General features: G+C 46.2%; 412 protein-coding genes, 11 tRNA genes, 3 rRNA genes, 9 pseudogenes, 4 riboswitches and 2 other annotated features (1 of these 441 only partly in view). Of the genes and pseudogenes, 138 read left to right on the forward strand and 297 right to left on the reverse strand.

From position 1 onward, the window contains the following. From purH to M1E06_RS18115, 22 genes are all read right to left on the reverse strand, one after another. Positions 1 to 275 carry the start of a bifunctional phosphoribosylaminoimidazolecarboxamide formyltransferase/IMP cyclohydrolase gene (purH, locus tag M1E06_RS18010; RefSeq protein ID WP_216904492.1) on the reverse strand. It extends 1,264 nt beyond the left edge of the window, so the window shows 275 of its 1,539 coding nt (coding positions 1-275); the start codon lies at positions 273 to 275; its stop codon lies off the left edge, out of view. Beyond that, positions 272 to 859 (reverse strand): phosphoribosylglycinamide formyltransferase, encoded by a 588-nt coding sequence (purN, locus tag M1E06_RS18015; protein ID WP_035337045.1) that lies wholly within the window; start codon positions 857 to 859, stop codon positions 272 to 274. The genes purH and purN overlap by 4 nt, the downstream gene beginning before the upstream one ends. Continuing rightward, positions 856 to 1,896, reverse strand: a complete 1,041-nt coding sequence (gene purM, locus M1E06_RS18020) for a phosphoribosylformylglycinamidine cyclo-ligase (RefSeq protein ID WP_035337048.1) — start codon at positions 1,894 to 1,896, stop codon at positions 856 to 858. Before purM ends, purN begins: the two co-directional genes overlap by 4 nt. A 124-nt stretch (positions 1,897 to 2,020) precedes the next feature. Beyond that, entirely contained in the window at positions 2,021 to 3,451 is a 1,431-nt protein-coding gene (gene purF / locus M1E06_RS18025; protein WP_023855588.1) for an amidophosphoribosyltransferase, read from the reverse strand. Then, complete coding sequence (gene purL, locus M1E06_RS18030) at positions 3,427 to 5,655, reverse strand: phosphoribosylformylglycinamidine synthase subunit PurL (RefSeq protein ID WP_020450438.1); 2,229 nt, start codon at positions 5,653 to 5,655, stop codon at positions 3,427 to 3,429. The genes purF and purL overlap by 25 nt, the downstream gene beginning before the upstream one ends. Further along, positions 5,639 to 6,322, reverse strand: coding sequence for a phosphoribosylformylglycinamidine synthase subunit PurQ (gene purQ / locus M1E06_RS18035; RefSeq protein WP_035337050.1), 684 nt, complete (start codon positions 6,320 to 6,322; stop codon positions 5,639 to 5,641). The genes purL and purQ overlap by 17 nt, the downstream gene beginning before the upstream one ends. Next, positions 6,319 to 6,573, reverse strand: coding sequence for a phosphoribosylformylglycinamidine synthase subunit PurS (purS, locus tag M1E06_RS18040; protein ID WP_003179532.1), 255 nt, complete (start codon positions 6,571 to 6,573; stop codon positions 6,319 to 6,321). Before purS ends, purQ begins: the two co-directional genes overlap by 4 nt. A 1-nt stretch (position 6,574) precedes the next feature. Continuing rightward, the gene (gene purC / locus M1E06_RS18045; protein ID WP_035337053.1) at positions 6,575 to 7,291 is read right to left on the reverse strand and encodes a phosphoribosylaminoimidazolesuccinocarboxamide synthase; all 717 of its coding nucleotides are present in this window, start codon (positions 7,289 to 7,291) and stop codon (positions 6,575 to 6,577) included. 74 nt (positions 7,292 to 7,365) lie between these two features. Then, entirely contained in the window at positions 7,366 to 8,661 is a 1,296-nt protein-coding gene (purB, locus tag M1E06_RS18050; protein WP_020450435.1) for an adenylosuccinate lyase, read from the reverse strand. Next, entirely contained in the window at positions 8,658 to 9,800 is a 1,143-nt protein-coding gene (purK, locus tag M1E06_RS18055) for a 5-(carboxyamino)imidazole ribonucleotide synthase (protein ID WP_025810313.1), read from the reverse strand. The genes purB and purK overlap by 4 nt, the downstream gene beginning before the upstream one ends. Then, positions 9,793 to 10,281 carry a 5-(carboxyamino)imidazole ribonucleotide mutase gene (gene purE, locus M1E06_RS18060; protein ID WP_020450433.1) on the reverse strand — a complete coding sequence of 163 codons (489 nt, stop codon included), beginning with the start codon at positions 10,279 to 10,281 and terminating at the stop codon, positions 9,793 to 9,795. Before purE ends, purK begins: the two co-directional genes overlap by 8 nt. A 136-nt stretch (positions 10,282 to 10,417) precedes the next feature. Further along, positions 10,418 to 10,520: riboswitch (purine riboswitch) on the reverse strand. 78 nt (positions 10,521 to 10,598) lie between these two features. Further along, a complete protein-coding gene (locus M1E06_RS18065; RefSeq protein WP_020450432.1) occupies positions 10,599 to 10,796 on the reverse strand; it encodes an NETI motif-containing protein in 198 nt (65 codons plus the stop codon). Next, positions 10,796 to 11,317, reverse strand: coding sequence for a DUF2179 domain-containing protein (locus M1E06_RS18070; RefSeq protein ID WP_369878949.1), 522 nt, complete (start codon positions 11,315 to 11,317; stop codon positions 10,796 to 10,798). Before M1E06_RS18070 ends, M1E06_RS18065 begins: the two co-directional genes overlap by 1 nt. Positions 11,318 to 11,536: 219 nt before the next feature. Further along, a complete protein-coding gene (locus M1E06_RS18075; protein WP_020450431.1) occupies positions 11,537 to 11,725 on the reverse strand; it encodes a hypothetical protein in 189 nt (62 codons plus the stop codon). A 108-nt stretch (positions 11,726 to 11,833) separates the two neighbouring features. Continuing rightward, positions 11,834 to 12,589, reverse strand: coding sequence for a BAR domain-containing protein (locus tag M1E06_RS18080; protein ID WP_020450430.1), 756 nt, complete (start codon positions 12,587 to 12,589; stop codon positions 11,834 to 11,836). Between the two features lie 217 nt (positions 12,590 to 12,806). Next, positions 12,807 to 14,129 carry an NCS2 family permease gene (locus tag M1E06_RS18085; protein ID WP_020450429.1) on the reverse strand — a complete coding sequence of 441 codons (1,323 nt, stop codon included), beginning with the start codon at positions 14,127 to 14,129 and terminating at the stop codon, positions 12,807 to 12,809. A gap of 133 nt (positions 14,130 to 14,262) precedes the next feature. Next, positions 14,263 to 14,364: riboswitch (purine riboswitch) on the reverse strand. Between the two features lie 115 nt (positions 14,365 to 14,479). Beyond that, a complete protein-coding gene (locus M1E06_RS18090; protein ID WP_020450428.1) occupies positions 14,480 to 15,031 on the reverse strand; it encodes a hypothetical protein in 552 nt (183 codons plus the stop codon). Between the two features lie 41 nt (positions 15,032 to 15,072). Continuing rightward, positions 15,073 to 16,614: a glutamine-hydrolyzing GMP synthase gene (gene guaA, locus M1E06_RS18095; protein WP_020450427.1), complete on the reverse strand. Its 1,542-nt coding sequence runs from the start codon at positions 16,612 to 16,614 to the stop codon at positions 15,073 to 15,075. Positions 16,615 to 16,802: 188 nt separating this feature from the next. Further along, positions 16,803 to 19,028 carry a DUF4129 domain-containing transglutaminase family protein gene (locus M1E06_RS18100; RefSeq protein ID WP_020450426.1) on the reverse strand — a complete coding sequence of 742 codons (2,226 nt, stop codon included), beginning with the start codon at positions 19,026 to 19,028 and terminating at the stop codon, positions 16,803 to 16,805. A gap of 4 nt (positions 19,029 to 19,032) precedes the next feature. Further along, entirely contained in the window at positions 19,033 to 20,244 is a 1,212-nt protein-coding gene (locus M1E06_RS18105) for a DUF58 domain-containing protein (protein ID WP_043054142.1), read from the reverse strand. Continuing rightward, complete coding sequence (locus M1E06_RS18110; protein ID WP_035337062.1) at positions 20,244 to 21,206, reverse strand: AAA family ATPase; 963 nt, start codon at positions 21,204 to 21,206, stop codon at positions 20,244 to 20,246. The genes M1E06_RS18105 and M1E06_RS18110 overlap by 1 nt, the downstream gene beginning before the upstream one ends. 155 nt (positions 21,207 to 21,361) lie before the next feature. After that, positions 21,362 to 22,234 carry a cation diffusion facilitator family transporter gene (locus tag M1E06_RS18115; RefSeq protein WP_020450423.1) on the reverse strand — a complete coding sequence of 291 codons (873 nt, stop codon included), beginning with the start codon at positions 22,232 to 22,234 and terminating at the stop codon, positions 21,362 to 21,364. 451 nt (positions 22,235 to 22,685) lie between these two features. Here M1E06_RS18115 and M1E06_RS18120 point away from each other — a divergent pair. Continuing rightward, positions 22,686 to 23,030: pseudogene (locus M1E06_RS18120) on the forward strand (DUF4064 domain-containing protein); the annotation flags it as partial. Continuing rightward, positions 23,025 to 23,606: a DUF4352 domain-containing protein gene (locus M1E06_RS18125; RefSeq protein ID WP_409333864.1), complete on the forward strand. Its 582-nt coding sequence runs from the start codon at positions 23,025 to 23,027 to the stop codon at positions 23,604 to 23,606. The pseudogene M1E06_RS18120 and the gene M1E06_RS18125, both read left to right, overlap by 6 nt. A 36-nt stretch (positions 23,607 to 23,642) precedes the next feature. On the opposite strand, the gene M1E06_RS18130 is transcribed toward M1E06_RS18125, so the two are convergent. Beyond that, complete coding sequence (locus tag M1E06_RS18130; RefSeq protein WP_020450421.1) at positions 23,643 to 24,650, reverse strand: acyltransferase family protein; 1,008 nt, start codon at positions 24,648 to 24,650, stop codon at positions 23,643 to 23,645. 274 nt (positions 24,651 to 24,924) lie between these two features. Between M1E06_RS18130 and M1E06_RS18135 the strand changes: the two genes are divergently transcribed. Together M1E06_RS18135 and M1E06_RS18140 are read left to right on the forward strand one after the other, a co-directional pair. After that, positions 24,925 to 26,466 carry a multicopper oxidase family protein gene (locus tag M1E06_RS18135; RefSeq protein ID WP_020450420.1) on the forward strand — a complete coding sequence of 514 codons (1,542 nt, stop codon included), beginning with the start codon at positions 24,925 to 24,927 and terminating at the stop codon, positions 26,464 to 26,466. A gap of 108 nt (positions 26,467 to 26,574) precedes the next feature. Continuing rightward, positions 26,575 to 27,447, forward strand: a complete 873-nt coding sequence (locus M1E06_RS18140) for an AraC family transcriptional regulator (RefSeq protein ID WP_254114989.1) — start codon at positions 26,575 to 26,577, stop codon at positions 27,445 to 27,447. A 43-nt stretch (positions 27,448 to 27,490) separates the two neighbouring features. Here M1E06_RS18140 and M1E06_RS18145 read toward each other — a convergent pair whose 3' ends face one another. Then, positions 27,491 to 28,135 carry an SDR family oxidoreductase gene (locus M1E06_RS18145; protein ID WP_023855576.1) on the reverse strand — a complete coding sequence of 215 codons (645 nt, stop codon included), beginning with the start codon at positions 28,133 to 28,135 and terminating at the stop codon, positions 27,491 to 27,493. A gap of 136 nt (positions 28,136 to 28,271) precedes the next feature. Next, on the reverse strand, positions 28,272 to 28,820 hold the full coding sequence (gene lepB, locus M1E06_RS18150) for a signal peptidase I (protein ID WP_020450416.1): 549 nt from the start codon (positions 28,818 to 28,820) through the stop codon (positions 28,272 to 28,274). Positions 28,821 to 29,110: 290 nt separating this feature from the next. Here lepB and M1E06_RS18155 point away from each other — a divergent pair, with 290 nt between their 5' ends. The 3 genes from M1E06_RS18155 (at position 29,111) to M1E06_RS18165 (ending at position 30,871) form a co-directional block, all read left to right on the forward strand. Next, positions 29,111 to 29,359, forward strand: coding sequence for a hypothetical protein (locus M1E06_RS18155; RefSeq protein ID WP_035337068.1), 249 nt, complete (start codon positions 29,111 to 29,113; stop codon positions 29,357 to 29,359). 116 nt (positions 29,360 to 29,475) lie between these two features. Continuing rightward, positions 29,476 to 29,784 carry a hypothetical protein gene (locus M1E06_RS18160; RefSeq protein WP_020450414.1) on the forward strand — a complete coding sequence of 103 codons (309 nt, stop codon included), beginning with the start codon at positions 29,476 to 29,478 and terminating at the stop codon, positions 29,782 to 29,784. Positions 29,785 to 29,878: 94 nt separating this feature from the next. Continuing rightward, positions 29,879 to 30,871 (forward strand): DUF4003 domain-containing protein, encoded by a 993-nt coding sequence (locus M1E06_RS18165; RefSeq protein WP_035337070.1) that lies wholly within the window; start codon positions 29,879 to 29,881, stop codon positions 30,869 to 30,871. Between the two features lie 44 nt (positions 30,872 to 30,915). Here M1E06_RS18165 and M1E06_RS18170 read toward each other — a convergent pair whose 3' ends face one another. Together M1E06_RS18170 and M1E06_RS18175 are read right to left on the reverse strand one after the other, a co-directional pair. Continuing rightward, the gene (locus M1E06_RS18170; protein WP_035337072.1) at positions 30,916 to 31,935 is read right to left on the reverse strand and encodes a PD40 domain-containing protein; all 1,020 of its coding nucleotides are present in this window, start codon (positions 31,933 to 31,935) and stop codon (positions 30,916 to 30,918) included. A 56-nt stretch (positions 31,936 to 31,991) separates the two neighbouring features. Further along, positions 31,992 to 32,378: an RlpA-like double-psi beta-barrel domain-containing protein gene (locus tag M1E06_RS18175; protein WP_035339223.1), complete on the reverse strand. Its 387-nt coding sequence runs from the start codon at positions 32,376 to 32,378 to the stop codon at positions 31,992 to 31,994. 192 nt (positions 32,379 to 32,570) lie between these two features. Between M1E06_RS18175 and M1E06_RS18180 the strand changes: the two genes are divergently transcribed. From M1E06_RS18180 to tyrS, 4 genes are all read left to right on the forward strand, one after another. After that, entirely contained in the window at positions 32,571 to 32,972 is a 402-nt protein-coding gene (locus M1E06_RS18180) for a hypothetical protein (protein ID WP_206761178.1), read from the forward strand. Next, positions 32,969 to 33,535 carry a hypothetical protein gene (locus tag M1E06_RS18185; RefSeq protein ID WP_035337074.1) on the forward strand — a complete coding sequence of 189 codons (567 nt, stop codon included), beginning with the start codon at positions 32,969 to 32,971 and terminating at the stop codon, positions 33,533 to 33,535. Before M1E06_RS18180 ends, M1E06_RS18185 begins: the two co-directional genes overlap by 4 nt. A 197-nt stretch (positions 33,536 to 33,732) precedes the next feature. After that, positions 33,733 to 34,179, forward strand: coding sequence for a MarR family transcriptional regulator (locus tag M1E06_RS18190; RefSeq protein WP_230588694.1), 447 nt, complete (start codon positions 33,733 to 33,735; stop codon positions 34,177 to 34,179). After that, positions 34,174 to 34,391: a binding site (T-box leader), on the forward strand. (Overlaps the previous gene by 6 nt.) A 42-nt stretch (positions 34,392 to 34,433) precedes the next feature. Further along, the gene (tyrS, locus tag M1E06_RS18195) at positions 34,434 to 35,687 is read left to right on the forward strand and encodes a tyrosine--tRNA ligase (protein ID WP_035337078.1); all 1,254 of its coding nucleotides are present in this window, start codon (positions 34,434 to 34,436) and stop codon (positions 35,685 to 35,687) included. A gap of 215 nt (positions 35,688 to 35,902) precedes the next feature. Here the strand turns inward: tyrS and pgmB are convergent, their stop codons facing one another. From pgmB to M1E06_RS18260, 13 genes are all read right to left on the reverse strand, one after another. Further along, positions 35,903 to 36,583, reverse strand: coding sequence for a beta-phosphoglucomutase (pgmB, locus tag M1E06_RS18200; RefSeq protein WP_020450406.1), 681 nt, complete (start codon positions 36,581 to 36,583; stop codon positions 35,903 to 35,905). Continuing rightward, the gene (locus M1E06_RS18205; RefSeq protein WP_035337080.1) at positions 36,580 to 38,286 is read right to left on the reverse strand and encodes a glycoside hydrolase family 13 protein; all 1,707 of its coding nucleotides are present in this window, start codon (positions 38,284 to 38,286) and stop codon (positions 36,580 to 36,582) included. Before M1E06_RS18205 ends, pgmB begins: the two co-directional genes overlap by 4 nt. Continuing rightward, the gene (locus tag M1E06_RS18210) at positions 38,228 to 40,564 is read right to left on the reverse strand and encodes a glycoside hydrolase family 65 protein (protein WP_051303747.1); all 2,337 of its coding nucleotides are present in this window, start codon (positions 40,562 to 40,564) and stop codon (positions 38,228 to 38,230) included. The genes M1E06_RS18205 and M1E06_RS18210 overlap by 59 nt, the downstream gene beginning before the upstream one ends. Beyond that, positions 40,542 to 41,426, reverse strand: coding sequence for a DUF1189 domain-containing protein (locus M1E06_RS18215; protein WP_035337082.1), 885 nt, complete (start codon positions 41,424 to 41,426; stop codon positions 40,542 to 40,544). The genes M1E06_RS18210 and M1E06_RS18215 overlap by 23 nt, the downstream gene beginning before the upstream one ends. Before the next feature lie 4 nt (positions 41,427 to 41,430). Next, positions 41,431 to 42,282, reverse strand: a complete 852-nt coding sequence (locus tag M1E06_RS18220; protein WP_023855564.1) for a sugar ABC transporter permease — start codon at positions 42,280 to 42,282, stop codon at positions 41,431 to 41,433. Then, on the reverse strand, positions 42,283 to 43,590 hold the full coding sequence (locus M1E06_RS18225; RefSeq protein WP_020450401.1) for a carbohydrate ABC transporter permease: 1,308 nt from the start codon (positions 43,588 to 43,590) through the stop codon (positions 42,283 to 42,285). Positions 43,591 to 43,631: 41 nt separating this feature from the next. Further along, the gene (locus M1E06_RS18230; protein ID WP_026578955.1) at positions 43,632 to 44,885 is read right to left on the reverse strand and encodes an extracellular solute-binding protein; all 1,254 of its coding nucleotides are present in this window, start codon (positions 44,883 to 44,885) and stop codon (positions 43,632 to 43,634) included. 94 nt (positions 44,886 to 44,979) lie between these two features. Then, entirely contained in the window at positions 44,980 to 46,743 is a 1,764-nt protein-coding gene (locus M1E06_RS18235) for a glycoside hydrolase family 13 protein (RefSeq protein WP_033155045.1), read from the reverse strand. A 115-nt stretch (positions 46,744 to 46,858) separates the two neighbouring features. Beyond that, positions 46,859 to 47,809: a LacI family DNA-binding transcriptional regulator gene (locus M1E06_RS18240; protein WP_025810299.1), complete on the reverse strand. Its 951-nt coding sequence runs from the start codon at positions 47,807 to 47,809 to the stop codon at positions 46,859 to 46,861. A gap of 167 nt (positions 47,810 to 47,976) precedes the next feature. After that, positions 47,977 to 49,515, reverse strand: coding sequence for an alpha-amylase (gene amyS / locus M1E06_RS18245; RefSeq protein WP_025811956.1), 1,539 nt, complete (start codon positions 49,513 to 49,515; stop codon positions 47,977 to 47,979). A 130-nt stretch (positions 49,516 to 49,645) separates the two neighbouring features. Then, positions 49,646 to 51,025, reverse strand: a complete 1,380-nt coding sequence (locus M1E06_RS18250) for a polysaccharide deacetylase family protein (protein ID WP_035337085.1) — start codon at positions 51,023 to 51,025, stop codon at positions 49,646 to 49,648. Positions 51,026 to 51,096: 71 nt separating this feature from the next. Beyond that, on the reverse strand, positions 51,097 to 51,774 hold the full coding sequence (locus tag M1E06_RS18255) for a DUF3298 and DUF4163 domain-containing protein (protein ID WP_035337087.1): 678 nt from the start codon (positions 51,772 to 51,774) through the stop codon (positions 51,097 to 51,099). Between the two features lie 292 nt (positions 51,775 to 52,066). Beyond that, complete coding sequence (locus M1E06_RS18260; RefSeq protein ID WP_023855558.1) at positions 52,067 to 53,014, reverse strand: helix-turn-helix transcriptional regulator; 948 nt, start codon at positions 53,012 to 53,014, stop codon at positions 52,067 to 52,069. A 94-nt stretch (positions 53,015 to 53,108) separates the two neighbouring features. On the opposite strand from M1E06_RS18260, the gene M1E06_RS18265 reads away from it, so the two are divergent. Next, positions 53,109 to 53,534 carry a VOC family protein gene (locus M1E06_RS18265; protein ID WP_026578960.1) on the forward strand — a complete coding sequence of 142 codons (426 nt, stop codon included), beginning with the start codon at positions 53,109 to 53,111 and terminating at the stop codon, positions 53,532 to 53,534. Between the two features lie 288 nt (positions 53,535 to 53,822). After that, a complete protein-coding gene (locus M1E06_RS18270; RefSeq protein WP_219192634.1) occupies positions 53,823 to 53,882 on the forward strand; it encodes a hypothetical protein in 60 nt (19 codons plus the stop codon). A 318-nt stretch (positions 53,883 to 54,200) separates the two neighbouring features. Here the strand turns inward: M1E06_RS18270 and ftsW are convergent, their stop codons facing one another. From ftsW to M1E06_RS18290, 4 genes are all read right to left on the reverse strand, one after another. Then, a complete protein-coding gene (gene ftsW / locus M1E06_RS18275) occupies positions 54,201 to 55,343 on the reverse strand; it encodes a putative lipid II flippase FtsW (protein WP_035337089.1) in 1,143 nt (380 codons plus the stop codon). Continuing rightward, positions 55,340 to 56,497, reverse strand: coding sequence for a rod shape-determining protein RodA (gene rodA / locus M1E06_RS18280; RefSeq protein ID WP_020450389.1), 1,158 nt, complete (start codon positions 56,495 to 56,497; stop codon positions 55,340 to 55,342). Before rodA ends, ftsW begins: the two co-directional genes overlap by 4 nt. Positions 56,498 to 56,512: 15 nt before the next feature. Further along, the gene (locus tag M1E06_RS18285; protein ID WP_020450388.1) at positions 56,513 to 57,157 is read right to left on the reverse strand and encodes a helix-turn-helix domain-containing protein; all 645 of its coding nucleotides are present in this window, start codon (positions 57,155 to 57,157) and stop codon (positions 56,513 to 56,515) included. Between the two features lie 193 nt (positions 57,158 to 57,350). Beyond that, positions 57,351 to 57,983 (reverse strand): homoserine/threonine efflux transporter, encoded by a 633-nt coding sequence (locus M1E06_RS18290; RefSeq protein WP_020450387.1) that lies wholly within the window; start codon positions 57,981 to 57,983, stop codon positions 57,351 to 57,353. 147 nt (positions 57,984 to 58,130) lie between these two features. On the opposite strand from M1E06_RS18290, the gene M1E06_RS18295 reads away from it, so the two are divergent. After that, on the forward strand, positions 58,131 to 58,958 hold the full coding sequence (locus M1E06_RS18295; RefSeq protein ID WP_020450386.1) for a TrmB family transcriptional regulator: 828 nt from the start codon (positions 58,131 to 58,133) through the stop codon (positions 58,956 to 58,958). Positions 58,959 to 58,993: 35 nt separating this feature from the next. Here M1E06_RS18295 and M1E06_RS18300 read toward each other — a convergent pair whose 3' ends face one another. The 5 genes from M1E06_RS18300 to M1E06_RS18320 form a co-directional block, all read right to left on the reverse strand. Next, positions 58,994 to 60,049, reverse strand: coding sequence for an LLM class flavin-dependent oxidoreductase (locus M1E06_RS18300; protein ID WP_020450385.1), 1,056 nt, complete (start codon positions 60,047 to 60,049; stop codon positions 58,994 to 58,996). 236 nt (positions 60,050 to 60,285) lie between these two features. Continuing rightward, positions 60,286 to 61,260, reverse strand: a complete 975-nt coding sequence (locus M1E06_RS18305) for an SPFH domain-containing protein (RefSeq protein ID WP_020450384.1) — start codon at positions 61,258 to 61,260, stop codon at positions 60,286 to 60,288. 20 nt (positions 61,261 to 61,280) lie between these two features. Continuing rightward, a complete protein-coding gene (locus M1E06_RS18310; protein WP_025811966.1) occupies positions 61,281 to 62,048 on the reverse strand; it encodes a TPM domain-containing protein in 768 nt (255 codons plus the stop codon). After that, complete coding sequence (locus M1E06_RS18315) at positions 62,048 to 63,073, reverse strand: TFIIB-type zinc ribbon-containing protein (protein ID WP_020450382.1); 1,026 nt, start codon at positions 63,071 to 63,073, stop codon at positions 62,048 to 62,050. Before M1E06_RS18315 ends, M1E06_RS18310 begins: the two co-directional genes overlap by 1 nt. A gap of 35 nt (positions 63,074 to 63,108) precedes the next feature. After that, entirely contained in the window at positions 63,109 to 63,789 is a 681-nt protein-coding gene (locus tag M1E06_RS18320; protein WP_035337092.1) for a PspA/IM30 family protein, read from the reverse strand. Positions 63,790 to 64,158: 369 nt separating this feature from the next. On the opposite strand from M1E06_RS18320, the gene M1E06_RS18325 reads away from it, so the two are divergent. Beyond that, positions 64,159 to 65,436 carry an MFS transporter gene (locus M1E06_RS18325; protein ID WP_020450380.1) on the forward strand — a complete coding sequence of 426 codons (1,278 nt, stop codon included), beginning with the start codon at positions 64,159 to 64,161 and terminating at the stop codon, positions 65,434 to 65,436. A 20-nt stretch (positions 65,437 to 65,456) separates the two neighbouring features. Here the strand turns inward: M1E06_RS18325 and M1E06_RS18330 are convergent, their stop codons facing one another. Further along, complete coding sequence (locus M1E06_RS18330) at positions 65,457 to 66,932, reverse strand: carboxylesterase/lipase family protein (protein ID WP_035337094.1); 1,476 nt, start codon at positions 66,930 to 66,932, stop codon at positions 65,457 to 65,459. Between the two features lie 153 nt (positions 66,933 to 67,085). Between M1E06_RS18330 and M1E06_RS18335 the strand changes: the two genes are divergently transcribed. From M1E06_RS18335 to M1E06_RS18345, 3 genes are all read left to right on the forward strand, one after another. Next, a complete protein-coding gene (locus M1E06_RS18335; protein ID WP_035337097.1) occupies positions 67,086 to 67,850 on the forward strand; it encodes an SDR family oxidoreductase in 765 nt (254 codons plus the stop codon). 83 nt (positions 67,851 to 67,933) lie between these two features. Beyond that, complete coding sequence (locus tag M1E06_RS18340; RefSeq protein ID WP_035337100.1) at positions 67,934 to 68,296, forward strand: DUF488 domain-containing protein; 363 nt, start codon at positions 67,934 to 67,936, stop codon at positions 68,294 to 68,296. 64 nt (positions 68,297 to 68,360) lie between these two features. Then, positions 68,361 to 68,645 (forward strand): hypothetical protein, encoded by a 285-nt coding sequence (locus M1E06_RS18345; RefSeq protein WP_035337102.1) that lies wholly within the window; start codon positions 68,361 to 68,363, stop codon positions 68,643 to 68,645. Positions 68,646 to 68,671: 26 nt separating this feature from the next. Here the strand turns inward: M1E06_RS18345 and ppsA are convergent, their stop codons facing one another. Together ppsA and M1E06_RS18355 are read right to left on the reverse strand one after the other, a co-directional pair. Then, positions 68,672 to 71,296, reverse strand: a complete 2,625-nt coding sequence (gene ppsA / locus M1E06_RS18350; RefSeq protein WP_337819294.1) for a phosphoenolpyruvate synthase — start codon at positions 71,294 to 71,296, stop codon at positions 68,672 to 68,674. Between the two features lie 15 nt (positions 71,297 to 71,311). After that, complete coding sequence (locus M1E06_RS18355; protein ID WP_080131258.1) at positions 71,312 to 71,926, reverse strand: TetR/AcrR family transcriptional regulator; 615 nt, start codon at positions 71,924 to 71,926, stop codon at positions 71,312 to 71,314. 160 nt (positions 71,927 to 72,086) lie between these two features. Between M1E06_RS18355 and M1E06_RS18360 the strand changes: the two genes are divergently transcribed. Together M1E06_RS18360 and M1E06_RS18365 are read left to right on the forward strand one after the other, a co-directional pair. Beyond that, complete coding sequence (locus M1E06_RS18360) at positions 72,087 to 72,317, forward strand: hypothetical protein (RefSeq protein ID WP_025811974.1); 231 nt, start codon at positions 72,087 to 72,089, stop codon at positions 72,315 to 72,317. Between the two features lie 48 nt (positions 72,318 to 72,365). Then, a complete protein-coding gene (locus tag M1E06_RS18365; RefSeq protein ID WP_080131257.1) occupies positions 72,366 to 73,046 on the forward strand; it encodes an SOS response-associated peptidase in 681 nt (226 codons plus the stop codon). Between the two features lie 65 nt (positions 73,047 to 73,111). Here M1E06_RS18365 and M1E06_RS18370 read toward each other — a convergent pair whose 3' ends face one another. After that, complete coding sequence (locus tag M1E06_RS18370) at positions 73,112 to 73,573, reverse strand: GNAT family N-acetyltransferase (RefSeq protein WP_095323735.1); 462 nt, start codon at positions 73,571 to 73,573, stop codon at positions 73,112 to 73,114. 97 nt (positions 73,574 to 73,670) lie between these two features. Between M1E06_RS18370 and M1E06_RS18375 the strand changes: the two genes are divergently transcribed. Beyond that, positions 73,671 to 73,856, forward strand: coding sequence for a hypothetical protein (locus tag M1E06_RS18375; protein WP_095323734.1), 186 nt, complete (start codon positions 73,671 to 73,673; stop codon positions 73,854 to 73,856). Between the two features lie 107 nt (positions 73,857 to 73,963). Here the strand turns inward: M1E06_RS18375 and M1E06_RS18380 are convergent, their stop codons facing one another. The 5 genes from M1E06_RS18380 to groES all read right to left on the reverse strand — a co-directional run bounded on the left by M1E06_RS18380 (position 73,964) and on the right by groES (position 79,738). Further along, the gene (locus M1E06_RS18380; RefSeq protein WP_095323733.1) at positions 73,964 to 74,413 is read right to left on the reverse strand and encodes a YfmQ family protein; all 450 of its coding nucleotides are present in this window, start codon (positions 74,411 to 74,413) and stop codon (positions 73,964 to 73,966) included. Between the two features lie 116 nt (positions 74,414 to 74,529). Beyond that, positions 74,530 to 75,447 (reverse strand): VanW family protein, encoded by a 918-nt coding sequence (locus tag M1E06_RS18385; RefSeq protein ID WP_020450369.1) that lies wholly within the window; start codon positions 75,445 to 75,447, stop codon positions 74,530 to 74,532. Between the two features lie 750 nt (positions 75,448 to 76,197). Next, a complete protein-coding gene (locus M1E06_RS18390; protein ID WP_035338155.1) occupies positions 76,198 to 77,628 on the reverse strand; it encodes an IS1182 family transposase in 1,431 nt (476 codons plus the stop codon). A gap of 146 nt (positions 77,629 to 77,774) precedes the next feature. Continuing rightward, positions 77,775 to 79,409, reverse strand: coding sequence for a chaperonin GroEL (gene groL / locus M1E06_RS18395; RefSeq protein WP_020450334.1), 1,635 nt, complete (start codon positions 79,407 to 79,409; stop codon positions 77,775 to 77,777). A 44-nt stretch (positions 79,410 to 79,453) separates the two neighbouring features. Further along, on the reverse strand, positions 79,454 to 79,738 hold the full coding sequence (gene groES, locus M1E06_RS18400) for a co-chaperone GroES (protein ID WP_003179248.1): 285 nt from the start codon (positions 79,736 to 79,738) through the stop codon (positions 79,454 to 79,456). Positions 79,739 to 79,963: 225 nt separating this feature from the next. On the opposite strand from groES, the gene M1E06_RS18405 reads away from it, so the two are divergent. Further along, positions 79,964 to 80,698: a CPBP family intramembrane glutamic endopeptidase gene (locus M1E06_RS18405; protein ID WP_020450333.1), complete on the forward strand. Its 735-nt coding sequence runs from the start codon at positions 79,964 to 79,966 to the stop codon at positions 80,696 to 80,698. After that, positions 80,698 to 80,889 carry a YdiK family protein gene (locus M1E06_RS18410; protein WP_023855536.1) on the forward strand — a complete coding sequence of 64 codons (192 nt, stop codon included), beginning with the start codon at positions 80,698 to 80,700 and terminating at the stop codon, positions 80,887 to 80,889. Before M1E06_RS18405 ends, M1E06_RS18410 begins: the two co-directional genes overlap by 1 nt. 44 nt (positions 80,890 to 80,933) lie before the next feature. On the opposite strand, the gene tatC is transcribed toward M1E06_RS18410, so the two are convergent. Genes tatC through moaC form a run of 4 tightly spaced genes read right to left on the reverse strand, consistent with a single transcriptional unit; the run spans position 80,934 to position 83,083 of the window. Continuing rightward, positions 80,934 to 81,710 (reverse strand): twin-arginine translocase subunit TatC, encoded by a 777-nt coding sequence (tatC, locus tag M1E06_RS18415; RefSeq protein WP_095293002.1) that lies wholly within the window; start codon positions 81,708 to 81,710, stop codon positions 80,934 to 80,936. A 6-nt stretch (positions 81,711 to 81,716) separates the two neighbouring features. Continuing rightward, on the reverse strand, positions 81,717 to 81,890 hold the full coding sequence (locus M1E06_RS18420) for a twin-arginine translocase TatA/TatE family subunit (protein ID WP_020450330.1): 174 nt from the start codon (positions 81,888 to 81,890) through the stop codon (positions 81,717 to 81,719). Between the two features lie 38 nt (positions 81,891 to 81,928). Next, on the reverse strand, positions 81,929 to 82,573 hold the full coding sequence (locus tag M1E06_RS18425; RefSeq protein ID WP_035337111.1) for a redox-sensing transcriptional repressor Rex: 645 nt from the start codon (positions 82,571 to 82,573) through the stop codon (positions 81,929 to 81,931). A 3-nt stretch (positions 82,574 to 82,576) separates the two neighbouring features. Further along, complete coding sequence (gene moaC / locus M1E06_RS18430; RefSeq protein ID WP_026578974.1) at positions 82,577 to 83,083, reverse strand: cyclic pyranopterin monophosphate synthase MoaC; 507 nt, start codon at positions 83,081 to 83,083, stop codon at positions 82,577 to 82,579. A gap of 146 nt (positions 83,084 to 83,229) precedes the next feature. Between moaC and M1E06_RS18435 the strand changes: the two genes are divergently transcribed. Beyond that, positions 83,230 to 85,155 carry an ABC-F family ATP-binding cassette domain-containing protein gene (locus M1E06_RS18435; protein WP_026578975.1) on the forward strand — a complete coding sequence of 642 codons (1,926 nt, stop codon included), beginning with the start codon at positions 83,230 to 83,232 and terminating at the stop codon, positions 85,153 to 85,155. A 239-nt stretch (positions 85,156 to 85,394) separates the two neighbouring features. Here the strand turns inward: M1E06_RS18435 and tsaD are convergent, their stop codons facing one another. The 16 genes from tsaD to M1E06_RS18515 all read right to left on the reverse strand — a co-directional run bounded on the left by tsaD (position 85,395) and on the right by M1E06_RS18515 (position 105,193). Then, positions 85,395 to 86,420: a tRNA (adenosine(37)-N6)-threonylcarbamoyltransferase complex transferase subunit TsaD gene (gene tsaD / locus M1E06_RS18440; protein ID WP_020450326.1), complete on the reverse strand. Its 1,026-nt coding sequence runs from the start codon at positions 86,418 to 86,420 to the stop codon at positions 85,395 to 85,397. Next, positions 86,410 to 86,868, reverse strand: coding sequence for a ribosomal protein S18-alanine N-acetyltransferase (rimI, locus tag M1E06_RS18445; RefSeq protein WP_095323775.1), 459 nt, complete (start codon positions 86,866 to 86,868; stop codon positions 86,410 to 86,412). Before rimI ends, tsaD begins: the two co-directional genes overlap by 11 nt. Positions 86,869 to 86,880: 12 nt before the next feature. Then, positions 86,881 to 87,570, reverse strand: coding sequence for a tRNA (adenosine(37)-N6)-threonylcarbamoyltransferase complex dimerization subunit type 1 TsaB (gene tsaB, locus M1E06_RS18450; protein WP_020450324.1), 690 nt, complete (start codon positions 87,568 to 87,570; stop codon positions 86,881 to 86,883). Then, the gene (gene tsaE / locus M1E06_RS18455) at positions 87,551 to 88,027 is read right to left on the reverse strand and encodes a tRNA (adenosine(37)-N6)-threonylcarbamoyltransferase complex ATPase subunit type 1 TsaE (protein ID WP_020450323.1); all 477 of its coding nucleotides are present in this window, start codon (positions 88,025 to 88,027) and stop codon (positions 87,551 to 87,553) included. The genes tsaB and tsaE overlap by 20 nt, the downstream gene beginning before the upstream one ends. A 17-nt stretch (positions 88,028 to 88,044) precedes the next feature. Then, positions 88,045 to 89,019, reverse strand: a complete 975-nt coding sequence (gene thiL, locus M1E06_RS18460; protein ID WP_035337113.1) for a thiamine-phosphate kinase — start codon at positions 89,017 to 89,019, stop codon at positions 88,045 to 88,047. A 196-nt stretch (positions 89,020 to 89,215) separates the two neighbouring features. After that, a tRNA-Asp gene (locus M1E06_RS18465) sits at positions 89,216 to 89,292 on the reverse strand. A 36-nt stretch (positions 89,293 to 89,328) separates the two neighbouring features. Next, positions 89,329 to 89,405, reverse strand: a tRNA-Met gene (locus M1E06_RS18470). Positions 89,406 to 89,417: 12 nt separating this feature from the next. Continuing rightward, positions 89,418 to 89,533 (reverse strand): 5S ribosomal RNA (gene rrf / locus M1E06_RS18475). A gap of 134 nt (positions 89,534 to 89,667) precedes the next feature. After that, positions 89,668 to 92,597, reverse strand: a 23S ribosomal RNA gene (locus M1E06_RS18480). A 174-nt stretch (positions 92,598 to 92,771) separates the two neighbouring features. Further along, positions 92,772 to 94,320: ribosomal RNA gene (locus M1E06_RS18485) — 16S ribosomal RNA — on the reverse strand. The 16S, 23S and 5S rRNA genes sit together here with 4 tRNA genes alongside, the layout of an rRNA operon. 99 nt (positions 94,321 to 94,419) lie before the next feature. Next, positions 94,420 to 94,493, reverse strand: a tRNA-Gly gene (locus M1E06_RS18490). Between the two features lie 12 nt (positions 94,494 to 94,505). Beyond that, positions 94,506 to 94,582: transfer RNA gene (locus tag M1E06_RS18495), tRNA-Arg, on the reverse strand. Between the two features lie 607 nt (positions 94,583 to 95,189). Continuing rightward, positions 95,190 to 96,611, reverse strand: a complete 1,422-nt coding sequence (locus tag M1E06_RS18500; protein ID WP_023857810.1) for a sugar porter family MFS transporter — start codon at positions 96,609 to 96,611, stop codon at positions 95,190 to 95,192. A 569-nt stretch (positions 96,612 to 97,180) separates the two neighbouring features. Continuing rightward, on the reverse strand, positions 97,181 to 97,813 hold the full coding sequence (locus tag M1E06_RS18505; RefSeq protein ID WP_020450319.1) for a class A sortase: 633 nt from the start codon (positions 97,811 to 97,813) through the stop codon (positions 97,181 to 97,183). 98 nt (positions 97,814 to 97,911) lie between these two features. Beyond that, positions 97,912 to 103,824, reverse strand: a complete 5,913-nt coding sequence (locus M1E06_RS18510; protein WP_216904326.1) for a SpaA isopeptide-forming pilin-related protein — start codon at positions 103,822 to 103,824, stop codon at positions 97,912 to 97,914. A gap of 286 nt (positions 103,825 to 104,110) precedes the next feature. Further along, positions 104,111 to 105,193, reverse strand: coding sequence for a response regulator (locus M1E06_RS18515; RefSeq protein WP_023857813.1), 1,083 nt, complete (start codon positions 105,191 to 105,193; stop codon positions 104,111 to 104,113). 802 nt (positions 105,194 to 105,995) lie between these two features. Between M1E06_RS18515 and M1E06_RS18520 the strand changes: the two are divergent. The 3 genes and pseudogenes from M1E06_RS18520 to M1E06_RS18530 form a co-directional block, all read left to right on the forward strand. Further along, positions 105,996 to 107,261, forward strand: a pseudogene (locus M1E06_RS18520) (ATP-binding protein); the annotation flags it as partial. A 225-nt stretch (positions 107,262 to 107,486) separates the two neighbouring features. Continuing rightward, positions 107,487 to 108,434, forward strand: coding sequence for a histidine kinase (locus M1E06_RS18525; protein WP_229129451.1), 948 nt, complete (start codon positions 107,487 to 107,489; stop codon positions 108,432 to 108,434). Positions 108,435 to 108,637: 203 nt separating this feature from the next. Next, complete coding sequence (locus tag M1E06_RS18530; RefSeq protein WP_048349932.1) at positions 108,638 to 109,810, forward strand: iron-containing alcohol dehydrogenase; 1,173 nt, start codon at positions 108,638 to 108,640, stop codon at positions 109,808 to 109,810. A 38-nt stretch (positions 109,811 to 109,848) separates the two neighbouring features. On the opposite strand, the gene M1E06_RS18535 is transcribed toward M1E06_RS18530, so the two are convergent. After that, positions 109,849 to 111,054: a Bcr/CflA family efflux MFS transporter gene (locus tag M1E06_RS18535; RefSeq protein WP_023857816.1), complete on the reverse strand. Its 1,206-nt coding sequence runs from the start codon at positions 111,052 to 111,054 to the stop codon at positions 109,849 to 109,851. Between the two features lie 197 nt (positions 111,055 to 111,251). On the opposite strand from M1E06_RS18535, the gene M1E06_RS18540 reads away from it, so the two are divergent. Continuing rightward, positions 111,252 to 111,701: an NUDIX hydrolase gene (locus M1E06_RS18540; protein ID WP_048349931.1), complete on the forward strand. Its 450-nt coding sequence runs from the start codon at positions 111,252 to 111,254 to the stop codon at positions 111,699 to 111,701. 23 nt (positions 111,702 to 111,724) lie between these two features. Here M1E06_RS18540 and M1E06_RS18545 read toward each other — a convergent pair whose 3' ends face one another. The 3 genes from M1E06_RS18545 to M1E06_RS18555 form a co-directional block, all read right to left on the reverse strand. Next, the gene (locus tag M1E06_RS18545) at positions 111,725 to 113,620 is read right to left on the reverse strand and encodes an acyltransferase family protein (protein ID WP_048349930.1); all 1,896 of its coding nucleotides are present in this window, start codon (positions 113,618 to 113,620) and stop codon (positions 111,725 to 111,727) included. A 228-nt stretch (positions 113,621 to 113,848) separates the two neighbouring features. Beyond that, complete coding sequence (locus tag M1E06_RS18550; RefSeq protein ID WP_020450311.1) at positions 113,849 to 114,709, reverse strand: DUF3298 and DUF4163 domain-containing protein; 861 nt, start codon at positions 114,707 to 114,709, stop codon at positions 113,849 to 113,851. Then, positions 114,709 to 115,206 carry an RNA polymerase sigma factor gene (locus tag M1E06_RS18555; RefSeq protein ID WP_020450310.1) on the reverse strand — a complete coding sequence of 166 codons (498 nt, stop codon included), beginning with the start codon at positions 115,204 to 115,206 and terminating at the stop codon, positions 114,709 to 114,711. Before M1E06_RS18555 ends, M1E06_RS18550 begins: the two co-directional genes overlap by 1 nt. 344 nt (positions 115,207 to 115,550) lie before the next feature. Between M1E06_RS18555 and M1E06_RS18560 the strand changes: the two genes are divergently transcribed. Further along, positions 115,551 to 115,814 carry a CD3324 family protein gene (locus M1E06_RS18560; protein ID WP_020450308.1) on the forward strand — a complete coding sequence of 88 codons (264 nt, stop codon included), beginning with the start codon at positions 115,551 to 115,553 and terminating at the stop codon, positions 115,812 to 115,814. A gap of 132 nt (positions 115,815 to 115,946) precedes the next feature. Further along, positions 115,947 to 116,771 carry an alpha/beta fold hydrolase gene (locus M1E06_RS18565; protein WP_020450307.1) on the forward strand — a complete coding sequence of 275 codons (825 nt, stop codon included), beginning with the start codon at positions 115,947 to 115,949 and terminating at the stop codon, positions 116,769 to 116,771. A 134-nt stretch (positions 116,772 to 116,905) separates the two neighbouring features. Here the strand turns inward: M1E06_RS18565 and M1E06_RS18570 are convergent, their stop codons facing one another. Then, positions 116,906 to 117,265 carry a putative zinc-binding protein gene (locus M1E06_RS18570; protein ID WP_020450306.1) on the reverse strand — a complete coding sequence of 120 codons (360 nt, stop codon included), beginning with the start codon at positions 117,263 to 117,265 and terminating at the stop codon, positions 116,906 to 116,908. A gap of 229 nt (positions 117,266 to 117,494) precedes the next feature. Next, positions 117,495 to 118,127, reverse strand: a complete 633-nt coding sequence (locus M1E06_RS18575) for a DUF2306 domain-containing protein (protein WP_020450305.1) — start codon at positions 118,125 to 118,127, stop codon at positions 117,495 to 117,497. A 601-nt stretch (positions 118,128 to 118,728) separates the two neighbouring features. On the opposite strand from M1E06_RS18575, the gene M1E06_RS18580 reads away from it, so the two are divergent. Beyond that, the gene (locus tag M1E06_RS18580) at positions 118,729 to 120,111 is read left to right on the forward strand and encodes an amino acid permease (protein ID WP_020450302.1); all 1,383 of its coding nucleotides are present in this window, start codon (positions 118,729 to 118,731) and stop codon (positions 120,109 to 120,111) included. 129 nt (positions 120,112 to 120,240) lie between these two features. After that, complete coding sequence (locus tag M1E06_RS18585) at positions 120,241 to 121,023, forward strand: cyclase family protein (RefSeq protein ID WP_020450301.1); 783 nt, start codon at positions 120,241 to 120,243, stop codon at positions 121,021 to 121,023. Between the two features lie 96 nt (positions 121,024 to 121,119). Here M1E06_RS18585 and M1E06_RS18590 read toward each other — a convergent pair whose 3' ends face one another. Then, positions 121,120 to 122,346, reverse strand: a complete 1,227-nt coding sequence (locus tag M1E06_RS18590) for an MFS transporter (protein ID WP_216904325.1) — start codon at positions 122,344 to 122,346, stop codon at positions 121,120 to 121,122. A 559-nt stretch (positions 122,347 to 122,905) separates the two neighbouring features. Here M1E06_RS18590 and M1E06_RS18595 point away from each other — a divergent pair. Both M1E06_RS18595 and M1E06_RS18600 read left to right on the forward strand, forming a co-directional pair. Next, positions 122,906 to 123,235, forward strand: coding sequence for a winged helix-turn-helix transcriptional regulator (locus M1E06_RS18595; RefSeq protein ID WP_020450298.1), 330 nt, complete (start codon positions 122,906 to 122,908; stop codon positions 123,233 to 123,235). 83 nt (positions 123,236 to 123,318) lie between these two features. Continuing rightward, entirely contained in the window at positions 123,319 to 123,891 is a 573-nt protein-coding gene (locus M1E06_RS18600) for an RBBP9/YdeN family alpha/beta hydrolase (RefSeq protein WP_020450297.1), read from the forward strand. A 365-nt stretch (positions 123,892 to 124,256) separates the two neighbouring features. On the opposite strand, the gene M1E06_RS18605 is transcribed toward M1E06_RS18600, so the two are convergent. After that, positions 124,257 to 125,123 (reverse strand): LysR family transcriptional regulator, encoded by an 867-nt coding sequence (locus M1E06_RS18605; protein ID WP_020450296.1) that lies wholly within the window; start codon positions 125,121 to 125,123, stop codon positions 124,257 to 124,259. A 110-nt stretch (positions 125,124 to 125,233) separates the two neighbouring features. Here M1E06_RS18605 and M1E06_RS18610 point away from each other — a divergent pair, with 110 nt between their 5' ends. Beyond that, the gene (locus M1E06_RS18610; protein ID WP_048349929.1) at positions 125,234 to 126,346 is read left to right on the forward strand and encodes a Gfo/Idh/MocA family protein; all 1,113 of its coding nucleotides are present in this window, start codon (positions 125,234 to 125,236) and stop codon (positions 126,344 to 126,346) included. 121 nt (positions 126,347 to 126,467) lie between these two features. Here M1E06_RS18610 and M1E06_RS18615 read toward each other — a convergent pair whose 3' ends face one another. Then, positions 126,468 to 127,340 carry a YitT family protein gene (locus tag M1E06_RS18615; RefSeq protein WP_025810048.1) on the reverse strand — a complete coding sequence of 291 codons (873 nt, stop codon included), beginning with the start codon at positions 127,338 to 127,340 and terminating at the stop codon, positions 126,468 to 126,470. A 314-nt stretch (positions 127,341 to 127,654) separates the two neighbouring features. Continuing rightward, positions 127,655 to 127,990, reverse strand: coding sequence for a winged helix-turn-helix transcriptional regulator (locus M1E06_RS18620; protein ID WP_020450289.1), 336 nt, complete (start codon positions 127,988 to 127,990; stop codon positions 127,655 to 127,657). 105 nt (positions 127,991 to 128,095) lie between these two features. On the opposite strand from M1E06_RS18620, the gene M1E06_RS18625 reads away from it, so the two are divergent. Beyond that, positions 128,096 to 129,010, forward strand: coding sequence for an arginase family protein (locus tag M1E06_RS18625; protein WP_020450288.1), 915 nt, complete (start codon positions 128,096 to 128,098; stop codon positions 129,008 to 129,010). Between the two features lie 268 nt (positions 129,011 to 129,278). On the opposite strand, the gene M1E06_RS18630 is transcribed toward M1E06_RS18625, so the two are convergent. From M1E06_RS18630 to M1E06_RS18640, 3 genes are read right to left on the reverse strand one after another with little or no spacing between them, the layout of a single operon-like run. Continuing rightward, complete coding sequence (locus M1E06_RS18630; protein ID WP_020450287.1) at positions 129,279 to 129,896, reverse strand: FMN-binding negative transcriptional regulator; 618 nt, start codon at positions 129,894 to 129,896, stop codon at positions 129,279 to 129,281. A gap of 22 nt (positions 129,897 to 129,918) precedes the next feature. Further along, positions 129,919 to 130,437: a GNAT family N-acetyltransferase gene (locus tag M1E06_RS18635; protein ID WP_020450286.1), complete on the reverse strand. Its 519-nt coding sequence runs from the start codon at positions 130,435 to 130,437 to the stop codon at positions 129,919 to 129,921. 25 nt (positions 130,438 to 130,462) lie between these two features. Beyond that, positions 130,463 to 130,915, reverse strand: coding sequence for a MarR family winged helix-turn-helix transcriptional regulator (locus M1E06_RS18640; protein WP_020450285.1), 453 nt, complete (start codon positions 130,913 to 130,915; stop codon positions 130,463 to 130,465). 109 nt (positions 130,916 to 131,024) lie between these two features. Here M1E06_RS18640 and M1E06_RS18645 point away from each other — a divergent pair, with 109 nt between their 5' ends. Further along, positions 131,025 to 131,639 (forward strand): YczE/YyaS/YitT family protein, encoded by a 615-nt coding sequence (locus M1E06_RS18645; protein ID WP_035337126.1) that lies wholly within the window; start codon positions 131,025 to 131,027, stop codon positions 131,637 to 131,639. Between the two features lie 574 nt (positions 131,640 to 132,213). Next, positions 132,214 to 132,867: a hypothetical protein gene (locus tag M1E06_RS18650; protein WP_035337128.1), complete on the forward strand. Its 654-nt coding sequence runs from the start codon at positions 132,214 to 132,216 to the stop codon at positions 132,865 to 132,867. Positions 132,868 to 133,487: 620 nt separating this feature from the next. On the opposite strand, the gene M1E06_RS18655 is transcribed toward M1E06_RS18650, so the two are convergent. Both M1E06_RS18655 and M1E06_RS18660 read right to left on the reverse strand, forming a co-directional pair. Then, on the reverse strand, positions 133,488 to 134,786 hold the full coding sequence (locus tag M1E06_RS18655) for an MFS transporter (RefSeq protein ID WP_096747893.1): 1,299 nt from the start codon (positions 134,784 to 134,786) through the stop codon (positions 133,488 to 133,490). Between the two features lie 97 nt (positions 134,787 to 134,883). Continuing rightward, complete coding sequence (locus M1E06_RS18660) at positions 134,884 to 136,269, reverse strand: aminotransferase-like domain-containing protein (protein WP_035337132.1); 1,386 nt, start codon at positions 136,267 to 136,269, stop codon at positions 134,884 to 134,886. A 452-nt stretch (positions 136,270 to 136,721) separates the two neighbouring features. Here M1E06_RS18660 and M1E06_RS18665 point away from each other — a divergent pair, with 452 nt between their 5' ends. Continuing rightward, positions 136,722 to 137,708: a zinc-dependent alcohol dehydrogenase family protein gene (locus tag M1E06_RS18665; protein WP_035337134.1), complete on the forward strand. Its 987-nt coding sequence runs from the start codon at positions 136,722 to 136,724 to the stop codon at positions 137,706 to 137,708. A 253-nt stretch (positions 137,709 to 137,961) separates the two neighbouring features. Here the strand turns inward: M1E06_RS18665 and cspC are convergent, their stop codons facing one another. Beyond that, positions 137,962 to 138,165, reverse strand: a complete 204-nt coding sequence (gene cspC / locus M1E06_RS18670; protein WP_003179166.1) for a cold shock protein CspC — start codon at positions 138,163 to 138,165, stop codon at positions 137,962 to 137,964. A 620-nt stretch (positions 138,166 to 138,785) separates the two neighbouring features. Here cspC and M1E06_RS18675 point away from each other — a divergent pair. Then, entirely contained in the window at positions 138,786 to 139,814 is a 1,029-nt protein-coding gene (locus M1E06_RS18675) for a fatty acid desaturase (RefSeq protein ID WP_035337136.1), read from the forward strand. Positions 139,815 to 140,834: 1,020 nt separating this feature from the next. Here M1E06_RS18675 and M1E06_RS18680 read toward each other — a convergent pair. The 4 genes and pseudogenes from M1E06_RS18680 to M1E06_RS18695 all read right to left on the reverse strand — a co-directional run bounded on the left by M1E06_RS18680 (position 140,835) and on the right by M1E06_RS18695 (position 144,272). Then, on the reverse strand, positions 140,835 to 141,476 hold the full coding sequence (locus M1E06_RS18680; RefSeq protein ID WP_035337139.1) for a glycoside hydrolase family 11 protein: 642 nt from the start codon (positions 141,474 to 141,476) through the stop codon (positions 140,835 to 140,837). Positions 141,477 to 142,172: 696 nt separating this feature from the next. Next, a complete protein-coding gene (arsC, locus tag M1E06_RS18685) occupies positions 142,173 to 142,592 on the reverse strand; it encodes an arsenate reductase (thioredoxin) (RefSeq protein ID WP_035337141.1) in 420 nt (139 codons plus the stop codon). Positions 142,593 to 142,613: 21 nt separating this feature from the next. Continuing rightward, positions 142,614 to 143,913 (reverse strand): annotated as a pseudogene (locus M1E06_RS18690) (arsenic transporter). A gap of 11 nt (positions 143,914 to 143,924) precedes the next feature. Next, complete coding sequence (locus M1E06_RS18695) at positions 143,925 to 144,272, reverse strand: ArsR/SmtB family transcription factor (protein WP_035337143.1); 348 nt, start codon at positions 144,270 to 144,272, stop codon at positions 143,925 to 143,927. A gap of 166 nt (positions 144,273 to 144,438) precedes the next feature. Here M1E06_RS18695 and M1E06_RS18700 point away from each other — a divergent pair, with 166 nt between their 5' ends. After that, complete coding sequence (locus M1E06_RS18700) at positions 144,439 to 144,759, forward strand: ArsR/SmtB family transcription factor (protein WP_051967014.1); 321 nt, start codon at positions 144,439 to 144,441, stop codon at positions 144,757 to 144,759. Between the two features lie 53 nt (positions 144,760 to 144,812). Beyond that, positions 144,813 to 146,111 carry an NAD(P)-binding domain-containing protein gene (locus M1E06_RS18705; protein ID WP_231005693.1) on the forward strand — a complete coding sequence of 433 codons (1,299 nt, stop codon included), beginning with the start codon at positions 144,813 to 144,815 and terminating at the stop codon, positions 146,109 to 146,111. 31 nt (positions 146,112 to 146,142) lie between these two features. Here M1E06_RS18705 and M1E06_RS18710 read toward each other — a convergent pair whose 3' ends face one another. From M1E06_RS18710 to M1E06_RS18750, 9 genes are all read right to left on the reverse strand, one after another. Then, positions 146,143 to 146,637 carry an arsinothricin resistance N-acetyltransferase ArsN1 family A gene (locus M1E06_RS18710; RefSeq protein WP_035337146.1) on the reverse strand — a complete coding sequence of 165 codons (495 nt, stop codon included), beginning with the start codon at positions 146,635 to 146,637 and terminating at the stop codon, positions 146,143 to 146,145. Between the two features lie 238 nt (positions 146,638 to 146,875). After that, a tRNA-Leu gene (locus tag M1E06_RS18715) sits at positions 146,876 to 146,958 on the reverse strand. Positions 146,959 to 146,978: 20 nt separating this feature from the next. Continuing rightward, positions 146,979 to 147,061 (reverse strand) — tRNA-Leu (locus M1E06_RS18720). 12 nt (positions 147,062 to 147,073) lie between these two features. Then, positions 147,074 to 147,149: transfer RNA gene (locus tag M1E06_RS18725), tRNA-Lys, on the reverse strand. An 8-nt stretch (positions 147,150 to 147,157) separates the two neighbouring features. After that, positions 147,158 to 147,232 (reverse strand) — tRNA-Gln (locus M1E06_RS18730). A 12-nt stretch (positions 147,233 to 147,244) separates the two neighbouring features. Then, a tRNA-Glu gene (locus M1E06_RS18735) sits at positions 147,245 to 147,316 on the reverse strand. Positions 147,317 to 147,344: 28 nt separating this feature from the next. Continuing rightward, positions 147,345 to 147,435, reverse strand: a tRNA-Ser gene (locus M1E06_RS18740). A 2-nt stretch (positions 147,436 to 147,437) separates the two neighbouring features. Beyond that, positions 147,438 to 147,512, reverse strand: a tRNA-Asn gene (locus tag M1E06_RS18745). A gap of 116 nt (positions 147,513 to 147,628) precedes the next feature. Then, on the reverse strand, positions 147,629 to 148,090 hold the full coding sequence (locus M1E06_RS18750) for a SprT family protein (protein ID WP_023857851.1): 462 nt from the start codon (positions 148,088 to 148,090) through the stop codon (positions 147,629 to 147,631). Between the two features lie 111 nt (positions 148,091 to 148,201). On the opposite strand from M1E06_RS18750, the gene cmpA reads away from it, so the two are divergent. Continuing rightward, entirely contained in the window at positions 148,202 to 148,312 is a 111-nt protein-coding gene (gene cmpA / locus M1E06_RS18755) for a cortex morphogenetic protein CmpA (protein ID WP_023857852.1), read from the forward strand. Positions 148,313 to 148,478: 166 nt separating this feature from the next. Here cmpA and M1E06_RS18760 read toward each other — a convergent pair whose 3' ends face one another. Together M1E06_RS18760 and M1E06_RS18765 are read right to left on the reverse strand one after the other, a co-directional pair. Continuing rightward, on the reverse strand, positions 148,479 to 151,598 hold the full coding sequence (locus M1E06_RS18760; protein ID WP_035337149.1) for an MMPL family transporter: 3,120 nt from the start codon (positions 151,596 to 151,598) through the stop codon (positions 148,479 to 148,481). Between the two features lie 140 nt (positions 151,599 to 151,738). After that, a complete protein-coding gene (locus M1E06_RS18765; RefSeq protein ID WP_035337151.1) occupies positions 151,739 to 152,362 on the reverse strand; it encodes a GNAT family N-acetyltransferase in 624 nt (207 codons plus the stop codon). Between the two features lie 153 nt (positions 152,363 to 152,515). Between M1E06_RS18765 and M1E06_RS18770 the strand changes: the two genes are divergently transcribed. Then, positions 152,516 to 153,073: a TetR/AcrR family transcriptional regulator gene (locus M1E06_RS18770; protein ID WP_020450267.1), complete on the forward strand. Its 558-nt coding sequence runs from the start codon at positions 152,516 to 152,518 to the stop codon at positions 153,071 to 153,073. A gap of 41 nt (positions 153,074 to 153,114) precedes the next feature. On the opposite strand, the gene M1E06_RS18775 is transcribed toward M1E06_RS18770, so the two are convergent. From M1E06_RS18775 to M1E06_RS18835, 13 genes are all read right to left on the reverse strand, one after another. After that, on the reverse strand, positions 153,115 to 155,277 hold the full coding sequence (locus tag M1E06_RS18775; protein ID WP_035337153.1) for a Tex family protein: 2,163 nt from the start codon (positions 155,275 to 155,277) through the stop codon (positions 153,115 to 153,117). Between the two features lie 77 nt (positions 155,278 to 155,354). Next, entirely contained in the window at positions 155,355 to 155,954 is a 600-nt protein-coding gene (locus M1E06_RS18780) for a PP2C family serine/threonine-protein phosphatase (protein ID WP_035337155.1), read from the reverse strand. Beyond that, the gene (gene sigB / locus M1E06_RS18785) at positions 155,951 to 156,742 is read right to left on the reverse strand and encodes an RNA polymerase sigma factor SigB (RefSeq protein ID WP_023857858.1); all 792 of its coding nucleotides are present in this window, start codon (positions 156,740 to 156,742) and stop codon (positions 155,951 to 155,953) included. The genes M1E06_RS18780 and sigB overlap by 4 nt, the downstream gene beginning before the upstream one ends. Then, on the reverse strand, positions 156,708 to 157,190 hold the full coding sequence (gene rsbW / locus M1E06_RS18790) for an anti-sigma B factor RsbW (RefSeq protein WP_020450263.1): 483 nt from the start codon (positions 157,188 to 157,190) through the stop codon (positions 156,708 to 156,710). The genes sigB and rsbW overlap by 35 nt, the downstream gene beginning before the upstream one ends. After that, positions 157,190 to 157,516: an anti-sigma factor antagonist gene (locus tag M1E06_RS18795; protein ID WP_020450262.1), complete on the reverse strand. Its 327-nt coding sequence runs from the start codon at positions 157,514 to 157,516 to the stop codon at positions 157,190 to 157,192. Before M1E06_RS18795 ends, rsbW begins: the two co-directional genes overlap by 1 nt. Before the next feature lie 58 nt (positions 157,517 to 157,574). After that, complete coding sequence (locus M1E06_RS18800; protein ID WP_020450261.1) at positions 157,575 to 158,582, reverse strand: PP2C family protein-serine/threonine phosphatase; 1,008 nt, start codon at positions 158,580 to 158,582, stop codon at positions 157,575 to 157,577. Positions 158,583 to 158,592: 10 nt separating this feature from the next. Continuing rightward, complete coding sequence (locus tag M1E06_RS18805) at positions 158,593 to 158,994, reverse strand: anti-sigma regulatory factor (protein ID WP_009330126.1); 402 nt, start codon at positions 158,992 to 158,994, stop codon at positions 158,593 to 158,595. A 2-nt stretch (positions 158,995 to 158,996) separates the two neighbouring features. Further along, the gene (locus M1E06_RS18810) at positions 158,997 to 159,362 is read right to left on the reverse strand and encodes an STAS domain-containing protein (RefSeq protein WP_031305225.1); all 366 of its coding nucleotides are present in this window, start codon (positions 159,360 to 159,362) and stop codon (positions 158,997 to 158,999) included. 3 nt (positions 159,363 to 159,365) lie between these two features. After that, a complete protein-coding gene (locus M1E06_RS18815; RefSeq protein WP_023857863.1) occupies positions 159,366 to 160,193 on the reverse strand; it encodes an RsbT co-antagonist protein RsbRA in 828 nt (275 codons plus the stop codon). Between the two features lie 117 nt (positions 160,194 to 160,310). Continuing rightward, positions 160,311 to 160,661: a type II toxin-antitoxin system endoribonuclease NdoA gene (ndoA, locus tag M1E06_RS18820; RefSeq protein ID WP_003179128.1), complete on the reverse strand. Its 351-nt coding sequence runs from the start codon at positions 160,659 to 160,661 to the stop codon at positions 160,311 to 160,313. Between the two features lie 4 nt (positions 160,662 to 160,665). Then, positions 160,666 to 160,947: a CopG family ribbon-helix-helix protein gene (locus M1E06_RS18825; protein WP_006638778.1), complete on the reverse strand. Its 282-nt coding sequence runs from the start codon at positions 160,945 to 160,947 to the stop codon at positions 160,666 to 160,668. A 111-nt stretch (positions 160,948 to 161,058) separates the two neighbouring features. Further along, on the reverse strand, positions 161,059 to 162,228 hold the full coding sequence (gene alr / locus M1E06_RS18830) for an alanine racemase (protein WP_023857864.1): 1,170 nt from the start codon (positions 162,226 to 162,228) through the stop codon (positions 161,059 to 161,061). A 224-nt stretch (positions 162,229 to 162,452) separates the two neighbouring features. Further along, the gene (locus tag M1E06_RS18835; protein ID WP_164468292.1) at positions 162,453 to 163,412 is read right to left on the reverse strand and encodes a LolA family protein; all 960 of its coding nucleotides are present in this window, start codon (positions 163,410 to 163,412) and stop codon (positions 162,453 to 162,455) included. 343 nt (positions 163,413 to 163,755) lie between these two features. Here M1E06_RS18835 and M1E06_RS18840 point away from each other — a divergent pair, with 343 nt between their 5' ends. Continuing rightward, entirely contained in the window at positions 163,756 to 164,355 is a 600-nt protein-coding gene (locus M1E06_RS18840; protein WP_023857867.1) for a rhomboid family intramembrane serine protease, read from the forward strand. Here M1E06_RS18840 and M1E06_RS18845 read toward each other — a convergent pair. The 6 genes from M1E06_RS18845 to M1E06_RS18870 form a co-directional block, all read right to left on the reverse strand. Then, positions 164,352 to 165,836, reverse strand: a complete 1,485-nt coding sequence (locus M1E06_RS18845; RefSeq protein WP_035337157.1) for a PH domain-containing protein — start codon at positions 165,834 to 165,836, stop codon at positions 164,352 to 164,354. The two genes, M1E06_RS18840 and M1E06_RS18845, sit on opposite strands and share 4 nt — an antisense overlap. Beyond that, positions 165,826 to 166,305: a PH domain-containing protein gene (locus tag M1E06_RS18850; RefSeq protein ID WP_035337159.1), complete on the reverse strand. Its 480-nt coding sequence runs from the start codon at positions 166,303 to 166,305 to the stop codon at positions 165,826 to 165,828. The genes M1E06_RS18845 and M1E06_RS18850 overlap by 11 nt, the downstream gene beginning before the upstream one ends. 112 nt (positions 166,306 to 166,417) lie before the next feature. After that, entirely contained in the window at positions 166,418 to 167,881 is a 1,464-nt protein-coding gene (cshA, locus tag M1E06_RS18855; RefSeq protein ID WP_023857870.1) for a degradosome RNA helicase CshA, read from the reverse strand. 346 nt (positions 167,882 to 168,227) lie between these two features. Further along, complete coding sequence (locus tag M1E06_RS18860) at positions 168,228 to 168,938, reverse strand: alpha/beta hydrolase (RefSeq protein WP_023857871.1); 711 nt, start codon at positions 168,936 to 168,938, stop codon at positions 168,228 to 168,230. Positions 168,939 to 169,003: 65 nt separating this feature from the next. Further along, on the reverse strand, positions 169,004 to 170,374 hold the full coding sequence (locus tag M1E06_RS18865; protein ID WP_043054079.1) for a UDP-N-acetylmuramoyl-tripeptide--D-alanyl-D-alanine ligase: 1,371 nt from the start codon (positions 170,372 to 170,374) through the stop codon (positions 169,004 to 169,006). Positions 170,375 to 170,490: 116 nt separating this feature from the next. Then, positions 170,491 to 171,576: a D-alanine--D-alanine ligase gene (locus M1E06_RS18870; protein WP_043054078.1), complete on the reverse strand. Its 1,086-nt coding sequence runs from the start codon at positions 171,574 to 171,576 to the stop codon at positions 170,491 to 170,493. 160 nt (positions 171,577 to 171,736) lie between these two features. Here M1E06_RS18870 and M1E06_RS18875 point away from each other — a divergent pair, with 160 nt between their 5' ends. From M1E06_RS18875 to fbpB, 3 genes are all read left to right on the forward strand, one after another. Further along, positions 171,737 to 172,057 carry a thioredoxin family protein gene (locus M1E06_RS18875; RefSeq protein ID WP_003179104.1) on the forward strand — a complete coding sequence of 107 codons (321 nt, stop codon included), beginning with the start codon at positions 171,737 to 171,739 and terminating at the stop codon, positions 172,055 to 172,057. Positions 172,058 to 172,470: 413 nt separating this feature from the next. Then, on the forward strand, positions 172,471 to 172,629 hold the full coding sequence (gene fbpA, locus M1E06_RS18880; protein ID WP_023857875.1) for a Fur-regulated basic protein FbpA: 159 nt from the start codon (positions 172,471 to 172,473) through the stop codon (positions 172,627 to 172,629). A 2-nt stretch (positions 172,630 to 172,631) separates the two neighbouring features. Next, positions 172,632 to 172,787, forward strand: coding sequence for a Fur-regulated basic protein FbpB (fbpB, locus tag M1E06_RS18885; RefSeq protein ID WP_023857876.1), 156 nt, complete (start codon positions 172,632 to 172,634; stop codon positions 172,785 to 172,787). Positions 172,788 to 172,823: 36 nt separating this feature from the next. Here the strand turns inward: fbpB and M1E06_RS18890 are convergent, their stop codons facing one another. The 9 genes and pseudogenes from M1E06_RS18890 to M1E06_RS18930 all read right to left on the reverse strand — a co-directional run. Beyond that, a complete protein-coding gene (locus M1E06_RS18890) occupies positions 172,824 to 173,972 on the reverse strand; it encodes an acyl-CoA dehydrogenase family protein (protein ID WP_216904324.1) in 1,149 nt (382 codons plus the stop codon). Between the two features lie 124 nt (positions 173,973 to 174,096). After that, positions 174,097 to 174,435 (reverse strand): hypothetical protein, encoded by a 339-nt coding sequence (locus M1E06_RS18895; RefSeq protein ID WP_023857878.1) that lies wholly within the window; start codon positions 174,433 to 174,435, stop codon positions 174,097 to 174,099. Positions 174,436 to 174,556: 121 nt separating this feature from the next. After that, the gene (locus M1E06_RS18900) at positions 174,557 to 175,324 is read right to left on the reverse strand and encodes an ABC transporter permease (RefSeq protein ID WP_023857879.1); all 768 of its coding nucleotides are present in this window, start codon (positions 175,322 to 175,324) and stop codon (positions 174,557 to 174,559) included. Continuing rightward, on the reverse strand, positions 175,317 to 176,243 hold the full coding sequence (locus tag M1E06_RS18905; RefSeq protein WP_043054077.1) for an ABC transporter ATP-binding protein: 927 nt from the start codon (positions 176,241 to 176,243) through the stop codon (positions 175,317 to 175,319). Before M1E06_RS18905 ends, M1E06_RS18900 begins: the two co-directional genes overlap by 8 nt. 69 nt (positions 176,244 to 176,312) lie before the next feature. Beyond that, the gene (locus M1E06_RS18910; RefSeq protein ID WP_043054076.1) at positions 176,313 to 177,557 is read right to left on the reverse strand and encodes a dicarboxylate/amino acid:cation symporter; all 1,245 of its coding nucleotides are present in this window, start codon (positions 177,555 to 177,557) and stop codon (positions 176,313 to 176,315) included. A 74-nt stretch (positions 177,558 to 177,631) separates the two neighbouring features. After that, positions 177,632 to 177,773, reverse strand: a riboswitch (cyclic di-AMP (ydaO/yuaA leader). Positions 177,774 to 177,842: 69 nt separating this feature from the next. Next, entirely contained in the window at positions 177,843 to 178,883 is a 1,041-nt protein-coding gene (locus M1E06_RS18915) for an AI-2E family transporter (RefSeq protein ID WP_043054075.1), read from the reverse strand. Positions 178,884 to 179,272: 389 nt separating this feature from the next. After that, complete coding sequence (gene gsiB / locus M1E06_RS18920; protein ID WP_023857883.1) at positions 179,273 to 179,713, reverse strand: glucose starvation-inducible protein GsiB; 441 nt, start codon at positions 179,711 to 179,713, stop codon at positions 179,273 to 179,275. A gap of 101 nt (positions 179,714 to 179,814) precedes the next feature. Then, positions 179,815 to 180,168 (reverse strand): YdbC family protein, encoded by a 354-nt coding sequence (locus M1E06_RS18925; RefSeq protein ID WP_306419670.1) that lies wholly within the window; start codon positions 180,166 to 180,168, stop codon positions 179,815 to 179,817. 6 nt (positions 180,169 to 180,174) lie between these two features. Next, a pseudogene (locus M1E06_RS18930) lies at positions 180,175 to 180,504 on the reverse strand (cupin domain-containing protein); the annotation flags it as partial. A 128-nt stretch (positions 180,505 to 180,632) separates the two neighbouring features. Here M1E06_RS18930 and M1E06_RS18935 point away from each other — a divergent pair. After that, the gene (locus M1E06_RS18935; RefSeq protein ID WP_043054073.1) at positions 180,633 to 181,922 is read left to right on the forward strand and encodes a Na+/H+ antiporter NhaC family protein; all 1,290 of its coding nucleotides are present in this window, start codon (positions 180,633 to 180,635) and stop codon (positions 181,920 to 181,922) included. Positions 181,923 to 181,965: 43 nt separating this feature from the next. On the opposite strand, the gene M1E06_RS18940 is transcribed toward M1E06_RS18935, so the two are convergent. Further along, positions 181,966 to 182,787 carry an EcsC family protein gene (locus M1E06_RS18940; RefSeq protein WP_023857886.1) on the reverse strand — a complete coding sequence of 274 codons (822 nt, stop codon included), beginning with the start codon at positions 182,785 to 182,787 and terminating at the stop codon, positions 181,966 to 181,968. A 118-nt stretch (positions 182,788 to 182,905) separates the two neighbouring features. Here M1E06_RS18940 and M1E06_RS18945 point away from each other — a divergent pair, with 118 nt between their 5' ends. Further along, positions 182,906 to 183,352 (forward strand): DUF2188 domain-containing protein, encoded by a 447-nt coding sequence (locus M1E06_RS18945; RefSeq protein WP_043054072.1) that lies wholly within the window; start codon positions 182,906 to 182,908, stop codon positions 183,350 to 183,352. On the opposite strand, the gene M1E06_RS18950 is transcribed toward M1E06_RS18945, so the two are convergent. Next, positions 183,349 to 184,563 (reverse strand): macrolide family glycosyltransferase, encoded by a 1,215-nt coding sequence (locus tag M1E06_RS18950; protein WP_043054071.1) that lies wholly within the window; start codon positions 184,561 to 184,563, stop codon positions 183,349 to 183,351. The genes M1E06_RS18945 and M1E06_RS18950 overlap by 4 nt on opposite strands. Positions 184,564 to 184,869: 306 nt before the next feature. Here M1E06_RS18950 and aspA point away from each other — a divergent pair, with 306 nt between their 5' ends. From aspA to M1E06_RS18975, 5 genes are all read left to right on the forward strand, one after another. Further along, positions 184,870 to 186,291, forward strand: a complete 1,422-nt coding sequence (gene aspA, locus M1E06_RS18955) for an aspartate ammonia-lyase (protein WP_080131248.1) — start codon at positions 184,870 to 184,872, stop codon at positions 186,289 to 186,291. A 94-nt stretch (positions 186,292 to 186,385) separates the two neighbouring features. Continuing rightward, entirely contained in the window at positions 186,386 to 186,646 is a 261-nt protein-coding gene (locus tag M1E06_RS18960; RefSeq protein WP_020450235.1) for a GlsB/YeaQ/YmgE family stress response membrane protein, read from the forward strand. A 182-nt stretch (positions 186,647 to 186,828) separates the two neighbouring features. Continuing rightward, positions 186,829 to 188,109: an Nramp family divalent metal transporter gene (locus M1E06_RS18965; RefSeq protein ID WP_080131247.1), complete on the forward strand. Its 1,281-nt coding sequence runs from the start codon at positions 186,829 to 186,831 to the stop codon at positions 188,107 to 188,109. Positions 188,110 to 188,162: 53 nt separating this feature from the next. Then, the gene (locus M1E06_RS18970; protein ID WP_080131246.1) at positions 188,163 to 188,714 is read left to right on the forward strand and encodes a GNAT family N-acetyltransferase; all 552 of its coding nucleotides are present in this window, start codon (positions 188,163 to 188,165) and stop codon (positions 188,712 to 188,714) included. 71 nt (positions 188,715 to 188,785) lie between these two features. Continuing rightward, positions 188,786 to 189,037, forward strand: coding sequence for a hypothetical protein (locus M1E06_RS18975; RefSeq protein ID WP_020450232.1), 252 nt, complete (start codon positions 188,786 to 188,788; stop codon positions 189,035 to 189,037). Between the two features lie 119 nt (positions 189,038 to 189,156). On the opposite strand, the pseudogene M1E06_RS18980 reads toward M1E06_RS18975, so the two are convergent. Further along, positions 189,157 to 189,723, reverse strand: a pseudogene (locus M1E06_RS18980) (lytic polysaccharide monooxygenase auxiliary activity family 9 protein); the annotation flags it as partial. A gap of 177 nt (positions 189,724 to 189,900) precedes the next feature. Then, on the reverse strand, positions 189,901 to 191,622 hold the full coding sequence (locus M1E06_RS18985; RefSeq protein ID WP_020450230.1) for a pyruvate oxidase: 1,722 nt from the start codon (positions 191,620 to 191,622) through the stop codon (positions 189,901 to 189,903). Between the two features lie 996 nt (positions 191,623 to 192,618). Between M1E06_RS18985 and M1E06_RS18990 the strand changes: the two genes are divergently transcribed. From M1E06_RS18990 to M1E06_RS19000, 3 genes are read left to right on the forward strand one after another with little or no spacing between them, the layout of a single operon-like run. Further along, positions 192,619 to 193,008, forward strand: coding sequence for a chorismate mutase family protein (locus tag M1E06_RS18990; RefSeq protein WP_025810086.1), 390 nt, complete (start codon positions 192,619 to 192,621; stop codon positions 193,006 to 193,008). Beyond that, a complete protein-coding gene (pabB, locus tag M1E06_RS18995) occupies positions 192,977 to 195,073 on the forward strand; it encodes an aminodeoxychorismate synthase component I (protein ID WP_216904322.1) in 2,097 nt (698 codons plus the stop codon). The genes M1E06_RS18990 and pabB overlap by 32 nt, the downstream gene beginning before the upstream one ends. Then, positions 195,070 to 195,978 carry a prephenate dehydrogenase dimerization domain-containing protein gene (locus M1E06_RS19000; RefSeq protein ID WP_050820811.1) on the forward strand — a complete coding sequence of 303 codons (909 nt, stop codon included), beginning with the start codon at positions 195,070 to 195,072 and terminating at the stop codon, positions 195,976 to 195,978. The genes pabB and M1E06_RS19000 overlap by 4 nt, the downstream gene beginning before the upstream one ends. Positions 195,979 to 196,140: 162 nt before the next feature. On the opposite strand, the gene M1E06_RS19005 is transcribed toward M1E06_RS19000, so the two are convergent. Next, the gene (locus M1E06_RS19005) at positions 196,141 to 198,324 is read right to left on the reverse strand and encodes a DNA topoisomerase III (protein WP_149169522.1); all 2,184 of its coding nucleotides are present in this window, start codon (positions 198,322 to 198,324) and stop codon (positions 196,141 to 196,143) included. A gap of 70 nt (positions 198,325 to 198,394) precedes the next feature. Then, a complete protein-coding gene (locus tag M1E06_RS19010; protein ID WP_043926750.1) occupies positions 198,395 to 198,823 on the reverse strand; it encodes an Lrp/AsnC family transcriptional regulator in 429 nt (142 codons plus the stop codon). A 117-nt stretch (positions 198,824 to 198,940) separates the two neighbouring features. Between M1E06_RS19010 and M1E06_RS19015 the strand changes: the two genes are divergently transcribed. Both M1E06_RS19015 and M1E06_RS19020 read left to right on the forward strand, forming a co-directional pair. Further along, positions 198,941 to 199,351, forward strand: a complete 411-nt coding sequence (locus tag M1E06_RS19015) for a carboxymuconolactone decarboxylase family protein (RefSeq protein WP_020450223.1) — start codon at positions 198,941 to 198,943, stop codon at positions 199,349 to 199,351. An 84-nt stretch (positions 199,352 to 199,435) separates the two neighbouring features. After that, on the forward strand, positions 199,436 to 199,729 hold the full coding sequence (locus M1E06_RS19020; protein WP_020450222.1) for a DUF3817 domain-containing protein: 294 nt from the start codon (positions 199,436 to 199,438) through the stop codon (positions 199,727 to 199,729). Positions 199,730 to 199,760: 31 nt separating this feature from the next. On the opposite strand, the gene M1E06_RS19025 is transcribed toward M1E06_RS19020, so the two are convergent. The 3 genes from M1E06_RS19025 to M1E06_RS19035 form a co-directional block, all read right to left on the reverse strand. Next, on the reverse strand, positions 199,761 to 200,702 hold the full coding sequence (locus M1E06_RS19025) for an LCP family protein (RefSeq protein ID WP_023857897.1): 942 nt from the start codon (positions 200,700 to 200,702) through the stop codon (positions 199,761 to 199,763). A gap of 164 nt (positions 200,703 to 200,866) precedes the next feature. Beyond that, complete coding sequence (locus M1E06_RS19030; protein ID WP_023857898.1) at positions 200,867 to 201,676, reverse strand: lipid II flippase Amj family protein; 810 nt, start codon at positions 201,674 to 201,676, stop codon at positions 200,867 to 200,869. A gap of 451 nt (positions 201,677 to 202,127) precedes the next feature. Further along, on the reverse strand, positions 202,128 to 202,550 hold the full coding sequence (locus M1E06_RS19035) for a pyridoxamine 5'-phosphate oxidase family protein (protein ID WP_023857899.1): 423 nt from the start codon (positions 202,548 to 202,550) through the stop codon (positions 202,128 to 202,130). Between the two features lie 84 nt (positions 202,551 to 202,634). Here M1E06_RS19035 and M1E06_RS19040 point away from each other — a divergent pair, with 84 nt between their 5' ends. Next, on the forward strand, positions 202,635 to 203,018 hold the full coding sequence (locus M1E06_RS19040; protein WP_023857900.1) for a DUF2283 domain-containing protein: 384 nt from the start codon (positions 202,635 to 202,637) through the stop codon (positions 203,016 to 203,018). A 16-nt stretch (positions 203,019 to 203,034) separates the two neighbouring features. Here the strand turns inward: M1E06_RS19040 and M1E06_RS19045 are convergent, their stop codons facing one another. The 22 genes from M1E06_RS19045 to M1E06_RS19150 form a co-directional block, all read right to left on the reverse strand. Further along, a complete protein-coding gene (locus M1E06_RS19045; protein WP_020450216.1) occupies positions 203,035 to 203,538 on the reverse strand; it encodes a D-lyxose/D-mannose family sugar isomerase in 504 nt (167 codons plus the stop codon). A gap of 15 nt (positions 203,539 to 203,553) precedes the next feature. Next, entirely contained in the window at positions 203,554 to 204,423 is an 870-nt protein-coding gene (locus M1E06_RS19050) for an SDR family oxidoreductase (RefSeq protein ID WP_023857901.1), read from the reverse strand. A 110-nt stretch (positions 204,424 to 204,533) separates the two neighbouring features. Beyond that, positions 204,534 to 206,612 carry a BglG family transcription antiterminator gene (locus M1E06_RS19055; protein WP_023857902.1) on the reverse strand — a complete coding sequence of 693 codons (2,079 nt, stop codon included), beginning with the start codon at positions 206,610 to 206,612 and terminating at the stop codon, positions 204,534 to 204,536. A gap of 259 nt (positions 206,613 to 206,871) precedes the next feature. Next, complete coding sequence (locus tag M1E06_RS19060) at positions 206,872 to 208,011, reverse strand: mannitol-1-phosphate 5-dehydrogenase (RefSeq protein WP_023857904.1); 1,140 nt, start codon at positions 208,009 to 208,011, stop codon at positions 206,872 to 206,874. Then, complete coding sequence (locus M1E06_RS19065; RefSeq protein ID WP_023857905.1) at positions 208,008 to 208,448, reverse strand: PTS sugar transporter subunit IIA; 441 nt, start codon at positions 208,446 to 208,448, stop codon at positions 208,008 to 208,010. The genes M1E06_RS19060 and M1E06_RS19065 overlap by 4 nt, the downstream gene beginning before the upstream one ends. A 66-nt stretch (positions 208,449 to 208,514) precedes the next feature. After that, positions 208,515 to 209,939: a PTS mannitol transporter subunit IICB gene (locus M1E06_RS19070; protein WP_023857906.1), complete on the reverse strand. Its 1,425-nt coding sequence runs from the start codon at positions 209,937 to 209,939 to the stop codon at positions 208,515 to 208,517. A 271-nt stretch (positions 209,940 to 210,210) separates the two neighbouring features. Continuing rightward, complete coding sequence (locus tag M1E06_RS19075; RefSeq protein WP_035337176.1) at positions 210,211 to 210,849, reverse strand: GDSL-type esterase/lipase family protein; 639 nt, start codon at positions 210,847 to 210,849, stop codon at positions 210,211 to 210,213. A gap of 88 nt (positions 210,850 to 210,937) precedes the next feature. Then, entirely contained in the window at positions 210,938 to 211,687 is a 750-nt protein-coding gene (locus tag M1E06_RS19080) for an IclR family transcriptional regulator (RefSeq protein ID WP_023857908.1), read from the reverse strand. Positions 211,688 to 211,718: 31 nt separating this feature from the next. Beyond that, positions 211,719 to 212,732, reverse strand: coding sequence for a 5-oxoprolinase subunit C family protein (locus M1E06_RS19085; RefSeq protein WP_025810102.1), 1,014 nt, complete (start codon positions 212,730 to 212,732; stop codon positions 211,719 to 211,721). Beyond that, a complete protein-coding gene (gene pxpB, locus M1E06_RS19090) occupies positions 212,729 to 213,463 on the reverse strand; it encodes a 5-oxoprolinase subunit PxpB (protein WP_025810103.1) in 735 nt (244 codons plus the stop codon). The genes M1E06_RS19085 and pxpB overlap by 4 nt, the downstream gene beginning before the upstream one ends. 76 nt (positions 213,464 to 213,539) lie before the next feature. Beyond that, positions 213,540 to 214,313 carry a putative hydro-lyase gene (locus tag M1E06_RS19095; RefSeq protein WP_456270556.1) on the reverse strand — a complete coding sequence of 258 codons (774 nt, stop codon included), beginning with the start codon at positions 214,311 to 214,313 and terminating at the stop codon, positions 213,540 to 213,542. A gap of 23 nt (positions 214,314 to 214,336) precedes the next feature. Further along, on the reverse strand, positions 214,337 to 215,548 hold the full coding sequence (locus M1E06_RS19100; RefSeq protein ID WP_025810105.1) for an NRAMP family divalent metal transporter: 1,212 nt from the start codon (positions 215,546 to 215,548) through the stop codon (positions 214,337 to 214,339). A 24-nt stretch (positions 215,549 to 215,572) separates the two neighbouring features. Continuing rightward, positions 215,573 to 216,334 (reverse strand): 5-oxoprolinase subunit PxpA, encoded by a 762-nt coding sequence (gene pxpA, locus M1E06_RS19105; RefSeq protein ID WP_023857912.1) that lies wholly within the window; start codon positions 216,332 to 216,334, stop codon positions 215,573 to 215,575. A 289-nt stretch (positions 216,335 to 216,623) separates the two neighbouring features. Next, on the reverse strand, positions 216,624 to 217,379 hold the full coding sequence (locus tag M1E06_RS19110; RefSeq protein WP_020450202.1) for a Cof-type HAD-IIB family hydrolase: 756 nt from the start codon (positions 217,377 to 217,379) through the stop codon (positions 216,624 to 216,626). Between the two features lie 73 nt (positions 217,380 to 217,452). After that, on the reverse strand, positions 217,453 to 218,406 hold the full coding sequence (locus M1E06_RS19115; protein WP_025810109.1) for a transketolase family protein: 954 nt from the start codon (positions 218,404 to 218,406) through the stop codon (positions 217,453 to 217,455). Further along, complete coding sequence (locus tag M1E06_RS19120) at positions 218,403 to 219,245, reverse strand: transketolase (protein WP_216904320.1); 843 nt, start codon at positions 219,243 to 219,245, stop codon at positions 218,403 to 218,405. Before M1E06_RS19120 ends, M1E06_RS19115 begins: the two co-directional genes overlap by 4 nt. Before the next feature lie 14 nt (positions 219,246 to 219,259). Beyond that, positions 219,260 to 220,633 carry a PTS ascorbate transporter subunit IIC gene (locus M1E06_RS19125; protein ID WP_048350565.1) on the reverse strand — a complete coding sequence of 458 codons (1,374 nt, stop codon included), beginning with the start codon at positions 220,631 to 220,633 and terminating at the stop codon, positions 219,260 to 219,262. Positions 220,634 to 220,656: 23 nt separating this feature from the next. After that, positions 220,657 to 220,938, reverse strand: coding sequence for a PTS sugar transporter subunit IIB (locus M1E06_RS19130; RefSeq protein ID WP_003179002.1), 282 nt, complete (start codon positions 220,936 to 220,938; stop codon positions 220,657 to 220,659). Between the two features lie 16 nt (positions 220,939 to 220,954). Next, a complete protein-coding gene (locus M1E06_RS19135; RefSeq protein WP_041817418.1) occupies positions 220,955 to 223,006 on the reverse strand; it encodes a BglG family transcription antiterminator in 2,052 nt (683 codons plus the stop codon). Positions 223,007 to 223,177: 171 nt separating this feature from the next. Next, positions 223,178 to 223,642 carry a tRNA (N6-threonylcarbamoyladenosine(37)-N6)-methyltransferase TrmO gene (tsaA, locus tag M1E06_RS19140; protein WP_020450197.1) on the reverse strand — a complete coding sequence of 155 codons (465 nt, stop codon included), beginning with the start codon at positions 223,640 to 223,642 and terminating at the stop codon, positions 223,178 to 223,180. A gap of 15 nt (positions 223,643 to 223,657) precedes the next feature. Continuing rightward, positions 223,658 to 224,053: a 3-hydroxyacyl-ACP dehydratase FabZ family protein gene (locus tag M1E06_RS19145; protein WP_020450196.1), complete on the reverse strand. Its 396-nt coding sequence runs from the start codon at positions 224,051 to 224,053 to the stop codon at positions 223,658 to 223,660. Positions 224,054 to 224,182: 129 nt separating this feature from the next. Further along, positions 224,183 to 225,826: an SLC13 family permease gene (locus M1E06_RS19150; RefSeq protein ID WP_020450195.1), complete on the reverse strand. Its 1,644-nt coding sequence runs from the start codon at positions 225,824 to 225,826 to the stop codon at positions 224,183 to 224,185. A 227-nt stretch (positions 225,827 to 226,053) separates the two neighbouring features. Here M1E06_RS19150 and M1E06_RS19155 point away from each other — a divergent pair, with 227 nt between their 5' ends. Then, positions 226,054 to 226,734, forward strand: coding sequence for a GntR family transcriptional regulator (locus M1E06_RS19155; RefSeq protein WP_020450194.1), 681 nt, complete (start codon positions 226,054 to 226,056; stop codon positions 226,732 to 226,734). Between the two features lie 25 nt (positions 226,735 to 226,759). Here the strand turns inward: M1E06_RS19155 and cobA are convergent, their stop codons facing one another. The 5 genes from cobA to nirB (M1E06_RS19180) form a co-directional block, all read right to left on the reverse strand. Further along, positions 226,760 to 228,220 (reverse strand): uroporphyrinogen-III C-methyltransferase, encoded by a 1,461-nt coding sequence (gene cobA / locus M1E06_RS19160; RefSeq protein WP_020450193.1) that lies wholly within the window; start codon positions 228,218 to 228,220, stop codon positions 226,760 to 226,762. A gap of 130 nt (positions 228,221 to 228,350) precedes the next feature. After that, a complete protein-coding gene (nirD, locus tag M1E06_RS19165; RefSeq protein ID WP_020450192.1) occupies positions 228,351 to 228,671 on the reverse strand; it encodes a nitrite reductase small subunit NirD in 321 nt (106 codons plus the stop codon). A 30-nt stretch (positions 228,672 to 228,701) separates the two neighbouring features. After that, positions 228,702 to 231,122, reverse strand: a complete 2,421-nt coding sequence (gene nirB, locus M1E06_RS19170) for a nitrite reductase large subunit NirB (protein WP_020450191.1) — start codon at positions 231,120 to 231,122, stop codon at positions 228,702 to 228,704. Between the two features lie 113 nt (positions 231,123 to 231,235). After that, positions 231,236 to 233,395, reverse strand: a complete 2,160-nt coding sequence (nasC, locus tag M1E06_RS19175; RefSeq protein ID WP_025810124.1) for an assimilatory nitrate reductase catalytic subunit NasC — start codon at positions 233,393 to 233,395, stop codon at positions 231,236 to 231,238. Between the two features lies 1 nt (position 233,396). Continuing rightward, entirely contained in the window at positions 233,397 to 235,691 is a 2,295-nt protein-coding gene (gene nirB / locus M1E06_RS19180) for a nitrite reductase large subunit NirB (protein WP_020450189.1), read from the reverse strand. 258 nt (positions 235,692 to 235,949) lie between these two features. Between nirB (M1E06_RS19180) and M1E06_RS19185 the strand changes: the two genes are divergently transcribed. From M1E06_RS19185 to M1E06_RS19195, 3 genes are read left to right on the forward strand one after another with little or no spacing between them, the layout of a single operon-like run. Beyond that, positions 235,950 to 236,522, forward strand: a complete 573-nt coding sequence (locus tag M1E06_RS19185; RefSeq protein WP_020450188.1) for a DeoR family transcriptional regulator — start codon at positions 235,950 to 235,952, stop codon at positions 236,520 to 236,522. Positions 236,523 to 236,541: 19 nt separating this feature from the next. Next, complete coding sequence (locus M1E06_RS19190; protein WP_020450187.1) at positions 236,542 to 238,188, forward strand: copper resistance CopC/CopD family protein; 1,647 nt, start codon at positions 236,542 to 236,544, stop codon at positions 238,186 to 238,188. Between the two features lie 2 nt (positions 238,189 to 238,190). Continuing rightward, positions 238,191 to 238,835 (forward strand): YcnI family copper-binding membrane protein, encoded by a 645-nt coding sequence (locus tag M1E06_RS19195; RefSeq protein WP_020450186.1) that lies wholly within the window; start codon positions 238,191 to 238,193, stop codon positions 238,833 to 238,835. Positions 238,836 to 238,882: 47 nt separating this feature from the next. On the opposite strand, the gene M1E06_RS19200 is transcribed toward M1E06_RS19195, so the two are convergent. Beyond that, on the reverse strand, positions 238,883 to 239,374 hold the full coding sequence (locus tag M1E06_RS19200) for a hypothetical protein (RefSeq protein ID WP_020450185.1): 492 nt from the start codon (positions 239,372 to 239,374) through the stop codon (positions 238,883 to 238,885). Between the two features lie 155 nt (positions 239,375 to 239,529). On the opposite strand from M1E06_RS19200, the gene M1E06_RS19205 reads away from it, so the two are divergent. Then, positions 239,530 to 240,414: a DMT family transporter gene (locus M1E06_RS19205; RefSeq protein ID WP_020450184.1), complete on the forward strand. Its 885-nt coding sequence runs from the start codon at positions 239,530 to 239,532 to the stop codon at positions 240,412 to 240,414. Positions 240,415 to 240,459: 45 nt separating this feature from the next. Here the strand turns inward: M1E06_RS19205 and gabD are convergent, their stop codons facing one another. From gabD to gabT, 3 genes are read right to left on the reverse strand one after another with little or no spacing between them, the layout of a single operon-like run. Further along, entirely contained in the window at positions 240,460 to 241,854 is a 1,395-nt protein-coding gene (gabD, locus tag M1E06_RS19210) for a succinate-semialdehyde dehydrogenase (protein WP_020450183.1), read from the reverse strand. Further along, a complete protein-coding gene (locus tag M1E06_RS19215; RefSeq protein ID WP_020450182.1) occupies positions 241,829 to 243,220 on the reverse strand; it encodes an APC family permease in 1,392 nt (463 codons plus the stop codon). The genes gabD and M1E06_RS19215 overlap by 26 nt, the downstream gene beginning before the upstream one ends. 33 nt (positions 243,221 to 243,253) lie before the next feature. Then, on the reverse strand, positions 243,254 to 244,567 hold the full coding sequence (gene gabT, locus M1E06_RS19220; RefSeq protein ID WP_020450181.1) for a 4-aminobutyrate--2-oxoglutarate transaminase: 1,314 nt from the start codon (positions 244,565 to 244,567) through the stop codon (positions 243,254 to 243,256). Between the two features lie 102 nt (positions 244,568 to 244,669). On the opposite strand from gabT, the gene gabR reads away from it, so the two are divergent. Beyond that, on the forward strand, positions 244,670 to 246,100 hold the full coding sequence (gene gabR, locus M1E06_RS19225; protein ID WP_216904318.1) for a MocR-like transcriptional regulator GabR: 1,431 nt from the start codon (positions 244,670 to 244,672) through the stop codon (positions 246,098 to 246,100). Positions 246,101 to 246,164: 64 nt separating this feature from the next. Here gabR and M1E06_RS19230 read toward each other — a convergent pair whose 3' ends face one another. Then, positions 246,165 to 246,461: an ArsR/SmtB family transcription factor gene (locus M1E06_RS19230; protein WP_023857929.1), complete on the reverse strand. Its 297-nt coding sequence runs from the start codon at positions 246,459 to 246,461 to the stop codon at positions 246,165 to 246,167. Between the two features lie 177 nt (positions 246,462 to 246,638). On the opposite strand from M1E06_RS19230, the gene M1E06_RS19235 reads away from it, so the two are divergent. The 5 genes from M1E06_RS19235 (at position 246,639) to M1E06_RS19255 (ending at position 251,050) form a co-directional block, all read left to right on the forward strand. Beyond that, positions 246,639 to 246,926: a putative quinol monooxygenase gene (locus tag M1E06_RS19235; protein WP_023857931.1), complete on the forward strand. Its 288-nt coding sequence runs from the start codon at positions 246,639 to 246,641 to the stop codon at positions 246,924 to 246,926. Between the two features lie 18 nt (positions 246,927 to 246,944). Then, a complete protein-coding gene (gene nfsA / locus M1E06_RS19240; RefSeq protein ID WP_023857932.1) occupies positions 246,945 to 247,682 on the forward strand; it encodes an oxygen-insensitive NADPH nitroreductase in 738 nt (245 codons plus the stop codon). Between the two features lie 110 nt (positions 247,683 to 247,792). Further along, the gene (locus M1E06_RS19245; protein ID WP_023857933.1) at positions 247,793 to 248,635 is read left to right on the forward strand and encodes an isocitrate lyase/PEP mutase family protein; all 843 of its coding nucleotides are present in this window, start codon (positions 247,793 to 247,795) and stop codon (positions 248,633 to 248,635) included. A 94-nt stretch (positions 248,636 to 248,729) separates the two neighbouring features. Then, entirely contained in the window at positions 248,730 to 249,617 is an 888-nt protein-coding gene (locus M1E06_RS19250) for a TetR/AcrR family transcriptional regulator (protein ID WP_023857934.1), read from the forward strand. An 11-nt stretch (positions 249,618 to 249,628) separates the two neighbouring features. Then, positions 249,629 to 251,050 carry an MDR family MFS transporter gene (locus M1E06_RS19255; RefSeq protein WP_025810132.1) on the forward strand — a complete coding sequence of 474 codons (1,422 nt, stop codon included), beginning with the start codon at positions 249,629 to 249,631 and terminating at the stop codon, positions 251,048 to 251,050. Positions 251,051 to 251,229: 179 nt separating this feature from the next. On the opposite strand, the gene M1E06_RS19260 is transcribed toward M1E06_RS19255, so the two are convergent. From M1E06_RS19260 to M1E06_RS19275, 4 genes are read right to left on the reverse strand one after another with little or no spacing between them, the layout of a single operon-like run. Continuing rightward, a complete protein-coding gene (locus tag M1E06_RS19260) occupies positions 251,230 to 252,177 on the reverse strand; it encodes a siderophore ABC transporter substrate-binding protein (protein ID WP_023855630.1) in 948 nt (315 codons plus the stop codon). Positions 252,178 to 252,191: 14 nt separating this feature from the next. Then, the gene (locus tag M1E06_RS19265; protein WP_025810135.1) at positions 252,192 to 252,950 is read right to left on the reverse strand and encodes an iron ABC transporter ATP-binding protein; all 759 of its coding nucleotides are present in this window, start codon (positions 252,948 to 252,950) and stop codon (positions 252,192 to 252,194) included. Beyond that, a complete protein-coding gene (locus M1E06_RS19270) occupies positions 252,950 to 253,894 on the reverse strand; it encodes an iron chelate uptake ABC transporter family permease subunit (protein WP_020450171.1) in 945 nt (314 codons plus the stop codon). Before M1E06_RS19270 ends, M1E06_RS19265 begins: the two co-directional genes overlap by 1 nt. Then, positions 253,884 to 254,837, reverse strand: coding sequence for an ABC transporter permease (locus M1E06_RS19275; protein ID WP_026580546.1), 954 nt, complete (start codon positions 254,835 to 254,837; stop codon positions 253,884 to 253,886). Before M1E06_RS19275 ends, M1E06_RS19270 begins: the two co-directional genes overlap by 11 nt. A 277-nt stretch (positions 254,838 to 255,114) precedes the next feature. On the opposite strand from M1E06_RS19275, the gene M1E06_RS19280 reads away from it, so the two are divergent. The 3 genes and pseudogenes from M1E06_RS19280 to M1E06_RS19290 form a co-directional block, all read left to right on the forward strand. Beyond that, positions 255,115 to 256,476, forward strand: a complete 1,362-nt coding sequence (locus M1E06_RS19280) for an aspartate kinase (RefSeq protein WP_026580545.1) — start codon at positions 255,115 to 255,117, stop codon at positions 256,474 to 256,476. A gap of 134 nt (positions 256,477 to 256,610) precedes the next feature. Next, positions 256,611 to 257,330 (forward strand): annotated as a pseudogene (locus tag M1E06_RS19285) (MCP four helix bundle domain-containing protein); the annotation flags it as partial. A 357-nt stretch (positions 257,331 to 257,687) separates the two neighbouring features. Then, positions 257,688 to 258,329 (forward strand): annotated as a pseudogene (locus M1E06_RS19290) (methyl-accepting chemotaxis protein); the annotation flags it as partial. Positions 258,330 to 258,360: 31 nt separating this feature from the next. Here M1E06_RS19290 and M1E06_RS19295 read toward each other — a convergent pair. Continuing rightward, positions 258,361 to 259,788 carry a sensor histidine kinase gene (locus tag M1E06_RS19295; protein ID WP_039073204.1) on the reverse strand — a complete coding sequence of 476 codons (1,428 nt, stop codon included), beginning with the start codon at positions 259,786 to 259,788 and terminating at the stop codon, positions 258,361 to 258,363. Continuing rightward, a complete protein-coding gene (locus M1E06_RS19300) occupies positions 259,778 to 260,464 on the reverse strand; it encodes a response regulator transcription factor (RefSeq protein ID WP_020450166.1) in 687 nt (228 codons plus the stop codon). Before M1E06_RS19300 ends, M1E06_RS19295 begins: the two co-directional genes overlap by 11 nt. A 217-nt stretch (positions 260,465 to 260,681) precedes the next feature. On the opposite strand from M1E06_RS19300, the gene M1E06_RS19305 reads away from it, so the two are divergent. Continuing rightward, positions 260,682 to 262,121 (forward strand): ABC transporter permease, encoded by a 1,440-nt coding sequence (locus tag M1E06_RS19305; RefSeq protein WP_216904316.1) that lies wholly within the window; start codon positions 260,682 to 260,684, stop codon positions 262,119 to 262,121. Between the two features lie 15 nt (positions 262,122 to 262,136). Then, positions 262,137 to 262,820 carry an ABC transporter ATP-binding protein gene (locus tag M1E06_RS19310; RefSeq protein WP_035337215.1) on the forward strand — a complete coding sequence of 228 codons (684 nt, stop codon included), beginning with the start codon at positions 262,137 to 262,139 and terminating at the stop codon, positions 262,818 to 262,820. Positions 262,821 to 262,852: 32 nt separating this feature from the next. Here M1E06_RS19310 and M1E06_RS19315 read toward each other — a convergent pair whose 3' ends face one another. From M1E06_RS19315 to M1E06_RS19330, 4 genes are read right to left on the reverse strand one after another with little or no spacing between them, the layout of a single operon-like run. Next, a complete protein-coding gene (locus M1E06_RS19315) occupies positions 262,853 to 263,581 on the reverse strand; it encodes a MerR family transcriptional regulator (RefSeq protein WP_035337217.1) in 729 nt (242 codons plus the stop codon). Between the two features lie 55 nt (positions 263,582 to 263,636). Next, positions 263,637 to 264,743 carry a GerAB/ArcD/ProY family transporter gene (locus tag M1E06_RS19320; protein WP_035337219.1) on the reverse strand — a complete coding sequence of 369 codons (1,107 nt, stop codon included), beginning with the start codon at positions 264,741 to 264,743 and terminating at the stop codon, positions 263,637 to 263,639. Between the two features lie 24 nt (positions 264,744 to 264,767). Beyond that, positions 264,768 to 265,991: a Ger(x)C family spore germination protein gene (locus M1E06_RS19325; protein WP_035337221.1), complete on the reverse strand. Its 1,224-nt coding sequence runs from the start codon at positions 265,989 to 265,991 to the stop codon at positions 264,768 to 264,770. Next, positions 265,975 to 267,618, reverse strand: a complete 1,644-nt coding sequence (locus M1E06_RS19330; protein ID WP_023855636.1) for a spore germination protein — start codon at positions 267,616 to 267,618, stop codon at positions 265,975 to 265,977. The genes M1E06_RS19325 and M1E06_RS19330 overlap by 17 nt, the downstream gene beginning before the upstream one ends. Before the next feature lie 124 nt (positions 267,619 to 267,742). Here M1E06_RS19330 and M1E06_RS19335 point away from each other — a divergent pair, with 124 nt between their 5' ends. Then, on the forward strand, positions 267,743 to 267,961 hold the full coding sequence (locus tag M1E06_RS19335; RefSeq protein ID WP_023855637.1) for a hypothetical protein: 219 nt from the start codon (positions 267,743 to 267,745) through the stop codon (positions 267,959 to 267,961). A gap of 22 nt (positions 267,962 to 267,983) precedes the next feature. Here the strand turns inward: M1E06_RS19335 and M1E06_RS19340 are convergent, their stop codons facing one another. Beyond that, complete coding sequence (locus M1E06_RS19340) at positions 267,984 to 269,720, reverse strand: right-handed parallel beta-helix repeat-containing protein (RefSeq protein ID WP_023855638.1); 1,737 nt, start codon at positions 269,718 to 269,720, stop codon at positions 267,984 to 267,986. Between the two features lie 290 nt (positions 269,721 to 270,010). Here M1E06_RS19340 and M1E06_RS19345 point away from each other — a divergent pair, with 290 nt between their 5' ends. The 4 genes from M1E06_RS19345 to M1E06_RS19360 all read left to right on the forward strand — a co-directional run bounded on the left by M1E06_RS19345 (position 270,011) and on the right by M1E06_RS19360 (position 273,614). Beyond that, positions 270,011 to 271,501: a peptide MFS transporter gene (locus M1E06_RS19345; protein WP_023855639.1), complete on the forward strand. Its 1,491-nt coding sequence runs from the start codon at positions 270,011 to 270,013 to the stop codon at positions 271,499 to 271,501. Positions 271,502 to 271,595: 94 nt separating this feature from the next. Further along, on the forward strand, positions 271,596 to 272,054 hold the full coding sequence (locus tag M1E06_RS19350; RefSeq protein ID WP_023855640.1) for a GyrI-like domain-containing protein: 459 nt from the start codon (positions 271,596 to 271,598) through the stop codon (positions 272,052 to 272,054). A gap of 179 nt (positions 272,055 to 272,233) precedes the next feature. Beyond that, complete coding sequence (locus M1E06_RS19355) at positions 272,234 to 273,379, forward strand: phytase (RefSeq protein ID WP_023855641.1); 1,146 nt, start codon at positions 272,234 to 272,236, stop codon at positions 273,377 to 273,379. A 76-nt stretch (positions 273,380 to 273,455) separates the two neighbouring features. Further along, positions 273,456 to 273,614: a hypothetical protein gene (locus M1E06_RS19360; RefSeq protein WP_023855642.1), complete on the forward strand. Its 159-nt coding sequence runs from the start codon at positions 273,456 to 273,458 to the stop codon at positions 273,612 to 273,614. Positions 273,615 to 273,620: 6 nt separating this feature from the next. Here the strand turns inward: M1E06_RS19360 and M1E06_RS19365 are convergent, their stop codons facing one another. Further along, entirely contained in the window at positions 273,621 to 275,693 is a 2,073-nt protein-coding gene (locus M1E06_RS19365) for a beta-galactosidase (protein WP_035337226.1), read from the reverse strand. A 272-nt stretch (positions 275,694 to 275,965) separates the two neighbouring features. Between M1E06_RS19365 and M1E06_RS19370 the strand changes: the two genes are divergently transcribed. Next, positions 275,966 to 276,883: a bifunctional helix-turn-helix transcriptional regulator/GNAT family N-acetyltransferase gene (locus M1E06_RS19370; RefSeq protein ID WP_035337227.1), complete on the forward strand. Its 918-nt coding sequence runs from the start codon at positions 275,966 to 275,968 to the stop codon at positions 276,881 to 276,883. Positions 276,884 to 276,898: 15 nt separating this feature from the next. Beyond that, the gene (locus M1E06_RS19375) at positions 276,899 to 278,167 is read left to right on the forward strand and encodes an MFS transporter (protein ID WP_026580532.1); all 1,269 of its coding nucleotides are present in this window, start codon (positions 276,899 to 276,901) and stop codon (positions 278,165 to 278,167) included. Between the two features lie 47 nt (positions 278,168 to 278,214). Here the strand turns inward: M1E06_RS19375 and mmsB are convergent, their stop codons facing one another. The 6 genes from mmsB to M1E06_RS19405 form a co-directional block, all read right to left on the reverse strand. Further along, positions 278,215 to 279,426: a multiple monosaccharide ABC transporter permease gene (gene mmsB, locus M1E06_RS19380; protein WP_020450150.1), complete on the reverse strand. Its 1,212-nt coding sequence runs from the start codon at positions 279,424 to 279,426 to the stop codon at positions 278,215 to 278,217. Continuing rightward, a complete protein-coding gene (mmsA, locus tag M1E06_RS19385) occupies positions 279,404 to 280,969 on the reverse strand; it encodes a multiple monosaccharide ABC transporter ATP-binding protein (protein ID WP_020450149.1) in 1,566 nt (521 codons plus the stop codon). The genes mmsB and mmsA overlap by 23 nt, the downstream gene beginning before the upstream one ends. 4 nt (positions 280,970 to 280,973) lie before the next feature. Beyond that, positions 280,974 to 282,053 carry a multiple monosaccharide ABC transporter substrate-binding protein gene (gene chvE / locus M1E06_RS19390; RefSeq protein ID WP_035337229.1) on the reverse strand — a complete coding sequence of 360 codons (1,080 nt, stop codon included), beginning with the start codon at positions 282,051 to 282,053 and terminating at the stop codon, positions 280,974 to 280,976. A 126-nt stretch (positions 282,054 to 282,179) separates the two neighbouring features. After that, the gene (locus M1E06_RS19395; protein WP_035337231.1) at positions 282,180 to 283,382 is read right to left on the reverse strand and encodes a response regulator transcription factor; all 1,203 of its coding nucleotides are present in this window, start codon (positions 283,380 to 283,382) and stop codon (positions 282,180 to 282,182) included. After that, on the reverse strand, positions 283,375 to 285,138 hold the full coding sequence (locus tag M1E06_RS19400; protein ID WP_302052749.1) for a cache domain-containing sensor histidine kinase: 1,764 nt from the start codon (positions 285,136 to 285,138) through the stop codon (positions 283,375 to 283,377). Before M1E06_RS19400 ends, M1E06_RS19395 begins: the two co-directional genes overlap by 8 nt. Continuing rightward, on the reverse strand, positions 285,131 to 286,120 hold the full coding sequence (locus tag M1E06_RS19405) for a substrate-binding domain-containing protein (RefSeq protein ID WP_035337235.1): 990 nt from the start codon (positions 286,118 to 286,120) through the stop codon (positions 285,131 to 285,133). Before M1E06_RS19405 ends, M1E06_RS19400 begins: the two co-directional genes overlap by 8 nt. Positions 286,121 to 286,629: 509 nt before the next feature. Between M1E06_RS19405 and M1E06_RS19410 the strand changes: the two genes are divergently transcribed. The 14 genes and pseudogenes from M1E06_RS19410 to M1E06_RS19475 all read left to right on the forward strand — a co-directional run bounded on the left by M1E06_RS19410 (position 286,630) and on the right by M1E06_RS19475 (position 295,141). After that, entirely contained in the window at positions 286,630 to 287,013 is a 384-nt protein-coding gene (locus M1E06_RS19410; RefSeq protein ID WP_003178893.1) for a YwqH-like family protein, read from the forward strand. A gap of 13 nt (positions 287,014 to 287,026) precedes the next feature. Further along, a complete protein-coding gene (locus M1E06_RS19415; protein WP_020450144.1) occupies positions 287,027 to 287,305 on the forward strand; it encodes a YwqI/YxiC family protein in 279 nt (92 codons plus the stop codon). Between the two features lie 17 nt (positions 287,306 to 287,322). After that, positions 287,323 to 288,711, forward strand: a complete 1,389-nt coding sequence (locus M1E06_RS19420) for a ribonuclease YeeF family protein (RefSeq protein ID WP_230588623.1) — start codon at positions 287,323 to 287,325, stop codon at positions 288,709 to 288,711. 11 nt (positions 288,712 to 288,722) lie between these two features. Then, complete coding sequence (locus M1E06_RS19425; RefSeq protein ID WP_020450142.1) at positions 288,723 to 288,983, forward strand: hypothetical protein; 261 nt, start codon at positions 288,723 to 288,725, stop codon at positions 288,981 to 288,983. Positions 288,984 to 288,994: 11 nt separating this feature from the next. Then, on the forward strand, positions 288,995 to 289,294 hold the full coding sequence (locus M1E06_RS19430; protein ID WP_020450141.1) for a DUF4176 domain-containing protein: 300 nt from the start codon (positions 288,995 to 288,997) through the stop codon (positions 289,292 to 289,294). A 551-nt stretch (positions 289,295 to 289,845) separates the two neighbouring features. Beyond that, positions 289,846 to 290,013, forward strand: a pseudogene (locus M1E06_RS19435) (DUF5344 family protein); the annotation flags it as partial. Positions 290,014 to 290,030: 17 nt separating this feature from the next. Next, positions 290,031 to 291,461: a T7SS effector LXG polymorphic toxin gene (locus M1E06_RS19440; protein WP_223254834.1), complete on the forward strand. Its 1,431-nt coding sequence runs from the start codon at positions 290,031 to 290,033 to the stop codon at positions 291,459 to 291,461. 23 nt (positions 291,462 to 291,484) lie between these two features. After that, positions 291,485 to 292,159: a hypothetical protein gene (locus M1E06_RS19445; protein WP_035337238.1), complete on the forward strand. Its 675-nt coding sequence runs from the start codon at positions 291,485 to 291,487 to the stop codon at positions 292,157 to 292,159. Between the two features lie 18 nt (positions 292,160 to 292,177). Next, entirely contained in the window at positions 292,178 to 292,450 is a 273-nt protein-coding gene (locus M1E06_RS19450; RefSeq protein ID WP_035337240.1) for a DUF4176 domain-containing protein, read from the forward strand. A 395-nt stretch (positions 292,451 to 292,845) separates the two neighbouring features. Then, complete coding sequence (locus tag M1E06_RS19455) at positions 292,846 to 293,103, forward strand: hypothetical protein (RefSeq protein ID WP_035337241.1); 258 nt, start codon at positions 292,846 to 292,848, stop codon at positions 293,101 to 293,103. 17 nt (positions 293,104 to 293,120) lie between these two features. Continuing rightward, on the forward strand, positions 293,121 to 293,801 hold the full coding sequence (locus M1E06_RS19460) for a hypothetical protein (RefSeq protein WP_020450135.1): 681 nt from the start codon (positions 293,121 to 293,123) through the stop codon (positions 293,799 to 293,801). Between the two features lie 20 nt (positions 293,802 to 293,821). Continuing rightward, positions 293,822 to 294,268, forward strand: a complete 447-nt coding sequence (locus M1E06_RS19465) for a hypothetical protein (RefSeq protein ID WP_035337243.1) — start codon at positions 293,822 to 293,824, stop codon at positions 294,266 to 294,268. A gap of 56 nt (positions 294,269 to 294,324) precedes the next feature. Next, the gene (locus tag M1E06_RS19470; protein ID WP_224066812.1) at positions 294,325 to 294,669 is read left to right on the forward strand and encodes a hypothetical protein; all 345 of its coding nucleotides are present in this window, start codon (positions 294,325 to 294,327) and stop codon (positions 294,667 to 294,669) included. A 25-nt stretch (positions 294,670 to 294,694) separates the two neighbouring features. Then, a complete protein-coding gene (locus tag M1E06_RS19475; RefSeq protein ID WP_035337248.1) occupies positions 294,695 to 295,141 on the forward strand; it encodes a hypothetical protein in 447 nt (148 codons plus the stop codon). Between the two features lie 34 nt (positions 295,142 to 295,175). On the opposite strand, the gene M1E06_RS19480 is transcribed toward M1E06_RS19475, so the two are convergent. Genes M1E06_RS19480 through M1E06_RS19495 form a run of 4 tightly spaced genes read right to left on the reverse strand, consistent with a single transcriptional unit; the run spans position 295,176 to position 297,898 of the window. After that, the gene (locus M1E06_RS19480) at positions 295,176 to 295,631 is read right to left on the reverse strand and encodes a pyridoxamine 5'-phosphate oxidase family protein (RefSeq protein ID WP_095323758.1); all 456 of its coding nucleotides are present in this window, start codon (positions 295,629 to 295,631) and stop codon (positions 295,176 to 295,178) included. A 15-nt stretch (positions 295,632 to 295,646) separates the two neighbouring features. Next, on the reverse strand, positions 295,647 to 295,874 hold the full coding sequence (locus M1E06_RS19485; RefSeq protein WP_020450130.1) for a non-oxidative hydroxyarylic acid decarboxylases subunit D: 228 nt from the start codon (positions 295,872 to 295,874) through the stop codon (positions 295,647 to 295,649). A gap of 19 nt (positions 295,875 to 295,893) precedes the next feature. After that, on the reverse strand, positions 295,894 to 297,315 hold the full coding sequence (locus M1E06_RS19490) for a non-oxidative hydroxyarylic acid decarboxylases subunit C (RefSeq protein ID WP_023855656.1): 1,422 nt from the start codon (positions 297,313 to 297,315) through the stop codon (positions 295,894 to 295,896). Positions 297,316 to 297,328: 13 nt separating this feature from the next. Then, entirely contained in the window at positions 297,329 to 297,898 is a 570-nt protein-coding gene (locus M1E06_RS19495) for a non-oxidative hydroxyarylic acid decarboxylases subunit B (protein ID WP_020450128.1), read from the reverse strand. Between the two features lie 121 nt (positions 297,899 to 298,019). Between M1E06_RS19495 and M1E06_RS19500 the strand changes: the two genes are divergently transcribed. Next, complete coding sequence (locus M1E06_RS19500; protein ID WP_026580522.1) at positions 298,020 to 298,892, forward strand: LysR family transcriptional regulator; 873 nt, start codon at positions 298,020 to 298,022, stop codon at positions 298,890 to 298,892. A gap of 48 nt (positions 298,893 to 298,940) precedes the next feature. Here the strand turns inward: M1E06_RS19500 and rocF are convergent, their stop codons facing one another. From rocF to M1E06_RS19515, 3 genes are all read right to left on the reverse strand, one after another. Then, positions 298,941 to 299,834 carry an arginase gene (gene rocF / locus M1E06_RS19505; RefSeq protein ID WP_020450126.1) on the reverse strand — a complete coding sequence of 298 codons (894 nt, stop codon included), beginning with the start codon at positions 299,832 to 299,834 and terminating at the stop codon, positions 298,941 to 298,943. Continuing rightward, positions 299,827 to 301,230 carry an amino acid permease gene (locus M1E06_RS19510; protein WP_223254835.1) on the reverse strand — a complete coding sequence of 468 codons (1,404 nt, stop codon included), beginning with the start codon at positions 301,228 to 301,230 and terminating at the stop codon, positions 299,827 to 299,829. The genes rocF and M1E06_RS19510 overlap by 8 nt, the downstream gene beginning before the upstream one ends. A 213-nt stretch (positions 301,231 to 301,443) precedes the next feature. Continuing rightward, on the reverse strand, positions 301,444 to 302,646 hold the full coding sequence (locus M1E06_RS19515; RefSeq protein ID WP_035337253.1) for an ornithine--oxo-acid transaminase: 1,203 nt from the start codon (positions 302,644 to 302,646) through the stop codon (positions 301,444 to 301,446). A 242-nt stretch (positions 302,647 to 302,888) separates the two neighbouring features. Here M1E06_RS19515 and M1E06_RS19520 point away from each other — a divergent pair, with 242 nt between their 5' ends. The 4 genes from M1E06_RS19520 (at position 302,889) to M1E06_RS19535 (ending at position 306,673) form a co-directional block, all read left to right on the forward strand. Further along, on the forward strand, positions 302,889 to 304,301 hold the full coding sequence (locus tag M1E06_RS19520; protein WP_023855659.1) for a sigma-54 interaction domain-containing protein: 1,413 nt from the start codon (positions 302,889 to 302,891) through the stop codon (positions 304,299 to 304,301). Between the two features lie 115 nt (positions 304,302 to 304,416). Further along, positions 304,417 to 305,223 carry a cystine ABC transporter substrate-binding lipoprotein TcyA gene (tcyA, locus tag M1E06_RS19525; protein WP_020450122.1) on the forward strand — a complete coding sequence of 269 codons (807 nt, stop codon included), beginning with the start codon at positions 304,417 to 304,419 and terminating at the stop codon, positions 305,221 to 305,223. Further along, entirely contained in the window at positions 305,210 to 305,914 is a 705-nt protein-coding gene (locus tag M1E06_RS19530) for an amino acid ABC transporter permease (protein ID WP_020450121.1), read from the forward strand. The genes tcyA and M1E06_RS19530 overlap by 14 nt, the downstream gene beginning before the upstream one ends. A gap of 15 nt (positions 305,915 to 305,929) precedes the next feature. After that, the gene (locus M1E06_RS19535) at positions 305,930 to 306,673 is read left to right on the forward strand and encodes an amino acid ABC transporter ATP-binding protein (RefSeq protein ID WP_003178866.1); all 744 of its coding nucleotides are present in this window, start codon (positions 305,930 to 305,932) and stop codon (positions 306,671 to 306,673) included. A 65-nt stretch (positions 306,674 to 306,738) separates the two neighbouring features. Here M1E06_RS19535 and M1E06_RS19540 read toward each other — a convergent pair whose 3' ends face one another. From M1E06_RS19540 to M1E06_RS19555, 4 genes are all read right to left on the reverse strand, one after another. Then, on the reverse strand, positions 306,739 to 307,203 hold the full coding sequence (locus tag M1E06_RS19540; protein WP_035337254.1) for a hypothetical protein: 465 nt from the start codon (positions 307,201 to 307,203) through the stop codon (positions 306,739 to 306,741). Positions 307,204 to 307,248: 45 nt separating this feature from the next. Next, complete coding sequence (locus M1E06_RS19545) at positions 307,249 to 307,902, reverse strand: TetR/AcrR family transcriptional regulator (protein WP_035337257.1); 654 nt, start codon at positions 307,900 to 307,902, stop codon at positions 307,249 to 307,251. Positions 307,903 to 308,286: 384 nt separating this feature from the next. Further along, positions 308,287 to 310,011 carry a methyl-accepting chemotaxis protein gene (locus M1E06_RS19550; protein ID WP_035337258.1) on the reverse strand — a complete coding sequence of 575 codons (1,725 nt, stop codon included), beginning with the start codon at positions 310,009 to 310,011 and terminating at the stop codon, positions 308,287 to 308,289. 14 nt (positions 310,012 to 310,025) lie between these two features. Beyond that, positions 310,026 to 311,687, reverse strand: coding sequence for a pyridoxal phosphate-dependent decarboxylase family protein (locus tag M1E06_RS19555; RefSeq protein ID WP_020450118.1), 1,662 nt, complete (start codon positions 311,685 to 311,687; stop codon positions 310,026 to 310,028). Between the two features lie 237 nt (positions 311,688 to 311,924). Here M1E06_RS19555 and M1E06_RS19560 point away from each other — a divergent pair, with 237 nt between their 5' ends. After that, entirely contained in the window at positions 311,925 to 312,173 is a 249-nt protein-coding gene (locus M1E06_RS19560) for a hypothetical protein (RefSeq protein ID WP_020450117.1), read from the forward strand. 8 nt (positions 312,174 to 312,181) lie between these two features. Here the strand turns inward: M1E06_RS19560 and M1E06_RS19565 are convergent, their stop codons facing one another. Continuing rightward, positions 312,182 to 312,370 carry a hypothetical protein gene (locus tag M1E06_RS19565; protein ID WP_020450116.1) on the reverse strand — a complete coding sequence of 63 codons (189 nt, stop codon included), beginning with the start codon at positions 312,368 to 312,370 and terminating at the stop codon, positions 312,182 to 312,184. 365 nt (positions 312,371 to 312,735) lie between these two features. Between M1E06_RS19565 and M1E06_RS19570 the strand changes: the two genes are divergently transcribed. Further along, positions 312,736 to 313,398: a YczE/YyaS/YitT family protein gene (locus tag M1E06_RS19570; protein ID WP_020450114.1), complete on the forward strand. Its 663-nt coding sequence runs from the start codon at positions 312,736 to 312,738 to the stop codon at positions 313,396 to 313,398. Between the two features lie 27 nt (positions 313,399 to 313,425). On the opposite strand, the gene M1E06_RS19575 is transcribed toward M1E06_RS19570, so the two are convergent. The 3 genes from M1E06_RS19575 to M1E06_RS19585 form a co-directional block, all read right to left on the reverse strand. Continuing rightward, positions 313,426 to 313,911, reverse strand: coding sequence for a GyrI-like domain-containing protein (locus M1E06_RS19575; RefSeq protein ID WP_309436700.1), 486 nt, complete (start codon positions 313,909 to 313,911; stop codon positions 313,426 to 313,428). 67 nt (positions 313,912 to 313,978) lie between these two features. Continuing rightward, positions 313,979 to 314,293, reverse strand: coding sequence for a helix-turn-helix domain-containing protein (locus M1E06_RS19580; protein ID WP_309436701.1), 315 nt, complete (start codon positions 314,291 to 314,293; stop codon positions 313,979 to 313,981). A gap of 40 nt (positions 314,294 to 314,333) precedes the next feature. Further along, positions 314,334 to 315,149 (reverse strand): alpha/beta hydrolase, encoded by an 816-nt coding sequence (locus M1E06_RS19585; protein ID WP_020450112.1) that lies wholly within the window; start codon positions 315,147 to 315,149, stop codon positions 314,334 to 314,336. Between the two features lie 70 nt (positions 315,150 to 315,219). Between M1E06_RS19585 and M1E06_RS19590 the strand changes: the two genes are divergently transcribed. Next, complete coding sequence (locus tag M1E06_RS19590) at positions 315,220 to 315,900, forward strand: 4'-phosphopantetheinyl transferase family protein (protein ID WP_216904313.1); 681 nt, start codon at positions 315,220 to 315,222, stop codon at positions 315,898 to 315,900. An 11-nt stretch (positions 315,901 to 315,911) separates the two neighbouring features. Here the strand turns inward: M1E06_RS19590 and M1E06_RS19595 are convergent, their stop codons facing one another. After that, positions 315,912 to 317,261 carry an aminotransferase-like domain-containing protein gene (locus M1E06_RS19595; RefSeq protein ID WP_020450110.1) on the reverse strand — a complete coding sequence of 450 codons (1,350 nt, stop codon included), beginning with the start codon at positions 317,259 to 317,261 and terminating at the stop codon, positions 315,912 to 315,914. Positions 317,262 to 317,396: 135 nt separating this feature from the next. Here M1E06_RS19595 and M1E06_RS19600 point away from each other — a divergent pair, with 135 nt between their 5' ends. Next, positions 317,397 to 318,308, forward strand: coding sequence for a DMT family transporter (locus M1E06_RS19600; RefSeq protein ID WP_020450109.1), 912 nt, complete (start codon positions 317,397 to 317,399; stop codon positions 318,306 to 318,308). Positions 318,309 to 318,328: 20 nt separating this feature from the next. On the opposite strand, the gene licTE is transcribed toward M1E06_RS19600, so the two are convergent. The 10 genes from licTE to M1E06_RS19650 all read right to left on the reverse strand — a co-directional run bounded on the left by licTE (position 318,329) and on the right by M1E06_RS19650 (position 353,204). Then, positions 318,329 to 319,096 carry a lichenysin biosynthesis thioesterase LicTE gene (gene licTE / locus M1E06_RS19605; RefSeq protein WP_020450108.1) on the reverse strand — a complete coding sequence of 256 codons (768 nt, stop codon included), beginning with the start codon at positions 319,094 to 319,096 and terminating at the stop codon, positions 318,329 to 318,331. 3 nt (positions 319,097 to 319,099) lie between these two features. After that, complete coding sequence (licC, locus tag M1E06_RS19610; RefSeq protein WP_043054052.1) at positions 319,100 to 322,948, reverse strand: lichenysin non-ribosomal peptide synthetase LicC; 3,849 nt, start codon at positions 322,946 to 322,948, stop codon at positions 319,100 to 319,102. A 57-nt stretch (positions 322,949 to 323,005) separates the two neighbouring features. Continuing rightward, complete coding sequence (licB, locus tag M1E06_RS19615; protein ID WP_096747879.1) at positions 323,006 to 333,775, reverse strand: lichenysin non-ribosomal peptide synthetase LicB; 10,770 nt, start codon at positions 333,773 to 333,775, stop codon at positions 323,006 to 323,008. A 19-nt stretch (positions 333,776 to 333,794) separates the two neighbouring features. Beyond that, positions 333,795 to 344,543 carry a lichenysin non-ribosomal peptide synthetase LicA gene (licA, locus tag M1E06_RS19620; RefSeq protein ID WP_216904311.1) on the reverse strand — a complete coding sequence of 3,583 codons (10,749 nt, stop codon included), beginning with the start codon at positions 344,541 to 344,543 and terminating at the stop codon, positions 333,795 to 333,797. Between the two features lie 184 nt (positions 344,544 to 344,727). Then, positions 344,728 to 344,814, reverse strand: a riboswitch (cyclic di-GMP riboswitch). 467 nt (positions 344,815 to 345,281) lie between these two features. After that, positions 345,282 to 346,094 carry an ABC transporter permease gene (locus M1E06_RS19625; RefSeq protein WP_023855666.1) on the reverse strand — a complete coding sequence of 271 codons (813 nt, stop codon included), beginning with the start codon at positions 346,092 to 346,094 and terminating at the stop codon, positions 345,282 to 345,284. Continuing rightward, positions 346,087 to 346,953 carry an ABC transporter permease gene (locus M1E06_RS19630; RefSeq protein ID WP_025810784.1) on the reverse strand — a complete coding sequence of 289 codons (867 nt, stop codon included), beginning with the start codon at positions 346,951 to 346,953 and terminating at the stop codon, positions 346,087 to 346,089. The genes M1E06_RS19625 and M1E06_RS19630 overlap by 8 nt, the downstream gene beginning before the upstream one ends. After that, on the reverse strand, positions 346,940 to 348,058 hold the full coding sequence (locus tag M1E06_RS19635) for an ABC transporter ATP-binding protein (RefSeq protein ID WP_035339243.1): 1,119 nt from the start codon (positions 348,056 to 348,058) through the stop codon (positions 346,940 to 346,942). The genes M1E06_RS19630 and M1E06_RS19635 overlap by 14 nt, the downstream gene beginning before the upstream one ends. A gap of 9 nt (positions 348,059 to 348,067) precedes the next feature. After that, entirely contained in the window at positions 348,068 to 349,156 is a 1,089-nt protein-coding gene (locus tag M1E06_RS19640) for an ABC transporter substrate-binding protein (protein ID WP_020450101.1), read from the reverse strand. After that, entirely contained in the window at positions 349,153 to 351,147 is a 1,995-nt protein-coding gene (locus M1E06_RS19645; RefSeq protein WP_035337268.1) for a hydantoinase B/oxoprolinase family protein, read from the reverse strand. Before M1E06_RS19645 ends, M1E06_RS19640 begins: the two co-directional genes overlap by 4 nt. A 2-nt stretch (positions 351,148 to 351,149) precedes the next feature. Further along, complete coding sequence (locus M1E06_RS19650) at positions 351,150 to 353,204, reverse strand: hydantoinase/oxoprolinase family protein (RefSeq protein ID WP_020450099.1); 2,055 nt, start codon at positions 353,202 to 353,204, stop codon at positions 351,150 to 351,152. 403 nt (positions 353,205 to 353,607) lie between these two features. On the opposite strand from M1E06_RS19650, the gene M1E06_RS19655 reads away from it, so the two are divergent. Continuing rightward, the gene (locus tag M1E06_RS19655) at positions 353,608 to 354,348 is read left to right on the forward strand and encodes a ribonuclease YeeF family protein (protein WP_020450098.1); all 741 of its coding nucleotides are present in this window, start codon (positions 353,608 to 353,610) and stop codon (positions 354,346 to 354,348) included. Between the two features lie 404 nt (positions 354,349 to 354,752). Here the strand turns inward: M1E06_RS19655 and M1E06_RS19660 are convergent, their stop codons facing one another. Further along, positions 354,753 to 355,556 carry a serine/threonine protein kinase gene (locus M1E06_RS19660; RefSeq protein ID WP_035337270.1) on the reverse strand — a complete coding sequence of 268 codons (804 nt, stop codon included), beginning with the start codon at positions 355,554 to 355,556 and terminating at the stop codon, positions 354,753 to 354,755. 5 nt (positions 355,557 to 355,561) lie between these two features. Beyond that, positions 355,562 to 355,732: a hypothetical protein gene (locus M1E06_RS19665; protein WP_023855671.1), complete on the reverse strand. Its 171-nt coding sequence runs from the start codon at positions 355,730 to 355,732 to the stop codon at positions 355,562 to 355,564. Between the two features lie 302 nt (positions 355,733 to 356,034). Here M1E06_RS19665 and M1E06_RS19670 point away from each other — a divergent pair, with 302 nt between their 5' ends. Together M1E06_RS19670 and M1E06_RS19675 are read left to right on the forward strand one after the other, a co-directional pair. Then, the gene (locus M1E06_RS19670; protein ID WP_020450096.1) at positions 356,035 to 356,481 is read left to right on the forward strand and encodes a NucA/NucB deoxyribonuclease domain-containing protein; all 447 of its coding nucleotides are present in this window, start codon (positions 356,035 to 356,037) and stop codon (positions 356,479 to 356,481) included. A 17-nt stretch (positions 356,482 to 356,498) separates the two neighbouring features. Then, positions 356,499 to 356,897: a competence protein ComJ gene (locus M1E06_RS19675; RefSeq protein ID WP_023855672.1), complete on the forward strand. Its 399-nt coding sequence runs from the start codon at positions 356,499 to 356,501 to the stop codon at positions 356,895 to 356,897. 39 nt (positions 356,898 to 356,936) lie between these two features. On the opposite strand, the gene M1E06_RS19680 is transcribed toward M1E06_RS19675, so the two are convergent. From M1E06_RS19680 to M1E06_RS19690, 3 genes are all read right to left on the reverse strand, one after another. Continuing rightward, the gene (locus M1E06_RS19680; RefSeq protein ID WP_020450094.1) at positions 356,937 to 358,373 is read right to left on the reverse strand and encodes a glycoside hydrolase family 1 protein; all 1,437 of its coding nucleotides are present in this window, start codon (positions 358,371 to 358,373) and stop codon (positions 356,937 to 356,939) included. 68 nt (positions 358,374 to 358,441) lie between these two features. Beyond that, positions 358,442 to 359,167 (reverse strand): AAA family ATPase, encoded by a 726-nt coding sequence (locus tag M1E06_RS19685; RefSeq protein ID WP_035337274.1) that lies wholly within the window; start codon positions 359,165 to 359,167, stop codon positions 358,442 to 358,444. A gap of 95 nt (positions 359,168 to 359,262) precedes the next feature. Continuing rightward, on the reverse strand, positions 359,263 to 359,814 hold the full coding sequence (locus M1E06_RS19690; RefSeq protein WP_035337275.1) for an NAD(P)H-dependent oxidoreductase: 552 nt from the start codon (positions 359,812 to 359,814) through the stop codon (positions 359,263 to 359,265). 183 nt (positions 359,815 to 359,997) lie between these two features. Between M1E06_RS19690 and M1E06_RS19695 the strand changes: the two genes are divergently transcribed. From M1E06_RS19695 to M1E06_RS19705, 3 genes are all read left to right on the forward strand, one after another. Continuing rightward, entirely contained in the window at positions 359,998 to 360,873 is an 876-nt protein-coding gene (locus M1E06_RS19695) for a transporter substrate-binding domain-containing protein (protein ID WP_026580508.1), read from the forward strand. Between the two features lie 11 nt (positions 360,874 to 360,884). Continuing rightward, on the forward strand, positions 360,885 to 361,568 hold the full coding sequence (locus M1E06_RS19700; RefSeq protein ID WP_020450090.1) for an amino acid ABC transporter permease: 684 nt from the start codon (positions 360,885 to 360,887) through the stop codon (positions 361,566 to 361,568). Positions 361,569 to 362,101: 533 nt separating this feature from the next. Beyond that, positions 362,102 to 362,428: a hypothetical protein gene (locus M1E06_RS19705; RefSeq protein ID WP_229129386.1), complete on the forward strand. Its 327-nt coding sequence runs from the start codon at positions 362,102 to 362,104 to the stop codon at positions 362,426 to 362,428. A gap of 85 nt (positions 362,429 to 362,513) precedes the next feature. On the opposite strand, the gene M1E06_RS19710 is transcribed toward M1E06_RS19705, so the two are convergent. The 3 genes from M1E06_RS19710 to M1E06_RS19720 all read right to left on the reverse strand — a co-directional run bounded on the left by M1E06_RS19710 (position 362,514) and on the right by M1E06_RS19720 (position 364,317). Continuing rightward, the gene (locus M1E06_RS19710) at positions 362,514 to 362,855 is read right to left on the reverse strand and encodes a DUF3147 family protein (protein WP_035337278.1); all 342 of its coding nucleotides are present in this window, start codon (positions 362,853 to 362,855) and stop codon (positions 362,514 to 362,516) included. Next, entirely contained in the window at positions 362,846 to 363,274 is a 429-nt protein-coding gene (locus M1E06_RS19715; protein ID WP_025810789.1) for a MarR family winged helix-turn-helix transcriptional regulator, read from the reverse strand. Before M1E06_RS19715 ends, M1E06_RS19710 begins: the two co-directional genes overlap by 10 nt. Before the next feature lie 86 nt (positions 363,275 to 363,360). Further along, a complete protein-coding gene (locus M1E06_RS19720; RefSeq protein WP_035337279.1) occupies positions 363,361 to 364,317 on the reverse strand; it encodes an acetylxylan esterase in 957 nt (318 codons plus the stop codon). Between the two features lie 203 nt (positions 364,318 to 364,520). Here M1E06_RS19720 and M1E06_RS19725 point away from each other — a divergent pair, with 203 nt between their 5' ends. Next, positions 364,521 to 365,408 carry a permease gene (locus tag M1E06_RS19725; protein ID WP_035337280.1) on the forward strand — a complete coding sequence of 296 codons (888 nt, stop codon included), beginning with the start codon at positions 364,521 to 364,523 and terminating at the stop codon, positions 365,406 to 365,408. A 4-nt stretch (positions 365,409 to 365,412) separates the two neighbouring features. Next, entirely contained in the window at positions 365,413 to 366,258 is an 846-nt protein-coding gene (locus M1E06_RS19730) for a TIGR03943 family putative permease subunit (protein ID WP_035337281.1), read from the forward strand. Positions 366,259 to 366,295: 37 nt separating this feature from the next. Here M1E06_RS19730 and M1E06_RS19735 read toward each other — a convergent pair whose 3' ends face one another. The 7 genes from M1E06_RS19735 to nadE form a co-directional block, all read right to left on the reverse strand. Further along, positions 366,296 to 367,540: a PucR family transcriptional regulator gene (locus M1E06_RS19735; protein WP_023855679.1), complete on the reverse strand. Its 1,245-nt coding sequence runs from the start codon at positions 367,538 to 367,540 to the stop codon at positions 366,296 to 366,298. Positions 367,541 to 367,695: 155 nt separating this feature from the next. After that, positions 367,696 to 369,150 carry a sodium/proline symporter PutP gene (gene putP, locus M1E06_RS19740; RefSeq protein WP_025810791.1) on the reverse strand — a complete coding sequence of 485 codons (1,455 nt, stop codon included), beginning with the start codon at positions 369,148 to 369,150 and terminating at the stop codon, positions 367,696 to 367,698. A 129-nt stretch (positions 369,151 to 369,279) separates the two neighbouring features. Then, positions 369,280 to 370,830 carry an L-glutamate gamma-semialdehyde dehydrogenase gene (gene pruA, locus M1E06_RS19745; protein ID WP_023855681.1) on the reverse strand — a complete coding sequence of 517 codons (1,551 nt, stop codon included), beginning with the start codon at positions 370,828 to 370,830 and terminating at the stop codon, positions 369,280 to 369,282. A gap of 23 nt (positions 370,831 to 370,853) precedes the next feature. Further along, positions 370,854 to 371,765: a proline dehydrogenase family protein gene (locus M1E06_RS19750; RefSeq protein ID WP_173401204.1), complete on the reverse strand. Its 912-nt coding sequence runs from the start codon at positions 371,763 to 371,765 to the stop codon at positions 370,854 to 370,856. 369 nt (positions 371,766 to 372,134) lie between these two features. Further along, the gene (locus M1E06_RS19755; RefSeq protein ID WP_020450079.1) at positions 372,135 to 372,905 is read right to left on the reverse strand and encodes a nucleotidyltransferase domain-containing protein; all 771 of its coding nucleotides are present in this window, start codon (positions 372,903 to 372,905) and stop codon (positions 372,135 to 372,137) included. A gap of 261 nt (positions 372,906 to 373,166) precedes the next feature. After that, on the reverse strand, positions 373,167 to 373,694 hold the full coding sequence (locus M1E06_RS19760) for a shikimate kinase (RefSeq protein WP_020450078.1): 528 nt from the start codon (positions 373,692 to 373,694) through the stop codon (positions 373,167 to 373,169). 121 nt (positions 373,695 to 373,815) lie between these two features. Next, complete coding sequence (gene nadE, locus M1E06_RS19765) at positions 373,816 to 374,634, reverse strand: ammonia-dependent NAD(+) synthetase (RefSeq protein ID WP_020450077.1); 819 nt, start codon at positions 374,632 to 374,634, stop codon at positions 373,816 to 373,818. A 176-nt stretch (positions 374,635 to 374,810) separates the two neighbouring features. Here nadE and M1E06_RS19770 point away from each other — a divergent pair, with 176 nt between their 5' ends. Continuing rightward, positions 374,811 to 376,145 carry an amino acid permease gene (locus M1E06_RS19770; protein ID WP_035337285.1) on the forward strand — a complete coding sequence of 445 codons (1,335 nt, stop codon included), beginning with the start codon at positions 374,811 to 374,813 and terminating at the stop codon, positions 376,143 to 376,145. Here M1E06_RS19770 and M1E06_RS19775 read toward each other — a convergent pair whose 3' ends face one another. The 3 genes from M1E06_RS19775 to M1E06_RS19785 form a co-directional block, all read right to left on the reverse strand. Beyond that, positions 376,146 to 376,784 carry a LysE family translocator gene (locus M1E06_RS19775; protein WP_023855684.1) on the reverse strand — a complete coding sequence of 213 codons (639 nt, stop codon included), beginning with the start codon at positions 376,782 to 376,784 and terminating at the stop codon, positions 376,146 to 376,148. A gap of 109 nt (positions 376,785 to 376,893) precedes the next feature. Continuing rightward, complete coding sequence (locus M1E06_RS19780) at positions 376,894 to 378,516, reverse strand: L-lactate permease (RefSeq protein WP_035339245.1); 1,623 nt, start codon at positions 378,514 to 378,516, stop codon at positions 376,894 to 376,896. 49 nt (positions 378,517 to 378,565) lie between these two features. After that, the gene (locus tag M1E06_RS19785) at positions 378,566 to 379,525 is read right to left on the reverse strand and encodes an L-lactate dehydrogenase (RefSeq protein ID WP_035337288.1); all 960 of its coding nucleotides are present in this window, start codon (positions 379,523 to 379,525) and stop codon (positions 378,566 to 378,568) included. 450 nt (positions 379,526 to 379,975) lie between these two features. On the opposite strand from M1E06_RS19785, the gene M1E06_RS19790 reads away from it, so the two are divergent. Beyond that, positions 379,976 to 381,181, forward strand: coding sequence for a nitrate/nitrite transporter (locus M1E06_RS19790; protein ID WP_023857806.1), 1,206 nt, complete (start codon positions 379,976 to 379,978; stop codon positions 381,179 to 381,181). 88 nt (positions 381,182 to 381,269) lie between these two features. Here M1E06_RS19790 and M1E06_RS19795 read toward each other — a convergent pair whose 3' ends face one another. The 10 genes from M1E06_RS19795 to M1E06_RS19840 all read right to left on the reverse strand — a co-directional run bounded on the left by M1E06_RS19795 (position 381,270) and on the right by M1E06_RS19840 (position 389,419). Beyond that, on the reverse strand, positions 381,270 to 381,470 hold the full coding sequence (locus tag M1E06_RS19795) for a hypothetical protein (RefSeq protein WP_035337290.1): 201 nt from the start codon (positions 381,468 to 381,470) through the stop codon (positions 381,270 to 381,272). A gap of 21 nt (positions 381,471 to 381,491) precedes the next feature. Further along, entirely contained in the window at positions 381,492 to 382,193 is a 702-nt protein-coding gene (locus M1E06_RS19800) for a cytochrome c biogenesis CcdA family protein (RefSeq protein WP_023857805.1), read from the reverse strand. 151 nt (positions 382,194 to 382,344) lie between these two features. Continuing rightward, positions 382,345 to 383,439, reverse strand: a complete 1,095-nt coding sequence (locus M1E06_RS19805; protein ID WP_020450069.1) for a toxic anion resistance protein — start codon at positions 383,437 to 383,439, stop codon at positions 382,345 to 382,347. A gap of 16 nt (positions 383,440 to 383,455) precedes the next feature. Further along, a complete protein-coding gene (locus tag M1E06_RS19810; RefSeq protein ID WP_035337292.1) occupies positions 383,456 to 385,060 on the reverse strand; it encodes a YceG family protein in 1,605 nt (534 codons plus the stop codon). 5 nt (positions 385,061 to 385,065) lie between these two features. After that, complete coding sequence (locus M1E06_RS19815) at positions 385,066 to 385,287, reverse strand: helix-turn-helix domain-containing protein (RefSeq protein WP_003178729.1); 222 nt, start codon at positions 385,285 to 385,287, stop codon at positions 385,066 to 385,068. A gap of 149 nt (positions 385,288 to 385,436) precedes the next feature. Next, a complete protein-coding gene (locus tag M1E06_RS19820) occupies positions 385,437 to 386,618 on the reverse strand; it encodes an HpcH/HpaI aldolase/citrate lyase family protein (protein ID WP_020450067.1) in 1,182 nt (393 codons plus the stop codon). Between the two features lie 92 nt (positions 386,619 to 386,710). Next, entirely contained in the window at positions 386,711 to 387,484 is a 774-nt protein-coding gene (locus M1E06_RS19825) for a TerC family protein (RefSeq protein ID WP_020450066.1), read from the reverse strand. A 65-nt stretch (positions 387,485 to 387,549) separates the two neighbouring features. After that, positions 387,550 to 388,128 (reverse strand): TerD family protein, encoded by a 579-nt coding sequence (locus M1E06_RS19830; protein ID WP_020450065.1) that lies wholly within the window; start codon positions 388,126 to 388,128, stop codon positions 387,550 to 387,552. Positions 388,129 to 388,207: 79 nt separating this feature from the next. Next, positions 388,208 to 388,789, reverse strand: coding sequence for a TerD family protein (locus M1E06_RS19835; RefSeq protein WP_020450064.1), 582 nt, complete (start codon positions 388,787 to 388,789; stop codon positions 388,208 to 388,210). A 27-nt stretch (positions 388,790 to 388,816) separates the two neighbouring features. Next, positions 388,817 to 389,419 carry a TerD family protein gene (locus tag M1E06_RS19840; RefSeq protein ID WP_020450063.1) on the reverse strand — a complete coding sequence of 201 codons (603 nt, stop codon included), beginning with the start codon at positions 389,417 to 389,419 and terminating at the stop codon, positions 388,817 to 388,819. A 315-nt stretch (positions 389,420 to 389,734) separates the two neighbouring features. Here M1E06_RS19840 and M1E06_RS19845 point away from each other — a divergent pair, with 315 nt between their 5' ends. After that, positions 389,735 to 390,298 (forward strand): PadR family transcriptional regulator, encoded by a 564-nt coding sequence (locus M1E06_RS19845; protein ID WP_035337296.1) that lies wholly within the window; start codon positions 389,735 to 389,737, stop codon positions 390,296 to 390,298. After that, positions 390,291 to 390,779: a DUF4188 domain-containing protein gene (locus M1E06_RS19850; protein WP_035337301.1), complete on the forward strand. Its 489-nt coding sequence runs from the start codon at positions 390,291 to 390,293 to the stop codon at positions 390,777 to 390,779. The genes M1E06_RS19845 and M1E06_RS19850 overlap by 8 nt, the downstream gene beginning before the upstream one ends. 44 nt (positions 390,780 to 390,823) lie before the next feature. On the opposite strand, the gene M1E06_RS19855 is transcribed toward M1E06_RS19850, so the two are convergent. Together M1E06_RS19855 and M1E06_RS19860 are read right to left on the reverse strand one after the other, a co-directional pair. Beyond that, on the reverse strand, positions 390,824 to 392,719 hold the full coding sequence (locus M1E06_RS19855) for a DUF2207 domain-containing protein (protein ID WP_035337304.1): 1,896 nt from the start codon (positions 392,717 to 392,719) through the stop codon (positions 390,824 to 390,826). A gap of 113 nt (positions 392,720 to 392,832) precedes the next feature. Then, positions 392,833 to 393,420 carry a TetR/AcrR family transcriptional regulator gene (locus tag M1E06_RS19860; protein ID WP_023857800.1) on the reverse strand — a complete coding sequence of 196 codons (588 nt, stop codon included), beginning with the start codon at positions 393,418 to 393,420 and terminating at the stop codon, positions 392,833 to 392,835. A gap of 148 nt (positions 393,421 to 393,568) precedes the next feature. Between M1E06_RS19860 and M1E06_RS19865 the strand changes: the two genes are divergently transcribed. Both M1E06_RS19865 and M1E06_RS19870 read left to right on the forward strand, forming a co-directional pair. Further along, entirely contained in the window at positions 393,569 to 394,456 is an 888-nt protein-coding gene (locus tag M1E06_RS19865) for an ABC transporter ATP-binding protein (protein WP_035337307.1), read from the forward strand. Next, on the forward strand, positions 394,453 to 395,265 hold the full coding sequence (locus M1E06_RS19870) for an ABC transporter permease subunit (protein WP_023857798.1): 813 nt from the start codon (positions 394,453 to 394,455) through the stop codon (positions 395,263 to 395,265). Before M1E06_RS19865 ends, M1E06_RS19870 begins: the two co-directional genes overlap by 4 nt. Before the next feature lie 51 nt (positions 395,266 to 395,316). Here M1E06_RS19870 and M1E06_RS19875 read toward each other — a convergent pair whose 3' ends face one another. After that, entirely contained in the window at positions 395,317 to 396,663 is a 1,347-nt protein-coding gene (locus tag M1E06_RS19875) for a C40 family peptidase (RefSeq protein WP_035337311.1), read from the reverse strand. A 297-nt stretch (positions 396,664 to 396,960) separates the two neighbouring features. Here M1E06_RS19875 and M1E06_RS19880 point away from each other — a divergent pair, with 297 nt between their 5' ends. Further along, positions 396,961 to 397,953 (forward strand): LLM class flavin-dependent oxidoreductase, encoded by a 993-nt coding sequence (locus M1E06_RS19880; RefSeq protein WP_223254832.1) that lies wholly within the window; start codon positions 396,961 to 396,963, stop codon positions 397,951 to 397,953. A gap of 46 nt (positions 397,954 to 397,999) precedes the next feature. Here the strand turns inward: M1E06_RS19880 and M1E06_RS19885 are convergent, their stop codons facing one another. Next, on the reverse strand, positions 398,000 to 398,428 hold the full coding sequence (locus M1E06_RS19885) for a cell wall hydrolase (protein ID WP_023857795.1): 429 nt from the start codon (positions 398,426 to 398,428) through the stop codon (positions 398,000 to 398,002). Positions 398,429 to 398,582: 154 nt separating this feature from the next. Between M1E06_RS19885 and M1E06_RS19890 the strand changes: the two genes are divergently transcribed. Then, the gene (locus M1E06_RS19890) at positions 398,583 to 399,434 is read left to right on the forward strand and encodes a sulfurtransferase (RefSeq protein ID WP_035339249.1); all 852 of its coding nucleotides are present in this window, start codon (positions 398,583 to 398,585) and stop codon (positions 399,432 to 399,434) included. Between the two features lie 53 nt (positions 399,435 to 399,487). On the opposite strand, the gene M1E06_RS19895 is transcribed toward M1E06_RS19890, so the two are convergent. The 3 genes from M1E06_RS19895 to M1E06_RS19905 form a co-directional block, all read right to left on the reverse strand. Then, positions 399,488 to 400,885, reverse strand: coding sequence for a YcdB/YcdC domain-containing protein (locus tag M1E06_RS19895; RefSeq protein ID WP_035337312.1), 1,398 nt, complete (start codon positions 400,883 to 400,885; stop codon positions 399,488 to 399,490). Positions 400,886 to 400,971: 86 nt separating this feature from the next. Continuing rightward, complete coding sequence (locus M1E06_RS19900; protein WP_023857792.1) at positions 400,972 to 401,802, reverse strand: DUF1835 domain-containing protein; 831 nt, start codon at positions 401,800 to 401,802, stop codon at positions 400,972 to 400,974. Positions 401,803 to 401,959: 157 nt separating this feature from the next. After that, positions 401,960 to 402,733, reverse strand: coding sequence for a glucose 1-dehydrogenase (locus M1E06_RS19905; protein ID WP_020450052.1), 774 nt, complete (start codon positions 402,731 to 402,733; stop codon positions 401,960 to 401,962). Between the two features lie 171 nt (positions 402,734 to 402,904). On the opposite strand from M1E06_RS19905, the gene M1E06_RS19910 reads away from it, so the two are divergent. Next, a complete protein-coding gene (locus M1E06_RS19910) occupies positions 402,905 to 403,846 on the forward strand; it encodes a trypsin-like serine peptidase (protein ID WP_020450051.1) in 942 nt (313 codons plus the stop codon). A gap of 58 nt (positions 403,847 to 403,904) precedes the next feature. On the opposite strand, the gene M1E06_RS19915 is transcribed toward M1E06_RS19910, so the two are convergent. The 4 genes from M1E06_RS19915 to M1E06_RS19930 all read right to left on the reverse strand — a co-directional run bounded on the left by M1E06_RS19915 (position 403,905) and on the right by M1E06_RS19930 (position 409,738). Beyond that, positions 403,905 to 405,986 carry a glycosyl hydrolase family 18 protein gene (locus tag M1E06_RS19915; protein ID WP_035337317.1) on the reverse strand — a complete coding sequence of 694 codons (2,082 nt, stop codon included), beginning with the start codon at positions 405,984 to 405,986 and terminating at the stop codon, positions 403,905 to 403,907. 90 nt (positions 405,987 to 406,076) lie between these two features. Then, on the reverse strand, positions 406,077 to 407,873 hold the full coding sequence (locus tag M1E06_RS19920; protein ID WP_048350156.1) for a glycosyl hydrolase family 18 protein: 1,797 nt from the start codon (positions 407,871 to 407,873) through the stop codon (positions 406,077 to 406,079). Between the two features lie 399 nt (positions 407,874 to 408,272). Beyond that, entirely contained in the window at positions 408,273 to 409,007 is a 735-nt protein-coding gene (chbG, locus tag M1E06_RS19925; RefSeq protein WP_020450048.1) for a chitin disaccharide deacetylase, read from the reverse strand. Further along, the gene (locus tag M1E06_RS19930; RefSeq protein WP_020450047.1) at positions 409,004 to 409,738 is read right to left on the reverse strand and encodes a GntR family transcriptional regulator; all 735 of its coding nucleotides are present in this window, start codon (positions 409,736 to 409,738) and stop codon (positions 409,004 to 409,006) included. The genes chbG and M1E06_RS19930 overlap by 4 nt, the downstream gene beginning before the upstream one ends. 162 nt (positions 409,739 to 409,900) lie before the next feature. Here M1E06_RS19930 and M1E06_RS19935 point away from each other — a divergent pair, with 162 nt between their 5' ends. From M1E06_RS19935 to M1E06_RS19960, 6 genes are all read left to right on the forward strand, one after another. After that, on the forward strand, positions 409,901 to 411,235 hold the full coding sequence (locus tag M1E06_RS19935) for a 6-phospho-beta-glucosidase (RefSeq protein ID WP_020450046.1): 1,335 nt from the start codon (positions 409,901 to 409,903) through the stop codon (positions 411,233 to 411,235). Continuing rightward, positions 411,222 to 412,508: a PTS cellobiose transporter subunit IIC gene (gene celB, locus M1E06_RS19940; RefSeq protein ID WP_020450045.1), complete on the forward strand. Its 1,287-nt coding sequence runs from the start codon at positions 411,222 to 411,224 to the stop codon at positions 412,506 to 412,508. Before M1E06_RS19935 ends, celB begins: the two co-directional genes overlap by 14 nt. A gap of 16 nt (positions 412,509 to 412,524) precedes the next feature. Next, positions 412,525 to 412,857 (forward strand): PTS lactose/cellobiose transporter subunit IIA, encoded by a 333-nt coding sequence (locus M1E06_RS19945; RefSeq protein WP_020450044.1) that lies wholly within the window; start codon positions 412,525 to 412,527, stop codon positions 412,855 to 412,857. Further along, the gene (locus M1E06_RS19950; protein ID WP_149208555.1) at positions 412,854 to 413,156 is read left to right on the forward strand and encodes a PTS sugar transporter subunit IIB; all 303 of its coding nucleotides are present in this window, start codon (positions 412,854 to 412,856) and stop codon (positions 413,154 to 413,156) included. The genes M1E06_RS19945 and M1E06_RS19950 overlap by 4 nt, the downstream gene beginning before the upstream one ends. 121 nt (positions 413,157 to 413,277) lie before the next feature. Continuing rightward, complete coding sequence (gene glcD, locus M1E06_RS19955; protein WP_023857785.1) at positions 413,278 to 414,690, forward strand: glycolate oxidase subunit GlcD; 1,413 nt, start codon at positions 413,278 to 413,280, stop codon at positions 414,688 to 414,690. Further along, on the forward strand, positions 414,687 to 416,009 hold the full coding sequence (locus M1E06_RS19960; RefSeq protein WP_096747874.1) for a (Fe-S)-binding protein: 1,323 nt from the start codon (positions 414,687 to 414,689) through the stop codon (positions 416,007 to 416,009). Before glcD ends, M1E06_RS19960 begins: the two co-directional genes overlap by 4 nt. 59 nt (positions 416,010 to 416,068) lie before the next feature. Here the strand turns inward: M1E06_RS19960 and M1E06_RS19965 are convergent, their stop codons facing one another. After that, complete coding sequence (locus M1E06_RS19965) at positions 416,069 to 417,784, reverse strand: serine hydrolase (RefSeq protein WP_020450040.1); 1,716 nt, start codon at positions 417,782 to 417,784, stop codon at positions 416,069 to 416,071. A 170-nt stretch (positions 417,785 to 417,954) separates the two neighbouring features. Between M1E06_RS19965 and M1E06_RS19970 the strand changes: the two genes are divergently transcribed. Next, complete coding sequence (locus M1E06_RS19970) at positions 417,955 to 418,224, forward strand: GlsB/YeaQ/YmgE family stress response membrane protein (RefSeq protein ID WP_017474015.1); 270 nt, start codon at positions 417,955 to 417,957, stop codon at positions 418,222 to 418,224. Positions 418,225 to 418,335: 111 nt separating this feature from the next. Continuing rightward, positions 418,336 to 420,171 (forward strand): oligoendopeptidase F, encoded by a 1,836-nt coding sequence (pepF, locus tag M1E06_RS19975; protein WP_020450039.1) that lies wholly within the window; start codon positions 418,336 to 418,338, stop codon positions 420,169 to 420,171. Between the two features lie 22 nt (positions 420,172 to 420,193). On the opposite strand, the gene M1E06_RS19980 is transcribed toward pepF, so the two are convergent. Beyond that, on the reverse strand, positions 420,194 to 421,693 hold the full coding sequence (locus M1E06_RS19980; protein WP_020450038.1) for an amidase: 1,500 nt from the start codon (positions 421,691 to 421,693) through the stop codon (positions 420,194 to 420,196). Positions 421,694 to 421,793: 100 nt separating this feature from the next. Here M1E06_RS19980 and M1E06_RS19985 point away from each other — a divergent pair, with 100 nt between their 5' ends. Then, positions 421,794 to 422,246, forward strand: coding sequence for a GNAT family N-acetyltransferase (locus M1E06_RS19985; RefSeq protein ID WP_020450037.1), 453 nt, complete (start codon positions 421,794 to 421,796; stop codon positions 422,244 to 422,246). Positions 422,247 to 422,277: 31 nt separating this feature from the next. Here M1E06_RS19985 and M1E06_RS19990 read toward each other — a convergent pair whose 3' ends face one another. Both M1E06_RS19990 and M1E06_RS19995 read right to left on the reverse strand, forming a co-directional pair. Beyond that, positions 422,278 to 423,408, reverse strand: a complete 1,131-nt coding sequence (locus M1E06_RS19990) for a type II asparaginase (RefSeq protein WP_020450036.1) — start codon at positions 423,406 to 423,408, stop codon at positions 422,278 to 422,280. A 173-nt stretch (positions 423,409 to 423,581) separates the two neighbouring features. Next, positions 423,582 to 424,751, reverse strand: coding sequence for a M20 family metallopeptidase (locus tag M1E06_RS19995; RefSeq protein WP_020450035.1), 1,170 nt, complete (start codon positions 424,749 to 424,751; stop codon positions 423,582 to 423,584). A 125-nt stretch (positions 424,752 to 424,876) separates the two neighbouring features. On the opposite strand from M1E06_RS19995, the gene M1E06_RS20000 reads away from it, so the two are divergent. Next, positions 424,877 to 426,277 (forward strand): YfcC family protein, encoded by a 1,401-nt coding sequence (locus M1E06_RS20000; protein ID WP_035337325.1) that lies wholly within the window; start codon positions 424,877 to 424,879, stop codon positions 426,275 to 426,277. Positions 426,278 to 426,895: 618 nt separating this feature from the next. Continuing rightward, the gene (locus M1E06_RS20005; RefSeq protein WP_020450033.1) at positions 426,896 to 427,972 is read left to right on the forward strand and encodes a DUF4352 domain-containing protein; all 1,077 of its coding nucleotides are present in this window, start codon (positions 426,896 to 426,898) and stop codon (positions 427,970 to 427,972) included. 10 nt (positions 427,973 to 427,982) lie between these two features. On the opposite strand, the gene M1E06_RS20010 is transcribed toward M1E06_RS20005, so the two are convergent. The 3 genes from M1E06_RS20010 to M1E06_RS20020 all read right to left on the reverse strand — a co-directional run bounded on the left by M1E06_RS20010 (position 427,983) and on the right by M1E06_RS20020 (position 431,295). Continuing rightward, complete coding sequence (locus M1E06_RS20010; protein ID WP_035337326.1) at positions 427,983 to 430,067, reverse strand: class I SAM-dependent methyltransferase; 2,085 nt, start codon at positions 430,065 to 430,067, stop codon at positions 427,983 to 427,985. A gap of 87 nt (positions 430,068 to 430,154) precedes the next feature. After that, on the reverse strand, positions 430,155 to 430,895 hold the full coding sequence (locus M1E06_RS20015) for an SDR family NAD(P)-dependent oxidoreductase (RefSeq protein WP_020450031.1): 741 nt from the start codon (positions 430,893 to 430,895) through the stop codon (positions 430,155 to 430,157). Then, positions 430,879 to 431,295 carry a tautomerase family protein gene (locus M1E06_RS20020; protein WP_020450030.1) on the reverse strand — a complete coding sequence of 139 codons (417 nt, stop codon included), beginning with the start codon at positions 431,293 to 431,295 and terminating at the stop codon, positions 430,879 to 430,881. Before M1E06_RS20020 ends, M1E06_RS20015 begins: the two co-directional genes overlap by 17 nt. A 109-nt stretch (positions 431,296 to 431,404) precedes the next feature. Between M1E06_RS20020 and M1E06_RS20025 the strand changes: the two are divergent. Then, a pseudogene (locus tag M1E06_RS20025) lies at positions 431,405 to 432,304 on the forward strand (LysR family transcriptional regulator). Between the two features lie 56 nt (positions 432,305 to 432,360). Here the strand turns inward: M1E06_RS20025 and M1E06_RS20030 are convergent. The 6 genes from M1E06_RS20030 to M1E06_RS20055 all read right to left on the reverse strand — a co-directional run bounded on the left by M1E06_RS20030 (position 432,361) and on the right by M1E06_RS20055 (position 437,836). After that, positions 432,361 to 433,731 carry a sensor histidine kinase gene (locus M1E06_RS20030; protein ID WP_020450028.1) on the reverse strand — a complete coding sequence of 457 codons (1,371 nt, stop codon included), beginning with the start codon at positions 433,729 to 433,731 and terminating at the stop codon, positions 432,361 to 432,363. Then, positions 433,722 to 434,384 carry a response regulator transcription factor gene (locus M1E06_RS20035; RefSeq protein WP_025810814.1) on the reverse strand — a complete coding sequence of 221 codons (663 nt, stop codon included), beginning with the start codon at positions 434,382 to 434,384 and terminating at the stop codon, positions 433,722 to 433,724. The genes M1E06_RS20030 and M1E06_RS20035 overlap by 10 nt, the downstream gene beginning before the upstream one ends. 20 nt (positions 434,385 to 434,404) lie before the next feature. Then, positions 434,405 to 435,175, reverse strand: coding sequence for a lantibiotic immunity ABC transporter MutG family permease subunit (locus M1E06_RS20040; protein ID WP_025810815.1), 771 nt, complete (start codon positions 435,173 to 435,175; stop codon positions 434,405 to 434,407). A gap of 1 nt (position 435,176) precedes the next feature. Beyond that, complete coding sequence (locus M1E06_RS20045) at positions 435,177 to 435,935, reverse strand: lantibiotic immunity ABC transporter MutE/EpiE family permease subunit (RefSeq protein ID WP_035337328.1); 759 nt, start codon at positions 435,933 to 435,935, stop codon at positions 435,177 to 435,179. Beyond that, the gene (locus M1E06_RS20050) at positions 435,932 to 436,648 is read right to left on the reverse strand and encodes a lantibiotic protection ABC transporter ATP-binding protein (RefSeq protein WP_020450024.1); all 717 of its coding nucleotides are present in this window, start codon (positions 436,646 to 436,648) and stop codon (positions 435,932 to 435,934) included. The genes M1E06_RS20045 and M1E06_RS20050 overlap by 4 nt, the downstream gene beginning before the upstream one ends. A gap of 120 nt (positions 436,649 to 436,768) precedes the next feature. Beyond that, positions 436,769 to 437,836, reverse strand: a complete 1,068-nt coding sequence (locus M1E06_RS20055) for a YecA family protein (RefSeq protein WP_035337330.1) — start codon at positions 437,834 to 437,836, stop codon at positions 436,769 to 436,771. Positions 437,837 to 438,267: 431 nt separating this feature from the next. Here M1E06_RS20055 and M1E06_RS20060 point away from each other — a divergent pair, with 431 nt between their 5' ends. Next, positions 438,268 to 438,423 (forward strand): RDD family protein, encoded by a 156-nt coding sequence (locus M1E06_RS20060; protein ID WP_224146494.1) that lies wholly within the window; start codon positions 438,268 to 438,270, stop codon positions 438,421 to 438,423. A gap of 53 nt (positions 438,424 to 438,476) precedes the next feature. Here M1E06_RS20060 and M1E06_RS20065 read toward each other — a convergent pair whose 3' ends face one another. The 10 genes from M1E06_RS20065 to M1E06_RS20110 all read right to left on the reverse strand — a co-directional run bounded on the left by M1E06_RS20065 (position 438,477) and on the right by M1E06_RS20110 (position 446,807). After that, positions 438,477 to 439,421, reverse strand: a complete 945-nt coding sequence (locus M1E06_RS20065) for a DMT family transporter (protein ID WP_035337333.1) — start codon at positions 439,419 to 439,421, stop codon at positions 438,477 to 438,479. 19 nt (positions 439,422 to 439,440) lie between these two features. Further along, the gene (locus M1E06_RS20070) at positions 439,441 to 439,602 is read right to left on the reverse strand and encodes a tryptophan RNA-binding attenuator protein inhibitory protein (RefSeq protein ID WP_035337337.1); all 162 of its coding nucleotides are present in this window, start codon (positions 439,600 to 439,602) and stop codon (positions 439,441 to 439,443) included. A gap of 100 nt (positions 439,603 to 439,702) precedes the next feature. After that, positions 439,703 to 439,961 (reverse strand) — a binding site (T-box leader). A gap of 58 nt (positions 439,962 to 440,019) precedes the next feature. After that, positions 440,020 to 440,535, reverse strand: coding sequence for a DUF2812 domain-containing protein (locus M1E06_RS20075; protein ID WP_035337340.1), 516 nt, complete (start codon positions 440,533 to 440,535; stop codon positions 440,020 to 440,022). After that, a complete protein-coding gene (locus M1E06_RS20080) occupies positions 440,528 to 440,875 on the reverse strand; it encodes a PadR family transcriptional regulator (protein WP_048350149.1) in 348 nt (115 codons plus the stop codon). Before M1E06_RS20080 ends, M1E06_RS20075 begins: the two co-directional genes overlap by 8 nt. Positions 440,876 to 440,890: 15 nt before the next feature. Continuing rightward, positions 440,891 to 441,061, reverse strand: coding sequence for a hypothetical protein (locus M1E06_RS20085; protein ID WP_155273789.1), 171 nt, complete (start codon positions 441,059 to 441,061; stop codon positions 440,891 to 440,893). Positions 441,062 to 441,272: 211 nt separating this feature from the next. Continuing rightward, on the reverse strand, positions 441,273 to 442,025 hold the full coding sequence (locus tag M1E06_RS20090) for a MerR family transcriptional regulator (RefSeq protein ID WP_020450017.1): 753 nt from the start codon (positions 442,023 to 442,025) through the stop codon (positions 441,273 to 441,275). 118 nt (positions 442,026 to 442,143) lie between these two features. Beyond that, a complete protein-coding gene (locus M1E06_RS20095) occupies positions 442,144 to 442,971 on the reverse strand; it encodes a DUF4885 family protein (protein ID WP_020450016.1) in 828 nt (275 codons plus the stop codon). 63 nt (positions 442,972 to 443,034) lie between these two features. Beyond that, complete coding sequence (locus M1E06_RS20100; protein ID WP_023857769.1) at positions 443,035 to 443,862, reverse strand: PPC domain-containing protein; 828 nt, start codon at positions 443,860 to 443,862, stop codon at positions 443,035 to 443,037. Between the two features lie 111 nt (positions 443,863 to 443,973). After that, complete coding sequence (locus tag M1E06_RS20105; RefSeq protein ID WP_023857768.1) at positions 443,974 to 445,188, reverse strand: serpin family protein; 1,215 nt, start codon at positions 445,186 to 445,188, stop codon at positions 443,974 to 443,976. Between the two features lie 107 nt (positions 445,189 to 445,295). After that, positions 445,296 to 446,807 carry a class I adenylate-forming enzyme family protein gene (locus M1E06_RS20110; protein ID WP_020450013.1) on the reverse strand — a complete coding sequence of 504 codons (1,512 nt, stop codon included), beginning with the start codon at positions 446,805 to 446,807 and terminating at the stop codon, positions 445,296 to 445,298. Positions 446,808 to 447,084: 277 nt separating this feature from the next. Between M1E06_RS20110 and M1E06_RS20115 the strand changes: the two genes are divergently transcribed. Continuing rightward, on the forward strand, positions 447,085 to 447,504 hold the full coding sequence (locus tag M1E06_RS20115) for a MarR family winged helix-turn-helix transcriptional regulator (protein WP_020450012.1): 420 nt from the start codon (positions 447,085 to 447,087) through the stop codon (positions 447,502 to 447,504). 34 nt (positions 447,505 to 447,538) lie between these two features. Here the strand turns inward: M1E06_RS20115 and M1E06_RS20120 are convergent, their stop codons facing one another. The 13 genes from M1E06_RS20120 to M1E06_RS20180 form a co-directional block, all read right to left on the reverse strand. Next, positions 447,539 to 448,450, reverse strand: coding sequence for a macrolide 2'-phosphotransferase (locus tag M1E06_RS20120; protein WP_020450011.1), 912 nt, complete (start codon positions 448,448 to 448,450; stop codon positions 447,539 to 447,541). Positions 448,451 to 448,871: 421 nt separating this feature from the next. Beyond that, on the reverse strand, positions 448,872 to 450,044 hold the full coding sequence (locus M1E06_RS20125; protein ID WP_035337348.1) for a DUF4885 domain-containing protein: 1,173 nt from the start codon (positions 450,042 to 450,044) through the stop codon (positions 448,872 to 448,874). Between the two features lie 150 nt (positions 450,045 to 450,194). Beyond that, positions 450,195 to 451,268, reverse strand: a complete 1,074-nt coding sequence (locus M1E06_RS20130; RefSeq protein ID WP_020450009.1) for a DUF3900 domain-containing protein — start codon at positions 451,266 to 451,268, stop codon at positions 450,195 to 450,197. A gap of 96 nt (positions 451,269 to 451,364) precedes the next feature. Further along, complete coding sequence (locus tag M1E06_RS20135) at positions 451,365 to 452,063, reverse strand: ABC transporter permease (protein ID WP_023857763.1); 699 nt, start codon at positions 452,061 to 452,063, stop codon at positions 451,365 to 451,367. A 15-nt stretch (positions 452,064 to 452,078) separates the two neighbouring features. Then, on the reverse strand, positions 452,079 to 452,762 hold the full coding sequence (locus M1E06_RS20140; RefSeq protein WP_025810824.1) for an ABC transporter permease: 684 nt from the start codon (positions 452,760 to 452,762) through the stop codon (positions 452,079 to 452,081). Further along, positions 452,756 to 453,700 carry an ABC transporter ATP-binding protein gene (locus M1E06_RS20145; RefSeq protein ID WP_025810825.1) on the reverse strand — a complete coding sequence of 315 codons (945 nt, stop codon included), beginning with the start codon at positions 453,698 to 453,700 and terminating at the stop codon, positions 452,756 to 452,758. Before M1E06_RS20145 ends, M1E06_RS20140 begins: the two co-directional genes overlap by 7 nt. Positions 453,701 to 453,794: 94 nt before the next feature. Then, on the reverse strand, positions 453,795 to 454,730 hold the full coding sequence (locus M1E06_RS20150) for a HAMP domain-containing histidine kinase (protein ID WP_039073145.1): 936 nt from the start codon (positions 454,728 to 454,730) through the stop codon (positions 453,795 to 453,797). 1 nt (position 454,731) lies between these two features. Continuing rightward, entirely contained in the window at positions 454,732 to 455,412 is a 681-nt protein-coding gene (locus tag M1E06_RS20155) for a response regulator transcription factor (RefSeq protein ID WP_095323705.1), read from the reverse strand. Positions 455,413 to 455,664: 252 nt separating this feature from the next. After that, positions 455,665 to 456,018 (reverse strand): hypothetical protein, encoded by a 354-nt coding sequence (locus tag M1E06_RS20160; RefSeq protein ID WP_020450003.1) that lies wholly within the window; start codon positions 456,016 to 456,018, stop codon positions 455,665 to 455,667. A gap of 15 nt (positions 456,019 to 456,033) precedes the next feature. Beyond that, positions 456,034 to 457,956, reverse strand: coding sequence for a DUF6792 domain-containing protein (locus M1E06_RS20165; protein ID WP_216904307.1), 1,923 nt, complete (start codon positions 457,954 to 457,956; stop codon positions 456,034 to 456,036). A 1-nt stretch (position 457,957) separates the two neighbouring features. Further along, positions 457,958 to 458,668, reverse strand: coding sequence for a hypothetical protein (locus M1E06_RS20170; protein WP_020450001.1), 711 nt, complete (start codon positions 458,666 to 458,668; stop codon positions 457,958 to 457,960). A 311-nt stretch (positions 458,669 to 458,979) separates the two neighbouring features. Beyond that, a complete protein-coding gene (gene garD / locus M1E06_RS20175) occupies positions 458,980 to 460,506 on the reverse strand; it encodes a galactarate dehydratase (RefSeq protein WP_020450000.1) in 1,527 nt (508 codons plus the stop codon). Positions 460,507 to 460,594: 88 nt separating this feature from the next. Continuing rightward, the gene (locus M1E06_RS20180) at positions 460,595 to 461,296 is read right to left on the reverse strand and encodes a FadR/GntR family transcriptional regulator (RefSeq protein ID WP_154495802.1); all 702 of its coding nucleotides are present in this window, start codon (positions 461,294 to 461,296) and stop codon (positions 460,595 to 460,597) included. Positions 461,297 to 461,373: the final 77 nt, after the last annotated feature.

Below are 461,373 nucleotides of genomic sequence, written 5' to 3' on the forward strand. Positions count from 1 at the left end.
CCCTGTTCATTGAGCTGCGCCATGTGTTTTTCGTTGCCGCGGACGGCAAGAAGCCCGCCGTGAATATTCGGATGAAGGGTTTTCAGACGGCCGTCCATGATTTCGGGAAAGCCCGTCACTTCAGAAATGCCGATGACGTCAACGCCGTTTTCCTGAAGAAGTTTGCTTGTGCCGCCTGTTGAAATCACTTCTACGCCAAGCTCTGTCAATTCTTTTACAAAAGGGACAATGTTCGTTTTATCTGATACGCTGATTAATGCGCGTTTGATCGTCATTCCTTTTCACCTCTGCCATTTAGTTCAAGAAGCTCTTTGATTACTTCGGGATAAAGCTCATGCTCCAATTTGTGTATCTTTTCTTCAAGAGATGCGAGTGTTTCGCTTTTTTCAAGCTCGACGGCGCGCTGGGCGATAATCGGACCGGTGTCCATGCCTTCGTCAACATAGTGAACCGTGATGCCCGCCACTTTCACACCCGCTCTGTACGCCTGTCCGATCGCGTCGATGCCGGGAAACGCCGGCAGGAGCGACGGATGGATGTTGATGATTTTATTCCGGTAAGCCGACAGAAGCGTATCGCCGATCAGTCTCATGTACCCCGCCAGGACAATCCATTCTGCTCCGTGGAGGCGGAGCTGTTCAACGATCACTTGTTCAAAAGCTGCTTTATTTTCGAACGATTTCGGCTGGAATGCGAACGATGGAATTCCGGCTTTTTCAGCTCTTTCAAGCACTTTCGCATCGGGCTTGTCACAGACGACAAGAACGATTTTGGCATCCCAGTTCTCTTCTCTCATTCTTCTTGCGATCGCTTCAAAGTTCGTTCCGCTTCCTGATGCAAATACCGCGAATTTTCTCATGAAAGACCGGCACCGCCAAACTCAACGCCGCTTCCGGCTTTCACTCTGCCGATGAGATAGGCTTTTTCACCGTTGTTTTCGAGCGTTTGAATCACGTCTGTCATATCCTCTTCTTTCACCGCAAGGACAAACCCGATTCCCATATTGAAAACATTGAACATTTCCTCGGACTTCAGGCCGCCTTTCTCCTGAATGAACGGAAAGACAGGAGGGACGGGCCAGGAGCCGATGTCGATTTCAACACCGAGACCATCAGGCATCATGCGCGGCAGGTTTTCAATAAAACCGCCGCCGGTCACGTGCGCCATGCCTGCGATTTTACCTGATTTCACCGCTTCAAGGACAGGCTTGACATAAATTTTCGTCGGCTCTAAAAGCTCTTCGCCAAGAGGCCGTTCAAAAGGTGTATACGTCTCATCAAGGTTCAGACCGGCATCTTCAAGAAGAACTTTACGAACGAGAGAGAAGCCGTTGCTGTGAAGTCCGCTTGAAGAAAGTCCGATTAAAAGGTGCCCTTCGCTGATGTTTTCGCCCGTGACGATGCCATCTTTTTCAGCGGCTCCGACCGAGAACCCGGCAATATCGTATTCATCCTCTGTATAAAGACCCGGCATTTCCGCCGTTTCTCCGCCGACTAGCGCTGATCCTGACTGTACACAGCCTTCTGCGACGCCTTTTACAATTTCTTCAATTTTGACGGGGTCGGCTTTTCCGACCGCAAGGTAATCAAGGAAGAACAGCGGCTCCGCTCCTTGAGCGAGCACATCGTTGACACACATAGCGACGGCATCGATGCCGATCGTGTCATGCTTGTCCATCGCAAAAGCGAGCTTCAGCTTTGTGCCGACACCGTCCGTTCCCGAAATCAGAACCGGCTGTTTGTACGGCAGTTCTGACAGGTCAAACATGCCGCCAAATCCGCCAAGACCGCCCATTGCGCCGATTCGCTTCGTTCTTTCCACATGTTTTTTCATTCGTTTTACGGCTTCATATCCGGCTTCAATATCAACCCCGGCGTTTTTATAGCTTTCAGACAACACAATCCACTCCTTATTCCGCGCTTGTCCATTCGTAATATTCAAAATCAAAAGAGCAGCCGCATCGCTTCTGCTGCCCTTTATTCATTTCAGGAGACGCGGCGCTTCAAGAGCGCCGGCCGGTTTATTTTGTCAAAACGGCTTCTTTCACGTGAGGAAGAACCGTATCCTGATAAATCTCGGTCGGGTATTTTCCTGTAAAGCAGGCCATGCACTGCCCGCAGTTTTCGTCTTCATACTGTCTTCCGATCCCGGAAAGGAGTCCTTCAATGCTCAAGAATGACAATGTATCGGCGCCGATTTCCTGACGGATTTCTTCCACTGAATGGGAGGACGCGATCAGTTCTTCATGCGTTGATGTGTCAATTCCGTAAAAGCACGGATGGGCAATAGGCGGGGAACTGATTCTGACGTGCACTTCCGTCGCTCCGGCTTCGCGCAGCATCGTCACAATTCTGCGGCTTGTCGTGCCTCTCACGATGGAATCGTCCACCATGACGACGCGCTTGCCTTCAACGACCCCGCGGACGGCTGACAGCTTCATTCTCACGCCCTGCTCCCTGAGCGACTGTGACGGCTGAATGAACGTTCTACCGACATAGCGGTTTTTAATCAGTCCGAGTTCGTAAGGAATTCCCGTCGCTTCGGCATAGCCGATGGCCGCTGAAATGCTTGAATCCGGAACCCCTGTCACCACATCTGCTTCAATGCCTGATTCTTCAGCAAGCTTTTTACCGAGATTTTTTCTCGCGCTGTGGACATTAATGCCGTTAATATTACTGTCAGGCCTTGAGAAATAAATGTACTCCATGCTGCAGATCGAACGGTTGATGTTGATGGAGAACCGCTCAGACTTCATGCCTTCATCATTGATGATCAGCATCTCGCCCGGTTCTACATCTCGCAAATATGTCGCGCCGACCACATCAAACGCGCACGTTTCAGAAGCGACGACATACGCGTCGCCGAGCATTGCGACAGATAGCGGTCTGAGTCCGTTCGGATCAAGCGCCACGATCATTTCCTTTTCCGTCATGATCAGGAAAGCATAAGCGCCTTTCAGCATGGAAAGAGCGTTTTTGATCTGATCTTTCAGCTCGAAGTGGCCGCTTCTTTTAATTAAATGGGCGAGCACTTCCGTATCAGAAGACGTTTGAAAAATGCTGCCCTGGTTTTCAAGCTGCTGTTTCAGCTGAGTGGCGTTTACTAAGTTTCCGTTGTGCGCAAGCGCAAGGCTGCCGTTATTTTGCGAATGGAAAAGGAACGGCTGGACGTTTTCGAAGCCGCCGCCGCCCGCCGTTGCATAGCGGACATGGCCGATCGCTCCTTTTCCTGTCACCTTTTTGAGCTCGCCGTTTTGAAAAACTTCAGTAATCAGCCCCTGGCCTTTGTGGGCGGACATTTTTTCGCCGTCTGTCGCCACGATGCCGGCACCCTCCTGGCCTCTGTGCTGAAGGCTGTGAAGGCCGTAGTACGTAATTTGCGGTGCTTCTTCATGCCCCCAAATCCCAAATACGCCGCATTCTTCATTTAAGCCTTTGATTTCAGCAAGCATGGGATAGCTCCTTTCCATGCGCTTTCGAGCTCTTCTATCTGCGCATGAATCCATTGTTGTCCTTCCTGGCTTTGAACAGACAGCGCGCTGTCTGACGTTACTTCGCCGATGAGCTCGGCGTCTTTGACAAGCTTTTCGAACGCTTCTTGATGCTCTTTTTTCACAGAGACGATAAACCGTGATTGTGTTTCGCTGAATAACAATGCAGATTCGCCTGCAAGCGTTACATTGGCGCCGAGTCCTTGAGAAGATATGACGCTTTCCGCCAGCGCCACGCCGATGCCGCCTTCTGAGACGTCATGCGCGGACTGCACGAGCCCTGTGCGGATCGCTTTCAGAAGCGCTTTTTGACGCGCTTGTTCGACTTCCAAGTCGATGGCAGGCGCTTTGCCGTAAATCTTTCCTTCGGACAGTTTTTGCAGCTCGCTTCCGGCGAACTCAGGGAATGTTTCGCCGATGACATAAATCAAATCGCCCGCTGCTTTAAAGTGCTGGGTCGTAATATGGTCTGTATCTTCGATCAGTCCGACCATTCCGATGACAGGCGTCGGGTAGATCGCGCTTCCGTTTGATTCGTTGTAAAGAGAGACGTTTCCACCGATGACCGGTGTGCTGAGCACGTTGCACGCCTCGCTGATCCCGTCTGCCGCTTTTTCGATCTGCCAGAAAATCTCCGGCTTTTCCGGATTCCCAAAGTTGAGGTTATCCGTAACGGCAAGCGGTTCTGCTCCGGAGCAGACGATATTGCGGGCCGCTTCAGCGACAGCGATTTTCCCGCCTTTTTCCGGATCGAGGTACAAGTAGCGGGCATTGCAGTCCGTTGTCATGGCAAGCGCCTTTTTCGTGCCGCGAATCCGCAGGACGGCTGCATCAGAGCCCGGTGCGACAACTGTGTTCGTCCTGACCATGTAGTCATATTGGTCATAAACCCATTCTTTGCTCGCAATAGTCGGCTGCTTTAACAGCTCGAGAAGCGTTTCTTTCGCATCTTCGACTTTTGGTGCAGGGACGTCTGTTTCAAGGAATTCTTTATAATAAGCCGGAACTTTTGACGGCTTATGGTAAACCGGCGCTTCCTCTGCAAGCGCATCAACCGGAAGATCGGCAACCATTTCCCCGTTGTGGAAAAGGCGCAGCATCTTGTCGTCTGTCACGTGACCGACAGCCACAGCTTCAAGATCATACTTGTCAAAAATATCGATGATCTCTTGTTCGCGGCCGCGTTCGATGACTAAAAGCATGCGCTCCTGAGATTCGGAAAGCATCATTTCGTACGGCGTCATCCCTGTTTCGCGCTGCGGAATCAAGTCAAGGTTCATCTCGATGCCCGATCCGGCTTTGGATGCCATTTCCGCGCTTGAACTTGTCAGTCCTGCCGCACCCATGTCCTGAATACCGACCAAGGCGTCTGATTTGATGACTTCCAGACACGCTTCAAGAAGCAGCTTTTCCATGAATGGATCGCCGACTTGCACAGCCGAGCGTTTTTCTTCTGATTGGTCAGACATTTCCTCTGAGGCGAACGTGGCGCCGTGGATGCCGTCGCGCCCCGTTTTCGCACCGACGTACATGACCGTATTGCCGACGCCTTTCGCCTGCCCTTTTTTAATATCTTCATGGTTGATCAAACCGACACACATCGCGTTGACAAGCGGATTGCCTTCATAGCAGCTGTCAAACTGAACTTCACCGCCTACGGTCGGAATGCCGATGCAGTTTCCGTATCCGGCAATGCCCGCGACTACTTCTTCAAACAAGTACTTCACACGCGGTGAAGTGAGTTCACCAAACCGGAGAGAGTTCAAAACAGCGATCGGACGCGCGCCCATTGAAAAGACGTCGCGGATGATGCCGCCCACACCCGTTGCAGCTCCCTGATAAGGCTCAATCGCTGACGGATGGTTATGCGATTCGATTTTGAAGACAACCGCCTGATTGTCGCCGATATCGACGATTCCTGCGCCTTCCCCCGGCCCTTGCAGGACGCGTTCGCCTTTTGTCGGGAACTTTTTCAGGATCGGCTTGGAATTTTTGTAGCTGCAGTGCTCTGACCACATGACCGAAAAAATCCCGATTTCCGTATAGTTTGGAAGCCTTCCGAGAATCGATTCAATCATGGCAAACTCGTCATCGCTGACACCCATTTGCTGATAGAGCTTCTCTTCCTTAATTTGTTCTTGACTTGGTTCAAGCAGTAGCGACATGAGTTTCCCTCCAATTTTTCACGATAGATTGAAACAGTTTAAGACCGTCGGCGCTTCCGAGCAGAGAATCGACTGCGCGTTCAGGGTGAGGCATCATGCCTAATACATTGCCTTTTTCATTGACGACGCCTGCAATGCCGGCGACGCTTCCGTTGATATCCGTTCCGTATGTGAAAGCGATTTGGTTGTTTTCTTGTAATCCGGCAAGCGTTTCTTCATCACAGTAGAAGTTTCCTTCGCCGTGGGCGACCGGAATCGTGATGGATTCGCCTTTGCTGTAGGAAGATGTAAAAATCGTTTCATTGTTTTGGACGACAAGTTCAACCGGACGGCAAATAAATTTCAAATCTTTGTTGCGTCTCATCGCGCCCGGCAAAAGACCGAGCTCCTGCAAAATTTGAAAGCCGTTGCAGACGCCGAGCACCGGCTTTCCTTCTTCAGCCGCTTTTTTGACGGCCGGCATAATGTTTGCGAAGCGGGCGATCGCGCCGCATCTTAAATAATCCCCATACGAGAATCCCCCCGGAATGAGGATGCCGTCATATTCATCAAGACTTGTTTCTGTATGCCAGACGTATTCAGCTTCTTCGCCAAGCTCATCCTTGATCGCGTGGAACATATCGATATCGCAGTTTGAGCCCGGCAGCACAATCACCGCAAATTTCACTGTGCGACAACCTCCTCGACTTCGTATCTGTAATCTTCAATCACCGTGTTGGCCAAAAGTTTTTCGCACATTTCTTTGACGAGAACGTCAAGGTCGCGGTCCGATTTTTCGATGGTGAGCTCCATGTATTTGCCGATGCGGACGTCCTGAACTTCTTTGTAGGACATGCTGTGCAAAGCATGCTGAACGGCGCTCCCCTGAGGATCTAAAACACTCTCTTTTAAGCTGACATACACTTTCACTTTGTACATATTACATGCCTCCAAGTCTTTTGAATATTTCTTCGTATGCATCCGTCAATCCGCCCAGGTTTCTTCTGAACACATCTTTATCAAGCTTTTCATTCGTTTCTTTATCCCACAGCCGGCACGTATCCGGGGAAATCTCATCGGCCAGCAGGACCTCGCCGTCTTTATCGCGCCCGAATTCAAGCTTGAAATCTATCAATCTGACACCGCAAGCCGCGAAAATCGTCTGCAGCTCTTCGTTTACCTGTCTCGTAATCGATTTGATTTTCTCCACCTGTTCAGGCTCAGCCGCGTTTAAAATCCGGATATGGTCTTCTGTGATCAGTGGATCGCCGAGCGCGTCATCCTTGTAGTAAAACTCGATAATCGGCTGCTCCAGCTCCGTGCCTTCCGAAATGCCGAGCCGTTTGGACATGCTTCCCGCAACGACATTGCGGACAACGACTTCAAGCGGGATGATCGTCACTTTTTTAATGAGCTGCTCCGTTTCTGAAATTCGTTCAACAAAGTGGTTGTTGATTCCCTTCTCGTGAAGCCTTGTGAAAATCAGGCTGGAAATTTCGTTATTTAAACGGCCTTTTCCATCAATCTCGGCTTTTTTTTCTCCGTTAAAAGCCGTCGCCGAGTCTTTGTATTCGACAAACAACGTGTTGTCATCATCCGTCAGGTATATCTTTTTCGCTTTTCCTTCATATAAAAGTTCATTTTTCACAATATTCACAGAAGGCCTCCTAACCCGAATGTTGGAAATATTTCATCTTTTAGACCCCCGCCTGTTAAAGCGGGCGGTCGATTCTACGCTAAGCCTAAACGTTCAAAAATGTAGTCGACGTTTTTCAAGTGGTAATTGTAATCAAAGCAGTCGTTAATTTGTTCCGGAGACAGTCGGGACGTAATTTTTTCCTCAGCCTCGACAAGCTGGCGGAACGGCACTTGTTTCTCCCATGCTTCCATCGCTTTCGGCTGAACGGTGTCATACGCTTCTTCGCGCGCCATGCCGGTATCAATGAGAGCGAGTAGAACGCGCTGAGAGTAGATCAATCCGAGTGTACGGTCCATGTTGCGCTTCATGTTTTCAGGGAACACGGTCAAGTTTTTCACAATGTTGCCAAAGCGGTTCAGCATGTAGTTCAGCGCGATCGTCGCATCAGGCAGAATGATGCGCTCTGCTGACGAATGCGAAATGTCGCGTTCATGCCAAAGCGGTACATTTTCATAGGCGGTCAGCATGTAGCCGCGGATGACGCGCGCCATTCCCGTCATGTTTTCCGAACCGATCGGATTGCGTTTATGCGGCATGGCAGAAGAACCTTTTTGGCCTTTTGCGAAAAATTCTTCGACTTCGCGGGTTTCGCTTTTTTGGAGGCCGCGGATCTCAACGGCGAATTTCTCGATGCTTGTCGCAACTAGCGCCAGTGCAGCCATATAATCGGCGTGGCGGTCTCGTTGCAGCGTCTGTGTTGAAATCGGCGCCGGTTTTAAGCCGAGCTTCTCACATACGTACTGCTCGACGAATGGATCGATGTTCGCGTACGTTCCGACGGCGCCTGAAATTTTACCGACTTCGATGCCTTCTTTCGCCTGCTTGAAGCGTTCCAGGTTGCGCTTCATTTCTTCATACCAAAGGGCGAGCTTCAAGCCAAATGTCGTCGGTTCTGCATGCACGCCGTGTGTGCGTCCCATCATGACCGTATATTTATGTTCCTTTGCTTTTTCTTTCAAGATGTCAACAAATCTCTCAATGTCCTTGAGCAAAATATCGTTCGCCTGTTTTAATAGATAGGAAAGAGCTGTATCGACCACATCTGTTGATGTCAGTCCGTAGTGCACCCATTTTTTCTCTTCGCCAAGCGTTTCCGATACGGCGCGGGTAAATGCGACGACATCGTGGCGCGTGTCCTGCTCGATTTCAAAGATGCGGTTGATGTCAAATGACGCTTTTTCCCGCAAAACCTTCACATCTTCTTTCGGAATGACGCCGAGCTCAGCCCAAGCTTCACAAGCCAGTATTTCAACCTCCAGCCATGCTTGGAATCTGTTTTCATCCGTCCAAATCGCAGCCATTTCCGGTCTTGAATAACGTTCGATCATTGTTTTCGTCCTCCATCTCTTTCAATCCACTTTTCTGTCATCTTCCCGATCCATTCATTGTCGGGTGTTCTTAAAAATGTGATATGCCCCATTTTGCGGCCCGGTTTGACTTCATGCTTTCCGTATATATAAAGCTTCGCTTCTTTTAATAGTTCGGGATCTTCTTCAGCCATGTACACTTCATCTCCGAGAAGGTTTACCATCATTCCTTCCTTCAGAAGGTCCGTTTTGCCGAGCGGCAGTCCGCAGACAGCACGGATATGCTGTTCAAACTGGCTCGTTTCGCAAAGATCAAGGGTGTAATGGCCGGAATTATGCGGCCGCGGCGCTAGCTCATTGACGAGAAGTTCGCCGTCTTCTTTCAGGAAAAGCTCAACGGCCAGTGTTCCGACAAGCTGAAGCTTTTCGGCAAGCCTGAGGGCAAGTGCTGCCGCTTGTTCCTGAACCGCTTTATCGGCCCGTGCCGGGACGATGCTCTGGAATAAAATATTTTGTTTATGGATGTTCTCTGCCGCCGGAAAAACGGTTGTCTCTCCGTGAACCGATCTCGTCACGATCACGGACAATTCCATTTTGAAAGGAACCCAGCTTTCCAAAATGCATGTGCCGTGCTGTAAAAGTGCTGCGGCTTCCCCGATTTGTGCTTGTTGTTTCAGGACGTACTGCCCTTTTCCGTCATACCCGCCGCGGCAAGTTTTCAGCACCGCCGGAAGACCGAGCTCCGCTACGGATGCTTCCAGTTCCGTCCGGTCGTGAATGATTCGGTACGGGGCGACTTTGCAGCCCGCTGATTCAATCGCTTTTTTCTCGGTTTCCCTGTTTTGCGTAAGGAGCAACAGCTCGCTCCCTTGCGGAAGGTAAGCGTGCTCTTTCAGCCAGTTCAGCGCATCATAATCGATGTTTTCGAATTCATAAGTAATCACATCGCTCGCTTCGGCAAGCTTCCGTATCGCTTCGCGATCATTATAAGCAGCCGTAATTTCAAGGTCTGCGACCTGTCCGCACGGTGATGAAGGGACAGGGTCAACAACAGCGATTTTATAGCCCATTTGTTTGGCCGCGACCGCCATCATTTTGCCAAGCTGTCCGCCTCCGATAATGCCGATTGTCGCTCCCGGAAAAATCGTTTGTTTATACAAGCTGATCACTGCTTTCCAACACGGTTTTTCTGATGCTTTCCCTTCGTTCATCCAATCTTCCGGCAAGCTTTTCGTCAAAAGCTGACAAAATCTGCGCCGCAAGCAGTCCGGCGTTGACCGCTCCCGCTTTGCCGATGGCAACGGTCGCAACGGGTACACCGCCCGGCATTTGAACGATTGAAAGCAACGAATCGAGACCGTTCAGCGCTTTTGACTGAACCGGCACACCGATGACGGGCAGCGTCGTTTTGGCTGCGACCATTCCCGGCAGGTGAGCGGCTCCGCCCGCTCCGGCAATGATGACTTTCAAGCCTCTTTCCCGCGCCGTTTCGGCATATTCGAACATTAAATCAGGCGTCCGATGTGCGGAGACGACCTTTTTTTCGTACGGAATTCCCAGTTCATCGAGGATGCCGCAGGCATGTTTCATCGTTTCCCAGTCAGATGTGCTTCCCATGATAACACCAAGAAGAGGCTGCATATCTTTTTGTCCCACCTTTAGCTGTTATTCTTCGCATATAAAAAGCCCGGCATGTATTGCATTTGTAGGAAGCAACACAAACCGGGCATGGCGCGTGTATCGTCAGTTAGTCCGCTTCTCGCGATCTCCATGTCAGTTTATTGTCCACTTTCCTGCATAGTCCGATGATTTACGGTCATCGGGTAGAGACTTATGGGCCATATTCCCAAGATTATATGAGGATGTGTTTTCATGTCATGTTTATCTTAACAACGGACTGTGATAATGTCAACGACATTATCGAACGATAGTATATTTTGTTGTTCTAATGTTCGGGTTTAGAGTAATTTACCTTCGAATATAATTTTTCTTCCGCACGGAACAACCTGAATCGTTCCATTTTCCTTTGTTTCTTTGAAGACCGGCTCCTCCATTCGACGCACCGGTGTATAGCCTTCTTCCTGCATCTTCGTCAACACGGATTCGATCGTTTCGCCTTCCGTTACTTCAAAGCGCTTTTTTTTCGGCTTTGTCATTATTCTTTAATTCTCCTTTTCTTTACGGCTTTCACCCAGAATCCGCCGTGTATCGTCTTCGGTTCATAGGAAATGATAAATGCTTTTGAATCGATTGATTTAATCGTTTCGTACAGCTGCAGTTCGTATTTTCTCGGCGTCAAAATCTGCATCGCCGTTCTGTCTCCCTCAAGTCCGCCGACGACCCAGTGGGTGACGCCGTAGCCTTTTTCCCTGAGCTGTTTCGGCAAATCCAAATCAAGCTCTTTCGTAATGGCGTTAACGGTAATATAGCCCAAAGCGAGCTTTTCTTCAATTTTCGTGCCGACGATGATTCCGATTCCAAATCCGACCGCGTAAGCAATCACGTTTTGGATTTGATTTAAATTATCTAGAACGAGCCCCAGCCCGACGACGTAGACAAGCATTTCGATTGTCCCGATAAAAGCGGCGAGATACCGCTGGCCTTTAAGAGTCAGTATCATTCGAAGGGTTAAAAACGTTACGTATATAATATTGATAACCAGAATAATTCCAACCATGATCACACCATTCAATAGTGCTGAGTGAAGCAATTGAAATCCCTCCTTTAGATGCAAAGCAATCATATTCTACTAGAGAAATTCTCCATACACAATCCTGTAATGGCCCTGCTTCACCACAAAATTTTTCGACATTGCTCACTCCCATCAGTTTACCCTTTTTCTGCCGGTTTCAAAGCATTGAAACACAATTAAAAAAGACGTTCAAATGAACGTCTTTCAGAGCTGGTGCTTATGATCCCGCTGACGATCTCCAACGGATTCGCTCAGTTTGCGGTGCTCCTTTTCCAAATCGCTCAGCGTGTATGACGAGAGGTCTTTCAAATTGTCCAGCCGCCCTGATTTTGCAAGCTGCCTGATTAAATACTCCTTTTTTTGTTTTACAGCTTTTCGAAGAAAGTTAGCCATCGATCACTCCCCCATCTTATTGGTTAAAATATATATTATTCTTATGAGTCAACTCAGAATTAATGCGGAGAAAAAACCGGTTCTTCAAGAAGAACCGGCAATATCTCCTTAAACAGGAATAAGCGACGACAACAAGTATCCGCCTACCAGCTTCCATGTTGCCGCAACGAATACCAATTCAAGCAAAAAGACGGTAAACACACAGTACATCAGGTCAAACCGCGCTTTTTCGCTTTTTTCATAAATCGATTGAATCAGCGTAAAAGTCCCGAATGTCAATCCCATAAAGATGACGATCGAGAGAATCACCGTCGCGGCCGTGAAGTTGATAATCGCGAATATCATCCACAAAGCGGCGGGGACGATAAACGGAACCAATAGAGAACCGTACTTTGCCGTGATATCGAAAAATGAAACTTTATACCTGAGCATAAAATTCGATACAACCCAGCTCGATGCTGCCATCCAAAACATGAAAGCCATGCAATAGATAAACACAACCAAAAACACTTCCAGGAACGGCACTGACACGCCGAACCCGAGAATTCTCCCCCTGCCCGCAAGCAGCTGATAAAAGTTGCCGAGCGAAAAGAAAACGGCTAAAAGCGTCATTGAAATAACGGAATACTTAAAATAAGACCGGTCAAAATCAAGTGCGCTGCGCACCGGGGATTTTAAAATATCGAGCACAAAGCTGAAATAGCGGAACAAAGCGGCAATCACGCTCTCCATCACCGATTTGACTTTCGCCGCAGACGGATTCGTCTCCTTGCTTTTCTTCGCTTTTTTCCGGGAATTCCTCGACATCCTCGAAGCAGGTTCTTCTATATCATCTTCATTTCGTTTGTGATGTTCTTCAATCATATAAGCAACTCCTATTCTATTCAAAAGCTTTACATAAATGAAAAGCACTTTTATAAATTACATAAGCTGTGTGAAACAGTCAAGACAAACCTCTTTTTATCATAGATGCGGCAGCCCTTATATATGACGAAAAACGAAGGCGGAAGGTTCCGTTTTTAATGATTTGAAAATAAAAAAGGCTTGTCCAAATGAACAAGCCTTTTTCGCACAGCACACCTTATTTCAAGAAAATGAAATAAAGAATGAATACAACAGCCAATCCGTACATAATCGGATGGATCTCTTTTGCTTTGCCTTTAAAGATCATCGTGATCGGGTAGAAAATAAATCCGATCGCGATTCCGGTGGCGATGCTGTATGTCAGCGGCATCGCGATCATCGTGAAGAATGCTGGCACCGCAATCTCAAACTTCGTCCAGTCGATTTTGTTGAGATTCGCCACCATCAGCACGCCGACGATGATTAAAGCAGGCGCCGTCACTTGCGAAGTGATAACGCTGAGGACAGGCGAGAAGAACAGCGACAGCAAGAACAAAGCGCCTGTTACGATCGCCGCAAAACCGCTTCTCGCTCCGGCCGCTACCCCGGCACTTGACTCAACATAAGCGGTCGTAGTCGATGTACCAAGGATCGCTCCGGCAACAGTTGCGGAAGAATCGGCAAGCAAAGCCCTGCCAGCGCGCGGCAGTTTGTTATCCTTCATCAAACCGGCTTGTGATGCAACCCCCACCAATGTACCGGCCGTATCAAAAAAGTCGACGAATAAAAACGTTAAAATAACGACAAGCATCTGCACCGAAAAGATATCGTGAAGGTGGATAAAGGCTTGTCCAAATGTCGGTGCAAGGCTGGGAACAGCACCGACAATTTTGTCAGGAACATCAATCTGACCGAAGATCATGCCGACAATCGCCGTGAGCAGCATACCGAAGAAAATGCCGCCGTTCACGCGCAATACCATTAAAATGACAGTAATGATCAGTCCGAAAACAGTCAAAAGAACGGGACCTGAATGAATATTTCCAAACGACACAATGGTATCCGGGTTGGATACGACGATTTTGGAGCCCTGCAAACCGACGAAAGCGATAAACAGACCAATTCCCGCACCGACAGCCATTTTCAGCTCATAAGGAATCGAATTGATAATTTTTTCCCTCAAACCGGACAGCGAAAGAGCGATAAAAATTAGTCCGGAAACCATAACGCCGGAAAGGGCCGTCTGCCATGGAATCTGCATGTTCAGAATAACGGAGAATGCAAAGAATGCGTTAAGCCCCATTCCGGGCGCAAGGGCGATCGGATACTTCGCAAGCAGCCCCATGATAAAACAGCCGACAGCTGCTGAAACCGCTGTTGCCGTAAAGACCGCGCTTTGATCCATTCTCAATGCATCCGGGAAATTTTCCACCGACGCCAGAGAAAGGGTAAGCGGGTTGACGATCAAAATATATGCCATGGACAAAAATGTGGTAAGTCCGCCGATCATTTCTCTCCGGTAGTTTGTACCCAATTCTTCAAACTGAAAGTAACGCTTCAAAATGGTATACTCCTCTCGTTTGTCTGTCGCTTTTATTGTTTCAAAAACCTTTGCTTTTAAACAAAAAACGCCCCAATTGGCGGGACGCTTGACTACGGCATATTTCATACTGAAAAAATGTTTTTTTCACGGACAAAATATTGTATACAAGCGTAGTCAAGCTATTTACGGTAGCTTGGTAGAAACTTATGGGCCATATCCCCATGATTATACGACAAGTCTTTTTTGAATTACTATACTATTGTAGCAATATCTAACGCTGAACACAATACAAAAAAACGAACATTAATGATTTTAATGTTCGCTTCGTTCGTTGCTTTTTCCAGATTCTGACCGTGGTCTGCAGCGGGTTAATTCCCTGTTTTCTTCAATTCAATCAAGTGCACCTTGTGATCATTGAAATAAAATTCAAGCACCACGTCTCTTTTTTTATCCTGATATTGTATTCCGGTTTCATACCCTTCGACAAACCAAAGCTCTTTATATTCTTTTCCATATACTTCGACCACTGTTTGAAGTGTATCGTTGATTTTGATGCCTTTTGCAATAGTCACGGTTTGAGCGGAAGAAATATTGAACAATAGCACAATTTTCTCCTGTTTATCTATTTCTGCTTTTACGCCTGACATATTTTTGGCTTTATATTCCACAACCCCTGTTCCACTTTTTACAAATCGATGGTCATTTTTAACGCTGTCGCCGATTTTTAAGCCTGCAATACTCTCGTTTTCCAGACTGACGGATGTAAAGTTCACCGTTGCAGCAAAATAAAAAATGAACGCAAGTACGGCGAACAGACAGAGGACGCCTGATAAGGCCATTCGGGAAATTATTTTTTTCTTGAGCAGAAACAGAGCTGTTGCGGTGATGAAAGCAATGAATATAACTGATTCCTCTCCCAATAAAAAAACGCCCCAGCCTCATAAAGGCTGGGGCATTTGTCTTATTCCCACTCGATTGTTGCAGGCGGCTTGCTCGTAATGTCGTAAACCACACGGTTAATGTGCTTCACTTCATTGACGATCCGTGTCGAGATTGTCTCAAGGACATCCCAAGGAATTCTCGCCCAGTCGGATGTCATGCCGTCAATCGATGTCACGGCGCGAATGCCGATCGTATAGTCATAAGTTCTTGCGTCTCCCATGACGCCGACGCTGCGGATATCAGGAAGAACAGTGAAGTATTGCCAAATATCTTTTTCAAGATCAGCTTTGGCGATTTCTTCGCGGAGAATCGCATCTGATTCGCGGACGATTTCAAGCTTTTCATCCGTCACTTCTCCAAGAACGCGGATGCCGAGGCCTGGCCCCGGGAACGGCTGGCGCCACACGATTTCGTCAGGGATGCCGAGCTCGGTACCGAGCGCACGCACTTCGTCTTTGAAGAGCGTATTCAGCGGTTCGATCAGTTCAAACTGCATGTCTTCCGGAAGTCCGCCGACATTGTGATGCGATTTGATCGTCTGAGCTGTCGCTGTTCCGCTCTCGATAATGTCGGTGTAAAGCGTTCCCTGTGCAAGGAAGTCAATACCTTTCAGTTTTTCCGCTTCATCGTCAAACACGTAGATAAACTCATTACCGATGATTTTACGTTTTTGCTCAGGGTCTGAGACGCCTTTAAGCTTGTTCAGGAAGCGGTCTTTCGCATCAACTTTGATCACGTTCATGTTGAAGCCTTCACTGAACGTCTTCATCACGCCTTCCGCTTCGCCTTTTCGAAGGAGCCCGTGGTCTACGAAAATACAAGTGAGCTGGTCGCCGATCGCTTTATGGATCAAGACCGCAACGACAGAGGAGTCAACCCCTCCGCTCAAGGCGCACAGTACTTGCTTATCGCCGACTGTTTCGCGGATTTTCTGCATTTCAATCTCAATAAAGTTTTCCATTGACCATTCGCCGGCACATTCACAAACACCGAAAACGAAGTTTTTCAAAAGGTCGTTTCCGTATTCTGAATGGCGGACTTCCGGATGGAATTGTACGCCGTACCATTTCTTATCCTTCTTGCTCATTGCTGAATTCGGGCAATGATGGCTTGTCGCATCAACGGTAAAGCCTTCTGGAACTTCAACAACTAGATCACCATGACTCATCCAGACGACCTGTTCGTTTGGAAGATCTTTAAACAGATCCGGTTCACCCTCGATATGAATGTTCGCTTTTCCGTATTCGCGCTGGCTCGCCGCTTCTACTTTTCCGCCAAGGTAATGCGTCATCAGCTGCATGCCGTAGCAAATGCCAAGAACAGGGATATCCAGTTCGAAAATCTTTTCGTCGCAGCGGAAAGATCCTTCGTCATAAACGCTGTTCGGACCGCCGGACAAAATAATTCCTTTCGGATTCATTTCTTTAATTTCCTCTGCCGTCAATGTATGAGGATGCAATTCACTGTATACACCAAACTCACGAATGCGGCGGGTAATCAGCTGGTTGTACTGACTTCCAAAATCCAACACAAGAATCATTTCATTTACTAACTTCGTCATGGTGTCACCTCTTTATCAAATTGTCTTTTTGCACAGAAAAAATGGCGGCAGACACAAGGCCGTCCTGCCCCCATTCACGGGACAAGGCCCGGCTTGTCCGATAGATAAGCCGCCGAGCCTGCCAGCAAGAATATATAAGGGTTTTTAATATTCATTTATTCTAACAATACGACTGAAAGCGGTCAAGACTATCTCTTTTTAATTAAATTTTCCCATAACTCCGCCGAATCATTCCACAGCTTTGCGGCGTCTTCCTTTCGATACAAAGCCCGTTCATATTGCCGGGTCAAAGCTGTCATTTCACCGTTTTGAAAGCGTTCATCAACCGTCTTCGCAAACTCGCGCAGCGTCTGTCCTTCTTCTTTTTGCATGCCTTGGCGCTTCAGCTGGCGGAGCAGCTCTTCGTAAGCTTTGAAGAAAACCGCGCCATCACGCCGTTTTTTCAGCCTGTTGATGATGATGTGCGGCATCCATTTTGCCCTTGTAAAGTAAAGCACCGCTGTCAACGCCAGCAACAGACCGAGTACGGCCGCACCAGTCAAAAGGGTACGGTCTGCATCCCCGCTGCCGGCATGAGAACCGCCATTGGCATCACGCTTTGTCTGAGGTTCGGGCTTCTCTTTGTTGTCTTGTTCTTTTACATCCTGCGGACGCTGACCTCCGTCGTTTTTCTTATCATCTTCTTTTTTATCAGAAGCCGCGCCAGATTGCCGGCCGCTGGACTCTTCAACGAGCTGCTCCGGATTTAAAAAGCCTTTCGTCGGTTCAAACGTAACCCAGCCTTGTCCTTCAAAGTACACTTCAACCCAGGAATGGGCATTGTTGTTTGTCACCTCGTAAATCGTCCGTTTCCGGTCTGCCGTCGTTCCTGCATATTCACCGGATGTATAGCCTTTCACCCAGCGGGCCGGTATTCCGGCCGACCGCAGCAGCACGATCATAGCTGTGGAAAAATTGTCGCAGTAGCCGATTTTCGTCTCAAATAAGAACTGATCGACATAATCCTGCTCTCCTTTAGGAACAGCCACATCTTCCGTTTCATAAGAAAACTCGGAAGAACCGAGATACTTCTCAATCGCTTTCGCTTTGTCATATATATTATCTTCGTCTTTCGTTAAATCGTGCGCCAATGTTTTCACGCGGTCGGGAAGGGAAGTGGGAAGCTGCAGATACTTCTCATGGCTTCTGCTCCATTTTCCCTCCGACTCAAAGCTGACCTTCCTCAGCTGATCAACATCAAAGACGGGTGATTTATAGGTGGCCGAATAGCTTTCCAGGTTCTGAATGTCCGCGCCTGTCTTGCCGGCCGGTTTTATTTTCTCTGTGTTTAAGTTCATGCGGAGCGGCACAAAGAAATTGTTGAGCTTGATTTCAGTCGTCCCAATCGGATACAGGACGTGATCGTACCGATAAGCCGGATCGATATCGACGATCGCTTTGCGCGTTTCGGTCTTCACGCCTTCGTCGTACCACTGGTAATCCAGCTCACCCTTGTCAAGCTGGATGGACGCGCCCGTTTTTTCGTCTTCAATCCAGCCTTTACCTGTATAGCGGCTTTTCGTTTCCACCCTGAAATAGCTTCGTTCATTTCCCTGCCACGTAAATACCCATGTATCGTCTTTTGAAAATGGCCCGCCCAATGCCTCATCATTCGTTCCATAGCCGACTTTGCTTTTGCCTGAGGAAGCAAAATCGCCTGTCGCAGCCGTCTGCAGAAACGGCACCGGATCAGGCCAGACGGGATCGGCTTTCGGCGAGACCGCGCCGATGCAAACGGCAGCGGCAGTCATCAATAAGAGCGGTGTAAACCATTTGGCAAACCGCGATCTTGAGGATTTTAACGCTTCTGATTCCCTGATCCGTTCCAAATACAGCAGGCCGAGAAGCAAAAAGCCGATCAGCACGATCCGGACGATCGCATATGATGCGTCAAACGGCGTAAATGTATCGATCACCGCGATATAAACAACGGTCATGATAAAAAAGAATAAAATTCTGCGCTGATAGATCACCCAGTAATGCAGCAAGTATACAAGCAGCCAAAGAAGGACGTAAAAGAGCAGCGTCCGAAACAACGGCGACATATCCCGCCACATGCCGGAGAAAATATAGGAGAAATTTTGATTTAAATCCTGAAAAAGCAGGGCAATCCATGAAGGTGAAAACACCGATCCTTCGTAAAAAATCGTGTGCAGCGCAAACAGAACGAAGCCAAGGCTGACCGGAAATCTGATAAACCAAGGGACCTTAAAAAATGTAAGCAAGAATACTAAGGCAATAAACAAAATAAAAAAGACGGTGTGCCCCGTATCGGTAAAATACTGCAAAGGACGCAGCCATTCCCACAGAAGCAAAAAGGTTAGGACATAAAAAAGCAATAAACCGAAACTGTTTCTTTTTCCCCCGGACAACATTTTCTCACCTCGCTTCAGCAAAACCCCGGGAAAAATGTTCCCCGTAAATGACGTTCACTTCAATCCCCCGCGCTTTTAATTGTTGGACAGCGGCGCTTTCCTCACTTGAGAGAGCTCCGCCTTTTTTCTTCACCAAACAAATGACGGGCAGTCCGCTGGAGAGCGGTTTCTTCAAAACCTGCACCAATTCGTTGGTGATCCGGCTTGTCACAATATATTTAACGGCTTTTCTCATATCGGGATGGCCAAATTCCCCCTCCAGCAGACTGTGAAACGGCTGGACCGCATCGCAATCGGCAAGCGCCAAGTAGTAAAACAGCTTTCTCAGATGCTCCTCCCCTTGCCGAACCGGGAAGACATTCCGCTCTTTTCCTGTGGAAACAAGCCCTGCATTCGTCCCGCTCCTCATGGCCGAACGAATGATAGAAGCGGTAAACGCGACGATCTCTTCAAAAGCATCAGAGGGAGACTGATCCATGAAGACGAGCAGGTCATCCCCTTTCGTCTGCTCAAATTCCTTCGTCATCAGCTGGCTGCGCCGTGCTGACGTCTTCCAGTCGACCCATGCAAACCGGTCGCCCGGCTGGTATTCCCTGATACCTGATGCCAGTGTGCTGTCCTTTCGGCGAAGCTCTGAAACGCGGCCTGCATGTTCATCATAAGAGCTTCCGCTGGCGCGGAAAGTAATCTCTTGATAGGAAGGCAGAACGAGAAAGGAGTCTTCCAATTGAATCTCGCATTCTCTTTCCAGCAGTCCGAGCGGATCACCTGTGCGGACCCTGATTTTTGCTAAACGGTGGTCTCCTCTCGGGACCGAATTGATCGTGTACGTCATCTTAATTTCTTTTTTAAACCAAGGAAAGAGAAACTGTTTGGCTTCTGCCGAACGCCCGTTTCTCCCCAGCGAATCAGGCAGACAGTCTTCCACGATCATAAACATGATCGGAAAGGGCCATTTTCTCTTTAGCACGACAAAAGCCTCCAATTGATCACCGGCTTTATACTGCCCGCGGCTCAGCCTCCGCTCCGCTGTCATGTTCTTCAGCGGATAAAAGGCAAGCATGAAAGCATAAAGCACAAAGGGAAGAAATGAGTAGAACAAAAACCAGCTGACAAATCCCCCTTGAAACATCGCATAGCAAAACGTTGAAGCAAACAGAAGAAACACGATACACAGCTTCCATCCGTACTTCACAAGACCGATGCGCTCTCTCATCAGTTGCTCATCGGCCTTCTGACCGGAACTTCCGTTTTTGACATAATGTCCTGAAGAACAGCTTCAGGCCGCTTTCCTTCAAATTTCGCCTCTGACCGTAGAATCATTCTGTGTGCAAGGGTAAAAGGTGCCAAATACTGAATATCATCAGGAATGACATAATCACGGTTATATAAAAATGAAAACGCCTGAGCAGCCTTCATCAAGGCGATTGAGCCGCGCGGACTCACGCCGAGATAAACGGCGGAATGACTCCTCGTTTTTTGGGCGATCTCAACAATGTATTCTTTAATCGCAGCGTCTACATACACCTTTTCAGCCTCTTTTTGAAATGCGGCAAGCTCTTCTTTCTCTATGACAGGCTCAACTTCCTCAATCGGGCTGCGGTTTTCCTGAAGATCGAGCACTTGAAGCTCTTCGCGCACTGTCGGATATCCCATTCTCAGCTTGAATAAAAAGCGGTCAAGCTGAGCTTCCGGCAGCGGATATGTCCCTTCATACTCGACGGGGTTTTGCGTGGCCATTACAAAAAAAGGTTTTGAAAGCGGCATTGTCACGCCGTCTACTGTCACACTTCCTTCTTCCATCGCTTCCAGAAGCGCCGACTGCGTTTTCGGCGACGTTCTGTTGATTTCATCTGCGAGAATGATATCTCCCATAATCGGGCCTGAACGGTATTCAAACTCCAGTGTTTTCGGATTATATATGGAAACGCCTGTTACATCTGAAGGCAGTAAATCTGGCGTAAACTGGATTCTCTTAAATTCAGCGCCGGTTGACTTTGCCAGGGCGCGAACCATCATCGTCTTTCCGACGCCTGGAACGTCTTCCAGCAGGACGTGTCCGTTTGCAAGAATGGCAGTCAGGCTTAAAACGGCAATATCTTTCTTTCCTACCATTACTTTGTCAATATTATCAGCTACTTTTCCCAAAACGGGATGCAGCGTTTCTTCGTATGCCATCCTCTTCCTCCTCATTGCTGACGAATCGAATTTATTTAACTTTACCATAAACGATGTACTCTCAGAAAACAACTAACTGGAGGAAAATAGAGTTTTGTCTTTTTTTATTTCGAATTTCAGAGTGAAAAACAAAAAAAGCGGTCAGTGACCGCTTCTTATTTTTCTCCAGATGGCTCGATGTGAACATGGGAATGAACGATCGAGTGTTCCTCCTGCATTCTTCTCTCAATTTCATCGGCGATATCATGGCTTTCTGCAATGTTGAGGTCGGATCTCACTTCCACGATGATTTCCACGTGGATGGTGCTGCCCAAATAACGCGCTTTAACATCTTTGATTTTGCCGACGCCGGGAACTTTCCGAATCGTTTCTTTATACGTTGAAATATGTTTAATATCGAATCCGTCCGTCAAAGAATGGGCCGCCTCTTTAAAAATCCCCCAAGCCGTTTTGCAGATGATCAATCCGATGATAAATGCGGCTGCCGTATCGACCCAGGCAAGGTTAAATTGCGAAGCAAAGATGCCTGCGAACGTTCCGATGCTGACATAGGCATCCGATTTATTATCGGCGGCGGCTGCATAGAGGGCATGGCTGTTTACCTTTTTTGCCAGCCTTTTATTGTAGAGGAAAACCAAAAACATCACGACGGCACTGCCTGCCGCCGTCCAAGCCGCAATCATGTCCGGTGTCGTTTCTTTCGGATTAAACAGCATTTCACCCGAGCTGTACAGCACTTCAAGACCGACCACCATCATGATAAATGAAGCGATCATCGAGGCGATCGTCTCAGCGCGGAAATGTCCGTACGGATGGTCTTCATCAGGCGGCTTCTGAGAAATCCTGAGGCCGATCAGCACCGCTACTGAGGCAATAATATCTGTTGTATTGTTCAGTCCGTCGGCTCTGAGGGCTTCGGAGTGAAATAGAAGCCCGACGGCCAATTTAACAGCCGACAGTACAATGTAAGCGATGATGCTGACCCATGCCCCGGTTTCACCTTTTTTTAATTCATCATACCGTTCCATAAAAAGCTTCCTTTCCCATCCGTGTTTTCGCTTTTAATCATACAAAGCAAAACTTGAGTGAGTCTATAGAAACATGATTCACTTCTTGCAGAAATATAGTCAGAGTAGAACTTTTTTTATTTAAGGAAACAAATTTCAGTTGGGTCAAAACCGGTAAAACCCGCTCTGTATAAGGATTTTGCGAAAACCTCAATTTATTCACGCTGCATAGGATTAAAAGGTCGGTATCTTCTTTCTGAATATTTTTTCTTTAGTTCCCTTGCATGATTCTTCTAAAAAACATTAAACAAACCCAAAATTTAAACGATATTAAAAAAAGTCGAAAATAGTCCTTAAAACTCTGACAATATAAAATAATAGTAAAATAGTCACGAAAAATATATGGATTTTTTTCCTTTTTTGGATTAATATGTTTTAGACATTATGACATAGCTTATAAGGGGGACATCACATGTCAGAACAAACGAATTTTCAAGCCCCTGTCAAACGTACAGCAGAATTTGTACTGGGGTTACTAGGCGGTATTTTCGGGATTTTTGCAGGATTTTCAGGTTTATTATTCGGAGGATTAGGCGCCGCTTTAGAAGCGGATGGCGCCGGAGAAGTTATCGGATCATCCTGGGCGGTTATTTTGCTGTCTGCACTGGCCATCGTCGGTGCATGTATCGTAAAAAAACATACTAAATTAGCGGGTACTTTTTATATCGCGGCTGCAATAGGAGGAACTGTCGGCGTCAGCCTGGCATATATCGTTCCGCTTATTCTGCTATTAATCGGCGGATGTAAAGCATTGTTCAGCGGCGAGAATAAAGGCCTTGTCTTTAAAAAATGGTGGTTCTATGTCACGATTATTGGATCGATCGTATTCGTCATGATATTCGCTTCAAGCGGCTCTTCTTCTCAAGAAAGCAAATCGTCCGGTAGCAGTGCAAAGACGACAGCCGCAAAAACTAGCGAAGAAAAAAGCAATGACGATGCCAAAGAAGAAAAAACTGAATTTGGTTTAAATGAAACAGCTGATCTGGATGGCACCCAAATCACAGTGACCAACGTTAAAAAATCGATGGGCAATAAATTTATCAAACCAAAAAAAGGTAATGAATATGTGATTGTAACAGTTAACATAGAAAATAAAAGCGATAAAGATATTTCTTACAACCCGCTTGATTTTCAAATTCAAAACGAAGATGGACAAATTACGCATAATACTTATGCACTTTCAGATGATAACCAATTATCATCTGGAAATCTGACAAAAGACGGTAAGGTTTCTGGAACTATCGCTTTTCAGACAAAAAAGAGCAAAACATATAAAGTTATTTTCACTTCTAATTTTTGGAATGATGAAAAAATCACTTTCAACCTTCAATAATTCAAAAAAACTTGCAAAGTCTCCTTTGCAAGTTTTTTAATTGCATTTCTTCCGCCCAAGCACGATCGGATACCGGTTCAATAAAAAGATGCAAGGCACCATAACAAGCAATGTCATACCGGTGTAAAGCGCGCTCCATAACAGGGAACCGTATGTCTCATCAAGGGAAACCTGGGTAAAGTAGTAGACGACGGCTTTCAGCATCCTGATGACCGGGTAGTGCAGTACGAGAATGATCAGCGAGTTTTTGCCGAGGAATTGGAGTAGCTTCATTTTTTCGAGTTTAAAACTGCTGAAAATGACGCCTGCCGTTCCCAAAAATGAGGTCAGATAAAAGACCGCCATGTTTCCATACTCATTGGCCCTCATATCCACTCTGACGTTCAGGGTCTGTAAAAAGCCGACCGCGATGAATAAGAGAAGCGCTGGCAGCAGCGTTCTTCTGTCTCTCATCTCCCTCAGGCTATTTCTCGACAGAAAACCGGCCGAATAAAATACGATGGCGGTCAAGGCCACTTCAATATTCCACGGCAGCTTGATGCCCACAAATTGATCATTCAAATAGCCCAAGGCGGCCGACACCATTACGGCAATGACGATAAACAGCCTTCCTTTCCCCCATCTCTTCACGATAAAAAAAAGCATTTCAACGAGGAATAAGCATGTTAAAAACCAGAGCGCCGGGTTGTGTGTCAGCATGTAGTCATCAGGCATCGAATAAAAAATGCCTTTAAACGGTACAACCGGATCGACATCCGAACTCCCCGTAAACGTAAAATGCCTCTCAACGAGAACCCAGAATAAATAGGCAAGAACGGAAAAAATGAAGTAAGGCAAAAGAAGCGTCTTTATTTTTTTAAAAAGAAATGATGTAAAAGTCATCTTCCCATCATGGTAAACGAGGCCGGACAGAAAGAAAAACAGCGGCATATGAAATGCGAAAATGAACGTTTTCAGCCAATCCGGCGTCGGTGTATGGCCCAACACGACCAATATAATTCCCACGCCCTTCGAAACATCAATCCACTCTATTCTTTTCTGCAATACGGGTATCTCCTTTCAGACCGCTTCGCCCCATAAGAAAGGGTTTACACATAATGTATCATCATCCCCGCCTTTCTTCCTCCGCGAAGCATGCCTTAAGGCGATTTTTAATCGTTAGGAAATATTCTGTTCATCTTCTTGTCATGATCGATTCTTTTTTTTAACATTCTCAGCACAAATTACATTTCTTATTCTCATCATGAGGAACCAGACCATGCAACCCGTCTTATAATGTAATGATCTTTTCATTAGAACAAAAGAGGACAGGTGAAACATGAAACTTGAAAAATTCGTTGACAAACTCCCCATTCCGAAAGTGCTTAAACCCCACAGCAAAAGCAAGGAAATGACCTATTATGAAGTCACGATGAAAGAATTTCAGCAGCAGCTCCACCGCGATCTGCCGCCGACCCGGCTGTTTGGATATAACGGGGTCTATCCCGGCCCCACCTTTGAAGTGCAAAAACACGAAAAAGTCGCGGTCAAATGGTTGAATAAGCTTCCGGATCATCATTTTCTCCCCGTCGACCATACAATTCATGACGACGGCCATCATGAACATGAAGTCAAAACGGTCGTTCATTTGCATGGAGGCCGGACACCGCCTGATAGCGACGGTTACCCGGAAGCCTGGTACACTAAAGATTTTCAAGTCAAAGGCCCTTTTTTTGAAAGGGAGGTGTATGAATATCCGAATGAGCAGGATGCTACGGCTCTCTGGTATCACGATCATGCAATGGCCATCACAAGGCTGAATGTATATGCGGGGCTTGTCGGTTTATATTTTATCCGCGACAGGGAAGAGCGGTCATTGAACTTGCCGAAGGGAGAATATGAAATTCCGCTCTTGATTCAGGATAAGTCCTTTCATGAAGATGGTTCATTGTTTTATCCGCGGCAGCCTGACAACCCTTCGCCGGATCTTCCCGACCCGTCGATTGTTCCGGCTTTTTGCGGTGATACCATTTTAGTCAACGGCAAGGTATGGCCTTATGATGAACTGGAACCTCGAAAATACCGTTTTCGGATACTGAACGCCTCCAATACGAGAATCTTTGAGCTGTATTTCGATCATGACATCACATTTCACCAAATCGGCACGGACGGTGGTCTTCTGCAGCATCCGGTTAAAGTCAATGAACTGGTGATCGCACCGGCTGAAAGATGCGATATCATCGTTGATTTTTCACGAGCTGAAGGAAAAACCGTGACATTGAAAAACCGGATCGGCTGCAGCGGACAAGACGCGGATCCCGATACAGATGCCAACATTATGCAATTCCGCATCTCAAAACCATTGAAGCAAAAAGATACAAGTTCATTGCCGAGAATATTGAGAAAACGCCCATTTTACCGGAGACACAAGATCAATACCCTTAGAAATCTGTCGTTGGGCGCGTCCCTTGACCAATATGGAAGACCTGTTCTGCTTTTAAACAACACAAAATGGCATGAACCGGTAACTGAAACTCCCGCCCTCGGCAGCACTGAGATCTGGTCGATCATCAATGCCGGAAGAGCGATCCATCCGATCCATTTACATCTTGTCCAATTTTTGATTCTCGACCACCGGCCGTTTGATATCGAACGGTATCAGGAAAACGGAGAACTAGTCTTTACAGGTCCGGCAGCTCCACCGGCACAGAATGAAAAGGGGCTGAAAGACACCGTCAAAGTACCTCCTGGCTCGGTGACGCGGATTATCGCAACCTTCGCGCCGTACAGCGGCAGATATGTGTGGCACTGCCACATTCTGGAGCACGAAGATTACGATATGATGCGCCCTCTTGAAGTAACGGATATTCGTCATCAATAAGAAAAAGCCTCCGCATTTGGAGGCTTTTAAAAAAGCACAAATCATCAAAAAAACCATCGCTTGATCCTGTACAATAGGATCATCAAATCGTAAAGGCTGTGGATGAATATGGATGATTACGAAAGAATTCAAAACGCGGTTCATTTTATCGAAGAACACCTTCAAAACGATTTAAACATTACGGATATTGCGGCTAAATCATGTTTCTCCCCGTTTCATTTTCAAAGGCTTTTTCAGGCGATCTCCGGTTTTTCCGTTTATCAGTACATTCGCAACCGGCGTCTATCTGAAGCTGCGCTTCTGCTTGAGAAAACGGATCGTTCCATTCTCGATATCGCAATCGATTTCGGCTATGGCTCTCAGGAAGCTTTCGGCAGGGCATTCTCACAGTATTTCGGCATCACTCCGGCCAAGTACCGCAAAGCAAAGGTCAAGCTTGATTTTCAAACCAAAATGAATTTTCTCGAATATAAAGAAAGGATGACTGGAGATATGAACATCCCAAAGCCGCACATCATTCATTTAAACGATATACATATGATCGGATATGAGTACCGGACAAATTTAAACGAGGAAAAGTATTTCGAAGATATCCCGAAATTCTACAACGATTTCGGCAGAAATGGATACTTTATGCAAATCCCTCAAAAAACAGATCCGAATATGTGTTACGGGCTGTCATGCCGCTTCCAGGATGACGGAGGTTTCTCATTTATCATCGGGGAAGCCGTTCGCGAAACAGCAGCCGGAGAAGTGCCGGAGCCGCTTATGTATATGAAAATTCCCGGCGGCAAATACGCCGTATTTCATGTGAACGGATCGACCGAATCCGTGCAGAACACAAGAAGATACATCTATGGATCATGGCTGATGAATACCAATTACGAGAGAACAGAAGGACCGGACTTTGAAGTGACTGATGTGTGCCGTTCGGTGCCGCCCAACGAGATGAAGATGACCATCTATATTCCGCTTCTGTAAAAACGCCGGGGAACCTTCTGACCACAGGTTCCCCGAATCACTTTCATATCGATTTAAGCGCCTCGGCGGGCGTTTGATCACCCGAAACCAAATCGAATGAACGCCGGAATGTATGCTCTTCAGCGAGCGCCGCCAAGATGGTATCAGCCACATCTTCTCGCGGAATCGTTCTGCGCTCAAGGTTTTCCGCCGCTTTCACCCGGCCTGTACCCGGTTCGTTTAACAGGCCTCCCGGACGGATAATCGTGTAGTTTAATCCGCTGCCTTCAAGAATCCGATCCGCATAATGTTTGGCGACATAATACGGCTTTAACGCTTCACTCCAATTTTCACGGCGGTGTGCCTGCAATGTGCTGACCATAATAAAACGGCGGATGCCCGCTTTTTCGGCAGCTTCGATCGTTTTAACCGCCCCATCCAAATCCACCAAAAGCGTTTTATCAGCGCCCGTTTTGCCGCCTGAGCCGGCGGTAAAGACAATCGCGTCGCAGCCTTTCGCCGCTTCTGCGATGCTTTCCACGGTGCCTTCTAAATTAGCGAGCGCGGTTTCTATTCCCGATTGTTTCAAAGCCTGCGCCTGCTCTTCGTTTCTCACCATTGCTCTGACTTGATGTTCATCGCTCTCATTCAAGCTTTTCGTCAAACGGCGCCCGATTTGTCCGTTCGCCCCCACTACAAACACTTTCATCTGCTCATCCTCCTTGTTGTCCAGTTTCTTTTTTCATTATTTCACTGTACAGACAATGTTTCAAACCGCCCGCTCTCCAAAATGTGCGAATGCTAAAAAGGCTCCCCATTCGTATCATGGGAAGCCTTTTTCGTTTCTATTCTATTCCGCCGATCTCATTGAAAGGAAAATAACGGAACTCAACTTTGCCGACAACGGAGTCCATTGTAATAAATCCGAAAAAGCGGCTGTCCTTGCTGTTTTGACGGTTATCACCCATCACGAACAAGTGGTCTTCCGGCACCTTTTGTTTGCCGGTTAATTTCTCCAGTGTGAAATTATCTGTTAAATGTTCATGAAGCGTCAGCTTTTGTTTGTTTTTCTTTAAATAAGGCTCATCATATACTTTTCCGTTAATATAAAGGACATCGTCCTTCATTTCGATCGTATCCCCCGGGAGGCCGATCACCCTTTTCACATAGTTTTCATCTGAATCAGGCGCGTGAAAAATAATTTTATCAAAGCGCTGAATATCGCTGATTTTACTAACCATGACCATGTTGCCGTCCTCTAAAGTCGGATACATTGAATCTCCCAAAACAGTTGACGGCGTAAACAGAAAATAGCGGCAAACCATGACAAGCGCGGCGGCTATGACAAGTGTTTTCACCCACGATAAGATTTCTTTTTTTCTACTATTTTTCATAAGTACTCTCCTTCACTTTCGGATCGTTTCATTGGCATTCCGCTCCTTCTATCCTATCAGACTGTCCGCCTGCATGCTTTCTCGCAAGCATCGGCAGGCGCAGCCGTAAAAAAATAGTTGATACATAATAATATTAGCGGTTGAAACGAAAAATCCTTTTATTCAATGTTGAATTTTGTCAGTTGATCAGCTTATTTACGGCACAACAAACCATTACATATGCACAGGCAAAACGCCCCTCTTTATAATACATTATCATATCATGACCCAAAGGCGGTGATTGCCTCAAAATGAGCAGCTACGAAGAGTACTATGACAATTACGATCCATACAGCCCTGAGCGGGAAAAAGAAAGACAGTCAAGGAAAGCGCTGCGTTCGGCGGATACCGATAAAACGGATAAAACAAATAATACGGATAAAACGGTTAAAACGGATAAAACCCGCAGCTCTGACGATGACCGGTTCAAATGCAGAAAAAGAAAGTGTTTTTCTGATGATGACGACGACCGTTTCAAGTGCCGCAGAAAGAAGTGCTGACCATTGATCTTTAAAGCCGATTCATATCGGCTTTTTTACATATACCACGGCTTCACCGTTCCAAGCCGGAACATTCATCCATTAGATGAATACCATAAATCTAAAAGGAGATGGAAATGAATATGAGTGTTCCGAAAGATGCCGTTTGCTCAATGCCCCATGATCATCAAAGGTCTTTGCACGATTTATGCCGCAAATACATGCACTATCACGTCGTGCTGAAAATGAAGGACGGCCGTTCCGTTCACGGGATCCTTGAAGGGGTGAACCGTCAGGAAGCATCTCTCCTCATTCCCGAAGACGTGACAGATGAAAGGCAGTTTTACGGCGGATACGGATATCCGCGCCGGCGATTCCGACGGTTCAGGAGCAGGATCTTCCCGTTTGTTATTATTGCTGCGCTGTATCCTTTTCCATATTATTAAGCAAAAGCCCGGTATGATGCCAAATCCATGAAACTTATTTTCCTTTGCTTCGTATATACAAAAACGACGCAAACCGAGGAAGGAGACAGATAAAATGGCATCTGCTAAACTGCAGCAGCGATTGGATCAATATAAAGCAATTTACTCTGAGTTAAAAAGCGATTTAAAATGGAAAGTCACAGATCAGCGGACATTGATGATGATTGCTTCCATGTATGTCGTCAACAAGCGGCCTTTTAATAAAGAACGGTTTTTAACGCTTAGTGAGGCCGTCAAACAGGCCGCCGGGACATTTTCGCCGTTAAAGTCGGCCCATCGCTATACATTCGCCGCTATGTTTGACGTGCGCTTCGAAGAACCTGAAACGCATATCAGACCTTTTTTCATTATTTACGAAAAACTGACCGGCAACGGATTCAAAAAAAGCATTTTCACCTACTTGTCCGCACTTATCCTTTTGACAAAATATCCTGATGAGCATGATCATGAAGACAAAATCAATCGGGCTTTGTCTATTTACAAAGGAATGAAGGACAAGCACGTCTTTTTAACATCTGCCGGCGATTACCCGCTCGCCGTGCTTTTGGCCGGTTCAGACATGGAGACGGGTGAACTGATCGACTATATCGAAGCGTTTTACCAAAAGCTGAACCAAGCGGGTTTTCGCAAAGGGAACGATTTGCAGTTTCTCAGCCACATCCTCTCGCTTTTGCCGGAGCGGGATTCCGATCAGCTTGTCGCCCGCTCCCTTCGGATATACGATGAATTGACAAAAAAGCATAGAAGACCGAAGCCTGTCCATTACCCGGAAATCGGACTGCTTGCATTGCTTGAGAACGGTGAAAAAGACATAGATGCCATCACAATCATGGCAGGCGCATTGAACAGCGATAAACTGTTCAGGTGGCAGAAAGACATGAATCTGAAAACGGCTGTCAATTTGTACATGAGCGAAAAAACGGAAGATCCGACGCTTCTGGAAACAGGACTTTATCAAACGCTTGAAGCCGTTATTCAAGCACAGCAGACGGCAGCAATCGCCATTATGACGAGCTCGGCTGCGGCGTCTCAGGCAAACGGCTCATGATAAAACATCAGCCGGCACAGACTGTTTGTGCCGGCTGATGCTCATTATTCGTCAATAACGGAAAAGGTGTTGATAATCCCGTTTGTTTTTTCCCAGGCTTTGCTCACTTTATTCGTATCCATATCATACGAATAAATCGTTCTCACCCTTGCTTCGCTCCCCGTTTCATCTTCAAGCAGCTTCGCATCTTTTGCTTCAGCGAGAAAGTAAAGTTTTTTCCCGTCTTTCGAGAATTGCGGTTGTGCTGAGTCGACTAATGAAAATGCCCGCTGATCTGAAATGATCGCTTTATATTTTTTCGTTTCGGCATCCATCGCATAAATCGACTTCTGATCATCAGCCGATTCTGTAAAGACGATCGTTTTGCCATCCGGCGAAATTGCCGTGTCATTGATAAATTTTGCGATCGTTTTCACCTGGTGCTGATCTTTCTCATCCGCCAGGGAAATGTTCATATTCGTCGGTTTGGGCGGCACTCCTTTGCTGTTGGCCTCATCTGTTTTTTGATAGTCTTCTTTCAATGAATAATGCAGTATAACGAATTGATTGTTCGCTTTGTTGTACTGATAGTAGCTGACGCTCTCGTCCTTGTTGTTTAACGATGGATAAATGACGTGAAACGCCTTTTGTTTTAAATCAAAGGAAGCGAGGTGAAAATTTCTCTCCTCCGCAAGGTTGTATCGCATGAACAGCTTCGAACCGTCCGCCGATAAACTGAGTCCGTCGACATATTCATCCCCTGAATATAGGGTTGTTTTTTCGCCCGACTGCAAATCCAGCCTGATCAAATGCTTCATATTGCTGTTATAGGTGTTCGTATAATAAAGAATGCGTTTTTTCCGGTCTAATGCCGCAGCCGGGTAATCCGTCATCTTTTCTTCATACAGCTTATTTTGATTTTCATAGTAAGCGGTCATCAGCTTCTGATCGGTTATCGATACGAGCAGGTCCGAACCGCCGCCCTTTGCCAGCTCCGCTTTTTCCGGGACGAAATAGCGGAAGGCCGCAAATGCGCCTGCGGCTAAAATGACGGCCGCCAACAAAAACACAAAGACTTTTTTCATATTCGCCCCCGCCAATTGAAAGAAGCAAGAAAACGATTTTCCTTGCTTCTTTTCTCCTATTTTTTATATGTATAATGTCCAGCTACCTTTCCTTTGCTTGTCGGAAATCCCAAAGCTCTAAAAGCTTTCGGGCTTACATCCAACACAGCGCCCGGCATTCTGCCGACATCATATTTATAGACTGTAATGACTTTCTTTGGTTTTGCTTTAGAATAGGCTCTTATTTTTGTGCCTTTTCTCGGAACATCGAAGCCCATCTTTGTGGCGCAGTCCCAATGGCCGAGCCTTTTGCCGTCAGCGCCGACTTTGCCCACGCCGTTGTACCAAGTGATGTAGCCGCTGACTTTTTTCGTTTTAGCACTCGCCTCACCGGCAAAATTGAATGCCAATAGCAAGCTCAAGCTGCCTGCCAAAACAAAAACAGAAAAAAGTATCTTCTTCATATAAAAATATCCTCCGTGAATGGGATTTTTTTCTGACATTCAAATTATACCTTTTTTCATAGAAATGGTATTTTACAGTTTGTTTACGTTTAAAATGCAATTATTACGCCCAGTTTTCTACCAAACTATCAAGAACAGATGACACCTTTGCCAGGATCGTTCGTATATAAAAGAGAAACCAAAATGAATAGGATGATCACAGTGAAAAAATCGAAACTGATCTCGTTATCCGCGGCTGCGATGCTTTTCGCCGTTCCCCTATCTGGATGTTCATCATCCGCTTCAGACCGTTCACAGGAGGTCTCAGAAGACCATTCCATTCAAAAATACGATCTCGTATGGTTTGATTACGTGAATGACAGCGAATCCGACAAAGCACCTTTACTGAAAGCATCATACGTGAAAAATGGGAAAGAAAAGACGGAGACTTTCAAAAAATATGTGGAAAATGTGGAAAATGTCGAACAGCCTTATATTAAAATCCGCGATCATGAAGCCTTCATCTACCGTCCCCCATACATCAAATATGACCAGGAGCCGCTTGAGGGCGTCGTCAAAGATAAAGTGGAACAAAAAAGCAGTGATGAACAATGAAGAAAAAAAGCGCTCCTCTTATTTTGATCATGGCGCTGTCTCTCTTGCTGCCTTTTGCTCAAGCAGAGGCAACAGGCAGCAATGGAACATCCGGAACCAAGGCTTCGAGTTCCTCGGCTAATAACAGCTCTTTAAAAACACGTCCGGGTTCAGTCAACCAGAGAATGCGCAGTTATATGAATCAGTCTGCGAGCCGACAATATTTAAACAAGAGCAGTCAGTTCAACGCCATCCAGCGGACATTGCCGTCCAATGCCCTGTACAAAGGGAGCATCAAGCAAACACTCAATCAAAATCCTGCTGGATCAGCCTTTTTGAATTACTACTTTCCATACTGGATGATCTTCCACGCGGGCGGATATACAGCAGAACAAAAAAGCATGCTCCGCACCGCCGGAATCAAAGAAAAAGCGCTCTCTGAACGAAAAGAAAAAAGATATTGGCTGTTGATTGAAGATCAAAACGGAAAAGAACATGCCGTCCTCGTCTCGAAAAAACAGTATGACAACATTCAAAAAGGGGATCGGGTTGAAGTGCGCCGCAAACAGATCACCAAAAAATAGCTGAAACAAGAGCCGGTCATCATCATGATGCCGGCTTTTCTCGTCATATCAAAAAAGGGCTTGCATGGATGAAAACCATCTGTTAAAATTCGTTTCATAGCTAATGATTCTGAAAATAAAAAGGCAGGCGTCACGATTTGGATAGATCCCCCCATCTTCGACAGGAAGAACACGACACACTCATCAAGCTGAAACGCATGCCGATCGAGTCCTTGAATCTTGAAGCCATTTCGGTTGCCACCAACCTTTACCGGTCAGCGCAAAAGCTCCGCGTCAAAATGGAGACCGAGATCCTTTCCTCATATCAATTGTCATGGACGGCTTTTTCGATTCTTTACGATCTATGGGTATGGGGCAGGCTTGAAACGAGAAAACTCGCTGAACTGTCAGGCATTTCAACAGCCACTGCGAGCAATGTCATTAAAACGCTTGAAAAAAAGAACTTTTGCGGAAAAAGCACGGATCCGAGAGACCGCAGACACGTATACGCCGAGATCACCCCTGAAGGAAAAGCCGCTATTGAAGAGCTCTATCCGGCGTTCCACAAAGGGGAAACAATGCTGATCAAAGGCATGACAAAAGAGGAGCAGAATACATTGGTCGAGCTCCTTCGAAAAGTGAACGACAATCTTCATAAACCATAAGCAACGACGGGAACAAGTAGCGGGCTGTCTCCCTGTTCCAGAGAGCCGGCGGCTGGTGCGAGCCGGTACAAAGGCAGACGCGAATTACCTCCCTGAGCTTTCTTTGTGAACCTTCAAGTAGCAAAGAACGGGAAACCGTTATCTGAAATAGAGCGGAAGACGGAGGTCTTCAACCAGGGTGGTACCGCGTGCATTTGAGCCACGTCCCTTATCGGGATGAGGCTCTTTTTTTATACAAAAAAGGAGGAGTTATCATGCAGCAACAACAATTTGATCAACTGACAACTGCCGAGAAGCGGGAAGTCGAAAGGCAGCTTCACTTATATATGAACGGAGCGGAGGAGGTCATTCCCCCGGAAGAACTGCGGGCAAAGCTGGCCAAATCGATTTTGACCGGCGAACCGCTGAAAATTAAGCTTGGTCTCGATCCGTCGGCGCCTGACGTTCATTTAGGCCACACTGTCGTCTTGAATAAGCTGCGCCAATTTCAGGAAAACGGGCATATCGTTCAGCTCCTGATCGGAGATTTCACAGGAAAAATCGGCGATCCGACAGGAAAATCCGCCGCAAGGAAACAGCTGACGGACGAAGAAGTCCGCCGCAATTCCGAAACATACTTTCAACAGTTTGGAAAAGTGCTTGATCAGAACAAAGTCGAGCTACACTACAACTCAAAATGGCTGAAACGATTAACCTTGGAAGACGTCATTGCGCTCGCGGGCAAAATTACCGTCGCCCGTTTAATGGAACGCGATGATTTTGAAGAAAGAATTGCCATGCAAAAGCCGATTTCGCTTCATGAATTCTTTTACCCGTTGATGCAGGGATATGATTCGGTCGTTCTCGACAGCGATATCGAACTGGGCGGAACGGATCAGCATTTTAACGTGCTCATGGGCAGACACTTTCAGGAAAAGTACGGAAAAGAAAAACAGGTCGTCATTCTCATGCCGCTGCTCGAAGGACTTGACGGGGTTGAAAAAATGTCGAAATCAAAGAACAATTACATCGGCATTGATGAAGACCCTCATGAAATGTTCGGAAAAACGATGTCGCTTCCGGACAGTTTGATGAAAAAATATATCCATCTTGCGACCAACCTGGAGGCGGAAGATAAAAAACGACTTGTCAAAGATTTGGAAACGGGGGCCGTTCATCCGCGAGATGCGAAAATGCTTCTCGGGAAAATCATCGTCAACATGTATCATGGAAGCGAGGCGGCCGAAGCGGCCGAACAGCAGTTTAAAAAGGTTTTTCAGCAAAACAGCGCGCCGGACAATATAACGTCTGTACACTGGCAAGGTGACGGAACGGTGCCTGTCACCGATTTATTGGTGACGCTCGGACTCCTCCCTTCCAAAAGCGAAGCCCGCCGAATGATCCAAAACGGCGGCGTTAAAATCAACGGCATCAAAGCAGAATCGATTCATGCGGATGTGGCGGTCGAACACGGTATGATTATCCAAGTCGGCAAACGGAAGTTTGTCAAATTGCAAATGCCTCAATAAACATTCAGCCTAATCATCCTTTTAAAAGGATCGATTAGGCTGTTTTTCATGAAAAGCGCAGGCGTTAGAATTTGCAACAGGTCGGTATTCAATCGCCTGATGGTTTCGATTCGAAAAGCATATCCGAACGGCCTCCCGAACACCTTGATCTTAATTTTGCCTTCACCTCTCTGATTGCAAATAAGGCCGCCAGCGGCGGCCTGCCATTTTACGATTCATTTGTCTTCTCTTATGCAGCAACAGCGCTGCCATCCTTCCTTCAGCAGCTCAAATGTCAGCTCGTTTGTGTCGGGCACGATCAAATCAGCCCCGCTCAGCGATGTCTCATCACCGACTCCCACCGCAAACATCCCTGCGGATTTGATCGCGGCGATCCCGGCTTCAGCGTCTTCGATTGCTGCACACTGAGACGGAGGCACACCGAGCAGCGCTGCGGCCGTCAAAAAAATTTCGGGGTCCGGCTTTCCGCGAGCAAGCGCAGCCGGGTCAACGACAGCATGAAATTCGTCCATGAGCCCGAGCCGTTGCAAAATAGCGGGCGCGTTTCGGCTTGACGAAGCTAACGCGATGCTTACATTTTCCCTTTTCAATTCGGCAAATAGCCCGGCGATTCCCGGCAACAGGTCATGCGGTGTCAAGTTTTGGATCAGCTGTTGGTAGTATTGATTTTTCCGGCGCATGATCTCTTGTTTCTCCGCCTCCCGATACGTTCCGGCCGCACCGCCGTGAATCAAAATCGTGTTAAGCGACCGCTCTCTGTCGATTCCTTTCAGTCGTTCATTAAAGCTCCGGTCAATCTCAATGCCGATTTGTTCGGCAGTATGTTTCCAAGCGAGATAATGATGCTCGGCCGTATCCGTGATCACGCCGTCCAAGTCAAAAATGACCGCTTTCATAATGTCGAACCCTTTGCCCGGCTGATCATCATAAAAGCTTCATAGGGTTCCATGTCCATGTTGCCGCTTATATCAAGCCGATCGCGGGCGTAATTGGATAACAGCACATCCCACTTGTCTTCAAGCAATTCCGGCGGAGCATGAAACAGCGCCTTTTCTTCTGACAAATTCACGGCGACTAACAGCTTTTCGCCCCGGTATTCACGGATATACGCAAAGATTTGCGGATCATCCTCAAGCAGCAGCTGGTAATCTCCATGTACGATAACTTTATGTTGTTTGCGCAGCCCGATGAGCTTCTGATAATAATAGAAAATCGAATCTTCATCTGAGAGCGATTCCTTCACATTGATTTCTTGATAGCGGGGATTTACCGCCAGCCAAGGCTCTCCATCTGTGAAGCCTGCGTGTTTTCCGTCATCCCATTGCATCGGCGTTCTCGCGTGATCCCGCCCTTTTTTCGCCACGGCTTTTCGAAAGTCTTCCTCTGTCATCGTTTGATTTTCGAGGACAAGTTCGCGGTATGCGTTTTTGATTTCGAGATCATCATACATCTCGAGCGGCATTTCACTGTTTGTCATGCCGATTTCTTCTCCCTGATAAATGAACGGGGTTCCCTTCATCCCGTGCAAGACCGTTGCAAATGCTTTGGCGCATTGTTTGCGCAGTTCGCGGTCATTGCCCCAGCGGGATATGACCCTCGGTTGATCATGATTTTCGAAATAGAGCGTGTTCCAGCCGACATTCATTAAAGCGGCCTGCCACCTCGTCATCGTCTTTTTTAAAGCGATCAGATCAAACGGCTTCATCTGCCATTTCCCATTCGGCGAATGTTGTTTTGTATCGATGTCCATATGTTCAAATGTAAAAATCATGTTCAGCTCATGTCTGCTTGGATCCGTGTATTTTATCGCTTCTTCAACATCTGAGCCGTTTGCTTCGCCGACCGTCATGCAGTCGTAACGGGACAGCACTTCCCGGTTCATCTCTTGTATAAATTCGTGCAGACGGGGGCCGTTTGAATGATAGCGGCCGACGACATAAGGACGGCTGTTATCTGTTTCATAATCGGGAAAGTCGACGTATTTGGAAATGGAACCGATCACATCCATCCGCCAGCCGTCCACGCCTCTGTCCATCCAAAACGTCATCAAATCGTATACTTCCCGGCGAACCGCTTCATTCTCCCAGTTTAAGTCAGGCTGCTTTTTCGAAAAGTAGTGAAGATAATACTGCCCTGTCCGCTCATCGAATGTCCACGCCGATCCTGAAAAGATCGATCCCCAATTATTCGGTTCTGAACCGTCCGCCTTTGGATCTTTCCAAAAATAATAATCACGGTAAGGATTGTCCTTTGACTTGCGGCTTTCGGCAAACCAGGCATGTTCATCAGACGTGTGGTTCACGACAAGATCCATGATGATTTTCATTCCGCGTTTATGCACTTCATCAATCAATTGAAACATATCATCGTTCGTCCCGAACTTTTCGTATATGCTTCTGTAGTCGCTGATGTCGTAGCCGTTGTCATCTTGCGGGGAATCAAACACAGGACACAGCCAGATAACATCGGCTCCGAGGCTTTTAATGTAATCGAGCTTTTGAATCACGCCCTGCAAATCACCGAATCCGTCTCCGTTGGAATCATAAAAACTCCGCGGGTAAATTTGATACACGACTGCCTCTTTCCACCATTGGCTCATCGGGCATCCTCCTTTCATACCGTCCGTTCAGTGCGATTTGCTCTCCATAAACTGTCATGGAAAGCGGTTCTCCTTTTACAAGGTTGAAGGCGACGCTGTTTTCCTCTACCTGCACATTGATTAGCCGGTTCCGATAATTGATGTTGAACGAATAACCGTCCCATTCCTTCGGCAAAAACGGAGCAAACGACAGCGTCTCATCTTGGGTTCGCATGCCGGCAAATCCTTGCACGATCGCGAGCCAGCTTCCGGTCATCGATGTAATATGAAGCCCTTCCTCTGTGTCATGATTGTAATTATCCAGATCAAGCCTCGCTGTACGCTTATACAGTTCAAGCGCTTTCTTTTCCATTTTGAGTTCAGCCGCCAGCACCGCATGGACAGACGGCGAAAGGCTCGATTCATGAACCGTCATCGGTTCATAAAATTCAAAGTTGCGCCGTTTTTCTTCCGTCGTAAATCGATGATTAAAGAAATAAATGCCTTGCAGAACATCCGCCTGCTTAATAAAACTGGAGCGGAGAATTTTGTCCCATGACCAATTCTGATAGAGCGGGCGGTCATCCGGTTCAAGCTCATCCGCTGCCTGAAGCTCTTTATCTAGGAATGTATCATGCTGAATAAAAACATTTAATTCCTCACTGTATGGATAGTACATTTTCGCAATGATATCCTTCCACCTCTCGATTTCGGCTTCCCGTATATCAAGCCGGCGGCGTTTTTCCTCCGGGAGGACAGCGAGGTTTTCGAGCGTGTACTCAAGCGTCCACGACGCAATCAAATTCGTGTACCAGTTGTTGTTGACATTGTTTTCATATTCATTCGGCCCTGTAACGCCGTGGATCATATATTTGTTGTTACGTTTTGAGAAGTGGACACGGTCAGCCCAAAATCTGCTGATTTCGACGAGAACGTCTATCCCGTATTCTTTCATATAGTCACGGTCGCCTGTGTAATTGACATAATTGTAGATCGCATAACAGATTGCGCCATTGCGGTGAATTTCTTCGAAGGTGATCTCCCATTCATTGTGGCATTCATCGCCTGTGAAGGTCACCATCGGATAAAGGGCTCCCTTCAGCCCCAGTTTGGCCGCATTCCGTTTAGCTGCCTCCAAATGATGATATCGGTATAAAAGCAGATTCTTTGTCACCTCCGGCTCGGCCGTCGCCAAATACACAGGAACGGCGTACGCCTCAGTATCCCAGTAGGCGGCTCCTCCGTATTTCTCGCCCGTGAATCCTTTCGGCCCGATGTTTAAGCGCGAATCGGTTCCGTAGTATGTCGAGAAAAGCTGAAAGAGGTTGTACCGGATGCCCTGCTGAAGCTCATCATCCCCTTTAATTTCAATGTCAGCCTTTGCCCACCTTTCCATCCAATGTTCGGTATGCCTCCGCTTCGCTTCTTCATATCCCTGCTGAAGAACATCAGCCAAAAGCGCCCTGCCCTTTACTAAAAGCTCTGCTTCTTCAAAGTCCCGGGACGTTGTGACAATGATCAATTTTTTTAAAGAAGCCTTTGTTCCCGGCTTCACTTCGTAACAGAAGCGGTTTTCCGCGTACATCGCATCCGTTTGAAAATGCTCGCTGACATATCCTTCTGTCACATTGCACATTGATGCAGCCACCGTAAAACGCGGCGTTCCAAACGGATTCTCAATCGTTTTCGTCACAAGATGACCGCGATGAGATTCGGCGCCTTTCGCTTCTTCCTGCCAAAACCGCTCTTCGAAATTGGCATCCTCATTTGCGACATGGCCATCAAGATAAGGGACAAGTGTAATAACAGCTTCATCGGTCAGGCATTCCGCTTCATAATGAATCGCGCACAGCTGCTGGACATCAAGACTAAGAAAGCGCTCCGACGAAATTTTGACAGCCTTTTGATTCACGCGAACGACAGCGCTTCTCCGCAGGATGCCTTCCTTCATATTGAGCTCCAATTCAAACGATTCGATGCCGTTTTGATTGAGGTCGACTTTTTCGTCGTCTACATATACATCAATTCCGATGAAATTCATCGCATTGATCACTTTCCCGAAATATTCGGGATAGCCGTTTTTCCACCAGCCGACACGCGTTTTGTCCGGGAACCAAACCCCTGCGATATATGTGCCTTTGAGACTTTCGCCTGAATAGCTTTCTTCAAAATTCCCCCTGATCCCCATATAGCCGTTCGCCAAGGATGTCAGACTTTCCTGAAGCCGCTTATGTTCTTTTTCAAATTGGTTTGTTTTGATTTTCCACTGGTCGATCTCAAATAGCCGCTGATTTACCATGATTTCCTCCTGACTGAAGATTTTCGTTGTGATGGCGGGTTTTGAATATATGCCTGAAGATGAAAGAGACCATCAAAGCGCTTCCGCACGAATGGATGAGCAGCATCATGATGAAGTCAAAGCGGATCATACCAAAAGCCATTGCAGCCGCTGCCGGAAGCGCTGATCCGGACACCGCCGCTGCGGCCGCTTCCTTAAACGACCTTATCCCGGTCATGTTGGATTTTTTGGAGATCCAGATGCCTCCCGTCAGAACGGCCGTTACAAAAAGCGAAATGATGAAAACCGCGGAACAGGCCAGCATGATGATAAGCGGCTTATATTGGGCAAACCACATGGCACCGATAAAATCCCCTACATGATCGGCATCCAGATCATTCAGCCCGGCCTTTGCCGGATAGCGGACAGAAAACCCCGCTCCGCTTTGATCGCTGATGATCAGATGATCTGACTGAAAGATGAGCGCGTTTTGATAGCCGCCTTCCGCCTTTATCCGGCCGTTCTCACCGCTTGTTTTCAATTCATGCTTCAAATCGACCGCCAGCAAGGTTTTCTCTTTCTCCACACGGTACAGCTCGTCTGTGCCTGTCAATCTCCCGTTTGTCAATTGGTAGCCTTTTAATTGTTTGATGAATGCCGCGTCAGCCTTATGAACAACGTTTGGGAGCAAATTCCCGGCGTTGAAGCGGTCCATTTTCATCAACGCAATCGACACGGGCGCCGTTAAGCAAGCTGTCAAAAACATAAACAGAAAAGAAATTTCGAGCCAGCTGAATGTATGTTTGCAGCGCATGACGCCCGCCGGTGATGCCGCTGCTTTAAGAAAGCGGACGATCAGCTTTTCGTGTCTCATGTCGTTCATCGGTTTATCCCTTCGTTCCGCCGGATGTCAAACCGGACACAAAGTTCTTTTGGAGAAAGAAGAACAAGATGCAAATCGGCAGAGCCGCAAGAATCGCGCCCGCTGCAAACAGCGCGACTTTTTGCTGCTGCGGATTGGAGATGAATGTCTGCAAACCGACGGCGATGGTCAGGCTTTCCGGCGAGCGAAGCAGAAATTTCGCCAGCAGATAGTCGCCGAACGGCCCCATAAACGCCCACAGCGCCTGGACAGCAAGCATCGGTTTCACAAGCGGCAGAACGACCGAAGCAAAGATCCGCAGGTGCCCCGCTCCGTCAATCCGCGCCGCTTCATCGATTTCTCTAGGCACTGTATCAAAGTAGCCCTTCATCAGCCATGTGTTCATCGGAATTCCGCCGCCGATATAGATTGCAGTTAAAAACCAATATTGGTCCAAAGCTCCGATCAGCATGGCCAGGACGTAAAAAGCGGTCAGCGCCGCCATCGTCGGCACCATTTGAATGATCAAAAAGAAAATGAGACTCTTTTTTCGGCCCGCAAACCGGTAGCGGCTGTACGTATAGCCGGCAAGCGTCACAATCGTCACCTGGAACACCATGACAGACAGCGCGATCACAAGCGTATTCCCGTACCAGTTGAGGTAAAGCGTCTCTTCAAACAGCCGCTTAAAGTGGTCCAATGTCCATTGGCCCGAAAAATCGAGTGTAAAAGCCGCTACATTCCCGACCCGAAATGCGGATGATGCCGTGATCAAAAGCGGATAAATAATCACGATGCTTAAAAACGTCAAAAATATATAGGTCAAAACCTTGTTCAGCATCCCGGTGAACCGCGTATTTTTGAAAATCCCTCTCATCTACATGACCTCCTCATTGCCAAAGGCATTCGATTTCTTAAAAGCAATCAGGGAAACCCCGATGACAATGAAAGAAATGAGCAGTGTGACAGCAGCCGCCACGGAATACTGCGGCGACGTTCCCGTCGTCAGCTTATAGATCCAGGATATTAAGATGTCGGTTGACCCAGCCCCGGCCCCCGCACTCCCCGGACCGCCCTCATTAAATAAATAGATGATCGAGAAGTTATTGAAATTAAACGTATACTGGGTAATCATCACCGGTGCGGTCGCAAATAAAATCATCGGCAGCGTAATGTGTTTAAAGCGCTGAATAAATGTCGCGCCGTCAATTTTTGCCGCTTCATAAAGCTCTCCGGGAATCGCCTGAAGCACCCCTGTCACCATGACATAAATGTATGGAAAACCGAGCCACGTCTGAATCATAATCAAAGCCGTCTTTGTCCAGAACGGATCGGTCTTCCATGCGACAGCCGGGATATCGACGAACGGGAGCTGGTTCAAAAGCGGGATCACTTGGACGTTCATCGCGCCCGCCGAGTCATTAAAAATGTTGGCAAAGCTCATAATCGTAATAAATGCCGGAACGGCCCACGGAAGCAGAAAGATGATCCGGAACATCCGCTTGCCTTTAATAAAGTTTTGATTGACGACCAACGCTGTCACGATGCCGAGAACAATTTGCAGCGTTGTCGCACAGATCGTCCAGATGATCGTCCAGCCCAGTACATCGGCGAATGTTTGCCGATATGAGCCAAGGAAAAAGATATTCATGAAATTTTTAAAGCCGACCCAGTCGATGAGACTGTTAGGCGGAATATGATAAAAATCGTAGTTTGTAAACGCGATAAACAGAGTCACCAGCACCGGAAAAATAATTACAAACACCATCATGAGGTATGCCGGCAGCGTAAATAAATACGGAAACCCTTTGTCACCTGCATTTCTGATCATGTCCCCGGCCGTCTCGCTGATTTTCAAACCCGCCGCTTTCATCGCGGCGGTCTTCCGGGCATCATACAGATTAAAGATGTAAAACATCAGAAAAACGAGCGTCAATATCAATTGCAGCGTGCCCTCTATCAACAGAAACAGCGAATGATCTTCTCCCGGGACAGTCCCCAGCGTCGCGAGGCCGATCAGCGCCTGATAACCGAAAACCGCTAACTCACAAATAAACAAGCCTGTGATGACAAGAAAAAGGATCCCCTTTGAAAACTGCCGGTTTGCAATCTGGCCAGCACCGGGAATAATCGATAACAGCGCTGCCTTCCGGCTCCGTTTTGCAAGTGTTTGGTCTTTGTTCATTTTTTTCGCCCTCTATTCTTCCGGACGCTAAAACCGCCGTTTTATTTCACATACTTTTCTTTAATGTTTTCTTTAATTACACGGACGGCATCATCCGCTGATTGCTGTGCCGATTTTTTCCCTGCTGCCGCGTCAAATATCAGGCTTTCTGCACCTGTCCACACCTCGGCCATCTCCGGAATGTTCGGAGTCGGAGTCGCCGTTTCGTATTGTGTGATGACCGCCGACGTCAGCTCGCTTTTTTGCTCCCCTGCTTTTTTTCGTGCGGCGAGGTTGGCCGGAACTTCGTTCGTATCTTCATAAAAACGGTAAGCATTTTCGTCATTTGCGGCATATTGCAGCCACTTTTCAGCAAGCTCTGCCTCTTTCGTATATTTAGAGGCGACCCAGCCTTTTCCGCCTGCAAACGGGGCATATTCTTTTCCGTTTGGCAATGTCGGGATTTTCGCGGCACCGTAGTTCAAACCGGCTTCTTTATAATTGGAAGCCGACCATGGACCTCCGATAACAGCAGCTGCTTTTCCGTCCATAAAGGTCTGCTGGATAAAATCGTCAGCGCTCGTATTGTCCTGCATGCCTTTCGGCCAATATTCACTGAACCATTTCTCGGCGTATTCCACCGCTTCCACGGCCCCCTTGTTGTTCAGACCGATGTCTCCGGAATCCGTGCCGTCAGCTCCGAATACATATCCCCCGTATCCCGCCATTAAACCGTATGACATGTAAAAGTCCGTCCACTTTGCGAGAAAAGCGGTCGATTTTCCTTTTTCCGAAGAAAAAGCGAACCTCTTGTCTTTTGTTAAATCCTCAAGCTCGTTAAAGGTTTTTGGCGGCGCTTTTAACAGGTCTTTATTGTAATAGAGTACGAGAGTTTCAATAACAAGCGGGATTCCGTAGACTTTTCCGTCAACTGTTACTTGCTGCATTTCTTTGTCGCCGAAGCTTTTAGTCTCAGACGGTTTGACTTCCAGCAAATGCCCTTGCTGTCCTAAGCCGCCGATACGGTCGTATGCCGCAAGCATGACATCGGGCGCATTGCCTGCCGGGCCGTCAAGAGGAAGCGCTTCAAGCTGATCGAACATTGGCTTTTCAACAATTTTGACTGTCACATCATTCTCTTTTTCAAAACCTTCCTTTATGCTTTCAACGTAAGGTTTATAGACCTCTTCTACAGACACGGTCAGCACTTTTTTCCCGCCGTTGCCCCCCGTTTCCTTTGAACTTGAACAGGCGGCAAGACCGAACAGCAGAACTGTCGCCAGCATCGCTAAAAATCCTTTTTTTAAATGTTGCATCTTTTTTCCCCCTTCTATCTTAGAATCTGAGACAATTGTAATCCTCGATAGAAAGCGGTTACAATAGTTTAAATTCTGTTACCGGTAACAGAATTTAAACCGCCCCCAAAATGAAAAACCCGCCTGGCTGTATGTCGACCGCATCATCATGATGGAGCGCTTCTTCCGACCACGCATCATATATTCTTTTGTCGCTTGCAATCTTCAAATCCCGCAATCTGACACGGCGCACCTCGCTGCCCTGGTGGAAGAAGTAGATCAGCTCTTTTTCTTCATCCGTTCGGGAAAAACTGACAAAATCGTTTTCGTCGTCAACCAGCCTCCACTCGAGCGTTCCATATGTCAATACATCATTTTCTTGTTTTCGCAAAGCGATCAGCCGTTTCATAAATGTGAGCATCTCTTGATTCTGTTTCTCTTCTTCCCAAACCATGCACTTCCGGCACAATGGGTCATCCCCGCCGTCCAGCCCGATTTCGGTTCCGTAATAAATGCACGGCGAGCCTGTCTGAGCAAACATAAATGCCAAAAGAGAGCGTACTTTTTTCTCATCTCCTCCGCATCTTGTCAAAATCCGCTTCGTGTCATGGCTGTCCAGCAAATTAAACATCACCTCATTGACCTGCTTCATCCCGCTCATGAGATGCGAATTGATGCGGCTCGCCATTTGCGAAGCTGAAATCGATCCGTCTGCAAAATAGTCAATCATCGGTTCTGTGAACGGGTAGTTCATAACCGAATGAAATTCGTCTCCTCTAAGCCACGGATCAGCCTGATGCCAGATTTCGCCCAATATAAAAATGTCGGGCTTTTCTGCAGTAACGGCTTGACGGAACTTCTTCCAAAACGCATGATCGACTTCATTTGCCACATCCAAACGCCAGCCGTCGATATCAAATTCGCGTATCCAGTACAGCGCGATATCAAGTAAATAAGCCTGAACTTCCGGGTTGGCGGTATTGAGCTTCGGCATCTCGGGCGTAAACGCAAATGTATCGTAGCCGCCTTCTTTAACAGGAAAAGAATGAACATGAAACCAGTCTTTATAACGGGACTTTTCACCGTTTTTGACGACATCCTGCCACTCTCGCGAAGCGCTGCCGATGTGATTAAAAACAGCGTCAAGCATGATCTTCATTCCCCGCTCGTGAAGCCGGCTGACCAGCGTGCGAAAGAGTTCCTCATCGCCAAAATGCGGATCGATCGAGCAATAGTCCAATGTATCGTATTTATGGTTGGAAGGCGCGGCAAAGATCGGCGTCAAATAAATGCCGCCTACCCCCAAGTCTTCCAGATAGTCCAGTTTGTTTATGATCCCCTGCAAATCCCCTCCGAAAAAATCGTCCACCTCGGGGTCCTTGCTTCCCCATGGCAAAGCGTTTTCCGGAGACAAATCCTCTCGGCCGCTGGCAAAGCGCTCCGGAAAAATTTGATACCAGACGGTTGATTTGACCCAGTCAGGTGCATTAAACGTATCTGCCTCATGAACAAACGGAAATTTAAAACAGTACTTGGCCATATCTGCCGCTTTTCCGGCAAACGGACAGGCACCACTGCTTCCGTAAAAAGTGTCTTGACCATCAGCGCCTGTAAGGATAAACCCGTATTGCAGACGCCTGAATGGAGGCGCCACTTCGGCAAACCAGTAATCATGCGTGCTTGTCGCGGCAATTTTCGCCATCGCAAGCTCGTTCGCTTTCCATGTGCCGCCGGTGTGTTCGTAAGGATCTCCCCAAATCAAGCAGACGTGTTCGGCATCATTCTTTTTTGTACGGATTTTGATGTGCAATGTCCTTCCATCGTAAGAATAGGCATCAGAGCTGAAAGGCTGATGATGAATCGCTGCATATTCCATCATGTTTCCCCCTTTTTGGTTGTCCGGCTGTGATAAACCGGCTTTTATTCTGAAATTATCATGACGGCATAACAGGAACAATCATTTTCAGCTTGTTACCGGTAACAGAATGAGACCCTTACAAAGTCGATTCCCGGACAATAAGTTCCGGCTCAAAAAATTGATTGCCTTGCGACGCTCCGTCTTCATTGATTTTTTTCAGCAGGATTCTGGCGCAAGCCTCTCCCATTTCAACAACAGGCTGTCTGATCGTCGTCAGGCGAGGCGAAGCGATCCGGTCGAGAAACACCCCGTCATAGCCGGTAACCGCGACATCTTCCGGAATTTTTTTGCCGAGCAATTGCGCCGCACGGATGACCCCGAGCGCGATGCGGTCGGAAGCGCAAACCACGGCTGCCGGTGCATCAAGGGATGCCAGCACTTCCAGTGCGCGTGCTTCACTTTTTTTCGAACTGTTTTCCATCCGGAAAATCGCCGCTTTTTTCAGACTGCCTTCCATCGCCTGAAGGTAGCCTTTTTCCCTTGACCGTTCAAAGGGTTCATCCAAATCGATTCCAAAAAAGACGACATTGCGGACGCCCAGCCCAATGACGTGGCGTGTTGCCATATAGGTACCTTTTTCATTGTTAACATCAATAAAATCATAGCCCATTTCATTTTGGCCAAATACAACGACAGGCTTTTCAAATACTTTAATCAGCCCTTCAAAATCGGCTTTTCTCAATCCCGTCGCTATAATGCCGTCACACTGGCCGATATTGAGAGATTTCCTTGTGACAAGCTGCAAAGCATAATGGTGACGGTCCAGCTCGCGGCTGATTCCCGTTAACAGGTTCATATAATAAGGTTCAGTCGTATCCATTTCTTCCAGTATGAGCAGCTTGACGACCTGTGTTCTGTTTTGAACGAGCGCTCTTGCTGCATAGTTCGGTATATAATTGAGCTCCTTCATTGCGGAATGAACAAGCTTTTTCAATTCATCCGTCACAGTCTCAGGATGATTGATCACCCGCGATACCGTCATTTTCGATACATTTGCTTTCTTTGCTACATCAGATAACGTTGCCATTTCATCCCCGCCTTACCTATACGATTCAAACTGTCAGCTAGTCCTTCCTGAGGGCTGATGACACCTTGTTAAAATTAATTATAAGATGGAATCAAAGAAATTTTATAAGAAGGAGAAAATAAAAAAACGGATTTCCTTTAGGAAATCCGTCCTATCACTCTTTTCTTCTATCTTTGAACATAGATCGAAACCGATCCGCCGTTTACGTGAAACTCTCCCCAGCCTTCTGCATTGATGACAACAGAATCGGAACGGTTTCCGGTGATGTCATGCCATGTCTCACCGGCGTTTTGCCGGCCGACATACATTCGCTTTGTCCCGCCGGGTCCGTCTGTTATTAACGCCGCCAAACCAGAATTTGCAACCGAGCTGTCGCCTTCCCTCGTCCAGCCGACAATGTCATGATGATCGAAATAATCATGCTGTGCTCCGTACGCATATTGTATTCTCGCTTTTAAGATCGGTTCGATTTTGTGTTTCAGGGCAGGAATTTCGCGCTGCGAGGCTCCTTTCGTCCCGTACATATCCCCGTAGAAAATCTGCGGGTAGCCTGCTTCTCTTGTCAAAATAAAAGCGTAAGCCAGCGGCTTAAACCATGTTTGGACAGTCGACTCAAGCGATTGCCCCGGCTGTGTATCATGGTTATCAACAAACGTAACCGCTTTCACAGGATGCTTGGAAACGACTGTTCCGTTCAGCAATTTCCTCATATCATAGCCGCCTCCCTGTGTCGATGCAGCATGGAACTGGTAATGAAGCGGCACGTCAAACACTGAATGATTAAAGTTTGTTTTGTTCAAATAGTTTTCCAGCGCACCTAAGTCATTCTGCCAATATTCGGCTACCGTAAACATTTCCTTTCCTGTTTTTTCCCTGACATGATTGACCCAATCCCGCAAAAAAGAAAATTTAATGTGTTTGACGGCATCAAGGCGGAATCCGTCCAATTGCAGCTCATTGGCATACCACGTTCCCCATCTCTTTATTTCTGCCGTGACATCAGGATGATCATAATCGATGTCGGCATACATCAAGTAATCATAGTTGCCGTTTTCATTGGAAACTTCCCAATCCCATGCCTTTCCTTGAAACTTATAGATGCGGTTCAGCTTTCGGGACTCGTCCCAATCGGTTCCGTCAAAATGGTACCAATGCCATTTGAAATCGCTGTATGTGCTGCCGCGCCCCGGGAATTGAAAATGTGTCCACGCTTTGATTCGCTGTTCTCCTGATGTTACGCGGTTGCGGTCGGCGGGATCGACTTCAACAGCCGTTACATCTTCGGTCGCATCAGCGCCGCCTTTGTGGTTGATGACTACATCGCCGTAAACGTTGATGTCCCGGGAATGAAGACTGTTGATCGCAGATTGCAGTTCTCCCTTTGTGCCGTACTTTGTCCGAACCGTCCCTTTTTGATGAAACTCCCCTAAATCATACAGATCGTAAGCGCCGTAGCCTACATCGTCTTGACTCGTTCCCTTATATGCCGGGGGAATCCAGACGGCAGTAATACCGTGTTCAGCCAAATATGCCGAGTCATTTTGTAAGCGTTTCCAATGTTGGCCGTCATTTGGCATGTACCACTCAAAATATTGCATCAGCGTCCCATTAAGATTTGCCGCCGCAGCTGCAGAGTGAGGCAGCAAGAAGATGAGCGCAAATAACAGCGGCAGCAATCGGGCATAAAGCCGTTTGTGTTGTTTCATGATTTTCCTCTCCCCTTTCAAAGTGAAACACATGCTATTGTATAAATATTTTGAATTTTTAACAAATATCGTTTTCCCTATATTTTCTTGCAACAGAAAAGCGCCGATATGGCGCTTTCTTCTCATTTATTCAATATCCTCTCTGCTTCTTCACTTCTTCAAGCTGAGATACAGTTACCAATTGATAGCCCTTTGCTTTCAGCTTTTTAATAATCTCTTCCGCCGCTTCTGCGGACGTTGCATAAATATCGTGCATTAAGACGATTTTTCCGTCTCCCGCATGACTCATGACATGATTGACAATCTTTTGTTTATTTCTGTACTTCCAATCTTCCGGATCAACATCCCACAACGAGACCTTCAGATTGGAAAGCGAGCGGACGGAATCATTGATTCCGCCATATGGAGGGCGCAAGTGTGCCGGCTGGTGTCCGCTGATTTTTTCGATCATTTCTTGCGTGTCGTTAATTTCCTGATACGCTTTTTCATTTGACAGCCTTGTCAATAACGGATGGTCCCAGGAATGGTTGCCGACTTCGTTTCCTTCCTTCAGCATTCGTTTTATCGTTTCGGGATAATATTGGGCTCTGCTTCCAAGCACAAAGAAGGTCGCATGCCCTTCATGCTTTTGTAAAGCATTCAATATTTTATTCGTTGTAGCGGGATTCGGGCCGTCATCAAATGTGAGAGCAATCACTTTTTCATCAGGATTTATTTTCGCCTGTTTCGGAAGGGGGACAGGCTCCTGCTCTCGTTTGGCCTGAAGACGGCTCTTTTTCATATCCTGATATTGGTCTTTTAAAATATCTTTTACCCATTCTTTTTTTATTTTTACAGACTGCTCAAGACCGGTTTGTTTTTTCTCAAAATAAAATTCGACTTCGTTTTCCAGGAGCGCGAAGCGGCTGAAATGCTCTTCCTGAGGGCTTGTCCCTTCTTTTAATGAAGCCGTGTCGGCAGACGGATTCCGATTTTTCAATTCCTGATAGGCAATGCTTGAAATCCTGTTCAGAAAATCTGAATTTTCTTCGAACAGGTCTTGAAGGGACAGCAGCTTTTTCTGTTTTAAATCGGCGTTAAACGTCTTGACAGACGTTGTACCCGAAACGCCCCCGGCCTCTATGTATTGATTCAGCACCACACTGGCTGCATCTTTTGTGTAATAGACAACCTTATATTTGATGTTCAGTTCAAAAGGCCCGTCTTCATGCTGAGCCTGGGCCTTTGCATTATCCTCTTTAAAACTGGCCAATTCTTGATTCACATAATCTTTTATTTGTTCATCGATTTCTTTTATGCGAAATACCGGATAGTGGATGGCATACCGCTCTTGTTTGCTGTCGCTGACCATTGATTCGACGCCGAGGCCGGATTGTGCGCCGTCTTTTTTTGGTTGAGGGGGCTCTTGACTGTTGCTTGACACCTTATTGTAAGAGTACCCCGCCAAACCTATTAATATCGTTAAAAAAATCAACATTTTAACCCATCGAAATGATGGTTTGCCAGACATCGCTGCTCACTCTCCTGTTTCATGACTTGCTTTCTCTGTTTCTATTACAAATATTGTTTCTCATACCGGGACTAATATAAAAGCGTCGACGGAAGCTTTATTTCCTGATTTCCGGCCGCATACGGGGCGATATCATACTGCTGAAATACAATTGAAATTCCGCTGCTTGTATAATAGAAAGCCGTGTGTTCATCCAAGCGGATATCGCTCTTTTTAAGATCAGAATAAAACTGTTCCGGATGTTCGTTGATATAGCTGAAAATATAGTTTTTTGCTTTTTCGATTTTTGCCTGATTGTTTAATACGTCAGTCAGCACGACTTGTTTGCGCTTGTCAAAGTCAAAGTTGTAGGATGTAGCGGTGTACATGCCGTGCGCGCCGCCGGAGAACTGATAGTCATAGATTAAAAAGCTCAGTTTGCCTTCCTCGTTGTATTTGACTTTGTAGGACGTTTCATAGACGTTCTCCTCGTCCTTATCCTTCTTTTCGGCATCTTTAACGATTTTTTGAAATTCTTTATAAGAGTTTTTTAAATGATGTTTTACCGCTTCGTTGGCCAGCTGGGCATCTTCTTCCTTCAAATCGCTGAATACCGGAAAAGAAAGCGAACTGATGTCTTTGTAATATTCCGTGTGAATCGCGGCTTTTCTATTTTGTGAAGCGTTTATTTGAGATGTTCCTTTATTGATGATGAATAGCAGCGATGCTGTGAGTACAAGGAATCCTAAAATAGCCATCGCTTTTTTCATAAGCATGCTCCTTTGTCAATCTTCTTTTAAACTCGTAACATATCATTTTCTTTTGTAACACAAATGTAATATTTATTTCATATTTGTAATGATACCCACTTTTAAATCCCCCGTCAACTTTTTTGGGTAAAAATTTCTTCTGACGGCAAAAATAAGACACTCTCAATTCCTGAGAGTGTCGTTAACGGAATGATGAATGAGACGTGCGTCTTCACGCTTTTTTTGAGGGGCTGTCAATGCAGGAAAAACGCAGGCTGGGGTCTTCGTGATCAGTCTGACCGGAGTCTTCATTTTAGCCGTATTGTTTCAGCATGTCGGATAATGTCCGCTTCATCCTTTCGATTAATTCGGAAGGCTTCTGAATAATTGCTTCCCGGCCGAATGAAATGAAATAATCCGCAAAAAAATCAATATCCTTCGGCGCGATCTCTCCTTTCAGCACGCCGGACCCGTCTTCTTTTACATCCAGCTCAAGGTGTGGCCATTTGAGTGAACCGTGCCGTTCTACTCCTTTTTTTGTCAGCTCCGCTGATAATTCCAATGTCTCCCTTGGCCGGGACACAGCTGAAAAACGGTTCTTTAAATTAAGACCGGTCAAATCAAGCGGGGCCGTATGTTCATCAAGCTCGGCCCGCTTAATCCGGTCACACCTGAAGATGCGGTAGTCTTGTCTTAAAAAACAGTAAGCCGGGCAATACCACTTCCCTTGATTGGCATAGATTCCGATCGGCTGAATGTTTCTCTTGCTTGCTGCGCCATTTGCTTCATATTCGATGATCAACACCTTTTGCTGAACTGCCGCTTCAAGCAGCACCTTTAAGACCGGAATGTCGTCTTTTTGCTCATAAGGCGTATAAAAAGCAACGCGATCCTTCATACTGTCAATCGCATCCCGGATGTCTCCTGTAAGGTTCAAATAAAATTTCTTTTTGATGGAGTCGTACTGAGCGTCAAACGGCAGGGATATATAATGCTTCAGCGCATCGATCGCAAAGAAGATGGCGATCGCTTCGTTCTCGCTGAAGGCGATGGGAGGAAGAATCCTTTCATTTAACACTTGATACCCTCCGTGGGGGCCGGTTTCAGAATAGAGGGGCACCCCCATTTCGCTGAGCTCTTGCAAATCCCTTAAAACCGTTCTCTTGGAAACGCCGAATTCCTGCGCCAGCTCCCCGACCGTAAATCGTTTTTTCCGGTTTACCATCATGATCATTTCATTCAATCGTTTCGCTTTAGACATGAAAACCTCCAATCATTTTTTAACCATGACATAAGTTGTCACCATTATAATATACAATCTTCTTAGATCAACAAAAAAAGGAGATGTTCGCTCTATGAAAACGCAATTTACACCTTACATCCTGATGAATGGAAGAGCAAAGGAAGCGATTGATTATTATCGTGATGTACTCGAGGCTGAAGTAAAGTTCAGTCAGACGATTGGCGAAGGCCCCGCAGATGAGGCGGCGAATTTTAAGGATGGCGAATTGGCTTTCATCGCACACGCCGTTTTGACAATCGGCGACGCCGTCATGATGATCGCCGACATCATTCCTGAACTGCCTTTCCAAAGTGGAAACCAATTGTCCATTTGCGTAACGGCAGCTGACGTTTCTTCGGCCAAGCGGCTGTTTGGCAAGCTGAGCGAGCGGGGCGAGGTCAAGCTTGAGCTGAAGGAGACTTATTTCAGTCCCGCTTACGGCATTGTCACCGATCCGTTCGGCGTTACCTTTCAAATTTTTGCCGCGCGTCCCGCATAAATGAACAAATGAGACATATCAAAAAAGGCCGGGTTTCATGAACCGGCCTTTTTTGCACGGAAAAATTTTCAGGGTTTTTTGGCTAAAAAGCGGTATTTGACCACAAAAATTTAAAAAACTGCGTTTTTTCAAATTCACTTGACAAAGGGCATTTATGGAAACGCCTCTTCTTTTTGGTATAATAAGGGGTAGCAACAGTTCGGTTCTATATAAGGGCGGTCGGCTCACCCTCCATCTCTTGGAGAGAAAGGGGGTGAGCATGTGACAGTATCAGAGGCGTTGCAACTTATGGTCTCTTTCGGCATTCTTGTCGTGGCAATTCTGTCATCGAACGACAAAAAAAAGTAAGATCGCCCTTGATTCCCACACCAAGACGATCTTACTTTTTAATTGGGATCTAAAAATAGAGCCGACTCCTTTTTACGGAGCCTCTCTGTTGCTTCCGGGAGATGTTGCCGCATCTTCCGGTTTTTTTCAGTTTACGCATTCATCTAAAGATTATTCTGTTTCACACCTTGAATATATCACGATTTCCTTTATTTATCAATATGGATGCGTTTATATAAAAATGGAGTCACGGTCAAATGCGATATGAGAAGATAAATTCCTGATGACAGGATCATCTGGTCAATCGTAACTTCAAAATCGGGAAAAGGCCTTTCTACATCAGAAAGGCCCCTCTTTTTTTACTCCCCGCTTCACATGTGAGGAGAGGTTGACCAATATCCCGGCTGACGTCAGCATGAACATTAACGAAGATCCTCCGTAGCTGACAAACGGAAGAGGAATTCCGGTAATGGGAAGAAGGCCGAAAACAGCGCCCAGGTTAAATAATGCCTGAATCATGATCTGGAATGTAATGCCGACCGCCAGCAGCTTTCCAAACGGATCATCGATTTGCGCAGCGATCTTAACACCTCTGAACATGATCAACAGGTAGGCCCCGATGATCATCAACAGCCCGACACCGCCGAGTTCTTCACTGATGACCGCCATGATAAAATCCGTATGGGCTTCAGGAAGAAACCCCAGCTTTTGAACGCTGTTCCCCAATCCATTCCCCCATACCCCGCCCGAATCAATGGCAAGGTAGGAATTGATCAACTGGTAGCCGTCTCCGTTTTCATTTTGAAAAGGATCGCTGAACGATGTCAGCCTTTTTAACCGGTACGACGCTGTCATAGCAAAATATGCGATGCCCGCCCCTGCCATTGTTCCGAGAAGCAGCAAGTGCCGTATTCTAAGGCCGGCGCACAACAGAACCGCTCCGCAGCTTAACAGGATCGAAACAGCGGTGCCCAAGTCGGGCTGTTTTAAAATCAAAAAAAACACAGCGGCCAAAATGATCAGCGGCGGCATGACGCCCTTTCCAAAATCGGCGATGTATCTCTGCTTTTTTGCATACACATAGGCGAAATAAATAACCATCACAAGCTTCACAGCCTCGGACGGCTGGATCATGAGCGAACCGAGTTGAATCCACCTTTGAGAATTGTTTTTCTCCATCCCGATTCCCGGCAGCAAAACGAGAATCAGCAGCAAAAAAGAAAGCTTCACCAAAAAACGGATGAGTTTGCTGTAAGCTTTGTAAGGGAAAAAGACGGCAGCCGAAAAAAAGGTCAAACCGATGAGCAGCCACTGCAGCTGCTTCATAAAAAAATAGCTGCCATCATGATACTTCATATATCCGAGGGGGTAGCCGGCACTGTATACCATCAGCAAGCCAAACGAGGATAAAAACAGAACCGAAGCAATCAATACATAATCCAGTTTCTTTAGATGGGAAAGAATCATTTTGTGCACCTTCATCCCCAGTCATTCCCAAACATGTAATGTTTAGATCTGATATTCACACTGAAAACGAGACCTAAGGCGATCATGTTGGTCAGCAGCGCGCTGCCGCCATAGCTGATAAACGGAAGAGCGAGCCCTGTGATCGGCATTAACCCGATCGTCATCCCGATATTTTGGAACACTTGGAATACAATCAACCCCGCAACCCCCGCACATATATAAAGACCGAACAGACTGTTGGACGAGATCGCGATCCTGATGATTCTGTAGATCATCAGAAAATAGAGACAGACTAATGTGACGGCACCCAAAAAGCCGAATTCTTCACCAATCACGGCGAAAATAAAATCGGTATGAGCCTCCGGAATCTTCCCTCCCTGCACTTGGGTTCCATGAGTAAAGCCGCTTCCTGACATCTGGCCCGATCCGATCCCCAATAACGCCTGCGTCAGCTGGTATCCATATGTAGAAGCATGTTCATGAGGACTGAGCCAGCCGTATATCCGGTCAAGCTGGTGAGGCTTAATTATCTTTGAAAAAATCTCAAAGTAATGATTGTGCAAATACGTCAAAAAGGCGACCAATCCCATGAATCCAAGCGACAAGGACATGATCATTCTCCCCGAAATCCCCGAGACAAGCATCAACGTGAATGCGATCGACAAAATCACCAATGCGGACCCTAAATCAGGCTGTACCAATATGAAGAAAAACGGAATCACCGTGTACACCATGATTTTCCCCGTCGGTATGATGCTCTCCGTGAAGGAGAACCTTTTATGCTGAAATTGGTTGAGTATCGAAGCCAACAGAAGAATCAAAATGATCTTCATAAATTCTGAAGGCTGGATTTCGATGACTCCGAAGCTGATCCACCTTTGTGAACCATTTTTATAAGTTCCAAAAAAATGAACGAGAATCAGAAGAAAAACGGCTCCCGCAAATAAACGAAGCGCCAATCGTTCTAGCAGCTCATAGTCGATGTAGGCCGTTCCCGCCATGACGCCAAACCCGACAAGATACCAAAAAACCTGCCGTTTCGCAAAATAAAAAGGGTCCTGTGTTTCATACTGGCCGGACCCGCTGTAAACGGCCAGCAGACTAATGATAAACAAACAAAATAGAATGAGCAGAAGGCTGACGTCAATGTTGATAGGCTTTCTTTTCATCTGTAACATGCTCCATCATGATTTATGTGACAGCTGGTTGAAAACGAATTGAACCGCTGCGGCATCATCAATATAGCCGATTGGAAAAATATAATCCGGTATGACATCAACAGAAACGATGAAATACAGCAAAGCGCCGCCCATCAGCAGCAATTCACGCGGCGTCCCCCGCCCTGAGGTAAATCGGCTGTACATGTCGTGCAAACGGGTCAGAAAAGGACCAATGCCGGCGACTTTCTCGACTTTGGATTCAAACTCAGCCAGAATGGTACGCTTTCCTTCTTCCGTCTGGGAATATTGTTCGTACTCATTCAATTTGTTTTTCAGTTCTTCCGTGGTAAAGGACCGATCATAGACATTTGAGGTTTGCAAAACATCTTCAATTTCGGCAACTGACGAGTGAATATCCTGACGTTCGCTTTCCCTCGTCTTCTCGATCGCATAGCCGGCCGCTGTCATCATCTCATCAAAAGAAACGCCGAGACTTTCTGAAAACCTTTGCAAATGGTTCAGGTTTGCTTTTCTTTTGCCATTGATGATTCTTGAGATGGTCGCTTTATCGATTTGAGTGCGTTCGCTCAATTCTCTTAAAGATAATGATCTTTTTCGCAAATGCTCTTTCAGCAGCGCCCCCAGCTGATTTTTCTTTTGTTCATCCACGAGCCTTTCTCCTCTCACACTAAAAATGTATCAATCTATCAGCCAAAAGGCCAAGTCGGTATAAATATATAGAACCGTTGTCAAAATGTCAACGAATAACCATAGACATCTGTTTTATCTCACTTATTCCACCCTATAATTGTTGACAAATAAACAAAAAAAGAGCGAGTCAAAACTCACTCCTTCACCGATATCAATCCAAACCCGTTTTAACGCCGAACCCGACAAGCACCAGCCCCGCGGCTTTTTGAAAGACCTTCTGGAATTTCACGCTTCTCAGCCATTTTTTTGCGAAATCGATCAAATATACGAGGATGAGGAACCAAAACACAGCAAGAAAGGTAAGGATTAAAGCGAGGATGATCAACTGCTGGTTGACGCTTTCTCTTAAATTAATAAATTGAGGCATAATCGTGATATAAACCAAAACAGTTTTCGGATTGAGAACGTTGCTGAACAATCCTTGCATAAACGAATCCTTATAATGCCGGCTTGATGCGTTTTCGGTTTTGTTCTTCTCGGCTTGTATGTCCTCCAAAGAAAACATTTTTTTCGCGAAAAAGCTTTTAATGCCTAAATATATTAAATAGGCCGCCCCCAAGTATTTGATCGTATTGAACAGAATCACCGATTTCGCAATCACCACCGCTAAGCCGAGAACGGCAATCAGCGTCCAGAAAGAAAGCCCTGTCGCCAAACCGAGAACATTGCAGCGCCCGGCGTTCGGCCCGTAGCGAAGCGTGTTTTTCACCACAAGCATCGTATCTGCTCCTGGTATCACCACCATCATGGCGGCAATCGATATGTATGACAGCAGGCTATCCATCAGATGTCTCCCCCCATACTGGTTTTATATAGTGACTACTTTAGTAACCACTTATTAAAAAGTGTATCAGCGGACTTGAAATAAATCAATACATCCAGCAAAATATGAGTGACAAAGGTAGCGACTCTTGTTGAAGCTGGAGGGCTTATGAAGGAAAACATATTAGACGTACTGAAAAACCTGAATTTCACCGAGTATGAGTCGAAAGCATACTTGGCGCTTTTGGAAGAATCGCCGCTGACAGGCTATGCGGTGGCAAAAAAATCGGGTGTTCCCCGGTCGAAAATATACGAAGTGCTGGAGAGCCTCGTGATCCGCGGCGATATCTTTGTCAGCTACGGCGGCACACCGCAGTACATCCCCGTTCCCGCCAAGGAACTGATTAAAAACCGGCGGCTGAAAGCGGAAGAGACTTTTGAACAGGCAGAAAAATATTTCGAGAAGTTTGAGCGCACTGCAAATGACCGGGAAAATATTTGGAACATCACCGGACGAAGCGAGATTATCGATAAAGTAAAGGCTTGTATATCATCAGCCGGAAAAAGGATTCTCCTCGAAATTTGGAAAGAGGATTTTCCTGAATTGGAGCCGGAACTCAAGCAGGCCGCAAAAAAAGGCGTCATCGTCACCATCATTGCGTACGGCGACATTGAAGCTGATTTCGCCAATGTCTATCTCCATGACAGCAGCACGCAAATTACAGAAGAGTACGACGGACGCTGGCTTGTATTCAGCGTCGACGATTCGGAAGTCGTGGCCGGCATTGTCTCGCACGGGAAAGACAGCCGCGCAGCCTGGACGATGCATGTAGGCTTGGTGATGCCGATTACCGAAGTGATGATTCATGATCTGTATCTGATGGAAATCATGAAGAAGCACAGAGAGGTATTGGAGGAAAGTTTCGGCGAAAACCTGATCCATTTGCGCCGAAAATTTTCGATTCATCCGGATTTCAAAAAGCATTATATGAAATAAAAGGCCCGCGCAAAGAAAGCGCGGGCCTTTTATAATTATGATCTTTCGGTTGCCTCCCAGCGGGATACTTCTTCCCTGACGAGCGGCGCCGTTTTTGTTCCAAAAAGTTCAATCGCCTTCATGACATCTTCGTGCGGCATCGAACCGACCGGAACGTGAAGCAAAAAGCGGGTGATCCCGACATTCTTGCGCAGGTGAATAATTTTTTCCGCCACCGTCTCGGGATCGCCTACATAGAGCGCCCCTTCAAAGCTTCTGGCTGCATCGAAGCTCGACCGGCTGTACGGCCCCCAGCCCCGCTCCCTCGCAAGTGTATTCATAGCCTGCTGGGTGGAAGGGAAAAACAGATCGGCGGCCGTCTCGGTATCCTCCGCAATAAAGCCGTGGGAATGGGAAGCGACTGTCAGCTTTGAGGCATCATGCCCTGCATGTTCCGCCGCTTTGTAATAAAGCTCAACAAGCGGGGCGAAATGCTGCGGACTCCCCCCGATAATCGCGAGAACCAGCGGCAGGCCGAGCAGGCCGGCGCGCACGACGGATTCCTGGTTTCCGCCGCTTCCGATCCATACAGGCAGCGGATTCTGAACAGGGCGCGGGTACACGCCTGTATTTTGAATAGCCGGACGATGTTTGCCGCTCCATGTGACCCTTTCCGACTTTTGCAGCTCGAGCAGCAGATCAAGCTTTTCTTCAAAGAGCTCATTATAATCATCTAAATCATATCCAAACAGCGGAAAGGATTCGATGAAAGACCCTCGGCCCGCCATGATTTCCGCCCTGCCGTTTGAAATCCCGTCGAGCGTCGCAAAATCCTGAAAAACACGGACGGGATCAGCCGACGACAGCACGGTGACCGCGCTCGTTAATCTGATGCGCTTCGTCTGTGCAGCCGCTGCGGCCAGGACGACGGCAGGAGAAGAAGCTGCGTAATCTTGACGATGATGCTCTCCAACTCCGAATACATCCAAGCCCACCTGATCGGCAAGGACGATCTCCTCCACTACTTCGCGCAGCCGCTCTGCATGGCTGATGGCTTTTCCGGTTTTGATATCAGGGGTCGTTTCTACAAAGGTGCTGATGCCTAATTCCATGTCGCTTTTCCTCCACATTGTTTCCTTTAATTATTCTGTACATCGTTGATTGATGTATGCCGTATTCTTTTCACCCGGCACTCACATTGTTATATATAGAATACGGCGGGCGTTCTGATCATGCAATTGATCCGACTTGTGAAACAGGATCAGCTTCTGCTCCATTTGTTTTCCAGCTTGGTCTGCCGGCAATCATGCCGGTCTGGTATTCATGCATTCACAAAGAAGATACCAGCTTACACAAGTTTCTGCCCGCAGTTCGGACAGAAGTTGGCTTCCCCCGTTTTCGTTCCACAGTTTGGACAGAAGTTCGGCTTTGTCCCTGCCTGCGGCGTGCTTTGGGGCGTTGGTGTCTGCGCCTGCTGATTTTGGTTCATCTGATTCATCATTTGGTTCGCTACGTTCATTCCCATCATCATGCCGGCCATATCGGATGCGGCACTGCCGCCTGTCATCTTTCCTGACGCCATGCCGTCTGTCATGGAGATCTGCTGATATCTGTTCAGATCGCCAACCATGCCGTGGGAAGCGTTCTTCGTGATCATGTCCTGGATTTCTTTCGGATAATTGAAACTCATGATGTTAAAGCCTGTAACCGTCATGCCGTCGCTGACAATCTCCATATCAAGGTCTTCCTTGATCCCTTTTGCGATATCAAAGGCGTTGGCTTGAAGGTTGAACATATCTTTTCCTTCTTTTGTGATCCACTTCATCAAAAGCTGATCAAGGATAGATGTGATCCGTATTTTGATATCTTCCACAACATACTGATCTTTCACACCGGCAATTTTATCGATTAATGCGACATAATCATTCACCTTAAAATTAAATGTGCCGTTCGCTCTGATCGGCATGCCACCCGGTAGTCCTGCAGCCGGGATATTGATGGCATTCTTCGTCCCCCATTTGACGGTAAACTCCTTCGTATTGACAAACAGGACTTCGGCGCGCATCCCGCTGTTAAAGCCAAATTTAAAACCTTTTAAAGTAGATAAAAAAGGAATAATTTCAGATTCAATATCATAGTCGCCTTCATCTTGGAATATGCCTTCAATTTTTCCATTGTTTAAAAAGACGGCATCCTGACCGGGACGAATGATCAGCCGGCTCCCCTTTTTGATTTCGCGGTTGTTCCATTTGTAGAAAATCATATCATCGCGAAATTCATCCCACTCTACTACATTTGCAAATTGATTTTTAAAAAACACCATTGAGCTCTTCCTTTCCCTTTCTAAAAGCTTCCCCGGCTGCCGCTGTGCGAATGTCCTCCGCTCGTCGTTCCGCCGCCTGAGCTTTTATTATTGGACGGTTTTCTTTGTTTTGTGACGGTCGTTCTGATGTACTCGTCATTCTTTCTGATCACTCCGGAAGTATCACCGTTCATATACGTGTTTGCACTTACGGTCACTCTGCCGCCTGAATTGTATTTCATAATGGCGACGGCAATTCCCGCGATGACTGCTGACACAAGCAATTGAAACCATGTCTTAAAAAAGATGCTGTCCGCCCATGGTTTCTTCTCCATATCATCATACGCCGCCTTCATAAACATTTCGAATGCGGTCTCATAATGATTGTCAGATATATCCGGCGTGATTTTTTCTCTAATTTTGTCCAGTCTGGCGTCATTCAAATATTCTTCAGCCTTTTTAAAGCCGGCAAGATAGACTTCTCTATGCTCCATATCAACCGTTAACACGGCTGCATTTCCATGCTTTTTCTGATAGCCGGGCGCTTTTTCGTCATAGAAGTCCTGAGTAAATTTCTTCACATCGCGGCTATTCGTATCATGGGTCGTCACAATGATAAAGTCGGTTTCCCGTTCGGCGCCTAATTTAGCTGCCAGCGTCTCCAGCTTCTCGATTTCCTGTTTGGTCAGAAGCCCGGCTTCATCATAAACATACCGCTTCTGTTCAGAGGCTGCCGCACCGGAGGCTATAGGGATGAAGACAAGGAAAATCATACATAGGATCATTGCGCTTCTCAATAAATTTCTCATCATGCCCCGCCTCCCATCACAGCAGCGATGATTTTCCAGACCGCAAATATGGAGACAGCTAGTCCGCTAAACCACATCTTTTCTTTAAATGAGCTGATCGGCGGCTTGCCGACGACTTTTCCCGTTTGTCCGTTCATCGCAAAAATGTAATCCTTTTGTTTGTAGTTGTAATTGACCATCCAGACGGGCAAAAGCACATAAAAGCTTTTCATTTTTTGCGTATCGACGTGTTTCGTTTTCACATCGACGGAGCTGTATCCGGATAAGGTGGAATCGATATATGACTCGATGTAGCCGCTGATTTTGCTTTTCGCCCGCGGAAAAAGCTCTTCATCATCGTAATTATATTTTTCAGCGATGTAGCCTGCCAAATAGGCCGTTTTAAAATCTTTCAGCTGATCATACGGATAAGGCTCCAATTTGTCCATCAATTCATCGTTCATCTTTTCTGATGCATCCACCGGGACTTTGATGTAGTCGAGATTGATATCGCGAAACGCATCATAATGTTCGGTCTTCGTATAGATGTAGTCGCCCTGTGTATACCTATGTACCTTTGTGCAGCGGGCGCTGACCTGCACTTTGCTGTTTAAATCGTACATCCAGAAAGGAACGTACATGCCTGTGATGCTTTTAATCCGGTCCGCCGACATAAAGCCCTTTGGTGTTAACAGCCCTTTTCTGCACCACTTGCGAAACGCGTCTGCCGCTTCCTCTTTGCTGATCGTAAAAGGAATGACCTTTGCCGGGGCAAGGTTTCCGGACAGGCGGTCGGGGATCACAGCCGCTCCCCCGCAAAAGCTGCAGGAGGTAGCCGTCGTTTCTTTTTCAGTGATCAAAATAGCGCCGCAGTTTTGGCAATGATATTCTGTTGCTTCGTCTTCAGTAAATCTCGCTGTTTTTAATTCTTCCGGAATGTTTTCAATCTTGTCCTGTCTCCCGCAGCTCCGGCAGGCCAGCGTGCCGGATTCAGCGTCAAAGGCCATGTCATCCCCGCAGCCCGGACATTTATAAGAAATCACCATGTCTCTTAACCTCTCACTTTATTCATTTCAAATTGTTATGACTTTTGACCCGCCATTTTTGCTTTCAGTGCGGCAAGCGCATCATCCACACCAGAGGGGCTGTCATATTTAGCTTTCAGGTCTTCTACGTCATCTTGAGGAGCGGCGTTCAGTTCAGCCATCGCATTCGCTTCATCAAGCGCCCGGTTGGCCTTTTCTTCCATTCTGCCGAAAGCGGACATTGAATGGTTGGCATTCGCTGCAGATGCACCGAGTTTATTCATTCTTTCCTGTGTTTTCGCCGCTGTCCATTTCGCTTTGATCGCGGCCCGGCGCGCTTCAAGCTCTCCGATATCGGAAACAAGCTTATCGTGCATTTTTTTCATTTGAAGCGCATTGGATGACACCGTTTGTAATGCAGTTTCTAATTCGGACGCCTTCGTTTCCAGCACCGCTTTCTTTTCTAAAAATGTTCGGGCATCCGCCTCGCTGCCGGCTTCCAATGCCTTCATTGCATAGCGCTCAAGCTTGTCGATTTCCGCCCGGCAATCCGCCAGTTCTCTTTTTGCCCTTTGCTCGGCCGCCATGACAGACGCCGTTTCCGCCTTTACTTTGTTTAAGTCGCTGTTCAAGTTCCTGACGTACTGATCCACCATTTTTTCCGGGTCCTCCGCTTTATCAAGCAAAGCGTTAATATTGCTGGCCATAATGTCTTTGAACCTGCTTAATATACTCATCTAAAAACTCCTCCTCATAGTAAAATATACTTAGTTTAAATATACTATTTTTCCAGAGGAAAAGTTTCGGTTTTTTAATAAAAAATTGATATAATGGCAGTTTTTCGAGAAAAATTTTCAAACAAAAACAAAAATATTCAGACGGAATATTCTGATTTATATGTTGATTTATTTTTGATTTCGGAATAAAGTAATACTATATGAAAAACATTCGGAACAGCATGCAAGCTGGAACGGATGCAGGGTCGGTATCACCAGAAAATGACAGCGCTTACATATTCGCGTGACTCACGAAAGAAAAATCCAGCATTCAACGCATCAATCCGGCTTCTGTCAGAAAAGAATTCTGATTTGAAAGGGGAGCGAATCATGCCAGGGAGAAAAAAAGGCAGTTTGAAGTCGACGATCACGGTTGCCATGTCCAACTATTTGGAGGCGGGATCAATCGTCGCAGGGGCCGGCGGGCTTTCGTTATGGGTTGAATATTTAGGGTTGGACGACGCCCGGGTCGGGCTTCTCGGCGCCTTAAGCGCAAATGGTTTCGGCGCGGCGATCGGCGCTTTTCTCGGCGGTTTTTTAGTCGACCGTTACGGGAGAAAATTCATATACAAGTACGATCTATTAGTCTATATGCTTGGCGTTTTGCTGATTGCCGTGTCGTTTAATTTTCCGATGCTTTTAACCGGTTACATCGTGACGGGAATTGCGGTGGGCGCAGCGATTCCGGCTGCTTGGACTTATATTGCCGAGGAGGCGCCTGATCACGAACGCGCCGGACGCGTCGGCTGGGGGCAGCTGGCATGGTCGGTCGGACCGGCGCTTACGCTGCTGCTATCGGTTGCCTTGGCACCGCTCGGTTTGCTGGGAAGCCGGTTGATTTTTGCGCAATTATTCGTTGTCGCGGTCATCACGTGGATTTTGCAGCAGCAGATTCACGAATCGTCCATCTGGGAGGAGCAAAAGCGAAAAGAAGCTGAAGACAAAGCAAAAGGAGTTGCAGAAAAGGCATCGATCAAAGAGCTGTTGACCAACAAAGCGAACCTCCACGCCATGATTCTCCTTATCGGAATTTACGCGTTTTGGAACCTTGTTGCCGGAACAATGGGATATTTCATGCCGTATATTTATGAGACGGTCGGCGGTTTAACAGCGGCGCAAGCCAACCTGCTGCAGGCATTTTTATGGATTTTGACAGTGGCGTCCACATACTTCGTCTTTATCCGTCTCGGCGATAAAGTCAATCGGAAAACGCTTTTTGGCATAGGAGCAGCCATGGCAACCGCCGCATGGGTCATCCTCACCTTCGGTACGATGAACATCACGGAGCTTTTATTATTCGTATGCCTGTGGGGCATTTCTGCGGGATTTGGAGCGCAGGCGTTTTACGGGCTGTGGGCGGCAGAACTTTTTCATACGAAATACAGGGCGCTCGCGCAAGGCTTTATGTTCTTCATCGTCCGCATCGGCGTCGGGCTCATCTCATTGATCGTTCCTGCGATGATTACGGGATTGGGCTTTAAAACAGCCGGCGCCGTCATGATTGCATTTCTCGTCATTCATATGATCATCGGGCTCCGTATGGCGCCGGAAACGCGCGGCAAATCGCTTGAAGCCATTCAAAGCGAACGCTACCACCAAAGCGGCTGACCTGTGGTCAGCCGCTTGTTCTAAACCTGCAGGTTTGAGGCTGTCAACAGCTTCCTCTTCTCTGAATACGGGTCGTTTTCAATCGCGATCTCTTGATCAAAAATCAGCGTTTTCCGTGAATCTTCATCATAATCAGGCCAGCTGACATCATCGGTGCTCGGATTTCCGGAGCGGGCAAAAGACACCCAGGCAGCCTGGATCTGTTTAGCAAGCAGATGCGCTTCCTCCCCAGCCTTCGTACCTGTCAGCTGTTCCAAACTGTCCATATTGCCAAATACAAACGGAATCTCTAAGCCGTGCACCGCTTTGTTGAACGGCGGATGCTCCGAATCGGCATGCCAGTCAAACCGGTACATAAAGACAGATGCATGTTGTGATTGAGCCGAAGCGAACACAACGGACGGATGCCAAAAGACTAGATCTGTCATCATATCAACATGGCCTTTCAATGATCTCGGATACAGAGGCGCGGCGGCTTCAGCGGCCTCTTTTCCCATGTATTCTTCTAAAATCTCATTAATCTTCCTCTCAGGCAAAAGTTCCGAATCAGAGGCAAAAAACAAAGCGCCTTCATCGCGGTTTGTTCCGATTAATAGACCGATTCCTTTTGCCGCACCCTTCGCGACGGCGGCCTCCGGCTTCAGCGGGAGGGTTTTTTCGTCAAGTGCAGGCTGAAAGATCAATTCAAAAATATTTTCTCCCATTAAAGTACGCAGCTGATCGGCGGCTTGAAGAAGTTCTTGATCAGATACATCGCAAAGGCGCTCCAGATGATGTTGATCAATATCGAGAATCGTTAAGAATCTTTCTGTTGCGGCTTTCGCAAGCTTTTCAGACATTGTTGCGGACGCCCCGCTTTCCATAATGGCCTGTTGAAAAAGCCCCTTTGCTTTCGGCATCGCCAAGAGCGAAGCGATGCTCATCGATCCCGCCGATTCTCCAAATACCGTAATATGATGACGGTCTCCGCCAAAGAAAGCGATATTTTCTTTCACCCACTCAAGGGCCGCGATTTGATCCAAGAGGCCAAGGTTGCTTGTGTAGGAATCTTCAATTGCAGAAAGATGCAAAAAACCGAACGGACCGAGGCGATAATTGATGGTGACCACGATCACCTTTCCCTGCTTTGCGAGCTGAGTCCCGTCATAGAACGGTTCACTGCCAGCTCCGAGATAAAAAGCGCCCCCATGAATCCACACCATAACAGGCAGATCCCCATCCGCCTCTTCAGGTGCGTACACATTTAAATAAAGGCAATCCTCAGACTTTTCAACCCCCGTTGACTCACCAGGCAACCCCCTGTCAGGCTGCGGACAAACCGGACCAAATTGAAAAGCCTCCCGCTCACCTTCCCAGGCTTCCATTCGCTGCGGTTCCCGAAACCTTAACTTGCCGACGGGAGGTTTTGCGAAAGGTACGCCTTTAAAGATACGGACACCGTTTTCCGTTCTGCCTTTCAGCTTTCCAAAGCACGTTTCGACAGTCGTTTCATACATTTTATTCCACCCCTTTCAGTTTTCAATGATAATGGAATCGGACGATACCGTCTAATCGGAATACTTGCATTTTGGAAAATGAAGGGTCTAGTATAGGATCAGAAGAGATGTTCAACTTATTGTTTGAAAATTTGACGGAAAAGAGGGATTTCAATGAAACTGTCGGGACACACAGTACTGATCACAGGCGGCGCATCAGGAATCGGCTTTGCTTTTGCCGAACGATTTATGAAATCGGGAAATACGGTCATCGTCTGCGGGAGAAGGGAAAGCAAGTTGAAAGAAGCAAAGGAAAAATATCCGGAGCTGATCACGCGTATATGCGATGTAACCGATGAAACGGAACGACTGGCATTATTTGAATGGGTCAAAGAACGTCACCCTGGCGTAAACGTACTTGTGAATAATGCGGGTATACAGCAGCGCTACCACATTTTAAAAGCAGATGTCATAGACAATTGGGCTGACTACAAAAAAGAAATCACCGTCAACATGGAGGCACCGATCCACCTGGCCATGCTCTTTAGCCAATACTTTGCCAAAAAACCGGGGAAAACAGCGATCATCAATGTGACATCAGGCCTGGCGTTTACACCGATGGCGATCGCACCGATCTACTCATCGACAAAAGCCGCTCTCCATTCTTTTACGATGAGTTTAAGACATCAGCTTTCCGAGGCCGGCGTTGAGGTCATAGAGGTCGCTCCTCCCGCGGTCAATACAGATCTGGGCGGTGTCGGACTGCATGATTCCGGAGCTCCTTTGGATGAATTTGCCGATGAGATTTTTAAAGGGCTGGAAGAAGGCCGATTAGAAATCGGCTATGCCAGATCGGAAAAAGCCTTGCGGATGTCAAGAGATGAAATCGATGAAAGCGTCAGCCAAATGTACAGTTCTTTAAAACATTCCATCGAATAAAAGGAATGTTGGCATTGTCATTTCAATAGAGGTTGTTCCTTCCAGACGGCCGTTTTATCATAAAATGAGAAGGAGTGATCCAAATGCCGTTTATTCTCCAGCGCATTTATCAAGAAAACCAGCAAGCAGAAGGACGCCGCATTTTAATCGACCGTGTGTGGCCGCGCGGCATTTCAAAAGAAAAAGCGAACCTTGACTGCTGGATGAAAGAAATCGCTCCAAGTCCTGATTTAAGAAAATGGTTCGGTCATGACCCGAAAAAATTCGAATCGTTTAAAGAAGCCTATCAAAATGAAATCAAACAACAGCCTGAAAAACAGAGAAGCTTCAAGGAATTAAAAGAAATGGCTGCGGACGAAACCGTTATTCTGCTTTACGGTGCAAAGGATGAGCGCCATAACCATGCCGTCGTTCTTTATGAGATGCTGAACCGGCAAAGCCTTTGACCTTGAAACTTTTTTCAACGCTTTTCGTATGACAGATAAAGCAATATGCGAAAAGGATGGTAACATGAAAATGAACCTGTTTTGGATCGGGCTTGGTTTAGCTGCTTTAGGCTATTTTATCGGTGACGGCTTGAAAAACTTTAAAAACCCAAAAGGGAGTTATTCAGGCTATCCCTATTTAGTTAAAGAAGGCGATTTACATTATTATTTAGGTTTAAGTAAAGTAGAAACGAAAGAAATGCTGAGTAAATATCCTGACATACCTAAAATTGAATTAAATGGCACAACCTATTATCCGTATCAGCATTTGATGGATTGGATGTTGTCCGCCGACCTTTATAAACAGTAAAGCGCAGCTTGAAGCTGCGCTCACTTTTATGATTCGAGTATTTCAACATAGCCTTCCGATCCGTTAATCCTGATCTTCTGTCCGTCTTTAATTTCTTTCGTCGCATGCTCAACCCCCACCACCGCCGGAAGCCCGTATTCCCGCGCAATGACGGCGCCATGTGTCATGAGGCCGCCCACTTCCGTCACCAAACCTTTGATTGAGACAAACAGCGGTGTCCAGCTCGGATCTGTAAAAGGCGTGACAAGGATATCCCCCTCTTCGATATCGGCTTCTTCCAATTTCAGAATCACTCTTGCCCTACCTTCGATGACTCCCGATGAAACAGGAACGCCCGCCAATGCTCCCGCCGGAATGTGGTCTCCCAGAACTTCTCCCGTGATGACCTCGCCTTCTGAAGTCATCATTCGCGGAGGCGTTAATTTTTCATAATGCTGATATTCTGCTTTTCTTTCCTCGATCTTCTTCACATCGAGACGATTAGCGCAAACGGCCTCTCTCAATTCATCAAAAGACAGATAATAAATATCCTCCTTCGCTTGAATCAGCTTCTTTCGCTGCAAAATGGCGGCTTCTTTCATCAACGCTTCCTTATATATAAAATAGCGTTTGATCAGAGCATATTTGGGATATTTCCGATAACCGATAAAATTCCGCAAAACGCTGATCATCTTCTTTGTCTTTTTTGCCTTTTGTCTGCCTCCCTTTAGTTGTTGCAGACGGCTTAACAGATCCCTCTCCTTTTGCTCCGCTTCCAATCGCCCCTGTTCAAACTTGACCGTTCGCGCACCAGGTTCAAAGTTTTTGATGTTGCTCAAAATCACTGGAGCAAGAATGGAAGGGCGTTCGCTCCAGCGCGTCTTGGTCATATCGATCTCACCGGTGCAGCGCATGCCGTATTTCTCAAGGAATGCCCGCAATGCGCTGATAAAAGCGGGACCGCCGTCAAGCTGTTTGAGATCTTCGAAAAAGGTTTCATCATTGGCATGCGCTAAATATTTCTGAACCTCGGGGTATCCTCTGGCAGCATCGGAAACATCCAAAAGCGCCAATCCCATTTCAGATGTGACATTGTGCAATACCGATTGAGAAAGGGTATCGGCGACATTTCTTTCGCCAAGCCATTTCTCCATTTTTCGATTGAGCCAGTATACCGCATATAAACCAACCATAATCACAGCCATGCTCTCTGAATCATAGAGAACTTTTTTCAAGTTTTTTTGATCCTCTTCTATCTGTGCAAATAACGTTTCACCCGATGCATTTTTCAATCGCTGTTCAGCCTCATGAATGGATGCTTCCGCTTTGGACATGAGCCGGTTGACTACACCTGTGTCGTTTTTCCGGTAAATCTTCAGCGCATGACCAGGCAGCGACCATGACAGCCCCTCAGCCCCTAATCTAAACATCCGCTTCCCTTTAGGCAGGGTTTTGACAAGCTCCTTTCTTTTCAAAAAATTCACAAGAGCGCTATGCATGAAAGGATCATTTTTCCCCGCCGTGCTGAGGACGACTTTCCGACCAGCAAAAGATGCCAAATCGTGTGATAAATCAATAAAAAGCCTTCCGCCGGCACAGGTCAGCTCATAACCCGAGATCAACCCGAAAAACGATATCCCAAGCGGATTGATCGGCTCTGTCATCATTTGCTGATGCCCGACAGACATATAGACGCGCAGCTTGTCATCGCTCTGTTTCGGGAGAGGAAACAATGTCGTTACAGGCCTGCTCTGGACAAAGAAAAATTCGCCATCAGCCAGACACCATTCAATATCCTGCGGAAAACCGAAATGAGCTTCGATTCTCCTTCCCAGTGCTTCAAGCTGTATGATCTGTTCATCTGTTAATGTTTGCTTTTTCCGGCGTTCCGCTTCGACTTCGCGCGCCTCAGTGCCGCCGCTTTCCAAAGAATAGACTGCCGTCTTTTTCTCGGAAATCGTTTTTTGAACGATCTCTCCTTCGCGAACCTTGTAGTTGTCTGCCGAAACCGTACCAGATACAAGCGCCTCCCCCAAAGCAAAGCTCGCATCAATCGAGGTGACCTTCCGGTTGGATGTAACGGGATCTGCCGTAAACATAATGCCGGACGCATCCGAAAACACCATCTGCTGGATGACGACCGATAATTGAACTTTACGGTGGTCAAAACCGTTTTGAATCCGGTAGATCACGGCCCGCTCTGTAAACAATGAAGCCCAGCATTTGCTGATATGCTTCAAGATCGCCTCTATTCCTTTTATATTTAAATACGTATCTTGCTGCCCGGCGAAAGAGGCATGAGGCAAATCTTCCGCCGTAGCGCTTGATCGGACGGCATATGCACCGCCGCCAGCATTTGAGTGAGCGCTTTTAACCGCTTCTTTGATCTCTTCGGCGATTTCGGCCCTTTCAATACCATTGCGGATCTGGAGGGCGAGTTCGTTAATCTGCTCTCGATCGATCACTTTCAAAAGTGACAGCTGATCAATCAGTTCACTGACTCTGCCGTTTTCGCCGATCATCCTTTCATATGCCTTTGTGGTTACACAAAAACCAGGAGGCACTTGAATGCCGCCCATTTTCGACAACTCGCCCAAGTTCATCCCTTTCCCGCCGACAAGCGGCAAATCGGCTCGATCGACCTCATGAAAGCCCAATACATAGCGTCCCATCAGAAATCCCCCTTTTTATTCGCCTTCAATACCGAAACGAATCATATCCAAAAACCGTTTTCGTTCTTCAAGAAGACGTCTGCTCCAGGCTGGATCATAATCGTTCTCAGCCGTTACTTTCGCTAGAAACTTTTGTTCAAAATGCCCCATCATGACCATGATGAGTTCGAACGCCTCTTCACGATCGACTCCTTTCCTCAACGGAACGTTCGCAAAAAGCTGTTTTAGAATACGATTTCTAACGGCAAATTGCTCCCCATACTTTGCGGCGATTTCTTCTTTTAATTCGGAAGGCGGCGAAAAAAAGGCTTCTTTCGTGAGCTTATATACATTTGGATAATCCGCGAAAAACTCAAGCTTAGCCAAACTTATTTTTTCTTTCGCTTCAAAAAAATCATGATAAGACGACAGGTCATCAAGGGAAAGGCGCGACTTTACCTTTTCAATACAATAATCGAGCACAGTTAAGTACAGAATTTTTTTGCTTTTAAAGTGATGAAAAATCAGCGCCTTTGAAATACCGGCCGCTTCCGCCAGCATTCCGGTCGAAGTCTTTGCATAGCCGTGCCGGGCAAAAACCTCCAAACAGGCATCGAGTATTTGTTCTTTTTCATAAAGCTGTAAAGGCATTGATCATCATTCCTTTTCGTTATTGACCAATCGGTTAGTATAAATTGTAGCGCTTGCTGACCAGTCGGTCAATAAAATAAAACAAGAATAGGGTTTTAACATATGAATTTATTGGTAAAATGAAGGTGGAGCTTACAAAATATGCCGGGGTGAAAAGGCAATGCTGGTGTTGATGGTAAAGTTTATTTTGCTCTTTATTTTATGTTCCATTTCGTTTTCTTTATTTAAAGCATGTGTTTACACAGCGGGTAAAAAGCTGATTGACCGGACCGCGGAAGGATCGGCGCTCAACTGGACCTGCAGTGTATTCATCAAAAACGGTGTGGCCATGACGGGCGATGACTGTTTTGTCATGGCTGTTTCAGCGGCCTTGTTGGCCATTTATATTTAAAAAATCTATTTGCCTCAAACTTTCAAAAAACAAAAAAGGTGATCAAAGATGTGCGGCAGGTTTACGCTCTTTTCTGAATTTGATGAGATTATTGACCGTTTCGAGATTGATCAAATGACGATTGAAGATTACAGCCCCAGTTATAACATCGCGCCTTCCCAGCGCATTCTCGCCGTCATCAGCGACGGTTCCCATAACCGGTTAGGGCGGCTGCGGTGGGGATTGATTCCGCCGTGGTCAAAGGATGAGAAAATCGGTTATAAAATGATCAATGCTCGCGCTGAGACTTTGGCTGAGAAGCCGAGCTTTCGAAAGCCGCTGATCAGACAAAGGTGTCTCATTCCGGCAGACAGTTTTTATGAGTGGAAGCGGACCGATGCAAAGACAAAGCGGCCGATGAGGATCAAGCTCAAAACAAATGGACTGTTTTCGTTTGCGGGGCTTTGGGAGAAGTGGCAGCCTGCCGGCGGCAAGCCCGTCTATACATGCACAATCATTACGACAATGCCCAACGATTTAATGAAAGATATTCATGATCGCATGCCCGTCATTCTTGATCGTCAAGCTGAAAAAGAATGGCTGAATCCGAAAAATCAAGACCTTGCATACTTAGAAAGCCTTTTAAAACCATATGGGTCAAAAGAGATGGAAGCGTATGAAGTCGCGCCTCTCGTCAATTCACCGCATCATAATTCTCCTGAGCTCATCAAAAAAGCCCCTTTGCAATAAAAAGGGGCTTTTGGGCGAGGCGGCCGGTCATCACGAGAGGAGCCGCGCCCACTTGATTCAAAAAACTAATGTTTCAGAAGATAAAATTCACTGCTGAAGCCGATGCCTTCCCAAAAACGCAGCGCCGATTGATTATCGATATCAACCGATACTTGAACGTGAGACACTTGATGCCTTTCAAACCAATCCATCATACGATCTGCAACAAGCTTTCCCAGCTTGTTTCTTCGATAGACCGGGGCTATGTACACTTCATCGATGTGCCCGCTCAGACAATCGCTGACCAAATCTTTCTTAATAGAGGCCAGCCCGTATCCGACCGCTTCTTGCCTCTCATTCACGACGGCAAAAACCGCTCCGTATGCAGATTGAACATATTGTTTCAGCTGCTGCTGTATCATTTGTCTATCTTGATCATCCAATGTGCAATCAGCCGTTTCCAATGCATTATCATTCCACAAATTAATCAGTTCAGCAACAAACTCAGGCTTCAGAGGGGCATCAAGCTGTTGAATATGTATGGTCATGGCGTTTCTCCCTGTGCAAGACTTTTCATCAACCACATTTTAAATTAGAATAATATGCAATACAAGGATTTTATTGCTAAAGAAAGGTGATGGTGAAATGGACAGCCGTACAGCGCGGGAAAAAGAACCGCCGCTTGGCAAAGCATTCCATTATATCACGCTTGCCGGGATATTTCTTCTCATCATTCCATCCGGGTTCAATCCCGTTTATTTGAATGTGGGATTCATCCTGTTTGGACTGAACCTCGGTGTGCGTTCATTCGTTCTTTTGAAAAAAGAATAAAAAAGGAGAATTTATCTTTACGATCGCTGCTTGTTTATTTTTGATCGGTTACAGCGCTGTCAGGCTTTATTTCATATCATAATAAAAAAGCAGGTTTTTCCTGCTTTTTAAACCAAATCCGCCGTTTTGAGCCCCCTGCATTTTTGCAGACCGTCAGAACGCAGACAATAAGCGGCCGTCTTTTTCTTATATTGTTTAACGACGTCTATATGATCATCGTATCTGTAAACCAACAGCTTCACAGCGTTTTTCCCTCTTTTTGTTTCGATAACAAACGGTGTCCCGGCGTTTTTCGGATTTACAAAAAGCGGCTCGTCTCCCGGGTAGATGTAATACCGCTCCATAAATACGGCCTCATTAAAGTTTTGAATAAATTGACTCTTGTCAGATCCCTCTAAACGCTCTCCTCCGAACGTCACTGTAACATTCGCTTTCTCAAGCTTAACATGAACTTGAAATTTGCCGGTCAGCCACTCTACGACACCGCTCGGAAGGCAAGTGACCAATATTTTAAAAAGACTGAAGATAACCAAAAAGGTTACAAAAAGCCATGTCACTCGATCATCTCCTCTTGTCTGAATTTTAAAGATGTCCTTGATTCATCCTATCATACAGACAAAAGGATTTTATTGTACATTGTGTGAACAAGTGCAGCCCAGATGAACATTCACCTTTAGTGATCCCCGCCCTGATGCTCTTCTTTTGGGATTTCAGAAGGAGCCTTCGGAACTTTCCGCAGCTGATGATTGACCACATCAGAGGAATAAAGTGTAACAATCATCGTTCCTCCATGCCGTTTCGCCCTGATCAAGACCGGCTGGTTATATTTATTTTGAAAGCGCAAATCAGGCCCGCCCCAGCTGACCGTCGCGTCGCGCCCCGGCGGAACATAAGGGACACGCCGGCTGTGGGAATAGCGCTGGACGATTTCCAGTCCTGCCCGGTCAACCGCATTAAACAATGTTGACGAAACCTGGCAAATGCCTCCGCCAACCCCTTCAGACAATTCGCCTCTCACGATCACCGGAGCCTTCATATACCCCTTGTCCGGCGTCCTCATACCGACAACTTTGTTAAATGAAAACGTCTCATTAGGAAACACAACATGATTGTCGATCGCTTTTGCCGCGAGTGAAATGTTGTGCGTCCTGCTTTTATTCCCGGAATTAAAATACGTCACATACTGACCGATCCGCTGTGTCCGGATATGGGAAAGCAGTTCGCTGTCCACTTTCGGGTAAATGTTCAATTCAGGCACTTCTATCGTGGACGGACCATCCCCATAAAAATACGCATAAAACTGCTCTCTAACCCCCTTCCTGGAAAGGCTGTAGCCAACCTTGCCGGGAACGATCCTTCCCTGATCATTGATCACGGCGTTGACGGGATCCTTGTGTACTTTCCGCTCAAGCCTGTCAACGAACTCGGCGTATTTTTTATCATCAATCAACGGTGTCCCGGGAAGCGGCATTGTAAAATCTTCGCGGTTCACAACGGCCACTTTCTTCCCCTGCTGGGTGATCGTTAAGCTGTCAGAATGCCCCGCAGGCTGCGCTAATAATAAAAGTCCAGTCATCCAAATTTTCAGCATAAGTCGATGTACCTCCCGCTATTAGTATGAACAGGAGATGATATTTGATGTACTGGACGTATGATGCTTTCATGATGATCTATATTTTCGGATTGAAAAGGTACACTAATGGAAAGAAGCTAAAATAAGTAAAAGCATGCATTTAGCCTGTTTATTTTCATTGATTCCTTTTCTTTTTAGCCTGACTAACATTATGGTGGTGGCTATCAGGATTATCAAAAAAGTGATGCCTGAGTACAGGAACCCAACTAGCTCTATGCCATTAAATTTGTACGTCAAATAACTGCCGATAAAAAAGATTGTCCCCAGCAGGGAAAATGAATTCAATCGATTCACAATTTTTTTGACCATTTTTTTAAAACCTCCCGAAAGGAACAATGACTTCTTAGGCACTGGCCGACTGCTCATTCTTTATAAAATATATGCCCTTCTCTTTGAGAAGAGCGTACCGTTACTTGTTCAGTTGATTTTCTTTCTTTTCTTTTAAAGTGAGATTTAAAAAGAGAAGAGCCAATAAGATGAAAGCAATGTTCACCAACCAGGACTTCCAGCTGGACGCAGGGTCAGAAATTGTACCGAGCAGATGTATAATAGATGAAAATGATAAAAGCAAAAACATTAGTTTGTTGTGCGACATAATTGTTTAACCTTTCTGTTAAAAATCCAGGTTCCAATTATACCACAATGGATTAAAGTAGTAATTATATGTCATCGCAAGTTAAAATAAAAAGAGGCTCTAAAAAGAGCCTCTCAGACCGTTGACAAAATAGGTCGGATTTTTATAATCCGACCTATTTTTGTCCAATTTATTCTGTTTTTTCGATGAGAATGCTGGCGAATTGGACTTTTCCAAGTCCAATTCGCCAGCTTTTTGAGATTCATGGCAGCGAAAACAAGCATCGCCTGCATGGACAATTTTTTCTTTCCCCGCAGGGTTGTCCAGCGCAGGCCATGCTTGTGTTTTAAATCCGCAAAAACTCGTTCGATCGTTTCTTTGCGTTTGGCGTAGATTCGCCTATTCTCATCCGTGTGGCGAAGATGGTCGGCTTCATCCAAATGATCCTGCCAGAGATGCCTGTGAATCATCTTTCGATGATTTCGACTTTCCGTACATTGCTTCAGAAAAGAACAGTGTTCACATCGGTTTGGATCTGATGCATAAATCCGATAGCCTTCACGGTTGGTTGTGCGATATGTCAGAACGTGATCGTCAGGGCAAATATAAGCATCGTAATATTCATCGTATACATATTCATGTTTTCTCATGAACCCTTTTTTAGTTTGTGGTCGAGTGTAAGGCATGACGGGACGGACATTTTGATCACTTAGAAACTTTGCGATAAACGGCGTTTTATATCCGGCATCAACTGCGACTGTATGAGGCTTAGCGACGTGCTCTTTCACCTGTTGAAACAGGGTCGTGAACACTTGGCTGTCATGAATATTGGCAGGCTCAACAACCGCCCCCAGCACAAATCCATTCCGGTCACAAGCTGTATGAAAACCATAAGCAAAAAGACGTTCCCGTTCACCTTTTACAAAATAACCGCTCTCAGGATCTGTCGTACTTTCTTTTATTTCCCGTTCTTCTGAGCATTGCCTGGGCTTTAAGGGCTTTTTGCCGTTGGCTTCGCGATCGGCATTAATTTCTCGATCTAATTGTTCCTGATAAGCTCTTGTTTCTTTTCTCACAATCTTCTTCACAAACTTTTTCTTATTCGCATTGGCTTTGACATGGGTTCCATCGATAAAGGCGACCGACGGGTCGACAAGACCGAGATCCATGGCCTGACGCAAGATTTTATAGAAGATTGTTTCAAATAGGTCCGTATCATGAAAACGGCGCTCATAGTTTTTACTGAAGGTTGAAAAATGAGGGATTTTTTCAGAAAATCCATATCCAATAAACCAGCGATAAGCGACATCGGTTTCGATCCGTTTAATGGTTTCGCGCATCGAGCGGTGGCCAAACACGTACTGAATCAGAACCATTTTGATCAATACAACGGGATCAATGCTTGGGCGCCCTTTTGAAGAATAAAGGGGAGCAACTTTTTCATAAATAAAAGAAAAGTCCATGGCTTCTTCTATTTTCCTGACCAGATGGTCTTCCGGGACAAGTTCACTTAAGGCAAAGACTTCAAGCTGTTCGCGCTGATCTTTAGAGTGCTTAGACAACATGGCAAAACCTCCAAAAACTAGATTTCACTCACATTTTAACAAAAAAAGCTTGTCGATCAAGCCACTTTTTGTGGCTTTGTCGACAAGCTGAGAGGCTCTAAAAAGAGCCTCTTTTCCTTGATATATCAGCGTTTTGGACGCTGGGCTTACATCATTCCACCCATACCGCCCATGCCGCCCATGTCAGGCATTCCTGCGCCGCCTTTGTTTTCTTCAGGCTTGTCGGCAACAACTGCTTCAGTTGTCAGGAACATAGCCGCTACAGATGCTGCGTTTTGCAGAGCTGAGCGTGTTACTTTTGTAGGGTCAACGATACCTTTGTCGATCATGTTCACCCATTCGCCTGTTGCAGCGTTGTAGCCTACACCAATAGCTTCGCCTTTCAGGCGCTCAACGATGACAGATCCTTCAAGACCCGCATTGTGCGCGATTTGACGGATTGGTTCTTCAAGAGCGCGAAGAACGATGTTGATACCAGTCAGTTCGTCGCCTTCAGCTTCAAGGGCAGCTACTTTATTGTAAACATTGACAAGAGCTGTACCACCGCCGGATACGATTCCTTCTTCTACCGCAGCGCGAGTAGAGTTCAGGGCGTCTTCGATGCGAAGCTTGCGTTCTTTCAATTCTGTTTCAGTCGCAGCGCCGACTTTGATGACAGCTACGCCGCCTGCAAGCTTAGCTAGGCGCTCTTGTAATTTTTCTTTATCGAACTCAGAAGTTGTTTCTTCAACTTGAGCGCGGATTTGGTTGACGCGTGCCGCGATTTGCTCTGTATCTCCCGCACCTTCAACGATTGTTGTGTTTTCTTTTGTCACAACAACTTTAGAAGCGCGTCCCAATTGGTTGATTTGAGTTGATTTAAGGTCAAGACCTAAATCTTCTGTGATCACTTCGGCACCTGTCAGGATAGAGATGTCTTCGAGCATCGCTTTGCGGCGGTCTCCGAATCCAGGCGCTTTAACAGCCACTGCGTTGAATGTTCCGCGAAGCTTGTTGACAACCAATGTTGCAAGAGCTTCACCTTCAACGTCTTCAGCAATCAGAAGCAACGGTTTGCCTTGCTGAACAACTTGCTCAAGCACCGGCAGGATTTCTTGAATGTTTGTGATTTTTTTGTCTGTTACTAAGATGTACGGGTTCTCAAGAACCGCTTCCATCTTATCGGAATCTGTCACCATGTAAGGAGACGCATATCCGCGGTCAAACTGCATACCTTCAACCACTTCAAGCTCTGTTGTGAATCCTTTTGATTCTTCGATCGTGATGACACCGTCGTTGCCGACGCGCTCCATCGCTTCAGCGATCAGGCTTCCGACTTCTTCGTCAGCAGCGGAGATTGAAGCAACTTGTGCGATTGATTCTTTGCCTTCGATTGGTTTGGAGATTTCTTTCAGGCTTTCAACCGCTACAGCCACAGCCTGCTCGATACCTTTGCGCACGCCTACAGGGTTAGCGCCGGCAGTTACGTTTTTAAGACCTTCGCGAATCATCGCTTGAGCTAGAACTGTCGCTGTTGTTGTACCGTCACCGGCAACATCGTTTGTTTTGCTCGCAACTTCAGCAACAAGCTTTGCGCCCATGTTTTCGAACGCGTCTTCAAGCTCGATTTCTTTCGCGATGGTAACACCGTCGTTTGTGATTAATGGAGAACCGAATTTTTTCTCAAGAACGACGTTGCGTCCTTTAGGTCCCAAAGTTACCTTTACAGCATCCGCCAATGCATCTACACCGCGCAGCATTGAACGGCGGGCTTCTTCGCTAAACTTAATATCTTTTGCCATGTTATTCGAACCTCCTATATAATTGTCTCGTTTTTATTTATGACTTAGCCGATAACAGCTAAAATGTCGCTTTCACGCAAGATTAAGTAGTCAGTACCTTCATATTTCACTTCGGTACCTGCATATTTTGAGAAGATGATGCGGTCGCCTGTTTTAACTTCTAATGCAACGCGCTCTCCGCTCTCTAACACACGGCCTGAACCGGCTGCAACCACTTTACCCTCTTGTGGTTTTTCTTTTGCGGAGTCAGGAAGTACGATTCCGCTGGCAGTTTTTTCTTCAGACTCAACGAGCTCAATGACAACGCGATCACCTAATGGCTTTAACAATGAAACAACCTCCTCAATATTTTCATATGTAATTTTAGCACTCGCACTCGGTGAGTGCTAACACAATTCTTATAATAAAGAATCTCCCAGGCAATTTCAAGTGATAAGGTCAAATTTTTTTGCGCTTACATTTCTCCGCATGTCCTTATCATCCTATAATTTAAAAAGAGTGTGTTACAATAAACATAGTCTGAATTAGATTTTTAGAAAAGGAGTACATAAAGCTTGAGAAAACAATACTGGTTTATTATATTGGCATACGTTCTCATGCAATTGTCGGCCGCTGTCGGCTTGCCTCTTCTTTACTTTTTGGGAGTGGGCAAAGGACAGCCAAAGGCTGAAGCCCAGCTTACATTGACAGGCGTCTGGTCTGTCATCGCGTTTACCCTCTGTCTCGTTATCGTGCTGCTGATTTTGCGGACGGTGCCGAAGACGACGCTTCGCAACCGCCCGAAAGCATCGGTTGGAGCGTCAATCGGATGGGCGGTAGCCGGCGTTTTTCTCGCTTTGTTTTCGCAGTCAATTGCCGCTTCGATCGAAATGTACTTGTTCGGGGTCAACCCGGAATCGGAAAATACGCAGCGGATCATGGAAATCATCACCGCATTGCCGCTGATGGTGTTTGTCTCTTCTGTATTCGGACCGATTCTTGAAGAAATCATTTTCAGAAAGATCATTTTCGGTGCAATCTATGAGAAAACGAATTTTTTCATTGCCGCTTTGTTCAGTTCGGTGCTCTTCTCGGTCGTCCATTTGGATTTCAGCCATCTGCTCATTTATACAGCAATGGGATTCACATTCTCCTTTTTATATGTCAGAACCAACCGGATTATCGTGCCTATTTTCGCCCATGTCGCCATGAATACGCTCGTCGTCTTACTGCAGACATTCCGGGAGCCTATTGAAGAATATTTGAAACACGTCGAGAAAATGCAAATGATTATTGGAGGATTTCTATGATGAGAAGCCCTAAATTCTGGGGAGCGATTTATTTATTAACGGGTGTGCTGTTTACATATCTGGCGGCAACCTCGCCCGGAAGCATGTGGTCTTTTTACACGATCCTGCTGATGCTTTTCGCAGCCTATAATATCAGCATTTCCTTTAAAATGTTCGCCCTGGCCGGCAAGATGAAACGAAAAGATCAATAGCCTTTTTTGTGAAGGAAAAGAGCCATTCTGAAAAAGAATGGCTCTTATTTAGTATGGTCGTTCAAAAACGCTTGATTTTCCTCTTGAATCATTGTTTTTTGCGCCTGCCTGTAGGATATTCTTGAAATCACGATACTGATTTCATAAAGAATGAGCAATGGCACTGAGACCATTAAATGCGACAAAAGCTCAGGCGGTGTAATGAGGGCCGCGATGACGAACAACACAAAATATGCGTATTTTCTGATTTTCGCCAAAAACATCGGCGTCACGAGGCCGAGCCTTGTGATAAACATGATGACCACAGGCATCTGAAACAATAAGCCAAAAGGAAGCGTCAACTGAAGCAGAAACTGAAAATATTCGTGTATTCCGATGACCTGGTTGACATTCAGATCATCTGAGACTCTCGTCATAAAGTCCACGACAAACGGAAATAAAATAAAGTAAGAAAAGGCAATGCCGCCTAAAAAAAGAATAATCGATATCGGAATATAGCTGAGCGTCACTTTTCGTTCTTTTTCATACAGCCCCGGGCTAATGAAAGCCCACAGCTGGTATAAAACAAGCGGCGAAGTCAAGACGGCGCCGATGATGAAAGCGAACTGCACGTACACAAATAAAGGATCGGTCAGCTTGAACGCGTTGAGCGTCAGCAGCTTTGCTTCATCCGTCTGCTGCAGATAGATAATCAGCGGCTTTGCCAATAAAAAGCCTGCCACAACAAATAAAACAAAAAAGAAAAAAGTGATCACAAGCCGTCTGCGTAGTTCTGTGATATGTTCTATCAGCGACATTTCTCTTTCCTTCATAAATGTCATCCTATCCTACTGATCTTCTTTCTTTTTATCGGAATCGTCGTCAGCCAAACCTTTTGTCGCATTCTTAAACTCCCTCAGCGTGTTTCCCGCCGCTCTTCCCAGCTCGGGAAGTTTTTTCGGGCCGAATATCAAAAGCGCCACCACGACAATTAAAATAAAGCTTCCAGGACCGATTGGCATAAAGCCTGCCCCCTTTCCTTTATTTTTCGTTTTCCGTTTTACTTTTCCTGCATTGAATAATGTTTCATGAAATACACCAGCGACTGAAGTTCAACCGCCAAATCTATATGATGAATGCGAATGTGTTCCGGCACATTCAAGCGGGCCGGCGTGAAATTAAGAATGCCTTTAATGCCAAGCGCCACCAGCCTGTCTGTAATCGACTGTGCGGCTTGAGCCGGTACCGTCAAAATGGCGACGGGGATATCATCCGTCATATGCTCTTCAAGTCTATTCAGATCATAGACGGGAACACCGCCGACCTCGGTTCCGATTTTTTCCTCATTGATGTCAAACGCCATGGCGATTTTTGTATTATTATTTTTGATAAAATTGTAATGGAGAAAGGCTGTCCCCAAATTCCCCACGCCAATGAGCGTTACGTTCGTCATTTCATCCTGATCAAGCGTCTTTCTGAAAAAGGACAGCAAATAATTGACATTGTAGCCGTATCCTTTTTTTCCGAGCGCGCCGAAGTACGAGAAGTCCCTGCGGATGGTCGCAGAATCGACTTTGACGGCATCGCTCAGCTCAGCGGAAGATACACGCTGTTTTCCGGATGCATGAAGGTTTTTTAAAAAACGATAATATAATGGCAACCGTTTCGCTGTCGCTTGCGGAATTTTTGAATGATCCATGTTCATAAACTAATCCTCCATGTCTACATCAGCTTTTTCCCTTTTATAGTCACCGTTTTTCCCGCCTGTCTTTTCGAGAAGAAAGGTCGGTCCTATCACCATTCCCTTATCCGCCGCTTTGCACATGTCATATACGGTCAGCGCACATACGGAGGCCGAAGTTAACGCTTCCATTTCCACACCTGTGCTCCCTTTGGTCTTCACTTTAGATTGAATATGCAGGATGCTCTTCTGTTCTTTCTCCTCCCAGCGAAAGGCGATGTCGACTCCTTTCAGAGCGATCGGATGGCACATCGGGATGATGGCGGATGTCTGTTTTGCGGCCATGATTCCGGCCACTTGCGCCACCGCCAATACATCGCCCTTTCCGATTTCCCGGTTTTTGATTTTTTCATGTACTGTTCGATTCATAGACACGCTTGAAACAGCCGCAGCTGTGCGTACTGAAGCTTCCTTTTCGCTTATATCAACCATCTTGGCTCTGCCTTGTTCATTAAAATGTGTAAACTCATTCATGTTCTGAACTCTCCTTATAACGATCATACACTATTTTTTTCATTCTGTCTTTTTCTTTGGCTAAAATCTTCCAGAGTTCACTTAATTGTTTGCTGACTGCGCAGTGATAGGCTACACTTAAAATAGCAGACAAGAGGTGAAAGATCATGATGATTTTACAAGTGAACCAACTTTCAAAATCGTTTGGAGCCGATACGATTTTAACGAATATAAAACTCGAAGTCAGATCTCGGGACCGGATTGCGATCGTCGGACGCAACGGCGCCGGAAAATCGACTCTTCTAAAGATTATCGCAGGAAAACTTTCATATGAAAAGGGGGACATCATCAAGCCGAAAGATTTGACGATGGGCTACCTTGACCAGCATTCCGGCCTCGATTCCAAGCTGACGCTCAAAGAGGAATTGCTGTCGGTATTTGATTTTCTAAAAAAAATGGAAAAAGAAATGCGCGCGATCGAGGAAAAGATGGCGCAGGCCGGACCGGACATGCTTGAATCATTGATGAAGACGTATGACAGGCTTCAGCAGGAGTTCAAGGACAAAGGCGGCTACCAATATGAGGCAGAGGTCAGATCCGTCATGCACGGGCTCGGCTTTGCGGGATTTGACGACTCCGTCCGCGTCCAGGACTTAAGCGGAGGTCAAAAAACAAGGCTTGCCCTCGGAAAAATGCTTTTGACAAAACCCGACCTCCTCATTTTGGACGAACCGACAAACCACTTGGATATCGATACCCTGACATGGCTTGAACAATATTTGCAAAATTACAGCGGAGCGATTTTAATCGTTTCCCATGACAGGTACTTTCTTGACAAAGTGGTTACCCAAGTTTACGAGATCAGCCGGTCCCAAAGCAAAAAATATACCGGGAACTACAGCTCTTATCTCCAATTAAAAGCCGAACAGCTGGAAAAGGAAACAAAGCTTTATGAAAAGCAGCAGGACGAAATCGCCAAGCTGCAGGAGTTCGTCGACCGGAATCTGGCTAGAGCTTCGACGACGAAACGGGCGCAGAGCAGACGAAAGCAGCTTGAACGGATGGAGATCATGGACAAACCGCTCGGAGATGAAAAGTCGGCGTCTTTCCGCTTTGAAATTACAAGGCAAAGCGGAAACGATGTACTGCGGGTGGAAGACTTGACAGTAAGCTATCAGGAGCAGCCCCCGCTTCTCCGTTCATTGAACTTTCACATCACCCGCGGGGAAAGCGTTGCACTGGTCGGACCGAACGGAATCGGCAAGTCAACCCTTTTAAAAGCATTGATTCAAAAGCTGCAGCCGGTATCGGGAACAATCGCGACAGGCTCCCATGTCTCAATCGGCTACTATGACCAGGAACAGGCTGAATTGACGTCGTCAAAACGCGTGCTTGACGAGCTTTGGGACGATTATCCGGAAATGAATGAAAAGGATATCCGGACCTGCCTCGGCAACTTCCTGTTTTCGGGAGAAGACGTATTAAAACCTGTACACGCGTTAAGCGGCGGCGAAAAAGCAAGGCTTGCCCTCGCCAAGCTGATGCTCCAAAAAGCGAACTTCCTTATTCTTGATGAGCCGACAAACCATCTCGACCTGGACAGCAAGGAAGTCTTGGAGAACGCTTTGATCGATTACCCGGGAACGATATTATTTGTGTCCCATGACCGCTATTTTATCAACCGGATCGCGACAAAAGTACTGGAGCTTTCCCGCGACAAAGCAGAAGAATATTTAGGCGACTACGATTATTACACAGAAAAAAAAGCGCAGCAGCTTGAACTGAAAGAACTAGAAAAACAGACGGAAGAGCATCAGAAAAACGCTTCCGAAAAACCTGGCGCAAAAAAGAGCTATGAAGAAGAAAAAGAGCTGAAAAGAAAAGAACGCCAGCGGCAGCGCAGGATTGAAGAAATCGAAACAAGAATTACGGACATTGAAGAACAGATCGAAAAAAATGAAGAGCTCCTGTGTGACCCCGCCGTCTTCCAAGACCATGAGAAGGTCCAGGAAATCCACTCTGAAAATGAACGGCTGAATGAGGAGCTTGAACAACTGTTAACAGAATGGGAAACACTCTCTACAAATGAATAAAGGATGAACCGCTCCAAGCCGGAGCGGTTTTTTTGTCCACAATTAAAATCCTTTATTTAAAAGAAAGAAAGCGATTTACCCACAATATCCACAAAAAACATAATATTTATACACATTATTAACAGGTGAAAAAGGTCTGTAAATTAAGGTTTTTAACATTATACACAAGACTGTGGATATATGTTAATAACCTGTTAATAACTATTCCCGGGCAAAAAAACCTCACAGAGCGTGAGGTTTTAATAAGACGTCAGATCTAAGCCAGGCTGACCGTTCATATCATATTTTCCTCTGATTCCTTTTTCAAAAGCAACCGTACCTGCGGCGGCAATCATCGCGGCATTGTCCGTACACAGCGAAAGCGGCGGGATCAAAAGCTCAATCTCCGGATGGCTGCTGAACGTTTTTTCAAGCGCCGCTCTCAACCCTTTGTTTGCAGCAACTCCTCCGGCAAGCAGCACCTGTTTGACGCCATAAGCTTTCGCAGCGCGTTCCGTTTTTGTGACGAGGACATCAATGACGCTTTCCTGAAAGCTGGCTGACAAATCTTCCGGAGCTATCGTTTCACCTTTTTGTGAAGCGTTGTGAAGCGTGTTGATGACTGCGGACTTCAATCCGCTGAAGCTGAAATGATAAGAGCCTTCTTCAAGCCATGCGCGCGGCAGCGGCACATTTGCCTCGCCTTTTTGCGCAAGTTTGTCAATGTGAGGTCCTCCCGGATAAGGAAGCCCCATCGTTCTCGCCACTTTGTCATAGGCTTCGCCTGCCGCATCGTCGAGCGTCTCTCCGATGACTTCAAATGAGCCGTGCTCTTTCATATACACGAGTTCGGTGTGGCCGCCTGAGACGACAAGGGCAATCGCCGGAAATTGAATGTCCTGAACAAGTCTGTTGGCATAGATGTGACCGGCAATGTGATGGACGCCTACGAGCGGTATGCCGCGGGCAAAACTGAGCGCTTTCGCGGCATTCACGCCGATCAATAAAGCGCCGACAAGCCCCGGTCCTTCCGTTACTGCGATGGCATCAATGTCATCAAATGTCATGTCCGCTTGTGCAAAGGCTTCCTCAAGCACGATCGTCATCTGTTCCACGTGATGCCTTGATGCGATCTCGGGAACAACGCCGCCAAACCGTTTATGACTTTCGATTTGCGACGCTACGACATTTGAAATGATATCCGTTCCGTTTTTGACAATCGCGGCGGCCGTCTCATCACAGCTTGTTTCGATTCCTAATACATACAGATCTTTTTTATGATTCATTTAGTCTCACCCACATTAATAATGCATCTTCCCCATTATCGGTATAATAATTTTTACGAATTCCTCCCGGCTCAAAGCCGAGCTTTTTGTATAAGCTTTGTGCAATATGATTCGATACCCTTACCTCTAAAGAAAGCTGAACCGCCTTTTTCATCCGGCAAAGCTTCATCGCGGCTTTCAAAAGAGCTTCTCCTAAATGGCGGCCCCGATATGCAGGTGAAACGGCAATGTTGGTGATCTGGGCATCATCCATGACGATCCAAATCCCGCAGTAGCCGACAACTTGCTCCTCAACTTCGAGAACGAGGTAATGAGCATACATATTGTGAAAAAGCTCATGATGAAAAGATTCTTTTTTCCACGGAGAAGAAAAAGAGCTTTTTTCAATTTCAAAAACCTGGTCCAAATCTTTTGGATTCATATCGCGTATGACCATTTGCGTGTTCATGGCTTCACCCGTTTACTTTTGTTTTTCAAGCCAGACGGCCTCGGCTTCGGCCAGACGAATATAGTTTGGAACAACGCTGTGCACAGGCTCGGCCTCTTTAAGTTCTCCGATTAAAGCCAATTCTGAAGGTCGTGGAAGCTGCAGGGCAGGGCCAGCAATGACCGCTTGTTCACCGAGAATCTGTTCGATCATCTCCTGATGAATCTCTGTGTCACTTCCTATGAAAAGGACTTGCTGATCCATGGCTTTCAGTTTTTTAAGCCAATCCTCAAGCAGAATGTTTTGGTCCTCTTCCAAGCCATGCAGTTTACCGTCCCTATACTGGTATAGTCCCGTATAAACCTGACCGCGTCTGGCATCAAACAACGGACAAATCAAGCCTTGGAAAAAACGGCCGTTTGCCGCCAGCACTTCAAGGCTTGAAACGGTTTTAATCGGAATATTTAATGACCATGCAAGCGTTTTTGCAATCGTAACACCGATCCGCACGCCTGTATATGAACCCGGACCTTTGGCAACTGCAATTTGGGTCAGGTCATTCGGCTCTAAACCGCACTCTTTAAGGAGTTCGTCGATCGCCGGCATAGCTCTGACTGAATGGTTTTTCTTTAAGTGGGATATATGCTCGGCTATCACTTTTCCGTCTTTAACTAATGCCACGCCGAGCGTTAAATTGGATGTATCAATCGCAAGTATCGTCATGTTTGCTGATCTCCTCGCAAAGATTTTCGTAGCGGCTGCCTTTAGGGGTAAAGGTCAGCTTTCGTTCATCATCGCCAAGCCGCTTAATGACCACCTCTAGGCGCTCTTTCGGAAGCTGCTCCTCAATCAAATGCGCCCATTCCACAAGGCAGACGCCGTCTCCCTCAAAATATTCATCTAATCCGAGATCTTCCGTTTCATCTTCCATTCTGTAAACATCCATATGAAACAGCGGAAGAGAGCCGTCCCGGTATTCTTTGATAATGGTAAAAGTCGGACTGCTGACAACCCGCTTGATTCCGAGCCCTTCGGCAAATCCTTTTGTAAAAGTCGTTTTGCCTGCTCCAAGGTCGCCCTCCAATGTGATGACATCACCGGGCAGAACATACTTTGCTGCCAGTCTGGCAATGTTTTTTGTCTCTTCAGGCTCTGTCGTTTTCCACTCTAACGTTTTCACTTTACTTGTCACCTGTCTTATTTAAAATGGTTATATCCTTTTTTTTCGAGAAGAACGCGGTCCTGTCCATTATGATAAAACACGTCCGCCTGCCCTTGTTGTGTGACGCGGCCGATTTGATAAACCGGCACATGACGTTCAGAGCATTCCTGACTAAAACGTTCCCATTGATCATTAGAAATCGTACCGACGAGTTCAAAATCCTCGCCGCCGAAAAGGACCCACTCTTCCCATTTTGTGTGCAGTGTATGTAAATCCGAATGGACCGGAATCATCTCTTTATATATGTCAATGGAAACACGGCTCGCTTCGGCAATTTCATTTAATTCGCTGGCAAGCCCGTCGCTGATATCATTAAGTGCCACATGATGATAGCCTGAACAGAGCAAACCTGCCTCAACCCTCGGCAAAGGCCTCTTGTGCCGCTCTATAAAATATTGAGACTGCTTCTCGTCTTTCATCTCTGCTTGGCCCAATATAAAAGCCAGACCGGCAGCAGATGAGCCAAGTTCTCCCGTCACAAAAACGACATCCCCGGGTTCGGCATGGCTTCTTAAACAAGTTCTGCCCTTTTCAATCTCGCCGATTACTGTTACGGTCAAAACGAGCGGCCCGTTGGCAGATACGGTGTCACCGCCGATTAAGTCCATTTGATATAGTGTCGCCAGTTTATTCATTTCTTCATACATGGCTTCAATATCCGCCGCGTGCCAGCCGGAAGGAACAGCAATGGACACAAGATAATACTTGGGGCTGCCTCCCATCGCGGCAATATCACTAATATTCACAGCCAATGCTTTATATCCGATATCGGCAGGCGATGAATGGGATGATAAAAAATGAATACCGTCGACCATCGTATCGACCGCAACAATCTCCTGATAACCGTTCTTTGTATGATAAACAGCGGCATCGTCCCCAATACCGATCTCTATTTCTCGGTGAAAAAGCGAACGGGGCGTAATCCTTTGAATCAATTCAAATTCGTCCATAAGATCATTTGCTCCTTTGCTGTTGCAACCAATCAAAACACTATCATTAGTTTATCGAATTCTCACCAATTATCCAAGAAATAAAGAAACTCGGCAAACATTGTGAAAAACGCCGATGAAGCCAAGTTTTCAGCATAGACCTGAAAGAAGACATAAAAAAAAACGAAAACCTCAAAGATTTCGTTTGTGTACAACATGGCGGTCCGGACGGGACTCGAACCCGCGACCTCCTGCGTGACAGGCAGGCATTCTAACCAACTGAACTACCGGACCACTTTTTATTTATTTTCTTTGTATGGAAATTAGATTTGGTTGCGGGGGCAGGATTTGAACCTGCGACCTTCGGGTTATGAGCCCGACGAGCTACCGAACTGCTCCACCCCGCGATAATATAAACAGCTTGGCGGCGTCCTACTCTCACAGGGGGAATCCCCCAACTACCATCGGCGCTGAAGAGCTTAACTTCCGTGTTCGGCATGGGAACGGGTGTGACCTCTTCGCTATCGCCACCAAACTATTTGCCTTCAGGACGAAGGTACTGAGCGTTCCTCACAGGATGTGAGGGCCTTTAGCCGAGTTTCCTTGCCTTTGGCTTTCTGAGAGGTGTTCTCTCAAAACTAGATAACGGTCAGACGATTCACAAACATTTAGGTTAAGTCCTCGATCGATTAGTATCTGTCAGCTCCATGTGTCGCCACACTTCCACCTCAGACCTATCAACCTGATCATCTTTCAGGGATCTTACTTCCTTGCGGAATGGGAAATCTCATCTTGAGGGGGGCTTCATGCTTAGATGCTTTCAGCACTTATCCCGTCCGCACATAGCTACCCAGCGATGCCCTTGGCAGAACAACTGGTACACCAGCGGTGCGTCCATCCCGGTCCTCTCGTACTAAGGACAGCTCCTCTCAAATTTCCTGCGCCCGCGACGGATAGGGACCGAACTGTCTCACGACGTTCTGAACCCAGCTCGCGTACCGCTTTAATGGGCGAACAGCCCAACCCTTGGGACCGACTACAGCCCCAGGATGCGATGAGCCGACATCGAGGTGCCAAACCTCCCCGTCGATGTGGACTCTTGGGGGAGATAAGCCTGTTATCCCCGGGGTAGCTTTTATCCGTTGAGCGATGGCCCTTCCATGCGGAACCACCGGATCACTAAGCCCGACTTTCGTCCCTGCTCGACTTGTAGGTCTCGCAGTCAAGCTCCCTTGTGCCTTTACACTCTGCGAATGATTTCCAACCATTCTGAGGGAACCTTTGGGCGCCTCCGTTACCTTTTAGGAGGCGACCGCCCCAGTCAAACTGCCCACCTGACACTGTCTCCCCGCCCGATAAGGGCGGCGGGTTAGAAGGTCAATACAGCCAGGGTAGTATCCCACCGATGCCTCCACCGAAGCTGGCGCTCCGGTTTCCAAGGCTCCTACCTATCCTGTACAAGCTGTACCAACATTCAATATCAGGCTGCAGTAAAGCTCCACGGGGTCTTTCCGTCCTGTCGCGGGTAACCTGCATCTTCACAGGTACTATAATTTCACCGAGTCTCTCGTTGAGACAGTGCCCAGATCGTTGCGCCTTTCGTGCGGGTCGGAACTTACCCGACAAGGAATTTCGCTACCTTAGGACCGTTATAGTTACGGCCGCCGTTTACTGGGGCTTCAATTCGCACCTTCGCTTACGCTAAGCGCTCCTCTTAACCTTCCAGCACCGGGCAGGCGTCAGCCCCTATACTTCGCCTTACGGCTTCGCAGAGACCTGTGTTTTTGCTAAACAGTCGCCTGGGCCTATTCACTGCGGCTCTCTCGGGCTTGCACCCTAACAGAGCACCCCTTCTCCCGAAGTTACGGGGTCATTTTGCCGAGTTCCTTAACGAGAGTTCTCTCGATCACCTTAGGATTCTCTCCTCGCCTACCTGTGTCGGTTTGCGGTACGGGCACCTCTCACCTCGCTAGAGGCTTTTCTTGGCAGTGTAGAATCAGGAACTTCGCTACTATATTTCGCTCGCCATCACAGCTCAGCCTTATGGGAAACGGATTTGCCTATTTCCCAGCCTAACTGCTTGGACGCGGATATCCAATACCGCGCTTACCCTATCCTCCTGCGTCCCCCCATTGCTCAAATGGTGAGGAGGTGGTACAGGAATATCAACCTGTTGTCCATCGCCTACGCCTTTCGGCCTCGGCTTAGGTCCCGACTAACCCTGAGCGGACGAGCCTTCCTCAGGAAACCTTAGGCATTCGGTGGAGGGGATTCTCACCCCTCTTTCGCTACTCATACCGGCATTCTCACTTCTAAGCGCTCCACGAGTCCTTCCGGTCTCGCTTCACAGCCCTTAGAACGCTCTCCTACCACTGTTCGTAAGAACAGTCCGCAGCTTCGGTGATACGTTTAGCCCCGGTACATTTTCGGCGCAGAGTCACTCGACCAGTGAGCTATTACGCACTCTTTAAATGGTGGCTGCTTCTAAGCCAACATCCTGGTTGTCTAAGCAACTCCACATCCTTTTCCACTTAACGTATACTTTGGGACCTTAGCTGGCGGTCTGGGCTGTTTCCCTTTCGACTACGGATCTTATCACTCGCAGTCTGACTCCCAAGGATAAGTCTTTGGCATTCGGAGTTTGACTGAATTCGGTAACCCGGTAGGGGCCCCTAGTCCAATCAGTGCTCTACCTCCAAGACTCTTACCTTGAGGCTAGCCCTAAAGCTATTTCGGAGAGAACCAGCTATCTCCAGGTTCGATTGGCATTTCACCCCTACCCACACCTCATCCCCGCACTTTTCAACGTGCGTGGGTTCGGGCCTCCATTCAGTGTTACCTGAACTTCACCCTGGACATGGGTAGATCACCTGGTTTCGGGTCTACGACCACGTACTCATGCGCCCTATTCAGACTCGCTTTCGCTGCGGCTCCGTCTTTTCAAACTTAACCTTGCACGGGATCGTAACTCGCCGGTTCATTCTACAAAAGGCACGCCATCACCCGTTAACGGGCTCTGACTACTTGTAGGCACACGGTTTCAGGATCTCTTTCACTCCCCTTCCGGGGTGCTTTTCACCTTTCCCTCACGGTACTGGTTCACTATCGGTCACTAGGGAGTATTTAGCCTTGGGAGATGGTCCTCCCGGATTCCGACGGAATTTCACGTGTTCCGCCGTACTCAGGATCCACTCAGGAGAGAACGAAGTTTTGACTACAGGGCTGTTACCTCCTATGGCGGGCCTTTCCAGACCTCTTCATCTACCTCATTCTTTTGTAACTCCGTACAGAGTGTCCTACAACCCCAAGAGGCAAGCCTCTTGGTTTGGGCTGTTCCCGTTTCGCTCGCCGCTACTCAGGGAATCGCATTTGCTTTCTCTTCCTCCGGGTACTTAGATGTTTCAGTTCCCCGGGTCTGCCTTCTCATATCCTATGAATTCAGATATGGATACTGCTCCATTACGAGCAGTGGGTTTCCCCATTCGGAAATCTCCGGATCAAAGCTTGCTTACAGCTCCCCGAAGCATATCGGTGTTCGTCCCGTCCTTCATCGGCTCCTAGTGCCAAGGCATCCACCGTGCGCCCTTTCTAACTTAACCGTTAAAAAGAATCACTACGTGATATCTTGTGTTACTAATTGAATGTGATGTCTACTGTTATCTAGTTTTCAAAGAACACGTTTGAAGAATCAAATGATCCTTCAAAACTAAACAAGATCTAAACGCACCTGTCTATAAGACCGTAAGGTCTTATATTCCGTATAATATCCTTAGAAAGGAGGTGATCCAGCCGCACCTTCCGATACGGCTACCTTGTTACGACTTCACCCCAATCATCTGTCCCACCTTCGGCGGCTGGCTCCAAAAGGTTACCTCACCGACTTCGGGTGTTACAAACTCTCGTGGTGTGACGGGCGGTGTGTACAAGGCCCGGGAACGTATTCACCGCGGCATGCTGATCCGCGATTACTAGCGATTCCAGCTTCACGCAGTCGAGTTGCAGACTGCGATCCGAACTGAGAACAGATTTGTGGGATTGGCTTAGCCTCGCGGCTTCGCTGCCCTTTGTTCTGCCCATTGTAGCACGTGTGTAGCCCAGGTCATAAGGGGCATGATGATTTGACGTCATCCCCACCTTCCTCCGGTTTGTCACCGGCAGTCACCTTAGAGTGCCCAACTGAATGCTGGCAACTAAGATCAAGGGTTGCGCTCGTTGCGGGACTTAACCCAACATCTCACGACACGAGCTGACGACAACCATGCACCACCTGTCACTCTGCCCCCGAAGGGGAAGCCCTATCTCTAGGGTTGTCAGAGGATGTCAAGACCTGGTAAGGTTCTTCGCGTTGCTTCGAATTAAACCACATGCTCCACCGCTTGTGCGGGCCCCCGTCAATTCCTTTGAGTTTCAGTCTTGCGACCGTACTCCCCAGGCGGAGTGCTTAATGCGTTTGCTGCAGCACTAAAGGGCGGAAACCCTCTAACACTTAGCACTCATCGTTTACGGCGTGGACTACCAGGGTATCTAATCCTGTTCGCTCCCCACGCTTTCGCGCCTCAGCGTCAGTTACAGACCAGAGAGTCGCCTTCGCCACTGGTGTTCCTCCACATCTCTACGCATTTCACCGCTACACGTGGAATTCCACTCTCCTCTTCTGCACTCAAGTTCCCCAGTTTCCAATGACCCTCCCCGGTTGAGCCGGGGGCTTTCACATCAGACTTAAGAAACCGCCTGCGCGCGCTTTACGCCCAATAATTCCGGACAACGCTTGCCACCTACGTATTACCGCGGCTGCTGGCACGTAGTTAGCCGTGGCTTTCTGGTTAGGTACCGTCAAGGTACCGCCCTATTCGAACGGTACTTGTTCTTCCCTAACAACAGAGTTTTACGATCCGAAAACCTTCATCACTCACGCGGCGTTGCTCCGTCAGACTTTCGTCCATTGCGGAAGATTCCCTACTGCTGCCTCCCGTAGGAGTCTGGGCCGTGTCTCAGTCCCAGTGTGGCCGATCACCCTCTCAGGTCGGCTACGCATCGTTGCCTTGGTGAGCCGTTACCTCACCAACTAGCTAATGCGCCGCGGGTCCATCTGTAAGTGATAGCCGAAGCCACCTTTTATAATTGAACCATGCGGTTCAATTAAGCATCCGGTATTAGCCCCGGTTTCCCGGAGTTATCCCAGTCTTACAGGCAGGTTACCCACGTGTTACTCACCCGTCCGCCGCTGACATCAGGGAGCAAGCTCCCATCTGTCCGCTCGACTTGCATGTATTAGGCACGCCGCCAGCGTTCGTCCTGAGCCAGGATCAAACTCTCCGATAAAGTAGTTTGACTGACTACGCACATCGCTGTGCGATTTATAAAAAAATGAATTAACAGGTACGTTTTGTCTTGTTTAGTTTTCAAAGATCATTCTAAAATTGGAGCGGGTGATGAGAATCGAACTCACGACATCAGCTTGGAAGGCTGAGGTTTTACCACTAAACTACACCCGCATTGCGAATATATGGCGCGCCCGAGAGGAGTCGAACCCCTAACCTTTTGATCCGTAGTCAAACGCTCTATCCAATTGAGCTACGGGCGCTTCATCAGGCGACTTAACTATAATACTATGAATATCAGTTAAAGTCAAGAAGTTTTTTTGAAGTTTTTCTACCGAAAGGATGAAGCTTTTTTGTTTCGACTTTATCCATTATACACATTTTAAGGTTTTTGTACACCCTTTAAATGATGAATATTATATCGGCATTTCGAAGTTGTAACTTCGTTGTCTTAGCGACGAATAATAATATATCATGCCTTCAATTCATCCGTCAACACTTTTTTCGTTTTTTTATACTTCTAAAAAAATTATGCTTACAGCCATTCATAATAGATGACGTTTTACCTGCCCTTTTCATCTTATGTGATGTTTTATTGAATGTTCCCTGCTTCATCAAGTTATATACGGAACCGAAGCTGTAAATCGTTAACTTCGACATCACTCTTGCACGATCATTTAATGAAGCTTTTATTTTACGAACGGCTTTTAAGATATCCTAAAGGCGCCTCCAATAGCCTGCTTTTCCGCACCGTATACAAAAATACAGGCAGAAATCTTGTTATAGGAAGATTTCCGCCTGCAAACTTCAAATCCTTCATCTATATTCTCCACCGATGGGACTCGACCTGTATGTCCCTCAACAAAATTGTCATCCGCTGATTTTAGCGCTCGCGTCGCTTGGTGCTTTTTCCGATTTGTAGTTGCGGAAATTATGCTCAAGCTGTTCAAGTGTGAGACCTTTTGTTTCAGGAAGGAATTTTTTCACGAATGCAATGGAAAGAAGTCCAAGTCCGACAAAAATGTAGAATGTCGATGACAGTCCAATCGCATCAAGCAATATCGGGAATGAAAATCCGACAAAGAAATTGACGATCCACAAACAAAACACGGTGACGCCCATCCCTAGACCGCGAACGCGAAGCGGGAATATTTCAGAAAGCATGAGCCATGTTACAGGAGAAATAGCACCTTGCTGGAATGCAAGAAAGGTTACTGTCAGCGTAAGTACGACATACGGAAGAGCAGCTGAACCTTGAAGGGCGTTTGAGAAGATGCCGATCAGCAGCAAAGCTGAGGTCGTCCCTATTAAACCGGTCAACAGCATCGGTCTGCGCCCGACCTTCCCTAAAAGCCAAATCCCCACGAATGTCGCCAAAACTGAAATGACACCGTTTGCAATATTTCCGATAAGTGCAGCTTTTGTTTCAAATCCGGCATTTTTGAGTATTTCTGTACCGTAATACATGATAGAGTTTACGCCGGTAATCTGCTGAACGACAGCGATCCCGATTCCGAGAAATACGATTCGGCGCACCCATGGAACAGCCAGATCCTTATAATTCGCTTTTTTCATTTCAGATTCTTTCATGACCGCAGCTTCGATTTCAGCAACTTCCGAATGCGCCCTTTTTTCCTCGCGGATTCTTTTCAGAACGCCCAGCGCCGCTTCATTTTTCCCTTTAGAGACAAGCCAGCGCGGACTTTCGGGCATTCTCAGCATACCAAAGAACAAGAACACAGCCGGGACTGCGGCAATGGCCAGCATGTAACGCCAAACATGGGAACTATCCCCCATTGTGGTTCCGAGGATGGCATTGAAAGTAAATGCCAAGAGCTGTCCGGAGACAATCATTAATTCATTTTGGGTAACCATTCGTCCCCTTTTCTCTGAAGGAGACATTTCAGCCAAATAAGTCGGTACCGTAACAGATGCTCCCCCTACAGCAACTCCAAGCAGGAACCGAGAGATGACCATAATCGTCACATCAGGCGCAAGCGTACATCCGAGCGTCGAGAAAAAGAAAAGCACAGCTAGAAAAATGATGTTTTTGCGGCGCCCGATATAATCGGAGAGCCTTCCGCCGAATACCGCCCCCAATGCCGCTCCCAGGAGAAGCGAACTTGCGACCAGCCCTTCTGTAAAGGCAGTCAGGTTCAGCTGATCTCCTTCAGACATATAAGGCAAAGCTCCGTTGATCACTCCGGTGTCATATCCGAATAGAAGTCCGCCGAACGTCGAGACTAAAATAACAGTACGCAAAAATGATTTCTGATTTCCCTGTTCATTCATATTGATTTCCCCCGCCTTTGTTTTTAAAAATTGATTTATTTCCAAAGGTTTTCGAAAACATCCTTAAAAGGAGCTCATTTCTTTTCCCAAAAGACTCATTCCCAACTTTCGAAAGTTTCGCCAACCACCCCCTTAACAGAAAATTGAAAATTTTATTTTGATGGAAGCCGGAGCTTCCGCACAACCAATTGCCTACCACGGAATATTTTGGAATCGCTTTCATTTATATGCCGTTTAAATACATTGTTAGATTATAGTTATGTTTTTGGTACATCTTTGTTATGTCTGATATTATCATAATTTTAAAAGCGCTTTCAGTCAACATAAATTTCAGAAAATTTATCTTTTTTTCATTTTAAAAAGCCTAATTAAGGGCGTTATGATAGGAATTTCATCCAACTCACATAATTCCATTTCTTTTTTTATTATTTATCAGCATTTTTTCACTATTGTCATTTCATAGTGATCTTTTTGTCACTTTTTTGTGATGTGTAGAATTTTAGTCCCAATAAAAAAATACCAAGGGGCTTTCCCTCAGTATTTTTTCCTGCCTGCAGCGGACATTTCAATTATCTGTGAACAGCAACATGAATCAGCTTTCCTTTAACCGCAAGGCGCCCTTCGGTTCTCACGGCTTTGTCACATGTCATCAGCGTAATTTCTTTTTCTTTCGTCTCTTGAATCACATCTGTGTCCGTTTCAGAAATGAATTGTTTGGATGTCACAGTGTATATATAGTCTTTTTTAAAGTCTGTGATTTTAACGGTGTCCCCTTTTTTAATGTGGATAAGAGGGCCGAATAAGAGGTTCTCCCGCTTCATATGATGTCCGGCCAACGGGTAGTTGCCCTCGCCCATTTTCTGATCGGGACGCATTGTTGTCGCTCCGTAGAGAAGATTTTGATTGGTTGTGCCTTTCAATATCGGCAGCTTGATATTGACGCTGCTTATGGTGATCCGGCCGATGACCGCTTTCGATTCACGATCGAGGCCGGCTTTTACTGCTTCCATAAAAGAAGGCGGCTGAATCGCTTCAAAATCAAATGACGCCTTTTGCGTATTGTTTTGTTCCGCCTGTTCAGCAGTCAATTCAAAACTTTTATTCTTGCTGAGATTGATGATGATGCTTTCTTTAATAAAAGGAGACAAGACGAATAGTATACCTGATATGACAAGTACGGCAACGATCATTTTTTTATACATGTCCCACAGTCCTTTCTAACCTTTATGTCAATTGAACGAATGCCGTTTTTCAAAAAAGCACCTGACCGGTTTCATGATCAGGTGCATAAATGATTCGTTTACGCCTTTCTTTGTTTCTTTCTTGTGTAGAAAGCGAAGACTCCTCCAGACAGAATCAGCAGGATGCCGATCATGATCGGAATGATGCTGTCTCTATCACCGGTTTTCGGAAGCGTATCTTTCAAATGACCTTTAGGATCTCCGTTCGAATTTCGGTCCGGTGTGCCTTTGTTATCTGTTTTAGGGTCTCCCGAATTCGGGTTCGATGTGCCTTTGTCAACAGCCGGCGTTTTCAGCTTTTCATTGGATGCTGTGATCTCGACCGGTTTTGACTGTCCTTTTTTAATTTCAAAAGGAATCGGCGTTTCATCCAACTTATAACCGTCAGGCGCCTTCGTTTCGACAAATTGATAGCGCCCAGGTGCCAAACCTTCCGCAATAAATTGACCGTTTTGATCTGTAGTCCAGACTGCCGGCAGCTTTTTCCCGTTGCCTGCGGCTTTAACAGGCTTTCCATCGGCATCGAGCAGCTTGAATTCTGCTCCTTTCAACACAGCTTTTTTATCGTTGCGGTCCACTTTCGTCAGTTTCGCATCGCCCGGTGTCAATTGATTCTCTGCAGTCATTTCAATTGGCTTTGTATCAGTATTTTTGACTGTGAACGATATTGGCGTCTTATCCAATTGATAATGCTTAGGCGCTTTTGTTTCGACAAATTGGTAGTTACCGGGCTTAAGACCGTACACTGTGATCCGGCCGTCTGCGTCTGTTGCCAAACCGGTTTTCAGCACCTTGCCGGTTTCATCTGTCAAATCGAACTGCGCTCCCTGAAGTCCGGCGCTCTTGTCATCCTGGCCGACTTTTGTGAGCACAACGCTGTTTTTCTTGTTGAGAGCCGTCAGTTTAACCTGTTTCGGCTCACCTTCGTGTTTCCCGGTAATGGAAAATGGGATCGGATCTGTTGACAGCAGGTAACCGTCAGGCGCATGTTTTTCAACAAATTGATAGCTTCCCGGCGCCAAATCGCCAGCCTCGATTTTGCCGCCTTCTTTAGAGATCAAATCATCTTTGACCGTTTTGCCTTCGCTGTCAATGATTTTAAACACGGCTCCTTCTAATCCATTGCCGTCTTCATCTTCTTTCTGCAAATAAACCGAACCTTTGTAGTTGATGGCTTTACCCGCATCTACATGGGCAGGTTTTCCTTCAGCGGCATCCGGGATGACAAACTCTATTTTCCCGCTGTTCAATACAAAGCCATCAGGCGCTTTCGTTTCTACGAAAGCATAGCGCCCAGGCGCCAGGCCTGAAGCCGTAACAGTTCCATTTCGATCTGAGACCAGTTCCTCCTGTACGGTATTCCCGTTTTGATCTGCGATCTTAAAAACGGCTCCTTCAAGCTTGTGGCCTCCCGCATCTTCTTTTGTTAAATGAACCGAGCCTTTATAATTAACAGCGGCGCCTGCATCAACCGGCTCCGGTTTCCCTTCAGCTGAGCCCGGGATGGTGAATTCTATTTGATCGTTGTTTAACATAAAGCCCTCGGGCGCCTTCGTTTCCACGAAAGCATAGCGCCCAGGCGCCAGGCCTGAAACTGCGATTTTTCCGTCTTCATCGGAAGTGAGCTTTTCATGAACGGTTTTGCCTTCATGATCAACGATCTTAAACTCAGCGCCCTTCAGCGTACGGCCTTCCGCATCCTCTTTTGTCAAATAAACCGAACCTTTATAGTTGACGGCTTTGCCTGCGTCCACGGATTCCGGTTTTTCTTTTGCCGATTCAGATATGGTAAACTCGATTGCCTTGCTGTTTATCACATAGCCCTCGGGGGCTTTGGTTTCAACAAAGGCATAGCGGCCAGGCGCAAGATCAGATACTGCGATTTTCCCGTCTTGATCTGAGGTGAGCTTTTCATGAACGATTTTGCCTTCATGATCAATGAGCTTGAATTCAGCCCCCTCTAATTGACGGCCTTCTGCATCTTCTTTCGTTAAATGTGCTCTGCCTTTATAGTTGATCAATGTTCCTAAATCAACGTCAGGTACTTGATTCTTATCATTCGTTTTGACGGAGAAGCTGATTTCTTTTGTATTTAAGAGATATCCTTCTGGAGCTTTCGTTTCCAGCAAACGATAATTGCCGGGCGGTAAACCGTTGATTTCTACTTTTCCGTTTTCATTGCTCTTAATACTCGTACGTATTGTTGTAAAGGTGCCATCGCCGGATTTTTTCTCCAGCTTGAACACGGCTCCTTCCAAAGGATTCTTTTGTTCGTCTTGTTTGATAAGCGTCACCTTATTCTTTTCATTCACGACTTTGTAAAGCGCTCCGGCACTGGAAGAGCTGCTGTTAATCTCAACGGAGACCCCGTCTGCATAAGCGTCGCTGATCGTATATCCGTCAGGCGGCTTGATTTCTTTTAAAATGTAAGTCCCGTAGCGGATATTACCGAATGTCAGCTTGCCGTCGTCGTCAGTCGTTCCTGTCCGCAGAAGCCGCTCATTATCTTTTGTCCGCAATTGAAAATCTGCTCCAGAAAGCGGTGTGCCGCCTTCCCCCGTTTTAAGGATTGTCAAGCTGCCTCTTTCACCTGAGCCTGAACCGCCGCCGCTTGAAACGGCAACAAAGACCGAGCTGTTGTTTTCCTGGGTTTGTTCCTGAACATTCGTTCCCGAAATCGACACTTTGTTGTGAACATGACCGCTCGTGCCGGCAATATTGATTAATGATTGGTATTGAATCACATAGGCGCGGTCGATTTTTTTGTAATCACCTGTAAATTTCAGGACAAATGATTGTTCACCGGTTGCATTGTCGGTCTTGATGTCCAGTGTATAGTCTTCGCCTTTTTGAAGCTGAACATCATCCGGGACAAGATTTCCTCCGCTGTCTTTGACTGCACCTTTTTCATCGTATTTAGCTTGATAAACTTTAAAAGAATCTTCAGCTAAAATTTGGTTGGTATCCGGAGTATCGGTGACTTTTACATCCTCCAATACCGACTGGCTCGCATTGACATTAATACTCCAATCGACATAACCTCCGTTTTGTTTGCCTCCTTTGAAAACGAGGCTTCCTCCGTCGGCGACCGAAACGGATGCCGTCAACTCACGCTCTGAGTATCCGGCATTATAATACGTCGCCTTGTTGGTGTAAGGGTCACGCTTAATGACCTGCCCTTTAAGCGAAGTTTTAAATACAATAAGATACGGGACGGAATCGTCCGTTTTCAAATGGACAGTCAGCGTTTGTTTATTGTCAGCCGACGGCTCCTCCACATCATATTGTGAAGCGGGCAGGATGTCTCCTTCTGTGATGGAACCGTCTTTATTGACTGCATAGCTCTTGACGACCACTGAACCTTTAACAAATTGCTGGTCATCTGCTAAAGCATCTTTAATATAAGGATTCTTTGACGGCTCACCATTATAGTTGATCCCGATTTTCCACGTGATTTCTTTTGAAACCGCGTTATATGAGCCGTTTTTGAAACCGTTGTGGGATGTCTGGCGATTCGGTGTAAAACTGCTCGTTTCCTTATTTTTGCGTTCAGTGCTGCTGTGATCTGTCCAGGTTGATTCAGCCGTGTTTTTGACATTTTCGTTTGAAAAGTCGGCATTCATATTCGTCGTATAAGTGATCTTAAATTGGCTGTTTGTTGTTGCATAATCTCCGATGAGTTCCAGAAGAAAACCTTCATGATCCGGTTTTATTGTCAATGTATAGTCTTTGCCTTCTTGAAGCGTTTTGTTATTCGTCACATCCTGAAGACGGAATGATCCGTCGAGGAGCGCGAGCCCGCCGCTTTCGAAATTATCATCCAACTTCCAATTGTTCATCGTGTAGTTGTTTTTGTTGATTGCGATCGTCCAATCGACCGTTTTATTCTTGTAATCAATGTTTGAATAGCCTTTTATCAAATTCTGTTGAATGGCTGTACCGGAAGCTTTCTTTGATTCCCCTGTTCCGGTCACTGCGGTGTTCGTATACGTTGTCGATTTATCGATGATCACTCCGCTGTTGACCTCGGTTTGATATGTGATTTTGTAAGCTCCGGTAACATTTTGGTTAAATTTGATTTCAAACCCGCTTCCATTATCGGAGAGCGTATAGTCTTTGCCTTCCGTTAGAGGCGTTCCCGCCTGTTCACTTCCGTTCTGATTGAAGGTAATCGGAATCACCTTCAAGGAATCTGAAACAAGCTGCAAATCAGCGGAACCAAACGAGTCTGTTATGCTCGCCTTGGATTCGTCAATCTTCTTCTCACCATAGTTATATAAAATCGTCCAGCTGAAAGTCTGTGAATCGCTTTTATAACCTGTCGACGATTTTTCGATCATTTTCCCGTATTTGGCTGTGACAGAGGCCTCTGCAGAAGCCGGTTCCAGATTGTCTCCGCCGAATGTCGCCTTGTTCGTAAATGCAGCATTTCCGCCTTCGTCCGGCTTTGCGGAGTCATCGATGTCCGTCACATAGATCAGGCGATAAGCCGAATCTATCTCACCGTCAAATGTGACATTCCCATTTGCGTCTACAGTGTAGCCTGAAAGAACTTCATCTCCCTGGCTGACTGAACCATCTATGTTGACATCGAGTTGATAAACTTTGACAGAACGATAGATCAGCCCCTCCGGAAAGTTCTCGGTCAACTTGGCATTTTTGACTTGATCCAATTTTTTGTTGAGGTCGACTGTCCATGTGACTTGCCCCGGATTGATGCCTTTATCAAAAATTCCTGATTTATCGATGGTTTTGCTTACGTTTGGTTTAAAATAAACCGTTACCTCCGGAGTGTCTGATTTCACCGGGAAGGGAATCTTTTGAGTCGTCGATCCTTTTATTTTTTGCGCGTTGAACTGCGTATTGACAAACAACGTGCCTTTGACCTTCGAATCTGTTTTCACTTCACCATTAAACGTCATCACAACATGGCCTTTTGTATCAATTGAAAAATAGCCGTACGTGATACCGCCTGAGCTTAATGGCTGATTCGTAATATCGTTGTACATAATGAAAGCTTCAGGCAGATCAAATTCGTAGCGATCGCCGTCATTTATCGTCTTTCCGAGCTCATCCGGGATGTCCCAAGTGATTGAAATTTTTGCCGGAGAATTCGTGTCGGCCCGGTTGCTTTTGTCATAAGGCTTTCCGTGTTCATCTGTCAGCGTCACGCCGGTTAAAATATTTTGGGTGATTTGATTACCTCCGGACGCAAGGCTCCCGGCTGCCGCTAGTCTTGAAGATGCTGGCGGTTTTGAATCGCTGCTCTCAGTGTCAGCAGCTTTTGTCTTCGTTTCCTCTTCGTCCTGCTCCCCTGAAGATTTTGATTGATCGTCAGCTGCTGCCTGATCATCCTCAGATGACGGAGAATCGTTTTTCGCCGTTTCCGATTCGGATCCTGTATTTACAGGGATGACTGCTTGCTGCGTCTTGCCTGCTCCGAGTTGAAAGAGAGCGGTGACCGTTTTTGTACCGCTTTTCACGGCAGCGGCAAACTTTGCTTCCAGAGTGATGGACCCTTTTGCCTCTGCAGTGCTGTTCAAGGTTACGGTCAAAATGTTGCTGTCCGCTTTCACCTCATAGCTGCCGATGATCTGCTGATCTGCCGATTTCACATCTCCCTTGGCATCCTGAGCGAATTCGAAGCTTTTAGGCACCTCTACAGTGAAGCTTTTTTCGGTGCCGGCTTCTTCATCGTTTTTTAACGCCCACTCGTATGTGAGTGTCACTTTGTCACCCGGTTTTAATGCCGGGTCGTCTCCCTTTGACCCGTCAACCGTTTGATCTTCGCTGTTTTTGATTGTCACTGAATTAAAAAACACGCTGCTCCCTGTTGATGTGCCGGCAGCCACTGCCGTCAGCGTAAAGCCGACAACTTGACTGAAGATCAAATACAATGCCAGGCAAGTGATCAAAAATGGTTTCAGCCCTCTTTTTTTGCTGAGGCTGAACGAATATTTTTTCGATCTCAAATTGTGATTCCTCCCCTTTTATCATGTTTTTGTGTACGGATCGATTGAGCCTGGAAAATGAATCCCTGAAAATACTTTTCTATTTGAAGAATGACAGGCTTTTAAATTCGCTGCTGTATGTTTAGCGGCGGTAATCAAGATATCGCGGCTATGAATTTTGCTTTATGTCAGCTGAGATCATCCGAACCAAACTACATTGTATGAGATGGAACTATACAATTTCTGAACATCGGCATGTAAGCTGAAAATGGCATAAAAAAAAGACCGGCTGATCCGGTCCTCGTGTTTACATTTCATTCATTTTGTCCTTGATGAGTTTGTAGCGCTCATACTCCTTGATCGCTTCTTCTACATTCCCGGTTTTATTAAACAGCTGCATCTTGTATTGGATGATTTTATGATCGTACGGTTCGAATTTCTCGACCTGCAGACATATATCAAGCGCCCGGCGGTAGTCTTTTTCACGAATAAGGCAATCGACCAGTTCATAAGCTTTTCCAAGCCATATCCGGGCAAGCCGTGTCTTTTCGGGTTCGGCCCACAAATAACCGTGTTCCATAAAGTAATGGTTTTCGTATGCAAGCAGCAATTCCATGTGCCGGTTGATCGTCGCCATATGAATTGGAGGAGCCTCTTTCAGCGACTTTTCCCATTCGTCAGCATCCACTTTCACACCGGAAATCCGGAGGACATATCCGGTGTCAGTCTTCTCGATGGATTGGCTAAAAGGAAGCCTTTCGATTAATTTTCTGATTTGATAAATCGCCGTATACAGCTGGGTGCTCGCTTTAGAGACATCATGGTCAGGCCAGAACAGGTCGATCAACACGTCTTTGCTGATCACATGGCCGTGATGATGAAGCAAATACGCGTAAATTTCGCGTGCTTTGGACGTTCTCCACTTTACGGGTATATATGTTTTGACATCCTTCTCCGTTTTGTAAAATTGCAAACTCCCAAAACATTGAATGAAATAGTCTCCTCCGCCGTTTTCCGCGGAAGCCTTCAGCAAGCTGTTTTCTCTGATCCGTTCAACCGTCTTCACGAGCCGGACGTAATCGACGGGTTTAAGCAAATAATCCATCGCATTTAATTCAAATGCTTTTATGGCAAAATCGTTATAGGCCGTGATAAAAACAACCTGAATGTTTTCATTCATCGATTGAATCGCTTCAGCGAGCTCAATCCCGTTGATCCCCGGCATTTCAATGTCAAGAAACACCGTGTCTATATCCTGAATATCCGGATACTCCATAACATCAGCCGGATCTTGAAACATTTCAATGGATCGAAAACAATTTGTTCGTTCAAGCATATTTTTAAAATGAAGCAATGCCAATTCCTCATCATCCACAATTAACGCTTTCACGACACCCACCCCAATTTCATCGAGTCATCTGGAAATTATTATAATGATTATATCATGTCAATGGCCCTACTTAGTTGGATTCATTTTCTTATTCTTGTCGTTTATTAACATTTAAGAGTACAATATTCATATGGATTCGACAACACTGCAGCAGGCTGAATGAGGAGTGCTGATATTGAAAAAGCTATTTGTTTTCCTTTCGATTATTCTCGGCTATGCCGGCTTCTTTTTTATTTTCTTATTCATTAACAATCAACTGTCCGATCAGAATTACCCTGAAGCAAAGCAAGGAATCATCAATCTGGAAACATGGGATTTTCAGAAAGATGGGAACATCGCGCTCACTGGGGAATGGACACTCTATCGAAACCAGCTTCTCTCGCCAAAGGCGATCCATTCAGGCATTGGAAAAGCCCCCATTTATTCCGCTGTGCCTAACAATGTCAAACTTACCGATTCAGGGGAAAACGTGGATTACGGTACATACAGACTGATGATCCGGTCAAAACAGGACAATGAGATGTTCGGAATCAGCACCTCTTTTATTAACAGCGCAAACCGAATTTATTTCAACGGCAAATTGATCGGGCAGAGCGGAACTCCTTCAAGTAAAGCGAATTTCAGGGCTCAAAACAGGCCTTATACGAGTTTTTTCGAGATTCACCGCGGGGACAACGAGCTGATTGTACAATTTTCGAACTTCAAAAAAACACCTTCATGGGGAATAGAAAAACCGATTACCTTCGGAACGCAGCAGAACATTTTACACCAAAGCAAAATTTCTTTCTTTAATGAAACCAGCATGATCACGGCATTCTTCATTACCGGTTTATACTTTCTCGGCTTTTTCCTGCATCGAAAAAAGGATAAGCACTTATTCTTTTTTTCCACGATGTGTCTTCTTTTTTCAGTCATTGTGCTTTTAATCGGACGAGAACGAATGATCTTTCTTTTCTTTCCGTCTGTTTCATTCTCGGCTTTAAGCGTAATGAGGGCAACCACAATGGTGCTTGTCAGTATAGCGGTTTTTCTCTATCTCTATTTCGCTTACAGAGAAATCGTTTCAAAAAAATGGATAATCGCCGCGACTGCATTTTCTGCACTGGTTTTGTTGATTGATTTTATATCATGGGGTTTTACAGACCGTCTCGCATATATATTGCATTCCGTTCTTGCCGTCACGACTTTGATTTATATTACGTATGTGTTTGCGATTGCTGCCCTTCGGAAAATGAAAGGCAGTCTTTATCTTACGATTGCAGCGATTTCAATGAGCGCATTCGTCATTTTAACGACCGTTTCTGCTTACAGCGGCAAAAGAGGCTTTTCGTTCAATTCGCTCTATGCCGTGCCGTCAATCATCGCTTTGCTGGCGGCTGTTCTGATGATGGCGCAGCAATTCGCAGGCGCATTCCGCGAGAATGAAGTCCTATCCTTGAAATTGCTCAGAATGAATCGATTAAAAGACGAATTTATCGCCAAAACATCGCATGAATTTAAAACGCCGCTGAACAGCATGATTAATATATGCCAGACCCTTTTGGCAAGGAAAAGCAAAAGGACGGTAGAGGAAGAAAAAGAAAATCTGCAGCTGGTCATCCGCATGGGATACAGGCTCTCCAGCCTGGTGAATGACATTCTCGATTTGGAAAAAATGAAGCAGGGCATGCTGCAGATTCAAGCCGTTCCTGTCGATACCCATTCAGCGATCAGTACGGAAATGGGCTTCTATCGGCTGTTGTCAAAAAATAAACAGGTCCAGATTGTAAACCTGGTTCCATCCGGACTGCCGCTCGTCTTGGCTGACGAAAACCGCTTCCGGCAAATCATGACCAACCTGGTAGATAACGCAATCAAGTATACGCCGGAGGGACAAATTACGCTCTCTGCCGAGAGGATCAACCAAGAGAAGGTCAAAATCACTGTAGCAGATACAGGAGTCGGCATACCAAAGGCCGTCCGTCAATCGATATTCGAATCTTTTCAACAAGCAAAAAACCATAAAGATGACGGAGCCGGGCTCGGTTTAAGCATCGTCAGACAGCTCGTTCAGCTTCAAAATGGGGAGATCTGGGTAGAATCGGAAGAAGGGAAAGGATCGGCATTTCATTTCACACTGCCTGTCGCAAAGGATGACTCGCTTCTTGACGATAAGGAGAACGTGCCTCAACAGCAAGCCGTCAGGAGTTTGCCCGATGTTTCAATCAGCACGCCGTATTATTCAAAGAAAATGGATGCTCCAACTGTTCTGATCGTCGATGATAACATTGAAAGCTTAAAAATTTTGGCCGATATGCTTGAAGGCGTTCCTTATCAAGTCATCGCAGCAAAAAGCGGCAAAGAGGCTCTCGAAGTCGCCTCCCGATCAAAGCTTGACTTGGTGATTTTGGATCTGATGATGCCCGATATGACAGGGTTTGAAGTCTCTATGAAAATCCGTGAAAGATTCACAATGGTGGAACTTCCGGTTCTCATTATTACGGCAGCCATCATCGATCATGATAAATACAAGGCTTTTCACGCCGGGGCAAATGACATTTTGCAAAAACCGTACAACTACACTGAATTTGCAGCCCGCGTTAAAAACCTGATCATGATGAAAGATACGGCAGCCCAAGCGACCAATATGGAGATGGCATTCCTCCAATCGCAGATCAAACCGCATTTTCTTTTCAACGTATTAAATACAATTATCGCGCTCAGTCATTTGGATATTGAAAAAGCACGCGAAGTAACGGCTGATTTTACAAACTACTTAAGAATGAGTTTTGATTTTCAAAATACATCAGGGATGAGTTCTTTCAAACATGAACTGTCGATTGTGAATTCGTATCTTTCTATTGAAAAAACGCGCTTCGGCGATCGGCTGGACGTCATTTACGATATTGACGAAGACATTGACTTTGCCCTTCCGCCATTAATGATTCAGCCTCTTGTCGAAAATGCCGTCCACCACGGGATCAGCAAAAAAAGAGGCGGAGGCTGGATCAAGCTGACGGCAAAAAAAGAAAGCGAAAACCGCTATTATATCAAGATAGAGGACAATGGAATCGGCATGCCGCCGGAAAAACAACACGATATCTTTTCCTCTCATTTCACTCATAGCGTCGGTATGAAAAATATCAACCGAAGACTGAAGCACTTCTGCGGGAGCGAACTGAATATCGAGAGTGCGCCGGATGACGGAACCGCTGTCTCAATGGTCATTTCTATCAACGAATCGGCGGACGTCTCAGTATAGGTTTTAACCTGAAGACAGAACGGCCTCCTCAGCTTGCCGGCAAAGTCGGCAAGCTTTTTTACGCAGTAAATCAGGTGTGTGCTTCCTCCCCTCTGTACAATTTGACCCTGTCCTTTGTAAGAACACGGCCTCTTTTTCTATACGATTCAATATGTTATAGTAGAAAACTGTTTTTACATATACCATAGGAGGTTTGTTCATCAATGGAAAATTTCAGCTATTACAATCCAACGAAATTGATCTTCGGAAAAGGCCAGCTTGAACAGTTAAGAAAAGAATTAAAGGAATACGGAAAAAATGTATTGCTTGTTTATGGAGGCGGCAGTATTAAAAAGAACGGTCTTTATGACGAAGTTACGCGCGTGTTGAAAGAAGAAGGCGCTGACATGCACGAGCTTTCCGGAGTAGAACCAAATCCGCGTCTTGCTACGGTTAAAAAAGGGATCGAATTGTGTGCCCGGCATGAAATCGATTTTCTCCTCGCTGTCGGCGGAGGAAGCGTCATCGACTGCACAAAAGCGATTGCTGCAGGAGCAAAATACGACGGCGACCCTTGGGATATCTTCAGCAAAAAAACGACAGCAAAAGACGCCCTGCCGTTTGGTACGATTTTAACCTTAGCTGCAACCGGATCTGAAATGAACCCCGATTCCGTCATTACAAACTGGGAAACGAATGAAAAATATGTATGGGGAAGCGATGTCACGCATCCGAAGTTCTCCATTTTAGACCCTGAAAATACGTTCAGCGTCCCGGAAAACCAAACGGTTTACGGCATTGTTGATATGATGAGCCATGTGTTTGAACAATATTTTCATAATGTCAAAAACACGCCGCTTCAGGACAGAATGTGCTTTTCCGTTTTGCAAACGGTCATCGAAACGGCACCGAAGCTGTTGGAAGACCTGCAAAACTATGAGCACCGGGAAACCATTTTATACGCAGGCACAATCGCTTTGAATGGCACGCTGCAAATGGGCTATTTCGGCGATTGGGCTTCCCATACAATGGAGCACGCCGTTTCGGCCGTTTACGACATTCCGCATGCGGGCGGCCTTGCGATCTTGTTCCCGAACTGGATGAGATATACGCTTGATACGAATGTCAGCCGCTTCAAAGCCCTTATGCTGAACATGTTTGACATTGAAACAGAAGGCAAAACCGATAAAGACATCGCGCTTGAAGGAATCGATAAGCTGTCCGCGTTCTGGACAAGCCTTGGCGCTCCTTCCCGCCTTGCCGACTACGGCATCGGGGAAGAAAAGCTCGATCTGATCGCAGACATCGCCGCTAAAGAAATCGAGCACGGCGGCTTCGCCAATTTCCAAAAACTAAACAAAGATGACGTACTCGCCATTCTCCGGGCTTCTCTATAACAACAAAAGGACGGAATCAAGTGATTCCGTCCTTATCTTTACCGCTCCCCCTGTCTTTCCCGTGTTAAGGCAAAAAAGGTGAAAGATCCGATCACAGCTGTGATAAACATGATCGCACCCATTGGAACGGCCGTTGTTTCATTCATTCCAACGAGAGGCGAAACGATCGAACCGAGCAGAAGCGGAAGCATGCCGAGCATCGCGCTTGCACTGCCCGCACGGTGTCCCTGGTTTTCCATCGCCAGCGTAAATGTGCTTGTCAACGTCATTCCGATGGTTATCATGTAGATAAAGATGGAAATGACAATCGCTGCAAGCGGTCCTTTCAAAATCGTCATCGTCAGGAGAACGGATGTCGCGATGACAGCGGTAATAACCGCGATCCGCAAGAGCTTCCTCTCATGAATGATTCCCCCGAAACGCCCGATGATAAAGCTTCCCGAAATAATGGCGAGGCCGTTAATGCCGAACAGCACGCTGAACACTTGAGGAGAAACCCCATAGATGTCCTGATATACAAAAGGGGTTCCGGACACGTATGCAAAGCTGCCTCCGTGAATGAAACCGACAGTCAGCGCATAGCCGATGAAAGACCGGTCCTTCAACAAGCTCCCCATCGTTTTGAGAGACGAACCGATTGAGCTTGGAATCCGTTTGTCAGGCGGCAATGTTTCAGTCAATTTCATTGAGATAACGAGCACTAGGAACAATCCGATCAATGATAGAGTATAAAAAATCGTATGCCAAGTAGCGAACGGCAAAAGCAGGATGGCTCCCCCCGTCATCGGTGCGACCATTGGCGCAACCGCGGTGATCACCATTAAAAGCGAGAAAAATTTAGAAAGCTCTCTGCCTGTAAACACGTCCCGTACAATGGCGCGCGACAGCACAATTCCCGCCGAAGCGGTAAAACCCTGTAAAAAACGACCAATGACCAGCATAATAATGTTCGGGGAAAGCGCGCAAAACAAAGAAGACAACGCAAATAAAAAGATGGATATTAATAAGGGCTTCCGTCTTCCTTGTGCATCACTGACCGGCCCAATAACGAGCTGACCAAACGTAAGCCCGATCAAACACGCTGTTAAGCTTAGCTGTACGAGCGAGGCTCCAGCTGATAAATCATCGGCAATTTCGGGAAAGCTTGGCAAATACATATCGATATTCAGCGGGCCCAGTATCGCAAGCATGCCGAGCAGAAAAGCCAATGCAAGGCGTTCCTTTCCTGTTGGATTATGGAGCATAGTATCAAACCTTTCTTTCAAGCTAGTAAAATATATTGTTTCATCATGAAATAAACTAGAGGATCGCAAAACATTTGTATATTGTAACATATTTTTTTGGCTGTGAAAGAGGATTGCTCATGACCGGTTAAGATCGGAGATCGAATCGGTCAGATGATTTATAATTGAAGTGAAACACAGGAAGGAGTTATCTTAACTTGAATGCAGTAAACACTGTAGGTTGCTTTACAATTGTGGAAAATAGCAAAGGAAAAATACTTCTGGTTAAAAGAAAAGATTATCCTGTCTGGGACTTGCCAGGAGGCAGAATGGAAAAGCACGAGCAGCCGGAAACATGCGCCATGAGGGAAATGGAAGAAGAAACAGGCTACCGTGTTTCTATTATGTGCAAAATAGGAGAGTACGATCAACCGCAATATCATGACATACAGTACATCTATTCAGGAAAATTACTAGGTGGGGAACCCATTAAACAAGGGCCGGAAACAGCAAAAATCGGATGGTTTCGCAAAGATAGATTACCTTTGTTAATGGTTCCCCATAGAAGAAAACAAATAAAAAATTTTACAAAACATCATAACAAACTAGTAAAAGAAACTTTAAAAACACCTTATTTGATTAGATTTATCACGAAATTCAAGAAATAACAGCCTCTTTTTATGTTTAAGCATTATTTCATCGCTTTGACGATAAGCGATGCCAAAGCTTCGGTCCCTTTCGGCATCAGGTGTACGCCGTCAGCGGTGAAATATTCGGGATGTTTCAGGGCTTCAGTATGCCAATCGACCAATGTCACGTTTTGACGGCTGTCCGCTTGCTTCCGAAGCGATTCATTCACCTTGCTCTCCCACTGACGGGGGACGCGCGTGTTCACGAGATAGACATCAGCGTTTGAGAACGCATCAAGCAAAGCGTCCATCTGACTGTCCGTAAAATAGCCGTTTGTTCCCAGTTCAATCACGACGGCTTTGTCCGAATGATTAAAGGAAGCGTAGGTTGATGTCAATTGAAGCGCTTCCCTCACTTGCCTTCCAACCTGACCGTCGATTGTGATTCCCGGAATTTTCTTACGCAGGCTGGAAGCAATGTCAAGCATGACCGAATCCCCGACAGCCAATACCTCTTTCTCGATATGATCAGGCTCTTTTTCCGCAGACTGCTCATCTTTTGTATTTGACGATTCATCCCCGCCGGCTTTCTGCCGGCTTTTAGTTTCATCATCTTTCCCGCTTTCAGCTTGTGCTTTCTTATCATCCTTCCGTTCTTCACTTTTGTCAGCCGGCTGATCCGCTGAGGCGCTTGTTTCCTCATAAGATTTGGAATAGGCCTGTTGCGGCTGTTTCTTTTCGTCGGCCAATCCCGACAGGCCTCCTGCAAAAATGAGGAGTGCGGCAAACATCAGTCCGATTGATATTTTGCTGGGAACGGAAGCGGTTTTCCATTCCGTGATCTTATCCAGAAAAACCCGGCTTACAAACGGTTTAAAACCGTCTTGTCGGATTGGCTTCTCGATAAAGCGATACGAAAGTTCCGCCAGAATAAACGTAACAGCGACCTTAATCGCAACATGCCAGAACACCGGATTTCCAATCTCTTGAACAGGTGTGCTCAGCACGATGACGGGATAGTGCCAAAGATAAATGCCGTACGACCTTTTCCCGATCCAGCGCAGCGGCTTCACGGAAAGGACAAAGCCCAAGAAGCTGCTCGGATGACTGACGCATGCAATCAAAATCGCTGCGATTATGCTGATCAGAAGCATTCCGCCATGATAGAGAAACGGGCTGAATTCATCGACAAAATAAATGCTCATCATAAGCAGCGCGAAAGCGGCAAGCTCAGTTCCGTGCAACACGTGCTTCAGGCTGCTTGGGAGCCTGTTCCCAGATAGTCTTTTCATCGGCCACACAAGGGCTAATGCGCATCCGATCAACAGCTCGAAGGCGCGCGTATCAGTCCCGTAATATACGCGGCTCGGATCGCCGCCAGGGATGTACAGGATGCTCATCCATACGGCTGAACAAAGCGCACACAGCACAACCGCCGCAGCCAGCCTCTCCCGCTTTTTAAATATGTAGATGCCCAACAGCAAAATGATCGGCCAGATGAAATAAAACTGTTCTTCAATCGCCAGTGACCACAAGTTTTTTAAAGGAGACGGCGATCCGAAACTATCAAAATATGAGAGGTCGTGAAAGATAAACCACCAATTGCTGACATATAAAAGAGAGGAGATCGCATCTCCCCGTACGGTATGCATCAGCTCTCTGTTAAACAAAGCGACCCATATGACGGTTGCGAAAATCATGAGCGTCGCCGCTGGAAGCAGCCGCCGTATCCGGCGCACCCAAAAATCTCTGAATGTGAGGGAAATGTCATTTCCATACGCCGGCAGGATAATCGATGTAATCAAATATCCTGATAAAACAAAAAAGATATCAACGCCAATAAAGCCTCCGTCGGCCCAGCTCATGTTGAGGTGGTAAGCGATAACCGCCAAAACGGCAAAAGCCCGAAGCCCGTCTAACCCCGGTATGTAACGGTGTTGTTGTGTCTGATCTCGCATGGTATTCCTCCAATGATATGTACGTACGGTTCTTCTTTATGTTTCGCGCCTTTTACGGCTCCGATATTATAGACGAAGTCAGGACCGTTTTTTGTTTCAAAAAATCGTCATTTTTATCTACCCTGAATGATGCCGTCTCTCTAGTATAAAAGTTTCAAGCTGAATATGGTGTTACAAAGTTGTAAAAAGTAAAAAATCCATGATTTCAGCGAATCATGGATTTTTTGACTAGCGGATGTAGCGGTCGCCGATCAGCAGGCTCGAAATCGCCTTAGTCGGAATTTCAAACTCTACCGCGCCCATATATCCGGGTGCGACTTCATAATCGTCAAATGAAATCACCAGTTTATGATTCTCTGTAATATAAAAATTTTGGTCGGCCTTGATTCGTTTGAATGGCTCGACTTCCTCGTCATTGATCCAATATATTTTATCAGGATCATCTTTCATTTGCTGTTTCATTTGTTCTTTAATGTTTTCGCTGATGGCCGTAATATACCGGTCGTCTTTAAACAAACTCTTCAAGGTAAGCAGAATTTCATTCTTTTTGTCAATGGTGATATAGCGCCGTTCGGTATAGCTGGACGCTTCCGTTCTTTCGACGCTTCGCCGAATCGAAATCAAATCCTTCGTATCCGTGACTGTCTCATAATCGCTGTAGATGCTGAGATGCCCTTTTTTATTCCGGGACGTCTCCTTCATGAATTCCCGGTAAAGCTGACGGCTTTCCTTTACATATTTCTCGTTAATGCCATTTTCAAGCTCCCGGTTATTCAAGCCGGACAGAGCCGGTGTTTTCACGTCAATACTCGATTCTCCATCTTTCTGTTTGATCTCGGTGAATGTGATGGCCTTAACGACCTTGCCGATGACGGGTAAACGCGACATGGCCTGGGCTGCTCCGGGATTGATATTCACGACGGCAGCCAATAGTACAGCCGCCGCGACAAGCGTTGATGCAGGCCATACCACCAGCCTTCTCTTCTTCTTCGGTTTATGCTGAAGCGCAGTTTCGACAACCTGATCCAGTTCCTTCGGAATGGGGACGTTTTGATATGCTTTTCTCAGCTGTTCCAATTTCTTTTCCATTAAGAAAGATCCTCCTTCGTCAATTGGATGCGCATAAGCTTCAATCCTCTGTAAAGGCGCGTTTTGACCGTATTCAAATTTTCGCCTGTGATTTCCGCAATCTCTTCCAGTTTGAGATCCTCAAAAAATCGCAGAACAATAATGGTGTGGTAGGGATGCGGCAACTCGTCAAGCGCCTCATGAAGGTCTGTATCCCGGTAGATATCTTCCTTGCCCTTGCTTAAAAATTCGATCGTTTGATCATCCATAACCTTTAGTTTTTTCCGTTTGCGCAAAAAATCGATTGCCGTCCGCACCAAAATTTTGTAAAACCAGCTTTTAATCGTATCCGGATTGCGAACAGAATCGACGGAATCGAGCGCTTTTTTGATTGATTCCTGGACAATATCTAAGGCGTCTTCTTGATTTTTCACATAGCTGTACGCCAGCCGGTAAAAGTCTTCTTTCCGGTCTGTTATGCAAGCGACAAGAGACGCTCTGGCTGCTTGTTTCTTCATTGCAATAAAGAACTCCTTTTTTGAATATACGTATATACGGCTGTTACATTAGGATAGACGCGGGAGCGTGAAAAATAGTTTGCGGACTGGTCATTCTTTTTAAAAATATTTTATCATCAAGTGCCGCCAATCTCGATTTCATTTATAATGAATAGCAAATTCGAAGGAGGTGATCACATGGCAAGCATCAGAATGCCGGATCATGCAGCGTCTCATGCAAAGCCTGTTATCGGAAAAGGCGATACTTTGCATGGGGTGGACAAATAAAATCGCCTGAAGTAAGCTTTTCTGGTAATTGGCTTTGCCCCTTATTTTACAATCAAAGGAATAAGGAGCTGGCAAACATGGCATACGTAAAGGCTGCCGCTGTTCTACCTGAAAAGCTGCTATCGGAAATTCAAAAGTATGTTCAAGGGGAAACGATCTACATTCCCAAGACTGAATCCGCCCACAAAAAATGGGGTGCACGTTCAGGAGCAAGAAAGCTGATCGATGATCGCAACACCGCGATAAAAAGGGCCTTTAAAAATGGCGAAACGATTGAGCACTTAGCAGCGGAACATCATCTTTCCATCGAAACGATTAAAAAAATCGTTTACACAAAATAAACTGGAGCACGGATCCTTGTGATCGGTGCTTTTTAATATGGCGAGTTTGTTTATTAGCTGATTTCTGCATTTTCTATGCTTTCTCCGTCATGTAATGTAAAAGTGATCATGCAACGAGAGGAGAATATTGTCATGAAACACGGTGTATTGGAAGTACCCGGAGCAAAGCTCTACTACGAAGTGCGCGGCTCTGGGCCTATCTTGCTTATGATTCACGGGGGCAACGGCGATGCAGAATCATACCCGATTACAGACCGCCTATCCGACCGTTACACGGTTATCACATACGACCGCCGCGGGCATTCCCGCAGCAGGCTGGAAGATCCGAATGAAAATTACCAGGTTTCCGCACACAGCGATGATGCGAGCCGGCTGCTGGCCGCTCTGACGGATGAACCGGCCCATGTATTCGGCTGCAGCTCCGGCGCGGTCATCGGCCTTGATCTTGCCATCCGCCATCCTGCACAAATCCGCATGTTGGTCGCACACGAGCCTCCGATTCCGCAATTGTTGGCCGGCAGTGACCGCACCAAAGGGTTCGAGAGCTTGGAGAACCTTGAAAAACAATACAAACGAAGCGGATTACAGGCTTTAGAAGCATTCGCGAAAGCGATGGGCATTACGTCCACAGCTCAGCCGGACCGTCCAAAAACCCGGACGGAGCAGCTCATGGCCAACATTGACTATTTTATCCTGTCCGAGGTGCCGGGTTTAAGAGAATATTCACTCGACATCGGCAGGCTTAAAGCTTCACCGGTTACAGTCGTTCCTGCCGGCGGCATTGATTCGCAAGGCTGTCTCCCGTACAGGTATGCAAAAGCATTGGCTGATCATTTGAAAACGAAAGTAGTCGATTTTCCAGGCAATCATGTGGGATGCGTTTTATACCCAGAGGATTTTGCCGAAAAGCTGGACATGGTTTTTAGAAGATGTAACAACAAAAATACCAAGGGATGAAACCCTCGGTATTTTAAATCAATCCGCCGTTCGCAGAAAGCGTATGGCCTGTAATCGACATTCGATTTTTCAATTCAAATGCATCCGTTCACTGATGCTCTAAACAGCACCCTAAATAAACATTCCCAAAAGGCTTAGCATTTTAAGAGCTGCAAAATTTGTTCATACGCATTCATATAAAGGACAGGGTCGGGATCTGCTCCTTTTTTCTTCGGCACGTTAAAATCCGATAATACAAAATGATGCTTCGGCTGAACATCATGCTTAGCTAAACAACTCTTGACACAGCATAAAGGACAGCCGTCAATCGCAATGATATCCCGCCCGGATTTTGCTGTTTTGACAAGCGGTTTCACATCGCCGCCGACTCCGGCAATGCACGACATTTCGGCCGTTTTCTCCCGATCCATTTTAATGGCAATCATATTGGCCGTTTGCGCGGCCGAGGAACATCCGGAGCACGAATACACTAGAGGCAGATCAGTTCTTTTCATCGGTTGACACATCCCCTGTTTTTCTTTATTTTCGCCGGCAAAAAACTATCATTTACTTTACAGGAGGTGCGTGATGAAAACTGTGAGCCAGATCACTTTTTCTATTACTCTATGAGCTGAATCAAACAGCCCAAGCAAAAGCAAAACTGCTTCACACTCCTTTCCCGTATTCAATGAGAATACTCGCCTCCTTGAGCTATATGGAATCCTCAGGAAAAAGAGCAGGGGCTTAAAAGCCCCTGTGATTTGTATAAAAAATTTGCGCCGGCTTTTTAAAGGCGAACCGAATGATCCATTCGGCCAACGCGATGCAAAGCACAATCGCTCCGAAAACGCCTATCGTGTAGCTGATGTCATATATCAGGCCGAGTCCTTTATGGCACACGAAAGTGATCAAGTGAATGAACATATTGGTAAAACAGAATAGATAGCTGCGAATCATCCAATTCCGGTGCTTGATAAACTGATTTCGCCGAGCTTTGATGACGGAAATAACCGTGGCGGCAGGCCAATACATATTCACCATGTTAAAGGCTATGCTGACGGCCTTCCCTCCGGTAGAATGCGGTGCCATATAGCCTGACGACAGCGTCACAATCAGCACGCAAACGACGTAGAGCCAGCCGTTAAAACGGTGAATCTTGCGGCTTTTGGTCAACAAGGCGCTGGAGAAGTTGACAGCGCCCGAAGCCATCGCCAAACAAGCGGCAACAACGTGAACATACATCACCTTCAGCCAGACCGGGAGATGAAAGGAGTCCCTCAGGTGGGATTTATGGCTGAGAAAAGATGTTGATTGCGGATCAAGAATTAAATTTTCAAACAAGGTATACAGAACATACACCGCGATTACGATCAGCATTGCCGAAAAAACCGATTGACTGCGTTGAGATTTCCTTTTGTTCAGCTTTCGTTCCTCCTAATACATCATGCTCTCTGAAATACCTATATTGTATCACGAAAGCGGACGTGCGCAGCAGCTTGGCATATCAAGCCCTCAATGACAAAACCTTCCCCATTAAAAACAGGCCAAGTACGATTTGTTGCTTGGCTCGGGCCTCCCGTTTTTCTGGAAAGCCGGAATAATTCTGTCATCTTTTGCGGCATACTTTTGAATGATGTCTCTGCTGAAATCGCGAGTCGATGACAATGGCTTCAACAATTTCAAGGAGTTGCCTCAGCACGCTGTCCAAACAGACGGATATGTATTTTGCAGCGGGTATGACAATACTTACGGACGGATTCATTCCCGCTTCTTATTCCGAACCAAATATGATTAATGAACAACGACCATTCTATAAAGATCTGGTTACAAAAAGAAGGATCAGTCTACTTCCACGCAAACCACCTCTTTACAAACGCATCAGGCGAATCTTATCTGTTACTTCAAATTTTAATGTTATTATAGATTTTAAAACATGCGGGGATCGGGCCTAAAAAATAAAAATGGAGGCATACATAAAGTGACAGAAGATGTAACTGACAACGATATACACGAACAAAAATTATCGAGAGGCCTGAAAAACAGGCATATTCAGCTCATCGCCATCGGCGGAGCGATCGGAACGGGGCTGTTTCTTGGTTCGGGGAAATCAATCCATTTTGCAGGACCGTCGATTTTATTTGCTTATCTGATTACGGGAATCATTTGTTTTTTCATTATGCGTTCTCTTGGAGAACTGCTTTTATCCAATTTGGAATACCATTCGTTTGTCGACTTTGTCAGGGACTACTTAGGCGACATGGCGGCATTTATAACGGGTTGGACATACTGGTTTTGCTGGATTTCGCTCGCGATGGCCGATTTAACCGCGGTCGGGCTTTATACCCAATACTGGCTGCCTGATGTACCGCAATGGCTGCCCGGATTGATCGCCCTGCTCATTTTGCTGATCATGAACCTGGCGACCGTCAAGCTTTTTGGAGAATTGGAGTTCTGGTTCGCATTAATCAAAGTCATTGCGATATTGGCGCTGATCGTGATCGGCCTTTTCATGATCTTCAAAGGATTTTCCACCCATTCGGGCGCTGCCGCCTTTCACAACCTTTGGAACCACGGCGGCATGTTTCCAAATGGACTGCACGGTTTTCTCCTTTCATTCCAGATGGTTGTCTTTGCGTTTGTTGGCATCGAACTTGTGGGACTGACAGCGGGGGAAACGAAAGATCCGGAAAAGGTCATTCCTAAAGCGATCAACAATATCCCCGTCCGTGTTTTGCTGTTTTATATCGGTGCTCTCCTTGTGATCATGAGCATCTATCCGTGGAATGTCATCAACCCAAATGAGAGTCCGTTCGTCCAAGTCTTTGCAGCGGTCGGCATCATTGCGGCTGCAAGCATCATCAATTTTGTGGTGCTGACATCGGCGGCTTCGGCAAGCAACAGCGCAGTCTTCAGCACGAGCCGGATGATATACTCGCTTGCGAAAGAACATAATGCGCCCGGCGCTATGACCAAACTGACCTCCCGCAAAGTGCCGAGCAATGCGTTGTTTTTCTCAGCGGTCGTGATTCTGATTGGCATCATGCTGAACTATATCATGCCTGAACAAGTGTTTACGCTGATTACAAGCATCTCGACGATATGCTTCATCTTTATTTGGGGAATCACCGTCATTTGCCATTTGAAATACCGCAAAACAAGACCGGATTTAACGAAAACAAACAAATTCAAGATGCCGCTTTACCCGTTTTCAAATTATGTGGTTCTCGGTTTTCTTACGTTTATCCTCATCGTCCTTGCACTGGCGCAGGACACCCGCGTTGCCTTATTTGTCACGCCGGTTTGGTTTATCATGCTAATCGCGATTTACAAGCTGAGGAAACCTAAGTCACAGCAAGTGTAGAAAAATGCGAATCGCCTGCAGAATGTTCTGCAGGCTTTTTGTATGGCTCATCATGTAAAATAAAAAAGATAACAGCTTGATCGCCTACAATTTCAATGGTCAGCCGCTCAGACAGAAAGGGGAAAACAGATGAAAATCAATCAAATTGTAGATTTGTCGGTATCGTTAAGAGGTGATATACCGTCTGATCCGCCGGGGTTTGTCCCTGAAATCGAATATGCGGATCATAAGCAAGGAGCTAAACAGATGGTCCAGAGCTTTCCCGGCCTTTCCTCGCAAGATCTTCCCGGGGGAGAAGGCTGGTCGCTGGAAAAAGTGAAGATGTCCACGCATGCCGGAACGCATATCGACGCTCCATATCATTACCGTTCTGTTACAGACGACGGCAAGCGGATGATGACGATTGATGAAGTGCCGCTTGACTGGTTTCATGGCCCTGGGGTTAAGCTTGATTTCAGACATTTGAAAGACGGGCATATCATTACCCCTGAAGAAATCGAACAGGAGCTTCACCGCATCAATCATAAACTTGCGCCCGGCGACATTGTTCTTGTGAATACGTCGGCTGGCGCCAAATACGGACAAAACGATTACCTGCACAGCGGCTGCGGGATGGGGCGTGAAGCAACTCTATTTTTAACGGAACGCGGCGTGCGCCTTGTCGGAACTGACGCCTGGAGCTGGGACGCTCCATTCAGCATGACCGCCAAGCGCTTTGAGCAGGAAAAAGACCCATCCATTATTTGGGAAGGTCATTATTCAGGCAGCACCATTCCTTACTGCCAAATTGAAAAGCTCGCCAACCTTGATCAATTGCCTTCCACTGGATTTTACGTCATGGCTTTTCCGGTAAAAGTTGAAAAAGCGTCTGCCGGCTGGGCGCGCCCGGTTGCGATTCTTAGCGGTGAATGAAGCCTTGAGATCATCACGGGAGGCTCCTATGGCATAAAAAAGCATCGTATTTAAACAGCAATGCTTTTTTATGCCTCCTCTACGGGGGAAGCTACTCTATAAAGATACCCGCTTTTCTTTATCTTTGTTATAAGTTCTGTTAAATAAATAAGTTGTTGTTAAAAGAGCAGCAATTACAATGATGAATAAAACGAAGTATCCGTAAACAGTTTGACCCGCCGGCACTACTGTAATCGTTAAGATGCCTATTAAAGCAACTTGTCCCAACAGCTTTACCGCATTAAACAACGAATTGACACGTCCCATATATGCATTATCGACATGATGGAACATATAACTTTTCCTAAATACTCTGATCGCAGCATTTGAATGCCCCCAAAAGAGGCTTGCAACTATAAATGTCACAGCATTCGGAACGAGGAAGATCACAATGGTTGCTAGAGCAAATACTGTCATAAACAATATAACACCTTGCATATCGGGCCATTTCTTTGATATTTGATATGTGACAAAACCGGCGCCCATAGCTCCAATGGCGTAAACAATATTGGCAATGCCGATAACTGACGGACCTTCGTTTAAATAGTCGTAAATGAAAACCGGATCCAAGTAGTTTGCGACAATAATCACGATGCTTGGTATAAAAGAAGTCAATAAAAGAGCAAACAAAACTTTTCGATGAGATAAATATTGGAGTGAGGAGCTAAAGTTTTGCCAGTAAGATTCATTTTTCATTGTATTGGAATGCTCTTCTGCTTCAGCATTTCGTTGATAGGGAAGTTTGTAGATGAGGATGGAAGCTGCTATAAATGTAGCGATGTTTATGACCAAAATGACTGTCGCATCCATCTTGCCGATCATCATGGCAGCCAGCCCCGAACTAATCATCAGCGCCGCCAGCCCCTGAACTTCAAGACTGCTGTTCACCTTACTATAGTCCTCTTTTTTGAACATTTCCTGAGTTAAAGCGGCTAAAGCAGGATACTTTATCGAATCGTAAGCCGTATGATAAAAAATCAGTATCACAACAAGAGTGATGTCCAACACGGCGGAAATATTGAATAGAACAGAAAAAACGCCTAAGACCACTATTCCTATTATTTCTAAATAGAGAAATATCGCTTTTCGAGAATATCGATCCACCAAACTCCCTAAATAAGGTGAAGCAAAAAACACTAAAATCATCGTTGTCATCGTCAATAACCCATATAAAACGGATTGTTTCAATTGATCAATCAGCAGCCAGACAATTAAATAGGAAGTGATACCGGTACCTATGGTGGAAATCAAATTAGCGGCTAGCAATAGTTTCAACTTTCGCAATTATAAATCACCCATTTTTGATTTCCAAATACACAGAAGAAAATAGACAAAAAAATAGATTTGTGGGTTCAAAATGGAAAAGGCTGTTTTCTTTCATTTCATCACGCTCCATATTTAAAACTCGTTATTTATAAAAGTGACATCCTCCTGCTTTTATATTGGTTCTCCATTCAGTCACAACACTTGCGTAAACAAACAATGAAATGAATACAAGAAACACGCGGCTCCAGCCATCACATTGAAGGTTCCCGATTTTTCATTGTTTGATTTCAACATCATGAAGAACAAACCGGAAAAGAAAAATCCGATAAACCAGCCGATTGGAATCTGGACAAAAGCTAAAATAAAACCAATAATCCCTATCGTTTGAAAAACTTGAGGTGCAAATTCGCGCAAAAGTATTCCCGCCCTTTTTCAGAAGAAATCCGCTCCCTTTTTTTGTATCATATCACATCTCCTTAACAAAATAAGGAAAACAAGTGAATCTTTTGCTATTCATGTTGAAGCCAGGCTCAATATTGATTTTTGTTATGATCTTAAAAAAGGAGGTTTGATTACCATGAATACCTTATGCCGCAGCAAACAAGCTCCATTTGAATACACCTTATCTCTTATAGGTGGTAAATGGAAAATGAGAATCCTCTATGAGCTGGCGTGTGAAAAAACGATGAGATACGGGGAGCTCAAACGGGCTATGCCGTTAATCACCCATAAAATGTTAAGTTCCCAGCTGAAGGAGTTGCAAACTGACGGTCTGATTCACCGGGTGGAGATTTCTCAAAATCCCCTCAGAGTGGAGTATTCGTTATCAGACAGAGGACTGTCTTTATACCCTCTCATAGATGAAATGTGCAGATGGGGACAAAGAGAAGATTTGCCTTATGAGTAAAAAATACTTACTAAAAAGTGCGTACTTGTTTCCCGACGGGAGGGATTTTATACTGAATAAAAATTATTTGTAAGGAGAACAGGATGACAAAACAAATTTATATCATTCATGGCTACAGAGCCTCCTCAACCAACCACTGGTTTCCTTGGCTGAAAAAACGTCTGCTTGCAGACGGAATACACGCAGAAATTTTAGACATGCCTAATCCTCACCAGCCAAGGCTTAAAGATTGGCTTGATACGCTCTCTTTAAATAAGCACACATTAAATAAACATACTTATCTGGTTGCACACAGCCTGGGGTGCGCCGCCGTTTTGAGGTTTTTGGAACAAACGCAATTGCGTCAACCACTTGGCGGAATCTTGCTCGTTTCCGGCTTTGCCAAGTCACTGCCCGATTTAAAGATGTTAGATGAATTTACCGAGGAATCGTTTGATTTTCAAAACATCATTGAGTCAGCTAAGCATCGTGCTGTCATTGCCTCTAGAGACGATCAAATTGTGCCATTTGCATGGAGCAAAGATCTGGCGCAACAAATTGACGCTAAGCTTTACGAAGTTCAACACGGGGGGCACTTTTTAGAAACTGACGGATTTACTTCTTTGCCGATTGTTTATGATGTTTTAAACTCCTATTTCTCAAAAGAAACTTGCTAAAAACAATAAAGGATATTCGGATTTTAGGGCGGCAAAGGGCTTAGAAGCCGCCCTTTTCCAATTTCTTAATAAGTGTGGAAAAAATCGATGCCAAAGTTCCCTGTTTTGAAGTGGTCTGTTACGTCATGCCAATTGAAAATGTGTATAATATAGCTTTGTTGAAGGCACTTGAATGAAAGCGCGGCTTATGTTTCTTGTGAAGGCTTAGCACTTAAAGCTTCAAAATGAGTCATCTCTAATTTAGATCAGGGATATTACCTAACCAAGTTCCAAAAGAAATGAATCCCGTTCATTGATATATCTTTCACGCATAAGGGTACACCTTTTTGTATTGGTTTTAAGAGAGCATAACTTTTTTATCAACCTTACATTCCTTCAATGATGTCGCTCAGGGAGTTATTTAATTCAATAAACTGTTTCTCTATAGGTGTAAATTTATGATTTAGTCGTGTAATGAAATATAAATCGACGTATCTATAAGGTGATGGAACTTCTAAATAATGATGGATATTGTAGCGATCTGCTATGCGCTTTGATACTAAGGAAATTCCCATACCCATCAATGCAAATTGCACTAAGGATTCTGGATCGCCCACTTCAATGATTTCCCCCTGTTGGATGTTCGAATCTTCAAAAATATTACATAATAATGTTAGATACAAGCACTTATCTGATAATACAAGTACGTTTTTTCCGTTTATATAATCATCAAATCTCGTATATTGATCTATACCTTGGCCTATGATCACCAATTCTTCATATCCCACTTTTTGATAACTTATCTTTTTATTGTTTAGCGATCCAATCGTATAAGCAACATCGATTTTTCCAAGAAGAACTTGATTTTCAATATATTCTGTTGAACCTGTTTTTAATGTTACCGATAAATCAGGATATGTATGATAAAGCTTATTTAAAGCACTTGAGAATTGAGTTCCACCGACAGATATCATCGTGCCAATACGGAGTTTTTCATCGTGTTTTTTCATGATGTTTTCGGTTTCTTCCCAAACGAACAAGATTTTCTTGTATTGATGATATAATTTTTCTCCCTCTTTCGTTAGTTTGACTCCTTTTGAATTTCTGATAAACAGTTGTTGATGATAATGAGTTTCGATTTTTTTTATTTTCGCAGTCATATTGGATTGAAGGTGATTCAATTTAATTGCAGCAGCAGATATGCTTTTTAATTCCGCCACTGAAACAAAAGCTTTCATGTTTTCAATATCCATTCATATTTCAACCCCCATCAAAAAAAGTGATATAACCATCATAACTTAACATTTAAAATGATCTCTAATTTTAATTATACTCGGTTTAAAGAGTTTTGGAGGGATAGCTAATGAAGAACAACGTGATAAAAGCAGGGATTATAGGCGGATCTTTGAATAATCAATGGGCTAGTCAAACACATATTCCGGTATTGAAGGAAAATCCTTTTTATGAAATAACGGCGATTGGAACATCAAAAATGGAAACCGCAAAAAAAAGCGCTATGATGCTTAAGGCTGCCTCTGCTTTTACAGATTATAAGGAATTAGCACAATCAAAAGATGTTGATTTGGTAGTCGTCAGTATAAAGGTTCCTTTCCATTATGAAGCTTCGCTTGCAGCCATAGAAGAAAATAAACATATATATTGTGAATGGCCTTTAGGCATAGATACTGTGCAGGCTGAAAAACTGGCAAAATTGGCAGATGACGCAAACATTCATCATGCGATTGGATTACAAGGAAGGCAATCTCCAGAAGTCAATTATTTAAAGCGGGCAATCAAACAGGGGGAGATCGGCAAGGTCATCTCCTGCACGATGCAGGTAGCAACACAAGGAAAGGGAGGAATAACAGATGAAAAAAGCAGTTACCTTTTAAAAAGAGAAAATGGGGCGAACCTTCTTACAATCAACGGTGGTCACTCGCTTGATGTTCTTTGTTATATCCTGGGTGATTTTAAAGAATTATCAGCTGCAATGAACAGTCATTATACAGAAGCCGTTATACAAGAAACAGGGATGAAAATACCGAAAAACACAGCTGACCAAATTTTAATCCAGGGGACGCTCGTTAATGGCGCTTCAGCCTCTGTCCATATTCAGGGCGGAGTTTATCCAGCTTTTCAATTAGAGATTAGAGGGGAAAAAGGTGTTTTGCGTTTAACACAGCATAATTCCTCAGGACACGTACAATTTGGCAATCTCAAAGTCAAAAAGATTACACATCCTCATAATTTGTTAAATGCTGAAGATGTTTATTCTGAAGAAGTAAAAATTTCCCCAGTAAAGGATCATGGTGCAAGAGGCTATGTTGAAACTGCTTATACTATTTTAGCGGAAGATATATTTGAACATAAAAATCAAATCCCAAACTTTCATGACGCTGTCAAACTGCACCGGTTGTTAGACGCCATTCGGAAGTCGGCAAAGACCGGTAAAAAAGTACTCTTAAAAAATGAGTAGGAACCTTATAACTTTGCCCTGGCACATGCCTGTCCAGCATTAGCAAATTGTTCGGAAACCGACATGATATAAAAAAACATACCAACAAGCTTTGGTATGTTTTTTCTTAGGAAATCCCTGATTAATGAATATTAGGTTTTCTAAAATTACTGCCTTTGACTTCAGCTACGTCATATACAGTGACAAAAGCATTTTTATCAACTTCATTAATGATTTCCTTTAATTTGGTGTCTTCTAAGCGATTGATGACACATGTAATTTCTTTAAACTTTTCGTGGGAAAAACCACCGTAAGCTTCTTTATATGTAGCACTTCGGCCCAATTGATCGCGAATTGTCTCCACCATCAACTCAGGTTCTGTTGTAATAATTTGAAAGGTTTTAGAACCGCTTAATCCTTCCTCGACAACATGAATGACTTTGGACGCAATATAGTAGGCGATGACTGATAGCAATGCCCCTTGCAAGCCAAATACAGCGGAAACAAAAATAAACACAAAAAGGTTAAAGAATAGAATGAGATCGCTCGTTCCAAATGGCAATTTGCGCGATAACAGCACAGCAAGCATATCAATTCCGTCCAATGCTCCGCCATTACGCAGCGCCAGCCCCATTCCAAAACCAAGGATGATCCCTCCGACAACAGTGACTAACAAAGTGTCCCCTTCGATTATAGCCGGAGTGTGGTGCATAAAACTTGTACCTGCTGCAAGTGATGCGATTCCGATAATCGATAATAACGCAAAGCTTTTCCCGATTTGCTTATATCCCAGCCAGACAAACGGGATGTTTAAAGCTGCGATAAGTATACCAAGCGGCAAGTCAAATAGTTGTGAACCAACAATGCTGAGTCCTGTCACTCCGCCATCAGATACATTGTTAGGAATCAGCACTGTTTCCAATCCATAGGCCGCTATGATTCCTCCGATCATGACCATTATAACTTTGAAAATCATTTTCGCTTTAAATTTCTTATGTTTTTCGATTTTATTCATGCCATTCCTCATTTCAAATTTTACGTTATATTTAAATATACCATAACAGTTTTTCTAGGTTCAAAAGTTCAATCACGTTTTTTAAGCGGCTGCTGCAAATACCGATCATTACATTGGATTAAGGTAACCCTTTTAGACTTGGAACATTCATGTGCCAGTGGTTGGAGCTATTTTGCAAGCACCCCGTTTCGCAACTGGTGAATAACAAATAAAGGCCCTAATGTTTATGGACATTCCCGGCCAGGCAAAAGGATTGTCGGCAATAGAACGAAGCATTTGATTCTTCTCTCTCCAAGATGAATGAATCCTTAACTTTATTGGTTTTTCACCCCCCATTCACATAACCCCTCTAAAACCGGCAATAGTGATTCCGCTTTACCAGTGAGACTGTACTCGACCTTTGGGGGAACTTGAGGGTATTCTTTCCGCTTCACCAGACCATCCGCTTCCAATTCTTTAAGTTGTGAACTCAATGTTTTATAAGTAATAGCCCCTATTTGTCTTTTCAGCTCATTAAAGCGAACCGGTTGATTTTCCGCGAGGAGATAAATAATAACCATTTTCCATTTGCCGCCGATCACGGACAATGTGTAGCCAAAAGGTGTATCTTGAATATTTTTAACTTTGCCTTTATATTCAGCCATACTCATATTAACACTTCCCTTTCGGATAGTACCTATCAATAAAGTGCGTACTGTTTTTTTGTTTGCGTTCATTTTATACTAACCGTAATTTGAAGTAAAGGAGACGATAACATGGCTAAAAAAACGATACGTCTGTTGATGCCGCAATGGCAAGGGGGAAACAATCCCAACTACTCTTTTGGAGCGGAACTGCTTGCTTGGCTGGCTCCTGAAAATGATCAGCCCATTATTCATGTTCCGGTTCAAACTTATGATGGAACTCCGCTTGAAAACGAAAACGGAATAAACGGGAGAAAACAACTGCTGGAACAATTGGAGGCTGCTCAGCATATCATTCATGCCCATAAGCCGGATCGCATTGTCATGTTTGGCGGTGACTGCTTAGTCGAACAAGCACCATTTGCTTATTTAAACGAACGATACGGCGGGGACTTAGGTTTAATTTGGATTGATGCTCACAGCGATTTAGTTAGATATGCCGGATATGATAACGGTCATACATTACCGCTCGGAAATCTTTTGGGAGAAGGAGATGAAGAGTTCGCAAAACATGTGAACATTCCCCTTAAACCTGAAAATGTCTTTATCGCGGGATTAGCAGCTCCCACAGAAGAAGAAACAAAAGTGATATCAAAAGAACTTCAAAGACAAGGTATAGCTTTCACAGAACCAGACACTGATGTGATTAAAAGACTTGGGATTAGAACAGCCGGAACTAAAAAGTTAATGACCAGTACCGAATCTATAAAAGAATGGATAAAAGAAAGCAACATCAAGTATCTGGCCATACACCTTGATTTAGACGTGCTTGATCCGAAGGCATTTCGTTCTTTATTATTCGCCAATCCTGAAGCACCTGTAACTTTTTCTCCTGAGGGAACAATGCAAATGCCGCACCTGCTTCATCTTCTGAAAGAACTCTCTTCCGAAACGGATGTAGTTGGATTAGGTATAACCGAACATTTGCCGTGGGACTCTATTCATTTGAAGAAGTTGCTTAGTGAAATCCCTATTTTAAATCAATAATTTCATAAAACGGGACAACAACAAAATAATGGAGTCGAAACCCTCCATAAATAAATACCAAGGGGTCATAACCCTTGGTATTCCTATGATGCGGCCGAGAGACTTGAACTTTCGCGGGCTACGACCCCATTAAGTCTTCGACAAAGATGATTCGGCCTAACCATTCGGCCTGCCTTTTCATTTCCCGCTCGATCTTTAAGATGCTGCATAAATGACGGCTCTGATTCCGACCTTTAACTCCTGCATGGGGTTGAAGGTGGATTTATATTTAATTTTCCAGCCTCATTTTCATCACTGCCGCCAATTGCTCCGCATGGGGATCTCCTTCATTTTGCAATTGATCAATGATGTTCATGTAGTCTGTATCATTTCGGTTTTGACTTAATTTATATGCAGCCTGAATGTCTTCCACCTTAATCTTAAACCCGACAATCGCTTTCAGTTGTCTTTTTAAAAGTTGAGGAGAAAGGTTATCCCATAAAATTGGATTTTCTCGGTGTTTTTCGTATTTTCCCATCATAATTGTTAATTCTTCTATTAATTCATCTCTCTCTAGAATGCTTGCTTGACCGTATATATGGACGGCTTGATAATTCCATGTTGGAACATCCTCATGCCCATACCAGGAAGAAGAAATGTATGCGTGCGGCCCCTGAAACATAACAAGCACATCTTGACAGGTTTCAAAAGTTCTCCACTGCGGATTTCCAAAAGAGACATGGCCGGTGATATAGTAATCATCACCTTTTTTATTGAATCCCAAAGGCAAATGCGTAGCGATTGGCTTCTCTTGTTCTGTCGTAACAATCGTGCCAAAAGAGTTTTTTTGGACAAAATCCAAAATTTCATCAACATTTTCGACTTTAAAATATTTTGGAATATACATCGTCATCCTCCTTTCAAAAAAGTTATAGGAGTGTTTTGGTCATGATCAAGTCCGTTTGTTCTTCATATCCCATATAAAAAGAGTGAGCACCGGTTTGAACAAACCCCATTTTCTTATAAAAAACAATTGCGTTTTCGTTTTTTTCCCATACGCCCAGCCAGATTTTCTTTTTATTCAGTTCCTTCGCAATTTCCATAGCTTTATTGAACAGATATTTGCCAAGCCCATGTTTTTGAAACTCGTTCTTGATATAAATTCTCTCAATTTCAAGTGATTCATCACCCATTTTTTCAGTTTGGGCCTCATCAGTATTGACCTTTAAATATCCAGCAATTTCATTGTTACAATAGACAAAAAAGAATTGCGAAGCTTTGTTGGATAGTTCTTTTTCTAATTGTGTTAAGTGAAACGCCTTTTCCAAATAGGCCTTCATATTTTCCGGCGAGTTCTGATGCTTAAATGTCTCATTAAAAGTTTCACAACCAATTTCTTGAAGCTTTTGTAAGTCTTCAAGGGTGCATCTTTTTATATTTACTGTCATTTCAATCTGCCGCTCCTTTATGCCGTCAATAATTTCTCTTGTTCCCCTTTTTCACGAACTCCCAGTCTTTTTCTACATTTTTTCTTACTCTTTGAAGAAGATTGAAGATGGTCTCCGCTTCCCCCTCGGAAAACCCCTCTAATGCCACACGATTCGAATGATCATTTTCTCTTTTTATAAAAGGAAATACCTCATTCCCCTTTTCCGTCGGAAAGAGTTTTTTTATTTTTTTGTTATATTCATCATCTCTCCTTTCAATAAAGCCTTTCATTTCAAGTTTTTTTATAGCGCGGGCTGCGGTGGTCCGGTCCACTTTAATCATTTCAGCTAACTTCTCCTGAATGATTCCCGGGTTTTCGCATATTCGGACAAGGTACAAATATTGCCCTTTTGTCATGTCATGTTCTTTAAATTCGATATTGCTTATAGAATCCAAAGCCCGGGCAATCATCCCAATTTCACGAAGAATATCCTTCATCATAAACTCCTTTCGAACATGTTTTTGTTGCAAATACAACATAAATGGCGTACATTAAATATACCGAAATTTTGTTGTATTTGCAATAAAAATAAAGAGGGCGAGTTAAGTGAAATATGTTTTTTATGTATTAGGAATTTTAATCTTAACCCTTGGGATTGCTTTTACGATTCAATCAGATCTTGGCGCTTCGCCTTTTGACGCACTTTTGGTGGGACTGTCCATACATGTGGGGCTTACTGTGGGAAGTTGGGAAGTCATCATTGCTTTGCTATTCATAGGCTGCAATTCTTTTTTAAAAAGCCAAAGACCGGAAGTTTCAGGGATGCTAACGGCGTTTATAACGGGGATCGGCATTGATATGTGGCTTTTTTTCCTGCACTTTTTTATCACACCAGAACAATGGTGGAGCAAAGTGATTTGTTTTGGAATCGGCTTGGTTGTTACAGGTTTAGGAACCGCGACATACTTATACACAAATTTTGCTCCGATGCCAATTGACCGATTCACATTCATCATAAAAGAATTAACGAGAACCAACATATTTGTTTCGAGAACCATCATTTACCTCGTCTTCTTGACAGCGGCCGTCATCTTAAAAGGACCGATTGGCATCGGAACTTTATTAACCGTTTGTTTAGGAGGGCTTGTTCTTCATTTTTTTATGCCGTTTGCTGGAAAAGTATTGGGGCGCTTAATAACACATTCCGGTTCGCCACTATAAAGTTAAAAGCGTTCACTTCTTAACTACTGGCATTCCTTCTAATCTTTAATAATATTCAAATTAGGGAGTTATTTTAAATGAGGAATAAAATTTTGTAGGGAATAGTCTCTTTCACACTACTGACTGCTATATTAACTATCCCGATTGATCACATTCATTATGTCACTGTAAGATTAATATTAAAAAAAGCAGGAATATGCCTGCTTTAGCCTCCCAATATCATAGTTTTCTTTGACACCTCACCTTTATCTGAAAATGGATTATTTTTATTTTAAAATCAGAAAATTTTTCAATTTATTTACTATATAAATGATATCAAATTATAAAGAAACTATTTTATAAATAAATGTGATTAGACTGGCTACTCCAAGTACAGCAAAAAAAATCATAACCTTATTTTTATTCTCTTTACGGTACGTAAAAGATTTTATTAAGCATATTATACATAACAACAACAACAATAGAGGACTCAACAAATTTTCCAATGGCATAATTAGTATTAATTCTCCTTTTTATAGAAATTTATGATATGCTTGCATTGTATAATATTTCTAAATGAATGGAGGATCTTATTTTGAAAGTTTTAGCAAAATCTCTACTTGTAGCTTCATCATTAACTCTAGCATTTCCTATATCTTTTGCCAATGCAAAGGAGCAAATTCAGGAAGAAATGCACACCAAAGGAACATTTATTATTGATACTGTTGCTACACGCACAGCAACAGTAACTGATGAAACAGGAGAAACTTATACAGCTGTTTATAACAAAACGACTGGAGATATTAAAATTACCTCAAAAAATTCTGAAGGATTACAAGGCTCAAAAGTAATAACTCAATCTATTGTTCAAAATAATTATCAAACTTCAACCAGCGGTTCATTTAGTATTACAAAGATTCCCGAGGGAAGCGGTGTAGGCGTCGGTAAAGGGGGATGGAAATATAGCCATACCCAATACGGGAGTACTAAAATAGCTCAAATTTATACAGGAGCTGTAGCAGCTGTTTTGGCTTCTATTACCGGAACTGCTATAGCTGCTGGCAGTGGCTTAGTTTCCTATTTTGCTGGTGTTTCACCTACTATGGCTTACTACACAAAAATTATATATATGAAAAAAGTTAAAGGTATATGGTATGAAAAGGACTATGTACAGTGGTACAAAGATAGTAATCGAAAGAAAAAAATCGGCAAAGAATACATTGTCTATAAAGATTATGTAACAGATTGAATTAAAGCAGGCATATTGCCTGCTTTAAGATTTTCCTTTCATTTTTATTTCTGGCGTTTTGTATAAAATTTCAAACGACCTGCCTGCACTAAAAGCTATTACTATAAAGAACACCCCTTCGTCAAAGAAATTTCAAGTCAAAAAATTTAAATGTTCAACGAGTACCGCTTTAAACAAAACAAATACTATATGATTATTTACGTGCTTTTATTAACAATTCAAAGAGAAAATCACAACCATAAAGGAACACTTGGGAATTAATAAAAAATACTTACAAATTAGATGTTTACTTTAAGTTAATGGACACCTTTAGACACAAAAACATATTTTTGTTGATTTAACAAAAACTAATATGGTCATCAAAACCCTTGGTATTCCTATGATGCAGCCGAGGGGATTTAAATCTTCACGAGGTTTCCCTCTGTAAAGCGTAGCCATATTTCCATTTCAGGCATTGCTGTGCATTATGCTCATTTGCATCATTTCATGTACACGTTGGGTGCAAACGGAAATAAACACCCAATGTTGATCTTCCGTTATTCAACTCGATCTCTAATGCTGTACATGCCATACCACATGTCAGCCATTTGTCTTGGACTCCCGAATTGAATGCATCCGGCTTATCTTTTACCTTCACGAGACCATGCCACCACAGGAATGAGTAATAAGGATAAAATTCCTCCAGTAAGTGATAATGTTAGATAACTTGAGCCTGCCACAACCATTCCGGACAATGCTCCGCCGGCAGCTCCTGACAACGCAATCAGAACATCCACCGTACCTTGTGTTTTCGCCCGTGTGGCCGTTTCAGTTGAATCAACTATCAGTGCAGTCCCGCTTATCAAACCAAAATTCCACCCTAATCCCAGCAAAGAAAGAGCAATTACGATAAGAACCATAGAATCTCCCGGTGCAAATGCTGCTATTAAGCCTGCCAGAAGCAGCGTAGTTCCAGATGCAATTGCCATTGCAGTACGTCCCAACTTATCAACAAGAACCCCTGTAACAAGTGAAGGGAGATACATGGCACCTATATGAAAGCCAATAACAAGACCGACAGCACCCAAGTCATGTCCATGATGTCTCATATGAACCGGTGTCATTGTCATAATAGCGACCATTACAATTTGGGTAAGAACCATAACTGCCGCACCAACGATTACGCCTCTTTTGTTTTCTGTGTGTTCAGTTGTTGTCAAATGTCCTTTATCACTTGGCTCTTGCTTGCTCGATTCGATTGTTCTTGCGATAACTAATGGATCTGGACGAAGCATGATGAATAGGACAACACCTGCTAAGATATATGCCGCCGCGGCTAAAATGAAAGGGCCCGCTAATGACGGAACACCGATAGAATGGGCGAAATCCCCCATCACATTCACTAAATTCGGACCCGCAACCGCGCCAAATGTTGTCATAACCATCGTCACACTGACAGCAGTCGCCCGCTGCTTACGATTTGCCAAGTCCGTACCCGCATAACGAGCTTGTAAATTTGTCGCTGTTCCAGCACCGTAAATAAGCAATGAAGCAAATAACAAGAAAATACTATTTATGATTGCTGCAATGATAACTCCTATTGCTCCAAGACCGCCAATCACAAAACCGGCTGAAAGGCCTGCACGACGACCATAGCGTTGAGAAAGTCTGCCTACAAATAAGGCTGCCCCCGCTGATCCTAAAGTAAATAAAGCTGTCGGGACCCCTGCGTAAGCATCCGTTCCGAGCATTTGCTGAGCAATAAGGGCACCGACAGTAATTCCTGCCGCCAGCCCTGCACCGCCAAAAATTTGTGAAACACTTACAACAAATAATGTACGCTTGTATAACGTTTTTTGTTTTTCTGGGGAATCAATGTAGCTTTTTAATGAAGCTGATTGAACGTCTAACGATTTTACACTTTCTTTGTGCAGCATGATCTAACCTGCCTTCCTTGATCAACCTCCAACTAGATTTGAATCATCATAACACGCGCAAAAAAACCATACAATATTGAAATTGTATGGCGGACAATAATTAGGCAAGATCGTTTAGCAAGCGCCTAAGGATTATTAATCCTTTTTCAAGCTCTTCGAGCGTTTCTGGTGCACATACAGAAACCCTTACCGCCCTTTCCGGACAACTATTCCCAACTACGAAGCGTTCAGCCGCATACACTTGCACTCCATGTTCAGCAGCTAATTTTTCAAATTCAGCACCTGTAATCCCACCCGGTAACAACAACCACCGAAAGATGCCTGTTTCACCACCTAAACACGTATAGTCAGCAAAATATCGATTTGCGATTTGGTTTCTGCAAATCGTTTGTTCACGATGCCCCTCAATTAAGACTTCAAATTGATTTGATACAATCGTGCGCGCAGCAAGTTCTGCTAATAGCGGGGAAACCGTTATATTTAAATTATAAAGCGCCCTCGAAACCGGCTCCTTAAATTGATACGGCACTGCAACATACGCCAGTCGCAGCCCCGGTGCCAATGATTTAGATAAACTTGCGATATGGATCACCTGTTCCGGCGCGAATGATGCAAGGGCTGGAAGTGGATTTTTGCCAAGAAGATGGTACGATGCATCTTCAATAATAAACAAATTATACTTTTTTGCAATTTCTGCAATGACCTTTCGATTCTCTACAGACATAAAGGAAGCTGTCGGGTTATGGTAATCCGGGATCAAATAAATGCCTGTAATGTTTTCATTTTTATAAGCATATTCAAGTGACTCCGGCTTCATTTCACCGTTCTCGGATTTTATCGGTACAATTTGCACACTTAGCATTGATGCAACAGTTTTTAATCCGGGATATGTATGATGATCAACACCAATGCGGTCTCCAGGCTTACAAAGACCCGCCAATGCGGCAGCGATCGCATTTTGTCCCCCATTTGCAAATAAAATGTGCTCAACGGTTGTTTCAAAACCGCCTCTTCGAATTAGCTTTACAGCTGCATCCTTTTGCCAAAGGCTTTCGCCCGCCCGGCCATAACCAAACCATTTTTCATAATCTGTCTCTTGCAGCATGCTGCTCAAATGGAGCATGAGCGGCTCGTAAGAAGCATGATCCGGCAGTGTTGCGCCCATTTCAATGAGCTTTGGCTTTGTATCCTCAAGTAAATACGCATTCGATAACGCATCATACGATACAAATGTGCCGCTCCCAACAGTTGCACTTAACAGGCCCTTTAACTCACACATTTTAAACGCCTTTGAAATGGTACTCAAATTTAAATCCAAATAATCAGCCAGTTCCCGCTGAGGAGGAAGTTTTGTTCCAGGCAATAAAACTCCGTTTACTATATCCTGCTCCAATTGCCTTGCAAGTGCTTTATAAATGGGCTTTTCAGTTTTATCAATCGATGGCTTCCAGCTCATCGGATAGTTTTCAAAAGAATTGATCGGCATGATACGCCATCCTTTTTTCGTTCTATTATATGGTTGTGCTGTTTATAAAACAATTATAAGAAATTACGGACAAGTTAGACTGCGACTTTAAGTAATAGGTACTAAATCGACAACATCAGGTGGAAGTCCGGCTTTTATAAATGCAGCAATTCATTTTTCTTGAATGTTGAACTTTTTCAATGTAGTTTGCTACTTTATAAAAACCGTTTTTCGCCTTTTTGGCATAATTGATGTTTAGGATTATCATGAGCGCCATAATATGAATTTCTTTTTGAGACAGTTGTCCTACAGATGGATAGCTAACAGTCTGGGTGATATTTCTTTGTTGTGTCTGCGCTGTAGTAGAAGCTGCACTTACACTAGGAGCTAAAAACAAAGACAATATTGACATAATCTCAAAAGAGTGCAAGTTTATTTATAGAAGTATTAAACTAAGGAGCCAATAACAAATCATGAATAATGTTTCATTAATATATAAGGAATTTGGTGATCCGCTTCAAAAATTACAGCTATATACCGGAGAAAAGCTTCCCCTTCAGCCAAATGAAATTCTTGTTAAAATGATTGCCAGTCCAATTAATCCATCAGATTTGCTTCCAATTAGAGGGGCCTATTCTCATAGAATTAAGCTGCCGGCTGTTGCAGGATATGATGGTGTGGGAATTGTCATAGATCAGGGCAAAGATGTATCACCATCATTGATTGGAAAAAGGGTCCTCCCTGTAAGAGGAGAGGGAACTTGGCAACAATATGTAACCACCAAAGCTGATTATGCAATAGAGCTGCCTCCATCAATAAGTGATCACGACGCCAGTCAACTGTATATTAATCCATTAACAGCCTGGCTAATTTGTACGGAATCATTGCGTGTTCAGCCGAATGAAATTGTGTTAATGAATGGCGGAGGTACATCTATTGCAGGTTTGTTTGCGCAAATTTCTACTATACTAGGATTCCGTTTAATTGTCATTACAAGAAACAGCCGCAAGATAGAAAAACTTCAAAAACTTGGGGCATGGAGAGTCATCGACGCTTCCAACGGTTCTATATATGAACAGATTTCTGATGCTTGCGACATCGGGGTTGACCATGCAATTGACTCTATTGGAGGAGAAAGCGGCGAACTGCTGGCGAGGACGTTAAAACCTGAAGGAACGTTTGTCAGTTATGGTCTGTTGTCAGGTATACCAAACGATTGGCGAAAGTTACACAATGTATACCATGTGTCACCACAATTATTCGCCTTAAGACTTTGGAACGAGAGACATTCCGTTTCTGAATACCGCAATCGCTTCTCGCAGGTGATTAAGCTCGTTGAGAGCGGAAGAATGGTCATCAATGCTCCAGAAAAAGTATATGATTTTGAAGACTTCTATGATGCGTTGAAGCATTATGAACAACCGGGTTTGAATGGAAAAATACTGTTGAACTTTGCATGAAGGAGATGTAACCAAAAGAAAGAAAAAGTAGTAGTTGTAATTGAAAAGAAAAATAAAAAATTTATATAAATTCCGCATTTTGTCAATCGATTATGTTATACTGTAAACAACCTTTGAAGCGTTAAATCTTTTTCTATTACCTTTTACCACCTCCCTACTCGAACGTTGAGTAGGGTTTTTTATTAAGCATTATACAGAGAACATAAAAAAACAGGCCCTATATATAGAGCCTGTTTGTATAAACGATTGAAGATTAAGCAGTTTTTTGAACGTTAGCAGCTTGAGCTCCGCGAGGACCTTGCTCAACGTCAAATGTTACTTTTTGACCTTCGTCTAATGATTTGAATCCGTCACTTTGGATTGCAGAAAAGTGTACGAATACATCGTCTCCATTTTCACGTTCGATAAATCCAAAACCTTTTTCTGCATTAAACCATTTAACTGTACCTTGTTCCATTTTTGTTGCCTCCTAGTGCGTTACCGCACATTGTATTACTATCCTTGCCCAAAGTATCATCAAGACGAAAAGTCAATATTCATACTATCCTTTACACCGAACAAAAATAATTCTTCTTTATCATAACAGGAAACGGAAATAATTGCAAATCATATTATCGTTTTATTCATGGCATTTTTTCTTAAACGTGTGGATAGCAGTGCAGAAGCGGTAGGCGTCAATTCTTCTGCATCAAATATATAACATGTCTAAGAGGTCTAATAGGTTTGAAAACCCCGTGAAAATGAATCGCGAGTGTCTTCAAACCTTTTTCTTTGCTAAAATTGATTTTCTTTAAAAAGCTCTGCTGTTTCTTGTTCATGATGTCTGTTCCTCAAACAATCAATGTTCACGGTCTAAAAAGAACAATTCCCATAGGGAAACAGGGAGAGAGTTTTGCCCGATAAAGAGCCGGGTATAATTTTCATACGCCTTTTGTATCCCGGCCAACTCTGCAAATCAGTTTCGAGTTTCCAATAAAGTGGGCTAAGAACGATACTTATATGATGTATGACACTGGGACTTCAAAGGCAATAAAACGTACACTTAGAAACTCATCAGGGAAGGGGAAACTTAAAAAAATGAATGACCAAAACCTAAAGACTTTGAGAAAACTGGTTACACCTTATGAAAACTCCGATTTACAAAAAAGTATTTCTCAAATCATTAACACATTGGCACCATTTTTCCTGTTATGGTGTTTGGCATATAAGAGCTTGTCGATTTCTTATTTCCTTACATTAGCTATTTCTATCGTTGCGGCAGGTTTTTTAGTGAGAACCTTCATCATCTTTCATGATTGCTGCCACTACTCCTTTTTTAAAAACAAAATGGCGAATCGAATCCTTGGAACAATTACAGGAATTCTGACTTTGCATTCTTTTGATCACTGGAGACGCGACCATTCTGTCCACCATGCGACAAGCAGCAACTTGGACAAACGCGGTACAGGCGATATTTGGGTACTGACCGTTGAAGAATATAAGGAAGCCTCAACTAAGACAAAAATAATGTACCGTTTGTACAGAAATCCGTTTGTTATGTTTATGATTGGGCCGATTTACGTCTTCGGGATTACCAATCGTTTTAATCGTAAAGGGGCAAAACGCAAAGAACGGATGAATACGTATGTAACGAACCTGGGAATCGTCGCTTTGACAGCACTTTTATGCTGGGCTATTGGCTGGGTAAACTTCCTGCTGATTCAGGCGCCAATTTTTATGATATCGGGATCTCTCGGAATTTGGATGTTTTATATTCAGCATACGTTTGAGGATTCTTATTTTGAAGAAGATGAGCATTGGGAATATGTAAAAGCAGCAGTTGAAGGAAGCTCTTTTTATAAGCTTCCAAAAGTCATGCAATGGCTAACAGGCAATATCGGTTTCCATCATGTTCATCATTTAAGCCCGAGAGTCCCAAACTATAAGCTTGAAGAAGTGCATAACAACATTAAACCATTGCAAAACGTTCCGACCATTACACTGGCAACAAGTCTTAAGTCATTAAAGTTCCGCCTGTGGGATGAAGAAAGCAAAAAATTTGTTGGTTTTAGCCACTTAAAAAAAGCTTCTAAAAACCAAATATCAGCACACCTAAGAACGGATTAAACAACTCCCCATAATCAATGATAACCGGCAGTGTATCTTGCAGAATAAAAGTGCAGACTCGCACAACGGTTTTGTGCAGAGGTCAGCACTTTTTTAGTGCCAAATATACTTGCAGATTCCACCATACGGTACATTTATTACTGTATTTTCTACAAAAAAATAATACTAAAGGTAATTAAACCCTCGGTATTATTGGTATGCGGCCGAGAGGATTTGACCCTCACGGGGTTGCCCACACTAGACCCTCGATAAAGTGGAAGCTTATCACGATTTATGAAAGCTTGCTTTCATTGTATTTCTTTACACCAATCACATAAAATTTCATTGTTTTTAAGAATTAAGGAATAAAAATGGAGTAAGCTTTTCAAACGAATTCCGTAAAGCTTACCAAAGTGATTCTTAAGATTTATGGTCTATCCATGAGATTGATGACAAAAAAGAGGTTTCACTATTGTCTTTTTTTTTCGTTAATTAGAACCCTCGACCGCTATCCTGGAGTTATTTTTATTTGACGGAATCCTCGATTGAACCCTTTTATATTTGTTGTAAAAGCTCATCCCTTCACAACAGAAAAGTCTAAATATAATTCAATCCTTCCAATGATCATATTCTGTTCTTCTTGCTCGTTCTTTGTATTTTTCAATTTGCTCTTCGGTTGAAAATTTCAGAGAAAAATTAGCCGAAATAAAAGAAATACCTCACTTTACGAATGAAGCAACTGAGGAAATACTTTCAGGGTACAAATCAGATGGAATACATGCAAAAATCATTAATAGCGCATTAAAATAAAGCAGGCATATGCCTGCTTTAAAATTTATACTGGTTCAAATTCTATAACCTTGCTTTCCCTTTAATCCAGTGTTTTCCTATCAAAGCCTAAACAATCGTTTTCCCCACTCCGAGGAATACATTGGAATCCCAACTAAAAGACCGTCGCCTCTTAGTCACTCACATTAACAATGATTATAAAATGTCTCAAGGAACGATCAACAGCCGCTACCCCTGATTAAAGATGATCTGTTACCACACTGTTACGTTAGAACTTCCACTACTTTGATATCCCTCTGTCGCTAAGACTTGATAAGACCAAATACTACCCAGATTCATTCCATGACTCTTCCATGCTCTAACATGATTGCTGAAAGTGATTTTAGCGTTGCTTCCAGTTGGTCTCTTCGTCTGGCGAACACTCCAGTACTGCGTGAAAGTAGTTTTTTCGCCATCAATGGAAGGTGCATTATAACGTGTAGTTGTATATATGTCATATGTGCCCCCATCACTTTTTACAGTACCTTTATACGTTCCAGTAGGTCTATAAGTACCCCATGAATCCACTACATAATATTCTATGAGAGGTGCTCTCGTCCAACCATATAAAGCCAAATATCCATTGCCATTCGGCGCCCAAACTCCGGCATTATAGTTTATTGTCCTAGATGGCGAACCTGTAGTCCAACCTTTACCAACAACGAAATTTCCGGTATTAGACCAATTAACGCTGTAATTCCCGCCAGGCCCATTAACAGCGTTTACTGTTCCGCCGCCATCAGTCCAATTTTGCCAGTAGTCTGGACTAGCTGCAGAGGCGGTTGCCGAAAACAAGCTAATACTCATTAAAGCTGCCGTTAATCCAACTAAGAAATTCCTTTTAAACTTAAACATATGTTACCTCCTATAATAATTATTCTGACTTTGACATGAGGTAGCACTCGTATAGATTTAAAACATTATTAATTACTAATGCCAAAGTTTTTGATCGTTCCCTTCAATATAATATCACGAATTCATAAGTGAATATTAATAATATATGTAAAATAATTACAAAGACCTAAAAAATTACATTATAAGTTTTCTTGTAACACCATAGCCTTATCCTCTTTTCGCAGAATCACAATTCTTGTTTCTAAGTCAGATGGAGTAACATCTGGAATTAATGCCCATACAAATCATTTCGTATGAAGGAGATATACATTAGGGATTGTGAAGTTACGGACACCTTTTTCGCAACAAACAAAAGGAAATAGCTGATAAATTAGATGACTTACTTTAAATTAGTGGACACTTTTGGACACAAAAACACATTTTCATTGTAGAAACAAAAATACCAAGGGCGCTTAAAGGGCCCTCAATAAAGTGAAACTGTATCATCAGTTACAAAAGCCTGCCATTTCTAGCATTTGAAATCATTCTTTACACTCATTTGCATCATTTTAGGCACAAAATGGGCACTGTTTTTAGACTGGAAAGACATTGAATGATTGTTTTGTTATGCATATTTCACTGATGGCACATTCGTATTGCTAGACAATAAAAAAGGACACATATAAAAATATGCATCCTTTAAAAGGGAAGATTTCCTTACTTCCCAGTTTCAGAAAATATCTTCAACCTATCCCCTATTTCATCACGAACTCTTTGGAAAAACGCCCATTTCTTTTCCTCTGTGCCTTGTGCTTTTGCAGGGGCATCAAATCCCCAATGCTCACGCTTTACATGAGCAGGCGTCATCGGACATTTATCAGTTGCATCACCACAAAGTGTAACAACTAGATCAGCACTTTTTAAAATATCAGGGTCAATAATGTCTGATGTTTGGTGAGAGATGTCGATACCAACTTCTTTCATAGCTTTTGCAGCATTCGCATTTAATCCATGTGCTTCAATTCCGGCACTGTATACATTCCACTCATCTCCAAGGTATTTTTTGCCCCATCCTTCAGCCATTTGACTGCGACAAGAGTTTCCAGTACATAAAAAGTAAATTGTTTTCTTTGACATTTTCATCTTCTCCTTAAAAGTTTAATGAATAATCAAAAGCCAAATATAAAGACCAACAAGTGTAATAAATAGTGTTGGGATTGTTAAGATAATTCCTGTTTTAAAGTATGTTCCCCAAGAAATTTTTACGCCTTTTTGCGATAAAACATGTAACCATAAAAGAGTAGCTAGTGAACCAATTGGTGTAATTTTCGGTCCAAGATCTGATCCAATAACATTTGCATATATTAATGCTTCTTTCATCATTCCATGTGCATCTGTTCCAGCAATAGCTAATGCGTCAATCATGACTGTAGGCATATTATTCATAATGGAAGACAATATAGCTGCGATAAAGCCCATACCTATAGTGCCGACAAATAGCCCTTGGTTAGACGCTGCTTGGATAAGATTAGAGAGAACATCTGTTAAACCTGCATTTCGTAATCCATATACGACAACATACATACCTGCTAAGAAAAAAAACGATTGCCCATGGTGCGCCTTTAAGAACTTGCTTTGTATGAACTGCTGAACTCTTTTGCGCCATCGCGAGAAATAAGATAGCAATAACACCAGCTATAATAGAAACAGGTATCGAGAATAGTTCACTTACAAAGTTGCCAATTAACAGAATTCCCAAAACAACCCAAGAAATACGAAACATCTTTTGATCTTTTATGGCTTCGACAGGCATTTTGACTTCAGAAAGATCATAATGTCTTGGAATGCTTTTTCTAAAGAAAAGGTAAAGAACAATGATACTCGCAGCAAGCGAGAACAGATTTGGAACAATCATTCTGGATGCATATTCAATGAATCCAATGTGAAAGAAATCTGCAGATACAATATTGACAAGGTTACTGACAACCAGCGGTAATGATGTAGTATCTGCTATGAACCCACTTGCCATAATAAATGGAAAAACTAATTTCTCTTGAAAATTTAAAGCTCGAACCATAGCCAAAACAATTGGAGTTAAGATAAGAGCAGCGCCATCATTCGCAAAAAAAGCTGCAACAATAGCTCCTAATATCGTCACATAAACAAACATCAGCACACCATTACCTTTAGTTGCTTTAGCCATATGTAAGGCTGCCCATTCAAAAAATCCTATATTATCGAGAATTAGGGAAATAATGATAATCGCAATAAATGCTAATGTTGCATTCCAAACAGTTCCCGTTACATCTATAACATCTTGAAAGTTAACAACTCCTGCGATTAGAGCTAATACAGCACCTCCGCAAGCTGACCATCCAATGGATAAATTTCTTGGCTGCCAGATGACAAAAACAAGAGTCAGCACAAATATAAATCCAGCTAAAATTGTCGATAACAACTTAGAATCTCCTAACGACAGGAAACCTGAGTTTCTTTTTCTTTAATTGACTGTAACAACTTATCGTGACAATCAATCTTATTAAGAATAGATAGCATCAAATCATACTCTGGACAAGATTGATTTATAGAATAAAAACGCCATTGCCCTTTTTTCGTTTCATGAATAAGACCCGCTTTTTTTAATTTACTAAGATGCTGGCTAATAGCTGGTTGACTCATTTGAAACATATCAACGAACTGACAAACACAGTATTCTTTACTTTGAAGAAGTTTCATTATTAGGAGCCTCGTTTGATCGCTTAAAATTTTTAAGCAATGTACTACTTTAACAGCTTCAAGATTATATTGAACAGTCATTTTTCTCTTCCCCCCTTTGCGTACATTATATATATAAGTAAATGCTTATATAATTGAATTTTAATTTAAATATCAAAAAAAATTGACTTATATCTTGTGTATCTTCTCTATCTCATTTATGATAATTACATCAAAATTATTTGATTAACGAACCGGAGGACTTATCATGTTACAAATACCATTAGAAAACAAGCAGTTGCTGGATACATTTGAACATTACGAAAAAAAGTTCAAAGCACTATCTGACACAAAAAGACTTCATTTATTACACATTCTTTGCAAACGTGGTTCTACATGTGTATGTGATTTAATTGATGAAATCCAGATGCCGCAATCTAAGTTATCTTATCATTTAAAAATTTTATTAGATGCAGGCTTAATTACAAAAGAGGCAAAAGGTACATGGAGTTATTATTCATTGAATGAAAAAGAAATAAATCATTTGCTTTCTGAAGAATTATGCTGCTTATTCCGCCCTTCTCGTTAGAAGGGAATTCTTTTTGAACTTACATCAAAAAAATTTGATTTATAGGAGGACTTATGATGAATAAGATATTACCAGTAGCTATCATTGGCGGAGGACCAGTAGGAATTGCCGCAGCAGCCCATCTTGTCAAAAGAAATGAAGCATTTATTTTGTTTGAATCAGGAAAAGAAATCGGAACCAATTTTTTAGATTACGGTCATGTACGATTGTTTTCTCCCTGGGAATATAATATAGACGAAGCAGCAAAGGAATTGTTATTGAAACATCACATCTCGCTTCCACCAAAAGACGAATTGCCCTTAGGAGAAGAAATTGTTTTTAAATACTTAAAACCATTATCCCAACTGCCCGAAATGAAACCTTATATTCATATGAACAGCCGTGTGCTTCATGTTGGAAAAAAAGGGTTCGATAAAGTGAAAACAAAAGGCAGAGATCAAGCCCCCTTTATCCTTCGAGTTAAAGTTGACAACAAAGAAGAGAAAATATATGAAGCAAAAGCAGTTATTGATGCTACAGGGACTTGGCAAAATCCAAACCCACTAAATGCAGAAGGGCTCATTACAGATAATGAAAAAAGAGTGTCTGACCAAATTTATTATGGAATTCCTGATGTTTTAAATCGGGATAAAGATCGTTATAAAAATAAGACCGTTGCAGTTGTAGGGAGTGGTCATTCAGCAATAAACACATTGTTAGATTTAACCCAATTAAAAGAGCAAACTGAAAATACGGAGATCATCTGGATATTAAGAAAACAGGACATTACAGAAGTTTTCGGAGGAGAAGGAAATGATCAGCTACCAGCTAGAGGTCAATTAGGCACAAGGTTGCGGAACGTCTTAAACAACGGTGAAATTAAAGCCTACCCTTCAATGTTCATTGAATCTATCTCACTCGCTTCTGGCGGAAAATTAAATATACTTGGTCACCGACAACAAGAACAAAAAATGATTAACAATATAGATGAGATTATCGCTAATACAGGGGCAAGACCAGATTTTCAGTTTTTAAAAGAAATCCGTCATACATTTGATTCCGCTTTAGAGTGTGTACCTGACTTAGCTGATTTAATCGATCCTAATATCCACAGCTGTGGAACTGTTCGACCGCATGGTGAAAAAGAATTAAGACAACCTGAGAAGAACTTCTATATTATTGGCTCAAAAAGTTATGGAAGAGCACCTACATTCTTATTAGCTACTGGCTATGAGCAGGCTCGTTCTGTTGTGGCTTATATTACTGGCGATAAGGAATCTGCGGAACGTGTGGAGTTAAAACTACCTGAAACAGGGGTTTGTAAATTAACACCAAAACCTTCTGCTGCTAAAACATCCTGTTGTTGTGATTAATATAAATACAGGTCTCTCTTTAGAGGCCTGTTTACTTTGTAAGTATTTTTTCCATTGCCATGACATCTACATAATGACCGTCAATTTTCCCCTGTTCTTTAAATATGCCAACTTCTCGATACCCCATTGAAGTATATAAGCCTTGCCCCAATTGATTAAAAGGAAATGTAAATAATACGATTTTATGAATGCCCGATTGAATGGCTTCTTTTTCGATACCCGATAAGAGAACTTTTCCTATACCTTTTCCTCGATGATTCCGATCCATATATATAGATAAATCAGCAACACCTTGATATGCGCAACGGTGAGAATATGGATTGAGAGAAACCCATCCCACTACACAATTGTTTATTTCAGCAACAAGAACTTTATATTTCTCACCGCGATTAGAAAACCAATTTGTCATATAATCCACATCTTTTTCTTCCACTTCTAATGTAGCAATCCGGTCAGCAATTCCTTGGTTATAAATATCTAATATTCTATTTACATCCGATCCTTTTGCAGTTCTCATAAGCAGCATCCCTTATCCCCTTTCTTTTTATATATTAATCAATTTTTTTTGATTAATCAAGTGTATAAATAATATCTATCCTCTAAAAGAACATAACAAAACAACAATAGGTGTTTCATGAACACCTTTATTCTAATAATTCAAAAAGATAATTCACTTTAGGTAAGTGGACAGTTTGTGGGCAGTAGACACTTTAAAAGTTGCACAAAAAATACCAAGGGCGCTTAAACCCTTGGTATTCCTATGATGCGGCCGAGAGGACTTGAACCTCCACGGGGTTGCCCCCACTAGGCCCTCAACCTAGCGCGTCTGCCATTCCGCCACGACCGCATGATATGTTGTTTTTAAAGTGCGGGTGAAGGGACTCGAACCCCCACGCCGTAAAGACACTAGATCCTAAGTCTAGCGCGTCTGCCAATTCCGCCACACCCGCGTGAAAAAACAATGGTGAGCCATGAAGGACTCGAACCTTCGACCCTCTGATTAAAAGTCAGATGCTCTACCAACTGAGCTAATGGCTCAAATATAATGGCTGGGCTAGCTGGATTCGAACCAACGCATGACGGAGTCAAAGTCCGTTGCCTTACCGCTTGGCTATAGCCCAACATATGAGAAATGACCCGTACGGGATTCGAACCCGTGTTACCGCCGTGAAAGGGCGGTGTCTTAACCACTTGACCAACGGGCCATATGAAGTCAGCATCATATTTTCCTAATGGCGGAGAAGGAGGGATTTGAACCCTCGCGCCGCTTACGCGACCTACACCCTTAGCAGGGGCGCCTCTTCAGCCACTTGAGTACTTCTCCATTGGCTCCACAGGCAGGATTCGAACCTGCGACCGATCGGTTAACAGCCGATAGCTCTACCACTGAGCTACTGTGGAATGATCAGACTCATTTTATTATAAATATGTCGACAAAATGTGTCAAGAAGAACAATTTGTCTTTGTGGCTCGTCTTGCGACGGCTTTTATAATTTATCATAGACAAGCCTGATCAGTCAACCCTTTTTTATGATTTCTTTTATTTTCCCTCCGCACTTGCCGCAAACGTAACGGCTTGTATCCATTTTCCGCTTTCGGAGAAACGTTTGTCCGCATGCTTCGCACTTGTATGTGCGCACTTTTCTTTGCGGCTTTTTCTCTCCTGCGAGCGGCGTGCAGAATCGCGGCGCACCGACTTCCTTTAATAGCGTTCTAAAATCTTTGTCGCGGTGCTTGTAGCCTTTTCCTTCAAGATGGAGGTGGTAATGGCACAATTCATGCTTGATGATGCCTTCAAGCTCATTTTGCCCGTGCTCTGTCAGGTATTTTTTATTCAGTTCAATATTGTGGGAATTCAGCAAATACCTGCCTCCGGTCGTTTTCAGGCGGCTGTTGAAGTAAGCGCGGTGCCGGAACGGTTTTTTAAAATATGTGAGCGAAAGCTGTTCTGTCAGCTGCTGCAGTTGTTGTTCGTCCATTGCTTCGGTCCACCTCATTTTTAAAAACATTGAACAGGACAAATTCCGGGCGGCATAAACTAATACACAACACCCATACTCTTATGATAAGAGCCTGAGGAGGGATGAGCAATGCCGAATTGGCTCAAAAGCCAGATGCAGAGAGCTTTTTATGAAAAAGATCATTACCAGATTAAATTGCTGAATCAGTGCTGGTATTTTTACAGAAAAAAACACTGCTGATAGACAGTGTTCATCGGAGCCCGAACGGAATTTCTTCTGTTTCCTCATCATCTTCACCGGTCCTTTTATCATCTCACACAATGGCGCCCGTTACTCCCCAAATGGAGCTGACCGCCCGATTTCGGGGAGCATGGGCGAATGATTCTTCTGCGGATGGACGAGCCGTTTATTCTTTTCTTTTGAACGGAAACCAGTTGGCTGAGCCGAAGATCCGAACCATCACAGGGACGAACAGCGGCAGCATGACGAATGCATACAGCAAGAGACCCGTCAATATTAGGGTGGCGATTTGCAGAAGCGATAAAACGCCGGACGGCAGCATCGCCGCGAAGGTTCCCGCCAAAATGACAGCAGCTGAAATAATAACGGACCCCATATTTTTCATCGATTCCATCATCGCCGTTTTAATATCCGTTCCCCGATATTCGTTAAAGCGTTCCATCAGGAAGATCGAATAGTCCACACCAAGCGCCATTAAAATCACGAATCCAAAGAAAGGCACCGCCCAGTTGAGGCCGGGATAGCCGAAAAACGCCGTGAAAATAAACTCGGTTATACCGATGGACGCAAAGTACGTCAAGATCAACGATCCGACCAAATACACCGGCATGACAATAGAACGGAACAGCAGGACGAGGATCAGGAAAATTCCGATCATCATATAGATCACCGTGTTGCTGAAATCCTGGTCTGACAGCTGCTTCAGATCGGCATTGATGCTGGAAACGCCGCCGACGCCAAATGATGCATCGTTCAAATGCGTATCGGGAAGAGCCCGTTTTACGGACGCTTCAATATCTTTAACATTAGCAATTGCTCCGTTTCCGTACGGATTGCCTTCCAATATCACATCGATCGTCGTGATATGGCGGTCGTCTGACATATAGGAATTAAACACCTGCTGAAACTGCTTGTTTTTCAGGACTTCTTTAGGGACAAACCAGCCGGACATTTCTTGATCCGATGCGTTTTTCAGCTGATCCAGGTAGTCGCCTGCCCCCATCAGACCGCTTGAAATTTTTTCGAGGCCGTCCACGCTTGAATTCAAACCTTTTGTTAATTGATCGAGCTGGCCGGCGAATTCTCCGACTTTTTCCTTCATCTGCTTTTGGCCTTCAGCGACATCGCCCGCTCCTGATTCGAGCTTAGGCAGCGAATCGGCGAGCTGTCCCTGCCCCTTCGATGTCTCTTCAAGTCCTTTTTCGATTTGGCCGAGGCCGTTGATCAGAGCATCGATTTTGCTTGTGTACACTTTTTGCTCTTCCTGCGCTTTTGCGATAAATGCATCTGCTGCTTCAAGCTGCTTTTTCGCGTTTGCCGCCTGCTTCGTGTAAACGGCCGCTTTCCGTGATCCCTGCTTGATTGCCGATGCAAGCTCTGTGTAAGAGCCTTTGATCGCTAAATAAGAAGGATTCTCCTTCACTTCGGGAATTTCGCTTTCAAGATTTTTGAAATTTTGATTTGTCTGCTCGATCATCTTTTGCACGTCAGCCGTTATGCCTTGGGCACTTTCTGCTTGTGACAATGCTGCTTTCAAGACTTTCGATATTTCTTTGTAGTTTTCGATTTGTCCATTTAATTGATCGACCTGCGCCGTCAGCTGTTTTTTCGCAGCTTGAATTTCTTTTTTCGCCCGGGCGACGCCTTCTTTGCTTTGGTCTGTACCGTCCTTCAGCTTTCTCATATTGGCTTCAACGTCACTGATGCCGGCTTTAATCGATTCGGTTCCTTTGATCAGCTGATTGATTCCTTTTCCGGACGCTTCGATTTGCGGCTTCTGATCCGCGATCGACTTGCTCGCCTCGGCAAGCCCGTCTTTGATCTTTTTCAGACCTTTATTGCCGCTCTCAAGCCCTTTATTCAGTTCGTTTGCCTGTGTTTTGACATACAGGTCGCTCAGTCCTTTTCCGACCGGACGGGTCGCACTGCGAACTTTGCTGACGCCATTTGTCTGTTCAATGGCGCGGCTGATTTTTTCAATTGCGATCAGCCCGTCATTGGTATCGAGCGCATCCGATGTTTTGAGGACGACCGTGACCGGTAAAGATTCCCCAGGCCCGAACTTGTCGGAGATGGTGTTGAATGCACTGACGGATTCGTATTGATCTCCGATTTCATCAAGGTTGTTGTAGGAAAGCGTTCCTTTATACATTAAGATCGGCGGAACGGCCACGGCCGCTACGATCAACAGACTGATCAGCGGCTTACTGAATGCGAAACGGCCGGCGGTTTCCCATAGTTTTGACTGCGGATGCCCGATATTCCCTCTGACGGGCCAAAACAGCACTTTTCCCAAAACAGCCATAAAAAACGGCACGATCGTCAAAAGCGCCAAAATCAAGACTGCGACACCAACCGCTACTGCGACCGCAGATTTGTAAAGCTGGAATTCGGCGAAGCCGATGCAAGTAAAACCGATCAAAACGGCGAATCCGCTGAACAGAACGGTTTTTCCCGCCGTTTTATACGTTGTCAGGATAGCTTCAATCTTGTCTTTCCCGTGGGCAAGCTCTTCCTTAAAACGGCTTAAAAGAAGAATGCAGTAATCCGTCCCGATTCCGAACATGATCGCCACCATGAAAATTTGCGTAAACGTGGACAGCGGAAAATCAGCGTATTCGACAAGATAGGCGACGACGGACTGGCTCACAAGGTAGGAAAGCGCGACCGCCAAAAGCGGGACAAAAGGCGCAACCGCAGAACGGAAGACGAGAATCAATACGATTAAAATAAAACCGACCGTGATATATTCGGTCTTCTTCAGGCCTTCCTGTGAACTTGTTATAACATCATCATCAATGAGCGGCTGTCCGGTCATCTCGTAGTCAAGCTTTAAAGGTTTGAGCTTTTCATTTACCTTTGCTTTAAAATCGGCCGCACTGATTTTGTTCGCATCAAATGTGACAGGTACAAGCAGCGTCGTTCGATCCTTTGACAACAGCTGCTTTTGAATATCCTCCTCCGCGTCAAAGTATGATGTAATATCTGAGACGTGAAGGGAGGAATCCTTTTCTAAAATGGTGATCGCTTTTTTTAAAGCCGCCTCCCGGTTCGGCAGGAGCTGTTTGTCCTGAAATACGACGACAACCGATTTGTCCGTATCCCCGTCTTTTGACATTTGTTCGAGAAGCTTGTTCGCGTAAGAAGACGGATAGCCTTCAGGGACCGCGATCTGGCCCTTCTCCTTTGTTAATTGCCCCATATCAGGCGCCGTGATGAATAAGACGGCGGCCATTGCAATCCAGAGCGCCGCAATAATCCATCTCGCCTTTATAATCGTTCTCATTGACGTTTTATTCCTCCTCTATGAGCTGTGCGGGTTTTTCATTAAAAAAAGACGGCTGGTTGCTGCCGTCAGACAAAACATTCGTGTTTTGCTGATCAACATGAAAGCCGTCGTACTTTTTATATCGGCTTTCTAATACATTAGTAAATTGTTCTTTTGAAACTCCAATTTCCTATTTCACGGCCGAATCGCTTAAGGGGAAATGCACTAAATTCATCGAATCCGTTCTTTTTGTAAAACGATCGATTTAAATTCGTGTTGGTGATTAAAGCGAGGATCCCGCCTCCGTTTCTTCGGATGAAAGGGACCAGGCAGTCATTGATCATCTTGCTGCCGAAACTTTTGCCCTGATGGAAGCGGGAGACCCCCAGCGCCTCCAAATACCATTTCTGCTGTTTGATGCCCTTGTACGATCTTTTCGCCTCTTCCGCCACATTCACCATATTCCATACCGCGGAAAGGCCCCCTTTTATAAATAACTTTATTCCTCCGGCTGATATATAATCCATCACTCCAACGTCTGGATCATCCCGATGTTTTAAGAGGGCCGCGGTGACGATTTCACCATTCACAACACCGATAAAGCACCCCCGCCTATTTATATATGCCTGAGTGATGACTTTATGCAGCTCATAAAAGAATTCGGGGTTTTTCTTTTCGGGTCTTACAAGCAAATCCATAAACGGATAGTTGTCAAAAGACTCATGAAACAGTTGTGCCACCTCGTCCAAGTGATCAGTTGAAGCCAGACGATATTGAATCATTGAAAACCTCCTCGAAAATATGAACAGCTATTGATTAATAAACACATGTTCATTATAATTTGAAGCAAAAGCGATGTTCAATCGGCAATCGTGATTGAGCTGTTCACTAATGAACAACACATGAAAATTTGTCTATAAACGGAGGGCAAAACGATGGAGGACAGAAGATCAATCAAGACGAAAAGAGCGATAAAAGAGGCTTTTTTAAAACTGCTCCATGAGAAAGAAATCAATAAAATCACCGTTTCTGATTTATCGAGGCGCGCGGATTTAGGACGCGGAACCTTTTATCTTCATTATAAAGATATTTTTGACTTGTATGAACAAATAGAAAATGAATTGTTTGATCAGCTGGGGAGATTTTACGATGATTATTTTCCGAGCGAAGATCCGCACAATTTGCTCACCTTCATCGAAAAAACGACCGAATATATTTATCAAAACGCTGCGATTTTCACTTTATTGACGAAACCGAAAGGAAACATTTTGACCATCAATAAATTTAAAGACTTTTTCCAGAGGAAAATTTTTGAAGAATTGAGCATGATAGAGCAATCGGAAAACGAGGTTACATGCGATGAAATGGAAATATCATTTGTCGTCTCAGGAGTAGTCGGCGTTTTGGAGGAATGGATCAATGAAGGGATGGTTCAGACGCCGGCTCATGTGGCTGGCGTCATCCACCGCATTCTGTTAAAAATCGGAGTGTAAAAGATCAGCCCGCCGGAGAAACAAAGCTCCGGCAAGCTGGACTATCGATCCCTCACCATTGATAAGGATACCCTTCCTTTTGCAGCATCGACATCTTCCACCCATACGGTAACAATGTCCCCGACCGATACCACGTCAAGCGGATGCTTGACGAAGGAATGGCTGAGCTTGGAAATGTGGACGAGCCCGTCCTGTTTCACGCCGATGTCGACAAATGCCCCGAAGTCAACGACGTTCCGCACTGTCCCCTGCAGTTCCATCCCTTCTTTTAAGTCCTCCAATTGAAGCACATCGGTTTTTAAGAGCGGTTTAGGGACTTCATCCCTCGGATCGCGCTCAGGCCTTGTCAGCTGGGCGCAAATGTCTTTCAGAGTGATTTCCCCGATTCCAAGCTGTTCTGCTGCTTCGGAAATATTCAGTTCGTTGATTTTGTCCTGAAGCTCTCTTGTACCGATGTCGGCTGTTGATAGGCCGAGCTTTTTCAGAAGCTCTCTCGTCTCCTTATAGCTCTCAGGGTGGATGCCTGTGCGGTCGAGCGGTTCACCGCCGTCAGGCACCCTTAAAAAGCCGATGCATTGCTCATACGTTTTCGCGCCCAGGCGTGGAATGTCTTTCAGCTCTTTCCTGCTCGTGAATTTTCCGATTTCATCCCGCTTTTTGACGATGTTGGCCGCGACTGTTTTCGATAGTCCGGCTACATATTGCAAGAGCGCGGCTGACGCCGTATTCACGTTGACGCCGACTTTGTTGACGACGGTTTCCACCACGAAGCGGAGCGAGTCGTTTAGTTTTTTCTGGCTGACATCGTGCTGGTACTGGCCGACACCGACCGATTTGGGATCGATTTTGACAAGTTCGGCGAGCGGGTCCTGGAGTCTGCGTGCGATCGACACGGCGCTCCGTTCTTCAACCTGCAGATCCGGGAATTCTTCCCTCGCAAGCTCTGATGCCGAGTAGACGCTGGCTCCCGCTTCATTGACAATCAGATAGTACACCTTTCTGTCGATGTCCTTCAAAAGATCGGCGATAAATTGTTCCGTCTCTCTTGATGCCGTTCCGTTCCCGATGGCGATGACCTCAATTTGAAAATCTTCGATGATGCGTTTCACTTTTTCAATGGCCGCGCTTTTTTTATTGACGGGAGGGTGCGGATATATGACATCGATCTTGAGCATCTTTCCCGTCTCATCGACAACTGCAAGCTTGCAGCCCGTGCGGAATGCCGGATCGACGCCGAGAACGAGCTTCCCTTTCATCGGCGGCTGCAGCAGCAGCTTGCGCAGATTCTCGGCAAAAATGTGAATCGCTTGATCTTCCGCCTTTTCCGTCAATTCTTTTCTGATTTCTCTTTCGATGGACGGCTGAATGAGGCGCTTATAGCCGTCTTCGATTGCGCTTTTCAGCACATCTTGAGCACTTGTTTGCTTGTGTTGTAAAATTCGTTTTTCCAAGTAAGCTTGAATGCGGTCTGCCGGCGGCTCGACCGACACTCTCAAAATCTCCTCTTTTTCGCCGCGGTTAACCGCAAGCACGCGATGAGGAACGATTTTTTGAATCGGCTCTTCATATTCATAATACATTTCATAGATTTTCTTCTCATCGGCTTCGGCGTCTTTCACCGCGGATTTCAGCGTTCCTCTTTTAAAAGTCTCCTGCCGGATCCACTTTCTGTATTCCGGTTCGTCTGAGATCCGTTCAGCCAGTATGTTTTTTGCTCCTTCAAGCGCTTCTTCGGCGCTCATGACTTCCTTTTCTTCATTTATGTACTTGCGTGCTTCGGCTATTACGTCTTCGTTGCGCGGGAGCGCGATGATGAAATCAGCCAAAGGTTCAAGGCCTTTGCTTTTGGCGATCGTCGCCTTCGTTTTTCGTTTTTGTTTAAATGGTCTGTATAAGTCTTCAACTTCCTGGAGCTTGTCCGCTTTTTCGATATCGAGCTTCAGCTGTCCGGTCAGCTTACCCTGTTCGTCGATCAGCCGAATGACTTCGTCTTTCCGCTGATTTAAATGCTGGATGTATCCCCAGCGTTCGGAGATTGTTTGAATTTGGACTTCATCCATGGAGCCCGTTTGTTCTTTGCGGTATCTCGCGATAAAGGGAACGGTGTTTCCGTCCTCTAACAATTGAATGACACTCTCGACATGCTTTGACGCAAGCTCTGTTTCTTTTGCGATTTGTTTGACGATTAACGCTAAAGTATCCATTGTAGCCTCCAAAAGAATGTTGTCTTCTTAGTGTACCAAAACAAACAGAAAAACACCTATATCAAAGGGCAGCTTCTTTAAAAAAGCTGTCCGATGATATAGGTGAGATCGTCTTTTCCCATTAGTGTGTATGATTCTAGCTGATTCGATATATCTCCAGGTGTGTGGTGCTGTTTTAAATAAGACCGGAGAGCGGGTACTTCCAATCCGTCTGAATACATGATGAATCTTGACCCTTTTTCATACGTGTAGGTGAATGTTTTGTATGTTTGCGGCTTTCCCGACATGTATCCCGTCACAGGGAGAGGGTGGATATATTTGTCCGAAGGAGCGTACAAGATAAAGCGGATATTGCCTACAGAGCTGTAAGCAATCGTTCTTGTTCGAAAATCGGCTTTTAAAATCGCCACAGTTGCGCCGCGCTTATGTTTCAGCTCTTGATTGCACCGTTCCATCAAGCTTGCGACTTCTTCATGACCGTGCTCTTCGACAACTTCGCTGATAACCGCGGAGGATTCTTGTGCCATCGCACCGCTGCCAAGCCCGTCGGCCAGCGCGCACACCATAGTTTCGTCAGTCGCATGGAAATAAAAACTGTCTCCGCAGACGGCTTTTCCTTCTTTAGGAAGCTGATAAACAAGCGCTTGCATATGTTCATTCGACTCAGTCCAAATCATGGTTTAAGCTCCATAAACGGATCTTCAGCCAACGCTTCCCGCAGCTTTTTGACAGCTTTGCGCTGCAGACGTGAGACGTGCATTTGCGATATGCCCAGCATGTCACCGGTTTCTTTTTGGCTTTTGTTTTGAATGTAAGTCAGCTCAATGATTTGCTTTTCGCGGTCGGACAGTACGTGCAATACGCTTTCAAGCATCAGCTTTTGGTTCACCTTTTCATAGCCTTCCTCCTGCGAGCCGACGATGTCGAGGATCGTCACCGTGCTGCCGTCTGCATCCGCTTCAATGCTGTGGTCGACGGAAAGCGCCTGATAGCTTTTGCCCATCTCCATTGTTTCCAGCACTTCTTCTTCTGTGACGTCAAGAAACTCGGCAATCTCATCGACTTTTGGGGACCTTTGCGTTTCATTCGTTAAATGATCCACCGCCATTTTAATTCTCGGCCCGAGCTCCTTGATCCTTCTCGGAACGTGGACGCTCCAGGTTTTATCACGGAGAAACCGTTTGATTTCTCCGATAATGGTCGGAATCGCAAACGCTTCAAACGATTTTCCCACATCGGGATCATAGCGTTTGATGGCTCCAAGCAATCCGAGCATCCCAACCTGGCATAAATCTTCATGAAAGCTTTTTCCTTTTGAGTATTTTTTGGCGAGTGTTTCCACCAGATTTTTATATGTTTGAACAAGGGTCAGCTGAGCGTCTTCATCCTGGCTATCCTGATATTTTTTGATCAGCGTGTCGACTTCGGTTTTAGTTAGTTTCGTAGTTTTGGACGGTTGTGCCATCATCAACTCGCTCCCTGTTTAAGAACTTTGTCATCGAGACGGTTACGCCTGAGTCAATCTGGACACGCACTTCATCCATGAGCGTCTCCATTAAATATAAACCGAGCCCTCCTTCTGACAATTGATCTACCGTATGTTCAGGGGAATATGGCCCCAGCCCTTTCTGTTTATCGTGAATGTCAAAACTGTCTCCCTGATCTGCGACGATGATTTCGAGGCGGTCTTCAAACACGCCGAATCTGACGGAGACCTCTCCAGTTTTGTCTGCTTTATAAGCATGCTGCACAGCGTTTGTGCACGCTTCGCTGACCGCAATTTTCAAATCTTCGATGTCATCATAAGAATACCCCATCTTGCTTGCAATCCCCGACAGGGTTAAACGAATGATTCCTACGTATTCAGGTTTGGCAGGTGACTTCATTTCAATGTAATCAGCTGCTCTCTTCATTATAATCCACCCTCTGACTTTCCAGAAATATCAATGATGTCCTTTAAGCCTGTAATATCAAACAAACGGATCAAACGCTCTGACAGATTTTCAAGCACTAAAGAACCCCCAGTTCTGTTTACCGCTTTGTAAATGCCGACAAATACACCCAGCCCTGTACTGTCCATATATGAAACGTCTTTCAGAGAAACTTTGAGATCTTTTCCTTCTTCCGCGAGCGGCATCAGCTCATCCCGCAATGCCGGGGCCGTATGCACATCAATTTCGCCCGCCACTTTTACTTCTATCACATGATCATTTTTTTTCGTATCAACTGCCAAATTCACAATATCACCTCTGGTTCTCTTAATGAGCTACTGGTTTATTACCCAGCGAAGAGAAACTTTAAACCTTTCTTTTGAAAACAATGAGAGTAAAATCGTCATGAAGCTGAAAATCCTGAAGCTTGAGCAGATGTTCGTATATACAGTCAACCATTTGCTGAGCCGGTTTCTCCATATGTACAGTGATCAGGTTCTGCAAGTCAGACCGCTCCAAAAATCCGCTGTCTGTCCGGCATTCGGTTACACCATCTGAAAAAAGAACGATCATATCGCCAATATCCAGTTTTTGCTCGTACTGCTCATAGTCGTATTGTGATGAAATGCCAAGAACGAGGCCTTTTGCGTTTAAATCGTAAAATTTATTTTCCCTGCAAGAATAATAAAAGCCAGGTTCATGACCGGCAGATGAAAACGTAAATAGGTGTTTTTGGAGATGATAATTGCCATAAAACATTGTAATAAACATGCTAGGGTCCACATTTTGTTCGACGACCCTGTTCAGGTTTTTCAGCACCTGTGAAGGAGACGTGCCCGAATCCGGCAGAGAGTCCATCGCATATTTGATCATCGACATGCATAACGCGGCCGGTATTCCTTTTCCGATCACATCTGCAATGGCGATGTTAATCGATTCCTTGTCCCGTACAAAATGATAATAATCACCGCTCATTTGCTTAGCCGGAACACTGACCGCTCCGATTTCAAGCGCTTCAACTTTCGGGATCTTCGTCTCGAGCAGCGTTTGCTGGACATTTGCGGCAATTTCGATTTCCGATTTAATTTCCTGCTGAATTCCTCTTAATGTCTGATGTTCTTGATAGGCCAAACCGTATCCAATCATCACTTCAATTAAAAAATCGAGAGAATGGAACACATGGTCCGGAAGATCCGGATATAATTCAGACAGAACTTTTCGGTGTATGCTGATAATCTCTTCCGGCGGCACTTGATGTTCAATCGTTTTTCTGCTGAATTTCTGCCCCTGATAAAGGGATGTCTCTGTTAATTCAGATATATAACGGCTAAGCAGCTGTCGATAGCGCTGCTCAATCACTTCCCTGAAATCCATTCCTTCCCTCCTACCGCAGCCACTTTATGGCTTGTATATCCGTTCCATTTTCCGCGTCCGAATGCAATTCAAATTGGTCCATCAGACGCTTGACTCCCGGCAGGCCCGCTCCGAGACCGCCTGAGGTTGAAAAACCGTCTTCCATCACTTTTTTGATGTCAGCGATTCCCGGCCCCTCATCCTCCGCTACGATTTTCAACCCCTTTTTTCCTTCTTCCTGAACCTGTTCGATGCAGATTCGGCCTTTTCCGGCATACAAATAAATATTACGCGCCAGCTCTGAGATGGCTGTTGTGATTCTGGCCTGGTCCACTGTGCCGAACCCCAGTTCTTTTGCGACATTTCGCCCGAGCTGTCTGGCGGCCACTATGTCCCATTCTGTCAAAATCTTCACACAGGATTGGTCTGCCATATTTATTCCCCCAATTCCCGCTGCAATGTCTCGAGCCCCTTTTCGAGATCGAGCGCCGTCTCGATCTCATCCAAAGAAATGCCGAGTTCAATCAATGTCACCGCAACAGCCGGCTGGATGCCAGTCAGAACGACTTTGGCGCCCATCAGTTTTGACATTGTAATAACATCGCCAAGTACTTTGGCGATGAATGAATCGATGATGTCCACCGAAGTCAGATCGATCACCACTCCGTTCGAACCGGTTTCATATATTTTGTTCAGCAGGTCCTCTTGAAATTTCAGAGCGGTTTGGTCATCGAGCTCCACTTGAATGGATACCAATAAACAGTTATATAGCTTCAAAATTGGAATGTTAGGTATCCTCAAAACTTATTCCTCCAATGAAACAATTTTTCGGTCTGTCATTTCTAATGCGGTTTGAATTCCTTTTTGCAGGGTATTTTTTGTAATAACCTGAGTTAAATCGATTCCCAAATTCACAATCGTCTGCGCGATTTCCGGGCGGATTCCAACGAGCAGGCATTTTGCGCCGACCAGTCTGACAGCTTCGGAAGCCTGCATGATGTGGTGTGCGACCATCGTATCGACGACAGGCACGCCCGTAATGTCAATGAGGACGACTTCGGACCGGTGTTTGACGACGCCGCTCAACAGGTTTTCCATAATCTTTTTGGCCCGCTCTGTGTCGATCGTGCCGACGAGAGGCATCACCGTAATATTTTCAAAAACCGGGATCAGCGGCGCCGAGAGCTCCTGTAATGCGACCTTTTGAAGAGCGACGGTTTTCTCCCAGGAGATCGCATACTGATTCAAGATTTCGCTGTTGATCGGTTCGATAAATTTATCGATTTCCCATATCAGATCATAGCATTGCTGATCTTCCGGGACGTCCTTGTTCATTTCATAGTACAGGTGCTTCCAAAAAGCTGATAATCCCGACGACAGAAGCTTCAGCGGAACGCCGAGCTGTACGGCTTTTGAAGAAAACTGGTAGATGGTGTCGATCGATTTTTCATTCCCGTCCCCGGACTCATTCATAAGGATATGAATGTATTCATTGCTGATCGTCTCATACATGTGTTCAGTCAGCTTCACGTTTGTCATGTTGCTGTTTAGGTCTTTCAGAATATCCGCCAAATTCACGGCGAGTACATTTTGGTTCTCCGAGATAAATTTTAACACTGCTTGATTCGACATGTTCATCCCCCTAACTACATCTGATAACATTTTTTGGACTAACAGTTCCATTATATCGTTTGTTATTTTTGAACACAAAAAAAGTTGCTCTTTCGCCTCGAGCAACTTTCATTAATATTAAAAATCAATGAGTGCCAAACTGATTTGTAAGGCTTCGTTGACCTTTTCCATCATTTCATCATCGAGATGGGTGATTTTGTCCGTTAATCTTTGCTTGTCAATCGTCCGAATTTGTTCGAGCAATATAACGGAATCTCTTTCAAAACCGTAGCGTTTCGCATCAATTTCGACGTGGGTAGGTAATTTTGCTTTCTGTATTTGGGCTGTTATGGCTGCAACAATAGCAGTTGGGCTGAAGCGATTGCCGATGTTGTTTTGAATCACTAAAACCGGGCGCACCCCGCCTTGTTCTGAGCCAACAACAGGAGATAGGTCAGCAAAATAAACATCGCCGCGTTTAACAATCAAATGATTATCCTCCGCTTACTAAGCGCTCTACTGTGTTTTCAGCCTCATACTCTGCAAATTGAGCCTCAGAAGAGATGTTCAAATTAATCTTGGCCATCTCCATATAACCGCGTCTCATCGATTCCCGAATTTGTCGATTTTTGCGCTCGCGCAAATACATTTTTGTGGCTTGGTAAATCAGTTCATTTCTGCTCCCGTTATCTTGCATGACGACACCATCCAGTTCTGATACTAAAGCTTCTGGCAAGCGAATCAATATTTCAGTTGTTGCGCTGGATTCAGACAAAAACATACACCTCCACCAAACTTACGGATACAACACTCTATCCATTCCATCCATAATGATATCATTATTCTTTTCGCAAGCAAAGTTGTTTTTCCGCTAATTCATCAATTTTCAGGATTGATCAGGCAAGATCGGATTCCTTATTTCCATTATACTCCCATTTTCCAAAAACATACGGGGCACCCTTGAACTTATCATACAGGTAATTTCATAATTGATCGTCTGCAAATGTTGGGCGATTTCGTCGACTGAAATCCATTCGTCTTTTTGCTTCCCGATCAAGGTAACCTTTGTGCCGACAGGGTATTCTTCGGCGAGGGAAATCATGAACTGGTCCATGCAGATTCTCCCTGCTATTTTTTGGCGTTTTCCGTCGATCAGCACTTCCGTCCCGGCCAGGCGCCTCAGCCATCCATCAGCATACCCGACGGGAACTGTCCCGATCCATTCGTCGCGTTTGGCCGTATATGTCGCCCCGTAGCTGACGCTCTCGCCTTTTTTAATTTTTTTCACATGGGTGAGTTCGGTATGAAGCGAAAACACTTCCCGCAGACGAAACGGCAGCTCGTCTTTTATTTCGGTTGACGGCGCCAAACCGTACATGCCGATGCCGAAGCGGACGGCATTAAAGAGCTGTTCCCTGAAGCGCAGACCCGCGGCGCTGTTTGACGAATGCACCATTAAACGGTCAAGCGGGAGAGGGCTGATCAATTCTTTAAAGCGGTCAAGCTGCATGTCGAAATAATCGGTGTCCTTTTCGTCCGCCGTCGCGAAATGAGTGAACACGCCCGTACAATTGAGTTTATCGCTCGATTCGGTCATCTCCATCATTTCTTTGATCTCTTCTTCCGTTTTGCAGCCAAGGCGGCCCATACCCGTGTCGATCTTCAAATGATATTCAAGAGGAGCTTCGGTCTCACCGAGAAAACCGAGCACGTCTTTCAGCCAGCCGGCTGAGTAGCCCGTCACGGTAATGCGCTTTTCCGCGGCAATGCCGGCATATTCGGGCGGCACTGCGCCGAGGACAAGAATCGGTTCTTCAATCCCCTGCGCTCTCAGCGAAAGCGCTTCATCCAGTAAAGCCACAGCAAGAATGGACGCCCCTTCTGCAAGAGCCGCCTTCGCTACCTGTGCATCCCCGTGTCCGTAGGCATTCGCTTTAACGACGGCCATCAAGTGGACATGCTCGCCGATGTGCCGCTTCATATTGCGCACGTTTTCTTTTAAAGCCGTTAAATCGATTTCGGCCCATGTCTTTCTATAGAATGGTTTTAAGCTCATCATGACACTTCCTGTTCCTTGTTTCAATCGTCCTTCCCATCATACTAAAAAGTTCGGAGAAAGGGAAATTTTGTACGGGAACAACTGCCCAGAACAAGAGAAAAATTGCTGGCACGCTATACATTTTACGGAAAAACTGTCGAAAACATACGCTTGCCCCGGAAATATAAAAACAGCCTGCTTTCCGCTTCCGGGCGGAAAACAGGCTGCTGGATAGGCACAGTCTATTTTGAAGACTGGCCTTGCATGCTTTTGGCAACCATCAGAAGTTCATCTTGAGAAAGGTCTTCTGATGAGATGAAATAGTCGACTCCGTCATAAGTCCATGACAACGATTTATCCGTCAGTGCGCCGACCGTGAAGCCGAGGTCAACCGGCTCTCCGTTCATGGACACAGAAGTAGATGTTTTGGCGACGCGGGCTTTTTCCTGAATCAATGTAAAGGACTTTTCACCGCCGTATGTGATGACGATTCGTTTGCCGTCTTCAGTCGCCATTTCTTTCTCCTCAAGCTTTTTCACGCCCTGAGGCACATCGAGCGGCGTTTTGACGGCGAAAGAGTCTGACACGTCCGCGCTTGTCGCTACGTCAATTTGAGACAGCGTCATATTTTTCTTTTCATCAAATGCGTCTTTATCGAGCGGCTTATCGAATTCAAAGCTTGTAAACTCAACCTTTACCATCGGTTTGCGGTCCGTGTCCATCACCTTAACCGATGAAGGAGCCATGTTTTTTTTATGGAAAACGATTTCCTGGGTCGGCAGCATCTGATTATGCTGATAATTCGTCTTCGTTTCAAAAATGTATTTTGAATCCTTTGCGGAAAAAGAAGCTTCCCCATCATTTTTGACATCTTTTACGAGCGATTCGAATAAGTATACTTGGCTGCTGTTATTAGGCCAGTCGCTGTGGAAGCGGAAGCTTTTATTCAGCGACGGAGTCAAAACAAACACGCCGTTTTCATTGCGCAAGATCACCTGGCTCTGGTCTTTTTTCGGGTTTTCCAAATAGACCCGGTAAAGAGAAGGTTTTTTATGCCAGATTTCCACATTGTACTCCTGCGGTTCATTTCCCGTTTCAATCGTCATTTTCGCTTTTGCCTTATAGGACGTGTATTCTTTTGCCTTCTTGTCGAGCCCCGTCACAACATCTTCTTGCGATTTTTGGCCGCAGGCAGAAAGCATAAGGATTACAAGCAGCCCCGTTAAAAGCAAAACAAAGCTTTTTCTCACCTTTTTTCAACCCCTTTTTAATCATTGATGTAAAAAGGAAGAAACCGCTTGTTCGACTTTAACGGTACGCCATAAGAACAGGGCCGGCTGTATCGGCGTGCGTACCATAAAAGCCTGCAACGACTCGTCTCCCTTATTGCACTACCCAATATATGAGCGTGTCTCAGACAATATGCAGACTAGCATGACAACCTTTCAAAATCATTTTTCTCCTCCGTACTAATCGCCGCTGCCTGTTCATAAACGTGTTACTATATATGTACGAGATCATTGTAAAGGGGCTTAAATCATAAGCATGTTTATCAGAACAGAAAATTTTCAGACGTTTATCAGGCTCTACCCGGTCACATCCGCCATACTGGCCCTGCAGCTTGCCATCTGGATTCTTTTTTTACTTCCGTTGACGGCCGTACAGATGTGGTCTGATTTATTGATTGGATTTAACTGGGGGATAGCCAATGGAGAATGGTGGAGGTTTGTGACACCGATCTTTATTCACGCCGGGTTCGGCCATCTGCTCTTTAATTCGATGTCGATCTTTTTATTTGCCCCCGGGCTGGAACGAATGCTCGGGAAACTCAAGTTTCTCATCGTTTATATTGGCACAGGAGTGATCGGCAATATCGGCACGTATTTCATCGAACCGCTGGAGTATATGCATGTCGGTGCTTCAGGAGCGATATTCGGATTGTTCGGTGTGTACCTGTACATCGTGCTGTTTAGAAAAGAGCTGATGGGAAGCGCCAATTCCCAAATCATCGTCACCATCCTCGCCATTTCGGTTTTGATGACGTTTGTCAACCAAAATATCAATATCATGGCGCACATCTTCGGACTGCTGGGCGGACTCGCTCTGGCTCCTCCGTTGTTAAATAAAAGAGTGAACGGCTTTTAACCGTTCACTCTTTTTTCATAAGAATACCATGCAAAAATATCGTCCGAATCTTTCTCCTCGACATCAGCCACCGAAAACTTCTCCATTAAAGCAGATGATTTTGTTGATGTATGGATCGAAACAAGCTGTCTTCTGCGCTGGAAATACGAGCGGCTGACTTCGAACACCTGCATGCGCCTGCGCTGAATGACAGCGGTTGTTCTGCCGATGAAGCGCGATGACATGATGATTTTGCTGCCGCTGATCTTCCAGCCGGCATCGCGGTATGATAAGTAGCCGATGATCCAGTAAAAAGGAATCAATACAGCGGACAAATAGCCCCACGGCGGAAACAGAATAGAAAGCGGAACGACGGCGAGGACCGGCCAGGATGAGCGCAGGATATAACGGCGCAGTGCGCGTTTCGGCAAGCGGTTCAAATCGTCTTCCGGCGCATAATCCGGAATGAGTTCTCCGAGGCGCTGTTTGATCATTTTTTTGCTGATAATCGGAAATAGGACGGCTGATTTATCTTCTTCCAAAACGTTTCCGCCTGCGCTGACGATCGTGACGGCTGCAAGTCCAAAAGGCTGCCTGATCAGACTCTCCTTAATTTTAATCGCTTGAATCCGCTGCAGCGGAATCGTGATTTGATGCTTTTCAATCAGCCCTCTGGAAATGACGATTTCTTTCTCTTTACGCACGACTGTAAAATTCGCGTATTTCAAAAGCATCCCGACAATGCTGAGAAGCCATGCAATGAAAAGGGCAACAAAAGCAGCTAAGGCGATGACAGTCGCTCCAGCGCTATTCAAAAAAGCAAAACGGTCATACAGCCAGTCCAAATCAAAGAAGTCGTCGACTTGAGTGAAAAAAGCGAATACCCCTGAAATAATGACGCCGATCCCGCTTGATGTTGACGCTGCAGTTAAAAGCTCCTGCCCGGTCATTTTGTACATCATTTGCGGTTCTTCCGCTGTTTCCTCCGCCTCTGCAGCAGTCTCTTCCTGCGGATCCGTGACATCGGCTCCAGTGCCTTCCACCGCTTTTTTCCTTTCGAAAAGCGCTTGCTGAATACGTTCGGCTTCTGCCTGGGTAATGGCGACCAAGGAAACTTCCGCTTCCGTTCCTCCGCTTGCCGTTTCGACTTGAAGCTTCACCAGCTTGAATATTTGCTGAATGAGGCCAGCGCTCGTGTTGATCGTTTGAATCCGTTCGATCGGAATATACCTTTTTTTCTTATTAATCAGGCCTTCCTCTATTCGCAATTCATCCTCTTCGATACGGTATGTAAATTTGCTCCACTTGATGATGCTCGTCACGACCAAAGCAATGAAAAACAGCACGGCCGCGGCGATCGCCAGCATTTTGACTGTGTGCGACTGATTTAAAAAAAGCACTACGCCAAATGGAATGATAAAGTTTTTAACGGTCTCAACAAGGCCTTTGATAAAGTTGAGAATGACGGCGGCGGGGTGCATGCGTCTCGGTTCAGACATCATCTTCAGTCACCCTTGCCAGCCTGGAAATGGAGTCCCTGAGCTGATCCGCCTCTTCAACATCCAGAGCGGGAATGGAATGGGTCGTCGCGGCTGTTGAAATTTGCACGGAGGCGAGATTATATTTTCTGAGGATGGGGCCCTGCGATGTATCAACATGCTGGACTCTGACCATCGGAACGATCACGCGGGTCACCACAAAGATGCCGTGCTGAATATCGATTTCGTTCTCATGGACTTCGTAGCGCCATATTCTGTGGCGGATATTCGGAATAATAATAATGATGACAAATGAAATCACCAGCCAAACGGCTGCTGACAAAATGCCGATCCATACCGGCCATTTAAATATCAACCCTGCGGCAACAAGGCCTGCTGCAGCCAGCATTAAAACGAATGATGTGATACAAGCTGTAATTCTCCAGACTTTTACGCCATCGCGGCTTATTTGATTTTTCGGCTCGCTTCTCAAAACTCGATTCCCCCAATCTAGTTCTATTTACGGTCTTAGGCTGAAAATGTTTCGGATAAAGACTTTCGTTTTTAAAAAAAGGCGAATCCGTAAAAAAGGATCCGCCTTTTGATTATGAATTATATGATTTTTTTTGGCGTCTGTCATTCGAAGAACGCTTTTTATCATAAGATGAACGATTGTTCTTTCCTCTGTAGCCGCCGCCGTCTCTGCGTTTTGATGAACGGGGGTGGTGACTTTTATTTCGCTTCGTTCTGAGCGGAGCCTCTTCCGTCAAACGGACAGGCGTGTTGTCCGGCTCTTTGGTCATCATTTTAATGGCAGCCGCAACAACTGTCACAGAATCATGGTCTTCCAATAATTCCGCTGCAGCCGTCATATAGAAGTTCAGGTTATTTTCCTCGATGATCGTCCGGAGGCGGTCAACCGTCACCTGCTGCTGTCCTTCAATCGCCTCATCTAGAGTCGGTGCTTTCATGCGGTCCATTTTGCGTTTTGTCGTCTGCTCGATGGCGCGGAGCATGTCTTTTTCGCGCGGTGTAATGAAGGTCATCGCCATTCCTGTTTTGCCTGCGCGTCCCGTTCTTCCGATGCGGTGAACATAGCTTTCAGGATCTTGCGGCACATCGAAGTTGTAGACGTGCGTTACCCCTGAAATATCAAGGCCACGCGCCGCAACGTCTGTCGCAACGAGCACTTCAATTGCGCCTTGCTTAAATTTCCGGAGTGCCACCATTCGCTTCGCCTGAGTCAAATCGCCGTGGATTCCTTCAGCTGTATAACCGCGCAGATTAAGCGCTTCTGTTAGTTCATCGACGCGGCGCTTTGTCCGGCCGAATACAATCGCCAGTTCAGGAGACTGGATGTCAAGAAGACGTGTCAGCGTATCAAACTTTTTGCGTTCATGTACTTCAAGGTAGAACTGCTGAATGTTTGATACTGTCATTTCCTTCGCTTTCACTTTCACGTGCTCCGGGTTGGTCATGAAACGTTCTGCAATCCGTTTAATCGGAGCAGGCATTGTTGCAGAAAACAGCAATGTTTGATGCTCAGCGGGCACATTGGAAAGGATGGATTCGATATCTTCGATGAATCCCATGTTCAGCATTTCATCCGCTTCATCAAGCACAACGGTGTTCACTGTTTGAAGACGCATTGTGCGGCGGTTGATATGGTCAAGCAAACGGCCAGGTGTTCCGACGATAATATGAGGATTTTTCTTAAGCGCGCGAATCTGGCGTCCGATATCCTGTCCACCGTAAATCGGCAGCACGCGAGCGCGTTTATCCTGTCCAATTTTATATAGCTCTTCAGAAACTTGAATGGCTAATTCACGAGTAGGTGCGATAACAATGGCTTGAATGTTAGGAGACTCGGGGTTGATTTTCTCAACAAGGGGGATGCCAAATGCAGCCGTTTTTCCTGTTCCCGTTTGCGCTTGTCCGATCACATCTTTATTTGCAAGGCCGAGCGGAATCGTTTGTGCCTGAATCGGTGTTGCCTCTTCAAATCCCATACGCTTGATCGCTTTTGTGAGATCAGAACTTAATTGAAAATCTTGAAACGTTATTGTCAATGTATTCAAACTCCTTCTGCTTACTGTTTCAGTAATCGTGTTTTATCAATAAAAACTGCCCTTTGTGCAAAGGACAGGTCCATACTTATGCAAAGCCCGAATTACTTTACATGTTATATTACCATTCCGTTATACGTTTTTCAACAAGATGAAAATGAGCAGTGTGCTCTCTCGCCGGTTCGGCAGCCATCTATAGACCTCTGGGACAACCGTCCGCGAAACGTCAAGCCCGCCTGTTGACGTCTTTTACACATTGTAACACAGGCTTGTGCGGCTTTCGACAGCATACACTCATTTTTCTCTGCCCGCATCCCCGATTATTTTTTGCAGATTGCCGTTCAATTATTTATTTTTTTATGGATTCAATCGGCGTTTTTTTGAGAAACGCCTCAACGGTTTGAAAGAGGACAGCGGAGTTTTCTTCAAGGCAGACATGGTGCTTGGATTCCGGCAAGAGGCACAGCTCTTTCTCTTCGGAAGGTATGGTTTCATAAAGATAATACGCGCTTGACAGCGGCACGATTGAATCGCATTCCCCCTGAACAATGAGCACAGGGATGCGGAGGTTTTTCAAAGCAGGCTTTGTCATCTTAACGAGCTTGCGAAACTGAAATGCTGAAGACACCGGGGTGCTTGTCAGCTTTTGTTTGTACCTTTTGTAAAGCAGATTATCCTCAAGCTTGCCTTGCAAAGAATCTTTGATCACATTCTTCAAATCCTGGATCAGCTGTCCCGGGCTGATGTACTGGGCAGCCGCGCTCAACAGGACAAGGCGGCTGACCGGATATTTTCCGGCTAAATAGGCGGCAATCATCCCGCCCATTGAAAATCCGATTAAAAATACCGTATCACACGTTTTCAACAAACGGACAAGCTCCACTTCTGCGCAAGCGATCCATTCCTGAAAACAGACGCCTTTTAAAACCGGCATCTCCCCGTGCCCGGGCAGCGTGATCATTTCGACTCGCCAATCGGCCGTTTGTTTTAAATGAGAAGCCAGCGGTTCCAATTCATACGGTGCTCCGGTAAATCCGTGAATGCATAAACATCCTATCATGACCATTCACCCGTTTTCTTTTACTGATGATCACATAAAAAACGACTTTATGATTCAATGTTCCCTTACAAATCTTTTATAACATCCTCAAGACGCATGCCTCTGGACGCTTTGACAAGGATCAGATCCCCTGTATTCGCTTTTTCTTTCAATATCTTTTTCAAACCGTCTTTGTTTTCCGGGTTGAAATGAAGGACGCGGTGTTCGGGAAAATGTTTAAGCGCCCCTTTTGCAATATATGCACCGAGATCCCCGTACGTAAATAAAAAGTCGATTGAGTCCGGATTGACTGCCTGCCCGATGTCTTCATGAAACGCTTTCTCTCCTTCGCCGAGCTCCAGCATATCGCCGAGAACGAGCATTTTCTTGCCGTATCCCTTCATCTGGTCGACAAGCTCGATCGCAGCTTTCATCGATGTCGGACTTGCATTATAGGCGTCATTAATGATCGCAACGCCGGCCCGTGTCTTTACAAGCTCAAGCCGCATACCGGTCACTTTCAGTTTCGTCAGCCCTTCTGCAATATGAGTCCTGCTGACATTCAGAAGGTCTCCGGCCGCAATCGCAGCTAAAGCGTTTTTCACATTATGCTTTCCGAGCACCGGGATGAAGAACCGGTTTTCGATCCCTCTGACGCGGAATGCCGTGCCCTCTTCCGTCTGCGTCATATCCTCAAGCTGATAGTCGAAAGCCGGATCCTCTCCAAACGTCTTTGTCTCGTAAGGCGGCTGGTTCAGCCTTTCGGCGAGCAGCGGTTCATCTCCGATATAAATGAGTGTGCCCTCTTTTGAAAGCCCATTGACAATTTCGAGCTTTGCCTCTGCAATTCCTTCTCTTGATCCGAGTTCAAGGAGGTGCGATTCGCCGATGTTTGTGATGACGGCGATATCAGGACGCGCCAGACGTGTCAGAAAATCAATTTCCCCTTTGGCGCTCATCCCCATCTCCAAAATGGCGATTTCCGTATCTTCCGGCATCGCCAGAATCGTCAGGGGCAGGCCGATGTGGTTATTATAGTTTCCTTCTGTCTTATGCACTTTATACTCGGTGCCCAACACAGCATGAATCATGTCTTTTGTCGTCGTTTTCCCATTTGAACCGGTCACGCCGACGATTTTCACGTCCAGCTGATGCCTGTATGCCTTCGCAAGCTTCTGCAGCGCTTCCAGCGTATCGTCAACTAAAATGACCGGCTTCCCTTCCGGAGGATTCGGTTCGCTCCGGTTCCACAGCACGGCTGCGACGCCTTCCTGAAAAGCCTGCTCTGCAAAAACGTGACCATTGAACCGCTCGCCTGCAAGCGGAATAAACAGTTGGTCTTTCGCCAGTTTTCTCGAATCGGTTGAGACGCCTTTGACGAGACGCCCTTCAAAAGCTTCATTCGTCAAAACGCCTTCCGACATTTCAGCAATTTCTTTTACCGTTCTCGTTATCATGTATGTCCCTCTCTTTCTCCAGCAAGGAAAAGAGACACTACCACAAATAAGGATAGTGTCTGCAGCTGTATATAAGGGCGAACCGCTTTCCCCCGGATTCGGTCCGCTCCGTCCCGTTAAAATGTATGTTTGATCTGCTGTTTTTCTTCGTGCCGATCGATTGCCAAAGCGACAAGTTTTTCAATCAGTTCAGCATACTCAACCCCTGATTGCTTCCAGAGAAGCGGGAACATGCTGAACGGTGTGAATCCCGGCATCGTATTGACTTCATTGATCAGGACCCTGCCTTCGTTTGTAAGGAAAAAGTCCGCTCTCACAAGGCCTGAGCCGTCAATCGCCTGAAACGCTTTGACCGCCATGCTGCGCATTGTTTCGTATTCGTCCTCTGTCAGGGAAGCCGGAATAATCAAATCAGTGTCGCCGTCTTCATATTTTGCTTTATAGTCATAAAAATCTTTCTTCGGAGCGATTTCCCCCGCGACTGAGCAGACAGGTTCATCATTCCCCAGAACGCCGAGTTCTATTTCGCGGCCGATGACGCCCTCTTCAACGACAATTTTCCGGTCATATTGAAATGCAAGCCCAAAGGCTTGGTCAAGCTCTTCACGGTTTCTGCATTTGCTGATCCCGACGCTTGATCCAAGGTTAGCCGGTTTTACGAAGCACGGATAACCAAGCTCAGCTTCCACTTGATCATAGCTTTCTTCTTTGGAGTGACTCCATGTTTTTTTCACAAATGAAACGTATTTCGCCTGGTCAAGCCCTGCCTGTGCAAACAGATGCTTCATGACCACTTTATCCATGCCCGCAGAGGAAGCTAAGACTCCGTTGCCCACATATGGCACATTCAATAGTTCAAGCATGCCTTGAATGGTGCCGTCTTCCCCATTCGGTCCGTGCAAAAGCGGGAAAACAACATCAATCGAGTCTTCTTTTACATCAGCTTCGCCCGGAAACATATCGCGGTTCAGCAATGCCGGAGAAAATGTCTGGCCCGTCTGTTCAAACTGAAGCATTTTCACATTTGAAACCGGTTCTGTCAGTTGCGGCCCTCTCACCCACTCGCCTTTTTCTGTTATATAAATCGGGTGTATATCAAATTTTTCAGTATCTAATGCTTTCGTGACGGCCAGCGCGGTTTGCAGAGAAACGTTATGCTCCGCTGATTTTCCGCCGTATACCAATCCTAATCTTGTCTTCAATTCGTACTCCCCCCACTGGATTCATCTTTACTATCTTATCACTTTCCCGGGAAAATGATCTAATTATTTTAATACGGTCTAAAAACAGCATATAAAAAGCATTTGTATGTAAATCCTTTTCATTTTATATTAAAATGGCATTGAAAAGGAGAGGTTGCAATTGAAAAAAATCACAACAGAAGCACAATTTAATGAACTGATCCAATCCGATAAAGAAATCATCGTCAAATTTTATGCTGACTGGTGCCCGGACTGCACACGCATGAACATGTTCATTGGAGACATTCTTGAGGCTTATCAGGAAAATGACTGGTATGAGCTGAATAAAGACGATCTTCCTGAACTTGCCGATAAGTATCAGGTCATGGGCATTCCAAGCCTGTTGATTTTCAAAAACGGCGAAAAAACGGGTCACCTTCACAGCGCAAATGCCAAAACACCTGAAGAAGTGAACGAGTTCCTGGCTGAACATATTAGCTAATTCGTTTAAAGTTCTGATTTTTTGTCTGAACCGCAGGACATGGGAGCGCCCATGTCCTTTTTATACAAGACGGGACAGCAGCAATATTTGTTTCATAAAAGTGAGCTTTCATTAATAATTCGACACGAGTATTTCCCGGGAAACGAAAATGTCGAAATTTCGCAAAAAGTTCTTGATTCGTTTTTTATATTCAGGTAGAATGTTTTTTGTTCCTATTTTGCAATTATTTTTTCTAGTTGTGAAGCCCTTGTCGGCTTCTTTTTTTATATACGTTTTTGGATAATAATTCATATTTTTCAATTTCTTTCAATATTATTTTAAGGATGTCTCTTTACATTTGGTGATACTATTTAGTATAATATCCTTTATTGATAATGATTATCAATATCACTAATGGTTGACGAGGTGATCACATGGCCCCTCAATTAAAGAAAGCGGTGGAAATGAGAAAGAAACAACTCATTCAGCGGCTTATCCAGCTTGGCATATATAAAAAAGAAGAGCGCCACCTTTACGAATTGTCTTTAAGCGAACTCGAAAGCGAATACCAATCCAACAAGAAAGGCGGATAATCATGTCAAAACGGAAGATTAAAACCTTTCATCAGCTTGTCGAAGAATATAAGAAAGAAATCGCCAAGAACCCGAAAGAAATGGAAGTCATTTATGACAAGATCGACCGCAGACACGAGAACCGCCTTTTGGCAATGTCTAAAGCAAAACAAACTTAAAAAAGAAGCCGCTCATTTTGAACGGCTTCTTTTTTACTATTCACTGAATGCAATACCAGCAAGCTTGCCGATTGTCGCATCATCCATCGGCGGATTGTGGAGGCCCGCCCGGACATCGCGATAGAATCTTTGGAGCGGGTTCGTTCTCGCCAGACTCTTCGCTCCGACGACTCTCATCGCCCTGTCTACGACAGCAATGGCCGTATTCGTTACTGTATGTTTAACCGCTCCAAGCTCACCTGTTAAAAAGGCGCGGCGCTCCGGGTCATCATAAAGCTCTGCGACATGATACATAAAGTGGCGGGCTTTCATGAGTTCCAAATCGATTTCGCCGATATGACGCTGAACAGCAGGCACTTCTTTAATCGGACCTTTCAAACTGTTCGGCTGATAGTCTTTTGCAAATTGGACGGCATAATCTCTCGCTGCTTGCGCGATACCTAGATAAACAGCCGGTATATGAAGCAGCCAGCCGTTGACTTTATCCGTTCTTTTACCCGCCAACAGCTCGACAAGCATGGATTCGTCGAGACGGACATCGGTCAGCACCAAATCGTGGCTTCCCGTACCCCTCATCGCCGCCATATCCCACGTTTCTTCTATTGCCAAGCCTTCCGCATCTTTATGGATCAAGAAAACGCCAATCGTTTGCTTCTCTTCAATCCAAGCGGTGACAAGAAAGTAGTCGAGAACCGGAGACATCGTTGTAAATGTTTTACGTCCGTTTACAATCCATCCGCCATTCTTTTTAACCGCATGGGTTCCGGGGCGTCCTCCTCTTGTCGGGCTTCCCGTCTGCGCTTCACTTGCAGCTCTGTTGATCAGCGCGCCCTTTAATGCTTCATTTGAAATCGATGAAAACACATGCCGGTCCCAGCTGTTTCCTTCCGCCAGTTCTCCCATCACGCTCAAGTGCCAGCCGATGCTGAGAGCTGTCGGTCCGTCTCCTTTGGCAAGCCGTTCCTGAAACAAAAGCATATCGTAGAGTGAAATGCCTTCTCCCCCGTATTCTTTTCCGACCGTCAGCGCTGTGTAGCCTGAATCCCGCAGCTTTTGAATATGTTCTGCGGGAAATTGGGCATGTTCGTCATAATACGCTGCTGTTTTCTCAAATTCATCCGCCAGTTTCCCGATTTTACCGAGCCATTCCTGCTGCCTTTCCGTTTTCACAAATATTGAACACACACCGGCATCCTCCTGACCAAATTCCGATAGATTTAATAAGTATTATAGTTCGTTCACGGCTTGTTGTGCAAATGATACCCTTGGCAAAACAAAAAAGCGCACCTTCAGCGAGGTGCGCTTTTGACTAAACGGCTTGACCGCCGCGACGGTCAACCTTCATACCGAGATAAATCAGCATGTAGGTTAAGTAGCCCATCGTGATCGTGAGACCGCCGAAGAAGAAATCGGAAAAAAGCGGTTCTTCATATGCGGCGATTCCGGCCAGCACGACCCAGCTTCCATAAAGATACGCCATAAAGAAGCGGACGCCGTTTTTCAATTTATATAGCAGAAACAAACCTGCGAGCGAAAAGAGCCCGAGCGCAAGTCTAAAATAGACAAGATGATCGAAATTAAAGGCAAAAGAAACAAATGAAAATGACAACAGCAATACAATCGGCAATGCCGTAATAAATTTTTTCATGGATGTCTCATCCCCCATTCCCTTATCCTAAAATTATAATTTAGAATAGGAAATTCACACGGTAATTACGACATATTTCACAAAAATGTCATTCCTTTTGTCACACTTTAGACAAAATATTTTATACTTTCATATCGCGTTTACAAAAGGCCCACCACGCCGTTCCGAGAAAAAACACGAGATGGAGAAAGACGATGACGAGTGAAAACAAAGGCGTCATCCCGCTAAAAAGCGGCTTGGCCTCACCGGCGTATTGCGTTAAATCAGTATTAGCGAACAACAAAAATTTACCGAGCGGTTTTTCCAAATAAGACATGATCGTCACAAGCATTTTGGCGCCGTACAGCACGACGATCGACACCATGATGCTGAGCGCGCTGCTTTTAAACAATGCAGAGCATAAAAACGCAAAGGAAACCATCATCCATACTTCAAACCACTGCGTACCGATCATTGTCACCGTATTGATAAAGAGCGGCTCCGCTTTTTCGTCGAGCTTCACGCCGAAAAAGAGCAGACCGAACAATAAAGAAAATCCGTAGTAAATGATAAAGAGCCAAATGCTTGCGAGCACGCTCGTCACGTATTTTGAAACAAGAATTTTTTCTCTTCTGACAGGGCGGATCAGCAAAAATTTGATCGTCTTTTTATCATATTCAAAAGATATAATTGAAGCCGCCACCACAATCGAAAGCCCCTGCAAGAGGATATTCAGGTTTGGGGTGAATGAAAAATAGCCGATGAAATGATCCTCTGTCCCGGCGCTCATCAGGATTCTTTTCGTTATGAGCGCGAGGAGAAATTGAAAGACTGCGATCAGCGCCAGCGATACAAATGTTACTTTTCGCTTCAGCAATTTAACATGCTCGTTTTGAATCAGTTTAAACATCAGTATTCCTCTCTTCCGTTCCATTCGTCCGCGCCATATATTCATCCTCAAGAGACTGCTTAAACGGAGCGATCGAATAGACGTCAATCTCATTGGCGACAAGCTGTTGATTTAAAGCAGGAATTTGCGCTTTCGCGACCTTTACGGCGAGCAAACCTTTTTCGGCGCGGGCTTCGTATCCCTGGTCTTTCAGCCACTGAAGCGCTTTGTCATAGGGCTGTACCTCCAGCATCGCCTTTTCCTGCTTTTCATCTGCATCATTGAGGACGACGGTTGATTTGATTTTCCCTTGTTGAAGAATGACGACCCGATCGCACAAATCTTCCACTTCCTTCAGCAAGTGGGTCGCAAACAGGATCGCCGTTCCTTCTTCTTCGGCAAGCTCACGCAGATGCTCGCGGAAATCTTTCATTCCCGCCGGGTCCAATCCGTTCGTCGGCTCATCCAAAATCAGCAGCTTCGGACGGTGAAGAATCGCCTGGGCAATACCGAGGCGCTGTTTCATCCCGAGCGAGTATGTTTTGACCTTGTCTTCTGCGGCATCTTCTAGCCCGACCCTGCTGATCACTTCCGCCAGTCTATCCCGACCGATTCCAGCGTGCATATTTGCGTAGTGTTTCAGGTTTTCATAGCCTGTCAGATACGGATAAAATTCAGGATTTTCAACGATGGCTCCGACCGATCGGATCGCTTTTTCAAATTGGCGGTCAATCGGAAAGCCGTTTATGACAATTGATCCGCTCTTCATTTTAATTAACCCGGTGATCAATTTAATGAGGGTCGTTTTTCCTGATCCGTTCGGACCAAGCAGGCCGATGATCTCCCCTTCATTCGCCGTTAAGCGGATATCCTTCAATATCGTTTTGCCGTCTATGATTTTATCAACATTTTCTATATGTAAAACAGGCTGCTTTGTCATAGCCCCCTCCTCTTTCCCAAAAAAATAAACAGTGCCGAAAAGGCACTGTTTGATTATATCATTTTTGAGTTACACGGACACTTCACTATGAGGGGCTTCGATTTTGCCGTGTTTCTTTTCCGTCTCGGTGACGATGACAGCGCATGCTGCATCGCCTGTTGTATTGACAGCCGTACGAATCATGTCCAGAAGTCTGTCAATTCCCAATATTAGCGCAATTCCCTCAACTGGAAGGCCAACTGTTTGAAGAACCATGGCGAGCATAATCAGTCCGACACCCGGTACACCCGCTGTTCCAATGCTGGCAAGCACTGCGGTGAGAACAACCATCAACAGCTGTGTCAGTGACAGGTCATTGCCGTACACCTGAGCGATAAAGACCGTCGCTACCCCTTGCATAATCGCCGTGCCATCCATGTTGATCGTAGCTCCAAGCGGCTGAACAAAGCTTGAGATCGGCTCTGGCACTTTCAGCTTTCTTTGAGCGACATCCATCGAAACCGGAAGCGTCGCGTTGCTGCTTGACGTACTGAAGGCAACAAGCATAACCTCTGAAAAATCTTTAAAGAATGTGAGCGGGTTCCGCTTTGCCAAAAACGCAATCGCTGCGCCGTATGTGACGATGGTGTGTATGAAAAGCGCCAGAATGACGACGATCATATAAAGCCCCATTGCTTTAATGGCGTCCCAGCCTTGGCTTCCGATCGCCCCGGCAATCAAGCCGAATGTACCGTACGGCGCGAACTTCATCACGAGATTGACGAGATACATCATGAGATCGTTACCTTGTTCAACCACTTTGAGAAGAGCGTCCGCTTTTTTGCCGAGCATCGTAATTCCGAGACCGACCAAAATGGAGAAAGCAATGATTTGCAGCATATTTCCTTCAGCCATTGCCTGAACCGGGTTTGTCGGAATGATATTCAAAAGCGTTTCGGCAATGCTCGGCGCCTTCTCAGCTGAATATTCCGCTGCGCTTGTATCATACGTTCCGATGGTTCCCGGTTTGATGACCAACGCTAAAATAAGTCCGATAATAATGGCAATTGCAGTTGTAACTAAAAAGAAAGAAATCGTTTTGGCACCGATCCTGCCAAGTTTCTTTGGATCTCCAAGTCCTGCTACCCCTAAAGTGAGAGAAAAGAAAACAATCGGTACAACGAGCATTTTAATTAAGTTGAGGAAGATCGTGCCGAGCGGCCCGAATAAAAATGTATTAAGCTTGCTAAATAAATCCGGCGAAGTGACGTTCAGTATAATACCGACGACTGCACCGAGTAATAGAGCGATAATAATTTTTGTTGCTAACTTCATATAACATGTCTCCCCTTTCCAAAAAAAGCCCATGAGAGATCTCCCATGGGCTTTTACCATTAAAATTGGTTCCACATGACTCTCTTCACGTTGATGAGGTTAGCTGACGGGTTCGGACGAAGAGATGTCCGTCTTTCAGTTCGCACGGGAACAGAAAAATTCACCCCAAATGATCGGGTCCCCCACTCCTACTAAAGGATTAAACGTGTGGCGCTATTTCGTTATATAACAGTTATACCTGAAAATTCGAAATATGTAAACCAAATTTTCTGATTTACATATATGCTATTTTCCGGTGCCCGCTGTTCGGCTTTTCTCTTGACTTGTGACATCAAGGATATCAAGCAGGAAAACAAATATCGGAATACCGATAATTAAACCCCAAATCCCTATGAAATGTTCAGAAAAAATCAGCACGATAAACGTGAAGAAAATCGGCAGCTCCGTCTTGGCGGACATTAGTTTCGGATTGAGGAAATAGGCCTCTATCGCATGGACGATCATGATGACCAATACCAGTGATACGATATAAGCGATTCCGCCGATACTGTAGGCGATAATGCTTAACGGAATAAGGGAGAGCACAACGCCTGCGACCGGAACCAGCCCGAGGAAAAACACCATGACGGCAAGGCCGAATAGCTGAGGAAAACCCATAATCGCGAGGGCAATGGTCGTCAATGCGCAATTGATGGAGGCGATAATAAACTGAGCCTCAAGCACCTTTCCGAACGTTCTCGTGAATTTTTTACCAAAGTAAGCAATTTCCTCGTAGAAAATGGCTATTTTGCTCGTCTTAAATTTATCCATTAAGCTCAAGACCTTGTCTTTTTCGATCAATAAGAACATGCTGAGAACCAATGACATAACCACCTGCAGGCCAAACGCGCTAATATCTGTGATATATGTATAGATAAAGTTAAGACCTTTTTCCAAATAGGATGTCAAATTGATATCGCCGAACATACCGGTGATCATATCGAGAAAAGGAATGCTGTCAGGGTGAGAAGCAATATACTTTCCTTGTTTGATCAGCTGCTGAATCTGGGTGACGATCACGGGGTAATAGACCACACCGCCGATCGAAAGCGCGATGGCAAGAGCCGCATACAAACAGGAAATAATCAGTCTCTGGCTGACTTTAATAAAGCGGTTTAAAAAACCGCGGATCACATTTTCCAGACGGTTCATCAAAAACGTAAAGATAAATGTGAGCAATATGAGATTCATCATGCTGCGGAACAGATATAAAACTCCCGCCAATACAACAAAAACTGAAAAACGCCTGACCCCAGGATGCTGAAAAAATTTAATCAACGCTGCCATTCGGTACACTCCCACCAGTACTTTAGTCCTTAACTTTTAGCATTCAAACTTTTATAATTACAATTTGATGCATCATCTGTAAATTATATAACAAAACAGACCGGAAATCTCTTCAGAAGATCAATAATTAATAATATTTTAATATGAGCGCTCGTGCGGCAGCGGCAGGCATCTTCCATAAAAAAGGAGGGGCTGATGTTCAGCCCCTCCAGATTATTGACAAAATCCTTTCAGCGTGACCCTCAACCCTTGCAGTCTAGGAAGGCCGAGCATTGGGGCGGAGCGAATGTTGCAATTCGTGAGCACCGACGCGCAGGCCTGACAACGAATGCGAGGGTTTGTCGACACGCTGAGAGGGACTGTTTGTCAGCCCCTCTCTTCACTGTACATTAACCGCTTCTTCTTTGACGTCCGCCTTTTTCACCGTTTTCTTGATAGAACTCCTTGTCATGGTTTCGGCTTGTGGCTTCTCCGCCTTTTTGACCGATCTCCTGGTAGAATTCTTTGTCATGGTTTTTGCTTGTGGCTTCTCCGCCCTTTTCACCGATTTCCTGGTAGAATTCTTTATCATGGTTTCGGCTTGTGGCTTCTCCGCCTTTTTCACCGATTTCCTGGTAGAATTCTTTGTCATGATTACGGCTTGTGGCTTCCCCGCCTTTTTCGCCGATTTCCTGGTAGAATTCTTTGTCATGATTTTTGCTTGTTGCTTCTCCGCCTTTTTGACCGATCTCTTGGTAGAATTCTTTATCATGGTTTTGGCTTGTTTTTTCTCCGCCTTTTCTGCCTGCTTCTTCCCTGCTCATTTTGTTGTTGTCATTATTGTTTGCCATTTTCGATTCCTCCTTTTGAAGTGTTATGGTTTTTACATTCCACATTTCAAAAAGAGTAAACACAAATAGCACATTCACGAAAGAGTCCGGGAATCATGCAATCATCCGCTGCCTTTTACCGTCCATTCCGGTACCGGAGCCGGCGTATTGTTCTGCAGCGTCTTAGATATCTCGGCAGGCTCTTCAAACAGGGTAATGTTGATGGATTCGAACGTACCTTTCTGATTCGTTCTTTCATATATTGCATCATGATGATCGGCCATAAAGTTCAAATAATCGCGCTTTGATTTCCAAAGCACGAGGACAAGGGCTTCCGGCCCGTTTTCTGTTTCCATCCATCCGCCCCACTGTCTGATGAATCCGCTGACGTTTTGCAGCGGAGCCCATTTGGCCTGCGCCTCGCTGAATGCATGAAGCTGTTGTCCGGCTGGTTTGCACCGTATCAGCTTCAGCACATTCCCTTCCGCGAACGGGACGGTTTCCGCATTAGTTTTTTCTATACAAAGGTTAACCGACCTTACATCAGCGCGCGTCCGGTGAATGACGCCTTTCGGAATCAGCAGGGAATCGTTCGCTTTCAGGACTTCTGTGGGACGGTCCTGAAAGTCGATCAACAGCTCTCCTTCCAAAACAATAAACAGCTCATCTGAGCCGGGATGGAAATGCCATACGTATTCGCCCTCCAAAACAGCAATTCGCATACAATGGTCGTTCACTTCCGAAACGGAAAAATTGGCATGCTTTTCTGTGACTTCCTTTGTCAATTCAAGAAGACTCGTTTTGCGATCCATCAGCTTCACTCCTCTTTCATTTGATTTTCTCCCGAACTTATTTTACCATTTGACTTTTGAGCGTTCGCCTTTTAAAGTGTTGGATATTGGTGAAAAAACGGTTTGAACCTATAGAAGAGGTGTACATCATGCAAAATCAAAACGGAAAAGCTTCAGGGCTTTTGCCGCTGTTTTTATTTGTTTGTTTATTCGTTGGATCAGGCTTGATCACAGGCGATTTTTACAGCCTGCCAATCGTGGCCGCGGCGCTTGCGGCATCGGTTGTCTCACTGGCGATGAACAGTAAGGAGAAGCTCAGCCAAAAGACGGAGTGGTTTGCGAAAGGCGCTGGACACCCCGATATTATGATCATGGTGATGATCTTTATTTTGGCCGGCGCGTTTTCATCAGCCGCAAAGGCGATGGGGGCCGTCGAATCAACCGTTAATCTTGCGCTTTCGTTTGTACCGGGGCAGTTTATGGTTGCCGGTTTATTTATCATCGCTGCGTTTATCTCTGTGTCGATGGGCACGTCAACCGGAACGATTGCTGCGCTCGCTCCGATCTCAGCAGGGATCAGCGCCGAAATCGGCGTTCCGGCGGCCTATTCGGTTGCTGCGGTTGTGGGGGGCGCGATGTTCGGTGATAACTTATCATTTATTTCCGATACGACCATTGCCGCTGTCCGCACACAAAAGACGAAAATGTCGGACAAGTTTAAAACGAATTTCCTGATCGTCCTGCCTGCCGCGGTTGCCACGGTCATCCTGCTGATGGTGTTTTCAGCCGGAGGGCATCCTGCCGCACAAGCCGGGACTTACAGCTGGGTGAAGGTGCTGCCGTATCTCGGGGTTCTGATATTCGCCCTTCTCGGATTTAATGTTATGGCCGTTATTTTCGGCGGCATCGTGTTAGCCGGAGTAATCGGTATTTCCGACGGCAGCCTGACGCTTCATACGTATTTAACCGCGATCACCGAAGGCATCGGCGGGATGTCCGAACTGATCATTTTATCGCTTCTGATTGGCGGAATGGCGGAAATGATGAAGCGAAACGGCGGGATCGCATTTCTCCTTCAATTTGTATCGCGGAGAATCCGTTCAAAAAAAGGAGCGGAAGCGGGCATTGCCGGCCTTGTCAGTGCGGCAAACCTGGCGACGGCCAACAATACGATTGCCATTATTACAGCGGGGCCGCTGGCAAAAGATTTATCCGACCGGTACGGAATCGACAATAGGAAATCGGCGAGCATCCTCGATATCTTTTCCTGTGTGGTACAAGGATTGATTCCTTACGGCGCGCAAATGCTGTCAGCTGCACAAATCGCGAAAATATCGCCTGTCAGCATTCTTCCTTATTCTTTTTATCCGATTTTGATCGGCGTCTGCGGCATATGCGCGATTATCTTCAGACTGCCTCGCTTTACGGAAAAAGCGTAACTCCATGAAAAATGCTGCCGTTATCGAAACGGCAGCATTTTTATCACTCTGTTTCTGCGGCGTCCAGCTCCGCAAGCCTTTCCATGATCCTCCGTTTTTTATACATCATCATTCCTGTTTCGGCAACGCCGTTCACCATTGAACGGTTTGAGATTGCGCCAAAGAGGATGCCTGCGACGGGCACCATTTGAAACAGCTTTTTCCATCCGAAAGAATCGCGGTATGTATAAACAACCTCCCGCCAGCCTTGAATTTGCGAAATCATATTTTCCCGTGAGCCTGACTGTAGATGGTATCGGCTGAGTTCCTGAATGATCGCCCTTTTCCCGACAATATCAGCGGCGCTGAGCTGCAGGCATTTAATAATGAACATCCGCTCCGTTTTTTCTTTAGGATCGTAGCCGTAAGACACCGCGATGTCCTGTAATGTCTTCAATGAAAGGCCGAGGATGGCGGGAATATCGACGGCAAGCGTGAATAAGCCGCCGACACCTGTTGTCGCTCCTTGGACAGCCGCGGTATTCGCCCTGTTTTTTCCGAGGTTTTCACACATTTGATCCATCACTTCCAAAGGAGCCCTTTGAATATCTTCGACCGTTTCGATCGTTTCATCCGGCAGCTTTTTTTGAAACTGGCGGATCAGATGTTTTTCGGACGTTAAATATTGGCCGCCGTTTTGAATAAAGCCGCCGATTTCGTCGAGCAAGAGACCGATTTTATCTTGAATGAATGCCGGTGTAAGCTTGTCCAGAACCTTGAACGGCAGCCGCCCGATCCTTTCCCAAAACCACGCTTTCTGCTGTTCTTTTTCCCATTTTTCAATTTTTTTCAGTTCGTTTTCCAAATCTGTTTTATCGTTGCGCACAGAAGGTTCGCCCTCTCAATCGTGTTTTTTTATAGTATACAATGATTCACTTTATGAATCCGTGTTTTTTGATCGGCAGCCGGAGGGTAAACCTTTATGTAAAAGGAGGAATGATCAAATGCCATGGTCAATGGAAGACTATCCCGCTTCATTGAAGCATTTGGACAAACCGGTAAAAAAGAAAGCCATTGAAATTGCGAATGCAATGGTAGACGAAGGATACGACGAAAGCCGGGCGATTCCGATCGCGACGAGTCAGGCGAAGGAATGGGCGGATAACAGGAGCAAAAGCGAACTCAAATCCTATGCGGGGGAAGCTGATGAAACGGTACGCGGTGACAGCGGTTCGAGCAGCAGGCCGGAGCTTGCGGAAAAGTGCGAGCATGTCATTAAACACGAAAAAGGCTGGGCAGTCAAAGCCGAAGACGCCAAGCGGGCCAGCGAAGTAAAGGATACAAAAGCAGAAGCCGTCGAACGGGCGAAAGAAATCGCCGAAAACAAAGGCACTGCCGTCATCGTCCATAAAAAAGACGGCAGTGTGGAGCGGAAGATCAGGATGAATTAACGGGGCGCTCCGTTTTTGGAGCGTCTTACTTTTTTCCCCGCCAACTCCAATACAGCATCAGCTGCTTTTTGATAGCCGCCGGCATCGCGGAGCGAGCGGCCGATTTTGGCGGCTCCGTCTTTATAGGAGCGGTTTTCAAGCATATCTTTAATCGTTTTTTGTAAAACAGCCGGAGAAAGTTCATTTTTATCAAGCTTGATCCCGGCCCCTGTCCGTTCCACCTGAGCTGCGACGAAAAACTGGTCAGCACCCATCGGAATGACGATGAGCGGCGTATCAAAATACAGGCCTTCATTTGTACTGTTCATGCCGCCGTGGGTGACAAATACATCGGCTTTTTTCAAAACCTCCAATTGCGGGATATACGGCCTCACGATAAAATGATCCGGTATGGTGCCGAGATCCGCGGGGTCCGTTGATTTCCCAACAGCCATAACCACCTTGCCGTCAAAGTCTTTCAACGCTTCGATACACATATGATACAGCTCTTTTTGCTGATTAAAGATCGTGCCCATCGAGATCACGATGACGGTTTCCCCCTCCAGCTCAGCGAACGGGAAGCTGCCTGGATCCTGTCTGCTCGTAATCGACGGCCCGACAAACAAATAGTCATTTCCAAATCGCTCGGCATGAGGCTGAAACTCCCTGGAGGTAAAGACAATCGTAATGTCCCCCGGACAGGAGAATACGTCAAACGGCTTGTCGAGACTGACGGGGTACCGCTCACTTAATTCGCCAAGGGATTGCTTCAATTTTTCAAAATACGGCGAGCTTTCAAGGTCGCCTTGCAGCGTAAACGTTTTTGCGAACGTCTCGTCCATTGCAAATGTCGTACATAACGAAACGCTCGGCAGCCCAAGCATTTCAGCAATGATTTTCCCCGCCAAAAAGTGATGGTCATATATCACATAATCATAAGACTCGTCCCTGACTTCCTGGCAGATGAGCTGAACGATCTCATCGACTTTACCTGACATATTGTATACCAACTCGGCAAAGTCCATCTTTTCTCTTTCTTTTTCGGGTGATAAAGCCTCTCTGAAATCCGGGTATAAACGGACTTCCGCCCCTGTTTTTTTAATTTTTTCAGCGTATTCCTCAACTGCATAATAGACGATGCTTTCTCCTCGTCTTTGCAGCTCCTTTGTGACGCCAAGAGAGGGATTGATGTGCCCCTCCCCCGGGAAATTGATCATCAGTACATGTCCCATCACAGCTCTTCCTTTCTCATACGAAAATTTATATAAGGAAATTTACTACAAAAAGACAAATGAAGTAAAGAAATTTAATTAAGTTAATAATACATAAACATAACTATATGACCATTTGTCTGTTTCTGCATATCTTTCCTTTAAATTTTTTTGCCATGCAAATGAGCGTATATTATTAGAGAAAACAGGCTCTTTATTACTTGACAGCCCCAATCAGAAGACGATTTTCCTTTTTTTAAAAGCAAATTAAAACACGGCCGATCGAGGCACAATACATCATAAGAAACAACCTACGGAGGTTTTGCCATGGATACGAAAGCAACCAGGATCGAAAAGGATTTTCTAGGCGAAAAAGAAGTTCCGGCTGACGCCTATTACGGCGTACAAACCATGAGGGCCGTGGAGAACTTTCCGATTACAGGCTACCGGATTGATGAAGAGCTGATTAAAGCTTTGGCAATGGTCAAAAAAGCGGCGGCTCTCGCCAATATGGATATTAAACGTTTATATAAAGAGCTCGGCGAAGTCATTGTAAAAGCGGCCGGCGAAATAGCGGAAGGGCTCTGGCACGATCATTTTATTGTCGACCCCATTCAAGGGGGCGCCGGCACTTCAATGAATATGAATACAAATGAAGTTATCGCAAACAGAGGTTTGGAGCTTTTAGGAAAAGAAAAAGGTGATTACTTCCATTTAAGCCCGAACACACATGTCAATATGGCCCAATCAACGAATGATGTGTTTCCGACAGCCATTCATCTGGCCACATTGAATCACTTAAGACAGCTTATATCGACGATGGAACATATGCTGGATGCCTTCCGCCAAAAAGCGGAGGAGTTCGATTCCGTTATCAAAATGGGCCGCACTCATCTTCAGGATGCCGTTCCGATCAGGCTCGGTCAGGAATTCGAAGCCTATTCCCGGGTCATCGAACGCGATATTCAGCGGATCAAGCAGTCTCAGCATCATCTCTATGAAGTCAATATGGGAGCAACCGCAGTCGGCACAGGTTTAAACGCTGATCCGAGATATATTCAAAGCGTTGTCGAACACCTATCAGATATCAGCGGCTATCAGCTGAAAGGCGCTGACCATCTTGTCGATGCCACACAAAACACGGATGCCTACACAGAAGTATCGGCTGCATTGAAAGTCGGCATGATGAACATGTCCAAAATCGCCAACGATTTGCGTTTAATGGCGTCAGGCCCGAGGGCAGGGCTTGCCGAGATCCGGCTGCCCCCCCGCCAGCCCGGCTCCTCCATCATGCCCGGCAAGGTGAATCCGGTGATGCCTGAACTGATGAACCAGATCGCATTTCAGGTGATCGGCAACGATCATACCATCTGCCTTGCATCAGAGGCGGGGCAGCTTGAGTTAAACGTGATGGAGCCCGTACTCGTCTTTAATTTGCTGCAGTCGATTAAAATCATGAACAACGGATTTCGCGTATTTACCGATTACTGCATCACCGGGATTGAAGCGAATGAGATCAGGCTGAAAGAATTCGTCGAAAAAAGCGTAGGAACGATTACGGCCGTCAATCCGCACCTCGGCTATGAAGCTGCCGCACGAATTGCAAAAGAAGCGATCGCCACAGGACAATCCGTGCGCGAGCTGTGTTTGCTCCATGATGTTTTGACAGAGGAAGAATTGGATCTCATTTTGGATCCGTATGAAATGACGCATCCGGGCATCGCAGGCGCTTCGCTTCTCGAGGAATAGCCAGCCGTCTTTCTCAATATGCTTTCAAGCGTTTATAGACGCCCGAGACGGGCTAAACATGTAATATAAATCAATTGAAAGAGGTGGAAAGACAATGTTAGGATTTCTCGTTTCTTTAATCGTAGCGATTGTCATCGGTTTAATAGGAGGCGCAATCGGAGGCCACGGTGCACCAGGAGGTATTATCGGCTCCATGGTTGTCGGCTTTATCGGAGCCTGGATCGGCCACGGGCTGCTTGGAACGTGGGGGCCTGATATTGCGGGATTCGCCATCTTTCCAGCGATAATCGGAGCCGCAATTCTCGTCTTCATTTTAAACCTAATCTTCCGCGGGAGAATGGGTTCTCAGGCATAATATCCGGCCAGCATCGCCCAAAAGCGGTGCTGGTTTTTTGTTTGGGCGAAACCGTTCGCGCATATACTATAACATCTTATGGTTGACAATTGATCATCGCGGGCATATGATGATGATATAATTTTTGCACTAAGGAAACTTTTATGTACAAGGAAAAACAACTGAGAATCTAGGTGAATCAAATGGTCAGTCACGATTTGTCCAAACACTCGCAAATATCAAAAGAAGCTCAAGATGCACTGGACGGAAAAAGCAAAGGCTTCAAAAGGCTGCTCCCTTTTTTGGGTCCGGCGTTTATCGCGGCTATAGCTTATATTGATCCCGGCAATTTCGCCACAAATATCGCGGCTGGTTCGAAATACGGCTACTTGCTTTTATGGGTGATTCTTTTTTCAAATATTATGGCTTTGCTGATTCAGTCGCTGTCTGCCAAGCTCGGAATTGCAACGGGTAAAAATCTGCCCGAAGTCGCCAGGGAAGAATTCCCTAAACCGGTCTCCATCGGCTTGTGGATTCAGGGAGAGCTTGTCGTGATCGCGACCGACTTGGCTGAATTTATCGGAGCTGCTCTCGGTCTCTACTTGCTGTTCGGCATACCGATGCTTGAAGCCTCGATTATTGCAGCCGCCGGATCTTTCGCGATTTTGGAACTGCAAAGGCGCGGCGTCAGGCCGCTAGAAGCGGCGATAACAGGAATGCTGTTCATCGTCGTGATCGCTTTTGCCTTTCAAACCTTTTTTGCAAAACCTGATATCGGTTCGGTTTTGGAGGGCATGTTTGTTCCCCGCTTCGATGGTGCAGACAGCATCCTGCTGGCGGCGGGAATCTTGGGAGCGACCGTGATGCCGCATGCCATCTATCTCCATTCCGCTCTCACCCAGCGGAGAGTGATCGGAAAAACGGAAGCGGAAAAGAAGAAGATATTCCGGTTTGAGTTCATCGACATTTTAATCGCCATGCTGATTGCCGGAGCAATCAATGCGAGCATGCTGATCGTCGCCGCTGCACTGTTTTATAAGAACGGCATTTTTGTCGAAGACCTTGATGTGGCCTTCAGCCACTTCAGCAGCATGGTCAGTCCGCTTTCCGCCGTACTGTTCGGCGTCGGCCTGTTAATCGCTGGTTTATCAAGTTCGTCTGTCGGAACGCTTTCAGGAGATATTATCATGCAGGGCTTCATTAATTTCAGGATTCCGCTTTATTTAAGACGGTTCATTACGATGTTGCCGCCTATCGCTATTATTGCTTCAGGGGTGAATCCGACAACCGCTCTTGTCTTGAGCCAGGTCGTCCTGTCATTCGGGATCGCCTTTGCCCTTATCCCGCTTATCTTATTTACGAGCAATAAACGCATTATGGGGAGCCTGAAAAATGCGAAGTGGATAACAGCCCTCTCTTGGCTGATCGCCGCCTTAATCGTCGCCCTTAATATTTTCTTGATTTATGATACATTTTCTGGTTAAAGCCGACCTTGGTCGGCTTTTTTATATTATACTGAAGAAAAGGGGGATTCTGGATGTTTAAATTAATGGTGCGTGATGATCTTTATTTAAAAATGCTCGAACCAAAAGATGCCAAAACAGTTTATATGCAGATCCAGCAGTCTAAAGATGTGTTGCGGAAATGGCTGTTTTGGGTGGACGGCACAAAGCAGCTGGAGGATACCGAAGCTTTTATCGAAGAATGCATGAAACAGGCCGCTGCGAACAACGGGTTTCAAGCGGGAATATGGCATCAAGGCAATTTTGCCGGAATCATCGGACTCCATTATATTAATTGGATCAACCGTACGACTTCGATCGGCTATTGGCTGGGGGAGCCTTTTCAAGGAAAAGGGCTGATGACTGATGCCTGCCGGGCGCTGATCGACACGCTTTTCAGCGAATACGATTTAAACAGAATTGAAATTAGAGCCGCTGTTCAAAACGTAAAAAGCCAGGCTATTCCGGAAAGGCTCGGCTTCACGAAAGAAGGCTGCCTCAGGCAATGCGAGTGGCTCCACGACCACTTCGCCGACCATTTCGTATACGGGCTCCTGAAGGAGGAATACCTCGCCCGCAGCAAATGAGTCCGGGATTTGTCACACGCATTTTATACTGCAATCTGGTATGATAGATAAAAAAATATGGAGTTTTGATTATGAAAGTATTTATACTGTTTTACCTATGGATTGTCCCGCTCGTCATCGGGTTGATATTTTTCCGGGTGACCCAGCGGACAAGCTTTAAAAAAAGGTTTTATCCAGGCTATATCATGATCGGTCTTGCTGCGGCTGTATTTGCCGTCTGTTACCTGATCGGACAGCCTTACCTCGGGAATTTCTTCGGCGGCACGATGCTGTTCGGCACCCTGCTGCCGTTCATGGCTGCCGCCATGAAGAAAAAGAAATAAAGAATACCAAAAACCCCGGCTTTCCCAAAACATGCCGGGGTTTTTGATTACTTATTTTCTCTGTTTGCACCAAAACCCGCTGATTCACAAATCGGTTTTCAGACGACTGGGCTTTATTTGTTCACTAGATCAACGTCGATCACCTGATAGAAAGCGTTTTCAGTATCAGCCACATCCCAAACGGCCAATATCACATGATACCCGGAGCGGTCTTCTGGAATGTAAATTTGGTGAGATAAATGGCGGGATGCAGGGGAACCATCATGCGGAACGGTTCCAATCCGTTCGAAATCTGCACGCTTTAGCGGTTTGTCAGGATCCCAGCCTTTTTTGGTGATATAGTAGTGCCATTGGCTGGTGTTGTGGGGGGCGGTATATGTCCAGGTAAAGGTGTGTTCCCCGCCGGTCATGATATGTTTAAACCAGCGATTTTCCGACTGCTGATCAAGAATCCCGCCGAACAGTCCGCCCGCAGATGCTATTTGTCCGTCTGCCGGGCCGTCATGCGGAAACCCTTTTTTCGCTTCCAGGCTTTGCGGCTCATACATCACGCTTCCGCAGTTCAGATTGAGAAGTCCGTAAGCCTCACTGCACAGAGCCGCTCTGCTCCCTGGTTTTTCGACAAAACCATGAGCGAAGGCGTGCTGAGGAATGATTGACATCAACAGCAATCCGGCTGATAGTATGAAAGCTGTACTGAAGGTACTTTTCTTAAAATAACCCACGTTTCAATCCCCTCTCTTTTTATCGTGTTGAGACGGGTTTTGATGCAAAAAGAAAAAACGCGGATATTCCAATACTATCCATCAAATTTTAACATCTGAACATGATAAAGCCAAGGGACGATCTCCCTTGGCATCATACTAAAAAATCCTTTTCAAACTTTTTTTCAGCGGCGGCAAGTCGAGCTCTTTTTTCTCAACCAGTTTTTTGATCATATATTTGCTGTAGTTGACAGCTTGTGTATAAGATATTTTTCCCGGAAGCGGCGGTTCATCTGCTATGGCCACATCGATAATCGACGGCTTTTGTGATTGAAAGGCATTTTTCAAAGCCGGAATGAGCTCTTCGTGCTTTGTCACGCTGAAGCCCTTCCCGCCGCAGGCCTCGGCAAACTTGGCATAATCGACATTTTCGAGCGCTGTTGCATAATTAACATGCCCTTTTTCCTGCTGTTCATATTGAATCATTCCCAAGTTCTGATTATTTAAAATCACGACAACAATGGGGAGGTCATATTTGACAGCAGTCGGAAAATCGTGCATGGACATGCTGAAGCCGCCGTCTCCGCACACGGCTACAGCTTGGCGCTCCGGATTGGAAAGCTTTGCGGAAATCGCGCCTGGAAGACCGCATCCCATCGTGCCAAGCCAGCTTGAAATCAGAAAATCCTGATTGGTCATATTAAAATGGCGCGCCGTCCAAACCGTCACATTTCCGACGTCAACGGACAGGACCGCATCATCGGCGACTGCGTCCTCAAGCCTTGCAATCACCTGCTGAGGCTTGAGCGGTTCTGTCGCCACCTGTTCGTCTTTTTCAATTTCATAGCGCCACTTCCTCATATGTTGTATACAGCTTTCCAAAAATGCGCGGTTCGATTTCCGTTCAATGGTTTTCGTCAGTTCCATAAGCCCTTTTTTCGCATCGCAGACAAGGCCGGCGGTGACAGGATACCGTTTGCCGATTTTCGCCGGGTTGTTATCAAGCTGAATAGCCGGCGCATCTTCCGGAAGATAATCGCGGTACGGAAAAGAAGTCCCCAGCATGATCAACAGATCGCTTTCCTCCATCGCTTCATATGCGGGTTTTGTACCGATGTGTCCGAGATTCCCGAGCATGTGCGGGTGCCGATCGGGTACGACTCCTTTCCCGGGGAGCGTAACGATGATCGGTGCGGCCGCTTTATCGGCAAACTCGAGCAGCTCATCTCTTGCCGATTTCATTCCCTTTCCGGCTAAAATCACCGGCTTTTTCGCATGATTAATCAATTGTGCACACTGCATCAGCTGGCTTTGCTTCGGTTGAAGATCGCCTTCAATATAAAGCGCAGACGTATAAACCGGCTTCCGCTTAATCTTTTCCGCAAACAGATCATCGGATACGCTCAGTACGGCGACCCCTTTTTGGCTGTAGGCGGTACGGATCGCCTGATTTAAAAGGTCAGGCAGGGCTTCGGCCGAATGAACCTGCTGATTAAAGACAGCCACATCCTCAAACATTCGTTCAAGACCGATCTCCTGAAAGTAATCTCTTCCGATTTCATTTGAAGACACCTGCCCTGTAATCGCCAGCACAGGCGCCCCGTCAGCTTTGGCGTCATACAATCCGTTCAGCAGATGAACGGCACCCGGGCCCGCTATCGAAAGGCAGACGCCGATTTTGCCTGTCAGCTTCGCATCAGCTGCGGCAGCGAGAGCAGCGGTTTCTTCATGGCGTACTTGAATGAAGCGGAGGCTGTTTTCTTCATGCCGCAATTCATCGATAAATTCGTTGACGCTGTCCCCCGGCATGCCGTAAACATGATCAATATTCCATTCCTTCAGCAGTTCTGCAGCTACTTTTCCTGCGGTTTTGTTTGCCATATCACGTCCTCCTTTGTTTCTTCCATACCACTTTTTCGCTGCCGGGAAACGTGATCCGGCATGCTGACGAAAGTGAAGGAAACCAAGACAGCGGCTGTTTCATGCTTTGTGTTCCCAGCGGTGCTCATCTCGCATAAAGATCTCTCCGCCACACTGCTGAACTTGAAGCCATGCCCGGTAAATCCGGCGGCACCTATCCTAAGCACCACTCCATGTATACATGATCAAATCTACTAAAAGGCTGCCGCTCATTTTGATATGCCCCAGCGAAGTTAGACAATAAAATGTCATGAAGCGGTTAGACTGGCATGAGTCCGGAATTGTATGGCACTCATGCCTTTTCATTTGGTCTTCATCCTTTAGAGCAATTGCGGCGCAGTTCATTCACACAAGTGTTGAAACTTTTTTTAATATTTAAATTGTTATAATTTAGGTTCAGAGTTATAATTTAACAGAAATAAACCGAATTTGCATAGCATCGATGAAAGTTAAGATTGTTAAATCCTTCGTCAAACACAGGGGTGGTCGTGGCGGCAACTATTATAATCTGCTTTTATAAAATTTTTAGCATTTGATACTGGATTGTTTATCCAATCATCCTGATCTGATGGGTCAGCAGTGCTCGTACGTATGTGAATCCACCTGTCATGCGGCATTGTATCAAGGTTACTCCATTTTAGAAGGACAAGCTGGTCTATTCTATTAATGCAGATACCACGACAATTTCAATCCGCTTGTTAAGTCTCCTCGGCACGTTAGGTATTCATAATGCTGCAGATTATCAGTTTCAAGTGCTGTGGAAGCCATCTGTCTTCGAGATTCGGTTGTTGCGATCTGAAGGTAATTTCACTGAAACTATAGTCGAAACACTCAAATCTTCTTATCTTATTAACCGTATACTTCATAGTCTAAGTTTCGGGTGAAAAGGAGAGGCGCGGATCGTCAAGGTAAAGTCCCTCTCTTTTATCAAAAGAATTTAGAATTGGAGGCATTTACATGTTATCAGAAATAGAAAAGGGGCTTGAGGGCCTGCGTGTAAAACTTGATCGTATTGATGAACAACTGTTGGATACATTGAAAGAACGTTTAGAATGCTGCATTAAGATTGGATTATACAAACGCGAGTATAATATTCCGATGATGCAGCCGCACCGAATTAACTTTGTCCAGGAACGGGCAGCTCGATACGCTGACGAGAATGGTTTAAGTCAAGAGTTTTTGCGTAACCTTTATGAGCTCATTATTTCTGAAACGTGCAGGGTTGAGGATATCGTAATTGACCATTCAGAAAATCGGAGACAGGACATTTCTTCAAGCCTGGCCGGCCAAAAAAGAAAAAGGGAGGAATTGTTTAATGGGGGCAGGGATACAAACACTTCTAATTGACAACTATGATTCATTTACTTACAACCTCTATCAATTGATCGGCGAAGTAAATGGCCGACCGCCAATAGTTGTCCGTAATGATGTGGACTGGTCACAAGTGCCGATTGATGAGATTGACAACATCGTGATCTCCCCAGGCCCCGGTCGACCGGAACGGGTTGAGGACTTTGGTATTAATGCAACTATTATTCAAGAAGCTAAGCTGCCAGTCCTCGGAGTCTGTCTTGGACATCAAGGCATAGCTCATTTGTTTGGCGGGAAGGTGAACCACGCTTCTGAGCCTATGCATGGACGAACATCAGTCATTCACCATTCAGGGGTTGATATCTTTGACGGGCTTCCTCCTGAGTTCTCTGTCGTACGCTATCACTCCCTTATCGTTACTGATCTGGGTGATGATGTGGAAGCAATTGCGTGGACAAAAGATGAGTTGATTATGGGGCTTCGACACCGCAATCTGCCGATTTGGGGTGTGCAATTCCACCCCGAGTCAATCTGCAGTCATTATGGGCGCGAGTTGCTTGCCAACTTTAGAGACCTGACTCCGAAGCGCACTGAACGATCAAGACCGTCTCCCAAATTAAAGGAGCCTTCCCATTCTAAAAGCGATTTCTACCGGATCCATTTTCGAAAATTATCGGGATTTCCTGACGCTCAGTTAAGTTACCAGACACTATTTGCTGATGCACCTCATGGATTCTGGCTTGACAGCAGCAGTGTCATCGAAGGCTTGTCACGATTTTCCTATCTTGGCGATGGTGCGGGAGAGAATGCTGAATATTTGACCTATAGAGTAGCAGAAGGTGTTGTAAAAGTACAACGTTCGGGTCAAGAGACGGAGTTCATTCAACAGTCATTTTATGATTATCTTGATGAGCAAATCCGCCGTCGGGCAACATCTACTCCGGAAGGCCTTCCCTTTGACTTCAATCTCGGCTATGTGGGCTACATTGGCTATGAGCTAAAAGCTGAAACTTGCGGGAGCAGCCGGTATCAATCTGAGATTCCTGATGCAGCCCTGCTTTTCGTTGACCGCATGCTTGTTTTTGATCATCTTGAACAGGAAGCCTATCTGTTGTGTCTTTCGACTGGGGATGAGGATAAGCAAGCACTCAACTGGCTAAATACGGCAGAGCGAATCTTGAATGACATTCCTGCTGCAGCAAACGATTCGGACAAGGATTCAATCCTTACATCCGTGCCGGACCACAATATCCCAATCGAATTTCGGCATAACCGGCCCTCTTATCTTCAACTGATCAACAATTGCTTAGAAGAAATCCGCAATGGTGAATCCTATGAGATATGTTTGACTAATTCAGCAACTGTTTATACCCCTATAGATCCTTGGATTACGTATACGCACCTAAGAAGAATCAGTCCGGTTCCCTATGGGGCATTTTTAAACTTTGCGGATGCAGCAGTACTAAGTGCCTCTCCGGAACGGTTCCTCTCAATCGGTGCTGATCGTATCGTTGAGTCCAAACCGATCAAGGGTACCCGGATGAGAGGCAGGACTTCTGCTGAAGATCACCAATTACGAAATGAGTTGCTAAGTGATGAAAAAGATCTCGCAGAGAACTTAATGATCGTTGACTTAGTCAGAAATGACCTTAACACTGTTTGTGAAATAGGATCTGTTCATGTACCTAAGCTGTTCGATGTAGAAACATATGCACCAGTTCACCAGTTGATCTCGACGATTCGCGGCACTATACGTCCGGACAAATCAACGGTTGATTGCGTCCGCGCTGCTTTTCCAGGCGGTTCGATGACCGGTGCTCCGAAAATTCGGACGATGGAAATCATAGACCGACTCGAGAAGGGCCCCCGAGGTGTCTACTCTGGCAGCCTCGGCTGGTTTGGACTGAGTGGAGCTGCGGATCTTAGTATTGTTATCCGCACAGTTGTTGTGACCGGTGACAAGGCGACTTTTGGTGTCGGAGGAGCGATCGTAGCATTGTCAGATCCAGAAGAGGAATTCAAAGAAACTCAGGTTAAAGCGCGAGCTATGGTCTCAGCTATCGCAGCAGCGGAAGTCTCTGCAGTGGGAGGTTCAAGATGAGTCAGGAAATAAGGCAGTGTGTGATTGCGGGAGGAGCCGGCGGCGTTGGCGGGATGTTTGCAGACCTTCTTGAAGAATCGGGTGTTGAAGTATGTATTATCGATATGAATCCTCCTTCCGTTCGTCGACAATTCATGAAATGTGACATTACGGTTCCGACTCCACAGGCCAAAGATAAGATCCAAAAGGCCGACATGGTGATGCTCGCTTTACCAGAGACCGCGGCTCTTCAAGCAGTAAAAGTTGTCGGGGCGTTAATGAAGCCTGATTCTCTCTTGGCGCACACTCTTTCTGTACAATCACCCATATTTAACAAAATACACGCTTTGGGTTTGCCTTTCGAAAGCATAGGTCTTAACCCTATGTTTGCTCCCAGCCTTAGTATCGTGGGTAGACCGGTAGCTGTCATCGTTCAAAACGATGGGCCTAAAGGAAGTCATTTGATTCAGATGATTTTAGATTGGAAAGGTCGTCCGGTGCTATTAGAAGCTGAGGAGCATGATCAATTGGCCGCGGCTTTGCAGGCACTCACTCATGCAGCGATACTCACCTTTGGATTGGCGCTTGCAGAATTAGATGTTGACATTGCAAAACTTGGTTCTCTTGCACCCCCTCCGCATGCAACTATGCTTGCGCTACTGGCACGGATTAGTTCTGGAACACCGGATGTGTATTGGGACGTCCAATCCGTGAACCACCAAGCAATGACGGCTCGTGCTGCACTGGCTGAAGCAGTTGCATCGTTGAATGAATCGGTGAGGGATCAGTCCGTATTCACCGAACTGATGCGTAAATCCCGAGAGGTATTTGGATCTGAAATAGCCCATTACCAAGATCTCTGTACTAGTATCTTTGAAGGTCCAATCGCACCAGGGAAAGCACAGCCAAACCAATCCCCCGGTTAATTGAATTTTATAAACAACTGATTCCTTTGAACAGCTTTCCGGGATAAATAGAAGTATAAAAATATCGTGTAGATTCGCGACTTTTCCACTGACAAGTTCGCTAGTTTTGTGATATTTGGTCACATTAAAACAGCCTGCCGTTTCCGGCAGGCTGTTTGATGATTATTGATCAAGCTTCAGCTTCTTCAGCTGTTCGGCGAGCGCGTTGTTGATTGGCTCATCTTTGTTTTGCTTTTTCATGTAGGAGTGTACATCGCGTTTTGATGCTTTTGAATTTTTGTCTTTTGCCCTGCGCTTTTCGAAAACGGAGAGTTTTTCTCTGTGGCCGCAGACGCAGGCGAATGTCTGGCCTTCTCCGTGTCCTCGCAGTTCCATGCGCTTATGGCAGTTCGGGCAGCGGGCGTTCGTCTGTTTGGCGACTGTTTTGCGGTGGCCGCACTCCCTGTCCTGGCAGACGAGCATTGTGCCGCGTTTGCCGTTTACTTTCAGCATCAGTTTTCCGCAGTCAGGGCAATGGGTCCCTGTGATATTGTCGTGCTTAAACGTTTGATTGCTGCTTTTGATTTCTCTGATCGTCTGCTTTGCGTACTCCTTCATTTCTTTGATAAAGGCGGAGGATTTCAGTTTTCCTTTCGCAATGCCTGACAGCTTCTGCTCCCATTCAGCGGTGAGGGCAGGAGATTTTAAATCTGACGGAACAAGCTCAAGGAGCTGTTTTCCTTTTGAGGTGATATAGATATCTTTTCCTTTTTTCTCGATCAGGAATGTGTTGAACAGCTTTTCGATAATGTCGGCGCGTGTTGCCACCGTCCCGAGTCCGCCCGTCTCTCCGAGAGTTTTCACAAGTTTTTTTTCTTCTCCCTGCATAAATGCGGCCGGATTTTCCATCGCAGACAGCAATGTTCCTTCATTAAACCGCGCCGGCGGTTTTGTTTCACCCTTCGTCTCTGTCAAAGACCGGACGGACAGCGTGTCGCCTTTTGCGAGTTTAGGAAGGGTTTGATCCTTTTCTTCCTCGTCATCATCTTCGTCTGCGAAATCGTACACCGCTTTCCAGCCTTGCGACTGAACGGTTTTCCCTTTTGCCGTAAAGGTTTCTCCACCGATTTCGGCGAACACTTTAGTTTCTTCATATTCAAACGGCGGCATTAAAACGGCGAGAAAGCGCTTCGCGATCAAATCGTAAAGCTTTCTTTCCTTTTCGCTTAACGCGCCGAGCGCAAGCGGCTCTTCCGTCGGAATAATCGCGTGGTGATCGGATACTTTCGCATCGTTAACAAAGCTTTTATTGACTTTAACGCCATGCTTTAAGATCCGGGTCACATGCTGAGCATAAGGCTTCACCTGCATGCCTTCCAAACGGTCTTTCAGGGTAGGGACGATGTCATTAGAAAGAAATCTTGAGTCCGTCCGCGGATAGGTGACGAGCTTATGCTGCTCATAGAGCTTCTGCAAAACGGACAGCGTTTCTTTTGCGGAAAATCCATAGCGTTTATGGGCGTCCCTCTGCAGCTCGGTCAGATCATAAAGTCCGGGGGCAAAGCTTTTTTTCGCCGTTTTTTTCAAGTCGACGATAGCGGCCGGTTTGCCTTGCAGCGCTCCTGCAAGCTGTGACGTCACAGACGCGTTGAAAGTGCGAGTCTGCTTCGTTTTCTTGTCCTGCCACGTCAGCGTCATACCGTCAACCGCTGCACGCAAGCCGAAATAAGGGACGGGTTTAAAGTTCTTGATATCTTCCTCTCTTTTCGCGATCATCGCCAATGTCGGCGTCTGTACGCGTCCGCAGGAAAGCTGGGCGTTGAATTTCGTTGTCAGCGCCCTCGTCGCGTTGATGCCGACGATCCAATCGGCTTCAGCTCGAGCCACGGCTGAATGGTAAAGGTTTTCAAAGTCTTTGCCGTTCTTTAAGTTTTTAAATCCGTCTTTAATCGCTTTGTCTGTGACCGATGAAATCCACAGGCGCTTCAATGGCTTCGTAATCTTTGCTTTTTCGATGATCCAGCGGGCGACAAGCTCGCCTTCCCGGCCGGCATCGGTTGCTATGACGATGTCTTTGACGTCTTTTCTGATCAGCTGCGATTTAACCGCCTGAAACTGCTTTCCGGTCTTTTTAATGACGACGAGCTTTAAAGGCTCGGGGATGATTGGCAGATCTTCAAGCCGCCAAGACTGGAATTCCTTTCCGTATCCTTCAGGGTCCGCCAATGTGACCAGATGGCCGAGCGCCCATGTCACGATATAGCGGTCGCCTTCAAGATATCCGTTTCCTTTTTTATGACACTTCAGCACGCGGGCCAAGTCACGGCCGACTGAAGGTTTTTCTGCTAAAACGACTGTTTTAGACAAGTCCATCACATCACTTTCTTGTTCATGCATCCTTTTATTATAACAGATCATACAGATGCAGCTCTAATGTTCATGATTCCTTTATTTCAATTTCAGAAAAAATGACGTGTGTCACGGTTTGGGCATATGGTGATGTTTCATTGATAAACGCTTCGATCTGCGTCAGGCTCTCTGCATTGATTTTCAGCATATAGCAGGCGGCTCCCGCGATCCGGTAGCAGAATTCAATATTCGGGAGGCGTTCGATATACGCTTTAAACCTTTCGTATTCCCCGTTTTTCACCGTTGCTTCAATGATGCAGGATACGGGAAGGCCGACCTTTTGGTAATCGATGTCAAGCGTATATTTTTTAATGACGCCGAACGATTCGAGCCGCCTGACTCTTTCGGTCACAGACGGCGCGGAAAGGCTGATCTTCCTGCCCAGCTCCCGCATCGATAAACGGCTGTCTTTCTTTAATTCGGCTATGATTTTAAAATCGAGGTCATCAATTTTCATATGTAACTTTATTCCCTTCATTCTATTTCATCATTTTAATATTATCATGAAAATTCTTTCGTTCGAAATTCATTTTTCACTTCTGCTTATATATGATTATGAAGAGGTGATCATCATATGACAAGAATCAATTTTTCAGACAGAGGAGAGACGCCGTTTCAGCGGCTGCTCGGACACTCCGAAAGCCTGATGTCAAACTGGACGGCTTTAGCTGAGGAGCTGTCAGGAGACGGCTTTTTATCAAAGGAACTAAAGGAGCAGGTGCGCCGCGTGCTGGCTCAGGGAAACGGATGCGAATATTGCAAGGCAAAGGGGAAACCCGAGATCCCGAATCAGCAGAAAACGAGCTTTGCAATGGGGTTTGCAGAGGTCTTTTTGGCGCAGAGGGAGCGCGTGTCAGACAGGCAGTTTGATGTTTTAAAAGAAGTGTTTTCAGAAGAAGAAATAACGGAATTGACCGCATTTATTTGTTTTACGACTGCTCAGCAATATTTCGGCGCTTTAATGAAGCTTCCGGCAGACGCATAAATCCAACGGAGAAAAAACCTGTCATATTTGTCCCCTTTTGGTTTATAGTATAAAGGTAGACTATCACTCCACAGGAGGTATACTATGCTGCAAACGCCGATTGGCCGCCTTCGGTTGATGGGTTTTATTGAAGGCATGTCGCTTTTAATCCTGCTGTTTATCGCCATGCCGCTTAAATATTGGGCGGATTATCCGATGGCCGTTACGATTGTCGGATCGCTTCACGGCGGATTGTTTATTTTGTATTTGTTTGTTCTGTTGTATGCGACTTTTGTGCTGAGGTGGTCTGTGAAATGGCCGGCTGCCGGTCTTGTGGCCGCATTTGTTCCGTTCGGCAATTTCCTTTATGACCGGGGACTAAAAAAATATGATCAGTAAAAACCGCCGGGAAACCCGGCGGTTTTTTTGATCACTCATTTAAAAAGCGTTTCAGCTCTTCCTTGTTTTGTTCAAGGTCTAAATCGAGGACCGCCCCGTATGTTGGATCGTCTTTGTTCGTGAATGATCCGTCAACCGGGAGCCTGAAGCTTTTGGTTTCTTTTACGCTTCCGAGCAAAAAGTCTTTGCCGAGGGAGAAGATGACGCCGTTCGGAATGTTTGTTTCAATATACGGATCGACGAGCCCCCACAGCTTCGGAAGCTGGGCGATATTTCCGATGCTCATCGCTTCTTTTTGAAGCTCTGAAAAGATTTCCTGCTGTCTTCTGACCCGTCCAAAATCGCTTTCTCTGTCATGCCTGAACCGGACATAGCCCAGCAGCCTATCACCGTGAAGAATTTGTTTTCCCGGCTGCAGTGTCATGCCGATTCCGTACGACATTTTTTTCGGAACGTCGACTTCGATGCCGTCAGGCGCCACCGCATCAACGATTTTGGCAAAACCTTTAAAATCGATGATGGCATAATAGTTAATGTCCAAATCAAAGGATTCTTTTAATGTTTTTCTGACGAGTTCCGGGCCTCCGTATGCATAAGCCGCATTGACTTTTTGCTTGTCATATCCCGGTATGTCGACATAGCTGTCCCTCATAATCGAAATCAATTTAGGCTGTTTCTGCTTTTTATTATAATGGATCACCATCATCGAGTCAGACCTTGAATGGTCTTCCCCTCTTGAATCGATCCCTAGAACGAGGATGTTCACTTCATCAAGATCAGAGCCTTCCCCGTTAAATTCAAACTGACCGTCTTCTTTAAAATCCCCGTCAGATTCGGATAAGCCTTTTTTGTATTCAAAGTAGGTATAACCCGCTGCTGCTATGATAACCAGCAACATTAAGGTAAACAGGCGCTTTATGATTTTTCGCCTTTTTCTTTTCGGTTTTCTTACTCTTACTCTAACCCTCTCCACTTTTATCACCGCCACACATAAGACTATCACAGGATCAAACAGCGGGCAATTAATAAAAGAAAGATCAAGCCGTCTAATCGTGTCGAAAAAGATAATCTTTTATTTTCATTTGTTTCATTTTGAAAGAAAAATGATCGAATTTTGATCTTTTCGTCAAAAATCGACTACATCCACTTCGTCATCCATGCGATATAGTAAGAAGCCGGGATAAACAGAACTTGGGCAAAAATCGTCCCGGCCACCCTCGATGTTGCCATCGTGATCGAAGCCCATTTCAAATAGGTGTAGCTCCGCCTCCCTTTTGCTACGTCATCTGCAAGTACCGAAACCTTCGGATCGACAAACAGCGCCAGCAGCATCGTCGCCACCCCGTTGACAAGGCCGGAAGCCATCACCGCGGTCGTATGCCTTTCGGGCACGAGGACGCCCGCATAAAGAGCGGCAAGAACGCCGATTGTATAAATCGCCGTGATGGCCATGTTCAAGACAAACAGCCGCTTCGGTATGTAGCAGAACCGAAAGTCTTTCACATATTCCAGACTCGGTCTTCTCGCATAATGCTTGGCATGCTTGAAGATATTTTTTGAGAACGCCTTGCGAAACACTTGCAAAACGGAGCCGTTTTCCCCTGCCAAATGAACAATCGCTCTCGAAAATACGGCGACAAACGTCGGCAGAAGCAGCATTCCGAAAATTGTACCGACGGTTGAACCAAAGATTAAAAACCGAAATTGGCTGCCGACGAGGGAAAGTGCGTCCGCACCCGCAACATCGACAAGCTTCCCCGTCACAGGCTGCTGAACCATGTTTGACATTCTTGAGACGATGACCATCACATTAAATAATGACAGCGCCGATGCGATAAATCCGACTCTCGCGCCTGACAGACGAGCGGCGTATGCGAGCGTTTCGATGGAATGGATCAGCAACAGAAAACAAAAAATCAATAGTACCTTAGATGTTAAAAAGTCCATTTCTCTTCCTCCAGTCTATAGGTAAGACTGTTTTCAAAACGCAAACGTTTCGGCAAATCAAAAACCGCCCCGGCAAAAGCCGAAGCGGTCTCAATTATCATATTTATTCGAGCAAATAATTTATCCGCTGCCAAAGGCGGTCATTTGAATTTCGTAAAAGATCAGCATCTATCGTTCCGAGTTGAAAGTAAACACCATGGAATTTCTGATACAAGACAACGAAAGCCCTACCTCTCATTCGTCCTTGCGGCTCCGAAGCCGCGCCAGTGTGAATTGTGAAACAAAAAGTCTTTTTTCCCTCTATCCTGTTAGGGGCGGGTCAGAGGAAGAAATCAGTATCTTCTAAGAAAGAAAAAAGAAGTCTACTTTCCATTTATTTGCTCTTTTGCGTGTTCCTGTTTTTTATTATACTACAGTTCGTCCTTGATGACAAACTGTTAAGCACAGCGCGCTACAGATCCAGCGTGACCGGGGTGCTTTCACCTTCATTCATCAGTCTGATTTCCGAAGGCTCAATCTCAAGCACGGTCAAGTTCGGATCGTCTTTTCCGTCAAACCAGCGCTCAAGCTTTTCATCCCAGATTTTGTCCTTTAAATCTTTTGAATGGTTGAGCTTTGCCGTACCTGTGATTTCAAGGTATGCATCGCCTAATCCTTCGCCGTTATAACCCAACAGCACGTGGACGTTCGGATTGTTATCAATTTCTTCTGCCTTGTGCGTCTCATCGCTTGTCGGTGTATAAAGCGTCAGCCCGTCGTGGAAAAAGGTCATGTAGCGGGAATGAGGTTTGCCGCTTTCGACCGTTGCAAGCGAACCGATTTTATGATGATCGAGAATGTCGAGCACTTTGTTCTTCAATTGCTGCTGATCCATTTTAAGTTCCCTCCTTTGTATCGTCTCCACTGTTACTTTTCCACAATGTCTTGTATATTAAACAATTGAACGGAGGTTTTTGACGTGAATATTTTCATATCGTTTGATTCTGAGGCTGATATGGGCTACATTGCTTTGACGGAAAACCGTGCCGGGTCTGCCGCAGCAACCGATGATATCGGCAATACGGCTTTGGCTGCAGACTTTGACCGCCATCAGCGGATGATCGGTGTCGAATTTCCGGGGAAGGCGGCTCCGGAAATAGCGCGGCTTGGAACGCTGACCGGCAGAAAACACAAACTTGAACCGGCTTTCCTAAACGGCGCCCGCGTTCATCGGTTTCGACCGACGTCACAGGAAGCGGTCAAAACACTTTGTGTGAACGGTGTTCAATTTTATTTTGCCGATCATGACGGACAACGCTTCATCGGCTTTGATGTGTTTGATCGGACGGAAAAAAGCGAATGAGATTGGCTCCCATTCGCTAAATTCTCGGGTCTGTAAACACATCGTGATCATCGGTGCTTGTTGAAGAAAACTCCGTAACCACAGCACCTTCACTCCCCGCTTTGAACCAATGTTTCGTATCCGGCGGAATCGTGTACTGTTCGCCGGGTGTGAGCTGAATTTCGTGCCAAACGGTGAAATGCTCGATATCCTCGTGCGGCGGCAGAACGGCCGGGACTTCCGTTTTTTCTCCTTCTACATACAAATACACTTTTCCGTATCTGCACCTGAATGTCTCTTCTTTCCCTTCCTGCCCGTCTACGGGAGGATGCCGGTGTTCGGGGCATGTTTGTTCAGGGAATAATACAAGCTCTTTGGCACAGTAGCGGTCTGTGTTGACATAGACGAACAGCTGAAGTCCCAGCTTATTCAGCTTATTTAAACCGTAGTCCATGATTTGGATGTTTTCTTTATCATCGTCGCTCAGCGCGATGCCCGCTTTCTCGTAGTATTCGATTACGTCTTCCTTTGTCACCTTCACACGAGCTTCCCCCTTTTATGTCGTGATAAAGTCTCCGCCGTTGACGTGGAGGGTCTGCCCTGTCATATACGAAGAATCGTCAGATGCTAAAAGCACATAGCAGCCCACATGATCCACCGGCTGACCTGGACGGCCCATCGGTGTATTTGTACCGAACTTCGCCACTTCCTCACCTGAAAATGTGGACGGGATCAGCGGCGTCCAAATCGGTCCCGGTGCAACGGCATTGACACGGATGCCGTCTTTGACGAGCGCCTGTGACATCGACCGTGTAAATGCATTGATCGCACCTTTTGTTGCCGTGTAGTCAATCAGCTGCGGATTGCCCCGGTAAGGGTTGATCGATGTTGTATTGATGATCGCGCTGCCCGGCTCCAAATAATCGATCGCTTTTTTTGTAAAGTAGAAATAAGAGAAGAAATTTGTTTTAAATGTTTTCTCAAGCTGTTCACTGGAAATCTCTTTAATGCTGTCTTTTGGATGCTGTTCGGCCGCATTATTGACAAGAATATCAAGACGGCCCAGCTCCTTTACAGTCTGTTCAACCGCGTCATTGCAAAATGCTTCGTCTCTGACGTCTCCGGGAAGCAGCATGCATTTGACGCCTTCTTTTTCAACCCGCGCTTTCGTCTCCTGAGCGTCCTCATGTTCATTTAAGTAGACGATCGAGATGTCCGCGCCTTCTTTAGCATAGGCAACGGCAACTGCCCTGCCGATTCCGCTGTCGCCCCCTGTAATCAGTGCGACCTTTCCTTTCAATTTATCCGTCCCTTTGTAATTTTCATCTTCATAGATCGGACGCGGGTTCATGACGCTTTCGATGCCGGGCTGACGGTCTTGCGTCTGTGCCGGCTGTCCGTTTGTCTGCTGATTGCGCAAATCCATTTGTGATTCCTCCCTTTAGCTGATATTACTAGACTTTTAACCGGAGAAATTTTTGTTTAAACATGACCGTGTGCGCGAAAAATGAAGAAAGCCCCGGGTGACCGGGGCTTTTACCACTCTTTATCCTGTATAAACCGGTGAAACAACACGTTCAGCCTTCCGTACAGCTGCTCGCGGTCTCCGGTCTGGTACGCTTTTATACTTTCGTCACTTTCAATCATCGAAGAGCTGATCAAGCTCAAAATCTCGGAACCTTCCGGAGACAGATCGGCCGGCGCCAGCATGATAAGCATCCGCGTCATCTTCATGACGCTTCCGTCCATCCCTTTGATCTCGAACGGTTTGGATAGATCATAAGCTTTAAAGAGGGGAATCGCGGCCGCTTCGCTTTTTAAATGGAACAGTGCGAAGGTGGTTCCGGGAATGCCGAGGCCCCCCTGTGCTTCTCTTGTCATCAGCCCGCCGGCCATCTGCCCTGCATCCGTAACCAGACCTTGATCTTCAAGGGTGCTGCAAAGGCGTTTGACCGTATGTTCCAGGCTTGATTCAGCTTCCAGCGTTTCAACTGTAAAATGGCTCAGTAAATGTTGAATGCCGGCTGCGTAATGGCCGATTTTCCGCGCAATCTGAAGCATATCAGGAAACGGCTCCGGTTTTTTGGGAGCCATCCGCTTTTTCCGAAGGATGAGCGGGATTTTCCGGGTGAGCTGGTGTTTGATCTGTTTCACATCTTCTGTGTCAAGGAGCGGACTGACGGTGACGCAGTCAATGTTTTCATATGGGATCGGCACGGTTGAAACGATGATGTCATAGGCACCGGTATTTTTCGATTTCAGCTCCATCAGCGAGGATATCTCAAAGGAAGCGATTTCAGGAAGCTCTTTTTTCAGCCGCGAGGCCAGCATCTTTGATGAACCGATTCCGCTCGAACAAATCACGAGCGCGCTGATGTCTACTTTTTGTTTGCTCATCTCAAGCGCCGATCCAAAGTGAAGGACGATAAAAGCAATTTCTTCATCTGGAAACCGGATTTCCGGAAAAAATGTTTCGACGCCTTCCTCTATGGCCATATATAAGAGAAAATAATCTTTTTTGACCTGTTCTGTTAACGGATTATGCACTGACATCTTTTCTTTGATCCGGATGATCGCCGGTTCAAGGTGGGCGATTAATCCTTCATAAAGCGAATGGTTGCCTGTTAAATTCGTGCCCGTTTTTTGCGAGATGAAATCGATCAGCTTTTTCGTCCTGAGGGCGGTATCCAGCTCGATATCTTCCGCTCTGTAGTCGATTTTGAAGCTTTTGTTGGCACTTCTTAAATGCATCGTTATATAACCCGCCTCAGCTTCGGGGATCTTCACGTGAAACGCATTTTCAAGCTCCTTTGCAAGCGCAAGCGCCAGTTCAAACTCTTTCGTACGCTTCAGGTCCGTCAATTCTTCTTCATTCATATTAATCATTTCACCGAGCTGTATCCGCTCGATCGCAAACGTCAAGTGGACGACGAGAGCGATGTATGCACTGTCGGAAAGGGAAAGCCCATACTTTTCTTTCATCTGAAACAGCACTTTTTCCGCTTTCAGCAATTTCCCCCTGCTGACGACACCGAATATTTTCTCCGGCGCTTCGTTCTTGCCTTTAATATTCATTTCGATTGTTTCCAGAAACTGCTGAACATCGAGCTTGTCGGCCATCAAGTTTCCGACGATTTTTCGCTTGGCATCCTCCGGCCCCCTCAGCTCTATGCCGTAGCCTCTTTTTCTGATCAGCGACAGGCCGAACGGAGCGATCCACTTCTCCAGCTCGTCAAGATCGTTGCTGATCGTTGCCGTCGTCACCTGCAAGTCATTGGCGATTGTATAAAGCTTGATCGGTTCTCCCGCTTCAAGCATCGCGCATAAAATCAAAAGCTTTCGTTCATCGGCACTGTATTCGACATGGCTGTCCCGGGACAGATCTTCAAGAAGCCGCTGTTTGTCTCTGTAGACACCGACCAGTTTCAAGCCTTTTCCCGGCTGCTTATCAAGTTGAAGACTGTACTTGTCCAGAACGGATTTAACCGCTTTGAGCTCGCGGTGGACCGTTCTTGTGCTGACTTCAATATAGTCGGCAATTTCATTGACTTTGACATAGCGGTTTTGATGCAAAAGGTATTTCATCAATTTTTGTTCCCTTGCTGTCATATACATAAAACGCCGCCTCCGGTGTTGTCGTTTTTGCGGGAGTGAAAGGGGGTCCGGCGGTTGAAACGGTATCCCTATCATAAAACGCTGTTAAGAAATCTTCAATTCGAACTAATTAATTTTTTATTAAAATCTTCAAGAAGTGAAGAAACATCAGCCCACAGCTGATGTTTCCAGGTTAGGTTGCATCTGCGCCGCCCTGTTCATACATTCTGTTTCGGCAGCCCCCGCCCGGCTGCCGAACTTTTCCCGATTCTATCTGAAACTATGCTTTCAAATGGCTGATCACCAGTTTGAATAAAGAATGATCCTCTTTTAGTCCGCATACATCTCGAAGCACGCCTTCATAGCCTTTTTCAGCGATCATGCTTTGAAGCTCAACGGCTTCCGGATCATCGGCACAATCAAACTGCAGCGCCAAGGCAATACCTTCTGCAAGGCGGACAGGTTCAAAGCCGAGGTCGCAAAGCTTTCTGGCCGGGCCGACAAGACGGTCATCCCTGCCAAGCTTGCGAAGCGGCGACCTGGCCACACGGGTGACATCGTCTGATAGGCATTCATTTTCAAAGCGCCCGATAATTTTTGTCATATATGCCCGGTGCTCTTCCTGTGTAAAATCGTATGTCTGAACAAGGTACCGGCCTGTTTCTTCAAGCGCGCCTGCTACCGTTTGACGGACCTCCGGGTGGTGAATGGCGGCTTTTATCGTCTTCAAACCTTTCTTATAGCCGGCATACGCCGCCATGGCATGTCCGGTATTGACCGTAAACAGCTTTCTTTCGATGAATGGCGCGAGATCCGGTACATATGTCACACCTTCAATATCCGGCACTTTTCCCGCGAATTCCGTTTGATCGACGGCCCATTCGAAAAAAGGCTCCACCGTTACTTTCAACAGATCATCATGATGCTGGATCGGCACAATTCTGTCGACTGCCGAGTTCGGAAAACCGACTGAATCGCTGATTGCGGCGCGCTCTGTTTCAGTTAAGCGGGCAAAAATCTCCTCGCGAAGATGAGCGCTGCCTCCGATCATATTCTCGCAAGCTATGATGTTTAAAGGCTGTGTATTTAGTTTTATCCGGCGCTTCAAACCTTCTGCAATCGGCTCTGCGATCAGCTTAAGAACCGCAGGACCCACCGCAGTGGTGACAAGGTCGGCTTTCGCTATGAAATCATACAATTCGTCAAGCTGGGTCGCACTGTTGATCGCCCGAACCGGGCCAATCGTTTCCTGCTTCCTTCCGGCATCGGCCAATTCGACGAAATAGCGGCCCTTGTCGTTCAGTTCCTTGATCACGGCATCGTTTACATCGGCGAACACGACATCATACCCCGATTTGCAGAGCAAGGCTCCGATAAATCCCCGGCCGATGTTCCCCGCACCGAAATGTAGTGCAATCATATTTGGTCACCTTCTTCAAAAACCGCCATTAACTCGTCTTCATTTTTCGCATTGATGATCCGTTCGACGTTGTCCGCTTCTGAGCAGACGATCGCAATCTTTGACAAAATGTCCAAATGCTCATCATTTTTCCCGGCAATGCCAAAGATCACTTTAGCGATATTGCCATCGCCGTATTCGACACCTTCCGGAAGCTGGATCACGGATATTCCGGAGTGAAGAACATCCCGCTTGCTGTCTTCCGTACCATGCGGAATAGCGATTGCGTTCCCCATGTAAGTGGAAGTGAGGCCTTCCCTCTCCAACATTTTCTCGATATAATCCGCGGTCACATAGCCGGCGTCAACCAGCGCCTTTCCGGCCAGCCTGATCGCTTCTTCCTGCGTTGCGGCAGATTGATTGAGATGAATGTTTTCTTTTGCAAGTACTGGTTTCATTGGGAAATCACTCTCTTTCATACATGTTGTGTGAGCCTGATTGACAGGCTCACGGATTCTCAAACTTTACTTTTTAAGCTGATTGATCAGTTCATCGTATTTTGGACTGTTAAGGAAATTTTCCACTGATATGTGTCTAGCGTTTGGAAGCTTCGCTTTTGCGCGTTCCGTTAAGTCTTTATGCGTAATGACGATGTCGGCATCTCCAGGCAGATTATTGATCGATGTATTGGATACGTCGATATCGAGTTCTGCTTTTTTGACTTTGTTTTTCAAAATCGATGCCCCCATCGCACTGGAGCCCATTCCGGCATCACACGCGAAAATGATCTTGCCGACATTTTCGTAAGTTGCCTCTGATTCTTCCGCTTCATCAGCCGAAGTCAATGCAGAAACGGCTTGGCTCTTCTTACCTTTCATTTGCTGCATTTTTTCCGCTGCGGCTGTTAAATCTTCTTCGCCGGCTTTAGACGTTTTCAAAATCAAAGAAGCTACAATGAATGAAACGGCTGCCGCGACGAGAACACCAAGGATCACACCGATGTGGTTGCCTTTCGGCGTCATCGCCAGCACCGCAATAATGCTTCCCGGTGAAGGAACAGCCGCCAGCCCCGCATTAAAGATGGAGAATGTCAGCACACCGCTCGCTCCGCCCGCTATTGCAGCCAGGATTAACAGCGGTTTCATCAGAATGTAAGGGAAATAAATTTCGTGAATCCCGCCAAGGAAGTGAATCACTGCAGCGCCCGGGGCGGTCTGCTTTGATGTGCCTTTTCCAAAAATCATGTAAGCTAAAAGAATCCCGAGACCCGGACCTGGGTTCGCCTCCAAAAGGAATAAAATCGATTTTCCTGTCTGGGCGGCCTGTTCAATACCAATCGGGCTCAAAATACCGTGGTTAATCGCATTGTTAAGGAAAAGAACTTTCGCAGGCTCTACAAAAATACTTGCCAATGGAAGCAGATTCGCATTGACGATCACTTCCACGCCGGCCGCCAATGTTTTGTTCAAGCCGAGCACCACCGGACCGATCGCAAGAAAGCCGAGCACTGCCAAAACGAAACCGAGAATTCCGGCTGTAAAGTTGTTGATCAGCATTTCAAATCCGGAACGGACCTTATCTTTGAAAAGCCTGTCCGTCAATTTCATCAGGAAGCCGCCCAGCGGCCCCATGATCATCGCGCCGAGGAACATCGGAATGTCCGCACCGACAATAACACCCATCGCTGCAGTCGCACCGACGACGCCTCCGCGGTGGTCGTACACCATCTTACCGCCCGTGTATCCGATCAAGAGCGGCAGCAGAAATTTGATCATCGGATCAACCAATGAAGCAAGCGCCTCATTCGGCATCCATCCCGTCGGAATAAACAGGGCGGTAATGATCCCCCATGCGATAAATGCACCGATATTCGGCATGATCATTCCGCTCAAATAGCTTCCGAAACGTTGAATCTTTACTTTGAAATCTGGATTTTGTCTTTCTTCCATTTCATAACCCTCCTTTGTTGTCCTTTAAAGCCTGTGATAAAAAAATGATGTCGAATAATGTCGGCTCCTTGTCTTTATATTAAAACGCTTACAGATGACTGCTCAATTGAAAGAAAACGGCACTTTGGCAGGAGCCGTGTGACAAAATTTAATAGTTTCATTTTTTAGTCTGGTTTCGGCTGCCGCGGCCGACTCGAGGAAAATAAAGGCTCGCTGAAGAATTGCATAAAAAAAGACCATTCCTGATTGGAATGGTCTTTCTTCATCATATTCAGCTTTTCAGCGGCCCGTAGCCCGACGCTCGCAAATTTTCCGCCATCGCTTCATACCCTCTGCTGTTTGGATGTACGCGGTCAATTGACAAATATTCTTGTTCGTGTCCTTTAAAGACAGCATAAGTATCGATCACCTTGATTTGCGGAGCGGACTCGAGCTGTTTTAAATGCCTGTTAAAGCCGGAAATCCATTTGTCCGCTAATTCGATCGACGGAAAAGGGTTGTATAAATTGAGAAGACGGACGAGGTAACGCGTATCTTTGTCTCCCTTTATGTCTCCGATTTTCTCAAGCATGCCTGAGTAGTTTTTCTGACAGTGTGAGGAAGCTTCCAAAAAGACGTGTTCATCCTTTTCTTTTTCATATATCTCCAGCGATTGCAGAAGGTCATTGCCGCAGCCCGTTATCGTGATGACGTCCGCTTTTTTGACCTGTTCCATGATGAACGGCTCGTTCAGCATCGCCAGAATGTCCGACGTTTCAAGACCCGATTTCGCAAATACAAGCAAAGAAACGCATTCGTTCAAATCCTCTTCCATTTTCCTTTTATAGCGCTGGACAAACCCCGGCTCAAACAAACCTGCACCGACCCCGACGGTTAGAGAATCGCCGAGAGCCGTATATTGAAGCGTCATATCCTTTCCCCCTCCGGTATGCCGTTTTTTCGCGGCAGCTACCATATATGTACTCGGGAGAGGCTCGAAAGGATACTTTTCTTTTTTCCTAAAAACCTAACTTTCTCGAAATGTCAAGCGCCGCCTTTTTCACTCTTTCGGTCAAATAAGGAAGACGGTCTTTCTGAAAGCGGGCTTCAAACCCGGCGATGCTGATCCCCGCCGCGACTTCGCGCTTATGATTGAAAATCGGCGCGGCGATCGCAGAGGTGTAGTCTTCGAGCTCCGAATGACTGACCGTGCAGCCGCTCCGGTACGACTCATTCAAAATGCGGATCAGCTCGTTCTTATCCCGGATCGTACCGGAAGCGATCGGCACCAGCTCTGTTTTCTTGATATAGGCATCCCGCTCTTCTTCAGGCAAAAATGTCAGAATGCTTCTTGCGCAGGCTCCGGCATATAAAGGGGACCGCCTCCCGATCGCTGTATAGAGGCGAACGGTCTGCGTGCCCTCAATTTTTTCTATATACATCGCTTCATTTCCCTGCCTCACGATCAAATGGACGGCTTCATCCACGTCATCGCGGAGTTCTTCCATGATAGGCAGAGCGATTTTTCGGATATCAAGCCTTTCTGAAACAAGGTGGCCGTATTGCAAAAACAGCAGTCCTAAAGCATACATCCCGTTCTCGTCACGGTCGAGAAAACCCATTTCTTCGAGAGAACAAACCATGCGGTAGACAGATGTTTTCGGCATGCCTGTCAGCTCAATCATGTCGCCCAGTGAGAGCCTTTCTCTCGTCAGGAACAGATTGAGCAGGGTCATAGCTTTGACAACTGTTTTGTTTTTATGTTCCATGCCTTCCCCCTCCTGATACACATCACACCTATCATAACATGTATTCAAGCTTCAATCGGGCGGAAAGTTCGCTGATTTTCGTCTCCCGTTCGATGTAAATGCGCTCTGCTTCCTGAAGGCTGACAAGCTGAAACTGTACCTGCTCGCCCGGCATCATCTGCGTCACCTGTGAAAAATCGGCGGATACGATATGGGCGATTCTCGGATATCCGCCCGCTGTCTGTCTGTCTGCGAGAAGAACGATCGGATTGCCGTCAGGCGGCACCTGAATCGTTCCGAACGATACCGCTTCAGAGATCATTTCCAGCGGCTGAGTGAGTTCGAGCGCTTCTCCTTGAAGACGGTACCCCATCCGGTCGGATTTGGCCGTCACCCGGAATGTATCCGCGAAAAAGCGTTCTTGCGATGATGAGGTGAAGCAAGCGAACTGATCGCCTTTGATGACACGAATGACCGGATTCTTTTTTAACGGGAGAAAATATTTGCGGTCGACAGCCCACTTCGGAGCCCCAAAGCCTAAGCCATCGCCATGGTCTGCAAGCTTTCTGTACATCGCTTCCGACAACGGCGTCGGGCTGCCTAGCGATAACACGTCTCCCTTTTGAAGCGCCCTTCCTTGAAAACCGCCGAGCCCTGCTCTGACATATGTGCTTTTGCTTTCCATCACAGGCGGCACATCAATCCCCCCGGCTACCGCCATATATGCACGGCTACCGCGCTTGCACATGCCGAATGTCAACACACTGCCTTCTTTGATGAAAACCGGACGCCAAAGCGGGACTTCTTCGTCATTTACCATCAGTGAAAAGTCAGCGCCCGTCACCGCTATAAGAGCCGGTTTTTGAAAGCGGAGAGACGGCCCCGGTCCCATCAGCGTCACTTCAAGCGCAGCTTCGTTCTGGCTGTTCCCCGCGAGCAGATTGGCAATCCGCAAAGAATCGGCATCCATGGCCCCGCTGACAAGCACGCCGTATTTTTGAAAACCTGCACGGCCCAAGTCTTGAACCGTCGTCATCAGACCCGGCTTTAACACTTCTATGCTCAAGATTTTCCCTCCTTCAGCGCGTGATACTCCTCTTCTGTCACGCTGACAAATTTCACGATATCCCCTGCTCTCAGAAGGCTCGGAGGCTGTTCATAAGGCTTGAATAATTCAAGCGGCGTATTGCCGATCAGCTGCCAGCCGCCCGGCGTTGAAAGGGGATAGACGCCTGTTTGCATGCCGGCGATTCCTACTGAGCCGGCGGGAATCGTAGTCCGCGGAGAGGACCGCCGCGGCGCGGCTATCTTTTCAGACATTCCGCCTAAGTAAGGGAAGCCCGGCGCAAAGCCGATCATATAAACGAGGTACTCACCCGAGGTGTGAATATCGATGACTTCCTGTGCAGTCAGTCCGTTGATGTCGGCCACTTCCTCCAAATCAGGGCCGAAACGGCCGCCGTAACAAACCGGAATTTCCACCGTACGCTGATTTGTTTCTTCTTCCATTGTGAGCTCTTGGAGATGATGTTCGATGAGGGCTTTTACCTTTTCATACGGAGAATCAACAGCCTTGCCGCTCTCCATCTTGCGGTATACTTCAAACGGCTGATAGAAAACGGTCACACTCGTGAAAGCCGGCACACACTCAATAAAACCGGGAAACGGATCGTTTTCAATCCGCTTTGTCAGTGCACTGACGACACGATGCGTCTGTTCGCTTATCCCCTCTCCGAGCTGAATGATAACCGCGGAGTCGCCGAGCGGAGACATTGTCACATTCGATAGATTTTTCATTCTGTTTCACCTTGCCTTTCATCCCCTTAAATCAAAAATCAATACAGATAAACCACTCTGTATTGATTTTGAGATCCTATAACACGCCAAATTGTTCGTCCCGAACATCGGTAACAAGCATATGGCCGGGCGAATGCGTGATCATCAGCTCCGGCTTTACGTGCATGGCGACGGCCTGAGGGGTGACGCCGCATGCCCAAAATACCGGAACTTCTCCTTTTTTTATCGTGACCGCATCGCCGAAATCGGGTTTTGCGATGTCTGTTATACCGATGGCTTCAGGCCTGCCGATATGGACAGGTCCTCCGTGAACAGCGGGAAACCTTGATGTAACCTGAACGGCACGCACCGCCTGCTCTTCCGGAACCGGCCTCATACTGACAACCATCGGCCCTTGAAAACGGCCTGCCGGGACACAAGGAATATTCGTTTGATACATCGGAACATTTCGCTTTTCTTCAATGTGTCTGACAGGGATTCCGTTATTGATTAACGCTTGTTCAAACGTAAAGCTGCAGCCGATTAAAAAACCGACCATGTCGTTTTCCCATAAAGAATGGATATCGGTCACTTCATCCGCCAATTCGCCGCGCCTGTATACGCGGTATTTCGGAAAATCGGTGCGGATATCGGCATCCGGCGCCGTGATGGACGGAACCGGAGATCCGGGATCTGTGACATCGAGAATCGGACACGGCTTTTGATTGCGCTGGCAAAACAGCAAAAACTCAAAAGCGAGCTCTTTTTTCAAAATCACCAGGTTTGCCTGGGTAAAACCCCCGGCCATCCCGGCTGTCGGACCCGTTATTTCGCCTTTTCGAATCAGGGCCCTGACTTCGTCAGGGCGCATTTCATTTACATGACGCAACGATATCATCCCCATAACTTAGGAATTTCATTGATTAACGTATAGCCTCCCATGATGGCCATAACAATAACGACCAGAACACCCGGAATTGTAAGCCAGATCGGATGCCTGTAGTCGCCGACAATATTCTTCTTATGCGCGCCGATCAGAAGGGATCCGAGTGCGATAGGCAAAATTAAGCCGTTTAATGCGCCGGCAAGAACGAGAAGGTTGACCGGCTTTCCAATTGTTACAAAACAAAGCGTTGATACAATAATAAAGACAATTATAATGCCGCGCGAATTCTTTTCGATTTTCGGAGAAAACGTTTTAAAGAATGATACCGACGTATAAGCAGCGCCGATTACAGATGTAACGGCAGCTCCCCACATGACGAGGCCGAAAATTTTGTAGCCGATATTTCCCGCAGCAAGCTGGAAGACAGAAGCCGGCGGGTTATCCGGATTAATGTGCAGGCCTTTTGAGACGACTCCAAGTACAGCAAGGAAAAGCGCAATTCTCATGACAGATGTGATCAAAATGCCGGAAACAGAGCTTTTCGTTACTTCAGGAATCGCAGCCCTCCCTTTAACACCCGCATCAAGCAAACGGTGTCCGCCGGCAAATGTAATGTATCCGCCGACCGTACCGCCGACAAGCGTCACAATCGCAAGAATGTCGATATTATCAGGCATGATCGTTTTTGTTACTGCTTCTCCAACCGGAGGACCGGTCGTAATCGCAACGTACACCACTAATAAAATCATGACAAAGCCCGCGATCAGCGTAAACCGGTCCATCGCTTTTCCCGCTTCTTTAATGACAAAGATCAAAACCGCGATCGCGGCGCTGATGATCGCACCCGTCTGCGGTGTAATGCCGAATAAAACCTGGAGGCCGAGACCGGCGCCTCCGATATTGCCGATGTTGAAAGCAAGCCCGCCCAGAACGACGAGAAATGCGATGACATAGCCGAGTCCCGGAAAGACGAGGTTGGCGATTTCCTGCCCTCTTTTTTCAGAAACCGCAATGATTCTCCATACATTGGTTTGAACGAAGATATCTAAAATGATGGAAACGAGGATGACAAAGCCGAAGCTTGCAGCCAAGCTCTGTGTAAAGACTGTGGTTTGCGTTAAAAATCCCGGCCCGATTGAGGATGTGGCCATTAAAAAAGCGGCGCCCAAAAGCAACGTCCAGTTGCTTGATGACGCTTTTGTTTTTTTATTTTGTTTCAAATGGTATTCCTCCTTTTGTCAACATCATGTAGAAAAAGCTTGTATTTTAATATCTGCTGCTCTGAGTTCACGGCGGATTTTTTTCGCAAACTGAAGCGCGTGTGCACCATCTCCGTGAATGCACACCGTATCTGCTTTAAGGCTGACATCCGTTCCTTGCAGGCTGCGGACTTTGCCTTCTTTGACCATGCGGATCACCTGACCGACGGCTTCATCATCATCATGAATCAGCGCATCATTCTGGCGGCGGGAAGTCAGCGTTCCGTCTTCCTGATATGTACGGTCGGCGAACACTTCGTGAGCCGTTTTCAAACCGGCTCTTTCACCGGCAAGCACAAGTTCGCTTCCCGCCAAACCGAATAAAATCAGTTCCGGGTCTGTTTGATAAACTGCACGCGCGATCGCATCCGACAGTTCCCGGCTTTGCGCCGCCATATTATACAGTGCGCCATGGGGTTTCACATGCTGCATGGTCACACCTTCGGCTTTTAAAAATCCTGAAAGCGCACCGATTTGATACACGACAAGATCGTATGCTTCTTCAGGCGTAATCGCCATATTGCGGCGCCCGAATCCCGCTAAATCGGGAAGTCCCGGATGCGCGCCGATTTTCACGCCTTTTTCCGCCGCCATTTTGACGGTTTTGCGCATGACGCCAGGGTCTCCGGCATGAAATCCGCAAGCGATGTTGGCTGATGTAACAAATTCGAGAATCTCCTCATCGAGCCCGATTTTATAAGCGCCGAAGCTTTCTCCAAGATCGCAGTTTAAATCAACTTGATTCATCAAATCCCCCCTATATATTGATGCACATTCGGTCGAATTTTAGTATATCCCTCATTTTGTTCCGATTTTCGGAACCTTAATTCCGAATAATCAAACTTGAATAGATTATATCAAGGATTTGCCCGCTTGGCATCATATTGTTAGAAAACCTCACATAAAATAAATCATTTTTCCTAAAAAGTTTTAGCTGAAAAACCTGATTTCACAAGGTTTTTTCAACTTGCTTCAGTCCATGAATATTTTTTATTTTGCACAAAAAAAAAGAGCCGTAAATCGGCTCTTTTTTCGGCTAGGACAATACCCAATGCCTGATCGCTTTTGCGACTCCGTGTTCGATATTGGAATCCGTGATCCAGTCTGCGGTTTCTTTGACGATTTCCTGGGCGTTCCCCATGGCAACGCCTAAACCCGCTTCTTTGATCATGGCGATATCATTTAAACTGTCTCCGACCGCCATCACGTGTTCCATCGTAAAGCCGAGGCGCTCGCATACTTTTGCCAAAGCGGCCGCTTTATTGATCCCGATGGCGTTGACTTCAATATTGGTCGGGCTTGAATTGCTGACTTCCAATTCTTTGTTCTTTTTCAGCTCTTCCAGGACCCGGTTTCTGACGTCGTCATCCGGAATATCAAAGCCGAATTTCAGCCATTCATACGCCTGAATATCCTCAGGAAACTCGCCTCTCCACACTTTATCGACGCTGGCGGCCCAGAAATCGGTGTTGTGCAGATTGCGCAAATCCCACATCATTTGGACATGATCGGGATGAAGCAGCTGACGCTCGACCAGGTTGAAAGACGAATCCCAAATTTCACTGCCGTTTGCCGTGATCAAAAAAGAAGACAGTTCGAGCGACTCCGCCAACTCCCGGCACGTCATCAGCGTGCGGCCGGTACTGAGCACGACATAAATCCCTTTTTCCTCTGCTTCTTTAATCGCATTTCTGTTTTCATCAGAAATGGTCTGTTCATCATTTAATAGTGTTCCATCCATATCCAGAGCTACTAGCTTCACATCGATTCGATCTCTTTGACTGACTGACACGATATTTAAGATACCTCACTTTTTTTAGGCTTTTATCTATTCTAATATAAAAATCGGCCAGGACAAAGAAATCTTAAACGAGCTGTTCCGCCGCCCGTGCGATATGCTCTGCGGTCAAACGGTAATATTTTTTCAAATAATCGATCGTCCCGACCTGTCCGAAGGCTTCATGAACCCCGATTCTCTTGAGCGGAGCGGGATGATGTTCACTCAGCACTTCCGCGACTGCGCTTCCCAATCCACCTATGACATTATGGTTTTCTGCCGTGACAATCGCATTCGTTTTTTGTGCATAGCGAATCACGGTTTCTTGATCGATCGGCTTGATGCAATACATATCGATGACCGCTGCATCGATCCCTTTTTCTTTTAGCAGTTCTGCCGCCCGCAAAGCTTCTGCGACCATGATGCCGCTGGCAAACAGCGCCGCATCGCTGCCGTCTTTGAGAACTTTTGCTTTTCCATCTGCAAATGTTTCATGTTCATCATAAAGTCTGACCGCCTTTTTTCTGATCGTCCTGATATAGTGAATGCCGTACTCTGCCGCAGCCTTTTTGATCAAAAATTGGAGCATTGCCGCATCGCTCGCTTCATAAACAAAGGCATTCGGGATTAGCCGGGCGAGTCCCAAATCTTCAAAGGCCATGTGTGTTCCGCCGTTATGTTCAGCCGTAATTCCCGAATCTGAACCGAGAATCTTGATGTTTGTTTTGGCATAGGCACCTGAAACAAACAGCTGATCAAAGCAGCGTCTTGTCGCAAACTGGGCGAACGTGTGAACAAACGGGATTCTTCCGGTTAACGAAAGCCCGGCCGCAATCCCTATCATATTGGCTTCCATGACCCCGCAATTGATCACTCGCTCGGGAATGCGCCGTTTAATTTTGTCCATGGAAATCGAGCTCATCAAATCCGCTTCCAACGCCACGATGTCCGCGTTTTCCTGAGCCAGTTCATAAACGGCCGAGCTGTATGCCTGCCTCATTTCGACAGCATCCAGCTTGACATTTGCTGCCGCCTCATTCATGCCCTCACTTCCTTTTCTTCAAGCGTCATCATGATCTTTTCGATTATGCGATTTTGTTCATCATTCGCTCTAATGTGGTGGCTGTTCTCCATATTTTCAAAATAAGGGATGCCCTTTCCCTTCACCGTATCAAGGATGACGGCAACCGGCCTTTCCCGCTGAGCTTCTCCTCTTTTGATCGCTTGATAAATCGCATCCGGTTCATGTCCGTTTACCCTTTCGGAATAAAAACCGAAGGCTGAAAATTTGCTGACAAAATCCAGCGGATCAATAATATCTTTAGTCGGACCGTCCAGCTGTTGTTTATTATCATCCACAAACACATAAAAATTGTGGAGCTTATGGTGTGCCGCGAATTGGATCGCTTCCCAACATTGACCTTCATTCAGCTCCCCGTCGCCGACAATAACAAAGGTCCGGTTAGAGCGTCCTGAAAGCTTGTGCGACAGTGCGACTCCTGCCGCAGCCGAGATCCCCTGGCCAAGCGACCCGGTCGTCATATCGACTCCCGGTGTTAAATTCCGGTCAGGATGCGACGGAAGAGCCGTGCCGTTTCGGTTTAGCGTATATAGCACACCTTCTTCAAAATAGCCGGTAAGATGAAGCGCTGCATACAAGGCGGGGCCGCCGTGCCCTTTTGAAAGGATCAAGAAGTCCCGATCTTCCCACGACGGATTGGCGGGATCTATTTTCATCACCTTTCCATACAAAACGGCCAACACATCGGCGATTGACAAGCTGCCTCCATAATGCCCAAAACCGAGGTGATGAAGCTGTTTCAGTGTCAGCAGCCTGATTTGATCACGAAAACGTTCCATATTGATTTCCCTCACTGACATCATTGCCCACTCCTTTACGCTTCAGCTTTATGATCGGACTTCTCCGCCTTTCCGCGTTTAAAGCCCAGTAAGACCGCTCCAGCCACTACTGCTGCGATTCCAATTACAACTCCTCCAGACCCCAGCAGTTTCAACGCATGCCCAAGCACGATTCCTGTCGCGGCAAAGTCGGTATCGGAAAATGTCGTATTGGCAAAGCCTAAATCACCCATGACCGGCAGCAGAAACACAGGGAAAAACGTAATGATCAGACCGTTGACAAAAGACCCCAAGACCGCTCCCCGTATCCCCCCTGCAGCGTTTCCGAAGACGCCGGCCGAGGCTCCTGTGAAAAAGTGGGGAACCACTCCGGGAAGAACGATGACGGCTCCGGCTGCTCCGAGAATCAACATGCCGGTGATGCCGCCAATGAAGCTGCAAAAAAAGCCGATTAATACGGCGTTTGGCGCGTACGGAAAAATGATCGGACAATCCAGTGCCGGCTTGGAATCCGGCACAAGTTTGTCAGATATGCCTTTAAAAGCCGGAACGATCTCTGCGAGCACGAGTCTGACTCCCGAAAGAATAATAAACACCCCTGCCGCAAATGTGACCGCTTGAATAACGGAGAAGACAAGGTAATGTGTACCGCCGCTCAACTCGCGCTCCACATAGCCCGCCCCTGCAAATAAGGCTATCAAAACGTACAAGATGGTCATGGTGAGCGCAATGCTGACAGAACTGTCCCTTAAAAATCCGAGGCCCTTCGGAAACCGGATTTTTTCAGTCGAGCGCGAGCCCTTGCCTGCTGCTTTGCCGATTAACCCGGACACAGCATAACCGATTGAAGAAAAGTGGCCGAACGCGACCTTATCATTACCGGTTATCTTTTTCATAAAAGGCTGAACCATCGCCGGAAACACACTCATTGTCAAACCGAGCGAAACCGCTCCGACGCCGATCAAAAACGGACCCTTTAAACCCGCCACCGCCAGTATGACGGCGATTAAACAAGCCATATACAATGTGTGATGGCCCGTCAAAAAAATGTACTTTAATCTGGTAAAACGGGCGATTAAGATGTTGGACAGCATCCCGAAAAACATAATCAGCGCTGTCGCCGTCCCGTATTCGTTGAGCGCCATCGCGACAATCGCTTCATTGTTCGGAACGACGCCGTTCACATGAAAGGCCGCTTGAAACATCTTTCCGAACGGCTCAAGCGAACCAACAAGAATACCTGCCCCGGCTGAAATCACGATAAAACCTAAAAACGATTTCGTCGTCCCTTTCACGATTTCATTGGCCGGCTTTTTTTGAAGCAGAAGACCGATAAGAGAAATAGCTGCAATTAATACAGCTGGCTGGCTTAACACATCCATCATCAGCTTTAGCGCTCTTTCACCCATTTGCAGTTCCTCCTTTTCTGTGATTAAAGCACTCCTTTTTCCTGCAATGTTTTAACCAGTTTTGTTTTCAGTTCATCCATGTCTATAATGCTTTCAAGCACGACGATATCCCGCAGGTGGGCTGCTCCTTCCGCGATATCTTTGGCAACGACAAACAAATCCGCTTGATCAGGAGACGCTGAGCTCAAATCCGAATGATCCACCTCGATCTCCATTAACCCCATTTCCTGCAAAATATCTTTAATATTCATTTCCAGCATAAAACTGCTTCCGAGTCCTGATCCGCAAACTGCCAATATCTTCATGTTATCCCTCCTGTTTTTAATTGGATGAATAGGCTTCGATTAAACGTTTGATATGATCCAACGACTCGGTTTCCTTTAAGGAGTCCTGATTTTCTTTATTGCTGAGAAGCCGGGTCAGTTGGGAAAGTGCTTTCAGATGTGTCGTATGGTCAACCGCCGCAATGCAAAACAAAAGCCTTACCGGATACTGTTCATCATCCAAAAAATAGACTGGCTCCTTCAGTTTCAGGAGACTCATTCCCACCTTTCGGACGCCCTTTTCAGGTCTTGCATGAGGAACGGCAATCTCGGGGCCGATGATCATATAAGGTCCCATCTTTTTGACATTGTCGATCATGGCATCTGTGTATTCCTTCAAGATCACCTCCTTATCAAGCAAAGGCTTTGCCGCTGTTTGAATCGCTTCTTCCCAGCTTTTGATTTGGTCAGCCATTTGAATGGTTTCATCTGTCAGCAGATCTTTCAGCACTGGTCGTTTCCCCCTTGTTTCCGTCACTTTTTGAATAAATACAATATTTTCTAATGCTTCTCTCAGGCCTTTTTCGTCTATGATATTGGCATGCTTCTTGAGGATGTGAAGAAATTCGTCTGTCAAAAGCTCCTTTTGCTTCACGCCGAACAGTTCCCGATACACTTCATTGACAAGCCTGCTTTTTTCAGCGGGTGTCATCAGCGGCCCGACCATGTAGTATCGCTTTTTGGTTTTAAGCTCAACGGTGGAAAACACGGCATCATAACGGTCAAAGACGTCAGGTGTGAATTCCTGCAAAGACATCGCCTTCTCAACGACAATCTCTGAAAATAGCGATTCAAGCTGGCGCCTGACCATCAAGGATGAGCTGACGCCGCTCGGGCAAATGACGACAGCCGTCTTTTTCGATGATCCGGACTGTACGGGCTGTTCAAGCAATGCACCAAAGTGAATCGTGATAAAGCCGATTTCTTCTTCTGGAACCGGTTTGTTCAGCAGCGCTTCAAGGTGCCGCATCAGCTTTTGAACGATGGTAAACAATTCTTTGTGCTCTTTCTTAATTTTGCTGAGCAGGGGATTGTGAATCGGGATGCGGTATTTCATTCTGAAATATGCCGGCTTCAAGTGCCGATAAAGAGATTCCGCCACCTCGCGCCTCCTTGGAAATGTGATGCATGCTCTTGATTCAAATTCAAACACAAGCTTTTCACACAGCTGATAAAGCGGATCATGCGCCGGCTGTTGTCCGAATGAAAGCCCGAGCAGCTGGATCAAAATATAACAAAGTTCGGTTTCATGGACGGGAATCCGAAGTTCATTCACAAGCCTTACGGCTGCGTTTTTCAGCGGACTTTGCTTTAAAAGCTCCCCCTCCTCCTGGTGAAAACGGACAATTTTTCCTTCGGCCACTCTGATCGAATACATCATCAGAAAGTAAACAAATTCATTGAGCCTTTCTTCAACGAGTTGAATCCTGTATTCTTTGTAGACAAGTTCAACCGCTCTTTTCGTTTCTTGTTGTGTGTGACCGCATGAGCCGGAAACTTTTAAAATATAATGAAGGATTTCTTTGCCGTAAGGCTTTTGCAGGAAAGAAGAAAGGTGGTGCATGACCGGAACTCTTTTATCAAACTCGCTTCCTATTAAATGATAGCCGCGCTGTCTTGTATATCTGATCGCCACCAAAAACGGAGCCAGCGCCTCATTCGCTTTTTTCACATCATTCATGACCGTATTTTTGCTGACCTGCAATAACTGTGTGAGATGAGCGGATGAAATCGGCTCCCTGCGGACAAACAGAAACATGTACAAGGCTTTGATCCGCTCTTCCTGCGTAAAAATAAACGAGCGGCCGATGTCTGAACAGGCTTCGGAGAACCGCAATTCAAGCAATTTTTCCGGAACGGCCAGCCGGTTCTTTCTTTTATACTCGATTTCAGGCAGCTGCTTGCCAGTCAGCCAATGATTGATTTTGTCCAGGTCATAGCAGATTTGCCGTTTTGATAATTGAAAATGATCAAGCAGCTGATGCATTGTCGCTTCTCTGACACGCAGCAAATATTGAAGCAATTGAGCCGGACGTTTCTCGTTGATCATTTTTGCGCCCCCCTTATTGTCATCATATAATAAAGCGTTTTCATTTTGTTTGCCGATTGGGTCCAATTCATGGGACTTCCGATCTTCAAGATTGGTCTGATATCCTTCTTTTTTATCGTACAAGCATGAAAAAAACCTCTCAGAGGATGTTGAGAGGTTTTTTTCTATCAATCAGCTGTCATGCCAATATACTTTCATCAAATCTTCCGACCACTTCGGCTGTATGATTTGCCCTTTCGGAAGAAACTCTTTCATCACAGGTTTGATATCGATTACAGGTGTTCCGTCAATCGCATCCAACCCTTTCACTACAAGCTTGCTCCCGGATTTTTCAAGGAGTGTCACAACGGTTGCGCCGAGCCTGTTTGGCCTGTTTTTTCCCCGTTGGGCAAAAATGCCTGTCTCAGGATAGTTTTGATTGTTTCTCGGGCGCCTCGCCTGATATTGTATTTGATCTTCTTTTACTTGATGAAAGTAAAAGATAATGTCCAGATGAGAAAATGCTTCGATCCCTTTTAAAGCGTCCGGATGGATATCTTCAGCCAAATTAATTTCAGAAATCACATCGCCCCAATGATCATCCTTCGGCACAGTCCGCAAGTTTTTCACAAACGCGACAGGCTTTATTTCTATCAATTTTATCCCCCGCTTTCACTTCGCTTCCATAAAAATCCCGATCTCCGCTTTCGCTGCCGGTTTTCCGTTTACTGAGGCGGTTCCGTTGCCGAATAAAAACCCCCTTTTAAAGCGGGAAACTTCAAAATAAAGATCAAGTTTGTCTCCCACAAAGACCTTGCCGGTGTATTCAGCTTTTTTCACCGAAGACAGAAAGCCGATCTCAGCTGAGTCTTTGAGCGCAGTAAATGCAGCGGTCTGAGCCAGCGCTTCAATGATGATGGAAAACGGCATTTCCTTTTGGTTTTCCGTCATAAACCAGTCGTTTTCCGTTATGAATTTATATCCTTTCACCCATTTTCCCGGCTCGCTTTCTACTACGCGGTCAATGAATAGAAACGGGTATTGATGCGGCAGTACAGAATTGTTCACGCTGATCATCCTTTTTTACATGATTATACCGTACTCTTTTAATTAGCGCGATGACACAGAATGAAGCTGCTGAGCGCCCAAAAATTCCACCAAGACAAAAAGACCGGGGCCTAAGCCCCCGGCTTTGCTTCATCCATTCGATTTCAGATTGTCCGGGAAGATGGTCAGATCCACTCCCCATAAATTCGGCAAAATGTAGAACACAGCTCCGACGATTAAAATCAGTGTGAAAATATTAATGACAAAGCCGGTTCGAACCATCTCGCTGATCTTCAATTTGCCCGATGCGAAAATAATTGCATTCGGCGGCGTGCCGACCGGCAGCATGAAGGCGCAGTTTGCCGCCATTGCAGCAGGCACCATCAATGCGTACGGGTGGACATTCAGCGCTAACGCGAGCGAGGCCAGTACAGGCAGAATCATAGTCGCTGTAGCCGTATTCGACGTAATCTCCGTCAAAAACAGCACCAATGCCGCTGAGATGACAACAATGACCACAAAATTAAATCCATCTAATACCGTAAGCCTTCCGCCGATCCACTCGGCCAGACCCGTTTCTTTAAAACCGGTCGCGAGCGCCAGGCCTCCTCCGAATAAAAGGAGAATCCCCCACGGCAAGTCCTTCGATACCGACCAGTCCAATACCCTGCCCCCTTTATTGAGCGAAGGGATCAAGAAGAGCAATGAAGCTGCGAATATCGCAATCATTGTATCGTCAATACCCGGTATTTTGTCATCCCATAAAAACGTCCTCGTCACCCACATAAACGCGGCAAACCCGAAGACGAGCAGAACCATTGTTTCTTCAAAGCTCATCTTTCCGAGCTTTCTTTTTTCTTCGAGAATCAATTCTTTTCCGCCCGGAAGCTCCTTCATCTTGATCGGATGCGCCACTTTCGTCAAGTACAGCCATACCGCTACAAGCAAAATGACAACGACCGGAACGGCAAAAGCCATCCATCCACCGAAAGACACTTCAACTCCGTACAGCTTCTTAATATTGGCCGCCAAAATAATGTTCGGCGGTGTGCCGATCAGCGTACCGAGTCCGCCGATCGTTCCCGCATACCCGATGCTGAAGATCAGCGCTTTTGAAAATTTCGCTTCTTCTCCGGCTAAATCTTTTCTTTCAGATTTCATGACGGCTGATACCTGATGAATGATAGCGGTCCCAATCGGAAGCATCATCATCACCGCGGCCGTATTTGAGACCCACATCGACAAAAACCCTGTGGCCGCCATAAAACCGAGGACGATCCTTGACGTGCTCGTACCCACTACAGAAATGATATTGAGCGCGATCCGTTTATGAAGATTCCAGCGCTCCATCGCAAGTGCAATTAAGAAGCCTCCTAAAAATAAAAAGACGATCGGATCACCATAGCTTGACGTGACAGCTGCCCCTTCCAGCGCCCCGGTCAGCGGAAGCAGCACGATCGGCAGCAATGATGCAGCCGGAATCGGAACAGCTTCTGTAATCCACCAAACCGCAACCCACAACGTGGTCGCCAATACCATTCTTCCTTCATAGCTCAGTCCCTCGGGAAAAAAGAACAAAAGGACGGCGAAAAACAATGCAGGACCAAGCAGCAGCCCGATTTTCTGAGGCGTTTTATAGCTCGGCGGTTTTTCTCCCTTCATGGTTTGCTCAGACTTGATCTTTAAATCGGCATCTTTTCCCGCCCTGACAGGCATGGCGAATAAAAGCAGCCTCTTTGCTTCCCGGTGTGATCTCCAAAGCATATCCCATGCTGACACAACGCTTGATTTCATCAAAAATCCCCCTTCCCCTCTATCGATAAAGCGCTTACAATAGTAACTAAAAAGTAAGCTGCCGACTGTCGACAGTTATAACTTCATTATAACGGACAGCTAATGGCAGTCAACACTTTTTTGTCACAAAATACTCAATATTATGGTAATTTTAGGTTGGTGGTATTTTTCTCTTTTTGCTAGACTATTAGTGATTTCCGCAGTGAAAAATAAACGAGGTGAACAGCGTGAAGTTTTCGATCCAACGTGCAGTCTCTTATCATGATCAAGTCCATCATTATTTAAAAGATATGATTATTAAAGGAGGGTATCGGCCCGGCGAACGGATCTACGAATCCAAAATTGCCAAGGAGCTGCAAGTGAGCCGCAGCCCTGTCAGGGAGGCGATTCGGACACTTGAACAAGAAGGTCTGTTATTGATAGATGATAAATCAAAAATTACAGTTTATGAACCGACAATCAAAGACCTTGAAGAAATATACCAATGCCGCCAGGCGCTCGAATCCCTGGCCGTTTCATTGGCTACCCGCCTTGCTTCAAATGCAACACTGGAGCATATTTCCGAAACGCTCTCTGAAGCGCGTAAACACCAAGAAAGCCAGAGTCCGGAGTCTGCCAATGCGCTGCTTCTCCTAAATACGCGATTTCATGATCTCATCATCGAAACGAGCGAAAACGAACGCCTGCAAAAACAGCTGCTTGATTTGCGGTCGCTGACCTTTTTTTACCGGAGCAAAAACCTTGAAAAACCGGAACGCACCCTTGACATCATCAATCAGCACGAGGAGATTCTGCGTCACATGCAGGACAGAAATGACGCCAAGGCTGCCGAATCAATGTGGAAGCATATAGAGGCAGACCTTTGCTATTTAAAAGAGGTGTTGTTCGGAAGCAGTTCCGCACGCTAAAAAAGCAGGGTTACCCCTGCTTTTTTCAGCTCTGGCAGACAAATTCGGCTGTGCGGTTGATCCCTTTGATGACATCCGGAAGGCGGTCGCATTCATTCGCAACATGAACGCGCTGAAACCCTGCGGCTGCAGCCTTCTTCCCCGCTTCTTCCGTGAGGCAGACCGCCTGCAGGCGGGCAGCCGTTTTTTCCGGATGGAGGCCGATTGTCTCCGCCTCGTTTATGAACAGCTCGACGCATGTGCGATTCGCAAACATCACGATATCAACAGGAAACTCCTCGATCTCCCGTTTAACGATCGATGTAAAGCGGCTGTCGATCATCCTGTCATGTGTAATCAATATCTCACACCCGGAGTGCGGTTGATGTTGCACGGTTTCCCGGCTGCCGATCAGCAAACAGCTGCCCGAAACCGGCATTTCCGCCTGCAGAAAAGCGGAAAATCCCCGTTCTTCAAGAGCTGCTTTTACATGCAGATCTGAAGCGTAGAGCCGGCCGCGCACTTCCCTGACATCGATCTTCAAAGCGGCAAGCCGGCTGAAAAATCTGCGCAGTGACGCACTTGACGTGAACAGCAGGCTGTCAAAAGAAGCAATTCGATCTAAAACCGTATCGTCAGGCACCGTTTCGGCTGATTTCCATTTCGGCCATTCAACAACTTCAGCGCCTTGTTCACGAAGCGTCTCCACCGGGACTCGTTCTTCTTCACAGCTTTTGACCGCCATGATGTTCAGCCCGATCAAAGGCTTTTCTTCAAACCAGCTGTTCTGCCTGAATGATACGATGTCGCCGATGACGATGATCGCGGGATTTTTGATTTGATGCTCGGTTATTTTTTCCCTGATATTCTGCAATGTCCCTTTCACGCTCCGCTGCCTGCCCCATGTGCCCCATTGGATGACCATCGCGGGAACAAGGGGAGACTTGCCGTGTTTCATCAGCTGCTCGCATATATAACCAAGGTTTTTGATCCCCATGTAAAAGACGAGGGTTTGGACGCCTTTGGCCAGCCCTTCCCAATTCATCTCCGGTTTGCCCGATTTATCATGGGCGGTGACAACGGCAAAGGATGAAGCGAAATCGCGGTGGGTCACAGGCAGTCCGGCATAAAGAGGCGCGGCGATTCCCGATGTAATGCCGGGCACCATTTCGTACGGGATGCCGTGTTCGCTGACGGCTGCCGCTTCTTCTCCGACTCTGCCGAACACGCTCGGGTCTCCTCCTTTCAGCCGGACCACTTTGAGGCCTTTCAGCCCCTTTTCAATGAGCAGTGCATTGATTTCACTTTGTTTCATATAATGGCGGTCCGGGAGCTTGCCGCAGTAGACAAATTCACATGATGCTTTTGCATGCTCAAGCAGCCGGGAATTGACGAGCCTGTCATACAATATGACATCCGCCGTCTCGATCAGTGTTCTTCCTTTTAATGTGATCAATCCTGAATCGCCCGGTCCGGCCCCGACAAAATATACTTTCCCATTCCCCATCAACTGTCATCCTTCCATCTGCCGATTCTGTGAACGCGTTTGTTTTTTTAAATAAAGAGGGATCACATTGAGCGACCCTTGTGGCTGTTGACAAAAATCGCGACACGTTCGATATCGCTTGTTCAGCCGTTTAATAAACGATATATAAATCTTCACCTTCAACGACCGTTTCGTATGTCTGAACACACCCTGTGTCAGGCTCTTGGACTTTGCCGTCTTCAAGGCTGATCTTCCAGTCGTGCATCGGACAGAAGACGAATTTGCCGCTTACCATTCCTTCGGCAAGCACGCCCCCTTTGTGGGGGCAGCGGTTTTCAATCGCACGGACATTGCCGTTAGAAAGCTTGAATACCGCGATTTCCTTGTCCTCGATAAGCACTGTCTTCCCAAGCTGATTCGGCAAATCCCCGATCTTCGAAACAAACACCTTTGTTAAGTTCTTGTTCACCATGTGAATTCCTCCTCAAGTTGATTTCTCATTTTAAGAAGTGACAACATTTTCGAATAGCTGTTTTGTTGTCTTTTCGTCTTCCAAAAAGTCTTTCCACGGGTCTTTATGGACAGACAGCGCTTGATTGATGCGGTCATTCAGTTCTTTGCGTTTTTCTTTATCATTCAATATGGATTGGACGTGGGACAAGCCGACACGTTCAACCCATGCAGATGTCCGCTCTAAATAGTTGGCTGTTTCACGATAGTATTGGAGATATGCGCCTGTAATTTCGATGACTTCTTCAGCCGTTTTGACTTTCATTAACAGATCGCCTGCGCGCAAATGCGTGCCTCCGTTTCCGCCGACGTAAATTTCCCAGCCGCCGTCGATGCCGACGACGCCGATATCTTTAATGCCGGATTCGGCGCAGTTTCTCGGACAAGCGGAAACCGCCATTTTAATTTTGTGAGGCGTGTAGAGCCCTTCAAATTTTTTCTCAAGGTCAATTCCGAGGGCCATTGAGTCTTGCGTGCCGAAGCGGCAGAACTGTTCGCCTACACACGTTTTTACGGTTCTGAGCGTTTTTCCGTAAGCAAATCCTGAAGGCATATCAAGATCAGCCCATACTTTCGGAAGATCTTCTTTTTTGACGCCGATCAGGTCGATCCGCTGGCCTCCGGTCATTTTCACTAGCGGAATTTCATATTTGTCGACGACATCAGCGATGCGCCGCAAATCATTCGAATTGGTAACCCCGCCGTACATCCGCGGTACGACTGAATATGTGCCGTCTTTTTGAATGTTGGCGTGCATCCGTTCATTGACGAAGCGGGACTCTCTTTCATCTTCATATTCCTTCGGATTGATCATGCCGAGGTAGTAGTTAAGCGCAGGGCGGCATTTGGAACAGCCTTCCGCCGTTTTCCAGCCGAGCACGTTCATGACTTCTTTCGTATGGGTCAGCCCTTTTTCTCTGATTTCAGCCACGATTTCGTCTCTTGAAAGGTCCGTACATCCGCAAATCGCTTCTTTTTGTGCTGAAGCATCAAACTCTGAGCCGAGCGTATGCTGCAGAATCTCAGCGACAAGCGGCTTACATCCTCCGCAAGAGCGTGATGCGCCTGTGCAGGCTTTAATTTCATCGGTCGACGTGCAGCCCTGCTCTTTGATCGCCTGAATGATCATCCCTTTCGAAACGCCGTTGCAGCCGCATACGATCTCATCGTCGCTCATCGCAGCGGTTAAGCTCATGCCTTCCTCCTGATTCAAAGGCTGCAAGATTGAAATTTTAGAAGTATCTGAAATATCTGCTCCTTTTTGAATCATGGAAAACAGCCTGTTGCCTTCGCTGCTGTCTCCGAACAGTACGGCGCCGATCACCTGATTGCCGCGCAGAACGATTTTCTTGTAGATTCCGTCCTGTTCGTCAAACACTTTGAGCGCTTTTTTGTCTTCTCCTTCATCCTCATTAAAGTCACCGGCGGAAAAGACCTCAACACCGGAAACCTTCAGCTGGGTTGATAAAACAGATCCTTCATACGGAGCCGTTTCAACGCCGCAGATTTTTTTGGCAAGCACTTTTGCCTGTTCATAAAGAGGCGCGACAAGTCCGTAGGCAATGCCTCTATGTTCCGCACATTCTCCGACAGCGTAAATGTTGGGAACTTCGGTTTCCATGTAATCATTGACGACGATTCCTCTGTTTACCGGAAGGCCGCAGTCTTTGCCGAGCTGAACGTTCGGTTTGATTCCGACCGCCATGACGACCAAATCGGCTTCAAGCGTTGAGCCGTCTTTGAATGTTAAGCCTTCGACACGTGTTTCTCCGTAAATTTCTTCTGTCTGCTTTTCCAGCAAAAATTTCATGCCCTGCTTTTCCAGCTCTTTTTGCAAAAGCCGTCCTGCGGTTGCATCAAGCTGACGCTCCATCAAATATGGCGCGAGGTGGATAACGGTAACATCCATGCCAAGGTTAAGAAGTCCGCGCGCTGCTTCCAGTCCCAGCAATCCGCCGCCGATAACGGCTGCTTTTTTGTACGTTTTGGAAGCTTCGAGCATAATATCCGTATCCTTGATATCACGGAATGCTGTTACACCTTCTTTATCCGCTCCGGGCAATGGCAGAATAAAAGGGAGAGAACCTGTCGCCAAAATCAGTTCATCATACGGCTGGACTCTTCCCGTATCCGTGATGACGGTTTTGGACTCCGGATCAACTTTAACGACTTCTTCACCTGTATACAGCTGAATCCCGTTTTCTTCATACCAATCCCAATCATTCAGTGTAATGTCCTTAACATCCGTATCTCCTTGAAGCACTTTGGAAAGAAGAATCCGGTTATAGTTTGGGTGCGGTTCGTTTCCGAAAATCGTGATCTGAAACTCTTCGTTTGAAATTTTAAGAATTTCTTCAACGGCCCTGACCCCGGCCATACCGTTCCCTACAAGGACTAGCTGCTTTTTTTTCACTATGATCCTCCCCTTTTTCAAAACAATTCACTATACGCCCTAAACAAGTATTCTGTTTACATCTTTAAAACTATCACAAATTATAGTTAATTTTGTAAACTTTTTATGACTTTTTATGACAATTCATTCACATAATTGTCAACTGACGGACGAATTTTCACGGAGCAAACCTTAAATCCCGGCATTCTGCAAGACGGATCTAGCGTTTCCGCTATCAAATCGTTCACATTTTGCGAATCCCCCCAATGCATCGGTACAAATACGGTATCCGGCCTGATGGCTTCCGACCATTTGCTCCTGACAATGATGCTGCCTCTTTTTGACTCCACCCTGACCAGCATCCTGTCGCCAATGTTGTACTTTTCCGCCGTTTTCGGATGGATTTCCATAAATGATTCAAAGTGCCTGGCCTTGAGTGCAGCGCTCCTTCTCGTCTGTACGCCGGTTAAATAGTGAGACATTACCCTTCCGGTCGTCAGAAAAAGGGGATACTCCTCAGTCGGTTCATCTTTTTTGATCTTTGGTTCGTTCGGGACGACGCACATTTTCGCTTTTTTGTCCGGGTGGGCAAAGGATGATTCAAACAGGCGCTGTGTCCCGGGGTGCCCCTGTTCGGGACAAGGCCATAAAATGCCGCTTTCCTTTCTCAGACGTTCATAAGTGATGCCCGAATAGTCGGCAATTCCGCCGCGGCTCGCTTTTCTTAATTCATTAAAAACATCCTCTGCCGATCGATATGAGAAATAACGGCCTTTTCCAAGAGCTGCGGCGATATCGCAAATCATTTGCCAGTCATGCCTCGCTTCACCGGGGCACGGCTTTGAGGCTTCCCTTAATGTCACTCTGCCTTCCAGATTGGTCATCGTTCCTTCGTCCTCGAGATAGGATGATGCGGGGAGAATGACGTCCGCGAGTCTTGCCGTTTCAGAAAGAAACAAATCAACGGCTGCAAAAAACTTTAATTTTCCCAAAGCGGATTTGACAAAGCCGGCATTCGGGCTGGATACAACAGGGTTTGAACACATTAAAAACATCCCGGTAATTTCCCCTTCATGAACTTTCTCCATCATTTCATAAGCGGATACACCTTTTCCCGGAAGGTCTTCAGCTTTTATGCCCCAAACATCCGCAATATAGGCGCGGTCGGCTTCGTTTTCAATCGACCGGTACCCCGGCAGCTGATCTGCTTTCTGGCCGTGCTCCCGCGCGCCCTGTCCGTTTCCTTGTCCGGTGACGGCGCCGTAGCCGCAGGCAAATTTGCCGATTTTTCCAGTTGATATTAGAATATTCAGTAAATTTCTGACAGCAGCCGTTCCGTCTGTTTGCTGTTCAACCCCTCTCGCCGTGAACAGCATTCCCGTCTCCTCGCGGGCAAATTTTACTGCAGCTTTTTTGATCTGCTCGATTTGTATTCCGGTTTTGGCCGCAATGTCTTCAAGTGATAAAGACGCCACATGGCGCTTGACCTCTTCAAAACCTTCCGCTCTCTCTCTGAGAAAAGCTCCGTCTGTCAGCTGTTCTTCAATGATGACTTTCAGCATACCGTTTGCGAGCGCTGCGTCTGTCCCCGGCTTGATTTTCAAATGCAGATCGGCGATCTTGGCCGTTGCCGTTTCGCGGGGATCGATGACAATGATGTAGGCCCCGTTTTGCTTCGCTTCTTCAAAATACGGCATGATCGTCGGCTGGCACTCTGCGATATTCGTACCTGCGAGGATGATGACCCTTGCATGGGGGATCTCGGAAAGGGCATTTGTCAGCCCCCGGTCCATTCCAAAGGTTTGATTTGCAGCTGTGGCGGCCGCCGACATGCAAAGCCTGCCGTTGTAGTCAATATGCTTCGTCTTCAAGGCGACGCGGGCGAACTTCCCGAGCAAATACGCTTCTTCGTTTGTAATAGACGCGCTGCCATATACGCTCAAAGCATCACAGCCATCTTCATGCTGGATCGCTGTTACTTGCTCTTTGATGTACTGAAGCGCTTCTTCCCATGTCACACGGACGAATTCGCCGTTTTTTTTGATCAGCGGATGGGTGATCCTCTCTGAATGAAACGCGTGCTGGTGGGCGTTCATCCCTTTCATGCACAGCCGTCCTTTTGTCGTCGGATTGTCTTTTCCGACCGCCGTGTATTTTTTTCTTGTCACAATCGTCTGTTCAATGAGCTGCATTTTGCACTGCATGCTGCAAAATGGACATTGGGTGTCATACGTTTTTTCGGATTGCACTTCTTTTTGCTTTGTGCGAAAGTACTTTAGCAATCGTTCTGTCAATTCACATCAGCCCTTTTATCGTTTCTTGCTGAGCCAGCCGCTTCTCTTTTTCAAGCCGTTCGATCAGCTGGCCGCGAAGTCCGTTGTCAAATAAAACTTCCCGGATATGAATGATACCGGCGCGTTCAATCCAATGCCCGACCTTCTCGAGATAATTTGCTGTTTCGCGGTAATATTGAAGCAGGCCTTTCATGAATTCCCCCGCTTCCTCCGCCGAGTCGGCTACTGAAAGCAGCTCTCCCGGAGCAGCATGCTGTCCTCCTTGGCCGCCCGCATAAATCTCCCAGCCCCCGTTTACTTTGAGAAGTCCAATGTCATGAACTGAAGCGTACACGCAATCGTCCAAACAGCCCGACACCCCGATCGAGACCTTGGCCGGAATGAGGAGGGATTCTGCCGCTTTTTCCAAGTCTGCTGCCAATGTTTGAATCTGCGGTGATCCGCACGTGCACGTTTTAACCGCGGCGATCCTATGCTGAGGCGGCGGGCAATGCGGCATGCCGAGTTCTTCTTTCACGCGCTCTATATACTCCGGCTTGATACCAGCAAGCTTTAATCTCTGATGGTGTGTCATGTACACCTCTTGAATTTGATATTTTTCAATCACTTCTGCAATGCGCTTCAGCTCTTCGGCATTCGTTCGGCCTCCGTACATTTGCGGAATGATGGTACCCATCTCCTCTTCGTGCTCCTCATAGATGATGTCCGGACGGATCATTTTTAAATAGTAGTGAATGGCGGGCACGCAAATTCGGCAGCCGCTGCTGTTTTTCCAGCCGAGCGCCGAGATGACTTCGTGAACGGAAGAAAGATTTCTTATCTGTATTTCGTTCACGACTTCATCTTCCGTGAATGAAGTGCAGGTGCACATCGGCTGTTCCGCCGCAGATACGTAATCATCCTGTTCAGCGGTATGGAGCAGCAGTTCTTCAAGCAACGGCCTGCAGCCGCCGCATGATCCGGAAGCATTTGTACAGCCTTTGACCTCCTCGGCCGTCTTTAAACCGTGCGTCTGTATGGCTTCCATGATCGCGCCTTTGGAAACCGCGTTGCATTGGCAGATCGTTTCACTAAGCGCCATAGCAGCGACTGAACTGTTTTCTTCCGATTGAAACAGCTCTTTTTTGACAACGGTAATATCTCTTTGCTTGATAATGCTTTCCAACAGCCGTTGGCTGCCGCTGGTGTCTCCGTATAAAATCACGCCGGCCATTTTATCCCCTTGAAAGACGGCTTTTTTATAGACTCCTGACGCTTCGTCTAAAAGTTTAATAGCCGTTGTCGAGTCGTCCTCTGTGATTTTCCCTGCCGAAAAGACGTCGATGCCGGACATTTTTAGAGCTGCAGACTGGATGGAGCCCTGATAACCGGCACATGCGAGCCCGCAAATATGTCTGGCCAGCACTTTCCCCTGTTCAAACAAAGGCTTGACTAGACCATAGACCGTTCCGTTATGCTCCGCGCATTCACCGACGGCGTAGACATTTGGAATATTTGTCTCCATATAGTCGCTGACGATGATCGCCCGGTTTGTTGCAATACCGCTCACCTTGGCCAGTTCGATATTCGGTCTGACACCGGCAGCCATGACGATGAGATCGGCGCTGATCTCCGTCCCGTCTTTAAACCGCACACCCTCGGCGCGGGATCTTCCTAAAATCGCCTCTGTATCTTTATCCAAAAGAAAATGGATCCCTTGATGCTCCAGCTCTTTCTGGAGCATGGCAGATGCCGGCGGATCAAGCTGATTCTGCATGATGCAGGAAGAGTGGTGAATCACATCAACCTTCATCCCGAGGTTTGCCAACCCTCGCGCCGCCTCAAGACCCAAAATTCCCGCGCCGATGACGGCCGCTTTTTCAAACCGCTTTGATGCCTTTATCAATGCCCGGCAATCGTCTATTGTTCTAAAACCATATACCCCTTCTTTGTCCGCACCATGAACCGGGAGGATAAACGGGGAAGAGCCCGTCGCAATGATCAGTTTGTCATAAGCGATTTCGCGGTTTTGATCTGTCGCCACCGTCTGTTTCACCGTATTGATTGCGACAGCTGTTTCCCCTGTATAAAGTGTAATCCCGTTTTCTTCATACCAACTCCGGCTTTTTGTCATCACATCGTTCCAATCCGTTTCCCCCTGAAGGACAGAAGACAGCAGAATCCGATTATAGCTGAGGTGTGGTTCGCTGCCGATGATGACGATCTCAAACCGGCTCCCGCCGTGTTGTAAAATTTCTTCCGCCGTGCGAACCCCGGCCATGCCGTTTCCTATCAAAACCAGCCTTTGTTTCCCCATTTTCTCCCCTCCCTCTGCAGCTTTGCTCTGGATTATTATTTCACATTGCATCGCTAAAGCGTTTAAACCTGTTACATTTCCTTACAAAAAATTTTAGAAACAGGACGGTTTGACCAGCACCCATTGATGACGATTCAACGGCTTTGGCCGCGATGTTAAAGTTCAACATTTTATCACATTTTTTATCACGTTCTGCTTGTTTCTTTTCCTGCAATCTACTAGGCTTAAAATAAAGAACATAAGAAATGGAGGAGGAGAATGCTACCGATTAAAAGAAGACAGCAGATATTGGCGTGGGTCAAAGAAGAAGAATCTCTGCGCATTTCGGACATTTCGAAAAGGCTGAACGTCTCTGAAATGACCGTTTACCGCGACATTAAACCGCTTGTTGAAAACGGACAGGTCATCAAGACGGCAGGCGGAATTACGCTAAACAAGCCGAAGCAGCAGCTTGGGCAGCTTTGCGTCGTTTGCGGAAAAGGGACAGGCTCGAGGCTTTCCGTGCAGATTGTAAAAAACGACAGTCAAATTGAACAATTTTGCTGTTCCCATTGCGCAATGCTCCGCTATGAGAAAGTGAAAGATGACGTGTCACAGATCATCTGCAGAGATTTTTTGCTGGATACGACGATCAGTGCCAAAGCCGCCGTCTTTTTGCTGGATACGGATCTTCATTTGAACTGCTGCGAGCCGCAGGCGATCCCTTTCGCTTCTGAAGCGGATGCGCGGAAATTTAAAAAAGGCTTTGGCGGACAGCTGTTATCGTTTGACGATGCCGCGCTTCTCATCCAGAAAACGATGAAGAACAGCTGCTGCAGCCTGAAGACGTGAAATTTTGTTAAAAGATTGGATGAATGTGATGAAAAGAGCAACACTCTGGACAGTTCTCGCTGTTCTATGTATCATTCTGCTGCCAAAAGCCGCTTTTGCTCACGCATATATCGTAAAATCAACTCCAGCTGAAAATCAGGAGCTGAAAAAAGCGCCTGCAGAAATCAAGATTGAATTCAATGAAGCGATTCAGAACGGGTTTCATTCGATAACGGTCAGAAATTCGTCAGGTGAGCGCGTCGATTCCGGCAAAACGGAAATCGACCCGCAAAACGCCAAGATTATGACCGTCAAACTGAAACCGAAGTTAAAGGATGATATCTACTCGGCCGAATGGAGAGCCGTATCCGCAGATGGGCATCCCGTATCAGGCACGATCCCTTTCAGCATCGGAAACATTCAAGGCGGGCTGCCGAAAGATCAGCAAAATCAAGCATCAGGACTGCCGGCAGCCGATACCGTCATGGAACGCGTCCTTTTGTATACCGGTTTCTCCCTGTTCATGGGGGCCGCTCTTTTGCAACTCGTATGGCATCGCCCTGAAAACGGCTGGCCGGGTGACAAACGGCGCCGGCTGAAGCGGATCAAGAATGCGGCGCTCATATTGACAGGGGCCGCCATCATCATTCAGCTGCCCCTGCAAACAAAAGCAAACGCGGGCGTTTCCTGGAGCGGGGCTTTCCAGCCTTCGCTTTTGCATGAAACGCTTCTGAATACGACAGGCGGAATGCTGTGGCTGATCAACATCGCCATCATCGCCGTGCTTGTTTTTTGTTCGAACAGAAAAGATCTGAAGAGCGCGATCTTGAGCCTGTTCCTTTTTGCCGGACTTTTGTTCGTCAAATCGCTCGACGGCCATGCTGCTTCGACGAGCGCCGGCTATATGACGATCGCGATGAACTTCATCCATCTGAATGCCGCTTCCATTTGGACGGGCGGACTCGCGATGATTGTGCTGTTTTTCGGAAAAGACTGGCTGAAGCCTGACAAAAGTTTGATATGGGAAACCATTCGGCGCTTCTCGCCATGGGCGCTCGCTTCTGCAGGGCTTCTCATATTTTCGGGCCTTTTCAACAGCTTCTTCATTGTTCACACACTGGATAACCTGCTCGGGACGGCTTACGGAAAAGCGCTCCTTGTGAAAGTGGCGCTCGTTCTTCTCATGATCGGACTCGGAGCATTTCACTATTTCCGTTTTAGAAAAGTGCCGAAACAGCAGGGCGGCCGTTCGCTGAAAGCTGAATGGGCGGTCGGGCTTCTCATTCTGCTGACCACGGCGGTTTTCACCAATCTTCCAAGTCCGCCCGCGCCGCTGCCGCAGCCTTTCAGTGAGACGAAGCAGCTGACGGAAGGAAACACGCTGTCGCTCCGAATCAGCCCGAACATGCCGGGCTCAAATGCGTTTGAGGTCACCGTCAGAAACAGAAAAGGGGACGTCGTCAAAGATATTCAAAAAATCGAATTAACCGTTGAGAAAACCGGGCTTTTCGGGGATGACAAGGAGAGTACGTTCAGCCTCAGCAAAAATAAAGTCGGCGTTTTCCAAACGAAAAATTTAAATTTAAACGAAGACGGCATCTGGAAGATCCGCGTTCACGGATTAACGGCGTCATTTGAGGAAATCAGAACGGTTTTCAATGCAAAAATTAATAAAAAGGAGTTTTGATTATGTTTAAAAAAACTTTATCGCTGGGTGCAATCCTAGCATCATTTTTGCTTTTCTCCGTGCCTGTCAGCGCACATGTCACGGTAAAACCGGCCGAATCAGCAGCAGGCTCATGGGAAACATACACCGTCAAAGTACCGGTTGAAAAAGACAACGCCACAACCAAGGTCGTTCTCAGCATGCCGGACGGTGTTGAATTTCAGCAGTATGAACCGGTGCCGGGCTGGAAAACGAGCACTAAAACCGGCAAAAACGAAAAAGTGACAAGGGTGACGTGGGAAGCAAAAAACGGCGGCATTCAGCCTGGTGAATTCCAGCAGTTTACCTTCACCGCCAAAAACCCTGACAAAGAACAAAAGGCCGCCTGGAACGCTTACCAATATTATAAAGACGGCACGATTGTCGAGTGGACCGGTGATGAAAACGCCGATACCCCGCATGCGATCACAAGCATTGTCGACGCTGCAAAGCTCGGACACGAAACGGTTAACGCACACGGCGCTTCAACGAAACAAAACACTGCCGCAGAAAATGAAGACGGTCAAGGAGGACAAGGGATTCAAACCGCTTCCCTCATCCTGTCGATCCTCGCCGTGCTTCTTGGGGGTGCTGCACTGCTCTTGACAGTGCGCAAAAAGAAATCGTAAAAATGAAAGGCAGTCGGAAATATCCCGACTGCCTTTTTGTACCCATTTCAGTCCGAATCCTGCACAATCTGATAATACATGCCCGTTTTTTGATCGACCACCGGCTCTAAATAAAGCCCGTCATCAGTCTCAAATGTTCCATTCAGGCGAGCGGCATCCCCTGTATATAACGTGTACTTTCTTCCCTTTGGCGTTGTGAACGGTGAAGAAGCTTCCGCATTCTCCGTTTCCGGGTGATCCGATTTTACAATGACATAATTCAAGTCGCGGTACCATTGATATTTGCCGTTTTCCCGTTTGATGTGAGCGAGGCAAATTCCCTCTCCCTCCGAATCGCCGAATCGAAAGACGACGACTTGTTCGCCGTTTAAATCGATTTTGTCTATAATATCGTCTTTTGTGATGTTCTCGTAACGAATACCGTCCTCAATCGCTTCCTGTTCGCTGTTCACCCTTTTGGTTTGTTTCTCAGCTTCTTGAGCGCTCGCACATCCGGCGAGCCAGATCACCAAGAAAAATAAAACTGTTCGTTTTTTCATCCGCTTCCTCCGACTTTAATTGTTTTAGGCCCTTATATGTATTCGGCCAGCGTTGAATATTTCCTCTGAAAGTTCCGAAGCAGCGATTCAAAAATCAGCCAATTTATCTTACAATAGAAAAAGTTCTGAATGATTGAGTGGGGAGAGATCGGAGTATGAAAGTATCGGTTCTGTTTGTCTTGCTTGCGGCCATTTTATGGGGAACGACGGGAACAACCCAGGCGTTCGCGCCTGAAGAGGCGGCGCCTCTTGTGTTCGGCGCTGTCAGAATGGCGGTCGGCGGCATCACCCTGCTCTTGTTTGCGGCTTTGCGCGGTCAATTGAAACACAGCGGCTGGCCCGTTAAAACACTGATCATCGCAGCATTGAGCATGGCATTTTACCAGCCTTTCTTTTTTTCAGCCGTCAGCCTGTCAGGGATCGCTGTCGGAACGGTCGTCGCCATCGGCAGCGCTCCGATTATCGCCGGCTGCCTTGAATGGCTCGTGTTCAAAAAAGTTCCGCAGACGAAATGGTGGATCGCAACGGCTGCAGCGATAGCAGGCGTATCCTTATTATTCATCCCCTCCGCCTCATCGGGCGGGAGCTTTCTCGGCATACTGCTCGCACTCGGCGCCGGTCTTTCCTTTGCCGTCTACACGCTGACAAGCAAAAAGCTCCTGCAAAAGCAAAAGCCGGAGGCTGTCACAGGCACCGTGTTCTTTTTAAGCGCTGTATTGCTTGCCCCGTTGTTGTTTCTGTACGATATGAGCTGGATCTTATCGGTTCCGGGAATGGCTGTCAGCCTCTATATCGGCGTCATTGCAACCGGGGCCGCGTACCTGTTATTTACGACAGGATTGGCAAAAGTGCCAGCCTCAACGGCGGTGACGCTGTCGCTGGCTGAACCGCTCACAGCGTCGCTTTTGGGAACCGTGCTTGTCAGAGAATCGCTGCCTCTTGTTTCCTGGGCCGGGATCGCACTGCTTCTGCTGGGCATTTTTTATATTTCCTATCAGCCCAAAAAGAATAAAATAAACGCTGAACAGGTGAAAGCGTAAAAAAACCCGCCCGTGGGTATGCGGGCGGGTTTTCATGCTGTCTTGTTATTCATCCAAACCGATGGACAAATATTTCGTTTCCAAATACGGCTCGATGCCTTCCTGTCCGCCTTCGCGTCCGATGCCGCTTTCCTTCATGCCGCCGAAAGGCGCTTGAACGGTTGACGGTCCGCCGTCATTCCAGCCGAGAATGCCGTAATCTAGATTTTCGGATAAATAGATGCCGCGGCGGTAGTTTTCCGTAAAGAAGTATGCCGCTAAACCGTAAGGCGTATCATTGGCGAGCTTGACCGCTTCGTCCAGCGTCTTAAAAGTCGTAATCGGCGCAACGGGACCGAATGTTTCCTCATGCATGATCGTCATTGAAGGATCAACATCTGTCAGCACTGTCGGGTGGACAAAGTAGCATGATTTCTCATCATCGCTTTCGTATTCAGCGCCGATGAGAACTTTTGCCCCTTTATTCACCGCGTCATTGATTTGGTCGACGATTTTTTGGAAGCCGTTTTTATTGATGACCGGGCCGATTGATACACCTTCTTCAAGTCCGTTCCCGACTTTCAGCTTGGCAACTTCGGCGCGGAGTTTTTCTGCAAATTCATCCTTAACCGATTCATGAACGATCAGACGGTTTGCACAGACGCACGTTTGTCCGGCATTCCTGTATTTCGACAGCATCGTCTGTTGAACGGCGAGGTCAATGTTGGCATCTTCATCAACGATCAGCGGGGCATGGCCGCCAAGCTCCATTGACACATGCTTCACCGTCTCGGCGCTGTTTTTCATTAAATGTTTGCCGACAGGCGTAGATCCGGTGAACGTAATTTTGCGGATCAGCGGATGGCTTGTAAAAATAGAACCGATCTCTTTTCCATCGCCGATCACACACTGAAGGACGTCTTTCGGAATACCCGCTTCGTGGCCGAGGCGAACGAGCTCAAGCGCCGTTAAAGGCGTGTCAGGCGCCGGCTTGATGATAAAGGTACAGCCCGCCGCCAAGGCCGGCGCCGCTTTTCTCGTGATCATCGCCGCCGGAAAGTTCCACGGGGTAATCGCCGCAACAGGACCGACCCCCTGGCGCGTGACGATGATGCGCTTGTTCGTCACAGATGCGGGAACCGTTCTTCCGTAAATGCGTTTCGCTTCCTCCGCATACCATTCGATATAGCCGGCGCTATATATGACTTCGCCTTGTGCCTCGGCATACGGCTTGCCGTTTTCAAGCGTAATCAATTTTGCCAGCTCGTCCTTCTGCTCCACAATCAAATCGAACCATTTTTTCAGTAAGCCCGCTCGTTCTGAAGCCGATGTTTTCGACCATTTTTGAAATGCTTCATGCGAGCGTACGACTGCCTCTTCGACTTCTTTTGCGGATTGCTGGGGAACCGATTTGATTTTTTCTCCAGTCGCAGGATTATATACTTCTAGCATGCTGGTCATGTTGAATCTCCTCCCCTTTACGTTTTGAACTGCTGTTGAATAAAAGAAAACCGATCAATGTCCATCCCGCCAAGATCAGCCATTCATACGGCCATGTGAGCGCGGCCGGCATACCTGGCAAATAAAAGGCGAGAAAGATAACACTTAAGAGAATAGCAGATATACCCGTCGTTTTCCACTTATTGATTTTATACGGTCTGTTTAAATCCGGCTCTGTCTTTCTCAGCTTCATGAATGCAATCGAGACGATCAAATATCCGACTATAATACCTGTTCCCCCTGCATTGACGATCCAAACAAGGGCAGGGCGCCCGAGCAGCGGCGCAAAAAACGCCAGCGCTCCCAGAAACAAAATCGCGTTCGTCGGTGTTTTATACTTCGGATGGATGAAACCGAACCATTTCGGCACCATGCCTTTTTCCGACATCGCAAACAGAATGCGGCTCGCGCCGATGATAAATGCGTTCCAGCTCGTAATGATGCCGGCGACTCCGCCAAGGACAAGCACCGTGCCGAACAGCTGGTTCCCGAGCAGATTGACCATGGCATCCGCGGTCGCCAAAGAAGTCGTTGCAAGCTCGCTTTCTGACAGCCCCATCGTCACCCCGAATACAATCAGCAAATAAAACAAGACCGCACTGACGATCGAAATAATCAAAATTTTGCCGATAATTTTTTTCGGAGCATTAATTTCAGCCGCAACCTGAGGGATGACGTCAAATCCGACAAACAGAAACGGAATCATGACGAGGACGGACATCATCCCGGAAAATCCGTCTTTAAAAAGGGGCTGCATATGTTCAACATTACCGTTGACCAAGGCGCCGCCCAAAAGGAGAAAGCCTGTGGCGATAATCGCGATCGTAAAAACTGACTGAAAAATCGCGGCCGGCTTGACGCCGAAGTAATTGAGCGCGGTCAGGACGACCGCACCCCCTGAACCGATCAACACCCAAGTGACATACACGTCCCAGCCGCTTAGCGACCAGAGAAAGCCCTGATGTTCGACAGGCAGGACGTAATCAATGACGGTCGGCAATGCGACCGCCTCAAATGTAATTACCGAAACATAGCCGAAAAGCACACCCCAAGCCGCGACAAAAGCCGTTTTTCGGCCGAACGCCCTGTAGACGAATATCAAGCCGCCTCCCGTTTCAGGGATGGCGGAAGACAGCTCCGCGTACGTTAACCCGATTAAGATGACGAGAATGCCGCCGATGATAAACGCGACGGTGCTGCCCATAAAGCCGGCTGTCGAAATCCAGTCGCCGGAAAGGACGACCCAGCCCCAGCCGAGCATCGCCCCGATCGCTAAAAATAGCACATCCGTCTGCGACATCGTTTTTTTCATTTGCTGTTTTCCCATCAAAATCCGCCCCTTCTTTTAGAAGATGTCAAACTAGAGCTGTTCCAGCGCTTCTTCGATGATGCCGAGTCCTTCCTCAAGCAATTGATCAGTAATGACGAGCGGAGACAGAAAACGGATAATGTTGCCATTGATTCCTGCCGTCAACAAGAGCAGGCCGTGTTCATTGGCGTACTTAGCAATCTTGGCCGCAGCTGCTTTGTCCGGCTCCCGCGTCTTTTCGTCCCGGACAATTTCAATCGCCGCCATCGCGCCAAGTCTGCGGACTTCCCCAATCTGCGGAAATTTCATCTTCCATTCAAGCGCCCGCTCTTCGATGGCTTTACCGATTTCTTCAGAGCGCTTGTTGAGCTGTTCCGATTCGATAATATCGAGCACTGCCAAAGCGGCTGCGCACCCAAGCGGACTTCCGGCATATGTGCCCCCGAGTTCCCCCGGGTCCGCCGCATCAAGCATTTCCGCCCGGCCGATGACACCGCTGAGCGGAACGCCGGCAGCCAGTGATTTTGACACCGTCACAAGGTCAGGAACGACATCAAAATGCTCAATCGCAAAATATTTGCCCGTTCTGGAAAAGCCTGTTTGGATCTCATCGGCGACAAAAACGATGCCGTGTTTTTGACAGAAGGCTGCGACATGCTGCACAAACCGTTTGGAAGGAATAATAAATCCTCCTTCTCCCTGCACCGGCTCCATGACAACGCACGCGACCGTCTCCGGAGCAACAGACGAGACGAAGAATTCGTCAAACGCCTGAATCACCATGTCATCGTAGCTTTCATCAGTCATCCCTTCAGGCTTTCTATAGTAGTAAGGAAACGGCGCCTGATATACTTCAGGTGCAAAAGGACCGAATCCGAATTTGTATGGTTTCACCTTGCTCGTCATGCTCATCGTCATGTTTGTGCGCCCGTGGAATCCGCGGGTAAAAGAAACGACGGCTTGACGCTTCGTATATTTTCTGGATATTTTTACGGCGTTTTCGACGGCTTCCGCCCCCGAGTTCAGGAAAATCGCTTTTTTCTCATGGGCGCCCGGCGCAAGCCGGCATAGCTTTTCCGCCAATTCGATATAGGCCTGATACATCATGACGTTAAAACCGGGATGAATGAGCTGTTCGGCCTGCTGCTTGACAGCTTCTACAACTTTCGGATGTGAATGCCCGACATTTAATGTGCCGATCGCCCCGGCAAAATCGATAAAACGGCGCCCGTCAATATCATATAAAACGGCACCTTCCCCTTTAGCGGCCAGATGACGGTTTCCGTTGGAGACACCCCTTGCCACGAATTGATCCCGTTTGGCTTGCCAATCTTCCGTTGTGAATGCTTTTGTGTTCAGACTCATAAAAAATCTCTCCCCCACTCTTATTTCTTATAATTCTGAATATTTTTTGGTATGATGAAAAGTACCAATCATTAATTTTCGATGGTACCAGAGGGAGGCGCTATGATTACGATACCGATTGACCGCTCCAAGGATGCGGATTATATTTATCACCAAATCTATCAGCGGATTAAAGAAGAAATTTTCAGCCGCAACCTGTTACCGGGAAAAAAACTCCCTTCCAAGCGCGAGCTCGCCGAAGCATTGAACGTCAGCATCAATTCGGTCAACGCTGCCTACCAGCAGCTTCTTGCAGAAGGTTATCTTTATTCACGTGAAAGAAAAGGCTTTTTTGTAGAGCAGATCGAAACGTTCCACGCCAGCCGCCATCCCGGCCCCCTTCAATTGGAAAAAGAACTGGTTGAAAAGCCGGAAAGCAAAGACGGCTGGATATCGTTTTCCCATATGAGCGTCGATACGGTGCATTTTCCGTTTAAAACATGGCTTCGCTGTGAACAGAAAGCGGTTTCTTCTCATATAAACGAACTCGGAGAAATGACGCATCCGCAAGGTGTCTACGAAGTGCGCCAGACGATCGCACGCTTTATCGCTTTAACGAGAGGCGTCAAGTGTCACCCCGAACAAATCGTGATCAGCGCCGGCACGCAGTCCTTAATTCACACGCTTCAGGATCTTCTCCCCGCCTCAGCCGTCTATGCGATGGAGGAGCCGGGATACAGCCGGATTTATCGACTGCTGAAAAATGAAGGGAAAGAAGTGGCCACGATTCAGCTCGATCATAAAGGAATGCGGATCAGCGAGATTCACCGTCTGAATCCGGACGTTTTATTTGTCACGCCTTCACACCAGTTTCCAACAGGAATCATTATGCCGGTATCGAGAAGGATTCAGCTTTTAAACTGGGTTTCCGACGGGGAAAACCGCTATATTGTGGAAGACGATTATGACAGCGAATTCAAATACGGGAGCGATACGATCCCCGCCCTGCAAAGCCTTGACCGCTCTGAAAAAGTCATCTATATCGGCACGTTTTCAAAATCGCTTCTTCCGGGCCTGAGAATCAGCTATATGGTACTGCCGCAAAAGCTGCTGAAGCGATACAGAAAAAGGCACCATTTCTCGATTCAATCGAGCAGTGTTTTAACGCAGCTCGCCCTGCAGGAATTGATCGAATCGGGGGAATACCAAAAGCACATCAAGAAAATGAACCAGATTTACGAAGAAAAGCGGACAAGGCTGATCGGAAGCCTTGTCAAAATCTTTAACGGCCGGGTCAAAATTAAAGGCGAAAGCGCAGGCCTACACTTTGTGGCCGATTTTGAAACAGATAGAAGTGAAGAAGAGGTTTTATCAAGAGCAAAGGATAGACGAGTCGAGGTTTACGGCATGAACCGGTTTACGTTAAAGAAAGAGCAGACAAAACATGAAGGAACGGTATCGCTCGTGCTTGGATTTGCCAAAATCGCTGCCGATCAGATCGACAAAGGGACTGCCAAGCTTTATGAAGCGGTATGCGGTGATGAGAAGCTTTAAAAAATACCGGCAGGTTCGCTCCTGCCGGTATCTGCTTGGCTTTAGAAAGCCGACGTCTGCCCGTTTACCACCGTTCCTTTTCTACCTGGAGAATCGCCTCGATCAGTCCCGGAAACTGCTCCTCCAATTCCCGTTTGCGGAGGGAGTAATAATGATGCTTCCCTTCGATGCGGACTTTGAGCAACCCCGCTTCTCTCAGCACCTTGAAATGGTGGGACAGCGTAGACTTTGCGATATTGAGATTTGTGCATGTACCGCACGTTTTTTCGGCTGTATCAGCCAGCGCTTTGACAATCTCAAGCCTGTATGGATCACTCAAGGCCTGGAGAACGGATATTAACTTCATTTCATTTGTTTTCATGGGTTAAATGTATCATAATCCTAACTTCAAGACAATTCGTCAAGGAGGCAAATGAGTTGCCGGCAATGCAAAGACATGTTACGATGCAATTGTTCGATGATTTTCGAACAATAAATTCACTGTGTATACAACGAATACGCAAAGGAATTCTAAATGACATGACGGAGGTTTGAACCGATGATCGTATTGCAAGCCTATATGAAAGTAAAACCAGAAAAACGCGACGCCTTTCTCGAAAGCGTACAACCGCTGCTTAAACATTCAAGAGCTGAAGCCGGCAATGCCCAATACCAGCTGTTTGAAGATACCGAACATGCCAATACATTTGTCATGCTTGAGCAATGGAAAGATCAAAACGCAATTGACGCCCATAATCAGACAGAGCATTTTCAAGCTTTTGTTCAAGCCGCGGGCGACCTTTTATCAGAACCTCTGAATGTGGTTAAAACGCACACACTTGATTAAAGAAAGGATGACGTTTACATGAATGAAGTATTGAAAACATTGACAGACCATAGATCGATTCGCAGCTATACAGATGAGCCCGTGAACCCTGAACAGCTGGATAAGATCATTCAAGCCGTTCAAGCCGCTCCGACTTCAATCAACGGCCAGCAGGTCACCGTGATTACGGTTCAGGATGAGGAACGGAAAAAGAAAATCGCCGAATTGGCCGGCGGACAGGTCTGGATCGAGCAGGCCCCCGTGTTCCTTTTGTTCTGCGCGGACTTCAACCGTGCGAAAATCGCTCTTGAGAAAAACGGCGAAACGCTTGCGATCACAGACGGAATGGAATCCGTGCTTGTCGGAGCTGTCGACGCAGGCATCGCCCTCGGTACGGCCACAGCGGCCGCTGAATCGATGGGGCTTGGCACTGTGCCGATCGGCGCTGTCCGCGGCCGTGCAGAAGAGCTGATCGAACTGCTCAATATTCCTGAATACGTCTTCCCTGTCGCAGGACTCGTCGTCGGCCATCCGGCGGACCGCTCCGCGAAAAAGCCGCGTCTCCCTGAACAAGCGGTAAGACACAGCGAAACCTATCAACCTGACTTAAAACCGCTGATCGACGCGTACGATGAAGAAATATCCGAATATATGACAAAACGGACAAATGGACAGGAAACAAGAAACTGGTCTCAGGGCATATCCGCTTATTACAGTAAAGTGTATTATCCTCACATCCGTGAAATGCTTGAGAAACAAGGATTTAAACTCGAATAGATACTTAAGGCTATCGGTGATCGATAGCCTTTTTTCATGCGTTTCATTCCACATTTCGATGAGCATCGAAGGTCTTTACCTTTACACTATGTAAAAAAGGAGTGGAACACATGAAACCATTTGCAAAATATAAAGCATTTCTAGACCTCCACCATCAGTCAGGCCCATTCGTTCTGCCGAATGCCTGGGATGCGGCCAGCGCCAAAGCGTTTCAAAACTGCGGTTTTAAAGCAGTCGGCACAACCAGCGCCGGAATTGCCATGTCCCTCGGCTATCCCGACGGCGAACATCTCCCCTTTGAAACATTGCTTTCCGTACTGAAAACCATCACAGATGCCGTCGATATTCCCGTCAGCGCAGATCTTGAAGCGGGTTACGGCCAATCACCGGAAACAGTTGCTGAAAACGTGAAAAAGGCCGCAGCGGCCGGCGTTGTTGGCATTAATATTGAAGACGGAATGAAAGACCCCTGCCGGCCGCTTTGTGATGCAACATTAATGGAAGAAAAAATTGCGGCTGTCAAAAAACTGAACCTTCCTGTTTTGATCAATGCCCGTACGGATGTGTACTGGCTCAATGCAGATGCTCCCGGCTCCCGGCTTCAAACAGCCGTCCGGCGGGCAAATCGGTACAGACAAGCAGGTGCGGACTGCATTTTTATCCCCGGAGCCGGTGATACAGACACCATTGCCGGGCTGAGAAAAGGTATATCCGGGCCGCTCAATGTGCTGGCCGGCTCACACACCCCCTCTTTACAAATTCTTTCCGAACTCGGAATCGAAAGAATCAGCTGCGGATCCGCCCCGTTCAGAGCCGCACTGTCGCTGGTGAAAAAGATCGGTGAAGACATCATCAGCCGGGGCTCCTTCAGTCATATGACGGACGGCGTGCTTTCATACGGCGAAGCTGCTGATTGGATCAGCCTTCATCGGAACCTAAAACAAAATCGTTGACCGAAACAGTTCGGTCTGTTAATATTTCATTTATGAAAACTCATGGGTTTTTTCGTAACCCATGAGTTTTATCATTACGAAAGAAGGAGCCGGAATGAACGAAAAAAGAGCAGCAGTCTTAAGGGCCGCCAAAAAGCTGTTTGCCCAAAAAGGCTATCATAACGTTGCAATGCAAGCGATCGCTGAAGAATGCAAAATGTCAAAAGCATCTATTTATAAACTGTTTCAATCTAAAGAAGATCTTCTGCTGGCATTGATCAAGTTCAGAAAGCATGAAATGCTGAACAAAAGCGCCATCATCAATACGGAAACCTCGCTGACGCCAAAAGAAAGACTCGCTAAAAAAATCGCTTTGGAGATTACGGAATTCAGGGAAAACCGCCAATTTATCAATTTCCTCTCCAATGAGGGATCATCTCCGGATACCGCGGTATTTAAAAAGCATCTGAAAGAAACAAAATCGCTGATCATCAGCTGGCATAAAGATTCTATCATTCAAGCGTACGGCGAAGAGGTGGAGCCGTTTATATGGGATATCGTCATCATTTTCCACGGTTTGATGAGAGAATTCCTGTTTTTAGTCGGCACTGGAAAAGCTCAGCCTGACGTTACAACGATTCCTCCATTTATTATGTCGGTTCTGGATCTCTTCATAGAGAAAAAGCTGAACGAAGATCAGAAAAGTTCATTAAATGAAGACATTATTGCCTCCTATATGAATTTCTCATCATGCTGGGCACCGCCCAAAAAAGAGGAATTGCTTGAAGACCTTTTGCAAAAACTGAAAACCAAGATTTCCTCGCTGTCACAAGACGATGTTTCCGTGACAGAACTGCTGTCAACAGCAGATTTGCTGAACGAGGAGCTTTTCAGCAAAGAGCCGCGCACGTATTTAATCACGGCTCTCCTTGATTACCTTGGAAAAATCGAGGCGCTCCAATGCGATGTTTCACAAATACAAACGATTAGTATCAAAGAATAAGAGGGATTGATATGAATACAGAAACTGAACAACAGACATACAACAGAAATATCATCGTAGGTTTGCTTATTGCCGGGGCGTTTATCGCGATCTTGAACCAAACGCTTCTGGTTACGGCACTGCCGCATATTATGGCAGACTTGAACATAGACGCTACAAAAGCTCAATGGCTGACAACGGCGTTCATGCTGACAAACGGGATTCTCATTCCGATTACCGCCTTTTTGATCGAAAAATTTTCGAGCCGCGCGCTCGTCATCGCTGCGATGAGCATCTTTGTGGCGGGAACAGTCGTCGGCGCGGTTGCGCCTAACTTCCCGGTTCTCCTGACGGCGCGAATCATCCAGGCCGCGGGCGCGGGAATTATGATGCCGCTCATGCAGACGATCTTTTTAACGATTTTCCCGGTTGAAAAACGCGGGGCTGCAATGGGTATGGTCGGTTTGGTCATCGCATTTGCACCGGCCATCGGACCGACATTGTCAGGCTGGATCGTCGACAGCTTTACATGGAGATACTTATTTTATATTATTCTGCCAATTGCGCTGATTGATCTTGTGCTTGTCATCTTGCTGATGAAAAACGTTACGAAATTGAGAGAAACATCAGTGGACATCATATCTATTATCCTGTCCAGCCTGGGTTTCGGCGGTTTATTGTACGGCTTTAGCAACGCCGGATCAGAAGGCTGGGGAAGCAATACCGTTTTGATTTCCTTTGCAGTCGGTGCGGTCGCTCTGTTCTTCTTTATCTCTAGACAATTAAGAATCAAAAGGCCGATACTCGAGTTTCGCGTGTTCCAATCGTGGACTTTTACGATAACAACGCTCCTCGGTATGATCGTTTTTGCACTAATGATCGGTACTGAAACCATTTTGCCGCTGTATACGCAAAACGTCAGAGACGTGACAGCTTTCGATTCCGGTCTGATGCTTCTGCCGGGCGCGATAGCAATGGGCATCATGTCGCCGATCATCGGCCGGATTTTTGACAAGATCGGCGGAAAAGGTCTTGCGATTATCGGGTTTGCCGTCTTGCTGCTGACGTCGATCCCGTTTGCGGATCTGCAAATGGATACTTCGCTGACATTTATTATCGTTATTTATACGCTGCGGATGATGGGAACTTCCATGATTATGATGCCTCTCACAACCGCTGGCATCAATGCACTGCCGATGCATCTCATCCCGCACGGAACAGCGATGAACAATACGATGCGCCAGATCGGCGGTTCAATCGGCACGGCCGTTTTGATTTCCGTCATGAGTAATTCAGCCAAAAACGCTGCCGCATCTAACCCGTTAAATGCGCTCATTCACGGCATGAATTCCGCCTTTATCGTGGCCGCTGTCTTGGCGCTGATCGGATTTATCCTTTCGTTTACATTAAAAAGGAAGCCGCAGGCCGACAAACAAGGGCAGCCGGCGCGCTGATCATGACACGCCAGTTCAAATCGAACTGGCGTGTTTTTTGATGGTTTGATATCTAACTAAGTTTTGGTCCCTTGCGGCTGCGTCATCTTTCATATGATTTGAATACAACGATTTCAATCGACTTCTTCTCCTTGAACAGACAAAAAGGCTGCCGGATATACACCGGCAGCCTCGCTCTTTTATTTTAATCCATTTTCAACTTCTGTCACCATTTCAGATACGGACTCAAGACCTCCGCCTGACAGGTACCAGTAACCTGGATCAAGATATGTGATATGGCTCTTTTTATAAGCTTTTGTTGATTTTACAATTTCATTTTCAATGACTTCTTTTGCTGTTCCTTTTTCGCCGATGGCAGCGCTTCGGTCGATGACAAACAGGTAATCAGGGTTCTTTTCAGAAATATACTCGGAAGAGACGCTTTGACCGTGAAGGGAAGCCTCGATGTTTTTGTCGACAGGTTCAACGCCGAGCACATCATGGATCAAACCGAATCTTGAGCCGCTTCCATATGCGCTGATTTGTTTATCGCTTGTTAAGACGACCAATCCTTTGCCGCCTTTTTCTTTCGCAAGCTTGTTGGCTTTCTCTACTTTATCATCGATTTTCGCAAGAGCTTCTTTGACAGCATCTTCTTTACCGAAGATTTTTCCAATATTTTCGGTATTTTCTTTAAAACTGTTCATGTAGTTCTTCTGGTCAAGCTCGATGTCGATCGTCGGTGCGATCCTTTTAAACTCGTCATACTGCTCAGACTGTCTGCCTTCGATGATGATCAAATCGGGGTCAAGCTCTGCAATTTTTTCAAAATCAGGCTCTTTTAGTCCGCCGACGCTTTCGTATTTACTGTCTTTGTATTTTTTCAAGTAAGACGGGAGGGTTTGTTTCGGAAGGCCGACAACGCGATCGCTCAAGCCAAGCTCGTCAAGCGTGTCAAGCATTCCAAAGTTGAAGACAACGACTTTTTTCGGGTTTTTCGGTACATCTGTTGTACCGCTGTTATGTTTAATTGTGACGGTTTCTTTTTTAGAGGAAGATTTTGCATCTGTATCAGCAGCTTTGTTTCCGCAGGCGGATACGACAAGAACGGTTATCAATGCCATAATCAATAAAGATAGTTTTTTCAATTCAAGTCACCTCATCATTTAAAATATACACAGATTTTTTGGTCTCCGATTTGTTGGATCGGAATGTCCATATCATAGATGTCTTTCAGCACCGGCGTTTGGATAATGTCTTCGGCCGGCCCCTCTTTTACAATCCGCCCGTTTTTCAGGGCTGCGATTCTGTCTGAATAAACCGAGGCAAAATTAATGTCATGAATGACAATGACGATCGTTTTACCGCGATTTTCGACAAGGTCTTTCAAGAGCTTCATTATCTCTACTGAATGTTTCATATCGAGGTTATTTAATGGTTCATCAAGCAATATATAGTCGGTATCCTGAGCGATGACCATTGCGATAAAAGCACGCTGGCACTGGCCGCCGCTCAACTGATCGAGGTGTTTATGCTCAATCTCTCTCAGCTTCATATAATCAATCGCTTCGTCGACATATACCCAGTCCTCTTTCGAGAGCCTTCCCTGTGAATAAGGAAATCTGCCGAAACTGACGAGCTCCCTGACAGTCAGCCTGATGTTGATCTGGTTGGACTGCTTTAAAATGCTGATTTTTTTGGCTAAATCATTGCTTTTGTATGCGCTGATTTCCTTGCCGTCAATCAGCACTTTTCCGGCGTCCATGCCGATCAGCCTGCTGATGATGGACAAAAGCGTGCTTTTCCCCGCTCCGTTCGGTCCGATGAAGGACGTGATCATTCCTTTTTTTATCGTTAAAGTCGTGGGATGAACAACGGTCTGCTCTCCGAATTGTTTCATGATATCTCGTACTTCTATCATCATTTACGCTCCTTCAGCAACAGGTAAATAAAATAAATCCCGCCGATAAAATCAATGATCACAACAAGCGTCACCGTTAAACCAAACAGTTTTTCAACAATGAACTGGCCCCCGACAAGCGCAATGATGCTGAACAAAACCGCTCCGGGAATCAGGACGCTGTGCTTATACGTTTTAAATACTTCCCGCGCCACATTGACGACGAGCAGCCCCAAAAATGTGATCGGCCCTACAAGTGCAGTAGACACGGAGACGAGAACGGCGACGACGATCAGCATTTTCTTCACCGTCCGGTCGTAATCGATTCCGAGGTTGACGGCTTGATCCCTGCCGAGCGAAATGACATCAAAGTACGGATTATACCGCCAAGCGTAAACGAGAATCGCCAGAATGATGAGCGAAGCAAGCATTAAAATGTCCGTGTTCAAATTGTTGAAGCTGGCAAACATCTTGTTTTGAACAACTTGAAACTCGTTCGGATCGATCAGCATTTGCATAAAGGATGACAGGCTTCTGAACAATGTGCCGCATACGATTCCAACTAACAGCAGCAAGAAGATGTGCCTTCCCCCGCGGCGAAACATCAGGAAAAACAACACAAATGAAAAACAGACCATCAAACCGGTTGACAATAAAAAATTGCCGTTTTTACCAAGATCGGCAAGTTTGGCTGCACCGAAAAAGTAAATAATCCCGGTTTGCAGCAGAACATAGAGAGAATCGAGTCCGAGAATGCTCGGCGTCAAAATTCTGTTGTTTGTGATCGTTTGGAAAATCATCGACGAATACGCAATGGCTGTACCGACAACGATGATCGCAAAAACTTTGGCAAACCTCCGCGGAAGCGCATATTCCCATACAGACGGCAATCCGTAGAACAGAAACAAGCCGATGCAGGCTGCCGCTATCACGATGAGTATAAGCATTTTCTGTTTATGACGCATAGGCTTTTCTCCTTAAAAGCAAGTAAAGAAAAACGCCGCTCCCGATGATGCCGACCATCAAACCAACCGAAATTTCGTACGGGTAAATGACGAGACGTCCCGCTATATCGCAAAACAAGACAAAAACGGCTCCGAGAACCGCCGTATGAGGCAGGCTGTTTTTCAAATGATCTCCCCTGTAGATGGACACGATGTTCGGGATGATCAATCCCAAAAAGGGAAGCGTACCGACCGTCAGGATGACGACGGACGAAATAATAGATACGATGATCAATCCGATATTGACCACCCGCTTATAATTCAATCCAAGATTGATGGAAAAAGACTCCCCCATCCCGGCCAACGTAAATTTATTGGCGAACAGATAGGCAATGATAACGAGCGGTATACTCAGAAATAAGAGCTCATACCTCCCCTTCATGACCAGCGAAAAATTCCCTTCAAACCATGCATTGACGTTTTGAATGATATTGTACTGATAAGCCATGAAGGTGGAGATGGCGCTGACAACACTTCCGAGCATCATACCGACGAGAGGGATGAAGATCGCATCTTTGAACTTGATTCTGTCCAAAATTTTGACGAACAAAAAACTGCCAAACAGTGCAAAAACAAAGGCAAACAGTATTTTAACCACAATTCCTGCAGACGAAAAAAGCACGATCGCAATGATCACACCGAGCCTCGCCCAATCCATCGTTCCAGCGGTGGTCGGTGAAACAAATTTATTGCGCGTCAGCTGCTGCATGATCAGCCCGCAAATGCTCAAGCTCATTCCCGCAAGCACGATGCTAATCAAGCGCGGAATTCTACTTATGTAAAGCGTTTGAATTTCGTCCTCGTTAAAGCGGAAAAGATCAAGAGGCGAAAGCTCCTTAACGCCGATGAATATCGAGCTGATTGAAAGAATGATGAGCATTAGCAATAAGTATCGTAATTTCATGCTGCAGTAGCCTCCTTGCACAACAAAGCAAACCCCTCCGCCGACGTTAATGATTATCATTATCAATAAGGGTCTTCATATATCTTACCATTTTTTCTGACATAGTCAATAAGATTAATAGATACAAAGGTTGAAACCATGCGATTTCCCCATCTTTAGTCCTCCTCAAAAATACATTTGTTCATTCCCGAAAGAAAAACCTTGATTCTTCTTGTAAAAAGCGCAATAATTAAGATTAAATTTATTTCGAAAATTTAAACTTTGGGAGATGTAACAAATGAAAGTCGTTAAATTTGGGGGCAGCTCGCTCGCTTCAGGGGCTCAGCTAGAGAAAGTATTTCAAATTGTCACTTCTGATCCGGAAAGGAAGGCCGTCGTTGTATCAGCACCCGGAAAACGGCACCCCGAGGATACGAAAGTAACGGACCTTTTAATCGAATGCGCCGAACAGTACTTATCATCAAAAAAAGCGCCCGATCTGGTTGAGGCGATTGTCGGACGATATGCCGATATCGCGCTTGAGCTCGGACTTGACGATGTCGTGATCGACCGGATCCGGGCCGACCTGCTTCAGCTGCTCGAAGGTGATAAAACAAATCCGGAACGGTTTATCGATGCGGTCAAAGCAAGCGGCGAAGATAACAATGCCAAATTGGTAGCGGCTTACTTCAGGCACCAGGGAGTTGAAGCGCACTATGTCAGTCCAAAAGACGCCGGGCTGTTTGTGACGAGCGAGCCAGGCAACGCACAAGTCCTGCCCGAGTCGTATGACAATCTGTTTCAGCTGAGACAGCAAAAGGGCATCATCATCTTTCCCGGCTTCTTCGGATTCAGCCGGGAAGGCGAAGTCATGACGTTTTCGCGGAGCGGTTCTGACATTACAGGTTCCATTTTAGCGAATGGATTGAAAGCCGAGTTGTATGAAAACTTCACTGACGTTGACGCCGTTTATTCTGTCAACCCGGCGATCGTATCCAACCCGAAAGAAATCCGCGAGCTGACATACCGGGAAATGAGGGAGTTGTCGTATGCAGGCTTTTCCGTCTTTCATGATGAAGCATTGATCCCTGCTTTCCGGGCGCGCATACCGGTTCAGATCAAAAATACAAACAATCCGGACGCGGAGGGGACAAGAGTTGTCACCACACGCGACAATACGAACGGACCTGTCGTCGGGATCGCCAGCGACAGCGGATTTTGCAGCATTTACATCAGCAAATATTTAATGAACCGCGAAATCGGCTTCGGACGCCGCGTTCTGCAAATCCTTGAAGATGACGGACTGACGTATGAACACATTCCATCCGGCATTGATGATATTACGATCATTTTAAGGCAGGATCAAATGGATCAAGCAGCAGAAAAGCGGATAATCAAACGGATCAAGGAAGAACTGGATGCCGATGAAGTGACGATTGAACACAATATTGCCCTGATTATGGTCGTCGGCGAAGCCATGCGCCATAACGTCGGAACGACGGCAAGAGCGTCAAAAGCATTGTCCGATGCGCGCGTCAACATCGAAATGATCAACCAGGGCTCCTCGGAAGTCAGCATGATGTTCGGCGTTAAGGAAGCTCAGGAAAAACAAGCGGTCCGCGCGTTATACCAGGAATTTTTCGCAAAAGTTCTCGTTTAAAAAACCCCTTTTTTTATGGGGTTTTTTTGCTGTCAGAAAATATACCCTTCCCTAAAATTGCCTGCCTTAAATTCATTCACAAAACCGTTTTGAAAGCCGATATGTAAAGTAAATAAACTGATGGGAGAACACTTATGAATCTGTTGAAAAATATAAAAATCAGAAGCAAACTATTTGTCATCATTATCATTTCAGCGCTGGCTTTGTCGATTGTCGGCATCCAGGGGATAGGCGGGCTGAACAAGCTTTCCAAAGGTTCAGAGATCATCTATCAAGATCAATTGGTTCCCAACCAGTTGTTTGCAAATTTAAAAGCGAACAACCTTGATATTGATACGTACAAATTCGAGCTGATGGTGACGAAAGACAACGATCGAAATGAAACATTGCAAAAACACATTAAGGAAAAAAACGAAGAAAACAGCACCTTAATGGAAAAAATCGATCAGCTGAAATTAATGGACAACGTCTCTAAAAAATACGAAAATTTCAAAACCGAATACAAGAAATTGCAAGATATCAGCAGCGAGATGCTCAGCTTGGCGGTGAAGAACGAAAATGATAAAGCATATGACGTCTATCTAAAAAAGATGGAGCCTCAAAGAGAAACGGTCAACCAGCTCATTGAAGACATTCAAACCTTAAATGCTGATAACGCCAAAACAATCTATCAGCAGGATTCTAAAGAAGCCGGTTCAATCATCACGCTTCTCATCATTGTCATTGCTGTAGCGCTTGTTTTATCCATCTCGATCGGCCTCTTAATGACAAGGCTGATCACAAAGCCGATCAAAGACATTCAGGCGCTGTTCGCAGAAACTGAGCAAGGCGATTTTACTGTCAAAGGAACATATCAATCGAAAGATGAATTGGGATTGCTGACATCATCATTTAACAAAATGGTAGCAGGCGTCCGTTCGATCATTGAAACGGTCGGCGAAACGTCGCACCAAGTTGCTTCTTCATCACAAGAGCTGAGCGCCAGTGCGGATGAAAGCACAAAGGCGAGCGAGTACATCTCAACAACGATCCAGGAGCTTGCAGTAGGCTCCGATCAGCAGGTGGAAAGCGTTGAAAACAGCAGAACCGTTATTATGGGAATGACCGAGTTTGCCGGAAGAATTTCTTCAAATGCCGAAAAAGCGGCCGCCACCGCTGACCAGACGGCGAAGATGTCGCTTGAAGGCACGAAAGCCATTGATAAAGTGAGCACTCAAATGAAGTCTATTAATGAAACGGTCGTCTCGCTCTCAGAAGCATTTAAACATTTAACAGAGCGTTCCAATGAGATCGGAAATATTACCGAAGTGATTACGAGCATCGCTGAACAAACGAACCTGCTTGCTTTAAACGCGGCCATTGAAGCGGCCCGGGCGGGAGAACAAGGAAAAGGCTTTGCCGTCGTCGCGGATGAAGTCAGGAAATTAGCCGAGCAATCGGCCCGCTCAGCAGAACAGATTACAAGATTGATTACGATCATTCAAAACGATACGAAGCAGACAATGAACTCGGTCATTTCGGCAACCGGCGAAGTCAAAGAAGGACTTGTCGTCGTTCATGAAGCGGGAGGCGCGTTCCAAAAAATCGAAAACTCGATTACGGAGGTCGTCACACAGATCAATGACGTGACAAACTTGGTGAAAAACCTGACAGCCGGCGCAAGCGAAATCGAAACCGCCATTTCCGGCGTCAAAGAAGTAGCCGAAACAGCAGCGGGAGGCACGCAAACGGTTAGTGCGGCAACTCAGGAGCAGCTTGCTTCAATGGAAGAAATCGCCGCCGCATCACAGATTCTCGCGCAAAACGCCGAAGAGCTGCAGCACCTGATCCAGAAATTCAAAATTAAAGATTAACAAAACCCGCCAGACGCTGTCTGGCGGGTTTCTATTCATCATCATCTCTCGCTGTCAGCGGCAGACGGATGATAAATTTTGTTCCTTTGTTTTTCTCACTTTCAATCTCTACCGTACCGTTGTGCAGGGCGACGAGCTGTCTGACGATCGACAGCCCCAGCCCGTATTCTCCGTAAGGGGTGTTCGTCCGTGATAAATCTGCTTTATAAAAACGATCCCAAATGTTTTCAATATCCTTTTCATCAATGCCGATTCCGGTATCCTCTATTTCGATCACCGTCTCCTTATAGTCTTCCCGGCCTCTCAGCCAAACGGTTCCGTTCGTTGTGAATTGAATACTGTTTTTCGTAATATTGACGAGTATCTGGATGAGCCGGTCGTAATCGGCATTGACCATCACATGATCCTCCACATCGAGGATCAGCTGATTCTGTTTCTCCTCAGCCTGAAGCGCCAGCTGCTCTTTAATGATTTCAAACACTTCGATCAGCGGATAATGCAGTTTTTGCAGTGTAATCTGATTGGAACGGATTTTTTCATAATCAAGGTTTTCGTTGACGAGGCGAATCAGCCTTTTTGTCTCCTCCGTAATCAGCTTCATACATTTATCCTGCTGATCTTCGGGTATCGTCTGGCTGTTCATCCCTTCCACTAAACCGCTGATCGTCGTCAGCGGCGTCTTCAGCTCATGTGAGACGTCAGTGATAAACTGCCTTCTTCGCTTTTCAAGCCGGTCGATTTCTTCGCTTGAGCTTTTTAACTTGCGGGCCATAATGTTAAAATCGTCGCCCAAATCACCGATCTCATCCTTATTGCGGTTTTCGATATGGATGTCATAATCTCCGGCGGCGACTTTTTTCGTTGCATCGCGGAGCTTCTGAATGCGGGCGACATGGAATTTGGACGTCAGCCAGCTTAGAAGAATAGCGACTAAGATAACACCCGCCGCCGTAAAGAGCATAAAGCGGTTCATGTCGCTGATCATTTCCTCGGTCCCGCTGATCGGAGCGGTCAGCAGAATGCCTCCCTGAAATTCATTGTTGACGATGTTGGGCAGCGCCACAACCGATACTTCCTCATTAAAACGGTTAAAATCGGTTTTGACGACCACGGCCTTTCCATCTTTAAGCTCTTTCCATTCTTCATCACTGAGCAGCAGCTTTCGCGGCCGCAAATCGGCCGGCGTCATCAAGACCTCTTTCTTTTCATTAAAAAGAAAGAAGCTGATCTTCCTGCTTCGCAAAATTTCCTCAAACGGCTTCATAATGGCCGGTGCGCCTTTTGGCCGCATCTCCATTTCGCCCATGATGCGATAGCCGTATGAAGACAGCTCATCGACTTTGCTTTCGTATGCAAAGTCTTTGACAAAGTGGGAAAACAGCGCCCCGGTAATGAGAAAAGCCATGATTAATATAGTGATGTGACTGGCCAGCAGCTGATAGAGATACTTAATCTTCATCGAACTTGTACCCTACTCCCCATACGGTATAAAGAAACGGCCGCGAGTCGCTGCCAAGCTTTTTTCTCAGCCTTTTAATATGAACATCAACCGTCCGCTCGTCTCCGTAGAATTGATATCCCCAAACCTGCTCAAGCAGCTGCTCCCTTGAGAAAACCTGTTTTGGACTTTGCACCAGGTAATACAATAAATCGAACTCCTTAGGCGTCAAATTTTGAATTTGAACGCCGTCCAAAAACACTTCTCTCGTTTTTTTATTGATTTTAAAATGTTCCGTTTCAAGCGAGTCGCTGTCAGCGGAATCCTGCGGGCCGGCACTTTGATACCTCCGGCTCACCGCTTTGATTCTCGCCACAAGCGCCAAAGGGCTGAACGGCTTTGTCACATAATCATCAGCTCCGAGCTCAAAACCGAGCACCTGGTCTGATTCCGTATCTTTTGCCGTCAGCATAATAATCGGAACCGTGCTCTCTTCCCTGACCTTTTTGCAGATCGTGACCCCGTCCATGGACGGCAGCATGATATCGATGATCAACAAATCCCAATCATCCGATTTAAAACGGTTATATCCTTCAAGTCCGTCATGGACGAACTCTGTTTCAAATCCTTCTTTTGCAAAAAACATTTCTGTCATTGTACATACGCTTAAATTATCCTCAATCATTAATATTTTCATCGTCAATATGCCTCCGCTAGACAAACGTTAGATTCATTTTACACAGGGCTCAGCCATTTCTCAATTCCATTATGAACATTTAAAGGACTGGCAACAGTTTGGTCATAATTTATTCATAAGTAGCGGCTAAGATGAAATCAAGCATAAGGCAAAAGTCCTGTTGCCGTTTGACTTCGCAGCCATAATAAATGAAATAGATACGGAGGAATCACGCGTTATGAATTTTTTCAAACGAGCCTTTTGGAGCATGAAAGCGAAAAAAGGAAAAACACTTTTACAATTGTTTGTTTTCACGATGATTTGCGTGCTCGTGCTGACAGGAATTACGATCCAGTCGGCGGCCGTGAAATCGAGCGAACTGGCAAGGGAGCAGCTTGGAGGCAGCGTCACGCTCAAAGTTGACAGGGAAAAAATGATGAAAGAACAGCAGGAATCAGGAGAACGGAAAAGGTTTGAATCGACCCCCGTTTCTGTTAAATCAGCCGAGAAGCTTGCGGGCCTTGACCATGTCAAAAGCTATAACTACATCTCCTCTACGTCTGCTTTAGCGGACAATTTCGATCCGATCGAAAGCGGTGACGAGGATTCTTCGGCCTCAAACAGCGAGCAGCCGGCCGGACCGGGCGGCAATGAACAGGGCGGCCGGCAAATGATGCAGGCTGACGTATCAATCGAAGGTGTGACAAGCACAGCCCTTGTCGACGAATTTTCCAACGGGACGTCCAAGATCACGGAAGGCCGTGCTTTAACAAAGGATGATGTGAATAAAAAAGTCGCCGTGATTGAAGAAACGCTTGCCGAAGAAAACGCTCTGAAAGTCGGCGATACGATCAAAGTCAAAACGAGCAGCGATGAAGCTACAACGATCAATTTGAAAATCGTCGGAATCTATCAAACGACTTCATCCGGAGACAATCAAGCGCAAAACTTCGCCTTTTTAAACCCTTATAACAAAATCTACACACCATATACGGCGGCATCGGCCTTAAAAGGCGACGATGATCAAAACGCGATTGATGAAGCGGTCTACAATATGGACGACCCCTCCAACATCGACGCTTTCATTGCGGCTGCCAAGAAAACAGGCATTGATTTGGATACATTTACATTGGACGCCAATGACCAATTGTACCAGCAGATGGTCGGCCCGATTGAAAATGTCGCGTCCTTCTCGAAAAATGTCGTCTATCTCGTCACAATCGCCGGAGCGGTGATCCTCGGACTGATCGTCATGATGTCAATCAGGGAGAGAAAATACGAAATGGGCGTTCTGATGGCGATCGGTGAAAAACGCTGGAAACTCGTCGGACAGTTTTTGACCGAAATCTTAATGATCGCAGTGCTTGCCATCGGCATCTCAGCATTAACCGGCAGCTTGATTGCCGGGCAAATCGGGAATCAGCTCTTGAGCCAGCAAATCGAACAAACGTCAGCTAGCCAGTCTGCAGGCGGAATGATGGGTCCAGGCGGCGGAGGCTTATTCGGACAAAGTACCGCTCAAGTCTCAGCCATTGATCAGCTCGACATCCAAGTATCCTTCGGGGACTTGATGGCACTCGGCGGCATCGGCCTTTTAATCGCGCTGTTCGCGACGCTCCTTCCGTCAATATCTGTTTTAAGGCTCCATCCGAAAACGATTTTATCAAAACAAGAATAGAAAGAAGTGAAGATCATGGGTACTATTTTAGAATTTCAGAATGTCGGCTATTGGTATAAAAATCAGAATCAGCCTCTTTTCGAAAAGATCAGCATTCAATTCAGCCAAGGGCTCTTATATACGATTGTCGGGACTTCCGGCTCCGGCAAAACGACCTTTTTATCGCTGGCAGGCGGACTTGATGTACCAAAAGAGGGAGACATCCTGTATAAAGGAGAAAACATTTCAAAAATCGGGCTGACCAGCTTCCGCAATCAAAATGTATCGATCGTTTTTCAATCGTATAACCTGCTGCCGTATATGACGGCTCTCCAAAATATCACATCGGCCATGGAAATTACCGGATCTCAGGTCAAAAACAAAGAACAATACGCTTTGGAGATGCTCGAAAAAGTCGGCATCGGCGAAAAGCAGGCCAGACAGAAAGTACTGACATTAAGCGGCGGCCAGCAGCAGCGTGTCTCCATCATCAGAGCGTTCTGCTGTGACACGGACTTAATCGTCGCCGATGAACCGACAGGCAACTTGGATGAAAATACATCAAAGGACATCGTCCGGCTCTTCCAAAACCTTGCCCACCAAGAAAACAAATGTGTCATCATGGTCACCCATGATGAACAGATCGCAAAAGTATCCGATGTCAACATCCGGCTTTCAAGGGGCGGCTTTACCGTCAAAAACCGCAGATCCGCAGGATAAGAGGAACGGCATGAGCCGTTCCCCTTCTTTTATTATGAAGCAAAAGCTTCTGCAGCAGCCGCCAAATAATACGAGAGGCCGGTTTGCTGATTTTCAAGCATCCCGCGATGAAAATCATCTTCGATAAAGAAGCGTGTCTGCGTCTGAAAATCACCGGGTGTGATCCCTAAAAACTTGAGGTGCCGTTTAATAGCGGTCTTTACTTGTTCATGGTCGTGTTTGACTCCATCTCTGAGCGCTTCGGCCATTCCATTCATAAAACGGGCCGCCTCTTCAGCTTTTTCATTCATTTCTTCCGCGATGATCGGTTCTCCTTTCAACAAATCGACGTCATATGCCTCCTTCAAATAGCGGTTCTGTTCAGCGAGTGCGTCCTCCCATTCCCTGCTGCTTGAAAACCCTTTAAACATTTTTGATTGATCCATTGCTTCTCCTTTCCCGGCCTGCTGAATCGAGAGATCGATCGTAGAAATCAGCTGTTTTATCCTGTCCAAACGGGCAGAAAAAAGACGTTTCTGCTCAGACAAAATCGTCAACCGATCAGCTTTGCCGTCCAGTATTTGCTTAATTTCCTTGAGCGGAAATTCGAGCTCCCGATAAAACAAGATATGCTGCAGCCGTTCCAGCTCTTTTACCCCGTACAGGCGGTAGCCGGCATCCGTCACTTCCGCGGGGCATAAAAGGCCGATTTTATGGTAGTGGTACAGCGTTTTGATCGTGATATTCGCCAACCCGGCCACTTCTTTTACCGTATAGAGCATCAAACTTCACCTCGTCTGTCATGTTAAAGGGTGCCCTAAGGGCGGGGTCAATCCATTACACGGCCTTTTTTTTATTTTTTTTCATTTTTACATAAGCGACTAGGCAAATAAAAGCGGGAAGGATCACCTGCATCGGCAAATGGACATATAAAGGAACAAACTCGATTCCTTCTTTGACATGCTCCGAAATGTTGCTGGCAATGGAGACAGATAAAATCAAAATGATAATGCCGATGACATGAACGATTTTGGATGGGTTTTTAAGCTTGAATAAGACGGTCACGCCTTCGGTTACGGCATACATGAAAATGCTCATCTTAAAAAAACCGCCAATTACCAACACGAGCATGAAAAATACATCAAGCCTGTCCAGAAATTCGGCTACTTGAATCGTCTGGATCGTACTCAGCAATGGGAAGCGCGACCTCATATTGAGGTCGACGCCAAGCACGCTGATGTTCAATGCCACATTAAAAGCCAGGATGATGCCGCTGATGGCGATTCCCAACAGCCCCGCTTTTTTCGCCTGTTTCTTTTCTTTTAAATACGGCAGGATCAATGTAAAGACGATAATTTCGCCAAACGGAAAATACAGCGTTTGCGTGAACACGGCATGAAGCATCGGACCGGGGCCGTTTCCGAGAATGGGCAAAAGCTCTTTCGGTTTAATCAAGCCTGACGAAACAATTAAGATGAGGCCCGTGACAGCGAGCCAAAACATGATGCCAAACAGCAGCTCCCCTGAACGGGCCAGGACTTCGATTCCTTTCCTCACGGTAAAAATACAAACTGCAATCAACAAACCATTCGCGAAGATAATCGGCGTATTCGGATAAGCCGATGTCAGCAGCATTTCGCCAAAATCGCGCAGAACCCTTGCCGCAATATAACAATAATAAACAATGTAGATAAAAGTCAGGCCCCAGCCAACCGGTTTTCCAAAAATATTCATCAGCGTTTCATAGGGAGAGGCATCAGGATTCACTTGGTAGAAAAAGTGGTGCATCATAAACAAAGCCAGTCCCCCGGCTGTTCCGAACAAGATCGCGATCCAGGCGTCCTGTTCTGCAGATTGTCCCGGAAAAATCAGCAGCGAGCTGCTGAGTTCAAACAAAACAATCAGCACGAACAGCTGTGAAGCACTGATTTTTGCTTTCTCCATTTAAAGCCCTCCTCTCTCTTTCATTCAAGAACGCCCTTCGTGATGATTCAAAATGTTCGGGTTGTTCCTTAAACCCGTTCTCCTTATATATGCGTTAACCGTAATGTCGACATCTGTGTCAGGAAAGTACCGGTTGCTCCACTCACCCTCCATCTTTTTCCACACTTTCGGGTGGTTGCGATACACAGTATCACCGAATTGCAGAACATCCGTCTTGTTTCGCTTAACAATGTCAATCGTATTCTGCAATTCATTTTTCAGTTCCTTTGCCACCTTCCTTTCGATGTCGCTCAGCACTTTTGGATCATCCAAGTGAATCGGCACAGTTGTTTCGCCGATGTCCCCTTCCATGTCGACGTCAACCGAAATCGCCGGCTTGCCGTTTTTCAGGTGAGATCTGACTTTTGTTTTTTGGCGGATGACATCAAATGTGACGGCATCTTTCTCGTGATTTAATGTAATTGTCAGATACGTTCTGCTGATTTTATTGCGCAGCCATAAAACGCCTCGCGCGGTTTTGCCTTCAAGCCAGTTGACGAGCTTGCCCTCTTTAATGACTGCCAGCCCGTCCGCTTCGACTATTGCCTCAGGAGATGTAGACTGCACGTTTTCCATCTTTTCACCCTTCTCCTTGTTTCCGGTTACTTTAAAAGAAGAAATAATCGGGTGTTTTGCCTTCGATGTCAAGCACTTGACGACATCCTGCACGCTCGTTTTCATATGTTCTCCCAAATGCTCTTCAGTAAATTGCAGTGTCTTGTTTACTTTATTTGACGGGATCTTATCGATCGGCGTCAGCGTCCGGATGAATGTTTTCGCTTTTTGGCCGCGGGAAATAATAATCGTCGCCGTTGAACGGAAGTCGGTGTCCCGGTCAAGAACATTAAGAATTTTGATCAAGCCTTCTCCCTTGGCGAGTTTTTCATCAACAACCACGAGGTTCGTGTGGGAGTAATAAATTTCCCGCGACACTTTCGCCGACGCGTGCCTGCTCATTTCCGTCAGATTGTTGCCCGTCACAGAATAGCTTGAAACCGGCGGCCTGTCTCCTCCCTGTCCGCCTTGAAGGCCGCCTGTCACATTGATCGGATTGACGATCTGATAGCTCAATTCGTAATCTGTATCTTTACCTTTATCAATACCGATGGCAGTGATCAGCAGCAAATCTGTCAGCTCTCTTTTATCCCAGCATCCTTGAAGAAGAACAATGGCGGCCAGCAGGAGCACAATCTTAAGGCTTCGTTTCATTTGGATCACCATCTTCTTGTTTTGTCTTCATATCGCCTGAATCCGGAGGCTCGGGTTTCTGGTATTCTCCTTGGCGCACCTTATTGTCATTGCCGATCAGTTCAGGCCGCTTCTCATGTGTCCACCAAGGCAAACGAATGATGGAGTCGCCCCAGTTTTTCAAAATAAACGGCGCAAAAGGCGTCATATATGGAACACCGAATGAACGGAGGCTGCTTAAATGGACAAACATGATGATCAGTCCAAGAATAATACCGTAGAAACCCGTTGTCGCCGCGGCTAATATGAAGAAAAACCGAACCAGCCGCGCGGATATCGCCATGGCGAAGGAAGGTGTGGCAAAACTTGAAATCGCTGTGATCGCTACGACGATGACCATCGCCGGCGACACAATCCCCGCCTGAACCGCCGCCTGTCCAATGACGATGGCTCCCACAATCGAAACGGCAGAACCAATCGCTTTCGGAAGCCGGATGCCCGCCTCTCGCAAAATTTCAAACGAAATTTCCATGATCAGCGCTTCCACCACAGCCGGGAACGGCACGATTTCACGCTGCGCGGCAATTACGATCAAAAGCTCCGTCGGGATCATTTCCTGGTGAAACGTCGTCGCACCAACGTAGACGGCAGGCGCAATAAGCGAAATAAAAAAGATCAACACGCGTAAAAAGCGGATGAACGTCGCAATGTCAAAACGTGAATAGTAATCCTCAACAGATTGAAAAAATTGAATAAAAACGGCAGGGACAAGCAGGACAAACGGTGTACCGTCAACAAAGATGGCGATCCTTCCTTCAAGCAGATTCCCTGCGACCATGTCCGGCCTTTCGGTATGATATACCGTTGGAAAGGTCGTAAATACAGCGTCTTCGATAAACTGTTCAATATATCCCGATTCAAGGATGCTGTCGATCTCAATGCCAGCCATCCTTTTTTTGACTTCTTTCACCGTTTTCGGGTCGCACACTCCGTTGATATACATGATCGCCACATCGGTTTTTGTGACGCTTCCCATCGTCATTTTTTCAACCCAAAGATTCGGGTTTTTAATGATTCGGCGCACCAAAGAAATATTCGTGTCGAGAGCTTCGATAAATCCCTCACGTGAACCGCGGAATGCCTGCTGATTTTCAGGCTCCTTGATCGAACGCTTTTCCCCGCCTTTCGTGGTCGTAATAACCGCTGTTTCCGTTCCCTCGGCCAAAATGATCGTATCCCCTGCCATCAAAGATTCAAGCATCTTGTCCAATCGCTTTTCTTTTTCAACACCGCCCAGTGCGACGGCATCACTTGCAATCGTCTCAAGAACATCCCGTCCGTACTCCTTTTTCGCTAATTCTTCAGAGCTCATGATCGATTCCAGCAAAAAGTCGTGAATCGCTTTCTCATCTGTAATGCCGCCGACATAAACGACGGCTATTTCGATTTTCTCGTCAGCGCCCGTTTTTAATTTGCGGATGACAATATCCGCGCTGTTTCCGGTCGTTTCTTTAATCACGCTCAGGTTTTCGGCAAGCAAGGGGCGCACAAACCCGGATACATTTACGGTTTCTGGGTTTTTATCTCCGCTCATAAGAGATTCTTGTTTGTTATCTTTTTGATGACGACCTTTAAAAAAGAATGGCATGGCTGTCAGAATCCCCTTTTCGTTTTTCATATTTTTCCTTACGAAAGCACATTTATACTATTCCCGGGGGAATAGTGCTTTATGAAAAGAGAAAAAATAACGGGGAACGGAGAGTGGTGAAAAGTTGAAACTGATCGGAATCGGGCTTTTATTATTTGTTTCCTTAGAGACTTTTGCCGTCATGCTGGATGTATTTCAAGGCATGACCCTGCAAAGGGCCGTATTAAACTCCCTGACGTTTGCCATCTTAGAAGTGGGCGAGTGGATCATGATCCTTTTATTTTTATTTATCATTTTTCTCGAAGCCTCGGCGAACTTCCGCAAGAAGAAAAAAAGGACATAAAAGGCTCCCTATCAAAGGGAGCCTAAACTTCGATATTTCCATTAACCGTATCTGTCTCGTGGGAATGGATCATTCCTTTGACAATCGTATTGCCGATGATCAGGGTTTGTCTTGACGTATTGGTTTGAATTGCCGTTATCCTTGCGGCCGTATTGCTGCGGAGCGTGTTGTTGAGGATCGCCGAATCCGACGATTGGTCAAGATAAATGAGGATAGCCGGCAAGGACGGCCTGCTGAGCGTGATCGTATTGCCGATAATCTCGTGTGTTCCGCGGGTGAGATACATCGTGACGATCAGCGGTGAATCTTCGATGTCGTTTCCGATTATTTTTGTATGCTGATTTGTCGAGCAGTATATTGGAAAGTTTCTGAAACGGGTGAAGGTGTTTTGCCGAATGACTGCAGAAGCCGTATTTGTGATGGAGACAGCATATGACTCCGTCACCGTTTGAAAGCCGGCCGGCGAAATAAAGTTTCCTTCTATCACAGCATTTCCTTGCGATATCCAGATGCCTCTGGAGAATTGCTTGATGACGTTATCCTTTATTTGAACGTCATTGCCTGTGCTCCTGACCGCAAGAACGACATTTGCGATCTGATTGCCGGAAAACGTTACATTGTCTGATTGCATAATGCTGAGAGCGGTGCCGGACCTTTGCTCAGGCACGTCGTTTTCGATATCATTCCCTTCAATAAAGATTTGCGACGCTTGATAAGCAAGAATTCCGGCATTTACAAAATCACGGATTTGATTTCCCGTGACAAAAACGCTTTTTCCGCGGATATCGATGCCTGTCGAAAAACCGGAAATCAAATTCCCCTTGATAACGGCATCGCTTCTTGCTTCCAAAGCCCCTACACCGAGGCCGTTAATTCCGATGCCCTGTCCGGTGGATTCGGAGTTTTTCTTGATGATATTGTTTGCAATCGTCGTACTCGTCCCGTATCCGTATGAAATGGTGCCGTCTGCGATATTGCCTTCGATGATAACAGAAGTCCCGTTGAAATTGGAAATGGCATTGTTGACATTGCCTTTTAACACGTTGTTTCGGATGATGACATTGACGGGTTCTTCATAGACAATGTCTCCTTCACCGTAGCCTTCTATATCAATGCCAAAACGCGGAGCCGTGCCGTTGCCTGTCCCCGCATCTGCAATTTCGCATCCTTCAACAAGAACATTGTCGCACCCTGTGATTGACAAATTATTTCTTCTGGAGCGCCTGATTTCACAATCGGTTACCTTAATACGCTCCGACGGCTTATAGCCGTCTCCTCCGTTGCTGATAATGATTCCGTCTCCTGTAAAATCGGCTATTCTCACATGTTCAATGACGACATTTGACGCCCCTTCGATGCAAATTCCAAATCCCCATTCATGGGTCGGTCTCGGCGCCGGTGTATATGTGTGTTCATCCCTTTCCCCAATGATGCTGCCTCCGGATATTTTCACATTGGATGTTCCGCCTATATAAAAAGCAGCGTATCCCCATGAGCTGTTCGGTTTTACCTTGATGACGGCCTCCGCGTCCATCAAAATTTCAATATTGCCCGGAACATTGATGCCGGCGCCGCGAAACGGAGCACGCCGGTCGCCGTTTTTCGTCCCGTCAATCAGGTACGTGCCGTTCGGTATCCATACCGTGTTGTATCCCATCGACTTTGTCCATGCCAAACATTCGTTGATTGCATTTGTGGAATCTGTTTTGCCGTCGCCGACAGCACCGAACTTTGTCGCGTCAACCACTGTCATTCTCATTTCCTCAGGTTGCTGCTGCACGCTGTTTTCAGCCTCCTTTTGTAAAACGGTTCCTGATATATATATGCCATTCTAGTAAAATCCGCTTGTACATGAGATAGATAAAATTTTATTAAAAAATCTTTTCATCCAAATTTTTTTTCAAAACTTTTTACTATCCGCTTGTAAAGCGCTTCACAACTTGTTGCATCATCGATCATACATTCAAATCGATTGAAGGTGTATTGACACGAACATTATATAAGAATATGATTTTTATAATAGACATAGAAAGAGAAGGAGTATTGCGAATGTCAAACCATCAAAAAGAAACTTTTCAAAACATTCCGCAAAAGGGGTTTTTTGGACATCCCCGCGGACTCTTCACTTTATTCTTCACTGAATTTTGGGAGCGTTTTTCATACTACGGTATGAGAGCCATCCTTATCTACTATTTGTATACAGAGGTGTCAAAAGGCGGCCTCGGGTTTGATCAAACCACAGCGAACTCGATTATGGCCGTATACGGTTCCCTCGTCTATATGTCCGGCATCATCGGAGGCTGGATAGCGGACAGGCTCCTCGGAACTGCAAACACCGTGTTTTACGGCGGCGTGCTCATTATGTTCGGACACATTCTTTTGTCATTCCCGGGAAGCGTCCCCGCGTTTTTCATCAGCATGTTCTTGATCATCATTGGGACAGGCCTTTTAAAACCAAACGTATCAAGCGTTGTCGGCGATTTATACAGCCCTGAAGACACCCGTCGCGATTCAGGTTTCAGCATCTTCTATATGGGGATCAACCTTGGCGGATTTCTTGCGCCGATTATCGTCGGCACAGTCGGCCAGTCATACAACTACCATCTCGGCTTCAGCCTTGCTGCCATCGGCATGCTGTTCGGGCTGCTGACCTATTTGGCGACACGGAAGAAAAATCTCGGTTCTGCTGGAAGAACAGTGCCGAATCCGCTGACACCCGCTGAAAGAAAAACGGTGTTCGGACGGATTGGAATCGGTGTTTTGGTGATCGCTGCTATCTTTGGCTATTCCGCCTTTATGGGCTGGATGACAATCAAGCTGTTTACGATGATCGTCAGCTGTCTCGGTATTTTGATCCCGCTAATTTATTTCATCGTCATGTTTAAAAGCTCCAAAACGACGAGTGATGAACGTTCCCGTCTCACAGCTTACATTCCGCTGTTTGTCGCATCGATGATGTTTTGGGCGATTCAGGAACAAGGCGCCAATATTTTAGCCACCTATGCAGATAAACGCACTCATTTAGAATTTTTAGGTGTCCAATTGCACTCATCTTGGTTCCAGTCGCTGAATCCGTTGTTCATCGTTGTGCTTGCACCGGTTTTCGCATGGATTTGGATGAGGCTCGGCAACCGTCAGCCGTCAACGCCGACGAAGTTTTCACTCGGCTTGATTTTAGCCGGACTGTCATTTGTCGTCATGATTTTCCCTGCTTATATCAACGGCACTGAATCGCTTGCCAATCCAATGTGGCTTGTGCTCAGCTTCCTGATCGTCGTTCTCGGGGAATTGTGCTTGTCTCCAGTCGGGTTATCCGCAACGTCAAAGCTGGCTCCTGCGGCATTCTCAGCGCAGACGATGAGTCTATGGTTCCTGTCAAACGCTTCTGCACAGGCCATCAACGCACAGATCGTCAGATTTTACAGCGCTGATACAGAGATCGCCTACTTCGGCGTCATCGGCGGTGTATCCATCCTGCTCGGAATCATTTTGATGTTGCTGTCACCGAAAATTCAGAAATTTATGAAGGGTGTCAATTAAAAAGCAACAGGCCGATACTCCTTTTCTGAAGGATTTGCTTCTTGTCCGGCGAATAACTGAATAACCAATCGGTGCAGGATGGGAGGATAAAATTTTGGCGATCAAAAAGACAGCAAAGCCCGGATTTGTTGGTGTTGGCTTTTCACAAACCGTTTCATTCGAAGAAGCCCGGGCGAAAAAGCTCCACGGCATCATTCAGCAGCTGAAAGACCGGCGCGGAGAAATAGTCGGTGTTCAAGAAGACAGCGGTATGTGGGCCATATCGGATCATCACGGCGAAGGGGAATTCACTTTTTATATATTAATGGAGACGGAGAGCCTCCCCGAAACCCTTCCGGAAGGAATGATCAGCTATCAGGCGCCCGCTCTGACATATGCTCATACAAGACATCCGCAGCATGAGCGGCCTGAAGTGACTTATCAAAAAGTCTATCAATGGATCAAAGATCAAGGTCTTCGTTTAAACTGTGACGCTTTTACACAATTGGAATTTTACCCGATGGATCAGGATTTAAACGAACTTGCGTTTGAGATATACATTCCGATTCAATGAGAGATAGCGATGTTAAAGGCAGCCCCCGGAAAAAATTCCGGGGGTTTTCTTTGCGGTTTCGCACTCTAGAGTATCGGCGGTCTTTTTTAGCCATCGCTTTTTAACAAAAGTTTACATCCCCGCAAATGATAATTTTCATTGGTTTGCTAGGATAAGTGTTATCAAAAGGAGGTTAATATATGAACTTTTACAAAACGCTCGCCTTATCAACACTTGCAGCATCTTTATGGTCTCCCTCATGGAGCAGTCTCCCCCATAACGAAGCTGCGGCTCACAAAGAATTCACGGTGACTGCCGATGCGGAGACAGAGCCGGTGGATACCCCTGACGACGCGGCAGATGACCCGGCGATTTGGGTTCATCCGAAGCAGCCTGAAAAAAGCAGGCTCATCACCACAAACAAAAAATCGGGCTTAATCGTCTATGATTTGAAGGGAAAACAGCTTGCGGCCTATCCATTTGGCAAATTAAACAATGTCGATCTGCGCTACAATTTTCCGCTCGATGGCAAAAAAATTGATATTGCCGGGGCCTCAAACCGGTCAGACGGCAAAAACACGGTTGAAATTTACGCCTTTGACGGCGAAAAAAGCAAGCTGAAGAACATTGTCAATCCTCAAAAACCTATTCAAACCGATATCGAGGAGGTATATGGCTTCAGCCTGTATCACAGCCAGAAAACTGGCAAGTTCTACGCCATGGTGACCGGAAAGAACGGAGAATTCGAGCAATATGAACTGTTTGACAACGGAAAAGGACAAGTCGAAGGCAAAAAGGTCCGCTCATTCAAAATGGGCTCTCAAACAGAAGGGCTTGCGGCAGATGATGAATACGGCAAAATGTACATCGCCGAAGAAGATGTTGCGATTTGGTCTTTCAGCGCCGAGCCGGACGGCGGAGATAAAGGAAAAATCGTCGATCGTGCCGACGGACCGCATCTAACCGCTGATATTGAAGGGCTGACGATTTACTACGGAGAAGACGGAGAAGGGTATTTGATCGCGTCCAGTCAGGGCGATAACCGTTATGCCATCTATGACCGGCGCGGGAAAAACGACTATGTCACCGCTTTTTCAATTGATAATGGCAAAGAAATCGACAGGACAAGCGATACCGATGGAATCGACGTCATCGGCTTCGGTCTCGGCAAAACATATCCATACGGCATCTTTGTCGCCCAAGACGGCGAAAATACGGAAAACGGACAACCGGTCAATCAGAACTTCAAAATTGTCTCCTGGGAAAAAATCGCCGACGCGCTTGATGACAAGCCTGATATCGATGATCAGGTCAATCCCCGAAAACTGAAAAACCGAGCCAAATAAGGACGGATCCGCGGGTATTTCCCGCGGATTTTTTACATCCCTTCATGTTAAGATAACAATTAATGGAGGGATAGTATTGCGTCTAAATCTTTATGCTGTAGTGTTTATTATGTTGGCGGTTTTATCAAATGTGGTGCTTCTCTTTATTTTCGATCAAGGTGTGTTGGCGTATATTTCAGCTGTCATCTTCCTGCTCGCTGCTGCATGTTGCACGAAGCGCCGGCCTGAAGAATGAGGCTTCCTAGGCTTTGCGGCTTCTCCGCAAAATGCTCGTTCCGTATGGAGGCAGTTTGAGAGCGCCTTTTTTCCGGGTTCCTTTTAAGACGTCCGTATATGTTTCTTCCGGAAGCGAGACCGTGCGGTTTTCCGCTGTAAAATTCATCACGAAAATATAATCGTGGCGGCCGTCTGTGCGGAGCTGGGCGGTGACGCCTTTCGGAAGCTCTGTATCGAGCACTTTGGCAATCCCGCACTCTTCAATGAGCCTCGATATAAACGCCTCTTGGAACGCCGCCTCATTCCTTGAAGCGATATAGTAGGCCTTCCCGTCTCCGAACAAATTGACCGTCAGCGCCGGCCGGCCCGCGTAAAAATCTTCCCCGTACAGAGCGAGCGCTTCGGCTCCTTCTAAATGAATCAGATCGCAAAGCTCGCTGGCTTCATAGCTCCCGCTTAATCCGAGCCGGTTTTCTGCATCCAGCACGATGGTATTATTCTGCCCGTCATGAAGCGCATCGATCTCCTCAGACCAAATGCCGAGCGTTTTTCTTAAGCCTCCAGGAAACCCTCCCAGGAACACAAGATCATCCTCATTGACAATACCCGACCAATAAGTGGCAACAAATGTCCCCCCGTTTTGAACGAACTGTTCAATCCTTTCAGCGGTGCCTTCTTTCAGCATGTAGAGCATCGGGGCGACCAAAAGCTTATAGCGGGAGAAATCGGCCTCCATATGAATCACATCAACCGGTACACCTTCCCGCCAAAACGGCTCATAAAACGATTTGGCCGTCCGTTCATAATGCATGCCGATATTGCGCGGACCTTGGGCGTCTTCCAAAGCCCAGCGATTCTCCCAGTCAAATATAATCGCGGCCTCGGGTTCGACTGTCGTTCCTGCGACATCCTCAAGTTTTTCGAGCTTTTCCCCAAGTTTTTTCACTTCCTGAAAGACGCGCGTATGCTCTGATCCCTCATGATCAACGACTGCCCCGTGAAATTTTTCGCTTGAGCCGCGGCTTTTCCGCCATTGAAAATACTGAACAGTGTCCGAACCGTGAGCGACTGCCTGTAATGATGACAATTCATGCATACCGGGGCGCTTCAGCTTGCTGACATCCTGCCAGTTCGTCATGCTCGGCGTACTTTCCATCAGCATGAACGGCCGGCCGCCTTTAAGAGACCGATTGATGTCATGAACAAAAGCAATATCGGCTCCAAGCCGGCTGTCTTCCTGCCGGCTGTTGTGCCATGCCGGATAAGAATCCCACGAGATGACATCAAGCAAATCGACAAACTTCCAATAATTCAATCCGGCATACGTTCCCATAAAATTCGTCGTCACGGGCAGTTCAGGGTTAAAAGAACGGACATGGGCGATTTCATGCCGGCAAAAATCAACCGTCTGATCTGTGACAAACCGCTTCCAGTCCAAATTCAGACCGTGAACGGCATCCTCGCCGTGCGGAGCCGGCGACTCGATTTCGTCCCAATCTGTATAGGTGTGGCTCCAAAACGATGTCCACCATGCATGATTAAGGCGGTCCAGCGTTTTGTATTTCGCGAGCAGCCACTCTCTGAACTTATCTTGGCAAAGTTCACAATGACACTCTCCGCCGTATTCATTGGAGATATGCCAGCCGATGACAGCCGGGTGATGCGCATAGCGCTCCGCAAGCTTTCCGTTTATGATCGCCGTTTTCCTGCGGTAGACAGGCGACGTATAGCAATGATTGTGCCGCTTTCCGTGAAGGTTTCTGATCCTGTTGCGCTCCGTTCTCAGCACCTCGGGATACTTTTTGGACATCCAAGCCGGTCTGGCGCCGCTCGGTGTAGCCAAGAACGCATAAATTCCGTTTTCCTTGAAAGTATCAAGAACCTGATCGAGCCAATCAAATGTAAATCTTCCTTCTTCAGGCTCGAGCGAAACCCAGGAGAAAATGCCGACAGACATCACATTGCAGCGGGACAGCTTCATCAGGCGGATATCTTCTTTTAAAACGTCCGGATATTTAAGCCATTGATCAGGGTTGTAATCGGCTCCATGCAACAGTCGGGGAACTTTCCGGCTGATCGGGGGATACGGTTTGACCATCGTAAAGTTTCATCCTCTCTTCCTCGTTTTCATATGACGCGGAGACAGACATTAAACGCTTTCAAAAACAGGTTGTTAGATTATATACTCTGTTTTCTTCCCTCTTTCCTGCCTGGTGGATGAATTTTCCTGTATGATTGAATTTATCTTTCTTTATTTGTAAAATATAATCTATCATTAACATTTTTAACTTTATTTCCATACACTTGACTAAATCAACTATTTTATTATAATTGATTAAAGCAACGATTTATAGGGAGAGAGGTTTTGAGATGACAGAAATCAATCATTCTATCACGTTAAAATTCAGAAAGTTCAATCGATTCTACACAAATGTGCTCGGTTTTCTGAATGAACATATTTATGACAGCCCTTTTTCATTGACGGAAACCCGGATATTATTCGAAATTCACAATACGGCCGATTGTACAGCCAAACTGATTCAAGATACGCTCGGTCTGGACCGGGGCTATGTCAGCCGGATCCTGAAGCGGTTCGAAAAGGAAAATATGGTCTATAAAAAGAGAAGCGAGGAGGACAGCCGCAACCACTATATCTATTTAACAAGCTTCGGCGAATCCATTTATAAGAAGCTGGAGACAAAAGCCAATCAGCAAATCGAATACATGCTGAAGCATATCGACGGCCCCCATCAGGAAAAGCTGACGGAGGCGATGAATACAATTGAATGCATATTGTCGGAACACCTGCCGCCCGAGAAATCGGACGTTTCCATAAGAGATTACTATATATCGGACGATATCAAACTGATGATCGAAAAACAGCGTGCGTTTTACGCGGAGACACATGGCTGGGACGATTCATTTTTGGATTACCTTCACGAAACATTTGATGCCGATATCGAAAACATCTGGATCGCGGAGAGCGCCGGAAGGTTTGCGGGATGCGTCGGGCTCGTCAAACATCCCGGCAAAACCGGACAGCTCAGATGGTTTCTGGTCGACGCCGCTTTTCGGCATCAGGGAGTCGGCACGCGCCTTTTGAAGCAGCTGATCGATTATTGCAAAGACAATCAATTTGAGCGGATTTTTCTATGGACGGTAAGTACGATGGCTGAAGCGCGGCCTTTGTATGAAAAATTCGGATTCAGACTGACGGAAGTGAAAGACGAGACTTTATTATGGGGACAGCGGCTCCGGGAAGAACGCTGGGATGCCGAGTTAGGCTGACGAAATGGAGGATCTATGAAACGGAAAATACACTACGCCTGGATTATCGTTTTTGTGACGTTTTTGACGCTTTTGGCCGTTCAAGGGGTGCGCCTTTCTTTCGGGGCCTTTATTCAGCCTTGGGAAGAAGAATTTTCAATGGACAGGGGCACGATTTCGCTTATTTCCATGCTGAGCTTCATTGTCTACGGCGTATCCCAGCCGGTGATCGGCAGGCTTGTCGACCGGTTCGGGCCGCGGATCATTTTATCTCTCAGCACGCTTCTGGTTGGCTTGAGCATCTTTTTTACATATCTCGTGACTTCTCCGTGGCAGCTGTTTATTTTGTACGGCATCATCGTTTCTCTCGGCGTCGGCGGTGCGTCGAATGTCGCATCGACCGTGATCGTGACCAACTGGTTCAATGAGAAGCGGGGGCTTGCATTCGGCATTATGGAAGCGGGATTCGGCGCGGGGCAGATGCTGCTTGTCCCTGGATCGCTCATGTTGATCCACTGGTTTAACTGGCAAGTGACCGTCATCGTTCTCGGATTGTTTTTAGCTGTTATCGTATTTCCGATCGTCATCTTGTTATTGCGGAATCATCCTTCGGAAAAAAATGTACAGCCGATCGGCGGCACTCAGGGCGGCGAGATAAAAGAAGAGCCGGACGCCCAGCCTAAAAAGATTCCATACAAAGCCGTTTTTCTCAAAAGAACGTTTTGGTTCCTCGTCTTGCCGTTTTTCATTTGCGGATTTACAACGACGGGGTTAATGGATACCCATCTTATCCCTTTTTCGCATGACCACGGGTTTTCGACCGAAGTAACAAGCGCCGCTGTCAGCCTGCTGGCCGGGTTTAACATCATCGGCATTTTGATTTCCGGCGTCGTCGCTGACCGCTGGAGCAGCCGAAAAATTTTGTGCTTTTTATATGCCGTAAGGGCGCTGTCGCTTGTCATTTTGTTGTCGAGCCACAACTCGGTCCTCCTGCTTTGCTTCGCGGTTTTGTTCGGTTTGGTCGACTTTGCGACCGTCGCCCCGACGCAAATGCTCGCAACCCAGTATTTCAGGCAGTACTCCGTCGGGTTCATTCTCGGCTGGCTGTTCCTCAGCCACCAGCTCGGTTCGGCGCTCGGCGCTTATTTGCCGGGCGTCTGGTACAGCCAAACAGGCAACTATAACCTGTCTTTCTACCTTTCAATCGTTATTTTGGCGGCAGCAAGCATTTTGAATATCCTGCTGCCGGAACCTAAAAAAATAAACCCCACACTGAATCAGGAAGGACGTTCAGTCCAGCAATAATGAAAAAACCTGTTTTTGATGTTCAAAAACAGGTTTTTCTTTATCAATTAAGAAGTTTTATTCTTATTGTAAATATCAAATGCAACGGCAATCAGAAGGACGAGGCCTTTAATTGCTTGCTGCCAGTCGATGCCCAGACCGAGCAGCGACATGCCGTTGTTCATGACCCCCATGACAAGGCCGCCGATGATGGCCCCGCCGATCGTGCCGATTCCGCCGTAAGCTGAAGCACCGCCGATGAAGCAGGCCGCAATGGCGTCAAGTTCAAACAGGTTTCCTGCTTTCGGAGTGGCCGCGTTTAAACGGGCGGCAAAAATCAATCCGGAAAGAGCAGCTAAGACGCCCATATTGACGAAGACCATAAAGGTAAGCCGTTTTGTTTTGATTCCTGAAAGCTCGGCTGCTTTTTCATTGCCGCCGATTGCGTAGATTCTCCGCCCGATGACGGTTTTTTTCATAACGAATGTATACCCGGCGATTAAGATGAACAATGTGATCAAAATGAGAGGTATGCCTTCGTACGTCGCGAGAATGTAGGTAAAAAGGTTGATAATGGCGATGATAAAAAACACCTTAACTGCAAACAGACCTTTTCCCTGCAAGTCAAATTGGAATTTCTTCTGCATGTTTCTCTGCTGAAGCTGATACACGAGATAAAGAATCGACACTCCCGCTCCGGCGACAATCGTCGTCATATGGAGCGCGCCTCCGTTCAGCCAGTCCGGGATAAAGCCGGACGCCATTTTTTGAAAGGACACGGGAAATGGAGCAATCGATTTCCCCTCAAGCACGATCATCGTGAGTCCTCTGAACAATAGCATTCCCGCCAGCGTCACGATGAAGGCTGGAATCTTGACATAAGCGATCCAAAATCCCTGCCAGGCGCCGATTGCCGCTCCCAGAAGCAACGACAGAACGACCGCCGCAAACAGCGGCATATCGTTTTCGATGATCATCATCGCGGAGACGGCGCCGACAAAAGCGGCGACTGAACCGACTGATAAATCAATGTGTCCCGTAATGATGACGAGCATCATCCCGATGGCTAAAATGAGAATGTAGCTGTTTTGCAAAATCAAGTTCGTAATGTTCAGCGGCCTCAGCAAAATTCCGTCTGTCAGTATTTGAAACAGTAGCATAATAAACACGAGCGCAATGACCATGCTGTATTTCCGGATGTTCTGCTTATACATGTCGCGAAACAGCTGAAAGTAACCGGGCTGAGCGCGGTCTTTATCAGTTTGCACCGGTGTCTGCATACGCCTCTCCCCCTCTCTTCATGCGGATGGTCATATATTTCATCAGCTTCTCCTGATCAGCTTCTTCTTTGGAAAATTCGGCGGTGATTTCCCCTTCACACATCGTATAAATTCTGTCGCACATCCCCAGCAGCTCGGGAAGCTCCGAAGAGATCATCATAACCGCTTTACCTGCTTCGGCAAGCTGATTGATGACCCCGTAGATTTCGTATTTGGCGCCGACATCGATGCCGCGCGTCGGTTCATCCAAAATTAAAATGTCAGGCTCCGCAAAAATCCACTTGCTCAGCATGACCTTCTGCTGGTTGCCTCCGCTTAAATTTCCGGTCCGCTGGCCGATATCGGGCGTCTTGATGTTCAATTTCCTGCGAAAATCCTCCGCTTCATGTTTTTCGCGGCGCTCGTCCATCACCAATCGGCTCGACACTTTCTCCAGTTTGGACAGCGTAATGTTTTCTTTAATGCTGTCATCCAGAATCAGACCGTTTCCTTTCCGGTCCTCCGTCACATAGACGATGCCGTTTTTAATGGCTTCCTCAGGGTGGCGGATGTAAAGCTCCCGCCCGTCTTTTTCGATTGTGCCGGAGATGTTTTTTCCGTATGATCTTCCAAAAATGCTCATTGCCAGCTCCGTCCTTCCGGAGCCCATCAAGCCGGCAATTCCTGCAATTTCGCCTCTTTTGACGGAAAGGGCCGCCATGTTTACAACTTTGCGGTCCTGTTGAAGCGGATGATGAACTGTCCAATCCTTCACTTCAAAGATGACGTCTCCAATCTTGGCGCTTCTGTCAGGATAGCGGTTTTGCAGCTCCCTGCCGACCATGCCTCTGATGATCCGGTTTTCGGTCAATTGCCCGCTTTGCACATCAAGCGTTTCGATCGTCTGTCCGTCACGGAGCACGGTAATCGAATCTGCGACGTTCGTGACCTCATTTAATTTATGAGAAATCATAATTGAAGAGATCCCCTGTTTTTTCAGTTCGAGTAAGAGCCGCAGCAGATTCTCGCTGTCCGCTTCATTTAAAGCCGCAGTCGGCTCATCCAAAATTAAAAGCTGCACCTTTTTTGCCAAAGCTTTGGCGATTTCAACAAGCTGCTGCTTTCCGACGCCGATTTGGGAAACAAGCGTATCCGGAGATTCTTGAAGCCCGACTTTTTTCATTAATTCGAGGGTTTCCAGCTTTGTTTTTCGCCAATTGATGACGCCGCGGCTCGCCTGTTCATTGCCCAAAAAAAGATTTTCCGCAATGGAAAGCTGGGGGACGAGCGCCAGCTCCTGATGGATGATGACAATCCCCGCTTCCTCACTTTGCTTAATATTTTTGAATTGGCATACTTCCCCTTTATACAAAATGTCGCCCGTATACGTACCGTACGGATATACACCGCTCAGCACCTTCATCAAAGTCGACTTGCCCGCCCCGTTTTCACCGCAGAGGGCATGGATTTCGCCCGCTTTCACGCGAAGGTGGACATTGTCGAGCGCTTTGACGCCGGGAAACTCCTTCGTGATGCCTCTCATCTCCAAAATGCAATCTGACATCGGATCACTTCCCTAATTCCGATTCTTTATAGTAACCGCCGTCAACGAGCACTTTTTTATAGTTCTCTTTATCGACGACGACCGGATCAAGCAGGTAGGACGGAACGACCTTCTCTCCGTTGTCATACGTCTTTGTATCATTGACTTCCGCCTTTTCGCCTTTTAAGACGGATGTCGCCATCTCAACGGCTTTTTTCGCCAGCTCTCTCGTATCTTTGAAAATGGTTGAGGTCTGCTCCCCTTTAATGATCGAATTCACGGAAGCAAGCTCCGCATCCTGTCCCGTAATAACCGGCAGCGGCTTCTTGTCCGATCCGTAGCCCGCGCCTTTTAAAGAGGAAATGATTCCGATGCTGATCCCGTCATACGGTGAAAGCACCGCATCAAGCTTCGCTTTTGTATAATGCGCGCTCAGCAAATTGTCCATCCGGGATTGCGCGGTTGCGCCGTCCCATCTGAGCGTCGCGCCTTGCTCAAATGAAGTCTGGCCGCTCAATACCTTTAACTTGCCCGAATCGATATAAGGCTTCAAAACAGACATGGCGCCGTCAAAAAAGAAATGCGCGTTGTTGTCGTCAGGCGATCCCGCGAATAATTCGATGTTGAACGGTCCTTTTTTGTCTTTTAAGCCAAGCTTTTCTTCAATATATTTCCCTTGGAGTTCACCGACTTTATGATTGTCAAATGTCGCATAATAGTCGACATGTTTGCTGTTCATAAGCAGCCTGTCATAGGAAATGACTTTAATATCCTGCTTATTTGCTTTTTCAAGGACGTCTGTCAGCGCTTCCCCGTCAATCGAAGCAATGACGAGCACATTGACGCCTTTTGTAATCATGTTTTCGATTTGTGAGACTTGGTTTTCAACGACATCTTCCGCATACTGCAGATCCGTTTTATACCCGAGCTTTTCAAACTCTTTCACCATGTATTTCCCGTCATACACCCAGCGTTCCGATGACTTTGTCGGCATTGAGATTCCGACGTAGCCTTTGTCTCCCCCTCCGCTCGCCTGATTCCCCGAACAGGCGGAAACAATGAGACAGAATAGCATTGCAGTGATCAACAGCCAGCATTTTTTCATGCTTGGTATCCCCCTTTTGATTTCTCCCATCATGAATCATGCCAACTGTACCATGTCTTTCGAATGTCCGTCTTTTGAATTAATTAACTATTTTTATAAAAATCAGACTTTTATAAAGCGCTTACATTACAATTTTCTCCCTGTTCGTTCAATTCCCGACATGCGTCGGTACTGATTGGGGGATACCCCCTTCGTTTTTTTAAATACCGTGCTGAAATAGTGCTGTGTATCATAGCCCGTTTGTTCGGCAACATCATGAATCGAAAGCGGGGTTGTCTCTAATAGATGAACCGCTTGGTCCATGCGCATCTCTGTCAAAAGCTGAACAAATGTGATGCCGAGCTCCTTCTTCATGATCCTGCTCAAATAGACGGGCGAGACTTGAAGTGCATCCGCCGTCTGTTTTAAAGAAAACTCCCTTTCAGTGAAATGCTTTTTCATATATTCTTTGGCCCTCGTGACAACCGGCAAGATATTAAATGCTTTCGAGACTTGCTGTCTGCAATGCTGATAGCATTGCGCAGCTGAGCGGCCGTTTTCGGCAAGCTTCGCGAAGCAGACGGCGGCGCCTGCCTGCATTTCAGCTTCGATCATCTCAGCAAGCGCCCGCTGTTCAGCTTCTGTAACAGAACGCCACAGGCAGGCGGCGATCAGACGGTCTCCATCGAAAAAAACAGCCTTATCCCGCTCATCGATAAAGAAGCGTTCTACTTTTTCTTTCAGACTGTCGGCTTCAGACGGCTTGTTCCATACATGCCCGGCCGCGATGACACCGAGCGTCTCAGGATAACGGGCCGGCAGCCGAAGGCATTCGAGCTGCCGGTAAACGTCTTCTTCGTCTGCCCGGCCTTCGATCCAGCTTCTGAAAACATGCTCTTTCAAAAGACCGAGGTTTTGTTGAATATGCTGCTCGGCAAGCTTTTGCTCGCTGAGCTTCTTTTTTTCAGCTGCCAGCGACACGCTGATCTTTTCGAGCACTTGTTCCAGATGAGCGGGATCGACCGGCTTTAACAAATAATCATCGACATTCAGCCGGATCGCTTCTTGCGCGTATGCAAACTGATCGTAGCCCGTCACGATGACAAAGCGGCACTGCGGCAGGACGCCGCGGAGCTTTTTCATCAGCGTGATTCCGTTGACGATCGGCATATTCAAGTCGACAATCAATAAGTCGATGCCGTGTTTGAGAGCGAGCTCAAATGCCTCTTCACCATTCTCCGCTTCAGCTGACACCGACATTTGATAGCGCTCCCAAGAGACGGCATCCCGTATTCCTTCCCGAATCCATGGTTCATCATCGGCAATCAGTACGCGCCAACATTCACTCAAGGCTTGTTCCCCCTTTTGTTAAAATTGGAAGCCGTATTGTGACGGCGGTTCCGGCTCCTTTTCGGCTTTCAACCGTTAAACCGTACGGCTCGCCAAATGTAAGGGCGATCCGTTCATGGACGTTGATCATGCCGTAGCCCGCTGTATCGTCCCTGTGTTTGAATTGATCGGTTATTTGCTTTAGCGTCTCTTCATCCATTCCGGCTCCGTCATCCTCAATTTTGATGATCAGCGAGCCGTCTTCCTCCATGCCTTTGATCGTAATATGCCCCTGCCCCTTTTTTTCTTTAATTCCATGATAAATCGCATTTTCGACAATCGGCTGAAGCACGAGCTTTAATATCAGGCGATCATCACAAAGCCCGGTCATTTCGATTGAGTAGTTTAATTTATCGCGGTACCGCGCTTTTTGGATTTTCAAATAGTTTTCAACATGTGCAAATTCATCAGACAGCGGAATGATATCTTTCCCTTTGCTCAAGGAGATGCGGAACAGCTTGGATAAAGCCTGCACGAGACCGCTGACCTCTTCCGCTCCTTTCTTCCTCGCCATCCAATTGATTGTATCCAGTGTGTTGTAGAGAAAATGAGGGTTGATCTGTGCCTGCAGCGCCCTTAATTCAGCTTCCCTTTTTTGGCGCTCTTGTCTTTCTGTGACCGACATCAGCTCCCTGATTCTCAACATCAGGCGATTGAAGCTTTTTCCCAATAGCCCGATTTCATCTTCCCTTTCCTCCTGATAACATGTTGAAAAATTCCCGCTTTCCGCCGTTTTCATGACAGCATTCAGCTTCAAAATCGGCCGCGACATGGAATGGGACAAATAATAGGAAGCGGACATTCCGAGAAACGCCGCCGTCAGTAAAAACAAAAGCACATACAAGTGGATTTCCTTCACTTCGAATACCGGTTCACCCGCTTTAAAAACGCCGACCGTTGTCCAGTTCGTAAAGGAAGACGTCTCATAAATGAACTGATACTCCTCTCCCTTAATCCGCTTCGAAAAATAGCCGGACCGGTCTTGACTGAACCACTTTTTCGGCAGAAACAGCTTTGAGGTCTCCGGTGCATAAATATTGCCGCCATTCTCATCCATGATCATCAAATAACCCGTTTTCCCCAAGCGGATATTTTTTGTCGCTTCTGCGAGGACGCGCAGCTTCAAATCGATGAGCACAACGCCTTTCACACGCTGTGTCTCAGGATCGATAACAGCTCTGACGGCAGAAACGACCTCGTCTTCCCTGTAATGCACATGGCTTCTGATATTCCGATTGACAGGCTTTCCGATCATCTTGAAAATTCCTTCATTAGCGACAGCCGCCAGATACCACGGTTCTTTTGTCAAATCTGTCGGCGTGCGTTCATACATCTCATTGCTGATCATCTCACCCTTATCATTGACGACGAGAATGCCTGCGGCTTCAGAATATAAAGAAGTCAGGCCCTGCAAAAACGTCCTTCTCTTATAATCCGCCTCTCCATCCTCTTTTTCATGATTAAAAAACGCTTCCATTTCTTCATTCATTGATATTAAATATGTCAGGTTTTGCATGTGGCTGACATATACTTCAGCCGTCTTGTTCACTTCGCCGATCAGCTGCAGCGTTTGGTCGATCACCTGTTTTTCAATAATATTTTCAACGGCCCATCCCGATAAAATGCCGAGGCCGATCGTCGGCAGCATGCTGATTAATAAGAGAAGGCTGATCAGCTTATGACGGATCGGCGCATTGTTAATCAAACGTTTAATCATTCGCATAATAGGCTGCCACATTTTCTTTCGTTATGATCGTAATGCCTGTATCGATCGCTGCCGGAAGCGGGCGTTCATGCTTCAGATGGTGATTTGAGAAAAACAGCATGTGCAGCGACCAATAGCCCATTTGCCATGTGTCCTGACCCATTGTCGCGGAAATCGATCCGCTTTTGATGCCGTCCAGCGTTTTCTTGTCTTTATCAAAGCCGATGATGCATACTTCCCCTTCAAGTCCCGCCGCCTTCACAGCGCGGGCCACACCGCTCGCCCCATTGGCTTCTGTCGTGAAAATTCCTTTGATGGACGGATTTTTTTCCAGAATCTTCGCCGCTTCTTTTTTCGACGTCAGCTCATCCCCTTTTCCGTCCAAAACCGCGGCGACCTTCATGTTCGGGTACTTTTGCTTGATCGTTTGTTCAAAGCCCTTCGTCCTTTCCTGGTGATTGTACTGACGCGGCTGGGTAATGATGGCGGTCTCTCCCTTTCCATCTAAAAACTCGGCCATTCGCCTTGCGGCCTCAGCACCCGCTTCCATATTATTTGTGCCGACATATGTAGAGGCTTTGCTGAGCGGAGCGTCTGAATCGAATAAAACGATCGGAATGCCCTGCTCGTGCGCCTTGTCGATGACAAGGTTTAAAGCTTTCGGATCTATTGCCGAAAGCGCGATCCCCGCCGGCTTTTTTGCAATCACCTGCTCAAGGACGGTCGTCTGCTCATGGACATCATAATGGGCCGCCCCCCGATACTCGACAGAGACGTTGAAAAGCTGCGCGGCATCCTCAAAGCCTTTCAGGCCGCTCTTCCAATATTCGATTCCCGATTGAAACGTAACCATCACATATTTTTCGGACAGACTTCCGGCCGCCGGCCTTCTGCTTGCTTCTGTAGATCCTGTTTTATCGCCCCGGGAATAGTCGTAGACATACAGAAAAAACAAACAGAGCATCACGGCATAAACAACTAACAGCTTCTTCATCTTCATCCCCCTGTTGGTCAGAGGACAAGACAGCGTTTACAATCTATCATAAAGTATATATTTAGCCGCATATTTTTCTTAGAATCCAGCTGAGGCATCCTGACAGAAATTCCGCCCGTCCCCTTTTTTCATCACAAACAGACAATTTCCCCCCTTGTTTATATGAAATATCTAATCTATTTGACATTTTGTTCGAAAAACCCTGTTTAGTATTCGACAAGATCGCCTCTTTCTTAAAATTACCTTAAAGTTTGTGAAACAAAAAATAAATATCATAAAAAACACAGCCCTAAGAACCATGTCTTTTGCCCTTGGAGGAAAATGGAGAAAAGTGCAAAATCGCAGTCACAATAAGGAATTCCCTGCTTAGCCGCTCGACTCGATTCTTTAATCACGGTACATTTTTCCTATTCAACTCATTTATACCATGTTGTAACATTAATAAGGTCCTTTAACGAACGGATCCCAACAGGTCATTTGAATCAAATTTTCCGGGAGGTGGCAGTAACATGATCTGGGAAAAAACAGTTTTATACGGGCTGCAAGGTACACTTCTCATCAAAAAACAACAGCTCGAACAACTGAAAAATTGCCAAACTGAATTAGAAGCAGATAAAAAGGAATTTGACGATTCAAAAGACAGCATCAAAAAGCCCGAACTGTCGCCGACAACATGGCAGGGCAGCCTTGCTGATTCTTTTAAAAACGTCAGAAGCGATATGAAAACGGCCTACAATGATATTTGCGGAAAACAGTTAAATGAAGTGTTTAAACAATTAAAAGAGAAAATCTCTTCCTTAAATGATGACATTGATTCACTAGGTAAGGATATCAGCTCATTAAAAACGAAAATTGAAAAACTGGAAAAAGAAGAAAGAGAAGCCCGCCGCTAAAGGAGTGATTACGATGGGTCAAGAAATCAAAGTCAAAACAGGCGAAGTCAAACAGGCGCTCTCGAAGCTGAAGCATTCAGCCCAAGCTGTGAAACCGAATGTGCCGACAGATATCAGCGGCAAAAACAACCTTGACGTCGTCAAAAAAATCGAAAGCATGAACAAAGATTTGAAAAGCCTGACAAAAGCATACGCTTCGGCTCTTGCCAAACAAATTGCGCAAACCGAACAGGCTGTCAACGCTATAAAAGACGCCGACAAAAAGCTGTCGTCATCGATCAAAGCCAAGTAGAAGGAAGGGACTACGCATTGAAAACTCTAGATGTTCAGGCTTTTCAAACCGGCCTAGACAAAACGCTGACCGAATTAAAAAACCAGACTGACGAGATTTCAAAAGTCAAACAAAGCGTCAAAGGTCTCACCTCCCTTGACGACGCCTTAAAAGGCGCGGGCGGTGAAGCGATCCGCTCGTTCTATGAAGAGTGCCATACCACTTTTCTTCTTTTTTATGAATCTTTTATTTCCGACTATAAAGGACTTTTAGAAAAGACGAAAAGCGCACTTCATTCCCTTGAACCGAACCAAAACGGCTTTATCTCGCAAACCTTTCTTGAAAACGAACTCCATGACGGCGTCAGTCAAGCCGAATCGCTGACAGGCAGATTGACGTCAAAAGCCAATATGACTATTCTAACGGTCAAAAACATCGTCGACCTGCCCGACCTCGACGATTCAGCCGTCAACGAGAACGCCAAAAAAGCCCAAAGACAAATCAGCGAGACGCTTGAAAAGCTTCATACCTTTGACCGCGAACAGACAAATGCGCTAAAAGCGGCGAGGGATGACCTCGACACAATGAAGCAATACATCCAGCAGCTGGAGAGGATGTATACGGGGCCGAAGATTGAAATCTCGGAATATAAAAGCGGTTCAATTTTAAAAAGTGAATTAAGCGACAGCGAAAATCTGGATGATTTTACAGACAGTCCAATGAAGAAAATGTTGGAAAAGGTTAATCAAAGCACCAATAATACAAGTGCTGAAAATACAGAAGAGGTCAAAGACAATTCAAATACGCAAGATGAGGACATTTCATTCGATTTTGATAAAAGTGGACTTTTAGGATTTTATGGTACTGGAAATGTTCAAGGTTCTTTTGAAACAAATGAGAAAAAAATCAAAGCGAATTTTGGATTTAGTCTATTCGACACAAATAAAGCATTTAGAGACAAAGGGGAGCCTGAACACCAAAGTTCATTTAAGGCAATTGATTTGGAATCAAAAGCTGCTTTTCCAAAAAATCAAAACATACCGAAATATCTTTTAGCTGGTCAAATGATTGGTGCTAGTGCAGAAGGTAATCTAGCAGACATGGAAATTGGACATGAAAAGTTTCCAGTTTCGTTTGAAGCTAAAGTCGGTCACGCTCAGTTAGATGCAAATATATCTGAATATAGTGCCTCTTTAGGAGGAGAAGCAAGTGTAGCCGAAGCTGAATTAACCATCACCCCTTTAAATTGGTTAGGTTATGAGCCATTAAAAGAATGGTTTGGTATTGACATAGATCCCTATATTGGTGTAGGTGTATCTGTAGGTAGTGTAGGAATTGGAGGCAGCTTTGGCCTACAAAATGAAATTTATGCAGCAGATGGTGTTGGCGTGTCTTTCAAATTTGGTGCTAAACTAGATGATGAATAAGGAGGGTCTTGATGAATAAAGATTTTTTAGCTAAAAGAGTGAATTCAGCTATTATTGTTGCATCAATCTTTGGGCCGTTTGTATGGTTGTGTATGTTTTCAGCTTTAATTTGGATCACTATAGAAAACAAACTCCCATTTCAAGCCTTTATTGAATTTACAATATTGATCTCAACGTTTTTTTTGTTATTGCCAATATGTTTGCTTATTTACAGAAAAAAAGTTTTATTTAAAAAACATCCTCATCTCGTTAGACAAAAAAGTAATCGTTAGGAGCTTAACAGATGAAAAACATAAAAGAGTATTCCTGGTTACCGATCGGCAGCGTAGTCAAATTAAAAAAAGTGGAAAAACTAGTAATGATTTATGGTCGACACCAGATTCAATCTTCAAGTAAGGAAAGATTTGATTACGTTTCAGTGCCTTATCCGGAAGGAAATATAACCGAAGATTTCAATCTATTTTTCAATCAAAATATGATTGAAGAAGTTTTATTTAAAGGTTTTATTAATGACGAAGAGAAGATTATTCAAGAAAAGTTAAACGAGAAAAGAAAAGAGTCTTTAGACAATAATGAGGTGTAAACTTGTCTAAATTTTTAGAGAAGCGAAGAAATAAAGCTATCTTAATTATTTATTTTATTTTTATATTTTGCATTACTGTGTCTACTTTAGCGGTACCCGTTGAGTGGAAAGGGAAGTTATTTTTGTTTTGTTTTAATACTCTTTCAGCCACTGGGTTCACTTTTATTATTTACATTGTTATGAATAAAATAATGAAAGACTAGTTTAACAAACATCCCTTTCTCCAGGAATGCCTTTTATATAAAAATTAAAATCAAAAGTGGCTTTACATCTAGAAATCCTCGTCAATATTCACTAGCCGTAAAAAAGCTGAGATGACCTGCAATATCGTACAAATACCAGAGCCATATGGGAGCCACTGGAGTTGTATGTTTTTTTGTTATCTTGTATTATCACAAGAACCCAATTACGTTTTGTTCTGTTATAACTTTTTATGTATCACCGTGTCTTTATTAATTTACGTGATTGTGATTTTAAGTATGGCTACATTACCTTATCGTTTTCCAAAAATGATGATATTGATTCGTTAGGTAAAGATATCAGCGGCAAAAAACAACCTTGACGTCGTCAAAAAAATCGAAAGCATGAACAAAGATTTGAAAAGCCTGACAAAAGCATACGCATCAGCTCTAGCTAAACAAATTGCGCAAACCGAACAGGCTGTCAACGCCATAAAAGACGCCGACAAAAAGCTGTCGTCATCGATCAAAGCCAAGTAGAAGGAAGGGACTACGCATTGAAAACTCTAGATGTTCAGGCTTTTCAAACCGGCCTAGACAAAACGCTGACCGAATTAAAAAACCAGACTGACGAGATTTCAAAAGTCAAACAAAGCGTCAAAGGCCTCACCTCCCTTGACGACGCCTTAAAAGGCGCGGGCGGTGAAGCGATCCGCTCGTTCTATGAAGAGTGCCACACCACTTTTCTTCTTTTTTATGAATCTTTTATTTCCGATTATAAAGGACTTTTAGAAAAGACGAAAAGCGCACTTCATTCCCTTGAACCGAACCAAAACGGCTTTATCTCGCAAAGCTTTCTTGAGAACGAACTCCATGACGGCGTCAGTCAAGCTGAATCGCTGACAGGCAGATTGACGTCAAAAGCCAATCAGACGATGGCAACTGTCAGCCACATCGTCGACCTGCCCGACCTCGACGATTCAGCCGTCAACGAAAACGCCAAAAAAGCCCAAAGACAAATCAGCGAGACGCTCGAAAAGCTTCACACCTTCGACCGCGAACAGACAAATGCGCTAAAAGCGGCGAAGGAAGACCTTGACACGATGAAGCAGTACATCCAGCAGCTGGAGAAAATGTATACGGGGCCGAAGATTGAAATATCGGAATATAAAAGCGGTTCAATTTTAAAGCCGCAAAATGACTCAACAATCAGTCAAGCTCCCGGCGGCCTGCAAAACGACCTGCAAAACCCCGGCGAAACGCCGATGGAGAAGATGCTTGGGCGGTTTAGCGAAAAAGACGAAAAAGGCAAAATCGACGACACAACAAAAGAAGACCTTCCATTTGAGATCGATTGGACGTATCCTGTAGCTAGTGCAGGAAGTTTGTATGGGACGACTACTGCTGCGACGGATTTTGGGAAGAATGTGAAGTATGTTGTTAAAGATGGGGTTAAAATTGAAAAAGGCATAGAAACCAATAGCGGCAGGAAGATAAGCGGATACAAGGTACAGAACGGTCAAGCGATAGGAATCAAAGGAAAAAATTACCCGGAAACTTGGACTAAATCACAGTTAAAAGTGGGGAACAACCCGAAAATCGCTGAGTATACAAGGGCTTCTTCTGCAGTTAAAGGTGCAATGAAAAGCAAGTTGGGTTGGGCAGGCGTAGCCATCACCACTGGAGAAGATTTAGTGAATAATGTAAACGACCCTAATGTCTCCACTGAAAAAATAGTTGGGGATGCTGCAGTAGACGTGGGATTAGGTGCTGCAACAATTGGAGTTGGCGCTGTTGCAAGCGCGTTTGTAATCGGAACGGTCGGGGCCCCTGTGATAGTCGGCGCAGCTGCAGCTCTGGTTGTGACAATTGGTGTATCAGAACTTCTAGGCGGCGTAAAATGGGGAAAAGACAAAAAAAGCATTACGGATATGGCAAAAGACTCTGTAGAATCGGGATTAAAAACAGTTGCAGGGTGGTTTAAGTAATTTCACATGGGAGGTAAACCGTCTTGTTAAGATTGGATACAGATACGACATTTAAAAAATTGCCTAGAGATATCAAACGCCATTTAATTGCAGATGAAGCATCGTCCCAAGATAAGTGGTCAATGTTATTTTGTATTGTTGTGCTTTTAGATTTAATTTGCGGTATTCCTCTCTTTGTAAATGGCGAAAAAACGTTCACAATAATAGCATTACCTTTTATGATATTTATCAACTTATGGACAATCATTTTGATGTTTACAAAACTCGATAAGATCAGTCCTACTTACTTTGGTTTATACAAAGGAGGAACTGGAGTTGTTTCTTCGATTTGTTATTTTATACTCTCTCTAAAGTATGTTTATTCTGTGTTAGGGTATAATCCTATTTTTATGATTGCTTCATTACTTACTTATTTCATTGTTACACTTGGGTTTATCCGATACTACGTAATTGTTTTACCAAAACGCAGCAAAAAAGAGAAAAGAAGCGCTTCATGGGGAACCTATTTATTAACAATAGGACCGGGATTAGGCTACATCATTGCACAGTTCATGTTTCACTTTTCAGATTCAATTGTTAATTTGTTTATGAGTTATATTTATTTATTTTTAGCATGCTTTTTTTCTTATATGGGGGTCAAATTCATTCACCAATACCTTTTCATTAAAGCCAATCAACATATATTTAATGGAAAATAAGAAAGGAGAACTTCTTCGATGCTTGAAAATAAGCTTCTGCCTTCTGGCTCAATCGTCTTACTAGAAGGCGGAACAAAAAAATTAATGATTTACGGAAGAAAACAGATCGTCGTGAGCGAAGATCCGAAAATGTTTGACTATATCGGCGTTTTTTACCCCGAGGGCTACATTAATCAAGAATACACTTTTGCTTTTAACCATTCAGACATTGAAAAAGTGATTTTCGAAGGTTATGAGGATGAAGAGGAACGAGAATTTCAACATGTTTTAAAAGAAGCAGCCATCGATTAGAAACGGAAGCGTCTCATACATGGGACGCTTTCTTTTTGGATCGTTGTATGCATTTGAAAATAATTTTATATGAGCATCGCTTATCGTGGATATGAGTGTTCAATTCTACCGAAATGAAAGAAAAGGCAAGTGAAAAAGATGCTAAATCAAGATTCGCTCGAGTATATCTTTGAGATTATCCCCAGAACTCGTTTACGTTTTGCTTGGTTATAATCTTATTCATCTTTATTAGGGTAGTGATTGTAATTTTATGAAAGGTTCGATACTACCTTATCGCTTTTCCCATTAATAAAAATAAGAAAGAAATCTGAACGTGGTTAGCAACAAGCGTAGACCTTTGCTTGTAATTACCTGGACATTAATAGTTTCCAAGGTGCTAAGAAAGGGAGCTTTTTATGAAAAACGAAAAAAATTTTCTATATAAAAAAATAAACGAAGCAATGATCATCTTCTCTATTTTATTTCCTGTAGGGGGTATCTTTTTAGTCATCATGACGATATGGGCGGTAGGAGCAAAAGCACCTTCAGAAATTCCCTTATTTGTTTCGGTTATCAGCTTATTTTTTTTCGTTCCTCCACTCCTATTACATATCTACAGAAAAAAAGTCTGGCTGAAAAAATACATGCAGAATTATAAAAATTCAGAGGGATAAGCGGAGGAAAGTAAGTTTTGCTGAAATTAAAAGAAACAGTTGCATACAAAGATTTACCTACCAATATTCAGTCTCATTTGACAGCTCCCATCAGCCGGGAAACGAAATGGGGAATGGCGTGTTTTATCGTGTTGATGCTGGATATTTTAAGCATATTACCTGTGCTGGTGAACAAAGTAGATTTTTTCACATTCGCCGCTGTTCCTGTTGCTATCCTGATCAATATATGGATGATCATCATGAATACCAAAAGCATGACCGGATATCATCATCACCTTCAATATGTTCGCTTTATGGGCGTATCATTCAGCGGTACGTCATATTGCCAGTTGATCACAGCGCAAAAAATGATGGTTTCTGCTATCGGTTTTCATGTACCGCTGATCAGTCTGTCATTATTCATTTATGCCGCCGTTATTTTCCTCATCATTCGGTATTATTTGGTTGTTTTCCCTGATTCTAAAAAAGGCAAAAGGGAGACAGCAGCTCCGACAAGGATGCTCCTGGCAGCTGTTCCGGCAGGCGGTTTTGTAATAAGTCATGCCGTTTTGCGAGTTTCCGAGTCTGCCGTTTATTTGTTGATGAGTACCGTCTATCTGCTTATGGCTTGTTTATTTTCTATGATGGGGGTCAAATTCATCCACAAATACTTCTTCATCAAAGCGAATCAAGATATCATCAGACAGCATAGGATTTAAGGCACAAGGAGAGGTCATGTTTGAAAGGCAGAAATAAAATCATTCTCTCAGTTTATTCCCTACTTGCAGCAATCATTATTTTGACCGGCCTTGTCAAACCTTCAATGAACTGGAAGGAAAAGCTTGCCGTCATCGGCTTTATGTTCGTTTCAATTTCTTTATTCGCCTTCATCACTTATGTGTTCATAAATAAGCCGAAGAAAGATCAAAGCGCGCCCCGATGCAACATCGTCGCGAAAATCTTTTGGAAGAAATACAGAAAACCGTTCATGCTCTCTTTCTACTTCGTCGGCATCCTGATTGTGGGAACATCCGTGTTTTTCATGCCCGAACTCTCACTCGCTTGGAAATCCGGCGTGTTTGCAATTTTGTTTGCCGTGATATCTGGCGGCTTTTTTACTGTTTATCAAGCGGCGAATCAAATGCTGAACCGGTCTTATTTGGAAAGAATGCCTGACGAAGAATGAGAAGCTTTTTTTAGCAGAAAAAAAAAACGCTGGAGTCCGCCATTCATAAAGGAGTAATGATGTCACCAGAAACTTTTGTTGAATATACCGAATATTTCATCGCCGGTATGTTGGCCGCTCATTTCGCTTACAGTTTGGGTTTTTTAATCATTGCGAGTCACATGATCATTGAATATGAAAAAATGGTCTTTTTAAAACCTGAAAAATGGTCCCATAAAATCACAAATACATTCGTTTTTCTTCTTGTCGGAACCGGTTACTTTGTTTACAAACGGCTATTAAAATACAACTGGTTCCTGAGAAAACTGTATTTCGCCCTCTATCTTCTGGGCAGAGGCATTTTAAGCATCATCATCTTTTATATTTTTTCTTTTCTGATCCATCTCATTTTCAGCGTTTAAATCATTTACGATTGGAGAGATCTGAATGTCTAAATTTCTACAAAAACCAAGAAACAAAGCTATCTTATCCGTCTACCTGTTTTTCGTATGCGGCTCCGTTCTCAGCTCTGTTCTGAATCCGGTGATGAGTCTGGGAGAAAAGCTGTTTATCCTCTGTTTTAATATTTTCTCGGCAACTTTATTCGCATTTCTCATTTATGTGCTGCTAAATAAACTGATGAAAGATGAAGACAGCAAACACCCGGCAGCCCCCGAAAAAAACGGGATTAATCAAGTAATTTGGAAAAAATACAAAAAGCCGCTGATCCTGTTTGTTTATTTTGGCGGCGTGTTTTCCGTCTGCGCTGTTATTATTCCCATGTCGATATATACCGTTGCTGAAAAGCTCGTGATCCTTTCGATCGCGATTATTTTCATTACAATTGGCTGTACCTTGGCTTATAAAGTGACGAATAAGATGCTGCAGAAATAATTGAAAGGACCATGGTTCGCCATGGTCCTTTTCTTCAGTTCCTCAGCTCCTCCAGCGTCTCTTCCCACCGCCGCAAAACCGCCGCTTCATCCTTCAGCTCAATCTGAACGCCGGACATGATATCGGCGTATTTTGCGATATCTTCCCGGGCCGCTTCGACGGTGCCGGCGAAGCGCGCTCTCGGGTGTTTGGCGTCTTTTAATTCGGGCAGTTTCTTTAAAGACAGCCGCACATAATGTGCTTTGCCTTTCCAGCAAGTGACGAAGAGCGCCCGGCCTGTTCTCGCGATGTTCGCGGTTGTCGTTGTGCCTTGCCAGAGAGCCAGGCGGATGTCGGTTTTGTTCAAGGCGAGGATTTCGCCGGCGCTGATCATCGCTGTGTGCGGCCAGCCTTCTTCTGTGACGGTCTGGAGCATCATCGCTTCGCGCCGCTTTCCGGCGAGTTTCTCTCCGTTTAACAGCTGAAATAATTCGTTTGATAGCTGAGCCATGCCGGATGCCTCCCTTTAGATTTTCCGATCTGGAACCGCTGGCACTTGTACGGCTGTTTCGACTTCAGAAGGGTCGATTTTAAAGGCCGGATTGTATTTTTCAGGATTTGTGATCGTCTCCGGCTCCGATGATCTCCAAGTGAAAAAGCAGTGCTGACATTGATAAACTTCCCAGGCTCCTTCAACGGGTGACTTGCTGACGGTTTCCGCTTTTTTTAATTCGCAGCGCGGACATGTATGCATGATGAAACACTCTCCTCTTTTATTGATTTAGCAGATTCATTAGTTTCGCTTCCCACTCTTTCGTTCCTATAGGGGAATCGAGCGGTTGTGAATAGTGTCCTCTTGTTTCCGGGGCCACAGGTGTTGTCGCGTCCAAGATCATTTTGTGGGTGATTCCCGCCGGTTCAGAACCCGGGTCAAGCGCCAGAACGGATAAATCCGGGATAATGACTGCATCGTGTTTTGGATGCATTTTCGTTGAAATGGCCCACATCACTTGCGGGAGATTAAACGGATCGACGTCTTCGTCAACGAGGATCACCATTTTGCAGTAGCCGAGGCCGTGCGGCGTCGTCAGCGCGCGCATACCGACAGCTTTGGCGAATCCGCCGTAGCGGCTTTTCGTTGAGACAATGGCGATCAAGCCGTGTGTATACATCGCGTTTACCGCGACAATTTCATTCGGATAGGCCTCTTTTAGCTGCTGGTAAAGCGGCACACATGTATTAATGCCGACCATGTAGTCAACCTCAGTCCAAGGCATGCCTAAATAGAGGTGTTCAAAAATCGGGTTGTTGCGGTGGCAGACGCGCTTGATTTTGATGATCGGCATGCTTCTTCCGCCTGAATAGTGGCCGGTAAACTCGCCGAACGGGCCTTCATACTCGCGTTCGCCCGCCAGGATCTCACCTTCGAGAACCACTTCCGCGCCCCATGGGATATCTAAGTTAGACAGTTTTGATTTGACGATTTTATAAGGTTCACCTTGCAAGGCCCCTGCCATTTCGTATTCTGATTGATCGTATAAGAGCGGTGTGGATGCCGCCGTTGCAATGACCGGTTCGCAGCCGAGCGCAATCGTGACAGGCAGGTTTTCGCCGCGCTCTTCAGCCTGACGCAGGTGGATTGCAATATCATGCTGCGGGACGGGCTGAATGCCGAGACGGTCTTTTCCTTTTACCTGCAGTCTGTACATGCCGACGTTTTGTTTGCCGAAGTGTTCCGGATCCTCGACATCTCTGGAAATGACGCATGCCTTGTCTAAATAAAAGCCGCCGTCGCCCTGATTGATGCGGAAGAGCGGCAGAATGTCAAACAGGTTGATGTCTTCTGTGATGTCGTTTTCGTGAAACGGCGCTGTCTCCTCTCTTTGCACTTTTACAGGAAATTGATCATAGCGGCGTGCGAATTCAAAGAACTGTTCTTTGACCGGCGTGTCTTTCGGAAGGCCGAGCATTAACGCGTGGTTCGGCCAGGAGCCGATGACATTCAGGGCGATTTGGGCATTGTTATAGCCGTAAATGTTGTTGAATAAAAGAGCGGGTGATTTGTCTCCGAGGTTATTGGCGGCGCGTGCAGCGGCACCCAAATCGGGTTCCGGCTTCACCTCTTCCTGAACTTCAAGAAGCTGTCCTTCTTTTTTCAGCGTGTTTAAAAAATCTCTAAAATCTTGATAAGCCATTCTGTTATCCTCCTTATTTCTTCTGTTTCATTCCTTCCCAGCGCTTCGCTTCAGACAGATGGATTCCAAATTGGTCCAGCGTCCGGAATACGATATGGTCGACCATTTCGGTCAGATTTTGGGGATGATTATAAAAAGCCGGCATCGGCGGCAGGATCACCGCGCCCATTTTTGTCAGCTCAAGCATGTTTTCAAGATGAATCTGGTTCAGCGGCGTCTCCCTTGTTAACAGCACAAGCTTTTTCCGTTCCTTCAGCATGACGTCCGCCGAACGGGTCAACAGGTTATCCGCCATACCGGTGCGAATGCCCGCCAACGTCTTCATGCTGCACGGTGCGACAATCATTCCGTCCGTTTGAAAGGAACCGCTTGAAATGCGGGCCGCCTGGTCTTTGTGGGAATACGTAAAAGATGCGAGCTTTTCTACGTCTTTCATCGTATATCCCGTTTCGTGCAGAATCGTTGCCGCTGCCCACGGAGAGATGACTAGGTGTGTCTCTGCGTCGGTTTTCTTCAGCCACTCCAGCATCCGCACGCCAAATATCGCGCCGGTCGCGCCCGTAATTCCGACGATGATGTTCATATGCGCCCCCCTTTCCCTCTTGGTGCTTCAGTTAAAATGATACGCCTCTATTTACCATATTGAAAATATCTGTTAAATCTATATATAATACTTTAAAGGTATAAAAAGGAGTGCCGAGAAAATGGATATTCGCCAGTTAAAGTACTTTGTTACGATCGCACAGGAAGGAAAGATTACAACGGCGGCGAAACGGCTTCATATCGCCCAGCCGCCCCTCTCCAGACAGTTGAAGCAGATGGAAGAGGAGCTCGGAGTCGTTTTATTTGACCGGAACAAAAAGAAAAACCTGACGCTGACCTATGAAGGAGAAGTGTTTTTGAAAAGAGCAAAAGAAATCCTGCACAAGCTTGAGGATTCCATCTTGGAGGTTCGGGAGCTGCGTGAAGAAGTCAACGGAACCCTTGCCGTCGGTTCAACGATTTACTGTGCGGCTCTATTGCTCTCAAAAGTCTCGAAGATCAGGGAAATGTACCCGAATTTAATGTTTAACATTTGGGAAGGTGAGCCTTCACGGCTGAGCGGGCTCTTGGAAAACCGGCAGATCGATGCGGCGGTCACGACAACGCCTTTCCACAGCAAAAATATCGAAGCAAAGAGCCTGCCGGAGGTCCCATGCAAGCTCGTTCTTCCGGGGAATCAGTCGTATGGCTTAAAAGGGGAAGCCGGAATGAAAGAAATTGCCGGTCTGCCGCTGATTCTGCTCAGACCGTCGCACGGAAAAGGGATTTATGATGAGGTCGTCCATCACTTTCACTCATTGGACCTTGAGCCGAGGGTCGTCTGTGAGTGCCATGATTCTACAACGCTCCTCAGCCTTGTCACCTCGGGATTCGGAGCAACGATTCTGCCGCTGTCCATGCTGCCGGCGCATTTTGCGCGTCATGTTCAGACATTGGAGATTCAAGACAATCCGTTTATTCTGCAGCCATCTGTCGTTTGGCGGGCCGGCAGTTTTCTGCCGAAGCCCGTAAGAGAGTTTTTGGCTTTATTTTGATAATAAAAAAGAAAAGGCATCATGCCGATGCCTTCTCCTTTTCATTGGTTATAGCAGCTTCTTCCCTAACAGCGATTCGATCAGTTCGACGGCCGCCTCACCGGTTTTATTTTTATGATCAAGTATCGGGTTGACTTCAACAAACTCGGCAGAAGTAATGATATCTGCGTCATAAAGCATTTCCATCGCCAAATGGCTTTCCCTGTAGCTGATGCCTCCGACGACAGGGGTGCCGACTCCCGGAGCGTCGCTCGGATCAAGACCGTCCAGATCGAGGCTCAGATGAATCCCGTCGCAATTTGCTGACAGATACTCGATCGTTTCCTCTATCACCTTCGTCATGCCAAGCCTGTCGATTTCGTGCATGGTGTAGACTTTCATGCCGGTTTCACGGATATATTTGCGCTCTCCTTCATCAAGCGAGCGCGCACCAATGATGACGACATGCTCCGGCTTGACTTTCGGCGTATAGCCGTGAAGGTTGACCAGCTTTTCGTGGCCGACACCGAGACTTACCGCCAGCGGCATACCGTGGATGTTGCCTGACGGCGATGTCTCCAGCGTATTTAAGTCGCCGTGTGCGTCATACCAAATCACGCCGAGTTGTTGATAATGCTTGGCTACCCCCGCCAATGTCCCGATGGCTATGCTGTGGTCTCCGCCCAACACGAGCGGGAAGCGGCGCTGCTCGATGACATTGTCGACGATATCAGCCAGCTTGCGGTTTCCTTCGAGTACGGAAACTAAATTTTTCAGCCCTTCGTCTCCTTTTGGCTGATCGCGATTGATCGGCACATCGCCCAGATCATCGATATCATAGCCAAGCTCGGTCAGACGTTCCACGATATGAGCGTAGCGAATCGCGCTCGGTCCCATATCCACACCGCGCCGCGCCTGTCCCAAGTCCATCGGCATTCCAATCAGAGAAACTTGCTTATTCATCAATAACCACCTCATCGTTTGTTTTGTTTTGATAGATCAATGCTTCTTGTCGCTCAAGACCCTGGCGTTTTTTCACAAATACGTGATAAACAAAGTAGCAGGCCGACATGAACAAAATCCCGCAGTACAATGCCATCCTCTGCTCTGAATCAAAGGCAAGGCTCACAAGAACGGCGCTGTTTAAAATAAATCCCGTCAGCGGCAAATAAGGGTAAAGAGGCGTTTTAAATTTCAAGTCTTCAACCTTACCGCCTTCTTTAACATATCTTCTGCGAAATAGCAGCTGTGATACCGTAATCGTGATCCAGCCGACTTGTGCGCTTAAACCGGCTAGAGACAGAAGCCAGATGTAGAGCGTTTCCGCGGCAACTACGCTTGAGACGAGGGACAAACCCGCAAAACCGAGCGTGATCCACAGCGCATTCATCGGGATCCCTCTTTTATTGACCCGGCTTAAAGCCTGAGCGGCCATTCCTTCTTTGGCAAGGGAGTAAAGCATCCTCGTCGATGCGTACAAACCCGAATTCGCCACCGATAATAAAGCAATTAAAATAACAAAGTTCATCAGATCGGCGGCATACGGAATGCCAATTTGTTCAAATACGACAACGAACGGGCTTTCAACAACCCCCGCTTTTTCCCATGGAATCAACCCCGCCAGGACAAATACGGACAGGCCGAAAAACACAAGTGTCCGCCAGACCGTCTGTTTGATGGAGCGGGGCACCGTTTTTTCCGGATTTTCGCTTTCCCCCGCCGCGATCCCGATCAGCTCTGTCCCTTGAAAGGCAAAGTTGACGGTGATCATCGTGATAAAGATCGCGCCGAATCCGTTTGGAAAAATTCCGTCTCCAATCAGATTGGAAAAGAACGGTGCAGCCTGTCCGTCTTTCATATCGATAAATCCGAACATCGCGCCTCCGCCGAGGATAATAAACAGAAGGATGACGATAATTTTAATGCCGGACAGCCAAAATTCCGATTCCCCGAAGGCTTTCGCCGATAGCGCGTTAAGCGAAAAAAGCAGCAGACCGAAAATCAAACACCATATCCAGACGCCGACATCGGGAAACCACCTTTTCATCAGCTGCCCCGCCGACAGAAATTCCAAAGCAACCGTAACCGACCAGCCGAGCCAGTAGATCCAGCCGACGGCAAATCCTGTGGCAGGCCCGATAAATTTTGTCGCGTACGTCTGAAAAGAGCCTGAAACCGGCATTGCCACTGCGAGCTCCCCGAGGCAAAGCATCGTAAAATACATGATCATTCCGCCCGCTAAATAAGAAAGAATCGCGCCGATCGGCCCGGCTTCATTGATCGTATATCCTGTTCCAAGAAAAAAGCCGGTTCCGATGACGCCGCCAAGCGAGATCATAAACAAATGGCGTGATTTCATCGTTCTTTTCAGTGTATATTGTTCACGGTTTTCATGGTTCAAACCGCCTTCACCCCTTCCGTTTCCATTCTCCCTAATGTCATCTCCCCCTATGACATATAGACTATTTTTTAAATCTTCTGAACATTTTCCTGATATTTCAATTTTTGACAAACTTCGCACATGCGGCGAAAAAACGGGCTGAACAATCCCCTTATTGTTCAGCCGTCCGCTTTACTTCGACAAAACACGGGTAATCTTTTCAATCGCCCAATCCAAATCCTCATTTGAAATAACAAGAGGAGGCGCAAAGCGAATCACCGTTTCATGCGTTTCTTTGCAGAGCAGGCCTTCTTCTTTCAAACGCTCGCAATACGGACGCGCCGCCTCGGTCAGCTCAACCCCAATGAACAGCCCTCTGCCGCGCACTTCTTTGATTTTTGGATTATCGATTTGCGAGAGCTTCTCTTTAAAATATTCCCCGAGCTCCAGCGACCGTTCAGCGAGCCGCTCATCATCCAACACTTCAAGGGCGGCGATCGATACGGCGCATGCAAGCGGGTTCCCTCCGAAAGTCGACCCGTGTGAGCCGGGATTAAACACGCCAAGCACATCCCTGTTTGCAGCAATACACGATATTGGGAACACGCCGCCTCCGAGCGCTTTTCCTAAAATGTACATGTCCGGTGTGACATCCTCCCAATCAGAGGCGAACATTTTGCCTGTTCGCGCAAGCCCTGACTGTATTTCGTCAGCGATAAACAAGACATTGCGTTCTTTACAGACTTCTGCAGCCTGTTTCAAAAAGCCTTCCGGCGGAATGACAATACCCGCTTCACCCTGAATCGGCTCAATTAAGAAAGCGGCCGTATTCGGTGTGATCGCCTGTTTCAGCGCCTCCAGATCCCCGTATGGAATCAGCTTGATGCCAGGAAGCATCGGCCCGAAACCACGTTTATACTCTTCTTCTGATGAAAGCGACACAGCCAGCATCGTCCGGCCGTGAAAATTGCCTACACATGCGATAATTTCAGCCTTATTGTCCGGAACGCCTTTTACATCATAAGCCCAGCGCCGGGCTGCTTTAATCGCGGACTCAACCGCTTCCGCTCCGGTGTTCATCGGCAGAACCATATCTTTCCCCGTTAATGAAGCGACCTTTTCATAGAAAGGACCGAGCTGGTCATTGTGAAAAGCTCTCGACGTCAAGGTGATTTTGTCGGCCTGATCTTTTAACGCCTGGATGATTTTCGGATGCCTGTGCCCTTGATTCACTGCGGAATAAGCGCTCAGCATATCCATGTATCGGTTGCCTTCCGGATCTTTCACCCACGCGCCTTCCGCTTCAGAAATCACGATCGGCAGAGGATGATAGTTATTCGCGCCAAAATGTGCGGTTTGCTTCATAATTTTCTCGGACTTTGATAGAACCGTCATTCTGATTCCTCCTTCTTATTTTTGGACATACATGCCAGATGTCGTATTTTGTTTCACACTATTTTATATGCAAGGATCGTGCCAATCTTAAAACCGCAAATTTTCAGAACATTGCATGTATAATTCGCAAAAAATTTTGCGGTTTTTATTCAAAGGTGCAAAAATAAATGCATATTTTTTTGCACCCTTATCAAATCTTCACTTACAATGGAGAGACAGTTACGAACAAAGGGGGATGTCACTTGCTGAAGAATTATGATTTACTCAAGCTTATTTTTCAAAGAATTATAGATGAAATCGATATCGGCTTGCATGTCGTCGACGAAAACGGCACATCTGTTGTCTATAACAAAAAAATGAGCCAGATTGAAGGGATGGATGTCAACGATGTGCTCGGCAAAAACGTGCTGGACGTGTTTACCTTTGCCAGCCAATATGACAGCACTCTCCTGCAGGCGCTGCATCACGGGAAAACGAACAAAAACGTCAAGCAGACCTACTTCAATAACAAGGGCCAAGAAATTACGACCGTCAATCATACGTTTCCCATTATGGAAAACGGGAATACGAAAGGAGCGGTTGAGATTGCCAAAGATGTCACAAAGCTTGAACGGCTGATCAGAGAAAATATGAACAAAACAGAAAACACAAAGTATACGTTTGACAGTCTGATCGGCGTCAGCCCGGCGTTCAAGGAAGTCATTGAACATGCAAAGCGGGCGACCCGGACCTCTTCCTCCATTCTCATCGTCGGCGACACCGGAACCGGAAAAGAACTGTTCGCCCAAAGTATACATAACGGAAGCCAGCGGTCGACTGGCCCATTCATCTCACAAAACTGCGCAGCCCTCCCGGAAAGCCTCGTCGAAGGCCTTTTATTCGGCACGGCCAAAGGCGCATTCACGGGTGCCGTCGATCGCCCGGGTCTTTTCGAACAAGCAGACGGCGGCACACTTCTCCTTGACGAGATCAATTCTTTGGACTTCAGCTTGCAGGCAAAGCTTTTGCGCGCCATTCAAGAAAAAACGATCAGGCGGATCGGCGCTTCGAAGGATACTCCGATCGATGTCAGGATCATCGCGACGATGAACGAAGATCCAGTCGACGCGGTCAGCGGGCAAAGACTGCGAAAAGATTTGTATTACAGGCTGAGTGTCGTCACCTTGTTCATTCCTCCATTAAAAGATCGAAAGGAAGATATCATGCCGCTCACCCAGCATTTTATCGACAAATACAACGCATTGTTCCAAATGGAGGTCAAAGGTTTTGAAGAAGAGGTGCAGCGGTTTCTGCTTTCATATGATTGGCCGGGAAACGTCAGAGAACTTGAACATTTAATTGAAGGCGCCATGAATTTGATGTCTTACGAAGACAAACTCGAGCTGACGCACCTTCCATTGCAATACAGGACAAAACCAGCGGCAAAAAAGCAGCTGCCGCAGCAGGGCTATGATCTGTTCGCCCCGCTTCCTTCCGTCTCGGCAGCTCCTTTGAAGGAACAAATCGAGAATGCCGAAAAGTATTATATTCAAAAAACCGTTAAAAAATGCAATTACAATGTGTCCCAAGCGGCGCGGGTTCTGGGGATCAGCAGGCAGAGCCTGCAATACAGGCTTAAAAAATGGAAGATCCGTTTTGATCAGGAATCAGAATGATTATCACTAAAAACGAATTTCTTGACTCATACTAAAAAAGGTTTATGCTTTACTTTTGTAAGACCGTTAAGTACAATCATATCAACTAAATCCAATCAGAAAAGTGGGGAATAAAATGAAGAAAGCAATATTCGCTGTATTACTGACGCTGTTGATCACCGTGATGGCCGCATGCGGCGCGTCAGGGGACAATTCCAAGGATAAAAACGCAGCAGGCGACAGCCTCTGGTCTTCAATTAAAGATAAAGGCGTTTTGACCGTCGGTACTGAAGGAACGTACGAACCATTTACATTCCACGATAAAAAAACAGATCAATTAACAGGTTATGATGTCGAAGTGATGCAGGAAGTCGCCAAGCGCCTCAACCTGAAAGCTGAATTTAAAGAAACGCAGTGGGACAGCATGTTTGCCGGCCTCAACTCCAAGCGTTTTGACGTCGTTGCCAACCAAGTCGGGAAAAAAGACCGTGAAAATCAGTATGATTTTTCCGATTCATATACAACTTCCCAAGCCGTCGTTGTCACAAAAGCGGACAACAACGATATAAAAGCTGAAGGGGACGTCAAAGGGAAAAAAGCTGCACAATCTTTGACAAGCAACTATAATGACCTTGCGAAAAACGCCGGCGCTGAAATCGAAGGCGTGGAAGGAATGGCTCAAGCGTTTCAGTTGATTCAGCAGGGCCGTGTCGACCTCACCTTTAACGATAAACTGGCGGTGCTGAACTATTTGAAGACATCAGGAAACAAAAACCTGAAAGTCGCTTTTGAAACAGGCGAGCCGCAAACTACGCATTTTGCTTTCCGCAAAGGAAGCGGCGAGCTGGTTGACAAGGTCAACTCCGCGCTGAAAGACATGAAAGAGGATGGCACACTCGCGAAAATAGCGAAGAAATGGTTTGGCGAAGATGTTTCTAAATAATATACAAGCGGCGGCCATCGGCGCGGCGATCCCCTGGGATCTTGTGCGTGAATCATTTTGGCCGATCTTTTTAAGGGGAATCTATTACTCGATTCCCCTTGCCATTCTCTCTTTTATATTCGGTATGATCATCGCATTGATCACGGCGCTGGCGAGAATGTCCAAATCCCGCATTTTAAGAGCGGTTTTCGGCATTTATGTCTCAGCGATCCGCGGAACGCCGCTGCTCGTTCAGCTATTCATTATTTTTTACTTGTTTCCAGCATTTCAAATCACGATTGACCCGTTTCCGAGCGCGATCATTGCCTTTTCATTAAATGTCGGCGCATATGCTTCGGAAATCATCAGGGCTTCCATCCTTTCCGTTCCGAAAGGGCAGTGGGAAGCGGCTTATTCGATTGGAATGACTCAAAAAACGGCCCTTACCAGGGTCATCCTGCCGCAGGCTGTACGCGTGTCGATTCCGCCATTATCCAATACATTCATCAGCTTGGTTAAAGACACATCGCTTGCGTCACAAATTCTTGTTGCTGAATTATTCCGGAAAGCCCAGGAAATCGGGGCCAGCAATCTAGACCAAATTTTAATCATTTATATGGAAGCCGCATTCATCTATTGGATCATCTGCTTTGTTCTCGCGCTTGTTCAGCAGCAGATTGAACGGCGATTGGACCGGTATGTGGCCAGGTAAGGAGGGAAATAGACAATGCTTGCGATCAAAGGGCTGAATAAATCCTTCGGCGAAAACGAGATCTTAAAAAAAATCGACCTGAACATCGAAAAAGGAAAAGTGATCGCCATCTTAGGGCCTTCCGGTTCCGGCAAGACGACGCTGCTTCGCTGCCTGAACGCTTTGGAAATTCCGAACCGCGGCATTCTTTCTTTTGACGATTTTACCATCGATTTTTCCAAGAAAAATAAACCGGCTGACCTCCTTCGACTGCGGAGAAAGTCGGGAATGGTGTTTCAGGCCTATCACCTGTTCCCGCACCGCACCGTGCTTGAAAATGTGATGGAAGGGCCGGTAAAAGTGCAAAAGCGCAATAAAGAAGAAGTCAAAAAGGAAGCCGTTCAGCTTCTGCAAAAGGTCGGCCTAGAAGACAAAATGGACCTTTATCCATTCCAGCTTTCCGGGGGACAGCAGCAGCGCGTCGGGATCGCCCGTGCTCTGGCCATCAAGCCAGAACTGATGCTTTTTGACGAGCCCACATCGGCGCTTGACCCCGAGCTGGTCGGTGAAGTGCTGAAAGTCATGAAAGACCTTGCAAATGAGGGCTGGACGATGGTTGTCGTCACCCACGAAATCAAATTCGCGCAGGATGTCGCAGACGAAGTCGTCTTTATCGACGGCGGCGTCATCGTCGAACAGGGTCCGCCTGAACAAATTTTCTCAGCCCCTAAGGAAGAACGAACAAAACAGTTTTTAAACCGGATTTTGAATCCTGTATAAACATGACCCCCTGATCTGACAAGATCAGGGGGTTTGTCATTTTTTACGTTCAATCAAATCTCGAATTATTTTGCTAGAATGACGAAGTCCTGTGGATTAGACCGGATGAAAGAACTAATTCTTTTCAGACTGCCGGAAACGATCCCTTGAAACCGCTCGTATAACTCATTCATTGTATCAGCATTATGCCCATTAATTTCAATAACCTGCTTTGTATCTTCGAGTAGCTTCAACAGGTTTTCATCACCGAAATAGCGCAAAGCCCCGGTCACACCTGTCCAATATCCCGGTGCCTGCAATAAATAGGACACCCAGGAGTAAAACTCTTGGGCGGAGTCCTTTGCATGGTCATAGAAAACCCTAAACATGCACAGGGCCTGCTGACTCCTGTTCAAACTAGTAATCGCTTCTGATTTTGCCGCGGCATCCTTTCCACGAATACTTAGTAGGGTAGACTCAACACATACCCATCCGAGCCTCTCATCGCTTAATGTATCAAACTCCGCTTGTGTTATCGTTACTAATGTCATTATCCACATCCTTTCTTTTGACTTACACAAATGTTAATAAAAAATTCACTCTGCTCTTACGATAGATAAAGCAGTTTCTGTAACTTCCATTATAACAGTCATCAACTGATGATTTTCTGTTTGCTCTGCTGTTCCTTTTTGTTGTTGCTCCTGCTGCAGTTGCCCTAAGTAGTTCATACCTTGTGATATGGCTCCCCAGAATTGCATAGCCATAAGATTTACACTTCCTTGCCGTATCGAACCTTGTTGCATGCCTTGTTCAATGACCGAAGCGATGGGTTCAATAAATGCTTTTACCCATTCAAAAGGAGAAAGCTGTTCTTCGGTATACAGCAAATGAATGTCTAGACTGATTCTCATGTAAAAACGTGAAAGGGCTGGTTCCTTCAAAACCTGCATGCATACTAATCGTGCATACTCGCTTAATAATTCCAAAGGAGGCCGATCCTGCTGAAAGTGAGACACCGTCTTCTGCTTGGTCTGGGCCATTATATCCTCATACAATTCACGGAACAAGGTTTGCTTGTTCTTAAAATAGTGATACACCAACCCACGCGCCAGGCGAGCCTGTGCTGCAATGTCGCCAATTTCGGTAGCTGAGTACCCTTTTTCAGCATACACCAAGATGGCTGCTCGTAAAATTTCCTGTTTCCGCTGTCTTCGAATTTCTTCATTCTGTTCCTTTGTACGTGGTGACAAGAAAAAAACCTCTTTTCATTGACATTCATGTCAATCAACATTATAAAAGAATATCGAGAAACTGTCAACAAAAGGAAATATCATTACGGTCTCTTGGGCGTTTAGTAGCTTCGGTAGTAAAAGGAATCAACTCGACCGTCACTGCTTCCGATTGATAAGTAAAACTCGCCCAACCGCGACGAAATTAAACTCTTTATTGTCAAGTCTCTGCTAGTAGAAAACCTCTACACCTTCCCTAGGAATCCGTTAAGAAGTTGAACGGTTCGAATAACGCTTGAATCAAAGATTTATTTATTCATTTTTTGCCGCCTCATTTATTCAAACTGAAAAAGGTTTGTCGACACAACAAAACAGCCTGATCTCTCTGGATCAGGCTGTTCTTTTTTATTCTGCGGCCAGTTTAAACTTGGATGCCGCTTGATTCAATTCTTCCGACAAAGCGGAGAGCTGCTGAATGGCCGATGCGATTTCCTGCATGCCGGCGCTTTGCTGCTCCGCTGCTGCCGCGACTTCCTCAGAACCTGCCGCCTGCTCTTCGGTAACGGCGGAAATCTGTTCCATCGCAGCCGAAATGTTTTGATACGATTTTTCGACTTTTAACAAAGACTGAAGCAACTGATCGGTCCGTTCGGCAAATTGAGAGATCCCTTTAAAAATTCCTGAAAAGTTCTCGTAAGTGCCGTTGATTAATATTTGCCCTTTGTCAACCGCTGCGTTTCCTTCCTGAATGCGTTCCATGACAAGCCGGCTGCTCTCCTGCGTGCCCGCCACAAGCTGGGAAACGGATAAAGCGGCATCTGCCGAGCGTTCAGAAAGCTTTCTGACTTCTCCCGCTACAACAGCAAAGCCCTGGCCTTCTTCACCGACCCGGGCGGCTTCAATTGAAGCATTGAGCGCCAGCAAATTCGTCTGTTCGGCAATAGAGGAAATCATTCCGATGACTTTTTCAATTTCTTCGGTATGGTTTTGCATCTCTGCTGCTGCTTGTTTGGACTCTTCCATCACGTTTTTAATCGTCTGGGTCTGCCGCAATGTTTCTTCGACAAGCTCCTGTCCGGTCTTGGAATCCTTGCTGACGCCTTCGGCAACATTCTTCATCTCGTTCACTTCTTCTGTGACGTGTGTAAGCTGATGATCGATTTCGGCAGCCGATGTGTGGCAATCCGAAACGGACGAGACCACTTCGTTGATCCCCTCGCTCATGCTGTTCATCGATTCAGCCACCTGGGCCGCGCTTTCGCTCGATTCAGCCGATACATTTTTCAGCTGGAGACTCGTCTTGGATACCTCTTCAGAGGAAGCTGAAATTTGTCCAATCAATTGTTGTAAATTTTCGCTCATCCGCTTGAACGATTCGGCAAGCTTTCCGGCTTCATCACGGCTCTTGACAGAAATGTCGGCCGACAGATCGCCGTCGGCAATTTTTTCTGATGCCTTCATCAGCTGCCTGATCGGCTTCGCGATAAAAGAACCGAGAAAATAGGCCATGGCCATTCCGAGCAGCAAGACAAATGCTGCGATCGCAATTGTATACCACTTCGCTTTTGCAGCCGTCGCCGGAATCACGGAAGCATCAAGATCGATCCCCAAAATTCCCACCTTTTCGCCGGAGCTGTTCTCAAGCGGCTGAAAAATTGACTGGTGAATGCCGTATTCATCCTCATACACGTCGCTTACCGTCTCTTTGTTTGTCGTTAAGGCTTCTTTCATTTCAGGAGAAAAACTGTAATCCGTGCCGAAATCATCGGACGTATCCGACAGCACGAGAATCCGCTCCTTCCCGCCCTCATTGGAAAGGATATAGATATTTTCAAGATTGTTTTTCTTTTTCAGGTTGTCCACAGCCATTTTTGTCTGCTTGTAAAGCGGATTGTCCGCAGAATCGATTTCAAGCGGATTCCCGTCCAGACGTTTGATTTGGTTTTCAGCAAGATGAATATCGGTATAAAGACGGTTTTGGAACTGCTGTCTCAGCTGCTCTGACAAGTCTTTGCTGATATAAGTAAACACAGCTGAAAATGATGCGATCGTGATTAAAAGCACTAAGGCGACGCCAATCATAATTTTGACTGAAATGTGTTCTGTTAGCTTTTTCTTCAACGTTTTCATCGTCTATATCCCCTTTAATTTGTCATGAGAGATCCATGCTCCCGGCAGACTTCCTCAATATTTTCTTTTAAATAATCGATAATTCCCGGGACATGTTCAGGCATGGTATACGGAGAAATGACGAAAAATTTGCTGACGCAAAGCGGTATCTCAGTCCCTTCACAGGATTTCACAAGCAAGTGCTTTTTCGTATCGCCAAAAAACATCTTGTCCCTTTTTGTTCCGAGCTTTTCAAATAGTTTTTCAGTGAGTGCATTGTTTCTTTCCAGCTCTTGAATGGTGCATGCTCCCGAAATTTCGTCTTCAAATCTAGGGGCACCTTCAGGATAAATGCGAAACAGCGTAGACATGCCGAAGTTGTCCGGGTTCACAATATCGGCCTCCGGAATCTGCTGAGAAAGCTGTTCCCTAAAATGCAGGTTGACTTCAAGAAACTGTCCGAGCAGCTTTTGATAGCCTTCATAGCCAAATGCCATCAACGCGCTGTACATACTGATCGAACTGGCCATGCGCGAACATTCCAGCGTGTAGCCCGTATGGTAGTCCCCATAGCCGCGGTGGCCGACATACGGCGTCTCATCAGGATCCAGATCGATCCGTTTTAAGTCATTGCGATCTTTCACAAGAAACAGGCTCGTCACATAAGGCGTCTGTCCGAGCTTCTGAAAATCAAAACAAAGCGAATCGGCTGCGTGCAGATGCCTCATTTTTTCCTGAATCGGCTTGATCATGCTGAGAACACCGGGACTGAAGGATAAAGCGTTCTCATTCAGATCGTACTCATTAAAAAAGGCAAAAAATCCTCCCAGGGCGGAATCGGCGTGGATATGCGGAACCGGCAGCCCGAAGCTTTTCGCCGTTTCTTCAGCCGCACGGCGGACAGCGCTCACATCATCGATGCCGATCGCATCTGTCGTTCCTGTTGTAGCTACGATATAAACGGGAATCCCCCCGGCTTCGCAGACTTGTCTAAGCTTCGCACGCAAATCTTCCGTATCCATGGAATGGTCGAGATTTGTTTTGACTTTAATTAAATGATCGCTCCCGAGTCCTGCGGCTTCCATTGACTTATACAAGCTGTAATGAGCCGCTTCAGAACAAAACGCGTAGAAATTGCCGGGAACCCCTTCTTTCAGCGATGACGGCGCCATTTTGGCAATCGCGATTCTGAGGCCGCTGTATACCGCACCTTGTCCTCCCCACGTCGTGTAGCCTCCGCTTGTTTCGGCATCATACCCCGCAAGCTTTGACATCATCGCCGTAACTTTCACTTCCGCCTCCGCTCCGGCTGGACCGTACACATCCCACAGGTTGTTCCCATTGACCATGAACGCCGTAAGCATGCCTAATATCCCCGGGATGCTCGCCATCGGCAGAATGTTTGTGAAAAAGTATTTGGTATGATACGGATGGCCGTGCAACAGCTTCAACAGCTCTTCGTTGACCTCTTTCATCGGCGCACCTTCGTGCGGAATCCGGCTCTCTGCGACCAGCTTTTCATAAAAGAAGCCCTCACGGTTCTTCTCGCCGCCAAGGTTGACCTGATCTGGATTTTTCAGCTCGTCCACTCCCTCGATCAGCTGTTCAATCAATGATAGGAATTCATGTCTTTTCGCTTCATTTCCGTCCTCGCTCGGAAACCATTTCTGTACATCCGGTGTATTGCGTTGCTGCATGATTTTCTCTCCTGCCTTGTCTTTAATATTTCGGAAAAAGTTTTCACTTGCCATATCGGTATAATATTCCTATATTTTTAGGCCTTCGCTCAAAAAGTTCATGAAATTGTTTAATCTTTTACATTTTCTTTTAAATAAAAAAACTTCTTAACGATATATTAAGAAGTTTTCGAAACATTTGAGCGCTATTTCCGTACAATAGAATGATAAATTCATATTGGAAAGGATTTCTTTAAAATGAAACAAGAAAATGAGAAAAAAACATTCAGTATGAGAATGCTGCTCAATATGGTCGGCCTATTCGTCTTTACCGGCATGATAGTCAGCGCATATACCCAGGCTTTTTACTTGGATGAACATCTCGAGATCTGCCGCTTTGTATACATGACGGCAAGAGAGTGGAAAGAATTTTTTTTGTTTGTGTCCGGGACGGCCATCATCTATTTCGTTTTGGCAAATGTTCTTTCATTCAAGAAAAAACGCTGAAGAAAAACTTAGTGCTTTCGTCTTCTCCATTCCTTCGTTTCCTCTTTAAAGGCAAGATACAGACAGACGATCAAGGCAATGATCAAAGCAATCCAAACGGGCATCGCCAGAAAAGGTGCATAGTTCAATATAAGCAACAGTGCGAGACAGGCTAAAACGGAAAGACAGATCAGCCTTACTAAAAAAATCAACGCCATTCCCCTCCTTTTTTCATAACATCTGCTGTTTTTTCCCTGCAAACTGCTGAACCGCAATGACAGCAAAGAGCCAGCCTACAAGAACGGCCCAAGCGCTCGGTTCGCCCATTGGCTCTGTCGAATAGAACTGGCAGATGATGCTTCCTCGAAAGAAACAAAAGGGTCCAGGACCCTTATCAGACTCTGAATTTCTCCCCTCCACAATGGAAAATGTATCTCTACAGCTATCATACATCATTTTCATCAATTGGAATATAATCATAATTATGTAAATTGAAGAGCCGCATTCCGAAATCCGCATTTATCCGTTCTGAAGAATGTGATACAATGACAATCGATTGTTTTTTTGAAAAGAGGGGAATCCATTGAAGCGGGAACTTGTTTTGCGCTGGCTTTTTTATTTTGTCGGATTGATTGTTTTGTCTTTTGGGGTTTCTCTTACGATTGAAGGGAAAGTGCTCGGCATCGGTCCTTGGGATGCATTTCACTACGGGTTGTATATGCTTTTGGGCCTTACAGTCGGCCAATGGGCGATTATTGTCGGGGCGGTTATCGTAGGTTTAACGTCCTTATTTACAAAAGCATGGCCGAAAATCGGCGCCGTGCTTAATATGCTGTTAATCGGTATTTTTATAGATTTCTTTACTTATATTCTTCCAGACCCGGAAACGTATATTTCAAGCACTGTCGTATTCGTGATCGGCGTCATTTTTATCGGTTATGGAGTCGGCATTTATGTGTCGGCAGATCTTGGTGCGGGTCCGCGCGACTCCCTGATGCTTTTGATTTCCGAGAAAACGGGCTGGAACGTTCAGTGGGTCCGCAACGGAATGGAGCTGACGATTTTACTGATCGGCTGGCTGCTCGGCGGGCCGATCGGCATCGGCACTGTTTTAACCGCCATTTTAACAGGCCTGATTTTGCGGTTTTCTTTGCCTCAGTCCAAACAGCTTTTAAAAACAGCTATGACAGGAAGGCGCATCAGAGCTGCCAAGCCTGTACATATGTCGCTGAAAAAAAACGGATGAGCGTTTCATCCGTTTTTCTCGTTCAGATTATTTCTGTTTTACCACCGGTATCCAAATTTCGGTGATATGGTCTTGCGCCATAATATTCCCGTCCTTAGGATAGGATTCAAATTGCGGAGCGTTTGCCAATTCATAGCCTGTCGCCGGAAACCATTCTGAGAAGATCCTTTCCCATGTGGCTTGAACAGCCGAATTGACGGGGCCGACGGCTTCAAATACGGCCCAAGTTGCGGCGGGAATCGGTTTCTCGACACAGCCGGCAGGCGTGTCAGCGGATGTTTTTTCGACCCCGATGACATAATGGAACGTATCAGCTTGATCATTAAAATCCATGCAGACGCCAAGGAAGCCGAGCGGGCCGATATCCGGCTTTAAAGAATCGGTAAAGCCGTTGTGATTTAATTCGTTCCAAAAAGCCGGAATGTCCTTTTTGTTTTGATCATCCTTCACCGTAACCTCCAACGCTTTGCCGATCACCTGAAACGGTTCTTTTTCAACAATCTTGTAATTCATATCCTCCACTCCCTTTATTTGAATATGAAAGGATAGACGCGGAAATGCCCTGAGCGTCCTGCCTTTTTCACGGGCCTGTGAAGGGCTGATACCGTGAAGGCGGCTGAATGCCTCCTGAAAATGATTCCGGTGTGTTGTAGCCGTATTTAAAAGCAGCATCAACCACTTTTATATGTGAAGCAGCCAGCTCCTGCGCGGCGACTGTCAGCCTTCTTTTCCGAATGTAATCGGCAAGGGTAACACCCGTCAGCATGTAGAACATCCGCTGATAATGAAATTTCGAACAGTATGCGATTTGGGCGATTTCTTCGTGTTTCAGCGGCTGATCCAAATGCTTTTCAATATAATCGATGCTTTCAGCCAAACGATTCAGAATGTCCATTGTTTCCGCTCCTCTCATTTACAACGATACTTCATGCCAATCAGAAATTCCGGTCATTCCGTGCGTTGTTGTGACAGGAGCCGAACAGCCATTTGACGGCTTCCGGAAAACGCTTCGCAAACCTCTCAAGCCGATGTGAGCCTCCTTCATCAATGACAAACTTCAGTTCTTTTTCGAAGGCGGCGCTTTCGGTTAACAGGCTGAAGGCTTCCTTCGTCCTCGGTATCATCTCCTTCTGCAGATTATCCCTGTCTGCTCCTTCCATGCTTCCAACATCCATATAAATGCGCAGATGCTCATTTTCAAAGCGGTTATTCTTCATAAACTCGGTCATTCCTTCAAACCAGAAAGACCCTGACAAAGATCCGATTTTCCCAAATGTCTTAGATGCTAAATACGCCGTGTAAACCGAGATCAATCCGCCGAACGACTTTCCGATGATTCCTGTATGTTCACGGCTTGGATTTGTTCGGTAGCGCCTGTCGATATAGGGCTTAAGCCGATTGGCCAAAAAAGCGGCATATTCGTTGCCCTTCCCGCCGTACGCCCGTTTATTCGGCAGCAAATGCGGTTTGGGAAAAGGCGTGTATTCGCTTTCCCTGTCTTTCGGAGCCACTCCGACCAGCAGCAATTCCGGCACTTCCTGATTCGAAAACAGCTTTTCGATTGAGGGCAAACTGCCGCTGTGTGCCGGATCGAACAAATCGCCCAGATCGTGTACGTATAGGACGGGATAGCGGTTATTACTGCTTCCGTATGAAGGAGGAAGATAGATCAAAAGCTCCCTCCCGAAGTATGTATCTTTTATCAATGTTCCGTCTATCATGTTCATCACTCCATTCTGCACAGGTATCATGCCTATCTTTTCTGCTGCCTGTTTGCTAAAATGAAAGCAGAAAAAATATCATGTGAAGAGGTTGCATTTGATGAAGATTTACGCCGTTTATATGGATCAGCTGCCGGAAGCCGGCCAATTTAACCGAATGATGGCCATGGTCTCTGAAGAAAAGCGCAAAAAAGTGGGCAGATACAGATATCCCGAAGATGCCAGCAGGACGCTGATCGGGGAAGTGCTGGCGAGGCACATCATCAGTGAAACGTTTCATTTACCGAACGATCAGATCCGTTTTACGGAAGGAAGGTACGGCAAACCGGCTGCTGAAGGTCTGAACGACTTTCATTTCAACATTTCCCACTCCGGAAACTGGATCGTGTGCGGAGCTGGCACCAAGCCGATCGGAGTGGATGTCGAAAAAATCAAGCCGATCAATTTCGACATTGCCGAGCGGTTTTTTTCTCCTTCAGAGCACCATGATCTCATGGAAAAGGACGACTCAGAGCGCCTGTCGTATTTCTATCATTTGTGGACGATGAAAGAAAGCTTTATCAAACAGGCGGGAAAAGGCCTGTCTCTGCCGCTTGATTCCTTCTCCGTCAAACTGAACGATCAAGGACGCGCTTCGGTGGAAACTCCCCCAGGCTATCCGCCTTGCTATATCCAAGCCTATGAAATTGACCCAGGCTATAAAATGGCGGTGTGTTCCGCCGCACCTGAATTTCCAGACCGCATTGTGATGAAAAGCTGCGCTGAACTGTCAACGCTTTAAAAAGTTCCGCTCTAAAAATAAGCGGTTTCCACCGCTTGCCGCAAGCGGTCGATGCCGCGGCGGATGTCGTCTTCCTTTACATTGGACGTATTGATTTTTAATAGATTTCTTTTTGGAAAGGCCGACATATAATGAGCGTTTACCGGTTCGAGCAGGACGTTCCGTTTTTGTAAGCTTTTGATCAGACGGGACGCCGGGATCGTCCGGTCCAATTCGATGTGGGTGTGGATGGCCGGATGGCCGTGTGGATGGAATTCAAGCACATCCCCCAGTGACGCGGCACATTCTTTTAGCAGATCATGCAGAAGGCATGATCTTTTTTGATAGGAAGAACGGATCTTTTGCTTATGCTTTTCAAACATCCCGCTCTTCAAATAGATCTCCAAAGCGGCCTGAGACAGCATGGAACTGTCAATGTCGAGCAGCTGTTTGTACCGGTTGAACACATCTGTCAGAGAATCGGGCAGCACAGCGGCTCCGACCCGCAGACCCGGAAAAATAATCTTGGAGAAACTTTTCAAATAAATGACGTGTGAAGAAACGTCATAATAATGTAACGGGTCCGCCTTTTTATGATTCTCCAAATCTCCTAAAAAATCATCCTCGGCGATATAGACGTCATACTTTTCCGCCAGCTTGACGATGGCCATTTTTTCCCGTTCCGTATAGGAAGTCCCGAGCGGATTGTGGAATCTCGGCATCGTATAAAAGAATTTGATGTCTTCGGTTTGGAAAATTTGCTCCAGCTCGTCCATATCGATGCCCTCAGCGGTTCTCTCGATGCCGATTGCGGGTATGCCGTGAACTTCAAGGTATTGAATCAGTAAATGATAGCTCGGCTGTTCGATCAGAATTTTCCGCTTCCGGTTGGGAAAAGGCATTGAAGCGAGCAGAGCGAGGGCCTGCTGCACGCCTGATGTAATAAAAATGTGTTCCTCTTTCGCAAACACCTGGCCGTTGGCAAGCTCTTTTTGTATGGCCTCGATTAATGACGGAAGACCTTTCGGCGTCCCATAGATAAACAGATCGTTTTTGTATGTGTCAATGGCTTTATTGATGCAATGCTGAAAATCGATGTATGGAAAGACATCAGGATCAGGAGCAGATGCTGAGAAATCGATCACAGCCTTTCCGGGATTTGGTCGCTGATTCGTTTTTTTCACGACGTAATAGCCGCTTTTCGGCACTGAGTAGATGAGGTGCTGTCTCTCCAGCTCGCTAAACGCCCTGATGACCGTGCTTTTGCTTACTTTGAAGCGTACGGACAGCTCGCGGATGGACGGCAGCCTGTCCCCTTCCTGAAAGGATTTGTCTTCGATCATATCCTCCAATTCGTTCATCAGCGCTACATATTTGTGCATGTTCGTCTCCTTCGCCAATCTGTAACGGTACAGATTCCGTTTTTTTGTATTGTATCAGATTTCGCTTCCGTATAAGATGACAGAAGCCGGTAAAATATATGTATTGCATGCATACTTTAACGGAGATGATCGACTTTGAACAAATCTGCTTATGCGGCAGCTTTGCTCTATGCTTTTATCATTGGGTTTTCTTTTTTCTTTGTCAAATTGGCTCTCACTGCAGCGAATCCGGTCGATATTCTGGCCCATCGCTTTACGGTCGCTTTTTTGGCCGCGCTTTTTCCCCTTCTGCTTGGATGGGTAAAGATTGGCATCAGCATGAAAGATGCGCTGAAGGTACTGCCTTTAGCTTTATTTTATCCTGTCATGTTTTTTGCTTTTCAAGTGTTTGGGCTCGTCTACACGTCTTCGTCTGAAGCCGGCATCATTCAAGCGGCGATCCCGATCTTTACGATGATATTCGCCGCTTATTTTTTAAATGAACGGTTTACGAAGCGGCAATTCTTTTTCACCGTCTTGTCAGCGGCGGGGGTGGCCTGCATCTTTATGATGAAAAGCGCAGGCACCGGAAGCTCCGATTTGAGAGGGGCGGCGCTGATTTTGCTTTCGGCGCTTTCATCGGCGGGCTACAGTGTGCTCGCGAGAAAGATGACACGCACCTTCAATTCGCTTGAATTAACATATGTGACCACTGGTGCGGGATTTCTCTTTTTCAACGGCATCGCCGGGATCAGTCACATGGCAGACGGCACGCTGAGCGGATTTTTTGCTCCCTTCACTGATCCGGTGTTTATTCTTTCGGTTTTGTATTTGGGCGTGTTGTCATCGTTTGCGACATCATTTTTATCTAATTATGCTCTCTCAAAAATAGAAGCTGCGAAAATCAGCATGTTTAATCATCTGGCGACACTGGTGACGATTTTGGCTGGGATCATATGGCTGGGAGAATCACTTGAATGGTTTCACTTCGCAGGAACGGGGATGATTATTGCCGGACTGATCGGAGCGACGATGGTCAGGCCGGAAAGTCGGCTGAAAAAAGGCTAAAAAACGGAAAATCGGCTGTTTCAACACACCGATTTTCCGTTTTTCTTTATATTGCCGGGCGGGGCCTCCTTGCGGCTGGCCGCGGCAATCGTTTTGATCTTCGCGGCTACTTGTTCCGTTTTTGCTAAAAGATACATATGGCCGCCTTTGAAATAGTGGAAATCGATCGTACGCGCCCACTTTTTCCAGCCATGCGCATCCTTCATGCATTTCTCATCGCGATCTCCGTTCAGGATATGAACAGGCGACATGAGCGGCGTATGATCCGTATGGCAGAACGTCTCAAGCGCTCTGTAGTCCGCTCTGAATGACGGCAGGAAAAAGTTCATGACTTCCCTGTTATCTTTCAGTTGTTGGGGTATTCCGCCAAGCTGGATGAGATGGTCGAGAAATGCGTCATCATTTTTGTGAGACACTTTTTGCCGCTGAATATGAGGCGGCTGAATCGCTGAAATCACCGCAGCTGCCGGAAAGATGCCTTCTTGTTCAAGCTTTTGCGTCAACCTGTAAACAACCATCCCGCCCATGCTGTGGCCGAACAGTACGAATGGAGCGGAGAGCCTCGGCTTGAGCGCCGCTATATACAGATCGACGAGTTCTTCCAAATTGTCGACAAACGCCATTCGATTTGTTCCGTGTCCAGGCGGTTCGATGGCCAGTACTTCAAAATCTGCTTTTAAATGTTCATAAAGCGGTCCGAATGATGCCGAATATCCCCCGGCAAACGGGAAACAGATCAACTGCGTGCCGCCTGCCGGCGCTCCAAACTGCTTAATGATCTCGTTCATTTATCATGCACCCCCGATTACAGCGGCACGTTCGCCCAAAATCTGTCTGATCAGATCTGCATTGGTTTTGACAAAGACGTCCGCGAGCATTTCATCATGTCTTCCAGCACCTTGATATTCATCATAAGAAGACTCCGTTCCTTCTTTCCACGTCGAAAGCCATTCCGGGAGCGGTTTCGCGTGCTCTGATTTGATCAAGTGAATCTCGCAGCTGACCGTTCCTTGATGGACAAGGTTAACAAAGTAAGAATAATAGGCTGCCATCTTTTTGGCGATGCCATCGGCAACCGTCTTGATTTTCATATATTCATTGTCCTTGTTGGCTTCCATCAGAGCAGCTGTATCAGCTTCAATTGACCGCCCTTCTAAATCGCTGACACCGTTCTTCATATATGAATCGATCATCAGCAGCTTTTCGACTTTCCGCCCGTTCTTTTCGAGTGTTTGCGCCACTTCAAAGGCGAGTCCGCAGCCGGCCGAATAGCCGATCAATGTCAGCGGCCCTTCTGGCTGAAGGCCGGAGATGGCTTCTGCGTAGCGCACGGCGCGGTCATCGCTTTCTATAAAGTCAAACGCATGAATCTTATATTCCGGCATTTGTTCGGCCAGTTTGCCGTACACGATGCCATAGCCGAGGACAGGTGGGAATGCGAACAAATGGCGGGTGCTTTCCTGATTGAAGACGGTTTTTTTCACGTCATCCGCATGTCCGCCCTGGTCGATATAAGCCGCGAGGCCCTCGATTGTGGGCATTTCAAACAACACATTCACCGGAACATCGATGGCGAGGTCTTTCAGCATCCGGGAGGTGACAGCCATAGCTTTCAATGAATGTCCCCCGATTTCAAAAAAGTTCTCGTCTATTCCAATCTGCTGTCTGCCGAGAACCTCAGACCAAATGATCGCAAGCTTTTCTTCCGTCATATTGCGAGGTGCACGGTGCTCTGTTGGATTCGGCCGGCCATCTGCTTCAGGAAGAAGGCGGCGGTTGACTTTTCCGTTTGCGGTGAGCGGCAGCTCTTCAAGCATGATATATGCATCCGGCACCATGTAAGCCGGGAGATTCCGAGCCAGTTGGCGGCGAACCTCCTCGTTCGAAACCACAGCTCCCCGCACCGGGACGACATAGGCGGTGAGCGCCGCATCCCCATTCCCGCTTTTCTTGGCGATTACAACGGCTTCCTTTACGCCTTGACAGCGCATCAGCTCCTCTTCGATTTCACCGAGCTCAATTCGGTGGCCGCGGATTTTCACTTGATCATCGATCCGGCCGATGAAGTCGATATTGCCGTCCGGCAGCCAGCGGGCCAGATCCCCTGTCCTGTACATCGTTTCACCGCTGTTGAACGGATGCGGCGCGAATTTTTCCGCAGTCAGTTCCGGCCTGTTTAAATAGCCGCGCGATACCCCTGTACCGCTCAGACACAATTCACCTACCGCTCCAATCGGTTGAAGCCGGTTATTTTCCGTCAGAATGTATGCATTGGTTTCGTTTATCGGCTTGCCGATCGGAATGGAAACCGCGCTGTCCTCAATGCGGTTGACCGGATAGAACGTCGCGAAGACGGTCGTTTCCGTCGGCCCGTATACATGAATGATCCTGTCCGGTCCCATGGCGGCAAATGCTTTCTTGACATGGCTGACAGATGAGCGCTCTCCGCCGAACAGAACTTTGCGAATCCCTTTCATCCACTCTGTTCCCGCATCGACCAGGAGGTTGAACAGCGCCGTTGTCACAAACATGACCGTGATGTTTTCCTTCTGAATCGTTTCTGTCAGCTTGCCGATATGGAGAATCGTCGCCTGATCGGCCACTACCAGCTTTGCTCCGTTTAAAAGCGCGCCGTACACATCAAATGTGAAGCCGTCAAACGCATAGTTTGAAAGGGACAGCAAGGTGTCTTTCTCGGAAAGGCTGATGTAGTTTGTCTCTTTTACAACTCTTGTAATATTGGCATGGGTCGTCAGATTGCCTTTCGGTTTTCCCGTTGTGCCTGACGTATACATGATATAAGCAAGGTCGTCCGGTTCGGCGGCAATTTCAAGGTTTCGCCCGCTTTCTGCAGACACCGCCGGATCGTCGATCAAGATCGTATTCTGATGAAAAGAAAGCGACGCCGCCTGTCCGGCAAGCTCTTCTTGTGTCAACATGCAAACAGCCCCGCTGTCCTCCAGCATATACTGAATTCGCGCTTCAGGATATTCCGGGTCAATCGGCAGATAGGCGCCCCCTGCTTTTAAGACGGCGAGTATCGCGATGACCATTTCCGGCGAACGGCGGAACAAAAGAGCGACAGGTTCGCCGCGGCCGACGTTCTTTTTGCGCAAAAGATGCGCGACCTTGTTCGCCTGTTCGTTCAATTCCCGATATGTCAGCGTCCGCCCGGCCGCTGATACCGCGGGTTGTTCCGGGAGCGCTTCAGCACATTGCTCAAACCGTTGCGGGATCGTCAGCCCGGTTTGCTTCCGTTGGACTTGGCCGTTAAATTCATGGAGAAGGCGCTCTTTTTCCTTTTTGGATACGACACAAATGTCGTCAAGCGGCTGCTCCGGATTTGTGATGATCTCGCGAATAGCTGTCAATAGCTGTTCTTTTAGCTGCAAGATGAAAGATGGTTCGAAGACATTCCTGTTGTATGCGAGTTTCAGCAGCATTTCTTCCCCCGGTGAGGCGAGCAAATTCAGATCATAATTCGATTTTTCAAAAACGGTGATATCATCCATTGTGAAGCCGAGATTTTTTTCTTCGTGCTGTTTGTTGGCTTCTTGCAGCGGATAATTTTCAAAAACGATAATGTGGTCGATCAAGTTCGGCGCTGCTATATGACTTTGGATATCATAGAGCGGCATATATTGATGCGGCTCAGCTTCAAGCGCCTGCTTCTGCAATTCAGCGACCAGCTCTGTAAAGGTCGTTTGCGCGCCAAAGGTTACCCGTTTCGGGACGACATTGATAAACAAACCGACCATGTGCTCGACACCTTGAATGTCAGCGGGGCGGCCTGACACAACTGTACCGAAGATCAGATCGCGGGATCGCTGATAGCGGCTGAGCAGCACCGACCACACCGCCTGAAGAGCCGTGCTCAACGTGGTATGATGCGCTTTTGCAAGCTGTGTGAACACTTCTGTATCTTCTTTTGGAAGTGTAAACAGCAGTTCTTCCGGCTGATTGCCGGCTTGCTCCGGTTTTTTCCGCTGTTCGCTGAATGTCGTCTGCCCTTCGAATCCGGCTAAATGATGTTCCCAGTAAGCCAGCGATCTTTGTTTGTCCTGACTTTCGAGCCATTTAATATAGTCTTTGTAAGGTTTGACGGGCCCGAGGCTGTATAGCCTGTTTTCGCGGAGCGCGTTGTACACTTCAAACAGTTCCTGTACGACGATCCCGAAGCACCATCCGTCCAGAAGAATATGATGATAGCTCCACACCCATTCGTAACGGTCCTGTCCCTTTTTAAAAACCGCGGTTCTCATCGGAATGTCTTTTGAGAGGTTAAACCCTTTTTCTTTATCTTTTCGTTTATAATCTTCGATTCTCTCATTTTGTTCTGCTTCAGAAAGTCCTGATAGATCAATTTCTTCTGCCTGAAACGACCTTTCCTTTAAAACGACTTGAACCGGACGTTTCATTTTTTCATGAACGAAAACGGTTCGGAATATATCATACCTGCCGATGATGACATTCATGCTTTTTTCCAATATATCTTTTTGAAAAGAGCCTTTCACCTGCATGCTGATTTGTTCAATATAAAAGCTTTGTCCCGGATGCAGCAGCGTATGAAAAAGCATCCCTTCCTGCATCGGCGACAAATAGTATATGTCCTGGACATGTTCTTTTTTGAACTGGCTCAAAATCGTATCCCCCTTTCATAGGCTCGCCCGCTTAACAAGCGGGCAAGTCCTCGGTGTTTATTTCAAGTTTTCTTCAAGAACGTCAAACAGGTCGCCCATTTCTTCCATCTCAAGATCGCCGGCAGAAAAATCACTCGGTGTAAATTCGCGCTCCTCTTTAGCTGTACAATGATCGATCAATGCCGTTAGGGAAGCTTTGAATCTGTCCATCAGCCCTTGTACGGTCTGTCTGTCATATTCCTCTGTATTGAATGAACATGACAAGATGAATTTTTCCTTGCTGATGATGCCGCTGAAGCTCAGCGCATAGAGCGCTTCAGACCTTTCAGAAACCTGTCTGCCCATATCATAAGAAGAAGGTCCGAAGAAATCGGTCTGCACCTCCCTGTCGATCTGCCCCAGGTAGTTAAAGCTGATGTCAGGCTTGATCGAGAAATCGGCACCGGCTTTTTTCCGGTCTGTTAAGTAGCGAAGGATGCCGTAGCCGATTCCTTTGTCAGGAATGCGCCGAAGGGTTTCTTTGACGTTTTTAATGGTCTCAGGCAATCCTGCCGCTGCTTCGCTTTTTAAAATAACCGGATATTGCGCGGTAAACCATCCCGCCGTTCTCGAAATATTCATCCCCGGAATAATTTCCTCCCTGCCGTGCCCTTCCATATTGATGCAAATATTGGAGCCGTTCGTCCATTCTCTGATTGTCAGGCTGAGGGCGGAAAGCAGGATGTCGTTGATATCCGTTCCATACGGCTCATGCACTTTCGTCAGCAGCAGACGCGTCTCCGCTTCGCTTAATTCAAACGTAACTGCAGAAGTGTTTTCCGCTTTTCTTTCTGCGGCAGCCCGATCTTTCGGCAGCTCGCAAATGCGCTCTTGTTCAAGTCTGCGCCAATAATCGGCCGTTTTAAGAAAGCGTTCGGTTTGTGCATATGCCTCAAGCTCTTTTGCCCAATCTTTAAACGAATTGGTTTTGTCGGGGAAGACAATGTCATGCTGCTGTGCGGCTTGCGAGTAGCCTGATGCAAAGTCTTCCAGCAGAATTCGCCATGACACGCCGTCGATCACCAAATGGTGAATGACGATCAGCAAATGGTCGCCTTCCGCAGTCTGATACTGTTCTGCCTTTACAAGCGGCCCGTTTTCGAGATCAAGGCTTGCCTGAAGACGGTTTGCCTGGGCGGCGATTTCCGTTTCAATGTCAGTGACATATCGAAGGTCAACCACTCGAAAGGCGAACGAACGGTCGCCCGGCCCGCGGTTATACTGAATGAGGCGGCCGTTTTTCTTTTGATACACCATGCGCAATGCATCATGATGCTCTGTCAATGCCGCCAATGTCTGTTCAACGAGCTCCGGGTCAAACCCTGAAGGCGCGTGAAGCATAACCGACTGATTCCAGTGATGCTCGTTCGTAAATTTGCGTTCAAAGAACCAGCGCTGAATCGGCGTCAATGTGACTTCCCCTTCGACAGGTCCTTGATTGATCGGTTTAGCATCGGCCCATTCAATATACGAACTGATCTCTCCGATCGTCGGGTGCTGAAACAAGTCCTTCATCTCCAGCTTCCACCCGTGCTGCTGAAGCCGGCTTGCCATTTGAATTCCTTTGATCGAGTCTCCGCCGAGCGCGAAGAAATTGTCTGTGATCCCGATTCGGTCTATACCGAGAACCTCCTGCCAAATGTCCGCCAACAGCTGTTCCGTTTCTGTAAGCGGCGCTTTGTATTCGGCTGTCTGCGCTTCGACGTCAGGCTGAGGCAGCGCCCTTCGGTCGACTTTTCCATTCGCCGTAACCGGGAGCTCATCAAGCTGCACCCAGAATGACGGTACCATATAGTCCGGGAGCGTCTGCGCCAGCTTCCGGGCGAGGCTTTCTGTATCAAGCTGTTCATTCGCAACGACATAGCCGCACAGCGCTTTGTTGCCGCAGGCGTCTTCGATGTCGGTGACGACGGCTTCCTGCACTTCAGAGAGCCGCGCGAGCTGGACTTCGATTTCAGAAAGTTCGATCCGGAAGCCGCGGATTTTCACCTGCTGGTCGATTCGGCCGATGTACTCAAGCCGTCCATCTTCCAGCCATTTGACCGCGTCCCCCGTCCGGTACATGCGCTCGCCCGGCACAAACGGGTCTTCCGTAAAACGCTTCGCCGTTTCCTCTGGCTTGTTCAGATAGCCGCGCGCAAGCCCGCGGCCGGCGATGCACAGCTCACCCGCGACACCGACGGGCTGGACTTCGTTGTTTTGTCCTAGCACATACACCCGCGTATTGGCGATCGGCTTTCCGATTGAAAGCATTCCTTCATCAGGATCAATCGCCGCGCTCGTCGCGACGACCGTGTTTTCCGTCGGTCCATAGTTGTTGACGAGCGTGTAGGAGCGTTTTGCGATCCGTTTCAGCTTGTCTCCGCCCGTAAGCAGCACGCGCAGCGACTGGTTGTCCAGCTCCATGAACTGTTCGCACAACTGTGTCGGCAGGAACGTGATCGTTATTTTGTTCTCTTCAAAGTATTGATTTAAGCGCGTAATATCCATTCGGATCGCTTCATCAATGATGTGAAGCTCCGCTCCGGCGATCCAATACGGGAACATCTCCCAGACGGAAGCGTCAAAGCCGAAGCCGGCATATTTCGCGCTTTTGTCGTGTTCGGTGACCTTAAAGGCGTCATTATGCCAATAACACAAGTTTACGAGCGACCGGTGTTCGACCATGACGCCTTTCGGCTGGCCGGTCGTGCCCGATGTGTAGATCAAGTAGGCCAGGTTGTCAGACTGAGCTTGCGCGTTTGGATTCATGTCATCCTCTGGATAAAGCTCGCCGTCCAGAATGGAGCCTTCTCTATTCAAATCGATCACGTCTCCGGTAAATGTGTCTGGCACCGTTAATCCGCTTTGCGTCAAAAGCAGCTCTGCTCCGCTGTCTTTCAGCACGTATCCGATCCGCTCGGCCGGATAGCTAGGATCGATCGGCACATAGGCCGCTCCCGCTTTCAAAATTCCGAGCACGCCAGCGGCCATTTCAAGCGAAGGCTTGACCATGATCCCGATCCGCTGTTCAGGGCGGGCCCCTTTTTCGATCAGCAGCCGAGCCAGGCGGTTCGCCCGCGCGTTCAGCTCTTTGTATGTCCACTCCACGCCGTTGTACACCGCTGCCCCGCGGTCAGGCGTGCGGAGGACTTGCGCTTCGAACAGCTCATGGACCGTTTTGTCCTCCGGCACATCAAGCTTCGTCTCATTCCAATTTTGAACGATCCGCCGTTTTTCCGCTTCATCCAGAAGCGAAAGCTCTGAAAGGCGGGCATCCGGGTTTTCGGCAACCGCTTCGAGCAGGTTAAGCAAATATCCGCTCCAGCGTTCAATCGTTTGTTTCTGAAACAAATCTGTTGCATATTCGAACTGAAGGCCGATTTCATGATCTTTTTCAAAAGCCCCCAGTGTCAGGTCGAACTTGGCAGCAGCATGTGAAATCTCATACGGCTTGATTGTCAGACCGTCTAAATCGAGCGTCTCTTTATCAGGATCTTCCGTTGTCAGCATGACATTGAACAGCGGATTCCGGCTCATATCGCGCGGCAAATCAAGCTTGGCGATCAGCTCTTCAAACGGATAGTCCTGATGGTCGAGGGCTGCGAGGCTGTTGTTTTTGACCTCTTCCAAAAACTCGCTGAATGATGCTTGATCAGGTACATGGTTTTTCAGCGCCAACGAATTGACGAACATCCCCGGCATGTCTTTCAGATCAGCATTCGTTCTGCCCGCTGCCGCTGTACCGACGACAATATCCTTTTGGCCGGCAAGGCGGCTTAAAAACAGGTTAAAAACGGCGAGCATCACAATATTCAGCGTCGTGTTCGTTTCCGCCGTCAAACGGCGGATTTTAAGGGCGGCGTCTTTTGATGCTTTAAAGCGAACCCGGTCACCGGCAAAGCTTTGGACAGGAGGACGCGGAAAGTCGAGCGGAAGGCTGAGTTCCGGAACGCTTTCCTTAAACTGACGGAGCCAGAAATCTTCCTGTTTCCGAATGTTTTCTTGCTGGTCAGGTTCTTGCTGCCACACCGCATAATCCTTGTAGTGCAGCTTCGGCTCAGGGAGCGAAGCGCCTTTATAAAGCTGAGCGATTTCTTTGACGAAAAGGCTTCTGGAAACGCCGTCCGCAATAATATGATGTGTATCAATCAAAAGCAGATGGCGCGTAGAGCTGATGGAAAGCAACTCGGCTCTGATCAGCGGAGCGGTGCTGAGATCAAACGGTCTGATAAAGCGGTTGATTTCCGCTTCTGCGTCCTCTTCACGAATATGAATAACCTTTAAGTCAATGTCCGCTTTTTCATGCACAATTTGAACGGTACGGCCATCGATTTCAATAAATGCGGTTCGCAATGATTCATGGCGGTTCACCAAGTCGGCGAACGCCCGTCTTAAACGATCCGTATCAAGCACGCCTTCCATCATGAGAACAGACGGCATGTTGTAGCCCGTTCCGTTCTTTTCAAAATGGTGGAGGGCATACATCCGTTGCTGAGCGGATGAAACCGGATACCAGTCGCGTTTTTCGGCAGGCTGAATCGCGCTTTGTTGTGACTGTCCTTCGGATGCTTCAATACTGCGGGCGAGCAAGCCGGCGGTCGGACAAGCGAACAACGTTTTTAGCGGTACTTTTTTTCCGAGCCTGGATTGGATTTCCGCTATCAGCATCATACCTTTTAATGAATGTCCGCCAAGATCGAAGAAATTGTCGTCAAGTCCGACCTTCTGAACGCCAAGCACCTCTTCCCAAATGCCGCAGAGGGCTTTTTCAATTTCGGTTGACGGCGCTCTATACGAATCGCTTCGTCCGTTTAGACCTTGCGGCTCCGGGAGTGCGCGGCGGTACACTTTTCCGTTTGCCGAAAGCGGCATTTTATCCACCGTTACGAAGTATGACGGGATCATGTACGACGGCAGCCGCTCGGAAAGACGCTCTCTCAGTTCGGAAACCGGCAGCTGTCGTTTCGCTTGAATATAAGCGCACAATTCGTCTAACCCCGAGTCAGTCGTAAAGGAAAGAACGATAGCCCGCTCTATATCATCAAGCTCGTTAAAGGCTTCTTCGATTTCTTTCAATTCGATTCTGTAGCCGCGGATTTTCACCTGATCATCCGTCCGCCCCAAAAATTCAATCTCTCCATTCGGAAGACGGCGGACGAGATCCCCTGTCCGGTACATGAATGTGCCCGGCGTGTAAGGATTTTCGACAAACTTCGCAGCCGTGAGTTCCCGGTTGTTCACATATCCTCTTGCAAGCCCGCTTCCCGTTATATACAGCTCGCCTGCTGCTCCGGCGGGAACAAGCCGGCGGGAGGCGTCTAATACCAGTGCTCCGGCGCCCGAAATCGGCCGTCCAATCGTCGGACGCTCGGCGAATTGTCCGATCATGTCCGGCTCGACCGGTTTAGCGATTGCTCCGATCGTCGTTTCCGTCGGACCGTAATGATTGATGAATCTGGTGTCCGGATAGCGGGAATGAAACCGCTCGACATCTTTCGGATTGATTTTTTCTCCCCCTAGTACAATTAGTCTCAATGACTGAAGCCCCTTTGCCAAAGCAAAGCTTTGCGGCTGAACGACCGTATGGAAAAGCGACGGCGTCAGCTTCATATATGTGATCCCTTGTTCACCGATATAATGAGTAAATGCCTCCGGTTCTGTATACGTTTCTTTCGGGACGATATGCAGCTCTCCTCCGGCAAGCAGCACCGGGAAAAAGCTCGTGTATCCGAGATCGAACGCATAGGAAGACAAAAGCATCGTTTTATCCGAAGCTGACAGGTGCGCCTCACTGATAAACCAGGAAACATAGTTTGCCAGATTCCGGTGTTCGAGCTGAACACCTTTCGGCCGGCCAGTCGTTCCGGATGTGTAGATGATGTACGCCAAACTCGCTCCGTCCGTAGTTGGATGCGGCCGTTTATTACTTGCCATCAGCGTGTCTTTTCTGACATCTATCAGTCTCCCGGTATACCAATCTGCGAGATCCGCTTGATGGGAAGGTTCTGTTAAGAGCCAGCGTACTCCGCTGTCTTCCAGCATATATTGCACCCTGCTCGTCGGCATTTCCGGATCAATCGGCAAAAAAGCGCCTCCTGATTTCATTACACCTAGAATCGCTGCGGCGACCTCTGCAGAACGATTCAGCATAATGCCGACAACATCGTCTTTTCCGACGCCTTCACTGCGCAGCACATTTGCGATCTGATTTGCTTTTTCGTCGAGCACGCGGTATGTGAGGATCGTTTCCCCGCAGACAACGGCCGGCTGATCAGGCATTTCGTCCGCCTTTTCTTCAAACTGTACATGAAACGGCCGCTCCTCAAGGCGCTCCGCCTGGCTGCGCCTCGCTTCTTCGAGCAGAAGTGCGCGCTCTTTGACTGAAAGCAGTTCGATGTCCCTGAGCTTAATGCCGGGGTTTTCGCAGATTTTTTTAATCACATTTAAGAAGTGACCGCTCCAGCGCCTAATCGTTTCTTCTTTAAATAAGGATACGGCATAGTCAAAACTCAAACCGATTTCGCCATCATGCTCCACAGCCTCAAGCGACAGATCGAACTTCGCCGTGCGGTGACGCACCGAGTAAGACGAAATCTGCAAATCTCCGAGTTTCAGCGTCGGGACCTCCATGTTCTGCATGTTGAAAAAGACGCTGAACAGCGGATTTCGGCTTGTATCCCGCGGCAATGGCAGTTTTTCAATCAGTTCTTCAAGCGGATAATCCTGCTTGGCAAAGCCTTGAAGACTTGTCTCTTTGACTTCCTGCAAAAACTGCTTAAACGTTTTTTCTCCTTCAGGACGATTGCGGAGCGCCAGCGTATTGACAAACATGCCCGGAATGTTGTGCAAATCCGGATGGGTTCTGCCTGCCACGGGCGATCCGACGATCAAATCATCCTGTGACGCATACTTGGAAAGCAGGATATTAAATGCAGCCAACAGGAACATATAAAGTGTCGCATCAGCTTCAGAAAGCAGCTTTTGAATGTCTGCCGTCAGTTTTTGATCGATTCCGAAGACGACACGGTCACCTTCAAAGCTGCGTTTTGACGGCCGTGGAAAATCGTACGGCAGATCGAGAACAGGCAGCTCGCCTTTAAAAACGTCAAGCCAATACTGTTCTTGTTCTTTCAATTTCTCCTGATGCTCCGGTCCGTTTTGCCACACAGCGAAATCTTTATAGTGGAGCTTAGGGGCAGGCGCCTCTTCTCCGTGGTAGAAGCCGGCCAGGTCGCGAATCAGTATGCCGGTGGAGCTTCCGTCCGTAATAATATGGTGCATATCGATCATCAGCAGATGGCGTTTTTCTTCAAGCTTCACGAGCTCCGCCCTGACGAGCGGCGCCTTATTCAGCTCAAACGGCCGGATAAATTCTCTGATCGCCGCTTCGGCTTCCGCTTCTTCCGCCACTGATTCCGTCAGGTGAAAAACCGCGTCTTGATGGATGCTTTGAACGATTTCTCCATCGATTAATTCGAACGATGTCCGCAATGTTTCATGGCGGCCGATCAAAGCCCGAAACGAGGCTTCCAAACGCTCCTTATCTAATTCGCCTTCCAAAAGCAGAACCGCCGGCACATTGTAGCTCGTGCTTGCTTCTTCGAGCTGATTGAGGATGTACATGCGCCGTTGGGCGGACGAAACCGGGTAATTCGGACGGGATGGAGCCGGCGTAATCGAAGCGGTTTCCTCTTTTGTTTCTCCTTGAAGAAATTCGGCCAGCTCTCTGATCGTCGGTTTTTCAAATAATACTTTGATCGGCACCTCTTTTTGGAGCTGCTCTTGTATTTTGGCAGTCAGCATCATCGCCTTCAGCGAGTGTCCGCCGATGGAAAAGAAGTTGTCATCGATTCCCGGCTGCTTGATGCCGAGAATCTCTTCCCAGATTGCCGCCAGAATTTCCTCCGTTTCATTTTTTGGCGCTTCGAATCTAGCAGTCTCTTCAGCGATAGGAGCCGGAAGCTGACGTTTGTCAACCTTTCCGTTGGCTGTCAGCGGCATGCTGTCGAGTTCGATCAAATGAGCCGGAATCATATACTCCGGAAGCGACCGGGACAGCTCTGTCCGCAGCTGTGCGGCCGGCCTCGCGCCAACTGCAGTGTAATAGACGCAAATCTCGTTTTCTCCGGCGTTGTTTTCCCGAATGACAGCGGCCGCTTCTGAAATCCCCTCAAGGCGGGCTAAAGCCGCTTCAACCTCGCCTAATTCGATCCGGAAGCCGCGAACCTTCACTTGATGATCAATTCGGCCGAGGAATTCGATATTCCCGTCGGGAAGCCATTTTGCCAAGTCGCCCGTACGGTACATCCGCTTCCCTTCGGCAAAAGGATCGCCGACAAACTTTTCATCTGTCAACTCAGGCTGATTCAAGTAGCCGCGCGCCACCCCGTCTCCGCCGACACACAGTTCACCGGGCACGCCGATCGGCTGAAGCGAGCCGTGTTCATCAACGATATAGGCGGTTGAATTTCCGATCGGCTTTCCAATCGGGATCGTTCTCTCATATGCTTGATCGATCAAAAAACAGGTCGAAAATGTCGTATTTTCGGTGGGCCCGTATCCGTTCCAAAGCGACAGTTCCGGTGATTCGCGTTTGACTCTGTTGACGATTCCCGGAACAAGGGCATCTCCGCCGATAATCAGATCGTTCAAGGTTGCAAACATTCCCGGATCCTGCTGAGCAAGCTGATTGAAAAGAGGCGAAGTCAGCCACATTGTTGTGATTCCGGTTTCCTTCAGAAACATGTTGAACCTTTTTCCATCAAGGAGCGTCTCTTTCGGGACGGGATAAAGGGTTCCTCCGTTTAGCAGTGCGCCGAATACTTCAAATGTACTGGCATCAAAGCTGACAGCCCCTGTCTGCGCCATCTTCACGCCGCTCTTCAGCGGGATGCAGCCCGCATTTTTGACAAGGCGGACGATATTGCGGTGTTCGACCATAACGCCCTTCGGCCTGCCCGTCGATCCGGATGTATAAATGTAATAGGCAAGATCTTCGGGCTTGTTGACATGTTCAAGGTTGGCGGCATCTTCTTTTTCTGCATCCATCGCATTTACGGCGAGCACCTCATACCCTTCCAGCGAAATCTGCGTACTGTCTTTTGTAAGGACGATCTTTGACCCGCTGTCTTCGAGCAAAAAGCGAATCCGCTCTTCAGGATATCCGGGATCGATCGGCACGTACACGCCGCCTGCTTTCAGCACCGCCAGCATGCTGACGGCTGCTTCAAGCGACCGCTCCATCATAATGGCGGCGGCATTTCCGTGCATCAAGCCTTTAGCTTTCAGTCTTCTCGCGAGCTGATTGGCTTTCTCATTCAGCCTGCGGTAAGTCAGGCTTCTTCCGTCAGCGGCAACAGCCGTTTTGTCAGGAGACGCTTTAACCTGTTCTTCAAACAGCTCCGGGATCGTCTTTTCTCTTGGATAATCGGATTTTGTTTGATTAAAAGCGAGCAGCGTTTGTTGCTCCTGTTTTGATAACATGGCGGCGCTGGCTGCTTTTGACTCGGGATTTGCAATCGCCTCTTCTGCAAGTCTCGTTAAATGCCCGGCGGCCTGCTCAATGAAAGCCGCATCAAAAGCCGCACCGTTGTATTTCAATTTGATCGTCCACTCAGCTCCCGGATAAACGATCAAATTAAAGTCGTAATTCGTTTGTTCAAAAGCTCCGGCAGCCTTGATGGAAAAGCCGAGCCTCTCATGAATCGTTCCGTTTTCAAGCTCCTTATCAAGCGGATAGTTCTCAAACGCGACAAGATGGCTGATCAAGCGGCCGTCCAATGCCGACCGCTTTTGAATCTCATAGAGCGGTAGGTAGTCGTACCGCTCCGCGTAAATCGCATGCTGCTGTGCTTGTTTGAACAGCTCGGCAAACGATGCGTTTTGATCGACCTTTAAACGGACAGGGATCGTGTTGATGAATAGCCCTGCCATATGCTCGATTCCGTCAATTTCCGACGGGCGCCCGGACACAACCGTGCCGAACACCACATCATCGGTTCTGTTATATTTGGCAAGAACCGCTCCCCAAATCGCCTGAAAAAGGTTGGGAGCTGTGACATGATAGCGGTTTGCCGCCTGTTGAAGGGCATCCACCATATTCTTGTCCCAAACAAACGTAAACTCCTCGTTCCGGTACGATTCTGAATCCGGCCGCGGTTTGCCGCCGGGAATGACGCTCGGACTTTCTAAACCCGAAAGGCGGTGTTCCCAGTAGGATGCCGCTTCACCCTTATCCTGCCGGCCGAGCCATTTAATATAGTCCGCATACGGTTTTCCCTGATCAAGCGGAACCGTCCGGTTTGCTCGAAACGCTTCATAGTTTTGAAAAAGGCGTTTCATTAATATCCCCATGCTCCAGCCGTCCATCACGATATGATGGTTGCTCCAGACGAGAAGGTACTTATTCCGGTCAAGCCGAAAGACCGCCGTTTTAAACAGCATGTCTTTCGCCAAATTAAACCCGGCAGCCTGTACCTCTTGTTTATACCGGTCAATGCGGTTTGTTTGCCTTTCCTCATCCAAGTCCGCAAGATCCTCAAATTCCACTATTGCCTGCCGTTCAGCCAGGACAACCTGGCGCGGTTTTTGCAATTGCTGGTGAACAAAAACCGTTCTGAGAATATCGTATGAACGCACGAGCTGATTCACGCTTTTTTCAAAGATCCCCAAATCAAATTCCCCGTCTATGAATAGCTCCAGCTGTGTGAAGTAAGAGGAAGATTCCGGATCAAGCATTGCGTGGTACAGCATCCCTTCCTGCATCGGTGTCAAAGGATACACCTTTTGAATCTTTTGTTTCCCCATAAGGCACCTCGTTTTTTTGTTAGAAAATCTCCATCAATTTATCTAATTCTTCAAGCGTGAGTTCGTCATCTCCAAGATCGCTCGGGGTCAGTTCGCCCCCATCCCGCTCTAAGCAATGATCGATCAATTGCAGCAAATAAGTTTTAAAGCTTGCGGCGACAGCGGCGACGGTGCTTTCTTTATATTCGAGTGAATGATAAGCGATTGACATTGTCAAAATACCGTCTTCGATATAGCCGACGATGTCCAGCGCATTCGGTTTTTCCGTTTCCGGGCTGAGCGGATCGCCGGATGGCAAAGTTGATCTCGTGAACAGACCCGAATCCGCCATCTCTGTAAACTGGCCCAAATAGTTGAAGCTGATATCATGCTTGATCGGCTTCGCCTTTTTGCCTTCTTCGGTCAAATAACGATAAATGCCATAGCCGATTCCTTTATTCGGAATGTGGCGCAATTCTTCTTTGATCTGTTTGATTTGATAGCCGATATCCCCTGAATGGCGCATTTGAATCAGCGCCGGGAACTGGCTTGTAAACCAGCCGACCGTCCGGGAAATATTCAAGCCGTCTATGATGTCCTCCCGGCCGTGTCCCTCTAAGCAGATGATAAAGTCTTCCTGCCCCGTCCACTCTTTCAGCGCCAAGCCCAACGCCGTAAGCAAAATGTCGTTCATTTCCGTGTTATATGCTTCATGAACTTTTGTCATCAACTGTTCCGTTTCTTCTTTTGAGAGGGAAAACTCAGCCGTTTTCGTATGGCGCATCCGCTTGTCCTCTGCTTCATCGTCTTTCGGGAGCGCTGCCGTCTCCGCCTGTTCGATTTCCTGCCAATAGCCGATTTCTTTTGCGAAAGCTTTTGACCCTGCATATTCTTCCAGGCGAGCCGCATATTCAGCAAAAGAGTGCGTCTTGTCTTGAAGAATAATCGGCTCCCCTTTTTCAGCCTGGGCGTACCCGGCGGCGAAATCCTCAAGGAGGATTCTCCATGAGATTCCGTCCACAACGAGATGATGAATAACAATGAGAAGATGATCGCCTTGATCCGTTTTAAAGATCGCCGCTTTCAAAAGCGGGCCTTCGGTTAAATCGATACTGCTTTGAATCCGGTTTGATGCCTTCAACACGGCAGCTTCAAGTTCAGCGCCCGATTCATTGAAGCGGATGACTTCAGGGCGAACCGCTGTTTCTTCCAGCCCTCTGTTGTACTGAACAATCCCGTCTCCATTTCGTTGATAAACCATGCGAAGTGCGTCATGATGTTCGATCAGCTTGCTTAAAGCCTTGCCTGCCGTTTCCGGGTCGAATCCCGTTAAAGCGTGAAGCATGACCGACTGATTCCAGTGATGCTCGTTCGTAAATCGGCGCTCAAAGAACCAGCGCTGAATCGGCGTCAATGTGACTTCGCCTTCGACAGGGTTCTGATCGATCGGCTGATCGTCAGCCGCTTGAACATAAGCACTCAGCTCTCCGATCGTCGGGTGCTGAAACAAGTCCTTCATCTCCAGCTTCCACCCGTGCTGCTGAAGCCGGCTTGCCATTTGAATTCCTTTGATCGAGTCTCCGCCGAGCGCGAAGAAATTGTCTGTGATCCCGATTCGGTCTATACCGAGAACCTCCTGCCAAATGTCCGCCAACAGCTGTTCCGTTTCTGTAAGCGGCGCTTTGTATTCGGCTGTCTGCGCTTCGACGTCAGGCTGAGGCAGCGCCCTTCGGTCGACTTTTCCGTTCGCCGTAACCGGAAGCTCTTTAAGCTGCACCCAGAATGACGGTACCATGTAGTCCGGGAGCGTCTGCGCCAGCTTCCGGGCGAGGCTTTCTGTATCAAGCTGTTCATTCGCAACGACATAGCCGCACAGCGCTTTGTTGCCGCAGGCGTCTTCGATGTCGGTGACGACGGCTTCCTGCACTTCGGAGAGCCGCGCGAGCTGGACTTCGATTTCAGAAAGTTCGATCCGGAAGCCGCGGATTTTCACCTGCTGGTCGATTCGGCCGATGTACTCAAGCCGTCCGTCTTCCAGCCATTTGACCGCGTCCCCCGTCCGGTACATGCGCTCGCCCGGCACAAACGGGTCTTCCGTAAAACGCTTCGCCGTTTCCTCTGGCTTGTTCAGATAGCCGCGCGCAAGCCCGCGGCCGGCGATGCACAGCTCACCCGCGACACCGACGGGCTGGACTTCGTTGTTTTGTCCTAGCACATACGCCCGCGTATTGGCGATCGGCTTTCCGATTGAAAGCATTCCTTTATCAGGATCAATCGCCGTGCTCGTCGCGACGACCGTGTTTTCCGTCGGTCCATAGTTGTTGACGAGCGTGTAGGAGCGTTTTGCGATCCGTTTCAGCTTGTCTCCGCCCGTAAGCAGCACGCGCAGCGACTGGTTGTCCAGCTCCATGAACTGTTCGCACAACTGTGTCGGCAGGAACGTGATCGTTATTTTGTTCTCTTCAAAGTATTGATTTAAGCGCGTAATATCCATCCGGGTCGCTTCATCAATGATGTGAAGCTCCGCTCCGGCGATCCAATACGGGAACATCTCCCAAACGGAAGCGTCAAAGCCGAAGCCGGCATATTTCGCGCTTTTGTCCTGTTCGGTGACCTTAAAGGCGTCATTATGCCAATAACACAAATTCACAAGCGACCGGTGTTCGACCATGACGCCTTTCGGCTGGCCGGTCGTGCCCGATGTGTAGATCAAGTAGGCCAGGTTGTCTGACTGTGTACCTGCCTGTGGGTTCACCTCATCGTCTTTTGTGATTTCTTCGCTCAGCATCGAATCGAGAAGAAGTGTTTCACCGCTGAATTCTTCAGGTGCGGCTAAGTTTGTTTCCGTCAGAAGCAGCTCTGCGCCACTGTCTTTCAGCACGTATCCGATCCGTTCAGCCGGATAGCTAGGATCGATCGGCACATAGGCCGCTCCCGCTTTCAAAATTCCGAGCACGCCAGCGGCCATTTCAAGCGAAGGCTTGACCATGATCCCGATCCGCTGTTCAGGGCGGACCCCTTTTTCGATCAGCAGCCGAGCCAGGCGGTTTGCCCGCGCGTTCAGCTCTTTGTATGTCCACTCCACGCCGTTGTACACCGCTGCCCCGCGGTCAGGCGTGCGGAGGACTTGCGCTTCGAACAGCTCATGGACCGTTTTGTCCTCCGGCACATCAAGCTTCGTCTCATTCCAATTTTGAACGATCCGCCGTTTTTCCGCTTCATCCAGAAGCGAAAGCTCTGAAAGGCGGGCATCCGGGTTTTCGGCAACCGCTTCGAGCAGATTGACCCAGTACCCGCGCCAGCGCTCGATCGATTCATGCTTAAAGAGAGCTGTATTGTATTCCATTTCAAAAACGAGAAGTCCGTCCTCTTCCGCCGCTGTCAGCGTCAGGTCAAACTTCGCGGTCTGATGGGCAAAATCATACGGCTTGAGTGTGATCTCTTCCATTGACAAGTCCTTCAAATCGGCATTTCGCATTGAAAAGACGGCATCAAACAATGGGTTTCGGCTCATGTCGCGCTGGATGTTCAGCTTCTCGATGAGTTCTTCAAACGGGTAATCTTGATGCTCAAACGCGCCGAGCGTCGTTTCTTTCACTTCCTCAAGGAATGCAGAAAACGGCTTGTCTCCTTCAGGACGCGTTCTTATTGCAAGCGTATTGACAAACATGCCGATGATCCGGCTCAAATCAGTATGCGGCCGCCCGGCAGCCGGAGAGCCGACAATGACCTCGCTCTGTCCGCTCAGTTTGGATAAAAGCGCGCTGTATGAGGCAGCGAGCACCATGTATAAAGTGCTGTCCGTTTCCTTGGCCAGTTTTCTCAGCTGCTGGACAAGCTCCGGTTTCAGCGCAAAGCTGAGACGGCTTCCTTCAAACGTTTGAATAGAAGGACGCGGATAGTCTGCCGGAAGCGTCAAAACAGGCAGCTCGCCGGCCAGCTCCTTGAGCCAGTATTCCTCCTGCACTTTGTGCCGTTCTGTCAGCAGATGCTGCTGCCATACAGAAAAGTCTTTATACTGAATCCTCAGCGGTTCAAGCGCCTCTCCCGCATAAAGCTTTGTCATTTCATCGATCAGGACGCTGACAGAAGCGCCGTCTGAAATGATATGATGCATATCCACAAGCAAAAGATGTTTTTCTCCCGTGAAACGTATGATGCTCATTCTAAATAACGGGGCTTTTGTTAAATCAAACGGCCTGATGAATTCTTTAATCAGCTTTTCCGCTTCTTGTTCATCTGCATCGATGACATCAATGGTCAATTCCGCAGCTTCCCAAATCCGCTGAACAGGTTCGCCGCCCTTGATTTCAAATGTCGTGCGGAATGCTTCATGGCGCTTGATCAGCATTTGCGCGGCAGACTCGAGGCGCTTCAAATCAAGCTTCCCTTCAAGCTGGAGAACGGCCGGCATGTGATAGCTTTTCTCAGCGCCTTCGATCTGCTGTAGGACGTACAGCCGTTTTTGCGCCGAAGATACGGGGTACGTTTCCTGATCCGGCGCCGCTTCAATATAAACGGCTGATTTTTTCTCAGTTTTTTCCGCAGCCTGCGCCAGGGTTTCGATTGTCGGCGCCTGGAACAAATCTTTCAGCTGCAGATCAACATTCATCTCTTGCTGGATACGGGCAATGAGCGTCATTCCGATTAAAGAGTGTCCGCCAAGTTCAAAGAAATTGTCATGCACACCGATTTTCGGTACATTGAGCACCTCCTGCCAAAGATCGGCAAGCTGTGCTTCTGTTCGGCTCCTTGGCGCCGTATATTCCTTTTGCGCGGCCTGCGTGACATCCGGCTCAGGCAGCGCCCTTCTGTCGACCTTTCCATTGCCTGTGAGCGGAAGCTCCTGCAGCTGCATAAACACGGACGGGATCATGTAGCCCGGCAGACCTTCTGCCGCATATCGGCGAAGCTCTTCACTAGAAAGCTCCTGATCGGCCGTAAAGTAAGCACAGATCATTTGATCTCTCTTCCCGGTGTCAACAGCAAGAACAGCGGCTTCCTGAACCATTTCATGTGTGAGGAGATGGTGCTCGATTTCGCCCAGCTCGATCCTCTGTCCGCGAATTTTGACCTGATGATCAATCCGTCCGATAAATTCGAGACATCCGTCGGCAAGCCATCTCGCCATATCGCCCGTCCGGTAAATCTTCTCACCGGTTTTGAACGGATGTTCCGTAAACTTTTCAGCCGTCAGTTCCGGGCGGTTAAAATAGCCGCGGACAAGGCCGTCTCCGCCGACGCACAATTCTCCCGCAACCCCTGCCGGCTGTACATTGCCGAATGAATCAAGAATCAGAACCTCCGTATTGCTGACAGGCTTTCCGATCGGTATAGCCTGGGCATCGTCCGGCACTTCGTTGACTGGATAATAGGTTGTAAAGACAGTGCTCTCAGACGGGCCGTACATATGAAGCAGCCGTCCTTTGCCAACTGTGTTCAGAGCTCTTCTGACATGATCGACAGATGCACGTTCGCCGCCGAACAGAACCCTGCGGAGTCCCTTCAAACTGTCCGGCCGCATGTCTGTCAGCAGATTGAATAATGCGGTCGTGATCATTAAGACGGTAACCTTTTCTTTTTCAAGTACATGTGCGAGCCGGCTCATATCAAGAATTGTGTCTTTTGGAGCTATCACCAGCTTGGCGCCGTTCAGCAATGAACCGAACACATCAAACATAAAGGCATCAAACACGTAATTTGAAATTGAAAGAACGATATCGGATGTCATCACATCCAAGTAATTTGTGTTTTTTACCGTACGCAATATATTCCGGTGAGAAACCATATTGCCCTTAGGCGTCCCAGTCGTTCCGGATGTATACGTTAGATTGGCCATTGCTTCCGGTGAAATCGGAAGGCGCAAATCAGACGCATCTCCCAGATAAAGGTGTTCATCCTCAAGAAATAGAATGTCGCCGCCAAATTCAGCCGCCTCAGCGAGCGGCTTCATCGCCTTTTGCGTTAAAAGAACCGCCGCTCCGCTGTCCTCGAAGAAATGTTGCACACGTTTTTCAGGATGATCCGGATCGATCGGCACATAAGCAGCGCCGGCTTTCAGCACAGCGAGAATACCGATGACCATTTCAGCCGACCTGGCAGTGAGAATGGCTGCCGTCGTGCCGGGCTGCACACCTCTTTCGCGGAGGCGCCTCGCCAATTGGTTCGCTTTCCGATTGAGCTCACCGTATGACCATACTTTGTCTTCAAATTGCAGGGCGGGATGTCCGCCTCTTTCCGCCGCCTGTTCCTCAAATAGCTGAACGATCGTTTTCTCCCGCGGATAATCGCTTGCCGCGGGGTTGAACGCGACGAGCTGACGATTCGTTTCCTCTTCTGTCAAAAGGCTGTACTCGCCGATTCTGCGCAGCGGATCAGCCGTCATGCCCTCCAGAAGGTGCAAATATGCTTTCAGCATCCTTTCTGCCGTATCTTTTTTAAACAGCTTCGTACTGTAATCCAAATCGAGAATCAATTCTCCCTGCTCTTCTTTCGCCTGCAGCGTTAGGTCGAACTTTGCAATATTGAAGTTCGTTTCATAAATCGAGAGGTGCAAATCGCCGAGCATCGGAATGTCTTCCCATGCATTTTGCAAAATAAACATCGTGTCAAAGACGGGATGACGGCTTAAATCGCGCGATGCACCAACCTTTTCCGCAAGCCGCTCAAACGGATATTCCTGATGCTCAAAAGCGTCGATTACCGTTTTCTTTACATCATGCAGGAAGTCTCTGAACGTTCTGCCCGACTCCACTTTTGAACGGATCGCCAGCGTATTGACAAACATGCCGATGATTCCTTCCAGATCGGAATGTCTGCGGCCGGCCGCCGGCGTTCCGACGATCACATCTTCCTGCCCGGAGTACTTTGCTAGCAGCATGTTGTATGCGGCCAGCATGACCATATACAATGTCGCGCCGTTTTGCTCTGCCAGCACGGCTAATTTTTCTTTCATGTCTTTTGGCAGGACTGCGGATACCCTGTCTCCTTCAAAGCTTTGAACAGACGGCCTCGGCTCATCCGTTATCAGCTGCAGTACGGGAAGCTCGCGGGCGAACACGCTTTGCCAATAAGCCTCTTCTTTTTGAAAACCTTTTTGTGCCTGCGTCCTTTGCCAGAAAGCATAATCTTTGTAATGCAAATTCGGCTCCGGCAGTTCTTCCCCTTTATACAGTGCGGCCAGCTCATTCAATATGATCGAAATCGATACGCCGTCAGACACAAGATGATGCATATCGAACAACAGCACATGTCTACCGTCTGCGAGACGGACGAGACCTGCTCTCATCAGCGGAGCTTTGGCAAGATCAAAGCGGCGGACAAAAGATTTCGCCATTTGTTCGATCGGCTTCCCATCTGCTTTAACCTTCTCAATCTTGAACTGAACCCTTTGATGAATGTTCTGTCTCGGCTCGCCATCGACAACTGTAAACGAAGTCCGCAGCGCCTCATGCCTATCAATCAGTTTTTGAAAAGCAGCTTGAATGCGCTGAACATCGAGGGTGCCCTCAAGCATCGCCGCGGCCGGCATATTATAGCCGACTCCGGCATCCTCCAGCTGGCTGACGATATAAATTCGCTGCTGCGCCAATGAGAGAGGATAATCGTCACTTTCCGGCGCCGGTTCAATTACCGTGTATCCGTCTTTCTCCGCTTCAGAAACAAAGCCGCTTAACGCCGCCACTGTCGGTTTTTCGAACAGGACTTGCAACGGAACCTCGACACCGAAAGCTTTATGAATTTTTGCCAGCATGGCCATCGCTTTGAGAGAATGGCCGCCCAGTTCAAAAAACTGGTCGTGGATTCCGACTTGTTCAGTTCCGAGCACTTCCTGCCATATACCCACCATTTTTTCTTCATATTCATTTCTCGGTGCCGCATACTCTGCAGTCCCGCTGACAGAGACTTCATGGCGAAGCAGCGCTTTCCGGTCGACTTTGCCGCTTCCCGTCAGCGGTATTTCATCAAGCTCGACAAAGTGGGAAGGTATCATATAGTCAGGCAGATGCTTGGATAAATGCTCCCTCAGCCCCTGAAGGTCAATTTCCCCGCTTTGTTTTGGCACGACATAAGCGCAAACCTCAAGGCTGCCGCCGGTTTCGGGCCGCGCGAGGACAACTGCTTTTCCGACAGCAGGGGCTCCTTGCAGCACCGACTCTATCTCGCCAAGCTCGATCCGGTAGCCGCGGATTTTCACTTGATCGTCTTTTCGGCCGATGAAATCAACCGTACCGTCAGGAAGCCAACGTACTGCATCCCCTGTTCGATACATGAAACCTCCGGGGACAAACGGGTCTTCCAAGAACTTGTCTGCGGTCATGTCAGGTAAGTTCAAATAGCCTCGGCCGACTCCGTCTCCTGCAATATACAATTCCCCTTCGACACCATCAGGAAGGAGTGCACCGTTTTCATCCAAAATATAAAAACGGTTGTTTCCAATCGGTCTGCCGATCGGGACATAGGCCGTATCGCCTTGAAGATCTGCGTGGTTTGTCATCGTAAAAGAAGAAGCATCCACACAAGTTTCAGTCGGGCCGTAAACATTCGTTACAGCAGGCACGGATTCAGCTGTTTCTGCAAATAATTGAAGCAGCCTTTCCGTTGCGACCCTTGATAATGCCTCTCCTCCAACAAGCATATGCCTCAGTTTGACACCTGAAAGATCATCGGCAGCAGACAAAAGCTGCAAATGAGCCGGCGTACCGTCTGTCACATCGATTTGATGGCGGCGGTAATAATCCGATAAAGCGCGTCCGTCGGAAACCGTCTTTTTCGGTACGATGTACAACGTTTGGCCAAGCAATAGAGACGTAAAAATCTGCTGAACGGAAGCGTCAAAATGAAACGGAGCCAGAAGTGCCAGCTTCAAATCATCCTGATCATATGCACCAACGGCCTGCTGAAGCCCTCTTACAAGGTGGTGGACCTGCCTGTGTTCAATCATGACGCCTTTTGGACGGCCCGTTGTCCCGGAAGTATAAATGATATATGCAAGGTGCCCGGCGCCTGCCTCTGAAGACGGATGACCGTTTTCCAGCGATTCAGAAAGCGCTTCGCTGAACCGCACAGTTTCGGCCGTTTCAAAAGTCAGACCGCTGTCTGTGATAACCGCTTTGACCTTTGAATCCTCCAGCATAAAGCGAATTCTTTCTTCCGGAAATCCGGGATCGATCGGTACATAAGCTCCGCCGGCTTTCAAAACGCCCAGCATCGCCGTAATAACCCGCTCTGACCGCTCCATCACTATCGCAGCCGGAGCGTCAGGCCCGATACCTCTTCTTCGAAGCGCCCTTGCCAGACGATTCGATTGTTCATTCAGCTCACGGTACGAAAGTTTTTGTCCTTCATATACAACGGCGGTTTTTTCGGGATGATCGGCTGCTTTTTGTTCGAATAAACCGTGCAGGGTCATGTTCTTGTCATATGCGATGGTTTGGCTTGATGCACGCTTTAACAGCCGCTCTTTTTCAAATGCGGGAACAATCTCCAGTTCAGCGATTGTTTTTTGCGGAAACAACAAGGCATCTTCAAGCAGCGTCATCAGCCGTTCATATAAAACGGCCATTTCTTCACAGGTGAAAAGCTCCTCCCTGTAATCAAAATCAATCGCAAGCGTCCCGGTATCCCATCTCTCTTTCACGTGAATGGAAATATCGTTTACTTCACTGCCGCTGAAAATCGGCTCAGTAAGAAATGACAACGTTTCTTTCCTCTGCCATTGCATAACTTGATATTCCAGTGAGACGGCGAACAATTTGCTGACATGCGGCTGTCTTTCCCGCAAATCATTAATCAGCAGATTGTACGGATACTTTTGATGCCGAATGATCTTCAGCTGATCTTTCATTCTTTCCTGCACAAATGCACTAAAGTCCTGGTGTACATCAATGGAGGCTTTCATTGGAATCGTCGATACGAACATCCCGAGCATCTGTTTTTCTTTTGCATTTGTCCGGTTACCCATAAAAGTTCCGAGAACGACGTCTTTTTGTCCGGTTATCCGGTGCATATAAATGTGCAAAATGGATAAGAACAGGGAGAGCACACTTATGTTGTGTTCCTTACAATACGTTTGAATTTTTTTATACAGGACAGGGGAAATCTCTTTTGAAAAGCGGGCTGCATTCAATTGGATCTGATACGTATCGCTCGCCTTTAACGATACGGGCTCCGGAATCACTTCATATTGTGCGTTCCAATATGCTTTATCCTTCTGGAACCGCTTCGAATTTTCATACTCCAACTCACTCTGAATATGTTCCGTAAATGATGACTGAACAGGTTCGAGGCCGGTTTCCCCTTTAGCAAGCTTCAAATAAATGTCTGTAATGCGGTTGCCCAAGATCGTCATCGAAATACCATCGGAAATCATATGATGAACTTTTGCAAAAAACCAGCTTTCTTCCTCACTGATGCGAACGACGGCAAATTTAAACAGCGGACTTTCATACAAAGGCAGGGGTCGGCGCGCCTCAGCTTGTCCCCATTTAAGAACGCCGTCCGCTCCTCCGATTTCTGAAGCGTCGAAATATTCAATCCGGAAAGGTTCGTCTTCCGCTATATATTGCTTCGGCTCATCCCCTCCTTCAAACAACAGTCTGAATCGCATGGTTTCATTTGTACGGACAAACTGGCGAATGGCTTCAGTCAATAACCCGGAATCGATTCCGGAGGCAGATTTTAATTTTCCAAAACCGCTCAAATTTGAAACACTTGTGCCGGGATAGAACTTTTCAGTGTACCAAATTCTCCTTTGAGCATGTGTCAGCGGGTAACATGTGTTTCCCATTTTTTATTCCTCCTTTATCTTTTGCTATGTATGACGATGCGAACAGCCAAGCCGCAATGCAATGTTGCGGTATTGCGATGAGCGAAAAACGCTGTCACAGATTTGTCATTTCCAATAAAACATTATTTTGGAAATAAAAAAGAAAAGAGTCCACCCGAATAAAAACGGGCGAACTCCCTGTTTATTCGGCAACCTGTCAACCGTAGCACCGTCAGTACCTTAGGCCATGGCTTTGCGTCCCTGCGTTTCCGCAGGTTTGCCTTTATCTGCTTTTATTGATATAAATTCATTTTCTGCTCACAGTTCACTTTAAATGAAAATTTTGTTTTTTTCACCGAAAAATAGGTGAAAAGTTTCATGCGGGATGCCGAATGTTATCCATGAATGTTAATGCGTGATACCGAAATCGACAAAAAAATATGCGGGAAAACGAAAAAAACCGCTTAATTCCGCAAAAAATTCCAAATCCTAGATAAAGAATATATTAAAATATTAAAAAAACAGCCTTAACTTCATGAATAAATCATGAAAATCCGTTAAGGCTTAGGCGTTTTCTTTTACAATGTTCATTCAAATAAAACGTTTCTTTTACCCAGCCGTTTAAACTGATACGAGAAAAGACAAACAGCTTGCGAAAACATTGAAGCAGAACGGAAAATCACTGAACTGTCTCCTCCTAAACGGTATCTTGAAATACTTTCGGTGTTCCATACAAAAAAGCAGGCTGAGTTTCGCCTGCTACACGGTTTTTGAAAGCCCGATCGTCCGCTCGATGATGATCAGCGCGATCACTGAAACTGTGATAAAAATAACCGAAATCGCATTAACACTCGGATCAAACGTCTGGTCAATATAGCTGAACGTGCGCACCGGTACAGGCGTGACAGCAGGTGAAGAAACAAACAGACTGATTGATACTTCCCCGAATGACGTCACAGCGGCAAAAACGGCTCCCGCAATGATTCCCGGTTTAATGAGCGGCAAGGTAACATGAAAAAAGGTATACCATGGACCTGCGCCGAGATTCATGGATGCCAGTTCAAGCTTCGGATCCACGTTCGCCATGCTGACCCCGACCGTCCGTAAGACATACGGAAGGCTGATCAGCATATGCCCGGCAGCCAGCCCGGCAAATGTGCCGTTTACCCCAAGCATTGTCAATAAATAGAGAAATGACACGCCTAATGCGATTTGAGGAATCATCAACGGCGATAAAATAAAAGCCTGAATGCCCTGTTTTCCAGGAAAGTTCAGCCGCGCCAATGCATAAGCTGCAACTGTTCCGAGGATCACCGCAAGAGGCGTTACAACGAGAAGCAGCATACCGCTGACCCAAATCGATTCCATCCAGCCGCTGCTGCTGAAAACTCCGGCAAACCAGCGCAGCGAGACGCCGGATGGCGGGAACTTCGGATATTCGTCCGGGCTGAAAGCCGACAGTATAATCACAAATACAGGCAGCGCCAAAAAAAGGTATACCAATAAACCCGCCGCCCAAACGCACACATCAATCCACTTTCCCCCAGACAAACGGCGCAATTGTCTACCCATTTATTCTCGCCTCCCAACGCTTTTGGAAAAAGCCAAGGATTCCAATAACCACGCTGACAACGGCTAATAAAGTAATCGACATAGCTGCTGCAAGAGGAAGATGAAAGACTTGCATGACCTGCTGATAGATTGATAACGGCAGCAGCGGCTGCATCCTTCCGCCGACGAGAAGAGGCGTAATATAGCTTCCGGCCGAAAGCGAAAACACGATCATTGCTCCTGTCAGCAATCCTGGAACCGTCATTGGCAAGGTCACGAAAAAAAATGTCCGCAGCCTCCCCGCTCCAAGGCTCATCGAAGCAAATTTAAGATCCGGTTTCATTTCGCTTAAAGAACCGGCAAGCGGCAGCACAGCAAACGGCAGCATAACCTGGACATATGCGATGATGACGGCGTTCATATTCCATAAAAGCGGCAGGGGCTTTTCAATCAGCTTCAAGCTGATAAGCGCCTCATTGACGATCCCGTTTTGCGAAAGCAGCACAATCCAGGAAAACGTCCGAATGACAACACTGGTCAGTAAAGGAGAAACAAGCAATATATAAAACAAAGCCCGCAGCCTGCCGGTCGGCGCCTTAACGAGTAAATATGCTGCCGGATACGCCATCACAAGGCATAATACAGTGGTCTTCAACGCCGTCCAAAGCGTTATACCGATTGTTTTCAAATAAATGTCCGAAGAGAACACTTCGACATATTGAGAAAAACTGTACGTATCGAGCGTATTCATCATAGCGTCCACGTCTCTGAAACTTAATAACAGCAGCAGAACAAGCGGCAACACGAGAAAAACGCCGAGAAATAAAAGGACGGGAACAAGCAAAACCCAATAAAACCGTTTTTGTTCAAGAGCACCCATCTGCATCCTCCTTTACATCGAGCGGAACAAAATCGTCCGGATCCAAAGAAAGATACACTTGATCCCCCGCCTTCGGCAATCTTGGAAATTGAGGATCGGGCGCCTGAATGATCCATTCTCCTTTGAAAACAGCGGCTTTCAGCCTGAGAGCATGCCCGGCATAACTGACTTCCGTTATCGTTGCAGGCATTTCAATCAGCCTGTTCTTCTGCTTCTCGAAAGAGACTGAGATTCTCTCGGGCCGCACCATGAACAATACAGAGGGTTTTTTTAAGAGATTCCGGCTTATTTCAAAAGTCAGCGGAACACCTTCATATATTTCAAAATCGACCGCTTCATAGCCATAAACGCCTGATGAAGGCTGTATCTCCGACGCACGCGCTTTCAGCAAATTGACCTGTCCGATAAATTCGGCGACAAATTGATTAGCAGGCGTGCGGTACACGTCCAACGGAGTGCCGAGCTGCTGAAGCCTGCCGCAGCCGAGGATTCCAATTCTGTCAGATAAGCTTAAAGCCTCCTCCTGATCGTGCGTCACTAAAATCGTTGTAATGCCGACGCGCTTTTGGATGCTGCGCAGCTCCGTCTGCATTTCTTTTCGAAGTTTCGCATCCAAGTTGCTCAGCGGCTCGTCTAGCAGTAGCACAGACGGCTGAATCGCCAATGCCCGGGCAATCGCCACCCGCTGCTGCTGGCCCCCGCTCAGCTGACGGGGCATGCGATTAGCAAACGCTTCAAGCCTGACAAGAGCGAGGCTTTCCATCACCCGTTCTTCAATCTTGCGGCGGGGCCATTTTCGAACTTTCAATCCGTATGCAACATTGTCAAATACGCTGAGATGCGGGAATAAAGCATAATCCTGAAAAACCATTCCAATATGTCGGTCGTATGGCGGCAAATCAGTTACATCTCTTCCTCCTATATATACAAACCCTGACGTCGGTTCAAGGAACCCGGCAATGATATGAAGGAGCGTTGACTTTCCGCAGCCGCTCGGACCGAGGAGAGAGAAAAATTCCCCTTCTTTGACTTCAAGCTGTACGTCTTCCAATGCGATGGTGTTTCCGAAATGCCGGCTGACATGCTGAATCTGAATTGCGCTCATGTTTGTCACCTATTTTCCGCCAAGTACTTGATTCCAGCGATTTGTCCAATCGCCTAGATCTTTTGCCGCGACTTCATAGTCAACCCATTTTAAATTCCTGTAATAGTCCTCCCCTACTTTAATCTTTCCTTTTAATTTATCGCTGTATTTCACTTTTTTATTGGCCATGCCGTAAAATGTTCTATCGGCAAAATCTCCTTGCACTTTTGGACTGAGCAGGTGATTTAACAGCTTGTATGCGTTATCCTGATTAGGGCTTCCTTTCATCAAAGCCCAGCTTGCAACTGCTGCGACGGCACCTTCCTCGGGATATGCAAATCCCAGGTCAAGACCGGCGTCCTGCAAAGAAAAAGCGCGTCCGTCCCAAAACGGGACAACCCATGCATCCCCGCGTTCCAAAAGTGTTTGTATCGAGCCCGGATTATCGGGATAGGCTGTTATGTTGTTCTTTAAATCCGTCAAACTGTTGAACGCTTTATCCACGTCTTTCCCATTTGACTCCAGGCCGCCCTGGGCATTGATTAATCCTACAAAAAACTGAAGTCCCGCCGAATAAGCCGGCGATGATATGGCCACATGACCTTTATAGCTGCTGTTCCAAAGATCCGTCCAGCGTTTAGGCTCCTGCGGTACAAGGTCCTTTCGGTAGACAATTCCGAGCTGCCCCATACTGAAACCGGCCGCATACTGCTTTCCATCATCAGTGAAGCGTTTCTGAACGGAATGATACAGATCGCGGACATTCGGAACCTTTTCCTGATCAATCGGCGCCAGTAATCCCGCCGACTGTGCCCTGTGAATCGTATCCGGCTGCAGGATTAAGAGATCATACGGAGCATTTCTGCCATTTGCAGCTTTGAGCTTTGTAAACCACTCAGAGTCTGTCCCTGCGACGACTTTGACCTTCAGCCCTGTTTCTTTTTCAAAAGATTCGAGGCTAGGCTTAATATGTTTTTCCCAATCGCCTCCATAGACGCCGATAACGACTGTATCTGATTGTTTGCTTTCCTGACTACCTTTTCCGCCGCAGCCCGAAAGAAGGAGCACCGCTACAAGAGACAGAATAAATAAAGCAGAAATTTTACTTTTCATTGTCATCTCACCATTCCCGTGTTATTTTTGCCAGCCAGTTTTTCCACAGCGGCCGCAACATCGCCTTTGCTGATCGAACCGTTATGTTCTTTTGAAAAATAACGGTGGACTAGATGTTTAACATGTGATCTTTGATGAGCCGGAAACTGTCGCAGAATCCGGGCCAATGTGCTGCTGGCTTCCTCTGTCCAGCACCGTTCGTATTCTTCTCTAGCAAGCCCGAAATCCCAATGTTTCCGAGGTTCGCCTGCTTTCTTTTTTCTGATTTCAGCTGTTTCTTCCAGATCAATAATGAATGAGCCTGCATCGTTTTCTTTTACAGCCGCGCCGTATTGATGGTATGCTGCTTCCGGGCTCAGCAAGCCCGATTCAACTTCCCTCAAAATCGATTCAGCTTCCCGGCTGTATGGATCTCCCCAGCCTCCGCCGCCAGGCGAATGAATGCTGATAACATCCCCTTTGTTGAGCTTTAGAACGTCGATCTTCGAAATCGTTTTCTCCTGAGGCTGCTCCGGATAAAGACGCACCCGTCCGAGCGCTCCTGCCGTTCCCCCGGCGAGCCCCCACGGATGAAATCGCATTCTCTCCATCCCTCTTGCGGTCACAATTGATTCTGGCGCCGTCGCTTCAAACTCCAGCCCGATTGCATGGCCGCCCCTGTGAAAACCGGCTCCGGCGGTATCTTTAATCAGCTCATAGCGGCGGACATGGATGTCAATGTGCTGTTCAAGGCTTTCAATCGGCGTATTTTTTAAAAATCCGGATGCATGGTCAATACCGTCTGCTCCGTCCATGTCATGCTGGCCGCCTCCTCCGCCTCCCATCGGTTCGACCACAGACATCTTCCGGCCGCCCGTTGATTCGCCGGGAACCGACAGTACGACAATCGCTGACTGACCGGCGCCTGCTGCAGGCACAGCTTTCGGAAGCGCCTTGGCCAAAGCGCCCAGTACGGCATTATAAAGTCTCATCGTAATCGAATGACGAATTCCGACGGCCGCTGGATATTCCGGATGAACCAGTGTACCTTTCGGAGCGATGACTTTGATCGGCCTTGTCAGTCCCCCGTTAACCGGAATATACGGGTCTTCACTTATGATAAAGTTGATCAGGCCCTGAAATAGAAATGAATGTTTGCTTCCATTAGTGACAAGGTTAAATGCGGTTTTCACCTGGGGATCACAGTCTGAAAAGTCCAATGTGATTTCCCCTCCCGAGACGTTTGCCGTAACAGCCAAGCGGATCGGAACGTCAGAAATCATATCGTCATCAAGATAGTCTGAAAAACTGTATGTGCCTTCCGGAATCCCGCTGATAACCCGGCCGGCTCTCATCGCTGCTTGTTCGAGCAAATCATCCATTCCTTGTTGGACCGCTTCTTTTCCAAACTTGCCGACCATCTCTGTCAATCGGTTCTCCGCCGTATTGACCGCGGCCACCATCGCATGAATATCCCCTTCATTTAAGTCGGGAACCCTGCTGTTTGCCCGCAGCACATTCAATATATCGCGATTTTCTCTTCCCGTTTTGTAAATTCTCACCGGCGGTATCCTCAGGCCTTCCTGATGGATGTCTGTCGCTGTCGGCGAAATGCTTGCCGGAACAAGGCCGCCGACATCGCTGCAATGGACAAAACACCACGCGTAACTGATGACCTCGCCCTCCATGAAAATCGGCTTCACTACATGTATATCAGGCAAGTGGGTCGCTAATCCGTCCGTTGTATAGGGATCATTTGTGAGGATAATGTCTCCCGGTTCAAATGGGCCGCTTTCTTCGATGATACGTTTTAATGAAAGGCCTAAAAAAATCGTGACGCCGACCGTTTTCGGATAAACGAAAAACTCCCCTTCCGGCGTCGCAAGCGCAGTAGCGAAATCAGCTGACTCTTTTACAAATGTGGTAAAGGACGTCCGTTCAATAACGTGTCCCATTCCCGCGGCTATCGCGTTAAAGTAGCTTCTCATCATTTCCAGCCGGGCAGGATCTGTGCGCATGGTCAGCTCTCCTTCCGTTCAATGATCAAATTTCCGGCATGATCAGTTTTTCCGCTCCAATTTGGCAAAATCAGCGTCGTTGTATCATCTTGCTCAACAATGGCCGGCCCATTTATTCTCTGACCGCAACTTAAATCTGAACGTTGGTATACAGCGGTTTGATATGTACCGCCTTTTATGATGATCTTTCTTTGGCTGACCGGTTCAGCCTCGGGCAGATCACTTCGGCCTCCTTTACCGCCTGGCGGCTTCGGTGTCTTGCCTATGATGCGGACGCGTATATTCATCAACTCAATGCTTGCTTTCTCATCGCTGTGTCCATATTGCTTTTCATGTAAGAGGTGAAAGGAGTCCGCGATTTCACTCGTGCTTTTGCCTTCCAGGCATTCCGGTGAAACAAGGAGCTCAATTTCGTATGCCTGACCTTTATAACGGGCATCAAGCAAGTAAAGAAGAGAGGTTTCCGGCAGCATCTCCGCCTGCTGTTTCCGCAGCCATGTTTCCGCTTGCTCTTGCAGCCTTACAAACTCCGCTTTTAACTCGGCCGTTTTTATTTGTTCAAGCAGCACCTGTCTTGAACATACAGCATCATAAATAAAATCCGCCGTCAGTGCGCCCAAAGCGGACAAGGTTCCCGGATGCGGCGGGATCAGCACATTTTTGGCCTGAATTTCCTCAGCTAAAAAATTAGCAGTGACCGGTCCTGCGCCTCCAAAGGCCATGAGGCTGAATTCACGCGGGTCAAACCCGTTTTGCTCCATAACATTGCTTAGTTCCGTGTACATATTGGCAAGCGCAACCTGAATCATCTGATCCGCGGCCTGCTCCACATCTGTGCCTAAATATTCGGCAACCGGGAGGAGCGCTTTTTCGGATCTTTCCCGGTACAGTTTCATATTTCCTGATGCAAACCGGTTTGGATTTAAATAATGACATATAAGAAACGCATCTGTAAGTGCGGCCTTTGTTCCTTTTCCGTAACAAGCCGGCCCCGGATCAGATCCAACTGACTCCGGTCCTACTTTCAAGAGACCGCCGCTGTCAATCCATGCCACCGACCCTCCGCCAGCACCGATCGAATACATCGCTACAGACGGAATCGTAATCGGAAATCCAGAGATTTGATTTGACTGTGTAAAAGTCGGCTCCCCTTCTTCAACAATCGAAATATCCGCGCTAGTTCCTCCGACATCAAATGTGATGATATTCGCCTCTCCGGCGGTTTCCGCCGTTCTGATGGCACCGATGACCCCTGCTGCCGGTCCGGAAAAAAGCGTTTTGACAGGTGCCTCGGCAGCCGATTCAATGTCCATCAGTCCTCCGTTAGACTGGGTGATAAACGGCTGCGCTGAAATTCCTTCCAGGGCGAGCCTCTCTTTCAGCGTTCGAAAGTAGTGATGGACATTCGGTTTGATGTATAGGTTTGCGACGGCCATAACCGTCCGTTCGTATTCCCTCATTTGCGGCCAAAGCTCCGCAGACGTTGCAACCTCAAGCTCAGGTGCTATTTGTCTGATCCGTTCTGCAGCCTGGCGTTCATGAAGCGGATTCCGATAGCTGTGCAAAAAAGAAACAACGATTCCTTTTAATCCTTTTCTTAAAACTTGTCCAACCGCCTCATCGATCTCTTCCTTATGGAGCGGCAGCTTTTCAGAGCCGTCATAAAGCATTCTTTCTTGAATGGGAAACACGTTTTTCCGGGGAATAAGGGGCTCCGGCATTCTCGATCTAAAATCGTACGGTATCGGAAGCCGGAGGCGTTGAAGCGAAAGAATATCACGGAAACCTTCGGTTACGAATAAAGCAATATCAGCCCCTTTGCGTTGTAATAATGTGTTCAAACCGATTGTCATGCCGTGTACGAAGTGATGAATTTCTGAAGGGTGAACACCCTGGGTCTTCAAGAGAGCCAAACCGTTGATGATCCCTTGGGCCGGATCTTCGGGAACGGTCGGCGTTTTAACTGCGGTCATGCTCCCGTCCGCCTGGTTTAACAATGTAAGATCGGTAAAAGTTCCTCCAATATCAATTCCAAGCCGGTAACCTTCTTCATTCAATCCCGATCCCCCCTTTTAAAAATATCCTTTTTTAAAAATATTTTACTATTATACTAATCAAGCATGAGAAAGTAGTCAATTATGTTTAATTACAATATTCCGAGTCTTTTTTATTTAATATTTAATTTTAAGATACCATATCATCACATTTTCAATTGTGTTGTTCACAGTATTTCACATTTTTAGTTGTCTGCTTTTCTTCAGTCCGACGACACAACTCCGCCATAAAAGGGACTAATTAACTATTAAATCAAAAGTCTCCTATCACGACAAAAAGCCTAAAGAGCTTACAAATTTGATCACAAAGATTCATTTTCATGGATATTCAGGATTTATTGCCCAATCCCCTGTGACAAAGTGGTACACTCTGTACTATATAAGTCGCAGGAAGGGCAGATTTCCAATGAAAGTCTACGAAGCGGAAACCCTATTATCAGCTATGAAGCAAAGATCTGATGAATATAAAAACTTGAGAGAACAGCTCGTCAGCTTAAAACAATCGTTAAACAGCGTCACAGAACTTGATGAGTTCCAAGGAAAAGGCGCTGATGCCATTAAAGCGTTTTACAGAGACCAATCAGGGATCGTAGACGGCTGGCTGGATTTAGCTGATATGCAGATTCAGTTTCTGAATGGTGTATCTGCTGCGGCCGAAAATGCCGGACTTTCAGAGGACACATTCGTTGATGTTCAATTTCTTGAACAGGAGCTTGCAAATGTCCACATTCACTCTCAAAACATGGTCTCTGCACAGCAACAAGAACTGTCGAATATTTTAGGACAGATTGATGATTTAATATCGCTACAGCCATTCTCTTCCGATGAAATCAAACAGCAGCTCGATGCTGCAAACCAAAACAGAAAAGACACGATTAAAGCTGTCGAGGATCTTGACGGGCTGCTCAAAAGAGAATACTCGGCCTCTGAGCAAATTCAGCAAATGATCCAGTCCGACTACTCCGCCTTGATCGACGCAACAGGAAAAGGGAAAAATGCATCTCCGCTAAACTACAATTCACATATCTATCAAAACAGCGAAGTCTACAAACTGAAACAGCGTATGCATCAAGAGGCCAGAAGCTACATCGCAAATAAACAAAAACAGTATGAAACAAAAAAAGCCGAAAAAGCAGAGGAACTTTAGGCTTTCAAATTGTTTAAAACCCCGTTTTCACAACGGGGTTTTTTGTTCATCTTGTCAAAACGTCTCCGTCTTAACCGATATGTATTTACTGGTGAAACAAAAAGGGGAATGCAGTGAAGAGCAAACGATTTAAGTTGAAATTGGGGACAAAAATTAATCTTCTCGCGTTGACAAAATCCCAAAACGACTTTTAGTTTTGGGATTTTGTCATCCTTTCAGCGTGACCCGCATCCCTTACAGTCTAGGAAGGCCGAGCATCGGAGAAGACTTTCACAGGATATAATGACGCGGTATTCAGGCAGGACGCCTCAGAACGTCAGCCTCCCGATCCTCCTTCTATTCGTCAGACCGACTTAGCAGGCCTGACAACGACTGCGAGGGTTTGTCGACACGCTGGGCTGTCGTTAAAACGGCTGCTTCATCTTTTTCGCCGTACAGGAAGTCAAGTCGCCGATAATATCTTCTGCACGCTCATACGGCTGATCAATTTGCAACATCTTCCTCAGAACGGATGTAAACCCGGACGATAGGCAGAGTTCTTCTTCCCAGCTTTTTTCTTCCTCGCCGGACGGAGTAAACTCGGAGTACAGGAGAAACAATGCGAAATGTCCCAGCGCATAAAAGTCACTTTTGACGGAAACAGCACGCATCAGCCTTTTTTCCGGGTGCCGGTCATCAACACGTTCTCTTTCAGTCAGATGGCATGCTAGTCCGAAATCTATAATGCGGATCGTTCCTCCGCTCACAATCAAATTGGGAATCCTCAAATCGCGGTGAATAATCCCTCTCCTGTGAAGAAATGAAACGCTGTGAAGCACTTCCTTCAATATGCTGATCGTTTGCTGTTCATCAAAGACATGTCCATCATAAAAGAGCAAATCTTCAAAGGTTTTTCCTTCGATATATTCCATTACGATAAACCGCTCGCAGGCCGCTTGAAGCACCTCATATATACGGGGCGCGGCAGGCAGATCCAATTCCCGCAAAATTTCAGCCTCGCGGTTGAAAGACCTCCGGCCGGCTGATGTCCATGCTTTTGTCTTTCTCTGCTGCTTGATGACGCGGAAACCGGATCTCCCAAGTTCTTCGGCAAGATATGTGATACCGTAGCTGCCCATCCCGAGCACACGGTTGATTCGATATCTCCCCTCCAAGACGGTTCCTTTTTTGAGCGGGCGGTCAAACAGCCATCTCATCAATGTTTTCACGCGATTTAGCTGCTGCCGAAAAATTTCTTATGCTTTCTTTTGTAATGGTGATGACCGTACCCTTTTCTTTTATAATCGCTGCTGCTGTATTTTTTGTATGATTTCCGTCCGTAGTCACTGCTGCTGTATCGTCGGTTTTTACCGTTTTGAAGTGCCTTCAATAGCTTACGAAGCAACTCAGTCAGCTCCTTTTCTGTCTTGTATTTCATATCATTCGCGCAGGAAAGCTTGATAAAGGGGGCTCGAAAGTTTTTCTTCCATATGAGAAATTTAAATTTTGAACCTCTAAAACCTTCTAAACGAACCGGCAAAATTTTAAAAAAAGGCGATATGATAGACTAAAATTCAGCTTTTCAGGAGGAAAAACCTATTAATCTCCCCTTTATTTCTCAAATCATTTTTACGATAATAAAGTTGTATTTACTTCCGGCCCGCTGCGGCTGAGTGATTCAACTTATAAGAAAGCAGGACAACACGAATGGACAAAATTAAATCTTTGCTGATCACCTTGCTCGCCGTCGCCGTCGTGATCATCGGCATTATATCCGGCGATTTTTTCACTTCAGAACACCAGCCTTCAGGCCGGCAAAACGGCTCAGACTATGATGAAGTGCTGATTTTCCCGTCGGACCGCTATCCTGAAACAGGCGCGCACATTCGAAAGGCCATCAAGAAAGGGCATTCTAAAATCTGTACGATCGACAGGGACGGAGCCGACGAACGCCGAAAGGAATCGTTAAAAGATGTTCCTTCCAAATCGGGCTATGACCGCGACGAGTGGCCGATGGCCATGTGCGAAGAAGGCGGAACAGGTGCTTCCGTCGAGTATATCAGTCCTTCTGATAACCGTGGAGCAGGATCTTGGGTGGGCAATCAGGTAAGCGATTATCCGGACGGCACGAAAATACTTTTCAAGATTAAATAACACTGGAGGTACGTTCTTTGATCAAAAAGTGGGAAGCAGAAGAAATGACGATGTCATACCATCAGTTTACCGTTTATCAAAAAGGCGGAAAGCCGCCCGTTATGGATTGGACAGACGAGGATATTAAAAGAGGCTACACAGCGGGAGAACACGCGGTCTCGTTTGAAGCTCTCGATAATACGGCATCATTAGTAGAAGTTCGTTTGAATGTCCAGGAACAGGTTCCCTCCTTTAACAGGCGCGTCACCGTTTCTTTCGACGTGCTTCATGGCGGGGTCGAAATTGCAAGCGTCCTATCCAAGAAATTGTCATGCGACATCCCGCAAGGCGTCTATCAGCTGACATGCTATACGATTATGCCTGATCAAAGCAGCACTGCGAAGATCACCTATATTCTCGATTTTAAACAGGCCTGATCAAAGAATAAAGGCGCCGGTGTCACCGGCGCCCTTCTCCTAAAGCTCTTCCCCGTTTGTCTGAATGACATTTTGGTACCAGTAAAAGCTGTCTTTTTTAATCCTCTTCAAGTCCTTTACATTCTCTTCATCACGATTAATATAAACGAAACCGTATCTCTTCTGGTAGCCGTTCAGCCAGCTCAATAAATCTGTAAAAGACCAGCTGCAGTAGCCGATTAAATCGACTCCGTCGTTTAAAGCCTGTCTGCACTGTTCAAGATGCGCACGCAAGTAGGCAATTCTGTAATCATCATGAATTGTGCCGTCATTTTCAACCTTATCGAATTCCCCAAGCCCGTTTTCCGTTATGAAAAGCGGAAGCCCGTAGCGGCTGGAAATCCTGCGAAGCCCGATTCTTAGACCGATCGGGTCAATGGCCCAATCCCAATTCGATGTCTCAAGATGAGGATTCCTCTTTGTTTTGTATAAACCGGGCATACCTGTTTCCTGGTTGCTGCCCTTTTGGCCGGTCGTATTCATCTTTCCTTCCGCTACTCCGTCTAGAGGATTCATTTCATATGTGATGGTTTGATAATAATTCACACCGACGAAATCAGGTTTTCCTTTTGCTAAAAGCTCCATATCCCCCTCCTCAATTGTCGGCGCCCAGCCTTTTTCCTTCAGATATTTCAAAGGAATGCCCGGATATGTTCCCCGGCAATACACATCAAGCCACCAATAATTTGTAAATTCCTCAGCATTTTCGAAAGCGAGGATATCATCCGGACGGCTGGAGAGCGGATATGCAGGCGAATAAGCAAAACTCGGTCCGATTTTTCCATCGGGAACATACCGGCGAAAAGAATCGATTGCCTTTGCATTCGCCAGAAATGCAATATGGTTAGCCTCATAGAAGCGTTTCCTGTCCTTCACACCCGGAGGATGCATCGCTGTGATAAAGGCATGATTAAAATTGTAATTTTGCTCGTTAAGGGACACCCAATATTTGACCCTGTCCCCATACCGCTTATAGAGCGTCACGCAATACGTATTGAAATCCTCTATAATCCTTCTGGATTCAAAGCCGCCGTATTCATCCATTAAAGCCTGGGGAAGATCCCAATGATAAAGCGTCAAAACGGGTTCAATATCATGAGCAAGGAGCTCATTAATCAAGTCATCGTAAAATCTCAAGCCCGCTTCATTGACTTCTCCCCTGCCTTGGGGAAAAATCCTCGGCCAGCTGACTGAAAAACGGTATGCTTTTAACCCCATCTCGGCCATTAAAGCAACATCTTCTTTAAAACGGTGGTAATGGTCGACCGCAATGTCTCCATTGCTTCCTTTAAACGTTTTGCCGGGAATCTTTGTGAACACATCCCAAACCGAGAGGCCTTTGCCGTCTTCCTTCCAGGCTCCTTCGATCTGATAGGCTGCTGAAGCTGATCCCCATAGGAAATGGTTTGGAAATGGGCGTAATTGCTGATGAATCATATGGCTCACTCCTGTTTCGTATTTTGATCCGGATGCACTTTATCATATCCTATGAAACGCGTTTCAGATCAAACATCATCTAAAAACAGCTCCGCCAGAAGCTTTTCCCGGTGCTGAAGAAAATACTTGGTTAAGGTGTAATGATCCGTATCCTCATAGTTCAGTTCAGTGATTTGTTCACCATCAAAACTGAAGATGTCGGCTTCCGGATACCCTAATAAAATGGGGGAGTGAGAGGCGATAATAAACTGAGCTTGGTTTGATTTCGTCAAATCATGAAGAATTTTCAAAAATGCCAGCTGTCTTGCCGGGGACAAAGCAGCTTCAGGCTCATCGAGAAGATAGATACCCTTCTCTTTAAAACGATGTTTGAAAAGCGATAAAAAAGATTCACCGTGTGATTGCTCGTGAAGAGATCTGCCTCCGTAGCCTCGAAAACCGGTGATGTCTACTTCATCAATATGAGTGGCAAAATGATAAAAAGATTCGGCGCGCAGAAAAAAGCCGTTTGTTACTTTAGGAAGCCATGACAATCTAATATAGTCTCCCAAATCCGAACCGGAACCGTACACTTCATATGTATTATTTCTTCCCCCGCCAGCCGTGTTAAATTCGCATTTATCTGCGATTGCTTCAAGCAGCGTCGATTTGCCTGATCCGTTTTCCCCCACAAAAAATGTTACGTTTTTTTGAAACGTCAGTTCTTTTAAATGTTGAATAGCAGGAATTGAAAATGGATATTTTGCATAAGAAGGAACTTTTTCCCGAAGTAAAGTCAGCTTTTTTAAAAACATGCGAGCACCCCCTGCTTTGCTTTTACTCAACTGTATCACGTTTTCTTAGCGGATAACGAAAAAAGAGGTTTGCGCCTGAGCACAAACCTCTTGACTTAAATCGAAAATACTTCTTTTAAATGGGCGTCCAAATCAGCTAAATATTGATCTACTTGCGGATTGCTGATGACATCATGAACAGAGAATGTTTTTAAAGGCTTCATGCCGACGAATTCCTGCATTTTGTGCAAATGAAAGAGCGCTTCATCAAGGCTTTTACCTTCGAAGAATGTCCCCTCTTTGGAGAATACATCCTTGGGCGCGTTCCATGTGGTTGAAAACATATACTTTTTGTCTGTAAACAGCCCGCCTCTGCCGTAGTCTTCAGACCCTTGATAAAAAAGCCCGTACTCATAAATTTCATCAATATATTTTTTAAATAAAGCAGGAACACTGAACCAGTAAACAGGCGTCTGATAAATAACAGCATCAGCCCACTTGAATTTCTCGTGCTCCTCAGGGATTTGATATCCGTCTGCCACCACTGTTTTTTTCACTTCATATTTTTCACCCAGCTTGTCCGCCAACGCTGTAAAAATAGTGTGATTAAGCTGTCCTCTTGCATGGGGATAGGCTTCATGTCCGTTGATGATTAAAATATTTTTCATCTTTTCTTATCCTCCTTGTGTTTCAATTTACCAATATCTTTATGATTCCATCTTTCACCTTAAAAAGTAAAGCAGGTTGCACTATCAATTATTTTATTTTTTCCCAATACTAATTATCTTATTGCCTAATCCCTACTTCAGTGCTATGGTTTACTTGACTAAAGGAATAGGAGGATTTTTTAAGTGAATAAATTGCATACGTATAAGCGCATTACATTGTTGATAACGGTGTTAGCGCTCGCTCTTATAACAGCTGCATGCAGCACTACTCAAAATAAGGCTGAAAATCAAAAAACAGCCTGGGATGAGATAAAGGAAAAAGGGAAGATCGTTGTGGCGACTTCGGGAACCCTTTATCCTACTTCATATCATGACACTGATTCCGGCAAAGACAAGCTGACCGGCTACGAAGTGGAAGTCATCCGTGAAGCGGCTAAACGGCTCGACCTGGATGTCGAATTTAAAGAAATGGGCTTTGACGGCATGCTGACGGCGGTCGGGAGCGGACAAGTGGACGCTGCTGCCAACGATATTACAATGACCGACGACCGCAAAGAAAAGTTTTTGTTCTCTACGCCTTATAAATATTCATTCGGAACGGCTATCGTCCGCAAAAAAGATCTATCAGGCATCCACACGCTTGAAGATTTAAAGGGAAAGAAAGCCGCTGGCGCAGCTACGACAGTTTACATGGATATCGCGCGCCAATACGGAGCTGAGGAAGTCATTTACGACAACGCAACAAATGACCAATTTTTAAAGGATGTAGCGAATGGAAGAACCGATGTCATCTTAAACGACTACTACCTTCAAAAACTCGCGCTCGCCGCAATGCCTGATCTGGATCTGACTATTCATCCCGATCTTAAATACTATCCGCATCAGCAAGGCATGATCATGAAAAAAGGAAACGCAGAACTAAAAAAACAATTCGACAAAACGATTGACGAAATGCTGAAGGACGGCACAATCAAAAAGATTTCGAAAAAGTTTTTCGGCGGTGCCGATGTTTCGAAAAAGCAGGATATCGACTTTGTCGATGTCGATGTGAATAAATAGAGGGATGTCAATTGGGCTCTATTCAATGGGAGTATATTTTTAATGCAGAATTGGCTGCGAAATCGTTTCCTTATGTGATGCAAGGCATATGGAATACGCTTTTTATTTCATTTGCGAGCATGTTTGCCGGTTTAATTCTCGGTTTTTTCATCGCGCTTGGGCGCATGTCGGAGATCTCTTTGCTTCGTTGGCCGGCAAGAATCTATATTTCGTTTATGAGAGGCGTTCCGATCCTTGTCATTCTATTTATTCTTTATTTTGGTTTTCCTTATATCGGAATCCAATTTACGGCTTTGACTGCTGCCTTAATCGGCTTCAGCATGAACAGCGCCGCATACATTGCCGAGATTATCCGCTCGGCCCTGTCGTCCGTTGACAGAGGGCAGTGGGACGCTGCAAAATCGATCGGCTTTTCCTACTGGCAGACGATGTGCCACGTGATTGTCCCTCAATCGGTTAGAATTGCACTCCCGCCTCTTGCAAACGTAATGCTTGATCTCGTTAAAGCGTCTTCCCTCGCCGCCATGATCACCGTGCCTGAATTGTTTCAACAGGCAAAAATCGTAGGCGGACGGGAGTTCGACTATATGACGATGTATATTTTAGTTGCCTTGATTTACTGGGCCGTTTGCTCGGCGATCGCTTTGCTCCAGGATTTCCTGGAGAAGCGGACAGAGGTTTATATCAAAAAATAGCAAGAAGCTGCCGGGTGCTCCGGCGGCTTTCCATACTGTGAAACGGAGGCGGTATTATCCATATCCTCAGATCGACTTATTTTCACGCAGATCACCTTTGTACGATCGACAGAAACAAATTAAGCTATCAAACCGATCCATCAGGCCATTTCCAAGCATCATACGTCTGCTGCAACCATACGAATGCCGAAGACCGCATCCATATATCCGTTTTCTTTGAAGGAAATGACCGGCCCTCGCAAACCTTTCCATCCATCGTTCCCGCTCATTCGTCCAAGGAAATCAAAATCAGGTTCCAGCATGTTCCTGCGGGCAGACACATCGTTTATATCATCACCCAGTCCTTCATGTTCGACCTAAAGGCTGAGCACGATTGCAAATGGAATCGGGATGCCGACGATGTAGCACCCTACTATTTTGAATTGATTTCACATGCCCCGCATTCTGACCGGCTCTCGACTCATCCTGCTTGCATTGAACCTGTTAACTGTCAAATGAACAGCGGCAGCCCATCTCAAACAAGATTGATTTACTTGTCTGACAAAGCAGGAAACCCGGTTAAAAAAAACGGCCGAGAAGATCTGTATATCTCTTTGGTCAACCAGGAAGCGCATCGTTTAAAGGGCTATTTATATTGCTTTGAAAACGGGGAATATCAAAAGTTCATGGTCAGTCAATCTAAAGCTCAAGCATTCTCCTATGAACTCGCTCCTGAAACCGTCCAGACTTATCCGATAAACTTAAAAATACTCGGGAACCATTATTTCCGATTTCTGTCGACATCCATCCCGCCCGAGGGGCCATACAGAGACGTTCCTTTTCCGGCGAGGATGATTTATTACTCCAAGCTTTATACGTGACAGTCTCATACAGGGGGGTATGCCGCTCCCTGATCGTTTCAGCCGCTTGTGCGGCAGCACAAGCGGCTTCTTATTCCATTCCCCTTCACCCGAATATCGCATGGATGAGAGCCTTTTGCAGCATTAAACACCCGCCCCATCCGCATACTCCAAACACAACAGAAATGACAACCGGAAATGATGCTTTTAAACTCAAAACCACGATCAAAAGGAGAACCGCCGTGGCGGGAAACCCCCATAGCACGCCTTTCGCGAATTGGCTTAAATGCTTTAAAGATTCCCCTTGTAAACTAAGCCAAAATAAACTCAGCAGACTGACAAGAGGCAATGCCGCAATCATTCCGCCCATTTCAGGCGATTTTCGTGCAATTTCGGTTATAATGGCGATCAATATTGCAGAAACCCCGATTTTCACTATTAAAAACATGATTTTGCCTCCCGGCTCAACAAGGAAAATGCTGTTTTAATCATTTCGACTTCTTCCTCATTTAATTGCTCCAGCACCTTTTGCAGTTTTTTCGGATGAAGTCTCGTATGCCGTTTCACTGCTTCTTCACCTTCAGGCGTTAACGTGACGTAGACTTTGCGTTCATCGCTGCTGTCCCGGTTTTTCTGTACAAGTCCTTTTTGTATCAGTCTTTTCACATGTTCTGATGCCGTATTATGAGAGACATCCAATAATTTTGCTAAATGGCCAATGGTCACCAAGCGGTTTTTTTCGATATGCTGAAGCATTCGAACCGCGTGGTGAGACAAATGATCATCATGCTTTGTGTGCAGATGGTAGTAAATATCCGTCCAGTCCTGATTCATCATTTCTATGATTTTCTCTGTATTCATTTTCATCACCCTCTCTAATTATATCTTATAATACGATATATTCTTAAATCAAGACATAAAAAAACCCGGCTTCACCGGGTGTTCACTTTTATTCATTTCAGGTGCTTTCTCAAAAACGCCAGCTTTTCGGTTTGGAACGGCGGGATGTATTCGTGTCCAAAATAGCGGTACACTTTTATTTCTTTATCCGTTTTCAAGTGATTGTAAGCCGCAAAGACGGTGGATGGCGGTGTGATGGTGTCAACCAGTCCGATCGACATGAGAACGGGCGCTTTGACCGCTTGAGCAAGGTTCATGATATCAAAATAAGACAGGGTCCGCATGGCCGCCTGTTCAATATTCGGGCTGGTGTTTCTTCTGAAAAAGGAGTTGATTTCGAGATAAGGCTGGTCGATCGCTATATCGATCGCTCGTTGAAAATTGCTTAAATAAGGGTATTCGGACACGGCTGCTTTTGGAATATCGGACAGCGCCGAAACCGCGACAGCCAGCCCGCCTCCTTGGCTTGCCCCGATCACTCCGATCCGCTTTTCATCGACTTCAGCAAAACCGCTGACCACTTCGACTGCTCGTACGGCATCTAAATAGACCCCTCTGTAGTAATATGTTTTCGGATCGAGGATTCCTTTTGTCATCCAGCCGGGTACATGTCCGTGTTGAGAGGTCTCTGTATCTTCACTGCTGCTCTGCCCGCGGACCAGCATACCGAATGCCGCATAGCCGTGAAGAGCCCAATTGACAATATCATGAATGTCTCCGTCATAGCTGGCGTTATAGCCGTGATATTTGACGATCGCAGGATGCGGCCCTTGGCGGTCGGGTACTGCATACCAGCCTTTGATTCGCGCTCCCCCGGTGCTTCTGTATGTAAGCCAGTAGACTTTTACCCCGTCAGCCGGATATTCATGCGGTTCAAGCTCAGGCTCCGCTTTTATATTTGACAATTCCTCCAATGAACCCTTCCAGAACTCTTCAAAATCAGCCGGTGCCGTCCGTTCCGGTTTATACTGGTAAAGCTGTTCTAGCGGCATATCATAAGGCTGCTGCATCTTGTCTTTCCCCTCTTCTTTTCATTTTTTGAATATTCTTATCATAACATTCCCCTTCAAGGCTGTGTATGGATTTTATATGTATTAATTCTGTCACTTCTGCTCCTCCCATTATCTGACCCCGCCGCACAAAACCGCTTTTTCAATTTATGTTATAATGCTAGATTGAAACTAAAAATACACATTTTCGCGGAGGTTTTTTTGTGGCTTCACAATCCTTTCTGCAGCTGAACTCAATATTTATCAGTATATTAATAGAAGCGATTCCGTTCGTTTTGATCGGGGTTTTTATATCAGGTTTGATTCAAATGTTTGTGACGGAGGAGATGATGGCGAAAATCATCCCGCAAAACCGATTTCTCGCCGTTTTGTCAGGGACATTTGCCGGGGTATTGTTTCCGGCTTGCGAGTGCGGCATCGTTCCGATTGCCCGCAGGCTGCTTTTAAAGGGCGTACCGCTTCACGCAGCGGTCGCCTTCATGCTGACGGCCCCGATCATCAATCCGATTGTTTTATTCTCGACATTCATCGCTTTCGGGAACAAATGGGATGTTGTGTTCTATCGCGGCGGGTTGGCGATTGCGGTGTCTCTCATTGCCGGGCTGATCATCTCTTATCAATTTAAAGGGAATCAGCTGATCGAGAACGGGACACGCGGCCATCACCACCATGCCCATGTGAACCAGTCTTTCCTGCAAAAGCTCGGCGGGACGCTCCGCCATGCAGTTGACGAGTTTTTCTCAGTCGGAAAATATTTGATCATCGGCGCATTTGTCGCAGCGGCAATGCAGACGTATATTAAAACATCTACCCTTTTGGCGATCGGGCAGAATGATGTATCTTCCTCCCTTGTTATGATGGGGTTGTCATTTGTGCTGTCCCTTTGTTCAGAGGTCGACGCTTTTATTGCTTCTTCTTTCAGCAGCACGTTTTCACTCGGCTCACTTATCGCCTTTCTTGTATTCGGAGCGATGGTGGACATCAAAAATCTGCTGATGATGCTCGGCATCTTTAAAAAACGCTTTGTGTTTGTCTTAATCGCCTACATCGCCGTTATTGTCTTAGCCGGATCACTGTTGGTAAAGGGGTGAGAACATGTTTCGCACATTCATTTTAATGTTGTTTACGTTTTTCTTTTTTCATCTTCATGCATCCGGCAATCTGACAAAATATATTAATATGAAATATGCTTACCTTTCATACATCGCTATTTTTCTTCTGGCCATTTTGACAGCGGTGCAATTCTACATTTATATGAAAGGCTCAGACGAAAAAGGATGTGACCGCGACTGCGGATGCGGCCATGATCACGATCATGAAAAAGATAAGCCTTTTCTGAAAAGGATGTTCATTTATTTCGTGTTCATCTTCCCTTTATGCACCGGACTTTTTCTGCCGGCAGCGACGCTTGATTCCAATATCGTCAAGTCGAAGGGCTTCTCGTTCAAAGCGATCGAACAGCCGGAGCATTATGCCCAAACCCAGTACCTGCGCCCTGATACAAGCATCTACTACGGCGAGGAAGGGTACGATGAATTGATGAATAAAGCGCTGAAAAATTATAAAGGAAAACAGCATATTTCATTAAAAGACGATGATTTTTTGAAGGGCATGGAAACGATCTATCAATATCCGGGAGAATTCCTTGACCGAACGATCGAATTCGACGGTTTTGCCTTTAAAGGGGAAGCGATCAATGATAAACAGCTGTTTGTTCTCCGCTTCGGAATCATTCATTGCATCGCCGACTCGGGAGTCTACGGTATGCTGGTCGAATTCCCTGAACATACGAATATTAAAGACGATCAGTGGCTCCATGTAAAAGGAACGCTGTCTAACGAATACTATCAGCCTTTCAAATCTACGATTCCCGTGATGAAGGTGAAGGATTGGTCTCCTATAAAAGAGCCGAAAGATCCTTACGTTTATCGGACATATTAAAAGCCGGCACTTCATGCACCGGCTTTTCTTTTTCTGTTTACGATTTGTAGCCTGCTTTCTTCATCAGCATTAAATCGATAAACAATTGACATCTAGTATTAAAATCATTGAGATCGATCGATGTCATTTCTAATATTTGTTTGATACGATAGTTGAGCGTGTTTTGGTGGATAAACAGCTGTTCTGCGGATGGCTTGACCTTGCAGTTGTTGACGAGATAAATTTCAAGCGTTCTCAAAAATTCGGTGTGGCTTTCTTTATCTTTTTCTTTCAGCAGCTGAAGGTCCGGGTTTACATATTGCAGATGATCGTTTTTTGCGGCGATTTGGTCAAGATACCTGAAAAGCCCGAGCTTTTGGTATTCATAGGGAATGTGTTCCTGGCTTCCCGTGATTTCCGCTGCTTTCGTCACTTGGAGCGCCTCTCTGTAGCTTCTGCCAAGGGACAGCGGGCTGCTGTACTCATTGCCGACCCCGATTAAAATAAGAGGCAGCATTTGCGAGCGCAAATGGGTCAACAGACGGTTGATCAGTTCTGAGGCCGCAGCCAGCGCGGAACGCTTGCGCGACACACTGCCGACAATGATGGCGATATTTGAATGATCCTCCAATACGTGACTGATATTATCTTTCAGGTTTAAATAAGACCGGATCGTTTCCTTCAGATCCTCGAGCAGTTCATCCTCCCCGTCAACGACTTGAAGCACCATGACGGTAAACACGGCCGGCAGGACAACGCTCGCCTTATCGGCGGCTGCTTTCAGCTCTTTTTCCGTTTGAAACTGATCGTTAATTGCCTTTTTGTAAAGCTCTTCCGCCTGTTCTTCTTTTTCTTGTTTGAGGCGTTTTTTCTTATAAATGATCTTCCCGACATGAAAGGATGCTTTGTATAAGAAATCAAGCTCTTCATCAGACAGGTCGTCTTCAATCTCCTGCACCCAGATATAGCCCATAATTTCGTCTTTATACTTGGCGCTGACGACAACCCGCTGGTTTAACCCGATTTCTTCAATCTGTTTTACCCTAAAAGGAGTCGGAATCGTTTTCAATTGATCAATAATGCCTTCTTCGACGAACTTTTCAAAGATCGGCAGCGGACATTTTTTGGAGAAAATCGTTTGCTGGTTTGCTGCATCAAAATGGTTAATATAATAGGAGTTATAAGCTAATAAGAAAAAATCTGCGCTTTCCAGTATGACCGGCTTTTTCAGCTCGCCGCTGATAAAGTCAATGATCTCATTAATGTTTGAAAGAGAAACAACTTGTTCTAATAGCTCTTCCATATCCTTTCTCCTACTCGTTTTTAACTTAATCATACTTCTCCTTTACACTCTTGTATAGACTTATATGCGACTTTTAAAAAAATGGGATCAATCCCCTGTTAGAAGGGGGGAGAAGGCCTATAAAAAGAGAGACGGAGAATGGTTCCCCATCTCCATCATCGTTGCAGTGTTTGTTTGTATTGCTCGAATTCATCAAGCACCTGCTGCTCCGGTTTTGATGTCAATAGACTGACGACAAACACAAACAGCAAGCTGGCGGCAAAGCCCGGAATCATTTCATAAAGAACATCGGAAAGTCCGGCTTCCGCCCAAATGATAACGGTAACTGCTCCGGCAACCATTCCGGCAAGCGCCCCCCATTTTGTCATCCTCTTCCAAAACAAACTTAAGATGATCACTGGGCCGAACGACGCGCCGAAACCCGCCCAAGCATAGCTGACAAGACCGAGAATCGTATTGTTTTTTGTCCAGGCGAGACAGAGTCCGACAATGGAAACCGCCAGAACCGAAAGCCGTCCGAAAAAGACGAGTTCTTTGTCAGATGCAGAGCGTTTAAATAGCGTTTTGTATAAATCTTCAGTTAGAGAACTTGATGTAACTAGCAGCTGGGAGGAAATTGTACTCATAACCGCTGCTAAAATCGCCGAGATTAAAAAGCCTGTGATCAGAGGGTGAAACAGGATGTTCCCCAATTGAATGAAGATCGTTTCCGGATCATCCAAGTGAAGCCCATTCTTCGAGTAATACGCAATACCGAGCAATCCGGTCAGCAGTGCGCCCGCACTTGAAAAGATCATCCAACCCATGCCGATCCGGCGCGCTTTCTTCGTTTCCTTGACAGAGGATATCGCCATAAAGCGCACGATAATGTGAGGCTGTCCAAAGTAGCCGAGGCCCCATGCAAACAAGGAGATGATGCCGAGGACACTCGTTCCTTTAAAAATATTGAGGAGGTTAGGATCGATCGACTGGATTTCGCTGAAGGCTTCTATCGGTCCCCCCGTCTGAATGAACGTAACAACCGGAACAAGAACTAACGCGACAACCATAATGATACCCTGGACAAAGTCCGTCCAGCTGACGGCCAAAAACCCGCCGAAAAGCGTGTAGGCCACGACGACACCCGAAATGATCCACAGCCCTGTATGATATTCCAAATGAAACATGCTGTTAAATAAAACGCCGCCGGAAACCATTCCTGATGATACATAAAACGTAAAAAAGGTAATAATAACGACTCCGGAAAATATCCGCAGGATCTTTGATTTGTCATGAAAGCGGTTTTCTAAAAATGCAGGGATGGTAATCGAATTGCCTGCTACCTCGGTGTATGACCTTAAGCGCGGCGCCACAAAAATCCAGTTTGCCCATGCGCCGAGCACTAGGCCGATGACAATCCATGAACCGCTCAGGCCTGTTGCAAACATGGCGCCCGGCAGCCCCATCAAAAGCCAGCCGCTCATGTCTGATGCGCCGGCGCTGAGCGCCGTGACAGCAGGCCCGAGCGTCCGTCCGCCAAGCATATAGTCTGAGAGATTTGCTGTCCGTTTGTAAGCGTAATACCCAATATAAAGCATCCCTACCATGTAAATTACGATGGAAATGATCAATTGTGCGTTCTGAATAAGAATCTCCCCCCAAGATGCCGTTTATCTAAATTTTTAGACTAATTTCTCTTTTTTTGAAGGCAGCCTATGAAAGGCTGCCTTCGTCCCCTGTTTAATCCCTTTTCTTACACCTTAAAACGTTTCGCTGATCGTTTTCGCCTGCATATGAAGCGCAAGATAATCAGGTCCGCCCGCTTTAGAATCGGTTCCCGACATTTTGAAACCGCCAAACGGATGGTAGCCGACGATCGCCCCTGTACAGTTGCGGTTGAAATACAGATTTCCGACATGGAATTCTTGTTTTGCTCTGTTGATATGGTCGCGGTTTTTAGTAATGACCGCGCCTGTCAGGCCGTATTCGGTGTTGTTGGCAACTTCCAGCGCCTCATCAAAGCTGCTGACTTTTGAGAAAGCAACAACAGGTCCGAAAATTTCTTCCTGCATTAACCGGGCTTTCGGATCCAGATCGGCAAAGATCGTCGGATCGATGAAGTAGCCTTTTGAATCATCGCCTTTTCCTCCGCTGACTAAACGGCCTTCTTCTTTTCCGATTTCGATATAGTCCATGATTTTATTATACGATGCCTGGTCGATGACAGGTCCCATATAAACGTCCGCACTGTCAGGCTCTCCGACTTTCTTGGACTCCGTAATCTCGATTACACGCTTCAATACTTCGTCATATACCTTTTCATGCACGACAGCCCGTGAACCTGCTGAACATTTTTGGCCTGCAAAGCCGAAGGCAGATGTGAAAATTGATTGTGCAGCCAATTCAATGTCACAATCCTCATCAACGACGACCGTATCTTTTCCGCCCATTTCAGCAATCACTTGTTTTAAGTGTGTCTGACCAGGCTGAACCTTCGCTGCACGCTCAAAAATGCGCGTTCCGACTTCCCTTGAACCTGTAAACGTAATGATGCTTGTTTTCGGATGATCCACCAGGTAATCCCCGACTTCAGCTCCGCTTCCAGGGACGAAGTTGACTACTCCTTTTGGAAGTCCGCTTTCTTCAAGCACTTCAACGAACTTGGCAGCAATAACAGGCGCTGCGCTTGCGGGCTTCAGAACAACCGTGTTTCCTGTCACGATCGGCGCAACCGTCGTTCCGGCCATGATCGCGAACAGGAAGTTCCAAGGCGGAATAACAACCGTTACACCAGTCGGTGTGTACACATATTGATTTCGTTCGCCTTCACGGCTGTTAACCGGCTTTCCTTTCGCAAGCTCAATCATTTGCCGCGCATAGTATTCCATAAAATCGATCGCTTCTGCCGTATCCGCATCCGCTTCATTCCAAGGTTTACCTGCTTCTTTGACTAGAAGCGCAGAAAACTCATGCTTTTTGCGGCGCACATTGGCAGCCGCGCGGAATAAAACAGCCGCTCTTTCTTCAGGATCTGTGTATCTCCAAGTTTCAAACGCTTTCGCAGCCGCCTGAATGGCCTTTTCCGCATGATCCTGAGTAGCCTTGGATACCGTGCCTACAACTTCTTCTTTGTTTGCAGGATTGATCGATACGATCTTGTCTTCCGTTTCATACCTTTCTCCATCGATAACAAGAGGATAGGACTGACCCAGCCATTCGTTATTTACCGTTTCCAGAGCTTTTTCGAATGCCTTCCGGTTTTCTTCGATCCCGAAATTTGTAAATGGTTCGTGTTTGTAAGGTGTTGTCATGCTAATCTCCCCTTTTTATCGTTTTATTTCTTCGTCATGCCTTTAAACGCAAAAGCGATGTTGGCAGGCCGTTCGGCAAGCCGTCTCATAAAGTATCCGTACCAGTCGTCTCCGTAAGGAAGATACACACGCATATTGTAGCCTTCCTTCACCAGTTCCAGCTGAGTTTTGCTGCGCATCCCGTACAGCATTTGAAATTCGAAGCGGTCTTTGCCGATTTGATGCTCTTTCGCAATTTCTTTGGTGTAATCAATCATCTTGTCGTCATGAGTTGCGATGGCTGTGTAATGGCCGCTCAGCAGCTGCTTTTTAATGAGCTTTTTGTAATTCTCATCCACATCTTTTTTGTCAGGAAACGCCACTTGTGGCGATTCTTTATAAGCTCCCTTCACAAGACGGAAAAACGGATTATACGGATTAAGCTCCTCCAAATCCTGTTCGGTCCGGTACAAGTAAGCCTGCAGGACCGTGCTGACATACTCGTATTTCTGCCTGAACTCCTTAAAGAGGTCAAGCGTCTTTTGGCAGCGTACTTCATCTTCCATATCGATTGTAACCATCACTTTGTGCTGTTCAGCACATTCCAGAATGCTGGTCATATTATCCCTGACAAGGTCAAGGTCAATATCGAGCCCCAGTGACGTCATCTTTAATGAAACATGTGAATTAAGCTGTTCCTGAGCAATCAGCTGAATGGCCCGAATGCATTCCTGCGTGCGTTCCCTTGCGACTTCCCTGCTGTCTACAAATTCGCCCAAATGATCAACTGTGACAGTCAACCCTTGTTCGTTCAGCCCCTTAATAATCGGAATTGAAGCTTCAAAATCTTTTCCTCCGATAATTTTTCCGGTCGCGACGGAACTCCCCCAATTTCTCGCCAGGCGATTCAGGATGCTGCTTTTAGATAAGAATAGGAAAAAGTCTCTTGTTATCACTTCCATTATCACACCCCGCCATCTCATGAAATATTTCTTTATATTCTTAATTTTATAAGAGCAAAGGGTCGATTCACAATATTTCGAAAAAACAAAAAAGCTGACGATTTTTGTGGTTTTTCCACAATGTTTTACATCTGCTGGGATTTTTTCAGAAACTTTCTTCCTAAAACTTGGATGGTATACGACAATAGAATCAGGAAGAAACTTCGGTAAAGAACAGGATGCGTTTTCGGCGAACCCGTTTTTGCGAATGCCCTTTCTGCCGTTCCGCGCCGCTTTATTTGAAAACGCTTTCTGTTATACTCAACCATTTCCCTATGAATGCAAAGAAAAAACCCTTTAAGAATACTTAAAGGGAATATTATGTTATGCCCACACCTCGTCTAGCGTTTCTCTAAACAGCCGGTCAAGCTCCTGCGTCAGATCTTCATGATCTGTTTTATATGCTTTGGCAACCGTCTGAAGCCGCTCCAATTCACGATCAATAAATGCGTGGAGGATAGGGTTTTGAGGTTCAAGATTGAACTCCTCCCCTTTCTTTTTCCTCTCAAGCAGCTGTTGGATTTCCGTTTTCAGCGGTCCATCTTCCGTAAGTTCGTTAAGCAAAACCTGAAATTCAATCGGAGGAACCGTCCGGCGGCTTTCAATCCACTGACAAGCCAGAATTGGGCGGAGCACATAAAAATACTTTTTGATTTTCACTTCTTCCCGCTGCAGATAGTGGCGAAAATTCCCTGATGCCATATTGAGATAATGGTACATGCAGGAGACTGGAGAAAAGGCGCGGCTTTTCAGCTGCCTCATGTTTTCCGCCAGCGAATAGGCTTCATAATAAACCGTTCCCGAGGAAAGCCATTCGAGAAGCGGAGGGTTTGATTTCCTAAACAATCTTAACGCTTTTGTCAGCTCCCAACCGCTGATATCGAGAGAATCGTCAATCGGCAGTTCAATCACATCGCGCTTTGCATCAATTGACAGATACCAATCTTTTTGATGGACATAAATAAATCTGACATCGTAATCACTGTCCTGTGAGGGAAAGCCCCAGGCTCTGCTGCCCGATTCAACCGCATAGAGGATTTTAACACCGTATGTCGCTTCAATGTTTTTCAGTTCTTCTTGAATTCGCTGTTTCATAATAAGTGCACCGCCAGTTTATCGTTTCTATTATTTACATTATAGTGTCTGCTCAGGCATTAAGCGACTTTTTTGCGGTCGCAGAGCCAGAAAAGATCTTATCCAGAGAAGTGGCTGCCGTGTATCTTCGGCCTGCCCGTTTTTATGGCGGCGGGACGCCAAACGGTCAAACAAGACCGAAAGAGCCTATGATCAGACAAATCATTGGCTCAATATATTGACACAGCGATAGAAACAGCTTAATTAAACGTTTGTTTAAGATCAGCTAAGCCCCAGCATCTCCACAATGTAGTCGGCCGTTTCCTCGGCAGACCGGTGATCTGTTTCGACTTTCAAGTTGTGGAATGCATACATGCTCTTTCTCTCATTAAACAGCTGTTTCATTTCTTCGATTGAGCGGTTATGAAGAACCGGCCTGTTCTCAATCAAGAGATCCATCCGCTGCTTCCAACTCTCCCATGTTAAATCAAGAAAGATGACAAAGCAGTGTTCGAGACACTTCTTTCTGATGTCCTCCTGTTGGAAAGCGCCTCCCCCTAAAGATACGATGCTGCCCATTGTATGTTCGCACATCTGAAAAATATATTCTTTTTCAGTCTGTCTGAAAAACGCTTCCCCTTTTTGTTTAAACATCTCCGGAATAGTCATTTGAAAGTCATTTTCAATCTGCTGGTCGATATCGATAAAGTCGCGGTCTAATTTCTTTGACAGAAGCTGACCGATGGTTGTTTTCCCGACGCCCATAAACCCGATCAGCACGATATTCTTATCTCTCATTGCGGCATTCATTTCCAGCTTCTACTCCTCCTTGCATAAAGGAATCAAATATCTTAATTATATGGCAAATCCAGCTTGAATGATATAGGGTGCCTGTTAATAAAAAAAGAGGCTGAAGTCAGCCTCTTTTTTGCTATTTCCACCAGTCGTCAAACATTGAAGCAGGGACTTGGCGTTTGTGCTCGGATGCCTTATAGCGTTTTTCGATCGCCTCGGCCACCTCGCTGGAGACGGCTTTTCCTTCAAGGTAGTCGTCGATGTTATCATACGTCAGGCCGAGCTCTGTTTCATCGGATTGCTGAGGTTTTTCATCAAGCAAATCGGCGGTCGGAGACTTCGTATAAAGCCGCTCCGGCGCTCCCAGTTCTTCCAGCAGGCTTCTGCCCTGGCGCTTTGTCAATCCTGTTAGCGGCAAAAGGTCTGCCCCTCCGTCTCCGTATTTTGTGAAGAATCCGGTAACAGCTTCTGCAGCATGGTCTGTTCCGATCACCAGCAGCTGATTTTGACCCCCGATCGCATATTGGGCAATCATCCGGACTCTTGCTTTTACATTGCCTTTGTGAAAATCGGCAAGCGCCTCTCCCGTGACTGACTGATATTGATCAGCAAATGAGCCTACAGTTGAAGCAATGTCAAAAGCAAAAGACTTGTCAGGCTGGATAAATTTGAGTGCCAGCTGGGCGTCATCTTCATCCTGCTGAACGCCGTAAGGCAAGCGGACCGCAATAAATTCCGCCTGAACGCCTTCTTCTCTCAATTCTTCAACAGCCAGCTGGGCAAGCCTGCCCGCCAATGTGGAGTCCTGTCCTCCGCTGATGCCTAAAACAAAACCTTTGGCACCCGTTTTTTTCAAATAGCTTTTTAAAAAACCGACCCTTTTTTCAATTTCCTGTTTCGGTTCGATAGAAGGCTTTACATTCAGTTCCTGCATGATTTTTTCTTGTAAAGTCATCCGTCATTCCTCCTTTTGACTGAATGAACCGTAATGATTATGTCTTTAACTATAGCATATGTTTTATTTCAAAGTGAATATTGAGGTGCGCAGAGAGCCTTTCCTCCCTCTTTTCTTCGTGAATAAAAAAGGCGCCCCCTGGCAAAATAACAAGAAGATTTAGAGGGGTTGAAACGATGAAACGACAAGCGAAAAAAGGAGATTTAAAATGGTGGCAGCTCTCCATGATCGGAGTCGGCTGCACAATTGGAACGGGGTTTTTTCTCGGTTCAAGCATCGCGATTAAGAAAAGCGGCTTTTCCGTATTAGCCGCCTTTCTTCTTGCTGCCCTTGGCACTTTTCTCGTCTTTCAGCAGCTGGCGAAATTAACGGCGGATCATCCTGTTGAAGGGTCTTTTTGTTCTTATGCCAGGGAGGCCTTCGGCAATTGGGCGGGGTTTAGCAATGGCTGGGTCTACTGGTCATCGGAAATGCTGATTATCGGGAGTCAGTTGACGGCGATCTCCCTGTTTACACGCCATTGGTTTAACCAGGTTCCGCTGTGGGTGTTCGCCTCCATTTATGCGGTTCTCGGGCTGATCGTCATTTTCACAGGGCGCAGCAGTTTTGAAAAAACGGAAAACATACTGGCCGTGTTGAAAACGGCGGCCATTTTAATGTTTATCATCATCGCTGTCTTGGCATTGTGCGGGCTGTTGCCAGGAAAAACGCCTGACGCGCAGTTCCCTGACCGGGTTCACGAATTGTTCCCTTTCGGCTTTATGGGATTATGGACGGGGTTGATTTACACATTTTACGCCTATGGAGGAATAGAAGTCATGGGTCTGATGGCGATTCACTTAAAAGACCCGAAAGATTCATCAAAATCAGGGAGCCTGATGCTCATAACCCTTGCTGTGATTTACGTCGCATCGATCGGGCTGGCCATGCTCCTAGTCCCCCACGGGGCATTTACCGAACAGAACAGCCCGTTTATTACGTCATTAAAAGACTTTCATCTCGATTTGATCATGGATATTTTCAATGGCATTTTCATTATCGCCGGTTTTTCAACGCTGACTGCTTCCCTGTTCGCTGTCACCACACTGATGGGAACAATGGCGAAAAATGGAGATGCACCGGCCTGCTTTGCGAAAAAAGAAAAGGCGAAAGTATCGTGGCCGGCACTCGGCCTGACGGTGCTCGTTCTCGCTGCTTCCATCGTTCTGTCGCTGCTTTTGCCGAAGCAGCTTTATGAACATATGACAACGGCCGCCAGCTTAATGCTGCTCTATAACTGGATGTTTATCCTGCTTTCCAGCAAAAAGCTCACAAAGCCAAAAATGAAAGGGAATGTCCAGATTATCACAGCGCTTGTCCTGATTTTATTTGCCGTTTCAGGTACGTTATTTGAAAAAAACAGTAGACCCGGCTTTTTTGTGAGCCTTCTGTTTCTTGCCGTTATTGCTGTTGTGACAATGCTGATGAAAAAAAGGTGGGCCCATCAGGAACAGAAAAACGGGCAGACATAATCAGCCTCCCGCCTTCAGCAGTTCGAGCATCCCCTGATAGCCGAAGTAACATCCGAAAACAATTAGACTGATGCCCGCGAGCCAAGTCGTTGCTTGGATCATCCGCGGGCTTAAAAATGTTCTGAATGTCCCCGCAAGAAAAGACATGGCCAAGTCCCACAAAAAAAGTCCGATTAAAATGCCTGAACTGCATATTAGCAGCTGGTATGATTCGTACGTCTCTACCGTTTTCGCCAAAATGCTTCCGTAAATGCCGAGCCAGAACATGATGCTCAGCGGGTTTGAAAGGGAGATCACCAGCCCAGACAAGAAAGATTTGCGGTATGAACCTTTCTCTCCCGCACCTCTCATCAGCGATACTTCCTTCGCCTTGACCAGGCTCTCGATCCCCGTATAGGTCAAAACAAAAAAACCAAACAGCCATAAAAATGTTTTTAAAAATGGCGCTGTCAAAAATTGAGCGACTCCAAAATAGATCAAAGCCATATATAAGACATCCGCCGTCACAGCGCCAAGACCAAACAGCCAGGCATGAAAGAAGCCACCTTTCATCCCCCTGTCGATCTGCGCCGCATTCACAGGGCCGACAGGTGCGGCCAAAGACAAGCCCAAAAACACATAACTCAGGAAGATGTTTATCATATCTCGTCCTCCTTCCGCGGATAACTTGTACAATGTATTCAAAAAGAGGAGATGATAGAACAAACAGATTAAAAAGCCTTTTCCCATTGCGGGAAAAGGCTCTTCTTTATATGCCAAGCTTTGAAAGTGCAAATGTCCAAATGCAAATGATGAAAAGCAGGATCAAGCTATATTTAACGGTTTGGCTGAAAAGCTTTGATTCCTGCCCTGTCTCTTGGACCGCGGCTGTTGCAATCGCAATCGACTGCGGTGAGATCAGCTTGGCCATCACGCCTCCCGCGGTATTGGCGGCAAGCAGCAACGCTGAGCTTGTCCCGATTTGCGCTCCGGTGACAGCTTGCAGGTGGCCGAATAATGCATTGTTGCTGACGACTGAACCTGTGATAAACACGCCGATCCAGCCCAATACGGGACTGACGAACGGAAAAATATCCCCTGCTTTGGCAAGCGCCAGTCCGATGGTTGAACTCAATCCGGCATAATTGGCCAGGTTTGCAAAACCCATCACAAAGCAAATGGTCAGAACAGGAAGCCACAGTTCCTTGACCGTCTCTTTCAGGCTGGAAAGTCCTCCGCGGAAACTGATGTTTCGGCTCAGCACAATCGTGAAGATCACGGCGATCAGTATCGCCGTACCCGTCGCTGAAATGAAGTCAAGCTTCATCACGGCATCAAGCGGTGCCGGTTCCGGAGCGATTGGCGGCGTTTTCAGCACTTCCCGGTGAAGAAAAGGCATGTTGAATAAAATCGTCGATTGTTTCAGCCATCCGCCTTCCTGAAAAAGTCCTTTAAAACCGGGCAGGCTCCACACCGCAATGACGGCGGTCAAGATATAAAACGGAGACCAGGCTTTCATAATGTCTGCTGCATGATATTTTTCAGCGGGTTCATGTTCATTCCCGGTTTCTCTGTATATGTGGCGCGGCTGCCACTTTTTCAAAAACAGCGCCAGCGCTCCCATACTGATTAAAGCGGCCAAAATGTCCGCAAGTTCCGGCCCCAATCCAATCATCGTTATAGTCTGCACCGCCGTATAGCTTCCGCTTAATACAAGGAGAGCCGGCAGCGTTTCCCTTATTCCTTTAAACCCGTCCAGTATGAAAACGAGCAGGAACGGGACAAAGAAAGTGATGAACGGCAGCATCAAAGCGAGCGTTCTGGAAAGCTCAACCGGTGTCAAGCCTCCCATCTGTGCTCCTGTGATTACCGGAATTCCGATCGCTCCAAAGGCCCCGGATGCCGCATTCGCAATTAAACATAGAGATGCCGCTTTTAAAGGTTTAAAACCAAGCTCGACAAGAAGAACGGCACTGATCGCAATCGGCACGCCGAAGCCTGCCGCGCCTTCCAAAAAGGCATTAAAACTGAACCCGATCAGCAATAACTGAAGCCGCTGGTCAGACGAAATCCCGGCAATGCTCGCTCTGATCACTTTAAACTTTCCGGTTTTGACAGAAATTTTGTAAAGCCATACAGCCATCAGGACAATATATCCGATCGGCCAAAGACCGTTTACAATTCCAAGTAAAACGGCTGAGACAGCTTTCGCAGCCGGCATGTGAAAAAAGAAAACCGCTACAATAAAGCTGACCGCCAGCGTCAAAAATGACGCGATGATTCCTTTCATCTTCAGCACGGTCAATGCAAGGAGAAAGAAAAGAATCGGCAGAATGGCGGCAAAAGCGCTGATAAACAGATTCCCAAACGGATCGTATATCTGCTGCCACATTTTCATCATCTCGCAATCTTCATGGTGTTAGTATCTTCATGATGTTCAGTTATGCCTGCAGTTCAAAATGCGGTTTTAAAATTGCTTTTAACACACCTGCGCTATACTTGAATTGCTGTTTTTCCTTTTCATTCAGGTCGAGCTCAATAATTTCCCTCGCTCCGCATCGGCCGACAACCGCCGGAACTCCGATATAAACATCATTTTCCCCAAATTCGCCTTCAAGATGTGCGCTCACGGTTAAAATCGCTTCTTCATTGCGGTAAATCGCTTTCGTGATACGCGCGAGGCTCATGGCAACTCCGTAGTATGTCGCACCTTTTTTCTCGATAATGTGGTAAGCGGCGTTTTTGACATTGTCAAACAGTTCATCAAGATCTTCTGCTTTGTATTTCTCATTTCTTTTCAGCAAGTCGCTGACGGGAACTCCGCCAATATTCGCGTGGCTCCAGACAGGCAGCTCCGTATCTCCATGTTCACCAATGATGTAGCCGTGCGCATTGTGGGCAGCGACACCGAAATACTCGCTGAGCAAGTAACGGAAACGGGCTGTATCAAGTGTTGTACCGCTTCCGATCACGCGTTCTTTCGGAAGTCCGCTGAATTTCCAAGTCGCGTAAGTCAAGATGTCGACCGGGTTTGTAGCGACAAGGAAGATGCCGTCAAAACCGCTGGCCATGACTTCTCCGATAATTCCTTTGAAAATTCTCAGGTTTTTTTCGACAAGATCCAGACGGGTTTCCCCCGGCTTTTGGTTTGCTCCGGCGCATACGCAGACAATGTCGGCGTCTTTGCAGTCCTCATATGTGCCGTACCATGTTTTCACAGGATGTGGGGCAAATGCTTTACCGTGGTTTAAATCCATGACATCGCCCATTGCTTTGTCTTTATTTAAATCAATGATCACAAGTTCGTCTGTGATACCTTGGTTAATTAACGTAAATGCATAACTGCTTCCAACAAAACCCGCACCGATCAAAACTGTACGGTTGACTTTTTGGTTTCTCATGACTCATCATTCCTTTGCCGTTTGTTTTAAAATCTAAGCTGTTTGTGAAACTCTTCACATTCATATTGTGCAATACTTCACATACTTTTTCAAGTGATATACATTTTTATTTATGTCTATTTTGTGTCTCTACATACTTCTTCCTTAAATTTGTACATTTTTTGGTAAAAATATGCCTTACAGCTAAAGAAAAATTGGTAAACGTGCTGCAAAAGACTGCTTTATCTGCAAGTGCATCAGGCCCATTCCAATCTAAGTTTCCCCTTTTCAACAGTCATAACACCTCAAATCTTCAGCAACATTCAATCATCGCCGGGTATAATGCCGTCCAAATTAACATTTTAAATATTCAATCTTTTAGTTTGTTAGTAAAGCTGACAAAAATACTGCCAACCCTATTCTATTTTGTCATGATAAATTCTAGAATCTATCGGATGGGGAGTGTTGCAATTGAAATTGGCGGATTTGAGGAAGAGCGGACACGCGCCTTCCTTGTTGTCATCTTTTTTATATTTCGATGTCAGCTTTATGATTTGGGTGTTGCTGGGGGCGCTTGGTGTTTATATTACGGCTGATTTTGATTTATCTCCATCACAGGTCGGATTGATTGTCGCCATACCTACTTTGGCCGGATCGTTTTTCCGGATTGTGCTCGGCATTTTAACCGACCGTTTCGGACCGAAAAAAACGGCTATTGGCGGAATGCTGGTGACGATGATTCCGCTGATATGGGGGTGGCAGTTCGGTTCATCGGTCGCCGAGCTGTATATCATCGGAATTTTACTCGGTGTGGCAGGCGCAAGCTTTTCCGCATCCCTGCCAATGGCGAGCCGCTGGTATCCGCCGCACTTGCAAGGCCTTGCCATGGGGATCGCCGGAGCGGGAAACAGCGGAACACTGCTCGCTACACTATTCGGCCCTCGCCTGGCGGAGCAAGTGGGCTGGAACGGCGTCATGGGATTGGCGCTGATTCCTCTGATACTCGTGTTATTCAGCTATTTCCTTATGGCAAAAGAACCTCCGAATCAGCCGGCGCCTAAACCGCTCAAAGACTATTTTGCTGTTTTCAAAGAAAGGGACACTTGGTATTTTTGCCTTCTCTACAGCGTAACATTCGGAGGTTTTGTCGGCTTGTCCAACTTTTTAAGCTACTTTTTTGCATCCCAGTATGCCGTTCCGGCGGTAAGGGCCGGCGAATTTGTCACGCTCGTCGTTGCATCGGGAAGCTGCCTCCGCCCTGTCGGCGGGTTGATTGCCGATAAAATCGGCGGCGTGCGTCTGCTGCAATTCCTCTTTATCGGGGTGGCTCTGTGCATGTTCTCAGTCAGTATGCTCCCGTCTCTTGGCGTTGTCACAGCCGCATTATTTATCGGCATGGGCTGCCTCGGGATGGGGAACGGCGCGATATTCCAGCTTGTACCGCAGCGATTTCAGCAAGAGATCGGGATGGTGACGGGAGTCGTGGGCGCTGCGGGGGGAATCGGCGGATTCTTCCTCCCGAATATTCTCGGAACGCTGAAGCAAATCACGGGTACGTATTCAAGCGGATTCCTCACCTTTACCGTTATCGCATTTTTGGCACTCGGACTGCTTTTGCTTGCTCAGGCCGGATGGAAAAAACAGTGGAAAACCGAGGAGAAATCAATTCGAATATAAAGGGAGCCGCTCGATTCTTTTCGAGCGGTTTTCTATTCCTGCCAGGACCGTGACGATTGGATGCTCGTGTGAATAGAAGCAGCGTATATCACCCTGATCCTCCCGATTGTTGAAATGAAGATTCAAGCACTTTTTTCGCGAATTCCAGCATCCCGCTGTAGAGCGGATAAAGCCCGTTTGGCTCTTCAGATTTGCGAACCTTCCAAAATCGATTGGCTAAATCCTCATGTCCCTTAAATGAGTGATCAAACAAGCACTTGATATCCTCCGCGATTTTGCTGTTTTTCACAATCTTACTCACATAAGCTTTTCAAAAGAGATTCGTCAAATTCGAATACCAGATATTCATCCATATCATGTTGTCCGTATAAAGCAGGATGCCGATGACGATCATCAGCGCGCCGCCGATTTTCATGAGCATATTCGAATATTTCATAAGCGGCCTGATGTTTCCGATAAAAAACGCCATGAGCAAAAAAGGAATGGCAAAACCTAGAGAATATGCGGTGATCACCATGAATGCGCTCCCAAAATCAGGGTTCTGAAAATTTGCATATGCGATCGTTCCGAATATAGGCCCGATGCACGGCGTCCAGCCCGCTGCAAAAACCATTCCGACAAGCATTGAATTCAACAAGCCTATTTTCCCTCTTCTAAACGAAAGGCGCCGCTCCTTCATCATGAAAGCCGGCCGGAAAACGCCGAGGAGGAACAGGCCCATGACGACGACAAATATTCCACCCAGCATGCGGATCAAGTTATGGTATTGCAAAAACAGCAGGCCAAACGAGCTGGCGGAGAAACCCAATATGTAAAAAATTACAGAAAAGCCGACCAAAAAAGCAGCCGCGTGAATCATCACCGATTGTTTGATGCGCTTTGCATCTCGGTCTTTCAAATCGCTGACCGAAATCCCGGTGATGTAGGAAATAAATGATGGATACAAAGGCAGGCAGCACGGAGAAATAAACGACAGGAAACCGCCGCCGAATGCCAGCCATAAAGCGGCCATATACTTCCATCCCCTTCATGTTTATATATTTTTTACCATGCGATTCTCTTTCTCTAGCATAACATAAAAAACCGCCTATCATGGCGGTGATTTTTTGTATATTTGAAGCCGTCGCCAGATCATCCGGCGGACGGCTTCTTCACTATCCTTTTTAACCGTTTAAAGCGGCTTTTTTCATATTGTCCTGAAGTTCCAATATGCGTTTGGCCCCTTCTTCGCGCAGGCGTTTGTTCTCATCTTCAATCTGCTTCGTCTCCTGCATGCCTTTGACAATCGTATTCCAAGACTGTTCGATCGTTTCAATATCGATGCTCGGCCTTCCGGACATTCTCGCGATTTCAACGGACTGGCTCGAAATATTTTCCGCGTTTCGCTTCAGCATTTCGTTGGTGCGGCGGTCGAGTTCGCTCATTGAATCGGCGACAAGCTTTTGGCGCTTGGCGGTCACGGCCTGGATGATGCCGTTTTTGAAAATCGGAATCGTAATGATGAATGCCGAGTTGATTTTTCCGATCAGCTTTGTGTTTCCGCGCTGAAGCAGGCGGATTTGCGGCGCGGTTTGAATCGCAACCATCCGCGCCATATCGAGATCATACACCCGTTCTTCCAGCGCTTGAATGCCATTTCGAAGCGTATCAAGCTCCATCTGTGCCATTTGGTTACCGCTGGCCGCTTTCGCTTCATATTCAGGGATGAGCTGCTGCAATTCTTCTATTTTCATCTGGCCGGCTACGACGTATTTCTCCAGCTCCACATAGTAATTGAGGTTGCTTTCATACATTTCATCAAGCGTCACGGTCGATTTTGTCATTTCATCTTTATATTTCGAAATTTCGACGTTGATTTTTTCGATTTCACCGCCGAGCGTTTGATATTTTTTAAATATTTTCTCGATCATGCTGTTGCCGCGCTTAAATAACTTGGAAAGCAGGCCTTTCTGTTCTTCAAAGTCATTCTTGTCAAAGCGGTCCATGATTTTTCCGAGCTGCGTCAACATCGCACCTGAATCTGTCACACTGTTTGTTCTCATCATAGAGAGAATACGGTCTGAGAACTTGGATATTTCAAGAGCGGGCTCTTTTCCGAATTCTAAAAGCTCCACTTGGTTTTTCACGTCAATTTGCCGTGTCAGAGCTTGCACATCGGGCTCCCGGCGGAGTTTGGCACGGATGTCTTCCGCTTTTTCAATCGTGATCTCTTCCTCTTTGCTGATATTGACGATGCTTGTTTCATTTGGATTTGCCATCAGAGTGGCTCCCTCCTTAAAAGATTTTATTGATGAACTTCCGGACGATTGACGGCTCTTTAAACTCCTGGTTGAAGGACATGTCATCAAGCCAATGGATATCGAAATGCTGTCCATCGATATAGCGGTCAATACACTTATAGCCCGGCGGATTATAGATGATGATATCGATGCCGATTTCATTTAACAAAAGCAAGGCGGCCGCGTCTGAACGGGTGAGTGTTCCCGTCTGTTCAGTGTGGTACAAGATCAGCTTCGGCACTGTCTGTGAATAGTCAAATGTCTGAATCATATTCAAAAGCGCTGCCGGAAGCTGTACCGCCTGGGTGAACAAATACAGCTGCACATCGGCTGATTTTTCATTGTTCAAGGCCAGCATCTTCGGGCTTTTGCACAGCCTGGAAACCGCTTGGGCAATGCCGCGCTGCACTCCCTCAGGCAAATGCTTGTAGCGCCATATATTGCTCTCCATTAATCGGCCCGGATCGATCGTCCCCGTTTGATCAAGCGCATGGCTGTAATGGAATTGATAATTGGACGTCTCTTCCTTTGTAAACGGGAAGCGTCGGATCGTATGCGACTCCTTATACTCCGTCAGCGTCTGCAGACGGTCCCAGTATTCTTTTTCATTGCCGGAGACGCCCATGACCATCGCGAATAAGTTCGGAATGTTGACCGTTGATTGAGACGCTTGAAAATCGGGTCTGATAAAGGCGCGTTCCTTCGCAATTAAAAACAGTTCATCATACGTGGTCTTCAAAGTCACGGAGACCGGGGTATGCTCCCTGAACTGCCAAGGTTTGTACATGAGCGAATCCTCATTGTGCAGAACAGTATCCAGCTCCTTCGCGGAACGGTACGCCACCGTTGATTTTCGCTGAGGCTTTTCAGTCGGGAACGGCTCTAATGCAGACGTGCCCGGGTATGTGAAAACAAAAGAAAGCTTTTGCTCAGGATCAAGCTGGCGAAATTCGTCTTTTCCCTCCGGATGAAACAGCAGCACATCACATCCGACAAGCATCAAATAGTATAAAAAATACCGTTGGCTCTTTGTGGTGTCCCCATACCAAACCACTTTCGGCATCGCATTTTCGCAGTCGGCTTCTTTCAGCCACTTCTCCAAATGATTGCCCATCCATTTGACAAGGTCGAGGAGGACCCGGCGAAACTCCGGATCGTTCAATCCTTTTTCATGAAAGGACTGAAACATCTGCAGCACTTCGATAAGCGCCTTCCTTAAATGGCGGTGCATCGCGGCGTCAGGGTGCTTAGGAATGAGCTGCTCCCCGTCGAGAAAAGCGGCAAACCGATTGACGGAAAGCCCTTTTTCTTTCTGATTGACCATATGGATGCGCTGTATGGCCTGAAACCTTTCCGGAGAAATGGTCTTATCAAGCGTCTCGCTTAACACATGCACATCACCGGACTCATACAGCTCATGGAGATATATGTAGTAATCCGTTTCATCGTGCGGCGTTCCGAGAATCCGTCCCGCCAGACGGCTTATCATCAGATGTCCGTTTTTTTCATACGGGGTTCTCTCCGGCAGCGGCTTCTTGATGATCTGCTTCCATTCATCATCATTGACCAGGGCGTTTTGAATATTAATCTCTTGATTCATAGCGCTCAGCCGTCTCCCCTTTCTTCTGAGTCAGTGTCACTTTTCCGTCCAAATACGGCACACATGCCCGCTCTTGTTACGGCATAGGTTGTCCCGAACTTTCGGATTGTTCCTGCAGGAAAATCATGCGCTCTCTTTCGGAGCGTAGACGAATCAATCCCCCACTCTTCACAAGCCTGCTGGGAACTGAGAATCTCGCTGCTCGTGAGATCGACTATTTTCATCATGGCTGTTCATCCTAAACATTCATTTGTTTTCTCCTGAGAATATTCACAATATATGATGCCGTCTGCGGCTCTTATTTTTGAGACCGGAGTGATGGTGCGGCATTTATACAGCAAAGGCGCTTTGCCCATTTCTCAACACCCGGCCCGGCCTAACTTCCGAACGATCCAAGATTTGAAAGCGGTTTGGACGCTCTAAGTATGTCTGTATAGCTGCGGTTTTCATGATATACACCGTAGATTTCAGCCTTTAATAATATTTTTTTGGCCCAGCTGAGGTACGGCTTGATTTCGATCATTTTATTTGAAAAAGAGCTTTTCACAACGCCTCGGGTGCCGTCGGCACTTTCGACGATGCTCAGGGCATCCAGATAATCTTCCATTGAGATAACGTGCAGGCTTTGGACCGCTTTTATTTGTGACGGATGAATCACGCTCTTGCCGTGAATGCCGTTGGCCAGATCAAGAAGCGTTTCATTGATCAATCCGTCTATATACCGATTGATCACAAGCGAAGATTCCCCCGCATCAGCCCAATTCGGCCCAAAAGTCTGAACTGTTCGCGAAGCATCTTCAAAGTACTCCCAGACAGGCCCCGAAATCACAAATTGCAAGCCGAAATAATTGACGATATCTTTGATGAAATCAGAGATGACCAAAACGTCATAAATCGGCGTTTCCGGTTTTCTTCTTATCCCATACAGACCGCACAAATCAGTCGCGCCGATCCTAATATTCAGAACGATATCTTGATAAAAGCCCAGCGTTGATTTTAATTCCTGTAACGCCTTTGCCCTCGTTTCCATTGCCAGCAGGTCGGGTGTCTCAAAGATCGGCATTCCGTACAGCACAATGCCGGATTCTTGCGACAATTTCGTTAAAGTATCAAGATAGTGCTCCGCATTCAGCATCGAAAACTTCGGAAATACGAATCCGGTAAACAAGTGAAGCGCGCGGCCGAGCTTGTTGCCCAATTCGAGCATTTGCTCAGGTTCCCGCACCCGGATAAACATCAGCGGCAGCACATCGCCGCTGATGTTCTGCAGTTTTTGCGCCTGGTAAATCATGTCGGCCTGACTGACAAGATTGTTTTCAGCCTGGAGAACCTCACAATCGCCGATCGAATCTTCAAGGCAAAAAACGACCGAGCACAGCTCAGGATACTTGTTATTGATCATGACATCTGCTATATCTTTTCGGTTCCCCGGAACATAAAGCGCAGCTCCAAGCGCATGCTCCAGAATGTGCTTCGGAGAGTCTTTAGTAACCGAACCCGGCAGTTTGAAAAAGACATCTTCTTTTTGAGAGGCGGATAAAAAATCAAAGTATTGCATATGGGTCACCTTCTTTGAATAAGAATCATACACCCCTTTGATGTAAAAAAGGGCGGAGCAGATATACTCCCCCCTTTATGTTTTGCAGTTTGTTATTCTTCCTTTGACGCCGCCGTTTGCTCTTTCACAGCTTTTTGCTTGTTCATATAGTGAATGATGAATGTCACGGCAAAAGCGATAATCAGAATGATAAAGAAGACGCTGTGCGGCATTTCAATATGCCATACACTCGCAGCCATTTTCAGTGCGATGATCCCGATTAAAACAAAGGCCGTTGCTTCAAGTTCAGGCACTTTGTCAATCAGCGTCAGGAAGAATTTCGCAACGGTTCTCATCATTAAGATGCCGAGCATGCCGCCGATCAGAAGCACCCATACCTTTTCAGATACGGCAAATGCCGCCAGGATGCTGTCCACCGAAAATGCGAGATCCATGAGTTCTACCGAAATGACAGTCGCCCAGAAGACCCCGAAAACGCGTACCATCCAGCTGTCTTTTTTGATGGCGTTTGATTCATCATCGCCCTCACCGATGAAGAAGTGCTTGATGACGAGCCATGCCAGATATGCGGCTCCGAGCAGTTTGATCCACCAGAATTTAATCAGGATCATACCAAGTCCAATGAATAGAAACCTAAAGAAGTAGGCTCCGATTAAACCGTACGTCAACGCTTTTTTGCGCTGTTTTTCCGGTAGGTGCTTTACCATGACGGCGAGAACGAGAGCGTTATCCGCCGATAAAAGCCCTTCCAGCACGACCAGCGAGCCGATCAGCCCCCAGGAAACGGGGTCCGTTAATACTTCCACCCACATTTCCCAATCGAAAAATGAGGCGTAAACTGACATAATATGATGAAATAAATCCACTTTGGTTACCTCCTAATGATGAAAAAGCAAGACTGAACCACGCAAACGTGATTCAGCCGGCAAAACTAGACTTGCAGGCCGTAGTTGCGGCAAAGCGATGCCAATCCGCCGGAAAATCCGCTGCCGATCGCATTGAATTTCCAATCGGCTCCATGACGGTACAATTCGCAAACAACCACCGCTGTCTCAATCGAAAAATCCTCTCCCAAGTCAAAGCGAAGCAGCTCCTCATTTGTTGATTCATCAACGAGCCGGACAAACGCATTTGAGACTTGTCCAAAGTTTTGGCTGCGGCTTTCCGCCTCGTGAATCGTCACCGTGATGCCGATCTTTTCAACATGGTCGGGTATTTTTGAGAAATCGACGATGATTTGCTCGTCATCGCCTTCACCTTCTCCTGTCCGGTTGTCACCCGTATGAATCACGGCGCCGCTCGGATGCTCGAGGTTGTTGTAAAAGACGAAGTCGCGTTCATTGATGCAACGATCGTTCTGATCGACAAGAAAAGCCGACGCATCCAAATCAAAATCGGCGCCGCCAGTATATTTGTTTGTATCCCAGCCTAAACCGATCAGCGCTTTCGTCAAACCGGGGTTCGTTTTCGTTAAATCGATCCTTTGCCCTTTAGATAATTGAATCGCCATCGATAGGACCTCCTTTAAGAAATGTCAGGGACCGGACAAACGGACGCCAGGGCGGCGACTGCTGTCCGGATCGTCAAAATCAGCCGACCTGCAGGCCGAAATCGGTGGCGATCCTCGCCAGTCCGCCTTGATAGCCTGAGCCGATCGCTGAGAATTTCCATTCTTCTCCGTGACGGTACAGCTCTCCCGTGATCAGCGCTGTTTCAATCGAGAAATCTTCACCCAGATCATAGCGGATTAACTCTTCATTCGAGTCTTCATTGATCACGCGAACATAAGCATTTGACACCTGTCCAAAGTTTTGGCGGCGCGCTTCCGCTTCATGAATCGTAATCACAAAAGAAATCTTTTGAATGTCGGCAGGCACTGCATTCAAATTGATTTTTACCTGCTCATCGTCTCCTTCGCCTTCACCTGTTCGATTATCGCCTGTATGTATGACAGCTCCGCCTGCGCCTTCGGTCTGATTATAGAAAATAAAGTCCTTTTCAGAAGCGCATTTGCCTTCTGCATTGAGCAGAAACACGCTCGCATCCAGGTCAAAATCAGCGCCGCCGTCATATTGATTGACGTCCCAGCCAAGGCCCACGACGACTTTCGACAATCCGGGATTTGTTTTTGTTAAATCGATCTTTTGTCCTTTCGCTAATGAAATTGCCATGTTATCTCCCCATTTCTTTTATGAATGTCAGGCGTAGCGTTTGACGATTTCCGTAATGCTCGTATCGTTTGTGCCTTCTCCGACAGCGGTGAATTTCCACTCGGCGCCGTCACGGTAAATCTCGCCCGCGATCAGGCTTGTCCGTCCAGAATAATCGTCCCGCAGATTGTATTTGACCATCTCCACGCGATCGTTCATATTGACGATGCGTATGAAGGCATTTTCAATCATTCCGAAATGCTGGCTTCGTTTCACGCAATCGTATATATTCACGACAAAGACAAGCTTATGAATATGCGAAGGAACTTTTTGCAAATCTACGATGATTTGTTCATCATCTCCGCTGCCTTCCCCTGTCAGATTATCTCCGGTATGTTCGATGCTGCCGCATCTGCTCTTCAAGTTTCCGAAATAAATGACGTTCTTGTTCTCTGTGACTCTTCCGTTTTCCAGCATCAGCACGGATGCGTCACAGTCAATATTCGGGGCTCCTCCTCCAAACAGCTTTCCAAAAAAACCGCCGCTTCCGGATGCTACCGGGTCCCAGCCGAGACCGACCAAAATCTTCGAAAGCCCCGCTTTCCCTTTTGTTAAATCAATCCGCTGACCTTTCTCTAAAGAAATAGCCAAACTGTTCACTCCTCCGTTGAATCATGACTTTCAAGATCACAGTGCTGGATGAGAATAAGAGTTTGATAGATCCAATTATCACGCCAGCGTGATTCATATCTTCACAACTACAAGACCAATGAATCTTTATTTAACCTGCTTAACTATATATACGGAAAGATTCAGGGGAAAGTTTCGCGGTTTTTCGATATTTTTTTATCATCTTTTCATCCTGGCCAAAAGAGAGACGACAATAGTAGCGATTGCACGAAGTCATCGTGTTTGGTATAGTATATCTAAAAGATATATATCAAAAAGATACAGAAGGCGGTATGTATGACAAAAAGAAATCACACGACTTACGCTCTCCTTGGATTGATTACGGCCGGCTACCGGACGGGTTACGAAATGAAACGAATGATCGACCAAAGTTTGAATCATTTTTGGAAAATCAGCTACGGCCAAATTTATCCCGCGCTGCGCCAATTAACAGAAGCAGGCTGGGTCGCTGCATCTCCGACGCTCTCGGACAAAAAGCCGGACAGAAAAGAGTACCTGATTACCGATGAAGGTCAAAAAGCGCTGCATAGCTGGCTTGAAGAACCGATCAATGGCATCGCCTCAGAAAAAAACGAATTTTTGCTGAAGCTGTTTTTCAGCGAGGAAGAAGAGCGGGAGAAAACCGCTTTGAAAGTCAAGGAGTACCAACGAAAGCTTGAAGAACGGCTTGAGGCATATCAAGCAATCGAGCAGTCAATTCTTTCATGCAGCTCCCATTCAAAGGACAGAGAGTACTGGCTTTTCACTTTGGATTATGGAAAACGCACCACCTCGGCCGGAATTGAATGGTGTGAAGCCACAATCAACCGGCTGAATGGAAAGGAAGGGACCAATGGGTAAAACGATCATCAACAAGCCTTTTACTGCCGCCCCTGAAGATGAAGTCGTTGTATTTGTGATCGGGATGAGAATAAACAAGTGGCATGCTGTTCATAAATGGTGGCCGGTTTTTACCGCCATGGCCCCTATGATAAAAGAGCTTCATCAAAACAAAGACCTCGGCTTTCTGGCAACGGAATCATCCATCAATTTCAGGACGATTTTTCTCATTCAATATTGGCGTTCTTTCGAAGATTTGACAGCATATGCAAAGGCTGATAAACATATGGCGGCTTGGCGCCGTTTTTATCAGAAAACTGCCGCATCAGGAGCCGTCGGCATCTATCATGAAACGTATACAGTTCCAAAAGGGCGCTATGAGGCATTTTACAATAACATGCCGTTGTTCGGCTTGGCAAAAGCGTACGGACATCAACCTGTCACCAGCAGAATCAAAACCGCTGAGCAGCGAATGCGGGGATCAGATATAGCGGGGAAATAAGCAGAAAGGAGCCTTATCGGTTACCCGATAGGCCCCTTTTCTGCTTAAAAAGCTCCTGCCCCGTCGCCTCCGCCCGCTCCGGGACCTCCCGCATCATATGCCCCGGCGTGCTCCTGCGAAGACGGCAGCTGCCAGCTGTAAAACGGATAATGCAAACAGCCTGCTGCGGCCATACCCAGGACAGGGGAAGCGTAATCAAGCCTGTTTGCTGATTGATTAAACCATCCTGCAGATTCATCCTCAACTTCAAGCACAATTGCATAGATCATCGTCTTTTCGTTTTGAGACAGGCTTCTCCCTGAAAACAAATCTTCTTTTCTCAGATGGTTTCTCCAAGAAAGAATCGATCTTCGGCAGATGGAAGCGTACCTGCTCTCTTTTACGGCCGGAATGAAGGCAATCAATAAGATAGACAGCCCGACGCATATGCCGTAATACAAAATGGTATGGATGCTGTCGATAAACACAGATGCTAAAAACAAGCCGGCCAAAAACAAAATCGTATACAGCTTTGATTTTGCAAGAACAATGCCCGCCGACAGTGCAAAGCCAAATATGACGCAAGCCGCCATGAATCCGGCCTGATGCACCACGTCTGCATACAGGATAAAGAGCAGGAGTCCGGTATGGACCGAAAGCAGTGAAAGCGACAGCATTCTCAGCCAGCGGTTTTCTTGAAACAGCTCCTTGAATTCAGGCGCTTGTCTGACACTTTCCGTCCATTTTTGAACCACGTTTTGAAGAATGATCCTCTTTCGTTCATATTTGCCCAGCTGTTCCTTATGCTTGCATTCTTCCTCAGTCGGCCCGCTGAGGGAATCCAGCCTGAACATATAGGTATCGCTGCCCGTTTGCTCAAAAAGTTTTTCAATTAAGAGCTGATCAGGCTTTGGCAAATCCGCCTTGCTCCCGGAAAATTCGAATTGGTATGTGTCATCAGGCGCCTCAGGATCGTTAAGAAACCTTTCTTCCGCCTGTACCTTCCGCATAGTGACCAATCCCCGTTGATAAAGCGAAAGCATGCCGGCCAGGAGATCACGGTCTGTGAAACGGCCTTTTTTGTAAAGAAAAGCGACAAGTACAGGATCTAAGGACTCGAGTTCTGCAAGCGAAAGCATGGCACGGCGTCTCTTCTTCAAAAACGAAAGCATGACAGCCATGATGACCATGAACCCGACAATCCCCGAAAATATCCAAATCATCCTGTCTGCGCCGGCAATCCGTTCATCCCGATCGGCGTAGCGTTTCGCCTCGTCTTTCTCCTCCTTCAGCAGCTCATCCTTTGTCTGATAAGAAGGGTGCCGGACCGCCTCTTTCAAGGCGCTCTGCGGAAAATATATCCTCAGTTCCGAGCCCGTGCCTGCGCGATAGAGTCCTGTCTCGTAGATGACTGATGAATCGTTCACCTTCGTAATCTTTCCGTTTCCTTTTTCACGCAAAAACGCATGAATATCACGTGCCTTTACCGAATCAGGCAGATGCACTTCAATCTTTACCCGGCCGAAATCCGTATTTGCCTTTTGGTAAAATGAATGAATCAAAATCGACGTGTCTTCAAACTTTTGGGCGGCATCTTCGATCACATAGCGAAACATCACTTTTTTTGTTTCATCCTTTGATGCCGAATAAGCATAATAAGTCCCGTCTTCTTTCTTTGTCTTCAACGGGATGGCTTGATCGCCTTTTTTTTGATGATTGGGAAGCAGATAGGCTTTAAAATTCTTCAAGCGGCTCGCGGTTTCTTCGCTGAACGATCTTGTCGCCCCTTCGAAAGAGCCTTTAAAATCGTATGTGTAAACTTCCTCTACGCTTAAATTACCGTTTTCTTTTACTGTCGCGCGTATATCAGCCCGCTCGATCGAAAAGGATTTGCCTGCTTCAGAAAAGCCTGTGACGAGAAAAAAGGCAATGAACATAAAAAAGAAAAAGGAGTGCTTCATCGTTTAGTAAATCCTTTCGTTTTTTGTATCTGCCTTATATACGGAAAAGCAAGGAAATTGTTTCAGCGGTTCACAGAAATGACAGAGATGACAATTTTATTATAAAAGCACATCTACGGTCTGCCGCACAAGCCATAAAAGAAAATATGCATCATTTCCTCTGTAAACTGTCTGTTTTTTTCAAAGGCTTCACCCAGAGTTTTTGAATGTTCAATGATCATATTCATAAAGATGAGAAAGCTTTCCGCGGTGATCTTGGGAGAGATTTCGCCTGACCGATGACCTTTTTCAATCATTTGGAGCATAAGGGGAATGATTTTTTCATCGTATTGCCGCTTTACATAATCCATTATTTCACTGTCTTCGATCATCACCTCTTTGACGACCGTTAGAGCAAATTTTTGATTATTGGCTTCCCTTTTCTGCAAAATCATCAATTCGATCTTTTCTTTAACGGAAATATCTTTGTTCATATATTCTTCAAAATCGCTGATGGACTGATCGATATAGTCTTTGAAAACCTCTTTCAGGAGCGCTTCTTTGCTTCCAAAGTAATTATAGATCGTCACCTGCGAAACATTTGCCGCTTTTGCGATATCGGTTATCCGGATGCGCTTTGGCTCCCATGTTTTGAGCATATCCAAAGCCGTCTTTTTGATTTTCTCTTTAATCAGCAAAGCCCTTTTTTCAAATCCGTTCATATAACCATCCTTACATATCTTTCTTAATGAAATTATAACATAAAAATATTTCACTAATTCCGTTGACAAAAAAGTTCATAAGAACGTAAAATTAGTTTTGTAATTATTAATCACTATTATTTCATAATTTTCATTTTGGAGGTGTCACATGCTGACAGTTGAACGTCTTACGAAAAAGTTTTCCAATGGCAAAGGTATATTTGATGTTTCATTTCATGTTCAAAAAGGTGAAGTGTTTGGATTTTTAGGTCCAAACGGAGCTGGAAAATCAACAACCATTCGACATATCATGGGGTTTATGAAGCCTGATCAAGGCGATATCAAAGTAAACGGAATGAACATCCGGAATCATCAAGGCGACATTCAGCGGCATATCGGCTATCTTCCCGGAGAGATTGCATTTATCGAAGGAATGACGGGAAAACAATTTCTCGATTTCATGGCAAACATGCATGGTTTAAAAGATACAGCTAAGCGCAATGAACTCATCGAACGGCTCCAATTCGATGTTCATACGCCGATCAGAAAAATGTCGAAAGGAATGAAGCAAAAAGTCGGGATTGTCGCTTCCTTTATGCACAGCCCTGAAGTCATCATTCTTGATGAACCGACCTCAGGCCTCGATCCGCTGATGCAAAAAGTGTTTATTGAAATCGTGCTCGAAGAAAAAGCGAGAGGAACGACGTTTTTAATGTCTTCCCACAGCTTTCCTGAAATCGAACGAACCTGTGACAGAGCCGCCATTATAAAAGACGGCATCATCATTGCCGTCAAAGATATCCATGAACTGCAGTCGATGCAGCGAAAGGTATTCGAAGTTACATTTGAAAACAAGGGCGACATTCCCGCCTTCATGAATTCGGGTCTGCAAATCGAATCCCGGACGGACAATCGTGTCAAAGTGGCCGTTTTAGGGAACCATGATCAATTTATTAAAGAAACCGCCAAATATCACATTCGGCACATTGATTCTTCTTCACAAAGCCTGGAAGAGATTTTCATGAACTACTATGACAGAAAGGGGACAGTGAAATGAACTTCTCCCTGTACAAACAAATGATGAGAACAAACATGAAAGGAATCATAAGCTACGGGGCAGGCTCCGCTTTCTATATTCTTTTGATACTGGGCATTTATCCAAGCATCGCGGGCAACGCGGAGGATATTGAGAAAATGATCAAATCAATGCCGGAAGGCTTTCTCAATGCTTTTGGGTTTGAAAACGGACTGGGGAATCTTGAAGATTTTATGTCTGGAGAGTATTACGGTTTAATCTTTATCGTGATTTTGTCGATCTTCTCTGTCATGCTGTCGACTAAGCTTTTGGCAAAGCTCGTGGATCAAGGGTCAATGGCCTATATTCTGTCTGCGCCGACAACGCGCGGCAAAGTGGCTTTCACCCAAGCAGCCGTTTTAACGACAGGTCTTTTGATCATTATGGCCGTGACGACAGCGGCCGGGCTGGCTGGCTACCATTTGATGCTGGGCGGTGATTACGATTTTAATGTGTCAAGGTTTCTCGTTCTGAACTTGCTCGGCTTTCTGCTCTTCTTTGCCGTCGGCGGCATCTCGTTCCTCTTTTCGGCCATTTCAAATGACGAAAAAAGAGCCCTCGGACTTTCCGGAGGCATCACGTTTTTATTCTTCAGCTTCGACTTGCTCGGCAAACTAAGCGAAAAGACGGAATGGATGAGGAGCCTGTCGGTTTTCTCTTTATTCAGACCTGGCGATATTGTAAACGGGAGCGCCGATATCGCTCAAGTGTCTCTTGTTCTTGCCGCGGTCGGTTTTGCCGCCTTCGCACTCAGCATTCTCATCTTTAAAAAGCGCGACTTGCCGCTGTAATATAAAAACGCCGCTCCCGATCAGGAACGGCGTTTGTTTCTGTATGATATTTTATTCAACGACCCGTCTGACAACTCCGCTGAAGGCTTTCTTCCAATACGGGTTGCTCATAGAATCGACGGATACCCCGCGTGAGCTGTTATCGTTCAAGAATGTGCCATTGCCAAGATAAATACCCACGTGGCCGTTCGTTTTGTATGTGTCAAAGAAGACCAAGTCTCCACGCTTCATTTCAGACGCGCTCACAGCTCGTCCTTTGCCGACAAGCGTGCTTGTTGTCGCACCGAATCCAAGCTCTACGCCTGCTGATGCATAAGCCCAGCGTACGAATGATGAGCAGTCGAAACGACGGTTGTCGATATCAGCTTGAGAACGTCCGCCTCCCCATACGTACGGAGATCTGCCGACGATGCTTGAACCTGTGCTGATGGCAGCTTCAATTGCGTTTCCATTGCTGCTGACAACAGAACCGGAAGAGTAGTTTCTTGACGGGCTGCTGCTTTTCTTGCTGCTTGAAGAACCGCTGTTGGACGATCCGTTGGATTTGCTGACTGAACCTGAGTTTGATCCTGAGTCTGACTTTTCAGCCGTAGCAGATTCTTCTTTCGCTTTTGCTGCTGCAGCCACTGCAGCTCTTTCTTCTTTAAGTTTTTGTTCAAGAGCGGCTTCTTCTTTTGTCAGTGAGCCCGCTTCTTTTTTCAGATCGCTCAGCTCTGATTCTGCTGCCGCCTGTTTCGTTTGCAGCTGCTTAGAAAGGTTCGCCTGTTCTTTCAGCTGTTTATCAAGATCCGATTTAAGCGTTTTTAAATCGGCTAAAGTTTTTTGGATTTCATCCAGTTTTGTATTTAAGTCAGACATTGCTTTTTCAAGCTTGTTTTTATCTTTTTCCTGCTCGTCAAGCAGGTCTTTATCCGCGTCAACAATTGTTGAAACAGCCGTTGCACGAGTGATAAAATCTCCGAAGCTTTGTGCGCCCAGAAGGACATTCAGATAGTTTTGGGATCCGCCGTTTTCCTGCAGGCTGCGCACGCGATTTTTAATCACTTTTGAACGCTCTTCAATCCGCTTTTCAGTTTCTTTGATTTCTTTTTTCAGAGCTTCCACTTCTTTTTTCGTTTTTTTGTTTTCTTTTTCTTTGTCTTCGATTTTGTTGCTTGTTTCAAGTGCTTTTTTATCAAGCTCTTGGATTTTGGCTTCAAGCTTTTTCTGCTCGTCTTGCAGCTTGGCGATTTCTTTCCGCTTGCCCTCGATGCCTGAATTCACTTCAGAACGCTTTTGCTGAATTTCTTGTTTTTGCTGAGAGGTTTCTGCCGATGCCGTGTTGTTCATAAAGGGGGTAAATAGACTAGCTGTTCCGAGAATCGACGCTAAACCAAAAGTATAAACCTTTTTTTTCACTTTCTACTCCTCTTTCCTTTATGTATTCTTGTTTTTTCATTATGTAAATTCGCTTGAACATTATTAAAAAATGAATCTTATGACCTATGATTAATATATCCGTTACCGATGTACAGACGTTATTATACCATCTATTTTCGACAATAGGCGTCAATTTATATTACATTTATATTTCGTTTTTGTTTCAGCAGTGTCATGTTTTGACTCATCTTGTTTTAACTCTCGTATTCTCTTCGATTTGACCCTTCCTGCTGTTTTTCATATGCTTGTCTTACTGAAAAGGAAGGCCGGTGACAAATGATGCAGCTCAGTGTTCTTGACCAGGTTCCAATATCAAAAGGCTCAGATGCGTATTCAGCCTTGAAGCATTCTGCAGAGCTGGCAGAGCTCGCGGATCAATGGGGGTACAAAAGGTATTGGTTTGCCGAGCATCACAGCACACGCGGACTTGCCAGTACCGCTCCCGAAATCATGATCGCACACATTGCGGCAAAAACTGCAAATATTCGCGTCGGTTCGGGCGGTGTTCTGCTTCCTCAATACAGTCCCTTTAAAGTGGCTGAAAGCTTTCGGCAGCTTGAAGCCCTTTATCCCGGGAGGATTGACCTGGGGATCGGCCGCTCTCCGGGAGGCACAGCCAAAACGAGGCTGGCGCTGACAGACGGGGTTCATAAAAGCCTGGACGAATTCCCGAGACAGCTTCAAGACTTGTTGGGCTTTTTGACTGATTCCGTCCCTTCCGGACACGATTATTTCGGAATCAAAGCGGCCCCTTTGACGGATTCGCCGCCGGAGGTGTGGCTTTTAGGGCTTGGAGAAAACAGCGCGAAATTGGCCGGTGACATGGGAGCGGGATACGTATTCGGACATTTCATCAATTCCGCAAGAGGGAGGAACGCCTTTCAATTATATCGGGAAAGCTTTCGGCCTTCTCCTTTCTTTAAGCGCCCCCAATCTTTGGCCGCCGTTTTCGTCGTTTGTGCGGAATCCGATGAAAAAGCTGAAGAGCTTTGCTTGAGCCAGGATTTATGGCTTCTAAGAGTTGAAAAAGGATTGGACAGTCTTGTCCCAAGCATTGAGGAGGCAAGATCTGCCGCTTACACCGCTGCCGATAAAAAAAAGCTTGCCCACAACCGCAGCCGTATGGTGATCGGGTCTCCTCGAACGGTCAAAAGAAAACTGCTCGAGCTCTCTGACCGATATCAAACAGATGAGTTTATGGTTTTGACGAACGTTTACCGGTTTGAAGATAAGAAGCAGTCTTACGAAAGACTTGCAGAGTTATTTTGATCAAAAAACATCCCTTTTCAAAATCCGTTGAAAAGGGATGTTTTTATTAAAACGTATTATAGACATTCTCACACTCTTCCGCTGTCGGCTCATAAAAACAATGCGCTTTAAAGCGGCCGACATGCGGCTGATTATACCACTGTGCGGGACACGCCCCTGCCGGTCTGAAATACCACAAACTGAACTTTGCCGGCCAGAGCCGCTCTCCGTTGATCGCCCTGCGCGCCAAGCGCCTTTCGCTTTCCCGTGCCCTTTGATAGAAATAACCGTGCGTCACGGCTTCAAACGCATGCGGCTGATGGATCATCTGCGGAATGGTGCGAAGTCCCACAAAGTCGGAACAGTTTGCCCTGATGCGGTTGATTCCGACATTTCCGACCATCAGCATTCCTTGCACACCTTCACCTTCAGCCTCCGCTCTCAAAAGTCTGGCCAAAAGATTGATATCTTTAGAAGAAGCCTTAACTACTGCCATTTTAGTCACCCCCATGATGTCGTCACCTTTATCATATTCTGTTTCATTTAGGTGATGACGATTTCGGGATTTATCTTTGACATTCCCCATGAAAGAAAGCTATTCTTCTATTATCAGAACCCGAGAAAAAACAAAGGGGAGCGGAGGGATCGGATTGTCAGTATTGAAAAGCCCTGAATGGGTATACAAACGATTAAGGGAAAATCCGGACCAAACGGTTATTGTCGATGTGAGGTTTCATTTGACAAAACCGGACGAAGGCCGGAAAACGTATACGAAAAGCCATGTGCCGAGAGCCGTTTACATTGATTTAAAAGAGGATCTGTCGCGTAATGCGGAAGTGCACGGCGGCAGACATCCGCTTCAAGACCCTGACCGTCTGGCCGCAAAGCTTGGGAAAATCGGCATTGACCGGGAAACAGATGTCATTGTTTATGATGACAGCGGCGGCATGTTTGCAGCGCGCTTTTGGTGGCAGCTTCACTACCTCGGGCATGACAGCGTCTATATTATGGATGGGGGGCTGTCCAACTGGATCAAATCGGGCTATGCGATGACCGCCGAGGTTCCCCGTCCTATCCAGCGCGAGTTTAAGCCGGCGCTCAGAGAAAACGAACTCCTTGATGCCGGAGACGTGCTGAAGCGAATCGGCAGAAAAGGCTCCATCCTGATTGATGCGCGTGATCCTTCCCGATACACAGGGGAAAACGAGCCACTCGATCACCGGGCCGGCCATATTCCCGGAGCCAAAAACTTTTTTTGGAAAGGCAATCTGACCGAAAGCGGATTATGGAAAAGCAAAGAACAACTCAGACAGCACTATGCTGTTTTAGACCCGGACAGTGAAATTGTCGTCTATTGCGGATCGGGCGTATCAGCCTGCCCAAATGTGCTCGGCCTGAAAGAAGCCGGATTTGAAAATGTGAAGCTGTATGCCGGCAGCTGGAGCGATTGGATCAGCTACCCCGACCATCCGATCTCCACTGGGACAGAGGACGACACCTGATCTTACAAGAGACGGCGGCCGGGGGCCTTTGTGCCTTAGCCAGCCGCCGTTTATTACATGTTTTTGCTCATAAACGCCTTTCCGTCATGGGCATCGATAAAGTACGGGTAGACCGGCCGGTAAATAAGCCTGTAGAAGTCATCCTTTTCCCGACTGTAATCCCTTTCCCATTGCAGCTTCACATCAAATGCCGCTGCAAAAACCGCTTTCGCTTCTTCCTCTGAAATAGATGGCGAAGGACTCAGATCGGCCAGCGCTTCCGGCTCGATTTCCGGACCGTTATAACCGACGACCCTGCCGGTTGTCCGACTGATACTGATATTGGCAGAGCCAAGCCTTAACGGCACCTCTTTGTATTGAAGATCAAATTGAAAAAAAGCGTTTTGCCTGTCCCCGTCATTTTCCGCCGGATGCATTCGAAAAAGCTGATCTGCGCCGGGATAAAGCTTGTACAAAAATTGCAGCGCCCGTTTCAAGCAGTCTTCCACGCTCAAGGAAAGGTGTCCTTCTGATTTGATGAAAGAAGCTACCCCTTTGAGCTTCCCTGACTTTTTATCTTTCATGATTTTCAACGTATTTTTGTTCCATGTTTCGAAATAGCCGGCTATACTCCGGTCTCTCGGCTCAGGTTCGTTTCCCAGGCGCCATACCGTTCCAATTGACTCTCCCATATCGGTTTCACGGATTTTCCGCATCGAAGGAGTATAGCCGATCATGTCATCGATATCAGCATGACGGTCAGCCTCAGGCAGCAAAGGGAGCGGCAATGTTTCCTCCTCTTCCTCTTCATCCGCCGCAGGCTTCATATGGCATTTTCCCGTGATATCGGCAGGATAGCTGAAAAACGGCAAGTCTGCTTCGTAAATGAGATGCGGGCGATCATCTCCCCCTTCATAAAGCTCACTGCGGACTTTTTCGACCGCCAATTCGAATTGAATATGTTTAAGATAATCGGCTGTCACCGATTCCTTATCAGCGATCTGCTTTGGAATGGAGAAAGAGCTTGTTCCACCGTTATAGCGAAACTCCATCACCTCTCCGTTCTTGGCGACCTTGACGTAAAAGCCTGTTTGCGGCAGCGGAAGATCAAGGACAGTCTGAACATACGTAAAACGGACGAATTGTTCTGTTTCCTTCTTTTCATGGTAAACAAATTCATGAGACGCACTCGGGTAATGCTGTTCTGTAAACTGAAGGGCGATTTTCAGCAGCCTTTCCTCTGGAAGAGATTCCTCGACCGCCGGTTCATACTCTTTTGTCAAACTGATTAAGCGGCCGTGATGATCTAACTCTACCGATATGTCCTGATCCGGCTCTTCAATATCCTGCCAGACGAAAAAAACCGGCCTCTCTTTTTCGTCCTTTTCTCCGTAATCTTCGATCATGAGCTGATAATGTGAGGGAACCTTACTGATGGACTGCGCTTTTTGTTTTAACTGTTCACGAACCAAATCCTGTCTACCTCTCTTTCATTTTCGTCTCCTTATGTATACGAAATATACCATTAATCGTTTCATGAAAATTAAGATAATTGGATTTAAATGGTGAACTTAAATGGCGATTTTAACCTTATGCTAAAATATCTCATTCCTTTTGGTACGCCTTCCATCTCAAAAATGCCTTTGCGGATCAGCTCTAAAATGCGGTACTCGATGAATTCATCTCCGATGTTCTCCTTCAGATGGCCAATGACTTCGCCGATCAGGCGGGGACAGTTGATAAAGGTATTGGTTGAACGGTTTTTTTGAAGCTGTGCGAGCTTGCCGATGATGAACGAATCATAAAAGTCTTCTTTCACGCTTTTAATTCTGCCGTCTTCCCATACTCGCAACACGCTTGTCTGCTGAGACAGCGCTGTCCATTCCTCCGCAAGGCCCCGTCTTTCAGCGGCTGTCAAAGCCGACTGATCCCCTTGTTCATAAATGAATCTCAGTTTTTCATCATTCAATTCACCAGAACTTCGGGTATAGGGAAAGTACTTCGACGTATTCAGATGGAAAACAGCCAGGTTCATTTGCCGAAGGATATGATGTACAAATCTCAGGCCCGTTTGTTCGTGTGCATGATCGCCCGTCCACATAAAGACGGAGGCTTGCTCCTGAATACGGCTTAATGCAGAAACCGCATCTTCAAAACGGCTGTATATCTCTCCAAGCTCGTGAAATCGGTCATTGAGATATGTTTTCAACCATTCATAACGATTGACCCTGCCTTCTTTAATTTCCAGGTTTTGAAGCGGCCCGATGGAAAATAATTCAGGAAGGACGATCAGACTCTTTTCCTGGGTTCCTCCCGACTGTTTGAGCATCATGTTAATACTGCCGCCGGCAGATTCGCCGAAGGCAATGTGAACGACATTGTTTTGCATTATAATCTCCTTGTTAGTTAAGTTGTAATAGCATTAAAGCTATTAAACTCATCTTTTTAACTATTATATACAAAAACAGGATATAAAAGGTGACGCAATAAAAAACCCCCATTCCGCCATTCGAAAAAGGCAGAACGGGAGCTGAAAAATGCACTTGCTATTCCAGCTGTGACGGGTAAAGCGTCATACCGCCGTCAACGAACAAAGTCGCGCCCGTTACATAGGCGGCTTCTTTCGACACAAGCCATGCCGCTGCGGAAGCCACTTGTTCAGGCTCGCCAAATTCGTTCATCGGTATCTTTTTCAGCTGTGCCGACTTGTGGCTTCCCTCCAAGTCTTCATTGCTTTCGGTTGCGATCGTTCCCGGCGCGATCGAATTGACGCGGATTCCTTTGTCCGCATAATCAAGGGCAAGCGTTTCTGTCAAAAGCTTCATTCCGCCTTTTGAAGCGGAGTAATGAACATTTTTCGGCCTCGGAATTTGCTGATGAACGCTTGATATATTGAGTATGCTCCCTTTCATGTGGCGGTCCGCCATATATCTTAAGGCTTCCCGTGCGCCGAGAAACGTACCGGTTAAATTAACGTCGATCACTTTCTGCCATTCACCAAGTTCAAGTTCGTGCGGGAGGGCTTCTGCGCCGTTAAATCCTGAATTATTGACCATGACATCAAGTGAGCCGAAATGTTCAACTGCTGATTTAATCAGCTTTTTTATATCCTCTTCAGAAGACACGTCAGCTTCTACCGCAAGGGCGTTTCCGCCCGCTGCTTGAATATTGTCGACGGCTTCCCGTGCGCCTCCGGGATCGCTGTGATAATTGACAACCACATTCATCTTTTCTTTTCCAAACCGTTCTGCAACCGCCTTGCCTATACCTTTTGAAGAACCGGTCACAATTGCTGTTTTTCCTTTTAAATCACTGTACAACTTAAACCCCCCTCAATTTCTTTTCTTCATGTACATTACCCGGTATCAATATGATCAAACAAAGTGTGAATACATGCCTCTAGTATGATCTTTTTTAAACATATGGAAAATTCAGAATTATTTTGTTAATATCTAACTTGAACTTACAACAAAATAAGGAAGTGATACGATTTGGTTAGTGTTAAACGAGGTTTGATCACAGGTCTCATTGGTATTTCTATTTATTCTTTAGGTATCCACCCGGCCCAAGCCGCACCATCGCCTCATTCTCCTGTTTCAAGCGATCCTTCATACAAAGCGGAAACATCGGTTACCTATGATCCAAACATGAAAAACGATCAATACGGCTCGTATTCAAAGGCATTTACAGGCACCGGCAAAGTGAATGAAACAAAGGAAAAAACGGCAAAAGAGTCCTCCGCCAAAGCTCCTTACAGCATTAAATCGGTGATTGGTTCTGATGATCGGACAAGGGTGACCAACACAAGCGCATATCCGTACAGAGCGATCGTTCATATTTCAAGCAGCATCGGTTCGTGCACCGGATGGATGATCGGTCCGAAAACCGTCGCAACAGCCGGACATTGCATCTATGACACATCAAGCGGTTCATTTGCCGGGACAGCTACTGTTTCGCCGGGACGGAACGGGACAAGCTACCCTTACGGCTCTGTTAAATCGACGCGCTACTTTATTCCGTCAGGATGGAGAAGCGGTAACACCAATTACGATTACGGTGCAATCGAACTAAGCGAACCAATCGGCAATACTGTCGGATACTTCGGATACTCGTACACCACTTCATCACTTGTCGGGACAACTGTTACTATCAGCGGTTATCCAGGCGATAAAACAACAGGCACACAATGGCAGCATTCAGGACCGATTGCCATCTCCGAAACGTATAAATTGCAGTATGCAATGGACACGTACGGAGGCCAGAGCGGTTCACCGGTATTCGAACAAAGCAGTTCAAGAACGAACTGCAGCGGTCCATGCTCGCTTGCCGTCCACACAAATGGAGTATACGGCGGCTCTTCGTACAACAGAGGCACCCGGATTACAAAAGAAGTGTTTGACAATTTGAGCAACTGGAAAAACAGCGCCCAATAACACACGAAGACAGCCCGCTTCCTTTTGGAACGGGCTGTTATATCTAACGGCTGCACACTTACTTCACATTAAGCCTGTACTTTTTTCCATCTATTGATATCGTGAAATTTGAAGGGCCGCTGATCGGCAAATAATAAACAAGCTGAAACTCCGCCGCCTCACCAGGTTTAATCGTTTTCCAGCTAGATAGAGTCACTCCGATGCGGTGGAAATCTCCCGTCAGTCCGCCAATGTTCGGTCCCGTATGCCCTTTAGCAATCACTTCAACTTGATCGCCGCTCCAGCTTCCAAACCGAGGGGAAGTGGATGTCGGCACATCAAATTCGATAACAGAACCTCCCGTAATCGTGACATCGCTGTTATTGATCAGCTTCATTACCGGGTGGATCGGGTAATTTTGATCTCCTAATGGAAAGTTCGTCAGCTCTATGTCTACATCCAATGATTCATCAGGAAAAGGCGATGTGCTGAGCCGGTTATCGTATGGTGTTGTATCCGAGAATTTGTGATACAGCGTGCTCGTTAAAGTATTGCCAATATCGTATTCTCCTTTATTGCCGTTTCGTTCGGGATACCAGTCATAATCACCGCTCAAATCCCAAAACATGACACCCCCGATTCCTTTATCAACGACATAATCCGCCTTCGTTTTGATCGATTCCTCATCCTCTGTCGATAGAAACACTTTCTTTTCTGGATTCCAAAGCCAAGGCGCTGCCAGCCCCGCGTCATAATGCCTTTGATAAGCGCCTGTCAAATCAGCCTTGCTCAATCCATACCTTTCCAGATAAGAACCGGCAATGCCCTTTTCAAGGTTTTTGGCGTGCCACATCGGGTTTGCCCCTGCTCCAATTTCATTCCCCTGCTCATCTTTATCGTGCCAAATATTATCGATTCCGGTTGCTCCGTCACCGCATTGCCTGAGTCCCTGAGGACAATCTGCGCTTTTGGATGTTCCCCACAGCCCGTTTACTCCGCCGTTCACATTCTTCCAGCCTCTCGTATAATAAGGAACACCGATATTGATTCGCCCCGATTCCATAGCTCCTCTAAAATAATGGTAAGCCCAGTCCGTATTTAAATATCCGATCCCTTCGTATTCCGGCGTAGTATATATGTTGGAATGCTTGAGTTCGGCATCTTCGCCGTTATCGAATAAAGAAGCGTTCGGTCCGACAAACTCATTCCAGGCTCCATGAAGATCATAGGACATGATATTGACATAATCGACATATCGAAGCGGCTTAAACGTTTCCATCCCTCTCAGTAAATATGCCGATGATGGCGCTGCAATGGTCAGCATGTAGTACTTTCCATCTTCAGCGGACGCTTGATCAAGCTTTTCTCTTAATATTTTCATCAATGCCTCAAAGCTTTTATTTAACCCGTTGCGCCGCGGATTGGCGATGTTCCAATCTGCAGGATTCCCTGCATCCTGCATTGATGTAGGGTACTCATAGTCAATATCGATTCCATCGATCTCGTATTTTCTGAGAAACGCAACGACCGACTCCGCAAAGGTGTGAATACCCTTGTGGTTTACAGATCCGTCTCCATTCGTTGTCATCGAATAAAAGCCGCCGCTTGGAATCCGCTTCCCGTCCCTGTCAACATAACCGCCGGTTTCGGCCCAACCGCCGACAGCCGCCAAAACTTTTACATTCGGGTATTTCTCTTTATATTGATGGATAAGGTTAAAATGCCCCTTATACGGCAAGGTTTGATCCATTTTTACATCGGAATGCTCCGGCCAGGTCATCCCGATGGACGGGTTGTTCTCATCTGTCTCATCTCCGACTGAAATCCGATGATCTTCCCCGATGTGGGCAAACGCATAATTAATGTGGCTCAAGTACTTCCAGGGGATATCATTTACTAAATAACGATCTTGATTGCCTTTTCCAGTACGCCAGCTTGTAAAGTACCCGATGATTCTCCGGTCTAACTGATTGGCAAGCTTTTCACGGCCGTCCCGGTCGTATACATCGCAGTACGGCACATGTTCAACGCCTGAGTCCCAAAGCCCTTCCGGACGGCAGTCCGGTTGTTCATTTGAAGTCTCTGCAGAAATGTGCCGGTTCGGGATAAAAAGCGCAAGGAGCAGCACACAGGATAAAATAGATGAAGCGGCTATCTTCATGTTTATTCAGACTCCTTTGTCCATAAAGAGAGACGTGAGAAGCTTTTTCCCAAATCTCTCTTTATCGTTTTCTATCCATTTGACTTTCTGTTATTCGCAGCCTCCGACCAGCCGCCATACGCCCCATTCACCGGATTGATCCGGCCGGTCGCCTTTCGTCCACCATTTCGCTTCATACACTTTTCCGTTAAATGCAACCCGCTCTCCGCCCGTGTATGCGTTCGTCTCTTTCCATTCGTCATATGAACATGCCTGGTCAGAATTCGTCGTGACCTTTACTGTTGGTCCGGTATGGAGCTCTCCATCGGCATCCTTTGCTGAAACTGTAAATGAGTAGGCCGTACCCGGCTTCAAGTTGCCGATTTCCGCTGATGTTTCTTTTACAGATATCGACCGGCTTTCAAATGACACGACATATTCCGTAATGTTTGTTCCGCTGCTCGGCGCATCCCACGCCAGGCTGACACTTGTAGCAGTTTTTCCGGTTACACGCACATTCACAGGTGCCGATGAAGGCGGCTCCGGATTGCCTCCGTCCGGTGCAAAATCTAAATCGGCTGCCAATTTATTGAGAAGCGTCCGATTGGAATCGCCGCTGAAATCCCAGAACATCGCTCCGCTTAATCCGTTTGCTTTAATAAAATCCGTTTTGTGGCCGAATGATTGTTCATCATCATAAGTGATGAAATTGCCATTTTCCGCGTTATACAAAAACGGCACTTTCGCTTGATCGTTCCAATACCTTTTATAGCCGTTTTGATTTACATAGTTCTTTTCAAGATCTGAAAAGTCGAATACTCCATTTTCCCACGTCCCTTCTTTCGCCGGTCCGCACTTCTGATATTCTCCGTGGCCGCCGGATTCACAACCGCTCCAGCCCCTTCCGTAGAACGGTGTTCCAAGCACTAATTTGTCCCCCTTAACACCGGCTTCCTTATAGCGTTTCACAGTGTTTTCAATGTTGTAGGTCTCAGCATTTGGAACGCCTGCTTCTTTTGCTTTTGGATCATAGAACAGCGGCGCATTATGGGCGCTTATGCTTTGCCATCCGCCATTAAAGTCATAGGTCATGATGTTAATCCAATCCACGGTTTGAGCAATTTTATCAAGCTCAGTGTTGCTCACATACTCCGGACTTGCGCCGGATGCGATCGTCAGCAAGTATTCCTTGCCGTCCTTTGCTTCTGCAGCATCAAGTTTTTTACGCACCTCTTGCAGGAGCAGCGTGTAATTTCTTTTATCTTCCGGCCGTGTGCTATTCCCCGGCAATCCTCCGCTGACCGGGTATTCCCAGTCAAGATCGACCCCGTCAAACCCGTATTTCCTTAAAAATTCAACGGCCGAAGCGGCGAAATTCCCCCTTGCCCCAGGATCTGCCGCGACATCTGAAAAGCGGTTAGACCAAGTCCATCCGCCGACCGATATGAACGTTTTCAAATGAGGGTGGCTCTTTTTCAGCTTCAGCAATTGTTTAAAGTTGCCGCGGATCGGTTCATCCCAGACATCCCCGGGATTTGACTTTTGTGCGTCAATCCAGGGATCGCCCATTACGATTGTTCCATTTGGCGCGTCGATCACTCCGTTTTCATCCTGACATGACCATGTTTGGGGATTGGGGCCTGTAGGATCGGGGTTCCCGTGCCTTCCTTCCCAGCAAATATCAGCAAAAGCATAATTAATGTGGCTGACTTTTGAAACGTCCATATCCCAAACTTGAAAATTCCTTCCGTAAGCACCCCATGATGGATAGTAGCCGATGATTTTATAGTTTTTTCCGGAATCGGCCTTTGCAACTTCCCCATTTACAAATGACAAGCTCAGCAACATGACAAAAATGAAAGAAAAAACGAAAAACTTTTTGCTTTTGTTGACCAACACGATGTTCATCTCCTTTTCATCCAATTTTTTTGACAAACTATGAAACTAGAAATCTCCTATTCCTCACCGCCTTTTTTGTTTGTTTTATATTTTCCTTGTCATCTAATAGCTGCAGCTGCACAGAAGCCAACAAGGGAAAACGCTTACATAAATGAGATTGACATCATGATTTCATTAAAATTTCGGGTGTGTTCGTTTGGTAAAGCTGGTTGTGCTGAGGGTGAAACACGTATAGATGTCTATACATTTGCGTATAAAAGAAGACTTTTTAATGGCGAAGGGTTGCTGAATTTGTTATGACAAATCTATATTAATCAGAATTTTCTGAACTGTCAACTTGAAGACATTGACTACACAACCGCCGCTTTCTACTCCATTTAAGGAATAGAAGCGGCGCCTCTAGCCTCTTCATAGACTAGCGTAAGACGTAAGACGAATATCCGGACATTGTTGCAAAGCCGATTTAAGAGAAGGTTCCGTCAGCAGTGAAAGTTCATATACCCGAGGATAATGGAAAGACGATTTTTCAAGCAGACATTTATCGACGTAAGCCGGATGGCACATCACTTCAATCACTGCTGCGTCTTGATAATCACGAAGGATGCTCGAAAGATCCTTCAATCGATCGACTTTCAGCTCAAAAGCATCGTTCGACCTTACACCCTTCCACAGTGAAGGATGATCATGATTGACCTTTCTGCATGGCAGGTCATACTCTTTCGCAAGCTTTACAAACACCTCAGGGAGATTTCCGTATGTATGAATATGATGATGGCTGTCGATATGTGTCGGATTTAAACCGAAAGACAAAGCTTTCTCTATTTGCGCTTTCCACTCTCGGTATACTTCATCAAGGTCAATGTCGAAGAAACCCTGGTAGTACAAAAGCTTGCGAAAATTCCCTTCTTCATCCGTTATCATATGCAGTCCGCCGAGAATCGGGCGCCCGGCCGTCAATGTCAAGTGGACGCCGACTCCGAGTTCACGATTTTGCCGTGCGAGTTCGACGGCATGCTCCGCTTCTTGCATATTGACCATGAGCGTAGTCGATGTGAGCACCCCGTGCTGGAAAGCTTCAATGATTCCAAGGTTGACTCCCCTTGAAAATCCAAAATCATCCGCATTTATGATTAGAGATTTCACCTTTCATTCCCCCTTTGTTCATAATCACGTTCAATGAAGAACTCAACACGGTCACCGCGAAAATAGGCCATAGAATACTCGACGACTTCTTCCGACGCCAAAAATGTTTGCGTCGATATCTGGAAGCAAGGTGTGCCTTGTGTAATATTTAAATGTTGTGCAATCTCCTCATCAGAAATCACAATTTTGATTTGTTCCTCTGTTCTTTTTATGTTGTTTCCTTGCCTGCTGATGCACTGGTAAAGTGAAATATTCGCCATTTCTTCCGTTACTTCGGGGACGAGATCCGTTCTGATATAGGCTGTTTCAAACTGGATTTCTTCATCGTCCGCATAGCGGATTCTTTTGATTTGATAGACCATTTGTTCAGCGTCGATTCCGAGGAGGGTTTGGATTTTTTCAGACGGCTTTATTTTTTGCAAATCAACAACTTTGATTTTCGGTTTAAAGCCTTGAGCCTTCAATTGCTCTGCATAACGGAGGCTGCTGGAGCTCAAGATCTGCTTTACTTTTCCTTTGGCGACAAATGTCCCTTTTCCCTGCTTTCGGTAAATGGCCCCTTCCATAAGCAAATGATTCAGCGCGGTCCGCAGCGTCGTCCGGCTGACATCATACAGTTTGCAAAACTCGGACTCCGTCGGCAGCAGGCTGCCAGGCGGATAATAACCGCTTTCAATCTTATCTACAATATCTTGTTTAATTTGACTGTGGAGCTGTGGTTGTTTCGCCATACATGTTCTCCTTTGGGGTGTGTTCGTAATTATAGAATAACACAAAAGGTTCCTAAAAAAAACAATTTGTCATAACAAATATGTATGGACAAATTTGTTATGACATGTTAAGTTTCAATTGTGTGAAGCGCTTTCATATAAAGAGAATGAAGGAGGGGGATTATGGCGCTGAAAGTAGTTGTTATAGGCGGAGGGTCCAGCTACACACCGGAAATTATTGAAGGCATCATCAAACGGCAACATCAATTTCCGGTGAATGAGATTGCACTTGTTGATATCGAGGAGGGCAAAGAAAAACTTCGCATCGTCTCAGAACTCGCGAAGCGAATGATCAGGCATGCGGGGGTTCCCATCGAACTGAGCCATACAATAGATCGGGCAGAAGCGTTGCAAGGTGCCGATTTCGTCACGGTTCAAATCAGAGTCGGCGGACTGAAGGCGAGAGCTTTAGACGAAAAAATTCCGCTCAGCCACGGCCTAATCGGGCAGGAAACAAACGGAGCCGGCGGTATGTTTAAAGCTTTCCGCACAATTCCTGTCATGCTGGATATCGCTCGCGATATCCAAAAGATTTGTCCCGAAGCATGGCTGATCAACTTTACCAATCCGGCCGGCATCGTGACGGAAGCTTTGCTGAAGCACGGACCTCATCAAAAGGTCGTAGGGGTATGCAATATTCCTTACAACATGAAAAATAGCATTGCAGAAATATTCGGCGTGGATGTGAACCGCGTCATGATTGAATTCGCAGGCCTCAACCATTTTGTTTTCGGAAAAAGGGTATGGATCGACGGCATCGACCGGACGGAAGAGACGATTGAGCATCTGTTGAATGATTACCTCGGCTACTCGCCCTCCAATATTGCGGCGTTGCCGTGGAATCGCCAATTTCTGCGGTCTTTACGTATGCTTCCGAGCCCGTACCATCAGTACTATTATCAACATGAAGATGCGCTCGCAAAAGATATCGAAGCGTACAATAACAACGGAACACGAGCGGAAACCGTCATGGAAGTGGAGCGGCAGCTGTTTGAGAAATACAAAGACGCCGAGATCCATGAGAAGCCTAAAGAACTGGAAGGCCGCGGCGGGGCTTACTATAGTGAATCAGCCTGCTCATTAATGAACTCGCTTTATCATCATTCAATGGATATTCAGACCGTGAACACACTGAATAAAGGAAGCATACCAGACCTTCCCGATGATGCGGTGATCGAAGTCAACAGTGTCATTACAAAAAGCGGACCGATTCCTCTGACCGTCGGAAAACTGCCTGCTGCCATTTGCGGGCCGATCTGCCTGATGAAAAAATTTGAACAATTAGTGATTGAAGCTGCGGTCACCGGCGACTACAATACGGCATATTCAGCCATGATCACCAATCCGTTGGTCTCCTCTGATCACAAAGCTCAAAAGGTACTGGATGAAATGCTCGAGGCGCATAAACGTTACCTCCCGCAATTTTTTGAGGAGGTCTGTGAACATGAAACAAAATAAAATGATGGCATTCATCGAAGCAAACATCATGCCGATCGCCGGAAAGATCGGTTCCCAAAGACACCTGATTGCAATACGCGACGGATTCATCGCCATTATGCCTCTTATTATCATCGGTTCCCTCGCCATCCTGGTTAATAATTTTCCAATACCGGCGTTTCAAAACTTTATGACCGGCCTGTTCGGAGAGGGATGGACTGCTGTCGGCGGGGCGATATGGAATGGCTCTTTTGCTCTGTTGAGCCTTTTAGCCGTTGCGGCTGTCAGCTTTAAGCTGGCCGAGTCCTATCACACAGATGGCCTGTCTGCCGCATTAATCGGGATTGGCGCATTCGCCGTGCTTACGCCGACCACTGAAGACTTTGGCTTTTCAATGACTTGGCTGGGAGCACAAGGCCTGTTCGTCGGCTTAATCGTGGCTTTGCTGTCGACGGAAGTCTTCCGGCTGTTTTCACAAAATGAGAAATGGAAAATCAAAATGCCTGAAGGAGTGCCTGACGGCGTCACAAAATCCTTGAATGCTCTATTGCCGGCTGCCGTCATCTTATCCACTGCCGGGCTATGTAATGCTCTGATTGTTCATTATTCGGGACAAAGCATCCATGAGCTTGTTTTCAGCACGATTCAAGAGCCGCTTCAAGGTCTTTCCAACACGGTTGGGTCAGCCTTGATTTTCACTTTCTTGAATCATTTGCTCTGGTTCTTTGGATTGCATGGAACAAATATCCTCGGGCCGATCATGGAATCCGTCTACCTCCCGCTTATTCAGGAAAATCAACACTTATTCTCGCAAGGAATGAGCGCTTTTGAAGTGCCGTATATTGTAACAAAGCCTTTCTTCGATTCTTACGTATTTATGGGGGGATCGGGAACGACATTGGCTCTGCTTGCCGGCATTTTAATTGCCGTGAAATCGAAGCACTACAAAACGATCGGGAAGGTGTCTCTCGCACCCGGCCTTTTTAACATCAATGAGCCCGTTCTGTTCGGACTTCCTATTGTATTAAACCCGATCATGTTCATTCCGTTTATCTTGATTCCATTAATTTTAACGATTACGTCATATGTCGCTTTGGCTTCCGGTCTCGTCCCGAAAACTGTCGCGATCCTTCCGTGGACAACGCCGCCGATTGTCAGCGGGTATCTCGTCACCGGAGGATCAGTCCGGGGAGTCTTATTGCAAATCTTCAACCTGGTGCTGGCCACCCTGCTCTACCTCCCGTTTATAAAAGCAGCAGAACGTTCCGCCTTGCACCAGACAGAAAACGAATAAGTAAGGAGTGAATGTTATGGCAGATACACTACAATTGGAACAGGTCTCATTTGAAATCATTCTTCACGCCGGAAATGCGCGTTCTTCTGCAATGGAAGCATTGCAGCTTGTGAAACAACACGAATGGGAAACCGGATATCAAAAAATACAAGAAGCAGAATCGGAGCTGAGCCAAGCTCATCAGGCGCAAACCCGCCTTCTGCAAAAAGAAGCACAAGGCGAAGGCCTTTCACCCAATCTATTATTAATCCATGCGCAGGACCATTTAATGACAGCCATGACTGTAAAAGATTTGGCGAAAGAATTGATTCATTTATATCAAGAGCTTCAGAAAGGAAGAGAAAAATGAAGATCGCACTTGTATGTTCAGCTGGAATGTCTACGAGTATACTGGTCAAAAAAATGAGGGAAGAAGCGAAAAAACGTTCATTGAAGGCCGAAATTAATGCATATGCGGAGGCAGATTTGCCAAGTCATCTGGATGAAATTGATGTGATACTGATTGGTCCGCAGGTCCGGTATTTAAAAGGGCAAATGACAGAGCGTGCCGAGCCTTATCATACGCCCGTGGCCGTCATTGATCAAATGGCTTATGGAATGATGGACGGAGCAAAAGTGCTGAATCAGGCAATCAGCCTTGCAACCTGATGCCTCCTGCAAAGAACCGCGTTTTCTTTGAAAACGGGTTCTTTTTTTTTTGAAGTTTAAAAGAATGATTTTTTGAAAGCGTTTGTTTTTGTATAATAATTGGTAAAGGATGTGATCATACATGATTTCCTCACAAGTGAAATCCCAGTTGATTGAAATTGTCGGCTCTGTCAATTATGACGATTCGAACGCCGGACGGCTCGTCTATTCTTATGATGCGACACCCCAGTTTCAATCGATGCCTGACGCGGTCATAGCCCCGCGCAGCACAGAAGAAGTATCGCAAATCGTGAAAATCTGCAACACGCACCGCATTCCGATTGTGCCGAGAGGTTCAGGTACAAACCTTTGCGCCGGCACATGCCCGACTGAAGGAGGAATTGTCCTCCTGTTTAAGCATATGAATCGAATTTTAGAAATCGATGAAGAAAACTTAACGATAACCGTTCAGCCCGGCGTGATCACGCTTGATTTAATTCACGCCGCTGAAGAAAAGGGATTATTTTATCCGCCCGATCCGAGCTCGATGAAGATCTCGACAATCGGCGGCAACATCAATGAAAACTCGGGCGGCCTCCGCGGGCTGAAATACGGAGTGACACGCGATTATGTCATGGCGCTTGAAGTCGTTCTCGCAAACGGGGATATCATCCGCACTGGCGGCAAACTCGCCAAAGACGTTGCCGGCTATGATTTGACGCGTCTTTTCGTCGGTTCTGAAGGAACGCTCGGCATCATTACTGAAGCAACATTGAAACTCATCCCGGCACCCGAAACAAAAAAAACCGTCCTCGCCCTCTATCAAGATATCGACTCTGCAGCCCAAACGGTTTCAAATATCATCGCACACAAAATCATTCCGACGACGCTCGAATTTCTCGATCAGCCCACGATTCAGGTGATCGAAGACTTCGCGAAAATCGGCCTTCCCGTCCATGCCAAAGCGGTTCTCCTGATCGAACAGGACGGCACCGAGGAAGCAGTCCGCCGTGACATTGCCCTGATTGAAGAGATTTGCACAAAAGGAAATGCTGTGTCCGTTCAAACCGCGCAAACAGAAGCTGAAGCGGAAAATCTTCGGGAGGCCCGCCGCACCGCACTTTCCGCTTTAGCCCGTTTAAAGCCGACGACCATTCTGGAGGATGCCACGGTACCGCGCTCTGAAATTGCCGAAATGGTAAAAGCAATTAATACGATCGCCGAAAAGCACAAAATATCGATTTGTACATTCGGGCACGCAGGCGACGGCAACCTTCATCCGACCTGTACGACAGATGTCAGAAACAGTGAAGAAATGAAACGGGTCGAACAGGCTTTTGAAGACATCTTTAAAAAAGCGGTTGAGCTGGGAGGAACAATCACCGGAGAACATGGGGTCGGCGAAATGAAAGCTCCTTATCTGGAACTGAAGCTGGGCAAAGCGGGAATCGCCGCCATGAAGGCGGTAAAACAGGCGCTGGATCCTAACAGCATCATGAATCCCGGGAAGATATTTGCGAAAGACTCCCGCAAGCGGGTGGTGGTGACAAAATGACGACAGCTAACGAAAGAAAGGTCATTGAACAGCAGTTTAAAAAAAGAATGGACGAGGAAGAGCTGCTGAATTGCATGCGCTGCGGCTTTTGTCTGCCGTCATGCCCCACCTATATCGAATCCGGTTTTCAGGAAAGCCATTCACCGCGCGGACGCATCGCGCTCATGAAAGCGGTCGTCGATGGGGCGATTGAGCCTGATGAGGATGTCGAACGGTCACTGGAGCTTTGCCTCGGCTGCCGGGCGTGTGAACCTGTATGTCCTTCAGGCGTAAACTACGGGCGCTTGCTTGAAGAAGCGAGAGATATTATTCAGCAGAACAAAAAACACACCCTTCCGGTTAAAGTGCTTCGCCGCGCGGTATTCAAAGGGCTTTTCCCCCACCAAAACAGAATCAGGGCGCTGACTGGAATACTCGGCGTGTATCAGCGTTCCGGCATGCAAAATGTGATTCGCAAATCGGGCTTACTTCGTCTTTTGCCGGACCATCTCGCGAAAATGGAGGCTGTTTTGCCGAAAGTTCCCGATATGAAACAGCTGAAAAAACGGCCGCACCTGCTCCCTGCGATCGGAGAGAGAAAAAAACGGGCCGCCTTTTTCTCGGGCTGCCTCATGGATACGTTGTTTTTAGATACGAATATGGCAACCATCGAGCTGCTGCGGCTGGCCGGCTGCGAGATCATCATTCCCGAACAGCAGACCTGCTGTGGTGCCCTCCACGGACACAGCGGCGAAAAGTCTGAGGCCGTCCTGCTCGCAAAACGAAATATTCAGGCATTCGAGGATTCAAACGCGGACTTTATCGTGACAAATGCAGGGGGATGCGGAGCATTTTTAAAGGAATATGATCATCTCCTGAAAGATGACTCTGAATGGCGGAAACGGGCAGCGGTTTTTACAGGGAAACTGAAAGACTTTTCTTCCGTCCTGTTGGAGCTGAACTTTGATCAGCAATCCCTTGAACTGCCGCAGCAAATCGTCACCTACCAAGATTCGTGCCATTTGCGAAATGTCATGAACACCTCCGCTGAGCCGAGATACCTTATTCGCAGCATCAACGGCATTGAATTCAAGGAAATGAAAAATGCCGAAAGCTGCTGTGGATCAGCCGGTATTTATAACATTGTCGAATCCGAAATGTCGATGAAAATTCTCGATACAAAAATGGAAGCAGCAGCAGCGACCCGGGCCGCTACGATCGTTACAGCTAATCCCGGATGTCTGCTGCAAATGAAGCTCGGCATTGAACGAGCGGGGCTTACAAACCAAGTGAGAGCTGTTCATCTGGCGGATTTACTGCTGGAAGCCGTCCAGGAGTGACGAGGCGGCTCACACTTGGTATATTTCTCGGGAAATAAATCGAAATATGTCTTCTGCTGCTATTTCCGAACAGCAGGAAATTCTCCATTCGGCTGGATGAAGCGCAAACCTGTTACCTGTCCGGAATCGCCGGCTTCGAACCGGACGCTGAAACCCGGCAGGTTTTTGATTTGAAATGTCAACTCACGGTAAGGCTCAAGTTCGTAATCAGGCTGACCGGGCAATGAAACCCAGAGCGTCCGGTTGTTTCTGAAAGACACAACGACATCTGTTCCGGCTTCCAATGCATATTCGCCCGTTAAAGAAGCAAGAAATTCAGGATCGTACAACCGCTGATCCGGCTTCCTGACAAATTCGATTTCTCCAGCGCCTTCCGCCATTTCAAACGGTACGGAAAGGCGGCTGATATGTCCGTGTATATCAGCGCTGAAAGATGAGAGCATCGCCATCTCCGTGAGCGGCATTTTCATCTCGAATATATTGTAATGATAATGCTTCAAAGGCATCACAAACGAATTGAAGAGCGCCTGTAACATACCGTCTTTACACTCTATTTTGATTTCACCGTAGCCGGGGTGCTCGTATACACCTGTGTAGTCCTTCAGGTCATGAGAAGGCTTCGTTCCTTCAATTTTGGTAAGATCAGCGGTTCGATCCACCCCTAAAGCCGCTTTCATTATTTTTTCCGCTTCGCCTTTCAGCCGGCCGTTCCAATCAATCTCTTCCAATCCAAGCAAGCGGTCAAAAATATTGTACGCCAGAACATTTGGGAGAAAGCTGCCGTTCATATTTGTCAAAATGGCAATCCCGATTTTTTCATAAGGCATGAAAGCAACAAGCGATGAAAAACCGTCAATATTTCCGCCATGATGAATCATATGACGGCCACGGTACGGTTCAACAAACCAGCCGAGCCCATAGCTGCAGACAGGGAGTTCCTTCGCTTTAAGAATGGAGTCGCAGGAAATGCAAGGCGTATGCAGCTCATGAAGGCTTCCCTCTGATAGAACACCGCTGAATTTGTCGCTGCCAAGCTGAAGCAGCACCCAATTTGCCATATCCAAGGCATTGGAATTGATCGATCCGGCCGGCCCGATCACATCGATATTGCGAAAAGGAATTTTTTCAACTGTTCCGTTTTTCTCTTGATATGGAAAGGCAAAATCGGAAAGCTTTTGCATATCTTCGACCGAGAAGCTGCTGGATGTCATATGCAAGGGTTTGAAAATCCGCTCATGAACAAACTCCTCCCATGTCGTTCCCGCTATTCTTCCTGCAAGATAACCGGCCGTCATGTACATCAGGTTCTGATACTGCCATTTTGATCGAAAATCCAGATTCGGCTCAAGGTAGCGGAGCCGTCTGAAAAGCTCTTCCCTTGAAAAGGAGGAATTATACCACATCATTTCGTGTCTTGGGAGGCCCGAACGATGGCACGCCAGATCACGGGGAGTCATCCGTTCGGTTGCCACCGGATCATACATCTTAAACTCCGGGAGGTATTCCCTTACCGGCTTGTCCCATTCCATTTTCCCTTCATCAGCCAAAACCGCCATCGCCGCCGTTGTAAATGCCTTGGAAGCGGAACCGATCGCAAATACCGTTTCCGGGTTCACTTTTAATTTCCGTTCTTTATCCCTGAATCCAAACCCTTCCGCCATGATGATCTCGTCTTCCTTAATGACTGCAACAGCGGCTCCGGGAACGTTCCACTCCTTCATTTTTTCCAGGGCAAATGCCCGAAAGCCTTTTAATTCCTTTATAGGCTGTCTCATTTTACTCTCCTCTCTTGATCTAAGCGTCTTATGCCTGTTCCAGGTGTCCGTATTCCATACGTTTGTTCGCCCGAATGGTTTCATTTAGAGAAAATTTGTATATTTATTCACGAATTCCAAAAGATAGGTATAAGGCTGAAAATGTCTAAAAAACAAGGAGGTTTTGTTCAATGTTTGGATTTATTTGGTCATTGATCATCGGCGGAATTTTAGGCTGGCTGGCCGGCCTCATTATCAGACGTGATGTACCCGGAGGAATCATTGGAAATATTATCGCGGGATTTATCGGTTCATGGCTCGGCTCCATGATTTTGGGACGCTGGGGTCCGATGATCGGCGGATTTAATATCATTCCGGCTCTGATCGGTGCGATCATTTTGATTTTCATCGTCAGTCTTGTCATGAGAAGTATGGGCGGACGAAACCGCAATGCTCAATAATGGATGATTTACGACGGTTTCATTAGAAACCGTCGTTTTTTATTTCATTCTGCTGCCGTCTTTTATATAATTAATTAGAAACACGAAATATTTTCAAGGGGAGGCTGTACATTGGAAAAAGTGGCAGAAAAAAGACCGAAGCGCTCTGAGGTGCCGCAGGAACTGACTTGGAATCTTACTGATTTATTTTCTTCTTATGAAGCTTGGGAAGACGCACTTGTGAAAATTGAGGAAGATCTCGTATCCATCGGCTCATTTAAAGGAAGGCTTCACGAAGGAGCTGACGTGTTGCTCGATTGTTTAATGCTGCAGGAGAAACTGCTAGAGCGCCTAGTCCGGGCCGCCGCCTATACTCACCTCAGAAAGTCCGAAGATTTGACAAACCCCGTCAACCAAGCCGACGCTTCAAGGATGGCCGCACTTCAAGCAAAACTAAACGCCGGGCTTTCATTTATCCAATCGGAAATTCTCGAATTCCCCGAAAATCAAGTGGAGACGTACATAAAAAATGAGAAAGGACTGGAGCCTTTCAGCAAAATGCTGTCCGAGATAATGGAGCGCAAGCCGTATAAGCTTGCTCCCGAAACAGAGGAAGCGTTAGCCGTTTTAGGCGAAGTGCATGATGCACCGTACAAAATTTTCGGGATGGCGAAGCTTGCAGATATGCAATTTTCACCGATTCAGGACCGGAACGGCAATGAGTTGGCCAATTCGTTCGCGTTATATGAAGGAAAATACATGTTCTCTCCTGATACGCATATTCGCAGAACCGCCTTTGCCTCCTTTACAAATACCCTGCAAACATACAAAAATACCATCGCCGCCGTCTATGAAACAGAAGTCAAAAAACAGGTCGGCATGTCAAGGCTTCGCGGATATCAATCCGCCACCGATATGCTTCTTCAGCCGCAAAGCGTCACGCTCGAAATGTACCACAACCAGCTTGATGTGATTAAAAACGAACTTGCACCTCATATGCGCAAGTATGCCGCCTTGAAAAAACGCGTATTAGACCTCGACGACATGCGCTTCTGCGATTTGCAGGCTCCGCTTGATCACGACTTCAGTCCAAAGACGACTTACGAACAGGCCGGCCGGATGATCTTGGACGCTTTACAAGTGATGGGACCCGAGTACGCGGAAGTCATGGAAACCGCATTGACTGAGCGGTGGGTTGATCTCGCTGACAACATCGGCAAATCCACGGGTGCGTTTTGTTCAAGTCCGTACGGAGTGCATCCCTTCATTTTGATGACATGGACGGATACGATGCGGGACGCCTTTACCCTTGCCCATGAACTCGGTCATGCCGGTCATTTCTACTTGGCAAACCGCAAGCAGCGCATCATGAATGTCAGACCGTCTCTATATTTCATCGAAGCGCCTTCTACAATGAACGAAATGCTTCTCGCCCAGCATTTGTTTTCCAAAACAAATGACCGGAAAATGAAGCGCTGGGTCATCAACCAACTGATGGGCACGTATTACCACAATTTCGTCACCCATCTGCTCGAAGGGGAATATCAGCGGAGAGTCTACGAACTCGCCGAACAAGGGTGCGCACTTACCGCTTCCGTACTGTCTGAACAAACCACCGCCGTGCTGTCCGAATTCTGGGGCAGCGGAGTGAAGCTTGATGAAGGGGCAGGTTTAACATGGATGCGTCAGCCGCACTACTACATGGGGTTATACCCTTACACCTATTCAGCCGGGCTGACAGCATCGACGATCGTCTCGCAGCAAATTAAAGAAGAAGGCCGCCCTGCCGTCGAGAGATGGCTGGACGTTTTAAAAACAGGCGGTACAATGAAACCGCTGGACCTGTTGAAACACGCGGGTGTTGACATGTCGACGGATCAACCGATACGCCAGGCAGTTGCGTATGTCGGAACATTGGTTGACGAGCTCGAAAAACTGTATGATCCAAAAGAAGACCGGCCTGATTAACAGCCGGTCTTCTTTTATGCGGTTACAGACTGCCGAACTTCGGATTGCCTTTCATTCCGATCCATAAGTCTGATTGCTCTAATAAATGTGCGGTGCGAAGCAGCCAATGTTCCTTTCCTTTCGGTGCCGTCACTTGAACGCCGAGCGGTAAACCTTCATTTGTGAGGTGGACCGGGACGCTCATCGCAGGCTGTCCGGTTAAGTTGGCAAGCTGTGTGAATGGTGTATATGTCAAGCTTTTCAAAAACATTTGATAAATCAACGACTGCTGCTCATTTTTTTCCAGCTCACTCACTTTCAGGAGCGCTTCGGCTTCTTTTTCGGTATGAGTAAGCTCGCCGACCTTTGGAGCGGGGTAAGCCGTTGCAGGGGTCACATACAGATCATAGGTCTCATGAAACGCCGCCATTTGTGCAGCTGCTTGATCCCAGGAAGCAAGGCTTGCCGTAAATTCGGCTGCCGACACTTTTTTGCCTGCTTCATTAAGCACCCATGTGACAATTTCAACATCCTGAACAGTGATCGCTCTTCCAAGCGTTTTTTCCATTCCTAGAATCATCGCGGAAATTTCACCGCTGTTCATTAAGTAGTAGTTCTCCATTAACCGGAGTCCATCAACGCCGTTCGCCTGCTCTTCGACGCGGTGTCCCTGCGCTTCCAGCCATTTAACGGTGCGGTGGACGGCTTGTTTGGCTTCATCACTGACAGGCGTTCCGACGGGTGATTCTACAGAAAATGCGATATTCAACGGGCGCTCCAGCCCTTTTTTCATATCCTCTTCATAATGGCCCGGAAATAAAGGCGTTTGAAAAGCGGCTTCAGGCTGAACGGTTTGCAGGATATCAAGGAGCGCAGCGCTGTCCCTGACCGTACGGGACAGCGCAAAATCGATCGATGCTCCCTGCCATTGCCGCCCGACGCCCGGTCCTACAGGCGTTCTGCCCCGGGTCGGCTTCAAACCGAATAGCCCGGTAAATGAAGCGGGGATCCTAATGGAGCCTCCCCCGTCACTAGCTCCTGCAAGGGGAACGATTCCGGCCGCCACCGCTGCAGCGGAACCGCCGCTTGAACCGCCGGGTGAATAATCGGTGTTCCAGGGATTTCGCGACGGCCCGTATAATTCAGGCTCAGAAATATTTTTCAATCCGTATTCGGGCGTATTCGTTTGGCCGAGAAATAAAAAGCCGGCGCCGCGCAATTTAGCAACGAAATTCGAATCGCGCTTTGGTTGATAAGATGAAAGCAGCTTGGCGCCGGCAGTAAGAGGCTCCCCTTTCAACGCTTGGGAAATGTCCTTTAAAAGGATCGGCACCCCGGCAAACGGCTGCTGTCTGATATCGAGCTGTCTGCATTCATGTTTGACTTGTTCTTTTCTCGTCCGAACGACCGCATTCAGTTCTGGATTGACTTCTTCAAGGCGGGAAAAAGCAGCATCGATTAATTCGTTCACCGTTACTTCCCCATGTTTGATAAGCTTAGATAAAGCAACTGCGTCATGCTTCATATAGTCAGATATATTCATATCAGTACCTCACTTTACTGTTCGCTTGTGTTTACTATTGTGCATGAGCCTTTTGAGGATTTCAATGTTTTCAGTTTAGATCAAAAAGGAGATGAGTGAAATGAATATTCGAAGGTTACACCCAGAACATGAGCCGCCGCTTGATTTACTGTTGACGGCAGACCCTTCCGAAAAACTGGTTATCGATTATCTCAAACGGGGACAATGCTATACAGCAGAAATCGACCGCCGGATTGTAGGTGTCTATGTGCTGCTGCCGACGAGACCAGAAACAGCAGAGCTCGTCAATATCGCCGTCAAAGAAGATCTGCAGGGAAAAGGAATCGGCAGACAATTGGTTATGCATGCGATTGAAACGGCAAAATCACAAGGATTTAAGACAATTGAAATCGGAACCGGGAATTCAAGCATCGGCCAGCTTGCGCTCTATCAAAAATGCGGATTTAGAATCACCGGCATCGACCGCGACTTTTTCTTGAGGCATTACGAGAAACCGATATACGAAAACGGCATGCGCTGCATCGATATGGTTCGCTTAGCGCTCGATCTTTAAAAAATCCGCCGGGCTCCCCGGCGGATTCTCGTCAATATTCTTCAAAATAGGACTGGATCTTTTTCGGATCATCTGTTTTGGTCAGCGCCAGCATCAGCAAAATCCGGGCTTTCTGCGGGTTCAAAGAGTTGGAAGCCAATATGTTTTCCTTTTCAAGATCAGGATTGGGCGTGACAACCCCGCTGCCGGTGCGTGTAGAACGCACGACTGCCGCCCCTTTTTTCACCGCTGCGACTGCCCCTTTTTTCGCCTCGTCAGAGACTGAACCGTTTCCGCTTCCCGCATAGATAATGCCTTTCGCTCCCGCCTTGATTGCAGCGTCAAACAGATAGCGCCCGTCGTTTTGATACCCGTATATGATGTCGACTTGAGGAAGCAGATTGATCTTGGAAATATTAAAATCGGTATCTTTCGTATGCTTTTTTGTGATGTCATTATGAAAATAGATGCCGTCGGCAATATTGCCGAGGTACCCCATTTCTTCCGACTTGAAAGTGTCAGGAGCTGTCGTATGGGTTTTCGTCACATATCTTGCCGCAGCAATCCGGTCATTCAGCACCACCATGGTTCCTTTCCCGTAAGCTTCCTTGCTCGCAGCGACCTTTACAGCATTGTACAAGTTGGCAGGCCCGTCGGCTCCAATCGCTGTGGAAGGCCGCATAGATCCGACCACAACGACGGGTTTATCGCTTTTGAGGACGAGATTTAAAAAATAAGCCGTTTCTTCCAAGGTGTCCGTTCCGTGAGTGACGACAATTCCATCGACATCATCTGAAGCTAAAAGCTTCGCAGTGCGCTTGCTCAATTTCAGGAGCGTTTTATTAGTCATATTCTGACTTCCGATGTTTGCCACTTGTTCTCCGCTGATATTCGCGATATCCTTCATTTCCGGAACGGCTTCGATGAGCGTATCAATCCCGACTGCACCCGCTTTATAATTGGTCGTCGACGTTTTGGACTGATTCGCTCCGGCAATTGTCCCCCCTGTAGCCAAAATTCTTATGTTGGGCAGACGGTCATTTCCTTGGGCAGTCTTAACAGAAGCAGTTTCCGTCTTCGCCCGGGCCTTTGTTTCATTTCGAGATTCGTTTGAACCGGAGCACCCGGCATTGATCAAAAGCAATAAGCCTAACACAATAAATAACATTCGTTTTTTCGTCATGTTTTGATCTCTCCCTGCTGCGAAGTCCGCTAATTATATATGTATTTTCTCTTTCCTCCTCTCTTTCATACCAGTTTAAAATGCATTTATACGTTGTCTATTCATATGTTAGATTTTCTTCTGCGTTTTTTGACATTAAAAAAAGGGAAACCTCGTTTCCCTCTTCAGACCTTCTATTGTTTTAAAAAGCTGAATTCTTCCTTTATTTTTCTCAACAGCTCTTCATTGGTGAGCACATCATAGGCCGTGAATGCCATAGATTTTGCGCCGAGCATTAAGCCTTCGAACCCTTGGCTGCTCATGGCTGCCTCCCGAAACTCGGGTGTGTGGCACGCGTACGGTTCATCGCAAATTTGTACATAAGGATGAATGGAAGGTGCGATCTGGCTGACATTCCCCATATCAACTGAACCTCCTCCGTCCGCTTTTTCATGAATCGAATCGGGATCGACGCCCAACTCGATCATGTTTTGTGTAAAGGCGTCTGACAGCGTTTCATTTGTTTTCAAATCATCGTAAGACAGCTCGTAAAAAGAGCTCTCAAGTCGGGCTCCAGTCGCAAGTGCGGCTGCTTTTGCACAATTTTTTACTTTATCAAGCAATTCATTGACATAAGCACGTTCCGTTCCTCTGACATAAAACTGGGCAACCGCATAATCCGGCACAACATTTGCCGCTTTCCCTCCCTCTGGGATAATCCCGTGAATCCGGGCATCAGGGAGAATATGCTGTCTGAGCGCATTAATGCCGTTGAATGTCTGAATGACGGCATCGAGCGCATTGATTCCTTCGTGAGGCGCTCCCGCCGCATGCGAGGCCTTTCCGAAGAATTCGAATTGAATCGCATCCATCGCCAGCGATGTTCCGCTTTTTTCATGCCTGCAATACGGATGAACCATCATAGCGGCGTCCAAGTGATCAAAAACCCCTTGTTCAGCCATGGTTACTTTTCCGCCTTTCGTTTCTTCCGCAGGCGTTCCGTAAACATACACTTTCCCTCCGCATGATGCGATGACTTTGCTGACGCCGATTGCGGCGCCGACCGCCATCGTGCCGATCAAATTGTGCCCGCAGGCATGGCCAAGGTCAGGTAATGCATCATATTCAGCCATAAACCCGATGGCAGGGCCGGGACGGCCGCTGTCAAATTCGGCCGTAAACGCCGTCGCAAGGCCGCATGTTCCTAATTCCACCTGAAAACCGTGTTTTTTCAGCTCCTCGGACAGAATCTTTGAAGCTTTGAATTCTTCATGCCCCAGTTCAGGGTGATTGCCTATATACTGGCTGATATGCAGCAGCTCTTCACGAATATGTTCGATCTCTTTCTCAATTTGTTTTTTCATAACGGTTCTCCCTTCTCCATTACCGGAAGTTCTTTTCCAGGGTTGACAAAGTAAAGCTCATATCCTCAAAATGATTAAATATATAATTATATGAATATTAATACATTATAAAGGAGACGAACGGAATGAGCAATGGCACCCCCCAGAAAATAAAACTGCACTTCCCTCATACTTATGCTTTGATTTTTTTCATTATCATTTTAGCTGCACTGGCTTCATACTTCATTCCATCAGGAGAATTTGAACGGGTTGAAGAAGACGGCCGAACGGTTATCGTACAAGGGAGCTACACACAGACTGACGCCGGTCCGGTCGGTTTTTTCGAGATGTTTAAAGCCATACCGGAAGGCATGATTCAATCGGCGGATATTATTTTTTACATCTTTTTAATAGGCGGAGCTTTCGGCATCATCCATCAGACCGGGATGATTCGTGCAGGTGTTCATGTGCTCGTGCAGCGCTTGAAGAAACGCGGTTTCCTCCTGATTCCCGTCACCATGTTCGTCTTTTCCATCGGAGGCGCAACGATCGGTTTATCTGAAGAGACGATTATTTTTATTCCGATCGGCATCGCTGTTGCAAGAGCGCTTGGCTATGATTCAATGACCGGGCTGGCGATGATTTCCCTTGGCGCGGCTGCAGGGTTCACCGGCGGCATGTTGAACCCGTTCACAGTCGGAATCGCACAGACAATTGCGGAAGTCCCAGTGTTTAGCGCCCTCGGTTATAGATTGGCCGTTTATGCCGCCATGCTCGGTTTCTCCATTTTTTATGTCATGCGGTACGCTGAAAAAGTCAAAGCGCACCCAAATACCGGTTTGATGTATGGAAGCGAAACAGAGATGAATGAAGAGACAGCCGCAGGACACGCTGATCTTTCCTTCACCGGAAGACACGGCCTCGTCCTGCTGATTACAGCATTGGGCTTCGGCATCAATATGTTCGGTGTATTTCAATGGGGGTGGTTTTTAAGCGAGCTGTCGGCCGGCTTTCTCATCATCGGCTTTGCCGCCGGCCTTGCGGGAGGACTCGGCATCAACAACACCTTCCATTCATTTGTTGACGGTATGAAACAGGTTGTATACGGAGCGCTGATTGTCGGCTTCGCCCGTGCCATTGTCATCGTATTGGAAAACGGACAGATTATCGATACGATCATCAACAGCCTTGCTTCAGCCATCAGCTCACTTCCGAACGAAATCAGCGCCATTGGCATGTTCGCCGTGCAAATCGTGATCAACACATTTATTCCATCCGGAAGCGGACAGGCAGCCACAACGATGCCGCTTATGGCGCCGCTGGCCGATTTATTGGGATTCGAACGCCAGATTGCCGTATTCGCGTATCAATACGGAGACGGAATCACCAACTCCATCATCCCGACCTCCGGTGTACTGATGGCTTCGCTGTCAATCGCAGGCGTCACTTACGAACGCTGGGTCAAGTTTGTCTGGAAGCTGGTCGCAGGCTGGATTTTCATCGGCGCCGCCGCAATTGTTATCGCCATGATCATCGGTATTAAGTAAACATCCGGTCCACAATATGCAGCCGGAGCCCCCGGCTGCATTCCTCATACATGTCTCCGTCTCCCTGACCATAGAGAAGCCTAAACCATCAAAACCGGCGTTTCTGAGACGATTGATCTACTAAATTTTAAGCTCAGGTTAAGAAAACCCGAAAACAGGACTTTTTATCCACCATAGTCCAATTTCAAAATTCATCAACAAAGTGGCGGATTCTAAACAAAACACTTATATTTTTCACCTGTTCTGCCTTGTCATGGCTAAGGTGGAAAATGGATCAATCTCAATTAAATGCACCGTTTTGTAAGTCATTAGTTTTAGTCTATTCATACTACCCAAAGTTTGAAAACATGCCTAATCTTGCAAAACATTGACCAAAATTAGTATTTAACACCTATTTATTATTGATTCTTCAAACCTTAAAATGAGTGATGTTGTTTCTGTTTTTTTAAAGAAACTAAGGAAAAAGGAAGAATTATAATCAAATTTTCACTGTTAGATAAATGAAATGACCGGGACTTGAGTAAGATTTGTCCCGATGAAGGGCCTTTTTACCCTAACCACCCCATTCTTTTCATTTACATAACATTGAAAAAATAATAATAAAAAAGGAGACAGACCATGCGAAGTAAAAAGTTTTTTCTAATGATGCTTTTGATGATTGTAGCAGTCGTGTCAACAGCCTGCGGAGGCAGCAAAAGTGCGAGCGGAGAGAAAGAAGATACGAAAAAAGCAGATAATGCAGAAGTTAAAATACTAAGCTCCGAATATACGCTTCCGGATGATTCATCAACAAACCTGCACGAAAATGAACTTATACTAAAGATCAATGTTTCCGTTAAAAATACAGGAAAAGAACCATTGATGGTTGATAAAAGCCAATTCAGCCTTTACGAAGGCGACTCAAAAATGTCGGACGTCAGCGTATATGATGAAAGAAACAAGAGACTTCGTTCTTCCACGCTGAATTCTGACAAGGAAGTCGACGGAAATATCTATTACATCGTTGAAAAGGGCAAAAAGTTTCAGCTTGAATACACACCTGACATGTACGGTGAAAACAAAGCCGATCCTGTCAAATTCGAGATCGACGGCGGCAGCGACGATTTGCTGAAAACAGCCAAAAAACTTGAAGATCCGGCAAAAGCTTTGCTGGCTTACACAGATGTAACGATTTTCGGCAAAGATAATGATAACTTTGATAAACTGGTCGACGAAAATAAACGTGAAGTCGTTACCGATTACCTTGAAGGCGCTCAAAAATCAATCGTTCGCTCTTTAGGATATTATGATGAAGAAGATGTCGATAAAAAGAAATTGAATAAACTGATCAGCGCCATCCAAAACGCTTATCAAGAAAAATCTCAAGTCAAAGCAGTTACAAAATCAATTTCAGGCGATGAAGCAACTGTTGAGGCAACCGTTACACCAATCGATAATACGGATGTCCAAAAGAAAGTGAAGAAAAGACTGGAAGACTATGTGAAAGACAGCGGCAAAAACTTCATGTCCAGAGATGAATTGATCAATCCTGCGATTGACATCATGAGTGAAGAAATCAAAAAAGCACAGGCGACTTCAAGTGAGAAAACCGTTGAAGTTAAGCTTGAAAAATCAAAAAACGACAAATGGAAAATGGATGCTGATAATTACAAGACCGAACAATACTTCTCAAGCTTCCTTAAAAGCAACAACTAAAAAAAGCACCCTAGTGGTGCTTTTTTTCAATTACAATAAAACAAGTGCTGTCCGGCAGCGGCACGCGTCGGCCGAGCCGGTCTGTCAGCTCGATTTTAGGGTTAAGGTGTTCTTCATACCCTTCCTGTACATAGTGTTCGAACACAAGAATGTTCGCGCGTTCCCCCAACTCTTTCTCAATACAGCGCCGGAATTCAGACGGCGTAAAATAGCCGAACTGCTCCTGCACTTCATGCGAATAGGCTTCTTCTCCCCAAGTATATGTATAGAGGAATTCCATCGCGTCATTCACAAACAGTACAGCCGCATCCTTTTCAGCCTCAAGAATTTGCACCTTTCTCCCTTTAAAATCATGGATATACCGTTTCAAGAAATCCATTCCATCCGGGTCTTTAAAGCGAATCCGCCGCGTTTCCTCTTTGTTTTCGGTCATGATTCCGTCCCTGATGATGATTCTGCCTCCCCGCTTCAGAATATCAAAGGAACTTTTTAACGCTTGGACAATGACGAGGTGATTAAATCGTTTTCCTTCATACGGAATGTATGAGAACAATTCGTGCAATATCGATGAAAATACAATCGTGTCGACGCTTTTCTGTTCGAAGTACTCAGGAAGATCCAACGCATCAGCCTGTTTCACATGCCACGGCTTATGTTCGCGCACTTTTCTTTTTTGGAGCTCCTCAATGACATTGACGGAAAGGTCGATGCCGATGACCTCTGCTTCAGGATGCTGGTCCGTCAGCAAATCAAGCATCACGCCGCCTCCGGCTCCGATGTCGAGCATTCTTTCTCCAACAGCATAATCGGCAATCTTCTTTTTATAATCTTCCGCACCGTTCATGTCAGACAGATAAGCCGCTTCATTTTGCAGCCGGTCAAACGAATCCTTGCGAAACTCAAAAAAATCATAAAGCAGCACGATCGCCCGTTCATATAAAGGCGATTTCTCCGCTTCCTGGCAAAATTCAATCAGCTTCAGTCCGGCCTGCGAAAACGAAAACGTGACGCCGACAATCTCGGAAGCCTGATCAAACGGCTGAACAGCAAGCGAAACGTGTTCATTTACAGGCACCCCGCCGAAAAGCAAATCGCTGATCGACATCTCTTTTAAGCACGCTTCGATAATCCGTTTTTTATAAACATTCGTATGACGCACACCCTGGTAATCACGGTACATGTCCTTCATCAGCGGCTCAAAGCTGATATGCTTGACTGATAAAGGATTGACAGAACGAAGCACTAGCAAAAAGATTTTGACAAACTCTTCAAAACTGAACGATGACAAGGCGGATTCCACATACCATAAATCGACCCGCTGAAAGAAGCGTCTCAGCACATCTTCCGCGGCATGTTCCCTCAAAAACCGCTCGTACCGGCTGCTGTCTTCGCCGGAATCGAACGCCTGTCCCCGCAGTTTTCTGATCCTTTCCGCAAACGGCCAATCTTTGTTTCTTTCTCCTGTGCAGATTTGGCCGATTATCCGGTTCACGTCTTGTTCAATCGATTCCCAAAGTGCCGGCGAAACCCCTTCAATGATACATTTGTTCAGAACGTACAGAACCCGCCTGATGTCGATGTGCTGAAGTTCGGATGCTTCAATCCAATCGATAAGAGGAGTGAATTGGCGATACCTTGATTCCCCGCGGATATACTGCCCGATGAGTCCATGCGTCAAAATCAAAATATAGATGAGTTCGTCAATATCCTGCCGCTCCGGCATATACGCCTGTCTTCGATCAGCATAAATCTGCGCCGACCCGATATTATGGATCGCAAGCTGAAAGCCTTTCTCACGCCATTCCTTTCTTTTATGAGGCTGGCCGCACTTAGCCGTTTCACTCCATATGAGAACCTCTTCAATGATTTCTTTTTCCCGCTCAGGAATGTCCGCTTTCTCCAAGATGGAGAGCGTCTGTTCCACATAAAGAAACACGGGATTCTGAGGCATGTTCTCCAGCGAAGATATCCGCTCCAGATTGACATTTTGTTCTTCAGTTAAAACAAGATACTTGAGCCATTCGGCATCACGCAAAACATGATAATCCCCGCTTTTCACTTTTTCAATGGCTTCTAACGATTGTAAACGCCTCATACGTTCTTCCCTCTTTTTTCTATTTCGATATGACTAATCATAAGGTAAATGGTTTCATATAGAAATAGGATAATAGACTTATAACCGCTATAATGTTTGGCCGCAGTCCGCCGTTAAGATTTGACCAGTAACCGTTTCTTGTTCGAGCAGCGCGCAAATGAGCAAGGCGATATCTTCCGGCTTTGCGATCCGTTCAAGCGGGAGCTTTTGGCTGAGCCGCTTCATTTTCTCTTCATTCCCCTCCCACCATCTCGTCGATACAGCGCCAGGTGCCACACAGCTGACCCTGATATCCGGAGCGAGCGCATGCGCCAATGATTTCGTCAGTCCGTGGACCGCCGCTTTTGATACGGCATAGGGGAGCGAAGAACCTGAGCCCGTCAGTCCGGCGATGCTGCCGACATTTACGATGGCGCCTTGCTTATTTTGCTTCATTAAAGATGCCGCCGCTCTCGCGCAATAAAACATCCCTTTGACATTTACCGCATACAGTTCATCCCAGACTTCTTCAGAAGCTCCATCCAAGTCATCAAGCTCGATATGCCTGGTGATGCTTGCATTGTTGACGAGCAGATCGACGGTGCCGAACTCACGGGCCGCCCGATCAAACATGCCTTGAACTTCATTGACCTTAGAAACATCGGCTTTAATCGCGAGCGCGCGGCCGCCTTGATTTTCAATCATCCCAACCGTCTCTTCAGCCTCCGCTTCGGAACGCGAATAGTTGACAATAACCGCTGCGCCGCGGTTTGCCAAAGCGAGCGATGCCGCTCTGCCGATCCCAGTGCCGCCTCCTGTGACAAGGGCTGTTTTATTTTTCATTTCCATTTTTCATCACTCCCTTTTCAACTGATGCAAGCTGTGCTGTTCCATTCCCAAACGACCAGTTCTCTTTCACGTTTTCGGCCGCAATGATCATGACGTCCTCTTGGCGGATGCCGGCGTTTTTTTGTAAACATTCTGCAATGCGTTGATACAGCGCCAGCTTTTTTTCGACCGGTCTCTCTTTCATTGTGATGTGAATATAGATCAAATCCTTCGTCCGTTCGATATTCATATAGCCGGGATCGAAAAAGAATTCTTCCTCATCGTGCTGGGTGATGACCTGAAAATAATCATCTTCCGGAACATCGATCGTCTCCGTCATCGCCTTGTGAACCGTTCTGCTGATCCGTCGAAGCTCTTCGTTTGATCTTCCTTTTAAAAGATCCATCCTGACAAATGGCATATATTTATTCCTCCTTTGTATTGTTTAATAGTGTATAACGGTTATATCATTTTGTATAATTGAATCATTTGAAGGATTCATTCAATTTTATTGAACTTGAGGTGATGGGATGGATTTCAAAACGTTAAAGACGTTTCATAAAATCGTGGCTTGCGGAAGCTTTAACCGCGCGGCTGAAGAACTGAATTATGCGCAGTCCACAGTCACAATGCAAATCAAAAAACTCGAAGAAGACCTCGGCATCTGATTGCTCGAGCGGGGGAAAACATTCCGACTGACTGAAGCCGGCAGGCTTTTTTTTGAAGAAAGCAGCCATATTGTCAAGAATATGGATCACCTTCAACATCATATGGCCGACTTATTGCTTGGCGAAGCGGGAAATATCCGTCTAGGAGCGGTCGAACCAATCGCGAGCTGTGATTTGCCGCGGATGTTGGGGAGATTTTTAGCGGATTATCCGAAGATCCGGGTTTCCGTAGATATCGCCAACTCATCGACATTGGGGGAAAGGCTGGTTCAAGGCAGCCTGGACCTTGCCGTCTGTTCGACTCCGGCAATGGGAACTGATCTTTATTTTGAACCGCTATATGCTGAAGAGCTCGTAGTGCTGCTTCCTGAAGGACACCCCGCCGGAAACAATGAACACATCCATCTGAAAGATCTTAGGGAGCACCGTCTACTGATCACAGCCAACAATTGCACCTACCGGAAGAAAGTCGAAATCGCGTTTCAAGAGCTGCCGGGAAGCCAAATGAACACGATGGAGATTGGAAGCATGACCGCTTTGAAAAATTATGTTGCCGCTGGACTCGGCGTTGCCCTGATTCCGAAAAGCATCGTCTCCCCTCCTCCTCCCGGAACGATTGTCCGGTTTATCGGCGATGACCCGATCAGCGTAACCTTCGGCATCCTTTGCAAAACCGCGTCTTTCCCGCTGAAACAAGCGGACGCAAAGCTTTACCAATATTTGAAACAGGAACTGGGAGAACCGAAAAAACCTTCCGGCTGATGTCGGAAGGTTTGGGATGATGACATAATGGGACATTGAATGATGATGATCTGGTCTCAGAGGGGGATGGTTACTTGCACCTGTCCGCCCCCCGCTTCACCGTTTTTAATCGATAAATCGCCTTGATGAAGCTTGACAACACGAAGCGCAAAGGTAAGTCCCATACCGTAATGCCCATTCGATGTCCGGCTTTTATCTTCCATATAGAAAAGCTCGGCAGCTTTCTGCAGGCCTTCTTGAGAAAATCCTTTTCCGCTGTCAGTGATTGTGAAAATCAATTGATCATCCGTACACACAGCTTCAAAATCGATTCTCCCGCCTTCTGGTGTGTGATCTGCAGCGTTCGTCATGATGTTCATCAACGCTCGATGAAGCAGCTGTTTGTCCAACAGTGCTTTTTTATCTTCAAGGTTCTGTTCCTTCAGCACAATGTCAACCGATTTGTTCCCTATGTATGCTTCAGTGTCATTGAGAACACTTTCGACTAACGGTTTCACAGCACTTTCTCTATAATCGATATTTAATGCTTCCTCCGTTTTTGACAAATGGATTAATTGGTCAATGTACTGATCGATTTTTTGCCCCGCATCAAGTATGTATCTGATATATTCCGACTGCTCTTGATTTTGCGGTGATAAGCTCAGCAATTCCGCATTACCTTTAATAATGGTCATTGGAATTTTAATGTCATGAGCCAATGCGCCGATCTGTTCTTTTTTCGTTTTCTCTAAGTGCCACTGCGCGCGGAGGGAGGCTTGAAGGGCATTCCTCATGTCTATCAGGGAACTGATCACATGATCAAATTCCTTAATATTCGAAAACTCCGGAGTGAAATTTAAATTTTGTTTTTTAATTTGCTCAGCGATGGTGTTTAATGTTTGAAAATGATCTTTTAACCTGTTTGCAAATCGGGTTGTTACCGCAAAAACGACCGTAATTAGAAGCAGAATGATGATGCATAAGCTTGTCAGCTCATAGTTCGGGAGAAACCGTCTCAGCAGGGGAGACCGAAACTCAGCGCGCAAAGGATACTCCAACACACAATACTCGTCTTTGCGTTCGATGATCATATAGCCTTTTTGACTTAAGGTGACATACGGCCTGCTCTCAATTTTTTTCCGTACAATTGAAAGATTCGTTTCTTTCATGTTTCCCGCTGTCTTTTGTTTCGACTTTTTATCCAATATGGCATACAGCATCGTATCAGGTATCATGTCTTCCGTTATCCGTTCAGCCGATTGAAGCTTGGGCTTAAGCTTTTCAGCTTCGATTTCATTGTAATTGGCAGGATAAAACAGCCCTGCATTCATTCCGATCATATTGATCAAAACATATACAGCCGTGATCGCGATCAGGCTGAAACTCAAAGTGAGCATATATTTGATCAGTTCTCTGCGCAGCGTCTTTTTTTTACGGATTATTCCCATCTGTACCCTACGCCCCATACCGTTTTGATCGGATCTCTTTCGTGTTCTTTGCATTTTTTCCGAATCGTGCGGATAAATTCGGTTATCGTGGAGTATAATGCATTGCCTTCCAGCCCGTATACATGATCATAAATTTCTTCTCGTGTAAAAGTTCGTCCTTTATGCTGAGCCAACAGCTCACATATTTTAAATTCATTTTTTGTTAAATTCAGCTTTTGATCATGAATAAATACTTCTTTGCTGTCAAAGTGAAATAAAAAACCGGAAATCACACGTTTAGTTTCGTGTTTCTCTCTTCTTTCCCTTCTCAAGTGTGCATTTACTCTCGCACTGAGCTCAAGAACGCCGAAGGGTTTTGAAATATAGTCGTCTCCCCCAGTCAGGAGGCCCTTAACGATGGCCTCTTCCTCCGTCTTAGCGGTGAGAAACAGGATCGGACAATCTACCAGCGGCCGGATTTTCTCGCATAATTCAAATCCGTCCATCCCCGGCATCATCACATCAAGCAAAATTAAATCATACCCTGAAAACACGTCGAGAGATTCGGCGTTAACTTGACTCAATGTATGAACTTGATGCTGATCGCGGCGCAAAATATTTTGTATGAGTACAAGAATATCTTTCTCATCATCTACTGCCAATATGTTCGCCACTTGCTGACCACCCTTTTTCATTATTCATAAGCTTTTCTTCCTTCCCAGCGGATAAACCAAACGATGCTTAGAGCGAATACAGCTATTATAGCAAACACCATGATGAAAGCCCCCTGCTTGATTTCCCCGTCTAGAACAGAACGCAGAGACGGATCAATTTGGACAAATCGGTCAATCCCCTTATACCCTGTCAGCCTGATTCCCCATGCCCAGGGATTATATTTCCAAATGACATCGCCCAATCCCGTATTCATCAGTGCTGTCATCAAAAGACCTGCCCCGCCTATTAAAATCGAAGCCCCCATTCCAAATATGCAGCTGATCAGAAAATAAATGAAATAAAGTGTGACACTTCCGGCTGCCAGCCATGCCCCAGCCTCTAAAAAAAGGGCGATTGTCAGGTTCGGTACATGAAATAGAACTTTGAGCCCCAATACATAGAGTCCAATAGCCAAGAATACCGCACACAAGTTCATGAACAGAAGCAGTGTAACTTTGCTTAAATAAGCCGTTAATTTGGGCGCCGTGCCGCCCAACAGCACTTGAAAACGGCCTGCCCGCTCCTCTAATGAAGCCGTCATTCCGCACACTATTCCAATCAGAAGCGGCAGGGCAATCGCAATTGCCTCAAAATACGTGCGGTATAATTGATATGGATCATGATCTCTGTTATAGAAATAAAGCAGAAAAACACTCGCACAGATAACCGGAACGGTCAAGTGAAGCCAAATAAAAGATGTGCGCTTTGTTTTTTGAAAATCAGCCGCAAGGCATCTGAAAAATAGCAACAAATCAAACCGCCTCCCGTTTTATCGATTTGCGATCAACGGCAGGGGAAAAAGACCGCCTGGTCAGACGCGCCAAAATAGCAAATAAAACAATAGATAGAACAACAGCCGGAGGAACGACTGCCCAGCTTGTTAAAGGATCGCCATTTTCAAGAGGCACACCGTTTGGATGGATGCCAATTGTCGGACACATGACCCTGATCGGCCAGCTCCACGGATTCAGCCACCAAAAAGGACTTGATGCCGACATGATGCCCAACACGATACTGCACAGCATATTGAACAAAACGGCAGATATAAACCCAAATTTTCGCGCTATCCATAAACAGATGGGGATCTCCCACAGTGTCGTAAGCCAAAGCAGCAGATTCGCGGAAATGACTGTCAAATGAATGCTCGAAAATTGAGGAATGACAAACTGCATCACAACCATGAACCCTAAAAAAACAGCTTGAGACGCTAAAGAATAGAGCGCAATGACGCTTATTTTTGCAGACCAGATCATATGTAAATGTACGGGAGAAGAAAAAATGCCGTTATAATTCGACGCTTTCATTTCTTTCTGGTGTGATAATGCACAAAGCAAGGCGATCATGACCGGCATCAAGATGACAGACCACCAATTATACGTACCTGCTACAAAGAATCCTGGATTCATTAAAAAGGCGAAGCAAATATTAATCAAAGGCACAATGAAGATCATCTTTCTCGAAAATGTTCTTTTAAACTTCAGGTTTTCCGCTTTCGCATAATATCCGATCATTGTTCTCCGCCTTCTTTCCCCCGCGTTGATTTGACAACATCCATAAAAAGCCGCTCGAGATCGTCCCCCTTATTGATTTTCCCCTGATATCCGAGGTATCCTCCGCTGATAATCCCGATATGGTCTGCGATCTGCTCGACTTCCGACAAAATGTGGCTTGATAAGATGACCGTCATCCCTTGCTTTGGAAATGACCTGATCAGTTCCCTTAACTCTTGTATACCGATCGGGTCGAGACCGTTCGTAGGCTCATCAAGTATGAGTAATTTAGGGCGATTTAAAAGAGCGATGGCGATTCCCAGCCTTTGTCTCATCCCCATAGAAAACTGCCCCGCTTTTTTCTTTCCGGCATGATGCATATCAACAGTTTTAAGCACCTCTGTTATTCTCGCATCAGGAAGACCCAATAATGTGGCATGCACCTTGGCATTCTCGTAGGCTGTTAAATTATCATACAGAGGCGGGGATTCTATTAAAGAACCGATGTCTTTTAATACAGACCTTTTCCATTTCCGCCCCTCAACCAAAATGTCCCCGGCAGTCGGGTTTAAGATTCCGGTTAAAAGTTTTAAAGTCGTTGATTTTCCTGCTCCATTCGGTCCAAGCAGACCGTAAATACTGTTCTTTTTAACTGACAGTGAGACGTCTGAGACCGCTTGCGACCTTCCAAACTTTTTTTGAAGATGCCTTGTTTCCAATAGAATTGTACTCATCTTAATCTCTCCTTGTTTGATCTGATCGGTACCGATATCTTAAAATACCTTTCTCAAGATTTAATCAGAATCAAACACAAAAAACCTTCCGGTTCCCCGAAAGGTTTAGCGGCCTTTGCCTTAAGAAGGCATAAGCTCAAGATGATGATCCAGTTCGTCCTGCAGGACGGCTTCAATATCTTTAAAACGATTCGATACAGTCGAAGCGCTGACGCCGTATTTTTTTGCAAGCTTCGCCTGGGATAACGATTTTTCCGATTTGGAGATCGTATTGATAAAATACTCCAAAGCAGCTGCAAAGGCTTCTGTTTTCTTGATGACCGGCGCTTTTTTAACACAATACGATTTCCAAAGGCCGACCGCCCAGGAGACAAATGATTCAGAATGTCCTTCGTCAAGCATACCTTTCTCAAAGACAAACGCTGTTTCTTTCTCCATCTCATTGGCCCATTCGATGTCTTCCGACCCTTGTTCAGACGGTGCACTCTCTTCCTGACGGCAAAGCTGCATTAACACATGATGAAAATCATCTCTCATCAGCTGTTCTTTTGTTCCGCCTTCTTCTGTGAAACGGCTTAAAGCATCGTTTAACCTGTCTTTGAGAGCATCCGCCATTTTTGCAGGATAGATGGTGAATTGTAAGAAGAACTCGGTATGGCTTCCGATCTTGATCGGAAAGCCGAGCACGTACTCGCCTACAAAAGGCCCTTCCCGCTTCACATTCATCCTTATAGTGAGCTCTTCATTTGTTACAGCATCCTCAAAGCGAATGCCGCCATCTGTTATATGTTTCACACGCAGCAGCGCAGGGGAGAGGTCTTTCCACGATTGAACGGCTTCCTTAGTCTGCGATCTGAGAATCGAAGAACCCTTTTTCTGTAAAAAGTCTTCGAAAATCGTCAATCCTCCGTCTGCCAACGGCCGGGAAAATACTCCCCACACGCCCAGATTAAAAACACATATCTTTTGTGCAGACTGATCCAAGTCTGACAGAAAAGAATACTGATTAAGAAATTGATCGATTGTGTCTTTATGTTCCGTAAAAGCGAATTCCATGACGTCTTTCTGGATTTGTTTCAATTCCTGCACCGCGACAGCCGGAAACGCTCCCTCTGCTTTGCCGCAGCATTTTTTATATTTCAGCCCGCTGCCGCAGGGGCAAGGCATATTTCTCTTTACTTTTCCCACGTTTAAACCTCCGTATCTTATACTACAACTTATTTATTTTATCAAAACTTTCAGGAGGGGGAAATCCGATAATGAAAATCAGTATGATTTAGCTGAAAAGTAAAATTTTATAAAAGAGGACAAATAGAAAAAAAGACTATAAAATAGTTAGTTCTGTGTTTTTATCATCCATTTATGACAGAGGGTGTTATACATTTTGCAATACGCTGGTTTTTGGGTTAGAGCGGGTGCATTGTTGATCGATTGCGTATTGGCGGTCGGATTACACTTTTCATCCGCATTGATTTGGAGACGGATCTCCTGAGGTCGGTGCAACAGCACTGCTGGTATTCGTTTTTGTATCCGCTTTTGATGCCGCTGACAAAGCTCCGGGGCACATTGGAAGAGCACTTTTTAGAATTCGCATTGTTTCTGATGATACAGGCTGACGGATGAAGCTATGGCAGGCTTTCGTGCGCTACATCGTCTCATGGGTGCATATTGCTTTCGGTCTGCTGTATTTAACCGTCGTTTTTTCAGAAACGAAACAAGCTGTCCACGATTTTGCGGCTAGAACTTATGTTATGAAAACAGGCGACACTGAGTAAACGATCTTTATGTATTTAAGTGCATACAGAAAAAGGGATATGAATCCCTTTTTCTATTTCCGGTATTCCAGCAGACTGATGGTCAGGAGCACAAAGAAGCACCCCAGCCACTGAATGGATGTTAAACGTTCGTTTAAAAACAAAACACCTCCGAAGATGGTAAGAACGGGGCCGATCATAGAAATGACGGCTCCCCGCTCCGCTCCTATCCGCTTCATGCCTTCCAGCATGAATAAAAAAGGAATGACCGTCGTCACTGCTGCAATGATCATAAAAAAAACATACATTGCGGGAGGATAAGAAAGCAGGATTCCCGGCTGTTTTCCTGTTGCGCGAAACAGCGCATAACCGGCCATCGCAAGACTTGCCGCCGACATTCCATAGGCATTCATCCGAATCCCGCCGATTTGACGGACAAGGCCTCCCGCCACAACAAGATAAACCGCATAGGCGACAGCGGACAATAAGATCAAAAAAGCTCCTGACAGGTTCGCTTCAAATGCTTGCACATCCCATCCGCCGACAGCCAAGAACAGCCCGGCATTCACAAGCAAGATGGCAGCAAACGTTTGACCCGAGATCATTTTTTTATTTACAAAGGCAGTGATGATCAATACGAACATGGGATAGCTCATCACAATCATCCGTTCAACGATTGCCGAAACATCATGAAGGCCGATAAAATCAAGCAATGGCGACAGAAAAAAACAAAGCAATCCGGCCGCATAAGCTTTAAAAATCTCCGCTTTTTCTGGTTTAGCCGGAAGCTTTGAACGATACACAACAAAAATCAGCCAAAACAGCGGCGCCGCAAATAATTGCCGGTACAACAGCACCGCTTCCGGCTGTGCACCTTGTTCATAAGCCCATTTGACAAAAATGGATTTTGAAGCAAAACACATCGTCCCAAAGACCATAAAAACGACCCCGGCCACTTTTCGAACGCCGCTTTGAATATGGCCGCTCTGCTCAGCTGTACTCTTCTCTTCTCGACTCAACTTTCAACACCCGTCCTTTTTATTCGTGGATATGTTTTTTTATAAAATGGAGCAATGTGCTTCCCTGGGCCGTCAAAATCACACCTTTTCCCGAACATTTTGGACAAGGCTCCGGCTCTTCTCTTCCGCTTCCATTGCAATTTGGACATGTCGTTTCCAAATCGTCCGTTGCAATCACCATTTACCATCACACCTCCGTTTCCGTTTAATATGATGCGGCCACTCCGGCCAGCCTTCCTCCATGGCCACCACCTCCTTAAAAATACAAAAAACCCCCGTCACAAAAGGACGAGGGTCTCGCGGTACCACCTTTATTAATCGCATCAACGATTCGCTTGGAACATACGGAAAGGGAACAGTCAGCCCTTTCGATACGCTTCTCTTGATAACGGAGAGAACTATCCCGGCTTCGCCTACTGTCCGTTTCAGCGAAGCGATTCAGAAGCCCATTCGGCGTCAGAAGGGCATCGGTTCACACCAGCCACCGACTCTCTTAAACCCATGCTCTGACACGTACTTGCTCTTCCTCAATATCGTTTAACCGTACATGATTTGTAAAAAATATATTACTCTGAAAATTAGCATGTGTCAATCAGCATTAAATTCTTGTTTTTTTACGAACCTTTAATATACACACGGTCAACAGACACAAAACAAGGAGATTGAATGCTGCTATCCAATAAAAATATCCAGGGATGCCTATGACGAGAAGCGGTAGTCCCAAGCTGAGAAATACACTGGCAAATGCAGCATACAGCACTTTTAGTAAGCCATTATATTTTTGTGCTTCAGATTCGCGGTCTGTATAAATAGCATTTGTTTGAACTTGACTGGGATCAGCCGCAAAGTAATGCCAATTTAAAAACTGTGTCACATGCTTCCAGCCTGCATCCTCGTATATATGAATATATTCTTCCTGATCCAGGTTTGATGTTGTCTTATAGTCGAGCCGATATACTGTATTGCTTGGTTTTGTCTTTTCAAATATATAGATAAATAAAAAGAAGGACTTTAACATCCACCCCTGTTTTGCCATTTCATTCAGCCAGTTCTCTTCCTTCCGGTCTTGCCAAGCAAGAAAAAAACGGAATTTACGCTTTCTTTTTTTACTCATGACTTGTATCTCCCTCTTTTTGAAAAATAGATTGACTGATCGCCACCAATTTGGATAGGCGTTTAAATTCGAGTTCAATCACCTGCCATCCTTCATTCGTTAAAATATACTGCTTTCGCCGATTATCGCCGGATTTGCCTTCCTTTCTAATCAGCCCCTGCTTTTCGAGTTTGCTTAATGCACCATAAAGAGTGCCAGGCCCTAGTTTGACCTCACCCTCACTCATGCTCTCAACCCTTTGCATAATGCCGTAGCCATGTAGTGGTTGAGTTAATGACAATAATATGTAATACGTAGCCTGCGTAAGCGGTAAATAGCTTTCCGCCGTTTTTTTCTTCACTTTTCGCACCTCATTTTAAGTATGGCGTTTTTCATTTATATATCTCATGAGCAGTACAACACCTATTAGATTGAAAATGATGCTGCCGCCAAGAGCTAGTCCCCACCATACACCGTTTATTCCTGATAAAATTGCTAAATTCAATAAAAAAATTCCGCTCAAAACAAATAACATCTGTGTATTCAAATCATTCGCCTCCTTATTTTACATCGCCTTACGATATATCGACTGACGATATAATAACATATTAGAAGATTCGACACAAATCAAACACAGCATTTACCCTGCAAATCAAATAAGTGAGCACAGGCTATTGCCCAAAAGGAATAGCTCACATTAAAATTAAAAAAACCGCCTAAAAGGTCATTTCACGACCTTATCAGGCGGTTTCCAGCGATTATTCCTTATTCCTGTCAGCAAACACCGTCATGGCGTCGCACATGAACTTCGCCAAGCCGGCGCCGTATTGATCAATGTTTTTCGTAAAGCGCTCGTCAGCGACATACATTTGTCCCAGACCTTTGAAAGCTTCGAGCGAATAGCTGTGGCCGGTGTTATTGTTCAGAAAGTCGTACCATTCCTTTATAGCCGCCTGTGCTTCCTCTGAGTCTGAGGCGCCTTTTCTGAGGGCGGCGATTTTTCTGTAAATGGCATCATATTGCTGTTCCATCTTTTTCCGTTCACCTTCGGGCATGGATTCGATATAGGCCTTCGATCTGTCGACGGCTTCATCGCCCCAGCGTTCCCGCGCTTCTTCCTCATACGGGTTTTGACTGAAATCAAATCCCGCGAATTTTTCCTCGTTTGTCATGTTGATTTCTCCTTTCGCGAATTGGATCGTTTTATCGATTGTCGCAATCATTTGGTCAAGCCGGCTTCTTTTCTCCAGCAGCGCTTTGCGATGGAGCTGAAGCGCCTCATTCCTGTCAAATGAAGGGTTCTCAAGAATGCTTTTAATCTTTTTTAAAGGGAAGTCAAGCTCTCTGAAAAACAGGATTTGCTGCAGCTTTTCCAGATCGTCATCTGAATACAGCCGATACCCGGCTTCGGTCGTCTCCGACGGAGCTAATAATCCGATTTCATCATAATGATGCAGTGTGCGCACACTGATGCCGACTAAGTCGGCCACTTCCTTTACTTTCATTTTCATTTATCTGACCTCCCTTCAATATCGACTATAAAGTATCCCGCAACGTGAGGGTCAATGCGAAATTTGAAATTTTTTTTATACAAACAAAAAACCCGGCAAAATTGCTTCGCCAGGTCTTTTAAGAATTGTTCAGCAAGACTTCTTTAAGAAACGGATCATCCAGCCACTCGTTCAGCTGGCCCGCGGAGAATCCTTTTGATACATTGAGATCGATGAGCGTTCCGCCGGCATATCCGAAAGAAGCCGATCTGTCCGCAATGGTGTCCGGCCCTTTCGCCAGAACATTCTTCAGCTTCTTCAGCATGTTTTGAAAGCTCTTCTCCAAGTCGCTTTTCGGGTCTTTGGCAGAGTCAATCACTCTGATGAGTCTCTCATTTCCGCCTTCAAGCTCTCCTTTTTCATCCAAACTGACATCAGCCAAAGACAGACCGGCAATCGTTTTCAAAAACTCATTCACATGCCATTTTTCATAAGCTTCTTTATCCAGCGGCGTTCCATTTTGTTCACCGATCAGTTCCGCATGGCTCAACAGACGGGCGCCAAACCGTTTATCACTGTTATTTAAAACGGCTTCGATCCGGGTTCTTTTTTGTTCATCTTCGATGCCTTCAACTATAATCCGGTTATTTCCGTCTACATGCAATGTCAGATGTTCACTCTCGGAAAGAGAAATTCCGCTCTCGCGCAGCGTCTCATCGATCTGGCTGTTCAAACGCTGCCTGTCCACATAAAGATTATAGATCTCAAATTGAACGCCGTTCATTTGTGATCGTAATGACGGTGCATTTTTTTGAGCCGCTTCAGCCTGTTTGCTGATGGAGAGGGTGTCTGTTTGGCTGCCGGCCATTCTCTTGGAACCTGTAGTCTTAGCCGGCATCTCCGCGGCGGCAGGCTTCATCAGCTGCTCGGAATAAAGCGAAAGTTTTACCCTGTCTCTAATATTCATGGGAGCTCCTTTCATGCCAATTACATTCGATTACTTTTTATATCGGACGGAATTTGGATCTGTTTACCAGCCGTATGTTGAATCATATTGATAATTGATCTTCAGCTGCGGCGATCTCCATGTTGAACTGCTCCAAGCGAGCGAATAGTATCTCACATTCCATGTCGTTTTGACCGGAAGCGCAAGTTCAGGCTTTAGATCCGGAAACAGTGTGCCGCCGGAAACCGATGTGTGCCAAACGCCTTCTTCCTTGTTCAGAACTTCCCTGTAGGTGTGTCCGAGGCTCGGAGAAATGGTTCCCTCGGCGGAAACGCTTTTCACAGTCGCTCCTTCGGGAATGGCCGAGACATTGGCAAGATTGACGGCGGCAACCGGAGAAACGACTCCCTGTCCCGGGCTTGAGATGGATGATGGAGACAAATTCGCCGTATAAGCACCGCTCTTCATTCTGTCGATAAATTCAAGTCTGTAAAATCCCCAACCGTCATATGAACCGTCTTTAGACGTGACGACCGCAATGTACCGGCCTGTCTCCGGAACATCCAAGCGGATGATTTCATTTTGGTTTCCCGTTCTTTCAGAAGATCCTACTGCAGGATAGCCGTAAGAATCTTTAAATAAGTAAAGATCATAGTCTGTATTTGCTGGGATGTTCTTTAGGTGAATGGCAAGCTGTTCTCCCTTTGTCGCGTAAAATTTGTAATAATCTTTATCGCTTTCGCTGTGAATCGTCGCCGAAATCGTCTTGTATTTCCACAATCCTAAATCGTAAGCCTCAGCGAAAGAATTGTTGGGTTCATACTCATCTTCGTAAACATTTGCCGAAGCCGAAAATGCTGGAATCGCCATCAAAAACACACTGAACACGAAAAGAAACAAACTTTTTTTCATTTGTCATTGCCTCCCGTTTATTCATCACCATAAAGGAACTCCCTTCCTTATATCGGTAATTGAATTGGAAGTTTAATGAATATTTTATAAAATAATAGATTTTTTCCAAGTTTACTCATCCGACGGCTCTGCCACACTGCCCACAAAAAGGTTCATTCCGGATGTTTCATCAACAATCGCGAAATAAAACGGGTGGTCTGCAGTCATCGTCACTTCAGGGACGGGAGCTGATTCGATGATCTCAACCGCCGTTGCCGCGGATGCTTCGGTACCCGCTTCATCTACTTTGATAAATGTTTTATGTCTGACTTTATCAATTTGAGCGGCGCCTTCTCCGGCAAACATATTTGAAAAATCCGCGCTGCTAAACACGGTTTTCATTCCAAGCCGTTTAAGCGGTTCATTTAACATGTAGTCTGTTTGAAATGAGAAGCGCGGCAGCTTGAGCTCCACCTGTTTCATCGTCCAGCCCTTATGCAAGGCGCGCCATTGATCATACGTCATGCCAGCTAGAAGCTGTTCAAGATTTGCCGCTTTTTTCGGCAGAAAAACAGCCAATGACAGACCTTCGTCTTGAAAAGGAAGCTTGACGGCTTGAAAATGTTTGTTTTCCAGATAAGGAAAGCGGTTTGTCTGCGTCATCATGGGGTGTTTTTTTGCGGAGCCGTCCGCAGAATAAAATGGCTGTTCCGCTGTCATGTGAGGATCAAATGGATGCTTCCAGCTTTCTCTAAAATAGACGGCATTAATGATGTAGGCAATCGTATTCGACGAGACCTTGTCAACGATCTGATCAATGCGGTCTTTCGTTTTCTTTTTGACCCAGCCGTTGATTTCTTCTGCTGCCCGATTTGGATCATCATGAAGCTGATAGGCGTCGCCAAGGCCTTTGATCGCGTCTTGAAAGCTTTCTTTCAGCTCCCTTTTGGACCATATCGAATTGGCCGATGAAAATTCGCCGTGAGGCAGCGTTTCTAGCGAACGATTCACAGATTGTGACATCCTGTTGATCGATGTCATATCCGTCTGGTTGAGGTTTAAAGTGCCGAGCAGTTCCTTTCTGCTGTCTCCCGCGGCACCGTTTGCCGTCATCACAAGTGCCTGGTGAATACTGTAAGGCGAGAGGAAGATGTTTTTCCGGCTTCCTTCCTCTTTTATCATGTCTTGAAACAATGCGAGCGCAAACCGCTGTTCAGCTTCAGATAACGAGGCGTCCGTTTTTTGCGCGGATCTGACGGGGGGGGGATCGGCCTCCTTGTGCACTCCGCATCCGGCCAACAATAAAAGACCGGTCCATATCACCATCGCACTCCATTTCGATTTCAATTGTCAACACCTCCTACTGTTGTAGTGGGTTTAGCATTGGAAAACGTTACAAAAAACGGCAGCAAAAAAAGCTTATCCAATGCTGGATAAGCTTTCTGTTACTGCGCTCACTGTCCTTTAACAGCCAGTTCGCGCAAATCTTTTTTGACGATTTTGCCGAGCCTGTTTTTCGGAAGGCTGTCGGTAAAAACGATTTCAGGAATTTTATAGTCGGACAGGCGCTCTTTGCAATACGCGATAATGTCCTCCTTCTTAAGGCCGGAGCTTTCGTTTTTCACCACATACGCCCTCGGAACTTCCCCGTACATTTCATCCGGGACGCCGATGACGGCCGATTCGACGACTCCGGGCACTTGATCGATGATCTCCTCCACCTGGTCAGGATAAATGTTGTCGCCTCCGTAGACAATGACGTCTTTATACCGGCCGGTAATATATAAAAATCCGTCTTCATCAAGTTTGCCGGAGTCCCCCATATAAAACCAGCCGTCTTTCAGCACCTTTTGCGTGGCGGAAGGATTTTGGTAATACCCTTCAAAAACATACGGGCTTTTGACGACGACTTCTCCGACTTCGCCCCTTGGCAGCTCTTCATGTGTATCAGGGTCTTCGATTTTTATGCTGACTTGCGGAATCGGCTTGCCGGCTGAATTGACTTTATCCCAGCCCATGTCAGGCCGCCATACGCTAACCGTCCATGCTTCTGTGCTGCCATACCCCTGCACCATCAGGATTCCCATGTCATTGTACTCCTTAATCAGCCGCGCCGGCACCTTGGTGCCGCCGGAGACAAGCATTTTCACAGACGACAGGTCGAATGGATGTCTTTTCATTTCCTCCAGCATGTAAGTGTAGACGGAAGGAAACGCCATCATCATATGAATGTGTTTCTTCTCGATCTCCTGCAGGATTTCAAACGGTTCGGGGTCCCATAAGAAATGAAGCCCAATTCCTTCAAAAGCCGCCTGAAAAACATGGTTGAGCGAGCTCATATGATAAAGCGGATGGCTCGCTAAAAAGCGCATGCCTTTCAGCTGTTTCGATTTCACGTTCACCTCTGTCAAGTATGCGGCCAGACTGCCGTGGTTGACCATACAGCCTTTCGGATTTCCGGTCGTGCCCGAGGTGAACAGCATTAAAGCCAAATCATGCTCGGTCACCTGGTCGGCCTCCACCTCCAGCGGCCTGTTTTTAAATAGGCTCTCAAACTGTTCAGTCGTGTTCATTCCCGCACCCGCTTCAATCATCAGGCAGAACTGAAGCTGTTCGCGGAGCGGCGTTAGTATATCGGCAAATTCCAAGTCATAAAACATCACCTTCGGCCGGCAGTTGTTCAAGATTCCTTTTAATTCATACGATGTCAGCTGCCAGCTTAACGGCACGACTGTCGCCCCGATTTTAAGAGACGCCAGCAAAATGACGGGAAAATGATGATTATTTTTACATAAAACCGCGATGTGGTCTCCTTTTTGAACACCCTCCTCCAGCAGATAATGAGCCAGCTGGTTCACCCGTTGATGATACGCTTTGAACGTAAACGTTCGATCTCCTCCGGACAATGCTTCCAACCCATCTGACGTTTCCATATGATGATTGATTAATTGCTGAAGTGTACTCAAAATTTTCATCTCCAAATTTTCATTGTTTCTCACAAAACCTGGTGAGATTATGTGACGCACAAATTCATTCTAAAACAAAATATATCCATTGTAAAACTATTTCATAATAGAATTATTATCTTTATGAATTGATAACAAAAGAAATTAAATGACTCATGTTAAAATTCATAAAATCGTTTTTTGCGGAGCATTCGCTTATGATAAAATAGACCTATGTTTGTTTGACCAGCATAAAATTGCTGATCTACTACACGATGTCGGAAATGAGGAAACCTTCATGAATCACCATCGGATTGAAGCGAATCTATTGGATCATGCTTTCACGAAATATTTGCGGTCTTCAAAGAAATTGGACGAAGAAACGATTCCGAAAAGTATCACGAGCGGCAAAGGGTTTATTTTGCGTATCATTTACAGACACGGAACATGTACGATAAAGGAGATTTTACAGGAGGTCGCCCTGTCTCCATCAGCAACGACAACAGCTCTGAACCATTTGGAGAAAGAGGGCTTTGTGATCAGATCGAGAAATAACGATGACCGGCGCACCGTCTGGATCGAACTGTCGCAAGAAGGCACGAGGATCGCCGCACAAATGGTGGAAAACCGCCAGGCCTTGATCGACAAGCTCTTCGGCAAATTGTCAGAGGAAGAAAAAAAGGTTTTTTTTGCTATAATTGAAAAAATTATGATGTGAAACGGGCCGTCGATCGAAATCGACAGCCCTTTTTTTATTGTCTGACCCCAAGCGCGTCCAGCGCCATCTTCAAGTGCTCTTCTTGTTTTGTCTGCAGGGCGAACATGCCGATTTCGATGCCGTAGGCGGCCTGCAATTCCGTAATATGCTCTTTCATCCGCGGCCAGACCCGGCCCCCTTCTTTTTCATAATAAGAGATGAGCCGGGCGGTTTCGGCTTCTCCTAAAATCGTCTCGTATAATAGAAAATCTTTTGCCGGGTCGGCGATTTTCGCTTCCGTCCAATCCAACAGCCCAGTTATGCTCTGATGCTGGTCAATTAAAATATGCGGGGGATGCAAGTCGCTGTGGATAAACGCAGTATGTTCAGGCCAATACGAGTCGTCGGACAGCCACTTTTGCCATCTTTCCCAGAGCTCGCCGCTAACCCCGAGCTCTCTTTTGATCTGTTCCATCTGCTCTGCTTTTGACCGCCTGACGCCATCCGGATTCATCACATGCATGCCCGCTTCTTCTGCGGCTTTATGATCAATGCTGTGCAATAGCGCGAGCGTTTTCGCCAATGACTTGACAAAGGCTTCAGCCGGAGGCTCATGATCCATGTTCCATACGTAATTCTTCACCTCCATGTCAATGACCGCGGCAGGAACCCCCGGAAGCTCCGGATATGCAATCAGTTCGGGAGTATGAATGCGCCAATCCGGCACAGCGGCGGGAAGATGGTTTTGCAGCAGCTTCAGCACTTTCCCTTCATACACTGCTCTTTCAATCACATCGTCGCGCCGCGGTTTTCTCAAGACCCATCTCTTGCCTGCTTCATCTTCGGCAAAGACGACTTGAAAATCCATGCCGGACTCGTTGATTTCCGCATGCTTTCGTTTCAGCCGAAGGCCGTGTTTTTCCGCAAGTTTTAATATTTGTTCAATTTGTTCATTTACAATTGTCATATACGATTTTCCCCTTTACTGAAGGTTTTTAATAAAAAAAAAGCACAGGTCGTCTGCCTGCGCTGGAAAGTAAACGGAAAAAGATAATATGACAAATAAACTGAAGGCAAGCTTCAGATAAGCTATTTTTAAAGGCAAAAAAAGAGGCGCTGGAATCCGCGCCTCTCCCTCTGTTATTGCATAAAGGGTCCCCTAAAAACAGGCAGACTGATCCCGATTACCCTGCACACAGGCAGAGACTTTGTTCACGATTTAGTTAGCGAGGACAAAGTTCAATCGGAATCTGATGTATGCCATTTGGGAAATCCCTCCGTTCTTTAAAGTTATCCTTATTTTAACAGGTGGCAGGGTGACCCGCAACGCAAAATTCAATTATTAAGAAAATCAACCTGATAGAGGAAACCCATATGTTCCTGCCTAACTAATAATTAACACCCGTTCGGCGCTTTAATTCTCTTAGCCAAGCCGTATCCCCGGTTCCATAGCTTTTCTTTTGCCCTGTATCCCGCAAAGATCCGTTGCTGTAGTCAATAGATAAGATAAAATCCGGAACAGAATCATATCCGGCTTCTGCAAGTCTGTTCAGCTCTGCTCCATAATGAGCGATTGCGAAATGAGCCGTTTTCTTTTGGACAGGGTCCTTCTCCAGCTCTTCTTTATACACATCTAACAAATCACGGCCGTCAGGTGTTACATATCGGCCATCAACCACTTCCAAGTCCTTCAGGTGATAGCCTGTCACCTCATATATCTCGCGAACTGTGTGATATTTTTGCTGCGCTTCTTTGGAATATTGGGCTGAATCGCTGCTCAAGCTTTTCATGATATGCAGAAATAACTGTTTGCTGTTTTCTCCTGATTGCAATATATGTTCAAGTTGATGGATGAGCTGCTCATCATCTGTTCCGCTCACTTTTACTTGATAATCAATCGGGGAAATTGTAAAGGTGAGCGCCGTATCCGCAGGAATGGCAATATGATATTGATCCAGCAGCGCTTGAAGCTGTTTGTTGACTTGGCTGCGCTGATATATTTTCTCATTCTCCGCCTCTACTTCCCCATTAAAATTCACATTTCGAAACGCGGCATCCTGCATATTATAGTTTTGCGCTTTTCCTTTGAACAGCCACTCAGTTTCATTGTCATATGCAGCTTGTCTTTCTGCTGCCGACAGGTCATTTCTGAAATAAGGGGAATTGGAATTTTTGTATTTATCCTTAATATAGCCTAAAGGATCAGGTTTCGTTTTGTTCATTGCATTGATTTTGCTGTATTTTTCATCTAAGATTTTTTTCCTGATATCACTTTCTGACTCATAGGGGTTTTGGGCATTGATCTTCGTTTCTTCCACAGTTTGATCATTTGCTGCTTCGTATGCCCGCCTGAAAGCTTCGGCATGATTCACAATACTGTCCTTTGAGTAGTTCAGCTTACTCAAACTTTCCTTCGATGGTCTTCCCGCTTGACTGCTGGCCTTCTTCGCAAAGGCAGTGATATCGGAAGAGACATTTTTTACAGTTGTATCAGCCGCATTCCTTTTCAACATATTCTGAATCATCAGCTGTGTACGGATGTATTGACTATTGAGACGCATTGGGTACCTCTCCTCAATTCTTTCTATAATCCCTATATCGGCTTGATTATGTTTATATTAACCTTATTAAACAGTAATTTACATAGCACCCTCATCAATTTGGATGAAAAATCAAAAGGCATCCGAAAAAACGGATGCCATTCCTTATTTCTAATCTTCCCTGTCACTTTTATTCCGTATCCGCTCAATCACCTCATGCAGTCCCTCAGGTTTATAAAATTCCACCGGAGAACTGCCCTTTTCAAAGGAAATCGTCTCGGCTTCTATCAGCGCGACATAGCGCCCGTTTACCTTGGCAAGGTGGATCGAATCTCCGAATTCAGCCAGCAGTCCTTTAATCTCGGTTGCTCCCAGCTTCATTTTCAGCTCTGCCTCAGGCATATGCTCAACGATCTGGGCGGAGGCTTCGATGACTTGATGGGTGTCGAGGCGTTCCTGAATCTCCCGCTTTTCGCTCGCTTCCCAGATTTCGAGATCATGTTCAAACTGCTGGAGTTCTTCGCTTTTGTCTTCAAATGCTTCGTACACATGCTCCTGCACCATGTTCATCACTTGGGACTTCATGATTTCCGGCATCGACTCGCCGTACTCGACGAATTTTAAGAAGTCTTCAAAGTAGCGGGCGTGCGAGGCCTGGTGGATTTTCACTTCGCTTTCCTCTGTCATGCCCTCTTCAGGCATGTGCGGATACTGGATCGATTTCATGTTTTTCGTCGTGATCGCCATTTCGACCTTGCGGATCAGCGATGATTCATCGGCGATCGAAGCGACCTTCGGTTCAAAGTCGCACTTCATGACAAAGACAAATGTATCATCGAAGTATTTGCGCGGTACGGCTGTCGCCACCAAAAAAACGCCTCCCCTGACGGCGCTCGTGTCGAGGTATGTGCGGACGAACTGTTCGCTCAGCTCATTGAATTCTTCCTTTGTCTCCGCCAGTTTTGTTTTGTGAAACAGATTGTAGTTCGGATTAGAATCAAGCTCATGCCCCGGCTCTGTGATGAAGCGGCCGATTTTCGTCGGCACCTGCTCTGATTTCGGATGGCGTTCGGCTTTCCGCTTCACGATTTTTTTCAATTCCCCGTCTAAGAAATCCTTCAGTTCGCTGGTTTCAAATTCCTCTGTATCCAGCGTCTGAAAATGTTTATATTGCTTGTTGGCCTGCTCATCCTTGCCGTCGACCTGAATGACGTAAAAAGAAATATAGCGAATTTCAAATTCCATGACATGTTCACCCGTTTTCCTTGTTGTTTCAGTTCTTCAAGTATAGGTAAATGCCTGGAATCCGTCAATTTGCACCTTCACTATATAATTGATCCATTATAATACATCTTCCCGGTCAATTTTTCGGATCGACCAAAACGCAATAACAATCCCGATTACAGCCAATGAAACAGGAATATAAATAATAGAAGCAATTGAAAATCCAGGACTTTGCTGACCGATCAGCGCAATCAAAATGCAGGATGTCACAATAGTGGCAGGAACGGATTGTTTGCGCATCCCAAAGTATAGTGGAATAAAACTCAACCCTGTCGAAGAAGCAGCGTAAATGAGCATACTGCCAATCTCATTTCCAATGGCTTGCAGCGTCAGTTTTTCCGGGCTGAATTGATAGATATCATTGAGCTGCGAGAAAATAAACGCAAGAATCAGTTCGGACACGATCATTGTCAAGAAGGTCAATCCGCCGGTGAGCAGCAGTTTTGCGGCGATCAGTTTTTTTCGGCTGACCGGATATGTAAACATGACCGTGATGGTTCTGTTTTTATACTCTCCGATGATCAGTTTGGCAATCAGCACGCCTGCAAAGACAATAAACACAGACCTTACAAAAGTTCCGAGAAGCAGCAGCGTGGATCCCGCGTCAGCCATCGCCATTTGGTCTTGAGTAAGATTTTTTTCCTCCGATCCGATCAGGCACAAAAAACCGAGTATACATAGATTTGCAATCACTGCACCTTTGTAATACCACCCTAGTTTCGTTTTTTTAAACTCCAATTTAATTAAATTCAGCATTGAACTTCAACTCCGTTAAAATACATCTATTTTTTCGATCCGCCTTACTGCCAAAAAGGAAAAAATCAGACCGACAGCGGCCAGAGATAAAGGAATATAAACAATTGAAGAAATGGAAAAGTCCGGGCTTGTGGAACTGATCAACATGCTGATCACGACAGACGAAATGATCGTTGCCGCAGCGGAGTGCTTCCGCATTCCGAAAAAGATGGGCACTAAACTCGTTCCTGCGGCGCCAAAAGCAAAAACGATCATTTTCAGAGCCTGCTGAGAAACCATAGAAGCTGTTAATTCGCCGGGGATGACCCCATAGATTGAATTCAGCAGAAAAAAAGCAGCGGCAACGCATGCATTTGATATCAATATCGTAATGAAAGTCAGCCCGGCTGCGATCAGCAGTTTAGCAGCCAGCAGTTTTTTTCGGTTGATCGGGTACGTAAACATCACAAGTATTGTCTTGTTTTTAAACTCTGAAATGATTAATTTTGAAATCAGCACGGCTCCGAAAATGATAAAAACCGCTCTGACGAAAGTGCCGATCACAAGAAATGTTTCATCAATCGTTTGGAACGTATCCTTGCCTTCTGTGAAGGTCACCATCCACAGAAAACCGAGGATGATGAAATTGGCAAAGACGGCTCCGCGTACATACCAGCCAAGCTTCATCTTTTTCATTTCGATTTTCAATAAATTCAGCAAGCATCTCCGCCTCCTTGTGCGCTGGCCGCATTGCCGTTGATTAAACTGAGGAAGTAGTCCTCAAGCGAAGTATGCTTTTTATTCATGGACTCAATTTCTATATCATTCAAAATCAGAGCTTTAGAAATGGCTGTTTGAGAAGCTTCGGCATCATAAATTCGGATCGTTTTATCATTTAGTATTTTAAAATTAGCAATCTGAAGCTCATGTTCAAGCACAAAGCAAGCCCGCAATTGATTCGGCGTCACGAGTTCAATGTACTCTGTGTTCCGGCCTCTTACGCTTTCCATCGATACTTCTTCAACAAGCCTGCCGTCCCGAATCACTCCGATTGTATCTGCAATCTGCTCTACTTCGTTCAGGATATGGCTTGAGATGAGCAATGTCATTCCATATTCTTTGCTCAATACTTGAAATAAGTTTCTGATTTCTTTAATCCCGATGGGATCAAGGCCATTAATCGGTTCATCTAAGATGAGCAAGTCGGGTTTGGTAAGAATGGCACGCGCGATTCCAAGACGCTGCTTCATACCAAGCGAGAATGTTTTGACAGGTTTGCTGTCGATATTTTTTAAATTCACCATGTCCAGCACTTCCTGAATCTTGGCTTTATTGTGATATCCCATATACTCACAGTGCAGATTTAAATTTTCATTGGCTGTCAGATTTTCATAAAAAATTGGGTATTCGATCATGCTGCCTATTTTGCCGAGAATCTCGTATGATTGATTTGTCAGCTTATGCCCGAGAATATTGATTTCCCCGCTTGTCGGTTTTACGAGGCTCGTCAGCATCTTCATGACGGTCGTTTTCCCGGCTCCGTTCGGGCCGAGAAAACCGTATATTTCTCCCTTTCGTATATGCATGCTTACATTTGACACAACTTCTTGACCTTTGAATGTCTTGGTAAGCCCGCTTGTTTGTACGATGTAAGTCAACTCTGTTTCCCCTTTCCTGTCTTTGCTATGTGTCTATTGTAGCGATGGACGCTGTCTTTTTTATTTCTTGTTTCTTAAGAAATTCTTACGTTTGCTAATAGGTCATTCGTTTTAGCGTGATGGAAAACGCTGTCCGTTCATACGGCTTGCTTTGGAGAGAGATGCCCCCTCCCATTTTCTCAATGAGCCTTTTTGTAATTGTTAAGCCGAGCCCGCTTCCCTGGAACGCTTTATTTCTCGATTCCTCAAGGGTGTACAGCCTTTCGAACACCCGCTGCTGATCATACTCGCCAATCCCTTTCCCACGGTCCCAAACCGTAATAACAATCTGCGTGTCATCATATGTAAGGGACAATCCGATCAGCTTTCCATCTGCACCATATTGAATCGCATTTGATAAAAGGTTTTGCAGAACCCGGTCAAGCGCTTCTTCATTTCCATGTGCATAAACCGGGGTATCCGGGATGTCGATGACAGCTTTAAAACCTTTTGCCTGAACGGCATCATAGTGTTGGAGAATGTTTTTTCTGCATATTTCGTTGATATGTATTTTCGTGAGCAGTATTTGCTTATCTTCTGATTCGAGTTTGGCCAAGTCGAAGAAAGAATTCATCAGCTGAATGATTTCTCCTGTTTTTTGATAAAGTTTTTCCAGCAGCCTTTCACGCTCTTCTTCCGCCATATCCGAGTCATTTTGAATCGCCTCGATATATCCGAGCACAACAGTCAGCGGGGTTTTCAGATCATGGGACATATTGGTCAGCATTCGTTTCATTGACTGCTCCGTTTTTGCAAAGCGGGCTGTTATGCGTTGACGCTCCTCAACAAACAGGTTCATTTGCACGAGCAGATCCCGCAGTACTTTATCATCCGTCCCTAATAAAATTTGATCAGCCGCCTGCTCATTTAGCATCATACTGAGCTTTTCCGTGATGTACTTCAAGTTTTGGTCCCGCTGTTTTTTCATTTTATATTGAACGATATTGAGAGACGCCAAAATCATCAGCATGCCAATCCATAACATTATCATGCTAAAACTCTCCTAATTTATAACCGATGCCCCAAAGCGTTTTAATATATTGCGGAGAGGAAGGATCATCCTCTATCTTTTCCCTCAAGCGCCTCATATGGACGTTAATAATATTTTGATCGCCAAAATAATCCTCATTCCAAACCGAACGATAGATTTGTTCTTTTGTGAATACTTTTTTAGGGTTTGTCACAAATAAGGTCAGCATTTTCCATTCCGTTGATGTCAGCTGAAGCGGTTCACCATTTTTTTGTACGGATACATTTTCTATATCAATCGTAAGCTCGTGAATACGTACTAGTTTTTGATTTGCCGGCTCACTGGCGGAATACTGCGTTGCGCGCCGAATGGCGGCTTTTATTCTTGCAGTCAGTTCGATCATCGAAAACGGCTTGGCAATATAATCATCCGCACCAAAACCCAGCCCCAGCGCTTTATCGACATCCCCGTCTTTTGCAGAAATCATTAAAACCGGGACCTTGCTCTGTTCACGGATCAATTTCAGAAAATCCATCCCGTTCAGTTTAGGAAGCATGATGTCGAGCAGAATCACATCATAATTGCCCTGCTGAAACAAGCGAACGCCCTCTTCTCCGTCAAAAGCAAGCACGACCTCAAACCCTTCTTTTGTTAAATAATGATCGACCATTTCACTGATCGAATGATCATCTTCAATAAGCAATATGCGCTGCATCTTGTTCACCTATCCTTTTCAACATAAAAACACACGTGCAATTACACTCATTGTAATTGAAAAACGTGTGTTTTTTACAAAAATTATTTATATTTCTAGTTGAATCCTCTTGTAGCTTCCGGATCTATTGACCGATACCAATCTACTTTCCCACTAACACGGATCAAGTCACAGGCGCGGGGTTGTACAAACACAAGTCATTGGAACAAAAAAATGACCTCTGATATCAGGGGTCATCTTTTATTGATCAAGGGGCTTATTCTTTTTATAGTAAAGTGTTACGTTTTGCTTCCGCAAAGTTTCAATCATGTCATGATAACTGTTTGCAAACTGCTCGTTGTCTGATTTCATCCGGGTGATGACGGTTTTGCGGTTTTCACTTTTGTGATCTAATTCTTCTTTAATTTTCGTGATCATCATACCTTTTTGCCCTTCGATTTCGCTTTTTAGCACTTTATCAAATTCTTTCAGTTCTTTTAAAACGCTTTTCAGCGGCGCGTTCAGCCGGGCCGCTTTATCCTTTGCTGAAATACTGCTTAAAAACATATATGTCGCTGAAACTGTTTCAGTTTCCTCCAATAACGGTTTTACCATCTTAATCCCCCTCCCCTATGCCTTAAAATCAAACAGCGCCGAAATTTGCTCATCTTCATCGAACAATTTTTCAATGCTGGCGCGAATGCTTTTTACAAATTTCTTTTTGCTGGAGGTTTGTTTTTTTAATTCGCTGACGACGCCGTCGCACTGAGGAAGCGGGGCCGTGTGGTACGAGTCGTGGACGACGATTTTATTCAGCTTTCCGTTTGATCCGGCGAAGCCTGAGGCGAGCTTGAACTGAATGTCGAATTGGTAGCGGGAAGGATTGGCTTCCATGTCATGAATGGCTTTTGTCAACTCAGATTTTTTAATTGCGAAATGATCGTGGATTTCATGGTGGAAAACACGTTGGTAGCGTTCAATTTCAGCCTCAATCTTTGAAATGGCAGCCATCCCCGCCTGGTAAATCCTGATGGCAGATGACAGATTGACCTTTATCTCTTTTCCGTCCTTGCCTTTCTTAGAAAAATAGATGTCTCCTCCTTTGTAGCTGATGCCTTTCTTTTTGGATAGGGCGTTTAGAAGCGGGGTGATGCTGTGGCCTTCGCCAATAAGATTGAGAAGGTCTTTTGTGTCTTGATCCAGTTTGCCTAAGGCTTCTTCCAATGCTTTATAAGTTGAATAAAATTCGATTAAATTTTTCATTAGTGATTGAGAGAGTTGTCTATTATTTAGAGTAAATATGACAGTCTTCCAGTCGACAAGAAATTTGATCTCTTCATATAAAACGTCAAGCCTTCCTGTCAGTCGCTCTACTTCGGCAATGTCTTTTTGAATGGTCTTTTTTTTCGCTTCATCAATATAACCGTTTGCTTCAAGCTGATTGAGAACAGGGCCGCTGTAGGCCTTGACTTTCGCAAAAAATGCTTTAAACTCTGGCAGCTTTTTATCAAGTGCACCCACCATATTCAAGAGGCGGGCCGGATGTTTCAAGCAATATGCTATTTGCTGAGCTGTACCCTCTTCATTCATTATTCCGTTTAAAAAATCCATATCTACGCCGATTGCTTCCATAGCAAAACCCTGAATGCCGCCCTTTCGATAATCAGCAGCATATTTTTGAAAGTACCCTTTCAGTTTGCTCACATCTTCATCAGGAATATGATCAATGACACTTCGGAATCCTTTTATATCCGGGTGTGTGTTCGTCATCTTCACATCGCCGAACGTAATAAAATCAGCCTTCCCGCTGACACCGTAGAGCGGATCGTTACTGGAAATGCGCTGGGTGATGTTGGCTGTGACGCCTTTGTCGTTGTAGTATTTGATGATGGCTTTTTTGAGTCTGTCTTTTGGGATTGTTGATAAATCGTTTACTTGATACTTCTTTCTTAGTTCCCTTGCCATTTTCTTATCAATCAACAATAAGTGATCTACACTTATTTGGGCCCCATTTACACCATAAACCTCATCAAATTCACCATTAACTAACTGCACTAAAACTTGGTTATTGTTTGCGAGAGAATGGCCCATAGCATAAGTTTTTAACTCTTTAGAGTTACCGACCTTTCTCTTGGAGGCCCTTGAAAATTCCCTTGTAGCCTTATATTGTCTGTTATCCATTCCCAAAAACAATCCAAAGAAATTATATTTCCAATCTTCATTATCGGCGCTGCCCTCGGAAATAATGTGGAGCTGATCGATATGTTTTGTCTTATCCTTTATATGAATAGCTGTTCCATCATAGCCTGATTGACTGATTGTTTTATCCTTACTATGTTCTAGAATTTCTTTTGACGTAAAAATCTCTATATTTTCTTTAAGTTCATGATTTGTTTCCTCTTTATAAATTCTGCGAACATCTGCCTCGAAATTATCTTTAGCTTTTTTCACTTCATTTGGATTATTTGAAGCAAACCTATTTTTATAGCTGTATTCCAGGTTTATTATACGAAGTTTCACATTTTCATTTTCAAATATATTTTTAGTTGCCATCCTATTTCTCCTTACCAGTTAAAAATACGATGGATTTGACTAACTTCTTAGCTTTCTTTTCAGCAGAATCAACATCAAGTGAACAAGGTTTAGAACTTTTTAGACAAGTAAAGTCAAATGTAAATTGTATGCCAACATAATTCTGTTTATTTATATAACCAATATAGGAATGAGTCTCATTATTTTTTTGATTTGTATCGTCGTGAACAGTTTTCATATACGCAAAATAAATATCCTTATCTTTTTCCTGGAACTTTTCAAATTGTCCTTTATATCCATTTTCCTCCCTCACTTGTTCTAACATTTCATTTGGATTATTGATGAAAGATTGATTTAGGTAATATTCTACAGAAGCATTAAGAGAAACATTCGTTTTTTCATCGTAGCTATAAAAAGAGATTATCTCTTCATCTTTTCCGAGAGAGGATAAATTGTCATCATATTTCCCATCCTCCGGAAACAACATCGTAAACCCTTTCAGTTTAGACTCAAGCAAATAATAGCCCGGCTCGACTTCCTTTGTTGATGCCATGTATTCTCTTGTTTTCTCATCCTGGAACGCCGGAACCTGCGGGAGGTCTTTCGGGTCCATATCTTTCGGCTTGACCGCTTCTTCTTGATTGCCGTTCTTGCCGTTTTGGCTGTCGTTCATACTGCATCCTCCTGTAAAGATTAGTATTATAGAAAAACACAATATCATCATCTTTTTCATTTTATTAAACCTCCAAGGGCTTTTAAGTTAAGCTGCAAGCACTTCATTTTAATGCGAATGACATGCTTGAAAATGATACTTTTTTATGTTACAACATGGAATAAATTAGATAAATAGGAAATAAGAATCACCACCCTGCAAATCGTATGCCGGCCCTCTGAAAAAACAGGCAGTATGGTTGATGCGCCAAGATTCCGAAAGGTACTGCGGTTTAGTTTACCAAAGAGGAAATATGAAAAAAGAACCACTTTATACTTCTTGTTAAAAACGAGTTCACAATTAAAAAAGCACCTTATCAAGGTGCTTTTCGATCAAGTCACAGGCGCGGGGTTGAACAAACACAAGTCATTGGAGAGCCCCCAATGTTCCGCCCATGTTTTCCTTCCGCTTGCGACGTTAAGGATCGTCCTGAAAATTTCCCAGCCGACTTCTTCTATTGAAGCTTCACCTGTTGCGATCCGTCCAGCGTTAACGTCGATTAAATCGCGCCAATCTTCTGATAATGACTGCCGGGTTGCCACTTTCATAACCGGAGCCATTTCAAGGCCGTACGGCGTTCCTCTTCCGGTTGTAAATACTTGCAAATGCATGCCCGAAGCCAGTTGCAGGGTGCCGCATACAAAATCGCTTGCAGGTGTCGCTGCAAAAGTGAGTCCCTTCTGTACAGCCATTTCACCTGGCGCGAGTACGGCATTGATCGGGCTGCTTCCCGATTTCGCGATCGAGCCGAGCGATTTCTCAACCACGTTTGCCAGCCCGCCCCTTTTGTTCCCTGGCGACGGATTGGCGCTTCGGTCTGATTCGCCTCTTTCCAGATAGCGGTCATACCAAGCCATTTCCCGAATCAGGGCGCGGCCGACTTCTTCATTGACAGCGCGCGGTGTTAAGAGATGAACGGCATCGCGGACTTCGGTGACTTCCGAAAATAAAACCGTGGCCCCTGCCCGGACGAGTAAGTCGGCCGCATATCCCGCCGCGGGGTTTGCGGTCACTCCTGAGAAAGCGTCGCTGCCACCGCACTGAAGGCCAATCACCAGGTCTGAAGCGGGACATGTTGTCCGCTTCCGTTCATTCAGCCTTTTTAAGCGCTCTTCGGCCATTTCCATAATCGATTGTATCATTTGCTCAAACCCTCGCCGTTCCTGCAATGAAAGAATGTTTTCAGCGTCTCCTTCCGGCTCTATCCTCGTCGGAAGGAGCTTCTCGCAGCCGAGTCCGATCACCATCGCTTCCCCGCCGAAATTAGGGTGTCTGGCGATATTTTGAATCGTTCGGATCGGGATTTTGGCTTCCGGCGCATTAATCGCCACACCGCAGCCGTACTGATGATTTAATGCAGCGACACCGTCAACGTTCGGATATTTTGGAAGCAGTTCCTCTTTAATTCGTTTAACTGCGTAATCGAGAACGCCTGCGACGCATTGCACGCTTGTCATAATGCCAAGCACGTTTCTCGTGCCGACGCTCCCGTCTTCATTCCGGTATCCTTCAAATGTGTACCCTTCAAGAGGGGGAGCGGGTTTTGGAACTTTGTTGGCGATGGGCAGTTCATCGAGCGGCGGAGCTTCCGGAAGCATGATATGCGACTCGGAAATCCCCCCGCCTTTTTCGATTGGTTTGACGGCATAGCCGATAACCTCACCGTAGCGAATAACGGCTCCGCCCTGTGTAATGTTCGTTAAAGCCACTTTATGACCTTGAGGTATCCGCTCCTGCAGTTTAAGCCCGCAAGGAAACACCGTCCCTTTCGGCAGTCCGCCGGCATTGACGATGATTGCGGTATTGTCTTTTTCGTTCACCTTAATGTACAGCGGGGTTTCAGTTTGATTGACAAGCATAAGTATTGATCAACTCCCCTTTTCGATCAGCGCCTTTCCACAGCCCTTCTCCCGCTGCGGCACATGTTAGAAAGCGCTGTCAAACAACTTAATGATTGTTTTTTTCATCACGAAGACCATTCAGTATTTTGTCACGTACAAATTTTAAGTGCTCATACATATGGTGATAGGCTTGATATGGGTCCCTTTGTTGAAGGGCTTTCAAAATATTCGTATGATATTCGACAGTCCGGTCCCTTTCCCTGTATGGAATCTGGCTGTCGATTTTGGCGTGTGTGATCAAGAGTGATTGAATCATGCCCTCAAGCACCGGGTTGTTCGCGCTCAAAGCGATAATCCGGTGAAATTCTTTATCTGCTTCTCCATAATGATTATCCGTGCTGTTTGCAATGATATCGATCGTTTCCTGCAGCCTTTCGAGCTGACTGTCATTGATCTTTTCTGCGGCGATCGTGACAAGCCCGAGTTCCAGCGCCATCCTCGCTTCAATAATGGCCGGCAAATTATCAACCGCCAAAGCCAGCATGACAGAAAACGGCTGGATGCCGATTTTATCATTAAAATACGTGCCGTCCCGGGTTTTTCTTTTAATAATTCCGAGCGTTTCGAGTGATATTAAAGCTTCGCGGAGAACGGGTCTGCTCACATTCAGCTTTTCCATGAGCTCGATCTCCGTCGGCAGTTTGTCCCCCGGTTTCAATTGGCCGCTTGATAATAAATGGACGATTCGTTCTACAACCTGTTTCGCCAATGTCTTGCGATTGACTGATTCGACCTGCAATGTTTCCATATCTTCTTCCACGACTGTGGGCCCCCTTTCAGTTGTTCATATTGTAAGACAAAATATCGCGTATGACAATGTCGGCT

Source organism: Bacillus sp. AK124 (assembly GCF_053903085.1).

Bases quoted from the DNA above. Each gene is read 5' to 3' on its own strand.
- purN (WP_035337045.1), bottom strand. From the start codon at position 859: ATGAGAAAATTCGCGGTATTTGCATCAGGAAGCGGAACGAACTTTGAA.
- purF (WP_023855588.1), bottom strand. From the start codon at position 3,451: ATGCTTGCTGAAATCAAAGGCTTAAATGAAGAATGCGGCGTATTTGGG.
- purL (WP_020450438.1), bottom strand. From the start codon at position 5,655: ATGTCGCTACTGCTTGAACCAAGTCAAGAACAAATTAAGGAAGAGAAG.
- purS (WP_003179532.1), bottom strand. From the start codon at position 6,573: ATGTACAAAGTGAAAGTGTATGTCAGCTTAAAAGAGAGTGTTTTAGAT.
- purB (WP_020450435.1), bottom strand. From the start codon at position 8,661: ATGATCGAACGTTATTCAAGACCGGAAATGGCTGCGATTTGGACGGAT.
- purE (WP_020450433.1), bottom strand. From the start codon at position 10,281: ATGCAGCCTCTTCTTGGTGTTATCATGGGAAGCACATCTGACTGGGAA.
- M1E06_RS18065 (WP_020450432.1), bottom strand. From the start codon at position 10,796: ATGACAAAGCCGAAAAAAAAGCGCTTTGAAGTAACGGAAGGCGAAACG.
- M1E06_RS18070 (WP_369878949.1), bottom strand. From the start codon at position 11,317: ATGGTTGGAATTATTCTGGTTATCAATATTATATACGTAACGTTTTTA.
- M1E06_RS18075 (WP_020450431.1), bottom strand. From the start codon at position 11,725: ATGGCTAACTTTCTTCGAAAAGCTGTAAAACAAAAAAAGGAGTATTTA.
- M1E06_RS18080 (WP_020450430.1), bottom strand. From the start codon at position 12,589: ATGATTGAAGAACATCACAAACGAAATGAAGATGATATAGAAGAACCT.
- guaA (WP_020450427.1), bottom strand. From the start codon at position 16,614: ATGACGAAGTTAGTAAATGAAATGATTCTTGTGTTGGATTTTGGAAGT.
- M1E06_RS18100 (WP_020450426.1), bottom strand. From the start codon at position 19,028: ATGTTGTCCGGGGGAAAAAGAAACAGTTTCGGTTTATTGCTTTTTTAT.
- M1E06_RS18105 (WP_043054142.1), bottom strand. From the start codon at position 20,244: ATGAGAGAGCGCATCGGTCTTGTGAAGTACGGATGGAAGCTGTGTATC.
- M1E06_RS18110 (WP_035337062.1), bottom strand. From the start codon at position 21,206: ATGGCATACGAAGAAACGCTGCATCCCGTTTTGGGAAAAGTAGCTGAT.
- M1E06_RS18115 (WP_020450423.1), bottom strand. From the start codon at position 22,234: ATGGAACGGTATGATGAATTAAAAAAAGGTGAAACCGGGGCATGGGTC.
- M1E06_RS18135 (WP_020450420.1), top strand. From the start codon at position 24,925: ATGAAACTTGAAAAATTCGTTGACAAACTCCCCATTCCGAAAGTGCTT.
- M1E06_RS18140 (WP_254114989.1), top strand. From the start codon at position 26,575: ATGGATGATTACGAAAGAATTCAAAACGCGGTTCATTTTATCGAAGAA.
- M1E06_RS18145 (WP_023855576.1), bottom strand. From the start codon at position 28,135: ATGAAAGTGTTTGTAGTGGGGGCGAACGGACAAATCGGGCGCCGTTTG.
- lepB (WP_020450416.1), bottom strand. From the start codon at position 28,820: ATGAAAAATAGTAGAAAAAAAGAAATCTTATCGTGGGTGAAAACACTT.
- M1E06_RS18155 (WP_035337068.1), top strand. From the start codon at position 29,111: ATGAGCAGCTACGAAGAGTACTATGACAATTACGATCCATACAGCCCT.
- M1E06_RS18160 (WP_020450414.1), top strand. From the start codon at position 29,476: ATGAATATGAGTGTTCCGAAAGATGCCGTTTGCTCAATGCCCCATGAT.
- M1E06_RS18165 (WP_035337070.1), top strand. From the start codon at position 29,879: ATGGCATCTGCTAAACTGCAGCAGCGATTGGATCAATATAAAGCAATT.
- M1E06_RS18170 (WP_035337072.1), bottom strand. From the start codon at position 31,935: ATGAAAAAAGTCTTTGTGTTTTTGTTGGCGGCCGTCATTTTAGCCGCA.
- M1E06_RS18175 (WP_035339223.1), bottom strand. From the start codon at position 32,378: ATGAAGAAGATACTTTTTTCTGTTTTTGTTTTGGCAGGCAGCTTGAGC.
- M1E06_RS18180 (WP_206761178.1), top strand. From the start codon at position 32,571: ATGATCACAGTGAAAAAATCGAAACTGATCTCGTTATCCGCGGCTGCG.
- M1E06_RS18185 (WP_035337074.1), top strand. From the start codon at position 32,969: ATGAAGAAAAAAAGCGCTCCTCTTATTTTGATCATGGCGCTGTCTCTC.
- M1E06_RS18190 (WP_230588694.1), top strand. From the start codon at position 33,733: ATGCCGATCGAGTCCTTGAATCTTGAAGCCATTTCGGTTGCCACCAAC.
- tyrS (WP_035337078.1), top strand. From the start codon at position 34,434: ATGCAGCAACAACAATTTGATCAACTGACAACTGCCGAGAAGCGGGAA.
- pgmB (WP_020450406.1), bottom strand. From the start codon at position 36,583: ATGAAAGCGGTCATTTTTGACTTGGACGGCGTGATCACGGATACGGCC.
- M1E06_RS18205 (WP_035337080.1), bottom strand. From the start codon at position 38,286: ATGAGCCAATGGTGGAAAGAGGCAGTCGTGTATCAAATTTACCCGCGG.
- M1E06_RS18210 (WP_051303747.1), bottom strand. From the start codon at position 40,564: ATGGTAAATCAGCGGCTATTTGAGATCGACCAGTGGAAAATCAAAACA.
- M1E06_RS18215 (WP_035337082.1), bottom strand. From the start codon at position 41,426: ATGAACGACATGAGACACGAAAAGCTGATCGTCCGCTTTCTTAAAGCA.
- M1E06_RS18220 (WP_023855564.1), bottom strand. From the start codon at position 42,282: ATGAGAGGGATTTTCAAAAATACGCGGTTCACCGGGATGCTGAACAAG.
- M1E06_RS18225 (WP_020450401.1), bottom strand. From the start codon at position 43,590: ATGAACAAAGACCAAACACTTGCAAAACGGAGCCGGAAGGCAGCGCTG.
- M1E06_RS18230 (WP_026578955.1), bottom strand. From the start codon at position 44,885: ATGCAACATTTAAAAAAAGGATTTTTAGCGATGCTGGCGACAGTTCTG.
- M1E06_RS18235 (WP_033155045.1), bottom strand. From the start codon at position 46,743: ATGATGGAATATGCAGCGATTCATCATCAGCCTTTCAGCTCTGATGCC.
- M1E06_RS18240 (WP_025810299.1), bottom strand. From the start codon at position 47,809: ATGGCAACGTTATCTGATGTAGCAAAGAAAGCAAATGTATCGAAAATG.
- amyS (WP_025811956.1), bottom strand. From the start codon at position 49,515: ATGAAACAACACAAACGGCTTTATGCCCGATTGCTGCCGCTGTTATTT.
- M1E06_RS18250 (WP_035337085.1), bottom strand. From the start codon at position 51,025: ATGTCTGGCAAACCATCATTTCGATGGGTTAAAATGTTGATTTTTTTA.
- M1E06_RS18255 (WP_035337087.1), bottom strand. From the start codon at position 51,774: ATGAAAAAAGCGATGGCTATTTTAGGATTCCTTGTACTCACAGCATCG.
- M1E06_RS18260 (WP_023855558.1), bottom strand. From the start codon at position 53,014: ATGTCTAAAGCGAAACGATTGAATGAAATGATCATGATGGTAAACCGG.
- M1E06_RS18265 (WP_026578960.1), top strand. From the start codon at position 53,109: ATGAAAACGCAATTTACACCTTACATCCTGATGAATGGAAGAGCAAAG.
- ftsW (WP_035337089.1), bottom strand. From the start codon at position 55,343: ATGAAGGTGCACAAAATGATTCTTTCCCATCTAAAGAAACTGGATTAT.
- rodA (WP_020450389.1), bottom strand. From the start codon at position 56,497: ATGAAAAGAAAGCCTATCAACATTGACGTCAGCCTTCTGCTCATTCTA.
- M1E06_RS18290 (WP_020450387.1), bottom strand. From the start codon at position 57,983: ATGGATAGCCTGCTGTCATACATATCGATTGCCGCCATGATGGTGGTG.
- M1E06_RS18295 (WP_020450386.1), top strand. From the start codon at position 58,131: ATGAAGGAAAACATATTAGACGTACTGAAAAACCTGAATTTCACCGAG.
- M1E06_RS18300 (WP_020450385.1), bottom strand. From the start codon at position 60,049: ATGGAATTAGGCATCAGCACCTTTGTAGAAACGACCCCTGATATCAAA.
- M1E06_RS18305 (WP_020450384.1), bottom strand. From the start codon at position 61,260: ATGGTGTTTTTTAAAAATCAATTTGCAAATGTAGTAGAGTGGGATGAA.
- M1E06_RS18310 (WP_025811966.1), bottom strand. From the start codon at position 62,048: ATGAGAAATTTATTGAGAAGCGCAATGATCCTATGTATGATTTTCCTT.
- M1E06_RS18315 (WP_020450382.1), bottom strand. From the start codon at position 63,073: ATGGTGATTTCTTATAAATGTCCGGGCTGCGGGGATGACATGGCCTTT.
- M1E06_RS18320 (WP_035337092.1), bottom strand. From the start codon at position 63,789: ATGAGTATATTAAGCAGGTTCAAAGACATTATGGCCAGCAATATTAAC.
- M1E06_RS18325 (WP_020450380.1), top strand. From the start codon at position 64,159: ATGCCAGGGAGAAAAAAAGGCAGTTTGAAGTCGACGATCACGGTTGCC.
- M1E06_RS18330 (WP_035337094.1), bottom strand. From the start codon at position 66,932: ATGTATGAAACGACTGTCGAAACGTGCTTTGGAAAGCTGAAAGGCAGA.
- M1E06_RS18335 (WP_035337097.1), top strand. From the start codon at position 67,086: ATGAAACTGTCGGGACACACAGTACTGATCACAGGCGGCGCATCAGGA.
- M1E06_RS18340 (WP_035337100.1), top strand. From the start codon at position 67,934: ATGCCGTTTATTCTCCAGCGCATTTATCAAGAAAACCAGCAAGCAGAA.
- M1E06_RS18345 (WP_035337102.1), top strand. From the start codon at position 68,361: ATGAAAATGAACCTGTTTTGGATCGGGCTTGGTTTAGCTGCTTTAGGC.
- ppsA (WP_337819294.1), bottom strand. From the start codon at position 71,296: ATGGGACGCTATGTATTGGGCTTTCATGAGGTCGATCGAGCCGATTTG.
- M1E06_RS18355 (WP_080131258.1), bottom strand. From the start codon at position 71,926: ATGCCTTTACAGCTTTATGAAAAAGAACAAATACTCGATGCCTGTTTG.
- M1E06_RS18360 (WP_025811974.1), top strand. From the start codon at position 72,087: ATGCTGGTGTTGATGGTAAAGTTTATTTTGCTCTTTATTTTATGTTCC.
- M1E06_RS18365 (WP_080131257.1), top strand. From the start codon at position 72,366: ATGTGCGGCAGGTTTACGCTCTTTTCTGAATTTGATGAGATTATTGAC.
- M1E06_RS18370 (WP_095323735.1), bottom strand. From the start codon at position 73,573: ATGACCATACATATTCAACAGCTTGATGCCCCTCTGAAGCCTGAGTTT.
- M1E06_RS18375 (WP_095323734.1), top strand. From the start codon at position 73,671: ATGGACAGCCGTACAGCGCGGGAAAAAGAACCGCCGCTTGGCAAAGCA.
- M1E06_RS18385 (WP_020450369.1), bottom strand. From the start codon at position 75,447: ATGCTGAAAATTTGGATGACTGGACTTTTATTATTAGCGCAGCCTGCG.
- M1E06_RS18390 (WP_035338155.1), bottom strand. From the start codon at position 77,628: ATGTTGTCTAAGCACTCTAAAGATCAGCGCGAACAGCTTGAAGTCTTT.
- groL (WP_020450334.1), bottom strand. From the start codon at position 79,409: ATGGCAAAAGATATTAAGTTTAGCGAAGAAGCCCGCCGTTCAATGCTG.
- M1E06_RS18410 (WP_023855536.1), top strand. From the start codon at position 80,698: ATGAGAAGCCCTAAATTCTGGGGAGCGATTTATTTATTAACGGGTGTG.
- tatC (WP_095293002.1), bottom strand. From the start codon at position 81,710: ATGACATTTATGAAGGAAAGAGAAATGTCGCTGATAGAACATATCACA.
- M1E06_RS18420 (WP_020450330.1), bottom strand. From the start codon at position 81,890: ATGCCAATCGGTCCTGGAAGCTTTATTTTAATTGTCGTGGTGGCGCTT.
- M1E06_RS18425 (WP_035337111.1), bottom strand. From the start codon at position 82,573: ATGAACATGGATCATTCAAAAATTCCGCAAGCGACAGCGAAACGGTTG.
- moaC (WP_026578974.1), bottom strand. From the start codon at position 83,083: ATGAATGAGTTTACACATTTTAATGAACAAGGCAGAGCCAAGATGGTT.
- M1E06_RS18435 (WP_026578975.1), top strand. From the start codon at position 83,230: ATGATGATTTTACAAGTGAACCAACTTTCAAAATCGTTTGGAGCCGAT.
- tsaD (WP_020450326.1), bottom strand. From the start codon at position 86,420: ATGAATCATAAAAAAGATCTGTATGTATTAGGAATCGAAACAAGCTGT.
- rimI (WP_095323775.1), bottom strand. From the start codon at position 86,868: ATGAACACGCAAATGGTCATACGCGATATGAATCCAAAAGATTTGGAC.
- tsaB (WP_020450324.1), bottom strand. From the start codon at position 87,570: ATGACGATACTTGCGATTGATACATCCAATTTAACGCTCGGCGTGGCA.
- thiL (WP_035337113.1), bottom strand. From the start codon at position 89,019: ATGGACGAATTTGAATTGATTCAAAGGATTACGCCCCGTTCGCTTTTT.
- M1E06_RS18500 (WP_023857810.1), bottom strand. From the start codon at position 96,611: ATGAATGAACAGGGAAATCAGAAATCATTTTTGCGTACTGTTATTTTA.
- M1E06_RS18505 (WP_020450319.1), bottom strand. From the start codon at position 97,813: ATGTATAAAAAAATGATCGTTGCCGTACTTGTCATATCAGGTATACTA.
- M1E06_RS18525 (WP_229129451.1), top strand. From the start codon at position 107,487: ATGCTTGAAGGCGTTCCTTATCAAGTCATCGCAGCAAAAAGCGGCAAA.
- M1E06_RS18530 (WP_048349932.1), top strand. From the start codon at position 108,638: ATGGAAAATTTCAGCTATTACAATCCAACGAAATTGATCTTCGGAAAA.
- M1E06_RS18535 (WP_023857816.1), bottom strand. From the start codon at position 111,054: ATGCTCCATAATCCAACAGGAAAGGAACGCCTTGCATTGGCTTTTCTG.
- M1E06_RS18545 (WP_048349930.1), bottom strand. From the start codon at position 113,620: ATGCGAGATCAGACACAACAACACCGTTACATACCGGGGTTAGACGGG.
- M1E06_RS18550 (WP_020450311.1), bottom strand. From the start codon at position 114,709: ATGGAAAAGAAATTGGAACAGCTGAGAAAAGCATATCAAAACGTCCCC.
- M1E06_RS18555 (WP_020450310.1), bottom strand. From the start codon at position 115,206: ATGAAGAAACAAGCAGCCAGAGCGTCTCTTGTCGCTTGCATAACAGAC.
- M1E06_RS18560 (WP_020450308.1), top strand. From the start codon at position 115,551: ATGGCATACGTAAAGGCTGCCGCTGTTCTACCTGAAAAGCTGCTATCG.
- M1E06_RS18565 (WP_020450307.1), top strand. From the start codon at position 115,947: ATGAAACACGGTGTATTGGAAGTACCCGGAGCAAAGCTCTACTACGAA.
- M1E06_RS18570 (WP_020450306.1), bottom strand. From the start codon at position 117,265: ATGAAAAGAACTGATCTGCCTCTAGTGTATTCGTGCTCCGGATGTTCC.
- M1E06_RS18575 (WP_020450305.1), bottom strand. From the start codon at position 118,127: ATGCTGATCGTAATCGCGGTGTATGTTCTGTATACCTTGTTTGAAAAT.
- M1E06_RS18585 (WP_020450301.1), top strand. From the start codon at position 120,241: ATGAAAATCAATCAAATTGTAGATTTGTCGGTATCGTTAAGAGGTGAT.
- M1E06_RS18595 (WP_020450298.1), top strand. From the start codon at position 122,906: ATGAATACCTTATGCCGCAGCAAACAAGCTCCATTTGAATACACCTTA.
- M1E06_RS18600 (WP_020450297.1), top strand. From the start codon at position 123,319: ATGACAAAACAAATTTATATCATTCATGGCTACAGAGCCTCCTCAACC.
- M1E06_RS18605 (WP_020450296.1), bottom strand. From the start codon at position 125,123: ATGGATATTGAAAACATGAAAGCTTTTGTTTCAGTGGCGGAATTAAAA.
- M1E06_RS18610 (WP_048349929.1), top strand. From the start codon at position 125,234: ATGAAGAACAACGTGATAAAAGCAGGGATTATAGGCGGATCTTTGAAT.
- M1E06_RS18615 (WP_025810048.1), bottom strand. From the start codon at position 127,340: ATGAATAAAATCGAAAAACATAAGAAATTTAAAGCGAAAATGATTTTC.
- M1E06_RS18620 (WP_020450289.1), bottom strand. From the start codon at position 127,990: ATGAGTATGGCTGAATATAAAGGCAAAGTTAAAAATATTCAAGATACA.
- M1E06_RS18625 (WP_020450288.1), top strand. From the start codon at position 128,096: ATGGCTAAAAAAACGATACGTCTGTTGATGCCGCAATGGCAAGGGGGA.
- M1E06_RS18630 (WP_020450287.1), bottom strand. From the start codon at position 129,896: ATGTATATTCCAAAATATTTTAAAGTCGAAAATGTTGATGAAATTTTG.
- M1E06_RS18635 (WP_020450286.1), bottom strand. From the start codon at position 130,437: ATGACAGTAAATATAAAAAGATGCACCCTTGAAGACTTACAAAAGCTT.
- M1E06_RS18640 (WP_020450285.1), bottom strand. From the start codon at position 130,915: ATGAAGGATATTCTTCGTGAAATTGGGATGATTGCCCGGGCTTTGGAT.
- M1E06_RS18660 (WP_035337132.1), bottom strand. From the start codon at position 136,269: ATGCCGATCAATTCTTTTGAAAACTATCCGATGAGCTGGAAGCCATCG.
- M1E06_RS18665 (WP_035337134.1), top strand. From the start codon at position 136,722: ATGAATAATGTTTCATTAATATATAAGGAATTTGGTGATCCGCTTCAA.
- cspC (WP_003179166.1), bottom strand. From the start codon at position 138,165: ATGGAACAAGGTACAGTTAAATGGTTTAATGCAGAAAAAGGTTTTGGA.
- M1E06_RS18675 (WP_035337136.1), top strand. From the start codon at position 138,786: ATGAATGACCAAAACCTAAAGACTTTGAGAAAACTGGTTACACCTTAT.
- M1E06_RS18680 (WP_035337139.1), bottom strand. From the start codon at position 141,476: ATGTTTAAGTTTAAAAGGAATTTCTTAGTTGGATTAACGGCAGCTTTA.
- arsC (WP_035337141.1), bottom strand. From the start codon at position 142,592: ATGTCAAAGAAAACAATTTACTTTTTATGTACTGGAAACTCTTGTCGC.
- M1E06_RS18695 (WP_035337143.1), bottom strand. From the start codon at position 144,272: ATGACTGTTCAATATAATCTTGAAGCTGTTAAAGTAGTACATTGCTTA.
- M1E06_RS18700 (WP_051967014.1), top strand. From the start codon at position 144,439: ATGTTACAAATACCATTAGAAAACAAGCAGTTGCTGGATACATTTGAA.
- M1E06_RS18705 (WP_231005693.1), top strand. From the start codon at position 144,813: ATGATGAATAAGATATTACCAGTAGCTATCATTGGCGGAGGACCAGTA.
- M1E06_RS18710 (WP_035337146.1), bottom strand. From the start codon at position 146,637: ATGCTGCTTATGAGAACTGCAAAAGGATCGGATGTAAATAGAATATTA.
- M1E06_RS18750 (WP_023857851.1), bottom strand. From the start codon at position 148,090: ATGGACGAACAACAACTGCAGCAGCTGACAGAACAGCTTTCGCTCACA.
- cmpA (WP_023857852.1), top strand. From the start codon at position 148,202: ATGCCGAATTGGCTCAAAAGCCAGATGCAGAGAGCTTTTTATGAAAAA.
- M1E06_RS18760 (WP_035337149.1), bottom strand. From the start codon at position 151,598: ATGAGAACGATTATAAAGGCGAGATGGATTATTGCGGCGCTCTGGATT.
- M1E06_RS18765 (WP_035337151.1), bottom strand. From the start codon at position 152,362: ATGATTCAATATCGTCTGGCTTCAACTGATCACTTGGACGAGGTGGCA.
- M1E06_RS18770 (WP_020450267.1), top strand. From the start codon at position 152,516: ATGGAGGACAGAAGATCAATCAAGACGAAAAGAGCGATAAAAGAGGCT.
- M1E06_RS18775 (WP_035337153.1), bottom strand. From the start codon at position 155,277: ATGGATACTTTAGCGTTAATCGTCAAACAAATCGCAAAAGAAACAGAG.
- M1E06_RS18780 (WP_035337155.1), bottom strand. From the start codon at position 155,954: ATGATTTGGACTGAGTCGAATGAACATATGCAAGCGCTTGTTTATCAG.
- sigB (WP_023857858.1), bottom strand. From the start codon at position 156,742: ATGGCACAACCGTCCAAAACTACGAAACTAACTAAAACCGAAGTCGAC.
- rsbW (WP_020450263.1), bottom strand. From the start codon at position 157,190: ATGAAGAGAGCAGCTGATTACATTGAAATGAAGTCACCTGCCAAACCT.
- M1E06_RS18800 (WP_020450261.1), bottom strand. From the start codon at position 158,582: ATGGATTTCAGGGAAGTGATTGAGCAGCGCTATCGACAGCTGCTTAGC.
- M1E06_RS18805 (WP_009330126.1), bottom strand. From the start codon at position 158,994: ATGGCAGACCAATCCTGTGTGAAGATTTTGACAGAATGGGACATAGTG.
- M1E06_RS18815 (WP_023857863.1), bottom strand. From the start codon at position 160,193: ATGTCGAATCAAGCAGTGTTAAAATTTATCTCGGAGAACCAAAATGTA.
- alr (WP_023857864.1), bottom strand. From the start codon at position 162,228: ATGAGCTTAAAACCATTCTATAGAAAGACATGGGCCGAAATCGATTTA.
- M1E06_RS18835 (WP_164468292.1), bottom strand. From the start codon at position 163,412: ATGCTTTCTGCCTGCGGCCAAAAATCGCAAGAAGATGTTGTGACGGGG.
- M1E06_RS18840 (WP_023857867.1), top strand. From the start codon at position 163,756: ATGTTTATCAGAACAGAAAATTTTCAGACGTTTATCAGGCTCTACCCG.
- M1E06_RS18845 (WP_035337157.1), bottom strand. From the start codon at position 165,836: ATGATGTCTGAACCGAGACGCATGCACCCCGCCGCCGTCATTCTCAAC.
- M1E06_RS18860 (WP_023857871.1), bottom strand. From the start codon at position 168,938: ATGATAGGATGTTTATGCATTCACGGATTTACCGGAGCACCGTATGAA.
- M1E06_RS18865 (WP_043054079.1), bottom strand. From the start codon at position 170,374: ATGATAACGAGAACGGTAAAAGAAATTGCTGAAATGTCGGAAGGCGTT.
- fbpA (WP_023857875.1), top strand. From the start codon at position 172,471: ATGGCCCCTCAATTAAAGAAAGCGGTGGAAATGAGAAAGAAACAACTC.
- fbpB (WP_023857876.1), top strand. From the start codon at position 172,632: ATGTCAAAACGGAAGATTAAAACCTTTCATCAGCTTGTCGAAGAATAT.
- M1E06_RS18895 (WP_023857878.1), bottom strand. From the start codon at position 174,435: ATGAAAAAATTTATTACGGCATTGCCGATTGTATTGCTGTTGTCATTT.
- M1E06_RS18900 (WP_023857879.1), bottom strand. From the start codon at position 175,324: ATGTTTAAACTGATTCAAAACGAGCATGTTAAATTGCTGAAGCGAAAA.
- M1E06_RS18905 (WP_043054077.1), bottom strand. From the start codon at position 176,243: ATGACAAAGCAGCCTGTTTTACATATAGAAAATGTTGATAAAATCATA.
- M1E06_RS18910 (WP_043054076.1), bottom strand. From the start codon at position 177,557: ATGAAGTTAGCAACAAAAATTATTATCGCTCTATTACTCGGTGCAGTC.
- M1E06_RS18915 (WP_043054075.1), bottom strand. From the start codon at position 178,883: ATGGCAGCGTTGATTAAATTTTTTCAGCATCCTGGGGTCAGGCGTTTT.
- gsiB (WP_023857883.1), bottom strand. From the start codon at position 179,713: ATGGCAAACAATAATGACAACAACAAAATGAGCAGGGAAGAAGCAGGC.
- M1E06_RS18935 (WP_043054073.1), top strand. From the start codon at position 180,633: ATGCAAAATCAAAACGGAAAAGCTTCAGGGCTTTTGCCGCTGTTTTTA.
- M1E06_RS18945 (WP_043054072.1), top strand. From the start codon at position 182,906: ATGCCATGGTCAATGGAAGACTATCCCGCTTCATTGAAGCATTTGGAC.
- M1E06_RS18950 (WP_043054071.1), bottom strand. From the start codon at position 184,563: ATGGGACATGTACTGATGATCAATTTCCCGGGGGAGGGGCACATCAAT.
- aspA (WP_080131248.1), top strand. From the start codon at position 184,870: ATGGATACGAAAGCAACCAGGATCGAAAAGGATTTTCTAGGCGAAAAA.
- M1E06_RS18960 (WP_020450235.1), top strand. From the start codon at position 186,386: ATGTTAGGATTTCTCGTTTCTTTAATCGTAGCGATTGTCATCGGTTTA.
- M1E06_RS18965 (WP_080131247.1), top strand. From the start codon at position 186,829: ATGGTCAGTCACGATTTGTCCAAACACTCGCAAATATCAAAAGAAGCT.
- M1E06_RS18970 (WP_080131246.1), top strand. From the start codon at position 188,163: ATGTTTAAATTAATGGTGCGTGATGATCTTTATTTAAAAATGCTCGAA.
- M1E06_RS18975 (WP_020450232.1), top strand. From the start codon at position 188,786: ATGAAAGTATTTATACTGTTTTACCTATGGATTGTCCCGCTCGTCATC.
- M1E06_RS18985 (WP_020450230.1), bottom strand. From the start codon at position 191,622: ATGGCAAACAAAACCGCAGGAAAAGTAGCTGCAGAACTGCTGAAGGAA.
- M1E06_RS18990 (WP_025810086.1), top strand. From the start codon at position 192,619: ATGTTATCAGAAATAGAAAAGGGGCTTGAGGGCCTGCGTGTAAAACTT.
- pabB (WP_216904322.1), top strand. From the start codon at position 192,977: ATGGGGGCAGGGATACAAACACTTCTAATTGACAACTATGATTCATTT.
- M1E06_RS19000 (WP_050820811.1), top strand. From the start codon at position 195,070: ATGAGTCAGGAAATAAGGCAGTGTGTGATTGCGGGAGGAGCCGGCGGC.
- M1E06_RS19010 (WP_043926750.1), bottom strand. From the start codon at position 198,823: ATGAAAATTGATGACCTCGATTTTAAAATCATAGCCGAATTAAAGAAA.
- M1E06_RS19015 (WP_020450223.1), top strand. From the start codon at position 198,941: ATGACAAGAATCAATTTTTCAGACAGAGGAGAGACGCCGTTTCAGCGG.
- M1E06_RS19020 (WP_020450222.1), top strand. From the start codon at position 199,436: ATGCTGCAAACGCCGATTGGCCGCCTTCGGTTGATGGGTTTTATTGAA.
- M1E06_RS19030 (WP_023857898.1), bottom strand. From the start codon at position 201,676: ATGGACTTTTTAACATCTAAGGTACTATTGATTTTTTGTTTTCTGTTG.
- M1E06_RS19035 (WP_023857899.1), bottom strand. From the start codon at position 202,550: ATGGATCAGCAGCAATTGAAGAACAAAGTGCTCGACATTCTCGATCAT.
- M1E06_RS19050 (WP_023857901.1), bottom strand. From the start codon at position 204,423: ATGGATTTGCGCAATCAGCAGACAAACGGACAGCCGGCACAGACGCAA.
- M1E06_RS19055 (WP_023857902.1), bottom strand. From the start codon at position 206,612: ATGTATATGACAGCAAGGGAACAAAAATTGATGAAATACCTTTTGCAT.
- M1E06_RS19060 (WP_023857904.1), bottom strand. From the start codon at position 208,011: ATGATTGCACTACATTTCGGTGCGGGGAACATCGGCCGGGGATTTATC.
- M1E06_RS19065 (WP_023857905.1), bottom strand. From the start codon at position 208,448: ATGAAACCAGTACTTGCAAAAGAAAACATTCATCTCAATCAATCTGCC.
- M1E06_RS19070 (WP_023857906.1), bottom strand. From the start codon at position 209,939: ATGGAAGAAAGACAAAATCCAGATTTCAAAGTAAAGATTCAACGTTTC.
- M1E06_RS19075 (WP_035337176.1), bottom strand. From the start codon at position 210,849: ATGACGCTTCAATATACGGCTCTCGGCGATTCTCTAACCGTCGGGGTC.
- M1E06_RS19080 (WP_023857908.1), bottom strand. From the start codon at position 211,687: ATGGAACATAAAAACAAAACAGTTGTCAAAGCTATGACCCTGCTCAAT.
- pxpB (WP_025810103.1), bottom strand. From the start codon at position 213,463: ATGAAAAATCTATCGAATGTGACAATGTCTCCGCTCGGCGACTCCGCG.
- M1E06_RS19095 (WP_456270556.1), bottom strand. From the start codon at position 214,313: ATGCGCCCTGACGAAGTCAGGGCCCTGATTCGAAAAGGCGAAATAACG.
- pxpA (WP_023857912.1), bottom strand. From the start codon at position 216,334: ATGAATCAAGTTGATTTAAACTGCGATCTTGGAGAAAGCTTCGGCGCT.
- M1E06_RS19115 (WP_025810109.1), bottom strand. From the start codon at position 218,406: ATGAATGAGGCGGCAGCAAATGTCAAGCTGGATGCTGTCGAAATGAGG.
- M1E06_RS19120 (WP_216904320.1), bottom strand. From the start codon at position 219,245: ATGTCAGTGAGGGAAATCAATATGGAACGTTTTCGTGATCAAATCAGG.
- M1E06_RS19125 (WP_048350565.1), bottom strand. From the start codon at position 220,633: ATGGGTGAAAGAGCGCTAAAGCTGATGATGGATGTGTTAAGCCAGCCA.
- M1E06_RS19130 (WP_003179002.1), bottom strand. From the start codon at position 220,938: ATGAAGATATTGGCAGTTTGCGGATCAGGACTCGGAAGCAGTTTTATG.
- M1E06_RS19135 (WP_041817418.1), bottom strand. From the start codon at position 223,006: ATGATCAACGAGAAACGTCCGGCTCAATTGCTTCAATATTTGCTGCGT.
- M1E06_RS19150 (WP_020450195.1), bottom strand. From the start codon at position 225,826: ATGAAATCAAGCGTTGTGTCAGCATGGGATATGCTTTGGAGATCACAC.
- cobA (WP_020450193.1), bottom strand. From the start codon at position 228,220: ATGGGGAATGGGAAAGTATATTTTGTCGGGGCCGGACCGGGCGATTCA.
- nirD (WP_020450192.1), bottom strand. From the start codon at position 228,671: ATGGTGAACAAGAACTTAACAAAGGTGTTTGTTTCGAAGATCGGGGAT.
- nirB (WP_020450189.1), bottom strand. From the start codon at position 235,691: ATGGGGAAACAAAGGCTGGTTTTGATAGGAAACGGCATGGCCGGGGTT.
- M1E06_RS19185 (WP_020450188.1), top strand. From the start codon at position 235,950: ATGCTACCGATTAAAAGAAGACAGCAGATATTGGCGTGGGTCAAAGAA.
- M1E06_RS19190 (WP_020450187.1), top strand. From the start codon at position 236,542: ATGAATGTGATGAAAAGAGCAACACTCTGGACAGTTCTCGCTGTTCTA.
- M1E06_RS19195 (WP_020450186.1), top strand. From the start codon at position 238,191: ATGTTTAAAAAAACTTTATCGCTGGGTGCAATCCTAGCATCATTTTTG.
- M1E06_RS19200 (WP_020450185.1), bottom strand. From the start codon at position 239,374: ATGAAAAAACGAACAGTTTTATTTTTCTTGGTGATCTGGCTCGCCGGA.
- M1E06_RS19205 (WP_020450184.1), top strand. From the start codon at position 239,530: ATGAAAGTATCGGTTCTGTTTGTCTTGCTTGCGGCCATTTTATGGGGA.
- gabD (WP_020450183.1), bottom strand. From the start codon at position 241,854: ATGACCAGCATGCTAGAAGTATATAATCCTGCGACTGGAGAAAAAATC.
- M1E06_RS19215 (WP_020450182.1), bottom strand. From the start codon at position 243,220: ATGGGAAAACAGCAAATGAAAAAAACGATGTCGCAGACGGATGTGCTA.
- gabT (WP_020450181.1), bottom strand. From the start codon at position 244,567: ATGAGTCTGAACACAAAAGCATTCACAACGGAAGATTGGCAAGCCAAA.
- gabR (WP_216904318.1), top strand. From the start codon at position 244,670: ATGATTACGATACCGATTGACCGCTCCAAGGATGCGGATTATATTTAT.
- M1E06_RS19230 (WP_023857929.1), bottom strand. From the start codon at position 246,461: ATGAAAACAAATGAAATGAAGTTAATATCCGTTCTCCAGGCCTTGAGT.
- M1E06_RS19235 (WP_023857931.1), top strand. From the start codon at position 246,639: ATGATCGTATTGCAAGCCTATATGAAAGTAAAACCAGAAAAACGCGAC.
- nfsA (WP_023857932.1), top strand. From the start codon at position 246,945: ATGAATGAAGTATTGAAAACATTGACAGACCATAGATCGATTCGCAGC.
- M1E06_RS19245 (WP_023857933.1), top strand. From the start codon at position 247,793: ATGAAACCATTTGCAAAATATAAAGCATTTCTAGACCTCCACCATCAG.
- M1E06_RS19250 (WP_023857934.1), top strand. From the start codon at position 248,730: ATGAACGAAAAAAGAGCAGCAGTCTTAAGGGCCGCCAAAAAGCTGTTT.
- M1E06_RS19255 (WP_025810132.1), top strand. From the start codon at position 249,629: ATGAATACAGAAACTGAACAACAGACATACAACAGAAATATCATCGTA.
- M1E06_RS19265 (WP_025810135.1), bottom strand. From the start codon at position 252,950: ATGATAGAAGTACGAGATATCATGAAACAATTCGGAGAGCAGACCGTT.
- M1E06_RS19270 (WP_020450171.1), bottom strand. From the start codon at position 253,894: ATGCGTCATAAACAGAAAATGCTTATACTCATCGTGATAGCGGCAGCC.
- M1E06_RS19275 (WP_026580546.1), bottom strand. From the start codon at position 254,837: ATGAAATTACGATACTTATTGCTAATGCTCATCATTCTTTCAATCAGC.
- M1E06_RS19280 (WP_026580545.1), top strand. From the start codon at position 255,115: ATGAAAGTCGTTAAATTTGGGGGCAGCTCGCTCGCTTCAGGGGCTCAG.
- M1E06_RS19295 (WP_039073204.1), bottom strand. From the start codon at position 259,788: ATGAAGATTAAGTATCTCTATCAGCTGCTGGCCAGTCACATCACTATA.
- M1E06_RS19300 (WP_020450166.1), bottom strand. From the start codon at position 260,464: ATGAAAATATTAATGATTGAGGATAATTTAAGCGTATGTACAATGACA.
- M1E06_RS19305 (WP_216904316.1), top strand. From the start codon at position 260,682: ATGAATTTTTTCAAACGAGCCTTTTGGAGCATGAAAGCGAAAAAAGGA.
- M1E06_RS19310 (WP_035337215.1), top strand. From the start codon at position 262,137: ATGGGTACTATTTTAGAATTTCAGAATGTCGGCTATTGGTATAAAAAT.
- M1E06_RS19315 (WP_035337217.1), bottom strand. From the start codon at position 263,581: ATGCTCTATACGGTAAAAGAAGTGGCCGGGTTGGCGAATATCACGATC.
- M1E06_RS19320 (WP_035337219.1), bottom strand. From the start codon at position 264,743: ATGGAGAAAGCAAAAATCAGTGCTTCACAGCTGTTCGTGCTGATTGTT.
- M1E06_RS19325 (WP_035337221.1), bottom strand. From the start codon at position 265,991: ATGAAACGAAGCCTTAAGATTGTGCTCCTGCTGGCCGCCATTGTTCTT.
- M1E06_RS19330 (WP_023855636.1), bottom strand. From the start codon at position 267,618: ATGCCATTCTTTTTTAAAGGTCGTCATCAAAAAGATAACAAACAAGAA.
- M1E06_RS19340 (WP_023855638.1), bottom strand. From the start codon at position 269,720: ATGAGAATGACAGTGGTTGACGCGACAAAGTTCGGTGCTGTCGGCGAC.
- M1E06_RS19345 (WP_023855639.1), top strand. From the start codon at position 270,011: ATGTCAAACCATCAAAAAGAAACTTTTCAAAACATTCCGCAAAAGGGG.
- M1E06_RS19355 (WP_023855641.1), top strand. From the start codon at position 272,234: ATGAACTTTTACAAAACGCTCGCCTTATCAACACTTGCAGCATCTTTA.
- M1E06_RS19365 (WP_035337226.1), bottom strand. From the start codon at position 275,693: ATGGTCAAACCGTATCCCCCGATCAGCCGGAAAGTTCCCCGACTGTTG.
- M1E06_RS19370 (WP_035337227.1), top strand. From the start codon at position 275,966: ATGACAGAAATCAATCATTCTATCACGTTAAAATTCAGAAAGTTCAAT.
- M1E06_RS19375 (WP_026580532.1), top strand. From the start codon at position 276,899: ATGAAACGGAAAATACACTACGCCTGGATTATCGTTTTTGTGACGTTT.
- mmsB (WP_020450150.1), bottom strand. From the start codon at position 279,426: ATGCAGACACCGGTGCAAACTGATAAAGACCGCGCTCAGCCCGGTTAC.
- mmsA (WP_020450149.1), bottom strand. From the start codon at position 280,969: ATGTCAGATTGCATTTTGGAGATGAGAGGCATCACGAAGGAGTTTCCC.
- chvE (WP_035337229.1), bottom strand. From the start codon at position 282,053: ATGAAAAAATGCTGGCTGTTGATCACTGCAATGCTATTCTGTCTCATT.
- M1E06_RS19400 (WP_302052749.1), bottom strand. From the start codon at position 285,138: ATGATTAAACGTTTGATTAACAATGCGCCGATCCGTCATAAGCTGATC.
- M1E06_RS19405 (WP_035337235.1), bottom strand. From the start codon at position 286,120: ATGAAGAAGCTGTTAGTTGTTTATGCCGTGATGCTCTGTTTGTTTTTT.
- M1E06_RS19410 (WP_003178893.1), top strand. From the start codon at position 286,630: ATGATCTGGGAAAAAACAGTTTTATACGGGCTGCAAGGTACACTTCTC.
- M1E06_RS19415 (WP_020450144.1), top strand. From the start codon at position 287,027: ATGGGTCAAGAAATCAAAGTCAAAACAGGCGAAGTCAAACAGGCGCTC.
- M1E06_RS19425 (WP_020450142.1), top strand. From the start codon at position 288,723: ATGAATAAAGATTTTTTAGCTAAAAGAGTGAATTCAGCTATTATTGTT.
- M1E06_RS19430 (WP_020450141.1), top strand. From the start codon at position 288,995: ATGAAAAACATAAAAGAGTATTCCTGGTTACCGATCGGCAGCGTAGTC.
- M1E06_RS19450 (WP_035337240.1), top strand. From the start codon at position 292,178: ATGCTTGAAAATAAGCTTCTGCCTTCTGGCTCAATCGTCTTACTAGAA.
- M1E06_RS19455 (WP_035337241.1), top strand. From the start codon at position 292,846: ATGAAAAACGAAAAAAATTTTCTATATAAAAAAATAAACGAAGCAATG.
- M1E06_RS19470 (WP_224066812.1), top strand. From the start codon at position 294,325: ATGATGTCACCAGAAACTTTTGTTGAATATACCGAATATTTCATCGCC.
- M1E06_RS19475 (WP_035337248.1), top strand. From the start codon at position 294,695: ATGTCTAAATTTCTACAAAAACCAAGAAACAAAGCTATCTTATCCGTC.
- M1E06_RS19480 (WP_095323758.1), bottom strand. From the start codon at position 295,631: ATGGCTCAGCTATCAAACGAATTATTTCAGCTGTTAAACGGAGAGAAA.
- M1E06_RS19485 (WP_020450130.1), bottom strand. From the start codon at position 295,874: ATGCATACATGTCCGCGCTGCGAATTAAAAAAAGCGGAAACCGTCAGC.
- M1E06_RS19490 (WP_023855656.1), bottom strand. From the start codon at position 297,315: ATGGCTTATCAAGATTTTAGAGATTTTTTAAACACGCTGAAAAAAGAA.
- M1E06_RS19495 (WP_020450128.1), bottom strand. From the start codon at position 297,898: ATGAACATCATCGTCGGAATTACGGGCGCGACCGGCGCGATATTTGGC.
- M1E06_RS19500 (WP_026580522.1), top strand. From the start codon at position 298,020: ATGGATATTCGCCAGTTAAAGTACTTTGTTACGATCGCACAGGAAGGA.
- rocF (WP_020450126.1), bottom strand. From the start codon at position 299,834: ATGAATAAGCAAGTTTCTCTGATTGGAATGCCGATGGACTTGGGACAG.
- M1E06_RS19510 (WP_223254835.1), bottom strand. From the start codon at position 301,230: ATGAAATCACGCCATTTGTTTATGATCTCGCTTGGCGGCGTCATCGGA.
- M1E06_RS19515 (WP_035337253.1), bottom strand. From the start codon at position 302,646: ATGACGGTTCTATCAAAGTCCGAGAAAATTATGAAGCAAACCGCACAT.
- tcyA (WP_020450122.1), top strand. From the start codon at position 304,417: ATGAAGAAAGCAATATTCGCTGTATTACTGACGCTGTTGATCACCGTG.
- M1E06_RS19530 (WP_020450121.1), top strand. From the start codon at position 305,210: ATGTTTCTAAATAATATACAAGCGGCGGCCATCGGCGCGGCGATCCCC.
- M1E06_RS19535 (WP_003178866.1), top strand. From the start codon at position 305,930: ATGCTTGCGATCAAAGGGCTGAATAAATCCTTCGGCGAAAACGAGATC.
- M1E06_RS19540 (WP_035337254.1), bottom strand. From the start codon at position 307,203: ATGACATTAGTAACGATAACACAAGCGGAGTTTGATACATTAAGCGAT.
- M1E06_RS19550 (WP_035337258.1), bottom strand. From the start codon at position 310,011: ATGAAAACGTTGAAGAAAAAGCTAACAGAACACATTTCAGTCAAAATT.
- M1E06_RS19555 (WP_020450118.1), bottom strand. From the start codon at position 311,687: ATGCAGCAACGCAATACACCGGATGTACAGAAATGGTTTCCGAGCGAG.
- M1E06_RS19560 (WP_020450117.1), top strand. From the start codon at position 311,925: ATGAAACAAGAAAATGAGAAAAAAACATTCAGTATGAGAATGCTGCTC.
- M1E06_RS19565 (WP_020450116.1), bottom strand. From the start codon at position 312,370: ATGGCGTTGATTTTTTTAGTAAGGCTGATCTGTCTTTCCGTTTTAGCC.
- M1E06_RS19575 (WP_309436700.1), bottom strand. From the start codon at position 313,911: ATGAATTACAAGATTGTTGAAAAAGAACCGTTTCAGGTGATCGGCAAA.
- M1E06_RS19580 (WP_309436701.1), bottom strand. From the start codon at position 314,293: ATGGACATTCTGAATCGTTTGGCTGAAAGCATCGATTATATTGAAAAG.
- M1E06_RS19585 (WP_020450112.1), bottom strand. From the start codon at position 315,149: ATGATACCTGTGCAGAATGGAGTGATGAACATGATAGACGGAACATTG.
- M1E06_RS19590 (WP_216904313.1), top strand. From the start codon at position 315,220: ATGAAGATTTACGCCGTTTATATGGATCAGCTGCCGGAAGCCGGCCAA.
- M1E06_RS19595 (WP_020450110.1), bottom strand. From the start codon at position 317,261: ATGCACAAATATGTAGCGCTGATGAACGAATTGGAGGATATGATCGAA.
- licTE (WP_020450108.1), bottom strand. From the start codon at position 319,096: ATGAACGAGATCATTAAGCAGTTTGGAGCGCCGGCAGGCGGCACGCAG.
- licB (WP_096747879.1), bottom strand. From the start codon at position 333,775: ATGGGGAAACAAAAGATTCAAAAGGTGTATCCTTTGACACCGATGCAG.
- licA (WP_216904311.1), bottom strand. From the start codon at position 344,543: ATGGGAAACACATGTTACCCGCTGACACATGCTCAAAGGAGAATTTGG.
- M1E06_RS19625 (WP_023855666.1), bottom strand. From the start codon at position 346,094: ATGGGTAGACAATTGCGCCGTTTGTCTGGGGGAAAGTGGATTGATGTG.
- M1E06_RS19630 (WP_025810784.1), bottom strand. From the start codon at position 346,953: ATGGGTGCTCTTGAACAAAAACGGTTTTATTGGGTTTTGCTTGTTCCC.
- M1E06_RS19635 (WP_035339243.1), bottom strand. From the start codon at position 348,058: ATGAGCGCAATTCAGATTCAGCATGTCAGCCGGCATTTCGGAAACACC.
- M1E06_RS19640 (WP_020450101.1), bottom strand. From the start codon at position 349,156: ATGACAATGAAAAGTAAAATTTCTGCTTTATTTATTCTGTCTCTTGTA.
- M1E06_RS19645 (WP_035337268.1), bottom strand. From the start codon at position 351,147: ATGCGCACAGATCCTGCCCGGCTGGAAATGATGAGAAGCTACTTTAAC.
- M1E06_RS19655 (WP_020450098.1), top strand. From the start codon at position 353,608: ATGAAAGTCTACGAAGCGGAAACCCTATTATCAGCTATGAAGCAAAGA.
- M1E06_RS19670 (WP_020450096.1), top strand. From the start codon at position 356,035: ATGGACAAAATTAAATCTTTGCTGATCACCTTGCTCGCCGTCGCCGTC.
- M1E06_RS19680 (WP_020450094.1), bottom strand. From the start codon at position 358,373: ATGATTCATCAGCAATTACGCCCATTTCCAAACCATTTCCTATGGGGA.
- M1E06_RS19685 (WP_035337274.1), bottom strand. From the start codon at position 359,167: ATGTTTTTAAAAAAGCTGACTTTACTTCGGGAAAAAGTTCCTTCTTAT.
- M1E06_RS19690 (WP_035337275.1), bottom strand. From the start codon at position 359,814: ATGAAAAATATTTTAATCATCAACGGACATGAAGCCTATCCCCATGCA.
- M1E06_RS19710 (WP_035337278.1), bottom strand. From the start codon at position 362,855: ATGTTTTTAATAGTGAAAATCGGGGTTTCTGCAATATTGATCGCCATT.
- M1E06_RS19715 (WP_025810789.1), bottom strand. From the start codon at position 363,274: ATGAAAATGAATACAGAGAAAATCATAGAAATGATGAATCAGGACTGG.
- M1E06_RS19720 (WP_035337279.1), bottom strand. From the start codon at position 364,317: ATGCAGCAGCCTTATGATATGCCGCTAGAACAGCTTTACCAGTATAAA.
- M1E06_RS19730 (WP_035337281.1), top strand. From the start codon at position 365,413: ATGTTTCGCACATTCATTTTAATGTTGTTTACGTTTTTCTTTTTTCAT.
- M1E06_RS19735 (WP_023855679.1), bottom strand. From the start codon at position 367,540: ATGGAAGAGCTATTAGAACAAGTTGTTTCTCTTTCAAACATTAATGAG.
- pruA (WP_023855681.1), bottom strand. From the start codon at position 370,830: ATGACAACACCTTACAAACACGAACCATTTACAAATTTCGGGATCGAA.
- M1E06_RS19755 (WP_020450079.1), bottom strand. From the start codon at position 372,905: ATGAAACAGCGAATTCAAGAAGAACTGAAAAACATTGAAGCGACATAC.
- M1E06_RS19760 (WP_020450078.1), bottom strand. From the start codon at position 373,694: ATGAATGCCGCAATGAGAGATAAGAATATCGTGCTGATCGGGTTTATG.
- nadE (WP_020450077.1), bottom strand. From the start codon at position 374,634: ATGACTTTACAAGAAAAAATCATGCAGGAACTGAATGTAAAGCCTTCT.
- M1E06_RS19770 (WP_035337285.1), top strand. From the start codon at position 374,811: ATGAAACGACAAGCGAAAAAAGGAGATTTAAAATGGTGGCAGCTCTCC.
- M1E06_RS19780 (WP_035339245.1), bottom strand. From the start codon at position 378,516: ATGTGGCAGCAGATATACGATCCGTTTGGGAATCTGTTTATCAGCGCT.
- M1E06_RS19785 (WP_035337288.1), bottom strand. From the start codon at position 379,525: ATGAGAAACCAAAAAGTCAACCGTACAGTTTTGATCGGTGCGGGTTTT.
- M1E06_RS19800 (WP_023857805.1), bottom strand. From the start codon at position 382,193: ATGGCCGCTTTATGGCTGGCATTCGGCGGCGGTTTCCTGTCGTTTATT.
- M1E06_RS19805 (WP_020450069.1), bottom strand. From the start codon at position 383,439: ATGGCAAATCCAAATGAAACAAGCATCGTCAATATCAGCAAAGAGGAA.
- M1E06_RS19810 (WP_035337292.1), bottom strand. From the start codon at position 385,060: ATGAATCAAGAGATTAATATTCAAAACGCCCTGGTCAATGATGATGAA.
- M1E06_RS19815 (WP_003178729.1), bottom strand. From the start codon at position 385,287: ATGATGAAAATAGTCGATCTCACGAGCAGCGAGATTCTCAGTTCCCAG.
- M1E06_RS19820 (WP_020450067.1), bottom strand. From the start codon at position 386,618: ATGCAATACTTTGATTTTTTATCCGCCTCTCAAAAAGAAGATGTCTTT.
- M1E06_RS19830 (WP_020450065.1), bottom strand. From the start codon at position 388,128: ATGGCGATTCAATTATCTAAAGGGCAAAGGATCGATTTAACGAAAACG.
- M1E06_RS19835 (WP_020450064.1), bottom strand. From the start codon at position 388,789: ATGGCAATTTCATTAGCGAAAGGACAAAAGATCGATTTAACAAAAACA.
- M1E06_RS19845 (WP_035337296.1), top strand. From the start codon at position 389,735: ATGACAAAAAGAAATCACACGACTTACGCTCTCCTTGGATTGATTACG.
- M1E06_RS19850 (WP_035337301.1), top strand. From the start codon at position 390,291: ATGGGTAAAACGATCATCAACAAGCCTTTTACTGCCGCCCCTGAAGAT.
- M1E06_RS19855 (WP_035337304.1), bottom strand. From the start codon at position 392,719: ATGAAGCACTCCTTTTTCTTTTTTATGTTCATTGCCTTTTTTCTCGTC.
- M1E06_RS19860 (WP_023857800.1), bottom strand. From the start codon at position 393,420: ATGAACGGATTTGAAAAAAGGGCTTTGCTGATTAAAGAGAAAATCAAA.
- M1E06_RS19865 (WP_035337307.1), top strand. From the start codon at position 393,569: ATGCTGACAGTTGAACGTCTTACGAAAAAGTTTTCCAATGGCAAAGGT.
- M1E06_RS19870 (WP_023857798.1), top strand. From the start codon at position 394,453: ATGAACTTCTCCCTGTACAAACAAATGATGAGAACAAACATGAAAGGA.
- M1E06_RS19880 (WP_223254832.1), top strand. From the start codon at position 396,961: ATGATGCAGCTCAGTGTTCTTGACCAGGTTCCAATATCAAAAGGCTCA.
- M1E06_RS19885 (WP_023857795.1), bottom strand. From the start codon at position 398,428: ATGGCAGTAGTTAAGGCTTCTTCTAAAGATATCAATCTTTTGGCCAGA.
- M1E06_RS19900 (WP_023857792.1), bottom strand. From the start codon at position 401,802: ATGCAAAACAATGTCGTTCACATTGCCTTCGGCGAATCTGCCGGCGGC.
- M1E06_RS19915 (WP_035337317.1), bottom strand. From the start codon at position 405,986: ATGAAGATAGCCGCTTCATCTATTTTATCCTGTGTGCTGCTCCTTGCG.
- M1E06_RS19920 (WP_048350156.1), bottom strand. From the start codon at position 407,873: ATGAACATCGTGTTGGTCAACAAAAGCAAAAAGTTTTTCGTTTTTTCT.
- M1E06_RS19930 (WP_020450047.1), bottom strand. From the start codon at position 409,738: ATGGCGAAACAACCACAGCTCCACAGTCAAATTAAACAAGATATTGTA.
- M1E06_RS19935 (WP_020450046.1), top strand. From the start codon at position 409,901: ATGGCGCTGAAAGTAGTTGTTATAGGCGGAGGGTCCAGCTACACACCG.
- celB (WP_020450045.1), top strand. From the start codon at position 411,222: ATGAAACAAAATAAAATGATGGCATTCATCGAAGCAAACATCATGCCG.
- M1E06_RS19945 (WP_020450044.1), top strand. From the start codon at position 412,525: ATGGCAGATACACTACAATTGGAACAGGTCTCATTTGAAATCATTCTT.
- M1E06_RS19950 (WP_149208555.1), top strand. From the start codon at position 412,854: ATGAAGATCGCACTTGTATGTTCAGCTGGAATGTCTACGAGTATACTG.
- glcD (WP_023857785.1), top strand. From the start codon at position 413,278: ATGATTTCCTCACAAGTGAAATCCCAGTTGATTGAAATTGTCGGCTCT.
- M1E06_RS19960 (WP_096747874.1), top strand. From the start codon at position 414,687: ATGACGACAGCTAACGAAAGAAAGGTCATTGAACAGCAGTTTAAAAAA.
- M1E06_RS19965 (WP_020450040.1), bottom strand. From the start codon at position 417,784: ATGAGACAGCCTATAAAGGAATTAAAAGGCTTTCGGGCATTTGCCCTG.
- M1E06_RS19970 (WP_017474015.1), top strand. From the start codon at position 417,955: ATGTTTGGATTTATTTGGTCATTGATCATCGGCGGAATTTTAGGCTGG.
- M1E06_RS19980 (WP_020450038.1), bottom strand. From the start codon at position 421,693: ATGAATATATCTGACTATATGAAGCATGACGCAGTTGCTTTATCTAAG.
- M1E06_RS19985 (WP_020450037.1), top strand. From the start codon at position 421,794: ATGAATATTCGAAGGTTACACCCAGAACATGAGCCGCCGCTTGATTTA.
- M1E06_RS19990 (WP_020450036.1), bottom strand. From the start codon at position 423,408: ATGACGAAAAAACGAATGTTATTTATTGTGTTAGGCTTATTGCTTTTG.
- M1E06_RS19995 (WP_020450035.1), bottom strand. From the start codon at position 424,751: ATGAAAAAACAAATTGAGAAAGAGATCGAACATATTCGTGAAGAGCTG.
- M1E06_RS20000 (WP_035337325.1), top strand. From the start codon at position 424,877: ATGAGCAATGGCACCCCCCAGAAAATAAAACTGCACTTCCCTCATACT.
- M1E06_RS20005 (WP_020450033.1), top strand. From the start codon at position 426,896: ATGCGAAGTAAAAAGTTTTTTCTAATGATGCTTTTGATGATTGTAGCA.
- M1E06_RS20010 (WP_035337326.1), bottom strand. From the start codon at position 430,067: ATGAGGCGTTTACAATCGTTAGAAGCCATTGAAAAAGTGAAAAGCGGG.
- M1E06_RS20015 (WP_020450031.1), bottom strand. From the start codon at position 430,895: ATGGAAATGAAAAATAAAACAGCCCTTGTCACAGGAGGCGGCACTGGG.
- M1E06_RS20020 (WP_020450030.1), bottom strand. From the start codon at position 431,295: ATGCCATTTGTCAGGATGGATCTTTTAAAAGGAAGATCAAACGAAGAG.
- M1E06_RS20030 (WP_020450028.1), bottom strand. From the start codon at position 433,731: ATGGGAATAATCCGTAAAAAAAAGACGCTGCGCAGAGAACTGATCAAA.
- M1E06_RS20045 (WP_035337328.1), bottom strand. From the start codon at position 435,935: ATGATCGGATATTATGCGAAAGCGGAAAACCTGAAGTTTAAAAGAACA.
- M1E06_RS20050 (WP_020450024.1), bottom strand. From the start codon at position 436,648: ATGAGTACAATTCTATTGGAAACAAGGCATCTTCAAAAAAAGTTTGGA.
- M1E06_RS20060 (WP_224146494.1), top strand. From the start codon at position 438,268: ATGAAGCTATGGCAGGCTTTCGTGCGCTACATCGTCTCATGGGTGCAT.
- M1E06_RS20070 (WP_035337337.1), bottom strand. From the start codon at position 439,602: ATGGTGATTGCAACGGACGATTTGGAAACGACATGTCCAAATTGCAAT.
- M1E06_RS20075 (WP_035337340.1), bottom strand. From the start codon at position 440,535: ATGAGTAAAAAAAGAAAGCGTAAATTCCGTTTTTTTCTTGCTTGGCAA.
- M1E06_RS20090 (WP_020450017.1), bottom strand. From the start codon at position 442,025: ATGAAAATGAAAGTAAAGGAAGTGGCCGACTTAGTCGGCATCAGTGTG.
- M1E06_RS20095 (WP_020450016.1), bottom strand. From the start codon at position 442,971: ATGAATATTAGAGACAGGGTAAAACTTTCGCTTTATTCCGAGCAGCTG.
- M1E06_RS20100 (WP_023857769.1), bottom strand. From the start codon at position 443,862: ATGAAAAAAAGTTTGTTTCTTTTCGTGTTCAGTGTGTTTTTGATGGCG.
- M1E06_RS20115 (WP_020450012.1), top strand. From the start codon at position 447,085: ATGAATCACCATCGGATTGAAGCGAATCTATTGGATCATGCTTTCACG.
- M1E06_RS20120 (WP_020450011.1), bottom strand. From the start codon at position 448,450: ATGACAATTGTAAATGAACAAATTGAACAAATATTAAAACTTGCGGAA.
- M1E06_RS20125 (WP_035337348.1), bottom strand. From the start codon at position 450,044: ATGCGTCTCAATAGTCAATACATCCGTACACAGCTGATGATTCAGAAT.
- M1E06_RS20130 (WP_020450009.1), bottom strand. From the start codon at position 451,268: ATGGAATTTGAAATTCGCTATATTTCTTTTTACGTCATTCAGGTCGAC.
- M1E06_RS20135 (WP_023857763.1), bottom strand. From the start codon at position 452,063: ATGCTGAATTTAATTAAATTGGAGTTTAAAAAAACGAAACTAGGGTGG.
- M1E06_RS20150 (WP_039073145.1), bottom strand. From the start codon at position 454,730: ATGATAATGTTATGGATTGGCATGCTGATGATTTTGGCGTCTCTCAAT.
- M1E06_RS20160 (WP_020450003.1), bottom strand. From the start codon at position 456,018: ATGGTAAAACCGTTATTGGAGGAAACTGAAACAGTTTCAGCGACATAT.
- M1E06_RS20165 (WP_216904307.1), bottom strand. From the start codon at position 457,956: ATGGCAACTAAAAATATATTTGAAAATGAAAATGTGAAACTTCGTATA.
- M1E06_RS20170 (WP_020450001.1), bottom strand. From the start codon at position 458,668: ATGAAAAAGATGATGATATTGTGTTTTTCTATAATACTAATCTTTACA.
- garD (WP_020450000.1), bottom strand. From the start codon at position 460,506: ATGCTTGTCAATCAAACTGAAACCCCGCTGTACATTAAGGTGAACGAA.
- M1E06_RS20180 (WP_154495802.1), bottom strand. From the start codon at position 461,296: ATGGAAACATTGCAGGTCGAATCAGTCAATCGCAAGACATTGGCGAAA.